Source organism: Sphingomonas sp. NFX23 (genome assembly GCF_049887795.1).
Classification (GTDB): Bacteria; Pseudomonadota; Alphaproteobacteria; order Sphingomonadales; family Sphingomonadaceae; genus Sphingomonas.
Genome location: NZ_JAGEKH010000001.1, coordinates 339,926 through 801,298, shown reverse-complemented (window position 1 = coordinate 801,298; position 461,373 = coordinate 339,926). Strand labels below are relative to the sequence as shown.

At 64.7% G+C, this 461,373-nt stretch carries 378 protein-coding genes, 4 tRNA genes and 4 pseudogenes (1 of these 386 running past the window's edge); 203 read left to right on the top strand and 183 right to left on the bottom strand.

The window, feature by feature from the left end; translation table 11 throughout:
- The first annotated feature begins 1,045 nt into the window (after positions 1–1,045).
- Both J4O76_RS03505 and J4O76_RS03500 read left to right on the top strand, forming a co-directional pair.
- Complete coding sequence (locus J4O76_RS03505; RefSeq protein ID WP_426280275.1) at positions 1,046–2,029, top strand: AAA family ATPase; 984 nt, start codon at positions 1,046–1,048, stop codon at positions 2,027–2,029.
- A gap of 70 nt (positions 2,030–2,099) precedes the next feature.
- Positions 2,100–4,568: a S8 family peptidase gene (locus tag J4O76_RS03500; RefSeq protein ID WP_426280273.1), complete on the top strand. Its 2,469-nt coding sequence runs from the start codon at positions 2,100–2,102 to the stop codon at positions 4,566–4,568.
- Here J4O76_RS03500 and J4O76_RS03495 read toward each other — a convergent pair.
- The 6 genes from J4O76_RS03495 to J4O76_RS03470 form a co-directional block, all read right to left on the bottom strand.
- Positions 4,565–6,541, bottom strand: coding sequence for a CHAT domain-containing protein (locus tag J4O76_RS03495; RefSeq protein WP_426280271.1), 1,977 nt, complete (start codon positions 6,539–6,541; stop codon positions 4,565–4,567). The two genes, J4O76_RS03500 and J4O76_RS03495, sit on opposite strands and share 4 nt — an antisense overlap.
- Positions 6,445–7,716 carry a lipase/acyltransferase domain-containing protein gene (locus J4O76_RS03490; protein ID WP_426280269.1) on the bottom strand — a complete coding sequence of 424 codons (1,272 nt, stop codon included), beginning with the start codon at positions 7,714–7,716 and terminating at the stop codon, positions 6,445–6,447. Before J4O76_RS03490 ends, J4O76_RS03495 begins: the two co-directional genes overlap by 97 nt.
- Positions 7,717–8,307: 591 nt before the next feature.
- On the bottom strand, positions 8,308–8,751 hold the full coding sequence (locus J4O76_RS03485) for a winged helix DNA-binding protein (protein WP_426280267.1): 444 nt from the start codon (positions 8,749–8,751) through the stop codon (positions 8,308–8,310).
- Between the two features lie 15 nt (positions 8,752–8,766).
- Positions 8,767–9,129 carry a hypothetical protein gene (locus J4O76_RS03480; protein WP_426280265.1) on the bottom strand — a complete coding sequence of 121 codons (363 nt, stop codon included), beginning with the start codon at positions 9,127–9,129 and terminating at the stop codon, positions 8,767–8,769.
- Positions 9,130–9,253: 124 nt separating this feature from the next.
- Positions 9,254–9,613 (bottom strand): hypothetical protein, encoded by a 360-nt coding sequence (locus J4O76_RS03475; RefSeq protein WP_426280263.1) that lies wholly within the window; start codon positions 9,611–9,613, stop codon positions 9,254–9,256.
- Positions 9,614–9,645: 32 nt separating this feature from the next.
- A complete protein-coding gene (locus tag J4O76_RS03470; RefSeq protein ID WP_426280262.1) occupies positions 9,646–10,230 on the bottom strand; it encodes a helix-turn-helix domain-containing protein in 585 nt (194 codons plus the stop codon).
- 180 nt (positions 10,231–10,410) lie between these two features.
- Here J4O76_RS03470 and J4O76_RS03465 point away from each other — a divergent pair, with 180 nt between their 5' ends.
- Entirely contained in the window at positions 10,411–10,605 is a 195-nt protein-coding gene (locus tag J4O76_RS03465) for a hypothetical protein (RefSeq protein ID WP_426280260.1), read from the top strand.
- A complete protein-coding gene (locus J4O76_RS03460) occupies positions 10,602–11,282 on the top strand; it encodes a hypothetical protein (RefSeq protein WP_426280258.1) in 681 nt (226 codons plus the stop codon). Before J4O76_RS03465 ends, J4O76_RS03460 begins: the two co-directional genes overlap by 4 nt.
- Positions 11,283–11,307: 25 nt before the next feature.
- Here J4O76_RS03460 and J4O76_RS03455 read toward each other — a convergent pair whose 3' ends face one another.
- The 3 genes from J4O76_RS03455 to J4O76_RS03445 form a co-directional block, all read right to left on the bottom strand.
- A complete protein-coding gene (locus J4O76_RS03455; RefSeq protein ID WP_426280256.1) occupies positions 11,308–11,460 on the bottom strand; it encodes a hypothetical protein in 153 nt (50 codons plus the stop codon).
- A gap of 273 nt (positions 11,461–11,733) precedes the next feature.
- Positions 11,734–12,138: a hypothetical protein gene (locus J4O76_RS03450; protein WP_426280254.1), complete on the bottom strand. Its 405-nt coding sequence runs from the start codon at positions 12,136–12,138 to the stop codon at positions 11,734–11,736.
- Positions 12,139–12,248: 110 nt separating this feature from the next.
- A complete protein-coding gene (locus J4O76_RS03445) occupies positions 12,249–16,775 on the bottom strand; it encodes an AAA domain-containing protein (protein WP_426280252.1) in 4,527 nt (1,508 codons plus the stop codon).
- Between the two features lie 198 nt (positions 16,776–16,973).
- On the opposite strand from J4O76_RS03445, the gene J4O76_RS03440 reads away from it, so the two are divergent.
- The 10 genes from J4O76_RS03440 to J4O76_RS03395 all read left to right on the top strand — a co-directional run bounded on the left by J4O76_RS03440 (position 16,974) and on the right by J4O76_RS03395 (position 26,087).
- The gene (locus tag J4O76_RS03440; RefSeq protein WP_426280250.1) at positions 16,974–17,555 is read left to right on the top strand and encodes a TerD family protein; all 582 of its coding nucleotides are present in this window, start codon (positions 16,974–16,976) and stop codon (positions 17,553–17,555) included.
- 26 nt (positions 17,556–17,581) lie between these two features.
- Positions 17,582–18,760 (top strand): TerD family protein, encoded by a 1,179-nt coding sequence (locus tag J4O76_RS03435; RefSeq protein ID WP_426280249.1) that lies wholly within the window; start codon positions 17,582–17,584, stop codon positions 18,758–18,760.
- 28 nt (positions 18,761–18,788) lie between these two features.
- Positions 18,789–19,898, top strand: a complete 1,110-nt coding sequence (locus tag J4O76_RS03430) for a DUF475 domain-containing protein (RefSeq protein ID WP_426280247.1) — start codon at positions 18,789–18,791, stop codon at positions 19,896–19,898.
- A 20-nt stretch (positions 19,899–19,918) separates the two neighbouring features.
- Positions 19,919–20,497, top strand: coding sequence for a TerD family protein (locus J4O76_RS03425; protein WP_426280245.1), 579 nt, complete (start codon positions 19,919–19,921; stop codon positions 20,495–20,497).
- A gap of 24 nt (positions 20,498–20,521) precedes the next feature.
- Complete coding sequence (locus J4O76_RS03420; protein ID WP_426280243.1) at positions 20,522–21,097, top strand: TerD family protein; 576 nt, start codon at positions 20,522–20,524, stop codon at positions 21,095–21,097.
- 201 nt (positions 21,098–21,298) lie between these two features.
- Positions 21,299–22,525 carry a phosphoribosyltransferase domain-containing protein gene (locus J4O76_RS03415; RefSeq protein ID WP_426280242.1) on the top strand — a complete coding sequence of 409 codons (1,227 nt, stop codon included), beginning with the start codon at positions 21,299–21,301 and terminating at the stop codon, positions 22,523–22,525.
- Positions 22,522–23,271, top strand: coding sequence for a hypothetical protein (locus J4O76_RS03410; protein ID WP_426280240.1), 750 nt, complete (start codon positions 22,522–22,524; stop codon positions 23,269–23,271). The genes J4O76_RS03415 and J4O76_RS03410 overlap by 4 nt, the downstream gene beginning before the upstream one ends.
- A complete protein-coding gene (locus J4O76_RS03405; RefSeq protein ID WP_426280238.1) occupies positions 23,261–24,367 on the top strand; it encodes a cysteine protease StiP domain-containing protein in 1,107 nt (368 codons plus the stop codon). Before J4O76_RS03410 ends, J4O76_RS03405 begins: the two co-directional genes overlap by 11 nt.
- The gene (locus tag J4O76_RS03400) at positions 24,364–25,281 is read left to right on the top strand and encodes an HpcH/HpaI aldolase/citrate lyase family protein (protein WP_426280236.1); all 918 of its coding nucleotides are present in this window, start codon (positions 24,364–24,366) and stop codon (positions 25,279–25,281) included. The genes J4O76_RS03405 and J4O76_RS03400 overlap by 4 nt, the downstream gene beginning before the upstream one ends.
- A 14-nt stretch (positions 25,282–25,295) precedes the next feature.
- Complete coding sequence (locus J4O76_RS03395) at positions 25,296–26,087, top strand: AIM24 family protein (RefSeq protein ID WP_426280234.1); 792 nt, start codon at positions 25,296–25,298, stop codon at positions 26,085–26,087.
- Here the strand turns inward: J4O76_RS03395 and J4O76_RS03390 are convergent.
- Together J4O76_RS03390 and J4O76_RS03385 are read right to left on the bottom strand one after the other, a co-directional pair.
- Positions 26,084–26,560: a hypothetical protein gene (locus tag J4O76_RS03390; protein ID WP_426280231.1), complete on the bottom strand. Its 477-nt coding sequence runs from the start codon at positions 26,558–26,560 to the stop codon at positions 26,084–26,086. The two genes, J4O76_RS03395 and J4O76_RS03390, sit on opposite strands and share 4 nt — an antisense overlap.
- Before the next feature lie 76 nt (positions 26,561–26,636).
- Positions 26,637–27,437, bottom strand: a complete 801-nt coding sequence (locus J4O76_RS03385) for a toxic anion resistance protein (RefSeq protein WP_426280229.1) — start codon at positions 27,435–27,437, stop codon at positions 26,637–26,639.
- Between the two features lie 310 nt (positions 27,438–27,747).
- Between J4O76_RS03385 and J4O76_RS03380 the strand changes: the two genes are divergently transcribed.
- Both J4O76_RS03380 and J4O76_RS03375 read left to right on the top strand, forming a co-directional pair.
- On the top strand, positions 27,748–28,728 hold the full coding sequence (locus tag J4O76_RS03380) for a HamA C-terminal domain-containing protein (RefSeq protein WP_426280226.1): 981 nt from the start codon (positions 27,748–27,750) through the stop codon (positions 28,726–28,728).
- Entirely contained in the window at positions 28,721–31,288 is a 2,568-nt protein-coding gene (locus tag J4O76_RS03375) for a DEAD/DEAH box helicase (protein WP_426280224.1), read from the top strand. The genes J4O76_RS03380 and J4O76_RS03375 overlap by 8 nt, the downstream gene beginning before the upstream one ends.
- 39 nt (positions 31,289–31,327) lie before the next feature.
- On the opposite strand, the gene J4O76_RS03370 is transcribed toward J4O76_RS03375, so the two are convergent.
- Both J4O76_RS03370 and J4O76_RS03365 read right to left on the bottom strand, forming a co-directional pair.
- Positions 31,328–31,972: a uracil-DNA glycosylase gene (locus tag J4O76_RS03370; RefSeq protein WP_426280222.1), complete on the bottom strand. Its 645-nt coding sequence runs from the start codon at positions 31,970–31,972 to the stop codon at positions 31,328–31,330.
- A gap of 235 nt (positions 31,973–32,207) precedes the next feature.
- The gene (locus tag J4O76_RS03365; RefSeq protein WP_426280221.1) at positions 32,208–33,209 is read right to left on the bottom strand and encodes a nucleotide kinase domain-containing protein; all 1,002 of its coding nucleotides are present in this window, start codon (positions 33,207–33,209) and stop codon (positions 32,208–32,210) included.
- Positions 33,210–33,319: 110 nt separating this feature from the next.
- On the opposite strand from J4O76_RS03365, the gene J4O76_RS03360 reads away from it, so the two are divergent.
- Together J4O76_RS03360 and J4O76_RS03355 are read left to right on the top strand one after the other, a co-directional pair.
- Complete coding sequence (locus J4O76_RS03360) at positions 33,320–33,571, top strand: hypothetical protein (protein WP_426280219.1); 252 nt, start codon at positions 33,320–33,322, stop codon at positions 33,569–33,571.
- Positions 33,571–34,278 (top strand): SDR family NAD(P)-dependent oxidoreductase, encoded by a 708-nt coding sequence (locus J4O76_RS03355; protein ID WP_426280216.1) that lies wholly within the window; start codon positions 33,571–33,573, stop codon positions 34,276–34,278. The genes J4O76_RS03360 and J4O76_RS03355 overlap by 1 nt, the downstream gene beginning before the upstream one ends.
- Here J4O76_RS03355 and J4O76_RS03350 read toward each other — a convergent pair.
- On the bottom strand, positions 34,275–35,660 hold the full coding sequence (locus tag J4O76_RS03350; RefSeq protein ID WP_426280214.1) for a hypothetical protein: 1,386 nt from the start codon (positions 35,658–35,660) through the stop codon (positions 34,275–34,277). The genes J4O76_RS03355 and J4O76_RS03350 overlap by 4 nt on opposite strands.
- Positions 35,661–35,695: 35 nt before the next feature.
- Here J4O76_RS03350 and J4O76_RS03345 point away from each other — a divergent pair, with 35 nt between their 5' ends.
- The 6 genes from J4O76_RS03345 to J4O76_RS03320 all read left to right on the top strand — a co-directional run bounded on the left by J4O76_RS03345 (position 35,696) and on the right by J4O76_RS03320 (position 47,959).
- Positions 35,696–39,370 (top strand): NACHT domain-containing protein, encoded by a 3,675-nt coding sequence (locus J4O76_RS03345; RefSeq protein ID WP_426280213.1) that lies wholly within the window; start codon positions 35,696–35,698, stop codon positions 39,368–39,370.
- A gap of 777 nt (positions 39,371–40,147) precedes the next feature.
- Positions 40,148–40,345: a DUF5818 domain-containing protein gene (locus J4O76_RS03340; protein ID WP_426280400.1), complete on the top strand. Its 198-nt coding sequence runs from the start codon at positions 40,148–40,150 to the stop codon at positions 40,343–40,345.
- 823 nt (positions 40,346–41,168) lie between these two features.
- A complete protein-coding gene (locus J4O76_RS03335) occupies positions 41,169–43,265 on the top strand; it encodes a hypothetical protein (protein WP_426280211.1) in 2,097 nt (698 codons plus the stop codon).
- A gap of 137 nt (positions 43,266–43,402) precedes the next feature.
- A complete protein-coding gene (locus J4O76_RS03330; protein ID WP_426280209.1) occupies positions 43,403–43,558 on the top strand; it encodes a hypothetical protein in 156 nt (51 codons plus the stop codon).
- Between the two features lie 94 nt (positions 43,559–43,652).
- Positions 43,653–44,135, top strand: coding sequence for a GNAT family N-acetyltransferase (locus tag J4O76_RS03325; RefSeq protein ID WP_426280208.1), 483 nt, complete (start codon positions 43,653–43,655; stop codon positions 44,133–44,135).
- Between the two features lie 890 nt (positions 44,136–45,025).
- A complete protein-coding gene (locus tag J4O76_RS03320) occupies positions 45,026–47,959 on the top strand; it encodes a hypothetical protein (RefSeq protein ID WP_426280206.1) in 2,934 nt (977 codons plus the stop codon).
- Between the two features lie 474 nt (positions 47,960–48,433).
- Here the strand turns inward: J4O76_RS03320 and J4O76_RS03315 are convergent, their stop codons facing one another.
- The 3 genes from J4O76_RS03315 to J4O76_RS03305 all read right to left on the bottom strand — a co-directional run bounded on the left by J4O76_RS03315 (position 48,434) and on the right by J4O76_RS03305 (position 49,942).
- On the bottom strand, positions 48,434–48,658 hold the full coding sequence (locus tag J4O76_RS03315; RefSeq protein WP_426280204.1) for a TIGR02391 family protein: 225 nt from the start codon (positions 48,656–48,658) through the stop codon (positions 48,434–48,436).
- The gene (locus J4O76_RS03310) at positions 48,618–49,124 is read right to left on the bottom strand and encodes a hypothetical protein (protein ID WP_426280202.1); all 507 of its coding nucleotides are present in this window, start codon (positions 49,122–49,124) and stop codon (positions 48,618–48,620) included. Before J4O76_RS03310 ends, J4O76_RS03315 begins: the two co-directional genes overlap by 41 nt.
- Before the next feature lie 353 nt (positions 49,125–49,477).
- On the bottom strand, positions 49,478–49,942 hold the full coding sequence (locus J4O76_RS03305) for a hypothetical protein (RefSeq protein WP_426280201.1): 465 nt from the start codon (positions 49,940–49,942) through the stop codon (positions 49,478–49,480).
- A 462-nt stretch (positions 49,943–50,404) separates the two neighbouring features.
- Between J4O76_RS03305 and J4O76_RS03300 the strand changes: the two genes are divergently transcribed.
- Both J4O76_RS03300 and J4O76_RS03295 read left to right on the top strand, forming a co-directional pair.
- On the top strand, positions 50,405–50,602 hold the full coding sequence (locus J4O76_RS03300; protein WP_426280199.1) for a hypothetical protein: 198 nt from the start codon (positions 50,405–50,407) through the stop codon (positions 50,600–50,602).
- Positions 50,603–50,820: 218 nt separating this feature from the next.
- The gene (locus J4O76_RS03295; RefSeq protein WP_426280198.1) at positions 50,821–51,822 is read left to right on the top strand and encodes a hypothetical protein; all 1,002 of its coding nucleotides are present in this window, start codon (positions 50,821–50,823) and stop codon (positions 51,820–51,822) included.
- Between the two features lie 282 nt (positions 51,823–52,104).
- Here the strand turns inward: J4O76_RS03295 and J4O76_RS03290 are convergent, their stop codons facing one another.
- Together J4O76_RS03290 and J4O76_RS03285 are read right to left on the bottom strand one after the other, a co-directional pair.
- Positions 52,105–52,569, bottom strand: a complete 465-nt coding sequence (locus tag J4O76_RS03290; protein ID WP_426280399.1) for a class I SAM-dependent methyltransferase — start codon at positions 52,567–52,569, stop codon at positions 52,105–52,107.
- Between the two features lie 48 nt (positions 52,570–52,617).
- On the bottom strand, positions 52,618–53,187 hold the full coding sequence (locus tag J4O76_RS03285; RefSeq protein WP_426280196.1) for a hypothetical protein: 570 nt from the start codon (positions 53,185–53,187) through the stop codon (positions 52,618–52,620).
- A gap of 404 nt (positions 53,188–53,591) precedes the next feature.
- On the opposite strand from J4O76_RS03285, the gene J4O76_RS03280 reads away from it, so the two are divergent.
- Positions 53,592–53,879 carry a hypothetical protein gene (locus J4O76_RS03280; RefSeq protein ID WP_426280194.1) on the top strand — a complete coding sequence of 96 codons (288 nt, stop codon included), beginning with the start codon at positions 53,592–53,594 and terminating at the stop codon, positions 53,877–53,879.
- A gap of 132 nt (positions 53,880–54,011) precedes the next feature.
- Positions 54,012–54,473, top strand: a complete 462-nt coding sequence (locus J4O76_RS03275; RefSeq protein WP_426280192.1) for a hypothetical protein — start codon at positions 54,012–54,014, stop codon at positions 54,471–54,473.
- Between the two features lie 252 nt (positions 54,474–54,725).
- Here the strand turns inward: J4O76_RS03275 and J4O76_RS03270 are convergent, their stop codons facing one another.
- Positions 54,726–58,295 (bottom strand): hypothetical protein, encoded by a 3,570-nt coding sequence (locus J4O76_RS03270; RefSeq protein ID WP_426280190.1) that lies wholly within the window; start codon positions 58,293–58,295, stop codon positions 54,726–54,728.
- 179 nt (positions 58,296–58,474) lie between these two features.
- Between J4O76_RS03270 and J4O76_RS03265 the strand changes: the two genes are divergently transcribed.
- The 7 genes from J4O76_RS03265 (at position 58,475) to J4O76_RS03235 (ending at position 73,384) form a co-directional block, all read left to right on the top strand.
- A complete protein-coding gene (locus tag J4O76_RS03265) occupies positions 58,475–59,254 on the top strand; it encodes a hypothetical protein (RefSeq protein WP_426280189.1) in 780 nt (259 codons plus the stop codon).
- 173 nt (positions 59,255–59,427) lie between these two features.
- Complete coding sequence (locus J4O76_RS03260; RefSeq protein ID WP_426280186.1) at positions 59,428–59,589, top strand: hypothetical protein; 162 nt, start codon at positions 59,428–59,430, stop codon at positions 59,587–59,589.
- A 30-nt stretch (positions 59,590–59,619) separates the two neighbouring features.
- Positions 59,620–60,711, top strand: coding sequence for an AI-2E family transporter (locus tag J4O76_RS03255; protein WP_426280185.1), 1,092 nt, complete (start codon positions 59,620–59,622; stop codon positions 60,709–60,711).
- Entirely contained in the window at positions 60,708–60,839 is a 132-nt protein-coding gene (locus tag J4O76_RS03250; protein ID WP_426280183.1) for a hypothetical protein, read from the top strand. The genes J4O76_RS03255 and J4O76_RS03250 overlap by 4 nt, the downstream gene beginning before the upstream one ends.
- Before the next feature lie 433 nt (positions 60,840–61,272).
- Positions 61,273–62,967 carry a ShlB/FhaC/HecB family hemolysin secretion/activation protein gene (locus J4O76_RS03245; RefSeq protein ID WP_426280181.1) on the top strand — a complete coding sequence of 565 codons (1,695 nt, stop codon included), beginning with the start codon at positions 61,273–61,275 and terminating at the stop codon, positions 62,965–62,967.
- Positions 62,968–62,969: 2 nt separating this feature from the next.
- Positions 62,970–72,941, top strand: a complete 9,972-nt coding sequence (locus tag J4O76_RS03240) for a hemagglutinin repeat-containing protein (protein ID WP_426280179.1) — start codon at positions 62,970–62,972, stop codon at positions 72,939–72,941.
- Positions 72,938–73,384 (top strand): hypothetical protein, encoded by a 447-nt coding sequence (locus J4O76_RS03235; protein WP_426280178.1) that lies wholly within the window; start codon positions 72,938–72,940, stop codon positions 73,382–73,384. Before J4O76_RS03240 ends, J4O76_RS03235 begins: the two co-directional genes overlap by 4 nt.
- Positions 73,385–73,966: 582 nt before the next feature.
- Here J4O76_RS03235 and J4O76_RS03230 read toward each other — a convergent pair.
- The 6 genes from J4O76_RS03230 to J4O76_RS03205 form a co-directional block, all read right to left on the bottom strand.
- The gene (locus tag J4O76_RS03230; RefSeq protein ID WP_426280176.1) at positions 73,967–74,221 is read right to left on the bottom strand and encodes a hypothetical protein; all 255 of its coding nucleotides are present in this window, start codon (positions 74,219–74,221) and stop codon (positions 73,967–73,969) included.
- A gap of 795 nt (positions 74,222–75,016) precedes the next feature.
- The gene (locus tag J4O76_RS03225; protein WP_426280174.1) at positions 75,017–75,952 is read right to left on the bottom strand and encodes an IS481 family transposase; all 936 of its coding nucleotides are present in this window, start codon (positions 75,950–75,952) and stop codon (positions 75,017–75,019) included.
- Positions 75,953–76,127: 175 nt separating this feature from the next.
- Complete coding sequence (gene tpiA / locus J4O76_RS03220; protein ID WP_426280173.1) at positions 76,128–76,955, bottom strand: triose-phosphate isomerase; 828 nt, start codon at positions 76,953–76,955, stop codon at positions 76,128–76,130.
- Positions 76,949–77,590 (bottom strand): 3-oxo-tetronate 4-phosphate decarboxylase, encoded by a 642-nt coding sequence (gene otnC / locus J4O76_RS03215; protein WP_426280172.1) that lies wholly within the window; start codon positions 77,588–77,590, stop codon positions 76,949–76,951. The genes tpiA and otnC overlap by 7 nt, the downstream gene beginning before the upstream one ends.
- Positions 77,587–78,846 (bottom strand): 3-oxo-tetronate kinase, encoded by a 1,260-nt coding sequence (gene otnK / locus J4O76_RS03210; protein ID WP_426280171.1) that lies wholly within the window; start codon positions 78,844–78,846, stop codon positions 77,587–77,589. Before otnK ends, otnC begins: the two co-directional genes overlap by 4 nt.
- Positions 78,843–79,568 (bottom strand): arylsulfatase, encoded by a 726-nt coding sequence (locus J4O76_RS03205; RefSeq protein WP_426280170.1) that lies wholly within the window; start codon positions 79,566–79,568, stop codon positions 78,843–78,845. Before J4O76_RS03205 ends, otnK begins: the two co-directional genes overlap by 4 nt.
- A gap of 154 nt (positions 79,569–79,722) precedes the next feature.
- Between J4O76_RS03205 and J4O76_RS03200 the strand changes: the two genes are divergently transcribed.
- Both J4O76_RS03200 and J4O76_RS03195 read left to right on the top strand, forming a co-directional pair.
- The gene (locus J4O76_RS03200) at positions 79,723–80,802 is read left to right on the top strand and encodes an isocitrate/isopropylmalate dehydrogenase family protein (protein ID WP_426280169.1); all 1,080 of its coding nucleotides are present in this window, start codon (positions 79,723–79,725) and stop codon (positions 80,800–80,802) included.
- 131 nt (positions 80,803–80,933) lie between these two features.
- Positions 80,934–81,596, top strand: a complete 663-nt coding sequence (locus J4O76_RS03195) for a GntR family transcriptional regulator (RefSeq protein WP_426280168.1) — start codon at positions 80,934–80,936, stop codon at positions 81,594–81,596.
- A gap of 349 nt (positions 81,597–81,945) precedes the next feature.
- On the opposite strand, the gene J4O76_RS03190 is transcribed toward J4O76_RS03195, so the two are convergent.
- The 3 genes from J4O76_RS03190 to J4O76_RS03180 all read right to left on the bottom strand — a co-directional run bounded on the left by J4O76_RS03190 (position 81,946) and on the right by J4O76_RS03180 (position 83,361).
- Entirely contained in the window at positions 81,946–82,269 is a 324-nt protein-coding gene (locus J4O76_RS03190; protein ID WP_426280167.1) for a DUF4113 domain-containing protein, read from the bottom strand.
- A 193-nt stretch (positions 82,270–82,462) separates the two neighbouring features.
- On the bottom strand, positions 82,463–83,203 hold the full coding sequence (locus J4O76_RS03185; protein ID WP_426280166.1) for a hypothetical protein: 741 nt from the start codon (positions 83,201–83,203) through the stop codon (positions 82,463–82,465).
- Complete coding sequence (locus J4O76_RS03180) at positions 83,200–83,361, bottom strand: LexA family protein (protein ID WP_426280165.1); 162 nt, start codon at positions 83,359–83,361, stop codon at positions 83,200–83,202. The genes J4O76_RS03185 and J4O76_RS03180 overlap by 4 nt, the downstream gene beginning before the upstream one ends.
- Before the next feature lie 13 nt (positions 83,362–83,374).
- On the opposite strand from J4O76_RS03180, the gene J4O76_RS03175 reads away from it, so the two are divergent.
- Positions 83,375–84,682 (top strand): hypothetical protein, encoded by a 1,308-nt coding sequence (locus tag J4O76_RS03175; RefSeq protein ID WP_426280164.1) that lies wholly within the window; start codon positions 83,375–83,377, stop codon positions 84,680–84,682.
- Here J4O76_RS03175 and J4O76_RS03170 read toward each other — a convergent pair.
- Complete coding sequence (locus tag J4O76_RS03170) at positions 84,603–84,962, bottom strand: hypothetical protein (RefSeq protein ID WP_426280163.1); 360 nt, start codon at positions 84,960–84,962, stop codon at positions 84,603–84,605. The two genes, J4O76_RS03175 and J4O76_RS03170, sit on opposite strands and share 80 nt — an antisense overlap.
- Positions 84,963–85,548: 586 nt before the next feature.
- Here J4O76_RS03170 and J4O76_RS03165 point away from each other — a divergent pair.
- Genes J4O76_RS03165 through J4O76_RS03155 form a run of 3 tightly spaced genes read left to right on the top strand, consistent with a single transcriptional unit; the run spans position 85,549 to position 87,817 of the window.
- The gene (locus J4O76_RS03165; protein ID WP_426280162.1) at positions 85,549–86,505 is read left to right on the top strand and encodes a hypothetical protein; all 957 of its coding nucleotides are present in this window, start codon (positions 85,549–85,551) and stop codon (positions 86,503–86,505) included.
- Positions 86,502–87,353, top strand: coding sequence for a sulfotransferase domain-containing protein (locus J4O76_RS03160; RefSeq protein WP_426280161.1), 852 nt, complete (start codon positions 86,502–86,504; stop codon positions 87,351–87,353). The genes J4O76_RS03165 and J4O76_RS03160 overlap by 4 nt, the downstream gene beginning before the upstream one ends.
- Positions 87,350–87,817 (top strand): lasso peptide biosynthesis B2 protein, encoded by a 468-nt coding sequence (locus J4O76_RS03155; protein ID WP_426280160.1) that lies wholly within the window; start codon positions 87,350–87,352, stop codon positions 87,815–87,817. Before J4O76_RS03160 ends, J4O76_RS03155 begins: the two co-directional genes overlap by 4 nt.
- On the opposite strand, the gene J4O76_RS03150 is transcribed toward J4O76_RS03155, so the two are convergent.
- Positions 87,763–88,407, bottom strand: a complete 645-nt coding sequence (locus tag J4O76_RS03150; RefSeq protein WP_426280159.1) for an aspartyl/asparaginyl beta-hydroxylase domain-containing protein — start codon at positions 88,405–88,407, stop codon at positions 87,763–87,765. The genes J4O76_RS03155 and J4O76_RS03150 overlap by 55 nt on opposite strands.
- 84 nt (positions 88,408–88,491) lie before the next feature.
- Between J4O76_RS03150 and J4O76_RS03145 the strand changes: the two genes are divergently transcribed.
- The 3 genes from J4O76_RS03145 to J4O76_RS03135 are packed head-to-tail and all read left to right on the top strand — an operon-like array spanning position 88,492 to position 91,903.
- Positions 88,492–89,694: a sulfotransferase gene (locus J4O76_RS03145; protein ID WP_426280158.1), complete on the top strand. Its 1,203-nt coding sequence runs from the start codon at positions 88,492–88,494 to the stop codon at positions 89,692–89,694.
- A complete protein-coding gene (locus tag J4O76_RS03140) occupies positions 89,691–89,972 on the top strand; it encodes a PqqD family protein (RefSeq protein ID WP_426280157.1) in 282 nt (93 codons plus the stop codon). Before J4O76_RS03145 ends, J4O76_RS03140 begins: the two co-directional genes overlap by 4 nt.
- Positions 89,969–91,903, top strand: coding sequence for an asparagine synthetase B family protein (locus tag J4O76_RS03135; RefSeq protein WP_426280156.1), 1,935 nt, complete (start codon positions 89,969–89,971; stop codon positions 91,901–91,903). The genes J4O76_RS03140 and J4O76_RS03135 overlap by 4 nt, the downstream gene beginning before the upstream one ends.
- On the opposite strand, the gene J4O76_RS03130 is transcribed toward J4O76_RS03135, so the two are convergent.
- Positions 91,891–92,070 carry a hypothetical protein gene (locus J4O76_RS03130; protein WP_093401072.1) on the bottom strand — a complete coding sequence of 60 codons (180 nt, stop codon included), beginning with the start codon at positions 92,068–92,070 and terminating at the stop codon, positions 91,891–91,893. The genes J4O76_RS03135 and J4O76_RS03130 overlap by 13 nt on opposite strands.
- A gap of 206 nt (positions 92,071–92,276) precedes the next feature.
- Between J4O76_RS03130 and J4O76_RS03125 the strand changes: the two genes are divergently transcribed.
- Genes J4O76_RS03125 through J4O76_RS03110 form a run of 4 tightly spaced genes read left to right on the top strand, consistent with a single transcriptional unit; the run spans position 92,277 to position 94,465 of the window.
- Entirely contained in the window at positions 92,277–92,804 is a 528-nt protein-coding gene (locus tag J4O76_RS03125; protein ID WP_426280155.1) for a phage tail protein, read from the top strand.
- Positions 92,805–92,826: 22 nt separating this feature from the next.
- The gene (locus J4O76_RS03120; RefSeq protein ID WP_426280154.1) at positions 92,827–93,372 is read left to right on the top strand and encodes a phage tail protein; all 546 of its coding nucleotides are present in this window, start codon (positions 92,827–92,829) and stop codon (positions 93,370–93,372) included.
- Between the two features lie 17 nt (positions 93,373–93,389).
- Complete coding sequence (locus J4O76_RS03115) at positions 93,390–93,929, top strand: phage tail protein (RefSeq protein ID WP_426280153.1); 540 nt, start codon at positions 93,390–93,392, stop codon at positions 93,927–93,929.
- On the top strand, positions 93,929–94,465 hold the full coding sequence (locus tag J4O76_RS03110; protein ID WP_426280152.1) for a GNAT family N-acetyltransferase: 537 nt from the start codon (positions 93,929–93,931) through the stop codon (positions 94,463–94,465). The genes J4O76_RS03115 and J4O76_RS03110 overlap by 1 nt, the downstream gene beginning before the upstream one ends.
- Here J4O76_RS03110 and J4O76_RS03105 read toward each other — a convergent pair.
- Positions 94,444–94,734 (bottom strand): DUF6916 family protein, encoded by a 291-nt coding sequence (locus tag J4O76_RS03105; RefSeq protein ID WP_426280151.1) that lies wholly within the window; start codon positions 94,732–94,734, stop codon positions 94,444–94,446. The genes J4O76_RS03110 and J4O76_RS03105 overlap by 22 nt on opposite strands.
- On the opposite strand from J4O76_RS03105, the gene J4O76_RS03100 reads away from it, so the two are divergent.
- The gene (locus J4O76_RS03100) at positions 94,733–95,995 is read left to right on the top strand and encodes a nucleotidyltransferase family protein (protein WP_426280150.1); all 1,263 of its coding nucleotides are present in this window, start codon (positions 94,733–94,735) and stop codon (positions 95,993–95,995) included. The genes J4O76_RS03105 and J4O76_RS03100 overlap by 2 nt on opposite strands.
- Here J4O76_RS03100 and J4O76_RS03095 read toward each other — a convergent pair.
- The 5 genes from J4O76_RS03095 to asnB all read right to left on the bottom strand — a co-directional run bounded on the left by J4O76_RS03095 (position 95,961) and on the right by asnB (position 102,762).
- Entirely contained in the window at positions 95,961–97,265 is a 1,305-nt protein-coding gene (locus tag J4O76_RS03095; protein WP_426280149.1) for a sugar transferase, read from the bottom strand. The genes J4O76_RS03100 and J4O76_RS03095 overlap by 35 nt on opposite strands.
- Entirely contained in the window at positions 97,243–98,541 is a 1,299-nt protein-coding gene (locus tag J4O76_RS03090) for a nucleotide sugar dehydrogenase (protein WP_426280148.1), read from the bottom strand. The genes J4O76_RS03095 and J4O76_RS03090 overlap by 23 nt, the downstream gene beginning before the upstream one ends.
- A 104-nt stretch (positions 98,542–98,645) precedes the next feature.
- The gene (locus J4O76_RS03085; RefSeq protein ID WP_426280147.1) at positions 98,646–99,770 is read right to left on the bottom strand and encodes a glycosyltransferase family 4 protein; all 1,125 of its coding nucleotides are present in this window, start codon (positions 99,768–99,770) and stop codon (positions 98,646–98,648) included.
- The gene (locus tag J4O76_RS03080) at positions 99,770–100,849 is read right to left on the bottom strand and encodes an EpsG family protein (protein ID WP_426280146.1); all 1,080 of its coding nucleotides are present in this window, start codon (positions 100,847–100,849) and stop codon (positions 99,770–99,772) included. Before J4O76_RS03080 ends, J4O76_RS03085 begins: the two co-directional genes overlap by 1 nt.
- On the bottom strand, positions 100,828–102,762 hold the full coding sequence (gene asnB, locus J4O76_RS03075) for an asparagine synthase (glutamine-hydrolyzing) (protein WP_426280145.1): 1,935 nt from the start codon (positions 102,760–102,762) through the stop codon (positions 100,828–100,830). Before asnB ends, J4O76_RS03080 begins: the two co-directional genes overlap by 22 nt.
- Before the next feature lie 92 nt (positions 102,763–102,854).
- Here asnB and J4O76_RS03070 point away from each other — a divergent pair, with 92 nt between their 5' ends.
- From J4O76_RS03070 to J4O76_RS03060, 3 genes are read left to right on the top strand one after another with little or no spacing between them, the layout of a single operon-like run.
- Complete coding sequence (locus tag J4O76_RS03070; RefSeq protein WP_426280144.1) at positions 102,855–103,637, top strand: FkbM family methyltransferase; 783 nt, start codon at positions 102,855–102,857, stop codon at positions 103,635–103,637.
- Complete coding sequence (locus J4O76_RS03065) at positions 103,634–104,734, top strand: glycosyltransferase (RefSeq protein ID WP_426280143.1); 1,101 nt, start codon at positions 103,634–103,636, stop codon at positions 104,732–104,734. Before J4O76_RS03070 ends, J4O76_RS03065 begins: the two co-directional genes overlap by 4 nt.
- A gap of 17 nt (positions 104,735–104,751) precedes the next feature.
- Positions 104,752–105,837: a glycosyltransferase family 4 protein gene (locus tag J4O76_RS03060; RefSeq protein ID WP_426280142.1), complete on the top strand. Its 1,086-nt coding sequence runs from the start codon at positions 104,752–104,754 to the stop codon at positions 105,835–105,837.
- On the opposite strand, the gene J4O76_RS03055 is transcribed toward J4O76_RS03060, so the two are convergent.
- Positions 105,788–106,876 (bottom strand): glycosyltransferase family 4 protein, encoded by a 1,089-nt coding sequence (locus J4O76_RS03055; RefSeq protein WP_426280141.1) that lies wholly within the window; start codon positions 106,874–106,876, stop codon positions 105,788–105,790. The genes J4O76_RS03060 and J4O76_RS03055 overlap by 50 nt on opposite strands.
- Before the next feature lie 76 nt (positions 106,877–106,952).
- Between J4O76_RS03055 and J4O76_RS03050 the strand changes: the two genes are divergently transcribed.
- Positions 106,953–107,879 carry a glycosyltransferase family 2 protein gene (locus J4O76_RS03050; RefSeq protein WP_426280140.1) on the top strand — a complete coding sequence of 309 codons (927 nt, stop codon included), beginning with the start codon at positions 106,953–106,955 and terminating at the stop codon, positions 107,877–107,879.
- A 4-nt stretch (positions 107,880–107,883) separates the two neighbouring features.
- On the opposite strand, the gene J4O76_RS03045 is transcribed toward J4O76_RS03050, so the two are convergent.
- The 8 genes from J4O76_RS03045 to J4O76_RS03010 form a co-directional block, all read right to left on the bottom strand.
- Positions 107,884–109,782, bottom strand: a complete 1,899-nt coding sequence (locus J4O76_RS03045; RefSeq protein WP_426280139.1) for an acyltransferase family protein — start codon at positions 109,780–109,782, stop codon at positions 107,884–107,886.
- Positions 109,779–111,554 (bottom strand): ABC transporter ATP-binding protein, encoded by a 1,776-nt coding sequence (locus J4O76_RS03040; RefSeq protein ID WP_426280138.1) that lies wholly within the window; start codon positions 111,552–111,554, stop codon positions 109,779–109,781. Before J4O76_RS03040 ends, J4O76_RS03045 begins: the two co-directional genes overlap by 4 nt.
- Positions 111,551–112,693: a tetratricopeptide repeat protein gene (locus tag J4O76_RS03035; RefSeq protein WP_426280137.1), complete on the bottom strand. Its 1,143-nt coding sequence runs from the start codon at positions 112,691–112,693 to the stop codon at positions 111,551–111,553. The genes J4O76_RS03040 and J4O76_RS03035 overlap by 4 nt, the downstream gene beginning before the upstream one ends.
- A gap of 14 nt (positions 112,694–112,707) precedes the next feature.
- Positions 112,708–114,951: a GumC family protein gene (locus J4O76_RS03030; RefSeq protein WP_426280136.1), complete on the bottom strand. Its 2,244-nt coding sequence runs from the start codon at positions 114,949–114,951 to the stop codon at positions 112,708–112,710.
- Between the two features lie 65 nt (positions 114,952–115,016).
- A complete protein-coding gene (locus tag J4O76_RS03025; RefSeq protein WP_426280135.1) occupies positions 115,017–116,342 on the bottom strand; it encodes an O-antigen ligase family protein in 1,326 nt (441 codons plus the stop codon).
- Between the two features lie 36 nt (positions 116,343–116,378).
- Positions 116,379–116,699 (bottom strand): hypothetical protein, encoded by a 321-nt coding sequence (locus tag J4O76_RS03020; RefSeq protein WP_426280134.1) that lies wholly within the window; start codon positions 116,697–116,699, stop codon positions 116,379–116,381.
- A gap of 149 nt (positions 116,700–116,848) precedes the next feature.
- Positions 116,849–117,535, bottom strand: a complete 687-nt coding sequence (locus tag J4O76_RS03015) for a polysaccharide biosynthesis/export family protein (protein ID WP_426280133.1) — start codon at positions 117,533–117,535, stop codon at positions 116,849–116,851.
- A 74-nt stretch (positions 117,536–117,609) separates the two neighbouring features.
- A complete protein-coding gene (locus J4O76_RS03010) occupies positions 117,610–118,611 on the bottom strand; it encodes an NAD-dependent epimerase/dehydratase family protein (RefSeq protein WP_426280132.1) in 1,002 nt (333 codons plus the stop codon).
- Positions 118,612–120,128: 1,517 nt separating this feature from the next.
- On the opposite strand from J4O76_RS03010, the gene J4O76_RS03005 reads away from it, so the two are divergent.
- From J4O76_RS03005 to J4O76_RS02985, 5 genes and pseudogenes are all read left to right on the top strand, one after another.
- The gene (locus J4O76_RS03005; RefSeq protein WP_426280131.1) at positions 120,129–121,121 is read left to right on the top strand and encodes a nucleoside hydrolase; all 993 of its coding nucleotides are present in this window, start codon (positions 120,129–120,131) and stop codon (positions 121,119–121,121) included.
- A gap of 34 nt (positions 121,122–121,155) precedes the next feature.
- The gene (locus tag J4O76_RS03000; RefSeq protein ID WP_426280130.1) at positions 121,156–122,637 is read left to right on the top strand and encodes a hypothetical protein; all 1,482 of its coding nucleotides are present in this window, start codon (positions 121,156–121,158) and stop codon (positions 122,635–122,637) included.
- On the top strand, positions 122,634–124,367 hold the full coding sequence (locus J4O76_RS02995) for a multicopper oxidase family protein (RefSeq protein WP_426280129.1): 1,734 nt from the start codon (positions 122,634–122,636) through the stop codon (positions 124,365–124,367). Before J4O76_RS03000 ends, J4O76_RS02995 begins: the two co-directional genes overlap by 4 nt.
- Positions 124,368–124,688: 321 nt before the next feature.
- On the top strand, positions 124,689–125,960 hold the full coding sequence (locus tag J4O76_RS02990; RefSeq protein ID WP_426280128.1) for a cysteine dioxygenase: 1,272 nt from the start codon (positions 124,689–124,691) through the stop codon (positions 125,958–125,960).
- 233 nt (positions 125,961–126,193) lie between these two features.
- A pseudogene (locus tag J4O76_RS02985) lies at positions 126,194–126,745 on the top strand (IS630 family transposase); the annotation flags it as partial.
- 204 nt (positions 126,746–126,949) lie between these two features.
- On the opposite strand, the gene J4O76_RS02980 reads toward J4O76_RS02985, so the two are convergent.
- Positions 126,950–129,529, bottom strand: a complete 2,580-nt coding sequence (locus J4O76_RS02980) for a hypothetical protein (protein ID WP_426280127.1) — start codon at positions 129,527–129,529, stop codon at positions 126,950–126,952.
- Positions 129,530–130,115: 586 nt separating this feature from the next.
- Between J4O76_RS02980 and J4O76_RS02975 the strand changes: the two genes are divergently transcribed.
- The 5 genes from J4O76_RS02975 to J4O76_RS02955 all read left to right on the top strand — a co-directional run bounded on the left by J4O76_RS02975 (position 130,116) and on the right by J4O76_RS02955 (position 136,327).
- Entirely contained in the window at positions 130,116–130,505 is a 390-nt protein-coding gene (locus tag J4O76_RS02975) for a hypothetical protein (RefSeq protein ID WP_426280126.1), read from the top strand.
- 29 nt (positions 130,506–130,534) lie between these two features.
- Positions 130,535–131,035 (top strand): hypothetical protein, encoded by a 501-nt coding sequence (locus J4O76_RS02970; protein ID WP_426280125.1) that lies wholly within the window; start codon positions 130,535–130,537, stop codon positions 131,033–131,035.
- A gap of 80 nt (positions 131,036–131,115) precedes the next feature.
- Positions 131,116–132,759 (top strand): TolC family protein, encoded by a 1,644-nt coding sequence (locus tag J4O76_RS02965; protein WP_426280124.1) that lies wholly within the window; start codon positions 131,116–131,118, stop codon positions 132,757–132,759.
- Positions 132,756–134,936: a type I secretion system permease/ATPase gene (locus J4O76_RS02960; RefSeq protein WP_426280123.1), complete on the top strand. Its 2,181-nt coding sequence runs from the start codon at positions 132,756–132,758 to the stop codon at positions 134,934–134,936. Before J4O76_RS02965 ends, J4O76_RS02960 begins: the two co-directional genes overlap by 4 nt.
- Positions 134,933–136,327: an HlyD family type I secretion periplasmic adaptor subunit gene (locus J4O76_RS02955; protein WP_426280122.1), complete on the top strand. Its 1,395-nt coding sequence runs from the start codon at positions 134,933–134,935 to the stop codon at positions 136,325–136,327. Before J4O76_RS02960 ends, J4O76_RS02955 begins: the two co-directional genes overlap by 4 nt.
- A 49-nt stretch (positions 136,328–136,376) precedes the next feature.
- On the opposite strand, the gene J4O76_RS02950 is transcribed toward J4O76_RS02955, so the two are convergent.
- Positions 136,377–137,006 carry a toxin-activating lysine-acyltransferase gene (locus J4O76_RS02950; RefSeq protein WP_426280121.1) on the bottom strand — a complete coding sequence of 210 codons (630 nt, stop codon included), beginning with the start codon at positions 137,004–137,006 and terminating at the stop codon, positions 136,377–136,379.
- Between the two features lie 363 nt (positions 137,007–137,369).
- On the opposite strand from J4O76_RS02950, the gene J4O76_RS02945 reads away from it, so the two are divergent.
- The 14 genes and pseudogenes from J4O76_RS02945 to J4O76_RS02880 all read left to right on the top strand — a co-directional run bounded on the left by J4O76_RS02945 (position 137,370) and on the right by J4O76_RS02880 (position 188,856).
- Positions 137,370–138,083 (top strand): hypothetical protein, encoded by a 714-nt coding sequence (locus tag J4O76_RS02945; protein WP_426280120.1) that lies wholly within the window; start codon positions 137,370–137,372, stop codon positions 138,081–138,083.
- 455 nt (positions 138,084–138,538) lie between these two features.
- A pseudogene (locus J4O76_RS02940) lies at positions 138,539–139,927 on the top strand (hypothetical protein); the annotation flags it as partial.
- Positions 139,928–140,443: 516 nt separating this feature from the next.
- Positions 140,444–175,312 (top strand): tandem-95 repeat protein, encoded by a 34,869-nt coding sequence (locus J4O76_RS02935; protein WP_426280398.1) that lies wholly within the window; start codon positions 140,444–140,446, stop codon positions 175,310–175,312.
- A 22-nt stretch (positions 175,313–175,334) separates the two neighbouring features.
- Complete coding sequence (locus J4O76_RS02930; protein ID WP_426280119.1) at positions 175,335–177,194, top strand: hypothetical protein; 1,860 nt, start codon at positions 175,335–175,337, stop codon at positions 177,192–177,194.
- A gap of 1,141 nt (positions 177,195–178,335) precedes the next feature.
- The gene (locus J4O76_RS02925) at positions 178,336–178,518 is read left to right on the top strand and encodes a hypothetical protein (protein ID WP_426280118.1); all 183 of its coding nucleotides are present in this window, start codon (positions 178,336–178,338) and stop codon (positions 178,516–178,518) included.
- Between the two features lie 784 nt (positions 178,519–179,302).
- Positions 179,303–181,432: a type I secretion system permease/ATPase gene (locus J4O76_RS02920; RefSeq protein WP_426280117.1), complete on the top strand. Its 2,130-nt coding sequence runs from the start codon at positions 179,303–179,305 to the stop codon at positions 181,430–181,432.
- Complete coding sequence (locus J4O76_RS02915) at positions 181,429–182,823, top strand: HlyD family type I secretion periplasmic adaptor subunit (protein ID WP_426280116.1); 1,395 nt, start codon at positions 181,429–181,431, stop codon at positions 182,821–182,823. Before J4O76_RS02920 ends, J4O76_RS02915 begins: the two co-directional genes overlap by 4 nt.
- 104 nt (positions 182,824–182,927) lie before the next feature.
- Entirely contained in the window at positions 182,928–183,890 is a 963-nt protein-coding gene (locus tag J4O76_RS02910; RefSeq protein ID WP_426280115.1) for a 3-oxoacyl-[acyl-carrier-protein] synthase III C-terminal domain-containing protein, read from the top strand.
- A complete protein-coding gene (locus tag J4O76_RS02905) occupies positions 183,887–184,831 on the top strand; it encodes an NAD-dependent epimerase/dehydratase family protein (protein WP_426280114.1) in 945 nt (314 codons plus the stop codon). Before J4O76_RS02910 ends, J4O76_RS02905 begins: the two co-directional genes overlap by 4 nt.
- Positions 184,825–185,667, top strand: a complete 843-nt coding sequence (locus J4O76_RS02900; protein WP_426280113.1) for an MBL fold metallo-hydrolase — start codon at positions 184,825–184,827, stop codon at positions 185,665–185,667. The genes J4O76_RS02905 and J4O76_RS02900 overlap by 7 nt, the downstream gene beginning before the upstream one ends.
- Positions 185,652–186,794: an ATP-grasp domain-containing protein gene (locus J4O76_RS02895; RefSeq protein WP_426280112.1), complete on the top strand. Its 1,143-nt coding sequence runs from the start codon at positions 185,652–185,654 to the stop codon at positions 186,792–186,794. Before J4O76_RS02900 ends, J4O76_RS02895 begins: the two co-directional genes overlap by 16 nt.
- Complete coding sequence (locus J4O76_RS02890; RefSeq protein ID WP_426280111.1) at positions 186,791–187,864, top strand: hypothetical protein; 1,074 nt, start codon at positions 186,791–186,793, stop codon at positions 187,862–187,864. The genes J4O76_RS02895 and J4O76_RS02890 overlap by 4 nt, the downstream gene beginning before the upstream one ends.
- Positions 187,858–188,121 (top strand): annotated as a pseudogene (locus J4O76_RS02885) (Rieske 2Fe-2S domain-containing protein); the annotation flags it as partial. The gene J4O76_RS02890 and the pseudogene J4O76_RS02885, both read left to right, overlap by 7 nt.
- A gap of 351 nt (positions 188,122–188,472) precedes the next feature.
- A complete protein-coding gene (locus tag J4O76_RS02880) occupies positions 188,473–188,856 on the top strand; it encodes a hypothetical protein (RefSeq protein ID WP_426280403.1) in 384 nt (127 codons plus the stop codon).
- On the opposite strand, the gene J4O76_RS02875 is transcribed toward J4O76_RS02880, so the two are convergent.
- A complete protein-coding gene (locus J4O76_RS02875) occupies positions 188,853–190,109 on the bottom strand; it encodes a F390 synthetase-related protein (protein WP_426280110.1) in 1,257 nt (418 codons plus the stop codon). The genes J4O76_RS02880 and J4O76_RS02875 overlap by 4 nt on opposite strands.
- 326 nt (positions 190,110–190,435) lie before the next feature.
- On the opposite strand from J4O76_RS02875, the gene J4O76_RS02870 reads away from it, so the two are divergent.
- From J4O76_RS02870 to J4O76_RS02845, 6 genes are all read left to right on the top strand, one after another.
- The gene (locus tag J4O76_RS02870; RefSeq protein ID WP_426280109.1) at positions 190,436–190,939 is read left to right on the top strand and encodes a hypothetical protein; all 504 of its coding nucleotides are present in this window, start codon (positions 190,436–190,438) and stop codon (positions 190,937–190,939) included.
- An 816-nt stretch (positions 190,940–191,755) separates the two neighbouring features.
- On the top strand, positions 191,756–198,151 hold the full coding sequence (locus J4O76_RS02865; protein ID WP_426280108.1) for a hypothetical protein: 6,396 nt from the start codon (positions 191,756–191,758) through the stop codon (positions 198,149–198,151).
- A 31-nt stretch (positions 198,152–198,182) separates the two neighbouring features.
- A complete protein-coding gene (locus J4O76_RS02860; protein WP_426280107.1) occupies positions 198,183–198,644 on the top strand; it encodes a toxin-activating lysine-acyltransferase in 462 nt (153 codons plus the stop codon).
- A gap of 79 nt (positions 198,645–198,723) precedes the next feature.
- Positions 198,724–199,173 (top strand): hypothetical protein, encoded by a 450-nt coding sequence (locus J4O76_RS02855; protein WP_426280106.1) that lies wholly within the window; start codon positions 198,724–198,726, stop codon positions 199,171–199,173.
- Complete coding sequence (locus J4O76_RS02850; protein ID WP_426280105.1) at positions 199,137–200,831, top strand: TolC family outer membrane protein; 1,695 nt, start codon at positions 199,137–199,139, stop codon at positions 200,829–200,831. Before J4O76_RS02855 ends, J4O76_RS02850 begins: the two co-directional genes overlap by 37 nt.
- Complete coding sequence (locus J4O76_RS02845; RefSeq protein ID WP_426280104.1) at positions 200,828–201,919, top strand: TIGR03032 family protein; 1,092 nt, start codon at positions 200,828–200,830, stop codon at positions 201,917–201,919. Before J4O76_RS02850 ends, J4O76_RS02845 begins: the two co-directional genes overlap by 4 nt.
- Before the next feature lie 122 nt (positions 201,920–202,041).
- Here the strand turns inward: J4O76_RS02845 and J4O76_RS02840 are convergent, their stop codons facing one another.
- Positions 202,042–202,440: a hypothetical protein gene (locus tag J4O76_RS02840; RefSeq protein ID WP_426280103.1), complete on the bottom strand. Its 399-nt coding sequence runs from the start codon at positions 202,438–202,440 to the stop codon at positions 202,042–202,044.
- 38 nt (positions 202,441–202,478) lie between these two features.
- Here J4O76_RS02840 and J4O76_RS02835 point away from each other — a divergent pair.
- A pseudogene (locus J4O76_RS02835) lies at positions 202,479–202,937 on the top strand (integrase core domain-containing protein); the annotation flags it as partial.
- 182 nt (positions 202,938–203,119) lie between these two features.
- Here J4O76_RS02835 and J4O76_RS02830 read toward each other — a convergent pair.
- The 4 genes from J4O76_RS02830 to J4O76_RS02815 all read right to left on the bottom strand — a co-directional run bounded on the left by J4O76_RS02830 (position 203,120) and on the right by J4O76_RS02815 (position 206,065).
- Positions 203,120–203,770, bottom strand: coding sequence for a hypothetical protein (locus J4O76_RS02830; RefSeq protein ID WP_426280102.1), 651 nt, complete (start codon positions 203,768–203,770; stop codon positions 203,120–203,122).
- Positions 203,771–204,145: 375 nt separating this feature from the next.
- On the bottom strand, positions 204,146–204,457 hold the full coding sequence (locus J4O76_RS02825) for a hypothetical protein (protein ID WP_426280101.1): 312 nt from the start codon (positions 204,455–204,457) through the stop codon (positions 204,146–204,148).
- A gap of 154 nt (positions 204,458–204,611) precedes the next feature.
- On the bottom strand, positions 204,612–205,115 hold the full coding sequence (locus J4O76_RS02820) for a hypothetical protein (RefSeq protein WP_426280100.1): 504 nt from the start codon (positions 205,113–205,115) through the stop codon (positions 204,612–204,614).
- Positions 205,116–205,498: 383 nt separating this feature from the next.
- Positions 205,499–206,065 carry a hypothetical protein gene (locus J4O76_RS02815; protein WP_426280099.1) on the bottom strand — a complete coding sequence of 189 codons (567 nt, stop codon included), beginning with the start codon at positions 206,063–206,065 and terminating at the stop codon, positions 205,499–205,501.
- An 880-nt stretch (positions 206,066–206,945) separates the two neighbouring features.
- Between J4O76_RS02815 and J4O76_RS02810 the strand changes: the two genes are divergently transcribed.
- Both J4O76_RS02810 and J4O76_RS02805 read left to right on the top strand, forming a co-directional pair.
- Positions 206,946–207,626 carry a PD-(D/E)XK nuclease family protein gene (locus J4O76_RS02810; protein ID WP_426280098.1) on the top strand — a complete coding sequence of 227 codons (681 nt, stop codon included), beginning with the start codon at positions 206,946–206,948 and terminating at the stop codon, positions 207,624–207,626.
- Between the two features lie 23 nt (positions 207,627–207,649).
- On the top strand, positions 207,650–208,276 hold the full coding sequence (locus tag J4O76_RS02805) for a hypothetical protein (protein ID WP_426280097.1): 627 nt from the start codon (positions 207,650–207,652) through the stop codon (positions 208,274–208,276).
- 85 nt (positions 208,277–208,361) lie between these two features.
- On the opposite strand, the gene J4O76_RS02800 is transcribed toward J4O76_RS02805, so the two are convergent.
- The 4 genes from J4O76_RS02800 to J4O76_RS02785 form a co-directional block, all read right to left on the bottom strand.
- On the bottom strand, positions 208,362–208,856 hold the full coding sequence (locus J4O76_RS02800; protein ID WP_426280096.1) for a MucR family transcriptional regulator: 495 nt from the start codon (positions 208,854–208,856) through the stop codon (positions 208,362–208,364).
- Positions 208,857–208,931: 75 nt separating this feature from the next.
- Complete coding sequence (locus J4O76_RS02795; protein WP_426280095.1) at positions 208,932–209,726, bottom strand: GGDEF domain-containing protein; 795 nt, start codon at positions 209,724–209,726, stop codon at positions 208,932–208,934.
- Positions 209,727–210,032: 306 nt separating this feature from the next.
- Complete coding sequence (locus J4O76_RS02790) at positions 210,033–210,920, bottom strand: 3'-5' exonuclease (RefSeq protein ID WP_426280094.1); 888 nt, start codon at positions 210,918–210,920, stop codon at positions 210,033–210,035.
- The gene (locus tag J4O76_RS02785; RefSeq protein WP_426280093.1) at positions 210,917–211,738 is read right to left on the bottom strand and encodes a hypothetical protein; all 822 of its coding nucleotides are present in this window, start codon (positions 211,736–211,738) and stop codon (positions 210,917–210,919) included. Before J4O76_RS02785 ends, J4O76_RS02790 begins: the two co-directional genes overlap by 4 nt.
- A 142-nt stretch (positions 211,739–211,880) precedes the next feature.
- Between J4O76_RS02785 and J4O76_RS02780 the strand changes: the two genes are divergently transcribed.
- Positions 211,881–212,180, top strand: coding sequence for an ArsR/SmtB family transcription factor (locus tag J4O76_RS02780; protein WP_426280092.1), 300 nt, complete (start codon positions 211,881–211,883; stop codon positions 212,178–212,180).
- Positions 212,181–212,780: 600 nt separating this feature from the next.
- Positions 212,781–213,683, top strand: a complete 903-nt coding sequence (locus tag J4O76_RS02775) for a hypothetical protein (protein ID WP_426280091.1) — start codon at positions 212,781–212,783, stop codon at positions 213,681–213,683.
- Between the two features lie 140 nt (positions 213,684–213,823).
- Here J4O76_RS02775 and J4O76_RS02770 read toward each other — a convergent pair whose 3' ends face one another.
- Positions 213,824–215,074 carry a hypothetical protein gene (locus J4O76_RS02770; protein WP_426280090.1) on the bottom strand — a complete coding sequence of 417 codons (1,251 nt, stop codon included), beginning with the start codon at positions 215,072–215,074 and terminating at the stop codon, positions 213,824–213,826.
- A 122-nt stretch (positions 215,075–215,196) separates the two neighbouring features.
- Between J4O76_RS02770 and J4O76_RS02765 the strand changes: the two genes are divergently transcribed.
- The 8 genes from J4O76_RS02765 to J4O76_RS02730 all read left to right on the top strand — a co-directional run bounded on the left by J4O76_RS02765 (position 215,197) and on the right by J4O76_RS02730 (position 224,458).
- Positions 215,197–215,598, top strand: coding sequence for a hypothetical protein (locus J4O76_RS02765; RefSeq protein WP_426280089.1), 402 nt, complete (start codon positions 215,197–215,199; stop codon positions 215,596–215,598).
- A 134-nt stretch (positions 215,599–215,732) separates the two neighbouring features.
- Entirely contained in the window at positions 215,733–216,371 is a 639-nt protein-coding gene (locus tag J4O76_RS02760) for a hypothetical protein (protein WP_426280088.1), read from the top strand.
- 162 nt (positions 216,372–216,533) lie between these two features.
- Positions 216,534–216,704 (top strand): hypothetical protein, encoded by a 171-nt coding sequence (locus tag J4O76_RS02755; protein ID WP_426280087.1) that lies wholly within the window; start codon positions 216,534–216,536, stop codon positions 216,702–216,704.
- Positions 216,705–216,706: 2 nt separating this feature from the next.
- Positions 216,707–217,552, top strand: coding sequence for a hypothetical protein (locus J4O76_RS02750; RefSeq protein WP_426280086.1), 846 nt, complete (start codon positions 216,707–216,709; stop codon positions 217,550–217,552).
- Between the two features lie 198 nt (positions 217,553–217,750).
- Positions 217,751–219,952: an integrase catalytic domain-containing protein gene (locus J4O76_RS02745; protein WP_426280085.1), complete on the top strand. Its 2,202-nt coding sequence runs from the start codon at positions 217,751–217,753 to the stop codon at positions 219,950–219,952.
- Positions 219,953–219,957: 5 nt separating this feature from the next.
- On the top strand, positions 219,958–220,905 hold the full coding sequence (locus J4O76_RS02740) for a TniB family NTP-binding protein (RefSeq protein ID WP_426280397.1): 948 nt from the start codon (positions 219,958–219,960) through the stop codon (positions 220,903–220,905).
- A 92-nt stretch (positions 220,906–220,997) separates the two neighbouring features.
- A complete protein-coding gene (locus J4O76_RS02735) occupies positions 220,998–222,785 on the top strand; it encodes a hypothetical protein (protein WP_426280084.1) in 1,788 nt (595 codons plus the stop codon).
- A 584-nt stretch (positions 222,786–223,369) separates the two neighbouring features.
- Positions 223,370–224,458, top strand: coding sequence for a hypothetical protein (locus J4O76_RS02730; protein ID WP_426280083.1), 1,089 nt, complete (start codon positions 223,370–223,372; stop codon positions 224,456–224,458).
- 517 nt (positions 224,459–224,975) lie between these two features.
- Here the strand turns inward: J4O76_RS02730 and J4O76_RS02725 are convergent.
- From J4O76_RS02725 to J4O76_RS02710, 4 genes are all read right to left on the bottom strand, one after another.
- Positions 224,976–226,430, bottom strand: coding sequence for an SEFIR domain-containing protein (locus J4O76_RS02725; RefSeq protein ID WP_426280082.1), 1,455 nt, complete (start codon positions 226,428–226,430; stop codon positions 224,976–224,978).
- 165 nt (positions 226,431–226,595) lie between these two features.
- The gene (locus J4O76_RS02720) at positions 226,596–227,963 is read right to left on the bottom strand and encodes a hypothetical protein (RefSeq protein WP_426280081.1); all 1,368 of its coding nucleotides are present in this window, start codon (positions 227,961–227,963) and stop codon (positions 226,596–226,598) included.
- A gap of 1,032 nt (positions 227,964–228,995) precedes the next feature.
- A complete protein-coding gene (locus J4O76_RS02715; RefSeq protein WP_426280080.1) occupies positions 228,996–229,307 on the bottom strand; it encodes a hypothetical protein in 312 nt (103 codons plus the stop codon).
- 800 nt (positions 229,308–230,107) lie between these two features.
- Positions 230,108–230,194: transfer RNA gene (locus J4O76_RS02710), tRNA-Leu, on the bottom strand.
- 112 nt (positions 230,195–230,306) lie between these two features.
- Here J4O76_RS02710 and J4O76_RS02705 point away from each other — a divergent pair.
- From J4O76_RS02705 to J4O76_RS02680, 6 genes are all read left to right on the top strand, one after another.
- Entirely contained in the window at positions 230,307–231,260 is a 954-nt protein-coding gene (locus J4O76_RS02705; protein ID WP_426280079.1) for a complex I NDUFA9 subunit family protein, read from the top strand.
- Positions 231,261–231,319: 59 nt separating this feature from the next.
- On the top strand, positions 231,320–232,129 hold the full coding sequence (locus J4O76_RS02700) for an undecaprenyl-diphosphate phosphatase (protein WP_426280078.1): 810 nt from the start codon (positions 231,320–231,322) through the stop codon (positions 232,127–232,129).
- Positions 232,130–232,280: 151 nt separating this feature from the next.
- Positions 232,281–233,723: an NAD(P)-dependent oxidoreductase gene (locus J4O76_RS02695; RefSeq protein WP_426280077.1), complete on the top strand. Its 1,443-nt coding sequence runs from the start codon at positions 232,281–232,283 to the stop codon at positions 233,721–233,723.
- Positions 233,724–233,743: 20 nt separating this feature from the next.
- A complete protein-coding gene (gene gltB, locus J4O76_RS02690) occupies positions 233,744–238,246 on the top strand; it encodes a glutamate synthase large subunit (protein ID WP_426280396.1) in 4,503 nt (1,500 codons plus the stop codon).
- Between the two features lie 335 nt (positions 238,247–238,581).
- Positions 238,582–239,256, top strand: a complete 675-nt coding sequence (locus J4O76_RS02685) for a glutathione S-transferase family protein (RefSeq protein WP_056054264.1) — start codon at positions 238,582–238,584, stop codon at positions 239,254–239,256.
- On the top strand, positions 239,243–239,590 hold the full coding sequence (locus J4O76_RS02680) for a tRNA-binding protein (RefSeq protein WP_426280076.1): 348 nt from the start codon (positions 239,243–239,245) through the stop codon (positions 239,588–239,590). Before J4O76_RS02685 ends, J4O76_RS02680 begins: the two co-directional genes overlap by 14 nt.
- A 47-nt stretch (positions 239,591–239,637) precedes the next feature.
- On the opposite strand, the gene J4O76_RS02675 is transcribed toward J4O76_RS02680, so the two are convergent.
- Positions 239,638–240,312 (bottom strand): OmpA family protein, encoded by a 675-nt coding sequence (locus tag J4O76_RS02675; protein WP_426280075.1) that lies wholly within the window; start codon positions 240,310–240,312, stop codon positions 239,638–239,640.
- Between the two features lie 195 nt (positions 240,313–240,507).
- Between J4O76_RS02675 and J4O76_RS02670 the strand changes: the two genes are divergently transcribed.
- Positions 240,508–241,809: a hemolysin family protein gene (locus J4O76_RS02670; protein WP_056488005.1), complete on the top strand. Its 1,302-nt coding sequence runs from the start codon at positions 240,508–240,510 to the stop codon at positions 241,807–241,809.
- A gap of 328 nt (positions 241,810–242,137) precedes the next feature.
- Here the strand turns inward: J4O76_RS02670 and J4O76_RS02665 are convergent, their stop codons facing one another.
- The 3 genes from J4O76_RS02665 to purD all read right to left on the bottom strand — a co-directional run bounded on the left by J4O76_RS02665 (position 242,138) and on the right by purD (position 245,624).
- Positions 242,138–243,226, bottom strand: a complete 1,089-nt coding sequence (locus J4O76_RS02665; RefSeq protein ID WP_426280074.1) for an MlaA family lipoprotein — start codon at positions 243,224–243,226, stop codon at positions 242,138–242,140.
- A gap of 170 nt (positions 243,227–243,396) precedes the next feature.
- Complete coding sequence (locus J4O76_RS02660; protein ID WP_426280073.1) at positions 243,397–244,164, bottom strand: hypothetical protein; 768 nt, start codon at positions 244,162–244,164, stop codon at positions 243,397–243,399.
- A gap of 197 nt (positions 244,165–244,361) precedes the next feature.
- On the bottom strand, positions 244,362–245,624 hold the full coding sequence (purD, locus tag J4O76_RS02655; RefSeq protein WP_426280072.1) for a phosphoribosylamine--glycine ligase: 1,263 nt from the start codon (positions 245,622–245,624) through the stop codon (positions 244,362–244,364).
- Here purD and xseA point away from each other — a divergent pair.
- The 3 genes from xseA to J4O76_RS02640 are packed head-to-tail and all read left to right on the top strand — an operon-like array spanning position 245,623 to position 248,099.
- On the top strand, positions 245,623–247,047 hold the full coding sequence (gene xseA, locus J4O76_RS02650) for an exodeoxyribonuclease VII large subunit (protein WP_426280071.1): 1,425 nt from the start codon (positions 245,623–245,625) through the stop codon (positions 247,045–247,047). The genes purD and xseA overlap by 2 nt on opposite strands.
- Positions 247,048–247,059: 12 nt before the next feature.
- The gene (locus J4O76_RS02645; RefSeq protein WP_055881745.1) at positions 247,060–247,260 is read left to right on the top strand and encodes a DUF2093 domain-containing protein; all 201 of its coding nucleotides are present in this window, start codon (positions 247,060–247,062) and stop codon (positions 247,258–247,260) included.
- The gene (locus tag J4O76_RS02640) at positions 247,257–248,099 is read left to right on the top strand and encodes a M23 family metallopeptidase (RefSeq protein ID WP_426280070.1); all 843 of its coding nucleotides are present in this window, start codon (positions 247,257–247,259) and stop codon (positions 248,097–248,099) included. The genes J4O76_RS02645 and J4O76_RS02640 overlap by 4 nt, the downstream gene beginning before the upstream one ends.
- A gap of 11 nt (positions 248,100–248,110) precedes the next feature.
- Here the strand turns inward: J4O76_RS02640 and J4O76_RS02635 are convergent, their stop codons facing one another.
- Complete coding sequence (locus J4O76_RS02635) at positions 248,111–248,632, bottom strand: hypothetical protein (RefSeq protein ID WP_426280069.1); 522 nt, start codon at positions 248,630–248,632, stop codon at positions 248,111–248,113.
- Positions 248,633–248,907: 275 nt separating this feature from the next.
- Between J4O76_RS02635 and J4O76_RS02630 the strand changes: the two genes are divergently transcribed.
- Complete coding sequence (locus J4O76_RS02630; protein ID WP_426280068.1) at positions 248,908–252,018, top strand: TonB-dependent receptor domain-containing protein; 3,111 nt, start codon at positions 248,908–248,910, stop codon at positions 252,016–252,018.
- 76 nt (positions 252,019–252,094) lie between these two features.
- On the opposite strand, the gene clpB is transcribed toward J4O76_RS02630, so the two are convergent.
- Positions 252,095–254,674 carry an ATP-dependent chaperone ClpB gene (clpB, locus tag J4O76_RS02625; protein WP_426280067.1) on the bottom strand — a complete coding sequence of 860 codons (2,580 nt, stop codon included), beginning with the start codon at positions 254,672–254,674 and terminating at the stop codon, positions 252,095–252,097.
- Between the two features lie 181 nt (positions 254,675–254,855).
- On the opposite strand from clpB, the gene J4O76_RS02620 reads away from it, so the two are divergent.
- Positions 254,856–255,269 (top strand): acyl-CoA thioesterase, encoded by a 414-nt coding sequence (locus J4O76_RS02620; RefSeq protein ID WP_107955557.1) that lies wholly within the window; start codon positions 254,856–254,858, stop codon positions 255,267–255,269.
- 21 nt (positions 255,270–255,290) lie between these two features.
- Here J4O76_RS02620 and J4O76_RS02615 read toward each other — a convergent pair whose 3' ends face one another.
- Entirely contained in the window at positions 255,291–255,449 is a 159-nt protein-coding gene (locus J4O76_RS02615; protein ID WP_107963485.1) for a DUF1674 domain-containing protein, read from the bottom strand.
- Between the two features lie 104 nt (positions 255,450–255,553).
- On the opposite strand from J4O76_RS02615, the gene J4O76_RS02610 reads away from it, so the two are divergent.
- The 6 genes from J4O76_RS02610 to J4O76_RS02585 all read left to right on the top strand — a co-directional run bounded on the left by J4O76_RS02610 (position 255,554) and on the right by J4O76_RS02585 (position 263,180).
- Positions 255,554–256,843 (top strand): RsmB/NOP family class I SAM-dependent RNA methyltransferase, encoded by a 1,290-nt coding sequence (locus J4O76_RS02610; protein ID WP_426280066.1) that lies wholly within the window; start codon positions 255,554–255,556, stop codon positions 256,841–256,843.
- A gap of 168 nt (positions 256,844–257,011) precedes the next feature.
- A complete protein-coding gene (rpe, locus tag J4O76_RS02605; RefSeq protein ID WP_426280065.1) occupies positions 257,012–257,668 on the top strand; it encodes a ribulose-phosphate 3-epimerase in 657 nt (218 codons plus the stop codon).
- The gene (locus J4O76_RS02600; protein WP_426280064.1) at positions 257,665–259,401 is read left to right on the top strand and encodes a heparinase II/III family protein; all 1,737 of its coding nucleotides are present in this window, start codon (positions 257,665–257,667) and stop codon (positions 259,399–259,401) included. The genes rpe and J4O76_RS02600 overlap by 4 nt, the downstream gene beginning before the upstream one ends.
- A gap of 228 nt (positions 259,402–259,629) precedes the next feature.
- Positions 259,630–261,192, top strand: coding sequence for a bifunctional phosphoribosylaminoimidazolecarboxamide formyltransferase/IMP cyclohydrolase (gene purH, locus J4O76_RS02595; protein WP_426280063.1), 1,563 nt, complete (start codon positions 259,630–259,632; stop codon positions 261,190–261,192).
- A gap of 273 nt (positions 261,193–261,465) precedes the next feature.
- Positions 261,466–261,804: a P-II family nitrogen regulator gene (locus J4O76_RS02590; RefSeq protein WP_056053652.1), complete on the top strand. Its 339-nt coding sequence runs from the start codon at positions 261,466–261,468 to the stop codon at positions 261,802–261,804.
- A gap of 11 nt (positions 261,805–261,815) precedes the next feature.
- Complete coding sequence (locus J4O76_RS02585) at positions 261,816–263,180, top strand: ammonium transporter (RefSeq protein ID WP_426280062.1); 1,365 nt, start codon at positions 261,816–261,818, stop codon at positions 263,178–263,180.
- A 130-nt stretch (positions 263,181–263,310) separates the two neighbouring features.
- Here the strand turns inward: J4O76_RS02585 and J4O76_RS02580 are convergent, their stop codons facing one another.
- Positions 263,311–264,705, bottom strand: coding sequence for a helix-turn-helix domain-containing protein (locus tag J4O76_RS02580; RefSeq protein ID WP_426280061.1), 1,395 nt, complete (start codon positions 264,703–264,705; stop codon positions 263,311–263,313).
- 100 nt (positions 264,706–264,805) lie between these two features.
- On the opposite strand from J4O76_RS02580, the gene J4O76_RS02575 reads away from it, so the two are divergent.
- From J4O76_RS02575 to J4O76_RS02525, 11 genes are all read left to right on the top strand, one after another.
- Positions 264,806–266,332, top strand: coding sequence for an acyl-CoA carboxylase subunit beta (locus J4O76_RS02575; protein ID WP_426280060.1), 1,527 nt, complete (start codon positions 264,806–264,808; stop codon positions 266,330–266,332).
- 59 nt (positions 266,333–266,391) lie between these two features.
- Positions 266,392–266,676 (top strand): hypothetical protein, encoded by a 285-nt coding sequence (locus tag J4O76_RS02570; RefSeq protein WP_093400483.1) that lies wholly within the window; start codon positions 266,392–266,394, stop codon positions 266,674–266,676.
- Positions 266,673–266,888, top strand: coding sequence for a hypothetical protein (locus J4O76_RS02565; protein ID WP_056063944.1), 216 nt, complete (start codon positions 266,673–266,675; stop codon positions 266,886–266,888). Before J4O76_RS02570 ends, J4O76_RS02565 begins: the two co-directional genes overlap by 4 nt.
- Positions 266,885–267,391: a hypothetical protein gene (locus J4O76_RS02560; protein ID WP_426280059.1), complete on the top strand. Its 507-nt coding sequence runs from the start codon at positions 266,885–266,887 to the stop codon at positions 267,389–267,391. Before J4O76_RS02565 ends, J4O76_RS02560 begins: the two co-directional genes overlap by 4 nt.
- Positions 267,388–267,813: a methylmalonyl-CoA epimerase gene (mce, locus tag J4O76_RS02555; RefSeq protein ID WP_253071401.1), complete on the top strand. Its 426-nt coding sequence runs from the start codon at positions 267,388–267,390 to the stop codon at positions 267,811–267,813. The genes J4O76_RS02560 and mce overlap by 4 nt, the downstream gene beginning before the upstream one ends.
- Positions 267,814–267,820: 7 nt before the next feature.
- Positions 267,821–268,609: an enoyl-CoA hydratase-related protein gene (locus tag J4O76_RS02550; protein ID WP_426280058.1), complete on the top strand. Its 789-nt coding sequence runs from the start codon at positions 267,821–267,823 to the stop codon at positions 268,607–268,609.
- A 121-nt stretch (positions 268,610–268,730) separates the two neighbouring features.
- Complete coding sequence (gene scpA / locus J4O76_RS02545) at positions 268,731–270,875, top strand: methylmalonyl-CoA mutase (RefSeq protein ID WP_426280057.1); 2,145 nt, start codon at positions 268,731–268,733, stop codon at positions 270,873–270,875.
- Positions 270,872–271,993 carry a biotin synthase BioB gene (gene bioB, locus J4O76_RS02540; RefSeq protein ID WP_426280056.1) on the top strand — a complete coding sequence of 374 codons (1,122 nt, stop codon included), beginning with the start codon at positions 270,872–270,874 and terminating at the stop codon, positions 271,991–271,993. The genes scpA and bioB overlap by 4 nt, the downstream gene beginning before the upstream one ends.
- Positions 271,984–272,343: a lysozyme inhibitor LprI family protein gene (locus J4O76_RS02535; RefSeq protein ID WP_426280055.1), complete on the top strand. Its 360-nt coding sequence runs from the start codon at positions 271,984–271,986 to the stop codon at positions 272,341–272,343. Before bioB ends, J4O76_RS02535 begins: the two co-directional genes overlap by 10 nt.
- A 52-nt stretch (positions 272,344–272,395) precedes the next feature.
- Positions 272,396–274,504, top strand: coding sequence for a biotin carboxylase N-terminal domain-containing protein (locus tag J4O76_RS02530; RefSeq protein ID WP_426280054.1), 2,109 nt, complete (start codon positions 272,396–272,398; stop codon positions 274,502–274,504).
- Between the two features lie 498 nt (positions 274,505–275,002).
- A complete protein-coding gene (locus J4O76_RS02525; protein WP_426280053.1) occupies positions 275,003–277,396 on the top strand; it encodes a DUF3772 domain-containing protein in 2,394 nt (797 codons plus the stop codon).
- Here the strand turns inward: J4O76_RS02525 and J4O76_RS02520 are convergent.
- On the bottom strand, positions 277,381–278,421 hold the full coding sequence (locus J4O76_RS02520) for a spore coat protein U domain-containing protein (protein WP_056488074.1): 1,041 nt from the start codon (positions 278,419–278,421) through the stop codon (positions 277,381–277,383). The genes J4O76_RS02525 and J4O76_RS02520 overlap by 16 nt on opposite strands.
- Positions 278,422–278,597: 176 nt before the next feature.
- Here J4O76_RS02520 and J4O76_RS02515 point away from each other — a divergent pair, with 176 nt between their 5' ends.
- Complete coding sequence (locus tag J4O76_RS02515) at positions 278,598–279,905, top strand: sugar porter family MFS transporter (protein WP_426280052.1); 1,308 nt, start codon at positions 278,598–278,600, stop codon at positions 279,903–279,905.
- A 125-nt stretch (positions 279,906–280,030) separates the two neighbouring features.
- On the top strand, positions 280,031–282,634 hold the full coding sequence (locus J4O76_RS02510) for a TonB-dependent receptor (protein ID WP_426280051.1): 2,604 nt from the start codon (positions 280,031–280,033) through the stop codon (positions 282,632–282,634).
- A gap of 21 nt (positions 282,635–282,655) precedes the next feature.
- On the opposite strand, the gene J4O76_RS02505 is transcribed toward J4O76_RS02510, so the two are convergent.
- Positions 282,656–284,755 carry a TonB-dependent siderophore receptor gene (locus J4O76_RS02505; protein WP_426280050.1) on the bottom strand — a complete coding sequence of 700 codons (2,100 nt, stop codon included), beginning with the start codon at positions 284,753–284,755 and terminating at the stop codon, positions 282,656–282,658.
- Positions 284,756–284,812: 57 nt separating this feature from the next.
- On the opposite strand from J4O76_RS02505, the gene J4O76_RS02500 reads away from it, so the two are divergent.
- The 6 genes from J4O76_RS02500 (at position 284,813) to J4O76_RS02475 (ending at position 295,092) form a co-directional block, all read left to right on the top strand.
- Complete coding sequence (locus J4O76_RS02500; RefSeq protein ID WP_426280049.1) at positions 284,813–286,054, top strand: DUF1624 domain-containing protein; 1,242 nt, start codon at positions 284,813–284,815, stop codon at positions 286,052–286,054.
- Positions 286,055–286,173: 119 nt separating this feature from the next.
- Positions 286,174–289,005, top strand: coding sequence for a M16 family metallopeptidase (locus tag J4O76_RS02495; RefSeq protein ID WP_426280048.1), 2,832 nt, complete (start codon positions 286,174–286,176; stop codon positions 289,003–289,005).
- A gap of 17 nt (positions 289,006–289,022) precedes the next feature.
- On the top strand, positions 289,023–289,322 hold the full coding sequence (locus J4O76_RS02490; protein ID WP_060525867.1) for a hypothetical protein: 300 nt from the start codon (positions 289,023–289,025) through the stop codon (positions 289,320–289,322).
- An 89-nt stretch (positions 289,323–289,411) separates the two neighbouring features.
- The gene (locus J4O76_RS02485) at positions 289,412–291,325 is read left to right on the top strand and encodes a CocE/NonD family hydrolase (RefSeq protein WP_426280047.1); all 1,914 of its coding nucleotides are present in this window, start codon (positions 289,412–289,414) and stop codon (positions 291,323–291,325) included.
- A 138-nt stretch (positions 291,326–291,463) separates the two neighbouring features.
- A complete protein-coding gene (locus J4O76_RS02480; protein WP_426280046.1) occupies positions 291,464–293,974 on the top strand; it encodes a DegT/DnrJ/EryC1/StrS family aminotransferase in 2,511 nt (836 codons plus the stop codon).
- 29 nt (positions 293,975–294,003) lie between these two features.
- Positions 294,004–295,092, top strand: coding sequence for a glycosyltransferase family 2 protein (locus tag J4O76_RS02475; protein WP_426280045.1), 1,089 nt, complete (start codon positions 294,004–294,006; stop codon positions 295,090–295,092).
- Positions 295,093–295,111: 19 nt separating this feature from the next.
- Here J4O76_RS02475 and J4O76_RS02470 read toward each other — a convergent pair whose 3' ends face one another.
- Positions 295,112–295,816 (bottom strand): murein L,D-transpeptidase catalytic domain family protein, encoded by a 705-nt coding sequence (locus J4O76_RS02470; RefSeq protein WP_056063892.1) that lies wholly within the window; start codon positions 295,814–295,816, stop codon positions 295,112–295,114.
- A gap of 213 nt (positions 295,817–296,029) precedes the next feature.
- On the opposite strand from J4O76_RS02470, the gene J4O76_RS02465 reads away from it, so the two are divergent.
- Positions 296,030–296,635, top strand: a complete 606-nt coding sequence (locus J4O76_RS02465) for a L,D-transpeptidase family protein (protein ID WP_426280044.1) — start codon at positions 296,030–296,032, stop codon at positions 296,633–296,635.
- 183 nt (positions 296,636–296,818) lie between these two features.
- Here the strand turns inward: J4O76_RS02465 and J4O76_RS02460 are convergent, their stop codons facing one another.
- Both J4O76_RS02460 and ykgO read right to left on the bottom strand, forming a co-directional pair.
- On the bottom strand, positions 296,819–297,433 hold the full coding sequence (locus J4O76_RS02460) for an HAD-IA family hydrolase (protein ID WP_426280395.1): 615 nt from the start codon (positions 297,431–297,433) through the stop codon (positions 296,819–296,821).
- A gap of 4 nt (positions 297,434–297,437) precedes the next feature.
- Positions 297,438–297,563 (bottom strand): type B 50S ribosomal protein L36, encoded by a 126-nt coding sequence (gene ykgO, locus J4O76_RS02455; protein WP_003046794.1) that lies wholly within the window; start codon positions 297,561–297,563, stop codon positions 297,438–297,440.
- Between the two features lie 158 nt (positions 297,564–297,721).
- On the opposite strand from ykgO, the gene J4O76_RS02450 reads away from it, so the two are divergent.
- From J4O76_RS02450 to J4O76_RS02430, 5 genes are all read left to right on the top strand, one after another.
- Positions 297,722–298,336 carry a DUF4136 domain-containing protein gene (locus tag J4O76_RS02450; protein WP_426280043.1) on the top strand — a complete coding sequence of 205 codons (615 nt, stop codon included), beginning with the start codon at positions 297,722–297,724 and terminating at the stop codon, positions 298,334–298,336.
- Entirely contained in the window at positions 298,333–299,469 is a 1,137-nt protein-coding gene (locus J4O76_RS02445; protein WP_426280042.1) for a M14 family metallopeptidase, read from the top strand. The genes J4O76_RS02450 and J4O76_RS02445 overlap by 4 nt, the downstream gene beginning before the upstream one ends.
- A gap of 123 nt (positions 299,470–299,592) precedes the next feature.
- The gene (gene gpmA, locus J4O76_RS02440; RefSeq protein ID WP_056063882.1) at positions 299,593–300,279 is read left to right on the top strand and encodes a 2,3-diphosphoglycerate-dependent phosphoglycerate mutase; all 687 of its coding nucleotides are present in this window, start codon (positions 299,593–299,595) and stop codon (positions 300,277–300,279) included.
- Between the two features lie 110 nt (positions 300,280–300,389).
- A complete protein-coding gene (purE, locus tag J4O76_RS02435) occupies positions 300,390–300,866 on the top strand; it encodes a 5-(carboxyamino)imidazole ribonucleotide mutase (protein WP_426280041.1) in 477 nt (158 codons plus the stop codon).
- A gap of 11 nt (positions 300,867–300,877) precedes the next feature.
- Positions 300,878–301,945, top strand: coding sequence for a 5-(carboxyamino)imidazole ribonucleotide synthase (locus J4O76_RS02430; RefSeq protein ID WP_426280040.1), 1,068 nt, complete (start codon positions 300,878–300,880; stop codon positions 301,943–301,945).
- Positions 301,946–302,124: 179 nt separating this feature from the next.
- Here the strand turns inward: J4O76_RS02430 and J4O76_RS02425 are convergent.
- The 12 genes from J4O76_RS02425 to hisG form a co-directional block, all read right to left on the bottom strand.
- Positions 302,125–302,200 (bottom strand) — tRNA-Phe (locus J4O76_RS02425).
- A gap of 53 nt (positions 302,201–302,253) precedes the next feature.
- Positions 302,254–302,439, bottom strand: a complete 186-nt coding sequence (locus tag J4O76_RS02420) for a DNA gyrase inhibitor YacG (protein WP_060525858.1) — start codon at positions 302,437–302,439, stop codon at positions 302,254–302,256.
- Positions 302,436–303,395, bottom strand: a complete 960-nt coding sequence (locus tag J4O76_RS02415) for a ribonuclease (RefSeq protein WP_426280039.1) — start codon at positions 303,393–303,395, stop codon at positions 302,436–302,438. Before J4O76_RS02415 ends, J4O76_RS02420 begins: the two co-directional genes overlap by 4 nt.
- Positions 303,388–303,954 (bottom strand): Maf family protein, encoded by a 567-nt coding sequence (locus J4O76_RS02410; protein WP_426280038.1) that lies wholly within the window; start codon positions 303,952–303,954, stop codon positions 303,388–303,390. The genes J4O76_RS02415 and J4O76_RS02410 overlap by 8 nt, the downstream gene beginning before the upstream one ends.
- 45 nt (positions 303,955–303,999) lie before the next feature.
- Positions 304,000–304,218 (bottom strand): translation initiation factor IF-1, encoded by a 219-nt coding sequence (gene infA / locus J4O76_RS02405; RefSeq protein ID WP_031441079.1) that lies wholly within the window; start codon positions 304,216–304,218, stop codon positions 304,000–304,002.
- A gap of 169 nt (positions 304,219–304,387) precedes the next feature.
- Positions 304,388–305,872, bottom strand: a complete 1,485-nt coding sequence (locus J4O76_RS02400; RefSeq protein ID WP_426280037.1) for a DNA-methyltransferase — start codon at positions 305,870–305,872, stop codon at positions 304,388–304,390.
- A 102-nt stretch (positions 305,873–305,974) separates the two neighbouring features.
- Positions 305,975–307,933, bottom strand: coding sequence for an alpha/beta hydrolase family protein (locus tag J4O76_RS02395; protein ID WP_426280036.1), 1,959 nt, complete (start codon positions 307,931–307,933; stop codon positions 305,975–305,977).
- Between the two features lie 239 nt (positions 307,934–308,172).
- The gene (locus tag J4O76_RS02390) at positions 308,173–310,329 is read right to left on the bottom strand and encodes a sodium-translocating pyrophosphatase (protein ID WP_426280035.1); all 2,157 of its coding nucleotides are present in this window, start codon (positions 310,327–310,329) and stop codon (positions 308,173–308,175) included.
- Positions 310,330–310,420: 91 nt separating this feature from the next.
- Complete coding sequence (gene thiL, locus J4O76_RS02385) at positions 310,421–311,314, bottom strand: thiamine-phosphate kinase (RefSeq protein WP_426280034.1); 894 nt, start codon at positions 311,312–311,314, stop codon at positions 310,421–310,423.
- A gap of 114 nt (positions 311,315–311,428) precedes the next feature.
- The gene (nusB, locus tag J4O76_RS02380) at positions 311,429–311,884 is read right to left on the bottom strand and encodes a transcription antitermination factor NusB (RefSeq protein ID WP_056488135.1); all 456 of its coding nucleotides are present in this window, start codon (positions 311,882–311,884) and stop codon (positions 311,429–311,431) included.
- Positions 311,885–312,096: 212 nt separating this feature from the next.
- Complete coding sequence (gene hisD / locus J4O76_RS02375; protein ID WP_426280033.1) at positions 312,097–313,392, bottom strand: histidinol dehydrogenase; 1,296 nt, start codon at positions 313,390–313,392, stop codon at positions 312,097–312,099.
- 124 nt (positions 313,393–313,516) lie between these two features.
- Entirely contained in the window at positions 313,517–314,197 is a 681-nt protein-coding gene (gene hisG / locus J4O76_RS02370) for an ATP phosphoribosyltransferase (RefSeq protein WP_426280032.1), read from the bottom strand.
- Between the two features lie 46 nt (positions 314,198–314,243).
- On the opposite strand from hisG, the gene J4O76_RS02365 reads away from it, so the two are divergent.
- On the top strand, positions 314,244–315,344 hold the full coding sequence (locus J4O76_RS02365) for a DUF2332 domain-containing protein (protein WP_426280030.1): 1,101 nt from the start codon (positions 314,244–314,246) through the stop codon (positions 315,342–315,344).
- 60 nt (positions 315,345–315,404) lie between these two features.
- Here J4O76_RS02365 and J4O76_RS02360 read toward each other — a convergent pair whose 3' ends face one another.
- From J4O76_RS02360 to J4O76_RS02335, 6 genes are all read right to left on the bottom strand, one after another.
- The gene (locus J4O76_RS02360; RefSeq protein WP_426280028.1) at positions 315,405–315,884 is read right to left on the bottom strand and encodes an RcnB family protein; all 480 of its coding nucleotides are present in this window, start codon (positions 315,882–315,884) and stop codon (positions 315,405–315,407) included.
- A gap of 286 nt (positions 315,885–316,170) precedes the next feature.
- Entirely contained in the window at positions 316,171–317,043 is an 873-nt protein-coding gene (locus J4O76_RS02355) for an alpha/beta fold hydrolase (RefSeq protein WP_426280027.1), read from the bottom strand.
- A gap of 237 nt (positions 317,044–317,280) precedes the next feature.
- Entirely contained in the window at positions 317,281–318,180 is a 900-nt protein-coding gene (locus J4O76_RS02350) for a pirin family protein (RefSeq protein ID WP_426280025.1), read from the bottom strand.
- Between the two features lie 4 nt (positions 318,181–318,184).
- Entirely contained in the window at positions 318,185–318,634 is a 450-nt protein-coding gene (locus J4O76_RS02345) for an NUDIX hydrolase (RefSeq protein ID WP_426280394.1), read from the bottom strand.
- A gap of 148 nt (positions 318,635–318,782) precedes the next feature.
- Complete coding sequence (locus J4O76_RS02340; protein WP_426280023.1) at positions 318,783–319,490, bottom strand: glutathione S-transferase; 708 nt, start codon at positions 319,488–319,490, stop codon at positions 318,783–318,785.
- Positions 319,490–319,777 (bottom strand): BolA family protein, encoded by a 288-nt coding sequence (locus tag J4O76_RS02335; protein WP_093398431.1) that lies wholly within the window; start codon positions 319,775–319,777, stop codon positions 319,490–319,492. The genes J4O76_RS02340 and J4O76_RS02335 overlap by 1 nt, the downstream gene beginning before the upstream one ends.
- Positions 319,778–319,914: 137 nt before the next feature.
- Between J4O76_RS02335 and J4O76_RS02330 the strand changes: the two genes are divergently transcribed.
- The 7 genes from J4O76_RS02330 (at position 319,915) to J4O76_RS02300 (ending at position 328,308) form a co-directional block, all read left to right on the top strand.
- On the top strand, positions 319,915–320,439 hold the full coding sequence (locus J4O76_RS02330; protein WP_426280022.1) for a J domain-containing protein: 525 nt from the start codon (positions 319,915–319,917) through the stop codon (positions 320,437–320,439).
- 174 nt (positions 320,440–320,613) lie between these two features.
- Positions 320,614–321,618, top strand: a complete 1,005-nt coding sequence (gene cobS, locus J4O76_RS02325; RefSeq protein ID WP_056052421.1) for a cobaltochelatase subunit CobS — start codon at positions 320,614–320,616, stop codon at positions 321,616–321,618.
- Between the two features lie 4 nt (positions 321,619–321,622).
- Positions 321,623–323,446, top strand: coding sequence for a cobaltochelatase subunit CobT (gene cobT / locus J4O76_RS02320; protein ID WP_120300697.1), 1,824 nt, complete (start codon positions 321,623–321,625; stop codon positions 323,444–323,446).
- Between the two features lie 7 nt (positions 323,447–323,453).
- The gene (locus J4O76_RS02315) at positions 323,454–323,711 is read left to right on the top strand and encodes a ribbon-helix-helix domain-containing protein (protein ID WP_426280019.1); all 258 of its coding nucleotides are present in this window, start codon (positions 323,454–323,456) and stop codon (positions 323,709–323,711) included.
- 71 nt (positions 323,712–323,782) lie between these two features.
- Positions 323,783–326,269: a TonB-dependent receptor gene (locus J4O76_RS02310; RefSeq protein ID WP_426280017.1), complete on the top strand. Its 2,487-nt coding sequence runs from the start codon at positions 323,783–323,785 to the stop codon at positions 326,267–326,269.
- 58 nt (positions 326,270–326,327) lie between these two features.
- Positions 326,328–327,011, top strand: coding sequence for a Fe2+-dependent dioxygenase (locus J4O76_RS02305; protein ID WP_426280016.1), 684 nt, complete (start codon positions 326,328–326,330; stop codon positions 327,009–327,011).
- Between the two features lie 190 nt (positions 327,012–327,201).
- Positions 327,202–328,308, top strand: coding sequence for a PepSY-associated TM helix domain-containing protein (locus J4O76_RS02300; protein ID WP_426280014.1), 1,107 nt, complete (start codon positions 327,202–327,204; stop codon positions 328,306–328,308).
- Between the two features lie 160 nt (positions 328,309–328,468).
- Here J4O76_RS02300 and J4O76_RS02295 read toward each other — a convergent pair whose 3' ends face one another.
- A complete protein-coding gene (locus tag J4O76_RS02295) occupies positions 328,469–333,085 on the bottom strand; it encodes an NAD-glutamate dehydrogenase (RefSeq protein WP_426280012.1) in 4,617 nt (1,538 codons plus the stop codon).
- Between the two features lie 76 nt (positions 333,086–333,161).
- Positions 333,162–334,313, bottom strand: a complete 1,152-nt coding sequence (locus J4O76_RS02290; protein ID WP_426280010.1) for a PAS domain-containing protein — start codon at positions 334,311–334,313, stop codon at positions 333,162–333,164.
- Between the two features lie 134 nt (positions 334,314–334,447).
- Between J4O76_RS02290 and J4O76_RS02285 the strand changes: the two genes are divergently transcribed.
- Positions 334,448–334,523: transfer RNA gene (locus tag J4O76_RS02285), tRNA-Thr, on the top strand.
- A gap of 21 nt (positions 334,524–334,544) precedes the next feature.
- Here the strand turns inward: J4O76_RS02285 and J4O76_RS02280 are convergent.
- The gene (locus tag J4O76_RS02280) at positions 334,545–335,882 is read right to left on the bottom strand and encodes a hypothetical protein (RefSeq protein WP_426280008.1); all 1,338 of its coding nucleotides are present in this window, start codon (positions 335,880–335,882) and stop codon (positions 334,545–334,547) included.
- Here J4O76_RS02280 and J4O76_RS02275 point away from each other — a divergent pair.
- Complete coding sequence (locus tag J4O76_RS02275) at positions 335,882–336,034, top strand: hypothetical protein (RefSeq protein ID WP_426280006.1); 153 nt, start codon at positions 335,882–335,884, stop codon at positions 336,032–336,034. The two genes, J4O76_RS02280 and J4O76_RS02275, sit on opposite strands and share 1 nt — an antisense overlap.
- Before the next feature lie 11 nt (positions 336,035–336,045).
- Here J4O76_RS02275 and J4O76_RS02270 read toward each other — a convergent pair whose 3' ends face one another.
- The 8 genes from J4O76_RS02270 to J4O76_RS02235 form a co-directional block, all read right to left on the bottom strand.
- A complete protein-coding gene (locus J4O76_RS02270; RefSeq protein ID WP_426280004.1) occupies positions 336,046–336,381 on the bottom strand; it encodes a hypothetical protein in 336 nt (111 codons plus the stop codon).
- 85 nt (positions 336,382–336,466) lie between these two features.
- Positions 336,467–336,655: a hypothetical protein gene (locus J4O76_RS02265; RefSeq protein WP_426280002.1), complete on the bottom strand. Its 189-nt coding sequence runs from the start codon at positions 336,653–336,655 to the stop codon at positions 336,467–336,469.
- Between the two features lies 1 nt (position 336,656).
- The gene (locus J4O76_RS02260) at positions 336,657–336,845 is read right to left on the bottom strand and encodes a hypothetical protein (protein WP_426280000.1); all 189 of its coding nucleotides are present in this window, start codon (positions 336,843–336,845) and stop codon (positions 336,657–336,659) included.
- On the bottom strand, positions 336,845–336,997 hold the full coding sequence (locus J4O76_RS02255) for a hypothetical protein (RefSeq protein ID WP_426279998.1): 153 nt from the start codon (positions 336,995–336,997) through the stop codon (positions 336,845–336,847). The genes J4O76_RS02260 and J4O76_RS02255 overlap by 1 nt, the downstream gene beginning before the upstream one ends.
- Complete coding sequence (locus J4O76_RS02250; RefSeq protein ID WP_426279997.1) at positions 336,994–337,449, bottom strand: hypothetical protein; 456 nt, start codon at positions 337,447–337,449, stop codon at positions 336,994–336,996. The genes J4O76_RS02255 and J4O76_RS02250 overlap by 4 nt, the downstream gene beginning before the upstream one ends.
- Positions 337,450–337,560: 111 nt before the next feature.
- On the bottom strand, positions 337,561–337,890 hold the full coding sequence (locus J4O76_RS02245; RefSeq protein ID WP_426279995.1) for an ogr/Delta-like zinc finger family protein: 330 nt from the start codon (positions 337,888–337,890) through the stop codon (positions 337,561–337,563).
- Positions 337,883–338,401, bottom strand: a complete 519-nt coding sequence (locus J4O76_RS02240) for a hypothetical protein (protein ID WP_426279993.1) — start codon at positions 338,399–338,401, stop codon at positions 337,883–337,885. Before J4O76_RS02240 ends, J4O76_RS02245 begins: the two co-directional genes overlap by 8 nt.
- Positions 338,398–338,670, bottom strand: coding sequence for a hypothetical protein (locus J4O76_RS02235; RefSeq protein WP_426279991.1), 273 nt, complete (start codon positions 338,668–338,670; stop codon positions 338,398–338,400). Before J4O76_RS02235 ends, J4O76_RS02240 begins: the two co-directional genes overlap by 4 nt.
- Here J4O76_RS02235 and J4O76_RS02230 point away from each other — a divergent pair.
- Together J4O76_RS02230 and J4O76_RS02225 are read left to right on the top strand one after the other, a co-directional pair.
- The gene (locus J4O76_RS02230; RefSeq protein WP_426279989.1) at positions 338,663–339,571 is read left to right on the top strand and encodes a LexA family transcriptional regulator; all 909 of its coding nucleotides are present in this window, start codon (positions 338,663–338,665) and stop codon (positions 339,569–339,571) included. The genes J4O76_RS02235 and J4O76_RS02230 overlap by 8 nt on opposite strands.
- Before the next feature lie 23 nt (positions 339,572–339,594).
- Positions 339,595–340,398 (top strand): hypothetical protein, encoded by an 804-nt coding sequence (locus tag J4O76_RS02225; protein ID WP_426279987.1) that lies wholly within the window; start codon positions 339,595–339,597, stop codon positions 340,396–340,398.
- On the opposite strand, the gene J4O76_RS02220 is transcribed toward J4O76_RS02225, so the two are convergent.
- From J4O76_RS02220 to J4O76_RS02210, 3 genes are read right to left on the bottom strand one after another with little or no spacing between them, the layout of a single operon-like run.
- Entirely contained in the window at positions 340,379–341,410 is a 1,032-nt protein-coding gene (locus J4O76_RS02220; RefSeq protein ID WP_426279985.1) for a contractile injection system protein, VgrG/Pvc8 family, read from the bottom strand. The two genes, J4O76_RS02225 and J4O76_RS02220, sit on opposite strands and share 20 nt — an antisense overlap.
- Positions 341,407–341,793, bottom strand: coding sequence for a phage tail protein (locus J4O76_RS02215; protein WP_426279983.1), 387 nt, complete (start codon positions 341,791–341,793; stop codon positions 341,407–341,409). Before J4O76_RS02215 ends, J4O76_RS02220 begins: the two co-directional genes overlap by 4 nt.
- Entirely contained in the window at positions 341,793–343,679 is a 1,887-nt protein-coding gene (locus J4O76_RS02210) for a phage tail tape measure protein (RefSeq protein WP_426279981.1), read from the bottom strand. Before J4O76_RS02210 ends, J4O76_RS02215 begins: the two co-directional genes overlap by 1 nt.
- A gap of 57 nt (positions 343,680–343,736) precedes the next feature.
- Between J4O76_RS02210 and J4O76_RS02205 the strand changes: the two genes are divergently transcribed.
- Complete coding sequence (locus J4O76_RS02205; protein WP_426279979.1) at positions 343,737–344,045, top strand: hypothetical protein; 309 nt, start codon at positions 343,737–343,739, stop codon at positions 344,043–344,045.
- Positions 344,046–344,280: 235 nt separating this feature from the next.
- On the opposite strand, the gene J4O76_RS02200 is transcribed toward J4O76_RS02205, so the two are convergent.
- From J4O76_RS02200 to J4O76_RS02085, 24 genes are all read right to left on the bottom strand, one after another.
- Positions 344,281–344,400, bottom strand: coding sequence for a GpE family phage tail protein (locus J4O76_RS02200; protein ID WP_056063779.1), 120 nt, complete (start codon positions 344,398–344,400; stop codon positions 344,281–344,283).
- Between the two features lie 8 nt (positions 344,401–344,408).
- Positions 344,409–344,753: a phage tail assembly protein gene (locus tag J4O76_RS02195; protein WP_426279977.1), complete on the bottom strand. Its 345-nt coding sequence runs from the start codon at positions 344,751–344,753 to the stop codon at positions 344,409–344,411.
- Positions 344,754–344,836: 83 nt separating this feature from the next.
- Entirely contained in the window at positions 344,837–345,346 is a 510-nt protein-coding gene (locus J4O76_RS02190; protein ID WP_426279975.1) for a phage major tail tube protein, read from the bottom strand.
- A gap of 29 nt (positions 345,347–345,375) precedes the next feature.
- Complete coding sequence (locus tag J4O76_RS02185) at positions 345,376–346,548, bottom strand: phage tail sheath subtilisin-like domain-containing protein (protein ID WP_426279974.1); 1,173 nt, start codon at positions 346,546–346,548, stop codon at positions 345,376–345,378.
- 11 nt (positions 346,549–346,559) lie between these two features.
- Positions 346,560–346,913: a GPW/gp25 family protein gene (locus tag J4O76_RS02180; protein WP_426279973.1), complete on the bottom strand. Its 354-nt coding sequence runs from the start codon at positions 346,911–346,913 to the stop codon at positions 346,560–346,562.
- A gap of 5 nt (positions 346,914–346,918) precedes the next feature.
- Positions 346,919–347,485, bottom strand: coding sequence for a phage baseplate assembly protein V (locus J4O76_RS02175; protein WP_426279972.1), 567 nt, complete (start codon positions 347,483–347,485; stop codon positions 346,919–346,921).
- A gap of 74 nt (positions 347,486–347,559) precedes the next feature.
- Positions 347,560–348,573: a hypothetical protein gene (locus tag J4O76_RS02170; protein ID WP_426279971.1), complete on the bottom strand. Its 1,014-nt coding sequence runs from the start codon at positions 348,571–348,573 to the stop codon at positions 347,560–347,562.
- 19 nt (positions 348,574–348,592) lie between these two features.
- Positions 348,593–350,068, bottom strand: coding sequence for a sialate O-acetylesterase (locus tag J4O76_RS02165; RefSeq protein WP_426279970.1), 1,476 nt, complete (start codon positions 350,066–350,068; stop codon positions 348,593–348,595).
- A complete protein-coding gene (locus J4O76_RS02160) occupies positions 350,065–352,572 on the bottom strand; it encodes a hypothetical protein (protein WP_426279969.1) in 2,508 nt (835 codons plus the stop codon). The genes J4O76_RS02165 and J4O76_RS02160 overlap by 4 nt, the downstream gene beginning before the upstream one ends.
- Positions 352,573–352,576: 4 nt before the next feature.
- A complete protein-coding gene (locus J4O76_RS02155; protein ID WP_426279968.1) occupies positions 352,577–353,578 on the bottom strand; it encodes a tail fiber protein in 1,002 nt (333 codons plus the stop codon).
- The gene (locus J4O76_RS02150) at positions 353,575–354,228 is read right to left on the bottom strand and encodes a phage tail protein I (protein WP_426279967.1); all 654 of its coding nucleotides are present in this window, start codon (positions 354,226–354,228) and stop codon (positions 353,575–353,577) included. Before J4O76_RS02150 ends, J4O76_RS02155 begins: the two co-directional genes overlap by 4 nt.
- Positions 354,218–355,111 (bottom strand): baseplate assembly protein, encoded by an 894-nt coding sequence (locus tag J4O76_RS02145; RefSeq protein ID WP_426279966.1) that lies wholly within the window; start codon positions 355,109–355,111, stop codon positions 354,218–354,220. The genes J4O76_RS02150 and J4O76_RS02145 overlap by 11 nt, the downstream gene beginning before the upstream one ends.
- A gap of 72 nt (positions 355,112–355,183) precedes the next feature.
- Entirely contained in the window at positions 355,184–355,642 is a 459-nt protein-coding gene (locus J4O76_RS02140) for a phage virion morphogenesis protein (RefSeq protein ID WP_426279965.1), read from the bottom strand.
- A complete protein-coding gene (locus tag J4O76_RS02135; RefSeq protein ID WP_426279964.1) occupies positions 355,639–356,121 on the bottom strand; it encodes a phage tail protein in 483 nt (160 codons plus the stop codon). Before J4O76_RS02135 ends, J4O76_RS02140 begins: the two co-directional genes overlap by 4 nt.
- Positions 356,118–356,330 (bottom strand): hypothetical protein, encoded by a 213-nt coding sequence (locus J4O76_RS02130; protein WP_426279963.1) that lies wholly within the window; start codon positions 356,328–356,330, stop codon positions 356,118–356,120. Before J4O76_RS02130 ends, J4O76_RS02135 begins: the two co-directional genes overlap by 4 nt.
- Before the next feature lie 40 nt (positions 356,331–356,370).
- Positions 356,371–356,835 carry a hypothetical protein gene (locus J4O76_RS02125; protein WP_426279962.1) on the bottom strand — a complete coding sequence of 155 codons (465 nt, stop codon included), beginning with the start codon at positions 356,833–356,835 and terminating at the stop codon, positions 356,371–356,373.
- The gene (locus J4O76_RS02120) at positions 356,832–357,353 is read right to left on the bottom strand and encodes a lysozyme (protein ID WP_426279961.1); all 522 of its coding nucleotides are present in this window, start codon (positions 357,351–357,353) and stop codon (positions 356,832–356,834) included. Before J4O76_RS02120 ends, J4O76_RS02125 begins: the two co-directional genes overlap by 4 nt.
- Complete coding sequence (locus J4O76_RS02115; protein ID WP_056063737.1) at positions 357,353–357,706, bottom strand: hypothetical protein; 354 nt, start codon at positions 357,704–357,706, stop codon at positions 357,353–357,355. Before J4O76_RS02115 ends, J4O76_RS02120 begins: the two co-directional genes overlap by 1 nt.
- 4 nt (positions 357,707–357,710) lie before the next feature.
- The gene (locus J4O76_RS02110; protein ID WP_056063734.1) at positions 357,711–357,938 is read right to left on the bottom strand and encodes a tail protein X; all 228 of its coding nucleotides are present in this window, start codon (positions 357,936–357,938) and stop codon (positions 357,711–357,713) included.
- On the bottom strand, positions 357,935–358,426 hold the full coding sequence (locus J4O76_RS02105; protein ID WP_426279960.1) for a head completion/stabilization protein: 492 nt from the start codon (positions 358,424–358,426) through the stop codon (positions 357,935–357,937). The genes J4O76_RS02110 and J4O76_RS02105 overlap by 4 nt, the downstream gene beginning before the upstream one ends.
- Positions 358,423–358,644 (bottom strand): hypothetical protein, encoded by a 222-nt coding sequence (locus tag J4O76_RS02100; protein WP_426279959.1) that lies wholly within the window; start codon positions 358,642–358,644, stop codon positions 358,423–358,425. Before J4O76_RS02100 ends, J4O76_RS02105 begins: the two co-directional genes overlap by 4 nt.
- Before the next feature lie 111 nt (positions 358,645–358,755).
- Positions 358,756–359,616, bottom strand: coding sequence for a phage terminase small subunit (gene gpM / locus J4O76_RS02095; protein WP_426279958.1), 861 nt, complete (start codon positions 359,614–359,616; stop codon positions 358,756–358,758).
- A 36-nt stretch (positions 359,617–359,652) separates the two neighbouring features.
- A complete protein-coding gene (locus J4O76_RS02090; protein ID WP_056063722.1) occupies positions 359,653–360,744 on the bottom strand; it encodes a phage major capsid protein, P2 family in 1,092 nt (363 codons plus the stop codon).
- Between the two features lie 48 nt (positions 360,745–360,792).
- Entirely contained in the window at positions 360,793–361,620 is an 828-nt protein-coding gene (locus J4O76_RS02085) for a GPO family capsid scaffolding protein (RefSeq protein WP_426279957.1), read from the bottom strand.
- Positions 361,621–361,788: 168 nt separating this feature from the next.
- Between J4O76_RS02085 and J4O76_RS02080 the strand changes: the two genes are divergently transcribed.
- A complete protein-coding gene (locus J4O76_RS02080) occupies positions 361,789–363,591 on the top strand; it encodes a terminase large subunit domain-containing protein (RefSeq protein ID WP_426279956.1) in 1,803 nt (600 codons plus the stop codon).
- Complete coding sequence (locus tag J4O76_RS02075; protein ID WP_426279955.1) at positions 363,591–364,637, top strand: phage portal protein; 1,047 nt, start codon at positions 363,591–363,593, stop codon at positions 364,635–364,637. Before J4O76_RS02080 ends, J4O76_RS02075 begins: the two co-directional genes overlap by 1 nt.
- Positions 364,638–364,678: 41 nt before the next feature.
- Here J4O76_RS02075 and J4O76_RS02070 read toward each other — a convergent pair whose 3' ends face one another.
- From J4O76_RS02070 to J4O76_RS02040, 7 genes are all read right to left on the bottom strand, one after another.
- Entirely contained in the window at positions 364,679–365,617 is a 939-nt protein-coding gene (locus J4O76_RS02070) for a hypothetical protein (protein ID WP_426279954.1), read from the bottom strand.
- Positions 365,604–367,481, bottom strand: a complete 1,878-nt coding sequence (locus J4O76_RS02065) for a hypothetical protein (RefSeq protein ID WP_426279953.1) — start codon at positions 367,479–367,481, stop codon at positions 365,604–365,606. Before J4O76_RS02065 ends, J4O76_RS02070 begins: the two co-directional genes overlap by 14 nt.
- Entirely contained in the window at positions 367,454–368,215 is a 762-nt protein-coding gene (locus J4O76_RS02060; protein ID WP_426280393.1) for a phosphoribosyltransferase-like protein, read from the bottom strand. Before J4O76_RS02060 ends, J4O76_RS02065 begins: the two co-directional genes overlap by 28 nt.
- A 225-nt stretch (positions 368,216–368,440) precedes the next feature.
- Positions 368,441–369,628: an N-6 DNA methylase gene (locus tag J4O76_RS02055; RefSeq protein ID WP_426279952.1), complete on the bottom strand. Its 1,188-nt coding sequence runs from the start codon at positions 369,626–369,628 to the stop codon at positions 368,441–368,443.
- Positions 369,629–370,018: 390 nt separating this feature from the next.
- Entirely contained in the window at positions 370,019–371,602 is a 1,584-nt protein-coding gene (locus J4O76_RS02050; protein ID WP_426279951.1) for a trypsin-like peptidase domain-containing protein, read from the bottom strand.
- 477 nt (positions 371,603–372,079) lie between these two features.
- Positions 372,080–372,823 (bottom strand): hypothetical protein, encoded by a 744-nt coding sequence (locus J4O76_RS02045; RefSeq protein WP_426279950.1) that lies wholly within the window; start codon positions 372,821–372,823, stop codon positions 372,080–372,082.
- A 535-nt stretch (positions 372,824–373,358) separates the two neighbouring features.
- Positions 373,359–374,366: a LacI family DNA-binding transcriptional regulator gene (locus J4O76_RS02040; protein ID WP_426279949.1), complete on the bottom strand. Its 1,008-nt coding sequence runs from the start codon at positions 374,364–374,366 to the stop codon at positions 373,359–373,361.
- A gap of 161 nt (positions 374,367–374,527) precedes the next feature.
- On the opposite strand from J4O76_RS02040, the gene J4O76_RS02035 reads away from it, so the two are divergent.
- From J4O76_RS02035 to J4O76_RS01995, 9 genes are read left to right on the top strand one after another with little or no spacing between them, the layout of a single operon-like run.
- Complete coding sequence (locus J4O76_RS02035; protein WP_426279948.1) at positions 374,528–375,742, top strand: MFS transporter; 1,215 nt, start codon at positions 374,528–374,530, stop codon at positions 375,740–375,742.
- Entirely contained in the window at positions 375,739–376,803 is a 1,065-nt protein-coding gene (locus tag J4O76_RS02030) for a sugar phosphate isomerase/epimerase family protein (RefSeq protein WP_426279947.1), read from the top strand. The genes J4O76_RS02035 and J4O76_RS02030 overlap by 4 nt, the downstream gene beginning before the upstream one ends.
- Positions 376,800–377,945 carry a Gfo/Idh/MocA family protein gene (locus J4O76_RS02025; protein ID WP_426279946.1) on the top strand — a complete coding sequence of 382 codons (1,146 nt, stop codon included), beginning with the start codon at positions 376,800–376,802 and terminating at the stop codon, positions 377,943–377,945. Before J4O76_RS02030 ends, J4O76_RS02025 begins: the two co-directional genes overlap by 4 nt.
- Positions 377,942–378,328, top strand: coding sequence for a c-type cytochrome (locus J4O76_RS02020; protein ID WP_426279945.1), 387 nt, complete (start codon positions 377,942–377,944; stop codon positions 378,326–378,328). Before J4O76_RS02025 ends, J4O76_RS02020 begins: the two co-directional genes overlap by 4 nt.
- 13 nt (positions 378,329–378,341) lie before the next feature.
- On the top strand, positions 378,342–379,253 hold the full coding sequence (locus J4O76_RS02015) for a hydroxypyruvate isomerase family protein (protein ID WP_426279944.1): 912 nt from the start codon (positions 378,342–378,344) through the stop codon (positions 379,251–379,253).
- 11 nt (positions 379,254–379,264) lie between these two features.
- Positions 379,265–380,083, top strand: coding sequence for a 3-keto-disaccharide hydrolase (locus tag J4O76_RS02010; RefSeq protein ID WP_426279943.1), 819 nt, complete (start codon positions 379,265–379,267; stop codon positions 380,081–380,083).
- Positions 380,080–380,661 (top strand): gluconate 2-dehydrogenase subunit 3 family protein, encoded by a 582-nt coding sequence (locus tag J4O76_RS02005; RefSeq protein ID WP_426279942.1) that lies wholly within the window; start codon positions 380,080–380,082, stop codon positions 380,659–380,661. The genes J4O76_RS02010 and J4O76_RS02005 overlap by 4 nt, the downstream gene beginning before the upstream one ends.
- Positions 380,658–381,491 carry a sugar phosphate isomerase/epimerase family protein gene (locus tag J4O76_RS02000; RefSeq protein WP_426279941.1) on the top strand — a complete coding sequence of 278 codons (834 nt, stop codon included), beginning with the start codon at positions 380,658–380,660 and terminating at the stop codon, positions 381,489–381,491. Before J4O76_RS02005 ends, J4O76_RS02000 begins: the two co-directional genes overlap by 4 nt.
- Positions 381,492–381,544: 53 nt before the next feature.
- Positions 381,545–383,221, top strand: a complete 1,677-nt coding sequence (locus J4O76_RS01995) for a GMC oxidoreductase (protein ID WP_426279940.1) — start codon at positions 381,545–381,547, stop codon at positions 383,219–383,221.
- 128 nt (positions 383,222–383,349) lie between these two features.
- On the opposite strand, the gene J4O76_RS01990 is transcribed toward J4O76_RS01995, so the two are convergent.
- Both J4O76_RS01990 and J4O76_RS01985 read right to left on the bottom strand, forming a co-directional pair.
- The gene (locus J4O76_RS01990) at positions 383,350–385,176 is read right to left on the bottom strand and encodes a DUF885 domain-containing protein (RefSeq protein ID WP_426279939.1); all 1,827 of its coding nucleotides are present in this window, start codon (positions 385,174–385,176) and stop codon (positions 383,350–383,352) included.
- Positions 385,177–385,341: 165 nt separating this feature from the next.
- Positions 385,342–386,076: an SDR family NAD(P)-dependent oxidoreductase gene (locus J4O76_RS01985; RefSeq protein ID WP_426279938.1), complete on the bottom strand. Its 735-nt coding sequence runs from the start codon at positions 386,074–386,076 to the stop codon at positions 385,342–385,344.
- 85 nt (positions 386,077–386,161) lie between these two features.
- On the opposite strand from J4O76_RS01985, the gene J4O76_RS01980 reads away from it, so the two are divergent.
- Complete coding sequence (locus J4O76_RS01980) at positions 386,162–386,536, top strand: winged helix-turn-helix transcriptional regulator (protein WP_426279937.1); 375 nt, start codon at positions 386,162–386,164, stop codon at positions 386,534–386,536.
- Positions 386,537–386,554: 18 nt separating this feature from the next.
- On the opposite strand, the gene J4O76_RS01975 is transcribed toward J4O76_RS01980, so the two are convergent.
- Together J4O76_RS01975 and J4O76_RS01970 are read right to left on the bottom strand one after the other, a co-directional pair.
- A complete protein-coding gene (locus J4O76_RS01975) occupies positions 386,555–387,511 on the bottom strand; it encodes a bifunctional methionine sulfoxide reductase B/A protein (RefSeq protein ID WP_426279936.1) in 957 nt (318 codons plus the stop codon).
- A 77-nt stretch (positions 387,512–387,588) separates the two neighbouring features.
- Positions 387,589–387,927, bottom strand: coding sequence for a hypothetical protein (locus J4O76_RS01970; RefSeq protein WP_426279935.1), 339 nt, complete (start codon positions 387,925–387,927; stop codon positions 387,589–387,591).
- A gap of 227 nt (positions 387,928–388,154) precedes the next feature.
- On the opposite strand from J4O76_RS01970, the gene J4O76_RS01965 reads away from it, so the two are divergent.
- The gene (locus tag J4O76_RS01965) at positions 388,155–388,748 is read left to right on the top strand and encodes a DUF2846 domain-containing protein (protein ID WP_426279934.1); all 594 of its coding nucleotides are present in this window, start codon (positions 388,155–388,157) and stop codon (positions 388,746–388,748) included.
- An 87-nt stretch (positions 388,749–388,835) separates the two neighbouring features.
- Here the strand turns inward: J4O76_RS01965 and J4O76_RS01960 are convergent, their stop codons facing one another.
- The 4 genes from J4O76_RS01960 to J4O76_RS01945 all read right to left on the bottom strand — a co-directional run bounded on the left by J4O76_RS01960 (position 388,836) and on the right by J4O76_RS01945 (position 392,355).
- Positions 388,836–389,318, bottom strand: a complete 483-nt coding sequence (locus J4O76_RS01960) for a PilZ domain-containing protein (protein WP_426280392.1) — start codon at positions 389,316–389,318, stop codon at positions 388,836–388,838.
- Between the two features lie 245 nt (positions 389,319–389,563).
- Entirely contained in the window at positions 389,564–390,148 is a 585-nt protein-coding gene (locus J4O76_RS01955) for a response regulator transcription factor (protein ID WP_426279933.1), read from the bottom strand.
- Positions 390,145–391,752 carry a sensor histidine kinase gene (locus J4O76_RS01950; RefSeq protein WP_426279932.1) on the bottom strand — a complete coding sequence of 536 codons (1,608 nt, stop codon included), beginning with the start codon at positions 391,750–391,752 and terminating at the stop codon, positions 390,145–390,147. The genes J4O76_RS01955 and J4O76_RS01950 overlap by 4 nt, the downstream gene beginning before the upstream one ends.
- Positions 391,753–391,905: 153 nt before the next feature.
- Positions 391,906–392,355, bottom strand: a complete 450-nt coding sequence (locus J4O76_RS01945; protein ID WP_426279931.1) for a MarR family winged helix-turn-helix transcriptional regulator — start codon at positions 392,353–392,355, stop codon at positions 391,906–391,908.
- A 116-nt stretch (positions 392,356–392,471) separates the two neighbouring features.
- Between J4O76_RS01945 and J4O76_RS01940 the strand changes: the two genes are divergently transcribed.
- From J4O76_RS01940 to J4O76_RS01930, 3 genes are all read left to right on the top strand, one after another.
- On the top strand, positions 392,472–392,897 hold the full coding sequence (locus tag J4O76_RS01940; protein ID WP_056490142.1) for an organic hydroperoxide resistance protein: 426 nt from the start codon (positions 392,472–392,474) through the stop codon (positions 392,895–392,897).
- A 312-nt stretch (positions 392,898–393,209) separates the two neighbouring features.
- On the top strand, positions 393,210–393,494 hold the full coding sequence (locus tag J4O76_RS01935; protein WP_426279930.1) for a hypothetical protein: 285 nt from the start codon (positions 393,210–393,212) through the stop codon (positions 393,492–393,494).
- 421 nt (positions 393,495–393,915) lie between these two features.
- Positions 393,916–394,431 carry a MucR family transcriptional regulator gene (locus J4O76_RS01930; protein ID WP_056490139.1) on the top strand — a complete coding sequence of 172 codons (516 nt, stop codon included), beginning with the start codon at positions 393,916–393,918 and terminating at the stop codon, positions 394,429–394,431.
- Between the two features lie 68 nt (positions 394,432–394,499).
- Here J4O76_RS01930 and J4O76_RS01925 read toward each other — a convergent pair whose 3' ends face one another.
- From J4O76_RS01925 to rpmF, 5 genes are all read right to left on the bottom strand, one after another.
- Positions 394,500–394,865, bottom strand: coding sequence for a MerR family transcriptional regulator (locus tag J4O76_RS01925; protein WP_426280391.1), 366 nt, complete (start codon positions 394,863–394,865; stop codon positions 394,500–394,502).
- Between the two features lie 109 nt (positions 394,866–394,974).
- Positions 394,975–395,274, bottom strand: a complete 300-nt coding sequence (locus tag J4O76_RS01920; RefSeq protein ID WP_056063634.1) for an integration host factor subunit alpha — start codon at positions 395,272–395,274, stop codon at positions 394,975–394,977.
- 94 nt (positions 395,275–395,368) lie between these two features.
- Entirely contained in the window at positions 395,369–396,337 is a 969-nt protein-coding gene (locus J4O76_RS01915) for a beta-ketoacyl-ACP synthase III (RefSeq protein WP_426279929.1), read from the bottom strand.
- Positions 396,334–397,362, bottom strand: coding sequence for a phosphate acyltransferase PlsX (gene plsX / locus J4O76_RS01910; protein ID WP_426279928.1), 1,029 nt, complete (start codon positions 397,360–397,362; stop codon positions 396,334–396,336). The genes J4O76_RS01915 and plsX overlap by 4 nt, the downstream gene beginning before the upstream one ends.
- A gap of 41 nt (positions 397,363–397,403) precedes the next feature.
- On the bottom strand, positions 397,404–397,583 hold the full coding sequence (gene rpmF, locus J4O76_RS01905; RefSeq protein WP_056054400.1) for a 50S ribosomal protein L32: 180 nt from the start codon (positions 397,581–397,583) through the stop codon (positions 397,404–397,406).
- 215 nt (positions 397,584–397,798) lie between these two features.
- Here rpmF and J4O76_RS01900 point away from each other — a divergent pair, with 215 nt between their 5' ends.
- Together J4O76_RS01900 and J4O76_RS01895 are read left to right on the top strand one after the other, a co-directional pair.
- Positions 397,799–398,242, top strand: a complete 444-nt coding sequence (locus J4O76_RS01900; RefSeq protein WP_426279927.1) for an MAPEG family protein — start codon at positions 397,799–397,801, stop codon at positions 398,240–398,242.
- Positions 398,239–399,864, top strand: a complete 1,626-nt coding sequence (locus J4O76_RS01895) for a M28 family metallopeptidase (protein ID WP_426279926.1) — start codon at positions 398,239–398,241, stop codon at positions 399,862–399,864. The genes J4O76_RS01900 and J4O76_RS01895 overlap by 4 nt, the downstream gene beginning before the upstream one ends.
- 251 nt (positions 399,865–400,115) lie before the next feature.
- Here J4O76_RS01895 and J4O76_RS01890 read toward each other — a convergent pair whose 3' ends face one another.
- On the bottom strand, positions 400,116–400,775 hold the full coding sequence (locus J4O76_RS01890) for an MBL fold metallo-hydrolase (RefSeq protein ID WP_426279925.1): 660 nt from the start codon (positions 400,773–400,775) through the stop codon (positions 400,116–400,118).
- Between the two features lie 80 nt (positions 400,776–400,855).
- On the opposite strand from J4O76_RS01890, the gene pabB reads away from it, so the two are divergent.
- From pabB to msrA, 4 genes are all read left to right on the top strand, one after another.
- A complete protein-coding gene (gene pabB / locus J4O76_RS01885; RefSeq protein WP_426279924.1) occupies positions 400,856–402,616 on the top strand; it encodes an aminodeoxychorismate synthase component I in 1,761 nt (586 codons plus the stop codon).
- A gap of 50 nt (positions 402,617–402,666) precedes the next feature.
- Positions 402,667–403,866 carry a pyridoxal phosphate-dependent aminotransferase gene (locus J4O76_RS01880; RefSeq protein ID WP_426279923.1) on the top strand — a complete coding sequence of 400 codons (1,200 nt, stop codon included), beginning with the start codon at positions 402,667–402,669 and terminating at the stop codon, positions 403,864–403,866.
- A 210-nt stretch (positions 403,867–404,076) separates the two neighbouring features.
- Positions 404,077–404,226 (top strand): hypothetical protein, encoded by a 150-nt coding sequence (locus J4O76_RS01875; protein WP_165895481.1) that lies wholly within the window; start codon positions 404,077–404,079, stop codon positions 404,224–404,226.
- Positions 404,227–404,275: 49 nt separating this feature from the next.
- Entirely contained in the window at positions 404,276–404,935 is a 660-nt protein-coding gene (gene msrA, locus J4O76_RS01870) for a peptide-methionine (S)-S-oxide reductase MsrA (protein WP_426279922.1), read from the top strand.
- Positions 404,936–405,100: 165 nt separating this feature from the next.
- On the opposite strand, the gene pdeM is transcribed toward msrA, so the two are convergent.
- Positions 405,101–405,763: a ligase-associated DNA damage response endonuclease PdeM gene (pdeM, locus tag J4O76_RS01865; RefSeq protein WP_426279921.1), complete on the bottom strand. Its 663-nt coding sequence runs from the start codon at positions 405,761–405,763 to the stop codon at positions 405,101–405,103.
- Positions 405,764–405,887: 124 nt separating this feature from the next.
- On the opposite strand from pdeM, the gene J4O76_RS01860 reads away from it, so the two are divergent.
- On the top strand, positions 405,888–407,861 hold the full coding sequence (locus J4O76_RS01860; protein WP_426279920.1) for a potassium transporter Kup: 1,974 nt from the start codon (positions 405,888–405,890) through the stop codon (positions 407,859–407,861).
- A gap of 198 nt (positions 407,862–408,059) precedes the next feature.
- Here J4O76_RS01860 and J4O76_RS01855 read toward each other — a convergent pair whose 3' ends face one another.
- The 3 genes from J4O76_RS01855 to J4O76_RS01845 all read right to left on the bottom strand — a co-directional run bounded on the left by J4O76_RS01855 (position 408,060) and on the right by J4O76_RS01845 (position 413,130).
- Positions 408,060–409,463 carry a M20/M25/M40 family metallo-hydrolase gene (locus J4O76_RS01855; protein ID WP_426279919.1) on the bottom strand — a complete coding sequence of 468 codons (1,404 nt, stop codon included), beginning with the start codon at positions 409,461–409,463 and terminating at the stop codon, positions 408,060–408,062.
- A 53-nt stretch (positions 409,464–409,516) separates the two neighbouring features.
- Positions 409,517–410,341 carry an aspartyl protease family protein gene (locus tag J4O76_RS01850; RefSeq protein ID WP_426279918.1) on the bottom strand — a complete coding sequence of 275 codons (825 nt, stop codon included), beginning with the start codon at positions 410,339–410,341 and terminating at the stop codon, positions 409,517–409,519.
- Positions 410,342–410,703: 362 nt separating this feature from the next.
- Positions 410,704–413,130: a ligase-associated DNA damage response DEXH box helicase gene (locus tag J4O76_RS01845; RefSeq protein ID WP_426279917.1), complete on the bottom strand. Its 2,427-nt coding sequence runs from the start codon at positions 413,128–413,130 to the stop codon at positions 410,704–410,706.
- 88 nt (positions 413,131–413,218) lie between these two features.
- On the opposite strand from J4O76_RS01845, the gene J4O76_RS01840 reads away from it, so the two are divergent.
- A complete protein-coding gene (locus J4O76_RS01840) occupies positions 413,219–413,821 on the top strand; it encodes a hypothetical protein (protein ID WP_426279916.1) in 603 nt (200 codons plus the stop codon).
- A gap of 59 nt (positions 413,822–413,880) precedes the next feature.
- Here J4O76_RS01840 and lepB read toward each other — a convergent pair whose 3' ends face one another.
- Positions 413,881–414,819 carry a signal peptidase I gene (gene lepB, locus J4O76_RS01835; protein ID WP_426279915.1) on the bottom strand — a complete coding sequence of 313 codons (939 nt, stop codon included), beginning with the start codon at positions 414,817–414,819 and terminating at the stop codon, positions 413,881–413,883.
- A 92-nt stretch (positions 414,820–414,911) separates the two neighbouring features.
- On the opposite strand from lepB, the gene J4O76_RS01830 reads away from it, so the two are divergent.
- Both J4O76_RS01830 and J4O76_RS01825 read left to right on the top strand, forming a co-directional pair.
- A complete protein-coding gene (locus tag J4O76_RS01830; protein ID WP_133029610.1) occupies positions 414,912–415,910 on the top strand; it encodes a ligase-associated DNA damage response exonuclease in 999 nt (332 codons plus the stop codon).
- A 62-nt stretch (positions 415,911–415,972) separates the two neighbouring features.
- On the top strand, positions 415,973–417,613 hold the full coding sequence (locus J4O76_RS01825; RefSeq protein WP_426279914.1) for a S10 family peptidase: 1,641 nt from the start codon (positions 415,973–415,975) through the stop codon (positions 417,611–417,613).
- 161 nt (positions 417,614–417,774) lie between these two features.
- On the opposite strand, the gene rpoN is transcribed toward J4O76_RS01825, so the two are convergent.
- The 5 genes from rpoN to J4O76_RS01800 all read right to left on the bottom strand — a co-directional run bounded on the left by rpoN (position 417,775) and on the right by J4O76_RS01800 (position 422,172).
- Entirely contained in the window at positions 417,775–419,274 is a 1,500-nt protein-coding gene (rpoN, locus tag J4O76_RS01820; protein ID WP_426279913.1) for an RNA polymerase factor sigma-54, read from the bottom strand.
- Positions 419,275–419,427: 153 nt separating this feature from the next.
- Positions 419,428–420,210 carry an LPS export ABC transporter ATP-binding protein gene (gene lptB / locus J4O76_RS01815; RefSeq protein WP_056063598.1) on the bottom strand — a complete coding sequence of 261 codons (783 nt, stop codon included), beginning with the start codon at positions 420,208–420,210 and terminating at the stop codon, positions 419,428–419,430.
- Between the two features lie 134 nt (positions 420,211–420,344).
- Complete coding sequence (locus J4O76_RS01810; protein WP_426279912.1) at positions 420,345–420,893, bottom strand: LptA/OstA family protein; 549 nt, start codon at positions 420,891–420,893, stop codon at positions 420,345–420,347.
- Between the two features lie 5 nt (positions 420,894–420,898).
- Positions 420,899–421,552 carry an LPS export ABC transporter periplasmic protein LptC gene (lptC, locus tag J4O76_RS01805; protein ID WP_426279911.1) on the bottom strand — a complete coding sequence of 218 codons (654 nt, stop codon included), beginning with the start codon at positions 421,550–421,552 and terminating at the stop codon, positions 420,899–420,901.
- Entirely contained in the window at positions 421,552–422,172 is a 621-nt protein-coding gene (locus J4O76_RS01800; RefSeq protein ID WP_056063589.1) for a ribonuclease D, read from the bottom strand. The genes lptC and J4O76_RS01800 overlap by 1 nt, the downstream gene beginning before the upstream one ends.
- Before the next feature lie 302 nt (positions 422,173–422,474).
- Between J4O76_RS01800 and J4O76_RS01795 the strand changes: the two genes are divergently transcribed.
- Positions 422,475–423,350, top strand: a complete 876-nt coding sequence (locus J4O76_RS01795) for a cold-shock protein (protein ID WP_426279910.1) — start codon at positions 422,475–422,477, stop codon at positions 423,348–423,350.
- A 46-nt stretch (positions 423,351–423,396) separates the two neighbouring features.
- Positions 423,397–424,215, top strand: a complete 819-nt coding sequence (locus J4O76_RS01790; protein ID WP_426279909.1) for a glutaminyl-peptide cyclotransferase — start codon at positions 423,397–423,399, stop codon at positions 424,213–424,215.
- Between the two features lie 281 nt (positions 424,216–424,496).
- Here the strand turns inward: J4O76_RS01790 and J4O76_RS01785 are convergent, their stop codons facing one another.
- The 5 genes from J4O76_RS01785 to J4O76_RS01765 all read right to left on the bottom strand — a co-directional run bounded on the left by J4O76_RS01785 (position 424,497) and on the right by J4O76_RS01765 (position 428,667).
- Positions 424,497–425,270 carry an AcvB/VirJ family lysyl-phosphatidylglycerol hydrolase gene (locus J4O76_RS01785; RefSeq protein WP_426279908.1) on the bottom strand — a complete coding sequence of 258 codons (774 nt, stop codon included), beginning with the start codon at positions 425,268–425,270 and terminating at the stop codon, positions 424,497–424,499.
- A gap of 71 nt (positions 425,271–425,341) precedes the next feature.
- On the bottom strand, positions 425,342–426,934 hold the full coding sequence (locus J4O76_RS01780) for a cisplatin damage response ATP-dependent DNA ligase (RefSeq protein WP_426279907.1): 1,593 nt from the start codon (positions 426,932–426,934) through the stop codon (positions 425,342–425,344).
- A 271-nt stretch (positions 426,935–427,205) separates the two neighbouring features.
- Entirely contained in the window at positions 427,206–427,703 is a 498-nt protein-coding gene (locus J4O76_RS01775) for a Dps family protein (RefSeq protein ID WP_056063578.1), read from the bottom strand.
- A gap of 61 nt (positions 427,704–427,764) precedes the next feature.
- Positions 427,765–428,331 carry a TMEM165/GDT1 family protein gene (locus tag J4O76_RS01770; RefSeq protein ID WP_426279906.1) on the bottom strand — a complete coding sequence of 189 codons (567 nt, stop codon included), beginning with the start codon at positions 428,329–428,331 and terminating at the stop codon, positions 427,765–427,767.
- Positions 428,332–428,334: 3 nt separating this feature from the next.
- Positions 428,335–428,667, bottom strand: a complete 333-nt coding sequence (locus J4O76_RS01765) for a hypothetical protein (protein ID WP_426279905.1) — start codon at positions 428,665–428,667, stop codon at positions 428,335–428,337.
- A 192-nt stretch (positions 428,668–428,859) separates the two neighbouring features.
- Between J4O76_RS01765 and rpmG the strand changes: the two genes are divergently transcribed.
- Positions 428,860–429,027 carry a 50S ribosomal protein L33 gene (gene rpmG, locus J4O76_RS01760; protein ID WP_055881863.1) on the top strand — a complete coding sequence of 56 codons (168 nt, stop codon included), beginning with the start codon at positions 428,860–428,862 and terminating at the stop codon, positions 429,025–429,027.
- Between the two features lie 344 nt (positions 429,028–429,371).
- On the opposite strand, the gene J4O76_RS01755 is transcribed toward rpmG, so the two are convergent.
- A complete protein-coding gene (locus tag J4O76_RS01755; RefSeq protein WP_426279904.1) occupies positions 429,372–429,734 on the bottom strand; it encodes a response regulator in 363 nt (120 codons plus the stop codon).
- A 36-nt stretch (positions 429,735–429,770) separates the two neighbouring features.
- Between J4O76_RS01755 and J4O76_RS01750 the strand changes: the two genes are divergently transcribed.
- The 4 genes from J4O76_RS01750 to J4O76_RS01735 all read left to right on the top strand — a co-directional run bounded on the left by J4O76_RS01750 (position 429,771) and on the right by J4O76_RS01735 (position 432,655).
- Complete coding sequence (locus tag J4O76_RS01750; RefSeq protein WP_056054478.1) at positions 429,771–430,055, top strand: DUF3572 domain-containing protein; 285 nt, start codon at positions 429,771–429,773, stop codon at positions 430,053–430,055.
- The gene (locus J4O76_RS01745; protein WP_426279903.1) at positions 430,052–430,678 is read left to right on the top strand and encodes an HAD family hydrolase; all 627 of its coding nucleotides are present in this window, start codon (positions 430,052–430,054) and stop codon (positions 430,676–430,678) included. The genes J4O76_RS01750 and J4O76_RS01745 overlap by 4 nt, the downstream gene beginning before the upstream one ends.
- A gap of 193 nt (positions 430,679–430,871) precedes the next feature.
- The gene (locus J4O76_RS01740; protein ID WP_426279902.1) at positions 430,872–431,336 is read left to right on the top strand and encodes a RidA family protein; all 465 of its coding nucleotides are present in this window, start codon (positions 430,872–430,874) and stop codon (positions 431,334–431,336) included.
- Between the two features lie 170 nt (positions 431,337–431,506).
- On the top strand, positions 431,507–432,655 hold the full coding sequence (locus J4O76_RS01735; protein WP_426279901.1) for a GNAT family N-acetyltransferase: 1,149 nt from the start codon (positions 431,507–431,509) through the stop codon (positions 432,653–432,655).
- On the opposite strand, the gene J4O76_RS01730 is transcribed toward J4O76_RS01735, so the two are convergent.
- Positions 432,615–434,204 carry a hypothetical protein gene (locus J4O76_RS01730; protein WP_426279900.1) on the bottom strand — a complete coding sequence of 530 codons (1,590 nt, stop codon included), beginning with the start codon at positions 434,202–434,204 and terminating at the stop codon, positions 432,615–432,617. The genes J4O76_RS01735 and J4O76_RS01730 overlap by 41 nt on opposite strands.
- 122 nt (positions 434,205–434,326) lie before the next feature.
- Positions 434,327–435,544: an argininosuccinate synthase gene (locus J4O76_RS01725; RefSeq protein ID WP_426279899.1), complete on the bottom strand. Its 1,218-nt coding sequence runs from the start codon at positions 435,542–435,544 to the stop codon at positions 434,327–434,329.
- 148 nt (positions 435,545–435,692) lie between these two features.
- Here J4O76_RS01725 and J4O76_RS01720 point away from each other — a divergent pair, with 148 nt between their 5' ends.
- Positions 435,693–436,085 carry an EF-hand domain-containing protein gene (locus tag J4O76_RS01720; protein ID WP_426279898.1) on the top strand — a complete coding sequence of 131 codons (393 nt, stop codon included), beginning with the start codon at positions 435,693–435,695 and terminating at the stop codon, positions 436,083–436,085.
- Between the two features lie 123 nt (positions 436,086–436,208).
- On the opposite strand, the gene J4O76_RS01715 is transcribed toward J4O76_RS01720, so the two are convergent.
- The 3 genes from J4O76_RS01715 to J4O76_RS01705 are packed head-to-tail and all read right to left on the bottom strand — an operon-like array spanning position 436,209 to position 439,002.
- The gene (locus J4O76_RS01715; protein ID WP_426279897.1) at positions 436,209–437,435 is read right to left on the bottom strand and encodes a class I SAM-dependent methyltransferase; all 1,227 of its coding nucleotides are present in this window, start codon (positions 437,433–437,435) and stop codon (positions 436,209–436,211) included.
- A 50-nt stretch (positions 437,436–437,485) separates the two neighbouring features.
- Positions 437,486–438,247: a molybdopterin-dependent oxidoreductase gene (locus J4O76_RS01710; RefSeq protein ID WP_426279896.1), complete on the bottom strand. Its 762-nt coding sequence runs from the start codon at positions 438,245–438,247 to the stop codon at positions 437,486–437,488.
- The gene (locus J4O76_RS01705) at positions 438,244–439,002 is read right to left on the bottom strand and encodes a cytochrome b/b6 domain-containing protein (RefSeq protein WP_426279895.1); all 759 of its coding nucleotides are present in this window, start codon (positions 439,000–439,002) and stop codon (positions 438,244–438,246) included. The genes J4O76_RS01710 and J4O76_RS01705 overlap by 4 nt, the downstream gene beginning before the upstream one ends.
- 51 nt (positions 439,003–439,053) lie before the next feature.
- Here J4O76_RS01705 and J4O76_RS01700 point away from each other — a divergent pair, with 51 nt between their 5' ends.
- Together J4O76_RS01700 and J4O76_RS01695 are read left to right on the top strand one after the other, a co-directional pair.
- Complete coding sequence (locus tag J4O76_RS01700; protein WP_426279894.1) at positions 439,054–439,671, top strand: flavin reductase family protein; 618 nt, start codon at positions 439,054–439,056, stop codon at positions 439,669–439,671.
- Between the two features lie 63 nt (positions 439,672–439,734).
- Positions 439,735–440,895, top strand: a complete 1,161-nt coding sequence (locus J4O76_RS01695; RefSeq protein ID WP_426279893.1) for an MFS transporter — start codon at positions 439,735–439,737, stop codon at positions 440,893–440,895.
- A 332-nt stretch (positions 440,896–441,227) separates the two neighbouring features.
- Here the strand turns inward: J4O76_RS01695 and J4O76_RS01690 are convergent, their stop codons facing one another.
- Positions 441,228–442,559 (bottom strand): MFS transporter, encoded by a 1,332-nt coding sequence (locus tag J4O76_RS01690; protein WP_056490031.1) that lies wholly within the window; start codon positions 442,557–442,559, stop codon positions 441,228–441,230.
- A 213-nt stretch (positions 442,560–442,772) separates the two neighbouring features.
- Here J4O76_RS01690 and J4O76_RS01685 point away from each other — a divergent pair, with 213 nt between their 5' ends.
- From J4O76_RS01685 to J4O76_RS01635, 11 genes are all read left to right on the top strand, one after another.
- A complete protein-coding gene (locus J4O76_RS01685; protein ID WP_426279892.1) occupies positions 442,773–444,011 on the top strand; it encodes a COX aromatic rich motif-containing protein in 1,239 nt (412 codons plus the stop codon).
- A 10-nt stretch (positions 444,012–444,021) separates the two neighbouring features.
- Positions 444,022–446,022 (top strand): cytochrome o ubiquinol oxidase subunit I, encoded by a 2,001-nt coding sequence (cyoB, locus tag J4O76_RS01680; protein ID WP_056490025.1) that lies wholly within the window; start codon positions 444,022–444,024, stop codon positions 446,020–446,022.
- A gap of 4 nt (positions 446,023–446,026) precedes the next feature.
- Positions 446,027–446,665, top strand: coding sequence for a cytochrome o ubiquinol oxidase subunit III (cyoC, locus tag J4O76_RS01675; protein ID WP_244187173.1), 639 nt, complete (start codon positions 446,027–446,029; stop codon positions 446,663–446,665).
- Complete coding sequence (gene cyoD, locus J4O76_RS01670; protein WP_056063531.1) at positions 446,662–447,045, top strand: cytochrome o ubiquinol oxidase subunit IV; 384 nt, start codon at positions 446,662–446,664, stop codon at positions 447,043–447,045. Before cyoC ends, cyoD begins: the two co-directional genes overlap by 4 nt.
- Positions 447,045–447,761 carry an SURF1 family protein gene (locus tag J4O76_RS01665; protein ID WP_426279891.1) on the top strand — a complete coding sequence of 239 codons (717 nt, stop codon included), beginning with the start codon at positions 447,045–447,047 and terminating at the stop codon, positions 447,759–447,761. The genes cyoD and J4O76_RS01665 overlap by 1 nt, the downstream gene beginning before the upstream one ends.
- Positions 447,758–449,071, top strand: a complete 1,314-nt coding sequence (locus J4O76_RS01660; protein ID WP_056063525.1) for an ATP-binding protein — start codon at positions 447,758–447,760, stop codon at positions 449,069–449,071. The genes J4O76_RS01665 and J4O76_RS01660 overlap by 4 nt, the downstream gene beginning before the upstream one ends.
- Positions 449,068–449,601: a response regulator transcription factor gene (locus J4O76_RS01655; protein WP_056490014.1), complete on the top strand. Its 534-nt coding sequence runs from the start codon at positions 449,068–449,070 to the stop codon at positions 449,599–449,601. Before J4O76_RS01660 ends, J4O76_RS01655 begins: the two co-directional genes overlap by 4 nt.
- Before the next feature lie 36 nt (positions 449,602–449,637).
- Positions 449,638–450,705, top strand: coding sequence for a spore photoproduct lyase family protein (locus tag J4O76_RS01650; RefSeq protein WP_426279890.1), 1,068 nt, complete (start codon positions 449,638–449,640; stop codon positions 450,703–450,705).
- Between the two features lie 76 nt (positions 450,706–450,781).
- On the top strand, positions 450,782–451,576 hold the full coding sequence (locus tag J4O76_RS01645) for a DODA-type extradiol aromatic ring-opening family dioxygenase (RefSeq protein WP_426279889.1): 795 nt from the start codon (positions 450,782–450,784) through the stop codon (positions 451,574–451,576).
- A gap of 10 nt (positions 451,577–451,586) precedes the next feature.
- A complete protein-coding gene (locus J4O76_RS01640) occupies positions 451,587–452,159 on the top strand; it encodes an NADPH-dependent FMN reductase (protein ID WP_426279888.1) in 573 nt (190 codons plus the stop codon).
- Position 452,160: 1 nt separating this feature from the next.
- On the top strand, positions 452,161–453,015 hold the full coding sequence (locus J4O76_RS01635; protein WP_426279887.1) for a pirin family protein: 855 nt from the start codon (positions 452,161–452,163) through the stop codon (positions 453,013–453,015).
- On the opposite strand, the gene J4O76_RS01630 is transcribed toward J4O76_RS01635, so the two are convergent.
- Positions 453,012–453,869 carry a peptidylprolyl isomerase gene (locus tag J4O76_RS01630; RefSeq protein ID WP_426279886.1) on the bottom strand — a complete coding sequence of 286 codons (858 nt, stop codon included), beginning with the start codon at positions 453,867–453,869 and terminating at the stop codon, positions 453,012–453,014. The genes J4O76_RS01635 and J4O76_RS01630 overlap by 4 nt on opposite strands.
- Positions 453,870–453,957: 88 nt before the next feature.
- Between J4O76_RS01630 and J4O76_RS01625 the strand changes: the two genes are divergently transcribed.
- Positions 453,958–454,048 (top strand) — tRNA-Ser (locus tag J4O76_RS01625).
- Between the two features lie 267 nt (positions 454,049–454,315).
- Here the strand turns inward: J4O76_RS01625 and J4O76_RS01620 are convergent.
- Together J4O76_RS01620 and J4O76_RS01615 are read right to left on the bottom strand one after the other, a co-directional pair.
- Complete coding sequence (locus tag J4O76_RS01620; RefSeq protein ID WP_426279885.1) at positions 454,316–455,257, bottom strand: NAD(P)/FAD-dependent oxidoreductase; 942 nt, start codon at positions 455,255–455,257, stop codon at positions 454,316–454,318.
- A gap of 127 nt (positions 455,258–455,384) precedes the next feature.
- Complete coding sequence (locus J4O76_RS01615; RefSeq protein WP_426279884.1) at positions 455,385–456,488, bottom strand: aldo/keto reductase; 1,104 nt, start codon at positions 456,486–456,488, stop codon at positions 455,385–455,387.
- 95 nt (positions 456,489–456,583) lie between these two features.
- Between J4O76_RS01615 and J4O76_RS01610 the strand changes: the two genes are divergently transcribed.
- A complete protein-coding gene (locus J4O76_RS01610) occupies positions 456,584–457,471 on the top strand; it encodes a LysR substrate-binding domain-containing protein (protein WP_426279883.1) in 888 nt (295 codons plus the stop codon).
- Between the two features lie 55 nt (positions 457,472–457,526).
- Here the strand turns inward: J4O76_RS01610 and J4O76_RS01605 are convergent, their stop codons facing one another.
- Positions 457,527–458,015, bottom strand: a complete 489-nt coding sequence (locus J4O76_RS01605) for a metallophosphoesterase family protein (protein WP_426279882.1) — start codon at positions 458,013–458,015, stop codon at positions 457,527–457,529.
- 147 nt (positions 458,016–458,162) lie between these two features.
- Between J4O76_RS01605 and J4O76_RS01600 the strand changes: the two genes are divergently transcribed.
- On the top strand, positions 458,163–458,723 hold the full coding sequence (locus tag J4O76_RS01600) for a GDSL-type esterase/lipase family protein (RefSeq protein ID WP_426279881.1): 561 nt from the start codon (positions 458,163–458,165) through the stop codon (positions 458,721–458,723).
- 61 nt (positions 458,724–458,784) lie between these two features.
- The gene (locus J4O76_RS01595) at positions 458,785–459,288 is read left to right on the top strand and encodes a TIGR02594 family protein (RefSeq protein WP_426279880.1); all 504 of its coding nucleotides are present in this window, start codon (positions 458,785–458,787) and stop codon (positions 459,286–459,288) included.
- Positions 459,289–459,391: 103 nt separating this feature from the next.
- Here the strand turns inward: J4O76_RS01595 and J4O76_RS01590 are convergent, their stop codons facing one another.
- From J4O76_RS01590 to J4O76_RS01580, 3 genes are all read right to left on the bottom strand, one after another.
- Positions 459,392–459,610 carry a hypothetical protein gene (locus J4O76_RS01590; RefSeq protein ID WP_426279879.1) on the bottom strand — a complete coding sequence of 73 codons (219 nt, stop codon included), beginning with the start codon at positions 459,608–459,610 and terminating at the stop codon, positions 459,392–459,394.
- 94 nt (positions 459,611–459,704) lie between these two features.
- Positions 459,705–460,802, bottom strand: a complete 1,098-nt coding sequence (locus J4O76_RS01585) for an alpha/beta fold hydrolase (RefSeq protein WP_426279878.1) — start codon at positions 460,800–460,802, stop codon at positions 459,705–459,707.
- A 131-nt stretch (positions 460,803–460,933) separates the two neighbouring features.
- A protein-coding gene (locus J4O76_RS01580) for a DUF2490 domain-containing protein (RefSeq protein ID WP_426279877.1) crosses the window boundary here: on the bottom strand, positions 460,934–461,373 show its 3' portion. The gene runs 250 nt beyond the window's last position; the window shows 440 of its 690 coding nt (coding positions 251–690); its start codon lies off the right edge, out of view — the gene reads right to left on this strand; it ends in the stop codon at positions 460,934–460,936.

The following is a 461,373-nucleotide window of genomic DNA, read 5'->3' as shown; positions in this document are numbered from 1 at the left end:
GGACGGTCCTGAAGGTCGCGGCGCTAGCTCCCTTCCGGTCGCTGCAGCCCGAAGCCAGTGCAGCGAGCGCGACAAGAACCGCCGGTAAGACGGCCGCACGCTTCCTGCAGGCCATGGATTTCGATTTCGGGTAGAAGGACGGCTCTCCGCCGCAACTCATCAACCGCATCTCATGCGCACTCCCGTTCCCGGGCGCCGCGGCCTTTCCAGCCGGCGGCACCGCCCCTTTGAAACGAGGCGGTGCCGGCCCATGAGCCGGAAGTTGATAACTCGCTATTGGACGAGCGCGAACGCCTTTAGGCCCGAGGACCTTGGACATACGCGTCCGCCTCCCGGCCGAAACTGGTTCGGGCCGGGCATTCGGCTGCCAATAGCGAGGTTATCACGCCTCGGTCCGCCTGCTGACGGACGACACTGGTCTACGCGGTACGTGCTGATACAATCAATGCCGCTTACGTTGGTCGTCGTCGTTTTCCATCGACGGCCTAAAGCTTTCAAGATCGGCTCGACGTGTCTCGACTGGCGATGACGAGTGTCGCGCGGTTGCTGCCTCGTCGCCGGCTTCTACCGCCGTCAATCCGCGCCAACGGCGTCTGCCCATCGTCGTGCGTCGTCAGGCTTCGTAGCGATCCATGACCACAGGCAGGAAGCGCCACGCCATCAACCGATCGATACTTTACTTTAGGCATCACCTAAAGCATCAGCGACGGATGATGGGACGCCCCCCTAGATCGCCCGACGCTGCGCTGGTCCTGGCAATACGGCGTTACCTTTGTGAAAATGATACGTCGGTTCGTAAACTGGCGGTGACATGCGGCGTGTCCCCGTCGACTCTATCCCGGTCGATCTCACTGGGCGCGTTCAGTGCGGATCTCGCGACGGCGCTGCGGAATGTCATCGCTGGCGCCCCGCAGTCAGTTGCCGAACAGATGGTGCAAAAAGCGTTGCGTTTAGTCGAGCGTGATCGTAGGATGATGATAAGATCGGAAGCTGCGTTGCGATCCGCGCTCGCTCATCTCGCCTCGACGCGGTAAGGGGAAACGGAATGGCAAGCAGCAAGCAACTGATGGGAATGATCCGCAGTCACGCAGCCGGCGACGAAAGCATGTTCCTTTCCATCGTGGAGCACATCGCGTTGGACGCCGAACGAGCGGGGCGTGGCCGCATGGCGGGCGAGATACGCACCCTGGTAGGCAATCTGCGGTCGGAAGCCGCCTCGCGTCGTCCAGCCACCCGGCCGACGCCCATAGCCTCTCCCAGAGGTGAACTGGCGGGACTCGTCCGAGCGACCTATCCTGAGACGCGGATCTCCGATCTCGTGCTGTCCGATAGTGCCGAGAGCCGTATCCGCGGTATCGTTCGGGAGCATGGTGCAATAGAGGCGTTGGCCGAAAGGGGCCTCGAACCACGGCGAAAGCTTTTGCTTTCCGGGCCGCCCGGAACAGGCAAGACGATGACCGCCGCGGCGCTCGCCGGCGAGTTGAAACTGCCACTTTTCACCGTGATGCTCGACGGCGTCATAACCAAGTACATGGGCGAGACCGCGGCCAAGCTGCGAATGGTCTTCGATGCCGCGAGCTCCACGCGCGGCGTCTACTTCTTCGATGAGGTCGACGCGCTCGCGACGAGCCGCTCGAGCGACAACGACATCGGCGAAGCGCGTCGTGTTTTGAACTCACTTCTTCAGTTTCTCGAGGAGGACGAGTCCTCCAGCGTTCTCATAGCGGCAACCAACTACCCGGCCCTGCTCGACGATGCGATATTCCGTCGGTTCGACGCCGCATTCGCCTACGACCTGCCGGATCCGGCTCAGATCGGCCGGGTTATCGTTGCACGCATCGGCGACTTCGGCCTCGGCGACGTCGATTGGCGCAGAGTCGGCGATGCCGGGACGGGGCTGAGCCAGGCCGACATCGTGGCGGCAGCCAGAGATGCCGCCCGAACCGCGGTACTCGATCACGAGGGCGTCATAGACACGGAACTTCTCCTTCAGGCGATCGTGGATCGTCGGGAGATACATCCAAAGTAGAGGCGTAATCGCCACGCCGATTGACTTCGTGTGACCCGGTCATCAACCATCGGGCGCAATAGGGGCGGGCATGGCATCTCACGAACACATTCTTCTTCGCAACATCGGCGTGGCATCCAAGAGCTTCAAATCGCCGGACACCGGCAGAAGCCCCCAGCCGCCGCCGCCCCACGACCGGAAGGCACATGCGCGGCGACTGAAAGGCAACCTGTCCGCACTTCGGGCGGACCTGCAGGCCTATGCAGACAGCCAACGGCGGTTCGGCGTTCCGGATGCCAATCTCGGTCGACCAATCACGCTCGTGAGCCGGGTCGACACCCAACTCGCCCCCGGCAAGGGGAACGTCGACAGCAAGGACAAATCGATCCTCGGCGTCCGTCGTCGTTGGACGGATGGGGCGGGTCCGCGCGTCGAGGCGCGCATGTTCGTGACGGAAGCAGGTCTCGACAGGCTCATCGGTCAGCTGGAAGGGTACGCCGCGTGGCGTGAAACCGACCCGGGTAACCGACCCGCGAACTTCTGGCTGTTCGCGGGGGCGGAGGAATTCTCACCATCCTCGATCGAGGACTACTGGAACGATCTCCAGGAGAACCTTCCTCGCGCAAGCGCCGATGCCGAATGGGAGGTCTGGACCCGGAACTCGATGGAGAGGCCCTTCGAAGCCGCCATCGCCGATGCCGGCTTGGAGGTCCAAGGTACGGTCACGCGTTTCGTCGACACGAACGTGCGCAACGTGATCGGCACGCGGCGTCAACTCATGCGTCTGATCGAAGAAAGCGCTGCGGTCGTCGAACTCCGCGGCGCTTCGAGCTTCGTCGCGCACGACATGGATCTGCCTCCTGACCTTCGCCGCGCCCAGGTCATGGAACTGGCCGGACGGATCGTTGCGGCAAAGTCCGACTCCCCCGTCGTCACCGTTCTCGACACAGGGGTCAACCGAGCGAATCCGTTGCTGAGCGCATCCCTCCCTCAAAACCGCTGTCACGTCGCCCGGTCGGGCTGGGACCGTTTCGATTCCAACGGTCACGGAACGAAGATGGCAGGCGTCGCGCTGTTCGGCGACCTCGCGGTCGCGCTTGCAGGCAGCGGTCCGGTGCAGCCGGGCATCGGGCTGGAGAGCGTGACGGTGTCAGCTCCGGGAAATCCTGCGAAGCTTCCTGCGCGCGATGCTCTGCGAAAAGCGATCGAGATCGTCGAGGTTCAGCCGCGACGACGCGTGTACTGTCTTGCGGCGACCGCTGTCGGCGAAGCAGAGGACGGCCGTCCGACCAGCACATCCGCGACGCTGGACAGCCTGGCGTTCAACGGCGGCGACACGACCCGCCTATTCGTTGCCGCCGTCGGCAACGTAACGACGAGCGCTTCGAACCCGTATCGCGTGATGCATTACGCTATGAACAACGAGGATCATGGGATCCAGTCGCCCGCTCAGGCCCTGAATGCCCTTTCGGTCGGTGCCGTCACGAGCAAGTGCTCTACCACCAACCTGCTTGCTGCGTCAGGGGGGCTTTCTCCTACCTCGCGGACCGCGCAGGCATGGCAGGTCTCGCATCCTCGGAAACCGGACATCGTGATGGAAGGGGGAAACCACTTCATCGCCGCCGGGGGGCGTACGTCGATCCCGCACGTACCCGACATGGTCGTGACCACATCCAGGGACGTGGTGAACCGGCCCATCACGGTGACCGGTGAGACCAGCGCAGCGACCGCGGCCGCGTCGCGTCTTGCCGCGCTGACGCTGGCAGAATATCCCGAAATGCGTGCGGAGACCGTACGCGCGCTGATGGTGAATGCCGCGCGATGGACACCGGCCATGATCGCCCAACGGAATGGGTTCATGTCGGCTGGCATGACGTTGTTACGCGCCAACGAACAACTGTTGAAGTCCTTCGGATGGGGCGTGCCGGATGAAGACAGGCTGTTCTACAGCGCGCAGAACGCACTCACCCTCGTCGTCGAGGATACGATAAGACCGTATCGGAGAAAGGGCTCGAGCGGAATCCGGCTGAACGAGATGAAGACCTTCCGTCTCCCTTGGCCTCGGCAGGCATTGGACCTTCTCGCAGCCACGCCGGTCGAGTTGCGGTGCACGCTAAGCTACTTCGTCGAGCCCGATCCCAACAACGCTGCGCGCGACCACATCGAGCTCTATCCATCGCATCGTCTAAAGTTTGATCTCAGCAGGTTCGGCGAGACCGACGATCAGGCGGAAGCGCGGTTCAACGATGATCTCGAAGCGCAGGGAAACGATGCCAGCGAAGCGGGTTGGGACCTAGGATTTCGATACCGTAATCGAGGAACGCTCCACAACGACGTCTGGTCTGGCCCCGCCTATCAACTGAGGGATCGCAACCTGATCATGGTCGCTCCCAACCATGGATGGTGGAGCGAAAGGCAAGCGTCGCGCCCCGAAGACCGCATCGTGAACTTTAGCCTCGTCGTCTCGTTGTCGACTCCGGACGTCACGGCGGACCTCTACGCCGAAGTTTTGGCGTTGGTCGGTTCGGGCAGAGTGACCGCGAAGGTGACGGGCCGCTAGCTAGGGCGGACCCGTGCCATGACATCCCCGTAAGTCGTGAATGCGAACGAAGCTACGGAACTATTGGACACCTTGGCACGACCGCGCGTGAACGCCGCACCGATCGTCAACCGTCCGGTCAGCAACAGGTCTATCGCTTCGACGACGACATCGTGAGCCGCTTCGTCCTGAACCCGCCAGAGCGGCGCAACGACCGCTCCAAACCCACGGTTCGCCAAGAGAGGGCCCCAACCCTCGACCCAGCCGAGATCTTCGCTGGTGGCTGCGGCCTCGCATGCGTTCAAGACGACCACGGGATGATCCCGCGGCCCCAATCCGGTCGCCCGCGCGCTCAGGTCCCCGATCGAGACCCAACCGTCCTGCATCTGAATTCCGTCGTCCGGATCGTCGGACCTGTTCCGGCCGTGTCCGGCGAAGTGGATCAGTTCGATGGTCTCCGAATCCTGGCCTGAGAGAAGATCTAGGAACGCCGATACGGTGGGGGGAGACTGCCGGGCGCCATGATGGGACGACAGCCATGCGCCTTCCTTGCGTGCTGCCGGCAGCGTCGCGTTTCCTTCGTATTCCGGTACGAAGCTTCGTATCGATCCCGAAGGCAGCGTCACGTGGCGCCCCCCGCGAGCCTGCATGGGCCATCGGGCTATCGGATGGGTGAACAGCATATGATCCGATGGATCTTCGCCAGGAGCGGTTTCGGGCAGCATCATCTCCCAGGGAATGCTGTGCTCGTCGACGAACAACTGTATCGGGAAATATGCACCCCAGCGATTGCGCATGGCCAGATAGGCGCTTCGGAACTCGACCGGTGCGTGCTGCCAGAGATCTTCGCCGATCTTTTCCATTCGGCGTCTGAAGACCCTAGGGCCCATCGTTGGACAGTTCGCCAACAGTCCTGCGGCGAAGGCCTTCGCGTCTCCTACCTGCGTATCGCCCGTCATCGAGTGGGGATCGGCGGCGTCTTCGGTCGCGCCCAGCCAGAACCAGTTCTGGTTTCCGTCACCGGTTCCCTTTATTATCACCGAGAAGGTGGGGCTCGGTGCGTCGGGCGCGATCGAGATGCCCAGCCTAGGCGGAGGATCCAGTTCCACCGCGCGCGGCACCGCATCTCCTAGACTTGTCTGCCAAGTCTCGAGGATGCGCGCTTCACGGGAGAAGACAGAGAACACCTCGATCGCTCCGCCATCGATCAGATCTTCACGAAGGGTCGCAGCGAAGACCGCCGGCGTACTGCTCCCGTCCTCATAGATGGAGATCTTCGCCTTGGCCGGTTCGACCTTCAGCAACGAAGGGGCGATCAGCGCGACGTCGACGTCAAGCTTCAACCAGCCGGGGGGCAGGGTCGCTATCTCGACAGCGGTCGAATGGGCCGTGCTGGGGTCGACGAGCAGATCGGCGGTGATCGTTATCCTGGCACCCGCGATCAGCTCGTCCTTGGTAGCGACCTCGGGATACCTGGTGATCGCGGTCGCCGTCGGATCCAGCGGCTCGTCGTTTCGATACCGATCGCCCGATGAACCGTCGGACACCCGTGGTGACACGTGGTCATCGTGACGGCCGTTAGTGAACGATGCGTCAGCCCCAAGGTCGGGTTGGCGGCTGAAGAACCAATCGTCGTCGGAAGCGGGATGGAAGGTTGCTGCGACCTCGACCTCATCGACAATGCCTGGGACCTTCGTGAAGGAGGCCAGTTGCCGAAGAGCCTCGGATTTCTCCGCTTCGCTTGCGACGCTTCCGGACAGCACGATGGCATCGCCTCGAAACGACAGGGTCAGTCCAAACGCGCTCTCCGGAAACAGCAGTTCGAGCCGGTCCCCCAGTTTCCGCTCGAGCTCTTCGAGCGTGGTCCAATCGTAGCCACCGTGGCCCAGCCAATCACTCATCGATCGATGGCCCTGGACTCGCCATTTGACGGAAGTGCGAGAACGACGTCCTGAACCGGGGCCGAATGCAGGCCCGTCACGGTTATGCGCCAAGCGCCTTCTCGGAGAACCAGCGGTCCGACGTAGCTCTGTCCGTCACGGTGGAGTACCGTTCGCCCGACTTCTCCGCCGCCCAGCGGCTCGGTGGTGACGGTCAGCGTCTGTTCCGACAGCTCATCGATCTCCGCGTGGAGATCGAAACGTTCGTCGGCGGTATAGACGTCATCGAGCCTCAGCTTGATCTGTCGACCCGAAGAGGGTCCGGTCCGATAACGATCCTCGTCAATGCGTCCGGTGCGTATCGCCTCCACGACGTGCTCCTGCACCGCTTCCTGATTGGCCAGTGAGGAATGCAGACCCCATGCGTATGTGCCGGTTCCTCGATCCGTTCCGACGGGGACGGCGGACGGCGCGGGTACGGTGCCGTCGCCACCCGCATTCTCACCGCAGATGGTCTCGATCAGCTCCACGCCGCGAGCCGTTGGGCGCGCAGACTGGTATGTCGGCTGACGAGACGAGACCAGGCACGAGAGGTAGTCGGGCGAATAGCCGGTGACACCGAGATTGGCCGTCGCAGCCGCAGTCGTTTCGTTGTGGAACGCCGCGGCGTCGACGCAGCGGTGATCGATGTTCGGAAGGTCCACGTCCTGGACACGTAGCAGTTCGCCCTCGACCTCGATGCACGGGTAGGTGGGTAAAAGCTGATAGACCGACGTGAACGTCCTAAGCGGTTCCGTCGCATTTACATGCACAGGTCCAATGCCCTTCGAATACCCGTTGACCAGGCATCCGAGGGCGTTGAGCGAACCGCGATATGGCGTTCCCAGCGATACGAGCCGACGTGTAAGCTTCCAGCCTTCGAGACATTCTATGTAATGGCGCGCGACGAGACCGCCCATCGAGTGGGCGACGAATACGATGCGCGCGTGTTCGTTGCCCGATGTGCGTTTCCAGTTCGTCAGCCAATCCGACGCCGAACGTTCCAGCGTATGCGCGGTCGTGCGAACGTCGCGACGCCAATCGTACGGAAAGCGAAAGAAGTTGGCACCCTCCACCAGTCCCACGGACGCTACGAGCGTTCTACAGAACGCCCCATAGGCCTGTATCTTCCAGAGTCCGGGGATGATCTGAACGTCGTCGATCAGGCCACCGACGATCACGCCGTCATCCGCGCCACCATCAGCGAGTGCCAGATCGCGCAGGCCGTCCCCGAGAACGGCGTTGGCCATCGCACGCCACGAACCGCCCCATAGCGGACGACCATTACGTATGAGGGATGAGCCTCCTATGCCGGGAAGGAACACAACGATGTCTGGATAATCACTCGTCATGCAGTCCCGCTCCAGCCATCAGCCATCGTCCCGATCCAGCCCGTCGCCACGGGTCCGCGGCGGAAATTCCGTACAAGGCCAATCATTAGGCCCTGGTCGAGCCGAGCGGAAGGCAGGGCTTCGAACGAGTACTCGTCGACGACATCGGGGTGGATACGGTTCTCGGCATACATGACGAGCCAGGTCTTCGAGCAAAAAAAGGATCCGTTATGGCGTCATCTCCCGATCCGAACTTCTTTCATCGGGGGTGCGAACCCGCATCTCGGGCATCGAGCGCGATACGACACCAGCGTCCGCATCACACCCAGCCTCGAGCAATCACCACGGCCGATCCGCATTGTGGAGCCGCCCATCACGCGGATCGACTGGATCTCCGATGTCCTGCGGTTCTCAGCTGCATGCGCCGATGACGGCAGCATGGATCAGTGCGATCTCAGAACGCCTTCCGGGCACCGCCGGATCTGGTCGGCCGAGCATGCAAGTCGTCCGTCACCTAATAGCAGATGCGTCGAACGCTGGCGCGTCGGTCCTCTGCTGGAGTTCCTCCAACCAGACGACATACTGCTGGACCTCGCGCCAGCCGCCCGGAGTGAGTTCCACGTAGACCCGCCGACCGTCCTTCCGGTCCGGGACCCGGAGAATCATGTCCATGTCTTCGAGCAGACCGATGTACCGGAGCGCCGTCGTGTACGGTACACCGGAAGCGATGCACGCCGACTTGATGGAAATGGGAACGTCCCTCAATCTGCCGTCCAACAGATCGATGAGGATGTCCCATGCCGGGTCCGAGAACACCTTGGAACGTTTCGAAAACCTCCTGTTTCTTTCGCGTCTCGCTTCGATGAGGCGGACCAGTACGTCTGTTTGCGACGGTGTTAAGTCGGCAGGGGCGCCGATGGAGGCAAGGGTATGCGAAGAAACGGTACCATGCATCGTGAGAATGCCTTCTTATTCCGGAACGCTCCATGAGCGATCGCTCCCGTCGCGGTTCACCCGGCGCACGTGACGCCAGGTACCGACCGCCAGAAGCATCTGGGTCGGCCAGCTCCAGACCGTGATCAGAAGGGCGTAGGCGACGCGGATCGTCTCCGGTGCGACGAGCTTGACGAAGTGCGCGCCGACGGCGTCGAACTGCAGTGCAGCGATCAGCATAGGCCAGCCGCGATCGGCTCGGAGCGCAACGGCGATCAGCATCGCGAACAGGGCCACATCGACGACGAAAACGTTGAGTTCCAAGCCGTAGAACCTCGACGGCAGCGGCGACCAGCTCAGCACCGTCGCCACGTAAGCCGACAGCAGTCCGGTCGCCACGACCCGTTCCGGCGCACCGCCCTTCCACAAGGCGTATCCCGACGTCAGCAGAAGAAGCGTTGCGAAGAGGTACACGCGGAGCATCGTGGGCCTCTACGAGCCCCGCGTACCGTGCACCACCCGATCAGGCCGCAGCGAGGGCCGGCAGAGGCACGATCTCGGCTGAGGTGAACGGATTGTCCGTCGGCGGGCACGGAGAGCTGTCGCCGTACATCCGCTCGAGCCCCATTGCACGGATCACGTCCGGCGTCGTCAGATGAGCCTCGCGCATAAGGTCGCGTGCGAGCTGCTGAGCACGGATGGCCTCGAACATCTTCCCGATCATCTCGGCGCCGGTCGTGACCGAAAGGCGGTTGTCGACACGGGCGCGCAGCAGGGCGGCATAGCAGCTGGCGGCATCCGCCGCGGCGATGTCGTTGGATGCTTCGGCGGAACGGAACAGGGGGGTCACGGCTTCGACGGCAGATCTACGGTTATTCAGCATCGGGTTCCTCCACCGCGCAGTCGAAGGCGCGGTCAGCGTTTGTAGGGACCGTCCGAGATGTCCACGCGGTACTTGCTCATGAGCCGACCGACCAGATCGGCCGTCGCCACGAGCGCGCCGCCGAGGACCACGATCCCCAATGCCAGCCCCAGGACGATTCCAAGACGTTGGATCGCCGTCAGCCGATACCGGTTTCTCGTGACGGGAACCTCGGGCCCTGCGGCCTCCGGTTCGTCGCCCTGCTCCACCGGATCGGGCGCCGGATCGACCCCGAACGGCTTGGGTACAAGCCGTTCGTGTCCTTCGACGTCGGCGAGAAGCCTGGCCGCCTGCAGGGAGCGGGAAACCCCGAGGATGCGTCGGGCGTCGCGAAGATGCTCGTTCACCGTGTGAGGCGAAAGGGAGAGCCGCTGCGCGATCTCCTTGGCTTCGAGATTCTCGTACACGAGCCGCAGACACTGCTTCTGCCGGTCGTTCAATAGCAGGGCGGAAGCACGATCGGTCACCGCGTCGCAGTTGCCCCAGATCCGGATGCTTTTCCAGCTAATGACGTCGACGACTTGAGGTCCGCCCGTCATCTGGACGAAATCCGGGCGGTGCGGCACGAGCTTGTTCACGGGCGGAAGAGGACGATGGATAGGCCCCGTTTCAATCGTCTGTGGGCGTCATGGAACAATCGAGGATCTTACCGCACCGCGAACTGGGACGACGGCTTGGGGCTGCCGTCGGCCAAGCGGAGCATCGTGGGGAGTTGCGAAGGAGGTCGGGCAGGAAGCATCAGCGAGAGGAAACCCAAGATGTACGAGGCCGCCGCCCGCGACGTGATCGAAACCGTTCTGGAACGGAGCCTGGGCGAGGTGGGAGTCCAAGTCCGAAGCAACGGCTTCCGCGGACAGCCGCGCAAAGCGGCTGCAGCAAGAAGTCTCGGGATTGGAGGCGCGCTGATCGAGGCGCGTTTTGCAGGATGGGGAGCGCGTTCGAACCAAGGATGAAGGCGATCCAGTTCATCGTGGACGTCCGTTCCGATCGAGACGAGATCGCCGCGTCAATACTCCGACAGTCCCGCGCCACGATCGACATGCACATCCGTCGGAAGGCCCGAGCAGCGGTTCTCGGCTTCGAACGCCCTTTGGACGCAGAGGCATTCGCCGACCTCGATCGCCTGCACATCGACGTCGCCTGCGAGCAGGCGCTCCGCGCGCAGCTCGGATCCGATGCGGCAGTCAGAGAATGGCTGCGTAACGAGATGCGCAGAGCCCGATCGCGGAGACACGATCGGGCGACGACGAGGCCGGGATTGCAAGTGCATGGCCTCAACGTGGCCGTCCCCTTCCTTCTGTCGGCGGTCGAACTGACACGCCTCTCGACTCCGGTGGCCGGCAGACCCCGATGGCTGGACAACGAGGTGAGGATTCTGGAGGATGGAATCTGCAGCGCCGACGAGATCACGTCGGTCTTGGACGACGTTCTGTGCGGCACGCAGATGGCGGGAAGACCCGTCGTCGAGGTCGGCGCATGGCCTCCGATGCCCGTCCGTGAGGCCCTGCTTGGGTGGCGGAACCAAGCTCGGCGTCATCATGGCTTGTCGGATGACGTCCTTCCGATCCAGGCGGAATGGCGCATCCTGTTCGAGCATCATCGCGTTAAGGTCGTCTCGGCCTTCGGCTGACCCGATCTCACCGCTCAGCCCCGTGCTACGCATGGCTTATGCCGGTGAGCCTGTATCGCGTTATCTTCGCGATCACCTGCGTCTGATCCATGACTACGGTCACGTTGTCGTCGATGATCTCAGGTGTCGCGCTTGAGGGATCGTACATTTCCGGAGCGGCGATGATAGCACCGGACATGTCGTCGGCATCGGTTTCGAAATCCTTTTCTGGAATCCGAACGGTGTATGGTGGCGATCCGCACGTGATAAACTGATCCGACGTCATGAGAGTTGGACGCCGTTTCAACCGTGGAAGTTAACAATTGGTCTGCAACACGATCGATTGCGATGCTCGAGCACCACGTCGGGTCGGCGAAACGGCAACTACGGGAAATGAAGGCGTGCCTCTAGTTTCGCGCGCTCCGTCGACGCGCCGCATCAGGGTCGGCCCCGCACAAGCGCATGCCGGCCGTCAGACGATTAAGACGGCCTGGAAGGTGAGGTCCCGCTTCCAGGGGTTCTTCCCGTCGTTCGTGATAGCGCATCCCGGCCTCGACCATACTTCGGTCGCAGTGAGACCGGACCCCGATCGAATGATCTTCACGTCGACGAAACGGTCCGCGATCTTGCCACCGTAGTCCGGCATGGTGCCGTCCGATAGCGTGCGGACTTCGAAGGTTTCACCATGGACGACCACGTCGTGCGCGGAACAGTGTCCTACGAGCGTGCCGCGTGCATGAAGCGCGAACACCAGTTCGGCCAACGCCCCGAGGCAGTTCCTCGATGCAGAACATGCAGGCGCATCCTCGTTGCCGTTGAGCCAGACCTTCAGCGCTTCGAAGTTCTTGCCGGCGATCGCCAGCGCATGATCGTTCATAAGCAGTCTCCTGATCCGTCGGCCCTACCCTTACCAGAAACGCCGGATCGCCGGATGACGTCGGGAAGACCGCATCATCCGAAAAGACGCGGCACGACGCGCGTGCCGCGTCAGTCGAAATCCTCCAAGACGAGCCACGCGTAGGGGACGTGCTCGGCGTCGAGAGGCATGCTTCGCCAACGCCGATGTTCCGTATGTCTGCTGGGCGGCAGGGCATCCCCGGTCTCCGGATGTATTCCGCGCGCCGCCAGCACTTCGACCAGTTCGTCCATCACACCGCGGCGATCCCGCAGGAAACGAGACGCGAAGCATCGCCACACCACCCAGCCGGCGCGCTCGAGCATCCGCTGACGCGCCATGTCGTCCGGCCACTGCTCGGGACCGTGATAGCGATCGCCGTCGCACTCGATCGCCAGGCGTCGATCGTCGCTGCCTTCGACTACCAGATCGATGCGCTTGGAACCGACCGGAACCTGCGTGTCCACGCGGAACCCACGCTCGACGAGCAGGTCGTACATGTCAGTCTCGAACGGCGACTCGCATCTGGTCCGTCTGTCGGCGTTCAGCGCCCCGTCGCCGGCGAAGGGAGCATGGAAGTGCTCGATCAGGCTTCTGCGCAACCTGTCCGAAGGACGGAGATCCTCGAGTTCGACGGATCGGACCAGGACCATGCGGTCGCGTGCGCGGGACGCGGCGACGTTGAAGCGCTGCTCGTAGCCCAGGCCGGAAAGTCCGGTGCTGCCGCGGTCCGCGACCAGCGAGATGAACATTATGTCGCGTTCGTCGCCCTGGAAGGCCACCGGCTCGCCGACGCGTATGTGGTGACGCAGCATGACCTCGGTCCCGAGCACCTGCTCGATGGCCGTCTGGATCGCGACCGCCTGTTCCTGACCCAGGAGGGTCGTCACGCCGATCGACCTCCCCCTCATCGCCGGATCGTCGGCTATCCTGCTGATGGCGTCGACGATGCAGTCGACCTCGGGCGGGTTCACCTTCCCCTTCCGGTAGCCGTCCTCGACCATGATGTCGACGAGGGGCGGATCGAGCCGTTCCGAGGCGGAAGGAAGCCGCAGTGGTTCGAGCTGATGGCTGTAGAACTGGGCCTTCGAGTACTCGATGATCGGGGCCACGCAGCGGAAGTGCTCCTTCAGCATGATCGCTCCGCCCGCGAAGACCACGGTCCCCAGATCGTAGAGGGACTTCTCCTCCCGGAGCGCAGACCGGTAGTCCGGGATCTGACCGCCGAGATGCCGATCGGCCAGAAGGTTCATGCGCGCCTCCTCGCGGAAGCCGGCATCCGGACTGACCTGCCGGTCGTCGCCGACGATCAGCACCTGCTTGGCGCGCAGCAACGCCGGAAGCGCCGCCATCGTCGACTGCGAAGCCTCGTCTATGATGACGAGGTCGAACAGCCCGAGTTCGGCCGGCAGGGATTCCGAAACGCGGTAGTGCGGCATGATCCAGCACGGCAGCGCGTTCTTCGCCCTGTCCGCCGCGGCCCTCGCGTCCGCCCGATAGCGGCCGGCGCGGACACCCGTTCCGCGACCGAGACGGCGCATGGCCTGAGCATATGCGGCGAGCGCCGCCCGGACCTGATCGCTCGCCTTCTCCGCGAGGCGGCACCAGGTGCGCTGTTCGATGGCCTCCTCGTAGGCTCGCCGCAACCGATCCTCGTGATCCGTCCTGTCCGCGCCCAGCGAACGGAGCCTGTCGTGCCGGTCGATCCGACCGAGCCATGTGGCGAGACGACGCAGGGTCCAGCGTTCCCGCCAATCGCCCGGCGTGAGCGGATCCTCGGTGCCTTCGACCGGCCGCCGCCGCAGAAGCTCGGCCCACTGCGGCGCACCGCTCTCCTCGATCAGGCCGCAGACTTGCCGGATGCGGGAGAACGCCGGTGCGAGGGCCCGCAGTTCGTCGGCCTCGCCCAGCGCCGCGGCCCAACGCCGCGCGAGCAGCGTCGCGTCGGTGCCGCCGTGCCCCACCATCGTCCCGAGAATCTCGCGCAGTTCGTCGCCCAACGCCCCTTCGGCGTCGGAAAGGGACTGCGCCAGACGGATGCGATCGGACCGCGCCGTGGAGAGACGTGCGAGCCTCAGATGCCGATCCAGCAGTTCCACCACGGCATCGATGCCCTCGTCCGTACCGACGTCGTGACGCCCCGATCCAGGCAGCACGGCATGCACCCGCGCCGTCGCCGAGCGCTCGCGCTGTACGACTTCCCGGAGACGCCCAAGGTGATCAAGCTGTCGGCGCATCAATTCGCCGACCGAAGGACCGTCGAGGACCACGACGTCCAGTCCGGCGTGCGGAGCCGCATTGTTCCAAGCGGCCCCGAGCGCAACGGTCCTGTCCAGAGCCAACAGGTACCTTGCGATCTCCGCCCACTGCGAAGCGTCGGTGGGCGCGCGGCCGGAGAGCCGGACGGCTCCGACCTGCAGCTTCAGCTGGCGGGCGAACAGGCTCTGGAACAGTCCGAGATCCCCGCCCGAGGCCAGCGTGTCCACGGCCTCTCGGAAATCCCGGTCGTCGGCGGCGCCTTCGCAGAGCGTGACCGGGCGGACCAGGAAGTGACGCGCCAGGTCGCACAGCTCGCCCACGTCGGCCCGAAGGCCATCCAGCCCGCGCAGCGCGGGATCATCCGGGTCGGAACGCCACCGGGCCAGCACGGGGAGGGTCCAGTCCCTTCCGTCCGCCGAAGCGTCGTGACGTGCCGCACGAAGCGTCTCCAGTTCGACGCGCATCGCAGCAAGGGCGTCCGGCGAGACGTTCGGCGCGGCTGCGGCGACGCCGGTCGTGGTCCGCTCGATCTCGTCGGCGGACACGAGCGACCGATGCAGGAGCACGAGGGCATCGACGTCGGGGAGAGCCGCATCGGGGGCACGGTGATCGAGATCGACGATTCGTGCTCCGACCGTCCGGCGCGCCACGCGCAGCGCTGCGACGGCCTCGTCGTCGAACTCGGGTTCGTGCGAGGAGACGACGTCGATCGGATCCGCGATCCATTCGGCGGCCGCCCCGGCGCGTACGAGGCGGCGGGCCGCCTCAGAAGGTTCGATCGGCGCGCCGTCGATGATCGCCGGGGCCATGGCTCCGCGTCCGATCTCGTCGATCTGACGGTCGATGACCGCAAGCCCCCTGTGCAGAGCCTCGATCCGGGCGTCCAAGGCCGCGATCTGACGCGCGGCATCTGCCGGACGGGTCCGCTGCACCCTGTCGGCGATGATGTCGACCGACTCCTGGAACTGCTTGAGGCCGTCCCTGTCGCTTTCGAGGAGACTCACGGCCAGCGGCCGCACGGCCTCCGGCAGCTTCTCCCGCAGCACCTTGAGCGGCGGAGCCTTCTGCGACGTCACCAGGACCCGCTTCCCCAGCGCGAGGTAGTGGCTGATGATGTTGGCGATCGTGTGCGTCTTGCCGGTTCCCGGCGGACCTTGGACCACGACGCCCGAACGCGTCGACAGCCTCTGTATGACCTCGACCTGTTCGCGGTTGAACGGCTTGGGGAAGAACAGGTCCGCGCCGGATCCGTCGGAGGACGTCACTCCGGGTATCGTGGACACGCCCCGAAGCGCCGGATAGTCCTCGACGACCGCGGCGTCGGTCGGGGTCTCGATCAGCGCTCGGACGGCGGCGGGGAGATCCGAGACGTCGTCCAGCGCCGAGACCTGGCCGCGCAGGCTGCGCAGATCGTCCATCAGCTGCGTGCCCTGCCGCGTGCGCTCGAGGAGGACCCAGCCGTCGTCGACCTGCAGCGTGTCGCCGACGGGCGGCTGCCGTTCGCCGAGATCCGGCAGATAGGCGCCGTCGGGATCTAGCACCGCCACGGCCCGGCGGAGGACGGGAGCGAAGGTTTCGATGGCGAACGGCGATACGCCGTCCCCTTCGAGAGCGTCGAAGTAGCGCTGGGCGGCGCTACGCCAGTCCTCCGCCGAGGCGACGCCCAAGGCGTCCATCGGCCCCGACTCGATCGCGACCGGGGCCTCGCTCCGCGGGCGGACCTCGATGGCGTGGGACTGCTCGCCCAGCGATATCTCGACCGGCACCGTGATCAGGGGGTGATGCAGCTTCGAACCGGCGCGGGTCCACCGCGCAATCCCGATGCCCCAGACGAGTTCTACGGGCTGGTCGGATGCGCCATCGAGCGCCTGTCGCAGCGCGAACAACCCGTTGTACAGCTCGATCGACTGCCGACGGGGGCGCTCCTCCTCGGCCCATCGGGCCCAGCGATCGCGGCGGTAGCCTTCGAGCGCCGTCTCCACGCGGAGCCGACCTTCGAAGGCATCCAGCGAGACCGTCCCGGCCGTGGCGGGATCTGCATCCTTCAGCCCGAGCAGCGCTTCGGGCACCTCGCGCCGCAGCGACGGAGCCTTGCCCACGTCGTCCGGAAGATCGATCCAGACGCGCAGCTCGGCGTCTCCGGGCACTGGCGGCGGACAGCGCACTAGTCGTTCTACCGTCAGCCAGCAGTGGTCGTCGGCATCGCGCACGTTGACGAGAACGCCGGGCAGTTTGATGAGGTCCTCGCCGAAACGTCGGAAGCCCCGGTAGTCCACCATGTCCAGCACCGTGCGCAGACGATCGCGCTCCGTCGCTTCGACGTAATCGATCAACGCCGCAAGTCGTTCGATTCCGATCATCTACTTATGCATATCCGGTATTGTCCCCTATGGCGGTATTGCGTGGCGCAGCGCAGAACGCAACGGGATCAGACCTCGACCGCCACAACTGGCTCGGGAATGGATTATACATGGTACAAACCGAATCCGCTGGCCTTGCACGGCTCCGCCGCGGGCGGCTAGGCTGCCACTTCTGCGGCGAAATGGGGAGAGCGTCGAATGGTAAGCCTGTCAAAGGGACAATCGGTCCGTCTCGAGAAGACGGGCGGCGGCAGCCTGACGCGCGTCTCGATGGGGCTGGGCTGGGACGTGCGGAAGGCCAAGGGGCTGATGGGCCTCTTCGGCGGCAACGGCGAGAACATCGATCTCGATGCGTCGTGCCTCACGTTCGATTCCAGGCGGCAGCAGATCGATCAGGTATGGTTCCAGCAGCTGGCGAGCAGGGACGGGAGCATCGTCCACAGCGGTGACAATCTGACCGGTGCTGGCGATGGCGATGACGAGACCATCTCGGTCGACCTCTCAAGGCTTCCGGCCGAGGTCCAGTCGCTGGTGTTCACGGTCAACAGCTTCCGCGGAGACAGCTTCGAGAGGATCGAGAACGCCTACTGCCGGCTGGTTGACCTCACGAACGGACGCGAACTCGCCCGCTTCGACCTGACGGGAAGCGGCTCCCACACTGGCCAGGTGATGGCCACAGTCACCCGATCGGGCGACCAGTGGTCCATGAACGCCGTCGGCGTACGGACCCAGGGTCGGACCTTCCACGACATGATGACGCCCATCCTGTCCTCCATCTGACACACAGCCCAGCTACCGGAAGCCACATGATCGAACTACAGCAGGGCGGCAATGCAGCCGTCGACGGCACCGATGCGACCATCCGGTTCGAATGGTCCGTGCCCCAGGGGCGCGACGTCGAGGCGGACGCCTCCGCGTACCTCCTCACCGCGAACGGCCGGGTGCGCGGGGATGCGGACATGGTGTTCTACAACCAGCCGGCCGGTGCCGACGGCGCCGTATCCTTCGTAGCCGACGACGGCGGGCGCGGCCGGTTCCAGCTCGACCTGGCGCGGATCCCGCAGTCGATCGAACGCATCGTCTTCTGCGTCACGCTCCACGAGGCCCAGTCCAAGCGGCAGACGCTGGCGCTGCTCGACGGAGCGACGATCAGCGTCGACGCTGCAGGCTCGGCCATCCGATATCGCCCGGCGCTCGTCGCGGCGAGCGAGGCGGCTATGACGTTCGGGGAACTCTACCGGCGCAACGGGCAGTGGAAGTTCCGTGCGGTGGGGCAGGGGTTCAACGGCGGCCTCGCCCCGCTCGCCGGCTCCTTCGGCATCGACGTGGCCGAAGCCGCCGCCCCTCCCGAGGCGCCGCCACCGCCACCGCCACCGCCACCGCCGCCCGTCCGGCTCAGCAAGGTCACCCTGGACAAGCCGGGGCAGACCGTCAGTCTGGAGAAGAAGGGCGCCGCATTCGGGGAGATCGGCGTCAACCTGAACTGGTCGAGAGGCCGCAAGGGGTACTTCGGCGGCGGCACTGCGATCGATCTCGATCTCGGCTGCCTTTACGAACTCCAGGACGGCAGCCTGGGCGTGGTGCAGGCCCTGGGCAACGCCTTCGGCTCGTTCGAGGACGATCCGTACATCGCGCTGTCGGCCGACGATCGGACCGGCGACGTTTCACAGGGGGAGACCATGCGGATCAACGGTCGCCACTGGTCGGACATCCGTCGGGTGATGGTCTTCGCCAACATCTATGACGGCGTCCCGAACTGGCAGCAGACCGACGGCGTGATCACGGTCGCGATGCCGGATCAGCCTCCGATCGAGGTCCGTATGACCGAAGGTCGCAACGACCGCCGGGTATGCGGCGTCGTCATGATCGAGAACGATGCCGGCCGTCTTAAGGCGACGCGCGTCGTCGAATACTTCCGCGACCAGCAGAAGCTGGATCAGCGGTTCGAATGGGGACTCCGCTGGGTGGCTGGCCGAAAGGACTGACGGCCGTCCGGCGCGAAGGGGAAAAGACGTGTTTCAATACTACAAGGGTTCACTGCTCTTCACCGTGGTGTGTCTGGGACTGGCCGCTTGGCTTGGATCCCATCTCATGGGTACGTTCTCCGGAACGCTGGGCGTCCTGTGGATCGTCCTCGTGCTCGGCGTGCTCGAGGTCTCGCTCTCCTTCGACAACGCCGTCGTCAACGCGACGGTGCTGCGGGACATGGAGCCGGTTTGGCAACGCAGGTTCCTGACGTGGGGCATCGTCATCGCCGTGTTCGGCATGCGGATCGTCTTTCCGCTGCTGGTCGTCGCCATAGCCGCGAGGCTCGGTCCCATCGACGCCGTGAAGCTGGCCGCTACCGATCCCGTCACGTACGAGCGCATCATCACCGGTGCCCATGTCGGCATATCGGGCTTCGGAGGCGCCTTCCTGGCGATGGTGGGACTGACCTTCTTCCTCGACGACGACAAGGAGTCCCACTGGATCGGGCCGATCGAGCGACCGTTCACCGGACTGGGCCGGATCTCGGGCGCCGCGATCGCGGTCGTGCTGCTCGCGCTCTTCGGCGTCTCGCGCCTGATCGCCCCCCACGACGCGATGACGTTCATCACGTCGGGAATCTTCGGTCTCGTCTCCTACATCGCAGTCGGTGCGATCGGGACGCTACTGGAGAAGGACGAAGGCGAACCTTCGGGTCAGGGAGCCGCCGTGACGGTCGCCAAGGCGGGCCTCGGCGCGTTCCTCTACCTCGAGGTGCTCGACGCCTCGTTCTCGTTCGACGGGGTGATCGGCGCGTTCGCGCTTTCGAACAACCTGTTCGTGATCGCGCTCGGGCTCGGGATCGGTGCCATGTTCGTACGATCGATGACCGTGATGCTCGTCGATCGCGGCACGCTGACCGAATACCCCTATCTCGAGCACGGCGCGTTCTACGCGATCATCGCCCTCGCAGCGATCATGCTGCTCTCCGTGCGCTTCGAGATACCCGAAACGGTGACCGGCCTGATCGGCGCCGGCTTTATCGGACTCGCGTTCATCGCGTCGGTCCGGAGCAACCGCGCGGCAGGCGCCCATGAGCCGATCGCGCTCGAGGACGCCAGCCCGATCGGCCCGACCGGCGAACATCTTTCACTCTGATCCATACAGGAGACAAGCCAATGTCAGTCAGTCTTTCAAAGGGCGGAAACGTCAGCCTTTCCAAGGAGGAACCCGGCCTCGCCAATGTGCTCATCGGTCTGGGATGGGACACCCGCTCGACCGACGGCACCGATTTCGATCTCGACGCAAGCGCCTTTCTGCTCATTGCGGGTGACCGCGTCCGCGGCGATGGCGACTTCATATTCTACAACAATCTCCGTTCGACCGACGGCTCCGTCGAGCATACCGGCGACAACCGCACCGGCGAGGGCGACGGCGACGACGAGGCGCTCAAGGTCGATCTCACGAAGGTCCCCGCGGAGGTCCAGAAGATCGCCGTGGCGGTGACCATCCACGACGGCGAAGCCCGCCGGCAGAGCTTCGGCATGGTCTCCAACGCTTTCATCCGGGTCGCCAACGATGCGACCGGACGCGAGATCGCGCGGTACGACCTCACCGAGGACGCCTCGACCGAAACGGCGATGGTCTTCGGCGAGGTCTACCGTCACAACGGCGAATGGAAGTTCCGTGCCGTCGGGCAGGGCTACAAGGGTGGTCTCGGCCCCATGGCCAGGAACTACGGCGTCAACATCGGCTGAGGCCGAAACACGGGAGTCTACGACATGGCGGTTTCTCTTTCCAAGGGTGGCAACGTAAGTCTGAGCAAGGAGGCGCCGGGTCTCAAGGCCGTCCACGTCGGTCTCGGCTGGGACACGCGCGTCACCGACGGCAGCGCGTTCGATCTCGACGCGAGCGTGTTCCTGCTCGGCGAGTCCGGCAAGGTCCGTTCGGACGCGGACTTCGTGTTCTACAACAACAAGAACGGTGCGGGCGGTTCGGTCGTGCATCAGGGCGACAACCTCACCGGCGAGGGCAGCGGCGACGACGAGGTCGTGGCGGTCACCCTCGATCAGGTCCCGGCCGAGATCCAGCGGCTCAGCTTCGCCGTCACCATCCACGATGCCGATGCGCGGCGACAGAACTTCGGCATGGTCTCGAACGCGTTCATCCGCGTCGCGAACGCAGAGGGCGGTACCGAGATCGCCCGCTACGACCTGTCGGAGGACGCGTCGACCGAGACGGCCATGGTGTTCGGCGAACTGTATCGTCATGGCGCCGAATGGAAGTTCAAGGCCATCGGTCAAGGGTTCGCGGGCGGCCTGGGCCCGCTCGCCCAGTCCTTCGGCGTGAACATCTGATTCTGATCCACTGCGCCCCGTGTACTCGACGGGACGCGGTGGACGACCGGGTTCGGCATGGGGCGATCGGCGACCAGGCATCGGCCGAGCGCGATCCGAATCCGGGACGCCCAAACGGACGTGACGGCGGCGAGGAGCAGTGGGTCCCGATCGCTTCGCGCAACGAACCGTCCACCCAGAAGAAGCTGTAGAGATCCGATCATGAACCTGAACAGATCGACGACGCCTTCGCGGGCGACGCCCATCGCGTTTGCGACCGAAGCAGTCGATCTGCGTCATGCAGGCGCGTCCATGTCAGCCGCGCCGAAACCGATATTGTTCGCGGATGCTCCCGAAATGCGATCGTTCAGACTGTCGACGGGAGCCCTCGAAGTCACCGTGCTCGGTGGGACATGGCCGCTCGACGAACTCTGCGACTTCGCCGCACGTGACAACCCGAAGCGGGGCTTTCTAGTGGTATCCAAGGTGCTGGGTCGGCATCTTCCGGCGCGCCCCCGCACCATGCGACGAAGCGTGAAGGATCTCGCGGAACGCATTCCGGTCGATCTCCCCGGCCCCGTCATGGTCGTCGGTCTCGCGGAGACCGCAGTGTGCCTCGGCCAGTCCATCCACGAGGAGCTCCGCCTCCAATCGGGACGGGAGGACGTGTTCTTCACGCATTCCACCCGCCAGCGTCTCGACCGACCGCTGCTGTGTCGGTTCGAGGAACCGCACAGCCACGCTTCAGCGCACCTGATCTACGAACCGGATCTCCCGGGAATGCCTCCGCCTCGGTCCCTGGTCCTGGTGGACGACGAGATCTCCACGGGGACGACGATCCGCAACCTCGCGGACGCGCTCGTCGACGCGTGGCCAGGTATCGAGACGATCGCCGTGGCCGTGCTCACCGACTGGTCTTCCGGCTTCGCCTGGCACGCCGCGATGCCGCGACCGACCACGTCGTGCTCGTTGCTGCGCGGGAGACTGGAATGGAGGCCGGAAGCCGCCGCCAAGTCCAGTGGCGCATTGGTGGCCACCACGGGCTCGCTCGGGCGAATGCCTCGCCACGACAACTTCGGAAGACTGGGCCTGTCCGATACCGTCCATCGCCCTCCGACCACGGATGTCCCCACGGTCACGGGACCACTGCGCATCGTCGGTACCGGCGAATTCACCTATCTTCCGTTCCGTCTCGCGGAAGCGCTCGAACAGGATGGTCACGACGTCGTCGTACAGGCGACCAGCAGGAGTCCAGCCCACCTCGGTGGTGCGATGTCGACGAAGCTCCGGTTCGAGGACAACTACGACACGGGCGTCCCGAACTATCTTTACAACGCGGATCCGGCCGACGGTCGGACGACCTGGATCGCGCACGAGACGGACACGGGGACGATCGACGACGCGCTCGTCCAGGCTCTCGACGCTCAGATCGTCGGATGGGCGTCATGATCGGCGCCATCACGCTCGTCGATCTGGACGACACGCTCTTCCAGACCCTGCGCAAGTGCCCCGACGACGTTCCCTTCGACAGACTGACGCCCCTCGGCTTCGCCAAGGACGGCTCGCCCCTCAGCTATGCGACGCCTCGCCAGATGAGCCTGCTGGAGTGGCTGTCCGCGACGACGCACCTCGTTCCGGTGACGGCTCGGAGCCTCGACGCTCTCCGGCGCGCGTGCATACCGTTCCGGGCCGCGGTATGCGCACACGGGGGGGTGATCCTGGACGAAGCGGGCGCGATCGACTTGGAGTGGCAGGCGATCATGGAGACCGAAGCACGCCGTTGCTCAGCCATGCTGACCGAGATGCGGGACGCCGTCCACGCCGAGGCGACGGCGAGGGGGATCCCGGTGAACGTACGGGTCCTCGGAGAAGGCGGACTGCCGCTCTACACGATCGCGAAGCACGCCGATGCGGACGTCGAGGCGCTGTTCTCCGTCGTCGATGTGGCTATACCGGATGTTCCCGCGGGATGGACCGATCACAGGAACGGCAACAACGTCGCGCTGATGCCGCCGCATCTCGGCAAAGGACGCGCGGTCGCGCACATCCTGCCGGCGCTCCGCATGCGCTTTCCCGACGTCCCGGTGATAGGGATCGGCGACAGCACGACCGATGCTCCCTTCATGGGCCTGTGCGACTTCGCCATGATGCCGACCGCGTCGCAGCTCGCCGAAACGACCTTCGATGCGCATTGAGGCGGTACCCGGGAAGGGGACCCCATTCTCAGGCAGCTACGACGCCGAGGACGTGACGTTCCTGCTGAAGCCCGTCGACATGCCGCCTACCCGGATCGCGGAAAAGGAGGCTGCGATCCAGTCCGGTCTGCGGCACTATTCCGAAATGATCGCTCCGGAATCCCTGCCGAGCGACCGATACCTCTCGCTCTACGACGCCGCACTCGAGCGGAACGGCGACCGTCTGGCTGCCGACGTCGCCGCACTTGCCGCCCATCTCGCCAGCCGCAGGCCCGGACGGGAGATCGTCATCGTATCGCTGGCGCGTGCGGGAACGCCCATCGGCGTGCTTCTTGTGCGAACGCTCCGCGCCTGGGGACATGCAGCGCATCATTATTCCATCAGCATCATACGGGACCGCGGGATCGACGAGGTCGCGCTCGCCCACATCGCGGCACGCCATGATCCGGCGGACGCGGTCTTCGTCGACGGCTGGACCGGCAAGGGGGCCATCGCCGCCGAACTCCGTCGAAGCCTCGCCGGTCGTCCCCGCGGGTTCGCTCCGCTGCTTGCGGTCGTCGCCGATCCCGCGGGGCAGGCTGACATAGCCGCGAGCGGAGACGACTATCTCATCGCTTCCGGACTCCTCAACGGCATCGTCTCGGGGCTGGTCAGCCGTTCGATCCTGAACGCGGGGTTCGTCGGCGAAGGCGACTTCCATGCCTGCGTCACGTATCCGCAGCACGCCCATGCCGACCTGTCGCGCACCTTTGTGGACGCGTTGGCCCCGCGTGCCGCCGCAGCCGTTCCGCGGACGATCGCCGACCATGCGGCCCGGCGACCCTCGCTAGCGGCAGACTGCGCCGTCATGCTTTCGGACGTCTCGGCACGCGCCGGCACGAAAGACGTGAACAGGATCAAGCCGGGGATCGCCGAGGCGACCCGCGCTCTGCTTCGCCGGGTTCCGGAACGCGTCCTCGTCCGCGACCCGGCCGACGAGGACGTGGCGCACATCGCGCAGCTCGCTGACGAAGCCGGCATCCCGGTCGATCGTCTCGACCCGAAGTCGAGATATCGTGCGATCGCAGTGATCCGAAAGCTCGGCACTCGGACATGAGCGCACGTGCCTTGGCTCTTGGAGCCACCCTCTACATGCCTTGTACGCGGACCGATCTCGCGGCGCGTCTGTTCGGTCCGGGCCGGATCCCCGATCTCCGCTCGGTCGTGCTGTGTCTCGAGGATGCGGTACTCGAGCGGGATCTGCCGGAAGCGCTGTCGAACCTGGGAGGCCTTCTGCGCTTCGCGGACGCACGCGAGGGCGGCCCGTCCGATCCCATGATCTTCGTCCGCCCGCGCGATGCGGCGATGCTGGCCCGCATACTGCGCATGCCCGGCGCGGGCCGCCTCACCGGCTACGTGCTGCCTAAGGCGAACACCGAGACGGTGCCCTGCTATCTCGCCTTGCACATCCCCGACGGGCAGATGCTCATGCCGACGCTGGAGACGCGGGAGGCGTGCGATCCGCATGAGATGCGCAGACTGCGAGATCAGATGCTCGCCGTACAGGATCGGATCCTAGCCCTCAGGATAGGCGGCAACGACCTGATGCAGTCGATGGGACTGCGCAGGTCCGCCGGCAGCACCGCCTACGACGGCCCCCTCGGCCCGATCATCGCAATGCTGGTGGCGACGTTCTCCCCCTGGGGATTCTCGCTCAGCGCACCCGTGATGGAGCGGTTCGGCGATGCGGCCCTTCTGCGTCGCGAGCTGGCGCGCGACATCGATCACGGCCTTCTCACCAAGACCGCAATTCATCCCGACCAGATCCCGATAATCCAGAACGCGCTGGCCGTCCCGTCTCGCGACGTCGAGGAGGCGCGCGCGATTCTCGACCCGAACGGTCCTGCGGTCTTCGCGCAGGACGGAGTCATGTGCGAGCCCGCCACGCACCGCGTGTGGGCCGAGCGGATCCTTGCGCGGGCGGAAGTCTTCGGCAAGGCCGACGGCCTTCCCATTCATAAACGAGCCTGAAGGGATACGTGTAGATGTCTGGTTATCGGCACAAGCTCGACGAGCAGGGCGCAGGCGGCGTGCGCTTCGAACTCTATCAGTTCGAGCGCAAGGCGCTTGCCGCCGCCTCTCCCGTCCACGTGCCCAACGCCACGAGCGGCGGCACCGCAGCCACCATACATCTGCATCCCCCTCACGCTCGGACCGCACGCCAGCTGCGTATCGTCCTGGATGGCGGCGCGGCGCTTCTGGAACCCGGCGCCCTCCAGTACGCCCTCGGCAAGCTGGAAGTCGACGTCCAGAAGAACGCCAATGCCGGCGGCTTCCTTGCGCGGGCGATGACCTCTGCGGGTACAGGAGAGAGCGCCTTCGCGACCAGGTTCGCAGGGCTAGGCGAAGTCTGGACCGAGGTCACCACCAAGCACTTCATCCTCGCTTCGATGGAAGGGCCCCAGGACTCGCTGATCCTCGACGACGGAGCGTTCTACGCCTGCGACGCCCATATCGCGGTGTCTACGCACGTCCATCGGTCGGTCCAGGGTCTGTTTTCGGGGAACGGCCTCATGCAGCCGAAACTGACCGGGAAGGGCGCGTTCGTCGTCGAGGCTCCGGTCCCGGTGGACGAGATCGAGGTCGTCGAGCTGGACGGCGCGGACGAGCTGATCGTCGACGGCGACATCATGCTCATGTACTCGGCCGGGCTGCAGGTCGAACTCCGACCGCTCGTACGGGGGCTGCGCAACGCGATGCGGACGGGGGAGGGGCTCGTGTTCGTCTTTCGTGGACGCGGTACCGTCTGGCTCACGCCGACGACCAGGCTGGGCTAGCCGAGGGGGTCATCCCGTCCGTAGCGGTGCTCGATGAAGCGCAGGTTGTCGGCGAAGCCATCGATGTCGTCCTGCGCCAGCGATCGCGACAGATGCTCTAGCCTCGCGATGAGGCGATCCAGGCCCGCGTTGAGATTGTAGCTGGCCGACTGTCCCGTGCTCCGAAAGATCTCCGCGCGATGCTGTGGCGGGATCTCGGCGTAGCTGGCGATCAGCTGCGGAGCATGGACGTCCCGCATCTGGCGGACCTCGGCGCGCGTCGAAGCAAGTGCGCCGCCGACGTCCCGGCGACCTTCGATGTCGGAGATCAAAGCGGTCAGCCGGGCGACCCGACCCTTCGAGGCCGTCGGGAGCCTCGGATCGTCCACGGACAGCGCAGGGAGGGCTGGGGCAGGCGGAACGGGCGGTGGTCCGGAAACCTCTTCGCGACTGCCTCCGAACCACCGCGCCAGCACATCCAGTAGACCCGGCACTTCGTTCCCCATCGATCGGATGATCCGTGACCATACTAACAAGGTGGTGCCCCCGAAGTCCAACGCCGCTTGCGGATCAGCCGCGCTCGCGATGGTCGAGGATCGCGTGAAGTCTCGCCACCACGTCGATCAGCGGCGTGCGTCTCTTGCCAGCCCCATCGCTCGATAAAGCGTCCGCTCCCACGGCCGCACGTGCGGCGACGGCCGTCCGCGCCGCGCCGATCGTGATGTTCCGCGCACGATCCAGCGCGGCGACGAGCGCCGTCTGTCCGTCGGCGACGATGTCGTGTGTCGCCAGCGCTTGTCGGAGGACCAAGAGCTGAAGCTGAAGGTCCCGGTTGCGTTCCGACAGATGCGCACGGACTTCGGTACGGAGCGTCTCCGCGCGCGTCGGATCGTCGAACGCAACCTCTCGGGCGACGGCGACCGCCGCCGCGTCAAGAAGACCGATCAGGGCGATCGCGTCCTCCAAGGCATCGTCCCCGGACTCGAGCCGGCGCCGTTCCTCGCGCAGCGTCATCGTAGTCCTAAGGGCCTCGTCCCGTTCGCATTCGATGACGTCGACGAGTACGGGGATCGGCATCCTTCCAGCAGTCGGAGTGGATCGCAGGAGCGACCAGCGTCTTCTGGGCGGATCCTCGATCTCTTCGATCAGCACGGCGAGCGCAGCGAGAGCCCGAGAGGCTTCCGGGCTTTGCAGCCCCGGGAGCCTCGCCACCGCCTTCGCGCTGTTCTCGACCGCTCGCAGGCCAACCGAGCCCACGTCGGTGATGATTGACGCCACATCCTGCCGGTCCCATCTGCGCACGATGCCGGCTACGATCTGTCTGAGCCGATCTATGCGGTCCCTAGCCGGTTCGTCGCCTTTCGATGTCATGCGACCGTCGTAGCAGGCGGTTCGACCACGTCCACACTGCCATCCGGTGCCGACCGCACGGGTCCGTCGACGCGATGTCGCCCGCGGTCCCGTCCGACGTCCCATGCGGGGCACGGCAAGGCCGTTTCCCGTGGCTCGGGCGAAATCGGACGTATTGATCGGTTCGGGCGGTCGACTAGTATGCCGCGAAGCCGCCGGCGTTCCGTCGAAGCGTCGACTGCATTGGGAAGAACGCGATGAAGAGCCTCCGGTGTCGCCCCCGAACCCTCGCGTGGCGCCTGGCGATCGCTTCGGTCGAGCTGCGGCCGACATGATGCCCATTCCGCAGATCCAGCCTTCCGTCCTCCAGGCCGCTCTCGAAACGCTATGTGCCGAACATTCCGGTTTCGACGACCACATCAAGAGGCTTCCGTTCGATTGGACCGACGGTGGGTCGATGGTCGGCGGGGACTTCCTCTATCCGTTGTTCGGAGCCGACGGTGCCGACATCGACGCGTTGGTCGAGCACATATATCGGTCCCTCGTACCCTTCTGCCTCCCCAGAGGCGAAGTCGGAAGAATCACAAAGGCAGCTCTGGCGTCTGGAGACATCCATGCCATCATCGGCCTCGGTGACCGCGCACGCGAACTCTTCGTTCGCACTCGGGGCGCCACCGCGGCTGGGGGAGAGGCGGGCGAGCTGCTGCTGTTCCTGCTTCTCGAAGCGCTCATCAAGGCGCCCCTGCTGGTCTCCAAGATGAGCCTGAAGACGAACGTCAACATGAACGTGCACGGCCGGGACGGCATCCATCTGCGCTATTCGCCGGAACTGAACGGTCTAGTGCTGCATCTCGGCGAGTCCAAGCTGTACAAGGGGCTGGCGGCGGCAGTCGACGACGCCCTCGACTCCATTCTCGACTACCTCGACAACCGGACGCTGCGGCGGCGCGAGATAGACATCGTGAACGGGAACATGGATCTCGCCGGCATACCTGCGGAAGCAGAAGCCCATCTCCGAGCTACGCTGAACCCGTACGCGTCACCGCCTCATCCCATCCACAGGGTCCACAGCTGCTTCATCGGCTTCGACTACGGCGCGTATGCCGGCCTCGCCGGTATCGACGCGTCGTCCCTGGAGGCGGAATTTCAGGTGGCCTACGCCAAACGTGCCGCAAGCGCCGCCCCGTTGATCATGAGCAAGGTCGGGAAGCTTCCGCCCTCGACGCGCCTGCACTTCTTCGTGATGCCGTTTCCGGACGTCGCCGCCTTCCGCAAGACGTTCGCTCAGAAGATGGGGGTGCAGATTGATTGAGGCCCTCGTTCAGGACATACGCCGCGATGTCCGCTACCGCGCCGAATTCGACGATCTCGTGCTCGAAAGGATGGACCAGTCGCTCGTACGAAAGGGGCCGTTGCCGGAGCCGGAGCCGGGCGCGATCGAGCGCCTCGTCCAGAGCGCCGGGATACTCAGCCTCAGCAGCGACACGGCAGCTCGGCGAGAGGCGTTCACGATCGCGTCGGCTGCCTACGAACTCTATGGCGAGGCGCTTGGCGGGCTGGCGGATGCGCTTGGCCTCATAATGAGCCGGCTCGGCAATTTCCCGACGCTCGACTTCCGCCCCGGACTGCGCACACGGCCGTCGCATCTGCCGACTCCAGCTCTCCTGGAGACGACGGGGCGGCGCCTCGGTAACACCGTGAGGGCATCCGCCGGCGATCTGACGCTGACGGACTACCAGCGCCTGCTGTGGCAAGACATCTCCGACAGGCGGTCGGTGATCGCCACGGCGCCGACGTCCGCCGGAAAATCCTTTCTGTTCCAGCAGCACATCGCGGAGTCTCTGAAGGTCGGCACCGTGCGGACCGCAGCGTTCATCGTTCCGACCCGTGCCCTCATCGGACAGGTGGCCGCGTCGTTGACGCCGGTGCTCAGGCGCGCCGAGCTAAACGCAAGGGTGATTACAGTGCCGGTCGCTCGCCCGGCGGACGGCGTGCCGACGGTCTACGTCATGACGCAGGAACGCCTGCAGGTACTCCTCTCCGATCCCGGCTTCGACGTGGACGTCGCCGTCGTCGACGAAGCCCACCTGGTCGGCGACGGACCCCGCGGCATCATCCTCCAGTCGGTCGTCGACGAACTGCTTGCGAGACGTCCGGACCTCCAACTCCTGTTCACGCTCCCCCGCGTCAGGAACGCGGACGACCTCGCCAGGATGTTCCGGATCGAAGGAGCGCGGGTCCGCCGGACCGACGACAGCCCGGTCGGGCAGAACATCATCCTGCTCGACGTCGTCGACTCGGTCTCGGACGAGGTACACGCGAGGGGTTGGAGCGGAATGCTTCACGCGAAGGATCTGACGCACATCCTGCCGGTACGCCTCGTGAATCCGGATCAGAAGCTCGTCTACCTCGCATGGTTCTACGGCAGGGGTTCCCAAAGCATCGTCTACGGCAGCACGCCGGCCAGATGCGAGGGGCTCGCGAGGCTCCTGTCGGACGTCATCGATGCGGAAGAGGATCCGCAGAACGATCCTAGGCGCGAGCAGCGACGGGAGCTGTCGAAGTTCGTTTCCGATCACGTACACCCAGCATACGACCTCGCGAAGACCGTTATCGACGGCGTTGGCTTCCATTACGGAAACATGCCCACGCTCGTTCGACAGGCGGTCGAGCAGGCGTTCGACGATCGCGTCCTCGACTTCATGATGTGCACGAGCACCCTTCTGCAGGGAGTCAACCTGCCAGCGCGCAACATCTTCATGAGGAAGCCCGAGAAGGGCGACGATCGGCCACTCGACGCGGTCGACTTCTGGAACCTGGCAGGACGGGCAGGACGCCTCGGGAAGGAGTTCGAGGGAAACGTGTTCCTCGTCGACTACGAAGAATGGGACGCGAAGCCGTTGGGCGAGGGGCAAGACGCGGAGATCCGTTCCGCGATGCACGACCAGATCGTCGGGGGCGCCTCCGCACTCGTAGCGTACATATCCGATCGCGAGGCCGCCACCGACGGCAACTCGACGTTGGAGAACGCCTTCTCGCGCCTGTTCCGCGATCACCGTCTCGGACGCCTCGACCAGACTCTCGAACGCCTAGCCGTCCCCGAGGAGCAGAGGGGGCTGCTGCGGGAGGCCGTCGAGGACGCGGCCGCCTCGATAGAGGTTTCCGACGTCACGCTCGCGGCCAGTCCCTACCTGTCGCCCCACAGGCAGCAGCGCCTCTACGAGAAGCTGTCGCGCGATCTGCCCAAGAAGGGCGTCGACTACTACATGCCGCCCCATCCTGCAGGAGACTGGAAGAAGACGCAGCAAAGGCTCATCAACGTATACCGCAGACTGCAGGTCGAACTGGACGGAGTGCGGAAGAGCGAAGCCTACAAGCGGTGGGCCACGCTGTCCCTGCTTTGGATGCGCGGCGAAGGCCTACCCGATCTGATCGACTATGCGATCAGACGCGACGAGGAACGCGTGGCTGCGGGGCGAGCCGAAGGCGGTCGACAGCGAGGACGCGCCAGTCCCACGTTGATCCGCACCGTCCTGCAGGACGTGGAGAGCGGTCTGAGGTACAAGTTCGTCAGGCAGATGACGTGCTACAACTCCGTCCTCCGCCAGGTCCTGATGGAAACAGGCAACGAGAACGCGGCCGCGCACATTCCCGCCATCCCGCTCTTCCTCGAAGTCGGCGCATCGTCGGGGACGATGCTGAGCCTCATCGATCTGGGTCTGTCGCGCATATCGGCCAGACTGCTTCAGTCGCGATCCGCCAACTACGACATGGATGCCGACACGGCGCTTGCCTGGTTGCGCCGGCAGGACCTGTCATCCAGTTCGCTGCCTGCCGTCGTGGTGAGGGAGGTATCGGCATTGATGCCGTGACGACCGGCCGATTGGCGCGAGGTCCGGCGTCATGGCACGTCAGGGGACGCCGATTCCCGCCAGAAACTCGGCCTTGCCGCCGTAGGAGGGATGTCGGACGGGAATGCTGGGTGGCAGGACGTCGATCATCGCCTCCTGTGCGTCCCGGCCGATGGCAAAGATCCGACGGGGCCCGACCATCTCGATGATCGACCCGGTGAGCGCTGCGCAGGCCCTGCGCTCGGCCTTCGTGTGCCGCCTGTTCGACAGCGGTCGGCCAGCCGCGTGGCAATGCAACGGAAAGACGTTCCAAAGCAGCACGCTCTTCGGCGTACGGGCGAGCGCCTCCCAGACTATGCCCGCCGTCTGCTCCTTCTCCGGTCCATCGCGCGTGGCGCGCTGCACCGGAACGTTCCACCGATCCGCGTGGCGGGCGAGACGATGATCGTCCGTCATCGCCAGTCCGGTCCGCCTTGCGCCCTTGTGGCCCGGTTCGAGCGCGATCCACAACTCGTCGACGCCCCGGGCAGCCACTTCGAAGGTGGCAAGCAGATTGGCGCGGCGGATCTCGGGCGCATTCGGGAGATCGTGATGAGGGCACACGTCGGCATAGGGGTTGAAGACGTCCTCGAAGTGCAACGACGCCAGCGTGTCGATCACCTCCGAAGGCGTCAGAGGCGTTCCGCCTCGAACCGATTGCATCATACCGTTCCCTGCGCTTCCGAACCGCCGACCGGTATGTCAGCAACCATCGCCCTCGTGAAGTGTTCGCGGGCGCCGTTAGGTCACGCATCCGTTCCTCGAGCCCCTCGGAGCGGCACGCGAAGAGCATCGGCGTCGGACCCGTGGAGGCACGGCCCGATCGGACGTTCGAAGATGCCCGCGTCGGGCTCAATCTGCGACATAGGGTGTGCGAAGGGGAAATCGCCCTCCAAACGCTTCACAGCAGAAGGATCTGGGATGGAGTCACGGGCCTCGGCGCGACCTCCGGCACCACGAGGCCCCATCGAGGAGGAAAGAACGGCCGCGGAATCCAGCTCGGACCCATGTCCGAGCGAACGTAGTTCTGCTTGATCCTCGTTCGGCCATTGCTGCCGGCGATCTCCGGGTGCGCGACCCGCGCGTACTTCGAGATTTCGCAGAACAGGTTCTGGCAATCGATGGGTTGCAGTTTCCTCCCGAACAGCCCCGGGAAATTCAGCCCGAGTCGAGCGAAATGCTTATCCTGCTCGTCAGTCACGCGGTGGATGACCGTTTGGGCATTCATGCCGTCCGTCAATCGGAAGCACTTAGCGATTCCGTCCAAGGCACCGGGCCCCGCGACGACGAAGCTCCCTTCGTCGAAGTCGAGCATCGTCGAATAGTTCAGGTCGATGGCGTACTGAAAGGCGAGAAATGGTCCGATGCCAGGCTGCGACAGCAGAAGCGCGTAGACCTCCGCGAGGCTTCCGGCGGAGGATATCCGTGCAGCGAGCCCCTGGTCCATCATGGTCGCCAGCAGCTCGAGATGGTTCTCATGCTTTCGACGTCGTCCGAACGGCGGGGCGGGCATGATGTACGCGGCCGAGTAGATGCGTACGCCGGCATCCATCGCTCGATCGAGCGTACGCGATATCGCGACAAGGTCTGCAGACTGCCATGAAAGGGGACCATGCTCGCGCTCGACGAACTCCCACGTCTCGACGCGGTTGAAGATCTTGAAGAACAGCGTCCTGAAGAAGATCTCCGCAGGAGCCGGAGACCTGTCGGCCCGGTATTGAACCTCGCTCATGAGGTACTGGCTGACCCTGTCCGAAGCACGGTAGGTGTTGGTGAAGCGGTACGAACCCAGAATGGGATCTTTGGTCCATGGACCGACGGGATCGTTCAACCGTCTGGTGTAGATGGCGAGCCGCTCTACCGCGAAGTGCCAGTAGCTGTCGAACACGATCGTCGGTTCCATGGAACAGTCCGTCTTCCTGAAAGGTCAGCATCGGTCCGGATGCGGGAAGGCCTCTATAGGCAGGTAGAAGGTCGATACCATGCCGGGGTGGGCTGGACAGCGAACGGGGGGTGGACGTCAACCTGGACCTGGACCTGGACCTGGACCTGGACCTGGACCTGGACGTGGACGTGGACGTGGAGCTTCAGCTTTTATTTGGTCGCTTCCATCCGAATGTCCTATCAGGCGACGAGGGGCAGAACGTCATCTGTCGGACATCGACTTACGCGGACGGCCCGGCACACGGGCGCCGGCTCGTTGTGGAGGGATCCAAGGCAAACGGTCGAAGGAAGGGCGAACGCACTTTGAAGGAAGAAATCTAGTGAGCCCAGTACATTCAGGGCCTGCGCGCGGTGTGATCATCGTGGGTCCAGGGCAGCATTTCGGCATCGAACTCGTTCGACGCTTCCGATCCGAAGGCTATCGGATAGGCATCATCGCACGGCGCGAGGTAAGCCTTGCCGAGATCCGGATGATCGGCGGCAGCGACGACGACGTGCTGACCGAATCCGCAGACGTATCCGACGCCACCGCGTTCAGCGACGCCCTGGTCCGACTGGCCGTCCGCCTCGGCACCGTCGACGGGCTGATCTACAATCCGAAGGTGAGCTTCAAAGCGTCGGCCCTGGGAACGAGAGCTGCTGATCTCGATCACGCGATGACCGTGAACGTCACAGGCGCCATGGTGGCGGTACAGACCCTTCTGCCTTGGCTGGAGCCAGCGGGTGGCTCCGTGGTCCTGACCGGCGGCGGCTACAAGGACGAGCCCGCGCCGGACAAGTTCGCGCTTTCTGTCGGCAAGGCGGGGCTGCACGCCCTCTACAGGGCGCTGAACCAGCCGCTTCAGCGTCGGGGCGTGCGTATGAAGACGATCGTCATCGACGGGGCGATACGCCGCGGAGCGGAGGGGGCGTCCTCGTCGGCGCTTCTGGCGGACTTCTACTGGTCCATCTTCGAAGGTGGGGCTTCCAAGGTCCATCGCTTCCCCAGAAAAACGTCCGTCTCGGATCAGATGGACATGCTCTTCTAGAAATCAGGGCGTTCAGGGTGGAACGAGACGGACCGTAGATCCAGGTCGGCCACCAGCCAACCGTCACCCTTCTCCCGGAGCGCGTTCATCGCGGAGTACCCCTGGGTTATGGCTCTGGCCCAAAGCCAGATCGGCGCGGACGCGACTTCGAGGTCGGACACGACGCGACGAATGAAATCTCTGACCTCACCATCGACATCCTTATCGCTCGCATAGTGGTTCCGTCCGGTACTGAAGGCCTTGAGGATTGCGGAGAGGGCTTCCTCGAGGTCTCGTGCTCGCGCTCCGTCCTGCGTCCGATCGACCACAAGGTTGGATTTCCGCTTCACGCGCAGCAGATGACGCATGACGGGTGACCAGCCTAGGACTGCCATGAACGCGACGTGGACGGCATCGTGGAAACGATAGCCATCGTCCGTGGACGAATTGTCGTTCACGGGGTCTCCGATGCTCTGACCCAGCCGGAAGCCGACCTGCTTGCCGTCCTCGTCCCCGAAGGCTTCGAACGCGTAAGGCGCGGCGGCCATTACGTAGAAGCTGACGTGTGGCGATGGATCCCCCTCCGGTCCGTCGGAAGCGGCTATCCGGAACAGCATTCGACGGGGAAAGACCTCCGTCTGGGTGTAGCCCTCGTCGAAGTTCGTGACCTGGGCCGGATCGCCAGCCTGCAAGGACCCGTAGCGGTCCGTGACGCGGTTCAGGTTTTCGCGAACGACGTCCTCCAGGTCGATGTCCAGGCTTCTCGCGATCATCGCGAGATACCACTGCACGTCGCCGATGTCCTCGATGAGGCGGGACCGCTGCATCTCCAGTCCGACCGCATCGCGCAGATACAACTTGAACGCCTGCGCCAGCGAGCCGACCTCCGACATGAGACCGAAGACCAGCTCCATGCGCCCGTCGGACTTCCCGAGATCCATCTTCACGGTCCCGGCTGCACGGTCCTGATACTCGTTGAACTCCAATGCGACCTCCTGATTTCCGCCGTTCCGCGACATCGGTCCGAACACCCGATCCTCCTCGACCATGCCCGTATCAGGACGCTCGTATCGGCATTCGTCCGCGTCAGACTGCACACGGCGGGAAAACGGTGCGAGGTCCGACGAGCAGGATGCTATCAACTTCCGAAGGAGGGGGAAGCGCAATCGCCGCGGATTCGGAGCAGTCTCGCGACTCGGACGACCGTTGGACCCCAGGCTCGAGCATCTCGACGCTCGGCATCGGGATGTAAGCCCGTCAACGACACGGGAAACGCGATCGGCCGTGGAAGGCTTGCGCGCCCGAGTCGATGTGGCGAACCTCTTTACCTCGAAAGAGTCAAGCGCGGCGGACCGCGCATCGTCGATGCGGCGGTTTGAGTCTGGGACGATATCTGCCAACATCAGGGTCAACCGTAACGACGAGCGATCCATATCCGATGCCCGACGCGATCGAAGCCGTTAGCACCGAAGTCGGCCAAGACGCGAAGTCGGGAGAGCAACCCGATCGACGCGGGGGTGGTACCGGCAATGCCGGTGGAACCGATCTGCATGCGTCGGCCATGGTCGTTGCTGCGGTCCACCTGTTGTGCGGAACGAAGATCGGTTGGCTGGACAAGGTCGTAGCCGATATTCCGGTCGCGATCAGAGCCGAGACCGGTGGCCCGGGCGACGACATCGGTCTCGAACTCGGAGACGGCAGCGTCGTCGAAATCCAAGTAAAGAAGAATCTGCAACGGGGCGCCGAGCTGTGGGACGCTCTGGAAGCACTGGTCGACGGCGTCGCCAACGCCACGATCGACTACGGTGTGCTGGCCATCGCTCTGGACAGCAGCAAGACGATCAGGGAACCGCTCGCCGCCGACCTTATAAGGATCGGGCAGGGCGCGATGGATCGCCTGAGCGACATCGGAAGGGAATGGCTGGACCGCCTGACCGCCTCCGGTCGTTCGACGACCCACTGCGCTCGCATCCGGATACAGACGCTGAGCCTTCTGGAGTCCCAGGATGCGGATCGCAGGAGTGCGGTCGGGTTCCTGCGATCGATGTGCCTTGATGCCGACCGGGCCGACCATGCCTTCAACCTCATCTACCGCGACGCCGTCGCATTGATGCGATCACGAGGCAGATGGACGCTCGACTCCGTCGTCAGGCTGCTTCGCTCACAGGACATCACCCTGCGGGACGACGGCTCGCCTGCGGGCATGGTCACGAGCCTCTCGGCGTGGGCCGAGACTACGCGGGCCAGCTTCAGCCTTCCGGCCGGCACCGCCATGCTGCCCATCCAAGCGATGATCCCGCCGCGTCTGGTAGCGATCGCTCGGAACGAAACTCCTGTCGCCGACCCCGACACGGCGTTGGAACGCTATCACGGCCGGATGGCGGACGCGCTGGAGGGCGGGAGCTTCAACGGTGAATGGATCGGGCGGTTCATTCGGCTCAACGTCGTCGTCGCCGGTCCCGGGATGGGCAAGTCCACGCTGGCCGGCCGCATCGTCTGGGAATATGCGCGTGAAGGAATCCCGGTCCTCGGGGTGGCGCTCAAGCGCGTCGCTGCGGCGATGGCGTCAGGCACGACGTTCGAAACGGCACTGATGCAGCACGGACTCGGAGGATCCGGAGTCGACCTCGACCGATTTCTGAAGACGAACATCGGGCAGGTCGTGGTCGTGGCGGACGGGCTCGACGAGTCCGGAACGCTCGTCGACGAGGTTGCCAGCGGACTCGTGGCGTATGCAGCCGGACATCCCAACGCCTCGATCATCGTCACCACCAGGCCGATAGGGTACGAGACGGCACGGTTGGCCGAGTGGCGCCACTACCGCCTCGAACCGCCGGTGGACAAGGAGGGAGCCGGAAATCTAGGCCGGCTGATCGCCGCCGTCGAAGGTCTCGATCCAGTCCACCAACAAGGTACCGGGCAGGCGGGGCGGGCACTCGCGTCGACGCCCGCTCGTGATGCCATCGTGGCGAGCCCGCTTATGATCGGCATGGCCGCCGCTTTGATCGTCCGGGACAGGCGCCTGCCCGCCACGAAGGCGGGAATGTACATGGCGATGATCGCGCTGTTCGAGGACAGGGACACGGACGGCGCAATCAGGCCCACCTCGATGGAGACGAACCGCATACTCGACGTCGTCGGATGGAAGCTGATGCACGATCCGCTACTGACGTGGCCAGAACTCAGGACAACCGCCTGCAGCATACTGGCGCGCGACATGGGCCGTTCCCCGTTGGCCGTCTCAACAGTGTTCGAAACCGGGTTCGCGCATTGGGAAAGAGCGGGCATCCTCGAGCGGATCCATCACGGTGGCGCACAGCTCGTCACGTTCGTCCACAAGACGTTCGGCGAATTCGCAGCGGCACGCTTCCTCTGCGAATTGGGCGAGGGGCGCCAACGTGACCTCGATCGGATCGTCGACGAGCCGATGTTCGGCGAAGTCGTGTCGTTCGCCGGTGCAATCGGACTGGGGAACGAGCTCGCCCGGCTGTACGTCGACCGAAGGGATAGGGGCGTGGAGGGTCAGTTCGAGCGCGCTCTGGCTCTGGCCGCGGATCACGAAGCCGATGTCGCCGATGACAGGACGCTCGAACTCGTCGAGATCGCCTTCTCGATCGTCGCGACGGGCGCGGGCGACCGCTTCTCGATCGGAGAGCGGCTCGTCCGCTTGGCCAAGGCGAAACCTGAACTCGTCGGACCGGCCGTCCGAGATCGGTTGGACGACCCGAACGGGGAAGTGAGGCTGATCGCCTGGGCCGCCGCCGTCGGAAGCCGGCATCATGACCCCGAACGCCTCGACGGCGTGCTGGACGAATTCGTGAAACTGATACTCGGTGACGAGGCCCCGCGCAGATCGGGAATCAGAGCGAACAGACTGGGGAAGGACGTCGATCTGGTCCAGGAGATCGCTTTGGCCGCCCTCGATGCCAAGCCGCTCGACGAGATGGCGGACTTCGTTGATCGTCGACTGTCGGACCGACCGTTCACGGATTTCAACTTCTACACTTCCGTCCAGGCATTGTTGTGCTCGAAGGGCGTCAGGGAACCCGCGTTCCGCTGGGACAGGGAGCGGTTCTCGTCCGATCGCTTCGCTAGGATCATCAGATCGGACAACGGCTGGACGAAGGCCGCCAACAAAGCCATTCACGCGCTGGCTTCATCGGTCGTGCATCTTTCGAACACACCCGCCCCGGACGGACCTTCGCAGCGCCCCTACCTGCAGTTCAGTGCCCTTCACAAGCTCGCAGACCTGGGGTCGGCCGAGGCGCGGGACGTATTCATATGGACGGACGAGTACGACCCAGCCGCCATTGCCGAGACGATTCGAGCGCTGGTGTCCGTCTCGAGGATCGATCCCGTACGGTTGGCCAGGGAAGCGAGCGAGATCACCGCACGCCTTGAGACGCCGTCGGGGGATCACCTGGTCTCACTCGAACTCGGTCATCCCGACATTCCCGCTCCGGACTGGAAGCAAGCCGCTCTGCTGCCGCTCGATCGCCAGCGCATTCAAGCCGCGTTCCACCACGGATCTAGCTGGCTCCTGAGCGTAGCCGCGAACCTGCTTCTATGCATGCCGTGCGATCGGAAGGAATGCGCCGAACTGCTCGCTCGGTCATCCGAGACGGAACTGTTCTACGCGGTCCAGATCGTCAGGGCCCATCTGGACGATGCAGCGTGGCGTGAACTTCTGGTCAGCCGGGTCGAGGCTGGCCCGGCCGAAGGGACCGAATACGTCCTTGCGGCACTCGCGGAGAGCGGAATCGGGTTGCCTGCCTCGACGGGGGCGCTCGTCGCTTCGGCACTGCGGTCGACGGATGCGTCCCTTCTGGCTGCGGCCGCGACCCTCGGACGGCGATGGATTGAGTCCGGCGGTTCGGTCGACCCGCAACTTGTCGAGTCGGCCTATCGAGGCTGGTCGGAAAGGGAGCGCAGCGCAACCGGGGCGCGACGGGTCACCAGGGCTCGCGAAGAACTGTTGAAGCTGCTGATCGTCAGTGGAGGCCTTGACGATCAGCGGATGAAGGACGCGCTGTCCGATGCGGACGAAGGCGTCAGAGCCGCAGCGGCGTTCCTGCAAGTTGAACGGGCCACCGCATCGGCGGGAGATCGCTAGAGTAGCATTTGGCCGATTACCGGAACGCCGACGAGACGATCAATCGCAACCGACAAGTGAAGTACGTATCGGCGCCCGTAAGGACGTTCGAAATATACCATGCCATCTGCAGCCTCTCTAATCACGATCTTGTTCACCCTGAACATCCTTCGGACCATGGCCTACCCGATAGCCAGGTTTCCGATACCCGCTACCGCCCGGTCAGTCTTGTCGAGCAACTGCGTGACGATGAAATCGAGCTGATAAACAGGCGGTCGCCTCAGCCGGCAAACTCGATCAGTACCGCGCTAGTCTTGTCGAGGCGTGCCTGTGCGCGGCATGCATCAGGTTGAACAGGCGGGGTGATCGCACATCAGCGAGCATGGCTCCGGGTGAAGTCGGCCGCTCACAGGGCGTTGCTATAAAGCGGTAACGCAAGCTGCGGCAGCCAGGATGATGCCCAGGACGTTTGCCCAGACCAAAGGCAAGTCCCACTTGGCGCGCAAGGCGCCGTAGAGGGTCCACAGGCGCATCCTATCGCGATACATACGATGTTACGTGATTCAGGAGCGTATCACGGCAAGTCGATACGGTTTAGCCTCTGCGAACGGTTTTCCGCGTGAAAGCACGTTCGTGGGAAGCTCGCCTGCTTGGGCTGACGGATCCATGCCGCTGGACGATCACGGTGGACGCGGTCGCTGGCGCAGGGCATCAGTCGGCATGTTCCTAGCGCCCTAACACGCAAGGCCGCTACGACCGGCCGACAGCTGCCGCCGGTGGAGGAGCATGCTCTTGACGATGATCGGTATGAAGGTCGACGAGACCGGCACTCTTCTGCGCGATGGTGGCAGTTACCATCTGCGGCGTGACCTGGGCGATCGCTATCTACTCGAACTTCACTGCACCCCGGTGGACCTGGACGACAAGCGGGTTCGGGTGATCGGCACGTTGGTCGGTCCGGATCTGGTCAATGCCGATGGGGTCGCTCCGGGCTGACCCACTTTAAGACCCCGCGGCCCGCTGGACTAATACGTCGATGATCGATCGAGAGGCGGTCTCGCTTCTCGAGGCGGACGCACCACGAAGCATCCAAACCCCGGTCGTCCTGCCGGGTGTCGTCGTGCCATCTGAAGGGACGAGCTCGCACACTCGAGCACCGTGTGATCCCGTCGTTCCACTGTACTACTAACCTGTTCTGTTAAGGGCGACGTTCGTGTCACCCTGGGGTGACATCCGTGTCATCCCTCGGCTTTCCGTTCGCGACGTCCAAGCGGGGACGCATCCGTGCGCGGAGCATCTGTGCCGCGGCCACCCTGGCCTCCATGCCGATGGGGCTCCGGGCTCGGCAGTCCGATCCGACCCGAACGACGTCAAACGGACCTTCGACGAAGTCGGCGAGGCCGCTGCCCGGTCGTGCAGGACTCAATCCCACATTGTCCGCGAGATGCTTGCTGGTGCCGCGCTCCGCCATGCCTCAGGCGAGCTGTGGTCGCCGCGCGGATCTGCATCCTGCGCTACGATCTGTTTTTTCCACCCTCCCATGATCGGGGACGCGAGCCGCCGCCTCCCCATGACAGCGAGGTTGCCAACGTGCGTCTTTCGACGACGAGGTTGGATCCGCGCCTACGCACCGAAGGGACAGGGACAAAACGCTCGGCCCTCGTTCGGTCGAACCCTTTCGGATGGGCGTCGATCCTGACCGCTTGGCACGCGGATCGCGTTTGATCGCAGATCTACGGTGGACCGCGTTCCAGCCGCAGCCGGGCCGCGAAGCCGCGAGGACTGGACAATCCATCGGCCGTCGCGAAGAGAGCTCCACATGACCTTCACGATCGGCCAGACCTTCGACCTCCTGTTCGGGAGCGCCATCGCCACCACGGGAAAGCCGACGTACGACGATCGGCGCTGGTTTCGTCGGCCGCCCCCTCTGAGCACGTTGGCCTCAACGCCCTCGGGCGACGTCAGGCCGGGGTCGGCCGACCGCGCCGAAGCCGACGGGCAGCTTGCGATGAAGGTAGGGAACTGCGTTCGTCGATGGGCTGTCGCGGCGGCGCCCACGGGTCATCGCGCGCTCGACCCGATCCGTCACATACCGCCTCGTCTGCCGTATGACGTGTTCGCGGCAGCTGCCCACCTGATCGAGAATGCAGGAGTCTATCATCACATCCAGCCGATCAAGATGATGCCGGTGGGCGGTACATCGCCGGATGCCGCGCATCTTCGCCACATCGACATCACTCCGGACGACTCCGATCTGGTCCGTCGCGCCGCCGAGCGATGGAGGACGCTCGGCAGCAAGTCGGACCGCATGGTCGATCTGTCGGAGCATCTCACGAACGGCGACGTCTGGAAGGACATGGAGCCGCTGTTCGAAAGCTGGTGGGTGCTATTCTGCGCCAACGAAGATGCGAACGTGCTCGACAGGGGCGGCGACGGTTCGGCCGTCCCGTTCTGGTGGAAGCACGCCTGGCGTCTGCTGGCGATCGCGGACGAGGCCGCCAAGGGAACGATGTACCAGTTGGATATCGAGCAGATCGAGCGCTTCGACGTCGGTAAGCCGGCCGAAATCCTGTGGATGGAGTTCGAACTGTTCCTCGAGCACGCCCAGCGGATGCTGCCGGCCGCGAGCGCTGTTTCCGAAGACGACGACGTAGGGGAGTTCGGCGACATAAACTCCCTGTCGATCGCCAGTCCGGCCGTGGTCAGCGTGCTGCCGAAGGTGCGTACGCCGTCGGTCGGCTGCACTCTGCGCTCGCTATCCCATCATCTGGCCCTTCTGCCTCCGGTGGGAATCGTGAAGGGCCGCTGGACCCCGAACTTCGTCCGCCCGTCGACGGGGGTCGGCAGGATGCCCGCCGGCGTGATGAACCTGCTGCTGGTTCCCCTTCCCTTTTCGCTGGACGCGAAATCCTTCGATGCGGCGATGATCGAGGACGTCTCGGGCAGCGGACCTGGCGCGGTCCCGCGCTTCGGCTACTTCGGCATCAACCAGCATTGGATCAACGACGTCCCGAGGAATAAGCTTCTGGACTTCGTCGAAGCGGTGATCGACGCCGGACTGGGGCAGGCGGATGCGATCCACGGCCTGGTCTTCCCGGAACTCGCGCTGGACTACGAGGCCTTCGAACAGATTCGAACCCTGATGCGCGCAAAGCTTCCCCAAGCGGAGATCCTCATCGCGGGGACCTCGTCGAACGGGGCCGGTCGAGAAGGCAACTTCGTCGCCACGAGCACCTTTCCGACGACGGCCGGAGCCGGACCGGATCAGATGCGGGAGACGGTGCGCGAGAAGCATCACCGGTGGAAGCTCGATCGAACACAGCTGCGGGACTACGGCCTGCTAGGCACGCTGTCCCCGGAACTCTCCTGGTGGGAGAACATATCCCTCCAATCCAGGCTCGTGGACTTCACCGTGATGCGGCGGGACTCGGTGTTCGCGGCCATGATCTGCGAGGATCTGGCCCGCATCGATCCCTGCCAGCAGATCATACGCGCGGTCGGTCCCAACCTCGTCGTCGCCCTGCTCATGGACGCACCCCAAGTGGAAGCACGCTGGCCCGCCCGTTACGCCACCGTGCTGGCGGAGGATCCCGGCTGCGCCGTCCTCACCCTGACGTCGCGAGGACTGATGACGCTCCAGCATCGCCTCGGTACGTTCCGTTCGAACGGAGACGACCGGATCGTCGCGATGTGGCGCGACGACGGGGCGTCGCGCCCGCTGCAGCTGAAGTGCCCGTACGACGCACAGGCCGTCCTCCTCACGATCGCGGAAACCGCGGTCGAGGACGTCGCATTGGACGGCCGGCGTGACGGGGGCGCCAAGGCCTGGCGTTATCAGGGCAGCGTTCCCGTACGCATCGGCGACCGGGAGAGGCATTCCGAAGTACTCGGCGAGCAGGACAAGGCCTGCTGGTGACTTTCAGGCTCGGCTTGCAGTACCCGTCCCGCTTCTATAACGGCGGTTGCGTCCTACATGCACGAGGTGACGGCGGGGATGGTGGAACCAGCGTCGTCGTTCAGGAATTGTTAGACCCGAGGGTATAGGAAAAACAGATGGCGTTGCTCAGCAGAGACATGATCCGTGAGATCCAGGGCATCGCGGACCGCTATTCGGAGCGCGAGGCCGCACGTCTTGTTCGGGCCGATGCCGCTGCTCGCAGCGCGCCGACCAGGTCCGTCACAGACGAGACGGCCGCGCGCGCTCGCTGACGTCGTACAAGACGAGCATGTGTCGAATGTGAACCGTCCCGACAACGACACGTGCCTCCTCCGTCGTGCCAGGCCATTCGATTACGAAGCTCTGATGGCCATGCTGACGGGGAACGAAGCGGAGCAGGGCGCGGGTTCCGCCGATGTGCCGGGTCTGCGCGAAAGCCTCGTCAACAGCACGGTGATGATCGCTGCATACGACACAAGACCGATCGGCTGCATCATGGCGAGCCCGGGTCCGCAGACCGTGCTGCACAACCTGGTGGTCTTGCCTGCACATCGCAACCGAGGCCATGCTTCGGATTTGATCGGTGCGACCATCGAACTTCTCGAGCGGGATGCCGCAGTCCAGAGTTTCTGGACCGCCATCGATCCGCGTCTGCATGGGGGTGTGAGGCGCTTCGAGCGGCACGGCTTCGTCGAGGTGTCCGAGACGGCATGCGGTGACATGAAGCTGATGACGAGGCCGTCCATGGCATCGACGCATCTGAATTATCTGACGTCGACGGCGGACCCGTCGTACATCGTCGGCAGTCGCCCGGTCCGGCAGATCTACGAGGCCAGCCTCATCGGCTGATGGGAGCGCACGGTCGCGATCTTCGAGCATGCCCCGGCAGGTCGTTCCATGACGAGACAGCCCGGGCCACGAATTGATTTCGGCATCGTCCCCTACGGCATGCACGAGAGACGCAGCATACAAAGGGCATATTCACTATCGCCATCTCGTGGCGATTCGCTTCGTTCCCATTCTCGAACTCGTGGTGACCGGATCGAGACGATCCAGTCAGGTGATCATACGGCCATGCGACAGGTTCGTGTTCCATCCCGGCATAGCTACCGAGACCTCGGGTCCGGCCGACGAATCATAGTTGTCGGAAGCCCCTTCGCATTCCAGAAGCTCGACCTGGCCGATGGTGGCCGACAGGACCTCACACGTGACCAGGATCCCGTCGGCGTCGACGGCGGTCCAGTGGCACCGACTTCGCGGTCCGACGTCGGTCGAACGTCCTCTCCCGACAAGCGGTAACGGCCGCCCGTCTTGGAAGGCGACAGGCTCTGCAAGTCGATGAAGGGCGGTATCGATCGGTCGTCCGCGCGACGCGGCGCCCATCATCGGTCTTGTCGTACGTGAGGCGCGCTGATCGAACTGAAGCATCACAGGGGCGACTTCCCGCAATGAACCGGCGGGGAGCCGGTACGGCGCCCCTGTCCGAGTTCCTCCTCCGGACATTCAGGACCGCGGGGTCGTTCCACGCCCTTGCACCGTCGCTGCCCGCAGCGCCTGAGTAATCGAAGGTCAGGCGCCCACGCGCCACGGGTGGGGTTCGATGCAAGCGGCGTTGCTGAACCTGACGCAGACATCGACGATGAACAACGGTAGTCCCTCCAAAACCCTGCGAACGGCTGTCTGCCCGACGCAAAGGAGTTTATCATCCAACGCATGTGCAGCCAGATGGAAGGACGTCGTTGGCAAACGTTAAAGTCGGAACGAATCCGGTCCAGCTCGCGGGAATCATCCGTTATCATCTGAGCGATCTCGGGTCCCGCAACGGACATCACGAGTTCGAACACCTCGCCCGCCACGTCGCGCGTGCGCGCATCGCGAGCAACATACTGCCATCGACCGGACCAGTGAGCAGCGGCGGCGATCGCGGCCGCGATTTTGAGACGTTCGTCACCGACAACCCCATCCCGGGGCCGCCCGGCAGCGACTTCCCCGCCCGTTCGAGCGGCAGTCGCAGGATCGTGTTCGCGTGCACGTTGGCGCGGAAGACAGACGCCAAGATACGGCGTGACGTCGCCACGTTGGCTGCTCAGGACGACGTGGACGAAGTCGTCTACTTCTGCGAACCCAACCTGCCCGTCGCCAAGAGGTTGAAGCTGATCGAAGAGGCCAAGGCGAAGGGTTTGCCGCTGCAGATCTTCGACGGCAACGCAATCGCCGAATGGCTGGCTGAACCAGGCATCTTCTGGATAGCGCAGGAATACCTGCACCTCCCGTCGGACATGATGCCAGCCGTAGAGCTTGATCAGGGATACGTGGAACACCTGAGTGACTGGCAGTCACGTGAACCGATCCCCGTAAACCGATCCGACTTTCTAGCAATAAAGGCCGGTCTGCGGAAAGCCACGTTCGATGACTCCGCACGGGCGGATCTGCGCTTCTGGCTCGAAAGGATGGCGGTGTTCATCGGGGAACCGGTCCCACGTGCCATCGCTCGCGATGCGATGTACGAGATCGCGGTCGCCAACCTTCGCGGCAAGGGCGACCTGATGCCGGTCTGCGACCTGGTGGAGAACTACTACACCGACGTCGAGGAGCACGAGAGCATCGGCGAGATCACCGACGCAGTCGTACTGTTGACCTACTGCTTCGGCGCCTACCATCTCGATCAGTATCAGATCGATGAAGCCGCACTGTTCACTCGTCGCCGAAGGCTATTGGATCTGTTCGAACTCTGGCTCCGCCAGTCGGGTATCGGGCCGGGCCGACGCAGCGGCCTGCTGCGAATGCGCGGCAGTCTCGAACTCACTCCAGCAGAATCTGGTCGGCTGCCCGACCACGATCGAGCCTTCGCCTTCTGGGGGACGATGCTCGACTGCGTCGTGGATGCCCCGCTCTATCCGATCGAAGAATTCATCGACCATCTCGCGCGACTGGTCGGCTACATGGGCGAGGTCGACGAGCTGCTCACCCTCGCATCCCGTGCCGACGACCTGTTGGCTCCGCGAGCAGGCGCCGCTGCGGCCGGAGAAAAGGCGATCGACCGTGCCTTCGCCCTACTCGAACGCGACGAGACCGGAGCCGCGATCCGGGAGCTTCACAAGGCCAAGATCAAATGGTTCACGGGGGAGCAGATCGGCGGCATGCTGCGCATTCTGCTCCTGCTATCGGAACTGTATGGGAGCCTCGGCCTGGCCTATGCCGCCAAGTATCACGCGATGGCCGCAGCATACATCGCCAGGCATGAGGACGCCGTCCGCACTGCGGACATGCTGCCTCGCGCGTTGCTGGAGGTACTGGAGGCAGAGGACGCCGCAGGCAACTCGCTCGGCTTCCTGCAACTGTTCCCCGTGCTGCTGCTGGCCCACGTCGAACATGACCAGCGACCGCTCGACATGGAAAAGCATCCGCGCGTGCAGGACAACATGGGGCAGATCGCTGCGCTGCTCGGCATCCTGCAACGCGGCGATGCGGAAACTCGCCGGAGTATCGATGCAATCCTTGCCGGTTGGCCGGCCGAGATCAGAGACGCGATCCTGCGAACCGCCGACCAGCCCACCGGATTCTGGAACGAGGGGAGCTGGGACGATGCGTGGGCGGGCCTCGAGGAAGCACTGCTCGACCGCCCGTTCGGCGACCTCGGTCCTACCCGGCACGTTCGCTGGGATGCGCTAGGCATCGAATGGTGCTGCGAGTTCGCAAACGACCGTGCGAACACACCGGGCGCCGAACAACTGATTGCGGAACTGCAACTCGCAGCCTGCGCGATGGCGGGTCGCGACCTCGGCATCGTGCCCGGCAAGATCACCATCAAGGTCGCGCGCGATGCCGAGGTGGCGAAACTGAGCATCGATCTTCCCGATGAGGGAGGATGCGAATTCACCGTGCGCCTGCCGACGCAGGATCGCGCCGCCAGTGACGCAGCTGACGGCATCGCTCTGTTCGGGACCATTCTGCGGTCCTGCTCCGTCCTGCGGGACGATGCGCTGATGGCATCGTTCGATCGGTCCGTCTTCGAACCGATATTCGTCGGTCGCCCCTATGCCGAACTCTACCGGGAGTTCGTTCCCGTCGAACTGTTCGCCGAGGATGTCAGGAGGGCCGTGCCGGCTTTCGGGACGGGTCGACGCTTCCACTCGCGAGCGCATGAGCGCGTACCATGGTTCGATGGGGCCGGGCCTACCTACGATCAAGCGGAGGCGATGGTCGACATCGCCCACCGCTACCGCCGAGCGGGAGCTTCGCTGGTCCATACGCTGGAGCGGCTCAGGACCGATCCCCCCTGCAGAGAACGCCTCCACCGGCTACGTCGGAAGGGCATGAAGGATTGGGAGATCCTAGGCATACTGGGCAACATCGCCATGAACCATCGGCTCGCACCTCACGGGCATCTTGCTCCGGAACAGCTTCGCGACATCGCGCTGAAGCTGATCGAAACGCCCGAAGCGGCGGATGACGTGCTGGATCCCGGCCTGTTTTCGGAAGATCAGTTCGAACTGCATGCCGCCGCCTACCTGACGGCCTACCTCGATGGTCGACGTCTTCGTCCGCCTGCGTGTCTCGGACACGCCGGCCTGGAGCGTTTCCTGGTCGCCAGATACAGGATACGCGAGGATGACGTGGAACATCCGAACATTCTCCACTGGGCCGAGTCAGATGGCACATACGCGGATTAGTGGTCATCCTGCCGCCTCGACGGACGTGAACGCGGGATCGAGACCGGGGCAGGGGGCAGGCAGGGGCGGGAACGACGCCTCCGCTGCTTGAGAGGCGAGCCTAGCGGCAAGGCGGAACATCTGCGCCGATCGCTGGCTCGGCTTCAGACCCTAGGTGGAAGACCAGCGGTCTGTATTTTGAGACGGCGCCTTCCGTCCCATCGTCCGCAGCGCGACGGTCCGCCCGCAACAGGTCGACCGTCATTTCGCAGTTCTCACGGTCTGATCCGTTCGATCCCATCCCCACGGTCCTCGGCGTCGAATGGATTCCGAAAGTTCGGCCTCCTCCGAATCTTCAACCCCAGCCAATCCATCCCCGTCAGACGCCGGGCGGTCTTGGCGACGCCGGGCCTTCCGTCGGCGAAGGAGCGGCAAAGGGAAAGTCGATCCCCGGGAACGCGCGAGCGGAATCGACGGGAGCAAGCAGCCACGGGTTCATGCAAAGACCCTCCTCTCGTCGACGATGCCGATCAGGCGACTCGCGAGCATCAGAATCTCCGCCGCCTCACGTGGATCATTGAGACTCGGGGATCGATGGCTATGCGGGTTCTTGAAGGCGCCGATCGCTCCGGCGAAGAGGTTCGCCATGGCCGTCTGTTCACCACCATCCGCCAGATGGTCAGCGAGCGAACCCGAGTCCTTCGCGAAGGCGGCGTGCATGAGACGCACGCCGACCTGATCGGTGATGCGGGATGCATTCCGCACGGCCGTTTTCCACCTCGACGAATGCGAGCAGGACCGCCGGGCCGAAATCGCCGCGCGAGTAGCTGGCCCCGGCCTTCTCCCGTATCCGCGGATGCAGCAGATCGAGGGAGAACTGACTGGCCGAGCGCATGCGCTTGAATGCCGCCTCCGTGTCCACCGTTTCGCCACGACGAGAAACGCGATAGCGTTCGCTGCTTCCATGACCCGGATCGGGGACGAGCAGCTGCTGCACCTCCAACCAGGCGAACGCTTCCGCCATGGAACGGCGAACGGCATTCGTTTGAGATCCACGCTGCCATGACGCAACGTAGTTTTCGCGATGCGTCGTTCCGCCCTGCTCTCGGATATGAGCCAGAACGAACCATGCGAGGTCATCGGGTTGCATGCCGATCATGGCTTCTGGCTCGGGGAATTGGATCATGCCATGAGAGTACGGCACTCTCCCTGCGGGCGTCCACCAAACCGAACCCGTTCTCGTGGCAAAATAGACCACCATCATACGCGACGACGACGCGTCCCTTCCTGATCATCACGATCACCGTCAACCAGAGCAGGCCCGCCGGTCTCGTCGCGGTGGACGAGGCGGTCAACGTGACGAACAAAATCTGCCGGTTACGGCCTGGCGGTAAGGAGGACGGGACCGTCACCGGACAGCGGATGGTCTGACGGAGGCCTCGGTCGAGCCTGTTGGCATTCCGCCAAGCCGGCAGACACCGCGATTCCTCCCGCGAATCCGCGGATCAGGGCGATCTCGGCAGATTGCGCAGCCGATGATCAGTATCGGCACCTTTGCTCCCGAACGTATTGCACTAAGCGCAACCCGGCGATCAGTCCGAAACCGCCGAGCTTGAACCAGAGCGACGCGTAGAACGGCAGAAACCTGGCTTCGACGCCAAGCCCCAGGCCCCTTGCGGCCTCGAACAGGACCGGGTTGGTCTGTGCGGCCATGTAGTTGAAGCCCGTGAACATGCTGTACCACAACATTGCGGCAACGACGGGCCACGCCGAGAGGGGATGCCAGGCCGAGTCGGGGTAGTCCTCGCAGGTCTTCCACAGCAGGGCCAACGTGCATCCTGCTCCGATTAGCCCGCTCATGAGATAGCCAGCGCCGACGAACCCGAACCCGGTCATCTCTCCCACGGCGTTTACCGCACACGCGACGAGCACCATACAGCCCAGGACGACACCCGCGTGCCCGTCAACCTGAGGTCTTGGTCGTGTAGCTCCGATCGTGAACATTGCAGCGCTCCAACAGTATCTCACTCGAACGTAGCCGGAGTTTATCAAGATGACCCTCGAAGGCGAAGTGGAAAGTTGCCTGCGTCCGTTTGGCTGCGACCGTGCATCGCGCTGCCTCGCCGACGTGAATGTCCCTCATCGCCGCACGTCCGGAACCGCGAAGTGCTGAAGACCAGAAGGGCGCAAGCCGAAGCTGCGCTAGCCTTAGCGGACCCGGTACGATGGAATTATCTCCAGCAGACGATCTCAGGTTTGCAGCATAGGATCGACGTGTCCGAGAATCAGGCATCGTAAGACGAAATAACGTCAAGTCACGATTAACATTTGGCAATGGTCATGATGCCTCTGATCGCGCCAGAAGCTTAGAAACGCCGCGCCGCATGCCCGCAGCTAAGCCCGGGTCGAGAACATTGAAGGAGCACCAGCTAGATGCGATGGCTGGTTCGCCGATTCGGAAGTGCGATGACGACCGACCACGACGACAACCGGCCGGAGCAGAAGCCAGCGTTCGGGAAGTGGCTGCTGACGAAGCGCGACCGAGGAGACTGGGTGGACGGGATCGCCGATGCCGGCAGCGCTGATTGGACGTTCCCGAAGAACGGTGATCCTGAAGCGGTAAGGGCACATCTACGCAGCGGCCGGACAGCGACGCGACGGTGATTGCATCGGGAAATAGAGAATGCTGTCCATCGACACGATCGACAATGGGAGGACGCCTTGCCATGCTGCGTCTGAAGGTCTGGCCGACACAGCGTGACACGCACGAACCGTGAACCGGTCCTTGCCATCGGCAGACGACATCGGATCCCCTCGCTCTCCGTGGACCGACCATAGGCATTGCTGTCCGTGCGACGCGCGAACACGAAAGGATACGGCTCTTGACGTTCGAGCTGCTTACAGATCCGATCGACATCGGTGACGCATTCTCCATCTGGCGCAACGCGATAACGGAGCATGCCACGTGGCATGGGCGCTACTGGTGGTTGCCGGACGAAAGGATCGCGGTCGGCAATCGCAACAGCGCGGACATGGCTCTGGGAGAGTTCGTCGTCCTCGGAAGCGACGCCACCTTCGAGAACGTGACGGTCCAACTGAACGAACCGGCGCAATACGGGAACGAGAACCCTCTCTCCGGCATCGGGCGAGACGCTTCGGGACGACTTCACCTTCTGCGACAGGGCGTCCTTCACAAGAACGCCCAATCCGATCGCGTGGACGTCCAGTTCGCCGAGCGGACCGGACTTGCGCCCATCGATCTGACCATCGGAGACAGAGCCGCCAAACGCTCCTGGTTCGTCGTGACGCCGCTCGACGTCCCCTCCAGGGCGATCTGCCGGAACGTCGGCAGCTTCGTGGAGCGCTGCAGCGTGGCGCGGGGCGCCGAAATTGCAGACGAGGCACGAAGGGACGAGGAACGGCTGGACGATCTCTTCGGCAAACCCGAACAGGGTGGCGAAACTTCCGGTCAGCCGTCGATGAACCACAATCGACGAAGGCAGATCCAAGGAGAGGTGTGGCTGGCCCTGCAGAAGCTGCTGAACGCCGACGGTCGCGACCTCCGAAAGCCGAGACATGCTCGCGGGTACGAGGTGGACGGAGAGATCGTCGTCGGTTCCGAAAGGCTTCTGCTCGAGATAAAGACGGGAACGTCGGCTTCGGAGGTCTATGGCGGCGTCGGACAGCTGCTGCTCTACCCCAGACTGCTGCCACGGCTCGCGAAGCACCGGAGAGTGCTTCTCCTTCCGGGCTTGCCGACGGCACCCCTGGCCCAAGCGGTTTCAGAGTGCGGGATCGAACTCCTGAGCTATGATCTCGATCTGGCGGACGGACGGGTCGACGTGGATTTCTCGCCGGCGTTCCTGACCGTCTGCGGGCTTTGATGCTGCCATGCCCCCATCCGTCGGGTGGAGATCGGACGGCGGATTCTCGTCGATAAGATGCAGGTCCGGTCGGCCATTCGACCGCCTTCTCAGCAGTGTTTCGGCGTCGGCAACCTGCGAGGACATGCGGCGCACCCCGCGCAACGTCGCCGTTAGCGATTGCCGACGCAATGGCGAATCATGCCAGCGTCCGCCGCCGCGCTGAACAAGGGCCAGCGAGACCGGAGTCTTCGAAGCCGTGATGCCGAAGAAATGATCCCCCGGCCATGGAGGGTTCCAGGCTCAGTCTTTCCGACTGAGCCTGACGGTCTGCCAGCTGACGCCATCACGGCGGAGCAGGTCTGGCCGCTTCCCGAGATCCGAAGTCGTCATGCCGCGTGCTGCAGCGAGGCGGATGAGCTCCTCCGCGCTGACCGACCACATCGCCCGATCGACGCTGCCGGGTCCGAGACGCAAGGTGACGAAGACGCTTCCTCCCGGCGACGTCAGGTCCACGATGCGTGACAGCGCCGCCGAGCGGTCGGCGGGCGGAACATGCATCCAGACGGCGCTGAGCAGGACGACGTCGTAGGTGCCGCCGACCTTGCGAATTGTGGGCAGGGCGTCCGACACCCAGACCACTCCGCTTCCGGGATGCAGCGCCTTCGCGAGGCGAAGCATCTTCGAAGAGGGCTCGGCCGCCGTGACGCGGTGGCCAAGCGCGGCCAGCGCGACCGCGTCGCGCCCGGTGCCTGCGCCGATGTCCAGAACGGCAGCATGCCGACAGGGTCATCCGTCGCGTCGTCTGGCTTCACTCTAAGTGCTGCTGTTTTCGCGCGGAGCCATATCGGAAACGACGACTTCGAACGCATCGGCAACCGCATCGCCCTCCATCACCATCTCCTGAAGTCGGACCCGGTCGAACGCGAGACTGGGCGGTAGCGTCTGCCTGTGCTCGTCGAAGAACTCCCAGATCAGGCGTTTCGCCTCGTCCCGCTTCACCTTGTTGCGCTTGACCGGCCTTGCGGCGTGGAGGTGGACGATGAACTCTCCGAACTGGTCGTCGACCGACGACCAGTCGAACGCCGCGATCTCGGCTCGGCGAGCCACGGGATCGGTCCCGAAGGCCGAACCGACCTCGCCGGTCGAAGCGTTCACGACCAGGCTGGTGATGTCCGGATATGCCCGTTGGTTCGTGAAGACGCGCACGGCTTCCAACCGGCGCCCCGCCGAAACGGCGATCGCCCGTTGGACGAACTCGTTGTCCGGATGCGCCGCCTTGGCGGCAGCGACGAGATCGCCATAGCTCAGCAGCCGCCCGGAAGGAGCCCTGTCGATCAGCAAGCCGTAGTAGATCCGTCCGATCTCTATGTCGGCCGTCGTCATGTTCTGTTCCGAGGCCACCGTAGGTTCCATTCGTCAATCGGGTTAAACGTCAGCAGGACCGTCCGGCGGCATGCTCGACCGCAGCCATGATAAGCTGCAGATGCATTCTTAATCACACGCACCTTAACGATTCGACGGCATCAAACCCACTCCGGGACAATACCGAAGCGGCATGGCCCCGCGTCCCGACGAGCGACGTCAGTTCGCGAGCTTCGCCATGCGCTTCCGCAGATGCTCAAGCGACCGCTCGTCCACGCAGGATTCTGTGGGATGCCGGCCGCGCCAGTCCGGAGGGGGCTCGTCTGGAAGACGCGAGCATGGTCCGGACGGCGCGTCTGAGATGCGGTTGCCAGAAGCTTCTTCCTCAGTCTGTCAACCGTCCGCACGCGATCCCGCTCGACGACATGGCGGACGAGCGCCGCACCCGCTCGCGCCAGGCCGATATCGGACCCCGTGGCGGCGACTCTTGGCGTCGAACGAAGAGGAGGATCAATCGCATCGATCCAGTCGCGGGCATCGTTCCCAAGTCGCGTCCATGCATCACGCTCAGGGACCGCGATCCTGGCCTTTCCGAAATTGAGCGCCTCTGCCACGGCTTCCAGCCGCTTCGCCTCCGCAACGTCGCGGGGGGCTTCAATCTCGCGGTCGACTGCCGCATGATCGGCAGCCCAAATCGGTCAGAATGCCGCTGATCCGTCTCGCGCCGCCTGGCGTGATGCGCATGTCCTGCAGGCACATTTGAGCAGCAGCGGCTATGATACGAAGCTTTTGGCCGCAGCTGCCGGAACTATGGTTTTGAGAACTCCGCATACAGGGATTGCCAAATGACGGATTACTGGCCCGGCTTCATTCGAGCCCTTGGCTGCAAAAGGGATAGCACAGCCGTAAATGACATGTTCGTAGCGCTCGGAGACACTCCCGCCATCTCAGAGACTCCCGCAATCTACGACGATCCGCAGGGTCGAACGCTCTTCTGCAAGTTCATCGGTTCCGGATTGGAGTTTGGCTTTCGCGCGGAGACGCTGAGTCACGTACACGTCTTCGTGCAGAGCCACGAGGGATACTCGGCCTATGACGCCGACATGCTCGATCAATCCGCCCAAGCTTTGAACCGTTACGAGATCATCAAGCATCTTGGTCCCGCGCAAGACGAAGCTCCGGGCAGGTCGGACGCGCTCATCGGCCATACCCATGGTTGGGCCAGGTATGCGTTCGACACATACGACCTGCGCATGGAATTCTCCGACGACGGCCGCCTCTGGAAGGCGACGCTCATGGACAGGTAGTCGGGAGTGAGCGTGGATGGCCAACTTGGTGTCGCATCGAAGTCGGCACACCTATCGATGACGGCCGGCATGGATCAGCGCCGGTAAACCCTCCGTCCGGTCCCCTGGCACATACTCGGCTGGGCGCTGCCTTCACGATGGAAAGGCACGCGATCAACCGGACGCCGAACTCAGACCGCGCTCATCAAGACAAACCTCTCTAGTCTGTTCTGTTAAGGGTGACATCCGTGTCACCCTAGGGTGACACGGATGTCACCCCGCAAACTCGCAAGGCGGCAGCACTCGCAGAGGCCGTTCAGTCTCGGACCGGTTCGTGATTGATACCCGAAAGCACGACGTCCGACCGGTTTCGGGTCGGTTCCGATACGGTCCGGCCGAAAACGCGGAGCGAGAACGATCGATGGTCGGACCGTCCGGCCTTCGCCGAAGGGCAGCCGGCCCCGACGATCGCGATCCTCGGGAAAGCCTGTGTATTGCCAGCGGTCTTTCTGGCGTCACCCTCACCGCTGGTTGCGTCTTGAAGGATTGGCGGCTTCCGTCGCCAATCGACGGCGCAGGTCGAGAGCCCGCACGTCGAGCCGCACGGCACCGCCCAACCGCTCGCACAGCTCCATGCACTCCCAGCAGTATGCGGGCCACGCGATCGAGTCGCACGCCGACCGCCGCCGGATCCTCCGCCTTCCTGTTTCGACGATGTCGTCGACCGAACCATGCCCGGAGCCGGGGCAGGAAGGCCGTCGCCATCGCGGGCGGCGCATATCCCACCGCCTGCAGCAGGGACGAATGCCAATGAGGCGACGTGGCCGGCTCGTCCAGGTCCCGTTGCAGCAGATCCCCCACGACCTTGTCCACCGCCTCCGGGTGCGCGTCGATCAGGCTCTCGAGCCATGCCGGCAGCGCGTTCGGTTCGAGCGGGACGTAGCGCGCCGCGAGTTCGGCTTGAGCCGACGTTAGGCCGCGAGCCCACTCCGGATCCTCGGCCTCGGCATAGATGCCGGACAGGCCCAGCTCCCACCTAAGCAACGTCTGGCCCCGGTTCCTGCCCCTTCGCTCGTGAGGCAGGGTCGGCCTGTCGAGGCGCCAAGTCGCCATCAGAGCGGTCCTCAGCCGGTTCGCGACCTCGTGCCCGAGGTGCTCCTCGATGAAGCGACGGTTCCAGCCCGAACTCCTGCCGTCGGCCGGCGAGCGACGCATGACCTGCCAGAGGCTCCAGACCGTCCCGCCCGTCCTCTCCTCGGCGAAATGGGTCGCCGGGTCGGCTGCGAGAGCCGACCAGAAGTCCACCCACGTCTGACGGCATGCGGCGTCGCGCTCGCGGCCCTCCCGCTCGCGCAGCGCATCCTCCTCGATCCACTTCTGCACAAGACCGTCGACCTCGCGCGGCTTCGCATGCATGTCGAGGACGGCCAAAAGATGCGGCGAGTCCGACACGAGCCCGCGCAGTCTGGAGGCATGATCCGCATACGAACCGTCGCGACGGAACTCGCGCAGGGCGACCTCGATCATCATCTCCCGCTCCATCTCGGTTCGACCACGGTCGCCCAAGGCAGCCAATACCCAGGTCTCATCCTCCACCGAGCGCGGCTTGAGCGCACGATCGACCTCGAAGAGACGTTCCGCCGCGTCCGGATGCTCATGCAGCGACTGCACGAACGCGTCGTCGGACCAGAACATCATGCCGCGGGCCTCCGGGGACAGTTCGCGCACCGCGGTCCGCAGCCGTTCCATCGACTTGCCGTGCGACTTGTCGTCGTTGTGAAAGCGGATCGCCACGGCGCACGACGCCAGGGGCAGCGCCGACTCCGATCCCGCCTCCATCTGCCGCAGGCAGGTTTCGGCTAGGCAGGCCAGCAGTCGGGGCCTGCTTGCGCTGAGATGGGGCCAGTCGCTCCTCCACGCGACGCCTTCGACGACGAGCGTCGCAAGACCCCCCCGCAACATGTCGAGATCCGCCATGTCGAGCGGAACCGCGGCGACGAGATTGACGAGATGCCAGCCGAGGTCCGCGGTTCTGCTCGACCGATCGGGCAGCCGCCGGAGCAGCCGCAGCATCGGATCGACGCCAAGCCACGTCGGAAACAGGCGCAGCGCGATCGTTTCGGCGAGGCGGTCGGGCCAGTCCGGCGAACCCGCGACCAGTTCCGTTCCGATCGACGTGAGCCGGGCGTCCTTCAGCAGCATCAGCGTGTCGATGGCCTCGATCCGCTCCCTGCTCGCGACCGCTGCGTCTCTGGCGACCCCGAACGGGATGTCGGCGAGGGCCACCATGCGGGCCGCGCCGATGAGGGATAGGAGCAGGTCGCGGACCTCGAGGTTTTCGATCCCCCGGCTCCAGAGTTCGTCCACCAGAGGTGAAAGGTCGGGCGACGCGAATCGATGCACCTGGACGTATGGCGTGGCGAGCCCCCGCCACCCGCCCGTTCCATGCCGCTCGACGTATGCCCGCAGCGCCCTGGCGCGGCGGCTGACGTCCAGCGATTGCGGATCGCCGTGATCAAGAAGGACCTCGGGCTCGCGCGCCAGGACCGCGTCGAAGATCGCATCGCGACTGCCGGCCAGCCACCCGGCCACGGCACGCATCGCCGGCCTCACGACGTGATCGCCCTGCGCCGTCTGCGCCAGAAGCAGCCGCTTGACCGTGCGCACCGGAACGCCTGACTCGAGCAACCTGTCGAGGCGTTCCGCCGCCAGGAACTCGAGAACCGAGCGATGGTGGAAGCGGACCCGGCCGTAGCTCGCGAAGCCGAACAGCGCACGCTCGAGCAGGGTCCTAACCTCCTGCGGTGTCCAGTCCGGCAGGATCACAGCGGGGTCGAGAGCGGTTGCCGGAGTTCCTCGGCGGTCCGCCTCGGCGGCGTGGCGGATCGTCAGACGTCGCGTGAGCAGCATCGCCAGCGCCAGCCTGCTCGCACCGTCGCGAGCCCGATCGGCGGAAAGATCGGCGATCTCGGGCCGGTCACGATCGATGCGGGGCTTGAGCTTCACGCCGACGTTGCTCCCGACCTGCTCGCGGTGGGTGCGGATGCGATGATGGTCGCGCCAGTCCGCGCACAGTTCGATTAGGTCCTGCGGCCGTCGTGCGAAATCCATCGCGTCTCGGGTCCGCAGGTCGGCGATCATGTCGTCAGGATCCGCGATCCGTTCGATGGCCGCCATCGTCCGAATCTCGTCGTCGGACAACGGCATCAGCGCGACGTTGATCCAGCGCTTGGCGCCATCGTCCGTCCTGATCGCGGTCCTGCGCGTCGCCACGTCCGCGAACGACGCTCCCAGGCCTTCTGCGAGTGGAGACGCAGGCGCCGGGAGATGGCGTCGGACCAGCTCCTCATCGAAAGGCACCGGGCGCGTCGTGATGACGATGCGCGCGCGATCGAGTTTTCCGTGGAGTGCCTTGGCCAGTCGCTTCAACGCCCGCTCGAACGATCCCTGCGTGAGCTTGAGTTCGTCGATCGAATCCAGGAAGAAGGTCGCGATCTCGTGTTCGGCCGCAAGCCAGGCTTCGAACCGGATCTCCTCGGCGACGTCCAGCATCTCGCTCACGGGGGATCGGGCAAGCTCGACGAGTTCGAGGAAGAAGGCTGGTTCCCCCGCGTCCCACATCGCGTCGCGTCGCGTGCGGCATTCGAACGTCTTGCCCGCTCCGGCCTCGGAGATGAGGAGGATGCGTCTCGAGTTCAGCAGTTCGTCCCAGTCGAGGCCGCCCGGCAGACCAGCGCGAGCAAACGCCGCGAGCGTCTCGATGTCCGATATCCGCTCGTCCTGCAGGTCCCGGAAGGTGCGGGCGAGCCTCTGCGGCTGCGGGTTCGAAATCGGCTTGGGCATGACAGGGGAAACCTACCTGCCGGCATCGTCGGCCGCCAGCCATCTGCAATCGTCGATGCCTGGAAATCGGGCTCGGCGTCGTCATGTCCGCGATCGCCGCCGCGCCGTGCCAAGGCGACCGGTAAGTCCTTGCACGCGAACGGCACGCCGCTATGCGCCGATGAGGAACGGAGCGAAACATGTCGGTCGAGATCATCCGTGTGGAAGAGCCAACGCGGCAGGGATGGGGCGCTCGTGCGCTGAGCGTTGCCAAGGAGCGTCCCTACCTCGCGCTGATCGCTGCACCCGGACTCGTGGTCGCGGCTCCGTTCGTCGCGACGACCGCTGCTGCGGTCGGCGGCGCAGCCGCGGGTGGCGTGGCCTTGGCGGCGGCAGGCGAACTTATCTTCGGTCCCTCTGCGAAACCGCCAGTCACGCTCTACTCGATCGAAGATGCGAAGGGCGTCCGAGACGTCCATCAGCAGCCTCTGATGCGCGGCCTGACCTACATGCGCCTTCCGCGAGCGGGCATCGCCGAGAACATCATCAGATCTTCTGAATTCCATGCCTACGTGATGAGCCAGAAGGTCGCGGAGATCATTCATTACATGAGGTCGGAGACGCGGCTGAAGGCATTGAGCGTCCTCATCCGATCCTCTGATCGCAAGCACGTCGTCGTGGGCGGCGAACTGGAAAAGGTCTCGGCCAAGGCGGCGGCGGGCCGCGAACAGCAGCACGAGCGCCGAATGACCGCGACGTATGACGATCGCACCCGCGAAAAGCACCTCGAGAGCTACTCCTGGATCAAGGACTTTCCGGAAGTCGTCGCGGCCACCTGCAACGCTCGACACGGCACCATGAGCTTCTCCCAGTCCACCGACATGAGCTTCGGCATGTCGGCCGGAGTAGCCAAATTCGCCGACTTCAAGGCCGGCTGGTTGTCTACGTTCGTTGTCGAGGTAGAGGCTACCTTCTCGTAACGCTGCGACCGTTCGGCGCGTGTCCGATCGTGGATACAACGTCGACCAAGACCACCGTCACCCGTCGGGCCATGCCGGTCCGCCGATGGTCGCGATAGATGACCTTCGTCAGGTGGACCTATCTGAGCGGGTCCTAAGGGCGCCTAACGATCGAGCGACGCGAAAAATGCGGCGTGCTCTGTCGCGCCTCGACGTCTGGCATAGCTCGCGAGCCCGAGGTCGCGTTCCTCGATCGCGGAACGCCAGTCGGCGAGGACCGCGTGAACGTGGACGGATCGCCCGTCAGCGTCGACCGTCGCGAACTGCCGGTTGGCTCCGCGGAGCCGCGCTCGTAGACACACGCCAATATGAAATCGGGGTCTTCGATGCACGCCAAACCTACGTCGACGCAGATACGCGCCCGGGTCGCCCTGGCCGCGGCCGTGGCGTCGATCGCCCTGTGGATCGGCTCCGCCTTCGTTCCCGCCGTCCTCTGGGCCGCCGTGGTCGGGATAGCAGTCGAACCGCTGCGGCTTCGCCTTCTGCGCCTGCTCCCGCATCGCCATGCCCTGGTCGCCGGCCTGATCACGCTCGCAGTCGTCGCGGTCGTGGTCGTCCCTCTCGTGATTGCCATCACCCGCGCGGTCACGGAGGTGGACGGCATCGCGGGGTGGATAAACGGAGCGCGCGCGCATGGCGTGCCGGTCGCGGCCTGGGTCGCCAACCTGCCGGTCGGCTCGGCACAGCTGTCCGCGTGGTGGACGAGCCACCTATCAACGCCTGCCGGTGCCGCGGAACAGTTCGCTCGACTGGACATGGGGACCGTCATCCAGCGCTCGAAGTCGGTCGGTCACAACATCGTGGAACGTGCGGTGGTGTTCGCCTTCACCGTGCTGACGCTCTTCTTCATCATCCGCGATCACGACGCGATCGGCGCACAGTTCGCCCGAGCCATCGACAGGGCTTTCGGTGCCGCAGGCCTGCGCATCGGTCGCCAGATCACCCTGTCGGTCCGCGGCACCGTCGACGGGGTCGTGCTGCTCGGCATGGCCCAAGGCGTGTTCATGGCGACGATCTACGCGTTCGCGCAGGTTCCGCACCCCATCCTCCTCGGTCTGCTCTCCGGCGTCGGCGCCATGGTGCCGTTCGGCCTGATCGCCGTGATGCTGATCGCGCTCGTGCTGCTGGTCGTCAAAGGAGCCGTCGTCGCCGCGATCGTCGTCGGTTTGGTCGGTGGAACCATGTCCTTCGTGGTGGATCACACCGCAAAGCCGGCTCTGATCGGTGGGGCCACCAAGCTGCCGTTCGTCTGGGTCCTCATCGGCATAATCGGGGGCGTCGAGACCATCGGCCTGCTGGGCCTGTTCGTCGGACCCGCCGTGATGGCCGTGCTGATTCTCATCTGGCGAGAATGGGTGGCCGATGACGCCGCCCCGATCCCGACCCTGTCGGATGCCGGCCCGCGGAAACCGTCATGAACCATCCGCGAGACTGGTTCGAGCCCAAGCTCGTGGGTCTCGGTTGGACACCGAGGACCTGGGAAGGCTGGGCGGTCATCGCCTTGGTGATCGCGATCGGTGCCTTCGTCGGACGCGCAGGCCGCTGAACCAGCGAGTTGCGCCGACTCGATGCCGCGCGAGCCGACGAACGTGAGCATCGCAAGACGTTCGGGCGAGCCGAGCGCCGGCGTCGAAAGGGTGCACGTCGCTTGGAACGCCGCTTCCCATGCGCGCGCTGGAAAAGCCGATCCCACCTTCCGCGGAGGGATTTGCCGGTCGTGCCCGGACCACGTGCATGTCCCCCGCCGCCGCACGTCCAAAATTGCTTCCGACGACGGAGCAACAGGAATCCGGCAAATCCTTCGATGCCGACGAACACGGAGAATGGTCCGTTTCCAATGTAGTTCGCAGCGTTTCACCTCTGCGCGTGAATGTCGTTAACTATCTAAGGTCTAACGATTCCCGCATTGGTCGACCAACGATCTTGTAAAATTACGAACATCGAATGTATCGTTAGTTCGAATAGTGGGTAGAGCGTTGATGACGACGGGATCGGCTAGACGAACGAGCGGCAAATCCTGTCGCGAGCGGACGGCATCGGCCGTCGGCCTTATCGGTTTCGTTCTGCTGTCTACGGCCGCGGCGGCGCAGGTCTCGTCGCCCGCCGATCAGGAGCAGGCCCGCATCCGCGCGCAGCGGCAGGCGGCGGAGCGCGCGGCGCGGGAGGCGGCACCGGTCGCGGCGATCGAGCGCGCAGCACCGACGCCGCTGGGGCCCTTCCCGGTGGAGGCCGGCTGCTTCGCGGTGCGCGACGTCGTCGTCGAGAACGCAAGCCTCCCCAAGCTGCGATGGGTGCCCGGGTTCGTCGCGCAATATCGCGGTAGGTGCGTCGGGACCGCGGGTCTCGACTACATCATCCGCAGTCTGCAGGGCGCGTTCATCGAGCGTGGTCTGGTGACGACGCGCGCAGGCCTGCCCGAACAGGATCTGGCTAGCGGCACGCTGCGCATCGTCGTGGTGCCAGGCGTCGTCGAGGATATCCGGGTCAACAAGACGGACAGGACCAGGGTGTGGGGCCGAGCGACGCCGGTCGGACGTGACGACCTGCTCGACCTGCGCGCGCTCGAACAGGGGCTGGAGCAGATGCGCAGCGTTCCCGGACGAACCGTGGCCGTCGACATCGTGCCGGGGGACGCGCCGGGCCAATCGGTCCTCGACGTCACCGTGAACCATGCGCGGCCGATCGCCGGGTCGCTGTCGATCAACAACTTCGCCGGCGAACGGGTCGGGCGCTACCAGGGCTCCGCGCAGGTCGCCGAACTCGGGCAGCTGGGCTTTTCGGAAGTGATCAGCGCCTATTACAATCGCCGAACGGATTCGCCGGGCGTGCCCGCCGACAGCCGCGGCGTCGGCGGATCGATCTCCGTCCCCGCCGGGTGGTGGACGTTCAACGCCAGTGGCTCGGCCAACCGCTACAGCCAGACCGTCAATGGCGAGGTCAGCAGCTTCGGCACGCGCGGCACGCTCGACCGAGTCGCGATCGGCGCGGAGCGGGTGTTCTACCGCGACCAGACGACGAAGGACTCGATCAGCTTCGGCCTTGCACGGCGATGGGGCCGCAACTTCATCAACGACGTCGAGATCGGCATCCAGCGACAGGATCTGACCGACCTCGAGGTGCGACTGATCGATCGGCGGACGTTCGGCGCCGCACGCTTCGACGGGTCGGTGGGAGTCCGGTTCGGTCTCGGCATCCTCGGCGCCCAGAAGCAGCCGGACGATAGGCCCGATGCGCTGCCGAGCGCCCGCTACCGTATCGTCAGCGCCGACTTCGGACTGTTCTTGCCCTTGGGGCAGGGCTTCATCGACGGATACCGTGCCGAGTTTCACGGACAGGTCAGCGACCGGAATCTGTTCGGTTCGGACCTTATCCAGATCGGCGGCCCCTACACGATCCGCGGCTTGGATACCGACACGGCGGAACTGGGGCGCGACGGCTTCTACCTCCGCCAGGAGTTGGGAGCCAAGATCACCGATGGGTTCCGTCCGTATGTGCTGTTCGACATGGGCGAGGTCCGCAAAGGGACCGGCGCGCGCGGCGGCGCAGGCCTCGGGCTGAGGGCGCGGCGTGGGCCGTTCTTCGTCGACGTCTTCGGAGCGCGTCCGGTGTTCGGACGCCAGATCCCCAATCGCGACCGCGTTCGGTTCGGCCTTTCCGCCGGTGTAGGATTCTGAGCATGACCAAGCTGACCTTCGCCGTGCTGCGTCGCCGGATGCGTTCGGCCAGCGCGCTGTCCCCTCTCGGAGGCGGCGCAGGGCTCGCGGCTCTGCTGCTGGTCGCGACGGTGCCGGCGCGAGGGCAGGACGGAGCGCCGCCGGCGGCCAATCCGGTCGTTCCGGTGCCCGGTGGCGCGACGAGGCTCGACTATGGCGCGAACGGCGTGCCGGTGGTCAAGATCGCCGCGCCGGACGCCAGAGGGACCAGCTACAACCGCTACCAGGCGTTCAACGTCGACGCGCGCGGCGTCGTGCTCAACAACAGCGACAAGATCGTCCAGAGCCGTCTCGCGGGCTACATCGACGGCAACGCGCAGCTGAAGGCGTCGGGCGGGGCGTCGCTGATCATCAACGAGGTGGTGGCCGCCAATCCGTCTAGCCTGCGCGGCTATATCGAGGTCGCCGGCAAGACCGCCGATCTGGTGCTCGCCAATCCCTACGGCATCGCGTGCAACGGTTGCGGCTTCGTCAACGCGCCGCGTGTGACGCTGGCGGCGGCACAACCCCTGGTTGACGGCGTTGGCGCGCTCAGCGGATTCCGGACGGCGACGGGTACGATCGACGTGTCCGGCAGCGGGCTCGACGCGACGAACGCGCGGCTCGACCTCTTCGCGCGCGCCGTCTCGATCAACGCCGGCCTGTATGCGGATACCGTGACCGCCAGCCTCGGCGCGGGCGACATCACACGCGACGGCGACATAGTCGTGGTCGGGCAGCGCACGGCAGCGCAGCCGAACCAGCCCGCCTTCGCGCTCGACGTCGCGGCGCTCGGCGGGATGTATGCGCGGTCGATCAAACTGATCGGCACCGAGCGCGGGCTCGGCGTCAACGTCGCAGGCGATCTCGCCGGGCTCGAACAGGGCGTGACGCTGTCGTTCGACGGCAGGATATCGGTGCCCGGCGCGATCACGGCGAAGACGGCGGTCGCGATCGAGACCGCAGGTGCGCTCGACGTTGCCGGCCAGATCTACGGCGAAGGCACGACGACGTTGAAAGGCGCGAGCCTGGCGGGCAATGGCCTGATCGGCAGTGGTGGCGACCTCACGGTCACGACCGGCGCGCTGAGCAGCGGTGGCACGCTCGCCGCCGGACTGACCCGTGACGGACGTGTCACGCAGGGTGGCACGTTGCGCCTCGATGTCGGCGGCACGGCGGCGCTGACGGGGCGGCTGCTGGCGCGCGATGCCGTGTCGCTGACGGCGGGCAGCATCGTGAACCAGGGACTCGCGAGCGGCGGGACGCTGACGTTGCGCACCGCCACGCTCGACAATAGCGGCGGCACGATCGATGCGCGGACGGCGCTCGACGCTCAGGCGGGCGCGGTCGGCAATATCGGCGGCGTGATCCAGTCCGGCGGCGCGCTGGCACTCACCGGCAGCAGCCTGGCGAACGATCGTGGCGCGGTGCTGGCGCTCGGCAGCGATACACTGACGCTGGGCTTCACCGGCGTGATCAGTGGCAGCGGTGGGCAGATCGGCGGCAATGGCGATGTGTCTGTCAGGGCTGGCGCGCTCGGCATCGACGGTGTGGCGGGCAGCATCACGGCGAGCAAGGCGCTCGATCTCAATGTCGACGGTGATTTTACGATCACCGGCAAGGGTCTGGTCGCGGGCGGTGGTGCAACGACGGCCAATGTCGGCGCGCTCGGCGTCACCGAAGGCGGCTTGCAGGGCGGCAGTGCACTGACCGTGCGCGCAGGCTCGGTCACGATCGGCAGCGGTGGCCAGGTCAGCGGTGGCAGCGTGACCGCCGACACGGTCGGTACGATGACGAACGCCGGCCTGATCGCGAGCGCAGGACGAGTCGACCTGACCGCAGCCACGCTGACGAACACCGGCACGATTTCGGGCAATGGCGGCACGAGCCTGAAGGCTGCGGGGCTGGTCGCGCAGGACGGTCTGATCGCGTCCGACGGCGCTATCGACATAAACGCAGGAGCTTTCACCTCGCGTGGCGGCACGGTCGAAGCGGGTGGGGCGCTCGGCGTTTCGGCGGGATCGGTGGCGCTCGATCGCGCCAGCCTGACCGTGCTCGGATCGGGCACGCTGGCGCTGGCGAGCCGGGGCGCCTTGACCGCAGCGGGAACGCGCATCGGCAGCAACGGCAACGTGGCGATCGGCGCCACGACGCTGGCGTTCACCGACAGCCGAATTACCGCGCTTGGCGCTCTCGCGATCGATGCTACGGCGGGAGATCTCGCATTCGGTAGCGGCGCGACGATCGAGAATGGCGGCGACCTGACGCTGACCGCGACGGGCACGCTGAGCCACGCCGCCGACATCGTTGGTCGCGGACAGAATCTGACGCTGCGTGCGGCGACGATCGATAACCGTGGGGGTGCGATCCTGCATCTCGGCACCGGCACGCTCGCGCTGTCGGGCAGCGATGCGATCGACAACAGCGGCGGTCGGATCGCGACCAATGGCGCGCTGTCGCTGATCGCCGGCGGGTTCGCCAACACCGGTGGCACGCTCACCTCGGCCGGCGGCGCCGGACTTACGATCGCCAGCGATCTGGCGAACGAGAATGGCCTGATCGCAGCGGGCGGCGGCCTCACGCTTCGGGCCGGTGCGACCCGTAACGCTGGAGGATCGTTCGAAGCCGCCGGCCCGCTGGACGCGCGTCTTACCGCGCTCGATGGCGGAACGTTTGTCGCGACCGGATCGGCGGGAACGCTGACGCTCGACGTCCGCGATGCGATCAGCGGTTCGGTCCTGGTCGGCGCCACCACCGATGGCACCGTCACCGCGAGTTCGCTCAACCTTGCCAGCGGGTCGCGACTGACGGCGGGCGGGATGCTGACGGTCGGCGCGCGCGACGGGGACATCGCGCTGGCGGGAGGCACGCTCGATGCGGCGAAACTCAAGCTGACCGCCGCGCGCGCGATCCTCACGGGCAGTGGCGGGCTGATCCAGTCGACCGGCGCGACGACGATCGCGGCGGACTCGCTGACCACGACCGGCGGCCGCGTCGTGGCGGGCGGCACGCTCGACGTGACCGCGAGCACGCTGGATAATCGCAACGGCTTGCTGGCGTCCGGCGTCGATGGCGCGACCTTTACCGTCAACACGCTGGCCAACGATCGCGGCACGCTCGGCGGCGACGGATCGGTCGTCGTGACGGCGACGAGCGTCGACAATGGCGCGGGTACGCTTGCGGCAGGCGGCGACCTGACGCTGTCGGCCGCAAGCCTGGCCAACGCGACCGGAGGACAGATCTGGGCGGACCGCGATGCGCGCGTGACTGCAACGGGGACGCTCGCCAACCGCGGGAGCATCGCCGCCGCACGCGACCTGACCGTCAAGGCTGGCGCACTCGACGGCGGTAGCGGGGCTGGCGCTGGCACGCTCGCCGGCGGCCGACTGCTCGACATCAACTCGGGCGGCGGCACGTTCGGTCGGCTCGTCGCACCGACCGCGCTGACGCTTGGCATAGCAGGCGATCTGACCAACGCTGCCGGCGAGACGATCGCGACGCCGGGCGCGCTGACGCTGAACATCGGGGGCAGCTTTACCAACGCGGGCACGGTGCAGGGCGGTACTGCGATCGGCATCGCCACGGGTGGATCGATCGCCAACCAGGCCAGCGGCACGATCGTCGCGCCGACGCTGACGCTGACTGCGGGCACGACGTTCGATAACCAGGGGCTCCTCAACGGCGGGGCTGTGTCGGCGACCGCCGCACAGATCGCCAATGGCGGCGCGATCTTCGGCGACAGCGTCGCGCTGTCCGGTACGGGCGGCATCGTCAACGCGGGCGACAGCGCGGTGATCGCCACCCGCGGCGGGCTCCTGTCGCTGTCGAGCGGCGGCGATATCGTCAACCGCGATGGCGCACTGCTCTACAGCCTCGGCAATCTGGTCGTCACCGGTTTCGGTGGAACCGGGCGTGCGGGCTCGCTGCAGAACCTGTCGTCCGACATTCAGGCACAAGGCGACATCGTGATCGCCGCGACCCGCCTGCTCAACGACCGTAGCGTGTTCACCACCGAAGAGGCGCTCGTCTCCAGTCGAGATGTCGAGACCATCGACAACCGCAATCGGCGCAACAGAACCATAACCCAATATCTGGAGACGATCACCGACACGAAGATCCTTGCCGACAGCGGGCAAGCCCGGATCATCGGCACCAACGTCACGGTCGATGCCGACAGCGTCACCAACCGGCTTTCGACGATAAGCGCGGCAGGGAACCTCGGGGTTGGCGCCGCGGCCGTGACCAACACCGCGTTTACCGGGTATTACACCACCAAGCAGGACGGCGTGATTCTGGGGCAGACGCGTAGTTGTCCGTTCTTGTTCGGCTGCGGCAACTGGCGGACGCGAACGACGACGCCGCTCAATACCGTCGATGCGCAGGCGACCTTCACGACCCCGTCGACGATCACCGCGGGGGGCACGCTGACGATCGATGCCGTCACGATCGACAACCTCGTCCTGACCCCGGATGGCAGCACCGCGGACATCTTTGCGGCGAGCGCGCGGCCCGGCAGCGTCACCGCCGGTGGCGCCGTCGCCGTCGTGACCACGAGCGCGGTCGTCGCACCGGGCAGCACGCCTGGCGTGATCGCCGGTACCGCGATCGACCCGACCTTCGGCTTCGCGGTCAAGCCGCCGACCGATCGCGCGAGCGGCGGGGCCGGCAGCGCGACGCTCGATCTGGGCGGACTGTTCCAGTTCGCCAGCTCGAGTTCGCAGGTGCTGGTCCAGGCGGACCCCCGGTTCAACAACTACGATACCTTCCTGTCGAGCGACTATTTCCTCGACAAGCTCGGCTATGATCCGTCGCGCGTGCAGCGCCGGCTCGGCGACGGGCTTTACGAGCAGCAGCTGATCGCGAACCAGCTCGTCGCGCTGGTCGGCGCGCAGCGGCTGGCTGGCTATGCCGACAACCAGGGCCAGTATCGCGCGCTGCTCGATGCGGGGGCGACCTTCGCAAAGACGTACAATCTGGCGCTCGGCGTCTCGCTGTCGCCGACGCAGATGGCGACGCTGACCAGCGACATCGTGCTGCTCGTGGAGACCATTGTGCAGACCCCGTCGGGACCGCAGACGGTGCTCGCGCCGCGCGTCTACCTGACCAAGGCGGCCGCGGGTGATCTGACCAGCGGCGGCGCGATCATCGCCGGGCGCGATATCCAGCTGCGCGCATCCGACTCGCTGACCAATGCGGGCGTCATCCGTGCTAGCGCCAGTGGCACACTGGCCGGCGGCACGATCGTCAACAGCGGTCGGCTCGATCTAGGCAACCGCGGCATCGTCTCGGCGACCGGCGACCTGATCGATCGGGGCGGTGCGATCACCGGCGGCGACCTGACACTCGCCGCGGGCCGCGATCTGACGCTGGCACCGGTCGCGACGACGCGCACCGTCGCGACGCGCTACTATGGCGGACGTTCGGACCAGCAGGTCTCGCTGACGACCACCACGACCAATCGCGGCAGCGACATCGCCGCGACCGGGAATCTCGATCTGCTGGCTGGGCGTACGCTGTCCGTCACCGGCGCGAGCGCGGCTGCGGGCGGCAATCTGGTCGCCTCCGCCGGGCAGAATATCGTGATCGGCAGCACGACCGACAGTGGCACCGCGTTCGCGGTCGGCCGCGAAGGCAAGACGCTGTTCACGCAAACCCAGACCGAACGCAGCAATGTCCTGTCGGATCTGCGCGCGGGCGGCAACATCACCTTGGCGACGCCAGGCGCGCTCGCGGTGAACGGCGGCACGGTCACCGCAGGCCGCGCGCTTGCCGTCGACGCGGGGAGCATCGGCGTGACCGGCGTGGTCGACAGCACGCAGCTGCAGCGCGACACGCAGAAGACCTCCGGCGGCTTCCTGTCGTCGACCAAGACCACCACGGCCTATAACGGCACCGACCAGAGCGTGGTCGCGTCGACGCTGTCGGGGGACACGGTCGCGCTCCGCAGTACGGGCGACACGCGGATCGCCGGTTCCAACGTGGTCGCGAACAACGGCGTCTCGATCGCCGCGGGTGGCGCGATCGACGTCGGTACGCTGACCGCGACCGACACCGAGGCGCAGTCGACACGCGTCAAGAAGAGCGGACTGTCGATCGGTGGCGGCGGGCTGTTCCTCGGCGTCGCCAAGAACCGCAACGACGTCGACACCACCAGCATCACCAACACTGGCTCGCTGATCGGATCGACCGCGGGCGACGTCACGCTTGATGCCGGTCGCGCGCTGACCGTGACCGGCAGCCAAGTGACCGGCACCGGTCTTACCCGGCTGAGCGGCGAGAGCGTCGCGATCCGCAATGCGACCGACGTGACGACCACCGACACGCTCAACAAGTCGTCGAGCATCGGCATCAGCGTCGGCGCGCAGAGCCCCGTGCTCAGCGGGTTGCAGGGCGTGCGCGATTCCGGCCGCATCCTTGGCAACGCCAATACGAACGCCCGGACCAGCGCGGTGGCCGGACTTGCTGGCGGACTGGCCGCCTACAACGCCGCCGATGCGCTCAAGGGCGGCGTCACCAATCTCGCGGCGGTCGGCGTCAGCTTCGGCGTGTCGAGCAGCAAGGCGACCTCGAAAACGCGCGACGAGACCAATGTCGCCAGCCGGATCGCCGGCAACGACGTGGCGATCGCGGCGCGCAACGCCGGTGCAGCCTCGACGATCGCGGTGCAGGGCAGTGAGGTCACCGCGGCGCGCAACCTGTCGCTGACCGCGCCGGGTGCGATCACGCTCACGTCGGGCACGGAGACCGACACGCTGGAGCAACAGAACAAGTCCTCCGGTTTCTCGGTCGGCGTCCAGCTCGGCCTGTCCGGTGGCGTCACCCCGAACGCGTCGTTCAATGCGGGCAAGGGGAGCGCGAGCGGCACCGACGTGCGCCACGTGGAGAGCGTCCTCAGCGCCGGCAACGCGGTCTCGATCGCGACACCCGACGCGCTCACGCTGCGTGGCGCGCAGGTGATCGGCAACCGCGTCGACGTGAACGCGGGTTCGCTTTCGATCGTCAGCGAGCAGGATCGCGCAACCTACGCCGAGCGCCAGCGTAGTCTGGGGCTGTCGGTCAGTCCCGGCACCGTCGCGGGCAACCTGACCTCTGGCCGCCAGACCGGTGACTTCGCCAGCGTGCGCGAACAGTCGGGCATCTATGCGGGGCAAGGTGGCTACGGCATCACCGTGGCCGGGAACACCAACCTTGTCGGCGGCGTGATCGCGAGCGACGCGGCAGCGGCACGGAATCGGCTCACGACGGGCACGCTGACCGCCAGCGATCTCGCCAACCGCGAACAATACAAAGCGAGCTCGCTCACTATCGGCGGCGGCATTGGCGGCGTTGGCAAGAACGCGAACGGCGAGGCGAAGGCGCCCGGTACACCCGGAAGCGCCTTGCCGGGCATCCGTACGGGCATCGGCACGATTAGCGCGACGCCACCAGTCGCTTTGGGGGCATCGGGAAAGCAGTCCGGCACCACCTATTCGGCGATAGCGCCGGGTACGATCGATATCACTTCCGGCGACACCGCCAGCCGCGCCGTGGCAGCGACGATCGGGCGTGACACGGCAGGCGCCAATGCAGGTGCACTGATCCAGCAATACGACGCGAACAAACGCGAGGAGATCGCGCTGGGCTTTGCGGCTGCGACGCAGCTTGCGAATCAGACGGGCAGCTTCTTCGCTAATCGGGCGGCAGAGGAGCAGCAAGCGCGGTTGAAGGCTGACGAAGCGCAGCGGCAGTTGGCCCGCGGGTCGGATTTGGCAGGCAATCCGCTGACAGATGCAGTGCGCGAGGAGCTGAGTCAGACGGTCGTGACAGAGACGGATCGCTCGCGGAATCTGCGCGACAGCTTCGGTGCGGGAAGTGCGGCGCGGGTCATAGCGACTGCAATCAACGGCGCTGCAGGAAGCAACGTCACCGGCAGCTTCACCGGCCTCGTCCAAAGTGCGGCCGCGAACATCATTCAAAGCCTGGCTGTGACCCAAGTCAAGTCAATCGCCGACAGCTTGCAGAACAGTCGGGGCGAGGCCTCTGGACAGAGTGAAACAGTCCGGGCTGCGTTACAGGCAGTCGTCGGTTGCGCGGGCGCGACAGCCGGCGGCGGCGGGTGCGCCAGCGGGGCCACGGGGTCGGCCGCCAGCGTCGTTTTGAACTACCTGCTGACAAGCTACGCCGATGCGAAGCCGTCGATTGATCCGGTGACAGGCCGACCGGCCGAACGCGCCCTGCAGGATCAGGAAGCGCGCAAGAACCTCGTTGCGACGGTCGTTGCCGGCGTTGCCGCGGGTAGTGGGCTTGACGTTTCGACCGCTGCGCTTGCGGCGCAAACCGAGACTGAGAACAACGATCTCGGCGGTGCGCGCATTTGCGGGATCGCGTCACCGAACTGCAAGGGGCCGACGATCGATCAGTATCTGGCCAAGCCCGAGGTCCGCAACCTCGTGGCTATGCTGAAGCTGACCGACGCACAGGCCCGTGCCTGTCTGCAGCCCGGACCTGAATGCGCTTCGGTCGCGAACTATCGACGCGGGCTGCTTGCTGAACTGTCGCGCGACGGGTCGGCCAATCCTGACGACGTTGCACGAGTCCAGGCGGCGGGTTTGAGCGAACTGGGCGGCATTACGGCGCAGGCCGAGGCCGATCGGCAGTATATGACAGCTCTCCGCTCGAGCGATCCGACGCTGGCCGACAAGCTTGCTGGGCAGTCGCTCGCAGTACGCACGCTCGTCTATCAAGACGTCGTCAACAATGCTGGCGACAACGTGGTCGGGCGTCTCTCCGCCGGAGTGCTCGGAACGCTGTTCGACGAAGATACGCTGACGGACCTCTATCTTGCGCGTAAAAGCGATGCTGCGGGTGAACGCCATGGTGCGTTCGACGAGGCCCTCTCCCAAGGCCTCGCCAACGCGACGGCGATCGCCAACACCGCACGCGCAAATGCCGATCGTGAAGCATCGATCATGCGGGCACAGCGCATGCCTGAGAGCCTCGTAAAAACTTACCTGTTCAAGGAGTATTACAACGCGGCGGTCGATGAACGAACAGCGACTGGCCTGCTTGGACAAGTTCAGTTTCTTGGCGATTATTTCTCTGACCCGGGGCGCATTACCGGCAATTTGGCAAAGGGCTCGATTCAGGGGCTGGATAACGCGCTCCTGGATGACACAAGCACTGCGGAGTACCTGCGGCGAGCGGGAGTGGCGATCGACCAGTTCGCTGGTTCGAGCATCACCAACAAAGCGACGGCGCTTGGGAAGGTCCAAGGGGACGTCACAATCGCCGCGATCGATGCGGTTGTCGCGAAGGGGGCTGCGAACCTCACCGGACGACTTGGCGCGGCTGGCGGTTCTACAGCAGGAGAGATAGCCGCCGCTGACCAGCTCGCTATCGATCGCACGACACTCGACGCGTTCTCACCTGCTCAGTCGGTCAATCAGGCGGGTGCCAATCAGATAATAATCGGGCGGATCAACCCGACGGAAATCCTGGCGATACGCAAGAAATACGCATTGTCGAGTGCTGACACGGTGGCGGCAGCGCGGACTGACATTCCAGAACTACAGTTCGAGCTTTTCGAAGGTCTCTCGCCAATGCTCAGGCAGGAAGCGGGTTTGCCATCGCTCGACAATCTTTACGGTTCGAACCGCCCGATTCAATCTCCTCGCAACAATGCCCTCTTCACACGACATGCAGAGGAAGACGTCTTGAACGCGCTTGCGACAAAGCTGGATAAGCTACCCCCTTCCGCTCTAAGCGGAAGATCGATCGGACTTGAGATATCCAATGCATCTGGAGTATGCACCGCATGCTACCAAGGCTTGACGAATCCTCAGGTATCGTCGGGGGTGATCAAGCAGTTCAGTGAAAGATACCCAAGTCTTACGATCCGAATTACATCGCAAGGCGGATCAGCGAGGCCGGGTGTCTATGAGTTGGTGGTTAAGAATGGACGAAAGGTTGGCCCTTGATTGATGATCGTGAATTCCAATCGCTGAGTGTTGATCAGCAAAACAAATTATTGGTATGCTTGGCTATTAACTCCCTTCCTGTTTTGGCTAAATACAAGCTACCGTTGGAAGTTGCTAAGCGCAGCATTGACGCCTGTCTGAAATCTATTGAAAATAAATCGTTCGCTGCTAAACTGATATCAATAAATCTCAATCATCCAGATCCAGATCTGGATCTGAGCGCTCAATATAGTTTTATCGATGATGATGGCGCAGCGGAACTAGCGCTTGACATAGTCAGCTTCGCTACTGGCGCGGCGGCAAATGCAGCATACAGGAGGCAAAACCTGGATGGTATGCCCGAACCAGTTGCTCTGGCTACGCCGGATGTCACAGTTGGCGCCATTGATAAATTCAAGACGTTATCAAAGTTGGGGTTGGTTAAAGATATCGGACAGCCGTAGTTTTCTTCGAGGCTGCCGTTGTTGGAGGCGTCGACTACTGACTGGATTTCCGATGAGATGAAGAAAACGGAAATATGGTCCGTTGCGCCGCCCCTCGCTGCGATTGGTGTCCGAGCGTCTTCTTCTCGATATAGTGCACGTCGTTACCGTCACGAGTTCGATCCTCGTCGATCCTAGCGGACGAGATCGAGCACCTGTCCTTGAGCAGGCGCCGTGCAGGCGCGCGGCAAGACGGATCTCAACGTCCAAAGCCGGAGCGTCACGTCGACGTCCTTCATTCGCGACATGGCCGCTATGAGGACGGTCGCATATGTTCCGCTCTCCCGCGGTCGGGAAAGCCTCCGTCCGGTCCCTTGCTACGTCCTCGGCTAGGCGCGCGGCCCCTTTCGATGAGCGCGCTCATTAGCTTGTGAAGGACCGGGGGTGGGTGTGGAGCACATGGGCTGACTGAACCACGCGGCGCGATCGTGACGACGGGCGATCGCTAGGGATCTTCACAACATTCGATTGGTTCGGAAGGCCCGCGCTGTCTTCGCTGCGGTTCCCATTCGAAAACACTCCCGCCTTCTTGATCGCAATCCATCAACGAAGGTGCAGGGTGTCGGTGCAGGCGTAGCCCTCCCGGCAGACCCGTTCCGCCGCGCGGCGCGAAGCGGCGACGAGTTCGAAGCCGTCGTTCGTCATCGGATGCAGCGTCGTAGTGCGTGATCCACCGTATTGCGGCCGTTCGGGCCTGTTCCTGTTGGCGTGGAAGAACGCCGTCAGCCGCGCCGCGACCAAACCGTGCGATCGCAGCTTCTCGCCGGCACGCGGCGCGTATTGCGACAGGGCGCCCATTTCGTCCGAAGTCCACGACCGGCGTCCCGAACGATCGCGTCACCGCCACCCCCGGCAGGAGCGGTCGCCTACGTTCCACCCTCCCTAGCCGGGATATTCTCCGTCCGGTCCCTTGCCACGTGTCTGGCTAGGCGCGTCCGTGACGACGAAGGCGCGCGCAACCGACCCGACGCCGGACGGAGAAAGGACGCCGTCCCTACGAACCTCTTTAGTCTGTTCTGTTAAGGGTGACAGCCGCGTCACCCTAGGGTGACACGGATGTCACCCCTGAAGCTCTGCAGCCGACAGCCCCGTTCGCAATGGCTCGCCCTGGTGCGTAGGTCGTCCGTCGACCCTGTTCCGCGCTCTACGCCCGTGACCGTGCCGCCGCCTGGGTCCATTGCGGGGAGAGTGCCGCCATGGGCAGACGCGTTCGGCCTTCGGGGCGGGCTCGCGCATACCCGCTGGTCGATGGATGACGCCGAGACACCTACGTACGGCCGAGCCGCCCTGCGATGGTTCGCCGACCGATCCGATCCGACCAAGCTGCTCGCCCGGCGATATGGCCAGGCCGAATGGCGAACTCTTCGGCCCGCGATAGTCGAGATCTTCGATCTGGACAGGACGCATCACTTCCTGAGGGCGGCACCATCATTCCTGGAACGCGTCCACGAGCGCCAGATCACCGTACCCATGCGAAACGTGCTCGAACGCGATCCGCGGCGGCGTCTCGAGAACTATCAGGCGCTGATGGACGCCTGCGGTGCGGACGTGGACGATCCCCTGATCGGGGTGATCGCGATCGAAGCCGACGACTCACGGCGACGTCTCGATCTCGCCATCCACGCGATCGCCCGATGCGGGCGGCCGCGATGTCTGGTCGTCGAGGCGAAGTTCAAGGCCCCGCTTAAGCCTCGACAGCCGGAGCGGTATCAGGCGACGGTGATGGTCGACTAGCTGGTCGTGGTTTTCATAGTGAAAGCGTTTGACGGTCGCCTCCTTGATGGTGCGGTTCATCCGTTCGACCTGTCCGTTGGTCCACGGATGGTTCGGCTTCGTGAGGCGGTGCTCAATGTCGTTTGCCTCGCATATCATGTCGAAGCGCATCTGGCGCGACCAGGCGGTGTTCCGGTTGCGCGGCTGCTCAGCGAACTGGATCCCGTTGTCAGTCAGGATCGTGCGGATCCGGTAGGGCACAGCTTTCAGCAGGCGTTCGAGGAACTCCCACGCCGTTCGCCGATCGGCCTTGTCGACCAACTGGGTAACTGCGAACTTGCTGGTGCGGTCGATGCCGAAGAACAGGTAAAGCTTGCCTTCGGCGGTCTGCACCTCAGCGATATCGATGTGACAGAAGCCGATCGGATAGCGCTTGAAGCGCTGGCGCTTCGGCTTGTCACCCTCGATGTCCGGCAGGCGGGAGATGCCGTGCCGCTCGAGGCATCGATGCAGCGCCCATCGGGTCAGATGAGGGATCGACGGCTGCAATGCGTAGAGGCAGTCGTCCAGCGGTAGCGGGGTATGCCGGCGGAACGCGACGGCGGCCACCTCCTCAGCTTGGGTCAGGGTCGTTGAATGAGGGGCCTTCGGCCCGGTCTTCAGATCCTCGACCGTCGCCCGCTCACGCCACTTTGCGACCGCCTTGGGGTTGATCCCCAGTTCCTGGCTCAACGTCGCGAGCGAAGCTTGCGATCGCTGTATTGCTGCTCTGACGGCGTGCGTGGTCGTGGCGCTCCCGTGACGTACGTGTCCCATATGGCGTCCATCCATTCAACGAAGGGATCGCAACATCAAACCGTGGGATCAAACACCTAAGACATTCCCAATATCGCCAAATCCCCCCCCAACGCACCCGTTTCTGATTCTGTAAGACTAAGTTGGAAGCCACCCACAATCACGAGACCAGCGGCCCGGAACACATTCCGTCTTCTCAAATGGACAGGTTCGCAGACGCGAGTCCGGCCGCGTCAGAGCAGATCGCTGAAAAATGAGCCGCGTCGAGGCTGGCCGCGCCGATAAGGAGGCCGTTCACGTTAGGGAGCCTTAAAATGGTCTTTGCGTTTTTCGAGTCGACCGATCCACCGTAAAGGATCGGAATTTGCCGGCCTCCTTCTCCCCAAACGGCCTCCATCTGCCCGCGAATATGCGCGTGCGCCTCGCTAATTTCCTGGTCTTCTGGACGGCGGCCCGTGCCGATCGCCCAGACGGGCTCATATGCAATGACGAGATCGGACGAATTTACCGTGCGGGGGACGGCATGCAAGATCTGCTTCGATAGGACAGTTAGAGTGTCCCCCGCGGCTTTCTCGTCCAAGCTTTCGCCGACGCAAATTACAGCCTTCAAGTTTGCGTCGATCGCGCGAATTGCTTTTTGTCTGATGTTTTCGTCAGTCTCACAATGGCGTCGGCGTCGTTCCGAATGTCCCAGAAGGGCGAACGTCGCTCCCGCATCGGACAGCATCTCGGCCGACAGTTCCCCTGTGAAGGCCCCGTCCGTTTCGCTACTGCAATCCTGTCCGCCGATAGCGATTCTATAGGGGAGACCGACGGCTGCAGCGCTCTCGAGAAGGGTTGCTGGTGGGAAGACGATGACGTCAACGGCATCGGCTATTGGTTCGGTTTTCATGCCGATTTCCCTTACGTTGGCCAACGATGCGGATATACCGTTCATCTTCCAATTGCCCGCAATCAAGGGCCGGATACCAGCGGAGCCTTGTTGTTGGTCTCCAGCGTTCAAGCCAAGCGCGAACCTCAACACGCTGCTCCGAAAGTAACGGCCAGCTCAACGACGTCTTCTCGCGAAAGCATTCGCTTCGGCATACCGCGAAGCGTCACAAGAAGTTTGGCTGTCTCTTCCAGCTCCTCTGCGGCGTAGACCGCAGACACGATATCCTTTCCGGTAACGACGGGTCCATGATTGGCGATAAGGATTGCCGCATATTGTCCCCCAAGGTCACGGATGAGATCGCCAGCTTTCTTGTCGCCGGGCCTGACATAGGGAACCAGCCTGACCTGGCCGACTCGCATGACGACATACGGCGTCAGCGCGGGAATGCAGTCGTTCGGATCGGTGTCCGCAAGACACGATAGTGCAGTTGCATAGGTCGAGTGCAGGTGAACGACAGCACCCGTGCCCCGACGAGTCTCATAGAAAGCGCTATGAAGAAAAACCTCCTTCGACGGCGCGTCGCCGGAAATGTGACGGCCGTTCCGATCGATCTTGCTGATCTTCGCAGGGTCGAGAAAGCCAAGGCATGAGTTGGTTGGCGTTATGAGCATGCCGTCGTCGACGATGGCGCTTATGTTTCCGGCCGAGCCAACGGAAAAGCCGCGTTCAAAGAGCGAACGGGAGAGGCGAGCGATATCGTCGCGGATCTTTGCTTCGGAGCTCACGGGCCCATCCTTTCGAGCGCTTTGGAGAAAAAGTCTGGCGAGCCGAAATTGCCGGATTTCAGGGCAAGCGCGATCGGTTTGTTTCCGGAAGAGAGCAGCACTGGCACGCCCGGATCAATCTCCTGGCCGATCGTCAGGGCGCCGAGGTCGAGCGCCGAGACAACCGCGCCGGATGTTTCGCCCCCGGCGACGATCAATCTGGTCACTCCGGCCGCGATCAAATTGCGGGCAGCGTCGGCAAAGAAGTCATCCAGCTTTGAGGCGACTTGGGTCTTGCCGTATTTCTCCTGCATCCTGTCGACCTCGTCCGGCGTATTGGACGAGTAAGCAAGAGGAGCGTGGCCGTGGTTGGCGGTTATAAAGCTAACGATCTGGTCCGACGCAATCTCTCCGCTCATGACCTTGTCAACGTCGATGCTCAACGTCGGGTGAGAGCGTTTGTGGACGTCGATCTGACGCCGCGTTGCGCCGGAACAACTGCCGACCAGGATAGCCTCGGGCCCGTCGGTACCGATGGCCACGCCGCGCGTACCGGCAGCTTTTCCGCTCCTGATGAAATTTTCCGCCAGTCCGATCGCGATGCCGGACCCGCCGGTCACAAGCTTATGCCCGACAACGGCGCGCCCGATAGTAGCAAGGTCATCGTCCGATGTCGCATCCACGATCGCCAGGACCTCGTCAGCGGAGTTCAGCGCTTCGGCGATCGCTTCAGCGCCCTTCGTGACAACGGCATGTTCGACAAAACCGACGGGAGATCGAGTCTGATAGCCGAGCCAACGCCGTATGTCTGGATCCGTCATGGGCGTGAGCGGATGGTGTTGAAGGCCTGACTCATTGAGCAGCCGGTCGCCGACGAACAGGTGCCCCATATAAACGGTCCGTCCAGCACCCGGAAATGCCGGGCAAGCGACGACACCTTTCACGCCAAGTGCGGCCGCGAGCGCCTCGCCAACAGGGCCGATGTTGCCTAGCTCCGTGGAATCGAAGGTCGAGCAATATTTGAACACGATCTGCTCGCACCCTTGGGCCAGCAGCCACGCAAGCGCCTTCAGGGACTGGTTCACCGCGTCGGCGACGGGGATTGTCCGGCTCTTGAGTGCAACGACGCCCGCCTCGACCTCCCTCGGCGCATCAAACAGCGGAACACCGAGAAACTGCGCCGTCTTCAGCCCGCCATGCGGTGGCAGGCCCTTCGCGATTGTATTCGCAATATCGCTCGCGCCGGTAAAATCGTCGGCGATGACACCTAAAATCATTTGGTCTCCGTTAGCGCCGTGGACGCAGATCGTACGGGGAGGGGGGCGCCAGTATCGGTTTGCCGGCTCAGCAGTTCTCGAAGCTTCATAACCGCCTGCTCGGGGCTGCTTAGAACCGGAATCGGCGTTGCCGCCTGTGTTTGCCGTAGAGCCGGCGCCATCGAGAATTGTGCAAGCGTGATGGAGTCGACGCCCGACAGCGACCGCGCGGCTTCTGCGATAAGTCCGTTGTGCGTGGCCATCTGGCCGGCATGCAGCGCCTCGATCGCACCGGGGACGAACATGCTGCAAATTTCGGCATCGGAGCCGAGGCGCATCGCCTCCTTGCGGAACTCCTCTTCCATGCTCTCTGCCGCCGGCGCGAACGTATAGAGCATGGCGGTTTTGCCGCCGCGCGCGATTACCGCTTCGAACATTGCCGCGTTAGGCTTGAGAACGGGCACGTCCACCGTCGCCGCGGCTTTCTCGATGGCAGGACCGAAAGCCGAACATGTGAACAGCACCGCTTCACTGCCGGTGGACACGGCATAGCGTGTCAGGCTCGCGATGCGTCCTGACAGTTTCTCAGGGATATCAGCCGCCTTCGCACGATCGGGCGCAAGACTGTCCTCAAGAATGTTGACGGGCTCAGCTTCAGGCCAGATCGACCGAAACGCTTCACGAATGGGCGCCATCGCGGCAGGCGTGGCGTGAATGATCGCAATCCGCTGCGACTTCAACATCGTGGTGCTCTCTCTGTGATGCCGAGGTCCGAGGGCCTCGAGCGGGTTGCCTGTGCCGCCCATCCCTTGCTCACGCACCGACGCGGCGGGATTTACTATTGACAGTAACAGCATACGCGACGGTATACGGTCAAGTATAAATTGGAGACAAGTGATGAAGATAGTGGTCCTGCCTGGTGACGATATTGGCCCGGAAATCACCGACGCCGCGCTTCTGGTGCTGACCGAGGCGGACAAGCGCTTCGATCTCGGACTGAAGTTCGAGCAGCACGAAGTGGGAATGGCGGCCCATCGCAAAAGCGGTACGACGCTACCTAACGGCGTATTGGAGGCGACATTCGACGCGGATGCGGTCTTGCTCGGGCCGGGCGGTATGACTGCTTATCCCCCGGCCTCCGAAGGGGGCATCAATATCCCCGGAACGATCCGCAAGAGTCTCGATCTCTATGCGAACCTGCGGCCGGCACGCTCGCGCCCGGGACTGGAGCGGGCACGGCCCGGCCTCGACTGCCTCATTGCCCGCGAGAATACCGAAGGCTTCTATGCCGACCGAAACATGTTTTCTGGGAACGGCGAGTTCATGCCGACTCCGGATCTGGCGCTGGCTGTCCGGAAGATAACCCGCCAGGCTTCCCGTCGGATCTCGGAGAAGGCGTTTGAACTCGCTATGGGCAGGCGCAAGCACGTAACCATCGTGGGCAAGCGTCACGTTCTTCAGGTCAGCGACGGGCTCTTTGTCGAAGAAGCGAAGGCCGTCGCGCGTAAATATCCCGATGTCGCGATCCGCGAAGTGGATATCGACGCCATGGTGGCGGAGATCTACACGAACCCGGATCGGTTCGACGTCATCGTCATCACGAATATGTTCGGCGACATCCTGTCCAATCTGGCTGTGGCGCTTTCTGGTGGGCTGGGGCTTGCTGCCTCCCTCAATGTCGGTGACCGCCGTGCCGCCGCCAATGCTGGTCACGGATCGGCCCCCGATATTGCTGGCAAGGGGATTGCGAACCCAAGCGGTTTCATCCTCAGCGCAGCTATGCTGCTCAACTGGTGGGGCACGCGCGATGGCGGTGACGAAAAGTTCACGCTTGCGGCGAAGTCCATCGAGCGGTCGCTGGACGCCGTTCTGATGTCTGGCCAACGAACTGGCGATCTTGGCGGGCTGCTCGACACCAAGGCTTACGCCAAAGCCATTGCTGACAATCTAAAGGAGCCAGAGCTTAGCGCGATCTGACCCCTTTAGTCGTCGAGGAGGCGAGGCCGCAAAACCGCCGAAGCGCGCAGCTGGAGCGGGAGAGGCACGATAGCCAAGATGTAAGTTTGGGTATACGACGGCGTATAAATGCCCTGACCTGGATTGACGTAGTGACTGACAATCGGACCAATTACGAGATCGCGTATACCTCGCTTAAACGAGATATCCTCGCCGGGAGCTACCGCCCCGGTGTCTCGATTTCGATTGGCGACGTCGAAAAACGCCTTGGCATGAGCCGTACGCCAATCCGGTTAGCGCTTCAGCGGCTCTCCGAAGAAAAGTTGCTCGAGGTTCTTCCTCGACAGGGATTTCGGGTGCCGTTGATATCCCGGAAGGAATTAAGGGATGTGCAGGAGACCTTGGCCGGCCTCGAACTCACGGCGATAGAGTGCATCCATAACCGTCGGTCCGTCAGCGAGCTTGGTCCCCTTGTCGACGCCGTCCAGAAAATGGGCACCGCGAATGCCCAGGGCGACCTAAAACTCTGGTCCGAGGCAGATGCCGAATTTCATGCGGCGCTCTTCTCGTTGAGCGGCAACGATGTCCTTGGAACATGCGCCAACCAATTTCTCGAACAGATTTGGCGTATCCGGACACTTACCCGGATGATGCGGCCGACCCCGGTGGAATCGACAGAGGCACATGCCGCGCTTGTCCAGGCATTGTCGGAGCGCGATTTGTCAGCCGCCCGAGCGATCCATAGCCAGCAACGTTCCCGTAGCGCCGCGGAGATCGATCGGATCCTGGAAAGCTTGGAAACGACGGTGATCTAAGTGGTCTATGGGTCGCGAACGATCGGCGCCGTCGCTCTAACAAAACGGCATTAACATTGAAAATTGGGGGGAGGAAATGAACGAACTTGAGAAGCTTCGGGGGTTGATGAAGGCTCATACGGGAGTGGAGTGGACCTGATTCACGCTTTCGCTGGATGCAAGCGGCGAGGCCAAGACAAAATTCAATCATTCTTGATTGATGGGTGCCTAAGCGGCGCAGGTCATCTCGGAAGCGATGAAGGAGGTTTGGCGCGCGCCGAACTGGCTAGACTTGGCCCGAAACGTTCCGCTTCTCTTAACTTGCGGTCGGCGCTGATGCCGCAGCTGGCGCCCGCAGGTAGCAAGTGATCTAGGCCTTGACGATCGGCACCTCGGAGATGTGGGTGGTCCACGCAGGCGATCGCATCTCCGACCTCAGCTTCCATTCACGCCTGAATCCTTGCGTCGCCGTCACCGCCGTCCAGGTTCCGAACCTGCCGTTGATAGCGTCGAGGGCGGCCATCAGCCGGTCCCGCTTCCCCGTGTCGTCCTCGAACAGCGTCCGTGGCCGGTCCTCTTCGGGCAGCAGATCGTCGAGCATGATTCCCGCCTTGGTGTAGGCGTAGCCCTCCCGCCAGGCCCGTTCGGCCGCGCGGCGCGCAGCGGCGACGAGTTCGAGGCTGTCGTTCGTCATCGATACAGCGTCGTAGTGCGCGATCCACCGTATTGCGGCCGTTCGGGCCTGTGCCGGTTGGTGTGGAAGAACGCCGTCAGCCGCGCCGCGACAAAGCCGTGCGATCACAGCTTCTCGCCGGCTCGGAGCGCGTATTGCGACAGGGCACCCATCATTCGTTCGAAGTCCACGACCGGAGTCCCGAACGATTGCGTCACCGCCATCCCCTTGCGTCGCGGCTCGACCGCTTCGACGGGACGCCGCGCAGCTTGGCCACCAGCCGCTCGAGAACGACGGTGCCGACCGCGCGCGTCTGCTTCATCGGCATGTCGCGCAGGCATCCAGCGGTGTGGATCCCGAGATCGGTCAGCCTGCGTGCCGTGGCGCCGCCCACGCCCCAGACGTCGCCGACCGGGAACGCGAGCATCACGTCCCGTCGCACGTCTTCGTCCCGCAGGTCGGCGACCCTGCGAAAGCGCGGATCCCTCTTGGCGGCGGCGTCGGCGAGCTCCGCCAGCGTCTTGGCGCCGGCGATGCCGACGCAGGTGGGGATGGTCGTCCACGGCTGGACCTGAGCGCGCATCGCGTGAGCATGGGCGACGAGATCGCGCTGCTCGAATCCGGCGAGGTCGAGGAACGTCTCGTCGATCGAGTAGATCTCGAAGTCCCGCGCGAACGGCTCGCAGGCCGCCAGGACTCGCCGCTGCATGTCTCCGTATAGCGCGTAGTTGGACGAAAGGACGCGGATGTCGTGGGCCCGGACCTTGTCGCACAGATGATGGATCGGATCGCCCATCTTGATGCCGAGCGCCTTGGCCTTGGCCGACCGCGCGATCGCGCAGCCGTCGTTGCTCGACAGCACGACGACCGGCACGCCGATCAGACTCGCGTCGAAGGCGCGTTCGCAGGAGACGTAGTAGTTGTTGCAGTCGATGAGGGCGATCGGCGCGTTCACGTCATCTTGCGCGCAACGCCGACGACGGTGCCCCAGATCTCGACGTGTTCGTCGACCAGGATGTCCGCGAACCCTTCGGCTTCGGGCACCAGCCAATGACGACCGTTGACGTGATGCAGGCGCTTCAGCGTCCGTTCGCCATGGACCAGATCCACCATCCCTCCCCGGAGGATGGTGGATTCTGACGTCCACTCGGCAGAAATCGATCAGCAGATGTGCACCAAGAGGTTGCAGTACCTGCCGCACGGACGAAGAGCGTCTCAACTGCTGGACGCGCCGCTTCTGCGCAGCACCGAGATCATCCGGCATCGCAACAACGCTGACCTGCGGACGATCTTCCATCTCGACGGCACCCGCGTGGTCCCGATGATCGCTCGCGAGTCCTTCGAACGGCTCCAGTTCGCCTGGGGCGAGGGAGTCGCGATCAAGCTCGTCGCCGCGACGCTCGGAACGACGGCGAACGGGGTGGAGCGGATGCTTCGCGACGGGTTGATCGCCGAGGCCGGCAACGATGCCGCGTTCGCGAACACGGACAAGATACGGTTCGATCGCCGTTCCCTGGAGGCGTTCGTCGCCACCATGGAGGACAAGGCGAAGCCCACCCTCGGCCAGCCTTTCCCGTGCACCATGGCGCACATGGCTGCTGGCATGCGCGGCGGCCTGAAGCCCTGGAGCGCGTGGTTCAGTGCGCTGGTCGGCGGCGGCACGTCGTTCACGATCGACGAGGGAGACGAACCGCTGGCTCAACGTCTCCGGCCTAGCGCGGAGGGCGCCGATGGGCTGCGGGCGCTGCCATGCGACGACCTGAGCGGAAGGGCCTTCCGTTCGTCGATGTCGCGAGGGGACGCAGTCGTCACGCTCAATCTGCACCCGCGAGACATGCGCAAGGCGTTCGCCGCATGGCCGTCCGACGAAGCGCTCCCCCTGACCGAGATCGTTGGACTCTCTCGCCGATACGTCGCGCTGTCCGAACTGGCCGCGCTGCTGTCGCATCCCGTCATGGCGGTGGCCGGACTCCCCGGGGATACGATCGGTCGCGGCCGTCTCGGTGGGGTCCCGTCTGCTGCTGCGGCGGCGCAAGACTCGAGACGACTGGCGTGGCCGCTCCGCCGAACGGACCTGAAGGCCAGGCGCCCTCGAACGCTTCGTCCACAGTTGCATGATCGGTCTCACAGGCCTCACAGGCAGCGGCACTTGTTGCGGCATCCCCCGGTCGAAGTCGCGTCGGAGTTCGCCATCGAGCCGTCGGCGCATCATCGGAAGGACGCAAGCATTCCTCTCAGCTGGCCGTCCAGTCGCCGACGTACGTGTTGGAGACGAGCGAGAACCAGATCTGCCTCGTCCTCCGCGATCTCGAGTGAGGTTCGCTGGACCGTGGCTGCGCGGAAGCTGGTCAGGTTCAGGACAAGGCGCCACCTCCCGGACGGATCGTGCTGCTCCCATGACACAGGAAGGTCCTGTATCCGTGAAGGTCCTTAAACTCGTCGAGCGCGCTCGCCACCCTTGAGCCCACCGACGCCAGCGAGCCTTTGGCACCGACCACGACCCCCAAGGCATCGAAGCGCTTGCCGACCAGATGGGGCAGCAGGCTCTCGGCGCCGCCGGTCGCGATCGTTGAAAGATGCGCGAGAGCTTCGCTGACCACCGCTTCGGCCAAGGAATTCTCCTCAATGAAGCGTCCTCGCCAGAGGCTGCACTCGTCACCCGCAACCAATCGATCGCGTCCGGCGGCCACCAGAAGGGGGGCGAAGGAATTCATTCCTCCGCGATATGGCAGATGCGTTACCAAATGACTTCCGGCCACGCAGTCCGGTGGACCTGGACGATAGGCGGGTTCGGTAGTTGGCAGGTAAATCGGCCCGAATCCGGTCAATGGTGATGGCGTTGCTCCGGTCGGACTTCCCGTTTCGAGCCTGCGCCCCCCGGACCCGTCTGCATCAGGTCAATTCCGATCACGATCCGCAACTGGAAGTCCGATTCGATGCGAACGGTCGTCGAACTGGCCTTCAACGAGGTCGGTCAAGCCGCCGACCGGTCGTGAAGGGCGCAACGCCACCCGGTCCTGGTGACGCGCGGAAGGTGCTGCGCTCCACCATCTGCAAGGCGGCCATGATCGGCGCCCCGATTGGCGTCTTGCGGGGGAAGGGTCCGTGTGGCGTGGAGGACCGATCACCACCTTAACGAACGACGCCGGTTGTAGCGTCCATGCTCCAGTATCTCAGTTCATGGGCTGGACTTGTCCCGAAAAAGCGGGAAATCCTTGGCGTTAGTAGCGGATCGAACGATGACGACGGCGGGAAGAAGCGTCGGCACAGGTCCGCCGAAAAACGGAAGGGCGGCAACCGATGCAGAGCGAAGGGACGGACACGACGACCGGTGCATGCGCATTCAGTTATATCGTCGGCGGACTCCCGCTGCGTTCGGACCTGCGCCTGCCTGGACTGATCGAGGCGGCGGTATCGTGCGATCCCTCGATCACAGTCCGGCGGGCGGACCTTTCTCCTTTCCTGTCGAACGTGATCAGCAGCGGCCCGACGTGGCAGATGGCAGACGGGCGTTTCTTTCTGGAAATACCCGGTATCGTTCGGATGCTGCTGTGCGATGGTCGGGATCTTATGTACGATCCTATCGACGGAACGTGCGATTCCGACCTGGACGTGTTTGTCGGTGGCACCGGCCTGGGCATCCTGTTGCAACAGCGCGGTTGGATCGTGCTGCACGCCAGTGCGGTGCGCGTCGGCGACGCTGCCGTGTTGTTCTGCGGCGCTTCGGGGGCGGGCAAGTCGACCTTGGCCGCTGCGCTCGGCTGCCGCGGGTTCGGTCTGGTAGCCGACGACTTCTGTGGCATCACCATCGGCGCAGATGGGGTGGCGCGCGTCCATCCTGACGGTCGCCGGTTCAAGCTGTGGGACGACGCGATCGAACGCCTGGCGCTCGTCGACCGGCGCGGCGACGCGGTGCGGTCCCGGCTGCGAAAATTCCATGTAGAACCGCACGCGACCAGCCCCTCCGCGGTGCCCGTTGCGGCGGTGTACGTCCTCGCCGAGGATCGCCCGCCTGCCGCCGCCGGCATCTTGCGCGCCAATATGGTCGATGCCGCTCTGCTGTTGCGGGGGCAGGCCTATCGCCCCGCGCTGGTCCGGTGGATGCGACAGCAGCGCCTGTACCTCGCGGCGGCGGCGGCGGTGTCGAGCGGTGGCGGTGTATTCACCCTGACACGCGCGAGGCGGTTCGAGACGATGGATGCGGTACTCGACGATCTGGCTAAGCACTGGCGTGAACTGGGTCTAGCGGGCGCATGAAACCGACGTTCTGGATCGCATCCTACCCCAAATCGGGCAACACCTGGTTCCGGCTGCTGCTGGCCAATTTAGCGCGCGAAACGCCGTTGGCGATCAACGACCTGCGGCACGACGCGGGTACGGCCAGCGCCCGCCCTGTCTTCGACGAAGCGATCGGTTTCCCGTCCGCGCTGCTGACGCATGCCGAATGCGATCGGCTGCGTCCGCGCGTCTACCGCGCGCTGGCGGCGCAGGCGATTGCGCCGCGCTTCGTCAAGACGCACGATGCCTGGACGCGAACCGATACCGGCGAGCCGTTGATGGGTGGGCCGGATACCGCGAAGGGCGTGATACTGATCGTGCGCGATCCTCGCGACGTCGTCGCTTCGCTCGCGCATCACATGGACCGCGACATCGACTGGACCATCGCGTTCATGGCGGATCCGGCCTCCGCCTTCTGTGGCAAGACCGATCGCCAGCACCACCAGTTGCGACAGCAGTTGCGTGGCTGGAGCGGATTTCATGATGGCTGGATGAAGCAGGACGTGCTGCCGATCCATATCGTCCGTTACGAAGCGCTGCAGGCCGATGCAGTGGCGACCTTCGCGGCGGCACTGCGTTTCGCCAAGCTGGACGCTTCGGCCGACGCGATAGCACGCGCCGTGGACTTCGCCCGGTTCGACAGGGTGCAGGCGCAGGAACGCGCGACCGGCTTCGGCGAGGCACCGCCTCAACTGCACCGTGGCGGCTTCTTTCGGCGCGGCTTAGCGGGCAGCTGGCACGACGAACTCAGTGCGGCGCAGACGGCGCGGATCGTCGCTGCCCATGGCCGTACCATGGCGCGCCTGGGTTATGGCCTCGACGAATGAGACGCGCCATCACCGCGCTGACGATGGGGCCGGCGCGACAGGCGCTCGTGATCGAGGCGGCTGCAAGCCTGCTGGCGGCACGGCTGCGATTGCGGCTGCGGTCGTTCGGACGGATCACGGCCGAATTGGGACGCTTCGTACCGCCGGCGCCGGCGCCGGCGCCGGTCGGCGCTCCGGTCCCGGTCGACCCGGTCCGCCGTCGTCGTATCTCGCAGATCCGCTGGGCGATCGCGGTCGCCGCACCGCTGATGCCGTTCCGTGCTGTCTGCCTGCAACGCTCGCTCGCGGGGCGGGCGATGCTGGCGCGCCGCGGGATCGACGCGATCCTCCATTTCGGCGGCACGGTGCGGGCAGGCGCTCCCGATAGCGAACATGCGTGGCTGACGGCGGATGGGATCGGCGTCGCCGGCTATCCGATCGACCCGGCGATGGTCGAGATCGGGCGGATCGTTCCGCGTGGCTGAGCGTCGTCTAGCAGCGCTGCCAGCCAGTCGTTCACCTCGCAGTCGATCACCAGATGGACTCGGTCGGTCGTGCCGTGATTGGCGACACTGTGGCGATCGGCCAGGCGCAGATACCAAGCCTCGCCGACGGCCATGTCGACGCGCGTGCCGTTCAGACGGAAATCGACGTGATCGTTGGTCGTCACGGGCACGTGGATGCGAGCCATGCCCTGTTCGACGGACAGGTCGTGGTCGCGATGTTCGCGGATGGTCGATCCGGGCGTCAGTCGCATCAGACGCGCGGTCTGCAACGGACAGTGGAACGCCGCCAGAACCGCTTGAAACGCCGGGCAGTGCGCGAGTGCGGGCGCATCGACGAATGCAGTGGCGGTCGGATCGGCGTAGATCATCATCACCGGATGGGTAGCTCCCGCCGCCATGCGAAGCGGCAGCACCTGCCATGTGCCGTCGTAGTTCTGCCGCACCAGATGGTCGATCCAGTGCGGTGCCGAAAGCCGCGCTAGATCGGCGACGAGCGGCCCGGAAGCGAACGTCATCGGCAGGCGCATGCGGTCGGTCGCCGTCGAGTATTGGCGGTGCTCATCAAGCATGATATTCGCTCCCGCGTCGGATGGTTGATCGGCCGGTGACAGGGGTGACGCTACAGAAGGCGACGCGTGGGGGGAAGCGTTCGGATGAGAGTCGACTTCGAATCGTCGGAGGTGGCGATGGTGGCGCGTCTGCGCAACGCGATCCGCACCGATCCGGCACTGGCTGCACGGCTCGCGGAGATCGCGGATATCGATTCGTTCGTCGTCGTCGCGCGCGCCGAAGCGTCAGCGCTGGGGATCGATCTTTCACAAGGCACGATTGCCGCGGCGGCGGGGCCTGATCCGCTTGGCCTGAAGCGATTTGCGCTACCGATGCCAACGCAGGACGAATGGCCCGCAGCCGATTGGCTGCCGGTCGCGGTCGTCGACGGCGCGGCGGGCGCTGTGGTCGAGTGGTTGCATTTCGCCGGTCGGCGGCTGACCGATCCGTTTTTCGAGGACGCGGTGCGTAGGGCGCGGCGTATTCCGCTCAATCGGCTGTGTCCGGTGCTCACCCCGCTTGCCCGGTTCGCCGAGACCGTGCCCATCGGTGCCGCATTCACGCCTTCGGGTCTCGTCTTCCACCTGTCTCGTTGCGGATCGACGCTGGTGGCGCAGATGCTGGCAGCGGTGCCGGGCCACGTCGTCGTCTCCGAACCGGCGCCGCTCGACGCGATCATCCAGCGAGCTGCGTCCGGCGAGACATCCGGTCGGCGCGTTGCGGTCGCACAGTTGCGCGCAATGGTCGCAGCCCTCCTGCGCGACCGACATGGCGACAGGGAGATCGGCGTGGTGAAACTCGACTGCTGGCACATGCTGACATGGGACGTGCTTGCCGAGGCGTTTCCGGACGTGCCGTTCCTGTTTCTGTATCGGAATCCCGTGGAAGTGCTCGTATCGCATGCCAGGCGACCAGGATCGCAGACGGTGCCGGGCCTGATCCCGCACCTGGCAGACGATTTCGATCTCGCGGCGGATCCCGGGATGTTCGGCGCGCGACTGCTTGGACGCATCGCGCACGCCGCCTCCGACGCGGTGGGAGCGGGACGTGCGATCGCGCTGCGGTACGACTCGCTGCCCGAGGCATTCTTCAATCGCGTCCTCCCCCATTTCGGCATCGCCGCCAGCGACGCCGATTGCGAGGCGATGCATCTCGCAGCCATGCGCGACGCCAAGACACCGTCGGCGCGCTTCGTCGATGATCGTGCAGCCAAGCAGGCCGAGGCGAACCCGGCCGTTCGTGCCCAGGCGGTCGCATTCCTCTCGACGCCGGTCGCCCGGCTCGATGCCATGGTCGCGGTTCAATGATCGTTCGCAAGCAGGGCGACTGGCTGGCAGCTCAGGTCGGCGACGAGGTGCTCATGATGAGCGCCGAGCATGGCACCTATGTCGGACTGAACGCGGTCGGCGCGCGGATATGGACATTGCTCGACGAGATCGACGACCGTCAGGATTTGTGCGCCCGCCTGTGCGACGAGTTCACTGTCACGCCTGAGGTGTGCATGCGTGAGGTCACGACGTTCCTGGACGCGCTGGCGGCGGAGGGCGCGATCACAAACGAACCACACGGCGATCGTTCCCCGTGAGCGCGATCGCCGGGATCGTACGGTTCGACGGCGCTGCCATCGATTCCCGCGCCATCGATAGAATGCTGGCCGCGATGGCACCGCGCGGACCCGAAGGTGGCAATGCCGTCACGCTGGACTGTATCGGAATCGGTCACGCGCTGATGCGGGTGAACTTGGAGGATTGGCACGAGGCGCAGCCGATCGCCGAGGACGGCCTGCTACTCGCGGCCGACCTGCGGCTCGACAATCGCGATGCTCTGGCGTCCGATCTGGGCATCGATGCGACAGAGATGGCGGACTCGGCCATCCTGTTCGCCGCCTGGCGCCGCTGGGGAGCGGGCTGTGTCGACCGACTGATCGGCGATTTCGCGTTTGCCGTGATCGATCCGGCGGCGCGAACGCTGCTCCTCGCGCGCGATCCGCTCGGCCAGCGTGGTGTCTACTGGCACTGCGGCGACGGATTCCTGGCGTTCGCCAGCGAACCTAAGGGACTGTGGGCGGTCGACGGCGTGCCGCGTCGTCTGTCGGACGCGGCCATGGGCAAGCGGTTGCTGTCGCCCGTGGATCCCGGGCCGGAGACGACATTGTTCGAGGGGATCGAGTCGCTTCCCGGTGGTGCGACGCTGCGACTGGGGGAGGGCGGACAGGTCGTCGTCGAACGATACTGGGTGCCGCATGCGGCGGCCTGCCATGTCGGGCACGACGATGCCTATTACGTCGAAACCTATCGGCGCATCGTGGCGGAGGCGGTGGAATGCCGCGTCCGCCGGGCGATGCGGGCGCCAGCGTTGCTGTTCAGCGGCGGGTTCGACAGCGGCAGCATCGCCGCGATCGCGGGGCCGATCGTGGCGGCGCAGGGCCGGCGGATAGTGGCCGTCTGTTCCGCACTGGCCGAAGATGATGTTCGCCCCGCCCGCAGTGCCCGAGCCGCCGCAGGCGCGTTTGCCGATCGAGAGGGCATCGATCTGCGCTGGTTCGTGCGGCGCGACGAAACGGTGCTCGACGACATCGAGGCGTTGTTCGCCGGCGCCGACGATTGCGCCGGGATATCGCATGTCCGCCCGCATCTGTTCGCGATGGCGGCAGCGTCCGGGGCGCGACTGGTGATGGATGGGCACGGTGGCGACTATACCGTCAATCCGCGCGACGCCTGGGCGCTAGGCCGTGTACTGCGTCGTGGCGACGTCCGCCGGTTCGTCCGTGAATTTCGCCTGCGCATGGCTGTGACGGGCCTGGGGCCGGTGCGCACCGTTCGCAACGACGTGCTCGGCGCGTTGTTGCCGCTCCGCCTGATCTCGTGGCAACAGGTGGTACGGCGACGGTTCCTGCCCGCATGGCGGCTGAGGGCGATCGCTCCTGCACTGGCGCGCGTGCTGATGACCACCGGCGGGGTCGATGCCGGACGATTGCGCCAACCGATGCCGGTTCATGCGCGCTGGGAAGCGTTGCGTCGTCACCGCCTTCACCGGATCACCTGCGCCGCACCGGCGATGACCAACCTCGCCGGTCGATACGGCATGGATCTGACGCGGCCGTTCCACGATCGTAGGGTGGTCGAATTCGCGTTGGCGATCCCTGCTCGGTTGACCTTCCGCGACGGCCGCGACCGTTATCTGGCGCGTATCGCCTTGGCCGGCCTACTGCCTCCACGCCTGCTGGCGTCAGGGCCGGGCAACGACGCGGAGGAGCCCGACTTCTTCCGCATGGCGGCCACGGTGGTGCCGGATGCCATTAGAAGCCTTCGAGCGGGTGACAATGCCGGGCGTCTGGCCCGTGTCCTTGATTTCGATCGCCTCGCCGACGAGGTCGCCGATATCGACGAATCGCGTCTGGGGGATCATCGCGCGCTGTACCGCGCGACGTTCGGGGTCGCTCTCGCGCGCTTCATTCTCTGGTTCGAACGGCGGAACGACGGTGCGATACCCGCCGGGCGAAATCAGGAGCCGTAGGGCCCGTACACCGGGGTCGATCCATCGGATCCGAACGCGACCTGTGCCCCGGCACCGCGTGCGTCGGACGTGATGACTTCCGGCGTCTGCCATGGCCGCCGTGCGTCGGGAATCCCGACCGATGCATCGGAAGACTTGTTCAGGGTCCGATCGTCCGTGCCGTCCATATGCCGCATCCCACCGATTATCCGCTTTTACGGTACTTGTGCCGCAATGCCATCATATCCCAATCCCCGCAAGTCTGCGCGAAGAGTTGAATGATATTGGAAGAATCTGTCTTCGTCGTCGAAATTCTTGCTTGTATCACGGTGGCGGATCAATCAAGTTGCTGTGGCAACGGTGATCGCACCGCGCAGCAGGAGCGGAATGGGACATGGCAGAGCCGTTCATTGGTGAAATCAAGTTGTTCGGTTTCGGATTCGCACCGCGCAACTATGTGGCGTGCGACGGTCGACTGCTGCCAGTCAACCAGTATCAGGCGCTCTTTTCGCTGCTTGGTACGCGTTACGGCGGAAACGGCGTTCAGAATTTCGCAATTCCCGATCTGCGCGGTCGGACGCCACTGCATTTCGCACCGGCGACGATTTCAATCGGCATGCGTGAAGGCGTCGAAGCGGTACCGCTGACGTCGGGGCAGATACCGCCGCACGCCCACCAGCTCGTCGGAACCAATCAGACCGCGACACAACGGCCGGTAACGGGCGCTGCGTTCGCGAACGACGTTTCGCTTCCCGTCGACTTCTACGCGCCGGCCAGCACCACGCCGCCAAGCGCGAAGGTTACGCTGGCGCCGCAAACGCTGGCGCCGTCCGGAGGATCGCAGCCACACAACAACATGCAGCCCTATCAGGTGTTGAACTTCTGCATCGCAGTCGTCGGCATCTTTCCCTCCCGCAACTGATCCGACGAAAGGCTAACCTGCGATGAGCGATCCCTTTGTCGGCGAAATTCGTCTGTTCGGTGGTAACTATGCACCGGCGGGCTGGGCATTATGTAATGGATCGTTGCTGGCGATCAGTGAATATGAAACGCTCTACACGTTGATCGGCACGACCTACGGCGGCGACGGTGTCAACACCTTCGGCGTCCCCAGTCTAGCTGGACGAGTACCGTTGGGTCAGGGGACAGGGCCCGGCCTTACCGCGCGTTCGATGGGAGAGATGGGCGGTGAGGAGCAGCATTTGTTGAACTCGGCCGAACTGGCCAGCCACACCCACGGCGTGGTCGCCGCTACCGTCGCCGGCTCGCTGACCGGTCCGACGAGCGACGCGATCACCGCGACGCCGACCGGCGGCACCGCAAAGACGTCCATGTACGTGACGCAGGGAACCAGCGCGATGGTACCTGCGGCCATGTCGACAGGCGCGGTCAGGCCGTTCGGCGGCAGTCAACCGCACGAGAACATGATGCCGACGCTCTGCGTAAACTACATCATCAGCCTTTACGGCATCTATCCCACGCAAAACTAGGTTGGGACACAACAATCATGTCGGATCCTTTCATTGGCGAGATCAAGCTCGTCGGTTTTGACTTTCCGCCGCGCGGTTACGCCTACTGCAACGGGCAGACCATGCAGATTCGTCAGAATGCGGCGCTCTATGCAATACTTGGCGTCCAGTTCGGCGGTGACGGCCAAAACACGTTCAATCTACCTAATCTGGCAGGATCGGTCGCGATGGGACCGGGCAACGGGCCCGGCCTGACTCCGCGTCGGATCGGTGACGTTGTCGGGACCCCCACGGTCACGCTGACGACTGCCCAGATACCGGCTCACATCCACCAGCTTACCGGCGCATCACTGAACCCGCAGAATCCGGCACAGAACGTCGCGACGCCCGATGGAAAGGCGATGTACGGCATCTCCAATCCCGGCCCCGCCTATGTGCTGACGCCGACACCCGACATCCCCATGTCGCCCGAGGCGATCAGCGTTGCCGGTGGTGGCGAGGCGCACAAGAACATGCATCCGTTCCAGACGATCAATTTCGTCATCGCGCTGCAGGGTGTCTTCCCCGCGCGCAACTGATGGCAATGATCCCGGTCGACCTTCCGCCCGCGCTGGTTGCTCAGGGCATCGCTCTCCGTCAGGAACGCGACGATGACATCCCGTTCCTGACGGAATTATACGCATCGACCCGTGCCGGCGAACTGGAGTCGTTCCCGCATTGGACCGACTCGGACAAGGCGGCGTTCGTCGTTCAGCAGTTCGCGGCGCAGCGGCATCATTATCGCACGACGTTGACCGATGTTCATTTCGCCGTAGTCGAGCACGGCGGGCAGCCAATCGCCAGGTTATACGTTCAACTACGGCGGAACGCGATGCAGTTGATCGACATTACTTTGCGTCCCGAGCGGCGCGGTGCCGGCCTCGGCAGCGCGCTGATCACGGCGGTAATAGACTCGGCCGCGCGGCGGCGGCTGGACGTAGGGCTGTTCGTGGAGCGCTACAGCGCGGCGCTGCCGCTATACCGTCGGCTTGGGTTCACGACGCTTGCCGAGCACGATATCTACTTGGAAATGGAACGCCCGCAACACGCGGATCAGTTGAAGACCGCTTCGTAAAGGATGCCGTTGCCGTCACGCCCGACCGGAACGAGGAAGATGTCCGTTGGCCCAAGAGCGGGATGTGCCAGCGTATAGTCCCCCTGACCGCGCACTGTGAAATCTGCCGCCGCGAACAGCAGCACGAATGGGGGGCGCGGCAAACGCCCACCCGATCGGTCGGGTAGCGCAGTCGCTTGGCGCAGGAAAAAGGGTGCTGCGGCCTCGTTGCCGATCAGCGCGAACGCTTCGGCCAGATAAGGCGTGAAATCTTCGAGAACGAGCGTCATGGTCGCTGAAGTGAACCAGGTTCCCGACACAATCAAGCGTCCTATCGCCGCCGATCCCTGTCCTGCGAACGGCGGGGATCTGCGCCCATTCTCGATCATATGCGCCTGTAGCGTCTGGCCCCGGCAAGCGGCCGACATCATTCGTATCCGAGAACTCATGACCCCGGGTCACGACCCCCGTCTACTTCGCGCGGTCGCCCATCGGCACGGCGTGGCGGCGCTCGTGGCCGATGGTATGCGCGCAGCCGGTCTCGCGGTGCCGCCGGGGATCGATCGCATCGCGCGTGCCCGTGCCCGTGCCGCTCTTATTCAGTTGCGCGATACCATCGCGCTCGACCGGTTGCTGGGGGAAGCAGGCGTCGCGATGCTGACGCTGAAGGGCGTCGGGTTGGCGCAGCGATTACATGGTGGCGTGGCGCTCCGCGAGTCTGCGGACATCGACATCGCCGTCGCCCCGGATCAGGTCGATCGAGCATGGGCGGCGATGGCGGCTGCGGGGTACGTCCGAGAGCGGCCCGTGGCGTCGCTCCCCGCTAAGGTCCTCCGGCGCTACATCCGCGTGACGAAGGACAGTCTGCATCGGCGCGACGTGGACGGGACGATAGTCGAACTCCACTGGCGTTTGTCCGACGCGACGACAGATGCTGCGATCCCGCCCGAAGCGGACTGGCAGTGTCAAGCGGTCCTCCCGGGGGTGGCGTTGCGCACCTTGGCCGACGACGCGGTGTTCGCCTATCTCTGCGTTCACGGTGCGGCGCATCTATGGGCGCGGCTGAAATGGCTTGCGGATGTCGCCACACTGGTCCGCACCGCGCCTGATCACGGAGCGGCGTGGTGGGTGGCGGCGCAGGCGCGGGGGGACGCGCGGGCCGTGGCCTCAGGCCTGCTGCTCGCGCACGAATTCCTCGCGCTCCCGTTTCCGCCGGGTTTCGCGCCACCCCGTTCGGTACGGCTGCGGGTGCTGGTCGCGTTGGCACGTCGGGTGTTGCGGGCAGGCGGCGGCACCCGCGAACTAGCGACAACGCGCTGGCGCGGCTGGGCGGAATTTGCCGCCAGCCTGTTGCTCGCGCCTGACGGAAGAGTCCGGGCAAGGGTGTTCAGTAGGCTGCTCGTGTCCGGCGACGACATCGCCGACGTACCGCTGCCATCGCTACTCTCACCTCTGTACGTCGTGCTGCGAATTCCGCTGCTGCTACTTCGTCGGCGAGCGCGCCGGCAGAAGCGGCTCAGCGCGAACCATGGCCAGTCAGCATCGTCTTGATCGTGCGGACGACGATAAGCATGTCGATCCAGAAATTGAACCGGCTGATGTAGAAGAAGTCATAGCTAAGCTTGGCCAGTACGTCCTGCACGCTTGTGACGTGCCCCTGGGTCACCTGTGCCCAACCCGACAGGCCGGGACGCACGATGTGGCGATAGCGGTAGAAGGGGATCTCGGCCTCGTACCATTCGGCCAGCACGGCCGCTTCGGGACGTGGGCCGATCCAGCTCATCTGCCCGAGAGCGATGTTCAGGATCTGAGGCACTTCGTCAATACGCAGCCGGCGCAGGTGCCGGCCGAGGCGGGTGATGCGCGGATCATCCGTCAGGGTCATCGCGTCGGCCCGCATTCCTTCTGCCACGCACGGCGCACGGTGGACCATCGTGCGGAATTTCCACACTCGGAACGGCTGTCCACGATAGCCTATCCGCAACTGACGAAAAAAGGCGGGGCCGGGAGAATCCAGCCGCACCGCCAGCGCGCAGAGGGCAAGGACCGGCAGCAGCGGCAACAGCAGCGCAAGCGCGATCAAGCGGTCGGCGACGCTCTTTATCCCCAGGTAGGTCGGATCTGGTAGCAGCGAGCCGAATACGTTTTCCGACAGGCGATCGACCTGCACCCGCCCGGTCAAGGACTCGCGCAACTGCCGGTAATGGACGACGGTAACGCCACCCAGCGCGCACTCGGCGAGGAACCGTTCCCATTCGGCGGCATGATCATGATCGAAATCGGCCGCCACCGTTGTGCAGCCAGGAGGGAGCGCGGGAGCGCAGAGTAGCCGCCACTCGATGCTGTCGATCGCGAACAGGCTGTCGGTCTCGCCGATGGGAACGACGGCGATCGCCATGCGCGGCCCGCGCTGCAACTTGAAGTAGACGATGTAGAACCAGATGAGTGCCAGTCCGAAACTGGCCAGTAGCAGCGGGCGGCTGTAGTTCAGCCGGGTCATGAACAGGATCGCGACGGCGACGGCGAAGGTAGAAGAGAAGACCGGCAGCACGTAATAGCTAGCGCGAATACCTGGAAAACCGACTAAGCCGCGGAACAGCCAGCGGCCCAACGCTATCGCTAGTAGGCTGCTGACCAGCGATACCGCGAACAGCGGAAGGCGCAGCAGCAGAGGTTCAATCGCTGCGGCGATCGCGAATGGCGGCAGGATCGCGAACAGGATCGCGCCGCCGAGCTGAACGGTGCCGCGCTGCCAGAAGGCAATACGCGGGCGACTAAACCGATCGGCGGCGGCTCCGCTACAAAGTCCAGCGTCGAGCATGGGCGAATGCGGGCGAGGGAGGGACGATATTTTTCAGGTCGCCGAACACGCCGCCGTCACGAACCAGCGCGGCCAGCCGTTCGGGCGACAGCGCGTGATATTCGTCGTGCGGGACCGCGAGGAAGACAATGTCGTAGGTGCTTTCGGGTAGCGAATCGAGGAGATCGATGCCGTATTCGGCCCTGGCTTCGGCGCAATCCGCGCGAGGATCGTGCACCTCGACCCGGTGTCCGTGGTCTCGCAGCCGGGCGATGACGTCGACGACCTTGCTGTTGCGAAGGTCCGCGACGTTTTCCTTGAAAGTCAGTCCCAGCACCAGTGCGCGCGCCGGAGCCGCTACCGTGTCGCACAACCGGTCGGCGACCCAGTGCGCCATAGCATCGTTGGTAGTCCGTCCGGCAAGGACGACGGCGGGCGAGTGGCCCAGCGCTTCGGCGCAATGGCTGAGATAATAGGGATCGACGCCGATGCAGTGGCCACCGACCAGTCCGGGCTGGAACGGCAGGAAGTTCCATTTGGTCCGCGCCGCCGCCAGCACGTCCCACACCGACAGGTCGAGCCGCGCCATGATTTGCGCGATCTCGTTGACGAAGGCGATGTTAATGTCGCGTTGCGCATTCTCGATGACCTTGGCAGCTTCGGCGACCCGGATCGATGCGGCGGGATAGGTGCCAGCGTCCGTGACCTTGTCGTACAGCGCACACAACCGCGCGGTGACCTCGGGCGTCTCGCCCGCGACTACTTTCACGATGCGGTCGACGGTATGTACGCGGTCGCCGGGATTGATACGTTCGGGCGAATAGCCGAGAAAAAAATCGCGCCCCCGCACCAGTCCCGATACCTGCGCCAGCACCGCACCGCACTCGTCTTCGGTCACGCCAGGATAGACGGTGCTCTCATACACGACGATCGGTCGCCGCGCCGAATCTAGCATCCCCGCGACAGCGGTGCTGGCGGCGAGCAATAGTGACAGGTCGGGCCGATTGTCCGCATCCACCGGAGTCGGCACCGTCACGATATAGATGTCGGCGCCGTTCCCCGCCGCGGGATCGTCGGTGACGGTCAGCCCCGATGCCGCCAACACGTCGGGCTCCACCTCGCCGGTGTGATCGTATCCGGCTCGCAGCGCTGCCACGCGCCGAGCGTCCCGATCGACGCCGACCGTCGGAAAATGCTTTGCCAGCCGCACGGCAAGCGGCAGGCCGACGTACCCCAACCCGATGACGACGACGCGAGTTTCATCGACGATCCCGGCAGGATTTTCCAGGTTCTTCATGATCGCATGATGGCATCGAAATACAGATGACGCGAAACCGCGAACAGATACCACCCTGTCAAGATGTGCTCTCCCCCCAAATCGCACCTGACAGCACAATTGTTCTAGAGGCTAGCGGACGTGCCTTGGCCGCGCAAGGTGTCACCGATGACCGCGCGATAGCTTGTAATAACCTTATGTTCGGCGAAACGGACGAGGACATCGCGGCGGGCGGCAGCCCCCATTGCCGCGCGCGCGCCGTCATCGCTGGCCAGCATCTCGCGCATCGCCCGAGCCAAGTCGGCGGCATCACGCACACGGCACAGCAGGCCTGTTTCGCGGTCGCGGACCACGTCGCGGCATCCCGGCACGTCGGTAGCGATCGCGGGCCGGGCCATTGCCGCCGCTTCGAGCAGCACGCGCGACGTTCCCTCCCGATACGACGGCAGCACGACGCAATCCGCCTGCGCCAGAAAAGGACGCACGTCGTCGGCCACGCCTAGATAATCTATCAGCCCCTCCGCGACCCAGCCTTCAAGCGTGGCGCGATCGATCGCAGTGCGATTGGCGACGTCGAGAAAGCCCAGGATCTGGAACCGGACGGCGGGGTGCGTCACCCGGAGCAAGCGCGCCGCCTCGACGAATTCCAACACACCTTTGTCGCGGATAAGCCGCGCGACCAACAGGAAGCGAAAGACGCCATCGGTCGTCTGACGATAGTGTGCGGGATCGAACGCGACGCCGTCGATGCCAGATCCGGGTAGCAGGGCCGTCTGTCGTTCACGCACCAGCGCGCGAGCGATGAACAGCTCTCGATCCGCGGCATTCTGGAAGAATACCGTCGCCGACCGTCGCAGTCCGATGCGGTACAATACGCCCGCGACCCGCATCAACCAGCCCGCGCCCAGGAATGCCGTGCCAAGACCCGAGATGTTGTTGACCGCGGGTACACCGGCGACTGCGGCGGCGATCGATCCATAGATGTTGGGCTTGATCGTCCATCCCAAATAGATATCGGGCTGTTCGTGGCGGAACAACGCCAGGTAGTGCGCGAACAGCCGCAGGTCCGCGAACGGCGAGATGCCCGCGCTGTCCATCGGCAGCGTCACGACCCGTGCGCCGAGCGCTTCGATATCCGCCACCGCGCCGTCGTCGCCGACCGCCGCGATCACTTCATGCCCGTCGGCGATCAGCGCACGTACCAGCCCGGCGCGGAAATTGACGACGTTCCACGCGGCGTTGATCGACATCAGCACTCTAGGCAAATGCCGTCCTCCAACGGATAGAAGCGATAGGGCAGCCAGTAGTCGACGTTCACCGCAAAATTGAGCCACACGAAAAAAGCCAGTGCGTAGAGTGCGAGAATGGTCGCGACGATCAGCCTCCGTTGCTTGTCGGTCATGGCAACCGAATCGGGCAGACGGGCGTAGACGAAACACTGGATTGGCAGCAGATACAGCGCCAGCCGGTCGACCACGGTCGATGACGGAAAGACGAACAGCAGCACCAGCGCGGAGATCGCCGCCGCCGACAACGCCATCCATACGCTGCGTTCAGGCCCTTCGACGGTGAGCCGTTCGCGAAAGATCAGCAGCAATGCGCCGGGCACGGCGGTCATCATCAGCCGGACCGCCGCACCTGACGACGCCATCTCCGCATCGACGTAATTCGTGACGAGGTCGCCGCGCGTCGCGGCGATGCTGTATCCCAGCAGGAGCGCCACGGCGAGACCGAGCAGGACCCGGACCACGATGTTCCGGTTGGTGACCATCACAGCCAGTGGCAGCAGGATCAGTGCGGTCGAGTGGAACGCCGCTCCGGCCAGCACCCACAGCGAATAGCGCGCGACCCGCCCATAGCGCAGGGACGCCAACGCCAACAGCAGGAACGACACGGCGATCCCCTGCCGGATGTAGCCCATGCCCATCACGACGATCAGATACGGTACCGCGACCGACAGGCACAGCCACGGTCGCGGCTGGTCGAAACAGAAGCGCGCCAGCGCCAGCGCCATCACCACCCCGCTGAAACAGGTGATGAGCAGCATCCCCATCTGCGACCGCGCCGCGATGCCGGTCAGCACCGTGAACCCCGGATCGGACAGCGGCGACAGAGGCACCGGGCTCCACAGCGCCCGTTCGACCATGCGTTCGTAGTTGAACCAGTCGCCCCCGGTCTGCCAGCGCAGCCCGATCAGTGCGGCGATCGCGGCGATCGCGAACACCCATGCGAAGCGGATGCGCCGCGCGTCGGGCCGTTCAACCATTGCCATCGCCGCCGGAAAGGCGAACAGGAGCCAGTAGACGATCATCCGCGCGCCGTGGCCCATGCCCGGTACATCAGAATCCCCCACAGCGAAGCGGTCCAGTCGTGCGTGCCCGCGACATGCTGGGCCCAGCGGGCGCGGATCGGCGCGGGATCAAGCAACCCGTCGTCGCTCAGCGACGCGGGCGACAACAGCTCCTCCGCCCAGTCGCGCAGATCGCCGCGAAGCCACGCCCCGACCGGCACCGCGAACCCTGCCTTGGGCCTTTCGATCAGTGCGCGCGGGACGTGGCGGTAGAGTACCTGCCGCAACAGCCACTTGCCCTGTCCGTCACGCTTCTTGAACGACAACGGCGTCGCCCATGCCAGTTCGACGATGCGGTGGTCGAGCATCGGCACCCTCACTTCTAGGCTGGACGCCATGCTCGCCCGGTCGACCTTGGTCAGGATATCGTCGGGCAGGTAGCGCGTGAGGTCGCGCTGCATCATCTGTTCCTCAGGAGTGGCGCGCAGAACCGGCCACGGGTCATCGCCGCACGGGACGGGCGCGCGCAGCGGAACGCCGTCCAGCCATTCCTCGCTCGACGCGCGGTGGATGTCGGCGGGGCCGAGCGCGCCGCCCATCATCCCCGCGACCTTGGCGAGCTTGGCCCCCAGCATCGGTACCGCGCGCGGCCCGATCCGCCCGATCGCGTCCCAGCGCGATGGCGGTAGCGTGCGGATAACCCGCGCCGCGGCGTGGCGCACCGGACGCGGCAAGCGCGCCAGCGCGTCCCACATGCCGCGCGAGAGCAGATACCGGTTGTAGCCGCAGAACAGTTCGTCGCCTCCGTCCCCCGACAAAGCGACGGTCACGGACGCGCGCGTCATCCGGCTGAGCAGTACCGTTGGCAATTGCGACGAGTCGGCGAAGGGTTCGTCATAGATCGCCGGCAGATCGGGAATGACGCCGCGCACCTCGTCGGCGGTGACATGTAGTTCGTGATGATCGGTTCCGAGATGCGCGGCGACCACGCGAGCATGGGGCGCCTCGTCATAGGCGGGATCGCCAAAGCCGATCGTGAAGGTACGTACCGGACGGGAAGATGCCTGCGCCATCAGCGCGACGATGGTCGAGGAGTCGACTCCGCCCGATAAAAACGCGCCGAACGGCGTGTCGGCCACCATTTGTCGCGCCACCACGGTGCGCAGCTCGGCCTCGAGACGGTCAACCGCCGCGTCCGGAGAAAGGTTGTCGGTACCGCGCGCGATCACCCGGTCGATTGACCAGTACCGTGACACCTTGATTCCGTCAGGCGTAGGCATGTCGCACTCGGGCGGGGTCGCGGGCGCGGCGGCGCGTCCCGACGAGTCGATGGTGACGATCGTCGCCGGCGCCACCTTGAACACCCCCGTAAAGATCGACCAGGGCGCGGGTACGCAATTATGGCGCAGATAGCGCGCGAGCGCTCCCGGATCGACGGGGTTGGCGAACCTCGGAACCGCGCGCAACGCCTTGAGTTCGGATGCGAAGACCAGCCGTCCGTCGCTCCAGCCGTAATAGAGCGGCTTTTCCCCCATCCGGTCCCGCGCCAGCGACAGGGTGCGGGTCGCGCGGTCCCACAAAGCAAGGGCGAACATGCCGGTCGCGCGCTCCAGCGCGGCGGCCAGTCCCCAGCGCGCGATGGCGTGGACCAGCGTTTCGGTATCCGACGTGCCGCGCCAATCGCCGCCCAGATCGCGGCGAAGATCGCCGTGATTGTATATCTCGCCGTTGAAGACCAGCACATAGCGTCCGCAAGGCGATCGCATGGGCTGATGTCCCGCACTCGACAGATCTAGTATCGCGAGCCGCCGATGCGAGAGCGCAACCCCGGTATCCGGATCGGCCCATACCCCCGAGTCGTCGGGGCCGCGATGGGCTATCGCATCGGCCATGGCGCGGGCGATAGTCGCCTGATCGCCGCCTTGCGCCCAAATCCCGGCCAGCCCACACATTTTTCGCTTCCCACCCCGCCCCTGTCGCGACAAAGCCGTGGCAACAGGCAAAAGTCCAGCACCGACTGTTGTCGAAGCATGGGAGGGCGATCATGTCCGGGGTGGCGCGGATCAAGGCGGCGGTACGCGACGGACTGCCCACGGCATGGCAGGTGCCTGCAAAATACTGGCACGCACGCTTAAGCCGTACGCTGGAACCCGAAATGGCGCTGTTGCCGCATTTGGTGCCGCGCGGCGGCCGGGCGATCGATGTCGGTGGCAACTATGGTGCCTACGCGGTGGCGCTCGCCGGGCTTGGTGCGCGGGTCGAGGTGTTTGAGCCGCATCCAGCCTGCCTGCGCGCGCTCGGCGCATGGGCACGGGGCCGCGCGCGGGTGACGATTCATCCCTATGCGCTGTCCGATCAAGTCGGCGAGGCGGAGCTCGCGATCCCGGTCGAGGCGGATGGGACCGAACACGACGCCGCCGGATCGATCGCTGCCAGCGTGAATGCGGGCGTGGTACGGACGCACCGCGTAGCGCTTAGCACGCTCGACGCCTTCGCCTACCCCGATGCTGCGTTGGTCAAGATCGACGTGGAAGGGCACGAAGCGGCGGTGATCGAAGGCGCTCTGGCGACGATAGCCGCCAGCCGCCCCGCGCTTCTGGTCGAGATCGAACAACGTCATCGTGCCGATCCGATCGCCACCAGCTTCGCGCGGATCGAGGCGCTCGGTTATGGCGGCTGGTTTCTCCGCGACGGCACGCTGGTCCCGGTCGCGCGGTTCGATGCCGCCGTCCACCAGCGGGCCGACGCGCTGGGGCAGGGCGGCTATCACAACAACTTTCTGTTCCTATCGCGCGACCGGCCCTATCCGGGTCTACCGCGGGCATGAAGCCGCTGACCATCGCGGTGGTGACGCCGCGCTATGCCGTGTCGGGGGTGCCGCTCGCGCAGTGGCGGTTTGCCGCCGCCCTGGCGCAGGCGGGGCACCACGTCGACCTCATCATCGGCAATTGCGACTCCGACCTGACCGTGCCGCCCGCGCCGGGCGTCGCCGTTCGCATCCTCGACAAGCCGCAGGTGCGCGGCATGTTCCTGCCGCTGTGCCGTTACCTGCGCCGGGTTCGGCCCGATGTGGTGTTTTCAGCCGAGGATCACCTCAATACTTTTCTCCTCGCCGCCGCGATCATGACGCGGTCGCGCGTGAAGATCAGCGGATCGTCGCGCGTCACGCCGTTCGACACCTATTCGAATCGGCCCTTTACCAAGCGGTGGGTGCTGAAATGGGCGGCGCGCGCAGTCGCGTGGCGTGCCGATGCGCTGACCTGCGTGTCGCAGGACATGGTCGAGCAATACCGCACGGTGTTCGGCCCCGCGACCGCGCATGTGTGCGTCTACAACATCGTCGACCAGCCCGAGGCACGCACGCGGGCCGCCGAACCGGTCGACGATCCGTGGTTCCTCGACCGGTCGGTCCCGCTGGTGGTAGCGGCGGGGACGCTGGCCCCGTGGAAGGGGTTCGCCGACCTGATCGCGGCGATCGCGGTGCTGCGCGACCAGGGCAGCGCGGCGCGGCTTGTCATTCTCGGCGAAGGGCCATCGCGCGCCGAGCTGGAGGCGCTGGTCTCCACGTACAACCTAGGCGAACGGGTGCGGCTTCCAGGACGGGTCGCCAACCCGCTCAAGTACTTCGCGCACAGCGACGTGTTCGCGCTGTCGTCGCATGTCGAAGGAATGCCCAACGTGCTGGTCGAGGCGATGCTGGCGGGATGCACTCCGGTCGCCACCGATTGCCCCACCGGCCCGCGCGAATTGTTGCAGGGGGGGCGTTACGGCTATCTGGTCTCGGTTGCCGATCCGTCGGCACTGGCCGCCGGGATCCTCGCTGCGCTCGACCGGCCGATCGCGCCGGCAGTCCTTGCCGAGGCGGTGGTGCCGTTCGAGCAGTACAGCGTGATCGCGCGCCATTTCGAGCTGATCGGGCAATAGCGGCGATGCGGGTCGGGTTGGACGCCACCTGTTTCGACGATCGCCCATCGGGCGCGAACCAGCGTTTCCGCGAACTCTATGGCGCGTTGATCCGTACGACGCCAGACGTCGAATACGTTGTGTACGAACCCGTCGAGCATCGTATCGGCGCTTGGTTCGCCGACTGCGGCAACGTGACGATCCGCCGTACGTCGGTGCCGGGGGCGGGGCGGTTGAAGCGCATGGTGGCGGGCATGCGCTACTGGCCGAGCGCGTTGCGCCGCGATGCGCTCGACCTGTTCGAAGGCTTCAGCCTGCCGATGGTGCACGCGCATTGCCCGACGCTGCTTACCATACACGATCTGCGCCCGTTGCGCGCTGACCGCCCGCTGGCTGAAAGGCTGGTCGGGCGGCCGGTCCTGCGCCATGGTTTCTCAAACGCGACGCGGGTGATCGCGGTGTCGCGCACGGTCGCCGACGAGATCGCCGCCTTCCGCCCCCGTACTCCGGTGGAGGTGATCCATAACGGTGTCGACGTTGCTCGGTTCGTGCCGGCGCCGTCCCCGCCCGATCTGCCTCGCCTGCCTGACCGCTTCCTCCTGGCGGTCGGGCATGTCGAGACGCGCAAGAACCTGGAAACGTTGGTCCGCGCGGTGGCGGTGCTGCGCGCCCGAGGACAAGCGTGTCCGCTCTGGATCGTCGGGAATGACGGCGGCGCGATCGGGGCGGTTGCCGCGCTGATCGACGCACTGGGTGTCGGCGATCTCGTCCGCATCGTCCACGGCGCCAACGACGCCATGGTCCAGGCGCTCTATGCGGCGTGCACCATGGTCGTGGTGCCCTCCACCTATGAAGGCTTCGGCATCGCGGTGATCGAGGCGATGGCGAGTCGCCGGCCGGTCGTCACCAGTGATATCGCGGTGTTCCGCGAATTGAGTCAGGGACAGGGGCGCGACTTCGCTCGCTGCGACCCGTACGCCGCCGCCGCCGCGATCGAGCGGGTGTGGTCCGATCCAGTCGAGGCGGCGCGTCTGGTCGCGTTCGGCGATCGTCGGGTGCGCGACTTCGCCTTCCCTACGCTCGCGGGCCAGTTGGCTGCGCTGCACCGGCGGATGACGTCATAATCGCAGCCAGTCCCACGCGCGCCGCTTGGGGGCTATGGAAGCGGTCGAACAGTTCGCGCATCGCCGGGTCGAACGGCGGCGGGTTGTCGGCCAACGTCGCCGCGATCGCCGCGACGAACCCGTCGACATCGCTAGCAACGCGGCTGGCTGCGATCACCGCTGAGGCATAGCCGGTGAACGCTTCGGGGGTGCCTACCACTCGCTTTCCGTGCATCAGCGCCTCGGCGACCTTGGTCTTCATGCCCGATCCGTCGAAGATCGGTGCGATGACCAGCCGCGCGTCGCGATACCATGGAGCCAGATCATCGACCGCGCCGACCACATCCACCCCGGCCAGCGGCGGCAGGTCACGCCCTACGACGACGGTGCGCACCCCGATCCGTGGCGCGACATGGCGTGCGAACCACGCGGCTCCGGCGCGATTGGCGTAGAACCCGCCGCCTACGAACAGTACGAAGTCGCCGCCGGGGTCCCGCGGTCCGGCCGCGACCGGACGATCGGTCATCACCAGCGGTAGGATCGCGTCGGCGCTGCGCCCGTACCAGCGTCGCAGCAACTCACCGTCACGGACGTTAAGGCATACGATCGTGTCGCTGTACCGCGTCGCCCAGCGTTCTGCCCGCCAATTGGCGGCGAGGATGCCCGCTGCTCGTACGTTAGGTCGGTCGCGCAACGCCCCGACGAAGAAGCGTGCCTCGACATTGTGGAAGAAGGTGACGATCCGCACGTCGATGTTGGCGCGTCGCACCGCCCGCGCAACCGCCCCCAGATTAGATCCGTCGAGGAACAGTTGTGCGATCCCGCGCCTGCGGATCAGGTCGACGATGCACGACAGGCTGGCGGCGCTCACCCCGTCGATATGGCCGTAAGCCACAGCGGCCAGCGGGCCGGACGCGGCCCCTTCGAGGCGATAGGTCAGGAGGTCGTCCCCGAACAGGTCGAGGAGCGCGGCGCGGTGGGCGCTGGCCAGCATCGCCCGCCCGCCGGGCGGGGCGTCGTCGGCTAGGGGGCTGACCAGCAGGACGGGGCGGTCGCGCATTGCCTCTCTATCGCCCGGGACCGGCGGTGCCGCAATCGCTGGCGTGGCCCCGGCAGCTCCGGCATGATGCAGAGTCATGACCGCACCCCGCTTCTCCGTCGTCGTGCCACTGTACGACAAGGCCACGACAATCTTAGCCACGCTGGCCTCTGTGTGCGCGCAGACGTGGCCGGCGACCGAGATTGTGGTGGTCGACGACGGATCGCGCGATGGAGGCGATGTGTTGGTGGCAGCGCTCGACGAGCCGCGCATCCGCCTGATCCGGCAAGCCAATGGCGGGCCGGCTGCCGCGCGCAACGCCGGGGTCGGGGCGGCTCGGGGCGACTGGGTGGCGCTGATCGATGGCGACGATCTGTGGCATGGCGAGCATCTCGCTACGTTGGCAGCGGTGATTGCCGCCGTTCCCGACTCGGCGCTCGTGGCCACGGCGTCGCGCATGATCGCGCCGGGCGATGCCGTCCCCGACCTGCCGCGGCATCCCGTCACGTCGCGCCGTATCGATTTCTTCCGCGACTATGGCCCCGACCTGCTCAACGCTTCCAGTGCGGCGGTACGCCGCGATGTCTGGCTGAAGGTCGGCGGCATGCCGCCGGTGCCGTCGGGCGAGGACATGGCGTTCTGGATCACGCTTGCCGTCGATCACGCGATGGCGGTCAGCGACCGGCCGACGTCCTGCTATGTGCGCGGGGATGGGATCATGGCGCGCGAACAGGCGGCACGGCTTGCGGGCCGGACGATGCCGGTATCGCCGGTGTTCGCCGCGGTGGACCGGGCGGTGGCATCCATCGCCGAACCTACGCGGCTGGCGGCGGCGCGGGCGTTCGGCGATCGTACGCGGCTGCAATATGCGCGAAGCGAGCTTTATGCGGGCCGTCCCGCGGATGCGCGGCGGCTGCTGGCCGGGGTCGCGCGGCGGCGGGGCGGGGCCTACGTCGCCTATCGCCTGCTCGCACTATTGCCAGGCCCCGTGTTGCGCGCAGGCATGCAGTGGCGACGGCGATGATCGCTTAGCGGGCCAGCTCCCATGCGTGCGTGCCCAGCGCAAGCCGGCGTGCAACGACGATGGATCCGGTGCGGGTCAAGTGCTTGCCCTCGACCCACAGAGGCCGTCCCGCCCATGCGGTCGGGCAGATGCCGTCGCTGCGGCACAGACCGGGGGCAAGCTGTACGACCGGAGTGCCGTCGCCAGCGAAGCGCGCCATCAGCGCCGCCAGCCAGTCGCTCCCCGCCAGCCGGTTCGCCGGGGTGATCGCGCAATCCGTCGGCGCGCCGGCCAGCAGCAGGTGGTGGACCCGTCGTTCCTGACACTGGCCGACATCGAACGCCGACTGGGGCGGGGCGGCGACCAGCACCACCCGTTTGCCCATCCGCCGCACCCGTGCCACCATATCGCGCTGCGCCGCCGCCAACTGGTCTGCATTGGGCGGCTTCAACGATCCGTCGCGGCGCAGCACTCGGACGCCAGGCCAAGTATAACGCAGATACGATCCCGACAACATTACGACCTCGACGGACGGGGTATGCGCGAGCCATGACAGCACGCTGTCGCCGAACGCGATGCAGCCGCGCGCCACTGCGACGCTCGCCTGCATGTCGACGGGCGCGAGGCCCGGCAGCGGTGGACACCCGCCCTTGCTTGCCTGGGCAAAGGCAACGTCTGTCGTCGCCTGCAATCCGGGGACCAGATGCTGCGAGAAACTGTCGCCCCACAGCAGCAGGCGCGGGGCCGGTCCGGTCCGGCACGCCGGATCGAAGGTGGTCCGGGATCCATCGCAGGCCGCGCCGGGCAGGCCGGTCACGGGCTGAAGGTCGACGCGCGCGACGGCATTGCCGGTCAGGCGCGGCGCGAGTGCGCCGGTGACGGCGATTATTGCCGATCCGGCGATCAGCGCCGCCCACCACCACCGCGACAGCGGCAGGCGCAGGCAGGGCCGCTCGACCAGCCCATGCAGTACCGCGCCGACGCCGATCCCGGCGGTGCAAAGCAGGATCGCGACCCATGCGGGCGGCGAATTGCCAAGCCAAATCGCGTGCGCGAACGCCATTGGTGGCCAGTGGACCAGATAGATCGCGTAGGACCGATCGCCCAGCCATCCCGCCACCGCTCCGCGCGGCCCGATCGGGCGCGCGGCTGCCAGCAGCCCCGCAGTCGCCGCACAGGCAGGTAATGTCAGCCAGTAGGCCGCCGCCGTCGGAAGCGCCATAAACGGCACGGCGAGCACTATCGCCGCCAGGCCCGGGGCGGTGCGATACGCTAAGCGCTGCACTCTTCCGCGTACCGGCATACAGGCGACGAGCGACCCGATCCCAAGTTCCCACGCCCGCGTGGGCAACAGGTAGAAGGCTGCGCCCGGCGACCACGGATAGAGCCACAGAAACGCCGCGAGGCTGACCAGCGTAACCGCCGCTACCATGGCTGGCCACCAGCGATGGGGCACGACCAGCAACGTGACGGGCAGCAGCAGGTAATATTGCTCCTCCACCGCCAGCGACCAGAAATGCAGCAACGGCTCCAACGCGGCCGAGTCGTGGAAGTAATTGATCTGTCGCCACAGCGCGACGTTGGTCGAGAAGGTCAGCGCACCGACCAACTGCGGCCAGAATCCCGCCTGTGCGGTCGGCGTCAGCAGTAATGCTGCCGCCAGCGCCGTCGCCAGCAGCGTGACGAAGGCGGCGGGCCACAGCCGACGGATGCGCCGCTGATAGAAGCCCCCGATCCGCAACGTTCCGGCATTGCGTTCACGCACGACATTGCCGGTGATGAGATAGCCCGACACGACGAAAAAGATGTCGACGCCGACGAACCCTGATGGCGCGATGCCCAACCCGGTGTGGAACAGCACCACGATCAGCACCGCCCAGCCGCGCAGGGCCTGAATATCGTCGCGCCACCCGCTGGCGGTCACGCTCCCGCGCCGCCGCCGACGATCGCATCATAACTGCCGCTGGCGACGATCCGACCGTCCTGCAGCCGCACGATCCGATCGCATCCGCGCAGCGTCGTGAGGCGGTGCGCGATCGAGATCACGGTCAGATCGCGCGAAAGCCGGTTGATCGCCGCCATCACCGCCGCCTCGGTCTCGTCGTCCAGCGCGCTGGTGGCCTCGTCGAGGACCAACACCGACGCCTGCTTGTAGAGCGCGCGCGCGATGCCGATCCGCTGCCGCTGCCCCCCCGATAGGCGGATGCCGCGTTCGCCGACCAGCGTGTCATAGCCTTGCGGCAAGGTCGCAATATGGTCGGCCAGTTCGGCTCCGTGCGCGGCAGCGCGCACCCGGTCCATTTCGATATCGGCCGGGTCGCGGCCAAAGGCGATGTTGGCAGCGATGCTGGCATCGGCGAGGAAGATCGCCTGCGGGACATGCGCGATCTGCCGTTGCCACGAAGGGCGGGCGGGGGCGTCGAGCACGCGGCCGTCGATAGTTATCCTGCCGTCGGCTGGTTCGAGCAGGCCCATGATTATATCCGCCAGCGTGCTCTTGCCGCTGCCCGACTTGCCGATCAGCCCGATTCGCATGCCCCGTGGAATCGTCAGCGTGACGTCGACCAGCGCCGCCGCCTCGCCGGTCGGATAGCGATAGCCCAGCCCGTCCAGGAGGATCGCTTCGGCAAACGGCGGCATCGGCAAGGCTGCCGGTTCTGGCGGCGCGGGCATTGCCAGCATGTCGGCGATGCCGTTCAGCGCGCCGCGATTGCCATAGATCTGCGACCAGCTGAAATAGACCTGCTGGATCAGCGGCAGCAGCCGCTGCGCGCCCAATGCCAGCGCGCCCAGCATTGGGAGCGCGGCCACGACCCCGCCCGGCAGGGTGCTGACGTACAGCGCGAGCGCGGCGACCAGCACCACCGCGCCCGTCTCCACGACATAGCGTGGGGCGGCGGCGATGAACTGGTTGGTCGCCTGCGCCTCGCGGAAGCGGGCGTCGATCGCGGCGAACTTGGCCGCGAAGATTCCCTGCGACCTGTCGAGCAGCACGTCGCGAATGCCGCCTAGCCCCTCTTGCAACGTCTGGACCCGCTGCTGCAGCGCCCCGGCAATGATGTCGCCGTTTTGATATAGCTTGCGCCGGGTCAGGATGCTGACCGTCGCGTAAAGCGCGACGAAGCACGCCGCGGCGATCAGCGATGTCGCCGGATCTACCCATACTAGAGCCACCAGCACAAATAGCGCGACGATCGCTGCCGTGAGGCCCGCCATAGCCGGCAACAGGACGTTGCCCAGCACATATTGCACCTTCTCGATGCCAGAGATGGTCTGGCTGGTATTGCGCTGGACGTGGAAGCTGTACGGCTGATGCAGAGTGCGTTCGTAGATGTGCGTCGCTAGGTCGTGCGCGATCGCGAACACGACATGCTGGCTGGCGCGCGTCAGGATCAGCCGTAGCGCTCCCGCCGCGACCGCGACCGCGACCAGCAGGGCCGCCGATACCGCGACGGTGCCGATACCCATCGCCGCGCCGAGCTGCGCCACCGCGCGCACGACCGCGCCGTAGCGTCCGCCCTCACCGCCGGTCACCACGACTAGGAACGGCAGCACTGCGCCGATCGTCGCCAATTCGGCGAAAGCGCCGACCACCATCAGCGCGATGGTTGCGCCAAGCTGTTTTCGTCGTCGCGCGGACAGATGGACGTAAATCCGTCTTGCCGCGGCCAGCGCGCTGCGGTCGGTTGCGGTCATGCACGGATCAGCCGCACATCGGTGATCGTCGCATTTACGATCCCGGTGTCGCCCGGCGTCGCGACGACGCGCAGCCAGGCCGCGCCGCATCTCGCCGGAATGGTCGCGTCCATCGCATCACCGCCGGCCGGCAGTGCCACCAACGGCGATTCGTCGCGCGCGCACGACAGGCGGACCTCGACCCCGCCGGTCGCTCGCGCCGACAGGCGGTAGCGGCCTGCACCCGGCACCAGTTGTTGGACAACCGTCGCCGGCGTTTCGCCGCGATAGGCGACTGTCAGACCGTCGCGGCCGGTCTGCGCTTGCATGCCCACCACGTCGGGCGCGGTCCAATCGAAGGGCGTATCTGCAAGTGGGCGTCGGAACATCGGGTCGTGGACCGGCCCTGCTTCGCGCGCGGTATCTGGACGGGAAGCCTGCCACAGCGCCTGCGCCTCGGCGTACGCCCCAGCACGAACCGCCGCCAGCAGCACCACGCGTCGTTCGCGAGCGCGCGACCCAGGGCCGGCTGGCGGGGGTAGCGAGGCGAGTAGGTGCAGCAGCACGACCGGGTCGACATTTGCCGTAGCTTGCATCGCGAAGAATGATTCACGCCAGTCGGGATCGCGGGCCAACGCCGCACGCACTATTCCACGCATTTCAGGTGATGCCGCCATCGCCGATACCAGGGCGAAGATCGCTGGACCTGTACCGGGCCGCAGGCGCAGCGCCGGGCCGACTTCCGCCAGCGCGGCGTTGCCCTGTCCGGTGCGAACATAATGGTCGAGCAACCAATAGCGGGCGATCCCGGCGCGCGGATCGCGGGCGCGGGCCGCCTCCATCAACGCCTGCGCCCGGTCGGCCGCGCCGTCGGCGCTGGCCGCCAGTCCGGCGAGGATCAGCGGTGCGGCGTCGCGCGGCGCGCGTCGCAGCGCGGCAGCGGTCTGCGCGCGCGCGACGGCATCCACAGTGCCGCCTGCCTCTACGATGCGCATCTGTGCCGCATTGGCCAGCGCAGCCGCCCCAGCCGGCGCGAACACCAACGCCAACCGGGGCCGGTCTTCCGCGAACAGCGCCAGCGCCGTTGCTCGCACCGTGGCCCAACCGAGCAGCAGGAGTCCGAGCAGGATCGCAATCCGCATCCTCGTGGTACGCACCACGGGCGCGGCATCGCTCACGGTGCGATGTCCAGCATCGGCGTCTTCGACCCTTCGCCATAGGTCGCGCCATAGCCGTAGCCATAGCCGTAACCGTCGCCATACCCGGCGGCCTTGGGATTATACTTCGTCAGCGTCACTCCGACGATGCGCGTACCCGACGCGACCAGTCGGCTGAGAGCGCCAAGCGCGATCGCCCGGCGGATCGATCCCGCCTCGATCACCATCACCGTCGCTTCGCAGATCGATCCCAGGACCGGTGCGTCGGCGAGCCCCAGCACCGGCGGCGCATCGACCACCACCACGCCGAACCGGTCGACCGCATCGTGCAGGATCGCGCGGATCCGACTGGTCGCCAGCAATTCGGCAGGGTTGGGCGGCACCGTGCCGCTGGGCAGCAGGTACAGGTTTGGCGTGTTGGTCTGCACCACATGACCGGCGACGCCCTCGTTGCTGATCAGCAGTCGTGACAAGCCTATGTCGCTGCCCGTCTTCGCCATGAAAGACGGTTTGCGCAGGTCGGCGTCGATCAGCAAAACCTGTACCCCGGTTCGTGCAAGGTTCTGCGCCAGCGCCAGCGAAGTGCTTGATTTGCCTTCTGCGGCGCGCGAACTCGTCACCAGCAACGAACGCGGGAGGCTGCCGCCGTCGGTGAACTGCAGCGCGGTCATGATGGAATAGTAGGCTTCGGCAACCGACGAACGCGGCGAAGCCAATTCGTCGCGGATCGTCTTGCCCTTCGCCAGTTTCGGTACGACACCGAGTAGCGGCAGGTTGAGCTTGGCTGCGACGTCCTCCGGCGTCTTGACCGTATCGTCGATGAATTCGATCACGAAGGCGATGCCGAGGCCCAAGACAAGCCCGGCGATTAGTCCGACCGCCAGATTGCGGATGGGGCTGGGCCGGAAAGGGCTGGCGGGCTGGATAGCCGCGTCGACGACCCCAGCCTGACTCTCGCCCAGACCACCGGCCACGCCCACTTCCTTGAAGCGCTGGAGCAGCGCGTCGTACAGGGTGCGGTTGGTCTCCACCTCGCGTTGCAGGATGGTGTATCCAATGCCTCGCCCACGCAGATCGAGGACGTTCGAGCGCAACGCGCTCACCTGTCCGCGCAACTCCGCCTCTCGTCCGAGCGCCGCCAGATAGGCGGAGCGTAGCGACGACGACACTTCGCCCGTCTCGCGCCGCAGAGAGATGTCGATTTCCTGGATCCTGTTTCGAAGCGCCACCATGTCCGGGAAATCGGGTTTGAACGTGGCTAGCCGCTCTCGGTAATCCGCTTCCAGCTTGGCACGTTCTGCACGCAGCGCTTGGACGGTCGGGTTCAGCAGCGCGTCGCTGGACGACCCGTTCGTCGCCGCCTGACGATAGCGTTGTTCGGCGGAGATGCGCTCACCGATCGCCGACGACAACGCGCCGTTGATCGCCACCAGCGATTGTGAACTCAGCGAATCGCCTGTCGCCGAGGTCGGCCCGTCACCGCCACCCCGCGCGCCGCCCTGTCCGCCACTGTCGAGCTGCACTATGCCCTTCTGCTGGGCATAGGCGACCAGTTCGCGCTCACTCGCCTCGAGCCGCTGCTTGGTCGCGTTCAGCCGGTTCTGCAGGAAATTGCGGGCATAGGCGGTCGCCTCGAATCGACGATCGGCGTTGGCCGCCATGAATCCGGTCGTGAACCCGTTGACGATCAGTGTCGCGCGAGCCGGATCGGGATCGGTATAGCTCAGCTGCACCAAGTTGCTGCCCCGGACCGGCGTGACGTCGAGATTGGCTGTCAATCGACCGACCGCTGCCCTGGCGCGCTTCGCCGGATCGGGGGCGGTTCCGGCAAATGCCGGATCGCTGGCCAGCTTCAGTGCAGTCGCCACCCGCTCAGCGAGTGAGCGGCTGCGCAGCAGGCCGTATTGCGTCTGCAGGAACTGGTCCTCGCTGCGAAGCTTGGGCATGACGCCTCGGTTATTGCCCATCACCTCCAGCGGGGTAGTGTTGATCTCCAGCGTGGCGGACGCGCGATAGATGCGGGTGGATAGCATCGTGACCGCTACGGCCGTGGCGATGCCGAGCAACACTGCGCCCAGGATGAGCCATTTCCATTTGACGACTACGCGCAGAAGGTCGGCGAAATCGAACTGAGGGATCACGCGCGGTTTGGACTCGGTGCGAGTTATAGTCACCACGGGCCGTCCCAGCGTTGCTGGATTGCCCCCATCGGTCATCCGACTCGGCAGCGTGCTCCCGCCGCGATCGTCGTTCTCGGCCATTTCCGCCACCCTCTTCCCGCAGGGCGGTCCCCCGTCCATCGCTGGCCGTTGCCCTTTACGACTGTCTAGCTCAAATCAAAGGTCGCCGACAACTGCCGCGAGGGGCGGGAACGATGATGTTTCTGCGCCACCGCCGGCGGTTGCCCGGTGGCAAGCGCGACGGCGAAGGCGGCGACCGTGGCAAGCGCGGCGGTGCGCAGCGGATAGTCCACGACGCTGTGGACCAGGAGTATCGCCACCACCATTAGCGCGGCGCGCACGACCGGATCGCCCGCCCATCCGGTGCGTACCCGCAAGCCCCACCATCCCCATGCCGCGCCGATCAAAAGCAGGCCGACCAAACCGTGATCGAGAAGGAGTTCGGCATAGTCGGAGTGCGCGTGGTTGACGAACGCGGGTGAGGCAAGCGCCACATCGGTATAGGCCGGATATATCGTAGGAAAGCTGCCCCCTCCCGCCCCGAACGGCAGATGGTCGATTGCGGCTGCGAAAGTGCGCGGTATCGTGACGCCGCGCCTTTGTTCAGCGCCTGCAACGACATCCGACGACCCTTGCCAAAAAGAGCAGATGCTCGCCGCCGACACGATGAGCACGGCTGCGACCAACGACCATCGCGTCGCTTGCCGCGTTAAGTGGCCCCTTATGGCGCGGATCACCATGAGCGTCAGCACGACTGCCAGTAGTAGCAGGCCGGCATCGGATCCGGTCAGGATCACTCCGCTCGACACCACCGCCAACCCTAGGAACGCTACGGCGCTACGGCGCGGCCCATGATGTTCGATCGACGCGCCAAGCATCGCAATCGCACAGAGCAGGAATGCAGCTAGATGATTGCGGTTGGCAAACGGCCCGACCGCCTTACCGGGATTTGTCAGGTTGTAAGGGTAGAACACGGACCCGGCTCCGGCGAGGACCTGCACCACGCCCAGCAACGCGGCGCCGATAGCAAGAGTGACCAGCGTTCCGATTGCGATCCGGCGTGCCCGTTCGGTCGCTACAAGCGTCAGGGTCGCCATGGCTGCGGGCGGCAGCAGGGCGAGCATCGAGGCAATGGTTGCGTCAGGTGCCAGCGACAACGGCTCCCAGCCGGGTACCGATCCAGTTGCTGCGAACCCTCCGACAACGACGCCACGACCTGGTAGGCGGGTCCAGATTTGGGGAGGGAGGGGCAGGGATTGCAGCAGCAGCCACGCCCCGAATATCGCTAATCCCATCATCAGCGCTCGGGCTGCGGGGACCAAATGCAGGGGCCGCGCGACGCCTACATAGCCGAGGATGAGGATCGCAGCCAACTGCAAGAAACCGTTGGCTACCGCCCCCGCGGCACTGGCACCACCCAGCAATACGCACAGCGTCAGAAAAATGGCGGGCAGGCCATCCTGCGGCTTCACCCCGCGTCGATCCTTATCACAACCAGCCTGGTCGGCTTATGGACTGGAGGGGGCGCCACTCTTGCCGCTGACGGCTGCCACGACACCGAGCGATGCGGCGGCGATCGCGCCTAATAAGACCGGCCAATTGCGACTGAAATATCCGCCTTGGGTATCACCTGTCACCGAGCAGGCGATGGAGGTTCCATCAGCCGCGCGGCACTGGTTGCCCGATCGGGTCTGCTCGTCCGCAGGAATAGCCAGTGCCGTGCGGTTCGTCGCTATGCCGGCAACTGCGCCGGGAGCAGCCGTGGCGGCCGATGCCTGTCCGACCAGTGCCATCGCCGCGATCATCGAGATCTTCATCTTGCTTGCCATGACCCACTCCCTAATGCCTTCCGGCACTGGAGACCTCCAGCCCGCCGTGGCACATGAACCCCGTCAAGAATCAGCCGCGCGGATGGTTCCCTGTCGGTTCGAATGAACCTAACGTATCCGCCGGTATCGCACAATGGCAACCGCCGGGATCAGAACGGGCGGAAAATCGAGACGAACGGCAGCGATTGCAGCACCGATTTCATCGCCGCGCTTGTTCGCGAACCATCGACGACGATGACATCCTGTGCATAGATTGTCGGATCCGGTTCTTCGCCCTTTCGGATCGTCGACAGGTCGAACGCCGCCGCCATCCTTTGTCCGTTGACGCGGCGAAACACGACGACGCGGCGAGGGTTGGCACCTTCCGCCGTGCCGCGCGCCATGGCGATCGCGGTGATGAGCGTACTGCCCGCCTGTACCGGATAGAGGCCGGGCTGCGTCACCGAACCATCGACCGTGATCGTCTTCTGAACGGCGCTCTTCAGCGACACCGCAACCTGTGGATCGTTTAGATACCGGGTGCCCAGCTGCCGCTTCAGATCAGCTTCCAGTTCGCTAGTCGTACGCCCCGCTGCAGGCACCAGCCCCAGCAACGGCAAGTTGATCCGTCCCGCCGTGTCGATCGTCTGGTCACCAGACATGCTGTCGACCCGAAACACGCGGATCGACACCACGTCACCGCTGCCCATCCGGTAGTCTGTGGTCAAGGTCGGTAGCGGGGCGGCGTCGGGTGCAACGAAACCCGCCGGATTGTACGGAATATCCCCGCCTCGCTGGCCCGCGCAGCCAGCCAGCATGAGGATCGTCGCACCGGTTCCTAACCATCTCAAGCCCATGGACATCCTTGTTTCCTCCGCATTGGCTGCATCTACCAGGGCATCACCAAGTTGCCCGTCAGGCGATATGGCCGTCATCGCCCTGTATAGTCGCGATACCATTGCACGAAACGTGGCACGCCGACGGTGATCGGCGTCGTCGGCGCGAATCCCAGATCGCGGCTGATCGCACTGATGTCGGCAGAGGTGCTGGGCACGTCGCCAGGCTGGATCGGCTGATAGTCCCGGATAGCTTTCATCCCGAGAGCGTCCTCGATCGTCGTTATCAGCGTTTCCAGTTCCTCGGGGCGGTTGTTGCCGATATTGTACAGGCGATGCGGGGACACGCTCCCCCCCGCTTTCCGCTCGCCATCATCCGCAGGCGGGTTATCGAGGGCGGCCACAATGCCAGAGACAATATCGTCGATGTAGGTGAAGTCGCGGACCATGCGGCCGCCGTTGAACACGGTGATTGGCCGGTTTTCGAGGATCGCGTCGGTAAACAGCCACATTGCCATATCGGGCCGTCCCCAAGGACCGTAGACGGTGAAGAAGCGTAGTCCGGTCTGAGGAATGCGATAGAGATGTGCGTAGGTCTCGCTCATCAGTTCGTCGGCGCGCTTGGTCGCCGCGTAGAGCGAAAGCGGTGAGTCCACACGGTCCTCGACCCGGAACGGTTGCGAACGGTTGGCACCGTATACCGACGACGACGAGGCGTAGACGAGCGGAACGCCCGGTCGATCGCGTGCCACCTCAAGGATGTTGAGGTGCCCTACCAGATTGGCGCGGACGTACTTGCGCGGTTCGATAATCGAATACCGTACCCCCGCCTGCGCGGCGAGATGCACGATGCCAGTAATCCCGGTTGTTTTCAGCGCCGCATCGAGCGCGTGCTCGTCGGCGATATCCGCTTCTCGGAAGGTGAAGCGTTCGCCATGTGGCGACGCCTTGATCGATGCCAGTCGGGCATGCTTGAGTTCAACGTCGTAATACGGTTCGAAATTGTCGATCCCGATCACATCACGTCCGTCATCGACTAGTCGGCGAACGACATGCGAGCCAATGAACCCGGCTGCCCCAGTTACCACGACGCTCAAAACACATCTCCATCCCGTCGAAAGACCTCGACGGGCTTTTACGAGCGTGTTGGCACACGATACCCTAGTCGCGCAACGGATGGTAAAGCACGCGTGCGCTGATGCCCTTTGGCTTGCGGAAGCGTCATGATCTCAAGAGCGATGGCATGTTTGGCGGCAGCAGATGCCTTCTGCTCAACCGTATGGTCCTGATCGACCAGAGCGTGCTCAGCGGCATCGTCGGTAACGGCTTGCACGGTATAGCCGAGTCGTTGAGCTCGCCGCGATCCCCTCGCTGGCCGGTGTTACGTGCAGCGCCCGAACGTGGCCTGACGCGTGGCGGCTCTTGGCTGCCATTGACCTTGTCCGTATCACCTAAGGACATGTTCGGATCAGCAGTCCTCCAAGGACGACCAACGTCACGAAAGGTTCGATAGGGGAGCGAGGGGGGCCTCCTCTCGACCGTCGCTTCCGCAGTTCTGACTGCGTTCGGCGACGTTGCACCGCTTTGGCAAAGTAGGTTTCATTCGGCTCGGATGATCGGTCCAGATCTTACGGGCACCCGGCGGCCGCCACCCAAGCGAGGCGCCTGCCGAACGGGAACCATTCTGGGCCGCAAACTGGAGGCAATGCGTTGGCACAGTGCGAGAGGCTACGCGCCGGACAGGCGTCTGCTGGAACTCCAGCGTCAGCGGCGCATGAGGCTGGCGATCCTGAGCCTGACGGTGCACATGGGTCGGCTCCTGCCCACTCGCCTCAGGCCGGCGAAACGGGTTTCATGAAGCCGAGTATGCGGGTTTTTCGCAAGCGACGTCTCAAGGCGTCGTCCTCCGGTTGCGCTCGTCCCTCGGGGAGCGGGATAGGTCGAGGCCGTCGCCTCCCCGGAAGGCCAGAGCCTTTTCGGTACGCGGGCCATCGCTCGTCCGATGCTCGCTTCGGCGGCTAAGTCCGCTGCGTGGAGTCGGGCCCTCGCGCGAACGCGGTGACGAACGGCCCGCGGCGGGGGACGGGGCCGGGCTTCGTGGACAGCCGGAACGCACCGACGGACGCCGCGTCTCCGAGGCCTATGGGGTGATCGATGCATTGAACATCTGTCCGTTCTTTCTTGGGCTGAATGGCCGGCGCACAGCAAGGCCGAGGGTCGTTGGCCGGGGTGAAGTCCCAGTGTCCATGACGTTGCCATCTTCGAGAGGGTGGCCGGCCGGAGACGGACCGGATGCTTGGAACCGATACGCTGGCCGGGTTTTCCGTGCGAAAGCACGAGGCCCAGGGCTGAACGCCAAGAGACGGCGAAGGCCTCCCGTGGCTCCGCGTCGCTTCTGGGTTGTCCTTCGGGCGCCCCGACTATCCGGAAGAACCTAGTCCACGATCGCTACTGGATCGGATCGAACGTTTGCGCGCTCTATTGGGAATCGATACAATCTGGTCGGATTCCGACTGATCTAGTCGTTGAAGACGGCGCGTTTCGACTAAACCTGCTACGATCACGACTTGGCCCGAAGCCGAATGGCGGGGGCAATAGATGCATGGGGGTGGAGATGATGCGATCGGTCAACCGTTCTGATCGGGCGGATGCGCCAGCGCCACTGGTCTTCATCCACGATGCCGCGATCGACGACTTCGTCGCGACGCTGCTGATCGCGTCGATGCCGCAATTCGATCTGCGAGGCGTCATCGTCGCCAATGCCGATTGCGTGCCGGAGTACGGCATCGACGTCGCGTCCCGAGTGAACCAGTTCATCGGCAAGCCCGACCTTCCGCTCGGGCTGAGCGGTGCCCGGGGATGGAACCCCTTTCCCTGGCCGTATCGGGGCGACTGCATCCGACTGGCGGACATCCCGTCGCTGGCTCCGTACGTCTCGACCGTTCCCAGTCCGCCGCCGCCTGGTGACGACATACTCGCGGACCTGTTGCAGGCCGCAGTCGCTGACGCCGAACCGCTGACGGTGCTGCTGACGACCGGCTTCACGCCACTCACGAACGTACTGGATGCGCGACCGGAACTCGTCGCCGGCATCGGGCGGATCGCATGGATGGGTGGTGCCCTGAACGTCGCAGGCAATCTGGACCCCAAGACGATCGATCCCGCCGTCGCGAACACCCATGCCGAGTGGAACGTGTTCTGGGACCCGTTCGCCGCGGAAGGGGCGCTGGCGCGTCTACCGAAGATATCTGTCTTTCCCCTGGACATCACCAATAGCGCTCCCATCAGTCCGGCGTTGATGGCGAAGTTGGAGTCGCAGGCGTCGGACTTCACCTTCTCCCGATTCGCACTGGAGGCCTACGAACTCGTCTCCGCCGAACCCTTCTACGACATGTGGAACGTCACCGCCGCCGTGTGGCTCGATGCCCCGGCTCTGTATGCCGCCGCGATCTCGACCCCTCTCCAGGTCGTGCAGTGGGGTTTCGAACAGGGGTGGATGCAGGCGGGCACCGGGCCAGACCGGCCCTCGCACGACGTGTACGTAAGCTTCGCGGATCAGGCGGGCTTCTACGATTACGTCGCCGAACGTCTAGCGCGTTCGGCGTGATGTGCACGCGGTCGATGCAAGGGGGCAAGCTCGAATGACGATCATCAAGCGCAACCGGTCGCGGGTTCTCGGGGGAATGCTAATCGGGTTCGCCGCGTTGGGCATCGCGGGATGTGGCCGGATGGACGATGCGGGGAACGCGGACAATTCCAAGGTCTCGAATCCGGTCGCTGCCCGGCTTGCGTTCCGCGACTCGGTGGAAACGCCGCCGCGAGGCGCAACGGGAACGTTTCGGCTGAGCGTCGACTATCCGCAGAAGCCGCCCGCGCCGTGCACCGATTGTAGCTGGCTCAACGCGAAGGTCAACTTCCAGCCCGGCTTCCCCGCGCGACCGTCCCCGGACGCCTGGCAGGGCGGCGGTTGGGCGGCCTACATCCAATCGATCCTCAGCTACGTGCGGCAAGGGCAGGATCCCAACCTGCGCGACGAAGTCGGCTTCCGTACGCAGGTGAACGGTGCGACCCGGTGGTACAACGTGCCCTGGATGGCCTATGATCCCACCGTCGGACGCGAATATCGACACGGCACGACGAACGAGCGCACCGCGCATCTCCAAGACCTGGTCGGCGCGAACGGCGCGACGTTGCGCGGCACAACCGCATCACTCGGTGCGACGCATTTCCTTCCCAAGATGACCGAAGGATGCAGGGCGCGATTCCCGAACGGGTTCGAGACGTGGTCGGTCGGCTACTACAACCCCTTCGGCGGCTATGCGCTCGGCAAGTCGATCCCGAAGGACGGTCTGCCGAGGGCAGCAGACGCCATGGGGGTATCGATGCCCGCCGGCCTGCCCTTCCCGCAGGGAACCGCGGTGATGAAGGTGCTGACGACCAACGCGCCGGTGGACTGCGTACCCTATCTCAAGGGATCGCCCGAATGGCAGGTCAACCGCCACGTGCTCGATCCGGCCAGCAAGAAGTACATGTGCCGGCGCGCCGTGCAGGTATCGCGCATCGTCCAGATCGACGTCGCCGTGGCAGATGCACGCTCGCCGACCGGCTGGGTATATGGAACATTTGCGTATAACGGGGACCAGCGCGGTGCGACGTTCTGGGACCGTTTGATGCCGCTCGGCGTCCAATGGGGCGCGGACCCCTGGACGTTTCCGGCAGTGCCGAAGAGCGACAGTCTGCCGCTCCAGCAGTCGGTCAGCAATCCGGGCGTAGGCATCTTCGAGCACATGGGCTGTCAGGGACGGCTGGCCGGACCGGTGGACAACCCGCAGTCGTCGTGCATGTCGTGCCACGGCAGCGCGTATGCCGCGCGGATCGGCGCGAAGTCCGCGATGGGAGTCAACGTCCCACCGTCGTTCGGTTTCGATGGGCTCTGCACGGCCTACTCTTTCGACAATGCAGCATACTTCCAGAATGCTCGCGCGCCACAGAGCTACCCGGGCGGAAAATACGCCCACGCGATGCCGCTCGACACTTCCCTGCAGCTCGAGGTCGCGCTGCAGCAGTACGGGCAGTTCGCAACCGATGGCAAACCGCAAGCGTGCGTAGACCCGGCATCTTGAGCGCCGATCCGTTCTCGCGGCGGCAGGTGCTGACCGGGGCGGCGGCGACGGCTTTCGCAGTGCCGGCTCTGGCGGGCGATGCCGCGACTGCGCGTGCAACCGAGCCGGGGCCGTCGCCAGTACCGGCGGCGGGCGGCGGTCCCTCCTATGAACTGCGGTGCGGGTTCATGGAGACCACGTTCGATGGGCGTCGGGTGAGGCTGCGGGCCTACAACGCGCAGGTGCCGGGTCCGATGTTGACCGTACGGCCCGGCGAGACGTTGCGCGTACGGCTCGCGAACGAGCTTCCACGCTACGATTCGCGCGGATGGAACGGCAACCACAACGTACCGCACAGACTCGACGCCACGAATCTGCACGTCCACGGCATGGACGTCCGACCGCATCTGTTCGAACCCCTTGGCACCTCCGATCCGGCGGCGCCGATGATTGCAGTCGGTCCGGGCGAAACGCTCGACTACGCCTTCGAAGTACCGGCGGACCATCCGCCCGGCCTGTACTGGTACCACCCCCATCATCACGGATCGACGGCAGTGCAAGCCGTCAGCGGGATGGCCGGGCCGATCATCGTACGCGGAGTGATCGACGAGGTGCCGGAGATCAAGGCGGCGCTAGAGATCGCCCTGGTCGTTCAGGACATAGGACTCTTCCCGAGCGAAACGGTCCCTGGCCTATGGTGTTACGAACCCCAGCAGAACGCGATGTGGCAGACGTTCGGTGGAAACGTCACGCGCTACGACCCAAAAACGGGCAAGGCCGAGCCCACGAACCTGAAGGGTGGGTTCACGACGGGCGACTACGCGCTCCGCTATTTCCTGCTGAACGGTCAGCCCTTCTTCAAGGAGACGCACAACCCGGATCCGAAGGGAGCACAGAGCCCAGTCCCGACGCAGTTGCCTCCGCAGCGCATCCGGATCCGTCCTGGGGAGGTGGTGCGCTTCCGCATGCTGAACGGCAATTCCGACAATCTGATGCCGATCGTGGTCGACGGACACCAGATGCATCTGATCGCGCTGGACGGCGTCAACTTCGCCGAGGTGCGGACGATTCCGGTCCATGCCGACGGAGAGGGGGCCGGGCAGGTGCTCCTTGCACCTGCGAACCGCGCCGAATTCCTCATCCGGGGATCGTCTACGCCCGGCATCTACAGGATTCGCCAACTGGCGCAGGCGGAGCAGTTCCTGCTCAGCGCGGAGAAGACGATCTGCGAGATCGAGGTGACCGGCACACCCGTCGTCATGAAGCTGCCCACCAGGCTACCGCCGCCGACACGCAACTATCCCTTGATCAGACCGGCGGAGATCAAGGCGATACGGACCATACAGTTCGGGGGGAATTTCCCCGGCGTGGTGAATCCGGTCGTCGGGATCGATTTCCTCATCAACAACATGCAGTATCAGGATCCTGCCATCCCGACCGTGGTGAATCTTGGCGATGCGGAGGAATGGCACCTCGTCGTAGAGGGGCCTCATCATGGCGGTACCGAGGGGCACCCGTTTCACATCCACGTCGTGTCGTTCGAGGTAATCTCGCTGAACGGCGTGCTTCAGCCGCCGGGCACCTTCCAGGATACGATCTGGGTTGCCGCGAAGACGACGGCGGTCATACGGATGCGCTTCAAGCAGTGGATCGGCAAGTCGGTGTTCCACTGTCATATCCTGCCCCATGAGGACACAGGAATGATGCAGAACTTCCTCATCGTCGACCAGATGGCCGCGCATCGACACTGAGATCTTGCGACTGCGCGATATGGCGCGACAGCGCAGTTGCGAAGTGCTGCATAAAGTCTTTCGTTCAGAGCCTAGATCACCGGAGGGCGGGTTCGTCGGGTCTGAAATAGGGCGTCCGGCGGCGGCGTTGGGCGGCCGCCGAAATAGGCATTCGAGCCACGATCGGGGCGAGAATGCCAGCTACGTCGAAGTCCGGTCGACTTTCGGAGGCTTGTTGCTCCACTGGATCCTCGGCATGACTTGACGAGGCGAGTCGGACGCGGGGGCATTCGATGCCCCGTAGTCGCCGATAGCTAGGGCGCGATCAGAGGGAACCTATACATGAGTCATGCAGGCGAGGACTTTCTCAGCGTTCCGGCGCACCTCACGCTGACGCCGGCGGAGCAGAGCGGCGGACGGATCGCCGACTTCATACGTCTACCGGTGCTCGGGCAGGGCACGGTCGGCTTCATGATAGCGGACAAGGTGCCGTTCAGCGTTGGCATTCAAAGCAAGACGTGGGGTACGCCGACGCTGCGCTGGAACGTCGGGTTCGACGGAGTTTCGCTGGATGAACATGCACAGGGCGCATGGCATCCGGTCCTGACGATGCCGAACCCGGATGCCGAACCGGGGCTGCTCCATGGTCTCGATCCCGATCCCGCCTGCAAATACTGGTTCAGCTTCGACTATCACAACCGGCGGTTGCGATACGGAAAGGGCGAGATGCGCCTCGGTTGCATGATCGCCGAATGCAGACTGCCGCCGAAGCCGAACGAGACCGATGAAGACGACGATCCGTACGGATGGCTACTACAGGCGCGGCGGGTCGAAGTGACGGCGACAATACGCGAAGCCGTTGACGTATGGCGTGATCCGGTGACCGTCGACGTCCCGATGAAGGTCGTGCCGCACGACCGCATGACCATGGACATGATGGCGGAAGGTCGGACGGCGGTTCCCGGAAACCTGACGCAGACCTGCCGTCAGTTGTACGACAACGTGGCGGGCGAGTCTTTTCGTCTCGACACGCCGGATTTCCCGCAGTTCGCACAAGCAATCCGTGAGAGCCTGGAGTCCGCCGACGGATGGTGTCGCAGGACGCTCGAGCGGAAGGCCGATGAGTTCGGAACCCCCGATCCGGACAAGACGTATCTTCGGATAACTCTGGGCCAGAACCAAGGCGATTCGCCAGGTGTGCCGTTCGTCATGGAGATTTGGCCGGTCGGCCACTATTCGCCGATCCACGACCATGGCGGTGCGGAAGCGGTCATCAAGGTGCTGCACGGAGCGATCAACGTCGATCTGTACCGCATGCTGTCGCCCCATCACCAGCGACCGTTCTCGACTGCCGTCTTCGAGACGAACGACGTCGCCTGGATTTCCTCGCGGCTCAACCAGGTGCACAAGCTGGTCAACAGAGGCGAACGTGAACCGTGCATCACGATCCAGTGCTATCTGTACGCCGAGACCAACGAGGCCCACTGGCCTTATTTCGATTATTTAGCGAAATCGAAGATCGCGCATTTCGACCCGAACTCCGACGACGACTACGTTTCGTTCAAGGTACGGATGAAGGAGGAATGGAATTCTCGCCACGTGACCGATGCCTGAGCCTCTGCCGCCATTCGTGCGGGCATCTCGCCGGCATCGGTTGTGGATCGGCGTCGAAAGTGCGACCCGGTCAAGTTCGACAAGCCTTTGAAACTGCGTAGAAGTTAACCTAGGCTGGGGTCCCGATCGGCGCCGATCGGGACCCTTGGTATACCCAAGCTTTCCAGGATATCACAGTTAGCTAGCTTAGAGTGGGGTCGCACTTTCGACGCCGATCCACAATCCTAAAGCGGCGCGAGGGATGGTTCGACGGTCAGCTCGATCTCGATCCCGAGCAAGCTCATCTTCAGCGATGAGACGTGGGCATCAACGAACATGGCACGTCGCTACGGCAGAGCGCCACGCGGCGAACGACTGCGGGCCGGCGTGCCGCACGGGCACTGGAAAACCACCACCTTCGTCGCGGGTCTGAGCCGCACCGACATGATCGCACCCGGGGTGCTCGACGGACCGATGAACGGTGATGCCTTCACCACCTACGTGACCCGCGTGCTGGTGCCCGAACGCTCGCCCGGTAACATCGTCATAATGGACAACCTGTCGAGCCATAAGGCGCCGGCCGTGCGTGTCGCCAGCGAAGCCGCAGGTGCCAGGCTCCTGTTCCTTCCGCCTACAGCCCGGACTTAAACCCTATCGAGATGGCCTTCTCCAAGCTGAAGGCGCATCTGCGAAAAGCGGTCGAGCGGACCATCCACGGCCTGTGGAATGCCATCGGCCGTATCGTCGACCTCTACTCGCCCCAGGAATGCTCGAACTATTTCTCAGCCGCTGGTTACGATGCAGACTGCTCAGAAACCGCTCTAAGCTCTCCATCCTTCGGGTCGACCGGGAATCGTTCGATCTCGCCTTCGGCCTGATTGATATAGCCAGAGGGTACTCGATCGCAGAGTTGAAGTGCCACTGTGGGCGGGAGTGCTCGGGCGGGCGATGCCAAGTACGAAGCGGTCTCCGGGTGTCTGTTTCGGTGGGGGGGCGGGCGTCAGGCAGTGTCAGTCTGCCCCGCCGACAACAGGATCGTCATGGAGCGTGCCATGATCAACGCGCACCTCTTGGAGCGAGTTCGGAGCCCAAGGCAGGTCAAGCTGCCGGACCGCGAGCAAGGGCTCCCACGTTCCGACGATATCCGTCATGAGGACGGCGGATAGTGACAGCCATGTACCCTCATAGGACGGCAGAAACATTTGGGCCCAAGCACGGCACGTTTGTATGAGGTTAGCGGCGATTTCCTTTGAACTCGTTTCCCGAACCGGGTCGAATGACGCCGATAGTATGGGCAGCGTCCCGATCAGTTGCGGCGGCACCTCCGTCGCCGTCAACGGATAGCGGTATGCCAGGTCAATGTGCAGGACGCGGTCGCCACCCTTGCGATCTCCCGCTTGGCAGAAAGGAGCCAGCGCGACGGCGATGGATTCTTCCAGCGAACCGCTACCGGGTGGCACGGCTAATGGAACGGAAACGTCGATAAACGGCACGATGGCAGATCCGGGAGGGGACCAGCCGGTCGCTCGCATCAGCAGCGGGTTGAAACCGGTGCCCGCATTCCGCACGACGCGAGCGCTGACAATCGCGGTCTGATGCGACAGCAGATCGAGCCGGTCCAGAACGAAGGTAAGCGGCTCCCGCTCCACCGATTTCGGCAGATGATAGACGGCCTCGCGCCAAGCCCCCTCATCGGGCGCCGAAGCGGCGGACGCCGCCACGCGCTCCAGCGGGGCGCATCCGGTGATGACCGGAAAGGGCGAACCGTCGCGAACGAACAGCGACCGGCTGCCGTCCGGGTTCGGGCGATTCCGCCAAACCCAGGTCGGCGTCTGCTCGGTACCGGATAAGACCGTGCTTCCGGCTGGTGAAGTGGACATCGCGTCAGTGACGTCGTCCACAAGGCCAGTAACGACTCGACCCAATCGGTCGGAAAGCGCCGTCTGCGTCACCAGGCTGTGCGTCAGCAGCGAAGCAACACTGAGATACCCGGCTTCGAAGCGGAGGAGTGTCGCCGCCAGCGGCGTGAGCGCGCGGCCAACTTCCATCGCGGCCGCCGGCGCAGGGTGCGGTCGATCGAATTCGACTGTGATCCACAGATCGTCGAGGTGCTTGAGTCCGTCATGATGAACAGTGAATGCCAACGTCCAGCAAGTCATCCGGGCCACTAGTTCGGCAAGCGTCCCACCGACTACCTGATCCGGACCTGTCGCCGTAGCATGGCTTATGGTCGGCTGTTCAGGGAATAACGGCGAGATCGCGGGCACATCCAGTTCGCCCAGCGACGCTTCGGGTTCGCCAGCCCGTTCGAACCCCAGCACCGGTACAAGCCGGCCGGTCGGTCCCATCCTGGCTTCTGAGGCGAAGGGACCGATCTGCGTGAGCGTCCACTTCGGCTGAAGCGCCCACAGTGCCTGGTCGTCGTCTGCGCGCGGGTCTGCGGGAAAATCCAGTCGAACGGAGGAGCTACCATCAAGCAGGACATCCACCGGGGACGCGGGCGCATCCCGCTTTGACGGCACACCGGAAAGGAATCCTCTCAACCGCAATCTCGTCGCGGGTCTAGTCTCGGCTGCAAGTTGCACCCAGACGGTGCCGATAGCGGCCACGCCCGCCCGCACCGCCCGGAACATTTCGCGTCGGGCCTCGGCCGCCTCAGCACCGTCATCGTGCTCGGCAAGCACGGGAATCAGCCGCCGAGCGAACGCTAGCGCCGCGGCGTTCCGCGCCGCCTCAATCCGCGATCGCAGTGATGGGTGTTCGCGTCCGAACTTTCCGGTAGCGACAGCGATCCCCAACTCGTCGAGGATGGCGGCCGCGCGTTCAAATGCCGCATCCACATCTATGCCCTGGTATGTGCACATTGCGGTGCCAGGTGTCAGCGCGTCATCCCAAACAGTGATTGCTACCGATCCGGTCAGTAGCTCCGGAGTAAAGGGACGTGCGGCGAAGACTACAGCCGGTAGGCTGCCTGGCCCGACCACGATCCCGTGCTCTCCACCCCAGCGCAGCCCCCAGAGATGGAGCGCCCCCCTTCGGTACGCCGGTCTTGCCAGCTGGATCCTACTGCCGGACCCATCGTATCCGGCCAACGCCGCTTCCGCGTCTCGCGCCCATCGTATGAGCGGGGCGCGGCTCGCGATCGATCGCAAGCGCCATGGTGCGATCGACGAACGCACCCGCTCCCGGATCGCCAACCTTTCGCCCCGCGCACCCGGACGACGCCTTGCAAGGGTTAAGGCCACCGACAAGGGCGACAGCGTTTCCATTCGGTCAGCTATCGATACGGGATCGAGCGGCAGCACCATGCTGGCCGTGACAGGTCGGCCGGAGGTCCTCGAAACGTAGCGAAACAGCGTGTCCACCAAGGCCCGATACCCAGCGACGGCCTGATTCGGTTCACCGACCGGCACATCTCCTTGGAACGAGCAGGCGACCGCAAACTCCAGCGAAGGATCGTAGGCATGGCGACGAATCGACGACCATGCAGTCAGGTCGGCCCTTCTTCCGGGCAACCCAGTCGTTCGATCGAACCGAACGATGATGCGAAGTGCAGGAGTGATCCCGTCCCGCACGATCTCGTAGCCCACAGTGCAACTTGGCCACTGGTGGAGGGCGAGAAGAGCATTGGTCCTGATTGCGATACCCACCACCGTCCCCCTCGATACCGAAACCCGGTGAGTTCGAGTAACGCCAGATAGGCGGGGCTTTCAATGGTTCACCGGCAGGTTCTCGTACGTCGATGTGTTTCGAAGCAACATGGGGATGACCACCGAACCACGAGCACAGCATAACCCGCTCGATCGAGCATCTTTGGGAACGTGAAGTCCGGGACGGCCACCTGACAAGAGTTGGGGCGATCCTGAGCCGAGTTGTGACGAGCGAGGACACACGTACGCGAAAGTGGCCCGCAGCAGTGGCGCGATCCTCTCGACCGGGGCCATCAGAAAAATGATCCAGATTCGATCCAGTTGCCGGTCGTGATCCTAGTTGGACGATTCTGCTGCCGCCTGCCTTCCACCAATGAATAAAGGCGGCGAAAGGCTCCACCTGAGAGGTTTCAACCCGTTGGGCGGATACGATTTCCGGAGCGGGGGGCGGGTTGGGGTTCTATAGGACTTGTGGTCTCCATATCTTGCGAATACGCATTCCTGACGTCCCGGGGGGAGATGAAGCGTGTTGCGTATCCAAGCTGCCTCGATGTGGGCCGCTCTCGTTCTTTTTTCGACATCGCCAGTGCAGGCGGCTCCTGCGACGGGGCACGGCATTGCGATAATTTCGGGTGAGTTCGGGACGCTCGGCACGAAGGCGAAACTCGACGTATCCCAACGATTGCAGCAAATCTGCGGTACGGACGGTGACCGGTGCGAAGCCTTCTGTTCAGAGACGAGCTTTGGTCTGTACGACCTGGGGCGTAAACCAATTTGCCGGGTCACCTACCGATGCCCTGATGGTGCAACGCGCGCGATTGAGGCGGCGCGCGAAGAGCCCATAGTCCTGGTCTGCCGTGATGAAACTGACGCCGAGGCAGGCGCCCTGCTTGACGCAACATCACCCGGTCAATGAGCGTTGCACCGCGTTTGATCGGCGTGTTGATGCTGCCGGTGATCCTCTCCGTTGCACAAGCTCCGACGGCTGCGCTTGCTCGTCGATCGGTCGAAGTGCACCATCGATCGGCGGTGGGCGACTGGGAACTCGACGTCGCCCGCAACGCTTTCTCCGGAAACGTCGTCTGTCGGCTCCGGGCGCCCAAGAGTCGGGCCTTCTACGAAGGTGGAGCGATAGGCTTTCGCTTCGATCGCGACTGGGACGTAACTGAGGCCGTCTACAGAATCGATGGCGGCCCGCCACGCGCCTCGCGTGACGACCTCCCGGAACTGACGACCCTGGGAACGCCCTACGATCGGGGCGGCATGGCCAATCCCGGACAGGGGGTCGTCCGCGTTCCATGGCGCCGCATCGCTGACGCGAACACCATCGCGATCCAGCCTCGTCGCGACCGGCGTGTGCGGACCATCCGTCTCCTCGGATTAAAGGGATTGCGGTCGGTGGCGTTGTCGCAAGGGTGCACTCCTGACGTTCGGTTCGTCGGGTGATCGCTTTTGCGGGAATGGCCATGGCGGCGTTTGTGACGCAAAGCGCTCCGGGGCCTGCGCCGTCAGTCGTCCTGCCTCCCGTGACAGCACCGCGCTCCGCGTCCCGACGGCTCGCGTATCCGCGGCGCGCGGACGGGGCGACCCGCGTCGCCGAACGCTGGGCACCACCTACATTCGTCGTCGCGCCTGAGCCCACGCCGACCGAAACCCTGGTTCAGGCACTCGACGCTGCATATCGTTCTGCGCCGTCACTACAGGCGCAACGCTATGCGCTGCGCTCGACCGATGAGGATTATGCGCTCGCGCTTGCGGAAACCCGGGCGACAAGCCAGCTGCAGCTTACTGGGGGATACACCAGAACCGATCCGGGCGACCTCACCCAGTCCCGCCGTTCTCTGGCGGATCGGCTGCTGTCGCCGAACATCGTAGACAACAGCCTGAGCGCGGAGCTGATCGTCGACCAGCCGTTGCTGACCGGAGGGCGAGCGGCGGCCGATCGTGAAATCGCTACCCACACCATAGACGCCGGCAGGGCACAGCTACGCGGAACCGAGGGCGACCTCTTCCTCCAAGTCATTACGGTTTATGCCGACATCCGACGCGACACACGCGTGTTGGCTTTGCGCGAGGCGAACCTGAAGCAGCTCACCACGACGTTGGAGGAGGTTCGCGCTCGGCAGGAAGCAGGCGAACTGACGCGAACCGACATTGCGCAGACCGAAACGCAGTATGATGTGGCTGCGGCACAGTTCAACGCTACGAGCGAACAGTTGCAGCAGGATCGCGCGGCGTTTGCCGCGCTAGTCGGTCGGGATCCAGGCGTCCTGGCTCCGGAGCCTAATCTGCCGCAATTCCCGTCGTCGATCGAACGCGCGTTCGTGGTGGCCGCCCGGCTCAACCCGGAACTCGATCAAGCAATCGCTAGCGAGCGTACGTCGCGTAGCCGGATCGCGGCCGCGGCAGCAGAAGGACAGCCGCGGCTTTCGTTGCGAGGGACGGCTACCCTTTCGGGACAGGCATCGCCGCTTCGAGCGAGAGACGCGGACCACGGGTTTGCTGGTCAAGCAGTGCTGACTGTGCCGCTGGTCAACGGCGGACGGGTCGGTGCTCTGGTGGCCCAGGCGCGAGACCGGAATGCCGCGGATCGGATTGGGATCGAGGCGACGCGACGCCAGATGGTTCAGGCAATGGTCGCGTCATGGAACGCCGTGGCGATCGCTCAGCGCAACCAGTCGATCCAGACGTCGCAACTGGGGTCCGCAAGGGTCTATGATGAGGGAACGTTCGAGGAGTATCGCGCCGGGTTGCGATCGACCTTCGACGTGCTGTTCGCTCATGCGGCATTGCGCGATGCCGAGATCGCTCTCGTGGCCTCCCGGCGCGACGCCTACGTCGCCCAGGCGACTCTCCTCCGGCGTATGGGCGTTCTCGAGGCTCGTAGCCTCATGACAGGCACGCCACTCTACGGACCAGCCGAAAACTTTCGTGAAGCGGCCGCTCGCGGCGCGCGACCATGGGATGGTGCACTGAGATCGATCGACGCTTTCGATCGGCGTATCCCCGAACAGGGAGGTATCGAACAACCCGCCATCGGGACGACCCCACCGGCGCTGGCCCCTGCGCGAACGGTGCGCGAACTAGAACCGACCGGCCACTCGCCTAACTTGCCACTTCCCGGCACCATCGGCGCTCCCCGCGCCGTCACTACGGTTCGCAAACCATGAACGAAGACCCCGATCCTGAAGTGATCGTCGGCAGCGCCACCGACGACACCGGGGCCATCGCGCTTGCAGCCTTGCTCGCGATGCATCGGATCGCCGTGGACCCCACGCAGCTACGCCACGAGATCGGCCATCATCGTGCCCTCGACGCGAACGATCTGATCCGCCTCGCCAAGCAGCAGGAAGGCGTGAAGGCGCGCGTGACGCGGACCAGCTGGGACAAGCTGGATCGCACGCCGTTGCCAGCGCTTGCCAACGGACCGAGCGGCTGGTTCCTCCTCGGACGTGTCGCAGGGGACGAGGCGCTGGTGCAGCTGGCTGTGCCCGAACCCGACATGGCGGGACTGCCTGTACGCAAGCTGACGCGAGAGCAGATGGAAGCGGTCTGGTCCGGCGAGATCGTTATGGTCACCACGCGAGAGGGTGTGGCGAGCGGTAACAAGCGCTTCGACGTCAGTTGGTTCATCCCGCAGATCGTGAAATATCGGCGTCTCATCGGCGAGGTGCTGCTCATCACCCTCGCTCTCAACCTGCTGGGACTGGCTGCGCCGTTGTTCTTCCAGAACGTGGTCGACAAGGTGCTCGTCCACGATACGCTGGACACTCTGAAGGTGCTGGCGATCGGCTACGTCGCCGTGTCGGTCTGGGAGACGGTACTTGGCTGGCTGCGTACCGGCCTCTATGCACAGACGAGCCAGAAGATCGACGTCGAGCTTGGCGCCAAGCTGTTCCGGCATCTCCTTGGACTTCCGATCGGCTATTTCGAGGCCCGTCGCGTCGGCGATATCGCGATGCGCGTCCGCCAACTCGAGACGATCCGCGAGTTCCTCACCAACGCGTCTCTGTCCGTACTCGTCGACCCCGCCTTCACCGTGATCTTCCTCGCGGTGATGTGGATGTACTCGACCAAGCTGTTCATCATCTCGGTACTGACGATCCCTTGCTACATCCTCGTCGCCTTGTTCGTGACCAAGCCGTTGCAGGCCCGTATCGAGGAGAAGTTCGAGCGCGGTGCCGCCAACAACGCTCTGCTGATCGAAAGCATTGGCGGCATCCAGACCGTCAAAGCCGGCGCCGTCGAACCACAGTGGCGTGATCGCTGGGAGCGGCAGCTCGCCGGCTACAGCTCGGCCAGCCAGCGCGTCATCAACCTGGGCAACACCGGCAGCCAGCTGATCCAGCTGATCTCCAAGATCAATCTCGCTGCGATCCTGTACTTCGGTGCGCAGGCGGTGATCCACCGGCAGATGACGGTCGGAGGTCTCGTCGCCTTCAACATGTTCGCACAGCGCGTGTCGGGCCCCGTCATCCGGATGGCTCAGCTTTGGCAGGACTTCCAGCAGGTCCGGATCGCGATCGCGCGATTGGGCGACGTGCTCAACCAGCCGGTCGAACCCGGCGCCGGCAGCCGTACCGCGCTTCCCGCGATCAAGGGAAACATCGCGTTCGAGGGCGTTAAGTTCCGGTACGGGCTGGAGGGGCCATGGACGCTCGACGACATAGAGCTGAAAATCGCAGCGGGGACGTCGCTCGGCATCGTCGGGTCCTCGGGGTCGGGGAAGTCGACGCTGACCAAGCTGCTCCAGCGGCTCTACGTCGCACAGGCCGGAAAGATCATGATCGACGGGGTAGACATCGCGCAGATCGATCCCGCCTGGCTGCGGCGGCAGATCGGCGTGGTGCTACAGGAGAATCTGCTGTTCAACAGGTCGATCCGCGAGAACATCGCCCTGTCGAACCCCGCCATGCCGCTTGATCAGGTCGTCAACGCAGCCGAGCTGGCAGGTGCCCACGAGTTTATCGTCCGGCTGCCGCAGGGCTATGATACGCCAGTGGAGGAGCGTGGCTCCAATCTGTCGGGTGGGCAGCGCCAACGCCTGGCGATCGCGCGTGCATTGGTGACCTCGCCGCGGATACTCATTCTCGACGAAGCGACGTCGGCGCTCGACGCGGAAAGCGAGGAGATCATTCAAACCAACCTGAAGGCCATGTCGGCCGGGCGGACCGTGCTGATTATCGCGCATAGGCTTTCGGCCGTGCGCCAGTGCGATCATCTGATCGCGCTTGAGCGTGGACGCATCGTCGAACGCGGCAGTCACGAGGAACTGTTGCGCGCAGGCGGCCGCTATGCCGATCTCCACCGCCGCCAGACCGGTCTGGCTATGGCAGGGATCGCATGAGCGCGCTCGGCCACAACTGGCGCGTGATGCGTGAAGCGCTGAAGGCGGACAAGGATAGGCGGAAGAACCAGCCGCGCAGTACCGACACGACGTTTCTACCCGCAGCGCTCGAGGTGATCGAGACGCCGGTATCACCGACTGGACGGATCACCGCGTGGGTTTTCATGGTCGGCATGGTTCTGACCATAGCTTGGCTGGTAATCGGCCGGGTCGATGTGGTCGCGTCCGCGCAGGGAAAGCTTATTCCTTCGGGAAGCGTCAAGATCGTCCAGTCGGCTGGGACGGGTGTCGTGCGCGCGATCCACGTACATGACGGCGACCGCGTCAGGAAAGGGCAGTTACTGGTCGAGCTGGATACAACCCTTTCGGGCGCAGATCTCCAGCAAGCTCGCAAGGGTCTGATGGCGGCAGAGCTCGACGTCGCTCGCAATCGCGCGATCGCCGATGCGCTATCGGGGCTGGGGCTACACTTCACGCCTCCAGAGGGCACGCCGATCGATGTTGCTGCGACACAGCGCCGGTTGATCGCCGCGCAGGTCGGTTCAATCACCGCGACCACGGCCAGTCTTGCTGCCGCGCGATCCTCGGCGTTGTCCGAAGCGGATGCCGCGCGCGCGCAGCGAGACAAGCTCGACGAGACGGTTCCAATCCTCGACCATGAGGTGGAGGCGATGCTACGCCTCGACGCGAAGGGGTATGCACCGGGTTTGCGGCTACTCGAGCTGCAGCGTCAGCGGCGCGGTGAAGCAGGTGACCGTGATGTCGCGGCCGCGCAGCAGGCACGCGGCCAATCCGACGCCGTCAAGTTGGGCCGGCAGATCGACCAGACCCGCGAGGAGGCGCGCCGCGTCGCGTTGGCCGATCTCGCCAAGGCGGAAGGCGAAGCGATCCTACGTCGCGAGGAAGTGACCAAGGCAACTCGCCGATCCGGGCTGCAAACTCTGCGTGCGCCGGCAAGCGGCACGGTCCAGCAGCTAGCGCTCCACACCGTAGGCGGCGTCGTTGAAGCGGCCCGTACGCTGATGGTCATCGTTCCCGGTGATGGCGGTCTCGAGGTCGAAGCCCGAGTACTCAACAAGGAGGCGGGTTTCGTTCACGAGGGGCAGCCGGTCACCGTTAAGATCGAGGCGTTCCCATTCACACGCTACGGCAGCATACCGGGGACCGTCGTCTCGATCAGTAGGGATGCGGTGCCCGATCCCAAACTCGGCGCAACCTATGTCGCGCAGATTCGCCTGTCGCGCCCCGACCTGATCATCGATGGCAAACGTACCCCCCTTGCATCGGGACTGGGCGTTGTTGCTGATATCCGTACCGGCTCACGGCGGATAATCTCATATCTGTTAAGTCCGGTGCAGACCTCCGTGGCCGAGGCCGGTCACGAGCGGTAAGTGGTTTTCGCTAATGGGACGGGCGCCGATGGATCGGCGCCCGCCTTCATTATGCGACGGGTTCGGCTTCTCCAGGGACGGCGTTATCCTCGACCGTACCGGCTCGCTTCGCTCCCATCTTGGCGAGCGTTTCGCGATCGACCAACCGCGCTACGAGCGGGTGGAGCCTAAGATCCCCGTCTTTAACGAGCTGACGGAAATTGGCGATCACGGCTGCCGTGGTCTTTGCATCCGGCGCTATCACGTCCAGAAGCCAATTGTTCTGGCCCGAGGTCCAATCCTCCGCTTGCAGTCGGACCGGGAAAACACCGGCACTGATCTGTTCACGGATCTTGGCATCAACTTCGTCCGATACGCTCGCCCAGATCGCGAGACCGGCCATATCTGCGCCAAATTTGTCCTCCGTCTTGCCAGGGTAGGCGATCGCGACCCGGTCACGAATCAATGGCTCGAGAACCAGATGTTGCAGGTCCGCAAGCGATTGATTGCGATAGCGAGGGAGCATCATCATTGTCATGACCACATTACCAAAACTCTCGCGAATGTGGCTTCTGACCTGAGAGAGCTTTCGCGCGACCTCCGGATCCGGCCGCTGTTGCGTCCCTTCCGAACCCTTGGCGCCGTTCATCTGTGGTTGCTGATATTTGCCGACGTCGGCAGGCGGACTGAGTTCACTCATCGTGCGGACCTCTCTACTACACCGAAAATACCCCGCTACCATACGAGGAGCCTCGATGGCCGCAAGACCTAACCTCGCCAAGTTGACGGTGAACCAGTCGGTCCGAAATGGATCCAATTAAGGTTGCGGGGTGAGGCCAACTCCGATGTATCAATACACGCGAGCGGTGAAAAATGGCGACAAAGTCTTTCCAGGAATGAAAACGCCAAGCGATGCTCAATCACGCGACGGTAAATGCCGACCGCAGTCACGATTTTCTTAGTCTGATCAGGCATGTGACTGAAAAATGACGGTATTGTCATTTCTGGCCAGATCGATAAGGTTGGGGCGGGTCGATTGGGGAATCGGCATGGGGGTTGGAATATGTGGGGGCGCTTCACGACAGCCGCGTTGGCCGGGCTCATGCTAAATGGGCTTGCAGCATGCAGTGACGGTCGCTTTCCGGACTACCGATATCGCATAACGATATACGCTCAGGGCGAGGCGTATTCCAGTGTTCGTCAGATCCGGCAGCGTGAGATCTTCTCAATGCAGGATTCGTCAGGGCGCAAGGTCGAAACCTCCATGAATGGTCAGGCGGTAATCATGGACCTGCCCGATGGAAGGAAGGTTTATGCCACCTTGGTTGGTAAGGATTCCCCCGAGCAAGCGAAATATATCCCCCGCGTCGCCTTGCTTCCAAAGGGATACAAGCGGCCAAATCTTCCAAATATGCTAGACGGAATCTCCGCAGAGCAAAAGGCTATAATCGGGACCGTCGGGTCGCGTGACCTTCCTCGAACTGTCACTTATAACCCCTTGCATCGCGAAGACTACAGTCCAGAAATAACCTGGCCATTATTTGCAAGTTTTGATGATCCAAGTGATTGGACGACAATCCACACCGTTGATCCTGAAGATATTGGTGTAAACCGCATCACGATCGAGATCACTGATGAGCCGGTCACAACCGGAATCGAGGCTGTGATCACTAAGCCAGGTAACGGACCGCGCTTTAAGCAGTGGCAGAGGTCACTGAAAGTTCATGACGATAGAATAAGCATAATCGGTGCGTTTTTCGAGAGGGATGCCAAGTGAACCGTGATCTTTTTCTCTCAATCCTCGCGCTGGATTCCTACAATCGTGGCTATGGACGCCGATTAGTCATAAATAACAACGTTGCAATCGGCACGGCAGTCATTGGTTTGGATTCCACCGGGATCACGAGCGAAGACGGTGAGCAGCTCGATAAGAAAGCTGATTTTTTCGCAGTATCTTATGATTACAATGGCGAGAAAATCATATCCTATCGAGGAACTGATAACCTCGGCGCGGACGCACGCTACGGCTACGGAATAGGTGCAGGTCTAACGGCAAAATTCCTTGCCCCGCAAGCCGATCTGGCGCTTCAGTTTTACACCGACATCACCAAACAGAATGTGTTCGACGCCAACGTTCCAGGTAACGTCGTTGTAGTAGGTCACTCTCTAGGCGGCGGCCTGGCCGGGCTAGTTAGCACGCTCTCCGGGGTCGAGGGGCATGGCTACGATAACATGCCTTTTGCCGCAGCCGCGATAAGCCTTGCGACCAGCATGGTTTTAGCAGGCCCGGACAATCCTGATATTTCAAATCTCGCTAAATTTGGGATCGGCTTGGCTGGCGGCGCGCTTACACAATATAATGGCATCATCTCTCAACTCATCGGCCTGGCACGTGCCGCACTGGCTACGCCGGAAGCGTTTGCCGAAGCAGGCCTTCATGTGCCATCTGTTAATAACTTCCTTGGTGAGTCTGTGGATGGGGAGCTTCTCACTCACGTCCGCGACGGAACACTGCAAGGTTTAGGCGGCACGCTACTCGCGATCGGTGCTTTCTTTGTCCCAATTATCGGCCCGGCCGCCGCGGCAATTATTTATGCGTTCGCCCAACAGCAGCAGCTGACCACAGGTGTCTTAGAAAGTTCGGTTCCTGCGAAGGATCCTTACAGCACGTATGGCGCTGTCGATGGCACGCTGGAACTCATTAAGCGTCACAGTCAAGCTCTCCTCGTGATACTGAAATATGCAACCATCGCAGAGAGCGAGGTCAGCGACGATTGGCAAGCTGCCGCTAAACCGATAATTGAAGCGCTCTACGACGACGAGATTGGCAAAGCGCTGGGTCGTAACGGCGGAACGGATGTAGGCGAGGGCGCCGATGGCTACTATGCGCCATCGGATCAGATGAAGGCGGCTATCGCGTATTCTGCGATCACAGAAGGCGAGCGTCCTTTCGGTGATCAGGCGATAAGAGCGTTCTATAACGATGCGACCGATCTTGGTCGTGCTCTAAAGCTGCCGAATGTAAGTTCTAAGTTCGCTGGCTGGGCCACTCAGATAAGTCGGATCGTGGCACAATATGCTGGCCGGCTTGCCTTTGCCGATGTCGAGGGAGGTGACTGGGGCGACACTGGTGTTCTAAAGCTTAACTCGTCCCAAACAGCGGTATCGATAGATGTTTCGCGGCAAAGCTGGGATGCTGGTAAAGAGCATCAGGACATGGAGATCGTTGGGCTCACTCAACTGATCCGCGAGGTCGCAGGCGATATAACGTTTCCGATCGACATCTACGGACCGTTTGGCGGCGGCGCCGACGGGATTGAGTGGAATTCTCCGATCCGTGCCGGGTCAATGTTCCTCTACGGTATCGATAAGCCGTCCGAGATCACCGGACGCGTCACTCTTCAGACTACAGATGAGCCATATCGGGACGTCGTTCCAGGAGGAAGCCGCCCGATTAACGACGATGAGCTTGCGCTGTTCGTTCTGGGTAATGGCGACAATGTCGTCACAGGAAGCGACGACAACGACTTCATTATCGCCGGTAATGGTAACGACATACTCAAAGGTGGCAGGGGCGACGACCTGCTGCTCGGCGGAAAGGGCGACGATGTTTTCGCGGGAGGCGAGGGCAAGAACTTTTTCATCGGGGGCGATGGTAACGATACGGTCGACCTTCGCCTCAACGACTGGCTCACGGGCGTCGATGCGACGTTGGCGGCGTTTGCGTCCGCTGGCAATGATCGAAAGACCGATCTTCAGCTGACGGTTCGCGATGCCGGCTCTGATGGTGCAACACATATTGATCGCATGCAGGGCATCGAGCAGATCGTGCTCACGGGCTATGCGGACAAGCTGACCGTTAGCAGCGCTGACCTCGACGGTTATGTCGATGGAACGGTTATCGGCAATATCCTGAAGTCCAGTGTACAGATTGACCTTGATAATGCGAAAGGGGGCAATCGCAGCAGAAGTGATTACGACACCGTCCAATATGCATCTCGTCCAGGCGTCCTAGGCAAGAGCGGCGTGGGTTGGTATGACGGCTTTACTTGGGGTGCCGGCAAGTTCGGGGAAGCGCTTACTACTTCGTTAGCAACTCTTACCGGACCGCTGGGTGCTCTCGCGCTCAAAGCATCGTTGGCGACAGAGGAAATTGGTGCCAAGAACCTTGGCGATGCCCTCAACGTCCGTGGCGTTGAAAATGTCGTGCTCACTGAGGCGGACGATCGATTTTACTTCTCGGGTGATTACGCTGTCCATTCCGGTTACGGCGAGATATCGGGTGGCAAGGGTGGTGACATCCTCGTCTTCGACGGAGCAAAATACGTCAAAGCGGGCACATCGGGCGCTACCGAGAATCTGCAACTCACGCTCGATGGCGGCGAAGGCAACGACTGGATCTATGCCTCGGGGGGCGAGAAGGCGATCGCAGCCGGCGGTCTTGGCCGCGACTGGATCTTCAACACGTCGGACAAGGGCCAACTTTGGGGCGATTTCGCCAGCGGCGTCGATGCCGACGGCAACCGCGCTGCCGACGTGTCGGCCAACGCCGACAACTTCTGGTTCTACGCCAACACCACGATCGAGGACGCGCAGCACTACGACGTGCTGAAGTTCTTCGGCATTCCCATGACTGGTGGCGACGCCGCGGCTTCGATCGTCGGTTTTGCGCTCGGAGCCATGACCGGCAGCCTACAGGTCGCCTCGGCGGTGAGCGGGGCGGCGCAGACAGCCGCCTACGCGAGCGGCAACAAGGTATACTTCGACTACCTGATGCCGTTCCTCACCTACAAGATGGACGGCAAGGATCTCCTCGTCGGCGACATCTTCGACGGATTCTTCAAGGCGGTCACAGGCAAGCCGGGTATCTTCTCCGCGCCCGCCGGTCTCGGCAACTCGACCGACATCACCGGCGTGATGCGGATAAAGAACTTCGACTTCAATGCGACATACTGGGGCTACGAAACCTACGATCTCGGTCGTGTGAACGGCGACAGCGGCAAGCCTCAGGGCACCATGAACATGGTGTTCAAGAAGGGCAATCCGCTGATCGGCTTCCTTCAGCTCGTCGCTGCGCTCCCTCCGATAGCGGGATCGCAGGTCTTCGCGCTCGAAGCGCAACTGCTTGCCTCGTTCGATTCCATTCTGGGCATGTTCACGGCCCTCAGCCGGGCGGCGAAGGCGACGGGTTGGGCCGACGGCAAGGATCCGCTTGTCATCGATCTGGACGGTGACGGCATTGAGACCACCGATCAGGCCGATAGCGACGTCTATTTCGACGTCGATGGCGACAAGTTCGCCGAGCATACCGGCTGGATCAGGGGTGACGACGGCTTCCTCGTCCGCGACGTCAACCGCAACGACCGCATCGACGACGTCTCTGAGATGTTCGGCGCGCGCTTTGGAGGCGGCTTCGCGGATCTCGGACAGTACGACAGCAACGGCGACAGTAAGATCAGCGCTGCCGATGCGATATGGTCCGAACTCAAGATCTGGCAGGACTATGATCAGGACGGAGTCACCGACGCAGGCGAGCTGAAGACGCTCGATCAGCTCGGCATCGTCTCGATCTCGCTCGCGAAGGATCCGCTGTCGACCACGACACCGCAGGGTGCTCAGCTCACTGGACGGTCGACGGTCACCTTCGCAAGCGGCGCCACGACGCAGCTGTTCGAGGCAATTCTGGCGGCGAACGACATCGACACGAAATTCGCGGGCGAAGGCGGTCGCGCCGATTGGCAGAAGGGGCTGGCGCTCGACAGCAAGGGATTCGGCTCGATCGCCGATCTGTCCGTCGCGATGGCCAACGACATCGGCTTCGGCGATCGCGTGGCCAAGGTCGCCGCGGCGATGGCTGCCCCGAACCTCAAGACCCTGGTCCAGCAGGTAGGCAGCGTCATCGGCGAATGGGGGGAAACGCTCGAGACGACACGCGAGCTGACTGCAGTTTTTCTTGGTACGGACGCCTCCGGCAACGCTGTGCTGCTTGATCGCGGTGTGTACCACGAGGACGCGGCTGGCGGCTGGTGGACGCGTGAATCCGGGTCGGCGATCATCGACGGTCAAGGGCAGCCGGTAGCTCGCGCTACGATGGAGCAGCTGCTCGCCATGGGCGGCGGCTGGCGGCTCGAGCAGGGTTGGTCCCCGGTCGACCGGGGCGAGGCTCCCACGTTCCGTGACGATGCTCCCTATCTCGTCAGGATCGTTGATGGCCGTGCAGTGGTTCTAGACTACGGCGTCAAGCAGGCGGACGGCAGCTGGCGGCTCGCAAGCGGCGCTGTAGTGACGGGTGCCGGGGGTTTGGCGTTGGCGGCCCCGACCCGTGCAGACATCCTGGCGCAGGCGCATGCCGCTGGGCAGGAATGGCGCGTCGAGGCGATCGGCTACAATCCGTACGCCAATATTCCGGTGAAACAGATCGGCGTTCGCTTCATCGATGGCATTGCCGTCGACTACACCGTCCAGGTCACCGATCGCGACGGCAGCTTCTACGTCTGGTCGCGCAACCTCGATCGCGCGCTTGAGCTACAGGCCAAAACCGGCGACTATCGCGAATTCGCGCTCCGCAACTATGCGATCGACTTCGATCATCTGGACGAAGTCGGTTCCACCGACGACTCGACCTATCGCGTCGAACTCCTGACGCCGGCTCAGTTCCATTTCGCGACGAGCCTGGGCGGTATCGACTTCCATCCGGAAATGTTGACCGCAACCGCGAACGACATGACCGGTCACCTCAGCTATTCCGTGCTTCCGGGCATCGAAACCGGCGTACCGGGCACCGAATACGTTTCCGCTATCAAGCCGATGATCGATCTGATCGGCGCGGCAATGGCGGAGTACATCGTCAGTAGCCGTCGTATCGCGGTCCGCTTGGCGCTTGAGGGCGGGCTGAGCGGCTTCGCGAAGGGCATCGCGTACGACGTGACGACCAGCAGCTGGCACGCGACCACGGACCGCGAGCTCGCACCCATGTTCGAGGCTATCTTCGCCGGGGCGCCGAAGACCAACGTCGATGATGCCGCAATGGACTACCTGACCGATTGGAACGAGATCCTTTGGCAGGTCTATCCAGACTATCAGATGAAGGGTGATGGCAACCTGTGGGGCGGCACGGTCGCGATCGATCAGGCCTACATCTTCCAGATGATGCTGCCGGCGTTCGAGACGGTCGGCATCCCGCTCGACATTTTCGCGGCGGCTCATGCTCTGTCGATCGACGAAACGCGGATCCGCACGCATACATCGTCCGATACGACGGTGACCGGCACCGACGGCACCGATTTCTTCTACATGACCGGTGGCGACCAGACCTATGTCGGCAACCGCGGGTCCGACTATTATTTCGTAGGTCGTCAGTCGGGTCAGGACCAGATTGTAGACTACGATTTGGGCGACGTCGACGAACTACGTCTCACCGACGTGAAGGCTGCCGATGTCACGGCGGTTCGCGATGGCGAAGACCTGATTCTCACCATCAAGGGGCGCACTGATAGCGTCCGTATCCGCGATCAGTTCCTCGGCGAACTCAACGAATATTTGCTGAATGGCAAGCAGTTCCAGTCGGGCATCGACACGATAGTCTTTGCCGACGGCATCATCTGGGATCGCACCCGGATGTCGCTTGAGGTCGTCGACCGCGAGCGCGCGGCGGGCAACTATAACGATCCTTATATCGGTTCCGGCTCCGCCGACATTCTATGGGGCGGCAAGGGCAACGACTATCTATCGGGCGGCGCGGGTGGCGACATCTACGTCTTCGAGCGCGGCGACGGACAGGACGTCATCGACGACCAGGGCAAATTCTCGTTCGGGCCGATCAAGGCTGGACTCGATTTCCTCCGCTTCAACGGCGACATCTCCGCGAACGACCTCCGTCTGCTCCGCGACGGCGCGAGCGACAACCTCAAGATCATCGTCCTGGACAAGCAGGGCCGCGAGACTAGCGACACGATCGAGATCGTCGGGCAGTTCGGCGGTGTCCGACTGAACCTTGGCGCTTTCAAGGACCTACTGGGGGGCGATGCGGGTCTCGACTACGTCGCGCCCAATCTCATCGAGCGCCTCATCTTCGAAGACGGCACCAGTCTGGATTTCGAGCAGATCGTCGCCAAGGTGCTTGCCAACGCCAAGACCGATGGCGACGACGCGATCTACGGGATGCTCAACGCCAACACGCTGGATGGGGGACGAGGCGACGATTATCTGACCGGCGGTGCCGGTTTCGACACCTATGTCTACGGCCGTGGCTATGGGCAGGACGTGATCGAGGACGCCGACTATTCATCCTCGCTGTTCGGACCGAAGGACGATCTGCTCACGTTCACCGACGATCTGCGCTGGACCGACTTCGACTACCTGCGCGAGGGCCCGTCAGACACGCTGACGATGCAGGTGAAGGGCACGAGCGATCAGGTGATCATGAAGGATTTCCTCAAGGAAATCCTGCTCGTGGGCTACATCAACCTCGTCGAGACCGTGAAGTTCGGCGATGGTACGACCTGGTCCTATCTGCAGCTGCTTCAGCACTACGTCGACGTCGCGGCTACCGCAGGCAACGATCACATCTACGGCTTCGAAGGCATCAGCGACCAGATCGACGGCGGCGCCGGCAATGACCTGCTCGAGGGCCTCAGCGGCAATGACCGATATGCTTTCGGGCTCGGTAGCGGCTCTGATACGATCATCGACGCAGACGGCGACGACAGCGTTACCTTCGCGGGCCTCGCCTCGACTGACGTCACCTTCTCACGCACCGCGCTCGACCTCGTCATAACGCTGAAGGATACCGGCGAACGACTGGTGCTCCAGAACCAGTACGTCCGGGACGGCGGACAGCATTTCGCGGTCGAGTATCTGCAGTTCGGCGATCGCACGGTCCTGTTCACCGACGTCAATCCGGAAGACCTGGATCTGGTCGGCACCAATGCCGACGAAGTCATCCGCGGTTCCGATTTCGGCGAGACGATCGATGGGCGGGGCGGCAACGACCTTCTGATCGGTGGCGATGGCGGGGATACGTACAAGTTCGACATGGGCTATGGCGACGACGTGATCGTCGACAAGCGCGTCCGTGCATACTGGGACGACCGTCCGGGCATGCGCGTTCCGGTCGCCGATGCGATAGAGCTCGGCGCGGGCATCACGATCGATAACATCGTGTTCGCCAAGAGCGGCAGCGATCTCGTCATCACCATCCGCAGCGAGAACGGCGTTGCCTTCGCGGACTCCTTGCGCGTGCGCGACCAGTTCGGCAGCGTCGAGAACGCCGTGGAACAGTTCCGTTTCTACGACGGTACCGTTTGGACGATCCGCGACATCGAGCAGAAGCTCGCGATCGAAGGCGGCAACAGCGCCGACAACGTCATCTCCGGCATTCTCGACCAACCAAACGTCCTCGACGGGCGGCAGGGCGACGATCGCCTCGTGGGCGGAAATGCAGCAGACACGTATGCTTTCAGCGCAGGCTATGATTTCGATCGGATCGAAGAAAAGGCCGATCGTCCTGGCGTGATCGACAAGGTCGTGTTCGGCGAGTCCGTGGCGCGCGACGACGTGCGGTTCCGCCGGGACGGCGTGGACCTTATCGTCGACCTCGGCAACGGTGCCGATGCGCTGACGATCGTCGGGGGGCTTGCTTCGACGCGGGTCGAGGAATTCCTGTTCGCTGACGGGTCGACGCTCAAGCTCGATCAGGCGACGAGTTTCACCAACGACGATGGTCGGACCGTCACGCTCACCTCGGTCCTCGATCGGCTGCTGACCGGAACCGACGGTGACGACGATTTGGTCGGCTTCGACGACCGTGACGATACCATCGCCGGACGCGCAGGCTCCGACGCGATGGCGGGCGGCTACGGCAACGACACGTATCGGTTTGGCATTGGTGACGGCAGCGACAGCGTCCGCGATTCCGGCGGGATCGATCGGATCCTGTTCGGCGATACCATAACTTCAGACCGCGTTACCTTCACCCAGGTCGGTGACGATCTGTTGGTGACGCTTGCCAACGGCACCGACAAGCTCGTGATCCTCGGCGGCTACAAGAAAGCACCGGTCGAGAGCTTCGTCTTTGCGGACGGTACATCGCTTTCGATCGTCGACGTACGTCGTCAACTCTACGCTGCGGCCTCGCATGAGGGGCAGGATATCGTCGATCTGCGCGATTTCGGCGCCAATATCGAACTGTCGACCGGACGCGGCAACGATCGCATCCAGCTTGCCGAAGGTAGCCGTCTGGTCGTCAACGCAGGGGACGGGCTCGACCGGGTCGAGATGCCTTCGGGCGTCACCAACGCCACAGTCCGGCTGGCGGACGTGCCTGCCAGCGGCGTCCGCGTCCGTCTGGCATCTCTCGACAGCCAAGACCTCGTCATCGACATGCTCTCGACGGGCGACCAGCTGACCGTCGCGGGGGCACTCGGCACCGGCGCGGTGCCAACCATCGAATTCGGCGACGGTACCGTTTGGACCAAGACGGCGCTCGTTCAACGGGCGATCGACGATCAGTCGACCGATGGTGCCGACGTCATTCTCGGCAGCGATGGCGCCGACACGATCCGCGGCCGCAAGGGCGACGATCAGGTTCGCGGCGGCGAAGGCGACGATACCTACCTCTTCCAGATCGGCGATGGCCGCGACGTGATCGACGACGCGGGCGGGACCGATACGTTGAAGGTCACCGGCTACCGTCCCGATGAAATGGTCGTGTCACGCGCCGCCCCCGATCGTGCCGAACTCGTGTTGGCGTTCGGCGCCGCGGGCGATCAGGTCGTGCTGCGCTACGACGGCAACGGCCAAGGCGTGGATAGCGTCGTGTTCGGCGACGGCACGACCGTCACGCGCGCCGCGCTCTTCGCGCGCGCCGACGCAGCTAGCCATGACGGCGATGATCGGATCGTTGGCAGCGGTGCGGGCGAAGTTCTGGCGGGCGGCCGCGGTGACGATGTGCTGCTCGGCAACGGTGGCGCTGATACCTATGTTTTCAATCGCGGCGACGGCATCGACCGGATCGATGCGGGCAGCGGGGCCGACGGCCTGGCGACGCTATCGTTCGGCGCCGGCATCTCGGTCGAGGACATCGTCGCGCACCGTGACGTCGATGGTAATCTGGTTCTCGGTATCTCGGGCACGAGCGACCGCGTGGTGCTGGTCGATCCGGCTGGCAGCATCGATCCCGTTGTCGCGAGCGTGCGCTTTGCCGATGGCCGGACCCGGTCCTTTCAGTCGTACGCGCTTGCGGTCGCTGCGACCGCCGGCGACGATCACATCGTCGTTCCAGCCGCCAAATCGCAAACCGGAACATGGACCGGTGCCGAAATCTTTGGCGGACTGGGCAACGACGTATTGGAGGGCGGACGCGGCGCTGATGTCTTGACGGGCGGCAGGGGTAATGACCTGCTGCAGGGCGGCGACGGCGGTGATACGTATTATTTCGAGCGCGGCGACGGGCAAGACGTCATCGTTGACCTTGGCGGCAGCAACGATACGCCTGATCGCGTCCGCTTCGGCCCCGGCATCACGGCATCCGAGATCAAGGTACAGACCGCCGGTGGAAACGATGTAGCGCTCGTGCTCGGAACGAGCGGCGATCGCGTGCTGCTCAAGGATTTCCTGGCGCCCAATCAGGGCGGGCATGACCTGTCGATCGAGCAGGTCCAGTTCGCTGACGGGACCGTTTGGCAACTCGCCGATATCTATCAACGGCTCGGAACCGGCGGTGCTGGCGACGACACGATCGACCTGTCCGGCATCGGCGACGTTGCGGTCACGATCTCAGGTGGTCGCGGTGACGATCTTTTGGTCGGCAGCGAAGGCGATACGACCTATCAGTTCACGTCGGGCGACGGACACGACACGATCCGCGAATCCGATTCCGCGGGATCGTTCGACGTTCTCAAGCTATCGGGCGGGTTGACCAAAGCAGCGCTGGTCGTGACGAGGGTCGGCAGCGACCTCGTGCTCGGATTCGTCGGCACTGACGACCGTATCACGATCGCAGGCGGCGCGGTTTCGGGCCTTGCCCCGATCGATCAGATCCAGTTCGTCGATGGCACGACGCTGAGCGCGGCAGTGCTGCGCACTCTCGTCGTCGATGCCGCGACGGCAGCGGCACGACTCCATCCGACGGCGGCGGGCGATCCTTTCGCCGATCCGATCTTCGCTGGCGGCGGGGCTGGCGGCGGCGACGCAGGCGGGACGGGTGGCGGCAACACAACGATCGGCATAGCGACCGGCGTTACTACGACCCTCCCGGTCGATGGGCTCGCGACGGTCGGCAACGCCAGCCACGTCACCGACGGCGAATATCAACTGACTCCCGATTACGGCTACGCCGTCGGCGCAGTGTGGGGGGGCATCGACCTCAGCCAGAACGTCACCTGGACCACCCAGATGTTCTTCGGCGGGAACGACGGGGGTGCCGATGGGCTATCCTTCGCGCTTCAGGCCCAAGGTCCGAGTGCGATTTCGGGCGGCGGCGGCGGCGGCATGGGTGCGCTTGTGCCGGGCTCGTTCGGTGTTGTCTTCGACACCTACCAGAACGGTGGTCAGCCTGGCGACTTCTCGCAGATCGTCCGTAACGGTGAGTTCGACGATACCGCGTTCGATCCGTTCCATGAGCACGGCAACATCGAGGACGCGCGTTGGCACGACGTCGTGATCCGTTGGGACGCGGCGTCTCAGACCTTGTCCTACTCGTTCGACGGGACGTCCGTCTCCAGCAAGAGCTATGATGCGGAAGGCCAGCTGTTCGGCGGCGCGACACAGGTCTGGTTCGGCTTCGGCGCGGCCACGGGCGGCGCGAGCAACGATCAGCGTGTGCGGATCCTCGCAGTCGATACATCGACGCCGAGCGCGGCAACGGATGTCGGACAGGTCGGCCAGATCGGGTCGGGTCTGTTCTCAAGGCAGCTCATCGGTGCGGCGGCGCAGAACGAGTATGACGTGTTCGTCTCCGCGGCACGCTGGGGTGACGGCGTCGATACGATCGTGAACTTCGCGCCCGGCGCGACCGGCGACGTTCTCGACATCGCCATCGCGCAAGGTCTCGTAGGCGACGTCGTGGCGCGCCAGGTCGGCGCAGATACCGTGGTGTACTTTGCCGAGCGTGGCACGGTCTCGCTGGACAACGCGCGTGCGCTTTTGCGGCTCAGGAATGTCCGAGCGAGTTCGCTCACCGACGAGAACTTCGCAGGCGCCGCGCATATCGTCGTAGCCGACCAGGCGCTCAACGGCACTTCGGGTGCCGATACGCTGACCGGCAGCTGGGGCAATGACACCATTGTCGGTTCGTTCGGATCCGACCGGCTCATCGGTGCCGCTGGCAACGATCGGCTCGAGGGCGGCAGCGACAACGACGTCTACTTGTTCGGTCGTGGCAGCGGGCAGGATACGATCCGCGACATCGACTCCGCCTACAATTATTACTCGGGCGGCTACGACGCGATCGAACTGGGCGCTGGCATCGGCTCGACCGACCTTCGTTTCGAGGTCTCCGGCAGCGATCTGGTCATTGCTCTGATCGGAAGCGAAGATCGGATCACGATCCAGAACGGGTTCCGCAACGACAGCTACCGTATCGAGGAACTGCGCTTCGCCGACGGCTCGGTGATGACGTATGCGCAGATCGTAGCGCAGCTGACGGCGGGGACCTCGGGCAACGACAGTCTCACCGACGATAGCGGTGCGGGCGTGCTCACGGGCGGTGCAGGCGATGACGGTCTGTCGGGCTACTTCGGTGCCGACCGACTCGTCGGTGGGACTGGCAATGATCGTCTGGAAGGCGGTAGTGACGACGACGTCTACGTGTTCGCGCGCGGCGACGGTCAGGACACGATCCGCGACGTAGATTCCGCCTACAACTATTATTCGGGCGGCTTCGACGCGATCGAGTTCGGTGCAGGCATCGTCGCGGCTGACGTGCGCTTCTCGGTGTCTGGAAACGATCTGATCATCTCCCTCGCGGGAGGTGACGACCGTATCACGATCCAGAACGGGTTCCGCAATGACAGCTACCGCATCGAGGAACTGCGCTTCGCCGACGGATCGCGGCTGAGTTATGCCCAGATCGTCGGTCAGCTATCGAGCGGCGGCGAAGGCGACGACTATGTTGCCGATGACACTGGTGCCGGAGTCCTTACCGGGGGCGCCGGGAATGACTTGCTTTCCGGCTACTTCGGTGCCGACCGTCTCATCGGCGGGACTGGCAACGACCGGCTGGAGGGCGGCAGCGACAACGACGTCTACGTGTTCGGCCTTGGTGACGGCCAGGATACGATCCGTGACATCGATTCGTCCTATAACTACTATTCCGGAGGGTATGACGCGATCGAGTTCGGCGCCGGGATCGCGGCGACTGACCTGCGCTTCTCCACTGTAGGCGGCGACCTGATCATCAAGGTCGGCAATGGCAGCGACCGGATCACGATCGAAGGCGGCGCTAACGAGGAGCGCCTGCGGATCGAAGAACTACGTTTCGCCGACGGCTCCGTAATCACCTACGCCGATGCCATGGCGCGTGTCGCGGCCGGACAGACGCCCGGATTGACCGAAGTGGGCCAGGCGCAGGGCGCGCTCGCGGGCGGCGCCGGCGACGATACGATCGACGCCTCTTCCTTCCCAAGCGGTGCGGAGTTGATTGGCGGTGCAGGCAACGACACGCTGCTTGGTTCCTCGTCCAACGATATTCTGGATGGCGGAACTGGGAACGATCAGTTGTTGGGCGGCGGCGGCTCGGACATCTATCGCTTCGCTGCAGGCTTCGGACACGACGTCATCGGGCAGGGCGCAGATGGTACGATCGTCTTCGGAGAAGGCATCAGTGTTGCGGATCTCGTGGTCGAGTACGACGGCTACGATCAGATGGTGCTGCGCTTCACTGGTACGAACGACCGGATCACTACGAACGCGAGCTTGATCGGGTTGATCACTTTCGCGGATGGAACGACGCTAGATAAGTCCGCACTGATTACGCGTGCAGTACCGATCGGCGCCGGAGGACTGTCGCTCGACGGGACCAGTGCGTCTGGGCCGCTTGTCGGGAGCGACGGCGAAGATCAGATCAACGGAAGCGGTGGCGCAGACGAGATCCTTGCCGGTGCTGGCGATGACACGGTCTATGCCAGCGATGGCGACGACATCCTGGTCGGCGGTCAGGGCAACGACTATCTCGATGGTGGTCGTGGTAGTGACGTATACCGCTTCGCTGCTGGCTGGGGCCAGGACCGGATCAATCCATACAACTACTCCTGGGCGGGTAGCGGCTACGGACCCGACTGGATCGAGTTCGGGATGGATGTCGATCCCACCGATATCGTCGTTGAGGCCGATTATCAGGATCTACGTCTTCGATCGCGGAGCAACGGCGACCGCATCACCGTTGAGAGCGGACTTAGCGGTGCCGCGAACTTCGCGGGCGTGCGCTTTGCCGATGGTACCGTATGGACCGCGGCCGATCTCGCCCAGATCGCCGTCCCGGTTGAAACCTCGTTCATCGACCAGCCGTTGGTCGAGGATGCAGTGCTTGCCGGAGGTGTCGGTGACGATACGTTGTACGGGGATAAAGGCAACGACCAACTGAGCGGCGGTATCGGTGACGACGCGCTCGAGGGCAATGGCGGAGACGACGTTCTGAACGGGGGCGCCGGCAGCGATTTCCTTTCGGGCGGTGCAGGGAACGACACCTATCACTTCGCGGCAGGATGGGGACAGGACAGTCTTTTCGACACCAGCGGCGGTGGATATGACGAGCACAACCTCATCACGTTCGATGACGGCTTGGCTCAGGGCGATCTGGTGGTCGAACGGTCGAGAAGCGGCAATGACCTGATCATTCGTCGTGTGGGTAGCGAAGACGTCCTTACGCTTGCGAACGCGCAGAACGACGCAGTGATCGACGGGGCTCGCTTCGCCGACGGCAGCTTCTGGAGCCTTGCCGACATGCGGGCCGCTGCGACTATCCAGTCGGGCGTGGATCTGGTGGCCGTCGGTAACCCCGATGAGCTGACCGGAGGGACTGGCGACGATCTGATCGAAGGGCTCGCCGGCGATGACGTGCTTGTCGGCGGTGCAGGCAACGACCAGTTGATTGGCGGTGCAGGCAATGACGATCTTACGGGCGGCACCGGCAACGACCTGCTCGACGGCGGGAACGGCGCTGATACCTATCGGTTCGCTCTCGGCGACGGCCATGATTCGATCGCGACGGTCGGATATGAACTCTTCGACGACCGCATCGTATTCGGCGAGGGGATCGCACCCGAAGACGTTCAGCTCGTATCGGAATACGGCTACAACCGGTTCCAGATCATCATCGGCAGCGGTGCGGATCGGATCACGGTCAACAACGGATATTATTACTCGCCGCCATCCATGCAGTTCGCCGACGGCACCGTGTGGGATGCCAACGAGATCGCGTCGCGGACCAGCTACCAATCGCCCGACCAATACCAGTTCGGCGATGCCGGAGATAACACGCTTCAAGGTTCCGCCGGGTCAAATACGCTCTTTGGTCAGAGCGGCGACGACACGCTGATCGGAGGCGCGGGTGACGATTACCTCGTCGGGGGCGAGGGACAGGACACCTATCGCTTGTCGCGTGGTTTTGGTCAGGACACGATAGCGGCAGATTACGCCCCCGGCGGCGGCAGCTATGCGGGCCCTGGCGACGTGATCGCGTTCGACGAAACGATCAGTGCGGCTGACGTTCGCGTCGAACGCGGCGGGGACGGATCGATCTATCTTCGCGTGGACGGCACGGACGATCGTATCATATTCGAGGGCGGTGAAACCGCGTTGAGCCTAATCTCAGCCGTTCGTTTCGCGGACGGCACGAGTTGGGCCGGGGGCGACCTTGCCGCACGTCTGGTTGATGCTCCGTTCGCGGTTCTGCGCGGAGTTGGCGTCGCGGATGCCTTGTCCGGTTCTGCCGGAGACGATCTTCTCGATGGTGCCGACGGCGATGACGTCCTGGCAGGAGGTGCCGGTAGCGACATACTGATCGGCGGCGATGGCGACGACGTCCTGATCGGTGGAGCTGGCAGCGACTTGCTCGAAGGTGATGCGGGCGACGATACCTACCGTTTCGCGCCAGGATTCGGTCAGGATCGTGTCTACGCCTTCGGCAACCCTGGCGAACGCGACGCGATCGTCTTCGAAGCGGGCTACAGTCCGTCCGATTTCAGTGTGCGTGCGAACGCCACCGACGGCTACTTTACGCTCGAAGCTTCGGGCGGCGCGGACCAGTTGCGTTTGTTCGGCTGGCAGGCCGGTTACGAGATCCGCTTTGCCGACGGGACGGTGTGGGGCTACGATGATCTGGCCGCAATGGCGGCTCCTAACCAGGACGTCTCGCAGACAGCGACCTCGACACGGTATGTCGGCACTGCAGGCGACGACGACATCAACGCCTTCGTGAACTCGGACGTCCAGATCGACGGTGGTGATGGGAACGACAGGCTCCGTTCTGGTGATGGCGATGACATCCTGACCGGCGGCCGGGGCGACGACCAGCTTTCGGGCGGCAACGGCAGCGACACCTACCGCTTTTCGCGTGGATTCGGCCACGACGTCATTCAGGACGGCGGCGGCGGCCTTCCTCCTGGCGGAGAAGGCTTCCGATCGAGCACAGTCCGTGCGTCCGTCAACGCGGATGGCGTTGTTTCGTCCGAAACAAGCATCATCGAGTTCGATGGGACTATTGCGACCAGCGATGTGATCGTGGACTATGATCCGGCGTCCTTTCGCGGCGATCTGCGTCTTCGGCTCGTAGGCACCAACGACACGATCGTGCTCGAGGGTGCGCGTGGCGGCGGTTCCGGCGGGGGCGGCGACTTCCCATCGGTGGTGGCTCGTAGCCTGTCGTCGTTGGGCGCGGATGCTGCGGCATACGAGGTCCGTTTCGCGGACGGTAGTACATGGACTCTGGCCGATCTGCTCGCGCGTGCCGTGGAGGCACCGGTCCTCGACATCCAGCCTAGCGTGGACCTGGAAGGCGGAAACGGTGACGACGTCCTTACCGGAACCGATGGCCGAGATATTTTGTCGGGTGGCGCTGGTGACGACGTACTGAGCGGTGGCTACGGTAGCGACGTCCTGATTGGCGGTACCGGTGATGATAAGCTGGACGGCGGTAGCGGGGTCGACACCTATGTGTTCGCGCCTGGTTTCGGTCAGGACGTGATCAACCAGTATTACTATTATTACGGCGATGGCGACACAATCGAATTCACCAGCGGGATCACCGCCGACCAGATCGTCGTCGAACGTCCGTCCTACTACTCGTACGACAACCTCATCCTGCGCGTGGCTGGTACCGAGGACCGGATCACCGTCCGTTATGGCAGCAACGGCTATGTGATCGGTACGGTCAAGTTCGCTGATGGGACCGTCTGGTCTGGGCGCGAGCTCCTGAACCGTGCCGTCGTGCCAGGGAATGTGCTGATCAACGCACCTACGCAGGGTGCGACCATGACCGGTACCGCTGGGGACGACCGATTGACGGGCACCCAAGGCGATGACGTCATCACCGGCGATGGCGACCGTCTGCTTCAGCCTGTCGGGCCGAATCTGCTCGTCAACGGCAGCTTCGAAGATGCCGGCGACGCTTTTCAGTACCAGGGCTGGGGCGGCCGCAGCGCCGAACAGATCCCGGGATGGACGCGCGAAAACAGTCAGGGCTGGGAGCTGGTCGACAGCGGCAACGGCGGCGTTGCCGCGAGCGACGGCACCAGCTGGGTCGATCTTGATTCCGGCGGCGGCTACGGCAGCAACATGGTGATCTCGCAGACGGTCGCCGGACTTGCGGCCGGCGAAACGCTGCTTCTTCAGTTCGACCACGCCAACCGCACATATCCCGAGAGCGGCGGGATGGAGGTGCTTTGGAACGGCACGGTGATCGCAAGCTTCGCGGACAGCACGACCGCGATGCTTCATGCCACGTTGCAGGTCGTCTCGATCGAGGGCGACAACATCCTCTCCTTCCGAGGCACGGGCTATGAGGACAATACGGGTGCTTCCCTCGATAACGTCCGTCTGACCCATCTCGTCGAGACGACGGGTACCGGCGGCGGCGACGATCAGCTCTTCGGCGTGGGCGGCGCAGATGTGCTCGTCGGCGGCCTCGGTGACGATCAGCTCTACGGCGGTGAGGGCGACGACCAACTCGATGGCGGCATCGGCAACGATCGCCTGGAAGGCGGAAATGGCAACGATCAGCTCGACGGAGGCACCGGTGACGACCAGCTCGTTGGCGGCTACGGCGACGACACGTACCGTTTCGCAAGCGGCTCTGGCCAGGACCGCATCGTAGAAACCCAAGGCTACGACCGCATCGTATTCGCAGCGGGCATCTCGGCCGCTGATATTTCCGTCTCGCGTAACGTCGCGGGCGATCTGCTCATCGTACTTATCGCGACAGGAGACAGACTCCTCGTTCAAGGGCACTTCAACGACTACGGCAGTCGCGCGATCGAAGAGATGCGTTTCGCCGACGGTACCGTGCTTGGCGGCGAAGCGATCGCCGCGCTGACACGCGCAGGAAGTGGGTCTTCGGACACGCTCAACGGAAGCGATGCGGACGATGCTCTCGCCGGCCTGGCCGGCGACGATACGCTCATCGGCAATGGCGGGAACGATCTCCTCGAAGGGGGCCGTGGAAACGACCGGCTGGTTGGCGGCGCGGGTGACGATACACTCGACGGCGGGCGCGGCGATGATGTGTTGGCTGGCGGCCTCGGCGACGATGTCTATCGGATCTGGATCGGAGACGGCCAGGACGAGATCCAGGATGAGGGCGGCAACGATACCCTCGTTTTCACGGCGGGGATCGCTCCCGGCGATGTGACGGTAGAGCGTCAGGGTGCACGGCTAGTCCTCCATCTCGTCGGTGGTGGTGTGGTTGCCATCAGCAACGGGATCGACACGCCGAGCGGTGGAATCGAGTCGGTTCGGTTCGCGGACGGTACAGTATGGAGCGCCAGTGATCTCGTCGCCCGCGCGCTATCGGGCACCATCGGCGATGACAGCTATACGGGGACTGCGGGCGTCGACCGGATTGCCGGCGGTGCCGGACGCGACGTCCTGATCGGTCTCGCTGGCAACGACCTGATCGACGGCGGCATGGGCGATGACCGGATCGACGGCGGCGCAGGCGACGACGTCCTCGTGGGGGGCAGGGGCCGCGATCTGCTGATCGGCGGTACCGGGGCAGACACATACGTTTTCCGCGCCGGCGACGGCGATGACCGGATCGAGGACCGCGGCGATACGGCCGTCGATGTTCTGCAAATCGAGGGCTATGCCACCGGCGAGGTTCGCTTCGCTCGGCTTGGCGACGACCTCGTAATCCGCTTTTCGGGCGGCCGCGACCGGGTGACCGTTGCGGGTGCGTTCGCAAACGGCGGCAACGTGGTGGAAGCGGTGACCATCGTGGACTCGGGCGTTACGCTCGATCTCGCAGCAGTCGCTGCAATGCTCGTACCTGACGTCGCGACGAGCGGCCTCTATCTGCAGGGTAGCGGCAACGACGACTCGTTGGCAGGCAACTCGGGCGATGACTACCTTGCAGGCGGCGAGGGTGCCGACGCACTCGACGGTGGTGCTGGCGACGATGTCTTCGCTGGGATCGGCGACGACCTCGCAGTCGATGTCTTCACCGGTGGTACGGGTCGTGACGTCTACGCCTCTGTTCCTGCTGGAGGCATCGGACCGGATCGCGCGACCGATGTCATCACCGACTTCCAGGTCGGTGCTGGCGGCGACGTCATCCGCTTCACCGAGGGCAATCCGGACCCATTCGAGGACGGCCGGGTCAAGCTCGTACAGAGCGGATCGGACACCCTTCTTCTTGTCCGCGATACCGAAGGTAACGACCATCCCACTCTGCGTCTGGTTGGCGTAGCTGTAACCGACCTGACTGCGGCCAATTTCGACGGCGTCCGGATCGGGTTGGACAATTCGGTATCGATCAGTGACGGCGATGCTGGCTCGACGCTCGGCGGAACCGCAGCCAACGATCGGATCCTCGGTAACGGCGGCAACGACACCATCTTCGGCTATGCCGGAAGCGACCGTCTGTCGGGCGGTGACGGCGACGACTCCCTCGATGGCGGGTTCGACGACGACCAGATCTCCGGCGGCGCGGGCAACGACCTCATCGAGGGCGGCCGTGGCCACGACGTGTTGGCCGGGGGAGCCGGCGACGACGTCGTCCGGGGCGGGTCGGTTGTCGATGCTGGCTTCGAAGGAGACCTGTTCGACGGCGGTACCGGCGATGACAGGCTCTACGGCGGTACGGGCGACGATACCTATCGGTTCGCGCGCGGCGCGGGTCATGACGTGATCCTCGATTCGGGTGGACAGGACCGTCTGGAATTCGGTGCGGGCATCGCTCAAGCGGATGTCTCCGTCGTGCGTAGCGGGAGCGATGCGCTGGAGTTGCGCATCGCCGACAATGGCGGCCGCATCCTGCTGTCGCAGGCTCTGCTTCCGGGCGGTGCCATCGAGACGATAGCATTCGCGGACGGCACGTCTTGGAATTGGAGCGATCTCGTCGTGCGGTCGATGCAAGCGACCGACGGCGACGATCAGATCGTAGGCTTTGTAGCTTCAGACGCAGCGACGGGCATGGTTTTGACGGGCCTTGCGGGCAACGACCGCCTCACAGGTACCTCGCTTGCTGACGTGTTGGTCGGCGGTACCGGTGACGATCGGCTCGAAGGTGGGGAGGGCGACGATGTATACCGCTTCGCCCGCGGTGACGGACAAGACACCATCGTCGATACTGCTGGCGCGAACCGGGTCGAGTTCGCCGCGGGCATAAACCCCGGCGACGTGCGCATCGTGCGCGGACGCGAGACGATCGCGCTTGAGATCGTCGGGACAGGTGACCGGATCGACCTCGGCAGCACCGCATCCCCCACCATGCCGGTACAGCAGATAGCCTTTGCCGACGGCACGGTGTGGACCGCCGAGACGATGGTTGCGATGGCGATGGCGCCGACTGATGGCGACGATCTGATCTATGGCACCAACGGCACCGACGCGATGACGGGCGGAGCCGGGGATGACCGACTGATCGCGCGCGACGGGGACGACACGCTTGCCGGCGGAGCTGGCGTCGACCGGCTCGAAGGCGGGCTCGGGAATGACGAATATCGTTTCGCGGTCGGTGACGGGCAGGACACGATCGTCGACGCCGGGGGCGGCAATGACGTGCTTTCGCTCGGCGCTGGATTCACGCCAGGGACCACCCGCGTCCGTCAAAGCAACGATGGCACGCGCTTCACGCTCGCCGCAGCGACCGGGGATGACCGGGTCACGATCGACAACGCGCTGGGTGCCGGCCGGATCGAGCTAGTCCGCTTCGCGGACGGCAGTCAGTGGACAGTGGCGGATCTGATCGCGCATGCCGCATCGATCGGCGACGAGGTGATCCACGGCGACGACGCCGCCAATATCCTCTCGGGTGGTTTGGGCGACGATCTGCTCGTCGGCGGCGGGGGCGAGGACGTCTACCGCTTCGCCAAGGGTGATGGTCGCGACACGATTCGTGACGACGCAACCAGCATCGGCGACCGTCTCGAGATCTCGGGCTATTCAGCTGGCGATCTTCGCTTCTCCAGGCGCGGTGTGGGCAGCGACGATGTTGTGATCCGCTTCGCGAACGGCGGGGACGAGATCGTCATCCTCGATGCGCTCGCGGGAAATCGCGGCGTCGAGCAGATCCTGCTCACGGACACGGGCTCGACGTTGTCGGTTGCGGACATCGCGCAGGCGGTGCTCGCTGCGGGTTCCACGGACGGTAACGACACGGTCGTGGGCACGCCGGCGAACGACACGATCACTCCCGGAAAGGGCGACGACCTCGTTCGCGGAGAAGGCAACGACGATACGTACGTCTATCGCCGCGGTGATGGCGACGACCGGGTCGATGGTCTGAACGGTGGCAATGACGTCGTTCGTCTTGATGGACTGGTGGTTGCGGATGTCGCATCAGCGGTGCGCGCCGGCGTCGACAGCGACGATCTCATCGTCACCTTCGCAAGCGATGGCGACCGATTGGTCCTTCGTGGCGCACTCGTCTCGCGAAACGGTGACGGGCAGAGCCTCGTCCTCCGTTTCGCCGACGGTACGGTGTGGAACCGTGACGCGATGCGGGCCCGCGCACTGGTCGACATCGCGAGCTCGGGCAGCGACGCGATCTCCGGCTTCGACGGTGCCGACCGTCTCGCCGGCGGTAAGGGCGATGACACGCTGACGGGCGGCGCCGGCGGCGATCGCTACGTCTTCGCGCGCGGTGACGGGCGCGACACGATCGTGGATTCGGACGCCTCGGGTGCGACCGACATCGTCCAGTTCATCGGCCTCACCTCCACGGATGTCTCCGTCGAGCGACTGTTCCGAGGTAGTGAAACCGTCGTGTTCCGTTTCGCCTCGTCGCTCGACGACAGCGTTACCGTGGTCGACGCGCTTGCGGCCGATGGCCGCGGAGCCGAGACGTACAGCTTCGCGGACGGCGTGACGTGGTCGCGCTCCAAGCTTGGTGAACTACTGGCCAACCGGGCACCCGTCGCAGCGCGGGACGGCTTCTTCTCGGTCACCACGGGACAGGCGCTCACGATCCGAGCAAGCGATCTCACGCGCAACGACTTCGATGCCGACGGTGATCCGATTCGGATCGTCTCGGTGGACGGAGGCGATCACGGCGTCGCTACTCTCGACGCCCAGGGGAACGTGGTCTTCACGGCGACCGGGGGCTTCTACGGTCCGACCCAGTTCCGCTACACTCTCTCCGACGGCCGCAACGGCTTCGCAGCGGGGGCGGTCGACGTTCGTGTCCGGCCGGTCGCGACCGCGATCGACGACACCGGCTTCACGGTAGCGGAGGACGATGGTCTCACGATCCGCGTCGAGCGGCTGCTGTCGAACGATATCGACGGCGACCGGATGCTGATCGGTCAGGTTTATGGTGCTGTCGGCGGAATGGCGACACTCGCGAGCGACGGCAGCATCGGCTTCACGCCCGATGCGAACTTCAACGGTCGCGCGTCCTTCAGCTACGTCGCCAACACGCCTGAAGGCGGGCGTGCCGAGGCGAAGGTCTACATCGACGTGACGCCGGTCAACGATGCGCCGAGCACGGTCAACGACGGCGGTTTCGTAACGGCCGAAGGCACCGCGTTCACCATCGATCCTGCAACCCTGATCGCGAACGATCGCGACATCGACGGAGACCGGCTGACGGTGACGGGCCTCGGCTCGAGCGCGAACGCGGTCGTCTCTATGACCGCGGATGGTCGCATCCAGGTGCGTCCGCGCGACTATTACTGGGGTGACACCTACTTCGACTACACAGTCTCCGACCCATCGGGTGCGACTGCAACCGGACGCGTGTTCCTCACCGTCACGCCGGTCAATGATCCGCCCGAAGCCCATGACGACCGCTTCACGCTGACCCAGGCGGGCGGACCGATCCTGGAGGACAATCCGATCGTCCTCTCGGCCGAGCGCCTGCTCGCCAACGACATCGAGCATGACGGCGAGACGATGCGTCTGACCGCCGTGGGCGGGACGCACGGCGGCAATGCGCGTTTGCTCGAGAACGGTACCGTGCTGTTCGAGCCTTATGCGGACTTCAACGGCGACGCCTGGTTCGACTATCAGATTACCGACGACCACGGCGGCTACGGCTGGGCGCGGGCGACGATCGCTTATCAGCCGGTCAACGACCGTCCTGTAGTTGGAAACGACAGCTACGACGACCGCGCCTTCTACTTCCTGCGTGGGCAGGAGGACACGGCGATCGACATCCCGATCATCGAGCTTCTGAAGAACGACTTCGATCCCGAAGGCTATGCATTGCATTTCGAGCAGGCAGGGCAGGCGATCAACGGCGACATCCGCATCCATGACGGCGTGATCACGTTCACGCCGGACAAGGACTATTGGGGCGATGCCACCTTCGCCTATACGGTCACCGATCCCGAAGGTGCGGTGAACGGCGGGCGCGTCACGCTGCACTTCGACAACGTCAACGATGGCCCGCCCGTCGCACGCGATGATCAGGTCTTCGTCTACGAGGACGTGCCGACGCTGATCCCCATCTCGGCACTGCTCGGCAACGACGACGATATCGATCGCAACCCGCTGACGCTCGTGGACTTCGCCGCCATCCGCGGCCTGAACGGCACGCTGGAACTGGACGGCAAGGGCAACATCCTCTTCACGCCCAATCGCGACGCTTCGCAGTCGTCGGGGTTCTCCTACACCATCACCGATGGCGTCGACGGATACGCAAGCGCCAACGTCGACATCGTGATCATCCCGTCCAATGACGATCCGACGGTGGTCGACGACCAGGGGTTCACGACTCCGTACGGCGTGCCGATGGTAATCCGCGCTGCGGACCTGCTGTTCAACGACTACGACATCGAGCAGGCCGACCATGACGGGGACGGCGTTCGTGACGACGATCTGGACGCGCCGAACCGCTCACGGCCGAGCTTCGCCGGTATCAGCGCAGTGCTGGATCCCACTGCGCTGGCGCAGGGACAGCGTGTGGAGATTGGCACCGCTGAACTCGTCACGTTCCGCGGCGAACAGTTCGTCGTCGTTCGCCTGTCGGCGGACTTCGTCGGCGATCTGACGATCGAATATCGCATCGCAGACGAGCAGGGTCTGGAAGACACTGGCTTCGCCACGGCGAGCGTCGATAGCTTCTATACCGGAACGCTGCTTGGCTCGGGCAAGACCGACTATATCGAAGGTACTGCCGCTGCCGATACCATCCGGACCGGCAAGAGCGACGACTGGATCCGTGCGTTTGCCGGCAATGACGTGATCGAAGCGGGCGATGGCGACGACGTGATCGAAGCTGGCGACGGCGACGATCTCATCGACGGCGGTGCAGGTGCGGATGCGATCAACGGCGGTGCAGGCTACGATACCGTAACCTTCACCGGTTCGACCGTGGGCATCAGGGCCGACCTCGAGTCACGTGTCGGTCAGGGCGGTGTGGCGCAGGGCGACACCTATGTCGGGATCGAGGCCCTCGTCGGCACCCGGTTCGGCGACATCCTGGGCGGCAATGCCCAGGCGAACCGACTGGAGGGCGGTGACGGCAACGACCAGCTCGCCGGTCGAGGCGGAAACGACACTTTGATCGGCGGTGCGGGTTACGACACGCTCGACGGCGGTGCGGGCGCCGACCTGCTCGACGGCGGCGATGGCATTGATACCGCGACCTGGTTCTCGGTCGACGGCACGAGCCCAGCCGGCGTTCAGGTCTCTCTTGCCGACGGCACCGCGCATGGCGGCGATGCCGAGGGCGACGTGCTGGTCGGCATCGAGAACCTCGTCGGCACGGACTTCGCTGACGTTCTGACTGGCGATGCGGGAGCGAACACCCTTCAGGGTGGACGCGGTGACGACACGCTTGACGGCGGAGCCGGCGACGATGTCCTCGTCGGTGGGCGTGGTGCCGACAGGCTGGTGGGCGGCGACGGCGTCGACATCGCCGACTATTCGCTGTCTGCAGAAGGCGTCACGATCGATCTCGCGGACGGATCGGCCGGCAGCGGCGACGCGCAAGGCGATACGTTCTCGGGTATCGAGATCGTCCAGGGGTCGTATCATGACGACGTCATTCGGGGTGACTCGGGCGACAACCGACTGCGCGGGGGGCTCGGAGCGGATCTGATCGACGGACGCGGCGGCTTCGACATCGCCGACTATTCCGCTGCCGACGCAGCCGTATCGGTCGATCTGGGCACCGGACGGGGCTTGGCGGGCGAGGCACTGGGCGATCGCCTGATCGCGATCGAGCAGGTCACCGGGTCGATCTTTGCGGATACTCTGACCGGCGGGGCTGGGTCGGACACGTTCGACGGCGGCCACGGCGAAGACCGGATCGCCGGTGGCTCTGGCTCGGATACTTACCTGTTCGGCTTCGATCGCGATGCGGACACGATCGTCGAAGCGGGCGACGTTGCCGATGAAGACCGGCTCGTCATGCTCCAGGGCGTGGCCCCTAAGGACGTGTCGTTGATCAGGGAGGGCAACGACCTCGTCGTCGAACTCGAGAACGACGGCGGCTTCATCACCGACAGCGTGCGCGTCAAGGACCATTTCAACGGTGCTTCGAGCGGCATTGAGCAGATCGTCTTTGGCAACGGCGTGACATGGGATCGCGACCGGATGGAGGCGCTTGTGCGCGCCGGCCGCCTCAATGCACAGGACGACGTGTATCTCTTCGGCAGCGAGGACATCGTCGCTACGATCAACCCATCGGCGCTCGTCGCCAACGACTTCTCAGCGGGCTACGACGGTCTGCTGACGTTGGTCTCGGTCGGCAATGCGAAGCATGGTGCGGTTTCGATCGGTCTCGACGGGCAGATCCGTTTCCTCGGTGACGCCAACTACAATGGCGACGCCTTCTTCGACTATACGGTCTGCGACGATTTCGGGCGTGAGACGACCGCACGCGTCGAGGTCGACCTTGCGGCCGTCAACGACGCGCCGGTAGGCGTCGACGACGCTTTGATCACCGGTATCGAGGATACGGTGCTCCGCATTCGGATCGATACCCTGCTCGCGAACGACTATGACGTCGATGGCGACCGTGAGTTTGAACCACTTACGATCATCGGCGCGATGCCGCTCAAGGATGCGAACGGCAACGATCTCTATCCCTATTGGGACAAGTTCAACTATCAGGGTCCGGCGACAAACGTCACCTGGAAGCTGTCGGGTCAGTATATCGAATTCAAGGTAGCGCCGGACTATTTCGGCTTCGCCGGGTTCCAATACACTGTCGCCGACAGTCAAGGCGCGACCTCGACCGCGAAGGTCGAGCTCTACATCGCTCCCGTCAACGATGCGCCACGGATCGGCGATGCCAAGCGCTCCATCCGCCTCGAGACCGTCACGACGCTGTCCGTCGCCGATCTCATGGCAAACGTCTACGACGTCGAAGGTGACGCGTTCACGTTCGTCGGTCTCCACTACGCCGCCGACGGTCGCGCTACGAACAACGGCACCGCCGTGTGGGACGAGGCGACGCGTACCATCGCCTACACGCCCGGCGCTCTCGGTGCTGGCCGGATCAGCTTCGACGTGATCGACGCGCGCGGTGCCAGCGCGACGTTGGACTATGCCGTCAAGGTCCGGCCGCTCAACGACGCCCCGGTCGCCAATGGCGATTATGGTTTGCGCACGCTCGAGGACCAGATCCTGGTAATCGACCCCAAGTCGCTGCTCGCGAACGATACCGACGAGAACGGCGACACGCTGGTGCTCACGGGGCTTTCGCGCTTCGGCGACAACGGCAAGGTGCGTCTGCGCGACGACGGCATGATCGAATTCCGTCCCCGCGCGGATTATAATGGCGGGGCGGGCTTCACCTACACGATTAGCGACGGACGAGGGGGAACTGCGACCGCCTACGTCGCCATCACCGTGATGCCGCGCAACGATGGACCGGTGCTGCGCGACGATCTGGTCACCGGAATGGAAGACGGGGCACTCTACGTCATTCCAGGCGAGGCGTTCGGTAACGATCTGGACCTGCAGGGCGACGTTCTGTTCTTCCGTGACGCCCATGTTCTCGGAGAGCTGGCGACCCGATACATCTCGTCGGACTATACCGTCGAGGCGAAGGCGGGGAACAACGAGGCGTTGCCGACCTGGCTGCATTTCGATGCGACGACGATGACCTTCACGGGAAGCCCGCCCGAAGGCGCCCGCGTCTTCGACGTCGCGGTATTCCTTCACGATCCCTCGAACGGCGCGACCTATGTTCAGCACTACGGGTTCGGTCCGGCTCAGGCGTCCGCGCTCGCTGGTGGCCTGTCGGTCCGCGAGGACGTGCTTGCCGGCTTCCAGGTGCGGACACCGTTCGCAGAAAGCTTCGAGTTCGGTGCAGAGGCGTTCCGTGCAGGGACGACCGTCGTGGCGACGCTGGCCGACGGCTCGGCCCTGCCAACCTGGCTGAGCTTTGACGCGGCCTCCCGAACGTTCGCCGGAACCCCGCCCACGGGCGTAACCGGACTGATCGAGGTCAGGCTGGCCTTCGCTTGGCACGATCCAAGCAGTCCCTCGGCATCCACGGTGACGTACGCCGACACGGTGACGCTCGATACCACTCGGCTGGCGACGGCGCGGGTCGCGTATGACAGCGGCGTCGCGCTCTTCGACATGGCGCAGGGATCTATCGACGCGACGCTGACGGGCGGCCGTCCGTTGCCCGACTGGCTCTCATTCGACGCCGCCACGCGGCAGGTCTCCCTCAGCGGGTTCGCACCGGATGCCGATGCTCCGCTCGCACGACTGCAGGTCACCTTTACGTCTGCTCCCGAACTGCTCGGGCAGAACGTCTACGACGCCTCCAAGCGCGGGTTCACGCTGGAGTTCCTGATCGATCCGACGAAACCGCTCGACCCCGCGATCAATGCGGTACTGGCTGGCGATCCATATTTCGCAGCACAGGGCATGTTCTCGCTCGACCTGGGTACCGCGGCTGTCACCGCCGCGCGCGAGAGCCGCGCGCCGCTTCCGACGTGGCTGGGCTTCGATCCCGCGACGCTCGGCTTCACGGGGACTCCGCCCTCCAGTTTCATTGGTGCGGTGCCGGTCCGGCTCGACGTCATCGGCAACGGTTCCACGGTGCCGACGATGTCTATCATCACCGAAGTGGCCGTCGATCCGACGTACACGCTCGTGCCGATTGGTGCATCCGCTGCGACCGCAGCGGAACGGATCACACTGAACGCGCCCGAGGACTTCAACGGCGCGATCGCCATCGGCTACGACGCGAATGACGAGAAGGGGGGCGTCTCTTCCAAGCCCGCCACCATCGTGTTCGACGTAACTCCCGTGGCCGAGCGCCCTGATGCCTTCGGTGACGCCTACACGCTGCGTGAAGCGGACACGGTCAGTTTCCGGATTGCCGACCTGATGGCGAACGATCGCGACGACGATGGCGACCGGATGCGGATCACGGGGCTCGGCACGACGACCAATGGCCAGATATCGATCGCACTCGCGGTCGCGAGCTTCGACGCTCCTTCGGGTCTAGCGCATGATGGCGCGATCTGGACGGCAAAGCTTGCCGACGGCAGTGCGCTGCCCGAATGGATGGTGCTGGATTCCGTCACCGGACGGATCACCGCGACCGTGCCGCTCGGCGTACGCGGCGAGTATGCTGTCCGTTGGACGAGCACGGTCGCAGGCACGGTTTCCAGCGCACTCTCGACCGCTAGCGTCGATGGCAATCTCGCGATGGTGACCTACACCCCGAACGGCGGCTTCTCGGGCGCGGACGGCTTCGTCTATACCCTTACCGACGACCGGCAGGGAGAGACGTCTGGGCAGGTGGCGCTCACCGTGCTCTCGCGCTTCGACGCTCCGATTGCACGCACCGATCATTTCTACGGCGTGGAGGCCACGCCTCTCGTGCTCACCATCGCCGATCTTCTCGCGAACGACAGCGACGTCGATGGCGACCCGATCCGCTTCGTCGGCGTACTTGATGCTGTAAACGGCGGCGTGACGTTCGATGGTACCAATATCGTCTTTACGCCGAAGCTTGGCTGGGATGGTCGCGCCACGTTCGACTATACCGTCACCGACGACAACGACGGCACCAGTATCGGTCATGTCGAGATCGACATCGCCTCAACCGACCGCGCACCGACGCTCGTCGACGACACGATCGTGACCGTGGAGGACACGCCGTACATCTTCACCGCTGCGGACCTGCTCGGGAACGACAGCGATCTCGATGGCGATGCAATCCAGTTGGTATCGCTGTCGCCGACCGCTGTCGGAGGCCGGATCCTGACGCTTCCAGGCGGCCGCTACCAGTTCGTGCCGGACGAGAACGTCAACGGCCGGGTCTCGTTCGGCTACGCTATCAGCGACGGTCGGCGTACCAGCAGCGGCCAGGTGACCTTCGCGGTCGCGCCCGTCAACGACGCGCCGATCGCGAACCCCGACGGCATCTATTTCGGTGAGCAGGACCAGCCGCTCGTCGTGAAGCTGTCCGATCTGATCGCCAACGACCGCGACGTCGAAGGCGACGCGTTCGACATCGTCGAGATCTTCGATGGCGACAACGGCACCGTCGTGCAGAACGGCGACACTGCCGTGTTCACCGGGCGGCAGGGCTATTACGGCAACGCCGGCTTCCACTACCGCGTCACGGACGCACACGGTGCGACCAGCGTCGGTTACGCCTCGCTGATCATCAAACCCCAGTTCGACCTTCCTATCGCGGTCTCGGACCATGGATTCGAGCTGCTCGAGGACGGCTATCTCGACATCGATCCGGCGGTGCTCGTCGCGAACGACTACGTCCCCGAAGGCACCACGCTCACCTTCCTCGGCCTGACCGGCGACGGAGTGACGAAGCTCGACGACGGCCGTTATCGTTTCACGCCGGGTCATGACTTCTTCGGTCAGATCACGCTCGGTTACGCGATCACCAACGAAAGCGGGTTCGCCATTCCGACGACGGTCACGATCAACGTGTTGCCGGTCGCCGATCGTCCGGTCGCGAACGACGATGCCCTCGTCATGATCGAGGACACGGCGCTCACCATCTTCACGACCCAGATCCTCGCCAACGACTTCGACGTCGATCGGCAGGCGATCGTGCTCAAGCGGATCGTCGGTGCTTACAACGTCGCAGTCGTCGACAACGGTATCGGGCAGCTCGTCGTCACGCCGATCGCGGACGCCGCTGGTCCCGCATGGTTCGACTACGAGATTGCCGATTCAACCGGTCTGACGTCGACTGCAAGGGTCACGATCGGGATCGTGGCCGTCAACGACGCGCCCGTTATCGGTGCGCTGCCGGTCCTTACCGGTATTGAGGATCAGCCCTTCAAGGCAGTACTGCCAAGCGGGCTGGTCACCGATGCCGATGGCGACGCGTTGGTGGTAGAACTTCGCGGCGTCGGTGGCTCGGCTCTGCCCACTTGGCTGCACTTCGATCGCCAGACCCGTACGCTGTCGGGCAATCCGCCCGCCAACTACAACGGTCCGCTGGTCCTGGAACTCGCTGCCGACGACGGTACGGCCCAGACCGTTCGCCAGGTCGTCGTCTCGATCGCACCGATCAACGACGCGCCGGTGGTCGTAACGTCGTTCGCGGACCTTGCGGGGTCCGAGGATACTCCGTTCGCCTTCCGCCTGGCGACCGAGGCGTTCGCCGACGTCGACGGAGACACGCTTGTCTTCACCGTTACCCTCGCAGACGGCAGTCCACTACCGACGTGGCTGCGGTTCGACGGAGCGATACTGTCGGGACAGGCGCCCGCCGACGTCAACGGCAGCTTTGCGCTAGCGGTCACGGCCAGCGACGGAAAGCTGGTCGTGCGCGACGCCTTCGATCTGGTGATCGCGGCACGGAATGATGCGCCCGTGCTCGCGATGGCACTGCCTGACGTAACGATTGCCGAAGACGGCAGGATCGACATTGCCATCCCCGCCGGAACCTTCACGGACGTCGATGGCGATGCGCTGACGATCAGCGCGCGGCTCGCGTCCGGCGATGCGCTGCCCAGCTGGCTCGTCTTCGATGGTGTCAGGCTCAGTGGTTCTCCGCCTGCCGACTGGAACGGCAGTCTCGAGATCGAGGTGCTCGGAAGCGATGGACAGATGTCCGCGTCGGATCGCTTCACGCTGACCGTCACGCCGGTCAACGATGCGCCGTTCATCGCCGAGGGCACGAGCGCGCAAGGTGCTGTCGTGGAACAGGCCGGGTTGTCCGGATCGAACGTCGTCATTCAGACCGGCGGAACGCTGCGGTTCACCGACGTCGATGCGAGCGACCTTCACGCTACGACCGTCGGAACGGTAACAGCGAGCGGGAACGTCGCTCGCCTGCCGTCGGCTGCTGACTTGCGGAACTGGCTCTCGATCGGCTTGGTGCAGGAATCGAACGCGACGGATGCCGGGTCGGTCGCTTGGTCGTTCGGTGCGCCGGATGCTGCCTTCGATTATCTCGCAGCCGGCGAGACGGTGACCCTGACGTATCAGGCGGAGATATCGGACAGACAGGGTGCCGTTGCGGCCCAGCCCCTGAACATCACGGTCACTGGGACCAACGACCTGCCGACGATCGCGCAGGGCACCACCGCTAGCGGATCGATCACAGAGCGTCCGGATACCGGCGGATCGACAAGTATCGATCATGCGTCCGGCACCCTGCGCTTCGTCGATCTGGATCGTAGCGACCGTCATGCTGCCGATGTCACCGGCGTTACGGTTGTCGGCGCCACGGACGGTCTGCCAGCAGCCGCTACGCTGCTGTCCTGGCTGTCGACGAGTGGGCTCGTCGAACAGGTCGAAAGTGCTTCGGGCAGCGTGGATTGGAGCTTCGCAGCTCCGGACGGCACGTTCGACTACCTCTCCACCGGACGGACCGCAGAACTCCACTATGTGATCCGAGTAGCCGACGATCACGGCGGCAGCGTTGACCAGACCGTCATCGTAACGGTCACCGGCACCAACGACACCCCGGTAATCGCGGCGGACACCTCTGCGACCGGCAGCGTGGCCGAACGTGTAGGCACATACGGCTCGACCGCGGTGGACACGGCGACCGGGACGATCCGCTTCGCCGATTTGGACCTCGTAGACGTACACGCAGCTTCGGTCGGCGGCGTGAGCACCAGCGGAGCGACGCGGGGCTTGCCACCGACCGACCGGCTGCTCGCGATGTTGGCATTCTCATCCGTCGAGGAGCCGTCGGGCTCGACGTCGGGCAGAGTCGGTTGGACCTTCGCTGCAGCCGATCGCGAATTCGATTACCTTGCCGATGGCGAGACGGTGACCCTCACCTACACCGCTGCGATCGCGGATGGTCAGGGTGGCATCGCCATGCAGCCGATCACCATCACGGTGACCGGCAGCGGCGACGCACCGACCATCGCTGCCGGAACGAGCGCTACGGCCTCGCTCACGGAACGCGATGCGACCACCGGCTCAACCGCTGCAGTGGCGCTGACGGGCACGATCCGCTTCGCCGATTCCGATAGCCGCGCCACGCACACCGCAGGCGTCGTCGGAATGACGGTATCCGGTCGAAGCGACGGTCTGCCTTCGGGCACGACCATGCTGGACTGGTTCATGCAGGCGGCTCTTGTCGAGCAGGATGGAGCGACCGCGGGTTCCGCACCATGGCGTTTCGCCGCGCCCGACAGCGCCTTCGACTATCTCCGCTCGGGAGAGACCGCGACCCTCGTCTACACCGTACGGATCTCGGACGGCCATGGCGGCACGGTCGATCAACCAGTCTCGGTCACCGTGACTGGCACGAATGACTTGCCGCTGGTTGCGGTCGGTACGAGCCCGGCCGGAAAGATCACCGAACGCGCAGGCGTTTCCGGATCGACCGCAAAGGACATGGTCTCCGGTACTGTCCGCTTCAACGATGCGGACCTTGGTGACGTTCATGCAGTCGGCATCGGCAGCGTTGTGGCCAGTGGCGCAACCACGGGGCTACCGGCGACAGAGGTCCTACGACAGTTGCTGAGCCTTGGGGCGCTGATTGAAACGTCAGCCCAACAGGACGGCGGGATCGATTGGAGCTTTGCCGCTGCTGACAATACGTTCGACTATCTTGCTGCGGGGGAGAGCGTGACGCTCACCTATCTGCTACAGGTGACCGATGGCCAGGGCGGGACGCTCGATCAGCCGCTGACGGTCACTGTCGTCGGCAGTGAGGACGCCCCAATCCTTGCCGCCGGAACCACCGTGACAGGCGCTATCGTTGAGCGTGATCGCATGACCGGATCGACCGCGGTCGACACGGCCTCGGGCGTTATACGCTTCACAGACCTCGATCGGACGGACGTACATGCCGCGACCATCACAGGCGTCACGGTGTCGGGCGACGCGACAGGGCTTCCGGCGAATGCGACGCTGATGAACTGGTTCGTCGGGAGCACGCTGTCTGAACAGAGCGGGACGACGGCGGGATCGCTGCCGTGGAGCTTCTCCGCACCCGACGCTGCGTTCGACTACCTGGCCGTTGGCCAGATCGCCACGCTGACCTACGGGATCCAGATCACCGACGGTAAGGGCGGCAGCGTCGCACAGACCGTGACGGTCACAGTCACCGGTACGAACGATCTGCCTACCGTGGCGACCGATACCACCGCGAACGGAGCACTGACCGAACGGACGAACAGCTCGGGCCTGACCGCGAGCGACAGTGCGACAGGAACGATCCGCTTCGTCGATGCGGATCTCGCCGACGTGCATTCCGCTGCGATCGGCGGCGTCACGATCTCCGGGGCGGCAGCCGGCCTCCCCGGCAACGCGACCGTCCTCGGCTGGATGAGTAGGAACGCCATCGCCGAACAGTCGAGCGGAGTGGCAGCATCGCTGGCGTGGCAGTTCTCTGCCGCAGACTCGACGTTCGACTATCTGCGCGCAGGACAGAGTGTAACGCTGACCTACGCCTTCCAGATTACGGACGGGCATGGCGGCGTGCTCGAACAGCCGGTGACGATCACGATTACCGGCACCAACGACGCACCGATCGTCGCGAGCGGCACGAGCGCGTCGGGTGCAATCACCGAGCGGACGGGCGCCATCGGCTCGACCCTCACGGACGGCGCCACCGGCACGATACGCTTCACCGATCTCGACGTCGGCGATGCGCACAGTGCAAGCGTCGCAACGGTCAGCGCGACCGGTGCAACTGGGGGCCTGCCGTCCAACGCGGTGCTACAGGCGCTACTGAGCTTGGGCGGGGTCACTGAACAGAGCTCCGCCACCCCTGGATCGATCGGGTGGAGCTTCGGCGCAGCGGACAGCACCTTCGACTATCTCGCTGCGGACGAGACGGTGACGCTCACCTACACGGTGCAGATCGCCGACGGGCAGGGCGGGCTGGCCAGCCAGGCGGTCGTCCTGACCGTGACCGGGACCCAGGACGTTCCGACGATCGCTGCCGGCACGAATGCCGCCGGTGCGATCAGCGAACTGAGCCTCACCACCGGGTCCAACGCTTCCGACACGGCGTCCGGTACGATCCGCTTTGCCGACGTGGATCGGAGCGATCTGCACACTGCAGTGGTGACTGGCGTAGCCGTCTCTGGAGTGACTTCGGGGCTGCCGGCGAACGCAACACTGCTGGGCTGGTTCGCGAAGGGCGCGCTCGTCGAGCAGAGCTCCGGCGCGGCCGGATCGCTGCCGTGGAGCTTCTTGGCGACCGACAGCGCCTTCGATTACCTGCGTGCCGGACAGGTCGCCACGCTCGTCTACGCGGTACAGGTCGGTGATGGCAGAGGCGGAAACGTCACGCAGAACGTCACGATCACCATAACCGGCACCGACGACGCGCCTCTGATCGCGAACGGCACCAGCGCGAGCGGAGCGATCGCCGAACTCGCGAACACCACCGGTTCGACGACCAGCGACACAGCATCGGGAACCATCCGTTTCACTGATGCCGATGCAGGCGACACGCATGCCGCCAGCGTAGCAAGCGTCAGCGCAAGCGGAACGACCTCTGGACTGCCGGCGAACGGCGCGCTTCTCGCCATGGTCTCACTCGGGACCCTCGCCGAACCCTCGGGTTCCACGGCAGGCTCCCTCGGCTGGAACTTCGCCGCTGCGGACAGGACGTTCGATTATCTCGCTCAAGGTGAGACCGTTACGCTAACCTATGCGATCCAGGTATCGGATGGACAGGGGGGAACCCTCACGCAACCAGTGACGGTCACCGTAACCGGAGCGAACGACGGTCCTGCGGTCGCCACGGGCACAGGCGCGAGCGCATCGGTGACCGAACTGGCCAACACCACCGGATCCAACACGAACGATACTGCGTCGGGCATCATCCGCTTCACCGATCCGGACATCGCCGACACGCACGCGGCGACCATCGCGAGCGTTGCCGCCAGCGGAGTCACGACCGGCCTCCCCAGCAATGGGGCGCTCCTTGCGTGGCTGGCGGTTGGCGCGGACACCGAACCGAACGGCGGCACGGCAGGAAGCCAGCCCTGGAGCTTCGCAGCACCGGATGCGGCATTCGACTATCTTGGCGCAGGGCAGACCGCGACTCTGACCTATGCCGTCCAGATCTCGGACGGCAGAGGCGGAAGCGTCAGCCAGAACGTGACAATCGCCGTCACGGGCACCAACGATGCGCCGGTCGTGGTCGTGCCGGGCGCTCAGATCGCGCGCACGTCGACCGCGACGCGGATCACGGGCCTGTCGATCGGTGATCCTGACGCGAATGCGAGTTCCGAGACGGCGACGCTGACGACCACGCTCGGTACGATCGCGGCCACCGCCACTAATGGCGCGACGGTGACGGGGTCGGCCAGCAAGTCGCTGAAGATCAGCGGCACGGTCGCGCAGGTCAATGCGACCTTGGCCACGCTGACCTACACGTCCACAGCGACGGGCTCGGACACGATCGGCGTTGCGACCAGCGATGGCACCGTGACGATCACACGGTCCATCGCAGTGACCACGAGCGCCTCGGCGAACCACGGTCCTGCGATGGACGCAGCCACTACGGCTGTAGGGGCGGTCTCCGAGATATCGGGCGTTTATGGTTCGACGACGGCGGATACGGCTAGCGGCTCGCTGCGGTTCACCGATGCGGACGTGCCCGACACCCACACGATCACCATATCCAGTGTCGCTGCGAGCGGCATCACGGCGGGGCTGCCGGCCAATGCTACGCTTCTCGCATACCTCAAGGCCGGTAGTGTAACCGAACCGTCCGGCACGACGCCGGGTGCAGCGACCTGGACCTTTTCGGCACCAGACAAGACGTTTGACTATCTGGGTGCGGGACAGGTCGCGACGCTGAGCTACGTGGTCACCGTGACGGACAGCAAGAACGCGACCGTTACCCAGACAGTGACGATCACGGCGGTCGGCACCAACGACGCGGCAGTGCTGGCGACCGGCTCCACTACCACCGGCGCAGTGACTGAACGGACCGCGACGCTTGGTTCGAATGCAGCCGACTCGGCGACCGGTGCGATCAAGTTCACTGATGAGAGCGGCGACACGCACAGCGCTACGATCACCGGCGTGGCGTCGAGCGGGACTGCGACGGGCCTGCCGGCGAACGCTACGATGCTGACCTGGTTGGGCCTTGGTGCGCTTACCGAGCAAGCTGGTGCAACCGCTGGATCGCTGCCCTGGAACTTCGCTGCTCCCGACTCAGCGTTCGACTATCTCGGAAAGGGCAAGACGGCGACCCTCACCTACACGGTGCAGATTACCGACAATCGCGGTGCGGTGATGACGCAGGCCGTGACGGTGACCGTGACGGGCACGAACGACGTACCGGCGGCAGCAGCGAAGTCCGGCTATACGACCGACAACTGGACGGCACTCACGATAACCGGCGCAACGTTGACGGCGGGAGCAACGGATCCCGACAGCACTGACGTTCAGGTGCTGTCGAGCGTTCAGGGTGCCGTGAACGGAAGCGTGGCCCTCACGTCGGGCAATGCCGTTTTCACGCCGTCCGGGACCTATGTCGGTCCGGCGTCCTTCACCTACACAATCTCCGATGGGAACGGCGGTACCTCGACAGCCACCGCAAGCCTCAACATCACGCTCCACCAGACCAACGGTACCAGCGGGGCGGACACGCTGACCGGGACCGCGGGCAAGAGGGCGCAGATCGACGGGCTTGCGGGCGCCGACAAGATCACGGCGGGGTCGGCGGGCGACGTCATCATCGGCGGTGCAGGTAACGATACGCTGACAGCGGCCGCCGGTATCGACACCTTCGTCTATCGCGCGGGGTTCGGCATGGACACGATCGCAAGCTTCACCGCGACCGGGACGTCGCATGACGTCCTCCAGTTCGACAAATCGGTCTTCGCCGATTGGAGCCATCTGCTCGGCGCAACGAAACAGGTCGGCAGCGACCTTCTGATCACGTATGACTCGACGAACACGATCACGCTGAAGAGCGTGGCGTTGGCGAACTTTACGTCGGCGGACGCGAGCTTCGTCTGAGGTCGGTAGGGGGATGATGAGAATGAACGGTATGAATTCGATCGGGCAGACGGACCTGGCCGACGCGCTGGCGGGAACCCGGCAGGTAAGGCTTGCGGACGGCCACACCGTATCGCTGGCGGCGCCTGTCATTCTGGATCTCGACGGAAAGGGTGTGCAGACGCTCTCCCGCGACGTCTCCGGCGTGCGCTACGATCTCGATGCCGATGGCCTTGCGGATGCGACCAGCTGGATCGGCAGCACCGAAGGCTTTCTCTTTCTCGACCGCGACGGCAACGGTACCGTGACAAATGCCGGCGAGTTCAGCTTCCTTGGCGATGTGCCGGGTGCGACGTCGGACCTTCAGGGTTTGAAGGCGTTCGATTCAACCAAGGACGGCATTCTTTCCAGTACGGACGCGCGCTGGGGCGACTTCCGGATCTGGCAGGACAAGAACGGTAACGGCGTCGCCGAGACGAGCGAGATATTGACGCTCGCGACGGCGGGTGTCCGTTCGCTCAACCTGAGCGCGGTCGCCTATGCGGGCGCCAATGCTCCAGGCGATGTCGCGATCCTCGCCAAGGGCAGTTACACACGCACGACAGGTACGACGATGGATCTCATAGATGCGGCGCTGACGTACGTATCGGCACCACGCGATGGCCTTCCCACGATTGATTTCGTCGCTCAGACCCAATCGCGGAAGGCCGGCAAGTACCGGATATCTGTGAAGGACGGACGCTTGGCGGTCGCGCCGAAGCACGGCAACGATACCAGCGACGTTCGCGCTGGCGGCCTTTCAGGTGCCGTGGAACTGACGTTCAAGCATTCGACAGTGGGCATGCTCTCCGCGATCGTCCTCGACCTGGACGGGGACGGGGTGACGCTCAGGGGAGCGGGCAAGTCACGCGGATGGTTCGACATGAACGGCGACGGCTCTTCCGATCGTCAGGGCTGGGCGGGCCGAAACGATGGATTTCTGGTCATCGACCGTGACGGCGACGGGCGCATTGCAAGCGGTGCCGAGCTGAGTTTCCTTGCCGAGGATTCGACGGCGGGAAGCAGTCTGGCCGGACTGGCGAAGCTCGATAGTAACGGCGACAAGGTGATCGACAAGACCGACGCGCGCTTTGGCGAGTTGAGGGTCTGGACCGATTCCAACAGCAATGGTGCGACCGACGCCGGCGAACTCAAGACCTTGGCTGAACTCGGCATCCAATCGTTTTCGCTCGACGGGAGGGCAACGGGGGATAGGTCGAAGCCCGGCGAGAACCTGCTGACAGCGACTGCGACGTTCACCTATGCCAATGGAGTGAAGCGAACGTTGGGCGATGCCGCGCTCGCATTCAGGCCAAGCGAACCAGTGCCTGCAGACGTCGCCGCAGATCAAGGGTCGACGGTGCTTGCTGCGAAAGCCTCACCGGCAGCATCCGCGGTCGAAACCTCACCGTTACTCGGGTTCGGGGGTGGCGAGACCGTCCTGCCACAGTCCTCGATCGGGATTCTGGCTTTGGAGGGGGCTGCCCCATTGGCAACCCTACCGTCTCACGGCGATTCACCGGCGGACGCGACGACGAACCAAGCCAGTGGGACCAATGCGGTCGCAAGACACGCTTTCCTGCATGACATGACCTCGCTCCCTGCCGTCGTACCATTTCCATCACCGGAGCCCTTTGCCGACTATGGTTCGCCAAGCGACGCGTTGCCGTTCTACGGCGCAGGAACGGTTCAGGCACCGGGGTCGGAGCTTGCTAATTGGCTTGTAGCGTCTTCCGAGAACTTCGCTGCGGCTTTGTCCACGTTTGGCAATGACCGGGGCACAGGACAGATCAGTAACGATTTGAGCGCAAGTTCCCAATCGGTGCTCGCCGATCTAACGTTTGCGTACGGATCAACGGTCTGATCTTGAAAGGGCCCCGAACCAGATCAAGACTCTATCAACATCGAAATTAAACTGGATTTCGGCAGCCCAAAAGAGCGTTGATCCGCTTTCGACGGCATCCGGCGCAACTATGCTCGCCGACCTCGAACTCGTTACGACGAGTAAGATCGAGGCCGAACAAGGTCGGTCCGGATAGAAGCCGTCATGGTCGATGATTTTGAAGTCAACGTACGCCGACGGCGAAGTTTCGAGGGTTCCGATCCGGCAGAACGGGCCGGCATCGATCCTGCGATCTTGACGGAAACCTAGCAGCGCGAGTTCAAGGACAATCACGGGCTCACGAACACTTTCCACGGCACCGTGCTAAGGGTGCTGAACGCGAAGGGCCTCTCCTCTAGAGATAACTGAGTAGAAGGTGGACGGGAGCGTCCTACCCGTGAGGCCGCGATCGGAGGTCATCGACCCAGTCTGAGGCCAGTCGGTCAGCATCCTCCGCATGAACTCGAGCGATGAGACTCTGCGTCCGTATCCGTTGCCGATCGGCCTACATCGCTAACCAACCTTGCGGCGTCGGTTGTCAGCGTATCACTATCATCACTGTGTAAGCGGTTTCCAGTCCGGCGAGAGCCGCGGCAGCGCATAGCGCGCCGGCGAACACCATTTCCATGTCGAAGGTAATTGGGCGGCGCTGCTTCATGCCGGAACACTATTCAGCGTCCGTCGCCTTGCAAGGCGATCACGGCCCATTCTGAACCCAATGGGTTTTGCCTGATCCTATCACGGTTCGAGGCGAACGCCGTCACGCGGCGATCGTGGTTTGGATGGCACGTCGTTGGGCGCGACCGATCATCACGTTTCGAACTGTCGGAATATCGGATCGTCAGTACATGTACGCGGCTGGGCGCCTCAGAGGAACGATCGCCGGATGTCACGGAACACTGGTCGCCACGCCTCTTGCTCGGCCGGGCTTTTCCCGCAGGTGAGATCGTGACCGATCCGCTTGTCATAGACAATTGCGGGGCTAACAACGTCCATTCCGGTGCAATCTGTTTCCCTTGCGGATGCTTGTTGGCCCCGAAGTGGTAGTCGAGCACTCGAGCGCGGAACATGCCGTGCAATTTCAGGACTGCGCGCTGTCGTGCCGGTTGAGAAGGGCGGGCCGATGACCATCGAAGATAACGAGCAGTATTATGCGCGAAGGGTAGGCCAGGAACTGGACCTGGCGGCGGCGGCCACCGATCCCGCGGTGAAGGCGATCCATCTTAACCTGGCCGCTCGATATGCCACGCTCCGCGAACGATCGGTGCTGCCCCATGGCGGACCAGTAGAAGGTTCAGAAGGATGAACGGGGACGATGAGTGACCGCTCCGCAATCCTCGGCTACGACTAGGCATCGCGGGTGAAGGAGATGGCAGTCTTCGGACCGAAAGGGTGTTTTGCGTCAGTGGAACAGCAGCCGGTAAGCAAGGACGTCGTCATCGGGTAAAGTAGGACGATGTTATGCGCCCGGCGCACGGACATGCCGTCTCATGCTCGATCTGAACGCGTGAGATCTTTTTTGCGAAGTCGGCCTTACAAACGTCGGCTGTCCCTTCGGCAACCGCGCGCGATGGGTCGCCAACCAACAGCCTTCTCGGGTTTATCGCGTATCCTTCACACGCTCACATTCGTCTGAGCACGACGTGGGACAATCGTACGACTTAGCCGACTAACATTTTCAGATCCGCTCTCTCAACCGACTCAAGCAAGCGACCGCATCCAATGGCGAACCCGAGGCCACGTCCGCTCGCACCACCCGAAAGAGCGTCTGGGATTCAGCGATCTCATCGGCGCGCATCTGCAGTTGAAGACGTTGCAGAAGGTAGGTCAGGAACCTGTGGTCCCTCTCGCATAGTGCGGCGGCGCGGTTCGCCGTTCGGATCGCGCGAGACGGACCGGGAGGGCAGGAATTTTTCAGGAGTCGTCAATTTGAAAGTGGCTTGGAACTAGAAAGACTTGCCATCGGACCAGGCGTCACTCGAGATGCTCGTGTTCCACTATAGACCTGGACTGTCGAGCGAACTACTGCTGAACACAGTCGCCCGCCGGTCGATTCAAGGCGGTATCAGCCGTTGACGGAGGGGTAGAGGATGGAGAGTTCCGGTCCGACGCCGGCAAACGACAGCGGATTAACAGCTCTTTCGCTGATCCTTGCCTTCCTCCAGATTCCGACGGATTTGGCACAGCTTCGACATGCGGTCGGGTCGGCTTCGCCGTCTCCTACCGATTTGGTAAGGCTTGCCCGACGGCTTGGCGCGCGAGCGCGGGTGAAGACGATCCCTCTCTCCAAGCTGGCGGCTACGCCGCTTCCGCTCATCGCCCTTGACCGTGCGGGGGAATATTTCGTCATCGCCGGCGTGAGGGATGGCGCCGCGCTCATTCAGCCGCCCAATGGAGCACCGGAACAACTGTCGCTCGACGAACTGGAGCGTCGCTGGGCCGGTGAGGCCGTGCTGCTCACTACGCGCGCGGAATCTGGCGTGCTCGGCAAGTTCGACGTAACCTGGTTCATCCCAGCGTTGGTCAAGTATCGCGGACTGATCGGTGAAGTGCTGGCAGCCTCGCTCGTGCTCCAGATATTCGCGCTGGCCACGCCGCTCATCTTCCAGGTCGTGATCGACAAGGTCCTGGTACATAAGGGCGTCACGACGCTCAACGTGCTCGCTGTCGCGCTGATAAGCATAATAACGTTCGAGACGCTGCTAGGCGGACTGAGAGCGTACCTCTTCACCCACACGACCAGTCGCGTCGACGTGGAACTCGGGGCGAAGCTGTACCGTCACCTGCTAGGACTGCCGCTGTCCTACTTCGAGTCGAGACGCGTCGGCGATTCGGTGGCGCGCGTGCGTGAACTCGACACCATCCGCGAGTTCCTGACGTCCTCGTCGGTGACCCTCATCATCGACCTCCTCTTCACGTTCATCTTCCTGGCCGTGATGTGGTTCTATTCGACTACCCTCCTCATCATCGTCGTGGCGGCGATCGCCCTCTACGTCCTGATCTGCGTTCTTCTGACGCCGCCTCTCAGAAGACGGATCGACGAACGGTTCAGGCGCGGCGCTGAGACCCAGGCTTTTCTGGTGGAGAGCATCTCGGGCATCCAGACGCTCAAGGCCGCTGCGGTCGAACCGCAGATGCAGCGCCGTTGGGAGACCATGCTTGCGGGATACGTCCAGACCGGATTCCGGGCCGCTCGACTGAACATCTGGGGCGGGCAGGCGATACAGTTCGTCAACAAGGTGACGACCGCGCTCATCCTCTTCTTCGGCGCCAAGCTCGCGATCGAAGGGAAGATGACCGTCGGCGAACTCGTGGCGTTCAACATGCTCGCCGGCCGCGTATCCGAACCGGTGCTGCGTCTCGCCGGACTTTGGCAGCAGTTCCAGGAAGCACGCGTCGGTCTCGCGCGTCTGGGAGACATCCTCAACACGCCGATCGAAGCAGAGTTCTCCCCTTCGCGATCCGCGCTACCGAACGTTCAGGGCGCGGTCCGCTTCGACGACATCACCTTCCGCTATCGGGCCGGTGCGCGCGAGGCGCTGCGACGCGTCAGCCTCGACGTCGCGCCGGGTGAGGTGCTCGGGATCGTGGGGCCGTCGGGATCGGGAAAATCTACGCTCACCAAGCTCGTCCAGCGCCTATACGTTCCCGAGAGCGGAAGAGTGCTGGTCGACGGCGTCGATCTCTCCCTGGTGGATCCGGCATGGCTTCGGCGTCAGGTCGGGGTCGTGCTGCAGGAGAACCTCCTCTTCAACCGCACCATTCGCGAGAACATCGCACTCGCCGACCCGAGCCTGCCTGCCGAGGCGGTGATGTCGGCGGCCAAGATGGCCGGAGCACACGATTTCATTCTGGAACTGCCCGAGGGCTACGATTCCCTGATCGAGGAGCGTGGCGCGAACCTTTCGGGCGGGCAGCGCCAGCGGATCGCGATCGCCCGGGCTCTCATCACCAATCCCCGCATCCTCATCCTCGACGAGGCGACAAGCGCACTCGACGCCGAAAGCGAGGCGGTGATCCAAGCCAACATGCGGTCCATCGTCTCCGGGCGCACCGTCATGATAATCGCGCATCGCCTGTCGGCGATCCGTGCGGCCGACCGCATCGTGACCATGGAGAACGGCGAGATCACCGAGGAGGGCGACCACAAGACGCTGATCGCGGCCGGCGGTCGCTATGCGCAACTGTGGAACCTTCAGATGCACGGAGTGATCGCATGACCGTGATGCGGCATATGCGCGTCGCATTTCACGCATGGCGGGAGGAAAGCCGCGCGCGCAGCGCAGGGCGGACGCAGTGGCAGGACACGGAATTCCTTCCGGCCGCGCTCGAGGTGACGGAACGACCGCCTTCTCCGATCGGGCGGACGATCATCTGGACCATCATCGGGGCAGCGGCGGTAGCGATGCTCTGGGCGTTCCTCGCCCATGTCGACACCGTCGCGGTCGCGGAGGGCCGCTTGGTGCCGGAGGGGCGGTTGCGTTCGGTGGAAGCCGCGGAACAAGGCGTGATCCGATCCATCGAGGTGCGCGAGGGGCAGCACGTCACGGCAGGGCAGACCCTTATCGAACTGGACCCCACGATAGCGGAGGCCGAGGCGGACACGGCTCGGTCTGAACTGTCGACCGCCGGTCTCACGCGGGCGCGCGACAGCGCACTGATCGACTACATCACGGGCAGGGGCGCCGTGGTGACACCCCCGTCTGGCGCAGAGCCCGCCGCAGTGGAAGCGGAGCGCCAGCTGGTCGCCGCGCGGATCGACGAGTATCGCGCCAAGCTTGAGTCCATCAGACAGCGCGGTATCGGGGCGGAGGCGGCCTTGGCTGGGGCACAGGCTGAAATCGGGAAGCTGCAGCGCACCCTGCCGCTCCTTCGCGAAGCGCTCAACCTGCAGGAGGGATTGGCGGCACAGGGCTTCGGCGCGCGGCAGAAGCTGCTCCAGCAGCAGCAGGCGTACGTCTCGGCCGAGCAGGATCTTCAGGGCCAGATCGCCAAGGTCGCCGAGGCGCGCGCGCAGATAGCCGCTATCCGTGGTGAAGGAGCACAGACCCGGGAGGAGTTCATCAGTCGCGCCGCGCAGGAGCGCGCCGAAGCCGAGGGCGTCGTTGCGACGCGAGGCAACGTCGTCCGCGAAGCGAACCGGAAACGCGGCCTGCAGCGCCTCAGCGCGCCTGTTTCGGGCATCGTGCAGGAAATCACCGTGACCAACATCGGCGAAGTCCCCGAGGTGGGGAAGCCGCTCATCACCATAGTCCCCGATGACGAACCCTTGGTCGTCGAGGCGCTTCTGCTGAACCGTGACGCTGGCGGAGTCCGCGCGGGCATGTCCGCCGCCGTCAAGCTGGAGGCTTACCCCTTCACGCGCTATGGCGTACTGCCGGGCAGCGTGGAGCGGATATCGCCAGACGCCACCGTGGATGAGCACCGCGGTCTGGTGTTTCCCGTTCGCGTGCGGCTGCTCCGCCGCACGCTGATGGTGGACGGTCGGTCTGCCACGATCTCGCCTGGCATGGCGGTGACTGCGGAGATCGTGACCGGCCGCCGTCGGGTGATCGACTTCCTTTGGTCTCCACTCCAACGTAGTATCAGCGAAGCGGGACGAGAACGGTGAGGTTGTCACCGGACCGGCAGGTCGATGTCCCCTGCCAGAATTAACGAGGGGTCAGAGGCGTTCCGATGGGATGGGCAGAACGGTTCGGATTCAAGCTGGCAGGCGTGGGCACTTATCTGCCGCGCAATCTCGTTTCGTCCGACGAACTCGATTTGCGCCATGGACGGTCCGTTGGAACTTCAGCAGCCTTAGGAATACAGACGAGGAGCGTCGCCGCCTCCGACGAGACCAGCAGCATGATGGCTTCCGAGGCCGCCAAAGCTGCCATCAACGACGCCGGTTGGGACAGATGCGATGTCGATGCGCTGATTTGCGCATGCGGGGTCGGTGAACAGGCGATCCCGGGAACGGCCCCGCTGGTCCAGCGAAATCTCGGCCTGGGACGAAGCGGGATCCCCGCGATCGACGTCAACGCGACCTGCCTCTCCTTTCTCGTAGGTTTGGATCATGCATTGATGGGGTTGCTGCTTGGGCGTTGGCAGCGGGTGGTGATAGCCTCCGCCGACATCGCTTCCGCCGCGTTGAACCATGACGACGTAAGAAGTTCCGCGATCTTCGGCGACGGCGCGGCAGCCGTCGCCATCGAGGTGGGCGGACGGTCCGTTCTCCTTGCCTCGAGCATCGCAACATACGGTGACCACGCCGACCTCTGCGGCCTCGAGGCCGGAGGCACGAAGTTGAGACCTCACGACGATATGGAGGCATTCCTCGGCGGCAGCCGCTTTCACATGGCGGGGCCGAGACTGTTCAAAGCGACGGCGAAGCTGTTGCCGCCCTTTCTGTCTCGGCTGTTCACCGATGCTGGACTTTCCATGCATGCGTGCGACACGGTCATCCCCCATCAGGCTTCCAGTCATGCGCTCAGACACCTGGAGGGGGTATTCCAAGGGGGACCGGTACCAAGGATCATGAACATCTTCGCCCAGAGCGGTAATCAGATCGCAGCTAGCCTGCCGCACGCACTCGCCGAGGCGAAAAGACGAGATTGGCTGGCGGAAGGCAGCACCTCGTTGCTCATCGGTTCGTCCGCGGGACTGTCTCTCGGGGGAGCACTCATTCGTTGGTGAGCATCCTCGTCACCGGAGCGGCGGGGGGAATCGGGCGTGCGCTTGTCCCGCGTCTCGTCGGGCGAGGCGTCGACGTGACTGCTGCCGTCCGTCGGATTCCACACGATCTGGGATGGTCTGGCGTCAGGGTCGTGAGCGGCGACCTCGCGGAGGACGATCTTGCGCCCATGCTAGATGGAATCTCGGTCGTCGTGCATCTCGCCGCTAGGTCCTCTCCCTGGGGAAAGCGTAGCGTATTCGAGCGGGACAACGTCGTCGCGACTACGCGGCTGCTGGCGGCTGCAGGTCACGCGGGGGTCCGCCGGTTCGTATTCGCCTCGTCTCCGGCCATATTCGCAGCGCGACGGCATAGGCTAGACCTTCGTGCCGACTCGCCACCGGCTGACCGACCCATCAACGACTATGCATGGAGCAAGCTTCTTGCAGAACGAACCGTTCAAGGCGAGAGTCGCATGTCGACGCTCGTGATCCGTCCCTCCGCCGTCATCGGCGATGGAGACCGCGCGATCCTGCCTAGGCTTCTGCGCGTCATGCAAACGGGATGGCTTCCTCTGGGCAATGGCGGATCGGCCATGTTCCATCCGACCGACATGCGCGATGCGGCTGAGGCGTTCGAGTGCGCCGCAATGGGCGATGCCCGCGGCATCATCAACGTCGCCGGGCGCGAACCGGTCCGCGTGGCGGTAATGGCGCGCACGCTCGCAGCCAGATTGAACCTCAAGCTCATGATGCCGAATGTGCCGGAAGCCCTTCTGAACGGAGCCTCCGTTACTTCCGAGTGGCTCGGCAGGCTCCGCGGAAGCGAACCAGCAGTCACGCGGTATTCGGCTTCGACGCTGTCTTGGTCGCGGACGTTCTCGTTGACGGACGCCGAACTGAAACTAGGTTGGCAACCGCGTTTCGGACCGGCCGAGATGTTGGATCGGATCGTGCCGTGCTGAAGCAGGTCGGACTTCGTCTGGTGGATACAGGATCATGCCGTCATCCGGAATTCATGACGATCCGCGGGGGAGCCTTGAAGCCGGCCGTTTTTCCTTCTCTCGTGGGAGTCATCAGACATCCGGACGAGGGACTGGTCCTCTTCGACACGGGTTACGATCCAGCCTTCCTGAAGGCGACGGAACATCTTCCCGAACGCCTATATCGTCTGTTGACACCACCCACCATCGCTACACCCGTTGCAGATGTACTGATCGACGCAGGTATCGACCCAGACAGCATCGCGCACATCGTCCTGTCGCATTTTCATGGCGATCACAGTTCCGGTCTCAAGCGGTTCCCCAACGCGATCGTGCACTGTGCCAAGGCCGGACTTCAGCGGGTCTGGGGCAGGGGGCGGGTAGCTGCGTTAAGAGCCGGAACCCCAGTGGGGGTACTACCTGACGATCTGCCGGCACGGTCTGCGTTCTTCGAGGACATGCCGTTGGTGAGCCTTCCGCGTGATCTTCTGCCGTTCGATCTCGGCGCAGACGTGCTTGGGGATGGGGCGTTGCTGGCCGTGCCGCTGCCAGGACACTGCCCAGGCCACTGGGGACTGGTTCTTCGCGAGGCGGGCGGTCTCCGCTTCCTTGTTGCCGACGCTGCCTGGTCTTCGCGCGCAATCAGAGAAAACCGTCCGCCCCCGACCCTCACGGCGACGCTCCTCGGCGACGCCAACGAAGTCCGTTCGACGCTTGGTCGATTACATGCGCTGACCACCCGGAACCCGGAGATCGTCCTGACTCCCTCTCACTGCGCGGAATCCGCTGCCCGGCTGAACGCATGCGACGGATACTGATCACCGGCGCCCGAGCGCCCGCAGCGCTCGACCTCGCAAGGAGCTTTCGCGCGGCGGGCTGTACGGTTACGCTCGCGGACTCCGTCACCGCCTTTGGAGCAGGCTTCTCACGGCCCCGTTATGATCGGCTGCGTCTGCCACCTCCAAGGTTCGCCTTCGGTTCATTCCGCACCAGCCTGCTCAACCGGATCGAGGGTTATGATCTCGTCGTGCCCACCTGTGAGGAGGTCTTCTTTCTCGCTGAGGCGGCAGCGCGGGACGGATGGACGGACCGCCTATTCGCGCCCACCATCGCATCGTTGCGCATCCTGCACTCGAAGGTGGAGTTTCCGGGATTTGCAAGAGAGAACGGCGTCGACGCACCGAGAAGCAGTCCTCTGACGATGCGTAGAGACGTTGATCGCTTGCAGGACACGGAACGGCTCGTCGTCAAACCGGAGTTTTCGCGCTTCGGCACGAGAACGCTGGTCGCGCCATCGAGAACGCGTCTCGGTTCGGTGCATCCGACGTCAGCCACTCGTTGGGTAGCGCAGGAGCGCATCGAGGGCTCGGAACTTTCGGTCTGGTCTGTCATTCGGGGCGGACGCCTAGTGGCCTGTGCGGTCTATGAACCGTTGCTGAGACAGTCGAATTCAGCCTCCTACGCTTTCCGTGCGGTCGATCGTCCCGACGTCCGAGAAGCGGTTGAGCGGATCGGTCGGGCAGTCGGGCAGGACGGGCAGCTCTCCTACGACGTCATCGTAACTTCCGATGGACGCGTAGCACCCGTAGAGTGCAATCCGAGAACGGTCAGCGGCGTGCACCTGTTCGACGGAGGGCCAGAGATCGCCCATGCCATGCTCGGGGACGGAGCTCTATCTGAGCCGGTCCCGGGAACGGTGCGGTTCCTCGGCCCGGCGATGGCGTTGATCGGACTTCCGGCCGCCTTGGCCACAGGTGGCCTTTCCCGCTGGATGCGGGTGTGGCGCTCCGGAATTGACGTCACCGGGCGCTTGGGCGACCGCGGGCCCGCCTTAGGCGTGCTGCTGGATGCCGCACGTTTCGGTATGCTCGGACTAGGGCGGCTGCGTAGTCCGACAGGAGAAACGACCGACGATATCGAGTGGAACGGCGAAGTGATGGCATGAGCGAGGCCATGCTCAACGCCATGGTATCTGCCGGAGCCCAGGCCATGGTGGAGAACACGTCGACCGACCTCAGCCTCATGCAGGTCGAAGGTCGCATCATGCCCGTCACTCGGGACGACGGCATACTTGGTGGCAGCTACGTCTGCAGTCCACACAGCGCCTACGCGCTCTATGCACGAAGAGAACTCGAACTGATCGGACGGAACTGGTGGACGCCGTTGGCCTATGCGGGCACCGCTGGCGTCGATGTCCTTCTTCGTGCCGCCCGCGCCAACCGGATCGTGCATCTCGACAATTGGATGGCTTCCACGAATCTTCATGGCAATTGGAACGGGTCCGGCCTCGCCAAGGCTCGCCGGGAACTGGTTGAACGCTACCCGGACCACGTCATTGCGATACGGTCGCTTGACCCCTGGTCGTCGCCCCACCTCCTGGCCGCCGCAGAAGCGGACGGTTGGATCCTGGCGCCGAGCCGACAGATATGGGTAGTCGACGACCTGGATCGCGAATGGCTGCCTCGGAGAAATTACTCGAACGACAGGCGCCTCATCGCCCGAAGCGGCCTTGCCATCGAGGACTTGGACGACGTCACCTCTAGCGATGCGCGACGCATATCCGAACTCTATCGCATGCTCTACGTCGACCGCTACTCTGATCTAAACCCGCAGTTCACGCCTGCGTTCATAGGCCTGTCCTCATCAACCGGAATGATCTCTTACCGTACGGCGAGGGATGCTCATGGCCTGATCCTAGCCGTCGCGGGAATGTGGACGAGAGGTGGGATCACGACGCCCGCCGTGGTCGGATACGATACGGGACAGGGCAGCGAGCGAGGCCTCTATCGGATCGCGACCTGGCTATTCATGCAGCGAGCACAAGAGCGAGGCATGCGCCTGCACGGGTCCGCGGGCGCTGCCCATTTCAAGCGCCTGCGGGGTGCAAGGGGGGTCATCGAACGGACCGCCTACTATGTCGAGCATCTACCGCGAACCCGCCGCCTCGCCTTCTCCATGCTAGCGAGAGCGCTGGATCGCTTCGTGACGCCCATGATGCAGGCTAAGGGATGGTGACGGAATGGCCATCCGCGATTGCGGCCGGTTGGCATCCCGTCGCATTTTCAAATGCGGTCCGGTCGGATCGCACCTTGCCAGTCGTGCTCATGGGGCAGCCACTGATCGTGATGCGAGATGACGAGGGCGTCTTCGCGCTGGCCGATCGCTGTCCGCATCGCGGGGTACCACTCTCCCGAGGACGTGCGGCCGACGGCGTGGTCGCGTGCGCCTACCACGGATGGCGGTTCGGACGCGATGGCGCCTGCTTAGAAGTCCCAGGCTCGAATTCCGGAGGCACGCGCGCGCGCGCCTACCAGTGCGTCGAACGTGTGGGACTGGTCTGGGTCGCGCTCGCATCAGTGCCTGCGGAGTTCCCGCGTCTTCCGCAGACGATGTGCGATGCCACGCTCGACAGGTTTTGGTGGCCTCTCAAGAGTTCGCGTGCCGACGTTCTCGATGCGCTTGAAAACCACCTGGATCCTGCCCATCCGCATCACGTTCACCCCTGGATGGTGCGTTCCGACGCTCGTCGGAAGGATGTTTCGGTGCGCGTCAGATCCGGTCCGTGGGGAGCTGAAGCCATCTACAGGGAGGAGGGGGGAGCGGCGGGTCTGATCCCAACGATCATGGAAGGGCACCGTACGACCAGCATCGGCAGACTCTACCCCCCGACGACCGGCGAGGTCTCGTTCGAAGGCCCGGAAGGTCTTCGACTATCCGTTTCGGTGATCTTCCAACCGGTCGCTGACGGAGTCACGCGGCCGTGGGCACACTTCGCGACGCCTCGTGGCCTCGTACCGGCAGGCCTTAAGGCCTTGGCGCTCAAGCTGATCCACCTACCGATACTGCGTCAGGACCGAAGGATCCTGGCGATCCAACGGGATGCCCGACGAGACGATGAAGCCGCCTACGCTGAGGGGCCTCTCGACCTGCTAGGTCCGACGATCTGGCGACTGGCAAACAGCAAGATCGAACCTGAGCGGACGTACGAGACGATCCTGAGGCTCTAGGCTCGCTCACGCTCGACGCGCCGTAGCTTCTGATCAAGACGGGGCGTCAATCCAACGATCGAGATTATATGCGCTGCAACGCCGAAGCGGTCCAGTACCTTGGTCAGACTGTCACGCGCCGCGGCGTGGGCAGCGTCAGGCATCGCTACGTCGAGTGAAACAGCGATCGAACCGTCCAGCCGCTGGACTATTCGGAAGTCATTGATCGCATCATGCGCATCGACGACGGCGTTGCGGAGGATATCCGGCGTGACGATAACGGTCACGTCGTCGCGCGCGAACTCGAATGCATCATCGATCCTGCCGTGGATCCGCGAGACCGCGAGGAACGCCGATCCGCAAGGGCAAGTCACATTCGCCAGTTCCAGGAGGTCGTTCATACGGTAGCGGATCATCGGCTGAACGCGCCGAACGAGGTCGGTGACAATCGGGTTGGCCAGCCTTCCGTCCGGCGTGTACTCCCATTCGAACCTCACAACGTCTTCCGCGAGATGCAAGGTTCCGTGCCGACACGACACGCCCAGCAGACCTTCGGTCGCCATGTAGATCTCGCGCAATGGGCGACCCGTCGCGCTTTCAATGATGGACCGGTCAATCGGATCAAGCACTTCGGCGGCACTGAACGCCTCTACGTCACCGAGTAGCCCCACCGCAGCCAATCCACGAAGTATCCTGGGTGGCGCGACGACCACGCTCGGCAAGAACAGTCGAAATTCGTCTCGCCACGCTGACAGGGGTTGCGAGAGGTCGAAGTACGCGAGACGTACCCGACTGCCCGTCGTTGCAGACGCATACAGCGCGGAGAATCCAGGCAGCGCTATCGCAACGCGTGTTCGCCGGAACATCGCTCTTGGAATCGTCTTGGCGAGGATCGTTCCGAGCCACGTCATCCTCTCGTGCTCGGATATCACGTAGACGCCTCTGTTGCCGCTGGTCCCGGTGCTCTGTCCCACGAAAAGGCGACCGATGCGTTCCCGTCCTTCCTCCAGCGTCCTGCGGAGCTCCTGGCGCTCGATCGCAGGCCGGTTGAACTCACCGAAACGATGCTGCTGAAGAGCCTTGTCGACGATCGGCATCCCTGCGTCGCCGGTCGAGATGTTGCGATAGAAGGCAACGTTGGCGCGAGCGGACCGTATCAGCCTTCCCGTGGCTCTCGCCTGATGACGAAGTATGGCGGAGCGAGACCGTAGCGTTCTGATGCGAAGCAGCGTCCGAAGGTAAGCCAACACCGCACTCAGTCTGTGATCCGCCATCGCATCATCCTTGTTGCGGTGCTTCCGGCTCTTGGCGATGGTTGGCCGGAATGGCCCGGATTACGAGCATTCTCCGCATTGCGGAAGTCATATGAGTATGATCTACTGACCAAATCAGACCCGCCAACGAATGCGAGTCGACCGATCTCGGAGAGGGTTGGAAGGGCTATGGAAGTATCTCGAACGGAATTCGCCGCCGCCGTCAACAGTGCGAGCATGCCGTGCGATACGAGACCGTCAGTCGGTGTTCCGATAGTCTGGGCAAAACGGTTCAGCCACGAGCACCGGTGCCGGTAATGTCGATTCCTCAACCACCTCCGGTCGTTATGACGAAAACCGACAATGCTTCTTTTTTAAACGTCTCGGTACGATCTTCAGACCGGTTGGTAGCTCTCACCCCGCGGGGTTTCCGCCCTTTGGCTGCAAGGGCAGTAGGAGCCGTCAGTACCATCCGCGAACTTGTACCGACCGGGGAAGGGCCTGAAAATTGGCGGCAGATGATCACCATTCAGAGCATTGATGGTCAGGCCTACACCAATCCCGCTGCGTTCCTGCGTTCATTCGGCGAAAGTTACGTCAACGCGTGTCCGAATGCTCAGCATACGAACATTCTCAACGGGAGCGTAGAAGGTCGGTCGACATCGGCCTTGATGCTTACATGTCCGACGGGACCTAACAGTGGGCTTGCTGAGACGACGTTCGTGAAATGTCTCCAAGGGGCGAAGTTCCTGTACGTCGTTCAATTCGCTTTTCGGGGCGAAATAACCGACGTGGACCGTGATCGCGCCGTGGAATATCTGAAGACCGTGAAGGTCGTCGCCGACCTCTGAGGACATTCGTCAGAGGTCGCGTGAACGAAAGGGATAGAGATGGGCAGAGGTCTGGATAGAGCGGTCGGCGCGACGTTGGCCAAACTTGCCTACATCCCAGTAGACAAGATTAGGCAGACCTCCGGTCAAACCACGTTGTCAGGACAGCCATTACCAAGTGGCAAGGTCTCCCCGGAGTCTATCGACCTCGCGCCACCAGAAGGTTGGTCGACGATAACCAACTACTCGAGCTACGGCAGCGGATACGCGATCACACCCGCATCCGCTGATCAGTTCGTTGTCTTCATAAATCAAACGACTAAGCAGGTGGTGTTCGCGGTCAAGGGAACCGACACCGTTTCGCAGGGCGTGAACGACGTCATCAATCAGGGTTACGAAGACTACGTCAGCATCAACAATGCCTTCTCGACAACCTACCCCACGCTTCAGAGCGCGCTCGGAGGGACGGGTTCCGGCTACTCCTACTACGTCGTCGGGCATAGTCTGGGCGGTGGCATCGCGCAGATGCTGGCTCTGAAATACGGCGTTGACGGATACGGCTATAATTCCGGGCCGATCGCCCCCGATTTTGCTCAGCAAATCGGCGGATCGATATCGCAAAGAATTTCAAACTATATCGCGGATGGGCATTCATTCCTAGAGACAGATCTAATTGGGGATCCTGTTTCTCACTTGCTATCATCTCCATTCTATAAGATCGACGCTAACCCGTTACAGGTCTATAATCCATATGGAAGCCTTCTATCCTTCGCCGCAACTTTAGGAGGGCCCAGCGCACTTATCGATCTTTTGGGAAAGTCGCATTCGATCGGAACTTTGGACACCGTTCTGAACGGCTCGCTGTACAACTACAATACTTCCAATTATCTGAGCCCTTCTCAGATCAGCAGCATAAACAACGCTGGAAGCCCGTCATATCTTCTCGGTGCCGTCAACTATGACGTCGTCGCTACGACGTTAAGAGGGAAAGCTGGCGATTTTTCGGTCGGTGGGAGCAACCTTTTCGATCCGCTAGGCCTCAACGTCGGTACGACTTCGTCCTACCAGAACTACCAGAACGGCGTTCTCGCGGGGCCGCTCTGGGGAACCCGATATCTCTCGGACGGAACGATCGCGTTCGGCCCTCTAGGGCTGCAGGCGTTCGATCTCGGCGTGCCGATCAGCCTTCAGGAGGCACCGTCCGCGCCCCCGCCCGATCCTTCGAAGTTCGATGTCACCTTCAGTCAACTCGCGCAGACCTTCGGTTCGACGCTAGGCCGCCTCATCGGTGGCTCCAACCTGGTCATCGGAACCGCCGCGGGCAGCGTGATCTCAGCGGTCGCGTTGAACATAGGACAATCGCTGTTCGGACCGGGCGCCCACATCGATCCCGGGGCAGCAGGTAGCGCAGGCGCAGGACCAGGGTCGGTGTGGTCGGACTTCGGCAACGAACTCGGACAGTTCGGCGTCAATGCGGCGATCGGTTCCGTCAGTTCCTATCTGGCGGCCGAATTTGGTCAAGCGGTGGGCCTCAGCGGCTTTGCGCAGGACGCGTTCTCATCCGTTACCGGCAACGTCCTTCAGTACTACGCTTCTTCGGCGCTGTCCGGCACGTCGATCGGGTCGGCGCTCGGTATCAAGGCTCCGTCGTCGCTCGGCAGCGCAGTCGAGAGCGGAATCGCTGGCTTCGTCGGAGCAGAACTCGCGTCGCTGATCCTGACGCCGCACACCGTAGCCGAATCCACGCTTGCTTCGCTTGGCTCGGCGGTCGGCTCCATCTTCTCGACGGCGCTGAACTCCGCCCTTTTCGGCGCCAAAATCGGCGCGAGCCTTGGCGTCGCGGGAGTTGCGATAGGCGCCTTCGTGGGCTTCATCATCGGAGATCTGTTCGGAAGTCTCTTCGGACACCACAAGCCGCGTACCCCCTCCGCCTCAGCGGAAACGGTGCTACAGATACCATTTGCGCGGTATGCGCTCGGCGCTGAGACGTCGGCCAATGGCGGCGACCTCAGCCTAGCGGATGCAATGGCGCGTGCGGCACGCGACACGCTTAACGGGATAATAGCTCAGGTCACGGGGGGCGGCGTTCCCGGCTTCGTCGCAAACGCGTATTCGCCGACGCAGGCCTATGGCGTCACAGGCAGCCAGATCTACGTCAAGCTTGGCGGAAGCCAGGTCAACGTGAGCACCGCCAACGAAGCAGTGGACCGGGGCGTCATATGGGCACTGCCCCAGACCCAGTTGATAGGCGGCGACCTGATACTCAAGCGCGCGCTTCACAATAGTGGAGCGGACACCATCACTACCCTGCTGGGCGATCTTCAGATTGCCCGCGACTATGCCAGCTACCTTCAGAACGAGCCTGTTATCGACGCCGCGATATCTTCGTCATGGAAATCGCTATCGGCCGACGATCAGGCGTTCTATTCGGCCAACAAGGCGTTCGTGACCAGAGCGATCTCCGCTTCCGAGCTGGCTCTATCTGACTCCGACCAGTCGTTCTACTACGCCAATCAGACTCAGATCGACCGGATAGTCGGATCGATCAGCGTGTCGAGCTTCGCAGCGGGGTGGATCGTCACGCTCGCGCGGGCCTCCGAGCTAGGTCTTGGCGGCTTCGCCGCGTCGGACTTCTATGGTGGATTGCAAGGGTTCCTACAGAGCTTCGGGGTGGCCTCAGCCGGCAGTGCCGTCCACTACGAGGATATCACCGCATCGCTTGGAGGCGGGCAGCTTACACTGGCGGCGGCGGGATCCTCCGCCATCGGCATGTTCTCTTTGCTGCCAAGCTCGTTGGCGGGCGGCGCGGCGATCAACATCGCCGCATTCGGTGCGCAGGTGGGATATGTCGAGCAGTCGATTGGATACCGGTCCACCGCAAGCGATATCGAGATTGCCGCGCCCGGTAGCGGGGCTGTGACCGTCTATGCCGGCACGCCGGGGAACTATGGCGGAAACTACGGATATTACTCCGGCAACGATGGTGGCAGCGACGTGATCATCGGGGCCGAGGGGAACGACCTTCTGGCTGCTGGCTCCGGTGGGGATTGGATCGACGGTCAGGCAGGGGACGATCAGATCTACGGCGGTGCAGGTGCCGATGTGCTTCTGGGCGGCACTGGTAACGATCTTATCATCGGCGGCATCGGGCGCGAATATCTTGCAGGTGGCGACGGCGACGACTCTCTCGACGGCGGCGGCGCTGCGGACGTTCTGGTAGGCGGTTCCGGGTCCGATACGGTCCATGGCGGCGATGGCAACGATACGCTCATCGCCGACGAGGATGGGGGCGGAACCTACGATCTCCTAGACGGCGGCAACGGCAACGACACGGTATCTTTCGAGCGCTTCTCGACGGGAGTGACGGCCGACATTAGCGGACAGGGCCCGAGTAACGTCCTTACGGTCCAACAGGCGGGCTTCACGCTCTATAGCAATCAGGCGGTCTACTCGCCTGATGGAAACTACCGTTTCGTATTCCAAAGCGATCAGAACCTTGTTCTCTACGGGCCTGGCAACGCCGTCCTCTGGGCAGCGAACACGAAGAACGGCGGTGGCAACCGCGTGACGCTAAGCGCCGATGGCAATCTCGTGATGTACAAGTCGAACGGCAGCGTGAAGTGGCAGTCCTATACCGGCGGTCACTCGGGCGCGACCCTGACGTTGGACAATGCGGGGCAACTCAACATCGACGATCAGGACGGTACGGCATACTTCACGATCGGGGGGGGCGGATACGTCGCTCCGGTCGTCAGCAGCATATATGGCGACCAGTGGCAGTCGATCGAGAACATCACCGGGTCGAACCATGACGATCATCTAACAGGAACCAACTACGGGAGCACCTTGAAGGGCCTCGCCGGCGATGATGTTCTCGAGGGTGGCAATGGGGACGACTTGCTCGAAGGCGGCGGCGGGGCGGACCAACTCAATGGCGGCGGCGGCTCGAATACTGCGGCATACGCGGCATCGGCAGCCGGGGTGTACGTCGATCTCGCGACCGGCCGTGCAATCGGCGGAGACGCGACGGGGGACACGTTCTCGAACATCCAGAACCTCAGCGGTTCTGCTGACGGTGACGAGATGGCCGGAGACGCCGGCATCAACATCATCAAGACAGGTATGGGCGATGACTGGATCGACGCGACCGCAGGCTACGACACCTATGACGGTGGCGATGGCTTCGACACGATAGATTACTCGGAATCTGGCTTCGTCGCGGGATCGACAACGTTCGAGTACGGCGGCAACTCGTTTACCTACACGTCTCCTGCCATTACGGTCTCGATGGACCCATACGGTGCTTCGGCGTACTATTTGGCCGCCGATGGATCGAGCGGGCTTCAGACCCTTAACTCCGTCGAGCAAGTGATCGGGACTTCCTCCGATGACAGCTTCTCGAGTCTGGGATCCGCCCTCAACGTCACGTGGAACGGCGGCGCTGGCGCAGACGTCTTCTCTGGCGGCGACGGTTCGGACACGTACGTCTTCGGCCGGGGATTTGGCACCTATTCCATCACGGACACGGCTGCGGCGTCCAACACGTTGCAATTGAAATCGGACGTGACTTTCGATGACGTTTGGGTCGGAAACGCAGGCGGCACCCTGCAGATCGGCATTCGTGGCGAGGCAGGGTACATGTCCGTGTCTTCGAACTTCGCGACCCCGGGCAACGACGTCATCAAGACGCTGGACATGGGCGGGGCGGGGCAAGTCGACCTTACACAAATCAACGCAGTGTATGCCGGCAGCGATGGCAGCGAAGGCATCTCAGGCGACAGCAGCACCAGCAACCTCATCTTCGGCTATGATGGCGCCGACTCCATCTACGGAGCCAATGGAGCATATTCCTATCAGGGCAGCGTGATCTACGCTGGACTGGGCGACGATACGATCGTGACGTCTGTGGGCGACGATCAGTTCCTTTATGAGCGCGGTAACGGTCGTGACTACGTCATCGACAACGGTGGCCAGAACACGATCGTATTCGGTCCGACCGTCGCGGCGGAGGATGTGCTCTACGAGGTGATCGGCAACGACCTCATCATCGGCGTCAAGAACCCGGCAAACCCGAACCTGACCGCATCCCAGGTGACCGATACGATGCAGATCGTCGGCGGCGGGGTGAAGTACGTCGGCACGACGAACGGTACGACGTATTGGAACACCAGCTTCTCCATCGAAGCCGGTGGAGCGACGACCGATCTGACGAAAGCCAACATCGCATGGACGGTCAACTACTTTGACGACAGCACTCCACCGGGCGGATACGGGGGATATGGGGGGTATGGCGGTTACGGCGGAGGCTACATACCGCCGATCGTGCTCGACCTCTCGAACGACGGCCTCGAAATAACGCCTGTCGCTCAGTCGGACATCGTTACGCGGGACGCCTCTGGCAAGGTACTTCGGACTTCCTGGGTCGGGCCGACAAACGGGATACTGGCCTATGATCGAAACGGCGACGGGCGGGTGGACAATACCGGCGACATATCATTCAGGCGCGACAAGGCCGGCGCCAAGACCGACCTTGAGGGCCTTGCCGGATGGGACAGCAATGCCGATGGGACGCTCGATGCCCGCGACGCGGACTTCGCAAAGCTGGTCGTATGGACCGATGCCAACCAGGACGGTCAGCAGGAGCAAGGCGAAGTCGTCTCGCTGATCGAGGCCGGTGTCGCCTCGATAGATCTGAAGGGCAAGCCGACCGGTTTCGACGGAAAGGACAACATCGACACGATCGTCCACAACACCACGCTCTTCATGCGGGTCGATGGGTCGACAGGCACCGCCTACGACGTCGCGTTGGCCCGGCGAGCGCTGGGCGACGATGTCGCTTCTTCGATACTGGGGATGAAAGGGCTGGAGCAAGTCGCCTCGTTCGGTAAACTCGCCGACGCTCAGTCCTCCAGCGCCTTGGGCAGAGGGGGCGGCGCGGCGCTAATCGCCGGCGTGGTAGACACGCTTCCCCAAGTCCAAGTCGGAGGCCTCGTGAACGCGACCATCGATCCCGCTTCGGCGGCACGGTGGGCGAATGTACTCGATCCAACCTTGAAAGCCGCACGTCAGAATTTGCTGGCAGGCGGAATGCAGGGAGGTGACTTGCTGCAGACGATCCGGACGTCCGTTGCCCACGGCGACGATTGGTCGACGCTGTTCGGTCGTGGCCTTCGTACCACGGCGACGCGGATGCAGGCGATCGTCGTCGACTTCGATCGGTCTGGTGCGGACCTGATCGATCCGACGAAGTCGACCGCGCTAGCGGACGTCTCCCGCACCGGAGTTCCAGTGCAGATCGGCTGGGTGAAGGGTACGGACGGCGTCCTCGCGTACGACGCCGACGGGAACGGACAGGTCGACGTCGCAAAGGAGGTAGACTTCACAGGCAAGGTGGCCAACGCCAAGAGCGCATTCCAAGGAATGGGAGCCTACGACACGAACAAGGACGGACTGCTCGACGCCGCCGACGCTGGGTTCGCCAAGTTCCTGATCTGGCGCGACAAGAACTCAAACGGGCGATCGGACGCCGGCGAAGTCCAGTCGCTAGCACAGGCTGGCGTCAAACAGTTCGACCTTGCTCATCAATCGTCGCGTTCGGCGTTCGGTAGTGCGGAAGCGAACGAGGTTCTTGGCGTTGGCAAGGTGACGTTCACGGATGGATCCAGCCGTGCAGCCTATGATGTCGCCTTGGGGTTCGCGGATGGCGACGCGAACAGCGATCCAGCGCCCATGAGGACACCGACAGCGAAGGCGAACGTCATAGCCGCCTCTCCTTCCGACAGTGGCAACGGGGCCGCAGCGAATGGACAGTCGTCCAGCCCTGACTTTTCGAGCTCTACAGGTTTCACCGCGGTAGGGCGCATGCGTGGTGGTTTGTCAGGTCAGTCCGGACAGGTAGTGGCTACCGACGCCGCGCCCGCCGCGGCATCGGTATGGTGGCGCGACCCGACTGCCGTGGGCAATGATATTGCGTCGCTCGTTCCGCCCCAGTTGGTCGGAAGCGGCGTATCTGGCGCGAACGCGTCAAGTATTGGCAGCACGCCATCCAACGACGCGGCGCAACTGCAGCGGATCATGCTGCTGAGGCAGAACATGGCGTCGTTGCATGGCGATGCCGGAGGTGCAGCGGCGATCTGGAACCGTGGAGCCGCCAACGACATGCCGCTCGCCGCGGCTTCGACGAGCGGCTATGCTATGGTGCCCGCATCGACGCTCAATGCGCGTGCGGGCTGACGAACGGCGTAACGAAAGGGTCCTGCTAAACGTGTCCACCGTTCCTCCCATTGCCAAGCATTCGGCCGCCGAGAAGACGGTCGCGGAGATGCTTGGCGAGATCACCTGGCTGCTTACGCAATCGCCAGTCCACAAGCAGCTGTTCGTCGGCGACCTTGAATGGTTCTGCATGCCTCCGATACTGCACCGTACGTTCCGCATGTTCTACGGGCCACAGTCGCCGGCGGCCGTCGTCATGTTCGCGCGGGTGTCTTCAGATACGGATGCGCGACTGGAATCGGGCGGTTACAAGCTGCGCGCTGACGAATGGATTGGCGGCGACATCCCGTGGTTGATTGAGATGGTCGCACCGTTCGGCGCTCAGGACGAAATCATGGCGGATTTCGCGACCAACATCTTTCCGGGCGAACCGTTCAAGTATCACCGGGTCAATGCGGCGGGGGTTCGCGAGGTTGCGATCTGGGAAGCCATCATCCCAGAGACCGTGAACTGACCGGGCGCGCATCGTGAACGTCGCCCTGCTCGTAATTTTGACTGGCAGCCTATGGCCGTTCGGCAACGGAGGCCAGACCGTGACTAACCGATATCTGGTTCCGGCATGGCACGTGGATACCGTGCTGGACAGGTTCACGAACCGGACCGTCTGCCGCGTATATCAGGGCGCTGCGCGAAAACCGTCGGTCAGTTACGCGCGTGGAACGCTCGCCTTCGCATTCCCAAGGTCGCGCAACACTCTCAACGCCGATTTCCGCGTCGATGATGGACCGGCACGTCCGTGGACCTCGGTCTACCCGGTGGTGGTAGGAGCGGGAGCGACGCTGGCTGGAACGAGCATGACGAACCCCACGCAGGGTCTCGTCATCCTTCCGGTTGCGACGGTCGCGGGCGCGACGACGGTCACGATCCGCTCGCGCCCCGACGACAAGCCCCGCGTCTTCAGCGTCGGCGGTCTAGGGGACGCAATGGCGGCAGCGCGGCGGCTGGGGTGCGATCCCGGCAACGGGTTCATGCGGCCCCTCTAGGCGTGCATCACCGCCCGTCCCGAAGGTTGAGTCCGTGTCTGCGCGCGGCTGGACGAAAGGCATCGCAGCTGCTCGGTTTGGCACTGGCCTTGATCGCGCCATCTGTACTCGCACAGACGATCGGGCCCCCTGCTGCGCCCGCCGAGACGCTCGCAGAGGCGATCGCCCTCGCATATCAGACAAACCCGACCCTGCAGTCGCAGCGCGCTCAACTTCGAGCCATAGACGAGACCTACGTTCAGAGCCGTTCTCAGTTCGGACCCACAATACAGCTCGACGCGAACGCGCAATATGCGAACGACAGACTGACACGAGGAGAGGTCCGTGGCGTTCCGGTCCCCTCGTCGCGCGATCGGACGGATAGCGTCGGAGCGCAACTGGTCGTGAACCAGCCCCTGTATACCGGGGGCCGCCTTACCCTGGAGACACGCGCTGCGCGCTACCGCGTCCGTGCCGGACGAGAGGCGTTACGCGCGACCGAAGGGGACATCGTATTCCGCGTGATCCAGGCGTTCGTCGATCTTCGTCGTGATCTGGGCGCCTTGGAGATCAGGAGGACGAACCTAGCAGCGGTAAGGTCGACGCTCGACGAGGTGCGGGCCCGCACGCAGGCCGGCGAACTGACGCAGACCGATCTGGCGCAGGCGAATGCGCAGGTGGCTGCCGAGGAAGCGAACGTCGCCACCGCCGAGGACCAGTCGCGAGCAAGCAGAATAGCCTATGCGAGCGTCGTCGGGCGCAACCCGGGTACACTCGTGCCGGAGCCGCCGCTACCCAATCTACCTGCCAGCGCGCAGGAGAGTTGGGGCATCGCCGCGGACAACAGTCCGGAACTTCAACAAGCGCTCTACAACGAACAGCAATCGCGAGCGCGACTTCAAGAGGCGCGGGTGTCCGCAGGGCCCACTCTGTCGCTGCGAGGGTCGGGAGGCTATTCGACCGATCTGGATCCGTTGAATCGCGCAAATCGCAATCGTTCGTTCGCTGGGCAACTCGTGCTTAGCCAACCGCTCTTCACCAGCGGGCTCACGCGATCCGTCATCCGGCAGGCACAGGAGACGAACACGAGCGACCGATCGCAGATCGAGGTGTCGCGACGGGCCATGCTGCAGTCGGTGACGGATTCATGGAATCAGATGGTGACGCTACGCGGGAACGTCCCCCGCCAGCACAGGCAAGTCGAGGCGGCATCTACGGCGTTCCGCGGAATGACGATAGAATACCGCGCGGGGGAGCGATCGACGCTCGACGTACTTATCGCCGAAGAGACCCTGCGTGATGCCGAACTCGCGGAACTCAGTGCCCGGCACGATGCCTACCTCAGCGCGGCTCTCGTTCTGCGCTACATCGGCAGACTCGACGCCGGCGACATCGTCGAAGCACTTCCACGCTACGACCCAGCCGACCATTTCCGCGAAGTGGCGAACCGCGGAGCGCTTCCTTGGGAGCCGTTGGTCCGCTTGTTCGACGGCGTCCTGCTGCCTGCCGCGGGGCAGCAGGCGATACCAGCCCCACCTGCCGCGAACGAAGCACGCATCGCGCCTGCAGAACCTGACGCTTCCCAACGCACCGTCGACGAGGTTCCGGTTACGCCGGTGCCGGGGACAGTGTCGCCGATGTCGCCGCCGCTTCGCCGCGCTGGGCCGCCATCGCGATGACGTCGCCGAATCCGCCCTCTTCGTTGCAAGCGCAGGCGACCCCACGCGAGCGCACGACGATCAACGTATCCAAGGGCCTTGCGGAGCTACTCTTACGGCTTCGCATGTCTCTCGCCTTCACCTCGTACCAGAGCGGTCAGCTGTTTCTGGTAGGGGTCGATCCCGACGATCGCATCGCTATCGACCAGCAGCACTTCGAGCGCGCGATGGGGCTTCATTGGAACAAGGGGCGGCTTCACCTGGCTACAGGGACGCAGATCATCCGGTTCGAGGACATGCTGCTTCCAGGCGAGCAGGCCGACGGTCGCAACGACGCGGTTCTCGTGCCCCGACTCAGCTGGACGACAAACGACGTCGACGCCCATGAACTTTCAGTGGACGTGTCGGGACGGCCATTGTTCGTAGCGACGAGATTCAACTGCATCGCTACCGTCGACGACCGTTTCAGCTTCTCCCCCGTCTGGATGCCCGAGTTCCTCGACGGTTCGGACAAGGGCGATCGATGTCATCTGAACGGGATGGCGCTGGTCGACGGGACCCTTGCCTGCGTCAGCATGGTATCGACGACCGATGAAGTCGATGGCTGGCGTGCCCAACGGAATGCTGGCGGGGTGATTATGGAATGTCGCACCGGCCGGTCGCTCGTCAGCGGGTTGTCGATGCCGCATAGCCCTCGCATACACGAAGGTGCCTTGTGGTTTCTCGAGGCAGGACGCGGAGCGCTCGCCAAGGTTGAACTCGCAACAGGTGTCCGCCGCGACGTTGCATTTCTTCCCGGCTTCGCGCGAGGCCTCGATCTGGTTGGCACCCACGCGTTGGTCACGGTGTCGAAACCGCGGGATGCCCGGTTCGATGGCCTTCAACTCGATCATGAACTCGCCTCTCGGGGCCAAAGCGCCTGGTGCGGCGTTCTGGTCGTCAACTTGGAAAACGGGTCGATCGATGGCTGGATCAGGTTCGAGGGGCCAGTCCAGGAACTGTTTGACGTCGTCGCGCTGCCGGGCGTGCTCTGCCCGAGAAGCTTGTCACCGGGAACGCGCGAGCTCTGGGATAACGTTCGACCTCGACCCGAGATAGACCGACGTTGAGCAAAGGCCGATGACGTCGAGGAGTCGCCGGCGCGGGCTGAAGGTGGAACGGGACAAGCCTAAGCCAGAAGCGAAGTCCGAAAAGCTTGAAGATTATCGCCCCGAAACGGCACTCGACAAATTCATCCCAGATTAGTGACCCCGAACGCTGCCCGGTTTCGCGGCGATACCTGGGAGACGTGCAGCCCGTCGATCTTTCCGTCGAGCGGTCCGCAAAGCAGATCCTTCACCGTTTCGGCGTCTTGTATGTGCAGACGAAGAAGCCACGTCGAGGTCGATATGTGCCTGTCGACCGGCTTCATGGACTCCAAGATCGTCGTCAGGCCTTCGCGACGCTCAGCTTCCGTTCCGTTCTTCCTGCTGTCGTCGATCGAAACACGGTAATTGATGAGATACGATACGGGTTTGTGGTCTGCCTTGACGGCACTGGCCTCGGCTGACTTCAGGGCGGCGATCCAGCTTGCAACCTTATGCCGGTGGTCTGACCGCACGGTCGCTTCAACGACGTCCAACATGTTCACGGCGTTCCCCTTGATCTCGAACGACCCATTTGGCGGCGGTGTTGACTAAATCAAGGGACGTGACACGTGAGTGTTTGCGGGCGGTGCGCCACACGTCGATATCGGGCAAGCGGGTGGTGCGCGAGCTAGGCGACGTGATCGCCGAGCATGGCGCGCCTAGGATGATCGTCAGCGACAATGCCGATGCCGGCGTCGAGTGGCACTATGTCGCGCCGGGCATACCAACGCAGAATGGGTTCGTCGAGAGCTTAAACGGTCGCATGCGCGACGAGCTGCTCAATGAGACGCTGTTCTTCACGGTCCGCCAGGCGCGCACGATCCTCGCCCGCTGGGTCGAGGACTACAACACTGAGCGGCCACACTCCTCGCTCGGCTACGCCACACCGGCCGCCATTGCCGCCGAACTCGAAAGGCAACGGTCGGGTTTGAACCCGACCGTTGCTTCACCCGCGCTGCTGCGCGACAACAACGGTCGGTCTCTGGTTGCAGCTGAATGAAAGGCGGGGGTCACGTCACGTGGCCCACCGCGCCTGGGGAAACCTACGACATTGGTTATTACGAACGACAGGATCAAACGCCCACCACGCAGTCTATCGCTTGTAAGTGACGAAGCTTTTGGGACGCTGTCGTCGCGAACCTTGGAGGCGCGTGACCCAACAATAATTACCTAGGCCTGCGATCAGCGTGGGGCTTCCGCCGCGACGCGAGGGCGAAGGCCATTTGCCGCGATCGATGCAAAACGCTCCTGAGACTTGGGCCATTTACTCTGCATAGCGGACGTGGCGACTTCTTTCGCGCGCTCAAGTATGATGGGCTCAAGGGCTACAAAATTTGGTAAGTCACTCAGTATCTTGCGGGCGAATTTCCTGTCACGCGTCGCGCTGAGGTTTTCCCAGTCTTCTTGTGTTCCGCCAAACTCCTCAGAGGTTTTATATTTCGCGACCTCCTTTTCTACTGCATTGAGCAACTCAATCGCACCGGCTGCAACAAATATAGCACCGTCAGTTAGCTCGGCGCGGGCACTTAACCGCTCAAGCGCGACACGGGTGTAAGCCGCTTTGGCACCATAGCCTATCACTTCAGACATACGTTGAACGGCGAATCCCATACGGCTCTCGGCCAACCGGAAAAGATCGATCGCCTTCCCAGCCGATGACAATATCTCGTGTGTCGTGTCGGAACGGTCGGTTCTTTTAATCCACCTGGGTATCCATGCGGCGAGGCCAGCAGAGGCCAAAGCGATGACGATCGCGACAGCTGTCGCGACCGCGCTAATCCCATCCCAATCGAGAACACAGTCAGTTGCGGAATTGAAGCAAGCGATAGACATGTAGCTGTCATCGCATGATAAGCTACGTGTTCAAGCCCTATGTAGTCGATGATCCCGCCAGACAGCAGCCTATGTACGATATGGAAAGGCAGAGGTGGCTCGGTTTATCTGGACAGCTCGGCGCGATTGCTAAGTGGAGCGTCTGCCGGCTGTTCTATCGCGGCACGCACCTATGCCGCGGCGGAGGCTTCGCATGACGACAGTCTCGCAAATGGCGGTCCCTCGAGCGAAGGCGTCATAGCACTGTCGATTGACTGCGCGTCGCTAGACATACTGGTCGATGCCGGTGACGGTCGGCTCAAGTGCGCTCAACTAACGTGCCTCGTGGATCTCGAACGCGGCATCGTCATGCGACATCTCCTGTGCGCAGGCGCTTCAAGCGAGGAGGGCGTCGCTGTTACGCAACGCCCTCTTCGCTGGAGGACGGATCGCCGTCTCGAAGTCCGATCCCTCGCTCATGGTGGACTTGGTCCGCTCGACCACCTTCCAGAAAGGAGTCACGCTCGTCCCAGGCCGCTGGCGCGCGGGACGAGCGTTGAGACCGACGATCGGCCTGAAGATCGCCGGGTGCAGCCGCTTTCCGACGAGCCCCGGCGCGAAGATGCCGCTGCAGTCGTCACTCTCGACACGGCTCGTCAGGTGATCGGCGAACTCATGCTTAAGTTCGGTGAAGGCCAACTCTGGCATGGACGTAGGCTTCCCGTCGCCACCCGATCAACATCATGGGGCGACCGCGCCTGCCGTGGCTGACTCTAGCAATTGCCGAAGCGACGCGACGAGGCTCCCGCTCCGCGAAAAGAACGCCGAAGCGGGCGCAGAGCGTATGGACGTGCGTCAGCGACTAATTCGGCATCGCCGTCGTGGGCGCAACCGTCGCGGACGAGGTCCCCGGGGAATGAACCTCGGGTCCGGGACCGGAAGGATCCTCTTCTCCGGCCAAACACCAGACCCCGCCTGTGAATTCGATCGGAATCGTACGACCGTCCTCCTTGCCGTCAATATCGAGCCATGAGATTCGCAGACGTCTTGGGCGTTTGTCTGTGGGGACTATTTCCACGACGCTCGATCCGCCCGCGGCGATGCCGTCGATACGCGCCAGCACCGACCCGGTTTCGTAGGACATAACGATGCTGTTGGCCGCACGGGTGCCGATGTTCGCCACGCGCATGTCGATGGCCCCGCGAAAGGAAGTTCGGAGAGAGGCAACGACGACGAACGAACGCTCATTGATGAGCCGGCGGCGCGCCAGCCATGCCGCGAGGTATGCGATCGCAGGAGAACACCAAGCTATTATCCGAGTGAAAAGATCGGGAGCAGCGGAGAGGAAATCTGGTACAGTGGGCATGGGTCGGACGATAACGCACGCATGCGTTAATATCGCAAGAAGTGGAAGTGAGGATATTGTCCTTTTTCCGTTGATGCTTCTGATGTCGTGGCTAATGTTCCTGTCAATAAGTGGTACGTCCGCGAAAGTCAGGAAGATGGGGTTCTACGGCGGCGTGGTAACCTTCGCGGTTGGTGCCATCATGATTATGCAGTGCGAATGGTTTGCCCAATAAGCTGTACGCGATGTGCCAACTGCGCCAGCGCCTGTCCTGATTGAGCCTCAGGCGGTGGGATACTTTGCGCCGTAGACGCCCAGTTAATCCTCATCGACGCAGAAGCATCTCGCCGGGCCGTTCCCGCTCTTCCTGACCGGATGAGCGATTCTGGCGGACAGCCTGCGCATCACGTCGACGGTATTGCGAACAGCGACGCGCGCGCGCGGCGCATGCCTGGTGTAGACGCCACCACCTCCGCCGCCAGCATCCCCCCCCGCGAGCGCCGACTGGAAGGCATCGGCACCTCGACGTCGGCGCCTCCTCCATCCCGGGCGCGCATGATGGCATTCCCGCATATCGCCTTCTGACGGAACGCCTGGAGCGACAGGCCAATGAAGGGGAGAAGGTCCTCCATGGCTAGGCCGAGCCGCGATGCGACGACCCGAACGAACTCCTCGCTGACCGGCGTGCCCAGGTGCAGCATCATCCGGACATCCATGAGCCGTTCCTGAGGGAGGCCAAACTCCCCGAGCACGATCTCGTCCTCGTTGCGGCGCTTGCCGTCCGGCAGATACAGACAGGCGAGGCATGCGTCCTCGCCGTCGAACCGATGCCGGGAGACTCCCAGATCGCCTGCCTGCGTCCACGAATTCACAATGCGGCGCGGGAGCGAACTCTGCACCTGAACCCTGTCGCGCGCCGTGTCCAACGCCACCGCCACGGTTTCGAAGGATAGATGTCCGGCATGCTGCACGTATTGCGCCCGATCGCCGCGGAAAGCCGTCGCCGAGATTAATCAGCCGTGCAACGCCTCCGCTGCAAGTTCAACCTTCAAGGCTTTATCGTCGACCACAGCCGCCCCGGTCCCGATGCGCATCAATCTCGGCGGATGAGACCGCCTGCACGACAGGAAGGTGCGTCGGCATCGCCACGAACCCGGCAGGGTTCACTGCGATCGAGCCGGGACATCACGCGGAACCGGTCGTCTCCGGCAGGGCCACGGCAGGAGCGGTCGCCTACGTTCACCCTCCCTAGCCGGGAGATCCTCCGTCCGGTCCCTTGTCACATGTCTAGTTAGGCGCGTCCGTGACGACGAAGGCGCGCGCAACCGACCCGACGCCGGACGGAGATAGGACGCCGTCCCTACGAACTCCTCTTATGTCTGTTCTGTTAAGGGTGACAGCCCCATTCGCAAGGCGTCGCTCAGTTGCGTAGGTCGTCCGCTGCCACCGTTCCGCGCACTACGCCCGTGACCGTGCCAACGCTCAGGTCCATTACGTGAAGAGGGACCGCATGGGCGGACGCGCTCGCGCATAACCTTTAACGCGTGACCATCGAGACGCTCGTACAGGGGAAGGGCAATGGCGGATCGAGTTGCCAACCGGTCCCGGTCGCCGTGGACGCGACGCTTGACGGCGTGAAGCACCGAATTCCGCGGAAGCCACGTAGTTGGTCGCATCCACCACGTGAGCGGCGCAACGGCGAAGCAGCAGCTCTGGCTCGTCGCTTCGGCGAGCCGGCGCGCGTCACTCCTCGTCTTTTGCGGCTGCCGTGCGTTCGATCGCCGGGACGAACCTTAATCGCCGGCCATGGCCTATGGACTGCCGGAAACGCGGTGCGCTATCAGCCTGTCCGTGAACAAGGGGGAAACAGCAGCGGACGACCGAGCCGCCCTGCGATGGTTCGCCGACCGATCCGACCCGACCAAGCTGCTCGCCCGGCGATATGGCCAGGCCGAATGGCGAGTTCTTCGGCCCGCCATAGTCGAGATCTTCGATCTAGACAGGACGCATCACTTCCTGAGGGCGGCACCATCCTTCCTCGAACGCGTCCACGAGCGCCAGATCACCATAGCCATGCGAAACGCGCTCGAACGCGATCCGCGGCGGCGCCTCGAGAACTGTCAGGCGCTGATGGACGCCTGCGGCGCGGACCTGGACGATCCCCTGATCCGGGTCATCGCGATCGAAGCCGACGACTCCCGGCGACGTCTCGATCTCGCCATCCACGCGATCGCCCGATCCGGGCGGCCGCGATGTCTGGTCGTCGAGGCGAAGTTCAAGGCCCCGCTTCAGCCTCGACAGCTGGAGCGGTATCGGGCGACGGTGATGGTCGACTACCCTGCAGCCGATCAGAGGATGCTCCGGGTCGTCGGCTCGGCGCCTCCGGCAGACTTCGAAGATCGGACCGGCAGTCTGAAGGAGTGGCAGTTCATGCACTGGTCGACGTTGCTTCGACGCTGGCAGCGTGCGCTGCCCGATACGGAATCGAAGGCGACGATGGAGCTGATGGGGCAGATCTGGAGGCAGAAGTGACGGCGGTGGCGATACCGGAAAGCGTGCGCGATTATCTTCATGACGGAGGCGTGCGCCATGCGATCGGCGAGCTTCTGCGCCTCGACGGGCAGGACGATGTGCTGCCAAGCCTCGAATGGCGCGAACTCCCCCGATACTACGAAGCGCTGGCAGCCGCTCAGCGCTTCCGGATCGACTGGATGCTGTTCTCCCAGCAGGCATGGGCGGAGGTCTGGCCGGACATCGCACCGGCATGGAGGCCCTACGCTCCCCACGAGCAGGTCGAGATGGAAGACGGCGTGCAGCCCACCCTCGCGAACTGCTGCGACACGGATACCGGCCTGCTCTGGTTCGGACGCGTGTTCCATCGCGGCGAGTGGACGCTGGGAACGAGCGTCGCGGCAGCACCCGGTGACGGACTGCGGTTCCGCATGGACGGCGCGGGACCGCGTTCGTGGGAACGCATCAGTCTGACGGAGTTTTCCGACGAGATGAAGGGGACGGGCATCTGGCCCTCCCGCGTCGCCGCTTCGCTGGACGGCGAGACCGTCGATCTGTCGGACCTGCGCGCCGTCGCAAGAGCGGCGCTGACGGAGGCGGAACTTCAGATCGACAGAGGTTTCGCCAATCCCCGTCCTACCAGCCGGAAGCCGATCGGTTCCAGGACGTAGCACGACGATTCCTGCGTCGCCCGTCGGTCTACTTGGAGAGCGGTGCGTAGCGAGGGGCGGGAGGAGGGCCTGCCCCCCGGTCTGTTCAAGCTTCTTCGGCAGTCTTCGCTGGTCGAGGCTTGCGTGCGGCCTTAGGCGCCTCGTCTGCGGGCTTGGCGCCCTTCTGACCTGGCTTGCGACCTAAGCCGATCGACTTGGCCATCGTCCGACGCGCTTCCGAATAAGAAGGGGCCACCATCGGGTAGTCCGACTTGAGGTTGTAGCGGGCGCGGTATTCGTCAGGCGTCATGCCGTTGGTCGCAAGATGACGCCGCAACGTCTTGTATGGCTTGCCGTCAATCATGGAAACGATGTGGTGGGGGGAAGACAGCGATTTGCGCGCGGTGACTGCTGGCTCGTATGTCGAAGCCAGCTCTTCCGCATTATCTGGAGCCGTCGCGCCCGAAAGCTTCGCGACAGCGGCGTGCATCGAAATCAGAAATGCAGGAACGTCATCCGCGCTGGTTCGGGTATTTGGATTCGCTAGCCATGCCGCTGTCAGTTCGGCAGCCAACTCAACTGCGCTGATCTCATCACTCATCTGCATCTCGCTACATTGGGGAAGGGGTCGGATAGATCCGAAACGGACTATCTTCAAGCTTCGAAAGGCGCTTCGCTATTTCCGATCGTTCGTCCAGAACACCCAAGAGCTCTTTCCCGAACTCTTCGCCAGATACATGGCCTTGTCAGCTACGCCCAAGGTCTCTTCGACGGTCCTTCCCGTCGCTGCCCCCAAGCTGCACGTCGTCCTCCATTCCGACGCGTCCATCGCCGACATGAGCAGCCGGTGGATCTTCCCTGCCGTTCGTTCCGCTTCCGCTTCGTCGCGTACCGCCAGGCAGAACGCGAACTCGTCCCCGCCGAGGCGAGTCGTGACGTCATACGGTCGAACGGCCGAAACGAGCGCCTCCGCGACTAGACGGAGGACGTCGTCGCCAGCGGCATGGCCGTGCTGATCGTTCACGGCCTTGAAGTCGTCCAGGTCAATGAAGCCACACAGAAGGATGCGGTCGTCGCGCCGCGCCGACGATTCCAGGCGCTCGCTCTCGCGCTTGAACGACCGGCGATTGCCGAGTCCGGTGAGAGGATCGATGTGCGCCGTCGCACGCTCGCGGTCGAACGTCCGACGGAATGCGCTCACGAGAAAGATCACGAATGCCAGCCCGAAGGTTCTCATGCCGGCGTTCCATGCGACGATCGCCATCGGGACCGACGAAGCCTGCGCGGATACGCCATCATTCAAACCGTTGAGGTAGAGGGTGACGATGACGGTGATGACGCCCAAGGCGAGGCCTGCGAGCCTGCCGAGGCACCAAGTGGTCAGGCACAGCGGCAGAAGATACAGCGAGTTCAACGAGAAATGCGGTCCCGTCGCGCCGTCAACGATGCTCAGCCCACCCCACAGAGCCATGACCCAACAGGCAGCCGTCGATGGGTCCAGGTCGGCTGAGCTTCGCAGTAGGGATTCGTAGGGCGTCGGCTGTCTCTGCCGCAATCGTGGGATCGGCCGATATCGGGTCTTCATCGATGTCACCCCGTCCAAACGTTCATCTTCCGTGCGAGGCATCCCGAGCGGTAACGGGCCTGCCGCCGCGCAGGTCGTATCTTCGAGACCGACATGCGAACCGGGCAGGACGAGATGCCGACGGACCGAAGGCATTCGACGCCATGCGCAGCGTTCGAACCAGGGGACCCGGCGGGCTACGCGCGCCAAGGGTCAGGCGTATCTCTCGCGCCAGGTCATCCTGCGGACGTTGGGTTCGCGCCGGTCGCCGTAAAGCATGATCGAAGCCCAGCGCACCTCGTCCGCGACGTCCTCGTCGCAGACGGAGGCGGCCCAGATTCCGCGAAGGATGTCCCGGACGTAGCCGCGCGCGCGCAGTACGTCCTCCGCGGTCTCGGGAGCGTCGGCGATCTCCACCATCCAGCTGTCTCGTCCGGCTCGATCCACCATCAGGCCCGCGACGGTGGTCCCGTCGCCAAGGCGATGGTCCAGCAGATGAAGCAGGGCCGTCACGTCGGCTTCCGCCCTTCGCTCCTCTGTGAACCAGCCCATCGGCGCCATCAGCTCGAGGAGACTGCCGCCCAGGAAGCCACGGGCCCTCCAGTCAATGTCGTCGAGCGAGCACGCCCAGGGCCTGCCGGCCGCCAAGGGGAGTCGTTTCTCGACGAACGGCCGGGTGGCCGAAGCGCCGTGAGCCACCACGAAGTCGACGTCGAGGAGGATGGCGGTCGCCTCGCCATCCGAGATGGACCGCCCGATAAGGTCCCCGTCGACGAGGTCGACGTCGCGGCCCGAGACGGCCGAGATGGGCGTCCGCGCCTCCTCGAGCCACGTCCGCCTCTCTCCCGTCTCGACGATGCGCATGAGCCGGTCGAGACGGAACCGCTGGACGGACAGCTCCACGATCCTGTCACGTCGGTGATCGTCCCCGGAGGTCCGGACGGCGAGGGCGAGGCCCACCGTTCCGCGGGCGTGCTCGTCGCCGGTGAGGCGACGATCCATGGGCCCGAGGCGCCGCTGGACGCGGAAGTCATGGTGCCGATGGAGCGCGCGCGCGAGGTCCGACGCCTCCATCGACAACGTGATCCGGTCCGGGTTCACGCGGCCAGCTTCCAATCGACGAAGCGCTGCTCGACGACGACGTCCAGGCCTGCCGCCAAGGGGGAAGCGGGATCCGCCGCGGCGAGCTCCAGCGTGTCCGCCATCGCGTCGCTTATCATCGCAGTCGCCATGGCCGCCGTGCGATCGAACCCGTGCGCGACCGTCGCTTTCGACGCGGCGCTCGCGCCGCAGCGCCCGACGATCCGCTCGATCAGGTCCGCCGGACGGTCGGTCACGATCGCGCAGAACGCGAACACGCGGCTGCCCCCGTCCATGCAGTCGACCCAGCAGGTGAGGAGTTCGGGACGGGGAAGCCGCGACGACCAGGGGGCGGAATCCACCAGCCCCTCGTCGACGACGCGCATCGGATCGCCTTCGTGGCCGGCGACGTCGTGGACGCGATCTTCGTCCGCGCCGTCGTCCTCCTCGTCCAGCAGGGCGTCGATCGCGCGGGGATCCGCATCGAGGCCCAGCCCGAGGGAATGGAGCACGACCGATCGGGTGAAGTGACCGAGCTGCTGGCACGCGTCGATCGGCGGCAGCCCGTCGAACAGGACGCGTGGCGTCAGCATCCATGCCGCAGGATCCTCGTCGAGACCTTCGCGAGCGAAGCGCGCTCCCGCATCCGCCGCCGCGATGGCGAGGCGGACCAGGCGGCGCGACGTGGTCGTGACCGCGACGTCGTCGATGGCGTCGGGATCGAGCGGGTCGCAGTTCCAGTCGGATCCGATCGTTCCGACGCCAAGCGAGTCGGCGTCGCCGATCACCATGGAGGTCGGGTGGCGATCGAGAGTCTCGTTCGAATGGTGGAAAGCCATGTGATGCTCCTGTGCGTGCGACCGGATCCTCTCGATCCGCACAGCCAACCTAGGGCGTGGTTAACGATACGTCAAGAAATATTGGCGCATATTTTTTCTTTGTAGTCTATGCGACGGCGATCGCGCCAACTATGTCAGGTGCATGATCGATCGAGACCTCGCCGTGGCCCTGTCCGCCCTCGGACAGCCGATCCGGCTCAAGCTATACCGGCTCCTGGTCGCAGCCGGTTCCGATGGCGTCGGTCCGGTCGTCCTGTCGGGCGCCGCAGGGATCCAGCGCAACCTGGTGAGCTACCATCTGCAGCCGCTCGTCGCGGCGGGGCTCGTCAGAAGCGAACGCAGAGGCCGCGACGTGAACTACAGGGTCGAAGGCGCAGGACTGAACCGGCTTGCCGCCGCGGTTCTGGGTCTTTCTGAACCGCCGAAGGACGCCGTTGGCTGATCCGAGAGGCGAAGGACGAAGGGTGAGAGGGCCGCTCCGGAATCAGATCCGGCGGAAAGATGTCAGATCGTCGGAAGGAATCGGGGAAAAGGCGGTTCGCCGTCAAGCCGTCCACGGGAACCCGAACACACCGGCTCGGATCCTGGGCGCTGGCACCTGTCGAGAACGTCGTCGGCCCGGGATGCGCGTCCCTGCCCCGTGACCGGCACGGTCGGCGGGAGTTCTTCAGATGGACGACATCGGGCTCGTGGGCCTGGACCTCGCACGGGGTGCGGCACGTCCCCAGCGTCCCGCCCGAGCGTTCGCGGAACGCGGCCGCGAGCCCACTGCAGCGGGACGCGGACCGCGACGTTCGCCAAAGGATCCGTTCCGTGCCGTCATCGGGTGGCGGATCGTCCGGAGCGTCGTCCGCCTCTTCCTCACGATGCTCCGGCAATCCAGACGGCGAACCGTCGTCAGTCTCTTCGGGTATGACCGGCGCGGGGGTCAGGGCGCGCAACCGACCGAGGGCGTTCATCGTTCCGACCGCCGCCGAGAAGCTTGGAAGGTTAGAAAGAGCGAGGGATCGGAGGCCCGCGGCGGACCTCAGGATGGAATGCAATGGAACAGATCGAAGCCGCTCGTCTCGCGGAACTACCGACCACCCAGTGGGAGCAGGCGAAGGAACGCGTCGCGGTGGTGCGACGCTATCTGCGCCAAGGGGACACGTCGATGCACGCGGTCACGCGACACGCCCACGAAATCGGCCTCGGGCGAGGGATGTTCTACAGGCTGGTGAAGGTCGTCAAGGCGTGGGACGAATGCAAAGAGCCCGTGCGCCCTAAGGCGCCCCGCAGACCGACGGACGTCGCATCCGCGTTGCTGGCGCGAGAGGCAGTCGATCTGGCGGGACCTGCCGCGACGCTGGAACAGGCCATCGCCCGTGCCGTCGAGCTCGCCACGGACAGAGGGACCATCCCTCCGAGCGAACGAGCGATACGCGGCGCCTACGGCCGAGTGCGCTCGGGACGTGCCACCCGCGAACGCCTCAAGCTACCTGGGCGCTTTGCGATAGACGCCACCGCCCTCGAAGCGACCGTCGCCGATGGCCACGCTCCGGCAATCGCGGTCCTGACGGCCGTGGTGGACATGCGGGACGGCATGCTGGTCGCATGGCGGCTCTCTGCCGGAGAAGCCGACGCGGCGACACTCTCTCAGCTGATCGACGTCTCATTGCCGGACCTGCTCGCAACTCGCGCAATCACGGTCTCGTCCGCCCTTCCGGATGGGATCGGACCACTGCTTGCTCGAGGCTCCATCGAGATCGCGGAACGGCGGACGGCGGGCGGCAGCATCCTCAAGGCCGTGCTCGGATCGAAGATCGGACGCATCCGTATCCTACCACGATACCTTTCCCGGGGGAGCGACGTGAAGCCTCCAGTGGTCCAGTTCGACGATCTTCACGCCGTGATCACGGAGATCTTCGCGGCCGAGGGGATCGCGATCGGAGGGGACGGGACTTGAGTCCCGGTATCGCTATGAGGCATTCCGCGGAATGCCCAGGCCGACGTCATCGTCCGCCTCCATCTCGAACTCGCACGACGATCTCGAGCTGCACCGAACACGGAACGTTCTGGCGAACGTTCCTGATCTAATGCCACAATCTAGTTCCTATCCCGGATGTAGGAGCTGAATATCACGACCATGTCCTGTACGAGCGCTTCCACCGATCTTTCGCCCGCTTCACTGCTCCGAGAACGCAGCTCGGAAAACGATGCGAGCCGTGCGCCGTTGCGGACGTTGACCTCGGCTCCGATGGCGAACGAAGCTTCGAACGAATTGACGAAATGGCCCAGGTCCGACGTTGTCGCGGGTGATGGACGGGCCGCTCGTCCGCGGGTGAGCAGACGTCGGTCCCCGAGCCTGTCACCCACGATGCCGATCAGCCTCACGCCGAACTGCCTCTCCCCACCGGGAAGGATGTCGATCCAAGGACGTCGCGACGCTCCGAGTTCGGATCCTGCCCTATCTGCCCGCTTGATGAGCCTCGGCGGGACCACCCAGTCGACGCGCTCTATGCGATCGGCGACCGGCAGATGGTCAGCGGCACCCAGCAATCGATGCCTCATGTCGCCTAGCGCGTGACCCAACCCTTCCGGATCGTTTCCCGGTTCGAGGGCGATGCCCAGTATGATGCCGCTCGGAACGTCAACGATGGCCGTGATCCACCAGTCGCTCTCCGGAGGATGGTCGATCCTGACGTCCACTCGGCAGAAGTCGATCAGCAGATGCGCGCCTAGAGGTTGCAGCGCGGGCCGCCCGGGTGAGGATCGTCTAAGTTGCTGGATCCGCCGCTTCAACGCCGACGGCGTCGGCAGAGCGATATCAGGATGCCCCGAGTCGCCTCGTCTGGCGTTCAAATGACGTTCGACGTCCGCGATCGTCGCGGACGGAGAGCCCGATAGCGCCTCCTCGATCCATTTATCGATCGGCTCGCCGAAACCGTCGCGCGTGCCCGAGGCCCGCTGTCCGACTCTGTATTGCGGCACCAGGCCGCGGATCGGACCGAGCACCGACATCCGCTGGATGAGCCTGTAGGCGTTGGCGCGACCCGTAGAGGCCTTCTTCGCGACCTCGCTCATGCCTTCTCGAACCGGGGAGCTTCTGTGAGCCCAGAACGCGAGCAGTCGTCGTCCGACCTCCTCCTTCTGCTCCTCCGGCAACGCTAGATAGGCGGCCAGTTCGCGATCCGCGACCAACGCGATCGCAGCGCCATCGGCGTCTTTGGCTATGGCGCGTCGACCGCCCTGGTCCGGTTCCGCCGCGTCCATCCGTAGCCATCCGGTGACTGCAGCTTTCAGGGCGTCAGGTATTTCGATCGCCCCGTTCTCCGGCAGTTTCTGAACTTCGGTCATCGACGCGACCTAGAACCAACCGGCACGATCTTCAACGTCCGATAAATTGCCTAGACAGAAACTTGAAACACTTTTATGTCATCACTATCTGCCTAGAGCCGGGGATGGATAGGAGACGTGAGATGAAGATTGGAATCAAGGGCGGCGATCTCGGATGCGAGCATGCGCCGCCCATAGCGGGCGGCTCGTGCCGCCTGCCCGTAGGCGCTTCGGTGCTCGTCGGAGGATGCCGCATGATCCACCTCGGACTGACGTGCACCGGAAGGGCGGCGTTCGTCCGCGAGACGGACTTCGGCGACTTCAGCCGCCCTCACGCTCCGACCATGGCGACGTGGCGCTGCCCGCGTCACGAACGGATGCCGGTGCGCGGCATCAGGCATGCCGAGGAGGGCCGCTGCGCCCGAAGGCACGGGAACGCCACGCGGAACGCCGGTCGCGGCAGGCGGTCCTCGTTCAAGCGGAACCGGCCTTCGGCTCGATCTACTCCGAAGCCCGCCGCCTCCGGAGGCGAGACCGCCGACTAGGCGTCGTCGCGGCGACGCCGCCAAATCCAAACGGACCGTCCAGGTCCGTCCTGCCGGCCCGCAGCCGGAGAACCCGGGCCGCGATGCGGTCGGCGGAACGCCGACGCGTGCCTCGAACACATGAGGACCCGACCATGAAGACCGTAATCGAAACGTCGTCCGTCGAGGACGACCGCACGGCCGCCAGCGAGCGCGAGGTCGATCGCCGGAACCACGTCGTCGGTCGGCATCCCCTGCGCAAGGACCGTCGCCTGGCGGGCAGGCGGAACCTCCCGTTCGTCGCCAGGACCGTCGATGGCGCCGCGCAGGGCCCCGTCGCCAATCCGCCACGGAAGTTGGGGCGCAACGATCAGGAGCATGGGCGCCCGATCCCCGTCGACCTCCCGGCAGGCCCGTCGCCTCGGCAGGCGAACGGCGGGGACGCACCGGAGGAGGGGGCGAAGCCGAGCGATGTTTGCCTCGGGTGGGAAGACGCGGCGGAACGAAAGGCCAGCATCGAGCGGGCCGACGACCTGCTGTCGTCCGCCGCGATCCGAGTTCTCGTCGACCCCGCCGTCACTTTGGCGAAGGCGTACGAACTCTACCAAGCCGACGTTCTGGCCCTCGACGATGGGGCGAAAGGCGGACCGGTCTGTGCGGACCTTCCATGTCTGCGCAGGCGCATCCGGTTCCTGCGCGTGGTCCTTGAGATCACGCAGCCGCATTTGCTGCCGGATCCGGGCGCGAACGGAAAGGCGCGATCGCGAGCGGTCCGCAACCCCGCCGGCGTCTAGCGCGCCTTTCACGGCGGTATGCCCCGATTGACGCAAGAGCATGGGCCAAGTCCGGTCCCTGCCGCTCGCGCCGATCGGGAAATGACCGCTGCGGCGCCGAGGATCGGTTCTTCCGCGGCCGCCAGACACCACCACTAGCTCGTACACGCGAAGGGATCGGCAATGATCGTGATCATAGTGATGCAGCACATCGAAGAGGAGCCCGTGGAGGCCGACGTCCGGCCGACCGAGCGCACCGTACATGGGCCGGTTCGGTCCATGTGGGTGCGAGGGCGCGATCGGCGGAGCGCCGGCATGGCGCGCCATCGTCCGAGCGCCGGGTGGGACCGCTGAAGGTGATCGAGGCCCCGGGAACCTTCGCCGTGAACGTCGGCGATCACATGCTGTTCGCTGCCGGCACGGACGACTTCGTCGATCCGACGCTCGCGCCCAGCGCCGACCGCGTGAGATCCCTGATCGGCGGCCACGACTACGATCTCGGCCTCGTTCCCCGCGCCAGGATGGTCAGAGCTCGCGATGGGGCTCCGCACGGCGCGCTCAGAACCTTCAACGGCAACCTGTCGCACGAGAACGGCCTGGTGGAGAGCTTCAAGAGCGGCCGCATGCTCGGCTGGCAGGGAGAAAGCCAGTATCTCGCGGTGATAAGAGCGCAGACGTCGCACGAGGTGATCGCCGTCGCGACCGAAAGCGTCCGGTTCGAGTGGATCGACGGCGGCGCGCGCCACAAGTACACGGCCGATCTCGAGCTGATCCCCGAGAAGGGGCCGATCCACCTCATCGAGGTGAAACGAGACGAGCGCGACCTCGACGACCCGGCCCTATGCAGGTCGCTCGCGATCGTCGCCGAGATCTGCCGGTGCTGCGCGTTGCAGTTCGACATCGTCTTCGGTCGAGACATCTTCGCATCCGACGTCCACCGCAGACAGGCCTCGAAGTTCGCGTCCCAGGCGAAGGTCGTCCCGACGGGCGAGGACATCCGGGCCCTTCTCGCGCACGCGGCGGAGACGGGCGGGACGTCGACCTACCAGCGACTGTCCCGCGCCCTGAGGCCGGACTGCGAGCGGATGGGAAACGCTCTCGTGCGGTCGATGACCGTGCGCCGCCTCGTCGAGATCGATCTCACCACCCGCGTGCGCAGCGACACTCCGGTCGTCCTTCATCCCGCGAACGCCCGGTCGTGATCCGATCCCCACCGTCCGAGCCGACGTGCGCGTCGGTTCGCCACGCGCCGGCCGATCCGCAGATCGACTGCGTCGCGCCGAACGCCAGGGCGCCCCCGAACGCCCGGGGACGATCGCCTTCGATCCACGCAGTTCCGGTGCGGCCGCCTGCTGCCACGCACGCGCGGAACACCACCCACGACAGCTGAAGGATGCAGCATGACCTACTACAACAGGATCCCGCCCAACGCGTTGCTGGAGGTCGACGGCGCCGATCACGTGCATCGCGGACGCATTCTCGGCAGGCATCACATCGTCAATGCCGTCACCGGCGCGGACTTCAGGATCAAGGGGGCGGACGGCGCCCCGGTGCTGCCGGACGAGGATCAGTTCTCCGAGATGCTGGGCGACGGGCGGATCGTCGTGCGCGCCATCTCCGCCACGGACCGCGTCAGGGTGCTCAACTCGGTCGCCCAGTGGACCCTGGCCGACGCGATGAAAGTCGACCCGTTCGCCGCGACCCGGCTCGCCATCTCCGGCATGCTGGACGACGCCGGCGTCCCCAACGGCGACAAGGCCATCAACAGGTGGTTCGATGCGCACTGGTCCGAAGAGCTCCGAGCCAAGTACGGCGCGCCGCCTCCCGCGCGCACGGTCCGGTCGTGGCGCAGCACGAGGGGCACCCTCGGCCGTCGCCATGCGCGCGACATGGTGTCGATGACCGGCAAGGCGCCGAGAGCGCCCTACTGCGTCGACGTCGTGCAGGAGACGCTCCAGAAGCACGCGCTCGACGCGATCGTGAACGACGCCACCGTGCGGTCCGGCTACTCGATGTTCCACGTCGAGATGAAATCGATCAACGAGGGGCGGCATCCCGTCCACCCGAAGCCTTCCGAGCCCTATCTCGTGCCGTCGAAGCGCACGTTCAGACGCAGGCGCGACGCGCTCGAACAGTCGTCGACCGTCAAGTCGGGCAAGGGCAAGGCGGCGTTCGAACAGGGATGGGAGGGCGGCGGCAGGTGCCTGACTGCGGACTACGCTCTCCACCGCGTCATCATCGATCACACCCCGCTCAACGTCCATGCTGTCAGCGACGACCTGGAGATGGTGCTCGGTCGGCCATGGCTGACGCTGGCCATCGACGTCTTCACCCGGGCCATCGTGGCCTGGGTGCTGACGTTCATGGATCCCTGCGGCTGGACGGTCGGAGAGACGCTGCGGAGGATGGCGTTGCCCAAGAGGTACAACGCGGATCTGCTGCACCGCTATCCGATCCTCAGAAACCTGCGCGGCAAGCCGACGGAGATCGTGCTCGACAACGCCGCGGAGTTCCGTTCGTACGACCTCGAAGCTGCGCTTCGGGCGCAAGGCGTCGGCGTCAGGTGGTGTCCGATCAGGAAGCCGCGCTATCGCGCCGTCGGCGAGCGCGTGATGCACACCATCAACGAATGGACCTGTTGCGACATGCCCGGACGCGTCCTGCCTCCTGCGGAGACGAAGCGGCTGGGCTACGACCCGGCGGACACCGCCTGCATGATGCTCGACGAGATCGAGGCGGATCTCGCGACCGTGATCGGGGAATACAACGTCGAGCCCCACGACGGACTGCAGCTGCGCCAGCCGGCGCTGATCTTCGAGAGGGAGGCCAGCAGGGACGGCATCGACGTGTGGGCGGATCTCGAAGGATTCCGGCTCGACACCCTGCCCGTGGTCACGGACGTCCAGCTCTCGTCCAGCGGCATCAGGGCGTTCGGAACGCTGCGATACGCCGGGAAGCGGGAAGTCGCGGACCTCCTCGACGATCTCGTCGCGATCGAGGGCAGGCGGCAGCGGCGCGATCAGGCGGCCGCCACCGTGAGCTACCGATACGATCCCCTCGACATCTCCAGAATCCACGTCTGGAACCGAAAGCGTCGCGTCTACGTGCCGCTGTCATGCACCGATCGCTCGTATGCGGACGGCATGCCTCTGGCGTTCCACGAGCAGCTCAGGGCGGAGGCGCGGCGGCAGAGCCTGGCGTTCAACACCGAAGAGGAGCGGGAGGCCTTTCGAGGGGAGCGGATCCAGGCGATCCGACAGATCGATGCGAAGGCCCGCGCAAGTTCCAGAAAGGAGGTCGCGCTCCTCTACGAGACGCCTCGCATCAGGCAGATCACCGGCCGGATCGTGGATCTGCACGTCGAGTCCCCGTCGGCCGTCGACATCGGCGACTACATTCCTCACGAAAGGGCGGCCCTGACCGCATACGACGTGGAGGTCCGGATGCCGCGCAAGACGCCGACGCCGCGGGCGAAGACGCCCCTGGACGCCCGTCGCGACCGGCGCGATGCCGGCGCACCGCTCGCATCCGACGAAGCGGACCGGAAGCCCGCGGCCGCCCCGGCTCCGCGCCGGCGGCGTGGCGGGGAGGTCTACAAGTGATCGCCATGGACGAACGTCCGCCCCTGGGCGATGAGGTGCAGGTCGCGGACGGCGGCATCGTCCACGTCATCGCCGCCGCATGGGCCGCGATCGACGCCATCGACGTCGACTACGGGCCGCAGGCCGATGCCGTTGACGGCCTCGACCTGCAGCTCCAGACGGCGCTGCTCGCCCGTCCCTGCGCCCCGTGCAACGCAGTGACGCTCATCGCGCCGCGCGGGACCGGGAAGAGCAGGGCGCTGGCGATGCTCGCGAAGAGGTCGCGGCGGGACGCCGTCGACGGCGCTCGGCGAGTCCTGTCGGTGAACATGGACACGGCCGGAACCGTGGAGTCGGTGCCGAGCGCGATCCTGGCGGCGCTCGGCGAGCCACGGCACGATGCCGGCAAGCCGGCTCTGCGATGGATCAGGGCGACGACGCGCCTGCGGGACGCCGGCGTCCGGTTCGTGCTGTTCGACGAGTTCAACCGGGCGGCGCGGCGCTCGACGATGAGCGGTCCGATCTGCGAGGCGATCTTCGAGAAGATCATGGAACCCGGACTGGCGGCGGTCGCCTTCGTGGGCGAGGACGATGCGAGCAGGGCTCTCAGGCGCGCGCCTTCGGTGCTCGAACGGATCGACGAGGAGCTCGATCTCGGCCCGCTGGACTGGCTCCGTCCCGGCGACGACGCGATCTTCGCGGACTTCATCGGACGGTTCGAAGCCGAGATGCTTCGTCTCCACCTCATCGACAGACCGATCGGCCTTGGCCTCGGCGAGACGCCTCGCCTGATGTGCGAAGCGACGTCGGGCCGGCTCCGCCGCTTCGTCAAGATCATGAAGTCCGCGACCGCGGAGGCCATCCAGCGCGGAGACAGGTCGGTGACGTCCCGCGACCTCGCCCAGGCGGTGCAGGACACCGTGGTCAAGCGAGGCTTCCTGGACGGCAATCCATTCGAGGAGTTTGGAAACTGACCGACGCATCGACGACCCCGTCGGGCCTTCGCGATCCGCTTCCGGGCGAGTCGCTGAACGGCTACGTCGCGTATCGCGCCGCCGCGGCTCTGATGCCAGACACGCTGGTGTTCGGCCGGGGAGGGGAGACCTCGGACGTCATGCTCGCCCGCTACGGCGTCGACGTCGGTTCGGGCGTCGAGGATCTCGCGCGCGTGCTCGGCGTCGACGCGGCCGTCCTAGACCAGATGGCCCACCCGCGCGTCGGGGAGGGGCGGCCGGGACGTCGGCGCATCGGGCATGCCGTCGTCGACGCCAGGCTCCTGCATCGCCCGTCGCGGATGTTCGCCCCGAAGGCGCTGGCGAACAGTCCTCATCATCGCGCCAAATGGCAGGTGCGCGCGATGCCCTTCTGCGACGAGACCTGGGACCTGCTGGTCGATCGCTGTCCGCAGACCTGGTGCTCAGCCCGACAGGGGTGGCGGCATGCGAAGGGCGTGGATCGCTGCGACCAATGCGGAAGCAGCCTAGCCGAAGCCTCCGTGCCACAGGTTCCGGAAGCGTCGAGGGAATCTCTGAGGTCGATCGCCGGCCTCGTGCATCACGACGCCGCCCGAGTTCGGGAGAGCGTCTCGGCGCTGCCGCTGCCCCTCCGCCACGCACCCCCCGGCGATCTCGTGGAGTTGGCCTGCGCCGTCGCGGGCTTCTTCGATCCGGACATCCGGGCGTTCACGACCAGGTTCCTTCGCCTCGACGCGGAGCCTTCCCACGTCTGCCGAGCGATGGCCGGCGCATGGAGCGTCATGCAGGGATGGCCGAACGCCGCCGCCGATCTGGCCGGCGAGAGGCTCGGCACCCGCATCGGCCGGTTCAGCGACGGAAACGCCGGTGCGACGCTCGAACTTCTCGAACTCGCGGATCAGTGGCGGGCACCGGCGGCGCTGCGTGACGCCGTCGGCCTCCTTCGCGAGACGCTCTCGACCAACGACGGGGAAGGTCTGCGGATGCGCGGAGTGACGCGTCACTCGGGCATGCGCAGCACCGACGTCATCCGGCACCGCAACAACGGCGACCTGCGGACGATCTTCCATCTCGACGGCACCCGCGTGGTCCCGATGATCGCTCGCGAGTCCGTCGAACGGCTCCAGTCCGCCTGGGGCGAGGGAGTCGCCATCAAGCTCGTCGCCGCGACGCTCGGAACGACGGCGAACGGGGTGGAGCAGATGCTTCGCGACGGGTTGATCGCCGAGGCTGGCAACGATGCCGCCTTCGCGAAGACGGACAAGATACGGGTCGATCGCCGTTCCCTCGAGGCGTTCGTCGCCAACATGGAGGACAAGGCGCGGCCCACCCTCGGCGAGGCGTTTCCCTGTACCTTGACGCACATGGCTGCTGGCATGGGCGGCGGCCTGAAGCCCTGGAGCGGGTGGTTTCGTGCGCTGGTCGGCGGCGGCACGTCGTTCACGATCGACGAGGGAGACGAACCGCTGGCTCTACGTCTCCGGCTTAGCGCCGAGGGCGTCGACGAATTGAGGGCGCTGCCATGCGACGACCTCAGCGGAAGGGCCTTCCGTTCGTCGATGTCGCGAGGGGACGCGGTCGTCACGCTCAATCTGCACCCGCGACACATGCGCAAGGCGTTCGCCGCATGGCCGGCCAACGAGGCGCTCCCCGTGACCGAGATCGTCGGACTCGCTAGCCGATACGTCGCGCCGTCCGAACTGGCCGCGGTGCTGTCGCATCCCGTCATGGCGGTGGCCGGGCTCATGCGGCGCGTTCAGGTCCCCCGGACTCCCTGGGGATACGATCGGGTCGCGGCCGTATCGGCAGGGTCCCGTCTGCTTCGGCGGCGACGCAAGGCTCGAGACGAGTGGCGTGGCCGCTCCGCGGACCAGACCTGAGGCCACGCGCGGCGCCGTCGCCGCGCTCGGCCGCGCTCGGGGGGCCGCGAGTCGGGAACGGATGCCCGTGCAGCCCCGCGTCGGCCCGTCGCGGGGCTGCCATCGCGCCGATCGTGACAGGCCGACGCCGATCCTGCCACGCATGGAAGGATCGGAAGGCGTGAGGAGTTTCGCATCGAACGCGACCTCCGCATCGCGCCCCAGACGCTGCAGACGCTGGTCGTAGGACCATGTTCCGAAAAGGGCATCACGCGCGACGCGACCTGCCACGATCTGGTGCAGGCGTGCCGCAATCGCATGCGGCATCGTGGATCAACCTTTTCCGGCGGCATGCGCGTGCGGAATGGCTCATCGAGGCGCAGATCGAGACGCCTCGGGAATGGCGCAATCTCCTGACATGCAGGACGGGGTCTGTGGCATGGCGGACGTGAAAGGCGCCCAGGCTTCCGGACCGGACAGCATCCGATCCCGGGCGGGCGCTTGGGCAAACCCTAAACAGGCAGACGATCGCCGGAGCAACGGAACATGGCTTTGACTAACGTGCGGGTTCGCTACTGCGACCGCAGCATCCTGCACCCTGCGGCATGAACGCCCTTTTGACCGACGAGAACGTGTCGGCCGCATTTCTGGCGCTCGGCTGCCTCACGCTGATCTTCAGCGCCGTGGGCATCTTCCGCCATTCCGCCAGCACGGAGGGGCCGACGCTGAAGGTCCTGGCGGCCGAATACAGGACCGTCCTGCTCTGCTTCGCCGCGCTGTTCCTGACCCTGCTGTTCATCGGTCTATCCGCGTGGTGGTCCACGCCGGCGGACGGGAGCTTCCGAAGGTCCATTCTGCAGGGAATGACCGGGTCGCTCGCCGAAGACCTCGCCTTCTTTTCCCTTCTGGGGTTCATCATCGTCCTCGTGCAACGGCGGGAGAACGATCTGAACCGAAACCTGGACGACAAGATCGAGCTGCTCTTCAGCGCAAAGAAGCTTCGCAGCGGAGAGGCGGCGTTCCTGCGGAACGAGGTCCGCAAGATCAGCGCGGACTGCCAGACGCTGTCCGTCGACATCGACGTGATCGAGGAGGACGTCGTCAACGGCCTGATCCGCATCGACGTCAGCAGAAGCTGGCTCGTCGCGAACTACCTGGCGTCGGAATCCGCCGAGTATGGCTGGAAGCTTCGGATCAGCGCCGAAGATGCCGGAGGGAGAACGCCGGCCATCTTCGTCTTCCCGTCCTACACGACCGTCATGTCCAAGAACCCGGGCGGCGGCTGGCAAAGGGCCGCAGACGACGAACTCCTTCATTCCGGGGGCGAAGTCCAGGAGCACGGCAGCCTGCATTCGGAAGAGACGAAGCTGGAGATAGCGCCTGGCCAGGGGCGTGAGTTTCGAACACGCTTCCAAGGCTGGCAGCCTCTGTTCATGAGGCACGCGGGTCCGCCCCCGGGGGCACAGGGGCCGGTGGTTCCCGAACCCGACACGTACAGATTGAAGATGGATCGACACTGGGACGAGATCGAACTTTCCGTCCGAAACAGCTTGAAGCGTCCCATACGCACCACGATATCGGGCTCAGGCAGCAGAATGCTGGAAGTCGAATCCGGCGAAAGAAAAATGCAGGCCTACAAGAGCGAGAACCTGAAAGCGGACTCGCACGTTTACGTGTCCTTCGTATTGTTGTAGTCATAGTTCTAATAGGAAAGGTCCACACCATGCGCGGCATCAAGGACGACACGGAGTAGTCAGTTGGCTTCAGGCGCTTAGGGGGCGTCTGGATCAGGCAGTCAGTCAGATTTCCGGCCACGGTCGGCGATTGTATGAGGTATGACACGCTGTGCCTCTCGGTGCGGCTCGTTGTGATGGTCGAAAGATGCGCGCGAGCTTCGCTGGCCACCGGTTCGGTCTAGCAATGCGCCCCGATGAAGCTGCCAGCCAGAGGCTACACCCGTACTCGCCATCGACTGATCGCGATCGGCTCCCTTCGTAGAGGTGAGAAGGCCGTAAGTCCCCGACGATACGGCGGATGCGTTACCCAACGATCTGCGAGCGCCATGCCCGTGAACGGGTCATTCGTTCCGAGCCGATCTCGGAAGCGTCGCGTCGCCGTCGGCGGCAGCGGGTACGGCATTCATCGACAATTCGCCCGGCGCCTTAGGCACGACATCCTGCCGTCCGCTACCTGAGGGACGTCCCGGTCTCGTCACGCTCGCGACCCGAGGTGGTCGACGTTCGCGAGGGCGCCGAGGGGCAGACGTTCGTCGTCGTAGAAATCGGAGACTATCCGCATTCCGCCGAACTCGACCATCCTGCGCCTGAACTCCGCGAGGTCCGGCACGCCCAGAATCGGCGCCAGCCTGATGAAGTATGCTTCGGACTCGGCACGGGCGAACATTCTGAACGGCGTGAAGCGGTCGACCGCATCGATCAGCGACACGGGATACCAGTTCGCGTCCGTCGCCTGGCCGAGCGCGCGCAGGAACAGCGCGAAGTCCGCCTCCATGACGGACTCGAAACCAGGCGTCGAACCTTTCGGAAACATGTCCTTCAGCAGCTCGGCCTGAACGCCTGCGGCTCTGAGACCGGAACCGCGGGAACGCTCCTCGAGCGAACTGGGATGCTGGCGGAAGATCGAGAAGTCGGACGTGGACCTGCGGCCGCCTCCGGCAGCGTCCCTGACCAGCCACGGCCGCACGAGCACGCTCTGCGTCAGATCAAGCCGGTCCTCGTCCAGCGTGGACGCGACGAGCGACAGGAAGAGCTGGTGCGCGACGATCTTGTAGACGTCCCCCTGATGCGAATGCCAGTGCGAAGCGTCTGGATCTCGGAACATCATCCGGCCGATGCGCTCGAGGACGTCCAGGACCGCATCCCACGTGCGTGGATCCCCGTGGTATCTGATCGCCGTCACCATGAGATCCGAGAACTGGCGCGCGTACGGTCGCATGGCGGATACCGCCGCCAGGACGGGCTCCTCGCTGGCCGACCCCGGCCGGAGACTTGGCGACATCGACGCGAGCTCCTCCACCAAGGCATCGCCGAACTCGCGAACGGCGGGGGCGGCCGAACCAAGGCCCTTCCGGATCGCGTCGTCGGCTCGACGCGCGCGCGACGTCGTGGCGGATGCGGTCGGTGTTGACGACAGGATGCTCTCGGGCACCGCGCCCAGCTTCGGCTTCACATGCTGCGGTCGGTCGACCAGCCAGCGCAGAAGCTCCTCGTAGGCGTCCTCGAACCGGTCGCCGGAGCGGAAGTCGAAGAAGATGCGGCCCTTGTAGAACGTGGGGACGTGGGCCTGCCCAGCTTCGTCGCCCTCGGTTATGGCCGCGGCGAACTTGTCCTGCGTGCTGGCGCTGTAGATCTGAGGCGAAATGATCTGGCTCTCGGTCCCGACGCCGCCCGACCGGGAATCCGCCTTCTCGGCATACCGCCGGTCGCATACCATGATCACCTTTGTGACGGTGGAATCCGTCACCATCGTCTCCATGAACCTGTAGGAATCGTGCCCCGGCTTCAGGTCCCACTTGTCCAGGATCACGTCGACGCCGTCCTCCCGCAACCGGGTGGCCAGGTCCAGGACCCAGGTCTCGTGAGTCGGCGAGGACCACGAGTAGGATACGAAGGCTTTGGTTGGATTGGTCGTGGGTTCGATGGCCATCGGCACATCGTTGGGGCATTCCTCGGCGGTGTGCAACGATCCGCCGGCGATACCCCCAACTGGCTAGGTCCACGGACGCTTCGATCATCGCGACCGACCATCCGAACCGCCATCACGAAGCGACAGCCAACGCCTCCGCTCCATGCGGACGTGCGCGGCAGCCTGTCACCGCGCCATCTGCTTGGCGAGGACCGCAGCCGCGGACAGATCGAAGCCGCCGGGCTCGTCCTTGATGATCCCGTCCTGCGTCGGGCGGAACAGCGAGGCCAGCACGATGGTCTCGTTCGCAGGGTCGACCGACGCGCCTTCCTTCAGCGCCATGAAAGTTTCCGCGAACGCCTTCTTCTCGTCGGCATCGAGCGACAGGTGCCTCTCGCTAAGGAATATCCTGTACTGCAGCCTCGTTGCCCAGAGGATCAGCGAACTCGTCAGCAGAAGACCTGCGACGGTGAGGGGCCCCTTGGCCGAGAACGGCCCCACGCATCCCGGTGGCGACCCGGCCGGGCAGCCGCCTGCGTGGAAGCTGCCCGCGATGTAGTCGCCGAACCAGTAGGGCACCCCGATCCCGACCAGGACCGCGAACAGCGTCGCGATCCAGAACAGCCGTTGGGCGGTGACCGCACGGGAGCGATGAGTCTCCGATCGCTGTTCCCACAGCGCGACGGGTGCCCGGAGGCGCAGCTGCGTGTGGAACAGCGCCTTCAGCTCATCGAACGACTCCTGACGCGAAAGATGCTGAGTCCGCCCCATGCGATCCAGCGCCTGCAACCGCGCCTCCGCCTCGCGGAAGCGCTTCTCCACCTCCGCCTCGATGTCGGCCCGCCAGGCGCGCTGGCGCCTGTCGCGCTCGCGCTCCGCCCGCAGAAGCGTTCTCCTGACCCGTACGACCCCCGCGGCCATCAGATCGCGCATCCTGGACAGGCCTGCCGCGTGATCGGCGTTGATCGCGGACGCCTCGGCGACCTGGCCGTCGAGCGAAGCCAGCAGATCATCCGCCTTCGCCTTGGCGCTGCCGATGCCCGACGAGGCCAGCTTCGAAACCGGGAGCGCGGCGGCGACGTGACCGGCGGCGAGGAGGGTCCCCCCGAGCTTCAGGAATGCGGCGAAGTCCTCCGCTGGACGATGGACCTGATGACCGGCGGAGAGCTCGAGCACGACGAACCCGGCATATGCCGCTGCCGCATCGCTTGACCGCCCGGCCGCATGAAGACCCAGGACGAGCTGACCCTCGGTCGATCCGCTCGGTGGCGGCGCGACGGTGGTCCTGCGGAACGAGTCCGCGGTGAGACGTCCGAAACCGTCCGGGTCGTTGAGCGTCGCGCGCAACAGGTCGAAGGCCGTGGCCAGCTGCCGACCGGTGATCGCCTGGTGCCTCGCCGGTATCTGCATCTCCCCGTGTTCGCTCGCGAGCATATCGAGGAACGGCTTCCATGCGCTCTGCTCGCGATCGAGGTGATCGGCCATCGTCCTTCGCGCGGCCCTTTCGATCGAGGGCAGCGTCCTGTAGTTGATGACGTAGACTACGGCGCTCATCGAGCGGTAAGCCCGAGTCCGCTAGCGACTCTCGTTCGACTGCCCGCGCGCGTTTCCCCCCTTCCGCGATTGGGCGTTTCGCGGGTACCGTAGGGAAGCATGTGACTTGGCCGCCAGATCGTCATGTCGTTCGAGCCTTCCTCGGTCACCGGTTTCGCCATCCGATACGATGCCCTTCATCGGGTTCCAAGTGAGGGGCATGCAGTCGGGGTGCGGTGACGAGGCGGCGTTTCGCGACCTTCCGCGCGCTCCCGCCGTCGCCTTCCTCCGCTGGGACGGACGCCGTCCTGTCCTAGCGGGAAACCGACACTTTCCGGGCCGGGTTGGAAGGATCGGAGCCGCCGTTTTAGACCGGAGTGCCGCCGGTCCGCTTCGACCGCACGGAGAGCCCTGCTCGTCAAGGGGCGGCCAAACGGTAACTGACTGGACTGCGGGCAGGCGGCGCCGTCGATCCCGATAAGCGCTCACTTCCGTCATGGGCAGCCCCCTCAGACCGTCGATGCGAGAGAATCCGAAGCTAGCGATGGGTCGGTATCCCCCTGAAAACGCTGCATCGGGCATTCTCAGCGTCACTGAAGAGCTTTCTGAGGCCAATTATATGTCACGAATACAGGGCGAATTTTGCGCCCCTTAGGGGTTGCGGGCAGCGCTTTCTGTCAAGCCGCACGCTTCCCGCCTGAGCGGTCGAGGCAATTCCAAAGCAACTAAGGGTTCAACGAGTACCCTGGCGCTTGATGATCTCTGCGTACGTCGACCGGCCGCTCGGTCGGTTAAACGCCGTTTCGCACTCGGTCGAGTTAGGCGACACGGAAGCCGCTTGTTCAAAGTCGCCTCGGGACATAAATCCGCCGGTCACGATGCAAGACGCAGTCGCCATGCTCCACGCCGCCTTGGCGCTGAAAATTTGCCCACTGAGGCCAAAGCCAGGCGCATATATTGGTTGAAACGCTCTCAGCCAGCGTTATCAATAGGGCGGTATCGACTGTTCGACGTCGTTACTTTCACATGCTTGGGGCGCTGATATCCTCGCGTTCATTCCCTTGCATCGCGCAGCGCGTCCAACTGAACCAGTCTCACCGGATCGTCGGCTGCGAGCGCCTCTTCGAGATAAAAATTGTGCGCTATATTCCGCACCACCCGCTGCGCCTCGCCGCTATATTCCTCGGCGATTGCGGCGAAAGCGTCGACCAGCTCGCGTAGAAAATCTTTATCTAAATTTTCGAGCTGGTCCGCTAGCGCTTCCATCATCGTGACGGCCGTATCGAGGTTTAGCTCCTCTTCCTCGGTCAGCTCAAGAAAAACGACATAATCCGCAATGATGTGCGCGATCTGGGTAACTATCATGGTTTGACTACCCTTCCCTTGATGTTGGTGACGTTCATCATCTTTAGGAGCTTTAAGGCCTTAATCTTCTGCACAGGAGTAGGGAATTCCCATACTCCAATAAGGCGAGGTTGTGCCAAGACTTCCGATTGTCGCGAAATCTGGGACCGTGCACGTGGTGCGGTGACTATTTTCCATTTCCGGTCGATCACGTAATCGCCCTGGTAACCGGATTTGTCGTCAGCGCAGCACGTACGCCAGCCACCGTTCCCGCGCTGACATCGTAAAGCCCCTGACCGACTCCACCGACGAATTCGGCAACAGGGCTCGACTGACTACTTGGCGGCGTTACCGGAGCGCGCGGGCGGTATTCCGACCGACCCGTGCTCTAATGATCTCTGGCCAACGCCCGCTAGCGGTCTCGCCTCCGGCACTTTGGCTTTCGGGTGCGCCGCAGTCCGCGACCCGATTCTTGGAGCGCAACCGACATGGGAGGACGTGCGACCGCTCCCGGCGTTAGTCGTATCGCCGTTGCTCGATCCATCATGGCGTCCCGCACCTGCGAAGGTAAACTGGCCGTCCGCCAAATCATGCCATGGATTATATTTGAGTTAGAGACCGTCAGGACCCAGCGCCGATGGCACCTTACCCGTTCGCAGCCGCCGCAAGAACGCGTTCCGCTCGCTAATTCCTGATGTCTCGACCATGCCGTCCCCCGCTGTCTTTGCGGTGAGAACATCTGAGCAACCTTGTCCTACAAGTCAAGCGCGGCACCCAGTGGTGCGCAGCTTGATCGTCTATAAGGCGCAATGCTTATAGTGTGGTGCCCGGAAGAGGACTCGAACCTCCACGACCTTGCGATCGCCAGCACCTGAAGCTGGTGCGTCTACCAATTCCGCCATCCGGGCACGGGGTAGGAGGGCGCCTCTAGGGGAGGGTCGCGATGCTTGTCAACACGCCTCTTGCTGGGGCAAGGGGTTATTCGTGATTGGCAGGCAAAACAAAGTGGACGGACGCGCGATGAACGACAAACTGGTGACGCTGATCGGGGGCGGCGGTTTCGTCGGCCGCTATGTCGCACAGGCGCTGCTGGCGACGGGCGCACGCGTCCGCATCGCGCAGCGCGATCCGCGGCAGGCGTTCTTCCTGAAACCGCTCGGCGGGCTCGGCCAGACGCAGTTCGTCGGGGCCGACGTCACCAAGCCCGAGACGATCGCGCATGCGGTGCACGGCTCGGACGTGGTGGTGAACCTAGTCGGCGTGCTGGCGGGCGATTTCCAGCGTGTCCAGGCTCTTGGCGCGCAGACGGTGGCACAGGCTGCGGCGAAGGCCGGCGTGGGCGCGCTCGTGCACGTCTCGGCGATCGGCGCGGATCCGGAGTCCGCGTCGGCGTACGGCAAGTCCAAGGGGCAGGGCGAGGCCGCCGTGCTCGAGGCGTTCCCCAACGCGACGATCCTGCGGCCGTCGATCGTGTTCGGCCAGGAAGACCAGTTCGTGAACCGCTTTGCCGGCATGATCGCCAAGGCGCCGGTGGTGCCGGTGCTGCGCGCGGGCGCTAAGTTCCAGCCGGTGTTCGTCGGCAACGTGGCGGACGCGGTGGTGGCCGCGGCGTCCGATCCCGAGACGTTCGGCGGCAAGACCTTCGAGCTCGGCGGGCCCGACATCATCACGATGGGCAACCTGATCCGCTGGATCGCCAAGACTATCGGTCGCAACCCCTCGATCGTCGAACTCCCGGACTTTGCCGGCGCGCTGATTGCCAAGGGCGGCTTCCTGCCGGGTGCACCGATCACCAAGGACCAGTGGACGATGCTGCAGACCGACAATATCGTCACCGGCACCAATGGCCTCGCCGCGTTCGGGATCGAGGCTACACCACTGTCTACGGTCGCGCCGGGCTGGCTGGTGCGCTTTCGCAAGGCCGGACGGTTCGGCCGTCGCGCCGAGACGCATGCGGAAGTCCATGTCGCCTGATCCTGCGCGTGCTACCTACCCTTTGAGATTGCCCTGACCTACCGCGCCGGAGCTCCCGCTTGACCGAACTTCTCACCGTCATCCTCCTCGGCATCGTCGAGGGGATCACCGAATTCCTGCCCGTCTCTTCCACCGGGCATCTGATCCTCGCGACGAGGCTGCTCGGCTACGATGCGGGGCGCTGGGAGGTGTTCAACGTCGTCATCCAACTCGGCGCGATCCTGGCGATCGTCGTGCTGTACTGGCGAACGTTCTGGGCGGTCGGCATGGGGCTGTTGAAGCGTGAACCGAAATCCTGGCTGTTCCTGCGCAACCTAGTGGTCGCGTTCATCCCGGCGGCGGTGATCGGCCTCGCGCTGCACAAGCATATCGAGGCGTTGCTGGGGAACGCCGAGGTCGTCGCGATCGCGCTGATCGTCGGTGGCTTCGCGATCCTCGCGGTCGAGCGGTTCGCCCCGCGCAGCGACATCAGCGGCGTGGCGGACATCCCCCTGAAGACGGTAATCGGTATCGGCTTTCTCCAGTGCCTTGCGATGGTCCCTGGCGTCAGCCGCTCCGGTGCGACGATTCTCGGTGCGTTGGCGCTGGGTGTCGAGCGGCGCACTGCGGCCGAGTTCAGCTTCTTTCTCGCCATCCCGACGATGCTGGGGGCAAGCGCGCTCGAGTTGCTGAAGAACCGCGATGCGATCGCGAGCGGCGGCGGGGTCGGGCTTGGCGCGATCGCGATCGGCGCCGCAGTGTCGTTCGTCGTCGCGCTGCTGGTGGTGAAGTGGTTCGTCGGGATCGTCACCAACCACGGGTTCGTGCCTTTTGCCTGGTACCGGGTAGCTGCCGGCTCGGCCGCGCTGGTCTGGCTGCTCAGCAAGTAGGTCCGTTTCGGAATAAATAAGCCTTGTTGAGAGTTGTTCTTACACAATTTACCTGATTTGACGAATTAATACGTCAGCTATCCTGGCATAATGGGCGATTTTACGGTGACAAGCCTCCGACGGCGCAATAACGCGGCTGTCGGAGGCATGTATGGCGAACGATTCGATGCTAAAGTTTGTCGGGCGGGAGCAATCCTATCCGGCAAAGCGCACCGCGGATGAGCGGCAGGAGGATTTCCGTGAGATCGCGCAGCGATACGCGGTTCAACCCGCCGAGGAGCAGGCCGGGCGCTGCTCGCAGTGCGGCGTGCCCTATTGTTCGGTCCACTGCCCGCTGCACAACCATATCCCCGACTGGCTCAGGCTGACCGCGGAAGGTCGGTTGCGCGAGGCGTATGAGCTCAGCAACGCGACCTCGACGATGCCCGAGATCTGCGGCCGCATCTGCCCACAGGATCGGCTGTGCGAAGGCAATTGCGTCATCGAGTTCACCGGGCACGGCGCGGTCACGATCGGCTCGGTCGAGAAGTTCATCACCGACACCGCCTGGGAGAATGGCTGGGTCGAGCCGCTGGTCCCCGGCAAGTCGCGCGGCCAGTCGGTCGGCGTGATCGGCGCCGGCCCGGCGGGCCTGACCGCGGCGGAATATCTGCGCGGGCACGGCTATGACGTCCACGTCTACGACCGCTACGACCGCGCGGGCGGGTTGCTCACTTACGGCATCCCCGGCTTCAAGCTCGAGAAGCCGATCGTCATGCGCCGCGTCGAGCGTCTCAAGGCGGCGGGTATCGTCTTCCACGAAGGCTTCGCGGTCGGCGACGACGCGAGCCTCGACGATCTCCGCCAGCGCCACGACGCGATCCTGATCGCGACCGGCGTCTACAAGGCGCGCGCGATGGACCTGCCCGGTGGCGGATCGAACGGTGTGGTCGCCGCGCTCGACTTCCTCGTCGCCTCGAACCGCAAGGGCTTCGGCGACGCCGTCCCCGCGTTCGACGACGGCAGCCTCAATGCCGAGGGCAAGGACGTCGTCGTGATCGGCGGCGGCGACACCGCGATGGACTGTGTCCGCACCGCGATCCGCCAGGGCGCAAAGTCGGTGAAGTGCCTCTACCGCCGCGACCGCGCCAACATGCCCGGCTCGCAGCGCGAAGTCGCCAATGCCGAGGAAGAGGGCGTCGAGTTCGTCTGGCTTTCGGGCCCGCAAAGCTTCGACGGAGGTGATGTGGTCTCGAGCGTCAAGGTTCGGAAGATGCGTCTCGGCGCCCCCGACGCGAGCGGCCGCCGCGCGCCCGAACCCGATCCCGCGGGCGATTATTCGGTGAATGCGGACCTGGTCATCAAGGCGCTCGGCTTCGACGCCGAGGACCTGCCCACCTTGTTCGCGACGCCGGAACTGGGCGTCAGCCGCTGGGGTACCGTGCTGGTCGACGGCAAGACGCTGATGACCTCGCTCGACGGCGTGTTCGCAGCGGGCGACATCGTCCGCGGCGCCAGCCTCGTCGTCTGGGCGATCCGCGACGGCCGCGATGTCGCCGCGACGATGCACAAATGGCTGAAGACCAAGGCGGCCAACGCGAAGGTGGCGGCATGAGCAACGAACAGGGTTTTCCGATGATCGATCAGCGCGCCCGCCTCGCCGAGCACGGCATGTACCGCCCAGAATTCGAGGGCGATGCGTGCGGTGTAGGCCTAGTCGCCGCGACTGATGGCCGTGCATCGCGGCGTGTCGTGCAGTCCGCAGTCGATGCCCTTAAGGCCGTGTGGCACCGTGGTGCGGTTGACGCCGACGGCAAGACCGGCGATGGCGCAGGCCTGCACATCGATCTGCCGCTGCGCTTCTTCGACGACGCGGTCGCAGCCTCGGGGCACAAGGTCCGCCCGAACCGTCTCGCGGTCGGCATGATCTTCCTGCCGAGGACCGATCTCGGCGCGCAGGAGGATTGCCGGACGATCGTCGAGAGCGCGATCATCGAGGCGGGCTACACCATCTATGGCTGGCGGCAGGTGCCAGTTGACGTGTCGGTGATCGGCCAGAAGGCGCAAGCCACGCGCCCCGAGATCGAGCAGATCATGATCGCTGGTCCGTTGCCCGAGGAGCAGGACGCCGCCGAGTTCGAGAAGACGCTGTACCTCGTCCGCCGCCGGATCGAGAAGCGCGTGATCGCGGCGCAGATCCAGGGTTTCTACATCTGCTCGCTGTCATGCCGTTCGATCATCTACAAGGGGCTGTTCCTCGCCGAATCGCTGTCCGTCTTCTACCCGGACCTGTGCGACCAGCGCTTCGAAAGCCGCGTCGCGATCTTTCATCAGCGCTATTCGACCAACACCTTCCCGCAATGGTGGCTGGCGCAACCGTTCCGCTGCCTTGCGCATAACGGCGAGATCAACACGATCCGCGGCAACAAGAATTGGATGCTCTCCCACGAGATCCGGATGGCGAGCCTCGCGTTCGGCGACAATTCGGAGGACATCAAGCCGGTGATCCCCGCCGGCGCGTCGGACACCGCCGCGCTGGATGCCGTGTTCGAGGCAATCTGTCGCTCGGGCCGCGATGCGCCGACCGCCAAGCTGATGCTGGTGCCCGAAGCCGCCAGCCCGGACATGCCCCCTGAGCATACCGCGATGTACCAGTATCTCGCGTCGGTGATGGAGCCGTGGGACGGCCCTGCCGCGCTGGCGATGACCGATGGCCGCTGGGCGGTCGCGGGCATGGACCGCAACGCGCTGCGTCCGCTCCGCTACACGCTGACCTCCGACGGCCTGCTGATCGTCGGGTCCGAGAGCGGCATGGTCGTCGTTCCCGAATCGACCATCGTCGCCAAGGGCCGGCTCGGACCGGGCGAGATGATCGCGGTCGACCTTGACGAAGGGCGCCTGCTCCAGGATCGCGAAGTGAAGGATCGCATCTCGGGCGAGGCGGACTACGCCGCGATGATCGGCGAATTCCATACGCTCGCCGACCTGCCCTCGGTCGAGGACGCGATCGTCCGCTACGACCGTGCCGAGCTCGCACGCCGTCAGGTCGCGGCGGGGCAGACCATGGAGGACATGGAACTGATCCTGTCGCCGATGGTCGAATCCGCCAAGGAAGCGATCGGGTCGATGGGTGACGACACGCCGCTCGCGGTCATCTCGGACAAGCCGCGGCTGATCAGCCAGTTCTTCCGCCAGAACTTCTCGCAGGTCACCAACCCGCCGATCGATCCGCTGCGCGAGCGTCACGTGATGTCGCTCAAGACCCGGTTCGGCAACCTCGCCAACATCCTCGACGTGCGCGACCAGCGCGAACGCGTGCTGGTGCTTGATTCGCCGGTCCTGACGGGCGAGCATTGGTCGCGGTTGAAGGCGCATTTCGGTAACGCGGTCGCCGAGATCGACTGCACGTTCGACGTCGGCGGTGGCCCGGAAAAGCTCCGCGCGGCGATCCAGCGGATCCGCAACGAGGCGGAGCAAGCCGTCCGGCAGGGCAAGAGCGAGATATTCCTCACCGACGAGGCGATCAGCGAAGACCGTGTCGGCATCGCCGGCGTGCTCGCGGTCGCTGCGGTCCACACGCACCTCGTCCGCCGTGGCCTGCGCTCCTACGCATCGATCAACGTCCGCTCGGCCGAATGCCTAGACACGCATTATTACGCGGTGCTGATCGGCGTCGGCGCGACCACCGTGAACGCGTACCTTGCCGAGGCCGCGATCTTCGATCGCCAGTCGCGCGGGTTGTTCGGCGATCTCGACCTCGCCGAATGCCTCCGCCGCCACCGCGTCGCGGTCGAGGAGGGGCTGCTCAAGATCATGTCGAAGATGGGCATCGCGGTCATCTCGTCCTACCGCGGCGGCTATAATTTCGAGGCGGTCGGGCTGTCGCGCAGTTTGGTGAACGACCTGTTTCCGGGAATGCCGGCGAAGATCAGCGGCGAGGGCTATGCCTCGCTCCACGTCAACGCGACCGATCGTCACGAAGCGGCGTTCGACCCGGCGGTCGCGACGCTGCCGATCGGCGGCTTCTATCGCCAGCGCCATACCGGCGAGACGCACGCCTATTCCGCGCAGCTGATGCACCTGCTGCAGACCGCGGTCGCGACCGACAGCTATACGAGCTATCTGCAATTCTCGCGCGGCGTATCCGACCTGCCGCCGGTGTATCTGCGCGATCTGCTCCAGTTCAACTTCCCCGCGGAGGGCGTGCCGGTCGACCAGGTCGAGGCGATCACCGAGATCCGCAAGCGTTTCGTCACCCCCGGCATGTCGCTCGGCGCGCTGTCACCGGAGGCGCACGAGACGCTGGCGATCGCGATGAACCGGATCGGCGCGAAAGCCGTCTCGGGCGAGGGCGGCGAAGACAAGTCGCGCTTCGTGCCCTACGCGAACGGCGACAACGCCAACTCTTCGATCAAGCAGGTCGCCTCCGGCCGGTTCGGCGTGACGGCGGAATATCTGAACGCGTGCGAGGAGATCGAGGTCAAGGTCGCGCAGGGCGCCAAGCCGGGCGAAGGCGGTCAGCTGCCCGGCTTCAAGGTCACCGAGTTCATCGCCAAGCTGCGTCATGCGACGCCTGGCGTGACGCTGATCTCACCGCCGCCACATCACGACATCTATTCGATCGAGGATCTCGCCCAGCTCATCTACGACCTGAAGCAGATCAATCCGCGCGCTCGGGTGTGCGTGAAGCTCGTCTCGTCGGCGGGTATCGGCACGGTCGCGGCGGGTGTCGCAAAGGCACATGCCGACGTGATCCTGATTGCCGGCCACGTCGGCGGCACCGGCGCCTCGCCCCAGACCTCGATCAAATATGCCGGCACGCCGTGGGAGATGGGCCTGTCGGAGGTCAACCAGGTGCTGACGCTAAACGGCTTGCGCGGGCGCGTGCGGCTGCGCACCGATGGCGGGCTGAAGACCGGGCGCGACATCGTCATCGCCGCGATCCTCGGTGCGGAGGAGTTCGGGATCGGCACGCTGTCGCTGGTCGCGATGGGCTGCATCATGGTGCGGCAGTGCCATTCGAACACGTGCCCGGTCGGCATCTGCACGCAGAACGATGCGCTCCGCCAGAAGTTCGTCGGCACGCCCGAGAAGGTGATCAACCTGATGACCTTCATCGCCGAGGAAGTCCGCGACATCCTCGCGCGGCTCGGCGTGAAGAGCCTCGACGACGTGATTGGCCGCACCGAGCTGCTGCGGCAGGTCAGCCGCGGCGCGGAGCATCTCGACGATCTCGATCTGAACCCGATCCTGGCGAAGGTCGATGCCGACGATTCGCAGCGGCGATTCTCGCTCTCGACCTTCCGCAACGAAGTCCCGGACAGCCTCGACGCGCAGATCATCAAGGACGCGTCCGCGGTGTTCTCGCGCGGCGAGAAGATGCAGCTGACCTACTCGGTGCGCAACACGCACCGCGCGGTCGGCACGCGGCTGTCGAGTGAGATCACGCGGAAGTTCGGGATGTCGACGCTCGCGGACAATCACGTGACGATCCGTCTGCGTGGCTCGGCGGGCCAGTCGCTCGGTGCGTTCCTGTGCAAGGGGATCACGCTGGAGGTGTTCGGCGACTCGAACGATTACGTCGGCAAGGGGCTCTCGGGCGGCACGATCATCGTGCGGCCGGCGGTCAGTTCGCCGCTGGCGTCGCAGGACAACACGATCATCGGCAACACCGTGCTCTATGGCGCGACGTCGGGCCGGCTGTTCGCGGCAGGGCAGGCGGGCGAACGCTTCGCGGTCCGCAACTCGGGCGCGATCGTCGTCGTCGAAGGCTGTGGCGCGAATGGCTGCGAGTACATGACCAACGGCATCGCCGTGGTGCTCGGCGCGGTCGGCGCGAACTTCGGCGCGGGGATGACCGGCGGGATGGCGTTCGTCTACGATCCCGACGGCGTGTTCGCGAAGCGCGCCAACCCCGAGAACATCACCTGGGACCGCGTGAAGTCGCTCCACTGGGCTGACGTGCTGCTCGACCTGGTTCGCGATCACGCGGATCATACTGACAGCAAATGGTCGAAGGGCCTGCTCGAGGACTGGGACCGGGTAGCTCCGCATTTCTGGCAGGTCGTGCCGAAGGAAATGCTGACGCGCTTGTCGCACCCGCTGGACGACAGCGCGGAACTGGTCGCGGCGGAGTAGAGTGACGCCACACAAACACCACCCCGGCGAAGGCCGGGGCCCAGTTAGGGGACGTCGCTAACGAAGGACGGCGCTTCGTTACCGCGACCTTTCCAACTGGGCCCCGGCCTTCGCCGGGGTGGAGTAGTAAGTTGGTTTCGCGCAGAGACGCAGAGGACGCGGAAGCGGGGCGCCCGGAACGGGCCGCTTGCACCCCAGCGCGCGTTGCAGAAATGCGGGCTTCGCGACAAGCGGAACACCTCCGCGTCTCCGCGCCTCCGCGTGAACCAAATCTTCTTGCTCGGCGCCAACCCGCGCTAGTGACACAGCCGCCCCCCACCGCCTAAACGGATGGCATGTGGCAGCTTTATCAATTCCCCCTGTGTCCCTTCTCGCGAAAGGTGCGCCTGCTGCTGGGCGAGAAGGGCGTCGGCTACGAACTGGTGCGCGAATCGCCCTGGGATCGCCGCGACGAGTTCATGGATATGAACCCCGCCGGCCAGACCCCGGTGATGGTCGATGCATCGCGCGGGGTCGCGCCGCTGATCGATTCGATGGCGATCTGCGAATTCTTCGAGGAAACCGTCGAGAAGGCGGCGATGATCAACGGCACCGCGACGAACCGCGCCGAGATCCGCCGCTTGGTCACATGGTTCGACACGCATTTCTACCGCGACGTGACCGGACCTCTGCTCCACGAACGCATGGTCAAGCGCCTCGCGCACCGCACCGCGCCCGACGCGAAGGGCCTGCGCGAGGCGATGAAGGCCGCGGTCGGGCATCTCGATTATATGGACTACCTGCTCGATCACCGGAACTGGCTGGGCGGCGCGACGATGAGCCTCGCCGATCTGGCGGCCGCCGCGCAGATCTCGGTCACCGATTATCTCGGCGGGATCGACTGGAAGGGCCACGACCAGACCGCCCGCTGGTATCGCGGCTTCAAGAGCCGCCCGAGCTTCCGCCCGCTGCTGTCCGAACGGATGGAGCTAATCTCCCCACCAGCGCACTACGACAATGTCGATTTCTGAACGGATCGCCTATCCGGACTTCGAGAAGGTCGACATCCGCGTCGGCACGATCGTCGAGGCCGAACCCTTCCCGGAAGCGCGGAAACCCGCGATCAAGCTGCGGATCGATTTTGGTGCGGAGATCGGCGTGAAGCGCTCGTCCGCGCAGATCACCGAACATTATACGCCTGAGACGCTGGTAGGTCGGCAAGTGGCCGCGGTGGTCAACTTCCCGCCGCGCCAGATTGGCCCGATGATGTCCGAAGTCCTGACGCTCGGCTTTCCCGATGCGGATGGGAAGGTGGTGCTGATCTCGCCGACCGGACCGGTCCCGAACGGCGGGCGACTGTTCTGAAGCTTAATCCTCCCCCTGGCGGGGGAGGATCAGCAGCACCCCGCCGCTTACTGGCGCAGGTCGTTCTGCGTGATCGGCACGATCTTCACCTCGACGCGACGGTTCGCTGCCCGGCCCGCATCGGTATCGTTCGACGCGATCGGCTGCGTTTCGCCGTAGCCACGCGTGCCGATGCGCGCAGTCTGGACGCCGTGGCCCGCCAGATAATCCGCGACCGACCGCGCACGGCGCTCCGACAGAGTCTGGTTGTAAGCGTCGCTGCCCGTCGAATCGGTATGACCGTACACGTCGATATACGTCTGATTGTACTGCGACAGCGTATCCGCGACCTGGTCGAGCGTCCGCTGGAACTGCGGCTGCACGTTGGCGCTGTCATACGCGAAGGTGATGCCCGACGGGATGTTGAGCACCAGGTCGTCGCCCTGGCGGATCACCTGCACGTCGGTGCCGGCAGTGCGCGCGCGCAGGTCGCGCTCCTGCTTGTCCATGTACGCGCCGATGCCCGCACCCGCGAGACCGCCGATGCCCGCGCCCAGCAGCTTCTCGGTCCGGTCGTGCCGTCCACCGACCACATCGCCGAGCAGATAGCCGCCAAGCGCGCCGCCGATGCCGCCCAATGCGGTCTTCGAGATCGTCTGGCGACCCGTCTCCGGATCGGTCGTGCAGCCGCTGGTGGCGATCAGTGCGGCAATCGCAGCACCTGCGAACATATTGGTTTTCATAGATAATCTCCCTGAGACGTGATGGATGACGGCATTTCGCCCGATACCGCCGATAACCCGGTGTCACGACGATTGTTCCGCCTGCGCACTGAACCGAGCCTGACCATCTTCGCGGTCCGATGTCGAGTATGCGCAGGCCAGTACGTAAGGACGGTTGTGCGACGGACCGTTGTCCTGCAAAGAGCGCGTGAGCCAATGGCACCGCTTCCCCCCTTCCCCTGGATCGACGTCGCGATCATCCTCGCGCTCGTCGCGTTGAACGGCGTGTTCGCGATGAGCGAACTCGCGATCGTCTCCGCACGCAAAGCGCGGCTCGAGGCAATGGCGCGCTCGGGCAAGAAGGGCGCGCGCGCCGCCCTCGTGCTCGCCGCCGACCCCGGCAAGTTCCTGTCGACCGTCCAGATCGGCATTACGCTGATCGGCATTCTAGCGGGTGCCTATTCGGGCTCCAGCCTCGGCATGCCGACCGCCGCGCGGTTGCAGGCGTGGGGCCTGTCCGCCTCGACTGCGGAGACCGCCGGGTTCGCGATCGTCATTGGCCTCACGACATACGCGTCGCTGATCATCGGTGAGCTCGTGCCGAAACAGTTCGCGCTGCGTGCGCCCGAGGCGATCGCGTCGTTCATGGCGCCGGTGATGCGCTGGCTCGCGATCGGCACCGCGCCGATCGTCTGGGTGCTCGATTCGACCAGCGCCTTGATCTTCCGCGCGCTGCGCCTCAACCGCGAATCGGAAGAGCACGTCACCGCCGAAGAGCTCCACATGATCGTCGCCGAGGCGTCGAAGTCGGGGATCATCGAGGAGCATGAGCGCTCGATCATCTCGGGCGTCGTCCGTCTCGCGGATCGCCCGGTCCGCGAAGTGATGACGCCACGCACCGAGATCGACTGGCTCGACTGCGACTGGGGCCCCGACGAGATTCGCGAGACGCTGCTCGCCTCGCAGCACACCCGCCTGCCGGTCGGCGAAGGCTCGATCGATGCGGTCAAGGGCGTCGTCCAGGCGCGCGACATCGCCGCGGCGCTGTTCCGCGGCGAGCCGATCGACCTGCGCGCGCTGATGCGCAAAGCCCCCGTCGTGATCGACCAGATCGACGCGATGGACGCGCTGCTGGCGCTGCGCGAAGCCGAGGTGCCGATGGCGCTGATCCACGACGAATACGGTCATTTCGAGGGCATCGTTACGCCGGCCGATCTGCTCGCGGCGATCGCCGGCGAGTTCAAGTCGGACTCCGATCCGGACGATGCGCCGTCTGTCGTGGTGCGCGACGACGGTTCACTGCTCGTGGCAGGGACGATGGCGGCGGACTCGCTTGCCGATCGCCTCGGTATCGACCTACCCGAGGACCGGGATTACGCGACGGTCGCCGGCCTCGCGCTGTCGGTGTTCCGCCACCTGCCGGGCGAGGGCGAGAGCTTCGTCGAGCAGGGCTGGAAGTTCGAGATCGTCGACCTCGACGGCCGGCGGATCGACAAGCTGCTGGTGAGCGAAGTCTGAGGGCTGGGCGTGGCGCGGGTAAGGTCGAACACAGCGTCTCCGTTCTGCACCACCCCGGCCTCCGCCGGGGTGGTGATTGGGTTGGGTACGCTCTTCACTCAGGTGCTCGTGGCTCACGCGCCGAGGACTCGCTGATCCCACAATCCGTTCGTACTGAGTAGCCGCCGAGCTTATCGAAGCGGCGTATCGAAGAACGAGTTGGCGCGCGGAACTCATGCTTCGATACGAGCCCTCGATACGCTTCTGCGAAGCTACTCGGTCTCTACTCAGCACGAACGGGAAGGGTAGAGAAGGGAAGAAGAGACGAGACCGTTCGGCTCCGTCCCCTTTACTGACCAGTTTCGGCCGCAGGCTTCGCATCGACCGCGGGAGTCGTGACTGCCGGAGCCTCCATCGGCGTTTCCGAAACCGTCTTCGCCCCAGGCTCCAAATCGCTCGGCACGAACGGCACCACACTTGGCGGCGGCCCCGACATCCCCGCCGGATCGCCCTCGACCCGCCCGTGGAGGTGGTCGATCTCCGCCTGCCGCCGGTTGAGATAGAACGACCGCGTCGCCGCATACGGATCGGGCGAGTTGTCGTGTAGGTCCTTCAGCGTCTGGTCGAATTCCGACCGGTGATCGAGCGCACCCAGGATACCCGCGGGGATCGCGTACGCCGTGCTGGTGAACGGCTTGCCGATGGCGACCGGCAGGATCAGACGATCGACCGCGCCGCCGAGCAGGTCGCGGATCGTCGTCGGCCCGACGATCGGCAGGAACAGGAACGGGCCGTTCTTGACGCCGTAATAGCCGAGCGTGTTGGCGAACCCGTTCGACCGCCGCGGCAGGCGGAACGGCTTCTTCTTGGCGACGTCGAGCACGCCCGCCACGCCGATCGTCGTGTTGATCGCGAACCGTCCGACCGTCTCCGCTGCCTTGCCCGGCTTGAACTGGAGCAGGAAGTTCAGGAAGACGATCGGCTCGCGCAGATTGTAGAGGAAATTGTGGATGCCGCGTCGAATGGGACTCGGCACAGTCTTCTTGTAGGTCCGCGCGACCGGGCCGATCACCGCGTCGTCGACCTTCTGCGTCACCGCGAACGACTCGGCGTTGACCGCGCGCAGCGGATCGCCCGCGGTTTCCTTGCGGCCAGTGACGATGATGTCGTTGGGCGTCCGCTGGACGGGCGGGGTGCCCAACGGAGCGGGACCGACCGGCGGAATATCCTGCGTCGGGAGCCCCTGGGCGAAAATATCGATCGCCGGAAGCGACGCGGCGAGCGCGAGCGGCGCGACGGGCTGGAAGTCACCCGCGAACGGCGACATTACCGCGCCGGGCAGCGCCACGCTCGCACCGACGCCGGGCAACGCTATCGGCGCGGCCGTCACGTGAACGGGGGCAGCCGTCAACAGCATTGCGCTCATCGTTACCAGCATGTGCACTCATCGCCCTGTTATCGGCCGCTCTCCTACATCGAGATGCGACGCGCCTGACATGCCCGTCAGCGCGCGTGCAGCATAGAGCCAATCGTCATCCGCGCGTGCGTATCGCGGTTAACCGATCGCGTGGCGATCCCGGCGTGGGTCGTCTCGCGCGAAGGCGTCGGTCAGAGCTTGCCGAACACCGCTTCGAAGCCGGCCTTGTCGCCAGCCGCCAGCAACCGCGCCTGCTCGATCCAGCGATCGCGACCCATCCGACCAGTGAAATTGCCAAGCTGCGCGTCGATGCGCTGCGCCTCGCTCTCCGACAGCGCCGCCATCTCGCCGACCGTCGACAAGCCCAGCGTGCCAAGCTGCGCAGCGACCTTCGGGCCAAGCCCCTTCAACTGCGTCACGGGCCCGTCGGCATAGGACGGCGCGGGCGCAGACGGTTCGACCGGGGCCATCGCCTCGGCCGCCGGGCTCGCCTCCATCGGCGATGCGGCGGCGATCGGTTCGTCGTTCAACCGGTCGGAAGTGCTCGCGCTATCGACCTGAGGGGCGAGCGGTGCGACCGCCGGTGGGGACGCGATCGGGTTTGGCGTAGGTTCGACCGGTGCCGAGACGGGCTTCGGTTCGGGTGTTGGAGCAGGCGCCACCGCGGCAGGTGCGGGCGCAACCGTCCGCGTTTGCGACTGGGACTGCTCGCTGACCCGGCTTTCATCCTTACGTTCCTCCGCGATGGGCTCAGGCGCAACACCGGCCTCCTTGGCGTGTGCGATCACGTCGCGCGTCGCCTTAGTGCGGCTGCGTTTCGCCCTGATACCCCAGATCAGGCCGATCAGGACCAGGATCGCGACGACGGCGATGATCGTGAAGTGGATCGCCGTCAGCGTGGCGATGCCATCGGGCAACAGGCTCAGGCCGGAGGTGGAGGTCGCGGAAGTTTCGTTCATTCCCATACCGTAGCGATGCGCGCGAAAGGCGGCGAGACCTAATTGGCCAGGCGGACTTGTCTGATCCTCCCCCGTCAGGGGGAGGTGGCACCGAAGGTGACGGAGGGGGAGGACACGGAACAGAGGTTGCCCTTTCCTCCCCCTCCGTCTGGCAAGCGCCAGCCACCTCCCCCTGGCGGGGGAGGATCAGGCGTGCATCACCCGCGCGCGATTTCCCGCCAGCCGATATCGCGGCGGTAGAAGCCCTCCGCGAAGTCGATCGCTTCGACCGCGCGATACGCGTTCGCCTGCGCCGTTGCGACGGTGTCGCCGGTCGCGGTCACCGCGAGCACGCGTCCGCCCGATGCGACCAGCCCCCCGTCCTCAAGGCGCGTGCCTGCGTGGAACACCGTGCCCCCCGCAGCCCGCGCCGAATCCAGCCCGACGATCGCGCCGCCAGCCTTGGGATTCCCTGGATAGCCCTCTGCCGCCATCACCACCGTCAACGCGGTCTCGTCGCTGAACTGCGCCGGCGGCATCTCGCTAAGCCGCCCTTCTGCCACCGCCAGCATCGTCGCGAGCAGGTCGCCTTGGAAGCGCATCATCAGCACCTGCGTCTCGGGATCGCCGAACCGCGCATTATATTCGATCAGCTTCGGCCCCTGCGGCGTCAGCATCAGTCCCGCGTACAGCACGCCCGAGAACGGCATGCCCTCCGCCGCCATCGTAGCGACGGTCGGCGCTACGATCTTATCGATCGCGCGCTTCTCCAGCGCGGGTGTCAGCACGAGGGCAGGGCTGTACGCGCCCATCCCGCCGGTGTTCGGCCCGGTATCGCCCTCGCCGACGCGCTTGTGATCCTGCGCGGAGCCGAACGGCATCAGCGACACGCCGTCGGTCAGCACGAAGAGGCTCGCCTCCTCGCCTTCGAGGAATTCCTCGATCACCGCTTCGGCTTCCCCGTCGGCGAACAGCGCGTCGAGCGCGGCATCGGCCTCGGCCGCGCTGAACGCGATGACGACGCCTTTTCCTGCCGCGAGCCCGTCCGCCTTGATGACCACCGGCAGCGAGAAGGTGCGGGCGAGGGCGATATCCGCCTCTTCGCGGCTCTTCACGCGGACATAGCCCGCGGTCGGGATGCCGGCGCGCAGGCACAGATCTTTGGTGAAGCCCTTCGACCCCTCCAACTGTGCCGCCGCCTTCGATGGCCCAAACACCGGAACGTCGGCCGCACGCAACGAGTCAGCCAATCCGTCGACCAGCGGCGCCTCCGGCCCGATCACGACCAACCCGACCTCATGCTCGCGCACGAACGCGACGACGGCGGCGTGATCCGTCGCATCGAGCGGCACGAGCGTCGCAACGCGCGCGATCCCGGGGTTGCCCGGCGCGGCATACAGCGTATCGAGGCCGCGAGATTGCACCAGCTTCCACGCGAGCGCATGTTCGCGCCCCCCCGAGCCCAGCAGCAGGACGTTCATGCCCGATCCCTTTTCCGATGATGTGTCCAGCGACATGGGCCGGCTGGTAGCCGAGCCGGTCGCCGGCGACAACGCACTGGCCATGTCGGTCGGCGAACTCGCGTTCAAGCTGAAGCGGATGGTCGAGGGCGAATTCGGCCATGTCCGGCTGCGCGGCGAGATTTCGGGCTGGAAACGCGTCGCCTCCGGGCATTGCTACATGTCGTTGAAGGACGACCAGGCGGTGATCGACGGCGTCATCTGGAAGGGCAACGCGTCGAGCCTCGCCTTCGTGCCGCAGGACGGCATCGAGGTGATTGCGACCGGTAAGCTCACCACCTATCCCGGCCGCTCGAAATACCAGATCGTCATCGAGCGGATGGAGCTGGCCGGCGCCGGCGCGCTGATGGCGCTGCTCGAGAAACTGAAGGCGAAACTGGCAGGCGAGGGACTGTTCGACGGCACGCGGAAGAAGCGCCTGCCGTTCATGCCGAAGGTGATCGGCGTCGTCACTTCGGGCACCGGCGCGGTGATCCGCGACATCCTCCACCGGCTCGAGGATCGCTGCCCGACGCACGTCATCGTGTGGCCCGTGAAGGTGCAGGGCGAGGGTTCCGCCGCCGAGATCGCCGCAGCCGTCCGCGGGTTCGACGCGATCGTCCCCGGCGGCCCGGTGCCGCGCCCCGACCTCGTGATCGTCGCGCGCGGGGGCGGTTCGGTCGAGGATCTGTGGTCGTTCAACGAGGAAGTCGTCGTTCGCGCGGTCGCCGCCTGCACGATCCCGATCATCTCCGCCGTCGGTCACGAGACCGACACCACCTTGTGCGATTTCGCCGCTGACCTGCGTGCGCCGACGCCGACCGCCGCCGCCGAGATCGCCGTGCCCGTGCTCGCCGACCTGCGGCTGACGATCGACAGCCACCGCAACCGCACCGAGCGGTGTGCGCGGCGTCATGTCGAGCGTGGCCGCGAGCGGCTCGATGCGTTGGCGCGGTTGTTGCCGAAGCGCGACCAGTTGCTCGGGCCTCAGCGCCAGCGCGCGGACGACTTTGGCCAGCGTCTCGATCGCGGGCTGGAGCGTAGGCTGACCCTCGCACGCGGCAGTCTCGATCGCTCGGGCGCAGCGCTGCGTCCCGCCACGCTGGAACGCAAGCTCGAAGCCAAGCGCGCGCAGCTCGACGCGACGTGGCGCTTGGTCCAGTCACTCAACCCCGACACGATCCTCGACCGTGGCTATGCGCGTGTCACCGCCCGGCCCGGCGGCGAGACGCTCGCCTCGGCCACGTCGGCGCGCGACGCGGGGACGCTGACACTCCACTTCCGCGACGGCGTGGTGGACGCGGTGACGGACACCGGCCTTGAGCGTCCGTCCGCCAAAACCTATGCTGCCCCCAAGGCGAAGCCCGCGTCCGACGCCGCGCCGCGCCAGCCGACCCTGCTGTAGAGAAGACCCGTCATGCTGATGTCCAACTCCGACCGCGCCGCGCGCCTGCACTATATGGCCAACGGTTTCCGCGTGCTCAGCCCCGGCGACCACGTCGCCTGCGCCGCGACCGGCCACCGGATCGCGCTCGAAGACCTGCGCTACTGGAGCGTCGCGCGCCAGGAAGCCTACGCCACCGCTGCCGCTGCCAGCGAAGCGATGGCGCCACGATGATCCGCGCGGCGGTGCTCGTCCTGCTGGCTGCCACCGGTACCGCCGCCCAGCAAGCACCGCCCTCGAATACCGCGTCCCAGTCCGCCTTCCGCTGGACCGGCACGCTCAGCCAGGGCGGGCTGATCCTAGGCACCGCCCCTGCTGTTACGCGCACGCTCATGCTCGACGGCAAGCCGGTCGCGCTATCCCCCGATGGCCGCTTCATCGCCGGTTTCGACCGCGACGCGGGGCCGCAGGCGATACTGACCGCTACCCTCGCCGATGGACGCACCATTACCCAGCCGCTGACGATTGCGCCTAGAGCCTGGCGGATCGAGCGCCTCGACACGCTCCCCAAATTCCCCGCGCCCGACCCGGTCTTCGCGCAACTGCGCCCACCCGAACTCGCCCAGATCGTCGCTGCGCGCGCGCGCGCCACCGACGCCCAAGGCTGGCGCCAGGCCTTCGCATGGCCGGCAACAGGCCGCATCTCCGGCCTGTTCGGCGCGCAACGCATCTACAAGGGCGACCCCGGCAGCTATCATTCAGGCACCGACATCGCCAAGCCAACCGGCGCGATCGTCACCGCTCCCGCCGACGGCGTCGTGATCCTCGCGGCGGACCACCCCTTCACGCTGGAGGGCAACCTCCTGATGCTCGACCACGGCATGGGCCTCAACAGCGCGTTCCTTCACCTGTCGCGGATCGACGTGAAACCCGGCGACCACGTGGCAAAGGGCCAACCGATCGGCGCCGTCGGCATGACCGGCCGCGCCACCGGCCCCCACCTCCACTGGGCGTTACGATGGCGCGACGCCAAGCTCGACCCAATGCTGGTTGCTGGCGCAATGCGACCGTAGGTGACGAGCGCTCAGTTCAGCCGTTTCGCCTTCACACCCGGCTGGCCGCCGACGCTTAGCTTGAAACTCCCTAAGGCACCGCGCTTGATGACGACTTTATCGTTTGCCCGTGGACGCCGCGCGATCGTGTAATCATCCGTCTGAATCCATCGCGCGCCATCGGCCAGTTGGAAACTCCATCGGCCGGCGCCATCCACCGACGCACCGGTGAGAGTCGTCTCGATCTGCGGCAGGTCGTTGCCGTTGCCGAACAAGCCGGTATCGGGCAGCGTTATCCCAAACAGATTTCGGCGCGTTTCGCGAACTTGTTGCTGGTCGATGACGACGACCGCTTGATCGGCTTCCGCGGTATCCAGCGCCGCCACCGAGTGATCGAAGCAGGCCAGCCGCGCCAATGGTTCGGTCACGGTGCGGCATTGGGTAACGGCAACCAGCAGCGGGGACCGCTCCGCCTTGCGCGGCTTGGACGCCGCGGCCGCAGGATACTGCGCCATGATCAACGAGGTTGAAATTGCCAGAATCGTGATCCGCATGAGCGTCCTACCTCGTTAGCGAGAAGCGTCGGAATAGGCAGCGCCGGCCAGAGCGGCAAGTCCATCACGTGCAGCATGCCGTTACGGCATCGTCCCGAAATTGTGGCCATTGGGTAACATAACTGTCGTAATGCGACGAGTGGCGGCGATCCCGTAATTTTCTTTTGGACAAGGCACCTCTGACTTGCGAGATCGTCGTCAGCTGCGGTCGGGCGACCGCACAATAGATCGTATCGGCCGGAAACGTTCGCCGATATAAAAGGGATAGACCAACCATGCGAAACCATATGTTTCGGGACTGCCTGCTCGCATCGACGATGATCGCGGGTGCTGCGATTGCATTGCCCGCCTACGCGCAGACCGCCCCGGCACCCGCGCCGCAGGGCACGACGAGTGACGACGGTGCAGCATCGACCACGCCGGCGATCTCCAACACGCCTAGCCAGGATCCCGCAGCCGCCGGCACCGCGGGCGGCGGCGATATCGTCGTCACCGGTTCGCGCATCTCGAACCCGAACTTGACGTCGGCGAGCCCGATAACGGTTGTTAATGCTGCAGATATCAAGCTGCGCGGCGCGACGCGTATCGAGGACGTGCTCAACAGCCTGCCGTCGTCGTTCGCAACGCAGACCTCGTCGGTGTCGAACGGTTCGACCGGTACCGCGACGATCAACCTTCGCAACCTCGGTGAATCGCGCACGCTGGTGCTGGTCAACGGCCGCCGCCTGATGCCGGGCAACCCATCGTCGAGCAGCACGGCCAGCGCCGCTGCCGACGTCAACATGATCCCGGCCTCGCTGTTGAAGCGCGTCGACGTGCTCACCGGCGGCGCGGGTTCGGTCTATGGTTCGGACGCCATCGGCGGCGTCGTCAACTTCGTGCTCGACACCGATTACGAAGGTTTCAGCATCGATACCTCGGGCGGTATCTACAACCACAACAACCGCAGTGAGCGCTTCCAGGCCCTGTCAGCGGCGAGCGGCAACCCCGCCCCGAGCGGCCAAGCGTTCGACGGCACACAGTTCGACATCAACTTCAAGGTCGGTGCCGGCACCAGCGACGGTCGCGGCCATGTTGTCGGCTACGGCGGCTACCGCAAGATCGGCGCGATCCTGCAGGGTTCGCGCGATTACAGCTCGTGCGGCCTGAACACCCCGGGCGCCGGCGGTAACGACTATGTCTGCGGTGGATCGCCAACCGCGTTTCCGGCCAACTTCACGCTGGGCGATGCGAGAGAGGGCGGTCCTCCGACCGGTTATACGCTGAACTCCGCAGGTCAGCTCGTGGCGGGGCGTACGCTCTACAATGCCAACCCGCTGAACTACTACCAGCGTCCCGACAAGCGCTACACGGCTGGCTTCCTCGCAAATTATGAAGTCAGCAAGGCGTTCAAGCCTTACGCCGAATTCATGTTCATGGACGATCGCTCGACCGCCCAGATCGCGCCATCGGGTAATTTCAGCAACACCACGGTTCTGAACAGCAACAATCCGTTCCTGTCGGCGGCTCAGCGGGCGACCTTCTTCCGCGACACCAATCTGGTTCGGGATGCGAACGGCAACGTCATCAACCTGACGAACCCCGATGGTACTCAGTATCAGCAGGCAAGCGTCCAGATCGGTCGCCGTAACGTCGAGGGTGGCGGTCGTCAGGCCGATCTCCGTCACACCCAGTATCGCTTCGTTGCGGGTGCACGCGGCGACATCGACAAGGGCATCTCGTACGAAGCGTACGGCCAGTTCGGCAGCACCGTGTTCAACCAGGTGTATCGCAACGAGTTCTCGGTTTCGCGCACGACCCGCGCACTCGACGCGATCACCGACACGCGTCCGGGTTCGGCCACGCTTGGCCAGGCGGTTTGCCGCTCGGTCGTCGACGGCACCGATCCGAACTGCGTCCCGCTCAACATCTTCGGTTCCGCGGGCATCACCCCGGCGGCACTGGGTTATGTCCAGACCCCAGGCTTCCAGTCGGGCGAGAACAAGGAAAAGGTCGTCAACGCGTCGATGACCTTCAAGGGCGGTGAATATGGCGTCCAGTCGCCGTTCGCCAGCGAAGGCATCGCGCTGAACGTTGGTGGCGAATATCGCAAGGAGTCGCTCGTTCTCGAAGTCGACAATGCCTTCCTGAGCGGCGATCTCGCTGGCCAAGGCGGCGCGACGTTGCCGATCCGTGGCAGCTACGACGTGAAGGAAGTGTTCGGCGAACTTCAGGTTCCGCTCGTCAGCGATCGCCCGTTCTTCAACGAACTGACGGTCAATGGCGGCTACCGCTATTCGAGCTACAGCACGGCGGGTTCGGCGAGCTCGTACAAGGGCGAGATCGTCTGGGCGCCGATCTCCGATGTCCGCTTCCGTGGCGGCTATAACCGTGCGGTCCGTGCTCCGAATACGCAGGAACTGTTCGCAACCCAGTCGGTGCAGATCGACGGTGCAACCGATCCTTGCGCGGGTCCGCGCGTCAATGGTCTCGTCAATGGCAATACGGCTGCACAATGTGCGCTCACCGGTGTCGCGGCAAACCAGTTCGGTCTGGTTCAGCCAAACGAGTCCGAGCAGTATAACGGCCTGCTGGGCGGCAACCCGAACCTGAAGCCCGAAAAGGCCGACACGTTCACCGCTGGCGTGATCCTGCGTCCTTCGTTCCTGCCGGGCTTCAACCTGTCGGTCGATGGTTTCCGGATCAAGCTGAAGGATCGGATTGGCGTCATCGGCGCGGATACGACCATTGCACAGTGCCTTGCGACCGGTGATCAGGCGCTCTGCAGCCTGATCAAGCGCGGTACCAACGGTACGCTGTTCCAGGGTACGAGCGGTTACATCATCGATACCAACGTCAACGCTGGGTCACTTTTAACTCAGGGCATCGAGACGTCGGCCGGTTATACCTACCGTTCGGACAGCATCGGCACGATCGGGCTTTCGTTCAACGGCACGTACGTCGACAAGTTCACGTCGGACAAGGCCGGCGCGAAGTTCGACTGCGCGGGCCTGTACGGCGCACAGTGCGGCTACCCGATGTCCAAGTGGCGTCACCAGGCCCGCATCTCGCTGACCACGCCGAACGGCATCGGTCTGTCGGGTAACTGGCGTTATCTGTCGGCCACCAAGTTCGAGCGTACCAGCAGCGATGCCGATCTTGCTGCGCCGTTCTTCGTCAATGATGCCCGCGTGAAGGCGCAGAACTACTTCGATCTCGCCGCAACGGTGCGGGTCGCGGACAAGTTCACCTACCGCATGGGTGTCAACAACATCCTCGACAAGACGCCGCCGATCCTCAGCGCGACGGCTTCGCCGATCGGTTCGTTCGGCAACGGCAACACCTACCCAGGCATCTACGAAGCGATCGGTCGCTACCTGTTCGTTGGTCTGACCATCGACATGTAATCGATCCTACGGGACCAAGAAAAAGGGGCGGCAGATCATCGATCTGCCGCCCCTTTGTCGTTCGAAGATGAGCGTGTCAGGCGACCTGAAGCACCAGTTTCCCGTCGCCCTCGTCGACCTTCACCGTCGAGCCATCCTTCACCTCGCCGCGGAGGATCATGTCGGCGAGCGGATCCTGCAGATACCGCTGGACCGCGCGCTTCAGCGGCCGCGCACCGTACACCGGATCGTACCCCACGCGTCCCAGCCACGCGCGCGCCGCGTCCGTCAGGTCGAGGACGATCTTGCGGTCGGCGAGCAGCTTGTCGACGCGCGACACCTGGATATCCACGATCGGTGCCATGTGCGCCTGGCCGAGGCGGTGGAACAGGATCACCTCGTCGAGCCGGTTGAGGAACTCTGGTCGGAAGTGCGCGCGGACGATCTCCATCACCTGCGGCTCGACCGACGACACGTCGTCGCCCTCCGCCATGTTCGCCAGATACTGGCTGCCGAGGTTCGACGTCAGGATGATCAGCGTGTTGCTGAAATCCACCGTGCGCCCCTGCCCATCGGTCAGCCGCCCGTCGTCGAGCACCTGCAACAGCACGTTGAACACGTCGCCGTGCGCCTTCTCGACCTCGTCGAACAGGATCACCTGATACGGCCGGCGCCGCACCGCCTCGGTCAGCACGCCGCCCTCCTCGTAACCGACATAGCCCGGAGGCGCGCCAATCAGCCGCGCGACGGCGTGCTTCTCCATGAACTCGCTCATGTCGATGCGGACCATCGCCGACGGATCGTCGAACAGGAATTCGGCCAGCGCCTTGGTCAGCTCGGTCTTGCCGACGCCGGTTGGCCCGAGGAACAGGAACGACCCCAGCGGCCGGTTCGGGTCCTGCAACCCGGCGCGAGCCCGGCGGACCGCAGTCGAGACGGCTTTCACCGCATGCGCCTGCCCGATCACGCGCTTGCCGATCGTCGCCTCCATCGCGAGCAATTTGTCGCGCTCGCCCTGCAGCATCCGCTCGACCGGGATCCCCGTCCAGCGGCTGACGACACCGGCGATATCGTCCGCGGTGACTTCCTCGCGCAGCATCGCGCCCTTGGTCGCCCCCGCCGCCTCGTCGAGTTGGCGCTGCAACCCCGGGATCGTACCGTAGGAAAGCTCGCCCGCCTTGGCGAGATCGCCCGACCGCTGCGCCTGCTCCAGTTCGAGCCGCGCGGCATCGAGCTGTTCCTTGACCCGCGCCTCGGCGTTAATCTTGTCCTTCTCGCCCTTCCAGCGCGTCGTCAGCTCGGCGGATTGCTCCTCCAGATTGACGAGTTCGCCCTCCAGCGTGTCGAGCCGGTCGACCGACGCGTCGTCGGTCTCGCGCTTCAACGCCTCACGCTCGATCTTGAGCTGGATGATCCGGCGGTCGAGATTTTCGATCGCCTCGGGCTTCGATTCCACCTCCATACGGATTCGCGACGCGGCCTCGTCCATCAGATCAATGGCCTTGTCGGGCAGGAAGCGGTCGGTGATGTAGCGGTTCGACAACGTAGAGGCAGCGACGATCGCGCCGTCGGTGATCCGCACGCCGTGATGAAGCTCGTACTTTTCCTTCAGCCCGCGCAGGATCGAGATCGTGTCCTCGACGGTCGGTTCGCCGACCATCACCGGCTGGAACCGCCGCTGCAATGCCGGGTCCTTCTCGACATATTTGCGGTACTCATCGAGCGTGGTCGCGCCGACGCAGTGCAGCTCGCCACGTGCCAGCGCCGGCTTGAGCAGGTTGCCCGCGTCCATCGCGCCCTCGGATTTACCCGCGCCGATCAGCTGGTGCATCTCGTCGATGAACAGGATGATGTCGCCCTCGGCGGCCTTCACCTCGTCGAGCACGCCCTTCAGCCGCTCCTCGAACTCGCCGCGATATTTGGCACCCGCGATCAGCGAGCCGAGGTCGAGCGACATCAGCCGGCGGTCCTTCAGCGTATCGGGCACGTCGCCATTGGCGATGCGCAGCGCGAGCCCTTCGGCGATCGCGGTCTTGCCGACGCCAGGTTCGCCGATCAGCGCAGGGTTGTTCTTGGTGCGGCGCGCGAGGATCTGGATGGTGCGGCGAATCTCCTCGTCACGACCGATCACCGGATCGAGCTTCCCGTCACGTGCCGCCTGGGTGAGGTCGCGCGCGAACTTCTTGAGCGCATCATAACGATCCTCGGCGCCCGCGGTGTCGGCGGACCGACCCTGCCGCAAGCCGTTGATCGCGGTGTTGAGCCCCTCGGGCGTCACGCCGCCGGCCTTCAACGCCTTGCCCGCCGCAGTGTTGAGCGACAGTGCGAGCGCGACAAGCAGCCGCTCGACGGTAACGAAGCTGTCACCCGCCTTGCTCGCGATCTGCTCGGCCTGGTCGAGCACGCGCACCGCGTCGTTGTCGATCCCCGGCGTAGTCTGCGCGCCCGAGCCCGAGACGACCGGGATTTTCGCGAGCGCCAGATCGGTCTCCGACGTCGCGCGCTTGGCGTCGCCACCCGCTGCCGCGATCAGCCCGGCGGCCATGCCCTGCTCGTCTTCCAGCAGCGCTTTCAACAGATGCTCGGGGGCGATCCGCTGGTGGTTCATGCGGATGGCGACGGTCTGCGCGGATTGCAGGAAGCCCTTCGCGCGGTCGGTGAATTTGTCGATGTTCATGACGAATTCCTGTGGGAGTGTTTTGGTGTTGGCCGAAAGATGGTGTTGTATTTGGGCAACACAAGAGGCGCGCGCAGGTCGGATGCTAGGGCCCGCGCGAGGCATCCGGAATAGCGTTTATTGTCGGTATCGAAGCGCCGCCGTCATCGCTATGTTCAGGTTCGCATGCTATATGCAGCGCGTGTCAACAGCGCTCCCCCATACCTACGCCATCGGCATCGAGCCGGCCGACATCGACTTCATGGGTCACGTCAACAACGCGAACTATCTGAAGTGGGTACAGGCCGCGGTGATCGACCATTGGCAGCGTCTCGCGCCCGCCGAGGCGGTTGCCGGGCACCTCTGGGTCGCGCTGAAGCACGAGATCACGTACCGCAAGCCCGCGTTCCTCGACGACGACGTCATCGCGACAGTGTTGCTCGAGAAGGTCCAGGGCGCGCGCGCGTTTTACGAGACGATCATCAAGCGCGGCGAGGACGTGCTCGCCGAGGTCAAGTCGAGCTGGTGCTGCCTCGATGCCGAGACGCTGCGCCCATCGCGCCTCGCGAACAGCGTCGTCGAGCATTTCTTCCCGAAGACCGACCTTAAGGACTGATACGCCTGGGACGATCGGTCCTCAGAAATCGATCGCCATGCCCTTCAGCTCCCAATCTCCGTACCGCGTAGGATCGCGCGGCTCGGGGTCCTTGTCCGGCACGATCGCCTCAGGCTTTGGCACCGGCGTATTCTTCGCCAGATATTCAGGTGGCTTAACGTGATCGGGGCGCTGGCCCATCGCGGCTCTCCGGATTTGCGTGTTGGCGTCGTAACCGCCACATGGGCCCTGTCGCGTCGCTTTGCCACAAGCCGCGCGCCAAACCGAACGCGAAGGACCTTGATATGCCCGACTATACCCACGCCCCAGAGCCGCTTGGCGTCCCGACCCGACGCGCCGCGCTCCGCCTGCTCGACGCCGTCCTGCGTCGCGGCGAGTCGCTCGAATCCGCATTGCCCGCCGCAACGCGCGCGATCCACGGCCCTGATCGTGGCCTCGCGCATGCGATCGCCGCCGAGACGCTGCGCCGCTTGCCCGATCTCGACGCGATGATCGATTCGGTGACCAAGACCAACCTGCCCGACGATGCGAAGGCGCGGATGGCGCTGCGGATCGCGCTCGTCCAGGTGCTGATCCTCGGCACGCCCTCGCACGCCGCGATCTCGACCGTGCTGCCGCTGGTCGACGGTGGCCCGCGCAAGCTCGTCCACGGCGTGTTCGGCACGCTGTTCCGCGCCAACATGCTGCTCCCCGAAGTGCCGACGCTGCCCGCCCCGGTCGAGCTGCGCTGGGAAGCTGCGTGGGGCGAGGAGATGGTCGATGCCGCCGGCCGCGCGATCGCGCAGGTGCCGCCGCTCGACCTGACGATCGCCGACCCGTCCGAGACCGAAGGCTGGCGCGAGAAACTCGGCGGCGAGAGCTTCATGCCCGGCCATCTCCGTCTCGGCGATCACGACTCCGTCCCCGACATGGCCGGCTTCGGCGACGGCGCGTGGTGGGTGCAGGACATCGCCGCTTCGCTCCCCGCGCGGTTGCTGGGGAAGGCCCCGTCAGAAGGTGGCGGCCACGTCCTCGATCTCTGCGCAGCCCCCGGCGGCAAGACGCTGCAACTCGCGAGCGCCGGCTGGACCGTCACCTCGGTCGATAATTCGCAGAGCCGCATCAAGCGTCTCCGCGAGAACCTCTACCGCACGCATCTGAAGGCCGAGGTGGTCAACGCCGACATCCTCGAATGGGCGCCGACCGAGCCCGCCGACGCGATCCTGATCGATGCGCCGTGCAGTGCTACGGGTATCTTCCGCCGCCACCCCGACGTCCTCCACCGCGTCCGCCCCTCGATCATCGCCGAGACCGCGGCGTTGCAGGCGCGCATCTTCGCGCGGGCGGCGGATTGGGTGAAGCCCGGCGGCACGTTAGTGTACGCAACCTGCTCGCTCGAACCGTCGGAAGGCGAAGCGCAACTCGACGCGTTCCTCGCGGCCCGCAACGACTACACGATCGCCCCGGTCGACCAGTCCGAACTTCCCGCCGGTATCACCCCGACGGAGGCCGGCACGATCCGCACGCTCCCCGGCATGCTCGCCGACCAAGGCGGCTGCGACGGCTTTTTCATCGCCCGGCTAAAACGAAGCTAACCTTCTGCCTCCCCCCTCCCTGAAAGGGAGGGGCCGGGGGTGGGTAGGCCGGCTCGGGCCGCAACCGCAGGAACATGCGGAACCCGACCCACCCCCAACCCCTCCCTTCCAGGGAGGGGCGAAAACCAAGGCCTTCGCACCACGCGAATCCCGCGCTAGGACAATCTCATGCAACCCGTCCGCATCGCCCCCTCGATCCTCTCCGCCGACTTCGCCAAGCTCGGCGAGGAAGTCCGCGCCATCGACGCAGCCGGCGCCGACTGGATCCACATCGACGTGATGGACGGTCATTTCGTCCCCAACATCTCGTTCGGCCCCGCGGTCATGAAGTCGGTCCGCGGCGTCACGACCAAGCCGTTCGACGTCCACCTGATGATCTCGCCCGTCGACGCCTATCTCGACGCGTTCGCGGAGGCCGGCGCCGACTGCATCACCGTGCATTACGAGGCCGGGCCGCACATCCACCGCTCGCTCCAGCACATCAAGGGCCTCGGCAAGCGCGCAGGCGTCGTGATCTGCCCCGGCACCCCCGCAAAGATGCTCGACTACCTCATGGACATGGTCGACCTCGTCCTCGTGATGAGCGTCAACCCGGGCTTTGGCGGCCAGAGCTTCATCCCGAGCCAGCTCAAGAAGATCAGCGCGATCCGCACGATGATCGAAAAGAGCGGCCGCGCGATAGATCTCGAAGTCGATGGCGGCGTCGATGCCGAATGGGCCAAGCGCTGCATCGAAGCCGGCGCCGACGCATTGGTCGCGGGCACCTCGGTCTTCCGCGGCGGCCCCGACCACTACGCCGCCAACATCGCCGCGTTGCGGGGGTGAACGAACCGCGTGATCCTGTAACCGATCCCGCGCCGGACGGGATCGACGAAGGCCGCCGCCTGATCCGTCTCGGCGGCGACAAGGGGCTGTCGCTCGCTGATCGGCTGGCCGAGCGCTTCCACCGCCTGACGTGGCGCACCCCGCTCCACACGCTCCGCCTCAAGGGGCGGTATCCGCTGAAGCTGATCGCGGTCCCCGACGACCCCATTCTCGGTGACATCCCCCGCGGCACGATGCTGCTGGAGGGCGTCCTCTCGTTCCGCGGTGAAGCGCGCGACATCGAGACGCTCGATCTTACGAAACCGCTCCCAAAGCCCTTTGCCGAATATCTCCACAGTTTCGCATGGCTACGCGACCTTTCGACCGTCGCGACCCGCGCGCGGGGCGCCCCGATCGCCGAATACCTCATGGGGCTCTGGCTGACCGCGTACGCCGACACCCAGGGCGGGATCGCATGGCGCCCCGACATGTGGGGCCGCCGCATCCTCGCCTGGACCGCGCACGCGCCGCTGATCCTGTCGTCCTCCGACCAGATCTATCGCTCGAAGGTGCTCAACGCGCTCGCAAAAGGCGCGCTCCACCTTGATCGCAACGCCGACAAGGCCCCGGCGGGTGCCCCGCGCATCGCCGCGTGGTGCGGAGTCGTCGCGGCCGGGCTGCTAATCCCCGGCGGAGAACCGCGCCAGGCGTTCGGTGAAGCCGGCCTGCTCCGCGCACTCGGCACCGGCCTGTTCGACGATGGGGGCTCGGTCTCGCGCAGTCCGGCGATGCTGCTCGATTCGATCCAGTTGCTGACGCTGCTTCAGGAAAGCTACGCCGCGCGTGGCACCGAACTGCCCGAGATGGTGGCGGTTACGCTGACCCGGATGGTCGCGGCGCTGCTTGGCGTCGCGCACGCCGATCGCGGCCTGTCGAGCTGGCAGGGTGGTGGCCCCGCCAGCGAAACGCAGGTCGCAGCGGTCGTCGAAGCCAGCGGTGTCCGCACGCGTCCCCTCCGCCAGGCGCGCGACTGGGGCTATCAACGCCTCGCCGCCGGCACCGCGGTGCTGATCGTCGACGCTGCCCCGCCGCCGATTGCCCGCCTAGTCGAAGGCGGCTGCGCCTCGACGCTGGCGTTCGAATTCTCCGACGGCCCTGCGCGGATCGTCGTCAATTGCGGCGGCGCCCGTGCGGGCATCGCCCAACTCCCCCCCGCGATGGTCGAAGGCCTGCGCTCGACCGCGGCGCATTCGACGCTGACGATCGCCGACAGCAATTCGACCGCGATCCTCACCGACGGCACGCTCGGCCGCGGCGTCGGCGAAGTCGAGCTCAGCCGCCAGGAATCGGACGCCGCCAGCCGGATCGAGGCGAGCCACGACGGCTATGTCCGCCGCTGGGGCTTCCTCCACCGCCGCCAGCTGATGCTCACCGGCGACGGCCGCGAACTCCGCGGCGAGGACGCGCTGTTGCCGCAGGGTCGCAAGCGCCGCGCCGGATTGTCGCTGTTCGCGATCCGTTTCCACCTGGGGGAGGGCGTGCAAGTCTCCCCTACCGCGGATGGCCTGGGCGCGATCCTCCGCCTCCCCGGTGGGCCCTTGTGGCAATTCCGCTGCCGCGGCGGTGCGCTGGTGGTCGAGGACAGCGTCTGGATCGACGCCGACGGCCGCCCGGTCGCGACGCAACAACTGATGATCACCGGCGAAGCGGCAGCCGGCGGCGCGAGCGTAAGCTGGGCGCTGAAAAAGGCCTGACAGCCACACTCGATTAAAGCGCCCCCCCGGCGAAGGCCGGGGCCCAATTGGGAAACGTCGCTAACCGGGGACGGCACTCCGTTATTGCCACCTTTCCACTTGGACCCCGGCCTCCGCCGGGGAGGTGCTACCTTTGTTGAGCGGCTCGACAGAGCAGAGGAGCCCTGTTCCCCGACGGCAACCAACGCTAAGGCACCGCCGCACGGCGACCCCCGACGAAAGACCCTCATGACCAGCATCCCGATCAAGCGCGCGCTCCTGTCCGTCTCCGACAAGACCGGGATCGTCGATCTCGGCAAGGCGCTGGCGAGCCACGGCGTCGAACTCGTCTCCACCGGCGGCACCGCCACCGCCCTCCGCGCTGCCGGGCTGGACGTCCGCGACGTCAGCGAACTCACCGGCTTCCCCGAAATGATGGACGGCCGCGTCAAGACGCTTCACCCGATGGTCCACGGCGGGCTGCTCGCGGTCCGCGACGACGCCGGCCACGCCGCCTCGATGGCCGAGCACAAGATCGGCGCGATCGACCTCGTGATCGTCAACCTCTACCCGTTCGAGGCGACCGTCGCGAAGGGCGCCAACCGCGACACCGTGATCGAGAACATCGACATCGGCGGCCCCAGCATGGTGCGCTCGGCGGCCAAGAACCACGCCTATGTCGCGATCGTCACCGACCCCGCCGACTATGCGCTCGTCTCCGGCGGCACGACGACACTCGACGACCGCAAGAAGCTCGCGGCCAAGGCCTTCGCCACCACCGCCGCCTATGATTCGGCAATCGCGACCTGGTTCGGCACGGTAGATCAGGCCGAGGAATTCCCCGCCACCCTGCCGATCACGCTCAAGCGCGGCGACACGCTCCGCTACGGCGAGAACCCGCACCAGTCCGCCGCCTTTTACACCGCAACCGGCACCGTCCGCGGTATCGGCCAGGCCCGCCAGCTCCAGGGCAAGGCGCTCAGCTACAACAATCTCAACGACGCCGACGCCGCACTCGAACTCATCGCCGAGTTCCGCGACGCCGAGCCCTCCGTCGTGATCGTCAAGCACGCCAACCCGTGCGGCGTCGCCACCGGCGCCACCCTCGCCGAAGCCTATGCCGCGGCATTCGCCTGCGACACGGTGTCGGCATTCGGCGGCATCATCGCCGTCAACCGCACGCTCGACGCCGAAACCGCGCGCCAGATAACCGGCATCTTCACCGAAGTCGTCGTCGCCCCCGACGCCGACGAGGAGGCGATCGCGCTGTTCGCCGCCAAGAAGAACCTCCGCCTGCTGCTCACCGGCGACCTCCCCGATCCCGCGCGGCTCGGCTTGACGGCGAAGTCGATCGCTGGCGGCTGGCTCGTCCAGGGCCGCGACAACGGCACGCCCGGCGAGTTGAAAGTCGTCACCAAGCGCCAGCCGACCGAGCAGGAACTCCTCGACTGCCGCTTCGCCTGGACCGTCGCCAAGCACACCAAGTCCAACGCGATCGTCTATGCCAAGGACGGTAGCACCGCGGGGATCGGCGCCGGCCAGATGAACCGCCTCGAATCCGCGCGCATCGCCGCGTGGAAGGCAAAGGACGCGGCGGAAAAGGCCGGGTGGTCGACCCCGCGCACGATCGGCTCGGCGGTCGCCTCCGACGCGTTCTTCCCCTTCGCCGACGGGTTGCTGGCAGCGGTCGAGGCCGGCGCGACGGCAGTGATCCAGCCGGGCGGCTCGATCCGCGACGCCGACGTCATCGCCGCAGCGGACGAAGCCGGCCTCGCGATGGTCTTCACCGGCATGCGTCACTTCCGGCACTGAGTTCGACGCGCTCGGATCGCTTGCGCTAACTGTTCCCCCGCGAAAGCGGGGGCCCAGGACCACAAACGGCATCGTTCGTAACCCTGGGCTCCCGCCTTCGCGGGAGAACAGCGTGTGCGGTGAGGTTGCCCATAAAAGAGGCACCCACACCGCGTTGCACAAGTTTTAACCCCAAAACCCCCGCTGCTCCGCCCGCGAGCACACACCACCCCTCCACACCGCAACTGGCACGCACATTGCGAGGCACCTGCCGTAACAAGGGGAAGGGGCGCGATGAAACTCGTCATTGCCATCATCAAGCCGTTCAAGCTCGACGAGGTGCGCGAAGCGCTCACCACGATCGGCGTGGCGGGCATGACGGTCACCGAGGTCAAGGGATTCGGCCGTCAGAAGGGCCAGACCGAGATCTATCGCGGGGCCGAGTACAGCACCAACATGGTGCCGAAGATCAAGATCGAGGTGGTCTGCGCCGCCAGCCTGTCCGACCGCGTGGTCGAGGCGATCCAGGCATCGGCGAACACCGGTGCGATCGGCGACGGCAAGATCTTCGTGCTCGACGTCGGCCAGGCAGTGCGGATCCGCACCGGCGAAACCGACGATTCAGCGCTCTGAGGGGGGACGAGATGAAGCATGATTTGAAGAAGGTCGCCGTCGCGGCTCTAGGGTTCGGCGCGACGATGATCGCCGCCGCACCCGCCTGGGCACAGGCCGCAGCCGCACCGGTGGTCGCGCCTGTCGTCGCGACCGTGAACAAGGGCGACACCGCCTGGATGATGACCTCGACGATCCTCGTCCTGATGATGATCCTGCCCGGCCTCGCGCTGTTCTATGGCGGCCTCACGCGGTCGAAGAACATGTTGTCGACCATGACTCAGATCGGTGCCGTCGCGGCGCTCGCGATGCTCATCTGGGTGATGTGGGGCTACACGCTGGCGTTCGGTCCCGACGTGACCAACCCGCTGCTCAGCAACTTCATCGGCAGCTTCGACAAGGCGTTCCTGAAGGGTGTCACGCCGGCTTCGCAGGCCGCGACCTTCACGGCTGGCGTCGAGATCCCCGAATATGTCTTCATCTGCTTCCAGATGACCTTCGCCGCGATCACCATCGCGCTGGTCCTGGGCTCGGTCGTCGAGCGCATGAAGTTCTCGGCGGTGATGGTGTTCGGCCTGGTCTGGCTGACGATCGTCTATTTCCCGATCGCGCACATGGTGTGGGCATCGAGCGGCTATTTCTTCAAGGCAGGCGCGCTCGATTTCGCCGGCGGCACCGTGGTCCACATCAACGCCGGCGTCTCGGCACTGGTCGCAGCCCTGATCCTCGGCAAGCGTATCGGCTATCCGAAGGAGCCGATGGCACCGCACTCGCTGGTCATGACCGGCATCGGCACCGGGCTGCTCTGGGTCGGCTGGTTCGGCTTCAACGCCGGTTCCGCGCTCGAGGCGAACGGGTCTGCCGCGCTTGCGATGCTGAACACCTTCGTCGCCACGGCATCGGCTGCGCTGTTCTGGATGCTTGCCGAGAAGCTCTCGGGTCACAAGGGTTCCGCACTCGGCTTCTGCTCGGGCATCGTCGCTGGCCTTGTCGCCGTCACGCCGGCCGCAGGCAACTCCGGCCCGTTCGGCGCCATCGTCCTCGGTGCGATCGCCTCGCTCGTCTGCTTCATGGCAGTGTCGAAGCTCAAGCCGATGCTCGGGTACGACGACTCGCTCGATGCCTTCGGGATCCACGGCATCGGTGGCATGATCGGCGCGATCGGCACCGCGGTGGTCTATGCCCCGTCGCTCGGCGGGCCCGGTGCTGCGGACTATGCGATGGGCGCCAAGCTCTTCGTGCAGCTCCAGGCGGTGATCGTGACGATCATCTGGGCCACGATCGGCACCACGATCGCGATCTACGTCGCCAAGGCCGTCACCGGTCTGCGGGTATCGCCGGAAGTCGAGCACGAGGGTCTCGATATCGGCGAACATGGCGAGCGCGCTTACAACTAATCGGTAGCGGGCCAGTCGAGCCCGCACCCACGACGTTCCTCCTGCGGACAACCTTAGCCCGGTGTGGAAACACACCGGGCCTTTTTTATGTCGAACGAAGTGGTACTTCGATCGAGTTTGGAGGGGTGGGCTAAACCACTTCGTACGGCACGGCGCCGCGGCGGTCGGGGTCGACGCGTATCTCGCTGGCGGCCGGCGGAAACGCGCGCTGGTCGCAGTCGGTGCGCAGGCAGATGCGGCACGACGACCCGATCGGCGTAGCGATGCCTCCGGTCCCCAGCGCATCCGCATAGATGAACTCCGACGCGTTCGCCTCCTCGCACCCCAGCGCCACCGCGTAGCGCCGCGCCGGTCGCGTGTACGTCTCGGACGGTTTCACCAGCCCTTTCGCCATCGAGACGTAGCGGATGCCGTCGGTCGTCTCGATTAGTTGCGTCAGGATTCGGTCGGGGATCGCCACCGCCTCGTGGACGATCCACAGCGGACACGCCCCCCCGAACCGCGCGAACTGCAGGCGCGTGGCCGAGTGCCGCTTGGTGATGTTCCCCGCCATGTCGACGCGGCAGAAGAAGAACGGGATGCCCAGCGCGCCCGGTCGCTGCAACGTCGAGAGCCGGTGGCAGGTCTGCTCGAAACTCGTCCCGAAAATCCGCCGCAGCCGGTCGATATCGTGGCGGACGCTCCGTGCCTCCGTCCGGAAGCGGGTATAGGGCATGACGATTGCCCCCGCCGCGTAGTTGGTCAGCCCCGCCGTCAGCAACGCGCGCGCCGTCTCCGACGCCATTTCCGACGCCGCGACGATCCCGCCGATGACGTCGCCGAACTCGTGCCGCGCGACTTGGTGCGCGAGCGAGAACAAGGTCGTCTCACCGGGCTGAGATCCATCGAGCCGCAACGTTGCGCCGTCATAGTCGCGCAAAGGTGCAGCGAGCCCGCCCGAAATCGCGACCGATACGCCGCGCGCCGCGAGCCGAGCCTCCAGCGCAGCGATCCGGTCCGCCCCCAGCGTCTCGCCGATCTCCTCCGCCCGCCGATCGAGCGCATCGACATAATTGCCCGCCGCGTGAAACCAGTCGCGCACGTCCTCCCACGGCAACAACCCAGGCGCCCCCGATCCCGCCACCAACCGGTCGTCGAGCGCGCGCAACTGCTCCTGCGCCCGCCGATACGCGTCGTGCATTGCAACCAACCGCTGCGCCAACAGCGGCTGGTGCTTCACCGCACGCCGCACCGCGGTCTCGTCGAGCGCGGGCGCCTCGACGCTCGTGTCCGACACCGCCTCCAGCGTCGCGATCAGCAGCGCAGTATCGTCCGCCGCGTCGATGCTCCCCCAATCCGCCGGAAACTCGCGCGCCAGCGTGATCAGCACGCCCTCGGTCACCGGCCGGTCGCCATTCTCGATCTGCGAGAGGTAGCTCACCGACAACCCGATCCGCACGGCCATCGCGGCCTGGCTGATCCCGAGCACCCGGCGCAGGTCGCGCAGGCGGTGTCCGACGAAGAGGCGACGCGCGGGCAAAGTCATATCCCCGCCTAGTTTGCAAACATGCCTCGGACAAGTTTGCAACATTGCATTTGCGCATCGCATCCCGCTCTGTGAAGGCAGTCAGCAGGACGGAGAGACGATGTCATCCACGATCGAAGAGCTTGAACGCCGCCGCGAAGCCGCCAGAGTCGGCGGGGGCCTCAAGCGGATCGCAGCGCAGCACGCCAAGGGAAAGCTTACCGCGAGGGAGCGCCTTGACGTGCTGCTGGACGAGGGGTCGTTCGAGGAGCTCGACATGTATGTCGAGCATAACTGCGTCGATTTCGGCATGCAGGACCAGGTGATCCCCGGCGACGGCGTGGTCACCGGCTCGGGCACGATCAACGGCCGCCTCGTCTTCGTCTTCAGCCAGGATTTCACCGTGTTCGGCGGGTCGCTCAGCGAGCGTCACGCGCAGAAGATCTGCAAGGTGATGGACAGCGCGATGAAGGTCGGCGCGCCGGTCATCGGCCTCAACGACAGCGGCGGCGCGCGCATCCAGGAGGGCGTCGCCTCGCTCGGTGGCTATGCCGAGGTGTTCCAGCGCAACGTGCTGGCCAGCGGTGTCGTGCCGCAGCTTTCGCTGATCATGGGACCCTGTGCGGGTGGCGCGGTCTATTCCCCCGCGATGACCGACTTCATCTTCATGGTGAAGGATTCGAGCTATATGTTCGTCACCGGCCCCGACGTGGTCAAGACGGTGACCAACGAGGTCGTGACGCAGGAAGCGCTCGGCGGCGCCGTGACGCACACCACCAAGACGTCGGTCGCCGACAACGCGTTCGAGAACGACATCGAAGCGCTACTTGCGGCGCGCGATTTCTTCGACTTCCTGCCCGCATCCAATCGCGAGGGCGTGCCCGAGCGTTCTACCGCGGACGAATGGGACAGACTTGAGGAGAGCCTCGACACGCTGATCCCGGCGTCGGCGAACCAGCCCTACGACATGCACGAGCTGATCCGAAAGACCGTCGACGAAGGCGATTTCTTCGAGACTCAGCCGGCACATGCGGCCAACATCATCACCGGCTTCGGCCGGATCGAAGGCCGCACGGTCGGCTTCGTCGCGAATCAGCCGATGGTGCTGGCCGGCGTGCTCGACATCAATTCGTCGAAGAAGGCCGCCCGGTTCGTGCGCTTCTGCGATGCGTTCGAGATCCCGATCGTGACCTTCGTCGACGTCCCCGGCTTCCTGCCCGGCACCGCGCAGGAGCATAACGGCATCATTAAGCACGGCGCGAAACTGTTGTTCGCCTATGCCGAGGCGACCGTGCCCAAGATCACCGTCATCACGCGGAAGGCGTATGGCGGCGCGTACGACGTGATGGCGTCGAAGCACCTGCGCGGCGATCTCAACTATGCATGGCCGACCGCCGAGATCGCAGTGATGGGCGCGAAGGGCGCGGTCGAGATCATCTTCCGCGGCAAGACGCCGGAGGAGATCGCCGAACGCACCGCGGAATACGAGGCGCGGTTCGCCAATCCGTTCGTGGCGGCAAGCAAGGGCTTCATCGACGAAGTGATCCAGCCCCATTCGACCCGCCGCCGCATCGCGCTGGGTCTCCGGAAGCTCCGCGGCAAGGCGCTGGAAAATCCGTGGAAGAAGCATGACAACATCCCGTTGTGATCCGGCGGCTTGTTGCATGATGATAAGCACATTATCATGTCATGCGAAGGAGTCGTGACATGCAGACCGAACGCGTGACGTTTCTGACTACGCCCGATCACAAGGCAGCGCTCGATGCGTTCGCGGCGAACAGCGGCATGTCCGTCGGCCGCGTCGTGCGTGAAGCGACAACGCGGTACATTGCTGCACCGGCGTCGCACGACGAGGAAGCGGCATTGGCGTTTCTCGCACCGGAGATCGAGGCCGCTGTCGACGACATGAAGATGTCCATTCAGTCGATGCGGGAGAATATCGCGCGCACCTGCGCTGTGGTCGATGCGGTGTTGGCGGGCGAAAGACCGTGAGTGCGGGTGAGAAAGCATTTGGCGTTTTCAAGACGATCCTGACGCTGAAGGATCAGCTCGATGGTCTCGATCGAGACGTCGCTCAGCTTGGCGGGCGGCTCGCGGGTCTTGCCGGTGCGCATGGTGACCTGCGCGATCGGGTGTCTCGCTTGGAAGGGGTGATCGAAGGCGCTGCAATGGCGGCGGCCCAGCAGCGGAGGATCGAGCAATGATTGCGTTTCTTCTGCTTCAAGCCGCAGCCGTGGCGGCACCTGCACCAACCTGGAAGCTCGCGGATCGCACCAATCAGGCGGGTGTGCGCAGCATCTCCGCGTCGGTCACCGGCAACGATGGTCTGTCGCGGTTCGTGGTGAAGTGCGATGTCGCGGCCGAGCCTATCGTCTCGATCCAGTTCATCCAGCCGCAGCCGCTCGGGTCAGGCGCGGACAAACCCGTCGCGGTGCGCTTCGATGGCGGGCCGGCGTTCACCTATAACTGGCAGTTTCCGGGCACGGGGACCTACGTCACCGATCCCGAGGCGATCACCAGGCTGACGACGTTTCTGGTAAAATCGAAGACGGTACGGGTCGAGACCACCAACGGCGCGAACTTCGCGGTGCAGGCGAATTTCGTCGCGCCGACCAGTGATGCGATGATCCGGCAGGTGCTCGGCGTGTGCGGTTACACGCTGGGTGTCGTTCCCACGCCGCCGCCGCCACCGAAGGATGCGCAATGACATTGGGCCGCCTCAACCATGTCGGAGTTGCGACGCCGTCGATCGCGAAGTCGGTCGAGACGTATCGCCTGCTGCTCGGTGCGACCGCGATTGGCGAGCCCTTCGACCTGCCTGCGCAGGGCGTAAAGGTGTGCTTCATCGATGCGCCCAACACGCAGATCGAGCTGATCGAGCCGTATGACGAGAGTTCGCCGATCGCCGGCTTCCTGCGCAAGAACCCGGCCGGTGGTCAGCATCATGTCTGTTTCGAAGTCGCCGATATCGCCGCCGCGGTCGCCGACCTGAAGGCGAAGGGTGCGACCGTGCTGGGCGAGCCGCGGATCGGCGCGCATGGCACGCCGATCGTGTTCGTGCACCCCAAGGACTTTGGCGGCATGCTGGTCGAGTTGATGGAGACGCCGGGCGATACCGGCGCGCACTAGGAGAGATATGATGGCCGCGTACGAGCATATCCTGAGCGAACGGCGCGGCGACGTGCTGGTGCTGACGCTCAACCGGCCCGACCGGCTGAACGCCGCACCGCCGGCGATGTTCGAGGAGTTGCGCGCGGCGTTGGGCGACTTGAACAGTGCGCGCGCTGTTCTGATTGCGGGTGCGGGACGCGCGTTCTGCTCGGGCGCGGATGTCGGCGGCGGGGCGCTTGGTTCGGACAATCCAGGCGAGGCGACGTTCGCGGCACTGACCGGCAGCTACAATCCGACGATGACGGCGCTCGCCGACCTGTCGGTGCCGGTGGTCAGCGCGGTGCGTGGTCCTGCGGCAGGGATCGGCTGCAGCCTCGCGCTCGCTGCGGATTTCTGCGTCGCGAGCGAGAACGCGTATTTTCTCCAGGCGTTCGTGAATATCGGGCTGGTGCCGGACGGCGGCGCGTCGTGGATGCTGCCTCGCTTGATCGGGCGCGCGCGGGCAACGGAAATGATGATGCTCGGCGAGCGCGTGCCGGCCGCCAAGGCGCTCGACTGGGGAATGGTGCATAAGGTCGTGGCGGACGATGCGCTGGATGCCGAGGCGTTCGCGCTGGCGGAGCGGCTGGCGGCGATGCCGACGGTCGCGCTGGGGTTGATGCGCCGGGCGATTACGGCTGCGTACGAGACGGATTACGCGACCGCGATGCAGGCCGAAGCGGCGAACCAGCGCGACGCGCGTGGGTCTGCGGACTCGATGGAGGGCGGCCGCGCTTTCCTGGAAAAGCGCAAGCCGGTGTTCACCGGGAAATGACCTCCGCCTCCAACACCACCCCGGCATTTCTAACCACCACCCCGGCGGAGGCCGGTGCAACTCTCCGTTACAGCAACCTTTCCAATTGGGCCCCGGCCTTCGCCGGGGTGGTGTTCTCCGCATGACTGACAAACCGAACCCCACCCTCGCGGACTGGCAGGCCGCCGCCGCCAAGGAAGTAAAGGGCGCCGACCTCACCTGGCCGACACCCGAAGGCATCGACGTCAAGCCGCTCTACACCGCGGACGACGTCACCGCCGACCCCGGCCTCCCAGGTTTCGCGCCCTTCACCCGCGGCGTCCGCGCGTCGATGTACGCCGGTCGCCCCTGGACGATCCGCCAATACGCCGGCTTCTCCACCGCCGAAGCCTCGAACGCCTTCTACCGCCGCAACCTCGCCGCCGGCCAGAAAGGCCTCTCGGTAGCATTCGATCTCGCCACCCACCGCGGCTATGATTCCGACCACCCCCGCGTCACCGGCGACGTCGGCAAGGCAGGCGTTGCGATCGATTCGGTCGAGGACATGAAGATCCTCTTCGACGGCATCCCGCTCGACAAGATGTCGGTCAGTATGACGATGAACGGCGCGGTGATCCCGATCCTCGCCTTCTTCATCGTCGCGGGCGAGGAGCAGGGCGTCGACCGCAAACTGCTCGACGGGACTATCCAGAACGACATCCTCAAAGAGTTCATGGTCCGCAACACCTACATCTACCCGCCCGAGCCGAGCATGCGGATCATCTCGGACATCTTCGGCTACACCAGCCGCGAGATGCCCAAGTTCAACAGTATTTCGATCAGCGGCTATCACATGCAGGAGGCGGGAGCGACGCAGCTCCACGAGCTCGCCTTCACGATCGCCGACGGCATGGAATATGTGAAATACGGCGTCGCGTCCGGGCTCGACATCGACAAGTTCGCCGGGCGGCTGTCGTTCTTCTTCGCGATCGGCATGAACTTCTTCATGGAGATCGCCAAGCTTCGCGCCGCCCGCGTGCTCTGGCACCGCGCGATGACGCAATTGGGCGCGCAGGACGAGCGCTCCAAGATGCTGCGTACGCACTGCCAGACCAGCGGCGTCTCGCTCACCGAGCAGGACCCGTACAACAACGTCATGCGCACGACGATCGAGGCGATGGCGGCGATGCTGGGGGGTACGCAGTCGCTCCACACCAACGCGCTCGACGAGGCGATCGCGCTGCCGACCGACTTCTCGGCACGGATCGCGCGCAACACGCAGATCGTGATCCAGGAAGAGACGGGGATGACCAAGGTCGTCGACCCGCTCGGCGGCAGCTATTATATCGAGAGCCTGACGCAGTCGCTGGTCGACGGCGCCTGGACGCTGATCGAGCGGATCCAGTCCGAGGGCGGCATGGCGAAGGCGGTCGCGGCGGGCTGGCCCAAGGCGATGATCGAGGAAGCCGCCGCCGGCCGCCAGGCGCGCGTCGATCGCGGCGAGGACGTCATCGTCGGGGTGAACAAGTACAAGCTCGCCGAACAGGACGCGATCGAGATCCTCGACGTGGACAACGTCGCAGTGAGGGCGGGCCAAATCGAACGCATCGAGCGGGTGAAGGCCGCGCGGGATGAGGCGACATGCCGTGCTGCCCTCGATGCGTTGCGGGAAGGCGCGAAGGGCTCCGAAAACCTCCTCGCGCTTGCGGTCGAGTGCGCCCGCGCCCGCGCCACGCTCGGCGAAATCTCCTCCGCGATGGAAGACGTGTTCGGCCGCTACGGCACGCAGCCCACCCCCGTCTCCGGCATCTATGGCGGCGCTTACGAAGACGATGCACGCTGGACCCGCCTCACCGACGGCGTCGAAGCCACCGAACGCCGGATGGGGCGTAAGCCGCGCATGCTGGTCGCCAAGATGGGCCAGGACGGCCACGACCGCGGCGCCAACCTAGTCTCGTCGATGTTCGGCGACCTCGGCTTCGAGATCGTCCCCGGCCCGCTGTTCCAGACCCCCGCCGAAGCCGCCGCGCTCGCGCTCGAAAACGACGTCGATATCGTCGGTGCCTCGTCACTCGCCGCCGGCCACAAGACGCTGATCCCCGAGCTGATCGGCTATCTCCGGGAGGCGGGCCGCGCGGATATCAAGGTGATCGCGGGTGGCGTTATCCCCGCACAGGACTATCAGGCGCTGCGCGATGCCGGGGTCCAGGCGATCTTTGGACCCGGCACCAACCTGATCCAGGCCGCCGAGGACGTGTTGAAACTCCTCGGCCACAACATGGCCCCGCAAGAGGAAGCCGCCGAATGACGACCACTACGCTGATGTCCCCCTCCCGCCTGCGGGAGGGGCTAGGGGAGGGCAGTGCCGCGAACACTGCTGCCGCCGCTTCTGGACAGACCCTCCCCCGACCCCTCCCGCAGGCGGGAGGGGAGTCTAGGACCGACTGGACTCGCGCGGAAATCGCCGCGCTGTTCGACCTCCCGTTCGACGAACTCATGTTCCGCGCGCAGACCGTCCACCGCGCGCATCACGCGATCGGCGAAGTCCAGCTCTGCACGCTGCTGTCGATCAAGACCGGCGGCTGCCCCGAGGATTGCGGCTATTGCTCGCAGTCCGCGTCGTCCGACTCCGGCCTGAAGGCGGAAAAGCTGATGGACGTCGACGCGGTGCTCGCCGACGCCGCGCAGGCCAAGGCCGCCGGCTCGCAGCGTTTCTGCATGGGTGCCGCCTGGCGCAACCCGAAGCCGCGCGACATGCCGAAGGTCGTCGCGATGGTCGAGGGCGTCCGCGCGATGGGGCTCGAGACGTGCATGACGCTCGGCATGCTCGACGCGGACCAGGCCAAGCAGCTCGCCGAAGCCGGCCTCGATTACTACAACCACAACATCGATACCTCGCCCGAGAATTACGGCAACGTCATCACCACGCGCACCTTCGGCGATCGCCTCGATACGCTGGCGAACGTCCGTGACGCCGGGATCTCGGTCTGCTGCGGCGGGATCGTCGGCATGGGCGAGACGCGCAGCGACCGCGTCGGCTTCGTCCACGCGCTCGCCACGCTGCCGCGCCACCCCGAGAGCGTGCCCGTCAACGCGCTGGTCCCGGTCAAGGGCACGCCGCTCGGCGACATGCTCGCCGGCACGCCGATGGCGCAGATCGACGACATCGAGTTCGTCCGGACGGTCGCCGTCGCGCGGATCACGATGCCGCTCAGCATGGTGCGGCTGTCGGCCGGGCGCGAGAGCATGTCGGAGGCTACCCAGGCGCTCTGCTTCATGGCCGGCGCGAACTCGATCTTCACCGGCGACAAGCTGCTGACCACCGGTAACGCCGGCGACAGCGCCGACGCGACGCTGCTGGCGAAGCTGGGGATGAAACCGATGGTCGGCGCGGAGCCGATGAGAGAGGCCAAGACATGCTGCTGATCGCACTTTTGATGGCCGCCGCGCCGATGCAGTCGCAGGCGACGATGAACGCGTCCGCCGGCACGAGTTACGCGCGGGCGGATGCAGCAATGACTGCGCAGTGGAAGCGGACCTACGCCTACATGAAGGGTCGCGACGCGCAGGACGGGTCGCGCGGCGGCGGGTTCGGCTATGCGGCGGCGCTGCTGGAGAGCCAGCGCGCGTGGCTCAAGTTCCGCGATACGCAGTGCGTGATCGAAGGCGGGCAATACGCGGGCGGTTCGGCGCAGGGCATGACAATTGCCGGGTGTAGGACCGACCTGACGCAGGCCCGCACGAAGCAACTCAAGACGATGATTTGGTACCAATAACCAGTCCGCACCCGGACCGCGTCCGGCAAGACGGCACAGAGTAGGGCGAGTGATGTTCAAGAAAATCCTGGTCGCCAATCGGGGCGAGATCGCGTGTCGGGTCATGCGGACCGCCAAGGCGATGGGCATCAAGACCGTCGCGGTCTATTCCGACGCCGACGCGCGCGCGCCGCACGTGCTGATGGCCGACGAGTCCGTCCGGCTCGGGCCGGCACCCGCCGCGGAGAGCTATCTCAAGGCCGAGTTGATATTGCTCGCGGCCAAGGAAACCGGCGCGGACTGCATCCATCCGGGCTACGGCTTCCTCTCCGAACGCGAGAGTTTCGCGCTGGCCTGCGCCGAGGCCGGGATCGCGTTCGTCGGCCCCCCACCCAACGCGATCGCCGCAATGGGCGACAAGATCGAATCGAAGAAGCTCGCCAAGGCCGCGGGCGTCAACGTCGTGCCGGGCTATCTCGGCGAGATCGACAGCACCGATCACGCGGTCGAGATCGCCGGCGGCATCGGTTATCCGGTGATGATGAAGGCGTCGGCCGGCGGCGGCGGCAAGGGCATGCGGCTGGCGTACAGCGAACAGGACGTCCGCGAAGGCTTCGAGGCGACCAAGCGCGAGGGGCTCGCCAGCTTCGGCGACGACCGCGTGTTCATCGAGAAGTTCATCGAAAGCCCGCGGCATATCGAGATTCAGCTGATCGGCGACCAGCACGGCAACATCGTCTATCTCAACGAACGCGAATGCTCGATTCAGCGGCGGCATCAGAAGGTCGTCGAGGAGGCGCCGTCGCCGTTCGTGACGCCGAAGATGCGGAAAGCGATGGGTGAGCAGGCCGTCGCACTGGCGCAGGCGGTGGGGTATTTTTCGGCGGGCACGGTCGAGCTGATCGTCTCGGGCGCGGACACGACGGGGGAGGGGTTCTACTTCCTCGAGATGAACACCCGGCTTCAGGTCGAGCATCCGGTGACGGAAGAGATCACTGGGCTCGATCTCGTCGAACTGATGATCCGTGTTGCGGCTGGCGAACCGCTCGGGTTCACGCAGGACGAGGTGAAGCTCAACGGTTGGTCGATCGAGAACCGTGTGTACGCGGAGGACCCGTATCGTGGGTTCCTGCCATCGATCGGTCGATTGGTGCGATATAATCCGCCCGAAACCTCCCCCCTCCCGCAAGCGGGAGGGGCCGGGGGTGGGCACGCGCTCTCCTCCACGGTTACGCTTGATGATGGCGCGAGCCCACCCCCCATTCCCCTCCCGCAAGCGGGCGGGGGGGAAGCGAGGGTCCGTGTCGACGACGGCGTCCGCGAGGGTGGCGAGGTCAGCATGTTCTACGACCCGATGATCGCCAAGCTCATCACCTGGGCGCCCACGCGCGACGGCGCGATCGCCGCGCAGATCGCCGCGCTCGACGCGTTCGAATTGGAGGGGCCGGGCAACAACATCGATTTCCTCTCGGCGATCATGCAGCACCCGCGCTTCCAGTCGGGCGCGCTCACCACAGGCTTCATCGCCGAGGAATATCCCGACGGCTTCCACGGCGCCCCCGCCGACGCCGAATTGCTGAAGACGCTCGCCGCCGTCGCAGCCTTCGCCGCGACAGCAGAAGCCGACCGCGCGCGCCGCATCGACGGCCAACTCGGCAAGCGCCTCCGCCCGCCCGCCGACTGGGTGGTGTCCATCGACAAGATCGACCACGCGGTGACGGTCTCGACCGACGGCATCATGGTCGACGGCGAAGAGCTCGACCTGTCGCTCGAATACACGCCCGGCGATCGCATGGTGGTCGCCGACGGTCATGAGACAGATGGCGACGAACACCTCACGATCCGCATCGCCAAGGCCCGCGCTGGCTTCAAGCTTACCGCACGAGGGGCAAGCCATGTCGCCCGCGTCCTTCCCGCTCGCGTCGCGCCGTACACCGCGCATCTGATCGAGAAGGTCGCGCCCGATCTGTCGAAGTTCCTGATCTGCCCGATGCCGGGGTTGCTGGTCCGGCTCGACGTCGCGGCGGGCGACAGGGTCGAGGCGGGGCAGCCGCTGGCGGTGGTCGAGGCGATGAAGATGGAGAACATTCTCCGCGCCGAGAAGACGGGCACGGTGAAGTCGGTCGCCGCGAAGACCGGGGACAGCTTGGCGGTGGATCAGGTGATCCTCGAGCTCGACTGAGTTAGCGCTTCACTCGTCCCGCCCGTCATGCCGGACTCGTTCCGGCATCCACCGTTCCGCACACCCGATAAAACGGAGCATGCGGGCCGGTGGGCCGGCGTCCGCCGGGGTGACGGAGAGGGAGGTACGTTTCTGACACCTAACGCCAGGCAGTTGACCGCACTATTGTTTCCCCGCGAAGGCGGGGACCCAGCCTGGGCTCCCGCCTTCGCGGGAGAACAAGGAAGGGTAGGCCGGCAGCTGTGTTTGCAGGACCGCGTCCCCCCCTAACACCACCCCGGCGAAGGCCGGGGCCCAGTTGGGAGCGGCAGGTGATTGAGGCCAGCGCTCCGTTACAGCGACCTTTCCAACTGGGCCCCGGCCTTCGCCGGGGTGGGACGTGTGATGGGAACGCGCTTATCCTGAGGCCTTGCCGAAAACAGCGGCAGCGGTGCCGGTACCCAAGCCCAACGCTACCACCCCTCCCGTTTCCCGCCCTACCGCTGTAAAGCACCCCGGATGACCCTCCTCCGTTACCTCGCCGCGCTCCTCCTCCTAGCCACCGCGCTCCCCGCGATCGCGCAGGACGAGCCCAAGGTCGCGACCGTTGCCGCCAGCCTGACGCAAGCCTCCGCCGAGCTCCAGGCGATCGACGATGCCACGCCCGCCGCACGCGACGACAAGGCGCGGCAAGCCCTCCGTACCCGCGCGCAAACCGTGCAGACCACCGCCGCCGACGCCGTCCGCACGCTCACCCCCGAGATGGCCCTCGTCCAGGCGCGCGTCGCGGAACTCGGCGCCGCCACCCCCGGCGTGGTCGAAGCGCCCGAGATTCGCGCGCAACGCAAGCTCCTCGCGCAGAGCCAGTCCACGATCGACTCCGCGATCAAGCGCGCGCGCCTCATCGGCATCGAGGCCAAGCAGCAGATCGACGACATCGGTGCGGCCGAGGCGGAGGAACTCGGCCAGCAATTGTCCGAAAACACCGGCTCGCCGCTGTCGCCGACATTGTGGGCCGCGATCGTCGATCACCTGCCGCGCGACACCGCGCGCATGATGCGGTTCGCCAATGTCGAGATCCGCCAGTTCGGCGCGCGGTTCGACATGCGCGCCGGCACCGGCCTGCTGATCGGAATCCTGACCGCGCTGGTGCTGATCGTGCCGTTGCGGCGCTGGCTGCACGGCGTCGGACGGCGCTACGCAACCAACCACGCGCCCGGCGGTCGCCTGCGACGCTCGGCCTACGCGCTATGGCTGGTCGTGATCGGCACCGCGCTGCCCGGCTTCGCCGCCTGGGCGATCGTCGCGTCGCTGCGCTGGGCCGGGCTCGTGTCGCCCGCCTGGAGTCGGTTCGGCGCGCTCTTCGTCGGGATCACATGGTTCTGCGCGTTCGTGTCGTCGCTCGGCGGCGCGCTCTTGCTGCGCGGCCAGTCGACGTGGCGGCTGCTGCCGATCGGCGACCCGGCCGCACAGGCGCTGCGCCCGTACACCTGGATGGCCGCCGGGCTGATCTTCTTTGGCCAGTTGCTGATCGCGACCAACATGCTGATCGGCATCAGCGCGCCCGCATCGAGCGCCGCCAACGCGGTCGTTGCGTTGCTCCACATCGTCCTGCTCGGCGCGATTTTGGTGACGCTCGGCCGGTTGCGCGCCGCCGCGCTGCCTGACCCGACGAAGCCCGCGCGCAATACGCTGCTCGCGATCGTCGCGACGCTGGTCTGGCTGGTGCTGCTCGTCACATTGGTCGCCGGGCTGATCGGCTATGTGAACTTCGCGCTGAAGGTCGCGACGTGGCTGCTGTGGGGCGCGATCGTCGGCGCGTCGCTGTACCTGATGATGACCTTCACCGACGACGCGTGTCGGACGTTGCTGTCGAGTGGCAACCGTCTCGGCCGGTCGGCGAACAGCGGCTTCGGGGTCGACAACAAGACCGTCGACCAGATCGGCGTGCTGCTGTCGGCGGTGCTGCGGCTGTTGCTGATCCTGCTCGCGGTCGGCGCGGTGATGGCGCCGTTCGGGGCGGGCGTCGGGTCGGCGTTCGAGCTGTTCGGGACGGTCGCGAACGGCGTCACGATCGGCCAGGTCACGATCTCGCCGGGCGCCGTGCTGCGCTCGATCGCGGTGCTGTTCGTCGCGCTCGCGATCATGCGCGGGCTGCAGCACTGGCTGGTGAACAGCTATCTGCCGACCACCGCGATGGATGCGGGCGCGCAGAATTCGGTGATGATGGTCGCGCGCTATGCCGGGATCATCGCCGCGGTGCTGTGGGCGCTCGGCGCGCTCGGCATCGGCATGGAGAAGCTCGCCGTGGTGCTTGGCGCGCTGTCGGTCGGGATCGGTTTCGGCCTCCAGGCGATCACGCAGAACTTCGTGTCAGGGCTGATTCTGCTCGCCGAACGCCCGGTCAAGATCGGCGACCTCGTCCGGATCGGCAACATGGAGGGCGACGTGAAGCGGATCAACGTCCGCTCGACCGAGATCCAGGTGGCGGACCGCTCGACGTTGATCGTCCCGAATTCCGAGCTGATCACCAAGACGATCCAGAACATGACGCTGGCAGCACCCATCGGCCGGATCCAGCTGCAATTCTCGGTGCCGCTCGAGGAGGATCTCGACGCGGTGCGGACGATGTTGTTCGCGGCGTTCGCGGAGAAGCACGAGGTGCTCGACGATCCCGAGCCCAAGGTGTTCATCGATTCGATCGACGCCGGCCGCGCCAAGTTCAACTGCTTCGCGTACGTCGCGAGCCCGCGCGATGCCTATCCGATGCGCAGCGAACTGCTGTTCACGCTGCTCCGCCAGTTCCGCGAGGCGGGCATCGAAGTCGGCTCGACCGCGACCAAGATGGAGATCGTCGGTAGCATGCCGACTCCGCCCGTCTCCGAGCAGACCCCTGATCAGAATAGAGCGTAAGGCAAGGACACGGTGAATTTCGATCCAGCCGCCATGGTTCCGCGCGGGCGGATCCGCACGGTGGTGACCGATCGGGGTGCCGTCGTCGGGTCATAGGTCCAGCTGCCGCCGTTGTTCGACGAGAAGTCCACATCGTCCGTGGTGCTCGCCGGGCTGGCATAGGTGACCGCCAGCGAAGATGCGGGCGTGCCTTCCGCCGTCATGACATACGCGGTCGAAGCGGTCCCGTCGCCATCGAGCGCGATCTGTAGCCGGGCGGGCGTAGGCAATGTGAACGCCAGCGTGTTGCCGTCCAGCGCGAACGGATTGGGGTTCTCGATCTGCATCGCCATGCGCAGTTTCGCGCCGGGAATGGCCTTCGGGTTGTTGGTCGTCGCCGAGGCTTCCCATGTCGCGCGTTGCGTGATCGTGACGATGGCGTCGCGCGCCACCGTGATCGTCACGTCGACCGACGCGATCTTGTTGCCGACATCGTTGTCGCCTAACGCGCAGATGCCTGCAACGGCGACACCGTCACAGAATCTCCATGCCCAGCGAACCTGGAAATTGCCCTTGTAGATTCCCGCAGGCGGTGCCGTCGCACTGATCGGCTTGATATAGATCGGCACCGAAGCCTTGCTGGTGCTCAGCAACGACAGCGTCGAGCCCTCGATATACGACTGGCTGGTGTTCGCGACGAACGGCGTGGTGCCGTCCTGGCTTGCGGATAGCGAATAGGTGATCGATCCGCCCGTAGTGGCGGTCAGCGTCAGCGGGGCCGTCGTCAGGAGCGTCGCGCGCAGGTAATCGGCGCCGAGCAACGTCAGGATGCTGACGTTCGTGCATTTGAACGATCCCGTGGTCGCGATGAAGCCCGCCGTCGGCACCGCGGTCGGTGACAGGGTGCCCATATTGGCGGTCGACGGCGTCACGATATCGCACGCAAACGCCGGGGCCGCGGCGACCCCGAGACACAGCAACACCGCGGCGACCAGTCGCTTTACGCCGCGCGCCGACGCCGTTGCCAGACCATGTTCGATACCCACCGCATCCCTCGCACCCGTTTCGATGCTTCAGCGCTATCCCCACATTCGTTAATGCGTTTTGAAGAACCGGAAACGGGTGTTTTCGCGCATCGAAATGGCCGGCGTCGGTCTTGCGAAGGCGCATAAAACGTTCACAACACGGTGATGACGATCACCCCTCCGCGATACCGCGCCCGATGAGCGCACAGCCCCGCACGATCCTGATCGCGAGCGTCGCCACCGCCGCGCTCGCCGGGCTGTTGTTCGGTTTCGACACCGCAGTGATCGCGGGGGTAACCGGCGCGCTGAAGGCGAAGTTCGCGCTTAGCGAGGCGTGGCTCGGCTTCACCGTGTCGTCCGCGCTCTGGGGTACGTTGATCGGCGCGTTGTTCGTGGGCACGCTCGGCGATCGCTACGGCAGCCGAAACGTCCTGCGGATGCTCGCCTTTCTCTACGTCGTCACCGCGCTCGGCTGTGCACTGGCGTGGAACTGGCACAGCTTCATCGGCTTCCGCTTCATCAACGGCATCGCGATCGGCGGCTCGTCGGTGCTCGCGCCCGCCTATATCGCCGAACTGGCACCGCCTGCCCAGCGCGGGAAAATGGTCGGCGGGTTCCAGTTCGCCGTGATCCTCGGCATCCTGCTCGCCTATGTCTCGAACGCGGTCATCGGTTCGCTCGAACTCGGCGATGTCGAGTGGCGATGGAAGCTGGGCATCGTTGCAGCCCCCTCGCTGGTGTTCTTCGCGCTCCTGTTCCGCATCCCCAATTCGCCGCGCTGGCTGCTCGCCAAGGGCCGCGACGTCGAGGCGAAGCAGGTGCTCGCGCTGGTCGGCATGAGCCCCGACGTCGCGCGCGCCGAACTCGATGCGCCCAAGGGCGATGCGTCGCTGTCCTGGACGCGCCACCGCAAGCCGATCACGCTCGCCTTCCTGGTCGCGATGTTCAACCAGTTCAGCGGCATCAACGCGTTCCTCTATTACCTGAACGATATCTTCAAGGCGTCCGGCGGCAGCCTCTCGCCCGATCTCCAGGCGGTGATGATCGGGGTCGCCAACATGGTCTTCACGCTGCTCGGCATGCTGCTGATCGACCGGATCGGGCGGCGAACGCTGCTGCTATGGGGCTCGGCCGGCATGACCGCGGCGCTGACCGTCGGCGGGCTGGCGCTGCTCGGCGTGCTGCCCAACTGGCTGCTGCTACCGTCGCTGATCGTCTTCATCATGTTCTTCGCGCCGGGTTCGGGCGCGGTGATCTGGGTCTATATCTCCGAGGTCTTCCCGCAGAACGTCCGTGCGCGCGGATCGAGCATCGGCTCGTCGAGCCATTGGGGCTGGAACGCGGTGATCGCGCAGGTCTTCCCCGTCGCCGCGGCATGGTCGGCAGGCGCCCCGTTCCTGTTCTTCGCGGCGATGATGGCCGTCCAGTTCGTCACCGTGTTCCTCTACTTCCCCGAGACCAAGGGCGTGCCGCTGGAGGAGATGGAAGCGCATATGTCGCGATAACCCGCGCATGTGACGAAAGCGCCGCCGAACCGGCACAATCCTGCGACAATTGCCGCCTAATCGGCATGCTCGATCATCGGGGTGGAACGGGTATGCGCAGTTTGGGTCTGGTTCTGGCAGTGAGCATGCCTGCAATGGTGGCCGCGCAGCAGGCACCGTCGCGTCCCGCCGCCGCGCCCGCCGCGCAAGCGCCCGAGCAGGACGAGGGCGCAGAATCCGAGGAGATCGTCGTCACGGGTTCGCGCAAACTGCCCGGCGCGGTGATCGGCGATATCCCGCCCGACCAGACGCTGGGCCAGGCCGAGATCCGCTCCTACGGCGTCAGCACGGTCTCCGACCTGCTCAACGAACTCAGTCCGCAGACCACCAGCGGTCGCGGCAGCGGCGGCGCGCCGGTCGTGCTGCTCAACGGCCGCCGCATCTCCAGCTTCAGCGAAATTCGCGACATCCCGACCGAGGCGATCCAGCGCGTCGAGATCCTGCCCGAGGAGGTCGCGCTCAAATACGGTTATCGTGCCGACCAGAAAGTCGTGAACTTCGTCCTGCGCCGCCGCTTCCGCGCGGTGACCGCCGAGGCCGCCGACACGCAGGCAACCGAGGGTGGCGGCAACACCCCCAAGGGCTCGCTCGACATGCTCAACATCGCGCGCGATCGCCGGCTCAACCTGCACGTCGAATACACGTCGAGCGAGCCGCTAACCGAATCGCAGCGCGACATCCTCCAGCCTCAGCGCACCGCGAACAGCGCGCTCGGCGCGGACGGCGCCGTCGTCGACCAGCGGCCGTTCCGCACGCTCCAGTCCGCGACCAGCACCTTCACCGCGAACAGCGTCTATGCGCGCAACATCTTCGGCAACATCGGCGCGACGATCAATGGCCGCCTCGAATCGACCGACAGCCGCAGCCTCAACGGCCTGCCCGTCGTTGCGCTGACTCCGTTCGGCAGCACCACGTCCGTCAATCGCGCGATCGAGGACGACGGCGTCCTGCCGCTGACCCAGCGCACCTCGTCGATCGCCGCGCATCTCGGCACCACGCTCAACGGCGATATCGGCACGTGGCGGTGGAACGTGACGGGCAATTACGATCGCAGCGACACGCAGACCTTCACGGAGACCGGCGTCGACGCGAGCGCTTTCGCTGCCCGCATCCGCGCCGGCGATCCGACCGCGAACCCGTTCGGCCGCCTGAGCGCGAGCGACTTCGGCGCACTGCCCGGCAACCGTGCCTATGCGACGCAGAGCACCGGCGAAGTCGACGCGGTCGCGAACGGTAACCTCTTCTCGCTGCCCGCAGGCTCGGTCTCGACGACGATCAAGCTCGGTGCCGAAACCGCCGATTTCAAAAGCCGCTCGTACCGCACCGTCAATCTCCTGGGGGTCGATACGCAAGGCCGGGTGTCGCGCGACACGGTCAACGGGCAGGTCAATGTCGACGTGCCGCTGACGAGCCGGTCGAAGGACGTGTTGCCGTTCCTCGGCACGCTGTCGGCGAACTTCAATCTTGCCGAGGATCATCTGTCGGACTTTGGCACGCTGCAAACACTCGGCTACGGCGCGAACTGGTCGCCGATCGAAGGCGTGCGCGTGATCGCGTCCGTAACCGACACCGACGAGGCGCCGACCGCGCAGCAGCTCGGCAACCCGTCGATCACCACGCCCAACGTCCGCGTGTTCGACTATGTGCGCGGCGAGACCGCGACCGTCACGACGATCAGCGGCGGCAATCCCGGGCTGGTCGCGGACAATAACCACGTCAAGAAAGTCGGGCTGACGCTGAAGCCCTGGTCCGGCAAGGACCTCTCGATCACCGCCAATTATGTCGAGAGCCGGGTCGACAACCCGATCGCGGCCTTCCCGGCAGCGACCGCGGCGATCGAGGCGGCGTTCCCCGATCGCTTCCAGCGCGACGCGGGCGGCGCTCTGCTGCAGGTCGATCGGCGGCCAATCAATTTCGCGCGCAGCGATCGCTCCGAACTACGCTGGGGAATCAACTTCTCCGCGCCGCTCAAGTCGAAGATCCAGCGCGAGCTCGAGGCGTATCGTGCCGGCACCGGTCCCAACCCGTTCGAGGGTCTGCAACCGCCAGGTGGCTTCCGTCGTCCCGGTGGCGCAGGCGGCGACGGACCGCGCGGTGAGGGCGCACGCGGCGACGGTGCGCGTGCCGGTGGTCCCGGCGCTGGTGGTCCCGGCGGCGGAGCCGGCGGTGGACGTGGCTTCGGCGGACGTGGCGGGCAAGCCGGTGGACGAATCCAGTTCGCGGTCTACCACACCTGGCACTTCACCGACCGCGTCCTCGTCGCAGACGGCGGGCCTAGCCTGAACCTGCTGAACGGCGACGCGATCGGCAACAGCGGCGGGCAGGCGCGTCACGAGCTGGAGGCGCAGGCGGGATACACCAACAACGGCCTCGGCGCGCGCATTTCCGCCAACTACGCCACCGGCACGCGCGTCAACGGCGGCACGATCGCCGCGCCCGAGACGCTCAACTTCGGCGGCCTCGCCACCGCCAATGCCCGCCTGTTCGCCGATCTTGGCCAGCGACTCGAATGGGTAAAGGCGCATCCGTGGCTGCGCGGCATGCGCGTCAGCCTGTCGGTCGACAACGTCTTCAACACCCGCCAGCGCGTTACCGACGCGACCGGCGCCGTCCCCAACACCTACCAGCCCGACTATCTCGACCCGCTTGGCCGCACCGTCCGCCTCAGCATCCGCAAGCTGTTCTTCTAACGGGGCAACGGTCGCCGCGGATCACTGGCTCAGTCGGACCGACAGCCGGACCGTCCGCGGCGCCCCCGGGAAGATCCACACCGGGCTGTACGAACTCTGCGCGAACCGGGCGTCGAACAGATTGTCGGCCTCGGCGCGCACCGACAGGCGCCGCGAGACCGCGTATTCGACCGCCGCCTTGGCCTTCACATAGTCGGGCAGGACGAGCCCGCTGGTATCGATCGCCCCCGCCCGCTTGCCGACATAGCTGGCACCGGCGCTGATCGATGGCCCACGCCCCTCGTCGTCGAGGAAGCGCCCGATCGCGAACACTGTCGCGGCATGTTCGGGCACGTTCAACACGCGGTCGGTCGCGAAGATGCTGTCGTCGGTCCGCGCGCGCGTCCACGCATAGTTCGCGACGACCTGCCAGCGCTTCGCCAGGCGCACCGACGCGTCGAACTCGATCCCCTTGCTCGACAGCTTGCCGACCGGCGCGAGGAAGTTCGGATCGACCGGGTCGTTGGTCAGGATGTCGCGCTTGGCGATGTCGAAATACGTCACCGCGACGTCGACGCCCGGCAATGCGGCCGTGCCGCCGATCTCGTATCCCTTGCCGCGTTCGGGTGCGAAGCCCTGGTTGTCGCGCCCTGTGCCCGAGTTGAGCAGGAAGCTTTCGCCCCAGTTCGCATGGACCGCGAAGACGTCGTTCAGCGCGTATCGGCCACCCAGCCGGAAGTTCACCGGCTCGTCGACCGTTCGCCCGACCACGCCGGTACGGTTGTTGCGGATCTGCTGGCGATACGCGTCGAAGCGGACGCCGCCGGTCAACGTGAACCGATCGGTCACGTCCCACATGTCCTGCGCATACAGCGTGGCGGACCGCCGCGTCTCGTCATTGTCCGTGAACGGCGCCAGCGGCAGCGCCTGCCCGCCGTAAACCGGCGCGAACACGTCGATCGCATACGGGTTGGCCGCAGTCGGGTTCCGCCGCAACAGCCCCTCGTGATAGTCGAGCGTATAGCCCTTCACGCCGACGCTGGCACGGTGCGCGCCGAACCGTCCGGTGAGTTCCAGCCGCGCGGACAGATCGTCGACGGTATAGTCGCGCGCGCGTCGCTGGCGCCACAGCGTCTGGCCGCCGACGAGCCGCGACTGGTCGGACGAGAACCCGCGGAGCGATCCCGTCCGCCAGGCCACGCCACCGTTGAGCGAGATACGGTCGTCGAGCCGTGCCTCGCCGGTCAGCTGGTGACGCTGGTTGCGAAACCGCGTCGTGCCGTCGCCGGGCTCCCCGTAGAAGCGCGACCGGGGCAACGCGTTGGCGTCGCCGCCGATCGCCGGGATGCCGCGGTCGAACGGCGCATCGAACCGCGTGATCTCGCCGACATAGGTCAGCCGAAGGCCATCGCGCGGCGCCCAGGTCAGCGAGGGCGCGACGACGCGGCGGCGCAACGGCACGAAATCGCGCCAGCCATCGCTGTCCTCGGTGGCAACGACGATCCGCGCGGCGATCGTGTCGGATAGCGGACCCGTCGCGTCGATCTCGACGCGGCGCGTATCGAACGAGCCATAGGTGAACGTCGCGGTCGCGGCCGGCGTGAAGCGCGGAGTCTTGCTGACGATGTTGACGCGGCCGCCCGGATCGATGTCGCCGAACAGCGCGCCGGCCGGGCCCTTCAACACCTCGATCCGCTCGGTCGTCGCGGGATCGCGCGGCGGCGCGAGGCCCCGATTGGCGAGGAATCCGTCGACATAATATTCGGCGCCGCCGTCGGGCGTGCCGAGAAACCCACGGATCGCGAAATTGTCGAGGAAGCCGCCGCGGTTGTTCTGGTTGCTGACGCCGCTGACGAGTTCGAGCGCGTCGCCGAGCCGGTACGTCCCCGCCGCGGTGAGCAGGTCGCGCTCGAGCGAGCGACTGGATTGCGACATGCGTTCGGTGGCGAGGTCCGACGACAGGGTCCGATCCGCCCGTGTGCTGCGCGTGCCGAGAACCACGATCGTCTCGGCCTCGCCATCGACCCGTCGTTCCTCGCGCTCCGGCTCGCGGTCGGCCTCGTCCTGCGCCTCGGCGGTAACGGGGCAGGCCAGCAGCAAAAGAATGCTCGCGAAGGCGATCGATCGTGGACGCGTCGACAAAAAATGTTGCCTTCTCTGTGATGATGTAACATCGCGATTGGCGGAGGTGCTTCGATCTTGTCAACCGTTTTCAGTCCAATGCCCGACGTCGCCGGAACGCCGGCCTCGGCGTCAGATACCCATGTGCAAGCTCCGGCGGGCGCGCCGTCCAAGCGGTCGCGGATCGTCTCGGTCGATGCGCTGCGCGGGTTCGTCATGCTGCTGATGCTCGTCGATCACACCCGCGAACTCTTCTATTACCCTATGCAGGTGAGCGACCCGATGGCGTTGCCCGCGACGCCGCCGACCCTGTTCTTCACGCGGCTCACGGCGCATCTGTGCGCGCCTGTCTTCGTGTTGCTGACCGGGCTCGCCGCATCGCTATACGCGGATTCCCGCGGCGGAGATGCCGGCGGCGGCAGGGCCGCGGCGTCGTCGTTCCTGCTGAAGCGCGGGCTGTTCCTCGTCGCGCTCGAAGTGACGGTCGTCAATTTCGCCTGGTCGTTCGATCCCACCCCCGCGATCGTCTATCTCCAGGTGATCTGGGTGATCGGGCTGTCGATGATCGCCCTGGCGGCGCTGGTCCATCTTCCGCGCATCGCCGTGCTCGTCCTCGGGCTGGCGATCGTGCTGGGCCATAACCTGCTCGATCCGATCACGTTTGCGCCCGACCAGCCGGGCTATGTCGCCTGGAGCATGCTGCACGACCGCGGGTTCATCGACCTGCCGTTCGGCGCGCGGGCGCGCACGTCCTACCCGTTGCTGCCCTGGATCGGGGTCATCGCGCTCGGCTGGTCGATCGGACCGTGGTTCGCGCGGCAAGTCGACCGCGATGTTCGTTGCCGCCGCCTGATGGTGACCGGCGCTGCTGCGCTCGCGCTGTTCGCGGTGCTGCGCGCGCTCAACGGCTACGGCGAACCGCTGCCGTGGCAGGTCGGTACGACGCCGCTCGCAACGGTCATGAGCATCCTCAACCTCACCAAATATCCGCCGTCCGCGGACTTTGTCCTGCTGACGCTCGGCATCGGCATGCTGCTTCTGGCGACGTTCGAGCGCACATCGGCGCGGCTGAACCGCGTACTGGTGGTGTTCGGATCGGCGCCGTTGTTCTTCTACATCCTGCACCTCTTCCTGCTCCACGGCGTGAACAGCCTGACCGGTGCGGTGACGGGCGGTGCGATCAAGGGGCTGGTCAGCGTCCCGAACGTCGCGTCGATCTGGCTCATTGCCGCCGCCGCCGCCGTCCCGTGCTGGTTCGCGTGCCGGTGGTTCGGACGGTTCAAACGGACCCATACCGGCTGGTGGTGGCGATACCTGTGAGACGTCCCGGCGTACCAGCGCAGATCGCCTCGAAACTCGACGTATCTATCTGTTGCCCGCCGACAAAGCGTGGCTATGCTGCGACGATATCATTCTGAAACACGGGGTAATGTTCGCATATGGCTTTGAAAATGACCGCGCTTGCCGGCGTCGCCGCAATTGCTCTCGTCTCGCCCGCATTCGGTCAGGGCCAGCGCGCAGCGACCCCCGCGGCAAAGCCTGCACCGGTCGCCGATCTCGTCAAGTCGGTCGATATTCCCTACCAGCAATTCACGCTGAAGAACGGCCTGCGCGTCGTCGTGCACACCGATCGCAAGGCGCCAGTGGTGGCCGTGTCCGTCTGGTATAATGTCGGCTCGAAGTTCGAGCCCAAGGGCAAGACCGGCTTCGCGCATCTGTTCGAGCATCTGATGTTCAACGGCTCCGAGAACGCACCCGGCGACTTTTTCGAACCGCTGAAGCAGGTCGGCGCGACCGACTTCAACGGCACCACCTATTTCGACCGCACCAATTATTTCGAGACGGTGCCGACCGCGGCGCTCGATCGCGCGCTGTTCCTCGAATCCGACCGCATGGGCTATCTTACCGGCGCGATCACGCAGGGCGTGCTCGACGAGCAGCGCGGCGTCGTCCAGAACGAGAAGCGCCAGGGCGACAACCAGCCCTACGGCCTGACCCAGTACAAGATCACCGAGGGCCTGTTCCCCGCGGATCACCCGTACGGCCACACCACGATCGGCTCGATGGCGGATCTCGATGCCGCCTCGCTGCAGACGGTGAAGGACTGGTTCAAGGATCATTACGGCCCGAACAACGCGGTGCTCGTACTCGCCGGCGACGTCGATACGGCGACCGCCAAGCGGCTCGCGGAGAAGTATTTCGGCGGCATCCCGAAGGGCCCCGAAAGCATCGTCCCGCCCGCGCCGATCCCGACCCTGCCGGCACCGGTCAGCGAGACGATCAAGGACCGCGTCGCCGCCGTCATGGTCAGCCGCAACTGGGTGGTGCCCGGCCTGAACGACAAGGACGGCACCGCGCTCGACGTCGCGGCAGGCGTGCTCGGCGGCCTCGCCAGCAGCCGGTTCGACACCGCGCTGGTCAAGAAGGAGAAGCTCGTCGTCAGCATCTCCGCCTATAACCGCAGCTTCAGCCAGCTCGGCATGTTCGGCATCCGTGCGATCGTCCGGCAGGGCGTCGACCCCGCGCTCGTATCGAAGCGCATCGACGAGATCATGGCGGACTTCATCAAGAACGGGCCGACCGCCGACGAGGTCAGCCGCGTCGCAACGACGACCGCGGCCAGCACGATGGAAGGCCTCGAGTCCGTCGGTGGGTTCGGCGGCAAGGCGGTGACGCTGGCCGAGGGCGCGCTGTATTCGAACGATCCGGGCTTCTATAAGAAACAGCTCCTGCAGCTTGCAGCCGAAACGCCCGCGAGCGTGAAGGCCGCGGCGGCCAAGTGGCTGTCGCGCCCGGCCTATTCGCTGACTGTCGTGCCCGGGCCGCGCGACGCCTATGCCAACGCGGTCGTGCCGCCCAAGGTCGACGTACCGCCGGCCGCTGACGTGCCGTTCAAGGGTACGCGCGGGCCGCTGCCCGGCGTCGGCACCGTAGCTGGTCTCAGCTTCCCGGCGGTCCAGCGTACCCGTCTCGCGAACGGTATCGAGCTGGTCTACGCGCAGCGCACCGCCGTTCCTGTTACGCAGGCGGTGCTCAGCTTCGATGCGGGCGTTGCGGCCGACGTCCCCGGCAAGCTCGGTACGCAACAGCTGACGCTGTCGATGATGGACGAAGGCACGCCGACCCGCGATTCGGTCGCGCTTGCCGAAGCCAAGGAGCGGCTCGGCGCGGAAATCGGCACGGGTGCGTCGAACGACCGGACCTTCCTGTCGTTGCAGGTGCCGAGCGCCAATCTCGCACCCGCGGTCGACCTGTTCGCCGACATCGCGCAGAATCCCGCGTTCGCCGATGCCGAGGTCGCGCGCGTCAAGAACCAGCAACTCGCGCAGATCGCGCAGGAACTGACCAGCCCGCAGGGGCTGGCGACGCGTGTCCTGCCGCCGCTGCTCGGGCCGAACTCGCCCTATGCCAAGGCACAGGGCAGTGGTGATCCGAAGGCGGTGGCGGCGCTGACCCGTGCCGATCTGGTCGCGTTCCAGCAGGCATGGCTGCGGCCCGACAAGGCGAAGATCTTCGTCGTCAGCGATCGTCCGCTCGCCGAGGTGAAGGCGACGCTCGACGCGCGCTTCGGAACATGGCGGCCGACCGGGGCGGCGGGCGTCAAGGCGTTCCCGGCGACGGTGACGCCGTCCGCGCCGAAGATCGTGCTGATCGACCGGCCGGACAGCCCACAGTCGCTGATCATCGCGGGCGTGCCGACCGGATTGAAGGGCACGCAGGACCTGTTGCCGATCGCGACCGCGAACGATGCGCTCGGCGGCAGCTTCCTCGGCCGCGTCAACATGGACCTGCGCGAGAGCAAGCACTGGTCCTACGGCGTCTCGGGTCGCTTCCAGCAGTCGGAAAATGCCGCGCCGTACATCCTGTCGGCACCGGTGCAGGCGGACCAGACCGGCCCGTCAATCGCTGCACTGCGCAGCGATATCGGCGCGTTCCTCGGCAAGGAGCCGATGACGCAGGCGGAGTTCGATCGGGCGATCAACGGCGCGATCCGCTCGCTTTCGGGTAATTTCGAGACGTCCGATGCTGTACTGAGCGCGATGCAGCAGAACGATCTGCTCAAGCGGCCCGACAATTACTACGCGACGATCACGCAGCGATACCAGGGTCTTAACCTGCCGCAACTCAACACCGCGATCCAGCAGGCGCTCGACCCGAAGAAGACGATCTGGGCCGTGGTCGGCGATGCGAAGACGGTGCGCCCGCAGCTTGACAGCATCGGCCTCCCGGTCGAGGTCATTCCCGCGGCGTCGGTAGCCGGCGCCAAATGATTTCAGGAGAGAATGCAATGGCAAACGTCGATGGCAGCTGGGATTGCGTGGTAAAGTCGCCGCTGGGCGATCAGAAGATGACGCTGACCGTGAATAGCGCCGGCAGCACCTTCACCGGTGCGGTGTCGGGCGCGATGGGCGGCATGGACGTCACCGGTGACGTCGATGGCGACACGATCACCTGGAAGCAGAGCATGACCGTGCCGATGCCGATGACGCTCGACTGCAAGGCGACCGTCGAGGACGACGTCCTCAAGGGCAGCGTCGCAGCCGGCGCGTTCGGCAGCTTCCCGCTGACCGGCACGCGGACGGCCTGATCGCCTGAATTGCTACGAGAGGGGCTCGTCTTTCCACACGGAAAGGCGGGCCTTTTTCTTTTTCAGTCCGGGAGGGAAGGAAGAAGAAAATGAGTTCGACCACCCGTCTGTTTGCCGCCTGCGCCATCGCCGCGCTGGCTACCGCGACAACCACTCCCGCGACCGCGCAGAATTACGACGAACGCCCCGCCAAGATGGCGCCGCGCGACGTCGGCTACGACTATGTGCGCAAGGTGGTCGAGATTCCGATGCGGGACGGAGTGAAGCTCCACACCGTCATCATCGTGCCGAAGGGCGCGAAGGACGCCGGCATCCTTATGACCCGCACGCCCTATGATGCCGACGGCCAGACCAAGGTCGACAGCGGCACCTATGCCGGCATCCTCGAGCACGGCGACGGCGCGGGCGACGTGATCGCCGCAGCGGGCTATATCCGCGTGATCCAGGACGTCCGCGGCATGCACGGATCGCAGGGCATCTACATGATGAACCCCGCGCGCGCCGGCACTGCGCAGAACCCGACCAAGACCGACGATTCGACCGACACCTACGACACGATCGACTGGCTGGTGAAGCACGTCCCCGAATCGAACGGCCGCGTCGGGATCAGCGGGATCAGCTATGACGGCTTCCTGCCGCTGATGGCGCTGATCAATCCGCACCCGGCGTTGAAGGTCTCGGTGCCGATGAACCCGATGGTCGATGGCTGGCGCGGCGACGACTGGTTCCACAACGGTGCCTTCCGCGAGGGCATGATGCCCTACGTCCTCGGGCAGGAAGCGACCAAGGATGCCGGCACGCCGTGGATCACCGACACCGCCGACGATTATGACTATTACCTCAAGGGCGGTTCGGCCGGCGCGATCGGCAAGGCGCAGTGTCTCGAACAGCTCGGCTTCTGGCGCAAGATCACGCAGCATCCTGCGTACGACTCGTTCTGGTCGACCCAGGCAATGGACACCGTGCTCGCCGGCCAGCCATTGAAGGTACCGACGCTGATCGTCGGCGGGTTGTGGGATCAGGAGGACATCTACGGTGCGCCCGCGGTCTATCGCGCGCTGGAGCCCAAGGACACCGCCAACGACATGGTCTATCTGTCGATGGGCCCGTGGTATCACGGCCAGGAGGTGCGCGACGGCAGCGCGCTGGGCGCGATCAAATGGGATGCCGACACCGCCAAATGGTGGCGCTGGCACGTCCTCGCACCGTTCCTCGCACATTACCTGAAGAGCGACCAGCCGGCGATGGACGTCGCGCCGGTGACGATGTTCCAGTCGGGCCGCAACGAATGGCAGAGGCTCGACAAATGGGCGACCGCGCAGGCCGCGGGCACGCCATTGTACCTCAAGCCCGGCAGCGCACTCGGCTTCCAGGCGGCTGGCGGCGCGGCGACGACCGCGGATTACATCTCCGACCCCGCCGCACCCGTCAGCTACCGGGTGCGCCCAACGCTGCCGACCTATGCGAGCGGATCGACGTGGAAACAGTGGCTGGTCGACGACCAGCGCGCCGTCTCGGGCCGTCCCGACGTGCTGACTTTCACCACCAATGCGCTCACCACGCCGACGACGATCGCAGGCGTTCCGGAGGTGAACCTCACCGCCTCGACCAGCGGCACCGACAGCGACTGGGTGGTGAAGCTCATCGACGTGTATCCGGACGTCTATCCCGGCGACAAGGCGATGGCGGGCTATCAATTGTCGGTCGCGATGGACATTTTCCGCGGGCGGTATCGTGAGAGCCTGGCGGTCGCCAAGCCGATCGCGGCGAACGTGCCCTTGAAATACAAGTTCGCGCTGCCGACCACCAACCACGTCTTCCTGCCCGGCCACAAGATCATGGTGCAGGTCCAGTCGAGCTGGTTCCCGCTCTACGATCGCAACCCGCAGACCTTCGTCGCGAACATCTTCTTCGCGCAACCGAAGGATTACGTGAAGGCGACGCAGAAGGTGACGGTCGCCGGACCCGACGAAAGTTACATCAGCCTTCCGCTAATACGTTGATTAGTCTTACATCATCCCGGATACGTTCCGGGATGATGTAAGGAAAACATCGCCCTGCATCCGTCGTAATGTGGCAGCGTAACTGGTTCTTAGGAGGCCGTGGATCATAGGTCTGCGGCACAACAGACCGGATCGCCGATGAAACGCCTCCCCCTGATCGCGCCGAACCCGCCGCGGCTGAGCGAGCACCTCGATGCGCTGCGCCGCGTCGAGGCGTCGGGCGTGTTCAGCAACAACGGTCCCGAGGTTCGCGCGTTCGAGGCCGGCGTCACCGATAAGCTCTTCGGCGGCCACGGCGCCAGCCTCGCCGTCGGCAATGCCACGCTCGGGCTGATGCTCGCGATCCGCCATGCATCGGGTATGCGGACCGGCGGGCTGAACCCCAAGCAGGGCACGCTCGCGCTGATGCCCGCGCTCACCTTCGCCGCGACCGCACAGGCCGCGGCATGGGCGGGGCTGACGCCGCTGGTCTGCGACATCGACGCAGACGACTGGGGTGCGTGCGCGCTCGAGGAAGAGCGACTGCTCCAACGCCACGGCGAGCGGATCGGCGTGGTCGTGCCCTATGCGACGTTCGGCAATGCGATCGACCTCGACCGCTACGTCCATTTCCAGCGGCGCTACGGCGTCGGAATCGTGATCGACGCGGCCTCCTCGCTCGGCACGCTCGACGATTCGGGCCTCGGCTTCGGCGCGCATGCCCCCTTCGCCGTCGTGCATTCGATGCACGCGACCAAGACGTTCGCGGTGGGGGAGGGCGGCCTGATCCACAGCGGCGACGTCGACCTGATCGCGACGCTGCGGTCGATGGGGAATTTCGGGTTCGAGGGCAGCCGCAACGCGACTTTGCCGGGCATCAACGCCAAGCTGCCCGAGATCACCGCGATCATGGCGCAGACCAAGCTGGCCGAGATCGACGCAATCGCAAACCACCGTGCCGTGCTGGAGGAAACCTACCGCGCCACGCTCCCCGATTTCCAGTTCCAGGCGGTTTCGGGCCGACGCCGCTCGATGCAGTTCATGCCGGTGCTGCTCCCCGAACACATCGCGCATCACCGCGACGCGATCGTCGAGGCGATCGAGGCGAACGGGGTCGGCTGCGGCCGCTATTTCAGCCCGCACCTCGGCGAACAGCCCTGGTTCCAGGCGACAGCGATGATCGAGCCGACTCCGGTCGCGGACAAGATCGCCGGGCGGATGCTGTCGCTGCCGATCACCGATGCGATGTCGGTCGAAGACGCGCGACGGGCTGCCGAGGCGCTCGCGAACGCCTGCGCCGCGATCGTCCGGCCGCTCGACCGGCGCGCTTCGATGCGCGGGGCGGGCGGCAAGATCGCCTCGGTCATCGTGATCGGCGGCGGCCCCGCGGGGACGGCGATGCTGACGTCGGCGACCAAGCGCGGCCTGCTCCCCGATCTCGCCGCGTCGGGGTTGATGGTGATCGAGCGCGGCAATGCGATCGGTGGCGGGCGGCTCGGTCGCTATGCGATCACGTCGGATTCGACCGCGCAGACCTTCCTGACCGCGGTCCGAGGCAATGTGCATCCCGAACTCGCCCGGCTGGTCGATCATCCCGCCGGACGCGCGGTTGCGGCGCACGAGGGCGCGCTCGGCGTACCGCTGACCGAGGTCGGGCCGCTGCTGCGCGCGACCGGCGACCGCCTGACCGATATCGTCCGCGCCAATGGCGGCGTCGTGCTGACCGGGCATGAGGCACTAGGTGCAAAACGCGTCGGCGAAGGCCTGTGGAGCGTCCAGGTCCGCCGCCTCGCCGATGGCCATGTCTTCGAGCAACTCGCGCGCAACATCGTCGTCGCGACCGGCGGTCACCAGCCGCTCGACCGGCTCGCCACGCAGCAGGTCGCGGGCGCCGGCCTGATCGAGTTGGCGAGCGGGCGCCTGCTCCAGTCCGACGACGTGCTGACGACTGGCGGGTTCGAGAAGGTCGCCGACATCCTGACCGGCAAGCGCGCGCCGAAGATCGCGGTGATCGGCGGTTCGACCAGCGCGCTGACCACGATCGCGCTGCTGCTCAAGAGCCAGCCGCCGCTGCCGTTGGGGGCAGGGGCCATCACGCTCCTGCACCGCAAGCCGCTGCGTCCCTTCTATCATTCGGTCGAGGCCGCACATGCCGAGGGGTTCACCGATTTCGGCCCTGACGACATCTGCCCGGTCTCGGGCTTCGTCTACCGCCTCGCCGGTTTCCGCCTCGAAGCGCGCGACCTTGTGCTGCGGATGCTCGGTATCGACGGTCGTGTGCCCGATCCCCGCGTGGCGCTGCACCGGATCACGGGCGACGACGACGCGGTCGCACAGGCGGCAATCGCCGAAGCCGACCTCGTCATCGCGGCGCTAGGCTATCGACCGATCGCGATGCCGCTCGCCGATCGAGACGGCGCGCAGATGCCGTTGGCCGCACATGACGGAAAGCCGATGGTCGACCGCCACTGCCGGATCGTCGACGATCAGGGCACGCCGATCCCAGGCCTGTACGGGCTCGGCCTGGCCGCCGGCTTCGTGCCCTGGGGCGCTCTCGGTGGCGAATCCAGTTTCTCCGGGCAAGCCAATGGCTTATGGCTCTGGCAGAACGACGTGGGGTTGATGATAATCGATCAGGTGATGGCATCGAAGGCACTGGCAGCAGCGTGACGTCGGACGATCGAACGGCTGATCCCGTCGTGAGCCCCGCCGTTAGCCCCGTCGTCAGCGTGGTCATGGCCGCGTATAATGGCGCCGGGTTGATCGAGGAGACGCTCGCCAGCCTGCAAGCCCAGACCTTCAGCGATTTCGAGGTGATCGTGGTCGACGACTGCTCGACCGACGACACGCGCGAGGTGGTGCGCGCCTGGCGCGATCCCCGTGTCCGACTGGTCCAGATGGCGAAGAACGGCGGCCCGGTGCTCGCCCGCAACCGCGGGTTTGCCGAGGCGCGCGGCCGCTACATCGCCGCGCTCGATCATGACGACATTTGCCGCCCCGATCGCTTCGAGCGGCAAGTGGCGTATCTCGACGCGCATCCCAACACCGTCTTGCTGGGCACCGCCGCCGAACTCCTGACCGCGGGCGTGGTCGGCCCGTCCAGCTATGCGCCGACCACCACGCCCGCGCTGGTCGCATGGCTCACCTGTATCGAGAACCCGCTCGTCTGGTCGTCGACGATGATGCGGACCGAGGTGGCACGACAGCTCGACCCGGTGACCCGGCCGGAGCTCCTGTATGCCGAGGATTTCGACCTGTATCAGCGGATACAGCATTTCGGCGCGATCGCGCGGCTGGACGAAGCGCTAGTGCTGTACCGCGTCCATCCCGGCGGCGTCTCGAAGCGTTTCGTCGATACGATGGAGGCCGCCTCGGTCCGCGTCCTGACCGAACGCTACGCCCGGCTGTTCGACGATCGCGCGGAGCGGATCGCGCGCCTGATCATGCTCCACAACATGGCCAAGCGCCCGGTCCCCGATCGCGCCGCGCTGGCGACGCTGGGCAGTGCGCTGAGCGTCATCCAGGCGGACTTCCTGGCGGCGCACGACTGCTCGGCACACGACATCCGCCTGATCCGCTGGGAGACTGCACGGCGCTGGGGCGATATCGGCCGGGCAGGGCTACGCGCCGGGACGGTCAGCCTGCAAGACGTGCTGGCGGTACGCCCCGATCATCTCGGGCTCGGCTATGCCGGCGTCGAAGCTCTGTTGTGGTCGGGGCTCATCGGCGGCGTCAGGCGCGCCCGCCGGAGGATGCAGCAGAGCCGCATGGCCCAGACCGCGGAGTAGCGCGGTCCGGGCCGGTATTTCAGACCTTGGCGGCGTAGATCATCCGGCCGGCACCGAGCCGTGCGAACACCTGGTCGAGATCGCGCTCGCCGACCGCGAAGCACCCCTGGCTGCGACCCAGCATGCCGTGGCTCTCGATCATGTCCTTGTTCGCGTACCACGCCGAATGCACCACGATCGCACGATCGAGCGCATTGTCGTTGGTCGGATCGAGCCCGATCAAGCGCTGCGAGCGGCCATGCTTGCCGACGTAATAATCGTCGGTGACGAACGCGCCCTCGGACGAGGCGTTCGAGCCGAAGCGGTTCGAGAAGCGCTCCAGATACCCGGTGTGCGCCGGATCCGAGCCGCTGCCATGCGCGACCAGCAGCGACGTGCTGCGCCCGCTGGCGAGATCGATGAAGTGGAAGCGTGGCTTGCCCGACGGCGCCGCGAAATCGGCGATCGCGATCCGGTCGTGATGCTGGATGCGGCTGCCGTGACGGCTCAGCGACGCCATTGCCTGACGCAGCAGGTCGGGACGAACCACCTTCGGCGAGGTCAGTGCGACCGTCGTGCGCGGCAGCGGTGGCTGCGTCATCGGCTTCAAGTCACGTGCGGTCAGCGGACGTCCGAGACGCGTCGTCGCCGACACTGCCCCCGGCACCACCAAAGCCCCCGCCAATACCAAACCATTCTTCAGAAGCGCGCGTCGTTCGCGCACAAGACCTTGCTCGTCGTGCATCGATTTTCCCGAAATTGCCCCGTTTCTTGGAACATCCTATAGCCGATTTTCCGTGAATATTCTGCAACCATTTCCACTGGTTGTGGGTCCGTTCCCTCAAACTACCCCGGCTTGGGGTCGGTTCGTCGACTCAATCCTCCGACGGCACGTTTTCAAGAATCGCGCGTTGGGCGAAAATACCGGGATTCGAGGACGGACGCGACGATGGGCAAGATGGCGAACAGAACGGCGCAGTCGTTCATGGCAGTGGGGCTGACCTTTGCGATCCTCGCGGGCGCAAACCCTGCGCAGGCCGCATCGGCGGCCGCCATTGCCGCGATGCCGATCGAACAGGCCGCGACCGAGCTCTCGCCCAACCAGTTCGTCTGGAAGGACAATGGTTCCAGCGAGCCCGTCAGCATCGTCGTCAGCCTGATGGAGCAGCGCGCGTTTGTCTATCGCGGGTCGACGATGATCGCTGCAACGACGATCTCCAGTGGCAAGGACGGCAAGGACACGCCGGTCGGCACCTATCCGATCCTGCAGAAGAACGCGGTCCACAGGTCGAGCCTGTATGACGATGCATCGATGCCGTTCATGCAGCGGCTGACCTGGGACGGCATCGCGATCCATGCAGGCCGCAACCCGGGTTTCCCCGCATCGCACGGCTGCATCCGCGTGCCGCTCGGCTTTGCCAAGCAGTTGTTCGGGGTGACGACGCTGGGGACGACCGTGACGGTGACCGACGATTTCGAGGGTGGCGTGATGCCGGAAGCGCCGGTCGCGGATCAGGAGACGGCCGTAGCGAACCTGCGCCAGTCGATTTCGCTCGAGCAGTGAATTTGTCAGGCAGCCATCTCGGTTGATCGGCTACCCCACCGTCATCCCCGCGGAGGCGGGGACCCATAACCTCAAACGGTCGCGATCATGCCGCCAGGTTTGCCAGTATGGGTTCCCGCCTGCGCGGGAATGACGATTAAATGTTTGATGGGAATAAATGCCGAACACGTCTGCGGGTAACGGCTAAGCCGCGATCGGGAGACCCAACTCAACCAACCGCGCGCGAAAATCCGCCGCATCGGTAAACAGCACCGATTCGATTCCCAACGCCCGCGCCGCCGCCACGTTCGCCGCATTGTCGTCGACGAACACGGCCTCCTCCGCCGCCAGCCCGAATCGCTCCAGCGCCAGCCGATAGATCGCCGCACCCGGCTTCACCATCTTCTCCTCGCCCGATACGACCACGTCGCGGAACCGGTCGAACAGATGCGCTTCACGCGCGCGGAAGGGTGGCCAGAACTCGTGGCTGAAGTTCGTGATCGCGAACAGCGGTATGCCGGCCGCGTCCAGCTGCTCGACGATCTCGTGCATGCCAGCGATTCGCGCGCCGATGCTCTCGTTGAATCGCGGCCCCCAGGCAGCGATCAGGTCGGCATGCTGCGGATGCAACGCGGCGAGCTCCGCCGAGGTGTCGGCGAAGTCGCGGCCAGCGTCGTGCTGGAAATGCCAGTCGATCGTCACGACGTCGCGCAGGAACGCGTCGAGCGCCCGATCGTCATCGATCAGGCGCTCGTACAGGATCCGGGGATCCCAGTCGTAAAGAACACGACCGACGTCGAAAATGACGGCGGTAATCAGGGCTTTAGCCCTGGCGTGCCTTGAAGCGACGGTTGGTCTTGTTGATGACGTAGGTACGGCCACGACGACGGATCACGCGGTTATCGCGGTGACGATCCTTGAGCGACTTCAGGGAATTGCGGATCTTCATGATCGATTCGCTTCTTTTCAAATCTAGGTGTGCGGAAAGACGGGATCGCCTAATGGCGGGGTGTGTCCAAGTCAAGCAACGGACACGCTCATGCCATCCGGGAACCCACTCGGCTGGTCGGAGCGTTACTATAGCGCAACATTCTAAGGAAGTCCCCGATGGCGGTTCGTTCGATTCTCGTCCTGGCGCTGGCAGGCGCATCCCTCACCGCGTGCGCGACAGGCCCGTCGCTGCCGCCGACCGAGGTGCTGCGCTATCATCTCGGCGAGCCGATCGACCGCGGCACCATCGCCGTCCAGCCGCTGACCGCCGGCGGCCCGGCCAGCATCGAGTTCAAGACCTATGCCGCCGCCGTCCAGGGCCAGCTGCTCCAGGCCGGCTACAGCGTCCCCGCACCCGGCGCCAAGCCGCTGCTGGTGGCGACCGTCGGCTTCACCCGCACAACGCAGGCAGGTCCGCCGAAGCGCTCGCCGATCAGCATCGGCCTTGGCGGCGGTGGCTTCAGCGGCGGGCGCGGTGGCGGCGGCCTCGGGCTCGGTGGCGGGGTCGGCTTCCCGATCGGTGGTGGCGGCAGCACCGCGATCCTCGTCTCCGAACTGTCGGTAACGATCAAGCGCAGCGCCGACCAGTCGCCCGTCTGGGAAGGCCGCGCGCAGTCGTTCGCCGATGCCCGCAAGGCCGACGCGACGACCGATATCCAGGCCGGGAAGCTCGCCCGCGCGCTGTTCATGGGGTTCCCCGGCGAGTCCGGTCGCACTATCCAGGTGAAATGAACGCGCAAACCATGAGCCCCGTCACCGTCAACGCAGCCTTCGATGGCGGCAACATCCGTGTTGTCGCCGTCGAGGGAGACCGAATCGACCTGGAGATCGTCACCGATTTCCAGTCCGATTTCTTCCAGTGGTTCTATTTCCGCGTGGCGGGGGCGGCGGGACGTACGCTGACCTACCGCATCCTCAACGCGGGCAAGTCGGCCTATCCGTTCGGCTGGCCGGGCTACAAGACGCGCGCCAGCACCGATCGGCAGGCGTGGCGGATGATCGAGACACGCTATGAAAATGGCGTGCTCGAATTCGACTTCACCGCCGATACCGATCTCGCCTGGTTCGCCTATTTCGCGCCGTACACGATGGAAATGCACGAGGCTCTGGTGGCGCGCACCGCGCTGTTGCCGTGCGTCGCGCACCGCGAACTTGGCCGGTCGCTCGACGGGCAGGCGATCGATTGCTTCACGATCGGCTCGGGGCCGAAACAGGTCTGGATCTACGGTCGCCAGCATCCCGGCGAATCGATGACCGAATGGTGGATGGAAGGCGCGCTCGAGCGGCTGACCGATTCGGCCGATCCGATCACTGCCGCGCTGTTGGCGAAGGCGACCTTCAACGTCGTCCCCAACATGAACCCGGACGGCACGCGCCGGGGTCATCTGCGCACCAATGCCGTCGGGGTGAACCTCAACCGCGAATGGCACACGCCGACGCCGGAGAAGAGCCCCGAAGTCCTCTGCGTGCGCAACGCGATGGACCAGACCGGCGTCGACGTCGCCATGGACATCCACGGCGACGAGGCGATCCCCGCGAACTTCATCGCCGGTTTCGAAGGCATCCCGTCCTGGACCGACGCGCACGGCGAGAAATTCTACGAATACGGCCGGCGGCTCGCGGCGCACACGCCCGATTTCCAGACCGAGAAGGGCTATCCCAAGTCCGCACCGGGCTCGGCGAACCTGTCGATGTCGACCAACCAGCTCGCCGAGCGCTTCGGTGCGGTGTCGGTGACGCTGGAGATGCCGTTCAAGGATCACGACGCCAACGCCGATCCCGAGTTCGGCTGGTCGCCCGAGCGCTCGAAACAGCTCGCGCATGCGATGCTCGAGACGCTCGCCGGCATGATCGACGAAATCTGACCTGATAACAACGGCTTGGCATGGTTTGGAGGCTTGGGTTCAAGCGCTGCGGACCGTGCGTTGGCCTAACCTTATCCTAACCTTTGAACCCTTCCGTTCAGTCCCGCCATCGCAGGAGCCCGAATGCCGACCCTAGTCCTCATCCGCCACGGCCAGTCCACCTGGAACCTCGAGAACCGCTTCACCGGCTGGTGGGACGTCGACATGACCGCCAAGGGTGAGGCCGAGGCCAAGGCCGCAGGCGAGCTGATGGCCGCCAAGGGCCTCGACTTCGACCAGACCTTCGTCAGCCTCCAAACGCGGGCGATCAAGACGCTCAACATCGCGCTGGAGGCGATGGGCCGGCTCTGGCTCCCGGTCGAGAAGGACTGGCGCCTGAACGAGCGTCACTATGGCGGCCTCACCGGCCTCGACAAGGCCGAGACCGCGGCCAAGCACGGCGACGCGCAGGTCCATATCTGGCGCCGCAGCTTCGACGTCCCGCCGCCCGTACTCGACGACGGCAGCGAGTTCGACCTGTCGAAGGACCGGCGCTACGACGGCATCGCGATCCCCAAGACCGAGAGCCTCAAGGACACCATCGCGCGCGTCCTTCCCTATTGGGACGAGCGGATCGCCCCCGCGTTGAAGGACGGCCAGCGCATCCTCATCTCCGCCCACGGCAACTCGCTCCGCGCGCTGGTCAAGCACCTCTCCAACATTCCCGATGACGAGATCACCAGCCTCGAGATCCCGACCGGCCAGCCGATCGTCTACGAACTCGACGCCGACCTGAACGCCACCGACCGCTACTACCTCAGCGAGCGCTGACGCCACCGGCCTTTACTTCCCCCCTCCCTGGAAGGGAGCAGTGTACCAACAACATTGCCCAATCCCCCCCACGTCGCTAGGCACGTCGCTCCTTTGATCCGGGGACGGAAATGGCTCTAGTCGGCATCATCATGGGCAGCACCTCCGATTGGGAGACGATGCGCCACGCCGCCGAGACGCTCGACGCGCTCCACGTCGCCTACGAGACCAAGGTCGTCTCCGCACACCGCACCCCGCAACGCCTCTACGACTATGCGACCACCGCCGCCGATCGCGGCCTCAAGGTGGTGATCGCCGGTGCAGGCGGCGCGGCCCACCTTCCCGGCATGGCCGCCTCGATGACGCACCTCCCGGTGCTCGGCGTTCCCGTCGAATCGAAAGCGCTGAAGGGCATGGATAGCCTGCTCTCGATCGTCCAGATGCCCGGCGGCATCCCGGTCGGCACGCTGGCGATCGGCAAGCCCGGCGCGATCAACGCCGGGCTTCTGGCGGCCGCGATCCTCGCGACGTCCGACGACGCGCTCGCCGAGCGCTTGAAGGCATGGCGCGCGGCACAGACCGACTCCGTCGCCACCGACCCCGCCTGAAAGACGCTGACATGACGCCGCTTCCCCCCGGATCGACCATCGGCATCCTCGGTGGAGGCCAACTCGGCCGCATGCTCGCGACCGCCGCAGCGCAGCTCGGCTATCACACGCACGTCCTCGCGCCCGACCAGGAGAGCGTCGCCGCGCAGTCCGCCTCGACCATGACGCGTGCCGACTATCACAACCGCATCGTCCTCGCCGACTTCGCCGACGCCTGCGACGTCATCACCTATGAGTTCGAGAACATCGCAGTCGAGCCCGTCGAATGGCTCGCAGACCGCGTCCCCGTCCACCCAAGCCCCCGCGCGCTCCGCGTCGCACAGGAGCGCATGGGCGAAAAACGCTTCGTGGAGACCGTCGGCGGCCGCCCGGCACCTTGGGCCGCGGTCGACAGCCTCGAAAGCCTGCAGGCGGGCCTGAAAGCGATCGGTACCCCCGCCATCCTCAAGACCGCCCGCTTCGGCTACGACGGCAAGGGCCAGGTCAAGATCGCCACGCCCGAAGGCGCACAAGCTGCCTGGGACACGATCGGTGGTCCCGCAGTCCTCGAAGCCTTCGTACCGTTCGACCACGAGTTCTCGATCCTGATCGCCCGCGGCCTCGACGGTACCATCGCGCGCTACGATCCACCGCTCAACGTCCACCGCGACGCGATCCTCCGCCACTCCACCGTCCCCGCACCCGCCGTCGTACTGGCGCAGGCCGACGAAGCCGCCGCGCTGGCCGAACGGATTGCCGCCGAACTCGACTATGTCGGCGTGCTGGCGTGCGAGTTCTTCGTTGGCGCCGACGGCCCAGTGTTCAACGAGATGGCCCCCCGCGTGCACAATTCGGGGCACTGGACGATCGAAGGCGCCGAATGCTCGCAATTCGAAAACCACATCCGCGCGATATGCGGCCTGCCGCTCGGCGCGACGACGCTGACCGGACGTGAAGCGACGATGGAAAACCTGATCGGCGACGACGCCGACCGCTGGGCGGAACTGCTCGCCGAGCCCAGCGCGCATCTGCACCTGTACGGCAAAGGCACCGCGCGACCGGGGCGTAAGATGGGCCATGTCACACGGATCGTCCGCTAAAGGCCCCTATCAGGGATATCGCTCAATTCCATTCGGCCCTCCCTCCGTTCGCCCTGAGCGAAGTCGAAGGGTGTGCCCCAAGCGAAAGTGCTTCGACTACGCTCGACACGAACGGAATTTGGTGTCCAAGCTCGCGGCTTCGCGAATGATCCGGCCGCTTAAATCACAAGTTGAAAAAATGGTGCCCGGAGACGGGGTCGAACCGCCGACACTGCGATTTTCAGTCGCATGCTCTACCAACTGAGCTATCCGGGCACGTCCGGTCTGAGACCGGAGAAGCGTCCGACCTTGCGATCGGAAGGGCGCGTTTAGTCGGGGTCTTCGGCGCTGTCCAGCCCCGTTTGCGCAATTGATCGGCCGGGAATGCGATAGCCTTCGCCGAGCCACTGCAGCAGGTCGCGGTCGCGGTGGCGGCTCGAGCAGAACGGCTTGTACTCAGCCACCGCAGGCTGGTCGCAGATCGGGCATTTGACGGTGGGGGCGGTGGGCGTCATCGGGCACTCTCCAGTTCGTGGACGACGCCCGTACGGCGCGTGAGTTCCGCGAGCCAATCCGGGCGCGTCATCAGGCGTGCATGGACGGCTGCGGGCAGGGTGTGGCGACGCGAGGCGGTCGGCGGCGTGCGTTCGAGCGTACGAAGCGCCGCGCGGGTCGCTGCGCCGACCGGATCGGCGCGAAGGATCTCGGGGATCGACGCGCGGGGCCTTGGCCGAACGATCTGGAGGAAGCCAAACCCGTTCATCGCTGTGCGCTCGAACGGTTGCGGCAGGGACTCGTCGATCGCGGTGGCGACGGCGTTGCGCTGCGCCTTGCCCTGCAACGTCGGGAAATCGATGCCGATCGAGCCGCCGATACCGTGTCGGCGGATCGCGCGTGCCACGGCATGCGCGGCGGCGACTGCGAGCGTATCCAGCGGCGGCGCGCCGTCGACGTCGAACAGCGTCATCGCCGGGGTAGGCGAAAGGCGGAGTGCACCAAGTGGAAACACGATCTCGCCGCTCGCAGCCTCGTCGAGGAGTTCGGACCAGCCCGCCGCTTCCAGCGCGTCAGTTTCGTGGGAGCGGGGGCTCAGGACGGGCAGGCCCGTCGCCATGAGGCGCTCGTACAGCGTCGGGGCGGGGCAGGGCGGCAGGTCGCTAGGGACGGCCTTGGCAAGCTTCGCACGGCCCGTTTCGGGCAGTGCCTCGCGGACGATCTCGATTGTCAGGCTCGCGCCCTGCGTGATGCCCGGGGGGAGATGGTTGACCAACGCCTCGCCGCCGTCGAGCACGACGCGACCGCGGCGGCCCGGCAGCAGTTCGACGAGCCGCGCGCGAGCGACGAGACCGACCTTCAATGCCTCGGTGTCGAGTTCGATCGCAGCTTCGACAATCTGATCATTGTCCACCAGCGCGGCGCGCGCTTCGCCGATACCGGCCTCGTAGAGCCATGCAGGCCCCGTATCAGGCAAGTGCGACGCCTGCGGTCTTCAACAGCGCGCGCGTCTCGAACAGGGGCAGGCCTACGACGCCAGAATGGCTGCCCGACAGGAAGCGAACGAACGCCTCCGCGCGGCCTTGGATCGCATAGCCGCCGGCCTTGCCGAGACCTTCGCCGCACGCGAGATAATCGTCGATCTCGGCAGGCGAGAGCGACTTGAACGCGACGATCGTGTCGGCGATCCGTGTCCGCACCTTGCCGGTCGCGTCGATCACGCAGACCGCGGACAGGCAATGGTGGCGCCGACCCGACAGCTTGCCGAGCAGGTCTCGCTGGATCTCGATCGTGTCGGCGGGGGGCAGGATGCGGCTGCCGAGCGCGATCGTGGTGTCGCCGGCGAGGACGATCTCGCCCTCCGCACGTGCGACAGCGCTGGCCTTCTCGACTGCGAGGCGAAGAGCATAGGCGCGGGGCGGTTCGGCCTTGCGCGGGCTCTCGTCGATATCGGGGGGTTCCACGCGCGACGGCACGACGCCGAGCCGTGCGAGCAGATCGCGGCGGCGGGGCGAGGAAGAGGCCAGGACCAGCATTGGTGCCTCGTTATAAAAGCGGCAGGCGCCTAGGCACCCACGGGCTTATTTGAAGCGGTAGGTGATGCGACCCTTGGTCAGATCGTACGGCGTGAGTTCGCACAGCACCTCGTCGCCGACCAGCACGCGGATGCGGTTCTTACGCATCTTGCCGGCGGTGTGACCGAGAATCTCGTGGTCGTTTTCGAGCTGAACCCGGAACATCGCGTTGGGGAGGAGTTCCACCACGCGGCCGCGCATCTCGAGCAGTTCTTCCTTGGCCAAATATAATCTCTGAATTGGGGGAATTTCGGGACGAGCGCCCTTACCGCAGGTTCGCGAAAAAGGAAAGCACGGCCGACAGCAGGCACAGGCGTCATGCCCGCACCCACTTGCGTATTCCGTATATCGGCCTTCGATGGCAATTGAACAAGAGCGACAGACTCGGGCGCTATCACAGCAGGCTGGGCTGGAGCGCGGTGGCCTCGCGCGCGGCACGCCGGAACGCGGCGCGGTCGACGTTGGGAATGCGCGGTCGCTTGCCCTGGAACAGGTCCGCCAGCGTCAGGATCTGGAGCTTCGGAAACGCCTCGTCGACGCCCGCGCGGTAGATGCCGACGGCGGCGGCCCGGCGCTCCATCTCGCGTGTCGGCTTGGCATTCATGATCAGGATGCCGATCGGTGCCTTCTCGCGCGCGATCGTCGCGGCGAGCGTTTCGACCATCGCAGTGTCGGGATTGAGCCCGCCCTTCACCGACACGATCGCGCGGTGCGTCACCATCTTGCCCGACGCCGGGTCGTGATCGTTGAAGTAGATCAGCCCGTCGATCCCGCCATCCGCCCCCTTCTTCCTGCCGCCGAACGGCAGCGCGTCGACCATCGAGACGGCCCACCACTGGAACTGATATTTGTCGCGCAGCGCGAGATCATAGGCGGAGGCGAGATCCTTCGGCGTGCCCTCGACGGTGAAGGTGACGCCGGGAAACGCGTCTTTCATCCGCTTTTCGATCAGCGAGATGGCAAGATGCGTGACGTCGATCCCGATCCATTGTCGCTTGAGCTTTTCCGCTGCGTGGACCGCGGTGCCGCAGCCGCAAAACGGGTCGAGCACGACGTCGCCTTCGTTCGACGACGCGGCGATGATCCGCTCCAGCAACGCGGACGGTTTCTGCGTCGGATACCCCAGGCGCTCCTTCGACGACGCGTTGATGATCGGAATGTCCCACCAGTCGCCCAGCCTGACCCCGTCCGCGAGATAGATGCGATAGGGTTCGGCGTCCTTGCGCTTCTGCCAGCGGAACCAGCGGCCATCGCCGTCCTGGCGATAGTGCGAGTCCTTCTTGCCTGAGGTCTCGCCATACGGAATGCGAATGTCGTTGAAACGCCGCTGGTCGGTCTTGCCGTAGAACAGCAGCGTGTCGTGAAGCCGCTGGAACCGGTTGCTGGCCGCGGTGTAGCGCCGGTAGCACCAGATGATCTCGTTCGCGATCTGGCGCTTGCCGAAGATCGCGTCGAGCAGCAGCTTCAGGTAATGGCTCGCGGTCGGATCGCAGTGGAGATACAGGCTACCGGTCGGCTTCAGCACGCGGTGCAACTCGAGCAGCCGGACCGCCATCATCGCCAGATACGCCATCATGTCGTTGTCGCCGAGGAACCCGCGCATCGCGTTCAGCAGGTCGAACGCCTTGGTGCTACCGCTCCGCTGCACCTGGTCGAAGGCGTCCTCGGCGCTGTCGTTCCAGTGCCAGGTGTCCTCGAACGCCTCGATTTGCGCGTTGGAGGACTTGCCGTCGGGCTCCTTGAACAGGATGCCGTAATTGGCGTTCGAATTGAACGGCGGGTCCAGGTAAATTAGGTCGACGCTCTCGTCGGCGATCTCCTTGCGAAGGACGGCAAGATTGTCGCCGTAGAAGAGATGATTCTCGGGACGGTTGCGCATCCGGTGATGATGCGGAGACAAAACTGCGTTCGTCCAAACAAGATGCATCCACAGTCGGCGTATATGCTCCGTTATGGAGTTTTGGCGGGCAGTACCCGTGCGTTATGCTGGATTATACTTCGTCAGGAATGCACCCATTGCCTTCAGGAACTCGAGTCTGTCCTCGCCGCGCGTGAAATGATGATCGCCGAGGGGCTGCTCGATATACTCGTACGGCTTACCCGCCTCCTTTAGCGCAGCTGCCATCATCCGCGATTGCTTCACGGGCACGCGCTTGTCCTCCTTGCCGTGCAGCATCAGGATCGGGATCGAGAAGGTCTGCGCACCGAAGCGCGGCGAGACGCTGCGATAGTCGGGCGCCTGCTTCTTCAACCAGTCGCCGCGGGTCTTTCCGTACAGGAACTTGCCGTCATAGCGCTGCATCGACTGCAGATCGGACACGCCGGCATAGGAGATCGCGCACCGATAGGGCGCCGCATCGCCGGTGCCGTTCCGCTGCGCCGCGCGCATCGCCGCATAGCCGCCATAGGACGCCCCCGCCATGCAGACGCGCTTCGGATCGGCGATGCCCTGCTTGGCCAGATGCGTGATCGCATCGTCGAGATCGTCCTGCATCTTCAGGCCCCATTGCCCCTCGCCGAGCTTGGCGAAGCTGGTGCCATACCCCGATGATCCACGGTAATTGGGCTGGACGACGGCATAGCCGGTTTCCGCCAGATACTGCGTCCACCAGTCCCAATCTTCTGAATCGCGCGCGAAAGGGCCGCCGTGCGGCAACACGATCAACGGCAGGTTCTTGGGACTGTGCCCGCGGGGGAGGGTCAGTAGCGCCTCGATCTCGACCCCGTCGCGTGCCTTGTACCGGATCGTCGACACCGGCGACAATGTCCGCGCCTTGAGGTCGCTGTTCTGCCACGAATAGCGCTGCATCGATCCGTTCGCGGGATCGTAGAAATACAGCGCACCCGCCTGCGATGGCGAGCCGACCTGCACAAGGAACTTGGACCGGGTGCGGTCCCACGAGACGATGCGCGCACGCCGCTCGCCGACCGCCTTGTCGACCGCGTCCTGGATTTCCTTCAGCTTGGGGTTCAGCCAGACAATATGGCCGAAGCGATCGGTGACGGTGATGCCGTCGATGTCGTCGCCGGTCGCGTTCTCGACCACGCCATCGACGTCGTAGCTATCGGCGCCATATAGCTTCTTGCCCAGCTTCAGGTCGGGCAGCGACACTTCGAACACCTCGTCCCGACCGCCGGAATCGTCCGTCGCGATGGCCGTGCCGTCGGCGCGGAATGTCACCGGGATGACGATATCCTGCTTGCCGCGGGCCGATGCGATGACCTTGAACGGATCGCGATTGGCGCTGCGATACAGAAGCGAGCCTTTGCGGGTGTCGTCGTCGTAGCGATAGCCCATCCGGACGACGCCCGCACCATCGGCATACCAGTCGAAGACGTTCGTCTGGCTGCCGGCAACGGTCTTGGTCTTGCCGGTCGACAGATCTACCTCGGCAACTGCTGGATACCATTGGCTTTCGCTTTCGATCCCGGTCTGGCGCGACAGCAGGACACGCGGCGTGCCGTCGCGCGCCGCCCAGAGGATCTCGTCCGCGCGGACACCCGAATTCTTCCAGTCGATCCGGTTGATCTTGGTCATGTCGGCTTTGACGCCCAGTGTGCGCGTGACGTAGATGTCCTCACCGTACAGCATGTCCTGCGATCCGATGCCGACCGCGAGCCAGTCGTCACCGACCCAGCGCCACCAGTTGATGTCGACCGTCGCCCCGACCTTGATCGCGGCAAGCTTGCCACCGGAGAACAGCGGCGCGACGACCAGCACCTGGACGCCGTCGATCGCCATCTTCGCGGCGATACGCCTGCCGTCGGGCGAGAGCTTCGGATTGGCGATGCCGGGCAGTTTGGCAAAGGTTTCGACCGGCACCCGGTCCGAGAGCGTGGCGATCGCCTTCGGCGCGGAGGCGGGCGGCGGCGCAGTCTGCGCGACCGCGATCGTCGGTATCATTGCACCGGCCAGCAGGCTCGTACGCCACGTCATCATCAGTCCCCCCGGCCATTCCCCAACGACCGTTTGCGCAGAGTATCGCGTTCGGTAGCCGGCACAAGAGGAGGCTGCAGCGGATCAGTGCAACACCGAGGTCGATGGGACTGAGCGGAAATTGCGCACGCGGCGCACTGCCTTGTTATCGGGCGGGAATGGATGGCAAATATTGAAGCACCGGGCAGGGAATGGATCGCAGACCGGCCAGCGTAACTGGCCGATCGGCGATCCTGTTCAGTTCACCCCACTCCGCCGCCGGCCAGAGCCGCGAGCAGCAGCAGTGCCACGATGTTGGTGATCTTGATCATCGGGTTCACCGCGGGGCCTGCAGTATCCTTGTAGGGGTCGCCGACCGTGTCACCGGTGATCGCGGCCTTGTGCGCTTCGGACCCCTTGCCGCCGTGATGGCCGTCCTCGATGTATTTCTTGGCGTTGTCCCACGCGCCGCCACCGCTCGTCATCGAGATCGCGACGAACAGCCCGGAAACGATCACGCCCAGCAGCATCGCGCCGAGCGAGGCGAAGCCGGCGGCCTGGCCTGCGACCGCGGTGATGATGAAGTACACCGCGAGCGGCGACAGCACCGGTAGTAGCGAGGGCACGATCATCTCGCGGATCGCCGCCTTGGTGACGAGGTCGACCGTCCGTGCGTAGTCGGGGCGGCTGGTGCCGAGCATGATGCCGGGGTTGTTGCGGAACTGCTCGCGGACCTCCTCGACGACCGCGCCAGCTGCGCGACCCACCGCGGTCATGCCGAACGCCCCGAACAGATAGGGGAGCAAGGCGCCGAGCAGGAGCCCGACGATGACGTACGGATTGCTGAGGCTGAAATCGACCGTGACATCGGGGAAGTACGTCGCAAGATCGGTGGTGTACGCGCCGAAGAGGACGAGCGCGGCGAGCCCGGCCGAGCCGATCGCATAGCCCTTCGTCACCGCCTTGGTGGTGTTGCCGACCGCATCGAGCGCGTCGGTCCGCTGGCGGACGTCGTCGGGCAGGCCTGCCATTTCCGCGATGCCGCCGGCGTTGTCGGTGACCGGACCGTAGGCGTCGAGCGCGACGACCATGCCGGCTTGGGCGAGCATTGCGGTCGCCGCGAAGGCGATGCCAATGATCCCGGCAAGCTGGTACGCGACGATCACCGCGACGACAATCACCAGCGTCGGCAGCGCAGTGGACTCGAGGCTGATCGCCAGGCCCTGGATGACGTTGGTGCCGTGACCGGTCTCGGACGCCTTGGCAATCGACTGGACCGGGCGGTGGTTGGTGCCGGTGTAATATTCGGTGATCCACACGATCAGCCCTGTCACGACGAGGCCGATCATCATCGACCAGAACAGGTCCATGCCGGTGAAGCTCTGCGTCAGCGACGGCGCGGCCTGCGTCGTCAGATCGTCGGTCGCGGGATCGAGGAAACCGGCACCGCCGATCACGCGGTGGAGATCGCCCAGCACATACTTGGTGGCGAGATAGATCGCCGGGATCGACAGGATCGTCGAGGTGAAGAAGCCCTTGTAGAGCGCGCCCATGATGCTGCCGCCACCGAGCCGCACCATGTACGTGCCGATGATCGAGGTGACGATGCACACGCCGCCGACGAGCAGCGGGAGAGTCATCAGCCGCATCAGTTCGGCGCCGCTCGCCTGGATCAGCAGTGCGATCGAAATCATCGTGACACCCAGCGTGACGACGTAGGTCTCGAACAGATCGGCGGCCATGCCCGCGCAGTCGCCGACGTTGTCGCCCACGTTGTCCGCGATCACGGCGGGGTTGCGGGGGTCGTCCTCCGGGATACCTGCCTCGACCTTGCCGACCAGATCCGCGCCAACGTCCGCCGCCTTGGTGAAGATGCCGCCGCCAAGCCGTGCGAATATCGAGATCAGCGAGGCGCCGAACGCGAGCGCGGTGAGCGCCTCGACGATGATCCGGTCGTTGGGCGCATGGCCCGCGGGACCGGTGAGGTACCAGAAGAATGCGCTGATCGCGAGCAGGCCGAGACCCGCCACGAGCATGCCGGTCACCGCGCCCGATCGGAACGCCAGCGTCAGCCCGGCCTGCAGCGACGTGCGCGCGGCCTCGGCGGTGCGCACGTTGGCGCGGACAGAGATGTTCATGCCGACATAGCCAGCGACGCCCGACAGCACCGCGCCGATGACGAAGCCGATCGTAGAGATATAGCCGAGCGTGAACAAGAGGATCGCCGCGACGATGACGCCGACGATCGCGATCGTGGTGTATTGCCGCCCGAGATAGGCCTTCGCGCCTTCCTGGATCGCGGCGGCGATGTCTTGCATCTTCTCGTTGCCGGGGGAGGCCGCGAGCACCTGCCGGCTGGTGACGAAACCATATAGGACGGCGATGACGCCGCAGATCATGGCCAAATAGACGGTCGTCATACGGCGCTATCCCTCTTGTCAGGTCCGCTCCGGTCCCGGCTTTGCCGAGTCCCGATGTAAGGAACTTATCAGTGCAGGAGCATTGCGCAAGTTATCCGATCGGGTGGTGTTCGTAGCCTAGACTTGGCGGGAGCGGGACGGGTTTGCCGGAGTCGTGGAGGGTAAGTCCCGAGCCGGCCGAGAACGCGCCGATCCGCGCGGCGTCGGTAACGAAATCTTGCGGTGCAGCAAAAAGCAGTTGGTAGTCGTCTCCTGCGGTGGCCGCAGCGAGCCGGTCGCCGGAAAAGGTGCGATAAGCGTTGGAGAGGGGAATGCGCGCGAGGTCGATGCTGACGGCGAGGCCACTGGCGAGCGCCATGCGGGACGCGTCGATGAGCAGCCCGTCGGAGACGTCCATCATCGCGTGGACCTGTGGGGCAAGTATGCGGCCGTCGGCGAGCCGTGGCTGCGGGCGCCGGTACGCGGCGAGAAGTTCGGCAGGGCCTTGTGCACCGAGTGCGATCGCGAGCCCAGCGCCAGCGTCGCCGATCGTGCCCGTGACGTAGAGGGCGTCGCCTACCCGTGCGCCGTTGCGGGCAGGGGCGGCGGCGTCGCTGCCGAACGCGGTGACCGTCAGGACGCGGGGGGTGTTCGGGGAGAGCGTCACGGTATCGCCGCCGATAATGCGCGTGTCGAAGGCCGTCAGGACTTCCGAGAGCCCTTCGAGAAACGCGTGGTCCCACGTGTCGTCGCCGAGAGGGTAGTTGAGGAGGATGCCTTCGGGCTTGGCACCCTTGGCGGCGAGGTCGGAGAGGTTGGTGGCGACTAGCTTCCACGCGACGTCTAGCGCTGGGTCGGTCGGGAGGAAATGCACGCCTTCGACCAGCGTGTCGGTCGTGATGACGAGCGGGCCAGCGTCGAGTAGCGCGGTATCGTCGGTGAGCCCAAGCGCCGCCCGGTGCAGCGGGAGCCGGCGGAGAGCGGCAATAAACTCGGCTTCGGTCACTTTCTGCTCCCTCTCCCCTCCGGGGAGAGGGCTGGGGTGAGGGGCTGTTCCAGGCGCCGCACTGCTTGGCAGCCCCTCACCCCGACCCTCTCCCCGGAGGGGAGAGGGAGTTCGTCAGGCCCGCACCTCTTTCGCGATGCCATCAAGCAACCCATTCACGAAGCCGGACTCCCGCTTGTCGTAGAACGCATGCGCCACATCGACATATTCGCTGATCACCGCCGCGACCGGCACGTCCTTGCGCGCCAGCAGTTCATACGTGCCGACGCGGATGATCGCCTTCATCGGCTTGTCGAGCCGCGCCAGCGTCCAGCCCTTGGCGAGCTTGCCCTCGATGAGCACGTCGATCTCGCCGGCGCGCGCGTTGGCGCCGGTCACCAGGTCGTCGAAGAAGTCGACATCGGCCTCGGCATATTCGACGTCTTCGATCGTCGCGCCGAGCCGGTGCTGGTGGAATTCGTTGAGCAGGACGGGCATCGCGGTGCCCTCCATCTCGTGCTGGTACGTGGCCTGGACGGCGGCGAGGCGTGCGGCGGCACGCGCCTTGGTGCGGGGGGCGGTTCGAGTCATAAGCGGTTGCCTGTAGGCGCGGGGGGGCTGTGTGTCAGCCCTTTGCGTTTTCGGGCGCTTTGGCAGAGAAGAATGGTTCGCGCAGAGGCGCAGAGAGCGCGGAGGTGTTGCGCTTGCCGCGGAGCGGCCCTCCCATCGCCAGCCCATGAGGGATCGAAGTGGCTGCGCCGCACGCAACACCTCCGCGCTCTCTGCGCCTCTGCGCGAACACACTAACTGTTCAGGCGAAGCCGCAACGCCACCGATTTCGCATGCGCAGGTAGTCCCTCGGCATTCGCTAGCGCGACGGTCGCGGGCCCGAGTTCGCGCAATGCCGCTTCGTCGAGCGCCAAGAAGCTGGTGCGCTTCATGAAGTCGAGCACCGACAGTCCACTGGCAAACCGCGCACGGCGGCCGGTCGGGAGGACGTGGTTCGGCCCGGCGACGTAATCGCCGATCGCTTCCGGCGTGTAGCGGCCAAGGAACACCGACCCGGCGTGGCGAATGCGGTTGAAGAAGCCCTGCGGGTCGGGGATCGCCAACTGGAGATGCTCCGCGGCGAGGCGATCGACCAGCGGGATCGCGTCCGCCAAAGTCTCCACGACAACGATCGCGCCGTTGGTGTCCCAAGCGACGCGCGCGACGGCTTCGGTAGCGAGGTCGCGCAACTGGCGGTCCACAGCCTCTGCTACCTTGTCGGCGAACACAGCGTCGTCGGTGAACAGGATCGACTGCGTGGTCACGTCGTGCTCGGCCTGACTGAGCAGGTCGGCGGCGGTCCATTCGGGATCGTTGAGCGCGTCGGCGACGACGACGATCTCGGAAGGCCCCGCGACCATGTCGATGCCGACGACGCCGTAGACCTGCCGCTTGGCTTCGGCGACCCAAGCGTTGCCGGGGCCGGTGATCACGTCGACCGGCTCGATCCGGCCCGCGCCGTACGCGAGCGCGGCGACAGCCTGCGCGCCACCGACTCGCCAGACTTCATCGACGCCCGCGAGATGTGCGGCGGCGAGGACCAGCGGGTTGATCTGGCCATCCGGTGTCGGCGTGACCATCGCGAGACGGCCGACGCCCGCAACCTTGGCGGGGATCGCGTTCATCAGCAACGACGAGGGGTAGGCGGCGCGTCCACCGGGGACATAGATGCCGGCGGCGTCGACGGGGAGCCATCGCGCGCCAAGCCTTACGCCCGCGGAGTCGACCGAGTCGCTGTCGAGCGGGCGCTGTTTCTCGTGATACGCGCGGATACGAGTAGCGGCGAGTTCGAGCGCGGTGCGCAGGTCCGGGTCGAGTGCATCGAACGCGGCCTTGCAGTCGGCGTCGTCGATCTGCCAGCCGGTGGTCTCGATGTCGTGGCGGTCGTGCTTCTGCGTAAGGTCGCGGAGCGCGGTTTCACCATCGCGGCGGACCGCCGCGATGATCGCGGCGACGTCCTGCGTCACGCCCGCGTCGGATTCGCGACGGTCCTCGACGAGCGCGGTGAAGCGAGTCGCGAAGTCCGCGTCGAACGTGGAGAGGCGGATCACATCCCCCTCCCGCTTGCGGGAGGGGTTAGGGGAGGGAATGACATAGCCTCGCACGCTACGATCGGGGCGGGCGTGCCCTCCCCCGACCCCTCCCGCAGGCGGGAGGGGAGCAGAAGGTAAGCGCTCATGCTTCGATTTCCTGCGCTGCGACCGCGCGGCGGAATGCCTCGACCAGCGGCACGACCCGTGCGCGCGTCTTCATCGCAGCGCGGTTTACGACCAACCGGCTCGTGACCTCCATGATCGCCTCGACCTCGACCAGGCCGTTTTCCAGCAGCGTGCGGCCTGACGATACGAGGTCGACGATGCGCGGCGCCAAGCCGAGCGTCGGCGCCAGTTCCATCGCGCCGTTGAGCTTCACGCACTCCGCCTGGACGCCGCGAGCGGCAAAATGCGCGGCCGTCACGTGCGGGTATTTGGTCGCGACGCGGACGTGGCTCCAGCCGCGCGGATCGTCCTGCGCGGCCATCTCGGCAGGTTCGGCGACCGACAGCCGGCAATGGCCGATGCCGAGGTCGACCGGCGCGTATAATTCCGAATAACCGAACTCCGCGATCACGTCCGACCCGACGATGCCAAGTTGCGCCGCCCCGTGCGCGACGAAGGTGGCGACGTCGAACGCGCGCACCCGGATCAGCGAGATCGCCGGATCGTTGGTCGCGAACCGGAGCGCGCGCGAGTTCTCGTCCGAGAACGACGCTTCGGGATGAACCCCGGCGCGCGCGAGCAACGGCAAGGCCTCGGCAAGGATGCGTCCCTTGGGGACGGCGATGATGATCTGGGAGGGGGGCTGAGTATCTGGCACGCGCCGGGCTTTACGGGGGGGGCATGGCGGGTGCAACAACGTGCGTATGGCAAATGTAATGGCAAGTTGCTCCGCGTTCGGAATTCAGGCGGGCTATTGCGCGGCGATGGATGCGCCGATCACGGCGCGGGTTTGCAGCGCGCTGGCGGAGTCGCTCGATCGGGATAGCGAGACGGGGCGGCGGGTGCTCGACTGGGCGGGCGAGCCGGTCGCGGATGCCTTGGCGTTACGGCTGGTGGGTGGACTGCACGCACTGCATCGCGCGGGCGTCGATCCGGAGCTTTCTGCCGTATTCGCCGGCGTAGAAACCGACCCGGCGCGGATCGTCGCGATACTAAAGGCAACGCTCGTCGCGCAGAATGCGGGGTTGCTGCCGTGGCTCGACGGACCGCCGCAGACCAACGAGGCGGCGCGGTCCGCCGGAATGATGACCGGCCTATTGCATCTGGCCGAGCGGTACGGGCCGCGGTTCGAGGTGCTGGAGATCGGCTCGAGCGCGGGACTCAATCTGCTGATCGATCGCTATCGGTTCGACCTTGGCGGTGTGAATGTCGGGCCATCGGCATCGCCTGTGATTATCCACCCCGAATGGCGGGGCGCGCCGCCGCCAGGCGCGCCGGTAGAGATCGAGTCGACACGCGGCGTCGATATCCACCCGGTGGACGTCGCCGATCCGGCCGCAGCGGCGCGGCTCGAGGCGTATGTCTGGGTCGATGCGGTCGAGCGACAGGCGCGGCTGGCGGCGGCGATCGCGATGGTGCGCGAGGGCGGTGTCGATTTGGTCGAAGGCGATGCGGCGGACTGGGTCGAGGCGCAATTGGCCGAGCCGCAACCCGAGGGCGTCACGCGCGTGCTGATGCATTCGGTGGTGTGGCAGTATCTGCCGGCGGCATCGCGCGAACGCATCCGGGTCGCGATGGACGCGGCGGGTGCGCGGGCGACGGTGGAACGACCGCTCGGCTGGGTCATGATGGAGCCGAACCGCGATCTCCACCGACATGAGGTGCGCGTGCGCGGCTGGCCGGGGGAGCGGCCAATGGAACTGGTTGCGCTGACGCATGCGCATGGCGCCTGGGTCGAGGGGCTCTGCGCGCCGTATGAGACACGGGACTACGTTATGCGACGTGGGGCGTACGAGAAGGACTGAGGCGCCAGATACGAGGTCGGCCCGGGATCGCTCCCGGGCCGACTGATCTTGGTAGAAGGTTTAGTAGAAGAAGCCGTTGTTCACCTGGGCGACACGGCCGTTGCGCGTGTCGACCAGCACGACGTCGCGGCCGTAGCGGACCCAGCGCTGATAGCCGTAGGCCGGGCGCGACAGGCGATAGGTCTGATAGTCGTTGATCCAGTATTGGCGGCCGTAATAGTTCGGTGCGAAGCGGTAGCCGACGCTCACCGGACGATAGCGGTAGCCGCGCGGGCCGACATAGGCGGGGCGGCGATAGACGTTACCGTGCGTACGGCGATAGTCACGCCAGTCCTCGCGCGCTTCACGGCGGTCTTCGCGCAGTTCCTGGCGGGCTTCGCGGACGTCGCCGCGGTTGCCGTAACGGCGGGCGCGATCGAGGTCGCGACGGCTCTCGCGGATCTCGCGCTGGTCGCGGCGGACTTCGCCGTAGCTTTGCGCGGTCGCGAAGGTAGGGACGAGGGTGGCGGCGGCTACGGCCGCAAGGATCATCTTATGCATGACTGCTCTCCTGTTTCGACGCCGGATCAACGGCATGGAGAAGGTTTTGCTCTAGCGCCGCTGAACGATCGCCGAATACGGTCGTCAGGATTCAGACAGGTGGCGAAAGTTCGGAGTTATAGGCGGACATGCGCCGCGGGATACGCCCCCCCGGCGAAGGCCGGGGTCCAATTGGAGAGGTTGCAGTAACGTAGCGCCGTCCCGAGTTACGACCGTCCCCCAATTGGGCCCCGGCCTTCGCCGGGGTGGAGGCAGAGGGTACTTACGTCGTTGACCGACGGTCGGCTCAGACACCCCAACAGCGCATCGCGGCGATCACAGCGTCGGGTTTCTGCCACGGCACGAAATGGCCCGCATCGATCTTCTCGATCGTGAGGTCGGGCACGTAATCGCCAAGGTCGAGCTGGCTGGGCAGCAGCGCGCTGTCCTGCATCCCCCAGATCACCAGTACCGGCATCTTGGTGGGTGGAAACGGCGCGTCGAGGAACGCGGGGCGGGGCGGGGTTTCATCCATCGCGGGGACGACGATCGCGCTCGCGCGGTACCAGTTGAGCATGCCGGTGATCGCGCCGGGCTGGCCCCATTCGTCGAGATAGGCGACCTTGTCCTCCGCCATCGCGGCAAGATCGGCATGCTTCGAGAAACTGGTATCGAAGAAGGTTTCGAGGCCGATCGATTCGATATGCTTTTCGAGATCGGGGTTGCGGAAGGCGCGGATATACTGGCTGGCGGCGCGCTGTTCGAGGTCGTCGAACATGGTCCGCTGGAAGACGAGCGGGTGGGGGGCGTTGATGATGACGAGCTTGGCGATGCGCTCCGGGTGACGCAACGCCGCCATCCAGGCGACCGCGCCGCCCCAGTCGTGGCCGATCAGCGTGAAGCGGTCGATCTTGAGATGGTCGGCGAGCGCGATCAAGTCTGCGACGATCTTGTCGGGGGTGTAGCTGTCGACGCCCTCGGGCTTCGAGGAGCGCGCGAAGCCGCGTTGGTCGGGAGCGATCACGTAGTGATCGCGGGCGAGGTCCGGGGCGATATCGCGCCAGGTGCGGTGCGATTCTGGGAAGCCGTGGAGCAGGATGACGGGTGGGTTCGCCGGGTCGCCGCTGATCGCCACGTCGAGTTCGACGCCTGTGGATAACGCGATGCGTTGAAGTGTCATGATTCCCCTCCCGCTTGCGGGAGGGGTCAGGGGAGGGCCTGCCCGTCGCGCTGCCCTTGGAGCATGCCCTCCCCCGACCCCTCCCGCAAGCGGGAGGGGAGATTACGTCTTCTGCTCCCCTCCCGCACGCGGGAGGGGCCGGGGGTGGGCTCGCGGCCAGTTTCAAACGGAGCGGGCGCGATAGCGCGTGCCCACCCCCCTACCCCCTCCCGCTTGCGGAAGGGGGTAGGGGAAGAGTTAGGGATAGCTGACCGTCTTCGGCACCGCCGGAATCTCGATCCATTCCTTCTCATCGCCGGGCACTTTCGGAAAATTCCCCGCGTTCCAATCGCGTTTCGCCTGCTCGATCCGGTCACGGCTCGAGCTGACGAAATTCCACCAGACGTGGCGCGGCGTCGTGAACGCATCGCCGCCGCACAGCATCGCGCGGCCGCCATGCGCGGACCTCAGCGTCGCGGAGATACCGGGGCGGAGGACATAGAGGACTTGCGGCTCCAGCTTCACGCCTTCCAGCGTCGCCTCGCCCATCGCAAGATAGATCGCGCGCTCCTCCGCCGCGGCATCGATCGGCACGCTCGCGCCGGGATCGAGCGCGATGTCGGCGTATATCGTCCCCGAATAGGTCGTGGTCGGCGCTGTCTGGCCCCACAGGCTCCCCATGATGATCCGCGAGCGTGCGCCGTGCGCCTCGATCGTCGGCAGCTGCGCCTTAGTGACGTGCTCGAACGCGGGGTCGATCTCCTCGACTGCCTCGGGCATCGCCAGCCAGGTCTGGATCCCCGACAGGTTCGGCCCCTCGGCGCGCTCGTCGCCGGGCGAGCGTTCGGAATGGACGATGCCGTGACCCGCGGTCATCAGATTGACCGCGCCCGGCTCGATCCGCGCCTGCGTGCCAAGCGAGTCGCGGTGATCTATCGCGCCATCGAATAGATAGGTGACGGTCGACAGGTTGATATGCGGATGCGGGCGCACGTCGATGCCTTGCCCAACGTCGAGATGCGCAGGGCCCATCTGGTCGAAGAACAGGAACGGCCCGACCATCGTCCGCTCCTTGTTCGGCAGCGTGCGATGGACCTTGAACCCGCCGAGATCGTGCGTCGACGGCAGGATGGTCTGGAGGACGAAATCATCGAGCATGGCGTTATCCCTTGGCAGGTTCCGTGGCGTCGAGCAGTTCGACCAAGTCTGCTGGATAGAGCGTTTCGTGGAAGCCCGCGATGTCGTTTCGGGAAAACCAGCGGTGACCGACGAGCAGTTGCTTCTCCTGTTCGGTGAGATTGCCCGCCTTTACGTCGCAGGTGTCGACGTCGATCCGGAAATAGCGTTCGTCGGCGGTGACCTCTGTGCCTTCGAAGGTGCGGAAGTCGACGACGCGGCGCGCGACTTCGGGGCCGCAGTCGATGTCGAGCCCGACTTCCTCCCAGAGTTCGCGGCGGGCGGCGGCGGCGTAGCTCTCGCCGGGATCGACCGCGCCGCCCGGCGTGCACCAGAGCGGGGGGCGGTCGGTGGGCGTGAAGCGGAACATCAGCACGCGGTCCTGGCCGTCGACGAGAAGTATCCTAGCTGCTGGGCGCGGGGTCCTCACAACCAGCACCTCCCCGGCGAAGGCCGGGGCCCAGTTGGAAAGGTCGATATGGCGACGGGCTGCCCCTCTTTACCACTGTCTCTCAACTGGACCCCGGCCTTCGCCGGGGAGGTGCTGGCCGGCGACGTGCTGAGTGTCAGGACACTGCCAAGCCTCATACCGCGTCGAGTTCGGGATAGGCGCGGAAGATACCGTCGGTGTTGAAGGCGAGGCGGCGGTCGCTTTTCAGGTACGCCGTGATGCCCGGCAACTCAGCGACCTGATCATGGATACGGACCAAATTCGGATAGTCCGGTTCGAGCGTCTTCATCCGCTGCGGAAACATGTACCGCAGCCCCTCGATCACCTGGAACAGCGACGTATCGGAGTAGCTCCACTTGTGGTCGATCAGCCAATCGCCCGCATTGGCCTGCGCGGCATCCTCGAAATGTCCCAAATACTTCGGCATCCGCGCCTCGCGGAACTGTTTCGCCGCACGTGCGGCCTCGGGCTTCTGATCGTCGTAATAGTCCATCATCGCGACCGGATGATGGACGTTGTGAACCTCCGCGACGAGGTCGGCGATCGTCAGCTGGAGCTGGTTGAGCCACAGCCGGTCCGCCATGTTCGACGGCGCGAGACCGTGGCGCTCGCCGAGATACATCAGGATGTTGGCGACCTGCGCGATCACTAGGCCGTCGAGCTCCAGATACGGCGGCGCGAACGGCGTCCGTCCGGTGCGGTCGTTCAGATCGGCGAGCAAACCCTTTTCGCCTACGCCACGCGCGCAATCCTCATACGCGATCTCGGCACCTTCGAGCGCGAGCCGGACGAACTCGCCGCGGCCTTGGAGGGAGGGCCAGTACCAGAGCTTGTACGCCATCAGATTTCCCCAGGCGCGCGGGCCTTGATGGCGAGCGCGTGAATCTTCGTGCTCAACAGTTCGGCGAGCGCCTGGTTCACGAGCCGCTGGCGCGCGACACGATTAAGGCCTTCGAACTGCGGGGTTTCCACCTCGACGCGAAAATGCGTCTCGCCGGTGCCGTCGTCGCCCATATGGCCGGCGTGAAGCCCGCTCTCGTTGACGACGGTCAGCTGCGTCGGGGCGAGTGTCGCGGTAAGGCGGGCGGTGATCTGGTCCTGTACGGAGCCGGTGGCGAGGTCTGTCATGCTCCCTATATAGCCCGTTTTGGAAGCGCGGGGAGCCGGTGGCGGACGACGGATACACAAACGATGGGCGAAAAGAGCGGAAAGAACGCCCCAGCCCACGGTTTCACGGCCGCGTGGAAGGGACGGGGCGCGTCTGCATGTGGCGCGACTGCGAGGAGCCCGGCGAATTTCGTGCGCCACCGCTCGAAGGGCCGAGCGACGGCGGTCCGCCGCAGTTCCGCTGGTTCTGCCTCGAGCACGTCCGCGCGTTCAACTCCGGTTATAATTTCTTCGACGGCATGACCGCGGACGAGATTCATTATGCGCAGCGCCCGTTGGCGGGCTGGGAACGCGAGACGCGGGCATTCGCGCACGGCGGCGGCGACACCCCGCCGAAATGGGCGGACTTCGCCGACCCGATCGATGCGATCGGTGCACGCTTCGGCGAGCGGATGGCGGCAGCGCGCAAGGGCGGCCGCGTGCTGTCCGACGGCGAACGGCGCTCGTTGCGCGTACTCGGACTCGGGACGGACACCGACCGCTCGCAGCTGCGCAAACGCTACAGCGAACTCGTCCGCCGCTATCATCCCGACCGCAACGGCGGCGACCGGGCGCATGAGGCCGAATTGCAGAAGGTGATCGCCGCCTACCAGCACCTGAAAGGTGCCACGGCGTTTGCCTGACGTAACGGGAATGTGATCCATACTTACTCTGATCGATATTTCACGACGCCTCCGCCGGAACCGCACGGCTGGCGAGAGGTTCGTCTAACTCTTCCGGTCAATCGCCCAATCGTACAGCGGCGGTTGAGTAACTGCCCGCGCTTGGCCTAAAGCTACCGGGAACACGAGGCCAACATGACCGATATCCCGAATACCCAGCCAGATAGCCGCGAGACCACGATCCTCGATGCACCCGACCGTATGGTAAAGGTGCGCGAGATGTTCGGGATCGATTCCGACATGGAAGTGCCGGCTTTCTCCGAAGCCGACGAGCGCGTGCCCGATCTTGATCCGGCGTACGTCTTCGATGCCGACACCACACTCGCCGTGCTGGCGGGGTTCGCGCATAACCGTCGCGTGATGGTCCAGGGCTATCACGGCACCGGCAAGTCGACGCATATCGAGCAGGTTGCGGCGCGCCTGAAATGGCCATGCATCCGCATCAACCTCGATGCGCACATCAGCCGTATCGACCTGATCGGCCGCGATGCGATCGTGCTGAAGGACGGTCAGCAGATCACCGAGTTCCGCGAAGGCCTGCTGCCCTGGGCGCTGCAGACCCCGACCGCGCTGGTGTTCGACGAGTACGACGCAGGCCGCCCCGACGTGATGTTCGTGATCCAGCGCGTGCTGGAGACCGAAGGCAAGCTGACGCTGCTCGACCAGAACCGCGTGATCCGTCCGAATCCGTGGTTCCGCCTGTTCGCGACCGCCAACACGGTCGGCCTCGGCGATACGAGCGGGCTGTATCACGGCACGCAGCAGATCAACCAGGGCCAGATGGACCGCTGGAACATCGTCGTCACGCTCAATTACCTGCCCGCCAAGGTCGAGGCGCAGATCGTGCTCGCCAAGTCCGGTGAATACGACAAGCCCGAGGGCAAGAAGACCGTCGAGAACATGGTCCGGGTCGCCGACATGACCCGCAAGGGTTTCGTCAACGGCGACATCTCGACCGTGATGAGCCCGCGCACCGTGATCACCTGGGCGCAGAACGCGCTGATCTTCGGCGATGTTGGCTTCGCGTTCCGCCTATCGTTCCTCAACAAGTGCGACGAAGCGGAGCGGCCGCTGGTCGCCGAATATTACCAGCGCGTGTTCGGCAAGGATCTTCCCGAGAGCGTGGTGGGCAAGGCCTAAACCTTTGGCCAACGAAACTCCTCTCGATCGCTTCAAGGCGGTTCTTGCCGGCACCGCACGTGCGATCTCGGAGGAGCCGGAGGTCGAACTCGCCTTCACCGCCGATGCGCCGACGCAGTCGGGTAAGCACATCAAGGTGCCGATGCCCGCTCGCGCTCTTCCGCTCGAGCAGGTCGCTGAGGCGCGCGGGTTCGCAGACGGCTTCGCGCTTAGGCTGAAGCATCACGACATCGCACTGCATAATCGTGCGGCGCCGGTTGAGGCGGTGGCGCGCGCGGTGTTCGATTCCGTCGAGACTGCACGAGTCGAAGCACTTGGGTCGCGCGGTTATGCGGGGATTACCGAGAACCTCGAACGGGCGCTCGACGTGCGGTTACGCGCCGATCCGATCACGCGCGCGCGCAATCGTGACGAGGTGCCGTTGTCGACCGCGCTGGGCCTCATGGTCCGCGAGCGGTTGACCGGACAGGAATCCCCCGCGATCGCCGCGCCCGGCCTCGCGTTGGTCCGCGAGTGGATCGAGAGCAAGACCGACCTCGACGCGCTCGCCTATGCGCTCGACGACCAGAAGGCGTTCCAAGGCCTTGCGCGGAAGATGTTGCAAGAGCTCGAACTGGTCGAGGGTGATCAGGTCCCCGAGGAGAGCGACGAAGGCGGCTCCGAGGACGAGGGCACCGACGAGCAGCAGCAGGACGAGGGCGACGAAGGCGACGACCAGGGCGAGGACGGCCAGGGCGAAGTCGAGGCGCGCGGCGAACAGTCCGAGCAGCAGAACGAGGAAAGCGACGGCCAGGAGCAGAGCGACGAGTCGATGGACGACATCGACGGCGAGCCCGGTGACGATGGCGAGGAAGGCATGCAGCCGGTCCGCCCGAACCGTCCCTTCGCGGACATGGGCGGTGCGTTCGACTACAAGCCGTGGACGACGCAGTTCGATGAGGTGATCGCAGCCACCGAGCTGTGCGACGCCGACGAACTGGCGCGGCTGCGCGGCTATCTCGACCAGCAGCTCGTGCACCTGCAATCGACCGTGTCGAAGCTCGCCAACCGGCTCCAGCGGCGCCTCATGGCGCAGCAGTCGCGGTCGTGGGATTTCGACCAGGAGGAGGGCATCCTCGACGCGGCGCGGCTGGCACGCGTGATCGTCAACCCGACGCTGTCGCTGAGCTACAAGGCCGAGCGCGAGACCGATTTCCGTGACACCGTCGTGACGTTGCTGATCGACAACTCCGGCTCGATGCGCGGCCGCCCGATCTCGATCGCGGCGATCAGCGCGGACATTCTCGCGCGCACGCTGGAACGCTGCGGCGTGAAGACCGAAATCCTCGGCTTTACGACGCGAGCCTGGAAGGGCGGGCAGAGCCGCGAAACGTGGCTTGCCGCCGGGCGTCCGCCGCAGCCGGGCCGGCTGAACGACATCCGCCACATCGTCTACAAGCGCGCCGACGAGCCGTGGCGGCGTGCGCGCAACTCGCTCGGGCTAATGATGCGCGAGGGGTTGCTGAAGGAGAATATCGACGGCGAGGCGCTGATGTGGGCGCATGCGCGGCTGGTCGCCCGGCCCGAGGAACGCCGCATCCTGATGGTGATCAGCGACGGCGCCCCGGTCGATGATTCGACGCTCAGCGTGAACTCTGGATCGTACCTGGAGCGCCATTTGCGCCAAGTAATCGGCTGGATCGAGAGCAAGTCGCCGGTCGAACTCGTCGCGATCGGCATCGGCCACGATGTCACTCGCTATTACGCGCGCGCCGTCACGATCATGGACGTCGAACAGCTTGGCGGGACGATCATCGAACAGCTGGCCTCGCTGTTCGATACCGAATGATCCGTCGGTGACAGCGGGCGGCGGTATTACGACGCCCGCGGGCGGGTTCCACGGACCCGTAAAACGCTCGATCACGATTGCAGGCCACCAGACGTCCATCAGCCTCGAACCCATCTTCTGGCAAGCGCTGGAGGCCGCTGCGGCGCGTCTAGCGTTGCCCTTGTCTGCACTGGTCGCAGAGATCGACGCGATACGCATCTTGGCCGACGATCCCCCCAATCTCGCTAGCGCCTTGAGATCATGGCTGTTCTCGAACGGCGCATGAGAATTAGTCGCAATAGCGTTGACAGTGAGAACGACTCTCAATAGCGAACCCGCAACAATAAGGGGTTTCGCATGTCTGGTCCTTCGTCGCGTTCGTCCGCCGCGCCTGCATTTCTCGCGCTTTCGTGCGTAGGGTTCATTGCCAGCGCACCAGCCTATGCTGCCGATCGCCCGGCTGAATCGGCAAAGGTTCACGCGGCCGACGACCAGGAAAAGCAGCTCAACCGCGACGAAATCGTCGTCAACGGCAAGACCGTCCCCGCGACCACGCTGGAGAGCCCGAAGGCGACGCGCAGCCTGCTCGACACGACGCAGACCGTGACGATCATCGGCGACCAGACGATCCGCAAGCAGAATTTGCTCACCCTGCGCGACGTGTTGCAGACGATCCCCGGCATCACCTTCGGTGCGGGCGAAGGCGGCGGCGGATACGGGGACAGCATCAACCTGCGTGGCTATTCCGCCAACAACGACATCACGATCGACGGCGTCCGCGACAGCGCGCAGTATAGCCGCAGCGAGACGTTCAACCTGCAACAGGTCGAGGTCTACAACGGCGCGAACAGCGTGTTCGGCGGCGGCGGATCGGTCGGCGGCACGATCAACCTCATCACCAAGCGCCCGCAGGCGGAGACGCTGACGGTCGTGTCGGGCGGCGTCGGTAGCGACGATTATTACCGAACGACGCTCGACTCGAACGTCCGGGTCAGCGATCTGGTCGCGGTCCGTCTCAACGCAGTTGCGCACAAGAACGACATTCCCGGTCGCGATGTGGAGAGCAACAAGCGTTGGGCCGTCGCGCCGTCGCTGATCGTCGGCGTGGAGGGCCCGACTAGCCTGACGCTGCAATATCTGCATCAGGAGGACGAGAACGTCCCCGTCTATGGCGTGCCGTACTTCCGCAATGCGGTGAACAACGGGCCGCTGCCGGGTGCCGACAACTCCGCCTATTACGGCATCCGCAATCTCGACAAGCAGGACATCACCGTCGACCAGGCGACCGCGACGGTCAGCCACAGCTTCTCCGACAAGGTCTCGATCCGCAACCTGAGCCGCTGGCAGCGCGTCCAGCAGGACTCGTTGACGAGCGCCCCGCAAGGTGTGTTTTGCCTGTCGACCGGGTTCCAGCCCCAGCCGCTGACCAACGTCGCGACGACGCCGGCGGCCTGTCCCGCCCCGACGGCAACCGCTCCGGGTCAGAACATACCCGGTTCCTATTACCCGAGCGGCCCTCGCGGTTTCGTCCGAAATCAGGAAAACCAGATCCTCTATAACCAGACCGATCTCCGTTCGGTCTTCGATACCGCGGGGCTCGAGCATACGCTGGTGCTCGGCGCGTCGGTCTCGCAGGAGGATTACACGATCGTCACGGGCAACACGCTGCGTACCACGACCGGTGCGACGGTTGTCCAGCCACCGATCAACCTCGCCAACCCGAACACCGACTACACCGGCCCGTTCAACTTCATCCAGGCCGGCCGGTCGCAGGGCACGACGAGCAATGCGGCGGTCTACGCCTTCGACACGATCAAGGTGATCCCGCAGATCGAGGTCAATTTCGGCCTGCGCTACGAGCATGCCAAGGGCCGTTTCCGCGCCGATACCTTCTCGGTCGTGCCCGACGCGACACTCGGCACCTATGCGCGCGGCCTGAACCAGACGAGTGATGAAACGCTGTTCTCGTACCGCGGCGGCATCAACTTCAAGCCGATTGAGACCGTCAGCCTGTATGCGTCGTACGGCAACGCCACCACGCCGACATCTGCGACCGTCCGGCTAGGTTGCGGTACGTTGATCAATGCACCCGCGGGCCAGCTCGACCCGTGCGACGTCAAGCCGGAAAAGGCGGTGAACTACGAACTCGGGGCCAAGGCGGACCTGTTCTCGCGCAAGCTGCAACTGACGGCGGCGGTGTTCCGCAACGAGCGGACCAATTACCGCGTCGCTACGAACGACCCGATCGTCACGACGCTCGGCGTCAACGACGGCCGCTCGCGCGTCGACGGCATCGCGCTGGGTGCAAGCGGCAGCATCTCGCACGCATTCTCGATCTTCGCCAACTACACGTATCTGAAGGCGAAGATCATCCAGAGCGTCTCGAACTTCTGTCTCGCCAATCCGGGGCCGGTCCGTACGACCGTCGGCACGACCACGACGACGACCAATCCCTGTGGCAACTCGGCTGCGATCCTCGATACGCAGGCGGGGCAGGAGCTCACCAACACGCCGAAGCATTCGGGCAGCCTGTTCACCACCTACACGCTGCCGTTCGGCCTCCAGCTTGGCTACGGCCTGACCTATCAGGGGGCATTCGCGCTCAACAACAGCGCGCTGGCGACGCCGCTTGCGCCGACGACCGTGGTGACGCCGGTATTCCACTCGGCGGATTACCTCACGCATCGCGCGTTCCTGTCGTACACCGTGGGCAACGGCCTGACCGCGCAGCTCAACGTGCAGAACTTCACCAACGAAAAATACTACACCGGCATCCGCAACAATGGCTGGGCGACGCCGGGCGAGGCGCGTTCGGTGCGGCTGACGCTGTTCTACAGCCTGTGAGGCTCGGCGGCGACGCGGGCAGTTTGCCGGTATCGCCGCCGCATTCTAGAGTGACGCCATGTTGATCGCGATCCCCGATGTGCTCGATGCGGCCGGCGTCGCCCGTGTTCGCGCACTGATCGACCACGCCGAGTGGATCGACGGCAACGCGACGTCGGGTCCGCAGAGCGCGCTCGCCAAGCGCAACGAGCAATTGCCCGAGGACTCGGTCGCCGCGCGGGAGGCGGCCGGGATGGTCCTCGACGCGCTCGGCCGGTCGGCGCTGTTCGTGGCGGCGGCGCTGCCGCTCAAAGTGTTCCCACCGCTGTTCAACCGTTACGCCGGGGGACAGGATTTCGGGCTTCACGTCGACAACGCGATCCGGATGAAGCGCGGCACCGACTTCCGCATCCGCAGCGACCTGTCGGCAACGCTCTTCCTCGACGACCCCGCAACGTACGACGGCGGCGAACTGGTGATTGAGGACCAGTTCGGTCCACAGTCGGTCAAGCTGCCCGCCGGGCACATGGTCCTCTACCCCGCGTCCAGCCTGCACCGGGTGACGCCGGTCACGCGCGGGATGCGTACCGCGTCGTTCTTCTGGCTCCAGTCGATGGTGCGTGACGACGGCGCCCGGCGGATCCTGTTCGATCTCGACCAGGGCGTGCAGGCGGTCGCGGCCGCACAAGGCCAGGGCGATCCGGCGACCGTGCGGCTGACCGGCGTGTACCACAACCTCCTTCGCCGCTGGGCGGACGCCTGACTTCTGCTCCCCTCCCTGAAAGGGAGGGGCAGGGGGTGGGTCGGTTTCCGCATATCCAGACGCCGCGACCAAAGCAGGCCGACCCACCCCCAACCCCTCACTTCCAGGGAGGGGAGCATTGGTGAGCGCCGTCTCTAATGTGGACTTGAGCCGCCCCCTCATGCGACGCTCACCGCACAGGGAGTAGATAATGAGCAAGCTGGCGATGCGACGCGCGTGGTTCCAGGTCCACAAGTGGATCGGGCTGGTACTGGCGATCCTCATCATCCCGCTGTCGCTGAGCGGCGCGGCTTTGGTGTGGCATGACGCGCTCGATCGGATCGTCGATCCGGCGCGCTATGCGGTCACCGGCAAGACGGTGCTCGGCCCCGACAGCTACGTCGCCGCGGCGCGCGCGGTGCTGAGGCATGGCGAACGGATCGCGACGCTGACGATGCCCGATGACGGCGGCCCGGTAATCGTCGCGGCGACCTCGGCCAGCGTGCCGACCCGGCCAGGACCACCGCAGCGGACGATGGTCTATCTCGATCCACCGACCGCGCGCGTGCTGGAGGTGTCGCCGCCGAACGGCGGACTCGTTCGGTTCCTGCATGTTCTGCACGGTAGCCTGCAACTACCCGGCATTGGACGCTCGATCGTCGGCTGGATCGGCGTGGCGATGATGGTGTCGAGCTTTACCGGGCTATGGCTGTGGTGGCCGACGATGGGCAAGTGGACGCGCGGGCTTCGGTTCCGCCGGCACCGCGACGTCGAGACCAACCTTCACCACCTGTTCGGCTTCTGGATCGCGCTGCCGTTGTTCGTGCTGTCGCTGACCGGCGCGTGGATCTCGTTCCCGCAGGTCCTCGGAAAGCTCATCGGCGAGACGTCGCGGCCGAGAGGCGGTCCCGATCGCGGCGCGATGATGCGCGCGAAACCGCTGGCGTCGCCCGCGCAGCCTCTCGCGGTGGCGATCGGCAAGGCGCGCGGTATCGTCGATAATGCGCCGTTGCGGAGCATCACCTGGCCGACCGACCTCAGCGCGGACTGGACGGTGACGTTTCAGGGCGGCGGCGCGCCGATCGGGGTGAAGGTGGCGGACGACACCGGCGGCGCGACCGCGGCGCCGGCGCGGCCTCAGGGCGGTGTGGCGCGGTGGATGCGGCGGATCCACGATGGCACCGACATGGGTGCGCTGTGGCAGGTGATCATCTTCCTGGGCGGGATATTGCCCGCGGTACTGGCGGTGACCGGCGTTATCATGTGGTGGCGTGCGCGCAAGTGGAAGGCTGAGTTGGCAGCGCGGTGTGCAACGTAGCCAGTCTCCCTCGCCCCTTCGGGGAGAGGGAAGGAGGAGCCTCTTGGCGACGGGAGGGTGAGGGGAGTTGGGACTCGCGTTCCGAGCCTCACACCCCTCACCCTCCCACGCGCAAGAGCACGCGGGCCCCTCCCTCTCCCCGCAGGGGCGAGGGGTTAAGTTACCGCCCCAGCAACACCCGCGCCTGCCCGGCGATCTGCGCGAGCATCGCCGCGTTCGGCACCGCCGCGTGGCGCGCGCGGTCGATAACCGCCTTGAACTGCGCCACCCGTGCCGCGTTCGTCAGCAGCCATTTTTCGACCGCACCCTGCGGATCCTGCGCACCGCACCGCGCGAGAAACTCCAACCGCAGCTGCTGGAAATCGCGCGCAAGCCCGGCGACCAGCAACCGCTCCCAGGGATCGGTCGGACTGATCCGCGCCGCATTCGCCTGCGCCCAGTCGAGCCCCAGCGCCTGCCCGAGATGCGTGAACGCCCGCGTCACCACCGCCTCGTCGAGCGACATCCGCTCGCCAAGATCCGCCAGCCCGACTGCGCCGTCCATCTCGAACAGGCGAACGACCTTGCGCACCAGATCGCCTGGCGCACCGACCGCCTCAAGCTGCCCCGCGATGCGGCTGCTCTGCGCACTTGCTTCCTCGAGCAGCAACGCCGCAGTCTGGCTGTCGAGCTGCGTGATGCCCTTCGCCAGCCGCGCGAGGACGTCGCCCGGCACCGCGCCCGGCGCCGACACGCGCAGCAGGTCGGCGATCTGCGAACGGGTCGCCACGGCCACCTCGTCGAACAGCGCGATCCGCGCCGCCTCGGGCATCACCGCGGTCTCGATTTCCGCCCACAACGCGGGCAGATCGAACAGGCGCTCGGCGACGACGAACATCGCCGCGATATCGCCCATCGCCGCGCCTTCCTCTTCCGCCAGTTCGAACGGGTAGAGGATGCCCAATCGGTTGACGATCCGGTTGGCGAGCTTGGTTGCGACGATCTCGGGCCGCAGCCGATGTTCGTCGATCGCCGTCCCGAACCGCTCGCGCATCGCCGCCGGGAACGCGGCATGCAAATCCGGCTTCAGAGCATCATCCTTGGCGATGTCGCTGTGCTCGATCGCGTCCTGCAACCCGAGCTTGGCGGTCGCCAGCAGCACCGCGAGCTCAGGCCGCGTGAGCCCCAGCCCATCCTGGCCACGACGGAGCAGGATGTCGTTCGACGCAAGCCCTTCGACTGCACGATCGAGCCGCCCGGCGCCCTCGAAGATCTCGATCACGCGCACATAGCTCGGCACCGCGACCGCACCGTCCGCCTCGGCGATCGACAGCGCCAGCGTCTGGAGGCGGTTGTCCTCCAGCACCAGGTGCGCGACGTCGTCGGTCATGCTGGCGAGCAGCGTGTTGCGGTCCTCATAGTCGAGCCGCCCCTCGATCATCTCTCGGTTGAGCGCGATCTTGATGTTGACCTCGTTATCCGAGCAGTCGACGCCGGCCGAATTGTCGATGAAGTCGGTGTTGATCCGACCCCCGCGTGCCGAAAACGCGATACGCGCGGCCTGCGTGACGCCCAGGTTCGCGCCTTCGCCGATCGCGATCACACGCAGATCCTCGGCGTTGACGCGCAGCCGGTCGTTCGCCGGATCGCCGACCGCGACGTTCGGTTCCGACGCGGCCTTCACATAGGTGCCGATGCCGCCGAACCAGAGCAGGTCGGCCGGCGCCTTGAGGATCGCCGAGATCAGCGCGCCCGGCTCCATCTCACTCACCGTTACGCCGAGCGCAGCCTGCACCTGTGGCGACAGCTTCACGACCTTGGCGGTGCGCGCGAACACGCCGCCGCCCTTCGAGATCAGGCTGGCGTCGTAGTCCGCCCAGCTCGACCGCGGCAGCGCGAACATCCGGTTGCGCTCTTCCCAGCTCGCCGCCGGATCGGGATCGGGATCGAGGAAGATGTGGCGATGATCGAACGCCGCGATGACCTTCAGCGTCTTCGAAAGCAACATGCCGTTGCCGAACACGTCGCCCGACATGTCGCCGCAGCCGACGACGGTGATGCTTTCGCTCTGCACGTCGAGGCCGCGCTCGGCGAAGTGCCGCTGGACGCTCAGCCACGCGCCCTTGGCGGTGATCCCCATCGCCTTGTGATCGTACCCGACCGAGCCACCGGAGGCGAACGCGTCGCCGAGCCAGTAGCCGCGTTCAAGCGCGAGCGCGTTCGCCACGTCGCTGAACGTCGCGGTGCCCTTGTCGGCGGCGACGACGAAATACGGGTCCTCGCCGTCGAGGATCGTCACGCCGTCGGGATGCACGACCTTGCCTTCGACGATGTTGTCGGTGATCGACAACAAGGTGCGGATGAAGATCCGGTAGCTCTCGGTGCCCTCGGCCAGCCACGCGTCGCGGTTCGACGGGGCGGGGAGTTGCTTGGGATAGAAGCCGCCCTTCGCGCCGGTCGGCACGATCACCGCGTTCTTGACGCGCTGCGCCTTCATCAGCCCGAGGATCTCGGTGCGGAAATCGTCGCGACGATCGGACCAGCGCAGGCCGCCACGCGCCACCGGGCCGGCACGCAGATGGATGCCTTCGACGCGAGGCGAGTAGACCCATACTTCGCGCCACGGCACCGGGGCGGGGAGGCCCGGAATCAGATGGCTGTCGAGCTTGAACGCGAGCGCTTCCGAGGCGGCAGGCGTGAACGCGTTGGTCCGCAGCGTCGCTGCGATCAGGTTGCGATACGCACGCAGGATACGGTCGTCGTCGATCGCCGTGACGGCATCGAGCCCGGCTTCGATCGCCTGGTCCGCCTCGATCGCGTTGCCCGGGTGCTCCGGATGATGGACCGCGGTGAACCGCGCGATCAACGCGGCGGCGACCTTCGGTGCACGGCGCAGCGCGTCGACGACGGTGGTCAGGCCATACGGAAGCCCCGCCTGGCGCAGATACCGGAACCACGCACGGAACAGCACGATCGCCTCGGGCCGCATGCCGAGTTCGACGATCAGCCGGTTGAACGCATCGTTCTCGGCGGCGCCTTCCAGCACCGCTGCGATCGCGCCTTCGAGGACGGGGGCGTCGCTCTGCTGCGCGGCGTCGTTCGCTTCCAGCACGAAGTCATGCACGAACGGCACGCTGTCGTCGCGCAACCGCGTCGGCAGTTCGCCGATCACGCGGAAGCCGAAATTCTCCAGCACCGGGACCGCGTCCGACAGGGGGAGCGCCCCGCCGAGCTTGTAGATCTTCAACTGCGGATCGGCGCCGGCTTCGCCCGGAACAAGGCGCACGCCACGCGCGTCCGTATCGGCCAGCGCGGCGATCCGCTGGATATCCTCGGCGGCCTCGGCGGGCGTGCTGAGGTTGCGGTAGTTCTGCGGGAACGCCGCCGCCCATTTGAGCGCAAGACGCGCAGCGCGTGGCGGCGGCAACGTCTCGACCAGCGCAGCCTCGACGTCCGACACCCAGCCACGCACCATCCGCTGCAACCGCAGCGCGAGCGGCGCGACGTCGGGCATCCGGCCATCGCCGCGCAGATCGAGCGTGTAGCGGATCATCGCGACCTCGCCGTCCTCCAGCGCAATCGACCAGTTGAGCACGCTCGCATTCGCGGCCTCGGCCAGCATGTCGCCGATCGCGACCCGTCGGCCGGTGGTGACATCGTCGCGCGGCAACCACACGAACCCGAACAGATGCCGCCCGAGCGCCGATTCGACCAACACGAGCGCCGGCCGTGGCCGATCTGCGATGCTCATCGCGGTCAGCGCAAGGTCTTCCAGCGCATCGGGTGCGAACGCGATCACGAGGTCGTGCGGCAGCGCAGTGAACGCATGCGTTAGCGCCTTGCCGGCATGACCACGCGGATCGAACCCGAACTTTGCCTTCATCGCGGCAAGCCGCGTGCGCAACACCGGCACGTCGCGCGGCATCGCGGCGAGCGCGGCACTGGTCCACAGGCCGCTGTAGATCGACAGCCCGGCGACCGTCGCGCCCTCCATCACCGGTACGACGACCAGGTCGAGCGGCACCGCACGGTGGACGGTCGAGATCAGGTTCGACTTCAGCAACAACGGCGCGTCGTTGCCCGCCTCGAACCACTTGATCGCGAGTGCGCGCGAGGCCTCGGCAAGGATCGGCACGCGGTGTTCGTTGCGCGCAATACCGAGAGCAGCGTGGCCGCTCCCGTCACAATGCCAGATCTGATGCCCGAGCAGCGTCAGATGCCCGTTCAGGAACCACTGCAACAGCGCGGCACCTTCACCCTCGGGTAGCATCGCAATATCGTCGTCGAGCGCGGCTTGCATCGCGCGCCAGTCGCCCACAGCGGCACGGACGTCGGCCAGCACTGCGGTCAGATCCTCAATCAACCCCCGACGGTCACGCGCATCGGCGCGTTCCATCTCGAGATAGATCATCGATTCGGGCCGACCTGCACCCTGGCCATCCGCGTCGATCGCATGCAGCGTGCCATCGGGCGCGCGCGTCGTGCGGACGACGGGGTGGATGATCCGATCGACCGCGATGTCCTGCGCGCCGATCGCCGCCGCGATCGAATCGACCAGGAACGGCATGTCGTCGTTGACGATCGCAAGACGCATTCGCCGCCGCGTGTCGTCGCCACTGATCGGCTCGATCGCGATCGCTGGCGCACCGTCGTCGCGGTGCGCGGCAGTCGCGGCAACGAACGCCGCCGCCTGCGCGACCTCGCTCGCCCCGAAGTCCCTCAGTTCGCCCGGAAGGGCCCGTTCGGTCAACCGGCCTGCAAGGGTCTCGGTGAGCGTGTTCAACGATTGGTTCGCCATAGGTCAGGGCCTATGCGCCCCCCGTTCGCCTATCTCAACCCTTGTGGCAGGTGCGAAGGATTATGCTGCGGCGCACCTAAAACGCGGATCGCTCCACGGCTTCGATCGCCGCCAGGTCGCTGCCGAAGCCACTCAGAAAGCTTGCGAAACCGCCTGCCGGCACCTGATGCCGCTGGGCGTGACGCAGCACCGTCGCGAACGTCTCCAACCTAGCTGCCTCGAAATTCGCGCCAAAGACGAGCGCAACGATCTGCATCATCGCTTCCGCCCCACCCGGCACGCAAGCAGCAGAGAGAATCGCCGTGAAATTATCGCTATCCTGCTCGGCAGACACCGCGAGATCATGCGCCCGACCCAACGTCCTGTGGAGCGCCATCCGACTGCGCGCTTCAGCCGCGCGGACCTGCGCCGCGCTCTCACGCGCCATCGCCAGTTGCTCGCCGAGCCTTCCGACAAGCACATAGTCGGCGGGCAAGGGGTCATCCAGCACCAGTTCCTGCAAGGCAGCAGGCGTCGGCTCGGCAGGCATGATATCGAAGCCACCGCTCGGTCCATCCGCCCACACCTGCGCGGTCGCGCCCGAGCCATACGAGGTTGCGTGAACGGCGGCATCTAGCTCGGCCGACAGTGCAGCCTGCAAATCAGCGTCCGCGAGCTCCTTCCAATTGATGACGCCGTAAATGAAATCGATCGTCACCCCGCCAGACGCGAACGGCATCAGGATCCCGCGGTACAGCGTCGTCCGCCCCCGGCTGCTGACGAATTCCGCCTCGAAGCCGATCGGCGCACGATTGGCAATGATCTGCAGGTAATGATCGGTCAGCCGCGACAGCAGCGACCGGCTCGGCACGTCGGCGATCGTCGCGATCGGCCCCTCAAGCCCGCATTCCTCGCGCAGCGCGCGACCAAGATACGCGATCTTCGGATCGCCCATGCCGTGACTGAAATCGAGCAGCACGCTGTGCGGGCCGAAATCGGTGATCGTCTCGGGCTCGAGGTCGGCGATCGAAGGATAGGGGCGGTCCTTCAGCAGCGACACCCAATGGTTATAGGCGCGCACGTGCATCCGCCGCTCGTCGCCGCCGAGATCGAACATCACGTCGTTGACGCCCGCATCGGTCGAATCGGACGCGCCGGTATGCGCAGCCGCCCGTGGCGGAGCCTCCGCAATCGCCACGCCATCCGCGCCCGCTACGCGTCCATCCTCTACGCTGCGCGCCGTCGTCATGCCCAAAGATCCCCGTATCGTCGCCCCGCTTGTGCACCGCGCTTGGTAAACACAGAGTAAACTCGCAAACCGCTTGTCAGCCCGCAAAACCGCTGGTAGTTGCCGCCCCCTCGACCGGATACATCCGTCATCGGGCCGCTTTAGCTCAGCTGGTAGAGCATCGCATTCGTAATGCGGGGGTCACAGGTTCGAGTCCTGTAAGCGGCACCATCGACAAGTGGTTGATTTACCTCACATTTTTCTGACTCCAGCCGACTTTTCGGCAACGCCGATTCCGGTAGGGTTCCGGTGCGTCGAGCCCGGAGCCAGCTTCTCGATCTTGGCGATGATGCGATTCAGGGCGCGCACGACGGTGGGGAATTCACCGATCGCATAGACCTCGGTCTGGCTTCCGTCGCGGTGGCCCATGAAGCCTTCCAGATCCCACTTCTTCGCGCCGTTGTTACGGACGAGGGTCGCGAGGCTGTGGCGCAGCAGGTACGGACGCCACTCGCGGCCGGCAGGCATGTCGAGGTTCGTCAGCATCGTATCCCAGGCGCGATCGACGTCCTGGATGGCACGGCCGTGATAGTTCACCAGCCAGCCCCTGCCGGCGCGCTCCGGTATCGGCAGCGCCATGTACGTCTCGTATTCCTCGCGCAGCCAGCGATCGAGCAGCGGCAGCACCGGCAGGACGGCGCGATGTTTCTTATTCTGTGTGCGGCCTTGCGGGTTGAGGTCGAGCGTCGGAGCGCCCGGCCACCATTGCTCGCGATCGGGGGCGACGTTTATGTCGACGACCGCACCAGGCCGCGCGATCGTGCAGACGGAGGCGACGAGGAATGCATGTAGCGAACCGCGCTGACGATCGGGCTCGGCCGCGTAGGCGAACATCTTCGCCAGTTCCTCGACACCGATTCGTGTGCGGCGCTGGCGTTGCACCTGGCGGGCGGGGAGGGGCTTGTAGATCGGCCGCTTATCGGAGCGCGCCGGCTCCGCGTTGGCGGCATGATTCAAGACGGCAATAAGCTGCGCGATCGACGCCTCGGTCGCGGCCGGCGAGCGCGGGCGCGATACGGTGACCTCGCCCTTGCCGTTGCGCCATTCGACTGGCTGCAACCGGGACCAAGCGCGAAAGGCATTTACGAAGACGGTGCCGCACGCTGTCGCGCAGCTCGTCGAGTGGCCGAACCGACCTTCCGCGCCAAGCGCCTGCTCCGCGTCGAGAAACGCCACGGCGTGCGCCAGGCGGCCCGAGATCGTGTCGGCCGATGCGCGCGTGTTGCCCCACTCGATCTTATAGTCTGCGATAGCGTCGGTCAGGAGGTACGCTTGCGCCTGAGCGAGCGGTTGACCGCATGCGTGACAGAATGCCGGCGCTTCGCCCTTGTCGGCTAGGTAGACCTTGTCGAGCTCCAGAATGGCCGCTGCTACGTCGCTTGTAGCCGTCGACGTGCTGCGCTCGCGTCGCGTTCCACTGTCGTACCACCAGATGTATAGATTGGGGCTCCGAAGGGTTCCGTCAGCCCGTTCGTCGTGGGCGAGCCAGTATTTCCCTCTTTGGTAGACCGGCGGAGTGCGTCGCGGCATTGTGTCTGTTCTTTCAGGTAGTCGGCTACGGCGCGATTGATGATGTCGAAAAGTCCGAGGCTTCCGAGCAGATCGAGGTCGGGGGACTCGATTCGGACGCCTTTCCCGACGTCGGCCGCTCGCATCAGCTTGCGGGAGAGTTTGATCAGTGACGGGGCGTTCATCAGCCCTTTGCCTCTGCAAGCACGGCGCGCAGCTTGGCGGCATGCTCCAGCATTTTGTTGCCGCGGGTTTCGAGCGACTTTGCCGTGAGCAGAAGGTCAAGGTTAGAGATGCCGCGTTCGGCATTGAGTTTGAAATTCACGTTGCGCGGGGTAACGCCCAAGATGTCTGCCAGCGTCTGCTTCTTCCCTCCGAGAATTTCGTAGGCAGTTTGTAGCCCCATCATGCGTGGCATCTCGATCGGGAAGCCGCGCTGTTCCCGGTTTGGGGAACAGTTCGTTGGCTGTGACGATGGCTGAGACTGGCGAGCTTCGGAGGGAGCGGCGCTGATCATCATGGAGATCCTGTTGGTGCGAGGGGATCGAGCGGTCGCGCCAGCGGCTGTTCTTGTAGAAAGCGTTTCGCCAAGAGCGGAGAGCGGGTCAGAACATGGGCGGCGGGCGTCGCTGGATCGGGTTGAGATCCTTGGCGAGGCAGAGAACGGCTTGTCCGTCGTCGAAGCGGACCGAGGCGAAAGCCTTGCGGACGGCCAGGACGTCGCACTGCTTCCCGACGCGGCCGAGCCCTTGGAAGAGGGCACGGTCGCCGCCACAGACTGCGACGTCGCCCACGTCACGAGCGGGCCGCTTTTGCGAACGGCGTCGCGGGCAGGCGTGTGAATGCAGGCTCGACGTTGCCAAGTGACAGCCGGCAAATCCGGCTCCACTGCGGCGCGAGCGACGCGCGCAGCACACCGATCGCCGTCGCGCCTGCGCTACCGAACACGGTCAGCGCCAAGCCTGTGAGGACATCGTGCAGCATCAGCGACGTCGATCCGATGTGCCGGCGACGAGCATGACGATCGCAACGGGGATCCAGATGACCGCGAGCAGGATCGCCAGGACGATCTTGGCAATGCGGCGGCGGCGCATGGCGCGCTCGAGCTGCGTCGCGCTGGTGGCGACGGCGATCACTGGCAGCACTCCACCGGCGCGGTGTCGGGCAGGCATGCGGTGCAGGCCTTGTCGGTCGCCCAGGCGCACGCGCCATGCTCGTCACTGGTGCAGGGATCCCACAGGCTGCAACCGCAGCCACGGCAGATGCGGGGGTGGCTGTCGACCGGATCGGTAGCGAGCTGGCGGTAGACGTCCGGATCGAACGGGAAGACGCTGCGAAGGGCTTCCAGGGTCTCGGGGTGACGTGCCGTATTACCGGGCGTTTCCAGCACGTAGATCAGGTCGAGCGCAGGTGCGACCTCGTCGGCGTTCCGCGCCAGCATGCCGGCGACTTCCTTAATCGACATGCCAGCCGCCTCGCGGCGCAGGCGGATGTACGTCGCAGGCGTCAGAGCCGCGGCGCTGGCGGTCGCGGCGCGCTCGCCTCGCTGCATCGGCATCGTGAATGTACGCGGGAAGACGTGCATCATCGGGCATTCCTTTCGACAAGGGGGTAGCGGTGCCGGAAGCGGGTGCTTCCGGATGGCGGGGGGATGGTTCAGGACGTTTGCGGCCGAGGCCGCGGGGATCAGGTCACAGGATCAGGTTGGGGAGGGCACGACCTCCGCCGCGTCAGGCTGATCGTCGTTGGCAGGCACCCGTTGGTCATCGTTCGCGGGCTTTGAGCGCCAGTCGCCTTCCGGCAGCATCGCTGAGATGATCGGGTTCGGCTTCATGCTCGGCCGCACGGTGCGGTAGATTGCAAGCTGAGCCACGAAGGTGCAGCCGCAATCGGGGTCCTGGCAGACGTAGCGAAGTTCGCGGGTCAGCACGTCAAGCTTGTGGGAATCGTAGGCGATCGAGCGTGTCTGGCAGTGTGGGCACACCGTTGCGGGTACGCGCGGCGTGTAGTTTCTCTTCGTCTTAGTCACTGATGGGTCCCCCCGGATTTCCCTGCGCTCGCCGGATGGCTGGACGGAGGAAACTGGCGAGGCGCCGTCGTAGCGGGCGCGCAGCATGCTCAACCTGTTGCGCCTCGACCAGCGCGCGATGGATCGCGCGCGAGGAAGCGCCGGGCTGAGCGGCATGAAATAGGGCTTCGGTGGCTTCGGCAGCCTCGCGAACAAACGCGGCCGACTCTGTAACAAGACTGCGGCGGCAAGCGTCTGCGTCGTTCAGCGCGCTCTCAAGCTGCTGGGCGAAGGCATCACGGAATGGCGCATCCTCACCGCCGGCAAGACGGTATGCACGGTCGAAAGCGAGCGCGAGTTCAAGAGACGGCAGTGTGCCAGTGTCTTTGTTACCCCAGTCGTAGATCGTGCTCTCGGCATACGTACGGCCTGATGCCACGGTTGCGACGCGCAAGGTCTCGTCCACGCCAAGTGCTATTCGCACTGTCGTCATAGCATCCGCGAACGTGTCTGGCATGCGAGGCTTGGTCATCGCGCGGCCTTCGACTGGAAAACGGCAGCGCGATTACAATCGACCAATGCGTCAGACGTGCGGTACGGATGCGGCATGGTGCTGGCAGGAAGAGGGGGGCGGCCGATGCTGATCAGTGCGGCAGCAGCGTCTTGAGGTATCGTGCGATCAGGCCAGTTGGCCGGCACACGAAACCAAGCGGCGAACTTTTCGAGATTGCCTACCGAGAAGGTTTTTCCCTCGCGGAGACGATTGAAGAACGCGCCGCTGTTAACGACGATCGTGGCCACGCGCGAAAGCGATTTACCGCCCCAACGAACGACTTCGGCGTCGTACGAATCGGCGACCGTTCGCAATGCGTTCTCGTATGCTGCGCTCATAACGCATACTTACGTCACGTATGCAGCACGCGTCAACGTAAATATTCCGCATGTCATGCGTCACGTCATGCGTCATGAGTGCAGCATGAGGAAGAACGTACCTGACGTCTTGAAGGAACGACTATCGGCAAAGATTGCCGAGAAGAATATGTCGGCGCGGGAGGTCTCGATCGCGGCGTTGAATAAGCCAGATGCGATCCGCGCTATACTCGCAGGCCACATGCCCGGCCTCGACCGACTGGACGCTATCGCAGAGGTTCTAGACACCACGTCGGATTGGCTGCTGGGACGTGACCAGGGCATCGAACGAACCATTCCCGAGGACGGCAACACGTCCGAAGCGGCGCTCCGACGCTTGCCGAAGACGCTACCGATCTACGGTAGCGCTTTAGGTGCCGACCTTTCCTTTCCGGATGGAAACGGGATCGTAGTGAATGTGGAGCAGACCGAGGTTCACATGGCTGCACCCACAGATTTCATGGCTCGGCCGATCGGCGTCACAGGTAGGCCGGACCTCTATGTCGTTCTGGTTTCGGGGCACTCCATGGAGCCGCGGTACGATTCGGGACGGCGCGTGCTGGTTGACCCGAAACGATCGCCCGGCGTTGGCGACGACGTCGTCGTGCAGCTGCGCGGTCCGACGTTCGACGGCGAAGAGATTCGGCATGTGCTGATCAAGCAACTGGTTCGCCGTAGGCCTGGCGTCGTCGTGTTGCGGCAGTTCAATCCGATTGTCGAATTCGAAGTGCCGAACGAACAGGTTTCGTCAGTCCATCGCGTGATGCCGTGGGACGAAGCTTTGGGGTTCTAATTCGTCCAAATCAAACGGGGGTTATGATGATGGAATTGTCTGGTGACGTAGCGCGTTTAATCGAAAAGCCTGCGGTACTTCCTTCGTTAATTCACGGGGATGCGCCCGAGACAGTTGAAGCCGTCCATCTGGATGACGAAGACGGCGTTCCGCAAGCTATCGCCGGGTTCATCTGCATCATCGAATATGCCGACGCGAACGGCGAAGTGTCCGAGCGCTTGATATCCTGTCGTCGATACGAAGTGCACAACGATAACCCGCGAGTTGGCGCGATCTGTTTACAATCTAGCCGCTACAAACTTTTCCGCTGTGATCGCATACTGGAAGTCAGCGACGCTCACACCGGCGAAGGCCTTGGTAACGGTACGTTCTTCGAGCAGTTCGTCGTTGGTGCAACCAAGCCGAAAGCCGAGACATGGAACACGACATCGCAACGTAAGTCGCTAATTGTTGCGGGGCTCAACGTTCTGTCATTTATGGCTCGCTGTGATGGCGTCTGGCATCCGCTAGAAGAACAGGTGATCGAGGATTTCGTCTGTACCTTGTGGATGCGAAAGGAATGGGAGAACGATCCCCCAATCGACAAAATCTTAGCACACGCGCGCCGCTTAGCTCCGGATGGTGACGTCTTCAGATCCGCCATTGCTCAATATGCACATAGCAACACGTCGGCGGCGGTCCTCAATCGTTTCGTGCAGCGGGTCATTGCTGCGGACGGTGTCATCTGTGCTGATGAGTATCACTGGTCGATGCAGTTTGCCGAACTGCTCGAAGCTGCCCGCCTGGCCGAGGCAGCAGCAAGGACAGCTAAGCCGCTTCCAGCTTAAGCCCTGTAGTATAGCCGCGGTCGCCGAATGTGTGATTCACTTCGGCTACCAACCAACTTACGCCATCGATCGCCGCCTTGTACCCGGTAACGTTCGCTTTTGTTTCCGGATGAATGTCCGGGCGACCTAGTGCCAGCGTAAGGGACATCGAGACCGGTTCGCGGCCGGCGCGACCGTTTGCGGCATTGGCCGCGGCCTGGGCGTCGGCCTCGTTACCGTAGACCTTAGCGAGCGTTTTCGCTCCGTCCGCCTTGCCGGCGACGAAGTGCTGCCGTTTAGCCGATTTGCGGTCATGCCATGTTGCTTTCACGCCGGGCACATCTTCGCGCTTCTGGCGACTGAATTGATGCGCGTCACCGTCGCGACGCGCGATCGTGACCGTTCCGATCGCCTTGCCGGTGGCCGTGACGCCAGCCGAGATTGGTGAGAATATGAGGACGCCCCGAGCGATCTTGGCGACCGCGCCACGCTCGCGGCCGAGCCGGCGCAGAAACGCCAAATCGCTTTCCCGGTTCTGTGCCTTCGACTTGATCGCGATCCCGGCGAGAATAGCGGCGCAGCGCGGCGTAAGGCCATGATGCTTTGCCACATCGCTTACGATCGTTCCTAGTGTTGTACCGTGCCAGCTCTTCTCTCGCCTGGTCTTCAGGTCGCTAGTGAAGTCGGCGGAGCGCGCGCGGATCGTGATCAGGTCGGGCGGGCCGCCATGCGCGACCTCGTCGACGATGAACCATCCCTTGTCGACCAGGCCGGGCGTGACGTCGCTGCCCTGTTTCCAGCCGAGCCAGACGTGGATCTTCGAGCCCGTCGGCGGGAGCGCGACGGTGCCGTCGGTATCGTCGATAACCAGATCGAGCTGGTCGGCTTCCTCTCCACGTTTCTCGCTGATCCCTAGCGAGACGAGGCGGCGGCGTGGCGGGCGGCCGTTCGGCTGCGGCACCTTGCCTTCTAGGACTGGCGTAATGTCCTTGCCGTCGACGACGACACGAACCGCTGCGATATTGGAGATCATGCTACGTCGCTATCGACGCGAAGGAGGTCGATAGCGAAATCGATCTTCCGCGGCGTACCATCCGGAAAGAAGACTTTGCCACGGTCGTCGATACCGGTGATGACGTAGGAGCCGTAGACATAGCCGCGCCCGTCGACCAGCGACCAGGCATCGCCAGTGTCCGCCATGCGGCGCAGCTCGTCGATCGAAACCCGTCCGTCCGCAATCTCCAGATAGACGGATCCGGGCAGCGCGATCGTCTCGACGCCGGGGCCGGTGAACTGGGTGGCGTCACGCGCTCCGATCCTCGTCGACGTGGCGTGACGCCAGTCGGCACGGCGGGCGATCTCATCGAACGCCAGCGTGTCGATCGAGAAAGCGAACAGGCCAAGTGCGAGCAGCATTAGACGGTCTCGTAGTCAGGGGTGTCAGCAAACGACGAACGGCCACGCGCAGCCGTCTCTCGATCCCGTCGGTCGAGTTCGTCTGCAACGGCGCGGGCAAGCGCCTGGCTGTCTTGTCCCGGCTGCTGATTGATATGAATCACGTAGCTAGGCGAGGAAGCAGCTGCGTTGCCCGCGGGTGCGGACGTCGCGCTGCCGGCACCGGCCACCGCCATCGCTGGGATCGCACTGCCAGTGACCATCGCGGCGGTAAGGCGACTGGATAGGCGATCCATGCGCCTGACGGGTTCGCCTTCCTGCGCGGCGATGCCGTTCGTCAAGCCGTCGACGATGTGACCGCCGAAGCCCATGAAGACGCGGCTAGGTGACTTGATGCCCAGCGCTTTTCGGAAAGCACCGGAAGCGGTGCTGGCAACGCTTGTGACTGCAGAGACCACCCAGCGCAGCCCGCTCAACAACCCGTTGACCAGGCCCTGCATCATGTGACGGCCGGCTTCGGTGAGGCGTGCCGGCAGTTGAACGCCGAACAGGCTGAGCAGGGCCGCGACGCCCCTGTAGACCAAACCTACCGGACTGAAGTTGAGCAGCATGCCGGCGACGCCGGCAATGCCACCGGCGAACCCTGCCTTGATGCCGTTCCACACGCCAGCGAACCAGCCGCTGATTGCGCCCCAGTTGGCGTAGATCAGGTAGGCTGCGGCGCCGATCGCGACGATACCGGCGACCACACCCAGGGCGATGCCGATCACTGGCAGCATACCGATACCAAGCGCGCCGGCGGCGAATGCCAGTGCGGAGAACGGCGCGACCAGGCCCGCGATAACGATCGCACCGCCGCCAAGGATGAAGAACAGGCCGGCAAATGCCGCAGCACCTACGGCGATCGCCTTCGTCGCATTCGGATACCGGTTGGCAACATCACCGATCCAAGTCGCGAACGCATTGGCCCGTTTAACGACGGCGTTCACGGTAGGCAGCAGCTGCGACCCGAGCGTAATAGCCAGCGTGGTCGCATTGATCTTCAGCTGCTTCGATTGCTCGGCCGAGTCCTTCATGCGATCGGCAAAGTCGCGATCCGTTGTGCCGCCCGCCTTCGATGCCTCGGCCCGGATCTCCCGGAATTCCTCCATGTTTTGGATCAGGGGGCGAAGGCCCTGCTGCACCTGGGCGTCTTCGAACAGATACCCTAGCTTCGACAGGTCGCCTTTGAGCGTCTTGTTCGTTAGCTCCGCGATGGCCTCTAGAGGGGTCTTCCCTTCGCTGTACGCCTTTTTCAGCGCCTTCGGGAGATCCACGCCCATCTTTTCAAATGCTTTGTTCGTCGCCGGGGACGCGATCTTCTGAAGGATGTTCGCGAGGTTAGAGCCTGCAGATGCGGCGTCGCCGGCACCCTTGCGAGCGATCTGCAGCCCGGCAGCGAGATCCGCCACGGCACCGACGCCCGTTTGACCTAGGCCCTGATACGCGGCCGTCAGCGCCGGGAAATATTGCGCCATATCCTTGATCTCGAACGCACCCGCCTTGCCTGCACTGGCCATGACGTCGATGATCTTACCGGTCTGCGCGACCGGCACCTTCAGGTTGTCGGTTGCGGCGAATGCGGCAGCAGATAGATCCGCAATTTCCGCCTTATACGCCGTCGCGGCTCGTCCGATCGGCGTCATCATCTTCACCGCGTCGGGGACTTTGGCACCGAGGCCAGCAAGCGCGTCGACGCCAGCCTGCAGATCCGCTGGCATTTGGTTCGCGGCTCGAGCCGAGACCAGCAGGTTGCGGCCGAGTTTATCCGACGCGGCACGCGATAGATCGGCCTTCTGACCGATATCCGTCATCACGGATTGGTATTCCTGCGCCGCCTTGATGCTGCCGATCAGCGGGGTAGCCATCGCCATGCCCGTGCCGATCGCCGCGGCACCGCCAGCGGCGAGGCCGGTCGCCACCCCTTGCATGCGGGCGAACCGTGCGCGGCCGGTTGCCATGCGACGTTCGCGATCTGCGAGGCGGCTTACGCGCCGTTCCTGCTCCGCGACCTCTTGATTGGTTTCCCGGGCGCTGTTTCGGAGGTCACGTTCATGGCGTGCCAGGTCCGTCGTAGCCACGCCGGCCTCTCGCAGACGATCACGGAGCGTGCCCAACTCGCGCGTCTCGGCCTGGTGCTGGCGTTCGAGCTTTGCCGCCTCGGCCTTCGCCTTTGCGAACTCGCGGGTCATGGCACGCGTGGGCTCTGCGGTTTCGGCCATCTGGCGGCCTAGCGCCGAAGCCTTTTGGCGGGCCGATTGCATCTGCTGCTCGGTCGAACGCAGGCCAGCTTTCAAAGCACGGAACCCGGCGATGTCGCCCTGCGCCCGCTCGATCGCTTTCAGGCTATCGCGGGTCAGCCGAAGCGCCTGCGCCGCCTTCGTCGATCCACCGGCGATGGCGCGCAAAGGGCCGGTGACGCGGTCACCGGCCTCCAAGAGCATCCGAATGCGCAGGTTACGGTCCACGCTATTTTCCTTCGGGGTTGTGGCGGCGAGCGGCGCGGTTGCGCCATTGCATCAAGTCGGGAACCGCCAGCGCGTCCATCGCGTCAGGTGGCCAGTGAAAGACGAAGGCGATATCCGCCATCGGCTCCTCTACATGCTCTGGGAAAGCGCTTCCTTCGTCGCAGTCGGTAGCAAAAAATCGACCAGCACCCCTGCGACTTGCATGACGTCCGCGGGATCCATCTGATCAATCAGATGGGGATGCAGGATCGGCTGGGTCACGCGTGGGGCAACGAGCGCGACCTGGTTGAAATCCATACGGACCAGGCCCCCGAGATTCGCGCCGCGCAATGCGCCAGCCATCGGCTTGCGAACATGAATCACCGTGCCTGCCGTCAGCACGACCTTGTCAGCAACGACGACATCGTATTCGAGAGTGATATCACCTGGCGCGCCGGCCGGGGCGGGGGTCGAGTTGTCGTTCTGGTTGTCCATCGTACGTTTCCTGTCAGGTCTTTTGAGTAGGCTGGGTCAGCGCGCCGGGGCGACGGCGCGGCCGGCGAATGGCGGTCACGCCGTCACAGGCCCATTGCGGCGCGGTGTTCGGCCATCAGGTCGACGCCACCGACGATCTCGATCATGCCAAGAACGTCGATCTCGATATCGACGACGTCGTTCCAGGACAGCTTGTAGTAGCTGAGCTGGCTCTTGACCTTGAACTCGGTATCCTCGCCGGGCTTCCATTCGCCCATGTCAATTTCTTCGTGCCGGCCGCGGGTAACGATCTCGACCACGTCGACCGCGCCGGTATCGTCGTTCTGATGCGAACCAACGAAGCGCTGCTGGACGCCAGACAAATTGAGCTGGCCGTACTGGCGCAAGATGTCACGCATCGGACCGCCGTAGACCGCCTCCATTTCGAGGGCCTCGCCGCCCATGTCGACCTTGACCGGGCGACCCATGCCACCGCCGCGATAGTCTTCGAGCTTGCGGACGAGTTTGGGGATAGTGATCGAGACGGTTTCACCGATAAAGGCGGTGCCGTTGTTGAACATCATCAGTTGCTTGAGCTTGCTGGGGAACGCCATCGCGTCGACCTTTCGTGCGTGAGGTGGGTTTAGTTGCCGGCGACCAAGCTGGTGAAGTCGGCAAAGAACTCGTCGGAGATCTCCTGCTCGATCCCGAGGGCCTCCAGCGGCGGTACGAAGGTGTAGCGGAAGCCAATCATCAGCTTGCCGCCCTTCAGCTGGTCGACCGGGTTCTTGGTCGCGTCGAACACCGCGACGGCACCGAGGATGCGGCCGGCGCGCTTTTCCTGCCGGAACTTCTCGTTGATCTGCTCGACGATGTCCTTCGCCAGGCTGGGCAGCAGCGGCTTGTCCATCGCCCACACCAGGCCGAGCGCGACGGTGTCGGCAAGGATGTGTGCGGTGCGGCAGGCGCTTTCGAACACGAAGTCGCTGGCGGGTGCGGCGCAAGTGCGGTTGCCCCAAAAGCGCAGTTCGCCCGCGATACGCACGACGGTGACCAGCTGGGACGCGTTCAGCACGTTCGCGTCGCAATCGGGGTCCTGAATATCGAAGGTCACATCTGCGGCCAGGCCGTCGACCTCCGGCAGTGCGACGTTCGACAGCGTCTTGTGCCAGCCCTGTGTCTGGTCGATCGCAGCGCGTGCGCCCATGGCGATGGCCGCGACCGGCACGCCGATGCTGGCACCGTCCACGCCATAAGGCGCGGTTACGCTTGGCCAGAGCAACGTCAGCTCGCGCGCGTCGGGGAACAGGGCGCGGTGGGCGATGGCCTCGCCGCGGTCGTTGCCGATCGCGTACGCGTAGACGCGGGCGCGGAGGCGCTTAGCGACGGTGACCATCGCCTTCGTGACCACCTCGCTTTCGAGACCAGGTGCGCCGATGATTCGGGGATGCAGGTTCAACTGGGCCGATGCGGTGAGCAGCGCCTGCATGCCGGTTTTCACGCCAGCAACGTCGGTACCAACGACCGCGGTCGCCGTCGCTGCCGGCGTACCACCAGGCGCAACGCGTACCACGACGATCGGCGCGTCGACCTGGCCGGCGATGGCCTTCAGCGCGGCGCGCAGTGTGCCATCCGCGCCGGCCTTCTCGATTGCGTCATCGATGTTCGTGACCGAGACCGCGGTGTCGAGCGGGAACGCGCCGGCCACCGCGGCCGGTGCGGTGGCAACCAGGCCGATGACGGCGGTGGCGACGGTGACGATCGAGCGGCGCGAGGTCTTCACCTCGTTGACGTTGATCCCGTGGAGGAAGCTCATGTGCGGACCTTTCAGGCGAGCGCCGACAGGGCGCGGACGGTGGACGAGTGGGTAAAGGCGGGTGCGCCGGGCACGTCGGTGCGACGACCGGTGATCGTGAGGACGGCCGACTGCGGGAGTTTTCCCGGCGAAAGCACGACGCGGGAAAGCCGCGCGCGGCCTTCCTGACGGAGCAGCGCGTGCGCCGCGGCTGCAATGATCCGGACGCGGCCGACTTCGTTGTTCGGCTGGTCGATCAGCTTGGGGACCTCCGAGCCATAGTCGCGCCGGCCGACGCGGGTGCCGACCGGCGTTTCAAGGATGTCGTCGATCGACTGTCCGAGGTGATCCCCGCCAGCCAGGCTCTTGCCGGTATGGCGATCCATGCCGATCACTGCGGCTTACCCGACAGCCCGCCACCTGGCTGGACGCCAAGGTGTACGTGATCCTTGAGGCTCTTGCCCGCGCCGACGACGTCGGTGTCTGCCGTGATCGTGCCGGTCGACTTGATGTTTCCGTCGACAGTCATGTCGCCTTTGAACTTGAGGCCGCCATCGGCATCGATCCGCAACGTCGCGCCGGCTGGCAGGATGGCGGTCAGCGCGTGGGAGTTGGGATCGTAACCGATGCGTGCGCCGTCCTTGTATTCGGTCAGCGTTGATTCGTCGTTTGCCGGGCGCGGATGCGCGTCGCTCGACAGGCTGCCGATGATCACGCCGCGCGCGGTGTCGGCTTCGGGGGCAAGGACCATGACCTGTTCACCGATCGCGGGCGGCGAGTGGGTGCGCGTGGATCCGGCTCGGCTCTCAAGCCACGGAATGTCGCCGGTCGTCAGTTCGTCTGCGAATTGCACGCGCGCGGTGCCGGCAGCGTGGTCGACCGATACGACCACGCCTTCGCGCGCAAGATCGCCAATGAGGCGCTGTGTATCGGCATGTTCGGCCATAGCGGCGACCATGCGCGGGACGTTTCGAGAGGCGAGGCCCCGCTCTTGTAGAAATGGTTTCTACAAGAGCGGGCATCGGTCTTTCCTCAGTAGACGGCGACTGGCGTCGGACGCGCGGCCATACGCGCCTTGCTCCGCGCGTAGACCGCATCCAGTTCGGAAGCGGTGGTGGAGCGCGGAATGCAGATCAGTTCCGCAATCTCCAAACCGAAGCCGGTGCCGGCATAATAGCCTTGGCCGATGGCGATCTTGGGGGGCGTCGCCAGCATATTCTTCGCCTGCTTCGCGGTATAGGTCGTCGGAGCAGGCCCGCCCCAATACACGAGACGATCGCCGGCCGTAGCTTCACTCATTGCGACAAAGGCATAACCACCGTCCGCTACCCCGGCGGGGGCCGATGCGGCAATCGCGGAGCCGGGGCGCGTCGTGGCGACATATCCGGGAATGGTTGCGTTGGTGCCCTGAAGGAACAGGCCCGAGCCTCCCGACAAGCCGCTGGGGCTCGAACCTGCGAACAGCGTCCCGAATACGGGAGACGGGTTACCGGCGCCCGACGAGCTTTTGTTGACCTTGATGACAGCGCAAAGCGTCTGGTCCCGGCTTTCCGTTACCGGCGTGATAAGGCCAGTGCCGCTCGCTGCGGACAGCACGATCGAGCTGGTTCCCAAAGCCCCGCTCCCGCCCAGCGTTGCCGTGACGACCGCACCGGTCCCGCTCGACGTGATGGCCTTCACTGTTGGCGCGGTCACATAGCCGGCCCCTGGGCTGATGATGTAGACGCCCGAGATCGCACCCGCAGTTGCGAACCACATACCGGTAGCTTGCGTTGTCGCCCCGCCCCCGGTGAACTCCAGAACGCCGGATGCTTCGTACCCGCTGCCGTTGTTGCCGTTGAGCGCAAGCGCGATGTTCTGCTGCAGCTTTGCCCCGGAGATCAGATCGGAAAGGTCCGAGCTGTCGGTCCCGAAGACCCAGTTGTAGGATGCCAGTTGCTCATACGGCAGCGTGATTACAGGCGTCAGCGATGCCGCGGTTAGGGCGTATGCGGAAGCGCCTGGCATTACGAGACCGGCCTGAATTGCAATAGGTGCGGAGGGCATTGATAAAGCTCCTGTGAGATCAATCGTTGTAGTTTAGGGGGCGAGCGCCAAGCGAATGCTCGAAGGCGGCGATGCCAGCGGCCTCGCCAATTTCTTCGTATCCAGCGATCACGTAATGAAAGCTGTCCATCATCAGATTGCGCTCTGCGAAATACTTGGTCCCGGTGTGGACCAGGTGCATATTCGTCTCGGTTGCCGCCAGACTGTTCTGCGCCGCGCGAATGGCTGCGTATTCGGGCGTGTCTCCGGTGTTCTTCGTGCCGATCCGGATCATCAGGAGCGGGACCTTCGGCCCCATGAAGGCGTCGTGACGCGCCTTCAGATCCTTGCCTGCAGCCACCCAGGTCGACGTCGCAACCGCGTTGTCGCCATCCGTCTCGCCAATTTGCATAACGGTGCAGGCACCGACGATCGGCAGCTTCTTAGCTGCGGCATCCGCAAGCGCTCGCGTGAGGTCTGCCTTCGCCTGGTTCCAGTTCGAACCGTTATCCGCCCAACCGGTGAGCAACGACGTGCCGCCCGATGCGGAATTGACCACGATCACGCCGATCTTGCCGCGGCTGGCCCGCTGGATGGCCTTCGCCATTGCCGGCAGCGATGAGCCTCGCCCCGGATCGGCTATGGCGGTTCCGTCGTTCCCGGTGGGATCAGCCAACAGATCGAGGTTAGCGGCCGAGCGCACGTACTTGTACGCCTGACCTGGTTCGAACGTCTGAGGCGACTTCGCCATGGCGCGGCCGGCTGTGTTCGATTGACCGATCGCCCAGATTAAAATGTACCCGGTCGGTTTGACGCCTGCCAAATTCGTGCCGAACTGGCTGAGGATCCAGCTAACGAAATGGCCGCGGTAGTAGCTGACGCCATCGGCCGGAGCGCTATCGGCACCCAACAGCTCGTTGCTTGCACCGTCGATCCAGAACGGCGCGCGCGTTGCTACGCCATTCCAGGAGAAAAGGGTCGAAAGCGACGCGAGCTTCGACATGAGCGACTTGGTGCTGAGGATATTGTTCTTCAGCCATTCGATGAAATGGCCGCGATAGTAGCTGACACCGTCCACCGGGGCGCTGTCTGCGCCGAGCAATTCGTTGTTGTTGGTATCCAGCCAAAAGGGCGAACGGGTGACCAACCCCGACCAATAGACGACGCGCCCCAGCGGCTTGAGCTTGCTGCCAAGGGCGGCAGCCGTGACGACGTTGCCCTTTAGCCAGTCGATGAAATGACCTCGATAATAGCTTGTGCCATCGGCCGGCGCGCCATCCGCGCCGAGCAGCTCGTTCTTGCCGCCATCCACCCAAAACGGTGCGCGGGTAGCAGTGCCGAGCCAATTCAACAGAGCAGAGACCGGCGCTAGTGACCTACCGACCCGCGCGGTTGCGCCCTCCGCGGTTGCGAGGCCGAATTCCAAGCTTGTCCCGTTCGGCCGGGCGATATCTCGCGACATCGCGACGGGGAATTCGCCACCCGGAAGGATGGTATCGGGGGTCGAAACCGTCATGCGATTATCTCCAGATTTGCCACAGTGCCGACGGCCAGGCGGTTGCTGAGGAGGAAGTCGGCATATTGCTCGACCCTCCCGAATGCGTTGGTGTGGTTGCGCAGCGTCTTGGTGGGGGCGACGGCGAACCCGTTGACCTTGATCGCGGATGGATCGGGCAGCGAGGACGGCTGCGAATACCAGAGGAAGCCGCTTGCCTGGACCGTCACCGACAGCGTTCGCGCTACACCCTCGGCCCACCACGACAAGGCCATGCCGTTCGCTTCGGTCGACGTGATAGCCGATGCCTTGTCGACGATGCCGGCATGCCCCTTCTGGCGGAAGCGGAGTGTGGCGGTCGCCGACTTCGTGCCTGCGGTAGATCCGGCCGGCGCGTTGGCATCGGTGGAAACGAGGGTGAACGTGGTGTCGGTCGTCAGGTTGGCGGTGACGGTGGCGGCTCGATCGTTGGCCGTTACAGCCGTCGCCGCACCGCCTGTACGCGTAACCGCCTGGACAGTCGGTTGTGCTCCGGCGATCGTCCAGGCGAGCGCGGTGCTGGCGATGGTCGCACCGATCTCTGCGATCGACGGGTTCGCATTGAAACCGCCGATCGTCAGCCCTGCATAGTCGAGACGAGCAGTCACGTTCGCGAGCCTGTCCGCTAGATCTGCCGCAGGATCCCGCGCGACGCGCGCGATCGCGACGTCGGGTAGATAGTTTTCCGCCCCGATCGCGGTGATGACGAAGTCAGTCGTCTGCGTGATGGCATTGGGAAACGCCTGCGCCTGCAGCGCGCTATCCACGAAATCAGCGACGGCGAGATCGCCGGCACCGTCGCCGTACATATGGAGCAAGTCGTAAGAGCCATCCGCCCGTCGGCGCAAATTGCGGGGCGTGAACCCCTTGGCGACGTCGTCAAGCGCCTCCGGCGAGCCGTCGTTACGATCCTGCAGGAACTTCAGGAACGAACGTCCGTCAGCATGTCGCGCCATAAGGCCGGGAAACATCGCGGCCGTGCGCGCATTCGCGGACTCCATGGCAGTGTATGGCGTACCGGGGCCGCGCGCGAGCCAGTTGTCGCCCTCTGCCGTATTGGCCGACGGGATGATCGGGATCAGTATGACACGGCAGCCGCGCGCCTGCAGGAATGCGACGATCAGCTTCAGATCGACCCACATCTGCGGGTTCGTATAATCCCCGTAGGCGTTCGCAACGCCGCTGAAGAAGTAGTTGTTGCCGATCCAGATCGGACAAATGCGACCCGGCACCGATAGAGCGAAGTCAGGCACGAACGTCACCGGGCCGTCGAACGTGATCGCCGTTTGCCCTGGCGCCTGCGTGACGACGTAGGCGAAGCTCGCACCGTTCGGGGCGGAAACCGTCGCGCGGCGCGTGACGCCATTGCGCGTAAGGTATCCGCTCATCGCCATGCCCGACACGACCGAGGCGTCGCCGGTCGTCAGGAACGCTGCCGGGTTGTTGCCGTCGATCGCCGCGCCGTTGATCAGCGACACGGCAACGCTTCCGTTCGCCGGAACCGCCCCGGCAAGCGTCAACACGATCGCCTTGGCACCGACGCGGTAGACCATCCGCCAGTCGGACGAGTAGCGCGCCACGCTGATCATGAGCTGGCGGTATCGAGCGGAAAGCACCTGCGACCATCGATTGAGGACGTCGGTGCTGTCCGTCAGGCTGTTACCGATGAAGGCATAGGGCTGCGCGAGCGAGTAGTTGGGAAACTCCATGCGTTGCGCCTGGCCGTCGAGCGTGACCGTGTAGGTGCCCCACTTGACCAGGTGCCCCGCCGGCCGTCCGGTCGTCTTCCATTCCAGATAGCCGCGCGGGTTCGCATCGCTGTTGATCGCGACAGCGCGGGGGCTGACGATCTTGATGGCGGTCGCCTCGAGGAAGCTGCCGGCCGTCACTACCTGCTTGCGGTAGTTGATGACGAAACGAACCTGCACCTGGCCATTGGTCGTCGGCGCACCGAGCGCCACAGTCTCGGGCAGGTAGGGCGCGCTGTAGGTGTAGCCGATGTCACCGGCCTGGACCTCGGCAACGGTAAGCGCTGCGTTCGCCGGCTGGATCGCGAGGACGTCGCCGGCACGCAGAGCAATGGCAGCTGCCAGCGGGATCCGGCGATCGGTCCGCGCCCCGGTGGTGGCAAACGTGGAGAGGCTCACACGCACGAGCGCGTTGAGCGGCCCTCGGTACACCGCGAGATTATTGATACCTGCGGCTCGATCGAACAGGTCGATCGCGACCAGACTGCCGGGGTCCTCGACCAGATGATGCCAATAGATCGCACCGATGCCGACCGGCGTTCCGTCGATCAGCGCGACGCCACCTGGTCGGCCGATATAGGCAACATCGTCGACCTTCAGATTATCGACGGTGCCGGCCACAGCGCCGGCGACCAGGCCGGCGACGTTGGCGCGCATAGTCTTTCCGCCTTTGACGACAGGGACCAGCTCGTTGCCGTCCGGATCGTTCAGCGCGGGGAGTTCGGAAATCTTCGCCATGGGATCAAATCTTCATGATGTAATGAAGGGACAGCGACGGCTGGGTGACGTCGACCGTGACGGTGTGGTCATGCGCCGGCACCGCATCGACGGTCGCGCGCGCGACGTGCGTGTGCATCGGATCGTTGAGGGTGACGCTGGTGACGACGTTGTTCGCGGATCCGCCTGCGTCGACGTTGCGCGTCGTGGTGCTGACGGTGCTACTGGTCGAAGCGTTCTCGACAGCGACGGTCGCGATCGGCGTGTGAGCGCCAGCGCTGCCGGTGTTCAGATCCTTCGACGTCGCACCGAACTTAGTGCCGGCCGGCGCATCGATCGTCGCGCCCACCGCGACGCGGCCGCGCATGTCGGGCGTCGTGATCTGGCCTTTCCCATCGCCGCGATCGACGACGCTGCCATCGCAGATTGCCCAACCCTTGGGGACGGAGTCGACTGCGCCGAACCACTGCAGGATCGAGCCGGTTGGCACGTGCTGTTCCAGCATAGCGCGAACGACCGCGACGGGCGCGACGCGCAGCGGATCCTCGCCAGCGAGACCCTCGGTCTTGGTTGCCAGCTCGACCACGCCCTTCTTCGTCGTGGTCGCGGCTTGGTTGAGGAAGTTCGTGCTGCCGAACGTCAGGCTGTTGATCGCGGTGGTCGGGAAGGCGAGATCGAGCGGCATGAAGAACGTGCCGGCCAACGGCTTCTCGACGATCGGCGTCGACTGGCCGTAGGCGGCGAGCAGCGTGCCATCGGCTAGGATCAGGCCGAAGCCGCGCACCGTGTAGGTGACCTCTTCCGCGTCCTGCATGACGATATGCACGGTGTTGTCGCCAGCCACGATGCCTGAAACGGCGGTGACGCGGCGAAACTCGCCGGGTAGCGCGGTCAGTGTTGGGGCAGCGATGAAGTCCGCAGCGGTCAGCCCGATCGCGGCGACTGTCAGGTCGATCGGATCGCCAAGCTGGGCTGCAGCGAAGCGCTGGATCCCCGCTTTCGTAAGGACGAGACGGAGCGCGGTCATAGGCTGGTGTCCAGATAGCTGCCGTCCGTGGCGTCGAGCAGCGGCTCGCCGGTCTCGGCCTGCAGATAGAAATCCCATTCGGGCGAGGTGTCAGCGACCAGGTCCATGTCCTGCCGCACTTCGATGAAGCCGCGTGCGACTCCCTGGACGCCGATAATGCCGTCCAAGGTCAGGGCGTGGACGAGCGTGAAGTGTTCGCGGAGCGGCTTTACGCGTGAGACCTCGCGAATGATCGCCTCGGCAAACGCCGCGGTTGAGCGGTTGCCGCCAGGCGCGGTGCCGTTGTCCAGCACGAGGGGCAGAACAATCTCGAAGGTATGAGGCGCGCGCCGCGGCTCTGCCTCGTGCCACTCGACCAATTTGGCGAGCTTATCGAAGCGTGCCAACACCGTCTCAACCGAGAGGCGCGTGCCCTTAAGCCGGTGGAACGCGAGCGAATTGCCGACAACCTCGCGTTTGTCCGCATCCGACCAGTTCCCGTCCCAGCTATCAACGGAGAGGCCCCACGCCAGCCAAGGCAACAGCTCTGCCGGGCACGTCTCCGCGACGTCGATTTGATCGACGGGGGTCGTAACACGGCCGGCGCGGACGCCGGCCTCTAACGCGCGCTCAAGGCCCGTCGCATTGGGTGGGAGCAGGCTAGTCGTCATAGCCGCCATGAATGACCGTGGAGGACGTGCAGAGAGCCGCTTCGGTTCGATCGCAAACGATGTCGGCCGCGGGGGAGAGGATCTGCACGCGCTGCACGCCGGAGACCGTCATGGCGGCGTTCATGCCGGAAAGCGTGACGTTGCGGCCGAGCCGGCGTGAGTCGGTCAGATACTTGTCGAGCCGTACGCGTGCCGTTGCGATCAGCAGCGCGGGATCCGGGCCGGCGAACGTCCAGATCCGCGCGTCGATGACGAAACGGCGCTGGGTTGCAGCGGCGACCGTGACCAGGTCGCCAACCGGGCGAACGGCAGGATCGGTAACGATGTCGCGAACCGCTTGGACCAGTGCGTCCGGCGCTGTGCCGTCGCCCGAACGCGAAAGGACCGTGACCAACACTTCACCCGGCGCGGGCGAAATTGCGCTTGCGTCCAGGACGTCGGTGCCGGCGTCCTTCGCGCGCTTCACATAGGCAAGCTCGGGACCTGCTGCGGCGAAGCCTTCCGGGCCGAGGACGATGCGCGCACGAAAGCTATCGTCGTCTTCGTAGCCGATTGCCGCACCGGTGGCGGCGTTGGCGGGGGTGACGGCGAGACGGGCGACGCCGATCGCCGCGCCGATATGGTCGAGGGTTGCGCCGGTCGCGTAGGCGACCAGGCGGCCGACCAGGCGTTCGTTGAAGTCCTGGCGAAGCAACAGTTCGTCGTAGGCGGCAACCTGCAGGACCTTCATTGCCGGATCACTGTCGACGGTCGCGTCGAAGTCGGGGAACAGCGCCACCATCCGCGCAACCTTGCGGGCTAGGATCGTCTCATAGTCGAGCAGCTCGACGATCGTCGGCGGATCGAGCTTCGACAGGTCGACTATGGCGGTGGTCGCGGTCATGACGCCGGCCATGTCGTCGGCGCGGCGAGGGCATGGCTATGGCGCGCTCTTGTAGAAACACATTCTACAAGATTAGTCCGGTGTTACCTGCGCAAGAATGAGATCGAGTATCCGCTGTTGCTCGGCTTCCGTCAGGCCGAGTAGTACGCGTCGGGCATAGCGTACCTTCGGTTGACCAGGTGCCGGGGCGTCCGACAGCCCGGCCTGGTGAATGCTGGCGATGCGCGATGCGCGACCGCCGAAGCCGACCCAAACTTCGTTGCCGTTGCCGCCCGCCTTCAGGCTCTTGGCCATGCGCAATTTGCGGAACATCTTCTGCTGGCGAAGCTTGCCTTTCTTCCGGCCGCGATCGGGCTTGGGACGGCGCGGGGCGAATGCCGCGCCCTCGGGATCGCGCTGGGCAGCGATACGGTCCGACTGGCTCTTGCGGATATCGCGGCCGATCGAGCGCATCAGCCGCGCGCGTTCCGGCGCGGCGGTACGGACCAGTAGATCGCGGACGAGCTGCTCGATCGGCGCGAAGTCGTTCATCGCGTGACGATCTCGACCATGCCGGTGCCTTCGTCGATCAGGCCGGCCCATAGGTTGGTGCCGGTTGGGACGCCGGCAAAGGCGTCGTTCATAACCGGTTCGGGTAGATGGGTGACCTTGAGGCCGTTCGGCTGTTGCTCGACGCGGACCAGCTCGGTCAGGTCAATCGAGATCGTAATGTCGCACGTCTCTGCGTCGAGCAGCTCCGATTCAAACGTGAAGGGCTTGCGGTCGCCCTTCTCGAATAGATCGGGTTGGTTCGCAGCTATCCATGCGAGGATCGGCACCAAGAGGTTGTCCACACTGCCCGAGTAGTCTTGCACCCACACCGAAGCGGTGTAAGAATACTCGAACGAGAGCGAGCCTGCGCGCACCGCCACATCGCCCTTGTCGACGAAAATCTCCATCTTCTCGGGGCTGTTCCCAATTTCGGGAACAGATGCGAGTAGATGTGCGCGCAGGGTATCGAGCTTTTTCACGGTGCCATCTTCGCGGCCGGGCAGCTGCCCGGCACGTTCCAGTTGACCAAGCGGTCGGCGCGATCGGCGTTGCCGGCGAAGGCACGGGCGAGGCGGATGATACCCGCGCGGATCTTGGTCGGGATCTGCGCGATCAGCGACGGATCCTCCGGCAGGCCCTCGGGGCGCGTAGCGCACGTAAGAAGCTCTGCCGGGGGCGTGTCCTTCACTTTCACCACGATCGGCGCTGGTATGACCGCTGGCGGGGCGTCAGCGGGCCGGGCGCAGGCCGGCAACGCCGTTAACAGCGCGAAACCAATCGCTATCGACAAGATTCGTCCGTTCAGCTTGTGCATCTGCCATCTCCATTCGTTGTGCGGCCGAGCTTGCTGCCTCGGCAGCAGCGCGCGCGGCGCGGGTGTCGTCGTTTTGTCGGGCGTCGTGATCGGCCATCGCCTGCGCGAGCGTGGCGGCGGTGAGCTGGTCGCTGTCACTCTTGAATTTCACCAGGCCGGCCACCGTCTGCGCGCATCGGACACCGCGCGCGGTGCTGCCCATTGCGGCGAAATCCACGCCCGATCCGGCGCAGATCAGTTCGGCGCGGTGCCGCAGATCGTCGCGGTCGGCGCTGACCTGGCGGTACTGGACGTACAGCCAGGCACCGACCGCAGCGACGGCAAGCAGGACGAGGAAGAAGGCCTCGGCCTTCACCTTGGCGAACAGAGTGCGGATCATCGGGGCAGTTCCTTCATGCAGAGGTCGCGCTCGGCGCGGCGACGGCGGTCGAGGCCGCGCACGACCTGGCCACCCGCCTTGTTCCACATCAGGAAGGCATCGCAGGCCCCGCGCCAGTTGCTGGCGTTGAAGCGCCGCGCGACGGTGGATCCACAATACCCGCCGGTGCCGATGTTATAGGCAAGGCTGATTGCGGCCGAGAGCTGGTTGGGATGCGAGCGCAGGATTGGCGTGCAAGCCAAGACAGGTTCGGCATGGCGAATGAGGGCCGCTTCTTCGCGCAGCTCGCACCCTGCAGCCGTCTCAACCATGCCGGGCTTCACGCCCAGCGTTTCGCCGCCACAGATCGTCCACACCTTGACGATGTCCTGGTATGCAACGAGGCGCGGCGTGCCGCCCGACTCCCATCCGGACACGAACGGGGTCACGATCAGCGCTGCGGCCGCGCCGATTACGCCGATCAGCGTCTTGGGGGGGAGCTTCTTCGCGGGAGTAGGGGGCGGTCCGTAACCGGGCATTACTTGGGGTCCTTTCGCGGGATGAGCGCGAGCAGCCGCTCGCTAAGCTTGCCGGGCAGTTCGGCGAGGACGGCGCTGCAGCCGGCAATGAAACCGGGGGCGCCCTTGAAGGCGACCATGGCGACGAGAAAGCCGATCGCCTGCGACACGAACGGGTGCATGCCGAACATCGCGTTGGCGGCGTTCGTGACGAAATAGCTGACGACGATGCCGACCCAGACTTGCGCGATCCGCTGGCCCCAGGTGAGGCCGGTTTCGACAAGTAAGCTGACGACAGACCCGAGGCCGGCGGGGACCAGGCTGATGACGAACGCCAGCAGCCAGGTCCCGAAGTCGTGGAGTAGATCCTTCATACGGTCAGTCCCACAGGTTGAGGACATCGGTGCGAACGGCGGTTGCCGGCGCGGCGATGGCGGGGAGGTTGATTGGCTGCCCCTTCGGCAGGATCGAGCCGAGACCGGCGACGCCGGGGTTGGCTGCAAGCACGGCCGGTAGATCGGCCGGCCCGAGGTTGCGTTCGCGCCAGATCAGCGCGTCGAGCGTATCGCCGTCGCGCGCACGAACGATGTCGAGCGACGAGGTCATATCAACTCGACCGTGGTGCGGGTGACGCCCAGCATGTCGCGGATCGCGTGGATTGAATCGCGGCGCAGCTCGGTAACGCTTGGTTCGAGATCCTCGGCCTTGCGCTGCCCGGCGCTGGTCAGATCCACGTCGCGATAGCGCTCGACGACTTCCGCCTTGGCGGCCGTGAAGACCGCGCGCAGGTAAAGCAGGACAAGCGTGTTGGTGCCGTCGATCGTCGACGTGGAGCCGTCCGACAACCGAACGTCGTCGAGCTTCCGGGTGCCGGCTGCGCGGTGGCTTAATGCCCAGGCGGCGAGATCGCGATAGACCGCCAGCATTGCCGCTATCAGCGCCTCGCGGGAGCGATCTGGCGTCACCGCGTCGCGGATCCGATGCTGCTTGCGAAATACCGCGGGATCGATGTCGGGAAAGAACCCGTCGTTGACGATCAGCGCCGGTGCGGGCGTTTCCTCATCCGGCAAGACAGTTGCGATCAGGCCGGTCACAACGACACGCTCGCGACGACGTCGAGCGCCTTGCAGCCCAGCAACGCACCAAGCGTCATCGCGCACCAGGCGTACCGGCGAGGCGTAATTTCGATCGGTCGGTCGCCCTTACGTGCGATGATCATGACAAAGCCGCCAAGCAGCGTGATCGCGACGGCCGCGACCAACGCGACGACGCCCACGAAGGCGATCAGGGTGCTGGCGAGGAAGTCGGCCATCGAACGGTCCTAGAAATTCACGGGGGTGGGGATCAGGTCGATCGACGGCCCTGCGGCCCGGAGGCCTCCCGTCTCGCGTGATCCGTCCCCGAGCGCCGGGGGCGAGCTTGGTCAGCCGGTGGTGTCGCCGGCCTGTGTTTCGGTGGTGGCGCTCGCATCTGCGGGGACGCCGTGAGAGGGGCGCGCGTCGGCGTTCTTGATGGCTGCGGCCTTCGCTTTTTCGAGACCGCGCAGCATCGTCTTCACGCCAACGCGTTCGTTTTTTTCCTGTGCGCGTGTCAGCACCGCCATGGCGCGCTCGATCGTCGGTACGATCGCGTCGCCAGTCGCCTCGCCAGCTGCACGCACCAGCTCGGCACCGATCGCCTTGAACAGCTTGGCCTTTGGTTCGTCGTGCATGTCGATGCCGTCCGTCAGCAGTTCGACGGCCTCCAGCACGTACAACGGGAAGGCTTCGCTCCGGGCCTGCGCTCGCAACGCCGCGTCCGCGATCTCTTCCAGGACCAGCGTCGCGGCATCGCGTACGAAGTGCTTAGGCATGGGGATGGAAAAGCGGAGGACGAAACTCGCCAGCATCAGGCCGCGCGTCCAGTCGCCAACGTCCAGGCACCAAACCATGATGCTCGGCAGGACATCGTCAGCGCCGGTGGGGTCCAGTTGCCGGCCTTCGACACGACGGCCGGCGTCCAGCAGCCCATCACACCATGCCTGATATTCCGGAAGCATCTGACGCTTGGCGGCGACCTTCAGCTCTTTGGATTTGATCTGCTTGAGGCGCTGGCGATCATGGCGAAAGCGCAGGGCAACGGTCGCGGCATTGCGGGCGGCCGGCGTGTTGCCGGTGGGAATGGGGAGTTGGTCCGCCGCGGCCGATGGTACGACCGCGGCGGTACGGGTGTGCCCGCCCCCGGATGCAGGAGCAGACGCCGCTTTCATGGCTAGGATTTGTTCCTGGCGTCGAGCGAAGCTCATGGCGTGTCCTGTGGGGGCGGGAACGGGGGGAAAGGGTTAGCCGCCAGCCGGCGCAGGCGCGGCCGGGGCTTTGCCCATGACGATGTTCTCGATCAGCACCGCCTTGCCCATGTCTTCGACGACATAGGCATGGTTGACGCTCTCGTAGTTCTCGATCTGGTCGCGCTTGGCGTTGTCCTCGATCTTGCGACGCTCGGTGCCGATCTGTTCATAGACCGACAGGTTGGCGAGCGTGGTGATGAGGATGGCGTTCTTGGGGAACTTCGGCACGCGGACCGCGGTCAAACCGCCGATCTTCTTGTCGGAAAGCAGGACGTCACGCGCGAGCTGCTCGGTCGCCTTGTCGCCGGATGCGTTGACGATCGAGAAATACTTGTCGTTGACGAGCGTGCGGCCGACGATGACGACCAGGTCGGTATCCTCGCGGTAATTCTCGTCGAGCAATTCGATGCCTGCGAACACCAGTGCGTCGATGTTGACGTAATCGACCTCGGAGCCAACCTCGCCAGCGCCGACATAGATCGCGCCTGCCGCGGTCACCACGCCGTCATCGTTGCGCGTCTCTGCCTTCAGCTCGCCGCCCGCGGCGTGGCGCTCCGGGGCGTCTTCGCGGATGTGCTGGAGCCAGCCCTTGTTGACGTCCTGAAGCAGCGGATACTTCGTGGCATCGGTGGTTTTGGCGACGAATACGCCGTTGAAACCGATCGTGATGATGTCGACGGCCTTGGCGCTGATGATCGCGTCGCGCAGCAGGGTCTGGAAATTCGGCTGATGTGCCCAGGCGTCGAGGGTCTCGTACCGCACCAGCGTGTCGAAGTCGGTCTTCTCGCAGCGGTAGCGCGTCTCGTCGAGATCGCCGGGGTAGCGCGGCTCGCGATCCTTGGTCCGGGTATCCGTGCGGCTGGCGATCGTGCCCTTCACGCCGACGCCGACCTTGTCGCCTTCCTGTGCGACCACCGGGATGATGTTGATCTTCGACAGGAAGTCGCTGGACGTTTTCAGCTTGGCGCGCAGCGTCTGCGCCACCGACGGCAGCACCTCGAACTGGCGGCTGGGATCAGCGACGTTGTTCAGCTTGCCGATCTGCTGGGTGTAGGCGTTGTACTTGTTACGGGTTGCGTTGAGCATCGGGGCGGTTCCTGTGAAGGCTGGGCGGTCGGGGCGGGTGGCTGACGATCAGCAGTCGGTAACGGCGTCGTCACCGCCGCCCGACGCTGGCGAGCGCGAGAAGCCCGGCTGTTCGGTGTTCGTGAGCTGCGTTTTGAGCGTCGCGAAATCGCGCTGGTGTGCAGTCTGCGCCTCCGTGATCGGCTTGAGCGCGGCCGTCACGACGCCGGTGACGATCGATTTGATGTCGGAGGCGAACGATGCCGGATCGAAGTTGTCGTTGGCCGGCTTAGGCTTCGGCTCTTCGATTTGCTTGTCGGGCTCCGCCGGCTTGAACTTGGCCATGACCGAGGCGAACAAACGATCGACGATGCTATCGACCTTCTCGTCATCGGCCTTCTTGGCTTCGAATTCGATGGTGACCGCGTCCGCGGCCGACGCGAATACGGTGCCAGGCGCGCGGTGCGAGAACTGCAGACGCTGCGTACCGATCGACGCGGGGGTGTCGGTGAACGCCAGGCCGATGATGCCGAACTTGCCGCTGCCGGCATAATTGGGGGTGAGTTCGACCGAAGGGTATGGCTTCTGGTCGGCCTTCGCCAGGGCGACGAGCTGGTCGTTGCCTTCGACGGTCGTGTAGAGCGCGCGGCGCTTTTCCGTCTTGCCGGCGATGACGATGTCGTCGGTCTTCGCTTCGAGCGCGACTACGTCGCCATAGCCGTTGAACGGGGGTTCGGGGCTGTAGCCCGAGACATGCTCGATGTTGATCCGCGGGCTGTACGTGGCCGGCGCGAACGTCGCGACGCACTCGTCGATCATTTCGGCGGTGACCTTGCGGCCATCGCTGATGGTTTCACCCTCTACGAAGGAGCGGAACGGCTTGCTCTTGGTGCCCATGGCGGCTGGTCCTCGGTTCGGTCGGTTGCGGCGCGCCAAGCGCCCGTTAGCGAGGTCGAACAGGGACCGAATACGGTGCCTTCCTCAAGCGCACGCTCTTGTAGAATGACTTTCTACAAGAGCCGTGGGGGGCGGGACGCGTATCGGCGTGGCTAGGCTGGCGGTGCCATGTCGATCCTTGCCGACCCACTCACTCTGCCCGTCGAAGAACGGATCCGCGCGGCGCGCAGCCTGTACTGGCGCGGATGGAGCCTGGCGCAGATCAGCTCCGAACTGGACGTAAAATACGACACGGTGAAGAGCTGGGCACGCCGGCACAACTGGGACGATGCGCCGTCGATCCGCAAGCTGGAGGACTGCCTTGAGACGCGCCTGATGGTGCTCATCTGCAAGGATAAGAAGACCGGCGACAATTATACCGAGTTGGACGCGCTACGCCGCCAGGTCGAGAGTCTGGCCAAGGTCCGCCGCTATGAAGCACCCGGCGGTCATTCTGGCGATCTGAACGACCGGGTCGCTAACCGCAACGCGGGCGAAAAGAAGAAGGCGAAGAAGAACCACTTCACCGCCGATCAGGCGGCCGAGTTGAAGGCGATCTTCCTCGACCAGTTGTACGGGTATCAAGAGGCGTGGTTCGAGGCGCTGTCGTTCCGAACGCGCATGATCCTGAAGTCGCGGCAGATCGGCGCGACCTACTATTTCGCGTTCGAGGCGCTGATCGACGCGATCGAGACGGGCCGCAATCAGATATTCCTGTCGGCGTCGAAGGCGCAGGCGCACCAGTTCCGTAGTTACATCGTCAGCTTTGCCAAGCTGGTCGGCGTCAGCCTTGCCGGCGATCCGATGAATATCACGTCGGATCTACGCCCGCCGGAAGAGGCTGCGGCCGAGCTACACTTCCTCGGTACGAACTTTCGCACTGCGCAGGGCCGTCACGGCAACTTCTACTTCGACGAATTCTTTTGGGTTCATAGTTTCGAGGAGTTGAACAAGGTCGCGTCGGGTATGGCGACGCACAAGAAGTGGCGTAAAACCTACTTCTCGACGCCGTCGACGATCGCGCATGCGGCCTATCCGTACTGGACGGGTGAGCGGCGCAACCGGCGACGTGCCAAAGCCGAGCGCGTCGAGATCGATGTCAGCCACGCCGCGCTGAAGGACGGCGCGCAGGGGCCGGATCGCATCTGGCGGCATATCGTCACGATCACCGATGCAGAGGCGGCGGGTTGCGACCTTTTCGACATCGACGAGCTGCGCGACGAATATGCGCCAGACGAATTTGCCAACCTGTTCGACTGCGACTTCGTCGACGACAGCCTGTCCGCGTTCCGGTTCAACGACCTCATCAAGTGCGGCTGCGACTCCATGGAGGACTGGACCGACTTCAATCCGGAGGCTGCACGCCCGTATGGCGAGCGCCCGGTTTGGGCCGGCTATGATCCGCAAAACAGCGAGAACGGCGACAATGCATCGCTGTCGATCATGGCACCGCCGCTCGTCCAGGGCGGCGCTTTCCGGCTGCTCGAACGCCACCCGCTGCGCGGGCTCGACTTCGAACAGCAGGCCACCTTCGTGAAGGGTATGCTGTCGCGGTACAATTGCACGTTCCTCGGCATCGACGCGTCGGGTGTCGGCGCCGGCGTTTACCAGCTGCTCGCCAAACCCGATGCCGGGATCAAGGGCGTCACCAAGATCGAATATTCGCTCGAGGTGAAGGCGATGATGATCATGAAGGCGCAGAACGTGATCTCGCGCGGGCGCATGACCTTCGATGCGAGCTGGCTCGATGTTGTCTCGTCGTTCGTCTCGATCAAGAAAACGCTGACCACCAGCGGCCGGAATGTCACGTTCAAAGCCGGCCGTGGCGGCGACGACGGCCACGCGGATCTCGCCTGGTCGATCATGCACGTCCTCAACAACGAACCCCTCGACGGCCGCGAAGCGCCCAAGTCAACTATGGAGATCCTATAATGGGCAAGTCACGCCGCATGGGCCGTCACGAGGCCGGCCGAGCCGGCGCGATCGCCACGACGCCGGAGAAGTCGACGTCGGTAGCGGCGTTTTCGTTTGGGGATCCCGAGCCGGTCAACAGTCGGCGCGAGATCCTCGATATGCTGGAATGCCCGCATAACGGCCGGTGGTTCGAACCGCCGATCAGCGTCGATGGCCTGGCCCGATCGTTCCGCGCGAGCCCGCATCATAGCTCGGCCATCCTGCTGAAGCGCAATTTGCTGGTGCGGTCGTTCACTCCAACACCGTGGCTGTCGCGCGGCGCGTTCGAAAAGCTGGTGTTCGATTATCTGGTGTTCGGCTTTGGTTTCGTAGAGCAGCGCCGCAGTGTCCTAGGCGGACTGATGCGCCTCGATCATTCCCTGGCTAAATTCACACGTCGCGGGATCGAAGAGGGCAGGTATTTCTTCGTGGAAAACCTAGCGACCGAGTTCGAGTTTCGACCAGGCAGCGTCATCCAGATCATGCAGCCCGACATCAACCAGGAGATTTACGGCGTGCCAGAGTATATCTCTGCGCTGCAGTCCGCCTTGCTTAATGAAGCCGCCACCCTGTTTCGCCGCAAATACTATCTGAACGGTAGTCACGCGGGTTTCATCTTGCATGCGACTGGCGAATTCTCCGATGGCGACGTCAACGCGATCCGCGACGCGCTGAAGCGCTCAAAGGGGCCGGGCAACTTCCGCAACCTCTTCGTCCACCAGCCTGGCGGAAAGGATGGCGGGATCAAGATCCTGCCGATCGCGCAGGTCGGCGCGAACGACGAGTTCATGGGCATCAAGAACGCGACGCGCGACGACGTACTGGCGGCGCACCGCACGCCCCCTGTGCTGCTGGGGATTGTGCCGGCGCAGGGCTCGACGCTCGGCAAGCCAAGCGAGGCGGTCGATATGTTTTTCGAGCTGGAGATCGAACCGATCCAGGCGCGCCTGTTGGACATCAACGAGGCGGTGGGCGTCAAAGCGGTCGCGTTCGCGCCGCGGAAGCCTGTCGTACCAAGCAGTTGAGCTTGTAAGTTCGCATACCCAAGCGGGGGGCGCTACATATCCTATTTCCCCTTAAGGAAATCCGACGCTGAGTAGACAAGGCAGCGCCGAACACCACGCGTTCGGCCTGCTCGGCGCAACACATTGTCATACACAATTTCAGTACGGTCGTCGTTTGCTATTGCGAATAGCACTGCGCCAAGAGCATGCGGCTTAGTACCAATTAAGCCAACCCGTAGGAGATCATCGGGTCGAATCTTGGATATTCTTTCTATTTCGTAGTATAAGCTGAAAGGGCAATTGGACTTGGCGTAAGAGAGATTCCTGATTGCCTTTTCCTGCTCCAATCCTACTGCGTTCGCTACAACGGAATCGAGCGGGTAGTGCGGCATGAAACCCGGTATTCCAAGGACGGGGAAAACTTTTCCATGCGAAGGATCCACTTCGTTGAGCATGTGAAGGAAACGCGCACCTTCGAAGCCTAGAAGTGGAACGAAGCAAGCCTCGCTTGGACGACGATCTTCCAACTTTGCAAACTGCGGTAAGGGGCGGATGCCGCCAATGCGTTCACTCAGGTCATAAATGATGCCCCGGTCCGGCTGCGACGTTGAACTATACGAGGCTGGCTCCATGTATACGACCATCAACTCACGGCCTGCCTCGATACACACACGCACGAAGGGGGCCCAAGTCGCGTGGTCCAAGCCGGTGATATCAAGATAGATCGGATCTGGAAGCTTTAACAACATCGTCTCGATCGGGGCCCGACGGCGAGTATGAATTACGCCGTGGCCTGCCAAATCAGTTGAAAACGATCCGCTTGATTCGCTTGTGACCTTGACAAATGTAGTTGTTGGGTAAGACGAATGTAAATGTTGAGAAAACTTACTTCGCGGCTCTTCGCCTGTGGAATATATATAAGTCCCACCTGGCAGAAGAGCTAAATCTAGCGGCCCCTCAAATTCGGTTGTGAACAGTGGCCGCAACCTAATCGTGCTCATAAAAGCTCTCAAATAAGCGTAGCTGACCCGGCAACGGACTTTCTGGGCGCTGCTCCCCCCCAACAATGCGCCTGATCGCTCGCTTAGGCTCGTTCATAAGCTCCAGTATGTCCCGCGCCTTCAACTGTATCTTGCGCATGTCGCGATGGCTAAAGCCGAAAAAGGCAGCAAAAATTGGATGAACGGCATAGTCATATGCTTTCAGGTCTACATCTGTCCGCTGACTTGAGACCCGCCTTACTAGAGCTAAGTGCATTACGCCTGCCTGTATCAGGGGTTCGACTTCGCTGACTGATTCGCCCTCCGAGATGTTGAAGCGAGTGATTTCGGGCCGTTTGCCTTCGGGCTCAAGAGCAAGTGTTTCAAATAGGCGACCTAGTGCAAGAACAAGACGCGTCAGCTGGGCACCGTGTACGCCCAAACCTTCCAGTTCTTTTACGTTGCGCCCACCAACGGCGATTGCCGCCTTTGTTTGAAGAAGCGGGGAGATTGCCTCCCCCTCAGCGAGTCCACCGTCAATACGCTGCAATCGCAACGCCTCTCCTATTAACTGTAGTAGATAACGAATGTTACCACCTGCGAGAAGGACAAATGTACGCCAGCCAGCATAGTACTTGCGCACTCCGGGTCGACTACCTCGAAGGGTAAACAGTAAAGGAACTTTATAGTTGTGAAGACGGCTCTTCCAAACCTCAGGATCATCATGTCGGGAACGAGCCATCTCCCCAACCGGTTTTTTCTGCGAATGTGCCCAGTATAAGAGTAAAGCTAATTCTAAATCACTAGCATCCTCAACAAGCTGCACAGCAGCGGGGTCGGTACGCTCAAGCTCCGCAAGCGCTTCTCTGGCCTTCGCGTCGACGCCGAGTAGCGTGGCCTCCTCATCTATTGAAAGGCCTGGAAGCATAGCCTCTAGATCAATGCCCTCGGGAAACCGTCGTGCAGCTCGCAATCCACAAACCTCGGTTGCAAACGCATAAAACTGGTCACCCTCTAGACGCTGTCCGATATCAATTCGTTCATAGTCGGCTGGGGCTTGAAGCTGCTCACTATGATTTATTGTACTCCGTCGCCGCCACCCAAGTTCCCGTACGCCTATCTTAAAAGTATAATCAGGACCGGAGTGCTTTATTAGAGTGTTCACAACCTCCTGCTGATCGTCGAGCAAGTTCTCGAATTCATCGAGAATAAAAAACAGCTTCTTACCTTTGAATTGGGGTAAGCCAAGAACGGCGCTACAGGCATCATCTATCAGTGCGCCCTGAAGCGACATCTTTGGAAGGTGATCCGGATCGATATTGTTGACCCAGGACTCGAAGCGGCGAATACCCTTCTGAATCGATACTAATAGTCCATCTTGTGTGCCTGTGGACTCGCAATACAGGCCTTCCGAAAGATTAAGGCACTGGACTTCTGTAAGTGTCTCGACGTTCGGATGTAGGGATCGGTGCCATTCCAGAAATTCTACAATGCGCCCACACATAAGAAGATTGAGGTAATGCGCAAAAAGCTTCTGCCATTGCCTTTCATTTAGCTCATCACCCTGAAAAACCCGTACGCTATTAGTGTTTACTTTGTAGTAAAAGCCGTAGTACTTCCATTCGCTAATGCGTGATGTATTTTCGCCCTCGAGCATGAACTTGCCTTCGTAGGACAGGCATCGCAGAACCGTGGTCTTCCCAGTGCCTCGACCGCCCACCAGTACGCAGGGCCTGGCGGTTTCCAACTCCGGAAAATATGTTGGCCTGCTGAATATTTTGAAGAGAGCATCGCTGAGTAATTCAGCACGGTAGATACCAAAGAGCTCTGCGAGATCGGCGTTCTCAATTTTTTCGCTCATGACCGGCGCACCAAGGGTTGCCATCCGTTGGCATCCTCGAAAAATAAGGGAAGATTAGCGTCTGGCACCGAGTCCTCCATCGCAACACCTAACCCCAATCTATGATAACCTCGCCAGTCCCGTAAGCCTCCGTTTATGGCGTTGTACCCTAAGGAATGCCCAATCCGGCGCGCTAGCCGTATTCCGTTCGTAACCTGGCCCGCCGGCCATATCACAGAATCGCAACGGGCATGGTTGTGGTCTAATGGAATCATATTACCTGTCAGTAATCGCACGGTCGGTGCGTTAAGCGTGATCCGGTCCCTGCCGTACTGGGTCATAAATACGTTACAGTAAAAGATAGGTGACGCCCCGCTTAACTGAGCAAAAGACCGTGTGCCAACGGCTGTCTCGTGCTTTCGCCGCCAAGTGCGTAGAAATTGATCACCAGATCCTACGAAGTCGTCGACAAATACGACCGGAGCGGTTGAGCCATTCGCTATAGCCTCAACGGCCTCCTGGGGTTGCATCAGCTTTCCCTCAGCAATACCCAGCAGTTGCCGGGCCTTTCGCGCAAAACCCCATCCACTGTCAGAAGGGTTTGGCCTCTCGCCCATCACCGGTACAACGATCGCCTGATCGCAGAAAGCTTGCCATCTCGCCTGTCGGGTAGGAAAATCTTCGCCGCGCCGACCCACATAGTTTGAAACGTCGTGAAAGGCGGAGACGAACAACCGATCTACGAGAGCATGAGAAAGGAAAGTGAATCGGCTTAACATCTGCACAGCAAGCGGTCGATCCGCTCGCTCGAAATTTTGAAGCCAGCCTCGGTATTCAATTTTTCCGCGCGGCCAGATAGCTAGATCGATCAAGCGATCACAGGCGTCCAAGACCTGAAACTCATCGGCCAACTGATTGAGATTCGACATGGTCGTCGTCTAGCTTCCTATTCCTCCCGCACAAGCTGATACTCGGACATATTGGTACAAAAGCAGACGCTTCTGCTAAACGACGATCTGCATCAACGAAGCCACTGAGATATGGCGAGCGCCAGTCCCCCTTGTTTTACTCGTGAGCTGCGACTGCCCTTCCGGCGAAAGTAGGCCTTTACGGATACGACCGGCTAGCTCCGGCTTGCACCGGATCCTCAATACACAATCAGTGAGACGTGCGCTTCCTGATGCAACGATCGCGATTTTGCGTTCCAAATTACGGTCGACGCGAGCTAGCAGAATGTCGCCAGCGACAGCACTTACGTCGGCTAGGGCTTTCCCGGCGCGCGGCAGTCGAACCTTCCCTCCTGCCGTGGAAGAAAAATCGCTAGAATGAAAAGTTGGTTCTGCGGAAGCAGATGCTTCTAGGGAGCTTAAATTGCCCCGGCGGATCTCAACCCCCAATTCGCGCAGACTGGTGCATCCCGGCCAGCTTATCTGCGCGTCTTTGTCGTGATATGCATAATCGAGCCGTACCGTAGCGACCTCGGGATCGATGATGACGGGCTCTGCCCATTCACCGAGTGTATTAATCCGGTCCAGCCTTACCTTAGATCCGGTACCACCCCGCTCAACTATCACGATAAAAGTTTGGGCATCTGTGTTTTTGAAGGCACGTCGCGGAAGCTGAACAACACGGCTTACTCGATGAGATCGAAGTAAGCATTCCCGAAAGGGTTGTGTCTTTTGAGCAGAAATTAGAGAGTCTGGCAGTATGAGTCCCAGGCAACCACCCGGCCTAACGAGTGTCATTGCCCGAGCGACGAATATTAAATCCGCCGCGATGTCGCCAATCACCGCGGAAGGGGCCGGCAAGCCAGCAGCTCTAAGGATACCTTCATATGCAGGTGACCACTCCGCCGCGCGATACGGAGGATTGGAAATGACTAGGTCTATTGGCTTCGTACCACAGGTAGCAAGCGAGTCGAAGGTATGGTGTAGAACGTCTGCAGTAACGTGTCGGTGAACTACCCCTTGATGTGGCGAGATTATGCGATTCATTTCTGCCTCAACGGCGGCGTCAACGTCGACTGTCATTAGCTCCCGTCCAGGCCAACGTCGGAGTGCGGCAACCGAAAGCGCGCCCCCTCCGCAGCCTAGGTCCAGGATGGATGCCGGCGAAAGGTCCTCGAGGCTGTCGATCAACACCTCACCCAACCAAGCTGGGCTGTCGAACCTACAGTGCCGTACATCTGTCATCGCATCTCGCTCCTGATGTACGATCGTCTACTCCAAGGATCAGGCGGGTACCACCTTTCGTTAGACCCAGCAGCGAGGACGGATGGGCGGGCATTTCATGGCGGCATCATCCAGAACTGATAGTTGCGGTTTGATGCCCCCTTCCAAACCCGTGCCCCCGAGAAACATGCTATTCCCCCCGCCTCGCCCGCGTTCTTTTTGTATCGCAAACGGTGCGATCGAGCCACGGAAGGAAAGCGGCCTAGATCCTAGTCCGCGCTACCCTTTTCCAGGCTTATACGCCGGTGCGATTAGGTGCGCTTCGTTCAAACCCTGTCACTCGCAAGCAGGCAGATGCTTCGCAGGGGCATTTGTTGAGTTCGGTGCCGCTAGGCGGCGCGAACTCAGCCATCAGTTCGCTGCCTTCGCTAATGACACGTCGAGTTCGCTTAGGCGGACCGCGAACTGCCGACCTTCTGCAGGCCCCCCTTTGTGAACGATGCCAACGACCTCTCCATTCGCATTTAAAATTGGACCGCCGGACATACCCTGCATGAGCTGCTGCGTCACCTCAAGCAGCTGCACCCCGCCCCGCGCTGTGAGTGAACTAACGGTGCCGGGCCGGACGTTGAACCTTTCGCCCAGGCCCCAGTCAGGGTAGCCGATTGCCGTGACCACGTCGCCGATCGCAGCCGGTACTGGCGCGCTCGCTAGCTCGTAGTATTCAAGTTCAGGAATATTGGAATGATCTAAAATGGCGAGGTCCCTGTTCTTGTCATAATGCAGGACCTTGGCAGAAAATTTAGTCGTGTGTTTTGAAGGGTGCAGCACTTGGACCTGCGCAACGTTTCGAACGCAGTGTGCCGCGGTTACCAGGCCAAAACCCTTCAGAAAGAAGGCAGAGCCATTCTGCTCCGGATGATCAACAACCCATACAGCACGGTCGCGCCGTTCCTCGTTCGTGGGGCTCAATTTGATCGAGTTTCCAGAGAAGCTTTTGTTATAGCGCTGAGTGAGCGATCGCACGACTGGATCAGTCTGACCCTTGAGGTGCGCGATATAAGAGATCTTGCCGCGAAGATGGTTTGCCAGCGTCCCCTTTCCCCCGGACGAGATGTAGAAAATTTCGGCGTCAGTGAGGCCGAAGATTTCAATGCTATGTAGGAGAGCGCGAATTCGACGGATGTAGCGCCTGTCAACATTTAACCCAGCGTTAATTTTGACGCCAGTAACCATTCGACGAGAGTTTCTATCCGCATAATGTGCTTTGTCTGGATGCACGATGAAGCCGTTGCCGCCGATCGTCGCTTTCAGCTCCGTTGAGAGCAGATCTGGAGAAAAGCGGCCGACGGTCGGTATCACGCCGTCGAATATCGGCGCAGGCGGCTGATAGCTCGAGAATGTGAGGTCGTCGGCATAGCGGGTATAGATGGCCCGCGACTCTTTCGCGATTTGCTGCAGGTCTCTATCGAGACGATAGCAGATCATGTTGGATAGCACCGGGCTTGTCGACGCGCCTTGCGGCAGATGTCCATTAAAGCAACACAGGCGGGCGACAATTTCAGCGACGCGGCGATCAATTCCCAATGACCGAAGGAGGCCGACGATTCTATTTTCCGTGATAGTCGGAAAGAAGTCTTTGAAGTCCAGGTTTACAACGTAGCGCCGGTTTCCATGTGAAATAGCGTTCGTTTTTACCGATCTATCGGTAACGAAGCCGTGGACAGGGCTACGGACCCTGTATAGCCGATCGATTAGAGGCATAAGCTTGCCTTGGATGATCTTTAATCGTTTGTTAGGTGCGGTTATCGTCCGCGTCTTGCCCGATCCCTTAGCTATATTAAACTGTGAATACATTCCGCCCCGGTACCACCAGATCTTTTTAAGCTCGGCAGCAGTCATCCCTAGGTGCGCAAGCAACGTGGGCTCGTCGACAAATTCGGCAGGGATCGGGATAGGTACTAGTTTACCGAATGCGCGGCGGGCGGATTGCACGAGGTCTCCCTTCCAATCCCGCCAAGGAAACGAAGCAAACTGGCGGTGATGATGTGTGGAGACATTCGCTCTTAGGTCGCAGTTACACAACCCGTATGCGAAGGAAGACCCCGTTGGCTCGAGGTCTATCAGTCTACGCCCGGTTCATCCAGTGCCGATCCAAAATTCTATGAGTCCTTTCGATGGCCGCATGATCTTTGATTGCTGGTACCCTGGGCGTTGACACCGGTTGAATGAGCGGAAGTTTTAAGAAGTGTTTTGATTGCCGTTCCGCGCTTACGCGACCGTGCAGCAAACACGGCGGAAATAGGTGAGATGGCACCGAAATTGCGCATCCTCCCTAGGATGCACGGGACGGCGCAAGCCGGCACGCTCACCAGCGGTCGCTGGATGATGAACCCGTTGGGTTCGGGGCCTCGGGGGCTTGGTGGAGCTTCAAACTGCGCACGCCATAGGCGTTCTTTTTATATTTAGATCTTACAGGGCCTCTGTCTGACCGCTCAACGGATTTGCACTATCAACAGAAAGGCGGACCTTCGCGAGCAGGGCGCGCAGCTCGAGATTCTGGACTTCGGCAATTACGTCGTCGACCGTCGCGGTGTCGATCTTCTTCTGCCGCGCGAGCTTCTCCGCGACGGCGCGCACGAACTCGCTCGGCCGACGCAGCATGCGCCTCACGCACTCACGAACGGTAGGGGGCTGAAGGAGGATGTAGGCGTTCGGGATCTGCTCGGTTTGCTGCTCGTCGGGCAGGGCGTCCTCGATAGGCTGGCAACGCCGGATCCAGTCGAGGAAGCCGCACTTCTTCAGACGATCGAGCGCTTCACCTACCGCGCTGCGTGACCGATGTATCTTGTCGGCAATCTGTTGGTAGCTGAGATCGAGACGCCCGGTCTTGCGACCGCGCATCCGGAGCATGAGGCGCAATACTTCTAGCCCGATCGCGCCCAGTGCGCCGTTGCGTTTGCCGGGAAGCTTCGTCTCGTGGTCGAATTCCTCCGCGGCGCGCATGCGGGCGTTATGCTCCGTAGCGGAGAACATATTGTGCGCTCGCCATAGCGCGACTTCCGCGCCGCCCGCATTCTGACTGTTGCGCCGGACTGGTTGACCGGAGCGTGCGCGGTCGCGGATGCCACTGGTGACTTCGCTAAACGAGCGGGCGATATTGCTCGCGCCGGATGATGGGCGGGGGAACGTGGCGGCGGGCAGTGAATTCGACATCGTGTCGGCTCCCGAAGGAAGTCGATGGCAGGCAATCGGCCGGCGCTGGAGCCGGGATTGCGGGGCTCGATGTCGATGGTGTCGCCTCCGGTGCGGTTCCGGTGCAGTCCGCTTTCGATCGCGGATTTCTGCGGGCTACAAGGTGCGGGGCTCTAGAATTTCCCAAGCAAGAACGTTAGAAGTCCGGGCTAACGGCTTCGTTCGTAATGCGGGGGTCACAGGTTCGAGTCCTGTAAGCGGCACCATTTCGAGAATCGTCGATATCATTGAAACTGGTTCGAACTGGTGTTTGCCGATATCGAACAATGGCAGCCGGACGGTAGCGGCGAGGTTCAACCTCGCGGTATCGAGTCATCCCGCCTATTATCGGTCCGAATATAGGATTCTATTGGTCAACTGATCACTTCCCTCACGGTGGTGGACAATCTCGTCGCTGATTGCGCACGATGTTCTGCGCCAACTCGATTCTCCACAAGAGACAAATGTCGGGCCACGCCTTCCTGCTGAAACCGACAATCGCTGAGTTCGATGCTGGTCAAAGACCCAAAGCAGGGGGCGCGGTGCTGCTGCGTATCACGAGTTCGTGTTGGAGTGTAACCTGCTGTGACGGGCTTGCGCCGCCGCGGAGGATGTCTACGAGCAATTCGACCGTGCGGCGGCCGATCATGCCTTTGGGCTGGGCGATCGTCGTCAGCGGGGGCTGAAAATAGCGCGCGAGGGGGAGATCGTCGAAGCCGATGACCGAGACGTCCTTCGGGCATTTGAGCCCCGCGTCGCCGATCGTGCTGAGCGCGCCCATTGCCATCTCGTCGCTAAAGCAGAAGATCGCGGTGACGTCGTGCGCGAGCAGGTCGCGGGTCTGGTCGACAGCCGAGCCGGCGGAATAATCGCCGACCCGGATGTGGAGGCCATCGCGCAGGCCGGCGCGGGTCGCGGCGTCGATCGCGCCGGCGAGGCGGTCGCGGCTGATCGGGCTGATCTCCGGGCCGGTGATCACGCCGATCCTACGGTGGCCGAGGCCGATCAAATGCTCGATCGCGTCGGCGCTCGCCGCGGCGTTGTCGATGTGGACGCTAGGGACGCCGAGGTCGGAGCTGTATTCGCAACCGTTGACGATCGGTGCGGCGGTGCCTTTGCGCGCCAGCAGCGGCGCGAGGCTGGCGGGCAGGCGGTGGCCGAGAAAGATCAACCCGTCGACCTCGCGGCGCGAGAGCATGTCGGCATATTGATCCTCGACCTCCGGGTCGTGCCGCGTGTCGCCGACTACGACCGAATAGCCGGCGTCACGTGCAGCTTCTTCGGCGCCACGGATGACGCTCGCGAAGAACGCGTTGGAGATGTCGGGGACGGTCAGCAGGATCTTGGCGGCGCGCAACGTCCGCAAGCTGCGTGCGGCGACGTTGGGCGTGTAGCCGGACTCGCGAACCACCTCCAGGACGCGTCGCCGCGTTTCCTCGGCCACCTGTTCGGGGCGGCTGAGAACGCGCGAAACCGTGGCGGTCGAGACGCCTGCGAGAGCGGCCACTTCGATGATCGTCGGCATAAGGCCGTCATGTATCCGGTCGTCGGCACTGTCGATATATATCCGATGTAATCCTTTACATTCGATTGGAGGCTCCGTAGCTTCATGTCCGACAAGCAGTAAAACTGCGATCGGAGAGGTGGCGAATGGCCGTTGCGGACACTGCACAATATTCAACAGGCATGGCCCAATCGGGTGGTCTGCTGACCGGCCGCCTGAGCGCGATGATGTTCATGCAGTTCTTCGTCTGGGGCGCCTGGACCGTCACGCTCGGCCTCGTCATGCAGACCGTCGGCATCGGCAACCTCATCGGCAACGCCTTCTCGGTCGGACCGATCGCGTCGATCGTCGGGTCTTTCCTGCTCGGCATGGCGGCGGCGCGGTATGTCAGCCCGCGGATGCTGATGGTCATCCTGCACCTGGTCGGTGGCGTGCTGCTGTTCCTGCTCCCGGCGCTGGTCACACCCGAGAACGGACAGACCTTCGTCTGGCTGCTGCTTTGCTACATGATCCTCTACATGCCGACGGTGGGCCTCGCGAACACGATCGCGTTGAAGAGCTTTGGCGAGCGGACCGACAAGTTCCCGTTCGTCCGCGCGTTCGGCACGCTCGGCTGGATCACCGCGGGACTGATCATCGGCTGGGCAGGGCTATCGGCGAGCCCCGAGATATTCCGCGTTGCGGCGGTCGTCTCCATCGCGCTGGGGCTCTACAGCTTCACGCTGCCGAACGTGACGGCGGATGCGCCCCGCGACGAGAGCGTGCTCCGCCAAGTGTTCTGCGTCGAGGCGTTCGGGTTGCTGAAACAGCGCTCGTTCCTAATCTTCATGACCTGCGCGACGCTGATCTCCGTCCCGCTGGCGATGTATTACGCCTATGCGTCGCCCTATGTCGGCGCGACCGGCATCAGCAACGTCGGCGGCACGCTCGCGATCGGGCAGATGTCCGAACTCGTGTTCATGTTCTCGATGCCGTGGCTGTATCGTCGGTTCGGCGTGAAGCCGTTGCTGCTGGTCGGCATGGCCGCATGGGCCCTGCGCTATGCTTTGTTCGCGATCGGCGATGGCGGATCGTCGTTGTGGGCGGTGTATCTCGGCGTCGCGCTGCACGGCGTGTGCTATGATTTCTTCTTCGTAGCGGGCGCGATCTACACCGGCACGATAGCCACGCCGAAGGGTGTGAACGCGCAGGCACAGGGCATGCTGACGCTGTTCACCTACGGCGTCGGAATGCTGCTCGGATCGCAGATCGGCGCGCTGCTGTACGCGCAGCTGCCCGCATCGCCGACCATCGCCGACTGGCAGCATATGTGGTGGTATCCCGCGATCGCCGCGGCGGTGATCGCGTTGCTGTTCCAGTTCACGTTCCGTGACGACACGAGGAAGATCGCAGCATGACCGGCATGAAGGGCCCAGGGATATTCCTCGCGCAGTTTCTCGGAGATAAGGCGCCGTTCGATACACTCGACGGTCTGGCGGAATGGGCGGCCGGGCTAGGCTATGTCGGCGTCCAGATCCCCTGCAACGCGCAGTTGATCGACCTGAAGCTAGCGGCGGAAAGCAAGACCTATTGCGACGATCTTCGTGGGAGATTGGCGAAACACGGCGTCGAAGTCACCGAATTGTCGACGCATCTGCAGGGACAACTGGTCGCGGTGCATCCGGCGTACGACACGCTGTTCGACGGCTTCGCGCCCCCCGAAGTCCATGGCAAGCCTGCCGAGCGCCAGATTTGGGCGGTCGAACAGGTGAAAATGGCGGCGCGGGCGAGTGCCAACCTAGGCCTGTCCGCGCATGCCACCTTCTCCGGCGCGCTGGCATGGCCGTACGTCTACCCCTGGCCGCAACGCCCCGCCGGGCTGATCGAGGAAGCCTTCACAGAACTCGCCCGCCGCTGGACCCCGATCCTCGACGTGTTCGAGGAAGCAGGCGTCGACTGCGCAATTGAGGTGCATCCCGGCGAGGACGTCCATGACGGCGCGACCTGGGAGCGGTTCCTAGCGGCCGTCGACAACCACCCCCGTGCGCGCCTGCTGTTCGATCCGTCGCACTTCGTGTTGCAGCAGCTCGACTATCTCGACTTCATCGATCGGTACCACGACCGGATTTCGTGCTTCCACGTCAAGGATGCCGAGTTCAATCCGAACGGGCGCACCGGCGTCTATGGCGGCTACGAGAACTGGGTAGACCGCGCCGGCCGGTTCCGTTCGCTCGGCGACGGGCAGGTCGATTTCTCGTCCATCTTCAGCAAGATGGCGCAGTATGGCTATGACGGTTGGGCCGTGCTCGAATGGGAGTGCGCGCTGAAACGCTCCGATGACGGCGCCCGCGAAGGCGCACCGTTCATCCGCGATCACATCATTCGCAAGACCGAGCGCTCGTTCGACGACTTCGCCGCCAGCGGGATCGATCGCTCTGCGATCCGCAAGCTGCTCGGACTGTCCGAGGGGCAGGCATGAGCCGGCTTCGTCTCGGCATGGTCGGCGGCGGGGAAGGGGCCTTTATCGGCGCCGTCCACCGGATGGCAGCCGGGCTCGACGGCGATTGGGACCTCGTCGCGGGGGCGTTCAGCACCGATGGTGGGCGCAACACGCGCACCGGCGCGCTGCTCGGTCTGGATCCGCAGCGGGTCTATCCATCGATCGACGCGTTGATCGCGCACGAAATGACGCTGCCCGCGGACCAGCGCATCGAAGCGCTCGCGGTCGTCACGCCGAACCATCTCCACGCGCCGATGGCGATCGCGGCGCTGAACGCCGGCTTCCACGTCTTCTGCGAAAAGCCGATGGCGATGAGCGTCGTCGAGGCCGAAGCGATCGCCGCCGCCGCCAAGGCCAGCGGCCGCCACTTTGCGCTGGCGTTCACCTATAGCGGCTACCCAATGATCGAAGAGGCACGCGCTCGGATCAAACGCGGCGATCTCGGCGCGATCCGCCTAGTCCAGGTCGAGTATCTACAAGGCTGGCTCAGCCAACCAATCGACACCGACGGTAACAAGCAAGCGGAATGGCGGACCGATCCCGCGCGCGCCGGGCTCGGCGGGTGTCTCGGCGATATCGGCACGCACGCGTTCCAGCTTGCCGAGCATGTCTCCGGTCTGTCGGTGCAGTCGGTCTCGGCGGACCTCACCACGCATGTCGAGGGCCGCCGGCTCGACGACGACGTCAGCGCGCTGCTCCGGTTCGAGGGCGGCGCGCGCGGCGTGCTCAAGGCGAGCCAGGTCGCGGCGGGCGAGGAGAACGGGCTGCGGTTACGTATCCACGGCGAACGCGGCGGGCTCGACTGGTCACAGATGGAGCCGAACACGCTGACGCTCCGCTGGCTCGATCGCCCGACCGAGATCGTGCGGACCGGCGGCCCCGGCATGCTCGACGCGACCGCCACGCTGGTGCGGACTCCGGCGGGGCATCCCGAGGGGTACATCGAGGCGTTCGCCAACCTCTACCGCGCATTCGCCTCAGCGATCCGCGGTGATGGCAACGACCGTTGGTTTCCAGGCGTGACCGATGGCCTGCGCACGATGCGCTTCATCGAAGCGGTGATCGCCAACGCCGCATCGGACCAGAAATGGACTTCAGTAAATCCGGGAGAGAATGAATGAAGTTGCTCATGGCCTTGGTCGCGGGAAGCATCGCGGCGGTTGCGGCGGTCACGATATCCGTGCCGACCACCGCGCAATCGACTGCAGCCTCGCCCCCGGCGTTCGCCGCCTGCCGCGCGTGTCATACCGTCGTGAAGGGTGGCCGCAACGGCATCGGCCCGAACCTGTACGGCGTGGTCGGCCGTGCCGCCGCGGCGACGCCCGGCTTCAATTATTCGGCTGCGATGAAGGCGTCGAAGCTGCGCTGGGACGAGCAGACGCTCAACGAATATCTCGCCGCCCCCCAGAAGAAGGTGCCGGGCACGCGGATGCCGATCGCGACGCCCGATGCCGCCAAACGTGCCGCGATCATCGCGTACCTCAAGGCGGAGGGTGCGAAGTGATCGCGCCGCGCGCATGACGCTCTCGCGCCGTACCCTGCTCGCCGCCGGTGCAGCGGCATCGCTGGTCCCCGCCGGGATCGCCGCCCAGCGTCGCGGCAGCAACGCCGCACGGTTCTCGCTCGGTTACGCGCCGCACGAAGGCAGCTTCGCCAGTCGCGGCGGACGGATCGAGCAGATCGCCTACGCCGCCGATCAGGGCTTCACCGCCTGGGAGGACAACGAGGCGGCAACGCGAACGGTGGCCGAGCAGGAGCAGATGGCCAAGGCGCTCGCGCAGCGCGGCATGACGATGGGCGTGTTCGTCGCCAGCATGCCCAAATGGGCGAAGTCGCGGCCGCTCCTCGGCGCTAACGACGGCGCCGAGCGCGAGGCGTTCCTCGCCGATATCCGCGCCTCGCTCGACGTCGCCAAGCGGCTGAACGCAAAGCGGATGACCGTCGTCACCGGCTTCATGGATCCGAAGGTGCCGGTCGATATCCAGACCGCCCGCGTGATCGACGTGATGCGCCGCGCGGGCGATATCGTCGCGCCGTCGGGCACGGCGATGGTCATGGAGCCGCTCAACACGCGGACCAACCATCCTGGCGTCTATATGCAAACGATTTCGCAAGGCTATGCGGTCGCGCGCGGTGCGAACAGCCCGGCGGTGAAGATCCTCGCCGACCTGTATCACGAGCAGATCCAGTCGGGGAACCTGATCCCGACGCTAGCCACCTGCTGGAGCGAGATCGGCTACATCCAGTTCGGCGACAATCCGGGTCGCAACGAGCCGTCGACCGGCGAGATCAACTTCGCCTCGATCGTGAAGTGGCTGAAGGCGCAACGCTACACCGGCGTGATCGGCATGGAACACGGCAATTCGATCGCGGGCCGCGCAGGCGAGGATCGCCTGATCGCCGCCTATCGCGAGATCGACGCAGCATGAAGGGGATGGGGATGAAGACGGTGGTGATGGCGAGCGTCATCGTAGCGCTGGCGGGACCAGTTGCGGCGCAGGACAAGCCCGGCTTCAAGGATACGCCGATGTTGCCCGGCGGCCAGTGGCACGTCCATGATGCCGACCGCCCCGCGCCGGCCATAGTCGCGCCGGCCGCTACCCCCGGCGGTGCGCCCGCCGACGCCGTGGTGCTGTTCGACGGGCGTTCGCTCGACGCCTGGAAGCCCGATCGCATCGCTTGGCCGATCGCCAACGGTGCGCTGACGATCCCGTCACGCGCGAAGAGCGGCGGCGAGAACAACCTCGTCTCGAAACAGAGCTTCGGCGACGTGCAGATGCATCTCGAATTCCGCTCGCCCAACCCACCGACCAAGACGTCGCAGGATCGCGGCAACAGCGGCATCTGGTTCATGCAACGCTATGAACTGCAGATCCTCGATGGCTCGCAGAACCCGACCTACGCCGATGGCACGGTCGGCGCGGTCTATGGCTGGAAGCCGCCACTGGTGAACGCCGCGCGCCGACCAGGCGAATGGCAGACCTACGACATCGTGTTCGAGCGGCCGCGCTTTGCCGCTGACGGCAGCCTGCTCCGTCCGGCCTATGTCACCGCGCTGCTCAACGGCGTGCTGGTCCAGAATCACCAAGCGATGCTCGGCACCACCATCTGGCGCAAGGTTGCTACGTATACCGCGCACGCCGATGCCGCGCCGATCCAGTTGCAGGATCACGACTCACCGGTGTCGTTCCGCAACATCTGGGTCCGTCCGCTGACCGGAGCGGCGATCGCGCAGGACCTGAAGAAGGACGGTAAATGATCGACCGCAGAACAGCACTCGCCGGTGTCGTCGCCATGTTCGGCACGGCTTTGTATGCGCCCATCGCGCGCGCCGCAGGGGTCGGCCAGGCCCCCGGCGCGGCGGCGGGGATCCCTGTCATCAGCGAAGGGCCGCCCAGCGTCGCGGTCTTCACGGCCCCCCAGCGCGCCCTAATGACCGCGCTTAGCGAACGCGTGCTGCCGACCACCGATACGCCAGGCGCGATAGCCGCGGGCGTGCCCGCCTATATCGAGAAGCTGCTCGCCGACTGGGCCGCGCCGGCCGACCGCGTGCCGATCCTCGCCGGCCTCGACGCGATCGAGGCGCGAAGCTTGGCGGACTACAAGGTCCCCGGCGCAAAGGCGACGGCGGCGCAGCACGACGCGCTGCTGACGCTGGCGATGAACGACCAGATCCCGTCCGGCGGAGTCTTCTTCGAGGCGTTCCGACAGCTCGTCGTCACCGGTTACTACACGTCGGAAATCGGCATGACGCAGGAGCGCGAATATCTGCCGGTGCCGGGCGAGTATAACGGCGCATTCCCCTATTCTCAGGTCAACAAGGTGTATTCCGCATGATCCTCAGCCGTAGAAACCTGCTCGCCGGCTCCGGCGCGGTCGCAGCGCTCGCGTTCGTGCCGACCGCCTCCGCGGCGCAGTTGAAGGCGATCGGCCTGCAACTCTACACGATCCGCGACATCTTCTCGAAGGACCCGTTCGGCACGCTCGGCCAGGTCGCGAAGATCGGCTACCGCGAGGTCGAGTTCGGCGGTGGTGGCTATGAAGGCATGGACCACGCGCAGCTGCGCAAGACCATGGACAAGCTCGGCCTGACCGCGCCTTCGGTGCATATCGGGTACGACGCGCTGCTCCAGCGGTTCGACCAGTCGGTGACGATGGCCAAGACGCTCGGCGCCACCACGGTGGTGCTGCCGTACATGACAGACGAGCATCGCAACGAAGCGGGCTGGACCGCGGCGCTGCCGAACTTCAACCGGTTCGCGACCGACCTGAAAAAGGCCGGGCTCGGCTTCGCATATCACAACCACGACTTCGAGTTCACCACCAAGCCGGGCGGCGTCAGCCTGTACGAGCGGCTGCTGAAGGAGACTGACCCCGCGCTCGTGAAGCTCGAGCTCGATCTATACTGGGCGCTGCATGCCGGCGAGAACCTGACGACGCTGATCGAGCGCCTGTCGCAGCGGATCTACGCCTACCATGTCAAGGACATGCGCCCCGATCGCAGCATGGCGGCGGTCGGCGCAGGCACGGTCGATTTCGCTGCGCTGTTCAAGCTGAAGGGCAGCGCTGGCGTTCGGCATTTCTACGTCGAGAACGACCAGGCCCCCGCGCCGTACCTGCCCGACATCACCACGAGTTTCCGGACGTTGCGCGCGCTGCGGTTCTGATTGGCTGCTTCTGAACGGGCGCGTTTCTCACAGGATATTAGGAGAGGAAGATCATGGCCGAGACCAACAGGTTCGACGCGATCGTAATCGGTTCGGGCGTCAGCGGCGGTTTCGCTGCGAAGGAATTGACCGAAAAGGGCCTCCGCGTCCTGATGCTCGACCGCGGCAAGATGGTCGAGCACGGCGAAGGCTACACCTATGATGGCAAGCCCGCATACGAGGTGCCCGCGCGCAACATCATGCCTAAGCCATTGGTGGACAGCGACTATTTCATCGCCAAGCACGGCTATGTCCAGCCTAGCAACCGCGAGTTCCACAATGACGACCGGCTGAATCCGTACGCTTATGACGAGGGCAGCAAATTCTACTGGATCCGGCCCGGCGCGGTCGGTGGCAAGTCGCTGATCTGGGGCCGCTGGTGTTTCCGCTGGAGCCCGGAGGATTTCGAGGCGAACAAACGCGACGGCCTCGATGGCGACTGGCCGATCCGCTACGACGACGTCGCGCCGTGGTACAGCTATGTCGAGAAATACATCGGCGTGTCCGGCTCGCGCGAGAACCTCGCCTATTTGCCAGACAGCGAATTCCAGCCGCCGATGCCGATGAACGTCGCCGAGAAGTGGCTCAAGCAGGGGCTCGAAACCAAGTTCCCGGGCCGGAAGCTCATCAACACGCGGCTGTCGAACATGACCGAGGACAAGCCCGACCAGAACCGCACCAAGTGCCAGTTCCGCAACCAGTGCGGCAATGGCTGTTCGTTCGGCGCGTATTTCTCGACCCAGGCCGTCACCTTGCCAGCCGCGCGCGCAACCGGCCGCCTGACGCTCAAGTCGGACTCGGTCGTCACCAACCTGGTGTACGACGCGACGCGCAAAAAAGTCACCGGCGTCCGCTGCATCGACGCCAAGACAGGCAAAGCGGAAACGGTCAACGCCGATCTCGTCTTCCTCTGCGCCTCGGCGATCGCGTCGACGCAGATCCTGCTGAACTCGCGAGCACCGGGCAGCGACCGCAGCTATTTCGACGAGAGCGGCACGCTCGGCCGCTACGTGATGGACCACATCTTCCGCGTCGGGATCGAAGGCGATATCCCGGGCATGGAGGAGTTCATCGAATTCGGTCGTCGTCCGGGCGGCGTCTACGTGCCGCGTTTCCGCAATATCGGCGGCGACGAGGGCGTCGGCTTCAAGCGTGGCTATGGCTATCAGGGCAGCGCGTATCGCAATCCCGCCGCGCCGGTCGGGTTCGGTGCATCGATGAAGCAGGGCATGCGCAAATACGCGCCTTGGCGCTTCAGCATGGGCGCGTTCGGCGAATGCCTGCCCTATGCCGACAACAAGGTTTCGCTACACGCCAGCAAGGTCGACCGGTTCGGTGTCCCGCTCGTCCGCTTCGACGTCCGCTTCCGCGACAACGAACTGAAGATGATGACCGACGCACGGGCGCAGGGCGAGGCGATGCTGAAAGGAGCGGGGCTGACCAACGTCAAGAGTTCGGAGAGCGAGCACGTCCCCGGCGACGCGATCCACGAAATGGGCGGTGCTCGCATGGGCCGCGACCCGCGCACCTCGGTGCTCAACGAATGGAGTCAGGCGCACGCTGCGTCGAACCTCTACGTCACCGACGGCGCGCAGATGGCATCGATCTCGTGCGTGAACCCGTCGCTGACCTTCATGGCCCTGACCGCGCGCGCCGCCGATCATGCGGTCAAATCGCTGAGAAAGGCTTAGGCGCGAGGCGGTCAAGCTGCTCACGCGTCGTCCCCACCGCGGTTCATGACTGGCGCTTGGCGAGGCAGGGATAAACCCTGTCCACCAAGCGCCAACCGAACCATTCTAGCAGGGTAGCGCCCGTACGATTATTTCGCTGCCCCGCCGCCGGCAGCGATCCAGGCGTCGATCTTGCGTTCGAGCACCGGCATCGGCAGCGATCCGGTATCGAGCACCTGCGCATGGAAATCGCGCGGATCGAACTTCGCGCAGAGTGCGGCCTGCGCCTTCGCCTTGGTCCGCGCGATCGTCAGCTGGCCGATCTTGTACGCCAGCGCCTGGCCCGGAATGGCGATGTAGCGCTCCACCTCGGCAGTCGCATCGGTCCGCGCCATCGGCGAGTTGGCCAGCATGTAGTCGATCGCCTGATCACGCGTCCAACCCTTGGCATGGATGCCGCTGTCGACCACCAGCCGCATCGCGCGCAGCATCTCGTCGTTCAAGCCGCCCATCCGCTGATACGGATCGGTCTCCATGCCCAACTCCTTCCAAAGGCTCTCGGCATACAGCGCCCAGCCCTCGACATACGCGGTGTTGCCACCGAACCGCATGAAGGCTGGGAGCGCGGTGTTCTCCTGCGCGAGACTGATCTGGAAATGATGCCCCGGCACGCCCTCGTGCAGGAACAGCGTCTCCATCTCCCACATGTAGCGCGAGGGCAGGTCGTAGGTATTGTAATAGAATACCCCAGGCCGCAGGCCGTCAGGCGTTCCGCCCTGATACGAGCCACCGGCCTCGGTCTTTTCCTTGAAGGCTGGGACCGGGCGGATCTCGAGCGCGGTCTTCGGCGTCAGGGAGAATTGCTCGGGAATGCGCTGGTCGATGCGCTTCTCGATCGCACGATAGCCGTCGCGCAACTGGTCGACCGAACTCGGCTGGAACTGCTTGTCGGTCCGCAGGAAGGTGAAGAAAGCCGGTAAATCGCCCTTGAACCCGACCGCCTGCTTCTGCGCCTCCATCCCCTTCAAAATCCGCGCGACCTCGGACAGGCCTAGCTGGTGGACCTGCTCGGCGGTCATCGGCAGCGTGGTGTTCTTGCGGATCAGATACGCATAATAGGCATCGCCCCCGGGGAGCGCGGACAAGCCTACCGTGTCGCGCGCAATCGGCAGGTACGTCTTGGCGAGAAAGTCCCGCATCCGCTGGTGCGCAGGCGTGATGACATCGCGGATCTGCGCCGCATAGGCCGCCTTCAGCCGCGTCTGGTCGGCGGTCGAGATCGACGCGGGGAAGGTCTTCACCGGGCCGTAGAAGGTCGATCCCTCGACACCCTCCGCGATGAGGTTGTCGAACTCCTGGATCATGTTGGTCACGACCAGCTTCGGCTGGACGATCCTGTCCTTCATGCCCTGGCGGAACAGCCCGATCGCGCGGTCCAGCACCGTGGCATATTGCGCGTTGCGCTTCAGGTTGTTCTCATAGTCGACGAGCGTCTTGAACGGCGCTGCGCCCTTGCTCGATGCGAGGTCGGGATAGAAGGTCTGGAACCCGTTGAAATGGTCGATCGGCAAGTCGCGCTCGACCCTGACGATTGCGGGGGCATAGCCGGCCAGGTCGGTCTCGTTGCGCGTCTTGAACACGTCGTACGCGATCTGGTCGGTCGCGGTCAGCTTCGTCCGGTCGATCGTCTTGAGCGCGGCCAGATCATGCTCGATCGCCGCGCGTTCGGCGGCCAGATACGCATCGGTCAGATAATCGCCCAGCCGGTTCGCATAGCGCAAATCGCCGCGGAAGATCCCCTCGATCGGATTGCGTTTCAGGCTCGCCTCGTCGCTGTCGTAGAACACCCGCTTGAGCCGCGCATCGTCCGCACTCTCGCCCGGTTGCGCGACGGGAGACGGCAACGCCTGCGCACTCGCCGCGGCGCTGCAGACGGTCGTGGACAGGAAAGCGGCAAGCAGCAATTTGACGGACAACGCGTGTTCCTTTGGATGCGATGACACGGGGGTAGGATGCGGCAGGATTTCCCGCAAGCGCCGCCCGTGTCCGCTCGAACTGCAACGAGCGGTCGCGCTCGGCCCTTTCGAAGCTCCCTCGAAACTAGGCGAGGCTGCACCGCTCGCGGCGCAACCTCGCGTCATTCAGATCTGTGCGACACCGCCGTCGACGAACATCTCGCTGCCGGTCATGAAACTGCTGTCCGCGGACGCCAGGAAGGCGGCGGCAGCGGCGATCTCGGCGGGGTCGCCGATCCGGCCGATCGGGGTGCCGGCGCCCATTTCCACCATCGCATTCTCGCCGACGACCTCGAGCGCGAGTTCGGTCCTGGTCGGTCCCGGCGACAGCACGTTGACGCGAATGCCGGTGCCGCGCAGATCGAGCGCCCAACTGCGCGCGAAATTGCGGATCGCCGCCTTGGTCGCGCTGTAGACGCTGAACCGCGGCGTTCCCGTGACGCTTGTGCTGGACCCGGTGAGGATGATCGAGCCGCCCGACCGCATCAGCGGCAATGCCTTCTGCACCGTGAACAGCAATCCTTTCACGTTGACGTCGAACGTCCGGTCGTAATGCTCCGGCGTGATGTCACCGAGCGGTACTAACTCGCCGGTACCGGCATTGGCGAACAGGATGTCGAGCGAACCGCGTTCCGTCCGGACCGTCTCGAACAGGCGATCGAGGTCGGCCATGTCGGAGACCGAGCCGCTGATCGCGCGGGCATTCTCGCCGAGCTCGACCAGTGCCGCGTCGAGCGCGTCCTGCCGCCGCCCGAAGATGTAGACGAACGCGCCCTCGTCGATGAAGCGCTTGGCCGATGCGAGGCCGATCCCGCTGCCGCCACCGGTCACGATCGCCGTCTTGCCGTTCAGTCTGTCCATCTGTCGTCTCCGTGTTTGCGAAGATCCTTAGCTGGCGGACCGCATACCTATCGACAAGTATGCACCTTTTGGTAAGTACCAAGTTATGACAATTGCGCCCCCGACTGACGGCTTCACCTGCGGTCTCGACGTCACGCTCCGCATCATCGCGGGAAAATGGAAGCTGCTGATCCTGTATTTCCTGTTGCAGCGGCCCAACCGCTACGGGGAGCTTAAGCGTGCGGTGCGCGGCGTCAGCGACAAGATGCTGATCCAGCAACTGAAGGAACTGGAGGCGGACGCCGTGCTGACGCGGACGGATTACCATGAGGTTCCGCCCCGGGTCGATTATACGCTGACGCCGATGGGCCGCAGCCTCGCCGAGGCGCTGGCGCCGCTGTGCACCTGGGGGACCGAAAACATGGCGGAGGTCACGCGCGTGTTTGCCGAGCGCGACAACTGGCAGCGCGAGGCAGGCTGATCAATATGCGCGCCGCGCTCAGGCCGCTTCGGCGCGGCGCGGCAGTTTCCAGTTCGGGCGGACGAAATGGCAGGTATAGCCGTTCGGCTTGCGCTCGAGGTAATCCTGGTGCTCGGGCTCGGCCTCCCAGAAATCGCCGACCGGGGAGAGTTCGGTCACGACCTTGCCCGGCCATAGGCCCGATGCCTCGACGTCGGCGATCGTGTCCTGTGCCACCCTCTTCTGATCGACGTCGGTGTAGAATATCGCCGAGCGGTAGCTCACGCCGCGATCGTTGCCCTGCCGGTTGACCGTCGTCGGATCGTGTATCTGGAAGAAGAATTCGAGCAGCGTGCGAAAGTCGGTGCGCGCCGGATCGAAGACGATCTCGATCGCTTCGGCATGGTTGCCGTGGCGGCGATACGTCGCATTGGCGATGTCCCCGCCCGAATAGCCGACGCGGGTCGAGACCACGCCGGGCAGCGCGCGGATCAGGTCCTGTATGCCCCAGAAGCATCCGCCGGCGAGTACCGCGCGTTCGGTCCTGGCCGGAACTTCCTCGACCTGATCGAGATACGCGGCATAGCCTTGCGCCACAATCTCCCCGCGCGGGACGAAGCGCAGCGCCGCTGAGTTGATGCAGTAGCGCAGGCCCCCGCGGCTTCGCGGACCGTCCTTGAAGACGTGACCCAGGTGACTGTCGCCATGCGCCGAGCGGACTTCGGTACGCGGGATCAGCATCGACCAGTCGCGCCTGGCCTTGACGTTCGCCGGTTCGATCGGCCGCGTGAAGCTCGGCCAACCGCAACCGGACTCGTATTTGTCGGTGCTGGCGAACAGCGGCTCGCCCGAGACGATGTCGACGTAGATCCCCGCGTCCTTGGTGTGCAGCAACGCGCCGGAACCGGGACGCTCGGTCGCATTCTCCTGCGTCACCCGGTATTGTTCGGGCGTCAGCGCGGCGACGGCATCTTCGGTCTTGCGGTAACTGGTCATGGCGGCACTCCGTTGACCGGAATGTGGTGTGCCGTCATCTCGCTGTCGAGATGCGGGCAGGCGCCGCCGCCGTGCGATCAGCGCTGTTTCTTGGTCAGCGTCGCAGTGAAATCGGGGTCCTTGTTCGCGACCCAGTCGACGAACTTGCGCACCGCCGGGTCGGCCAGCAGCCCCTCGACATCCATGCCGTGGCGTTGCAGCTCGGAATTGGTGAAGTTCGCGGTCAGCGTCTGCTGGCAGATCGGATGCATCGGCACGACGTCGCGGCCGCCCCGGCTCTTGGGGACGGGATGGTGCCAGACGATCGTCTTGCCCGTGGGACGACCGCAAAGCCAGCACGCGACGACCGCGACGGGCGCGTCCTCCTCGGCCTGCGGATCTTCATAGGGACCGTGTTTCGAATGTTTGCGCGCCATGCGTCTGTCTCACGTCCCGATGATTGCGGTGCCTTCCTTAGCGGGACGGGCGCCGTTGCGACAGCCGGCTGGTGCCGGCCGCGCACGGCAGGGCAAAGCGACCCGCGGCGCTCGATCGTTCAGCGCGGCGGCCTTGATCGGGCAATGTAGCGAGCTATTACGCGAACAGTAATCGGCGCAGACCGCTCAACAGTGGCGCAAATCTATAGACTATCCGAGGAGTAGTTATGAGGCCGAAAAATACAAAATGGTTTGTTCTCACCGGGATAGCGACATTCTTCGGCGTAATCTTCGGCATGACGGGGGCGCAATCCTTGTCCGGCGGCGCTGCGGTCGTGATTTTCGGGGGTCTGTTCGTCGCCGCCATCGCGTTCGTGATCTGGTCGCTGTCCGGCAACAGGGTCGGTAAGACTGCGCCGCCTGCCCTTATTGCGGACGCGCGGACGCTTCGGCCGACTGTGGGTAGCGCGCGAATCTATGTCGTGCGGCGCGGCTTCATGGGTGGCATGGCCGGTATGAAAATCGATATCCACGGCGTCGCGTCGGGACAGATCCGGATGAACCAGTTCGTCATGGCCGAGGTCCCGCCCGGCACGTACACCGTCGAGACCGCGATGGCGCGCAACGGCATCAAGCCGTCGAATTCCGAAACCACGTTGTCCGTGCAAGGCGGCGACGTCGTGGTGATCCTGGCGATGCTGAAGGTCCAGTCGCTGCACTCGACGACGACGCAGGAGCGGATCGTCGGCACGGAAGCGCAAACCGCCGTCGCCACGACCAAGATGATCGAATGGACCAATCGATCGACTTCGGTCGCATAGCCGCGTGAAGGCGCCGTCCCGTGAATCTGCCGGCTTGCACCGCTCGGCAGCACGGCTCGCCGGAAACCGTCGTTCCCCGCAGGCGCGTCAGCTCACCGCGCCGGCGAGCACGTCGACGGTCGTGCCGAGGGGAGCAACCAGCGCCTGGTAACAGGACATGGCCGCGAAGCAGGCGATACCCGCGCCGATGATCGCCAGGCAGACGAACTGGAATGCCGATGCGCGGCGTTTGGTACGGTCGGTCTGCTCGACGATCCGCCGGGCGGACTGTTCGCGCTTCATCGCGCGGCGGTCGGCGTCGGCGGCAGGGGGGCGTTGTTTCAGGACGGGTTCGCTCAACAATGCGGCGAGGCTGATCGGGTCCTGTGTCCTCACCCCGAAGCGGCTGCCGCCGTTCCACACCACGCGACCGATGATGACGAGAGTCCCGCGGCGGATATCGACATAAGTGCCGAGGATCGGCGGTTCGCTGCTCGATACGAGCAGGCCCTTGTCGGACACGTCATGAATGCATCCGTTCGACCATTTGCCGCCGACATTCATGCGACAGGGAACAGAGAGTTCCTTCAAAGCGCGCAATTCTCATCCGATCTGGTTGGATCATCGTCGAGAATGCGTATCCCGGTGTCGAAGTGCACCCAATCCGGGAAATATACCGAGACGCATCATGCATTGCCGGCAACGCCGACGATAGCGAGCGAGACCGGTTGGCGCGCATCGACCGAATAGCGGTCCCAGCATTCCAGCAGCCGCGGACCGCATCGCCCGTATCCACATCAAGCTTAACCATCCGGTGGTCTGATCGACCTTGCGGATTACCGTGCGAGCGCGATCAATTGGGCGATGCCGTTGGTCCCCGTCTTCGCGACGATCGCGGCGCGGTGATCCTCCACCGTCTTCGGACTGATGTCGAGCGCGGCGGCGATCGCCTGGTTGTTGTGCCCCTTCACGAGCAGGTCGAACACCTGGCGCTGCCGCGGCGTCAGCCCCGAGGTCCGTGCGAGTACCGAGCGTTGCGCTTTGGACCAGGCGACCCCCTCGGCGATGGCGGCGAGCAACCGGTCCTCGTCGATCGGCTTTTCGAGATAGTCGAGGCCGCCATAGCGACGCACCGAATCCACAGCATTGGCGGTCGTCGGCCATGCGGTCATGAAGATGATCGCGACCGCGGGGTCGAGCAGTCGGACGCGGTCGGCAAAGTCGAACCCGTCGATCTCGCCCATCATCACGTCGGTGACGATGCAGTGCGCCGGGGCCCGCTCGTACACCGCCAGCAACGGGGCGGGATCCAGGAACGGTTCCGCGACATGGCCGTGGCGGCGAAGCAGCCGTGCGACCGCCGCGCCGAGGTCCTGGTCGTCATCGACGACATACACCATGCCGCTCGCCGTATCGGTCATTCGGACTCTCCAACGAGCGGAAGGGCAATGGTCGCGCGCGTGTTTCCGGCGGTATCGGTGACGCGCGACAGGGTGCCGCCATGCGCCTCGACGATCGCGCGGGCGACGAGGATGCCGACGCCCATGCCGGGTTGCTCGGGGCGGGTCGGGCGCGATCCGTTCACGACCACCAACTCCACGCCTCGGTTCGTGCGCGTCACGCCGAGCGTCACGGTGCCATTGCCGCAGGCCTGGACCGCGTTGCGCATCAGGTTGACGATCGCCTGCGCCAGCTCGACTTCCTGCGCGAGGATGACGAGGTCGGGCGCGACGGCGTCGATCGACAGCGCGACACCCTGCGATTTCGCCTCGGGGCGGGCCAGCGCCGCGACGGTGTCGATCAACGTCGCGAGCGGCAGGGGCGTCGGTACGTCGACCGTCCGTCCGCCGAACCGCCGGAGCCGGCGGACCAGCGTCGACAATGCGGCGGCCTTGCGATCGATCAGCGCCGCCGTGGTCGCGATCTCGACATCGGCCGAGACGGTCAGCTCGTGCAGATGCTTGGCCTCGATCGCCAGCGTCGAGAGCGGCTGGCTGATCTCGTGGATGACCGCCACCGACATCGCCCGCAGCGTCTTCAGCCGCTCGGCCTGGAACAACAGGCGATCGCGGCGTTCCAGGTCGTTCCGCAACCTGGTCTGCGCATCGGCGAAGCTGCCGGCGAGATACCCGACGACCATGATCGAGGCGAGGCTCATGTGCAGCGCAAGGCGCCCGCCCATGTCCATCGGCATCGCGGTTTGCGGCAGGACCATCGCCGCGACGACGACGATCGCCAGCCAGCTCGCCAGTCGCCCGAACCGCAACCCGATCCACGCGACCGCGAGCAGGACGGGGGTATGCGGCGTGCCCAGGCCGATCCGCGCGAGCAGGATCTCGATCGCGAACGACGCGACCAGGATCACCACGGCCTCCGCGAGCGACGCCATGCTCGGGCGTCCGGGCCGCAACGCGCTGCCCGTCGCAAGGTCCGCCACCCAGAGCAGAGGCGGCGCCAGCAGCAGGACGCCGAGCAGGTCGCCGACGACGAACCCGGTCAGCGACGTCACCGTCTCGCGCAGTCCGGACACGCCGGTGAGATCGGGGCGTAGCAACGACCAGGGCAGCGCGGTCAACGCAGCGGCGGCGGGTGCGCCGACCGAGGCGAGGCCGAGCGGCATGGGCGCGACGCTCATGCTCGTCTGCGCACGATCCGCCATCGTCCGGACCAGCAGCACGATCAGGCCATAGACCAGCGGCGGACGGATAACGCCGATCAGCGCGGTCAGCCATCCCGCCGACCGCGGATCGATCACGCCGGTGCCAATCTGCACGAGGATCTCGGCCACGATGATCGCAAGGGTCAACCGCGGTCCACGCCGCCACAGCAGCGCGATGCGGAAGCCGGCGGCGGGATACAGCAGCGAATAGAAACCGCGCCCGCCCCATTCGGCGGCGATATGATGCGCCGCCAGGAACGCGAGCGCATACCCGACCAGCCAGGGCAGGTCGGCGACCGTCGGCAGGACGGCGGTGGCGCGGGAGGGGGTACGGGGCTCTACGAAGGGCTTGGCGAGCGTCGTCATCACGGCCTCCCTGCCAGATCGAAACGCCGCAGCCTATCCGGGCGTATCCCGGAATGCGATCCTAGGCGGAAGGTGGCACGCCGCGATCGCTCGGCGGCACCTCGCCGCGTGGATTGGAGGACATCGGGTGATCGTAGAACCGCATTACGGGCATCACTGCGTTACCGGGCGGTCCCCTGCGAGCGCACGCCGCAGTGCTGCGACCTCCACGTTCAGGGCCGCGAGTCGATCCTGCGTCATGCCGGACCGCTCGACGATCAGCGGGCCGAGGCACCCGGTCTCCGTCCACCGCGTTCTGCCAGCCTCGGTCAACCGCACGCGTACCTGCCGCTCGTCGGCGGGGTTGCGGATGCGCGTAACCAGCCCCGCCGCCTCTAGCCGTTTCGCTAAGGGCGTGATCGTGCTCGGTTCGAGCGCGAGCCGTTCGGCGATCGCGCCGATCGAACAGCCATCCTCCGCTTCGTTGAGCGTCTGGAGGACGAGAAACTGTGGATAGGTGATGCCGAGCCGGTCGAGCACGGGCTTGTACGCACGATTGATCGCGATCGTCGCGGCATACAGCGAAAAGCAGAGCTGGTCGTCGAGGGGCAGGGGATCGGACACGGCAGGCTCCTTCATACACGACGTACATAAAATTGCTTATCGCGGCAAATCTTACTGGACTTCGGTACCACGACATCATAAATAGTTATCGTGATAAGCAATATGGAGATTTCAGCATGTCCGTCGATGTAAAATACACCACCGAAGCCACCGCAACCGGCGGCCGCGACGGCCATGCACGGTCGCAGGACGGCCGTTTCGACGTCGCGCTCTCGACGCCGAAGGAACTGGGCGGCGCAGGCGGCGACGGCAGCAACCCCGAGCAGCTGTTCGCAGCCGGCTATTCCGCGTGCTTCATCGGCGCACTGAAGGTCGCTGGCCAGCAGTTGAAGGTGAAGCTGCCCGACGACGTCGCGGTCACCGCAAAGGTTGGGATCGGCCCTCGCTCGGCTGGCGGTTTCGGGATCACCACCGACCTGACCGTGTCGCTGCCAGGCATCGACCGCGCCGAAGCGCAGCGTCTGGTCGATGCCGCACACGAAATCTGCCCCTATTCGAACGCCACCCGCGGCAACGTCGATGTCGGCCTGACGCTCGCCTGAAGTGAGGCCCTGACGGTCGGGCAGCACGTCTGCTGCCCGACCGTATTTAATTGGAAGCAAGACCAAGTCGCTGACATCCAGCGGCCGTTTAGTCACGTCCGATACGTGTTGACATTAATGGTCACGGCTCCGATGTAACTTGCATGTACGCTCCTGCGACACATAAGCGTTTCCTCGACCATTCGGGCCAACTCGCCGCACGCGGTTAGCCCGAGCTCGCGGCTGTTCGCCGTTCGAGTTCGGGCTTTATTCGATCTGACCTTTGGGACGTGCTCTGCGCGCCCATGATCTCGAGTAAACGGAAACCGCACAGTGTCGGAACAGAACCCTGATAAAGATAGTCGCCCTTTGGCGGATCATGACGTCGAACTGCAGGATCGCGCCTCGCAGCCCTTCCTTAGAATGAGGCCGAAGCATTTTTTCTCGAACAAGTTCGAGCTGGAGATCGTCGAAAACTATTCTGCCGATGATGGCGATCGTCGGGAGCGCAAGCAGCCGAACTGGTTGAACCGCTTCATGGACGTGAATCTTGTGCTCATGATCCTCGTGATCGGCGTGCCAATCCTTTTGTATTGCATCGTCGCGTCGGCGAAATAGGCGCCGGACTCACGGTACAGGACTGTTCGCGACGATGTCGCGGGCAGTCCGCGAGTTATAGGGTCGCCGGCGACCTTCCGCAAAATCCGTGCCGATAAGCAAGTAACGCTAGTTAGCCACCGGACTTCCGCGCCGCCTATCCATGATAGGTAAGGATGCAATACGTTTAATGCGGCGTGATATTACCGTGGCGCGCGCGCAATCCGGCACGTTTCATAGATTTGATCATCTACTCTGACATCTACCGAGCAGGGCCGAAGTTGCGACGAAGCCCAGCCAGTATCAGTCAAACCGATTATATTTATGTCGGACGATGAACAAAATGTAATGATGCACGTATGTTAAACACCTGGTGTTCAATTTCATACAAATATAGTAGGCGCCTGCCAGCAGGGGTGCATTACGAATTCAAGGACAAACCGTGACCGATACACTTAATACAGTCGAGCTCGCCGCCGAACTGACGGCAGCATGGCTTGCCAACCCCAATACGCGCACTGCCGCCGACGACGTGCCGGCGTTCCTCGTCGCGATGCATTCGGCCGTCGAGAAGCTGGTCGGCAATGGCGAAGCGGAGCCCGAGGCAACGGCACAGCCGACGTCCGAGCCAGCCGTTTCGGTGCGCAAGTCGCTTGCGTCGCCCGACCACATCATCTCAATGCTCGACGGCAAGAAGTACAAGACGCTGCGTCGTCACCTGTCGACCAACGGCATGACGCCGGAGCAGTATCGCGAGCGCTTCAACCTGAAGTCCGACTATCCGATGGTCGCCGCGACCTATTCGGAAGCGCGCCGTGCGATGGCGAAGTCGATCGGGCTTGGTCGCAAGGCCGGTGCAACGGTCGAGAAGGCGTCGGAAGACGCAGTGAAGACCGTTCGCAAGGGCGGCAAGGCAGCACTGGATGCCGCCAAGAAGACGCTCGGCAGCGAGGATTGAGATCGGCGAGGGGGGAGGGCGCCGTCCTTCCCCTCTCCCCTTTACGATACCCAGTTACGCACGGCGCGTTATGCGCGCCGGCCGTCCTCGACCAGCGCCTGCGCCAAAAGCGCGCGGATCGCACGCAGCGCGGGCATCACCGGCTCGATCGTCTCTGTCGTGATCGGCGTGGTCTTTTCGGCCGCGAGCAATTGCTGCACGCCGCGGACGGTATAGCCTTCGCGATTGAGCAAAGTATCGATGCGCCGGACCAATACCGCATCCTCGGCGCGGTAATAGCGCCGGTTCCCCGCGCGCTGCAGCGGCCGCAACTGCGGAAACCGGGTCTCCCAATAGCGCAGGATATGCTGTGGCAGGCCGGTCTCACGCGAGAGTTCGCCGATCGTCCGGAACGCAGCGCCCGCCTTGCCCGGACCCGCCGCCGCTGTACCCACGGCACCTATGGATGGGCTGCCGTCGTCGTCGGAACCGGGATCGCCCGCTACGTCGATGTCGTCCGTAAAATCGCCACCGGAAGTATCGGCGTCATCGGGCATTACAGAATCAGTCGGCGCCGACGATGCGCTCACGCATCATCTGGCTCGCGCGGAACGTCAGGACGCGACGCGGTGCGATCGGCACCTCGATGCCCGTCTTCGGGTTGCGGCCGACGCGCTCACCCTTGTCGCGGAGCACGAATGTGCCGAACCCAGAGATCTTGACGTTCTCGCCTTCGGACAGCGCGCCGCACATCTCGGAAAGGATCTGTTCCACGATCTTCGAGGAATCCGCACGCGACAATCCTACCTCGCGGTGGAGGGACTCGGCCAGATCGGCGCGCGTCAATGTACCGGTCATCGTCATTCGCAAGCTCCCAGTCTCGGCGCTTCTCTACACAAGCAGGATCGCGACCGGAAGAACTTTTGTTCTACAAGTGAATCGATCTCTTTCTACGAGATTAGAAGCGGATAACCGCCGCGCCCCAGGTGAACCCGCCGCCCATCGCCTCGAGCACGACGATCTGGCCTTGTCGGACACGTCCGTCACGCACCGCAACGTCAAGCGCGAGCGGCACGGAGGCGGCCGATGTGTTGGCATGCTGGTCGACGGTAACCACCACCTTGCCGGCCGCGAGGCCCAGTTTGCGCGCGGTCGCGTCGAGGATGCGGGCGTTCGCCTGATGCGGCACGACCCAGTCGACCTGGTCCGAAGACAAGCCGGCCATCGCCAGCGACTCGGTCATCACCGAGGCCAGGTTGGTGACCGCATGGCGGAAGACCTCGCGGCCTTTCATGCGGAGCTTGCCGACCGTGCCGGTCGTCGAAACGCCGCCATCGACATAGAGGAGTTCGTTGTGGCGGCCGTCCGCGTGCAGCTTTGTCGTCAGGATACCGCGACCGCCGTCATCGGCCGTATCTTGCGCCTCCAGCACGATCGCGCCGGCACCGTCGCCGAACAGCACGCAGGTCGTCCGGTCTTCCCAGTCGAGGATGCGGCTGAACGTCTCCGCGCCGATCACCAGCGCGCGCTTGGCGACGCCGCTGCGGATCATGCTGTCGACCACCTGCACCGCGTACAGGAAGCCCGAGCAGACCGCCGCGACGTCGAACGCGACGCAATCGTCGATGCCGAGCATTGCCTGCACCTTGGTGGCGCTGGCGGGGAAGGTCTGGTCGGGCGTCGCGGTGGCGAGCACGATCAGGTCGATGCTCTCCGCTTCGATCCCGGCAGCAGTCAAAGCCGCGCGGCACGCGTCCGCGGCCAGCGTCGCGGTCGTCTCGCCTTCGCCGGCGATGTGGCGGAAGCGGATGCCGGTGCGCTCAACGATCCACTCGTCGCTGGTATCGACCTGCTCCGCAAGCTCGGCGTTGGAGACGCGACGCGCGGGCAGGGCGGAGCCGGTGCCGATGACGACCGAACGGATCATGCCGCCTTCTCCACGCTGCCGAGATCATCGGCAATTCGCCGAACTAGGTCGTTGCGGACCATCTTCGCGGCATTGCCGATCGCGGTCGCGACGCCGCGCTCGGTGGCGCCGCCGTGGCTCTTCACGACGATGCCGTTGAGCCCGAGAAACACAGCGCCGTTGTGATTGTTGGGATCAAGGTGATCGCGCAGCAATTCGGTCGCCGGCCGCGAGATCAGGAAGCCGAGCTTCGACCGCACCGAACTACGAAACGCGCGCTTGAGCAAATCGGCGACGAATCGCGCGGTGCCTTCGGCGGTCTTCAGCGCGATATTGCCGGAGAAGCCGTCGCACACGACGACGTCGACCTCACCGCGCGACAGGCGGTCGCCCTCGATGAAGCCGTTGAACTGCATGTCCACCGCCGGCGTCGCGCGCAGCTGAGCGGCCGCATCGCGGATCTCGTCCGTACCCTTCATGTCCTCGCTGCCGATATTCAGCAACGCGACGCGGGGGTGCGGGATGTCGAGCGCGGTGCGCGCATAGGCAGCGCCCATGATCGCGAACTGGACGAGGTTGCGTGCATCGCACTCGGTGTTCGCGCCGAGGTCGAGCATCACCATGTCGGTGTCACCGAGCGTCGGCAGACGCGCCGCGAGGGCCGGCCGGTCGATCCCGGGCAGCATCCGCAACGATATCTTCGCCATCGCCATCAGCGCGCCGGTGTTGCCCGATGATACCGCTGCAGCGGCGCGACCCTGTTTCACCAGGTCGATCGCGATGCCCATCGACGTCTTCTTCGCACGCCGAATCGCCTGGCTCGGCTTTTCGCTCGAACCGACGACTTCGGGGGCGTGGACGATTTCAGAGTTCTGCGACAGGTTCGGATGAGCTTTCAGCCCCTCGCGAATCGCAGCCTCGTCACCGACCAGGAAGAAATGCATGCCCTCGAATTGGTGACGCGCGCGCGCGACCCCGGCAAGCATCACTGCCAGCCCGTCATCGCCACCCATCGCATCGACCGCGATCCAGCCGCTGTCGGGCATCGCTTATCCTTCGTTCAAGTTAGAGGTTCCGGACGGAAGCCTCAGCCCTCGATCGAGAGGATTTCGCGACCGTTATAGTGACCGCACGAACCGCACAGGTTGTGCGGACGCTTCAGCTCGCCACAGTTGGGGCATTCCTGGAACGACGCGATCGTGAGCGAGTCGTGGCCACGGCGCATGCCGCGCTTGGAGGGCGAGGTTTTTCTTTTGGGGACGGCCATTTCGGCACCTTGTTCAATCTAAAGGTCGGGACTCCGAGTACGTCCGGACACGGGACACAGGCAACCGACAAGAATGCCGGCCGCCTGAAGCAACCCATGCGGCCTGACGCTCGCGAAGCGTGGCGCTATAGCGATTTCACCCCGCGTTGCAAGCTTTGGCCCAGAGTGGCAGGGCATGCGCCTGACAAAAGACCTGATATTCGAGGGGCAACGCCGTGATATTACCCGTAACGCTGACGATCGCCGCGGCCGCCGCCGTCGTCAACCTGTGGCTCGCCTTCCGAATCGTGCCGATGCGCGTGAAGGAGAGCGTGCTGATCGGCGACGACGGCAACCAGCGCCTGCAGGCGCGGATGCGCGCGCACGCCAATTTCACCGAATACGCGCCGTTCATCCTGATCCTGATGGGACTGATCGAGCTCGCCGGCGGATCGACGCTGTGGCTGTGGATTGCGGGCGCGGTGTTCGTGATCGCGCGAATCGCCCATGCGTTCGGAATGGACCGGACGACGTCGAGCGTGCCACGGGCAGGGGGCGCGCTGGCGACCTGGGTGCTGATGGCGGTATTGGCCGGTTGGGCGCTGACGATCGCGTATCAGGCGAACAGCGTGCCCACTGGCAAGACCTTCCAGGTCGTGCCGTCGGGTGGCCGGGCATGAGCGCGCTTCGTCTATTGGGTGCCGCCACCCTGCTGGCCGCATCACCGGGCGCCGCGCAGGTATCGCCAGAGCGGTTGTCCGCCGACGTGAAGACGCTCGCCTCCGACGCGTTCGAGGGCCGTGCGCCCGGCACCCCCGGTGAGACCAAGACGATCGCCTGGCTGATCGCACAGTTCAAGGCGATGAAGGCGCAACCCGGCGGCCCGGACGGCAGCTGGACGCAACCCGTGCCGCTCGTCCACACCCGGATGGGCGCGGGCACCGTCCGCGCCGGCGACACCGCGCTGGTACAGGGCCGCGACGTGTATCTCAGCACCGTTCGCGGCGTTGACCGCGTCGCGATCGAGAACGCACCGATGGTGTTCGTCGGCTACGGCGTCAGCGCGCCCGAGCGCGGCTGGGACGACTTCAAGGGCCTCGACCTCAAGGGCAAGGTGGCCGTGTTCCTCGTCAACGATCCCGACTTCGAGGCGGTCGCTGGCGACGATGCGAAGGGCAAGTTCGGTGATCGCCGGATGACCTATTACGGCCGCTGGACGTACAAATACGAGGAAGCCGCGCGACGTGGCGCGGTTGGCGCGCTGATCGTCCACGACACGGCGGGCGCGGGTTACGGCTGGAACACCGTCACCGCCCCCGCCGGCGAGAATTACGACATCGTCCGGAAAGACCCTGAGTCGCGGGTGATGCTCCAGGGCTGGCTCGAAGGTGGGGCGGCGACCCGGTTGTTCGCCGCATCCGGCCTCGACCTAGCGGCGTTGCGCAAGGCGGCGCGGCGGAGCGACTTCCGACCGGTCGCGCTGAAGCAGGCGTTCACCACCGACCTGCCGGTCAAGCACGACACCGCCGTGAGCCAAAACGTTCTCGCCAAGCTTCCCGGCACGAAACACGCGGACGAGGTCGTGATGTTCGGCGCGCACTGGGACGCCTACGGCATCGGCGCGCCCGATGCGCAGGGGCGTACCATCCGTCCCGGCGCCAACGACGACGGCCTCGGCGTGGCGGGCGTCCTCGAACTTGCGCGCAATTTCGCCAAGGCCCCCCGCACCGACCGCAGCCTCGTCTTCGCGCTGTGGAGCGGCGAGGAGCGCGGGTTGCTCGGCTCGGAAACCTATGCGGTGAACCCGGTCTATCCAGCCGCCAAGACGGTCGCCAATTTGACGCTCGACATCCTCCAGACGGCGGGCCCCGCGAAGGACGTCATGCTGGTCGGGGCCGGCCAGAACAGCCTCGAAGATATGCTCGGCGATGCCGCCAAGGCGCAAGGCCGCGTCGTGACGCCGGAAGCGCTCCCCGAACGCGGGCTGTTCTACCGCGCCGACCATTTCTCGGTCGCGCGGCGCGGCGTGCCGACACTGCTGCTGATGGCGATCAGCGGCGCACCCGATCTGGTCAAGGGCGGCCGGGCCGCGGGGCAGGCTTGGCTCGACGGCTATATGAAATGCTATCACCAGACGTGTGATGCTTGGGGCGCCGACTGGGATTTGCGCGGTGCGGCGCAGGACGTGGACCTGTTCAAGACGATCGGCACGAAGCTGGCGAACAGCCGCCTGTGGCCCGAGTGGCGCGACGGGTCGGAGTTCAAGTCGGTGCGGGCTGAGACGGTGGGGGAGCGGAAGTAGAAGGACTGTCCTCCATAGAGGCAACCACCCCGGCGAAGGCCGGGGCCCAGTTGGAAAGGTCCCGGTAACGGAGCGCTACCTCAGACAAACTTCGTCCCCCAACTGGGCCCCGGCCTTCGCCGGGGTGGGGCCGTTGAGAGGTAGCGTTGCTGCCTCTTCTTGTTCTCCCGCGAAGGCGGGAGCCCAGGGTTACAGGCGTTGCCGCTTGGTATCCTGGACCCCCGCCTCCGCGGGGGAACAGGAAAGCAAGATCAACCCGCCAGCGCCCGATCACTAACGAACATATTCGTCGCCCGCTCATGTGCGAACGTGCTCGCCGGCCCATGTCCCGGAATAAAGCTCGTATCGCTCCCCAGCGGCCACAGCTTCTCGACGATCGACTTCACCAACACCTGATGATTCCCTCCAGGCATGTCCGATCGCCCGACCGACCCCTGGAACAGCACATCCCCCACCTGCGCGAACTTCGACGGCGCATGGTGGAAGATCACATGCCCCTCAGTGTGCCCCGGCGTCTCGTACACATCGAGCACGAGGTCGCCGACCGACACCGTGTCGCCCTCGACCAGCCACCGGTCCGGTTCGAAATTGACCCCCGAAATCCCGTATTTCGGCCCGTCCTGATCGAGCCGCTGCAGCCAGAACCGGTCCGCCTCGTGCGGCCCCTCGATCGGCACGCCGAGATCGTTCGACAACCGCTTGGCGCCCCCCGCGTGATCGATATGCCCATGCGTCAGCAGGATCTTCTCGACCGTGACCCCCGCCTGTTCGACCGCCGCCATGATCCGCGGCAGGTCGCCGCCCGGATCGATCACTGCCGCCTTCATCGTCGCGGTGCACCAGAGGAGCGTGCAGTTCTGCTGGATCGGCGTGACGGGCACGATCGCAGCGCGGAGGGGAGGATTTGTCATGGCCTCGAAATAGGATGACGCACCGCTTGGAGCAATCGCCGCTTGCGGTTTACCCCATCGCCCGTGCAACAGTGAAGGCGATGTGGACCGCGCCCTACGTGTTGCTCGATGACGCCCGCGCGGCAGGCGCCCCGGCGCGAGTGTACCGCGATCCCGTCCGGATCGTCCGCGCCGATACGCTCGCCGAGGTCCGCCCTGCGCTCGATGCGTTACGAAGCGCCTGCGCGGAGGGCCTGCACGCTGCCGGCTACCTCACCTATGAAGCCGGCGCCGCACTTGCGTCGAAGCCCGTCGATGTCCGCACCGAAGGCCCGCTGCTCTGGTTCGGCCTGTTCGCCGAGTACCGGACGATCGCACCCGAAGACGTCGCCGCCCTCCTCCCCGACCCCGCGGGCGCGTGGACCGGTGCGCCCCAGCCGCTGATCGACCGCGACACCTACGACGCCAGCCTCACGCGCGTGCTCGACCTGATCGCGGCGGGTGACATCTACCAGGCCAACCTCACCTTCGCCGCCACCGTGCCGTTCGTCGGCGACCCTCTCGCGCTCTACGCCCGGCTGCGGCGCCAGGCGAAGGCGGGCTACGGCGCGCTGATCGACACCGGCGAGACGCGCTTCCTGTCGCTCTCCCCCGAACTGTTCTTCGCGCTCGACGGCGACACGCTCACCTGCCGCCCGATGAAGGGCACCGCGCCGCGAGGCGACACCCTCGACGCCGATCGCGCGCTCGCCGAAACACTCGCCGCCGACCCGAAGCAGCGCGCCGAGAACCTCATGATCGTCGATCTGATGCGCAACGACCTGTCGCGTGTCGCCACGCAGGTCACGGTCCCCGACCTGTTCACCGTCGAGACCTATCCGACCGTTCACCAGATGACCTCGACCGTCACCGCAAACCTGAAACCAGACCGCGACGCAGTCGACGTCCTGACCGCGCTGTTCCCGTGCGGATCGATCACCGGCGCGCCGAAGCAACGCGCGATGGAGGTCATCGCCGAAGTCGAGCAAGCCCGCACCCGCGGCATCTACACCGGCGCGATCGGGCGGTTCGATCCGAACGGCGACGCCATATTCAACGTCGCCATCCGCACGATCGCGATCGAAGACGGCGCAGCGATGATGAGTCTCGGCTCAGGTATCGTCGCCGACAGCGCAACCGACGCGGAGTGGGACGAGTGCCACGCGAAGGGCGCGTTCGTCACCGCCGGCCAGCGCCGCTTCGATCTGATCGAGACGATGGCGTTCGATCCCGACGACGGCCTCGCCCGTCTCGAGGCGCATCTCGCGCGGATGAAGGCCAGCGCCCAGGCCTTGGGCTTCACCTTCGACCGCCACACCGCGCGCAACGAACTTCAGGCCGCGACCTTCCGGTTGCGCGGCCCCCGCCGCATCCGCCTGTTGCTCAGCCCATCAGGCGCGATCGCGATCGAGGCAGCACCGCTCCCGCACTCACCTGCGCAAGCGACCGTCGCGATCATCCCGCTACCCGTCGCCGCGACCGACTTCCGCCTCCGCCACAAGACGAGCGCTCGCGCCTTCTACGACGACGCGCGGAAAGCCGCGGGGACGTTCGAGGTGCTGTTTGAGGATGCCGACGGCTTCCTCACCGAAGGCAGCTTCACCTCCTTGTTTGTCCAGCGCGGCGAAGCACTCGTCACGCCGCCGCTACGGCATGGCCTGCTCCCCGGGATATTGCGAGCCGACCTCCTTGAATCGGGCCGCGCAACCGAAGCCCCGCTAACCCGAGCCGACCTGACCGCTGGATTCTTCATCGGAAATGCGGTCCGCGGGCTCATTCCTGCCATCGTTACGGTTGCGAATTCGACCGATCGGCGCGTATAGCGCCCGCAAATTCCGCGGCGATGTTCGCGGACAACCGCAAAGGTTACACCATGCACGCATCCGCCGCGCTCGGCCGCATCAGCCCCTCGCCGACGCTCGCGATCACTTCGCGCGTTCTCGAACTGAAGCGCGCAGGCGTCGACGTGATCGGGCTTGGTGCGGGCGAACCGGATTTCGATACGCCGGACTTCGTGAAAGAGGCCGCGATCCAGGCGATCCGCGACGGCAAGACCAAGTACACCAACGTCGACGGCACGATCGAGCTCAAGCAGGCGATCGTCGCCAAGTTCGCGCGCGACAACAATCTTACCTACACCACCGACCAGATCAGCGTGAACGTCGGCGGCAAGCACACATTGTTCAACGCGATGGTCGCGACGATCGATCCGGGCGACGAGGTCGTCATCCCCGCGCCCTACTGGGTGAGCTATCCCGACGTCGTGCAGTTCGCCGGTGGCGTGCCGGTCATCGTCAAGGCGGGTCCCGAGGTCGGTTACAAGCTCGATCCCGCCGCGCTCAATGCCGCGATCACCTCGAAAACCAAGTGGGTGATCCTCAACTCGCCGTCGAACCCGACCGGTGCCGGCTATACGATCGACGAACTGAAGGCGCTCGGTGCGGTGCTCGCGAAGCATCCACACGTGTGGATTTTCGCCGACGATATGTACGAGCACATCGTCTATGACGGCTTCAAGTTCGCGACGATTGCGGAAGCCTGCCCCGAGCTGTTCGAGCGCACGTTGACCGTCAACGGCTGCTCGAAGGCGTATGCGATGACCGGTTGGCGGATCGGCTACGGCGCGGGCGCGGCGTGGCTGATCAAGGCGATGGCCAAGCTCCAGTCGCAGTCGACCTCGAACCCGTGCTCGATCGCCCAGGCCGCCGCTGTCGCCGCCCTGAACGGCGACCAGTCTTTCCTCGCCGAGCGCAACACCGCGTTCCAGGGCCGTCGCGACCTCGTCGTGTCGATGCTCAACGAGATCGATGGCATGCACTGCCCAACGCCCGAGGGTGCGTTCTACGTCTATCCGTCGTTCGCCGATCTGATCGGCAAGACGACGCCGAACGGCCGCCTGATCGACACCGACGAGGCGATGGTCGGCTATCTGCTCGACGACGCCAAGGTGGCCGTCGTGCAGGGCGCCGCGTTCGGCCTCAGCCCCGCGTTCCGGATTAGCTATGCCACGTCGGATGCGCTGCTCCGCGAGGCCTGCACGCGAATCCAGGCGGCGTGCGCCGCGCTGAAATAACGCCGGCAACACTCGAGACACGCGGCGACATCTTCCGGCAACCCTGTCGGGCGATGCCTGCTGCACGATGAACGCATCGGCCACGGCGCGTTAATCGAGAGTTTCTAAAAACGACATTGTGGTTGGCCGGCATCTCTACGACATGCCGGTCCGTAGCTGACGCTGACCTATCCGGTCGGCGCCATCACTGGGTTTCATTGGGATCGCATTATGCGCAGCATCGTAAAGTCGAGTTTCTTCTGGCAGTTCAGCGGCGGTTTCGTCCTCGGCGCCATCGGCTTGCTCGCGCTCCAGCCCGCCGAAGCCCGCCAGACCTTCGCCAGCCATTTCGAGCACAGCGTCTCCGCCACCGCGCGATAACAGCGACGATGGCCTAGCGAAGTCGAGCGGCAACCCCATGTATCGAACCATGAAAAAGCCGCTTCTCGCCACGCTCGCCGCCATCGGTATCGCCGGTGCGTTTATTGCCACCGGCACCGCGCAAGGCGCCCGCGCCGTCGTCATCCCCGCCGTCAAGACCGACCTTCCCGCAGCGCCCGGTATCCAGACCGCGGTACTCGCAGGCGGCTGCTTCTGGACGATGGAAGCGGTGTTCGAGCATGTGAAGGGCGTTAAGGCCGTCACGACCGGCTATGCCGGCGGCACCAAGGCGACCGCGACTTACGACCAGGTTTCCGCCGAGACGACCCGGCATGCCGAAGCGATCAAGATCGCCTACGACCCCCGCGTGGTCAGCTACGGCACGTTGCTCCGCATATATTTCTCGATCGCGCATGACCCGACGACGTTGAACCGTCAGGGCCCTGACAGCGGCACCAGCTATCGCTCGGCGATCTTCCCGCAGTCGCCGGCGCAGGCGCAGGTCGCGCGGGCTTACATTGCGCAGCTGGGAGCGACTCATGCGTTCTCCGGGCCGATCGTGACGAAGCTGGAGACGGGGACGTTCTACCCGGCCGAGGCGTATCACCAGAATTTCTATGACCGGAACCCGACGCACCCGTACGTGGTGATGTGGGACAAGCCGAAGGTGGCCGCCTTCCGCGCGGCGTTCCCGACGATTTCTAGCTGAATTCCGTTAGCGGGCCCCCCAGTAGATCACTGAACTTAAGTAGCTTGTTTCCCCGCGAAGGCGGGGACCCAGACTGGGCTCCCGCCTTCGCGGGAGAACAAGGAGGGATGGGGTGATGTTTCGACAGGGAAGCATCGCATCGCTCCGGGGGGACCGATAGGAACGTCAGGCAGCAACCGGAAATCGCAGCATCCGGTCCGCCACCGGCACCATAGCCTCAGCCCCAACCCCAACCGCGCGCACGATCTCCGGATGGTCCACGTCCAACCCGCCAGTCAGCGACCCGAACGCAGGCAAAATCAGCTTCGTCGCCGTCGCCACGAAACACCGCCGCGCCACCGATTTCCCCCGCACGCGCAACCGAAGCTTCGGATGGAAATGCCCCGACAGCTCCGGCCGCGTCTCTGCCCGGTCCGCTTCATGCCGCAGCATCAGTCCATCGACGACCACCTCGTCCACTACCTCCCCGCCACACCGATCGAGGATAGCCGGATCGTGATTGCCCGTAATCCACGTCCAGCGCGTCCCGTCGGTCATCGCCCGCAGCATGTCCTGCGCGCGCTGCGGCAATCGCTCGCACCCGTCGCTGTCGTGGAAGCTGTCGCCGAGGCACCAGACTTCGCGCGCGCCCGTTGCAGCGACCAGCGCAGTGAGATCCGCCAGCGTCGCGATCGAATCATACGGCGGAAGCATCTGGCCGCGCTTGGCGAACCAGCTCGCCTTCTCGAAATGCAGGTCGGCGACCAGCAGCGCACGCCGCTCCGGCCAGAACAGCGCGCCTTGCGCCAACGCCAGAAGCGCATGCCCGCCGAACGAAAAGGGAACCATCTGCCCGCCATGCCGGTGCCCGCCCGGTGAATCAACCCGCCATTGCCCGAAACCGGCAGGACTTGCGCATGCCCCCAATCGGCGTAAAGCGCGCCGTCCCCTCAGGAGGAGCGCTCTTCGCGCCATGACGTCCGTCGCCGGAACACCCCAAACTGCCGCTGTACCGGAAACGCCTGGCGATCTGTCAGCGGCGCATCTGCATCCGCACCCCGCACTCGCCGCCTTAACCGTCGGCGCGATCGGCGTGGTGTTCGGCGATATCGGCACCAGCCCGCTCTACGCGTTCCGCGAGGCACTCGGCCAGACGTCCGCAGGCGGCATCGATCCGACCGAAATCCTCGGCGTGCTGAGCCTCGCGCTCTGGTCGCTGTTCCTCGTCGTCACCGTCAAATACGTCATCTTCCTGATGCGCGCCGACAACCAGGGCGAGGGCGGGGTACTCGCGCTCGCCGCGCTCGCCCGTCGTGCGCTCGGCATGCGGTCGCGAATCGCGATCGTGCTCGGCGCGGCGGGCGCGTCGCTGTTCTACGGCGATGCGATCATCACGCCGGCGCTGTCGGTGCTCTCCGCGATGGAGGGCCTGCGAACGATCCCGAGCGCCGCGCATATCTTCAACGAAGGCGTGGTGCGCGCGCTGACGATCGCCATCCTGATCGGGCTGTTCCTGATCCAGGCGCGCGGCACGGCGCAGGTATCGAAGCTGTTCGGCCCGGTCTGCATCCTCTGGTTCGTCGCGATCGGCGCGCTCGGCATCTGGCACATCGCCGACGAGCCCTCGATCGTCCGCGTGTTCCTGCCGACCTACGGCATTTCGTTCCTCGCGACGCACGGCGTCACCGGCTTGTTCGTGCTCGGTGCGGTGTTCCTGACCGTCACCGGCGCCGAGGCTCTGACCGCGGACATGGGCCATTTCGGCAAGCTGCCGATCCGCATCGGCTGGTTCTTCCTCGTCTTCCCGGCGCTCGCGCTCAATTACCTGGGGCAGGGCGCATTCGCCTTGTCGCGGCTCGAGGATGCAGCGGCGCGCGGCGTACCGTTCGTCAATCAGGACTGGTTCTTCCTGATGGCGCCCGAGTCGCTGCGACCGGCGCTGATCATCCTCGCCGGCTTCGCGACCGTCATCGCCAGCCAGGCGGTCATCACCGGCGCGTTCTCGCTGACACAGCAGGCGATCCAGCTCGGCCTGCTCCCGCGCCTGCGCATCCGCCAGACGTCCGCCGTGTTCGCCGGCCAGATCTACCTGCCGGCGATCAACTGGCTGTTGCTGATCGGCGTGCTGGTGCTGGTGATCCAGTTCAAGACGTCGTCGGCGATGGCGGCCGCGTACGGCATCGCGGTAACCGGCACGATGGTCGTCACGACCTTGCTCGCGTACATCGTTGTCCGGCATCGCTGGAACTGGTCACGCCCGCTTGCACTAGCGGCGATCCTGCCGTTCCTGACGCTCGACCTGATCTTCTTCGGCGCCAACATCCTCCGCGTGATCGAGGGGGGCTGGGTGCCGCTGGTCATCGCCGCCGCGATCGGGCTGATCATCTTCACCTGGGTACGCGGCAAGAAGATCGTCAGCGCGTTCGAGAAGCGTCAGAGCATTCCGCTCAGTGATCTCGCCTCGGCGTTGGAAAAGCGTCCGCCCGAGCGTGTGTCGGGAACGGCGGTGTTCCTGACGGGCAACCCGCACGCGACGCCGGGTGCGCTGCTGCATAATCTGAAGCACAACAAGGTGCTCCACGAGCGCAACCTGATCGTCAGCATCCGCACCGCCGACCGGCCGTTCGTCGAGGAGTCTCAGCGGGCGAAGGTAGAACGCGTCGACGACAATTTCTCGATCGTCGTGCTGACCTACGGGTTCATGGAATCCCCTGACGTGCCCCGCGATCTCGGCGTCGGCAACAAGACCGAGCAGCTCGGGCTCGACCCGATGCGCACCTCGTTCTTCATCGGCCGCAACACGCTGAAGCCCGATGCGGAAAAGGGCATGCCGCCATGGCAGGACCGGATCTTCCTGTTCCTGCAAAGGAACGCCAGCGACCCCACCGACTTCCTGAAGATCCCCCCCGGCAAGGTGTTGGAACTAGGCGAACAAGTCACCGTCTAAGCCGAGAGTAAGGCGGACGGTTTCAAGAGGGGGAGCGCGTGCTCCCTCGCCCCTACGGGGAGAGGGAAGGGGCCCGCGGCGCTTGCCGTGGGAAGGGAGAGGGGTGTTGTCGGGCACCGTCTCGAGCCCCACGCCCCTCCCCTTCCGTCGCCTAAGGCTCCTCCCTCCCTCTCCCCGAAGGGGCGAGGGACGTGGCGCTCACCCCGCAAACGCCTTAACCAAGTCGAACAGATAATCCCGGCCATCATACAGCGAAGCCACCCGGATTCGCTCGTTAAGGCCATGAATGCCCCCCATGTCCTTGTCGATGAAGACGCCCGGCGCGCCGTAGACCGGGATGCCGATCGCCTCGAAGAAGATGCCGTCGGTCGCGCCGGTCGACATCAGTGGGAGAATCGGCAGGCCGGGGAAGTGCTTCGCCGCCACCTTGGTCACGGGCCCCATGATCTTCGGGTCGAGGGTCGGCGGGATCGCAGTCGGCCGCACCGGCTGGTTCGCCGTCACGGTCACCTTGGCCCCCGCCAGTTCCTTGAGCTTGACGAGCGTGCCCTCCACCGTCTCGCCCGGAAAGATCCGGCAGTTGATGTTCGCGGTCGCCCGCTGCGGCAACGCGTTCTCCGCATGCCCCGCGCTCAGCAACGTCGCCACGCACGTCGTCCGGAGCGTCGAGTGCATCGCCTTGTCACGACTGACGATCGCATCCGCCGCCTTGTCCTCGGGGTTCGCGAGCAGCTTCGTGATCGCATCGCCCATCTCGCCCGGCATCGCCTTCGCACTCGCCGCAAAGAACGCTTTGGTGGTGTCGGTGAACTTCACCGGAAACTCGTAGCCCTGCACCGCCTTCACCGCATCGGCGAGCTCATAGATCGCATTCTCGGGGATCGGCTGCGAGCTATGCCCGCCGGGATTGGTGGCGAGAAACGTGTAGTTCTGTGCCGCCTTCTCGCCGACCTGGATCGCCAGCAACTGGCGCTTGCCGTTGTCGTCGAGCCGCCCGCCGCCGCCCTCGTTCAGCGCGAACTCGGCCGCGATCAGGTCGGGCTTGGACTTCGCCAGATACTGCGCGCCGTTCCACGCGAACGTCGTCTCTTCGCCGCAGGTCAGCGCCAGCTTGATCGTCCGCTTCGGCTTGTACCCGCCCGTCTTGAAGCGGATCATCGCGTCGGACCAGATCGCCGCCTGCGCCTTGTCGTCGACGGTGCCGCGCGCGTAGTAATAGCCGCCTTCCTCGATCAGCTTGAACGGATCGCGTACCCAATCCTCGCGCTTCGCCTCGACCACGTCGAGATGGGCGAGCAGCAGCATCGGCTTGATCGACGCGTCCGACCCCTTCAGCACCGCGACCAGCCCGCCGTCCTTGGGATGCTCGGGCACCGAGAAATAGGTAATGTCGGCATCGGCATAGCCCGCGGTTTTCAGCCGCGCGCCGATCTGTGCCGCGGCCTGCGTGCAACTGCCAGCGGACAGCGTCGTGTTGGTCTCGACCAGCTCCTTGTAGAGCCCGAGGAACGCCTTCTGGTCGGGCCGCGACTGCGCTTGTGCTGAGAGCGGGGTCGTCAGGATTGCCGCCGTGAGTAGCCAGCCAGTCGCGCGCATCGTCATCCCCTTTTTCGTTTCCGGCGGGAGAGTTGCAGCGAACGCACGCGGACGCAACCTCAGCGGCGCAGCTCGCCACGACGGCGCGTCTCGCGTGGCAAGGTGAGCCGCACCTCGCGGTTGGCAAAGTCGATGTCGACGCGGCGGAAGAGTTGCAGCACGTCCATCCCGAGCAGCATCGCCGGCCGCTCGGCGAGGCCGAACAGGCGGAACGGCGGTGCATCGACTGCGGTGAACGCCACGGGCAGGTCGCCGAGCGTCAGGCTGCCGATCGTGACGCGGTCGATCGTCGTATAGTCGGCGATCACGGTCTCGCCGGTGACGCCGGTGAGCGACACGGGCTGCGCTGACCCCGCGCTGCCCAGTCCCTTGCGCGTCACCTTCCGGCGGAGCGCGCCGTTGGCCATGCTGACCGAGGTGCCGGTGTCGAGGATCACGCGGATGCGGATGCCGTTGCAATAGGCGTCGGTGACGACGAGCTGCCCGAACAGGCTGCGCGCCCGGATGACGATCTCGTCTGGGCTCGCGCGCTCGCGGCTTTGCCGTTTGTGCGAGGGGGTGACGGTCATCGTGTTGGTGTCGAAGTCGATCCCTACCGCGTGGGCCTGCAAGGCATCGATTCCGAGCAGCCCGCGCGCGCCGAGATTGATCGCGCTGATCGCCGGCGCCTCGATCGCCGCGCTGCCGATCACGCTGACCTTCAGCGAGGGGATGACGACGGTGCCGATGGCGCTCGATCCGGTCATGCCGGTCACGCGGACGATGCGGCCTGGCGTCAGGCCTAGCGTTGCGGCGAGTTCGCGCGCGATGACGGTCCGCTGGGCGCCAGTATCGACGACGAACGCGAACGGTCCTGCGCCGGCGATCGTGACCGGCACCGTCATGCGGGCCTGGTCGTCACCGAACAGGAGCGTGGCGGGGTCAGATTCTGCTGCCGATGCTGCGCTGGGCGGAGGTGCAGCATTGGGGCGTGGAGAGGCTGCGTCCTGAGCGCTAGCCTGGGCGGCAATGGCTAGCAGTAGAGGGGCCAGCCACCAGTGCATGCTGCAAATGCTGCGCCTGATATTGCGGGCAAGCAACCGTTCGTTTGGGGAGGGTCGAAGCTATTCTGAAATACTCCCCCGCCAGGGGGAGGTGGCGCCGTAGGCGACGGAGGGGGAGGACCACGCAACAGCGGTTTTGCCTTGCCTCCCCCTCCGTCTGGCGAGTGCCAGCCACCTCCCCCTGGCGGGGAGGATCGAGTAGCTCAATCCGGCCGCATCGCGTCGGCGATCATCGCCTCCGCCTCGATCAGCAGCGCGTCGTCCGAACTGTTCGTCGAGATCTTCTCCCGCCCGATCAGCGTCAGCACCGGCACCGCGAGCGGCGTGACCCGCTCCAGGTCGACATGCACCATCGTCGCCGCCGCGCGGTCGAGCAGAGACGCGAGCCGCCCGACATCCGTCATCCGCGCCCGCGCGTCCGCCCACGCCGCCTCCAGCAACAAATGCGTCGGCTCGTACTTGCGCAGGACGTCGTAGATCAGGTCGGTCGAAAACGTCACCTGCTTGCCGGTCTTGCGCTTGCCCGGATGCTGGCGCTCGACCAGCCCGCCGATCACCGCGACCTCGCGAAAAGCGCGCTTCAACAGGTGCGATTGCTGCACCCATTCGACGAACTCGTGCTCCAGGATATCCGCCGAGAACAGTGTCGCCGGATCGACGATCTTCTCCAGCCCGTATACCGCCAGCGCATAATCATTGGCGACGAAGCCGAGCGGTTTCAGCCCCTGCGTCTCCATCCGCCGCGTGATCAGCATGCCGAGCGACTGGTGCGCGTTCCACCCCTCGAAACTGTACGCGACCATGTAGTGCCGCCCCTCGCGCGGGAACGTCTCGACCAGCAGCTGGCCGGGCTCGGGCATGACCGATCGATACGCCTGCATCTCCAGCCATTCGCGGACGTCGTCGGGGAAGCGCGCCCAGTCGCCGGGATGCGCGAGGAACCCGCGAACGCGGTCGGCGAGGTTGGTCGACAGTGGCATCCGGCTGCCGCCATAGGTCGGGATCCGCGCGGGCTTCGACGTCGCGCGCACAACCAGATCCTCAAGGTCGATCTTCATCACCTCGAGGCTGAGCCCAGCGAAGAAGAACGTATCGCCGTGACTCAACTGCGCCGCGAACGCCTCCTCGACCCGTCCCAGCACGCGGCCATTGCCGAACCGCACGTTGAGCATCGTCGCCTCGACGATGATGCCTGCATTCAGTCGATGCTGGCCGATGAATTTGGGATGGCTCACCCGCCATGTCCCGTCCGCGTCCTTGGTCAGCCGCTTGAACCGATCATACGCCTTCAGCGAATAGCCGCCGTCGCTGATGAAGTGCAGCACGCGCTCGAACGTCTCGGTCGGCAGCGCGGAATACGGCAGCGCGGAACGGATCTCGTCGAGCAGGTCCGCCTCGCGAAACGGCGCCGCGCACGCGCAGGCCATGACGTGCTGCGCGAGCACGTCGAGAGCACCGACGCGAAAAATGTCCGCATCGAGTTCGCCCGCCTCGACCGCGTCGAGCGCAGCGCGCGCCTCGAGATATTCGAACCGGTTGCCCGGCACGACGATCGCCTGCGACGATTCGTCGAGCCGGTGGTTGGCGCGCCCGATCCGCTGGAGCAGTCGCGACGACCCCTTCGGCGCGCCCATCTGGATCACGCAATCGACATTGCCCCAGTCGACCCCGAGGTCGAGGCTCGACGTCGCGACCAGCGCGCGCAGTTTCCCCTCGGCCATTGCGTTCTCGACCTTCCGTCGCGCCTCCTTGGCCAGGCTGCCATGGTGGACGCCGATCGGCAGGTTCCCTGAATTCACCTTCCACAGATCCTGGAAGATGAGTTCCGCCAGGCTGCGCGTGTTGCAGAACACGATCGAGGTCTCGTGCGCCTCGATCTCCGCCATCACCTGCGCGGCGGCATAGCGGCCCGAATGTCCCGACCATGGCACGCGACCTTCGGGCAGCAGGATCGCGATGTTGGGATCCGCACCGGCCTCGCCACGGACCATCGCGACCTGGTCGATGTCGCCATCGGGGGCGAGCCACGCGCGATAGCCGTCGGCATCTGCGACCGTCGCCGACAGCGCAACGCGGCGCATGCCCGACGAGATCTTCTGCAGGCGCGCCATGCACAATGAGAGCAGATCGCCACGCTTGCCGGTCGCAAACGCGTGAACCTCGTCCACGACGATCGTGCGCAGGTTCTCGAACATCGTGATGCTATCGGGATAGCTCAGCAACAGCGACAGCGATTCGGGCGTGGTAAGCAAAATCTGCGGCGGCTTGATCCGTTGCCGTGCCTTCCGGTCCGACGGCGTATCGCCGGTCCGCGTTTCGACGCGAATATCGACGCCCATCTCGTCGATCGGCGTCAGCAGGTTGCGCTGCACGTCGACCGCCAGCGCCTTCAGCGGCGAGACGTACAGCGTGTGGAGCCCGTTGGTCGGCGCCTCGATCAGTTCGGCAAGCGTCGGAAGGAACCCGGCAAGCGTCTTCCCCGCCCCCGTCGCCGCCACCAGCAGCGCATGATGCCCAGCACGGCCTTCCGCCAGCATCTCGAGCTGATGCCGCCGCGGCCGCCACCCGCGCGTCGCGAACCAGTTTTCGAGGGGAGGGGGGAGGTCGCTCACGGCCTGTTCACGCATCATCGTCATATGGGGGCGTTGCGCCGCACCGCTATGGACGCGGCGCAAACGGCCGGCACACTGCCAAGCCTCTCTTTATGAAAGACGATCGGTGACGCTTCTTCGCTTCTTGCTGCCACTGCCACTGCTCGCTTTTCTCCCCTTCGCCAACGCCAGCGCCGCGACCAAGTCCTTCCTTGGGGCAGGCGGCATGGTCCGGCTGTCCTACCCGTCGGCGCTGACCCCGACGCGCAATTTCGCCGGCCGGGCCCTGATGAACGCCGGTTGGCGCCAGATTTGGGACGGCAGCCCGGTCGGTCGCGGCGTCGGCATCGTCCGCTTCTGGCAGGTCGCCAAGCCAAGCGACGGCCAGGGCCAGGTCACAGAAATAGTGCAGGTCGGTTTCAGCCGCAGCGCCGCGGTCGTCGCGACCTGCGGCACCGCGGGGCTGAAGTCGGGAAGCGGTCGGCGCCTGCCCAACCGGATGCTCGGCGGTCACCGCTGGACGGTCTATGCCAACGGCGACGCGGGGATGAGTCAACAGGTCAACGCGACGAACCTGCGCACCGTCGTCGACGGCACCTGCTACGCGGTCGATCGCGTCACCTACGCGGTCAAGGCGGCGGCGCCGGCACGCAACGCGCCGACCCAGGCGGTCGCCGCGGCCCAGATGGACGCGATCGTCGCGACGATTAAAATAGGCCGCCGCCGCTAATCCGGCGTTCCATGCGATCGGCTCCCGCGAGGTGCGGCGTTGAGACTTGAAGCTATCCTCTAGCGGTCGAGCCGATCGCCGATCTTCGAGCGATTGCTGCTCCAATACAGGTACATAGCGCGGCCGATGATCGTCGTCGTCGGCACCATCCCGACGCCCTGTTGCTCGAGCGGCACGCGACTGTCGGCGGATCGATCGCGATTGTCGCCGAGCACGAAGACATGGCCCGGCGGGACGGTGACCTCGCGCGTGTCGTCGAACAGCGACGTATCCGTGTCGAGTATGCGATGGCTGGATCGTTCGCCCGGCAGGCGTTCCGTCAGAATCGTCGCAGGATGTCGGCCTTCGATATCGTCGACCATCATCCTGCCTTCTGCGTGCTGCGCGACCGCCACCCCATTCACGATCGGCAGGCCAGCGCGCATCGCGATCCTGTCGCCCGCGATCGCCGCGATCCGACTGACCCGGACGCTGTCAGCCGCCTGGAAGACGATCACGTCGCCGCGTCTTGGCGGCCCACGCCAGCGCATGTCGACGACGAACTTGTCACCGCTGCCGATCGTCGGCGCCATGCTGTCGGACGGTGCGAAGAACGGCTTGTAGAAATGGTGCATCATCGGCGGCACGCGTTCCCAAAGGCCCAGCACGACCACGGCGATCAGCGCCAGCGCATACCAGCGCGACCACCAACGCGTGGGACCGCGAAGCCTGCTCTTGCGCCATGTGAGCATGATCGGCACGACGTAAACGGCACCGAACAACGCGATGACCAGCACCAGCGCCGCTACCGCGACACCGTAACCTGTGATGGGAAGGTGCCCCAACCCGAACGTGACGAGTGCGGCAAGTGCGAACTGTGCCATGAAAGTCAGCGCCGCCCCACGCCGATCTCCGACGCGGATCAGCCCAAGTCCGGGCAGGATCAGGTTGAGCGCGGCGACGCCTACCCGTGCTGGCACGCTTCGCCGGTCGACCGGGTCTTCTATCGTATCGTTCATGCGACATCCCCCCGGTGAGCGCCCGCATCGTACTGGACACGGTGCGTTCGGCAATGCTGGCACCGCACGCCCGGTTCACGCGTAGTACTGGCATGGCAAAACTCGGCGACTGGCTCGAACCGCATCCGCACGGCATTCTCGTCAAGCCGATCGACGCCTGGATCGACCCCTCGATCCCGACCGCCAAGGCACTCGTCACGCACGGCCACGCCGATCACGCCCGCGGTGGCCACGAAGCCGTCTGGGCCACACCCGAGACGCTGGCGATCATGGACGCGCGCTACGGCCCGCAGGCCGGCAACCCCGTTGCTTACGGCGAGACGATCCGGATGGGAGAGGTGGACATCGGCTTTGTCCCCGCCGGCCACGTTCTCGGCTCCGCACAGATCGTGCTCGACTATCGCGGCGAGCGGATCGTCGTCTCGGGGGATTACAAACGCCGTGCGGACCCGACCTGCACCCCGTTCGAACCCGTCAAATGCGACGTCTTCATCACCGAAGCCACGTTCGGCCTGCCGGTCTTCCGCCACCCCGACACCGGTGACGAGATCGACAAGCTGATCGCCGCGCTCCACGCCAATCCCGACCGCTGCGTGGTCGTCGGTGCCTATGCGCTCGGCAAGGCGCAGCGCGTGATCGCCGAACTCCGCGAACGCGGGCATGAAGCGCCGATCTACATCCACGGCGCGCTGCAACGGCTGTGCGATCTCTATGCCGAGCACGGCGTCAGGCTCGGCGAACTGCTCCCGGTGGCGGATGCGAAGAAGGCGGATATGGCGGGACACGTCGTGATGTGTCCGCCGGGAGCGCTTAACGATCGCTGGTCGCGGCGGCTGCCCGATCCGATCACCGCGATGGCCAGCGGCTGGATGCGTGTCCGGGGCCGTGCGCGCCAGAAGAACGTCGAGCTCCCGCTGATCCTCAGCGATCACGCCGACTGGGACGAACTGATCGCTACGCTCACCGAGATCGCGCCCCGCGAGGTATGGGTCACGCACGGCCGCGAGGACGCGCTGGTCCACTGGTGCATGACCCGCCAGATCAAGGCGCGCGCGCTGGCGCTCGTGGGGTTCGAGGACGAGGACGACTGAGCCCTTGCGCTTTGTGGAGGCTGCGGCAGGATAGGGTATCGCTTCTGTCGCAAGGATATCCCGTGGCCCGTTCGACCAAGTTCGCCGCTCTGTTGCTGCTCGCGCTTTCCACCACCGCCGTCGCGCAGGACGCGCCGAAGAAGGACAAGTCGGAGACCAACGCCGACCGGATGAAGGCCGAGGTGGAGGCGGACTACGCCAACGCTCCCATCGCCGAGCAGGAGGTCAAGTCGAAGGGGCGCGTCACCGTCGGCGGCAAGTCGCTCGGCTATACCGCGACCGTCGGCACGCTGACGCTGCGCGATACCGAGGGCAAGCCGACCGCGAGTCTGTTCTACACCGGCTACACGCTCGACGGGGTGAAGCCCGGCACCAAACGCCCAGTGACGTTCTTCTACAATGGTGGGCCGGGCTCGCCCAGCTTCTGGCTGCACATGGGCTCGTTCGCGCCGGTTCGGCTGCGCACGGCCAACCCCGAATACATCAAGCCCGCGCCCTATGATTTCGGTCCCAATCCCGACACGCTGCTCGACAAGACCGACATGGTGTTCATCGACGCGGTCGGCACCGGCTATTCGCGGCCGCTCGGCGATACCAAGCCCTCCGCGTTCTACGGCGTCGACGAGGATGCCGACGCGTTCGCCAAGGGCATATTGCGGTACGCCACCAAATACGGCCGCTGGAATAGCCCGAAATTCCTGTTCGGCGAAAGCTACGGCACCACCCGCTCGGGCGCGCTCGCATACCAGTTGCAGGATCGCGGGATGGCGCTCAACGGCGTCGTGCTGCTGTCGTCGATCATGAACTATGGCTATCGCCAGCCTGGGCTCGACGAGATCTACCTCAACTATTTGCCGAGCTATGCGGCGAGCGCCTGGTATCATAACCGGCTCCAGAACCGCCCTGCCGACGTCGCCACCACGGTCGCCGAAGCGCGTGCATTCGCGACCGGACCCTATGCGGCGGCACTGTCGAAGGGCCAGACGATCCCGGATGCGGAACGCGATGCGGTCGCCAACCGGATGAGTCAGCTGATCGGCATCTCGCCCGACTTCATCAAGCGCGCCAACCTCCGCATCGATCTCGCCCGCTTCCAGAAGGAACTGTTGCGTGATCAACGTCTCACGCTCGGCCGGTTCGACTCGCGCTACACCGGAGTCGACAGCGACGCGGCGGGCGAGCGGCCGGAGACGGACGCGTCGGACACCGCGATCGCCGGCGCGTTCATCGCCACGTTCAACGATTACGTGACGCACACGCTCGGCTACAAGACCGAGATGCCCTACCGCCTCAGTGCACGCGATGCGCCCGGCTGGACGTGGAACTGGAAGCACGATGCGCCGGGTCGCGGCGGCCAGTCGCAGAACAACCCCAACACCGCGGTCGATCTGGCGGCGGCGATGCGCGAGAATCCGTATCTCAACGTACTGTCGATGAACGGTTATTATGACATGGCGACGCCGTTCTTCGGGACGGAGAACGACCTCGGGCACATGATGCTCGATCCCTCACGGCAGCGGAACCTGGCGTTTCGCTATTATCCTGCGGGGCACATGACGTATCTCAACCCCGAGGCGCTGCACCAGATGAAGGCGGATTTGGCGCGCTGGTATGATCAGGCGATCGGCGAGGCGCGAAGCGCAACGCCACCGGGTGGCGCAAGCGTGTCGGGGGCGGGGGACCCGGGGCAGGTTCCGAACTGAGCCATTCCTGAGTACGCCACCCCGGCGAAGGCCGGGGCCCAGTTGGGAAACGTAGCTGAGGGATGTTGCGCGTCGTTACTTAGGACCCGCCAACTGGGCCCCGGCCTCCGCCGGGGTGGTGCTCTCTTTCGAAACGTAACTCTCCCACCCGCGCGCAACGCCTACCGAACCCCCTCCAGCGCTTTTGCACGCCGCCGCTGTACCGAACTTCCGATCCCGAGCGCCTCGCGGTATTTGGCCACGGTCCGGCGTGCGATGTCGAAGCCTTTGCCGTTAAGTAACTCCACTAGCGTGTCGTCCGACAGGATCTTCGCACCCTCGGTATCGATCAGCGCCCGAATCGCCGATTTCACCGCCTGCGCCGACACCGCCTCGCCGCCGTCCGCGGACTGGATCGCGCTCGTGAAGAAATATTTCAGCTCGTACAGCCCGCGCGCGCACGACAGGTATTTGTTGCTCGTCACGCGGCTGACGGTCGATTCGTGCATCTCGATCGCGTCCGCCACCTGGCGCAGCGTCAGTGGGCGCAGGTGCGCGACGCCCTTCAGGAAAAACGCCTCCTGCTGCTTCACGATCTCGGTGGCGACCTTGATGATCGTCCGCTGGCGCTGGTCGAGCGCCTTCACCAGCCAGTTCGCGCTCGCGAGGCAATCGCTCAGCCAAGCCTTCGACGCCTTGTCCTGCTGCCCGCCCGAGAGTTCGGTGTAGTAACTCCGATTCACCAGCACGCGCGGCAGCGTGGTGGCGTTGATCTCGATCGCCCAGCCCGCCTTGGTCCGCGCCACGAACAGGTCCGGCGTCACCGACTGCGCCGGCTCGCCCCCATAGCGGCACCCAGGCTTCGGATCATAACCGCGCAATTCGCGGATCATGTCGGCCATGTCCTCGTCGTCGACATCGCACATCCGCTTCAACCGCGTCAGTTCGCCGCGCGCAAGCAGGTCGAGGTTGTCGATCAACCGCGCCATGCACGGATCGTAGCGATCGGCTTCCTTCGCCTGCAACGCGAGGCACTCTGAAAGATCCCGTGCGCCGACGCCGGTCGGGTCGAAGGTCTGGATCGTGGCGAGCACGCGCTCGACGCGGACCAGCGGCACGCCTAGCCGGTTGGCGATGTCGAGCAGCGACACGGTCAGGTATCCCGCCTCGTCGATCTGGTCGATCAGGTGCGCAGCGATGAAGGCGTCCTCGCGAGGGATCGCCGGCCCGGCCTGTGCGAGCAGGTGGTCCGCGAGGCTGAGGCTGGTATCCGCGAACGCGTCCAGATCGGGGCCGTCCTCGCCGCCCGCTCCCCCCGCGCTCGCGCCGGTCATCGACAGCGCGCCGTCCATCCCGCTGCCGCCGTCGGCGACGCTGTCCTGCTGGTGGCTTTCGGTGGCGTAATCGACATCGAGCGTTGGTTCGTCACCGGCGCCGGTACCCGAGACCAGTTCGTCGGCCGCCACGCGTTCGTCGCGGACTTCGGCAACGGGCTCGCGGTCGGGGGCGTCGCTATCCTCGGCAGCGCTGGCTTCGAGCAACGGGTTGCGCTCGACTTCCTCGGCGATGAACCCCTCGATCTCCAGGTTCGACAGCGCCAGCAGCTTGATCGCCTGCTGGAGCTGCGGGGTCATCACCAGCGACTGCGACTGGCGGATGTCCAGGCGAGGGGCGAGGCTCACTAAATCCTCTCCTGCAAGGGGAGGTGGCGGCGCGACGCGTCGACGGAGGGGGCTCGCGTCTGACGCTGCGTTTGCGGAAAGCCCCCTCCACCAGCTTTGCTGGTTCCCCTCCCCGTGCCGGGGAGGAATGGATGCGCGAGCTTGTTCATAAGCTTAAAGCGAGAAGCCTTCGCCGAGATACAGGCGCCGGACGTTCGCATCCGCGACCAGTTCCTCGGGCGAGCCGGAGAACAGCACCCGCCCGTCGTAGATGATGTACGCGCGATCCACGATCTCCAGTGTCTCGCGAACGTTGTGGTCGGTGATCAGCACGCCGATGTCGCGACGCTTGAGGTCCTTCACCAGATCACGAATGTCGGCGATCGAGATCGGATCGATGCCCGCGAACGGCTCGTCGAGCAGCATGATCGACGGATCCGCCGCCAGCGCCCGAGCGATTTCCGCACGCCGCCGCTCGCCGCCCGACAACGCCATCGCCGGTGCAGCACGGAGCCGGGTGAGGCCGAACTCCTCGAGCAACGTATCGAGTTTCCGCTGGCGTGCGGCCTTATCCGGCTCGGACAACTCCAGCACGGTCAGGATGTTCTTCTCGATCGTCAGCCCGCGAAAGATCGACGTTTCCTGCGGCAGATAGCCGAGACCAAGGATCGCGCGCCGGTACATCGGCAGCTTCGTGATGTCCTCGCCGTCGAGCATAATGCGGCCCGAGTCGGGCTTCACCAAGCCCATCACCGAGTAGAAGCACGTCGTCTTGCCCGCGCCGTTGGGCCCTAGCAGCCCGACGACTTCACCGCGCCCAACCGACACCGACACGTCGGTCAGCACGACGCGCTTATCGTAGGACTTCGCGATCGAGACGACCTGAAGCCCGTTGTTCACCGGAGGCTCGGAGATCGGGGCGACGTCCTCGATCGGGGGCAGCGTGGTGGCGTCCATGGGATCAGGCCCTCGCAATAATCAGTCGCCGAACACTCGGCATGAATGGTGCCGCCGAACGCTCGGCAGACGGTTGGCAAGAAACATGAAGGAGCGCGCCGTTCGAAGGAAGCCCTCGCGACATGCTCACAGGCTCAGTTGCGCTTGGGGACCGAGAACGTACCGGTCACGCGACCGCCGGTCTGCGTGACGGTGCCACCACTCGCTGCCGATCCGCCCGCGCTGCCGCCTGCGACCGACGACCCGTCGATCACCGAACGCCCGGTGTCGAGGTTCATTGTCAGGCGCCCGCCGTTCACGGTGTTGCCCGCCTGCGTCAGCGTGACCGCGCCGAGCATCGTGATGACGCGCCGATTGAGATCGTAGATCGCATACTGGCTTCTGGCCGTCTGGTCGGGGCGCTTGACGATCACGCCGCCCGACGCGTCGAGTCGCGAGACCTGCGGGTTCCCGCCGATCACCTGGCCGGTGTACGCCACCGTCATCCGCGCCGAGTTCAGCGTCATCTCGGCCTGCTTGACCGCGACGTTGCCCGACAGGATGGCGCGGTTCGCCTTGTCCTGCAGCTCGATATGATCCGCGCCGAAATCGATCGGGGCGTTGGAATTGTGCGCCTGCTGCGCGACCGCGGTCGTGGAGAGCAAGACGGCGGACAGGCCGGCGAAGATGTGAGTGGCGCGCATGGCGGCTATTTCGGCCCTCTGGGGATGATCCGCAAGCGCGCATTGCCATCGAGCGTAACGGTCCGCTCTTCCAGGTTCGCGCGCAGCTTGTTCGCCCTGAACGTGCCCTGCTGGACGGTGCCGGTCGCCGCCCCGCCGCTTTCGAGCGTACGCGCCTTCATGTCGATGGTCGCGTTGGTAGTCTTCAGGTCGTACCCACCCGCCGCGGTGGCGTTGAGCGGGCCGAACAGCTGCACCTTCTCGGTGTCCATGTCGTAGCGGCCGGTGTTCGCCTTGATGTTGGCGGGGCCGTCGGTCAGCTGGATCTGCGCGGCGAGCTGGTTGAGCTGGACGATCGGCTCGGCCGAGCTTTTCTGGATCGCCGAGGCCGCGTCGAGCGTGAACGCCTGGCCTTTCGTATCCTCGCCGCGATAGCGCGCCGCCTGCGTCTTCATCCGCTCCTGCGCGACGTCGACCTTGTTCTTGTCGAGCAGGAACGACACGTCGCCGCCCGCGGTCAGCGGCGCCATCACCAGGAACGCCGCCAGCACGCCGATCGCGGTCGGCAGGCCGACGCGGGCGATCGCCACGAACCGATCGTGGCTGCCACCGGGCGCGGCCCAGTCCTGTCGCGCGCTACGGACGCGACGGGCGACGGGTGAGGGGGGCGGAACGTCCATCAAGCGTGTGCGAAAATGTCGATTTCGGGCCAGCCGGCGATATCGAGCGCGGCACGAGTCGGCAGGAAGTCGAAGCAGGCTTGCGCTAGCTCCATCCGGCCTTCGCGAATCAGCCGCTTGTCGAGCTCGGTCCGCAGCCGGTGGAGAAAGCGGACGTCGGACGCCGCGTAATCCTTCTGCGCCTCGGACAGTTCGGGGCTGCCCCAGTCAGACGACTGCTGCTGCTTCGAGATATCCTGGCCGAGCAGTTCGCGGACGATTTCCTTGAGACCGTGGCGATCGGTGTAGGTCCGCACCAGCCGCGACGCGATCTTGGTGCAATAAACCGGTGCCGCGACGACGCCGAGATAATATTGGACCGCCGCGATATCGAACCGGCCGAAATGATAGAGCTTCACGCGGGCCGGATCGGCCAGCAACGCCTTCAGATTGGGCGCGTCGTAGCCGGCACCCGCGGCGAATCGGACGAGGTGCTCGTCGGGGCCGCCATCGGAAAGCTGCACGAGGCATAACCGGTCGCGAGGCGTGATCAGCCCCATCGTCTCGGTATCGACGGCGATCGCGGCGCCGGCCGCGAACAGGTCGGCGGGAATGTCGCCTTCGTGGAGATGAACTGTCATGCGCCGGCCGTAGCCGCCCGAGGCTGAACGCTCAATGCCTCTATCTGCGTCACCGATCCAAATCAGGCGACAAGAAGGCTTTGCGATCGTCGATGCGACGAGTCGTGGCTCGCGAGCGACACTTGCGTCAGTATCGATCCAAATCGCGGGGCCCGGGATCAGAATCTATTCGCGACGGCTTGTATTTTGCGCTAAGGGTCCCCTCAAGGCGCAAAAGGTTTCGCGCTGGAAAACCTGCGTTCGTCGTCCGGCACAAGGGTTTTGAGAAATTTGCGGGCGAACCGGGAAGACGAACAGAGCTTATGGGTTTCGATAAAGGTGGCCGCGGGAACCGTGGCGGGCGTGGCCGCGACAAGCGCGACAGCTTCGGCGGCGGCGACAACGAGTTCGGCGGCGGCAGCAGCTTTGGCGGTGGCGGCGATCGGTTCGGCGGCGGCGGCGGCGGCGGTAGCAGCTATGGCGGCGGCGGCGGCTCGAGCTACGGTGGCGGCGGTGGCAGCAGCTACGGCGGCGGCAGCAGCTTCGGTGGCGGCAGCGGCGGCGGCGGCGGTGGTTACCGCGGCGGCGGTGGTGGCGGCGGCTTCTCGGGCGGTGGCGGCGGCGGCGGTGGTCGCGGCATGCCTCCCCAGGTCGTCGGCGAAGGCACGGGCGTCGTAAAGTTCTTTAACGCGCAGAAGGGCTTCGGCTTCGTCGTTCGCGATGACGGCGGCGAGGACGTGTTCGTCCACATCAGCGCCGTCGAGCAGGCCGGCATGGTCGCTCTCGCCGAGGGTCAGCCGCTCGGCTTCACGCTTGTCGACCGCGGTGGCCGTATCTCGGCAACCGACCTCAAGATCGACGGCGAGCCGATGGCCGTCACCGATCGCGGCCCGCCGCGTGACCGTGATGCCGGCCCGGGCGCGCCCCGTGGTGGCGATCGCGACCGCGACGGTGGTGCAGGTGGCGCACAGCGTCAGCTCACCGGCGAGAAGGCGACCGGTACGGTCAAGTTCTTCAACGCGATGAAGGGCTTCGGCTTCATCCAGCGCGACGACGGACAGCCTGACGCATTCGTCCACATCTCGGCCGTCGAGCGCGCCGGCATGTCGACGCTGAACGAGGGCGACAAGCTCGAGTTCGAGCTCGAAGTCGATCGTCGCGGCAAGTACGCAGCGGTGAACCTGAGCGCAGGCGGCTGATAGCTGTCTGACTCAGAACGCTGATCGTACCGTGTTCGGTAGGATAATGATTGCGGCCGGTTTCGCTTTGGCGGGACCGGCCGTTCTCGTTTCATCGTCTTCGCTGTCGTCCGCGGCCCAGGCCGGGCAGGGTGCTGTCGCAGCTCCGCGCGAGCTGACCCGCGTGCCGGTGTTCTCGGCGACGGTCGTCGCGCGCTATCCGCACGACCGCACCGCGTTCACCGAAGGGCTGCTCTGGCACGACGGTGCGCTCTACGAGAGCACGGGGCAGGAGCGGCAATCCGACGTCCGTCGCGTCTCGCTCAAGAACGGCAAGATCCTCGCCAGGGCGCGAATCGATCCTGCGCAGTTCGGCGAGGGCCTTGCGCTGTGGAAGGACCAGCTCGTCAGCCTCACCTGGCATGACGGCATCGCGCACCGCTGGGACGTTCGCACGCTGAAACCCAAGGGACAGAACCGCTACACCGGCGAAGGCTGGGGGCTGACCAGCGACGGCGTCTCGCTGCTCCAGTCCGACGGCAGTTCCGACATCATCGTCCGCGATCCGCTAACGCTGGCCGAGCGCAAGCGCGTGGCGGTGACGATCGACGGCCGCCCGTTACGCGACATCAACGAACTCGAATATGTCCACGGCGCGCTGCTCGCCAACGTCTGGCACACTGGCTTCCTCGTCCGCATCGATCCCGCGTCCGGCAAGGTAACTGCGGTCATCGACCTCCGCCCGCTGGTCGCCGAAGTCGCCGCGACCGATCCAGAGGCCGTGCTCAACGGCATTGCCTGGGACGCGAAGGCGGACCGTCTGTTCGTGACGGGCAAATACTGGCCGACGCTCTTCGAGATCAAGATCGCCACCACGCCGCAATAGTCCGCGCGGTTTAGTTTCCTTAACAGCGCTCCTCTGCTTGTTCTCCCGCGAAGGCGGGAGCCCAGACTGGACTCCCGCCTTCGCGGGAGAACAAATAGTGCTGCCGCCATGCCGCTTAGAGCCTAACTCGTCATCCCGGCGAAAGCTGGGGTATCCCCGTTTGGCAGGCGCGTGCCCCACATGCTGCGATCCCAGCGTTCGCTGGATGACGGTTGGGAGGCGGAAGTTCGGGACAGTGTCGGGATTGTAATAGGGGTCACAAGATAGCGTATCGCCCAGCCTTAAAACCCATGCCCCGCACTCGGCGCCACCGCCCGTATCGTCGCCAGCACATGCCGCAGCAGGCCATCCGCATCGTGACGGATATTATGCCCCCCCGGCATCCCGACCTTCCGCGCGTTCGCCGTCGTCAGCAGCGGGCACAGGCTGTCGGTTTCCTCCACCCCATAGATGCAGGTGAGTGGCGCCCAGGTCAGCTGGCTACCGGTGGTCGCGCCCATGCTGTCGGGCGTGCCGTGATCGTACAGCAAGCTGGACGGATCGGCGCGATAGAACACCGTGTCACCCGGCAGGATCAGCACGATCGCGGCGACGCGTGGCCGCAAGTCCGCCGGCAGGTTGGCGAGTCCGGTCTGGACGATATCCGCGCCGTAGGATTGCCCCATCACCACGACCCGCTTCGCCCCGGTCCGCGAGAGCGCCGTCCGTACGCCCTCCGCAATGATCGCATCGAGTTCCTGTCGCGTCCGATGCTCCGCGAACAACGCTGGCGTGGTGATCCCGACGACCGGGATGCCGTGCTCGGTCAGCCCCCGCGAAGTCGACGCGCCGAGCAGGAACCGCAGCCCCATATCGCCCGAGAAGTTCACCACCGCGATCGGTGGCGGTCCCGACGCCTGGACGCCGATCGCCGGATACACATGCACCGGATCGCGGTCGAAATAGCCCGCTAGGTAGACGAACAGCATGACGATCGCGGAGAGGATGCCGGTCACCCACGCGCCGCGCCGCCAACGCCGTGCGGATGCCGTGCGCGGCTGTTTCGAATTTTTCACCGGACCGTCCTTACGCGTACCAAGATCAGGCGCGATAGCCCGCATCGCCACCTACTTTGATGAAGCGCCGATTACGTAATCATCCGCTTGAGCGTCTCGATCCGGTCCGCCTCCGCTGCGGGCTTGTCCGTCCTGATCCGCGCGATCCGCGGAAAGCGCATCGCCACGCCCGATTTATGACGTTTCGAGTCGTGCAGCGAATCGAACGCGATCTCCAACACCAGCGTCTTCTCCACCTCGCGCACCGGCCCGAACCGGTTCTGCGTATGGTTGCGCACGAAGCTGTCGAGCATTTTGAGCTCTTCGTCGGTAATCCCGGAATACGCCTTCCCCACAGGAAGCAGCTCGCCCTCCTCGGTCCAGCACCCGAAGGTGTAGTCCGAATAATAAGACGACCGCCGCCCCGACCCCCGTTGTGCGTACATCATAACGCAGTCGGCGGTCAGCGGATCACGCTTCCATTTATACCAGAGCCCGGCGCGCCGTCCGCCGACATAGGGCGAATCGCGACGCTTGAGCATCACGCCCTCGATCGCCGCGTCGCGCGAGGTCGCGCGAATCGCCTCCAGCGCCGTGAAGTCGTCCGCCTCGATCACCGCGCTCAGGTCGAACCGCTCGGGATCCAACTGCGGCACGAACGCCTCCAGCCGCGCGCGCCGCTCGGTCCAGGGCAGCGCGCGCAAATCCTCGTCGCCGTCGAGCAACAGGTCATAGAGCCGCACGAACGCAGGATAGTCCGCTAGCATCTTCGCCGACACGGTCTTGCGTCCGAGCCTTTGCTGGAGCGCGTTGAAGCTCGCCGCCCCGCCGCCATCCTCCAGCGTCCCGCCCTGGTGCTCGCCCTTCACTAGCAATTCGCCGTCGACCGTTCCCGGCGTCCGGAACGCAGCGGCGATCTCGGGGAAGCTGCCCGTCACGTCGTCGCCGGTCCGGCTGTAAAGCCGTGTCTCTCCCGCGACATGGACGATCTGGACGCGGATGCCGTCCCATTTCCACTCGGCGGCATAGTCGACAAGGTCGACGCGGAGGTCTTCGAGTCCGTGTGCGAGCATGAACGGCCGAAAAACGGGGACGTCCGCCGGCGTCGGCTGCTCTCCGGTCCCTTCCGCCCATGCGAACAAGCTCGGATACGGCGCATCGAGTCCGTGCCAGACCTCCTCGACCGCATCGACATCGAGCCCGAACGCATCCGCCAGCGCCGTCTTCGCCAACCGCGCCGACACGCCGATCCGCAACGCGCCCGTCGCCATCTTGAGCAACGCGAACCGCTCCTCGGCATCGGACCGGTCGAGCATGTCCGCCAGCGCACCCGGCGCATCGGCCCGCGACAGCGCTGCCAGCCGCTCGACGACGTCGGTGATCGACAAGGGGGTCGGGTCGACCGGAACCGTCGGCTCGGGCCAGAGCAGCGCGACCGTCTCCGCGGTATCGCCGACATAATCGCGGCTCATCCGGAACAGCACCGGATCGACGCGCTCCTCGATCAACCCGCGGATCACAGCGGACTTCACGCCCTTGAGATCGAGATCGCCGGTCAGCGCCGCCATCGCCCAGCCACGATCCGGATCGGGCGTCGCGCGCAGGTAATCCGCAATCAGCTTCAGCTTGGCGTTACGCGACCGAGTGTAGGTGAGCGAGTCGAGCAGGGCGGCAAAAGCATGCATCGTCGTTCAACGCGCCTGCTGCCCGAAGGGATGCAGAGGCGAAACGACCGCCGCCCGGTGGCTCCGGCGACGGTTAATCCGGACATTTCGAAGTTGTCGGGCAATTGAGGGTGGAGTGGCCTTACAATCCTCCCCCGCAAGGGGGAGATGTCTGGCCTTTGCCAGACGGAGGGGGAGGTAAGCGGGAACTGATGTTCCGTGTCCTCCCCCTCCGTCGCCTACCGGCGCCACCTCCCCCTGGCGGGGGAGGATTGAGGCGACGGCGCCGAGCTCAACCCTTGCGGCTGGCCTCGAACAGGAACCACGCGCGCTCTTCGGCATGATCCGTCCACTCGTCGACGATCCCGCTCGTCGCGTTGTCCTTGGCGGCGTCGGCAGCGTCCTTGACGATGCGGAACTGCTCGACGAGCTTCAGATTGTCCTCGCGCAGTTCGGCGAGCATCTCGGTCGGGCCCACGAACGCCATGTCGTTGTCGGCGATCGTCTGGTGCCGCGAGATATCGCCGATCGAGCGCAAAGTCGTGTTGCCGGTCTTGCGCACGCGCTCGGCGATCGCGTCGGTCACGCCGATGATCTGCGCGGACTGGTCGTCGAGCAGCAAATGATAGTCGCGGAAATGCGGCCCCGACATGTGCCAGTGGAAATTCTTGGTCTTGAGATACAGCGCATAGCAATCGGCGAGCGCGGCATTCAGCGCGTCGGCGACCGACTTGGTGCTGTTGCTCGGCAGGTCGGTCGGCGTGTCAAGGGCAGGGTTGATCTCGGCCATGTTTAGCTCCCGTTGGAAAGTCGTCGCTGGAACGATCCGAACGCACACTTGCTCCCGGCCGTCAGACCAAGCGTAGTGCGCCGAGCGCCAGGACGATACCGAAGATCAGAAACACGGTGCCGATGGCGATGCGGAGCGGCTTGAGCGGCAGTTTCAGCCACGCTGCCTCGCCCATCAGCGCAGCGGGGACGATCACCACCAGCGAGCCGATCGTCGCGCCGATCGCCGCGAGGGCCGGGACGGGCGTCCGCGCGGCAAGCGTCAGGACGATGAACTGAACGCCGTCTCCAAACGCCAGGATGAACAGGCCAAGTGCGGTGGTGGCGATCGCGCCGATTGTCCAGCGATCCAGCCGCTCGGGTGCCTTGGCCGGAAAGAACGATCCACCACCCTGCAACAGCAACGCGAGCGCGAGCATCAGTTGTTGCGCATTGGGGGCAAGCTTCGGCCCGATCACCGCGCCGAGCGCCGCCGCCAAGCCGCTCGCCGCGAACAACGCCAGCGCCGCCATCGCGATCACAAGACCAGGCTTTCGGTATCGGTCCGACAGGATCGCCGCGAGCCACGCCGTTCGATCGCCGACCTGTGCGAGCGCCGCCGCGACCAGCGCTGCCATCAACGCGTCCATGAATTATCCCGCAAGGCGCACCGAACACGCTGCGGCGAACGCGTGGCACGCCTGGACGTCCTGCCGCTCGCACCCGACCGCATCGCGTAGGATCGACAGCCAGCCATGCACCAGCGCGCCATGCTCGCCGCGCGACAGCGCCGAATCGACGAAGTGCGCGACCGTGACCGCCGGGTTGAGGCCGTTGGTATGCGCGATCACGCGGATCGCATCGATCTCGGTGGCGATGTCGCAGGGGCGGGAATAGGGCGCTCGGACATCGATCGCCGCGATTCGCGCCGCGAGATCGGCTTTCACCGCGATCATGTCGTCGATTCGAATCAGCGCCTGCCCCACGATCCCGCTCCTGTCTTTATCTGATGATATGATGCGCTTGTGGTCGTGAATAGCGGGTTAAATGAACGATCTCGACGCGCAGCGACGGGGTAAAGCTTGACTTCGCTCCCTACGTCCGCCATGCGCCGCCCCTGATGGAGCGGCGGCGTCAGTTCGCCGCTTTCGCATTTTCAAGCCATAGGAATTGGGCTCATGGCCAAGCCGACCACCGTAAAGATCAAGCTGCTCAGCACCGCTGACACCGGCTTCTTCTACGTCACCAAGAAGAATCCCCGTACCAAGACTGAGAAGCTCTCCTTCTCGAAGTACGATCCCGTCGTGCGCAAGCATGTCGAGTTCAAGGAAGCCAAGATCAAGTAATCCGGTCGGCGGTGCGAACCGCCGTCTGATTGCGAAGATCCGAAAAGCCGCGGATAGCGATATCCGCGGCTTTTGGCGTTCGTGGATTCCCTCCTCCATTCGTCCCCCCTCCCGTTCGTCCTGAGTAGCCATCGAGTAGTCGCCGTAGGCGGCGTATCGAGATGGCGTATCGAAGGACAGGTTGGCGCGCGGAACCCATGCTTCGATACGAGCCCTCGATACGCTTCTGACGAAGCTACTCGGTCTCTACTCAGCACGAATGGGGGTGGGGGTTCGGGTAGGCAGCGAATTTCAGGTGGAAGCAACGGGCAGGCGGAGCAGATGGATATCCGCGCGCTCCCACCTCAGATCAGCGCCCCGACCGCATCCATGAACCGCGCCAGGCTGATCGGCTTGGACACATACGAGTCCGCGCCCGCAGCCCGGATCCGCTCCTCGTCCTCGCGCCCCGCATACGCCGTCACCGCCATCACGGGGATCGCGCGCAAGTCCTCATCCGCCTTCAGTTCGAGGATGATCTCGTAGCCGGTGACGTGCGGCATCTGGATGTCCATGATGATCAGGTCGGGCACGAATTCCCGCGCTTTCGCAACGGCTTCGCGGCCGTCGCGCACGGGCTCTACGGCGAACTGATGCGCGCGCAGCAGGTCGCAGAATAATTTGAGGTTGAGTTCGTTGTCCTCGACAACGAGCACCTTCTTTGTCACCGCCGCACCTTATCCGGAAAGAAGGCACGATAGGCAATGCGCGACCGTGATTCAAACGAAGACGCCGAAGCGCTCGCCCTGCGTGCGCTGGTATGGACGCTGGTCGAGCCCGATCGCGCTATGCGATTGCTGTCGGTGACCGGCCTTGAGCCGCATGACCTCCGCGCTCGGGCGAGCGACCCGACGGTGCTGTCCGCGGCGCTCGGCTTTCTCGAAAACCACGAGCCGGACCTGATTGCCTGCGCCGAGTCGCTGGGTGTGAAGCCAGAGGCACTCGTCCGCGCACACGCCAAGCTGGACCAGGGAGAATTTGAAGCATGAGGCCGTTGCTGATCAGCGATTGCGACGAAGTGCTGCTGCACATGGTCAAGCATTTCGGCGTCTGGCTCGACGAGCGCCACGACATCGACTTCGCGATCCAGCACGGCGATTTCTCGACCGCGATGACGCGGCGTGACGGTGGCCCGCCGCCGTCGCGCGAGGACATGTGGGCGATGCTGGGTGAGTTCTTTCCCGGCGAGATGCACCGCCAGACGCTGGTACCGCATGCGGTCGAGGCGTTGGAGCGGCTGGCCCAGGTGGCGGACATCGTCATCCTCACCAACCTCCAAGACGAATGCCGCCAGCCGCGGATCGAACAGCTGGCGAAGTTCGGCATCGAACACCGGGTCGAATGCAACCAGGGCGGCAAGGGGACGCCGGTGTCGCGGCTGGTCGCGGAATACGGCTCGCCGGTGACGGTGTTCGTCGACGATCTGGCGGTGCATCACGAGTCGGTCGCCAAGCACGCGCCGGGGGTGCACCGGCTGCACATGGTCTCGGAACCGACGCTGGCGGTGAACGTGCCGAAGGCGCCCGAGGCGCATGCGCGGATCGACGACTGGCGCGAAGCGGCGGACTGGATCGCCGCACGGTTCGAAGCGGGCTTGCCGGCGGACGCCTGAGTCGCCCACGTCACCACGAACACAGCATTCTCCCCTCCCTGAAAGGGAGGGGTTGGGGGTGGGTAGGCCGGCTTTGGTCGCCACCGTTCCGTGCAATGCGGAAGCCGACCCACCCCCGGCCCTTCCCTTCCAGGGAGGGGGAGCAGAAGGGGCCCCTTGACCCATCCCCCACCGCTGTGGTGATACCTCACCCATGACCGATCGTATCGACCGCAAGCTCGAAGAGCTGGGCCTCACCCTCCCGCAGGCTGCCGCACCCGTGGCGTCCTACGTCCCGACCGTGCTGGCGAACGGCACGCTCTACATCTCGGGCCAGTTGCCGTTCAAGGACGGCGCGCTGGTTACCGGTCGCGTTGGAGACGGCGTGTCGCTCGAAGACGCGCAAGAGGCTGCCAAGCTCTGCGCGCTCATGCTCGTCGCACAGATGAAGGCCGCTCTCGGCACGCTCGGTCGCGTCGAGCGGATCGTGAAGCTCGGCGTGTTCGTCAACTCGACCGGCGATTTCACTGACCAGGCGAAAGTCGCCAATGGCGCCTCGGACCTGATGGTTGCGCTGTTCGGCGATGCCGGCAAGCATGCGCGCGCGGCAGTCGGCGTTCCTGTCCTCCCGCTCGGCGCCGCTGTCGAGATCGACGCGATCGTTCAAGTTTCCGCCTGACGGACTTGTTCTATCGCGAAAGCGGGAGTCCAGGGTCGCCAACCGCAGCCCATGTGGCCCTCGGCTCCCGCCTTTGCGATAGAACAGCGTTTGGGACGGATGGCTGTTTTCCTTCGAGATAAGCTGACGCGCCCTTTGCTATCGGCACCCCGCTACCCCAAATGTCGCGGATGAACGCCGTCACAGCCCGCATCGCCCAAGGCGTCACCTCGATCGCGGCCGAGGATTGGGAGGCGTGTTCCGGCACCGCCAACCCGTTCGTCGGCCACGCCTTCCTCTCCGCGCTCGAAGCCTCGAAAAGCGTCGGTGGCCGTTCCGGCTGGCAGGCGCTGCCGGTGGTGGTCGATGGCCCCGACGGCAAGCCCGCCGCGATCGCGCCCGCCTATGCCAAGAGCCACAGCCAGGGCGAATACGTGTTCGACCAGGGCTGGGCCGACGCGTGGGAGCGGGCAGGGGGGCAATATTACCCAAAGCTTCAGATCGCAGCACCGTTCAGCCCGGTTCCCGGCCCGCGCCTGCTGCTCCGCGACCGCGAGCAAGCCCCTGCGCTGATCGCCGCCCTGGAGGCGGTCACCGACCAGAGCGGGCTATCCTCCGCGCACGCCACCTTCATCGACCCCGACGAAGTGGCGCTGTTCGAGGCGGCGGGCTGGCTGATCCGCCAAGGCACGCAATTCCACTGGAAAAACGACGGCTATGCGAGCTTCGACGACTTCCTTGCCGTCCTAGCCAGCCGCAAGCGCAAGGCTATCCGCAAGGAGCGCGCCGCCGCCGTCGAAGGCCTGACGATTCGCCACCTCGTCGGCGCCGAAATCACGCCCGCGCACTGGGATGCGTTCTGGGTTTTCTACCAGGACACCGGCAGCCGCAAATGGGGCCAGCCCTACTTGACGCGCGGCTTCTTCGACCAGATCGGCAAGACAATGGGCGACCGCGTGTTGCTCATTCTCGCCGAGCGTGATGGCGTACCGATCGCCGGTGCCCTCAACCTGATCGGCGACGACACGCTCTACGGCCGATACTGGGGCGCGACGGAGGAGGTGCCGTTCCTCCACTTCGAACTCTGCTATTACCAGGCGATCGACGCCGCCATCGCGCGCGGCCTGAAGACCGTCGAGGCCGGCGCGCAAGGCGAACACAAGCTCGCGCGTGGCTATGCCCCGGTCGCGACCTATTCCGCCCACTACATCCCCGACCCGAACTTCCGCCGCGCGATCGCCGACTATCTCGTCCGCGAGCGCGAAGCCGTCGCCGAACAGCAGGAGTATCTCGGCGAGCTTACTCCGTTCCGGCGGGGCGAGCAGCAGCAACCCGGTTGACGCGGTACAACAGGCTGGTGCCATCGCGCCGGATGAGCGTCAGGTCGCGGACCAGTTTCGAATCGAACTTCGGCGGGTGGATCAGCCAGACATAATCAAACGCATCGCGCGGGAATTTCTGCAGCGCGACGCCGATCGGCCGCCAGAACTGGCCACGGCACTTGATGTCGCTGACGATCTCGGACGGATCGTGAGCAAAGCCCTTCGCCGCCGGATAGTGCGTCGTCATCAACTGCGCGCCCGCCATCGACCACTGATCGTTGGTGAATGCCAGCCGCCGCTCGAGCAGCAGCGCCGGCACATGCTCGAGCCGCGAATAGGCCCAGTCGTCGCGACACCGCCGCCCGACGAACGACACGACGCGCGAGTGCTCGGGCACCGTATCGATCGCCGCGATCGCCTGGTCGTAGCTGCGATCGTACATTAGGTAGCTGACCGTCGTCCCCGCCAGCCGCACGCCGAAGAATGCGAAGCCCAGCACCGCAAGCACCGCCGCGCCGCGTAGCGACAGCCCGTGCCGCGGCCGCAGCGCGATCACCGCGATCCCCAGCATGAACGGCGCGAGTCGCATGTCGGCATAGGCCGAGCCGAACACGATCCGCGGCAACAGGACGTACACGATCGCGAGGAACAGCGCCGACAGGCTCAGGTTGCGCGAATATTCGATGGTTTGGTCGCGCACGCCGCGGAACAGGATCACGAACAGCACGGTCACCGACGCGATGTCGAACGTCATCCACCGATCGCGCAGGACCATCGTGATCCAGTTCATCTTCCAGCGCCAGTTGAACCAGTCCTGCGTCTTGCCGCCGACATGATCGCCCGAGCGCCAGACGATCATCATCACCATCGGCAACGCGAGCGGCAGGCAGTTCAGCCCCGCCTGGATGCACGCCTTGAACCAGCCATGCGCCCAGCTCTTGGGATCGCTGTCGCGGCGGATGTCGTGCTGGCGGATCAGCTCGGCGGAGAAGGCGAGCACGCCCAGCACACCCCAGCCGAACGTATGGCACAGCCACAACAGGCACGAGACGGGCACGAAGATGATGGTCCGGAGCTGCCGCCGGTCGAGGCGCCCCATCCGCAGCCACAGCGCGAACAGATTGAGCGCGAGCGCCATGCCGAGCGCAAAATTCACGAATCCGAACTGGAACGGATAGCTGTAGGCGAGCGGCAGCGCGAACAATGCGGTCGCGGGGATTCGCCCATGCACCTCGCGGGCGATCCACAGCAGCCCGGTCACGGTGAGCGCGGGGATCGCCATCACGATCAGCTTCACCGCCAGCTGCAACCCGAAGATCGGTGCAAGCGGCACGATCAACAGGTCGATGCCGAGGTTGCCGATCATCTGCCAGCGGAAGTTATACCACTGATTCAACCAGGGATTGTCGGCGATCGCCAACTGGACGCGGTACCGGCCCATATGCCCGGGGAGGTCGACCAGCGGCGGTATTTCTGGCCACAGCAACGGTATGATCGATGCGATCGCAACCGCGGCAACGAATGCGCGCGTCTGCCACCAATGCAGCTTTTCCCCCTGAGTAATCATATCGTCGAACCCTAGGGGCGGGTGGGCGCACTAGACAAGTGCGCGCACGACGAGTTGACGATCTTCCCCGCAAACTTCGACATTAGACTGAGGTCCGACGGGGAACGGGTTACTGGTCGCCCCTACTGATCACGCCGTCCGAGCAGGCGCAGCCGCAATGCGTTCAGCTTGATGAAGCCCGCCGCATCGCGCTGGTCGTAGGCGCCCTGGTCGTCCTCGAACGTCACGACCTTCTCCGAATACAGCGAGTTCGGCGACTTGCGGCCGACCACGTACACGCCGCCCTTGTAGAGCTTCAAACGGACGGTGCCCGATACCTTCTCCTGGCTGTGGTCGATCGCCGCCTGCAGCATCTCGCGCTCGGGGCTGAACCAGAAGCCGTTGTAGATCAGCTCCGCATAGCGCGGTGCCAGCTCGTCCTTCAGGTGCGCGGCGCCGCGGTCGAGCGTCAGCTGCTCGATACCGCGGTGTGCGAGGTGATAGATCGTGCCGCCTGGCGTCTCGTACATGCCGCGGCTCTTCATGCCGACGAAGCGGTTCTCGACGAGGTCGAGACGGCCGATGCCGTGGCGACGACCGTATTCGTTGAGCGTTGACAGCAGGGTGGCCGGGCTCATGCCCTCGCCGTTGATCGCGACGCCGTCGCCGCGCTCGAAATCGATCGTGATGTACTCAGGGACGTCGGGCGCGTCCTCGGGGTTCACCGTGCGCGAGTAGACATAGTCCGGGACCTCGTCCCAAGGGTTCTCGAGCACGAGGCCTTCGCTCGACGTGTGCAGCATGTTCGCGTCGGTCGAGAACGGCGCCTGGCCGCGCTTGTCCTTGCTGACCGGAATCTGGTGCTGCTCGGCGAACTCGATCAGGCGCGTGCGGCTCGTCAGGTCCCACTCGCGCCACGGCGCGATGACCTTGATGTCGGGCGACAGCGCGTAATAGCCGAGCTCGAAGCGGACCTGGTCGTTGCCCTTGCCGGTCGCGCCGTGGCTGACCGCGTCGGCGCCGACCATCTTGGCGATCTCGATCTGGCGCTTGGCGATCAGCGGCCGCGCGATCGAGGTGCCGAGCAGGTACAGCCCCTCGTACAGCGCGTTCGAGCGCATCATCGGGAACACGTAATCCCGCACGAACTCCTCGCGCAGATCGTCGACGAAGATGTGCTCGGGCTTGACGCCCATCATCTCGGCCTTGGCGCGCGCCGGCTCGAGTTCCTCGCCCTGGCCAAGATCGGCGGTGAAGGTCACGACTTCGCAGTTATACGTCTGCTGGAGCCATTTCAGGATCACGCTCGTGTCCAGGCCACCGGAATAGGCGAGCACGACGCGGTTGATCTGATCGGTCACGGGCAGAATCCTTCGGGCAATATCCAATGCCCGCGCCCCTATGCGCTGGGGGCCCCTCATGCAACCTGTGCATGCAACCGCACGCGTTAATGGCGCGTACAACCGAACCGGTCTATTCGCGCCGCAAATCCTCTGGAGTTAACCCACCGTGCTACGCCAAAGCCTCACCCTTCTCGTCCTCGCCGGCCTTGCAGGCCCGGCGCTCGCGCAGGAAACGCGCGCGTCTGCCTCGGCAAAGTTCAAAGCCGAGTTCGCCGCGTCGGATACCAACAAGGACGGCGTCCTCACGCGCGCCGAAGTGCAGGCACGGATCGGCAACATGAAGGTCGGCGGGCAGGGCCGTCCGGATCCCGTTCACGCCAAGCGTCTCGCCGACCTGTGGTTCACTAGCGCGGACAAGAACAAGGACGGCAAGGTCACGCAGGCCGAAGCGCAGGCTCTGCTCGCGGCGACCTTCGCGAAATACGACGCGAACAAGGACGGCAAGATCGGCGGCGACGAGCGCGCCGCGGCGAAGGCCGACGTGCAGGGCCCGCGCTAAAGCGCAACCGATCCCCCTCCCTGAAAGGGAGGGGTTAGGGGTGGGTCGGCCCGTTTCGCGAGCGTCGCTCATCCCAAGCAGCAGACCCACCCCCAGCCCCTCCCTTCCAGGGAGGGGAGCGGGTCAGCCCTCGCGCAAAGCCCGCTCGCCCTCGATCATGTAATCGCGCGTCAGCGGCAACGTCATCCGGCTCTTCGACAGCTGGATCTGGTAGTTTACCATCCCCCCGGTCCGAAACGCCGCCGCGGCGCCCGCCAGATAGAATGTCCACATCCGGTAGAACCGCTCGTCGTACAAAGCGACGATCGCGTCCTTCGCGGCCACCGTCCGATCATACCAGATGTCGATCGTCAGCGCGTAATGCACGCGCAGCACCTCGATATCGGTCGGGAACATCCGCAGCCCCTCATACCCCTTCACGATCTCCGACAATGCCGGGTTGTAGCCGCCCGGGAAGATGTACTTGGTCGTGAAGGTGTCGGTGACGCCCGGACCACCCATCCGGCCGATCGTGTGGAGCAGCATCACGCCGTCGTCGGTCAGCAGGTCGCGGCACTTGCGGAAGAACGCCTTGTAGTGCGCCGGGCCGACATGCTCGAACATCCCGACCGAGACGATCCGGTCGAAGCTCCCGGTCAGCGCGCGGTAGTCGATCAGCTCGAACTTCACCTTGTCGGCGACGCCAGCCTCCTCGGCCCGCCGCCGCGCGACCTTCAACTGCTCCTCGCTCAGCGTCACGCCCAGCACTTCGGCGCCGGTCTTCGCGTGCAGGTACAGCGCCATCCCGCCCCAACCGCAGCCGATGTCGAGCACGCGCATGCCCGGCTGGATCGCAAGCTTGGCAGCGATATGCGCCTTCTTGTCGTTCTGCGCCTGCTCCAGGCTGTTGCCAGCGTCAGTGAAGTACGCGCAGGAATATTGCCGGTCCGCGTCGAGGAACAGGTCGTACAGGCGATCGGACAGGTCGTAGTGATGCGCGACGTTCTTCTTCGACCGGCGCGCCATGTTCACGCGGTCGACGCGGTGGACGACCTTGTCGAGCAGCTTGATCGGTAGCGAGGGATTGAGCCCACCGCCACGCTCCCAAGGGCTGTTGCCCTTGAGCAGGTTGACCAGATCGCGAATGTCGCCGCGTTCGATGACGAGGCGCCCATCCATGAACGCTTCCGCCGCGCCCAGCGCCGGGTGGCGGACGATCGCGCCGGCGACGCCGGGCTGGGTCAGCCGGATCGTGACCGAGTTATACGCAGCATCGGGCTTGCCGAAATGCTTGGTCGTGCCGTCCGCGTGGATGAGCGTGAGTTCGCCGGTTTTAACCTGCCGCGCCAGGAAACGATCGAAAAGGGCCATGCCGCGTTAGCTAATGACTGGTACGGAATTGCGCTACCCCTCGGGGCGGCTCAGATGCCTGCGTACCAGTCATAATCCACGTTATCTTCCCAATAGCCCCCTTTGCCCTTGCCGATCCCGGCGAGGCTGACGACCGCGTCGATCGCCATGACGTATTTAGCGTGCTTGTAGCCGAGCTGTCGTTCGACCCGTAGCCGGACGGGCGCGCCGTGCGCGACGTCGAGCACCTGATCGTTCAACGCCCACGCCAGGATCGTCTGCGGATGGAACGCATCGACCAGATCGACCGATTCGTAATAATTCGCGCCGCCGAACAGGTCGGCGCAGGTGAACACGATGTAGCGCGCGGACTTCTGCAACCCCGCAGCGGTCAGCAGCGCACCGAGCTTCGGCCCCTGCCATTTGCCGATCGCGCTCCAGCCCTCGACGCAATCGTGGCGCGTGATCTGCGCACGCGATGGCATCTGGCGGAGTTGCGGCAGCGACACCGACAGCGGCCGATCGACCAGCCCACCGACCTTCAGCCGATAGTCCGCAAAATTGTTGGCGACCATCGTGGTATACTCCGCGGTCCCCGGGTTGCTCGTCCCGTTCGAGCGGAAGATCGGCGACATCTGCGCCGGGCTGAACTCGGGCGCGAGCGCGTTGCGGTTGGTCAGCGCGCGTTGCAGTCCGCGATTCATGTCCTCGCCCATGAACAGGATCTTCCGCGCCTCCGGGTTCGCGGCGATCTTGTCGCAGCCGGCCAGCAGCGCGCCTGCACCGATGCTCGCGCCCATGACGAGCGAGCGGCGGGTAATCAGCGAACTCATGCGACGTCCTCCGACGGGTGGGCGGGCACTTTCCAACGCCCGGTAATCATCGACCGCACCTCGTTCCAGGTCCCCGCAAGGATCACCAGCGCGAGATGCGCGATGATGAACAGCACCAGCCCGGTGGCGGCGATGAAGTGGATCGAGCGCGCCGACTGCCGCCCACCGAACACCTCAAGCAGCCACGGCCATGCCGCATCCATTCCCGGCGACATCGTCAGCCCGGTCAGGATCATCACCGGGATCAGTACGAAAATCGTCACCACGTACGACAGCTTCTGGAGGATATTGTACGCGCCCGGCTTCCTGGGATCGTGGAAGCGGAACGCGAGATGCTCCTTCACGTCGTGCGCCACTTCGCGCGGCGACAGGTCGGCCGCCCGCACGCGAAGATCGCGCTGGAAATGCTTGTTGATCAGGCTGACGATCATGAACCCGAGCAGCGCGAAGGCGAGCACCAGCGCGAACAGCAAATGCCAGCGCCGCGACAATGCCAGGTTGTAGCCCGCCGGGATTGTCAGGAGGTTGAGCAGCGACACCAGCCAGCTCGGCCACTGGTCGAGCGTCGTCCACGCGGTATCGAAATTCGCGCCATACCGTCCCCAATACAGCCGCGGATGTGCCTTGAGGATGCCGATCCCGCTGCCGATCATGATGAACATCGTCACCACCGTCACCCAGTGCCAGACGCGCGTCGCCAATCGGTGGCGCTTGATGACCGGGGTGCTGATAGTCGGGGCAGTGGGATCGTTCATGCTCGACCTTCGCTATAGGCAGTCGGACCGTGACATAGCAGGAATACATGTATGACCGAATGGCATTCTTACGAGCCCGCGAACGGCCATCGCCTGCCGCACGATCCCCTCAACGCGATCGTCGCGCCGCGGCCGATAGGCTGGGTCAGCACCGTATCCCCCGACGGCGTGCCGAACCTCGCGCCGTACAGTTTCTTCAACCTGTTCAACTACACCCCGCCGATCATCGGCTTCTCGTCGATGGGCTGGAAGGACAGCGTCGCCAATATCGAGGCGACCGGCGAGTTCGTCTGGAACCTCGTCACGCGCGATCTCGGCGAGGCGATGAACGCGACCTCGGCGAGCGTGCCGGCCGACGTCGACGAGTTCGCGCTGGCAGGGCTAGAGATGGCGGCCTCGACGAAGGTCAAGCCAGCACGCGTGGCCGCCTCGCGTGCGCAGTTCGAGTGCAAGCTCACGCAGCTGATCCGGCTTGAGACCAAGGAAGGCCGCGAGCTCGACCAGTGGCTGGTGCTCGGCGAGGCGGTCGCGATCCATATCGACTCGGCGATGCTGGAGAACGGTGTCTACCAGACCGCCCGCGCGAACCCGATCCTGCGCGGCGGCGGCCCTGCGGATTACTTTGCGATCACGGAGGATTCCTTGTTCAAGATGCGCCGCCCGGGGTGATAGAGGGTGCATGTTGCGATGCAGCATTGTGCCGCCGCAGCGACCCTGAGAAAGCGATACCCCATGAAACCTGTCGATACGCGCATGGCGCTGCTCGCGCTCGCCGTCGGCGGGTTCGCGATCGGGACCACCGAGTTCGCGGCGATGAGCCTGTTGCCGCAGTTCGCACGCGGGCTCGGGATCGACGAGCCGACCGCTGGGCATGTTATTAGCGCATACGCGCTAGGCGTGGTCGTTGGCGCGCCGACGATCGCGGTGCTGGCGGCGAAGATCGAGCGGCGGGTGTTGCTGATCGGGTTGATGACCTTCCTCGGGATCGCCAACGGCCTGTCCGCGCTCGCGCCGACCTATCATCTGATGCTGCTCGCCCGGTTCCTGAGTGGCCTGCCGCATGGCGCGTATTTCGGCGTCGGATCGCTTGTCGCGGCGTCGATGGTGCCGCGCGAGAAGCGGTCGCGCGCGGTGTCGCGGATGATGCTCGGGCTGACGATCGCGACGATCGCTGGCGTGCCACTGGCGAACGGCATCGGTCAGTGGTTCGGCTGGCGCTGGGGGTTCGGGATCGTCGCGATCATCGCGGCCGCGACGGTGGCGATGCTGTTTCGGTTCGCGCCGGTCTTGCGGCCTGCCAAGGATGCGAGCCCACTGGGGGAACTCGCTGCACTGCGTAACGGGCAGGTGTGGCTGACGCTCGCCATCGGTGCGGTCGGGTTTGGCGGAATCTTCTGCGTCTACACCTATCTCGCTTCGACGTTGACCGAAGTGACGGGCGTATCGTCCGCATTCACGCCGGTGGCCTTCGCTTTGTTCGGCGTCGGCATGACGATCGGGACTTTGGTCTGCGCGAAGGCGGCCGACGTGGCGCTGATGCCGGCGGCGGGGATTACGTTGCTGTTCGGGGCAGGAGCGCTCGCGCTCTACGCGCCGGCGACGCCGCATCTGTGGGCGATGCTGCCGGTGGTGGTGTTGATCGGGTGCGGGGGCGGGTTGTCGACGATTCTCCAGACGCGACTGATGGACGTCGCGGAGGAGGCGCAGACCTTGGCGGCGGCGCTCAACCATTCCGCGTTCAATACGGCCAATGCGCTTGGGCCTTGGCTTGGCGGGCTGGCGATCGCGGGTGGGTATGGGTTGCCGTCGACTGGGTGGGTCGGGACGGCGCTGGCGCTTGGCGGGTTTGTGATCTGGGCGGTGTCTTGGGGACTGGATCGCCGGCGGGTATGAATGATGTTCCGCCGAGTACTGTTCTCCCGCGAAGGCGGGAGTCCAGGATTGCAGGCGGTGGCGCTGGTGGCTCCTGGACCCCCGCCTTCGCGGGGGAACTGCTCTATTGAGGACGTATCGATCCTACCAAGCTGCCACCACCCCGGCGAAGGCCGGGGCCCAGTTCGGGGACGGTGCTAACTAAGGGCAGCGCATCGTTACAACGACCTTGCCAACTGGGCCCCTGCCTTCGCCGGGGTGGTGCAGATGGGTGTGGGTCGCGTTCGTACCGGAACGGGCGGTGCTAATCGTTCGTGAGGGGGCCGCTCGGTAAGTCCGTCAGCCCCGACCAATCACCGCGCGATGTCGCGCTTGGCGAGCTGCTTGTTCAACCCCAGAGCGATCAACGTGAACACCGCGCCCGAAAACAGGTACGCGCCGCTCGCCGCCAGCCCCAGCTTGCTCGTCAGCAACAGCGCCGCGAGCGGAGCGAACCCGGCACCGAACAGCCACGCCAAATCGGTCGTCAGCGCCGAGCCCGTATAACGATGCTGCGGCGACAGGCTCGAGGCGATCGCGCCCGAGGACTGGCCGAACGACAGGCCGAACAGCAGGAAGCCGACGCCCATGAACAGACGCTCGCCGACGTCGCCGCCATCGAGCAGCTTCGGTGCGGCGATTGCGAACAGCGCGATCAGCACCGCGATCGTGCCCAGCATCGTGCGACGCCCGAACCGGTCCGCGAGCAGCCCCGACACCAGCATCGCGCCAATGCCGATCACCGCGCCGATCACCTCGACCACCAGGAAGCGCGCCGGTGCCTCACGCGTGAACAGCACGACCCACGACAGCGGGAACACCGTGACCATGTGGAACAACGCGAAGCTCGCGAGCGGGACGAACGAGCCGAGCCAGATCGCCTTCCACTGCGATTGCACGGTCTCGACCACCGGTGCGGGCTCGAGCTCGCGCTTGGCGTACATCTCTTCAAACTCGGGCGTCACGACCAGGCGAAGACGAGCGAACAGTGCGACGACGTTGATCGCGAACGCCACGAAGAACGGATAGCGCCAGCCCCACGAGAAGAAATCCTCGGTCGGCAACGCAGCGACGAAGAACGCGAACAGGCCGCTGGCGACCAGCAGGCCGATCGGCGCACCCAGCTGCGGCAGCATCGCGTACCAGCCGCGATGCTTTTCCGGCGAGTTCAGCGACAGCAGCGAGGCGAGACCATCCCAGGCGCCACCAAGCGCGATCCCTTGGCCGATACGGAGCAGCGCGAGGATCGCGACCGACCAGTTGCCGACCGAATCATAGCTCGGGATGAACCCCATCGCGACCGTCGACGTGCCGAGCAAGAAGATCGAGATCGTCAGCTTGACGCTGCGGCCATAGGCGCGGTCGACCGCGATGAAGATTACCGTGCCGATCGGCCGGGCGAAGAATGCCAGCGCGAACACGGCGAACGAATACAGCGTGCCCTGCAACCGGTCGACATACGGGAAGACCAAGGTCGGGAACACCAGCACCGAGGCGATCGCATACACGAAGAAGTCGAAGAATTCCGAGGTGCGGCCGATCACCACGCCGATCGCGATCACGCCGGGCGTGACGTGCTCGCCGTCGCTGTGGATACTGCGAGCATCGGCTTCGAAGCTCGTCTCGGGGACTGTATTTGCACTCATTCTTCAACTCGCTCTTCAGGGCGCGAACCCGATGATACGCTGTTCCGGCGGATGCGGGCAGATATATTCCGCGCCAATCTCCCGCGCCCAATGCGGGCAGGGGTGATCTATGCTACTCCGGGCGACGATAAAGTCATGCCGATGTTGCAGTGCAGCGCCCATTGGACAAATTGTCCACTGTAGCGCAGCGCAACCGAGGCGTAGGGGGACCGAATGACCGTCGTGACACAGCTTTCCCGCACCAAAATCTCGGCTCGAAAATGGTTGGTGGCCATGCCCTTGGCACTGCTCACCAGCGGTTGCGACTGGGTAGTGATGTCGCCATCCGGCGATATCGCAGTGCAGCAGCGCGACTTGGTGCTGATCTCGACCGGGCTGATGTTGCTGATCATCGTTCCGGTGATTTGCCTGACGCTGTTCTTCGCGTTCCGGTATCGCCAGTCGAACAAGGCCGCCAAGTACGAACCCAACTGGGATCACTCGGTCGGCCTCGAGCTGCTGATCTGGGGCATCCCCCTGCTGATCATCATCGCGCTCGGTGCGCTGACCTGGACCAGCACGCACCTGCTCGATCCGTACCGCCCGCTCGGCCGGATCAAGCCGGACACGCCGACGCTCGCGAACAACGTGCCGGTCGGCAACCTGGTCGACAAGCAGCAGGCGGGCAACGGTCCGAACGGCGCCGGCAAGCCGCTCGAGGTGCAGGTCGTCGCGCTCGATTGGAAGTGGCTCTTCATCTATCCGGAATACGGCATCGCCACGGTCAACGAGTTGGCTGCGCCGGTCGATCGGCCGATCCGCTTCCAGATGACCTCGTCGTCGGTGATGAACGCGTTCTACATCCCCGCGCTCGCCGGCATGATCTACACGATGCCCGGCATGCAGACGACGCTGAACGCGGTGATCAACAAGCCCGGCAACTATGAGGGCTTCTCGTCCAACTATAGTGGCGCGGGCTTCTCGGGGATGCGCTTCCGCTTCCACGGCGTCAGCGACGCGGGCTTCGATGCCTGGATCAACCAGGTCAAGCAGCGTGGCGGCGGCCTCAATCGCGCGAGCTATCTCCAGCTGGAGAAGCCGAGCGAGAAGGTCCCGGTCCGCTACTACAATGCGGTCGAGCCGAACATGTTCAAGCTGGTCGTCGAGCAGTGCGTCCAGCCCGGCAAGGTCTGCATGTCGCAGATGATGCACGGCGGCAAAGGCGGGGGGGACTCGCACGCTGGCATGGCGATGCCCGGAGTCAATGGCGGCAAGGGCCCGCAGGACACCGGTCATCCCGAAGGCGCGTTGATGAAGGACGCGAACGAAAAGGGTAGCGGCAACCACTGGACCGCGCCTGCCGACATCAAGAAGGACGGCGCTAACGGCGCGCCCGGCTCGCAGCAGAACCGCAATCACACGATGCTGACCCCCTCCACCATGCCGGGCACGCGCCCCGTCGCGAACGGCTAGAGAAACCATCATGAACGACACCCTGTTGAAGACTATCTTCGGCCGCCTGACCCTGGAGTCGCTGCCGCTGCACGAACCGATCGTCGTCGCCACCTTCGCGATGGTGGCGATCGGCGGGCTCGGTCTCGTCGCCGCGCTGACCTATTTCAAGGTCTGGGGCTATCTGTGGAACCAGTGGTTCACCAGCGTCGATCACAAGAAGATCGGCATCATGTACATCATCCTGGCGATCGTCATGCTGCTGCGCGGGTTCTCCGACGCGATCATGATGCGCGCGCAGCAGGCGATGGCGTTCAACGGGTCCGAAGGATATTTGACCGCGCATCACTACGACCAGGTGTTCACCGCACACGGCGTGATCATGATCTTCTTCGTGGCGATGCCGCTGGTCACGGGGCTGATGAACTACGTCGTCCCGCTCCAGATCGGTGCGCGCGACGTGTCGTTCCCGTTCCTCAACAATTTCAGCTTCTGGATGACCGCGGCGGGTGCCGTGATCGTCATGATGTCGCTGTTCATCGGTGAGTTCGCACGGACCGGCTGGCTCGCGATGCCGCCCCTTTCTGGACTGGCGTATTCGCCGGACGTCGGTGTCGATTACTATATCTGGGCGCTGCAGATCGCGGGCATTGGGACGCTGTTGTCCGGCGTCAATCTGGTCGCGACCATCGTCAAGATGCGTGCGCCCGGCATGACCATGATGAAGATGCCGATCTTCGTCTGGACGTCGCTGTGCACCAACATCCTGATCGTCGCCGCCTTCCCGGTGCTGACCGCGGTTCTCGCGATGCTGTCGCTCGATCGCTACATCGGCACCGCGTTCTTCACGAACGACTCGGGCGGCAATCCGATGATGTACGTCAACCTGATCTGGATCTGGGGTCACCCCGAGGTCTACATCCTGGTCCTGCCGGCGTTCGGCATCTTCTCGGAAGTCACCTCGACCTTCTCGGGCAAGCGCCTCTTCGGCTACAGCTCGATGGTCTATGCGACGCTCGTCATCACGATCCTCGCCTATCTCGTCTGGCTGCACCACTTCTTCACGATGGGCTCGGGCGCGAGCGTGAATTCGTTCTTCGGCATCACCACGATGATCATCTCGATCCCGACAGGGGCCAAGATCTTCAACTGGCTGTTCACGATGTATAAGGGTCGGATCCGGTTCGAACTGCCGATGATGTGGACGATCGCCTTCATGGTGACCTTCACGATCGGCGGCATGACCGGCGTGCTGCTCGCGGTGCCGCCAGCCGATTTCGTGCTGCACAACTCGCTGTTCCTGGTCGCGCATTTCCATAACGTGATCATCGGCGGCACGCTGTTCGGCATGTTCGCCGGCATCAACTACTGGTTCCCCAAGGCGTTCGGCTTCAAGCTGGACAAGAAGTGGGGCACGGTATCCTTCTGGTGCTGGGTGGTCGGCTTCTACTTCGCGTTCATGCCGCTCTACGTGCTTGGCCTGATGGGCGTGACCCGCCGGATGCGCTATTTCGACGATCCGAATCTGCAGATCTGGTTCGTCATCGCCGCCTTCGGTGCAGCCTTGATCGCCGCCGGCATCGGTGCCTTCCTGCTCCAGATCTTCGTCAGCATCCGCAACCGCGAGGCGCTGGCCGATCACAGCGGCGATCCGTGGAACGGCCGCACGCTGGAGTGGGCGACCTCGTCGCCGCCGCCGGAGTACAACTTCGCGTTCACGCCGATCGTCCACGACCTGGACGCCTGGTACGACATGAAGGATCGCAAGCACGAGCGGCCTGTGACCGGCTTCAAGTCGATCCACATGCCGAGCGGCACTGGCACGGGCGTCGTGCTCGCCGGTCTCAGCGTGGCGTTCGGGTTCGCGATGATCTGGTACGTCTGGTGGCTCGCGGGGCTGGCACTCGCCGGTATCTTCGGCACCACCATCTTCCACACGTTCAACTATAAGCGCGACTTCCACATCCCGGTCGAGGACGTGATCGCCACCGAGAACGCGCGCACCCGCCAGCTCGCGACCCAGGGAGCCTGACGCGATGTCCGCAATACCCATGAAGGATGGCCTGAACGAGACCGAGAAGGTCTCGTTCTACGACATCGAGGAGCATGAGCATCCCGACGGCGCCAGCACGATGCTGGGCTTCTGGATGTACCTGATGAGCGATTGCCTCATCTTCGCGGTGCTGTTCGCGGCCTATGCCGTGCTCGGCAACAGCTACGCCGGCGGTCCCAGCCCGAAGGAGATCTTCGAGCTGCCGCTGGTGGCGGTGAACACCGCGATGCTGCTGTTCTCGTCGATCACCTACGGCTTCGCGATGCTGTCGATGGAGGAAGGTCGCCAGCGCGTCATGCAGATGTGGCTGGTCTTCACCGGCCTGTTCGGCCTCGCGTTCCTGTCGATCGAAATGTACGAGTTCGCCAACCTCATCCATGAGGGTGCGGGCCCGACCCGCAGCGCGTTCCTGTCGTCGTTCTTCACGCTCGTAGGCACGCACGGCCTTCACGTCACGATGGGCCTGATCTGGCTCGTCACGCTGATGGTCCAGGTCCAGAAGCACGGCCTGATCGCCGCGAACAAGCGCCGCCTCATGTGCCTCAGCATGTTCTGGCATTTCCTCGACGTCATCTGGATCGGCGTCTTCACCTTCGTCTATCTGATGGGCACCCTGCGATGAGCGATCCCCAAGCACCGGCGAACAATCCGCACGCCGATCACGACCATGACAATGGTGCAGCACACGGCACCCGTGGCAGCTACCTCAAGGGGTTCTTCCTCTCGGTCATCCTGACCGCGATCCCGTTTTGGGCGGTCATGACCGGCGCGTTCAAGGATCCGTCGACCGCGGCGCTCGTCGTGATGGTCTTCGCGGTCGCGCAGATCGTCGTCCACATGATCTACTTCCTGCACATGAGCGGCAAGTCGGAGGGCGGCTGGACGATGATGGCGCTGATCTTCACGATCATCCTCGTCGTCATCACGCTCAGCGGATCGATCTGGGTGATGTACCACATGAACACGAACATGATGCCGATGCAGGCCGCGGCAGACATGTGATGAGGACGCGACCGGGCCCTGCCGTCTATGTCGCAGGCCTGGTCGCGCTGCTGCTGTTCGCCGGGTTCATGGCGCTCGGCATCTGGCAGGTCGAGCGCCGCACCTGGAAGCTCAACCTGATCGAACAGGTCGCGGCGCGTGCACACGCCGCGCCGGTCGCCCCGCCCGGACCCGCTTCCTGGGGCGCGATTACCGCCACCACGGATGCCTATCGCCGCATCCGGCTCGACGGGACCCTCGACAATACTCGCGAAACGCTGGTCCGCGCGGCAACCGCGCTCGGTAGCGGTTATTGGGTCGTGACCCCCTTGCGGACCGCCCAAGGCTTCACCGTCCTCGTCAACCGCGGCTACGTCTCGCCCGAGCAGCGCGTCGCGCATACCAAGCCCAGCGGCCCCATCACGATCACCGGCTATCTCCGCATCACCGAGCCCGGCGGCGGCTTCCTGCGTCACAACGATCCCGCCACCGGCAAATGGTATTCGCGCGACGTTGCCGCGATCGCCAGCGCACGCGGCCTGTCGAACGTAGCGCCCTATTTCGTCGATGCGGACAAGTCCGGCACTGCCGCCCCGGTCGGCGGCCTGACGATCATCGCCTTCCCCAACAACCATCTCGTCTACATGCTGACGTGGTTCGCGCTCGCCGCGATGACGATCGGTGCGTTCGTCGTGTTCGTCCGCCAGGATGCGCGCAAGCGGCTAGAGGCGGCATGACCTCGGAGGCGGCACGCCAAGGCTGGCAACGCTGGCTCGCGCTCGCCACCGCGCGCACTGACGCGACCGGCAACGCCAACATGCGTCAGCTGGTGACGCTGCGCTGGATCGCGGTCGCCGGCCAGTTCGTCACCATCTTGTTCGCGCGCTTCGGTCTCGGCTTCGACCTCCCCCTCGTGCCGATGATGGCCGCGCTCGCCGCCGCCGTGGGCCTCAACCTCGCGAGCATGCCGCTGTACGGCTGGCGCAAGGGCGCGAACATCCAGCTGCTGCTCGCGCTGCTGTTCGACGTCGGCCTGCTCACCACGCAGCTTTATCTGGCGGGCGGCGCGACCAACCCGTTCATCTCGCTCTATCTGCTCCATGTCGTGCTTGGCGCGGTGCTGCTCGATCGCTGGTCGAGCTGGGCGATCGTCGCCGTCACCGCGGCGTGTTTCGGCGTGCTCACGCTCTATTACCGCCCGCTGATCCTGCCCCCCGATTACAGCGGCGAGTATTTCCTGCTCTACACGATCGGCTCGCTGCTCTGCTTCATGCTGATCGCGACGCTGCTGATGCTATTCATGACGCGTATCACCGGCAATTTGCGCGCCCGCGACACGCGCCTCGCCGACCTTCGCCAGCAGGCCGCGGAGGAGGATCACATCGTCCGCATGGGGCTCCTGGCATCCGGCGCAGCGCACGAACTCGGCACGCCGCTCGCATCGATCGCCGTGATCCTAGCCGACTGGCGCCGCATGCCGACGCTCGCGCAGGACGCCGACCTCCAGGCCGAGATCGTCGAGATGCAATCCGAGGTCCAGCGCTGCAAGGCGATTGTCACCGGTATCCTTCTATCGGCCGGCGAAGCGCGCGGCGAAGCGCCCGAGATCATGCCGCTCCACCAGCTCCTCGACGGAATCGTCGACGAATGGCGCGCGGTGCACCCGTCGGTCGATTTCGACTATACCACGCGAGTCGGCGACGATCCCCAGGTCGTCTCCGACCCCGCATTGAAACAGGTGATCGCCAACGTGCTCGACAACGCCGCCGAAGCCTCGCCGCATTGGGTCGCCTTCCGCGGCGAACGCACCGACGGCGACCTCGCGCTGATCGTCCGCGACCGCGGCCCCGGCTTCAGCGACGAACGGCTCGCGAGCTTCGGCAAACCCTATCAGTCGAGCAAGCGCGAACCCGGCCACGGCCTTGGCCTGTTCCTCGCCGTCAACGTCATGCGCAAGCTCGGTGGCGGCGTGTCGGTGGTAAACTGCGAAGGCGGCGGCGCCGAAGTCACGATCCGCATGCCCCTCTCCGCGATCGCGCTGTCATGACCGAACCGAAACTCCTGGCCATCGTCGAGGACGACGAGACGTTCGCCCGCACGCTCCGTCGTTCGTTCGAACGCCGCGGCTACGAGGTCATGCAGGCGGCCAGCCACGAGGAACTCGTCGAGCAACTCGCCGAGCGCACGCCCCGTTACGCCGTCGTCGACCTGAAGCTCGGCGGCGCGTCCGGCCTCGTCTGCGTCCAGACGCTCCATGCGCACGACCCCGAGATCCTCGTCGTCGTCCTCACCGGCTTCGCCAGCATCGCCACCGCGGTCGAGGCGATCAAGCTCGGCGCGTCGCACTATCTCGTCAAACCCTCGAACACTGATGATATCGAAGCCGCGTTCGACCGCACCGAGGGCAGCGTCGACACCGAATTGTCCGAACGCCCGACCTCGATCAAGACGCTCGAATGGGAGCGCATCCACACCACGCTCGCCGAAACCGACTTCAACATTTCGGAGACCGCGCGCCGCCTCGGCATGCATCGCCGCACGCTCGCGCGAAAGCTCGAGAAACGCCCGGTAAAATAGCCGCAACGCTTCGGCGAAGGCGCGCGTTGTCGTTCGATGCCAGCGCCAAAACCCTCACGACTCTGGCAGCCGAAGCGACTGCTTGCGACCCCGTCGGCGCTGACGTGGGATCACGGTGCCGAGATCGCCGCGCGCGCAACAGCGCTGGGCGTCCCGGTCACGACGCTACCGAGCGACCGCCTCAAGCTCGACTTCCCCGACGATTCCCGCCGCGCCTATGCCGAAGCCAAGGCCACGCTGGCGCTGGTCGTCGCGCCACCTTCGAAGCGGAAACTCCAGCCGATCGCCCCCAGCGCGGACTGGCGGATCGACCTCGCCGAGGGTTGCCCAGCGCATTGCGGCTATTGCTACCTCGCCGGCTCGCTCAAGGGGCCGCCCATAACGCGCGTCTATGCGAACCTCCCCGAGATCCTCGCCGAACTCCCCGCGCACCTCGGCCAAGGCACCGTCACGTCGCGTTCGACCGCCCGCGCGCACGAAGGCACCACGTTCGAGGCCTCCTGCTACACCGACCCGCTCGGCATCGAGCACGTCACCGGATCGCTCTCCGCGCTTATCGCGCATTTCGGCGCATGGGAGGCGGACGTACAGTTGCGCTTCACCACCAAGTTCGACGCGGTCGAGCCATTGCTGACGCTCGATCACCGCGGCCGCACCCGGATGCGCGCCTCGATCAACCCCGCCGCCTATGCACGCTTCGAGGGTGGCACCAGTCCGGTCGCAGCCCGCCTGCTCGCGCTACGAAGAATGGCGGACGCGGGCTACAAGATCGGCCTGACGGTCGCGCCGATCATCGCCGCCGGAGGCTGGCGCGAGGCGTATGGCGAGTTGCTTGCAGAGGCAGGCCGGGTGCTCGCCGATGTACCCGACGTGACGATCGAACTGATCACCCACCGCTACACCCCCGGATCGAAGGCAGTGCTCGAAACCTGGTATCCCGGCTCGTCGCTCGACCTCAGCATGGCCAACCGCACCGAGAAACGCACCAAGTTCGGTTCGGTCAAATATGTCTACGACGCCGACACGATGCGCGCGCTCCGCAGCTTCTTCCAGGATGAGATCGCCGCCAAGCTTCCGCAGGCCCGCATCCTCTACTGGACCTGACCGCCACGCCCACCGGCAACGCAGCGTTGCCATTCCCGACCTTCCGATCGCCGCGACCGCCGCCTACCTCGAGACTATGACACACACCCGCCAGCCCACGCTCTTCATCCCGCACGGCGGCGGGCCCTGTTTCTTCATGGACGACCCCGCCGGGAACTGGACCGGCATGGCCGCGTATCTCCGGTCGATAGCCGCCTCGCTGCCCGAAAAGCCCAAGGCGATCCTCGTCGTCTCCGGCCACTGGGAAACGCGCGGCTTCGCGTTCAGCGGCGCCGTAACGCCGCCGCTGATCTACGATTACGGCGGCTTCCCCGCGCATACCTACGAGTTGCGCTATGACGCGCCCGGCGATCCTGTCTTGGCCACTCGCGCCGCCGACCTGCTCCGCGGCGCCGGCCTGACCGCCAATGTCGACCCGACCCGCGGCCTCGATCACGGCGTCTTCATCCCGATGAAGGTCGCGTTCCCCGGCGCCGACATCCCGGTCGTCGAGATGTCGGTCGACCGCGATCTCGACCCGGCGCTCCACGCCGCCGCCGGCCGCGCACTCGCCCCGCTGCGCGACGAAGGCGTCCTGATCATCGGCTCGGGCATGAGCTTTCACAACATGCGCGGCTACGGCGACCCGCGTTTCACCGCGCCGTCCGAAGCCTTCGACCAATGGCTGACCGCCGCGGTCGAGTCCGAACCGACCGCCCGGGCGGAATTGCTAGCCAGCTGGGCCGAAGCCCCCGCCGGCCGCCTCTCGCACCCCCGCGAAGAGCATCTCCTCCCGCTGATGGTCGCCGCCGGCGCCTCCGATCAGCCCGGTGCGCAGGTCTACAACGAGCGCGTGCTGCAAACCGCGATTTCCGGCTACCGCTTCAACTAAAGGAATTCCCATGGCTCTTCCCGTCCTGCTCGCGATCTCCGGCAGCCTGCGCCGCGGCTCGTACAATACCGCGATCCTGACCACGCTTGGCGAAGCGATCACCGACAAGGCCGCGCTGACGGTCTTCGCGCTGAACGACGTCCCGCTTTACGACCAAGACGCCGACACCGACACGCCCCCCGCCGCCGTCGCAGCCCTGCGCGCGGCAATCGGCGCCGCCGACGGGATCGTCATCGCCTCCCCCGAATACAATCACGGCATGTCCGGCGTCCTGAAGAACGCGCTCGACTGGGCCTCGCGACCGCACGGCAAGGCGACGCTCACGGGCAAGCCTGTCTTCACGCTTACCTCGTCACCCGGCGCCGTCGGCGGCGCGCGCGCCCACGCGCAACTGAACGAGACGCTCGCGTCGATCGGCGCCCGCACCGTCCTGCGCCCACAAGCCGTCGTCGGCGCGGTCCACGAGAAGATCGCCGACGGTCGCCTGGCCGACCAGCGCACGCTCGACTTCCTCGTCGCCGGCATCGACGATCTGCTCGCCGACATAGCGCAGCCCACCACCGCAGACCGCGAGGCCTCCTGACATGCGCCAAATCCTCAACCAATATCCCGCCCAGCGCGACGACATCGCCGATCTCGTCACCCGCCGCCCGCTACCGGGCCCCGGCCTGCCGCAGGTCGATCCGTTCCTGTTCCTCAACCATCACGGGCCCCAGACCTACCGTCCCGGCAACACCGGCCTCCCGTTCGGCCCGCACCCACATCGCGGCTTCGAGACGGTCAGCTTCATCCTGAAAGGCGAGATGGCGCATCTCGACAGCGGCGGCCACGAAAGCGTCATCCGCGCGGGCGGCGTCCAGTGGATGACCGCCGGCTCGGGCCTGATCCACGCGGAAATCTCGCCCGCCTCGTTCAAGCGCGACGGCGGCCCGCTCGAGATCCTCCAACTCTGGGTCAATCTCCCCGGCCGCCTCAAGATGACCAAGCCCGCCTATACCGGCCTCCAGCGCGAGGACATTCCCACGATCCCGGTCGATGGCGGCACCGTGAACCTGATCTCCGGCACGTTCGCCGGACGACACGGCCCGATCGAATCCCTGACCGACGTCGCGATGATGACGATCGAACTCGAAGCCGGCGCCAGGGTCGACCTGCCAGCCCCAACCGGCCGCGCGGTCTTCTTTTACGTCGTCGCCGGCGCCCCCACGGCTAACGGCACGCCAATCAAGCCGCATCACCTCGCCACATTCGGCAACGAGGGCGACACGATCACCGTCACGACCGAAGCCCCCGCCACGATCCTCTACGGCCACGCCGACCCGATCGGCGAACCCGTCGTCTCCCACGGTCCCTTCGTCATGAACACCCGCGAAGAGATCGTCCGCGCGATCGAGGACTATAACGCGGGCCTGTTCGGCAAGCCGCCCGTCATTCGCTAGAGCGCTTTGCGCACCGGGGGCAGCGCGGCACAGATGTCGGCGCCCCCGGCAGGCACCGTAAAGAACGGCCCCGCCCGGTTCTCGCGCGAGGCGATCCACGCGACGAACCGCGGATTGTCCGCTGCGCGATATTCGAAATGCGGTCGTTCAGCGGCGGGCAGTTCGCTTGCGAGGCGTGCGGACACGATCGGGCTACGCTCCCCCTCGGTCTTGTAGAACCCCAGATCTCCCGTCCCGCGCGGCAGCGACGACAGCCACTCGACCCCGTCGATCACACGTCCGACCACCGCGATGTTCCGGTCCAGCGCCCGCGGCGAATGCCCGATGACGGTATAAAGCTCAGCGCCGCTCCCCGTGCTTGGCGGCAGATCGCGCGCGACGCCGACCATGCCATAGCAATGCGGCACCCACTCGGTCGCGCCATTGCCCGCCAGCGGCCACCCGTCGCGACTATACCCCGCCCATTCGGCATAAGGATCGCGCTGCGACAGCCGCGCCACCGTCGTCGGTCCTGCATGCGAATATTCCGCCGGTGGATTCGCGACGACGCCCGCGACCAACGGTTTCTTCTCCGTCGCATCACCCCATTGCGCGACGTAATTGTCCTGCAACCGGTAGACGCTCGTCCCAGCATCCCACCAATGCGCACGCGCCAACTTGCGTATGTTCGCGACGTGCACCGGCGCATAGCGAGGCGCGAGCCGCACGGTAAACCGGTGCCCATTCGCCAGCGTGAACACCACCAGCTCGTCGTCCGGCACCGCAACCCAGTCCGCCGCAACCGGATCGGACGGGAGCGTCGCGGCGGCCGGAACGGCTTGCGCAAGCATGGCAGCGAGAAGGATATTCAACATCCCCGCAGACTGCCCGAGGCCGTCCCCGCACGCAATCGCTTGCGCGCGCGCGAAACCCGCACTAGCAGACCCGCTTCCAGAGCAATGCGGAGCGGTGGCCGAGTGGTCGAAGGCGCTCGCCTGGAAAGTGAGTATACGTCAAAAGCGTATCGTGGGTTCGAATCCCACCCGCTCCGCCACTGGTTTCCCGACAGAGTCATTCGCGGATATGCGTTGCGAGAAACGATCTCGCAAATGGCCGGCTCCCTGACCACGGTGCTACTGGACTGGCGGCCTCGGCGAAGAGCGGCCGATCTCTCGGTGTTTCAAGTATCGGACAAAGCGGCGCGTCGCGCGTATCGGTCGACGGATATAAGAAACTTAGCGTCGGCCGAGCTTGGTGCCGGTATTACGAAAGCGATCGTAGCGGGGGCACGAAGGCGCGCGTCGACAGCGCAAGGTAGGTCTCAGTCTCCTTCAGCGGCAGTTGATCCGGTTGGACCAACGAGTGCCGCAAGCCGCTGCCCGGATAGCCAAGCAGCCTCGATCCGCGGCCCGAGGAGCCAGTCGCCGCAGGCGCCAAGCCGGATGTCCGCGTTCCAGAACGCACCACGGTCCAGCGCGTTGGTCTTCGCATACCGCCAGCGATGGACGCTGGTCGCGATGATGGCAGGCGACGCGGCACCGATGTGGTCGGCGAAGGCTGCGAGCAATGCCTGTTCGACGACGTCCGGCGTATCTTCGAGATGCGCGCGCGACCAGTCGGCACTGGCCTGAAGTACCCACGCCTCCGGTCCGGTCCGCCCGGGCTTGGCCGAGTTGCGGACGGCGGACCCGATCGCTCCCAAATTCGTCACCCGGTCGTATTCGAGCGGCACCGGACCATCGAACGCCGCCATGACGGTCCAGCACGGATCGGACACCGCGGAGCGGGCCGCATCGGCGAGCGCACCGTCGTGAGCCGCGATCAGGGGCGCGACCTGTTCGGCAGGTACCGCGACGATCGCCGCATCGAACCGTTCGTCGCCGATCCGCCATTCGCCGTCATGCGAGACGCTGTCGATCACCGTGCTCCATCGAACATCCAGGTCGCCCGCCATCGCGCGGACCGGCGCATTCATCGCCTGCGTCCCGACCCAGGCATCGGGCCCCGCAGGCGACCAGCGCGCGACGTGGCCCGCCTGCGCCCAACGATCGACCTGCGCGACGAACGCCGGATCGCGCGCCGTCAGATATTGCGCGCCGTGATCGAACGCGGCCTCGCCCAGCGGCGTGTCGATCCGGCGCGTCGACATCCTGCCACCGGGCCCGCGACCCTTGTCGAACAGGACGGGGTGATGACCCTGGTCGCGTAGTGCATGCGTACAAGACAGGCCTGCCATCCCCGCGCCGATGATCCCAATCCGCATGATACCCCCGTGCCGGCGCGCAACATCCCAGCGTGCAGCGGACCGGACATTCTCAAACGCGAGGATTGTCGATTGGAGCCGAACGAGCGCAGATTTCGTACCAGGTTGCCGGCTCCAGTATGAAGCTTCAGCTTCGGACATCTCCCCCACCGAAGACGACCTGGTTGCGCACGGCAGGTTGGAACAGGCCGTAGAGAAACGGCAGGTTGCCGCCGCTCACCGCATCGAGCGCGGCACGGTGTTCCGGCGGCAGGCGAAGACCGAGTGCGGCGACATTGTCGGTCACCTGTTCGGGCCGGCTCACGCCCATCAACGTCGATGCGACCCCCGGCTGCCCGACCACCCAGGACAACGCGACGCGTGCCGGCGTTTCGCCGATCTCGCCTGCGATGCGCTTGAGTGTTTCGAGGATCTGCCAGTTGCGTTCGGTGAACAGCGTGTCGCCGAACGGATTGTCGCCGTCGAGCCGCTTGTCGTCCGCGGGCCGCGCGGTGTCGTCCGACCCGGCCTGGTTGGGGACGCCTCCCGCCCGCTTCGGACCCGCCTCGACGGTGGCGCGGTCGTACTTGCCGGTCAGCAAGCCATAGGCGAGGGGGCTCCAGGGAACGAGGCCCATGCCCGCCGACCGCGCGAGCGGCAGGTGCTCGGCCTCGACGCCGCGTTCGACCAGCGAGTAGAAATATTGCAGGCCGATCGGCGCCGGATGACCCTGGACGCGGGCCAGGGTGGCGAGTTCGGCGACATACCACGCTGGCGTATTGGATATGCCCCAATAGCGGACCTTGCCCGCTGCGACGAGCGCGGTCATCGTCCGCAGCAATTCCTCGGCGGGGGTGACGCCGTCCCAGACATGCACCCAGTACAGGTCGATGAAGTCCGTCTTGAGCCGGCGGAGCGAACCCTCGACCGAGGCCACTACGTGGCGCGCGCCATTGCCGCCCGCATGATAGCCGCGGCCGGTAGCGAACCCGGATTTCGTCGCGATGACGATCCGGTCGCGCGACGATTGCGCGGCGACGAACGCGCCGACCATCTCTTCCGATCGGCCCCCCGCATAGACGTCGGCGGTATCCACGAAATTGCCGCCGAGATCGGTGTAGCGATCGAACACCGCGCGGCTGCCGCGCTCGTCCAGCCCCCAGCGCGGCGTGCCGAAGGTCATCGTGCCGAGCGCCAGCGGGCTGACGAGCAGGCCGGAGCGGCCAAGTGGACGATAGGTGTCGAGGTTCATGATGGCATCCTGCACTGTGTCGCCTCCAGATGGACGCCGGACCGCCCGAGGATTAGGTCGTCTGGGGCGCATGGGTTGCTGAAGGATGTTCACGAATGGATCGCGATCTCTGGTCGGGTCTCGCGGTGTTCGAGACGATCGTCGAGGCTGGCAGTTTCGCACGGGCGGCGACGCGCCTTGGGTTGTCCGCCTCGGCGCTCAGCCACGCGATGCGATCGCTCGAGACGAAACTGGGCGTTCGACTGCTCGACCGCACCACCCGGTCGCTGGCGCCGACGCCCGCAGGCGAGGAACTGCTGGCACGGTTGAGGCCGGCGATCGCCTCGGTCGCGGGCGCGCTGGCCGATCTCGACAATGTCCGCGAACGACCGGCGGGGCGGATCCGCGTCAGCGCGCACCGGGTTGCCGCCATCTACGCCATCCTGCCGCGGCTGACCGACTTTGCGCGCGCCTATCCCGACATCGCCGTCGAACTGATGGTCGATGACGGGTTCGTCGATATCGTCGCCGACCGCTTCGATTGCGGCGTCCGCCACGCGCAGAGTTTGCAAGCCGACATGATATCGGTCCGGATCAGCGCGCCGGTGCCGCTCGTCTTCGTTGCAGCACCGTCCTATCTCGCCGGGCGTGCCGCACCGGTCGATCCCGACGATCTCTCGGCGCATCGTTGCCTGTGTTACAGGTACACGTCGTCCGGGGTGGTCCACCGCTGGGAATTCGAACGGGATGGCCGGACGTTGGAACGATCGGTCCGCGGCGACTTCACGACCAACGACATCGACGTGATGCGCGACGCCGCGGTGTCGGGGCTGGGCGTAACCTGCCTGCCGCTGCCGCACGCCGCGCTGCACCTGGCCGACGGCACGCTGGTCGAGGTGCTGGCCGGGTGGGCACCCACGCTGGCACCGAACCATCTTTATTATCCCAGCCGACGCCAACCCACCGCCGCCTTCCAGGCCTTCGTAACGGCTATGCGCGCTTGATTGCATGCACGCCGAGGTTGGCTCGCGGAGCGACGGATAGTCGAATGCAGGTGTATCAGCGCGCTTGAATCAGGCTGTCGAGCAGGACCGGCGCGAAGTCGTGAACATCGACGCCGACGTCGAACTGGCGCGGCATCGGTTTCAGCCGACCATGGCTGTGACCATGCAGGTTCAGCGCGCCGCGGTGCTGCCCATTCCAGCTTCGGAACGGATAATGGCACAGGACAAGCTGTCGGCCATCCAGCTCGATTTCCGCATAGTCGCCGACGCTCGCCCATCCGTGCGCCGCCAGCGTCGCATCCGGATCGTTATTGCCACGCAGCAGGTGCTTGCTCCCGTTCAGTCGGGCGAGCAGTTCGGCGACATCCGTCGGGCGACGTGCCACGTCGCCCAGGTGCCACACCACGTCATCGGGGCCGACGACGGCGTTCCAGCGCTCGACCATCGCCGCATCCATTTCGGCGGTGTTGGCAAACGGTCGTCGCGAGATGTTGATCGTGCGATGGTCGCCGAAATGCGTGTCGGCCGTGAAGAATACGCTCATGAGCGCCGCGACGTCCGTTCGTCTGTCATCACGTAGGAACGAGCACCAGCGTCAAAGGTTCGGCGCGATAGCGGCGTGACGCCGGACCCGGGCGTCTTACCCGAACGTCTTACAATGCGTCGAACGTGGACTATCTCGCGGCAACGCATGACGACCGACCGACCCTTGATCCTGGCAATAGGTGACAGCCTGATTGCCGGTTACGGCCTGCAGGCTGCCGATAGTTTTCCCGCACGGTTGCAGGCATCGCTGCAGACGGCACATCCTGGCGCCCGCGTGGTGAACGCCGGGGTGTCGGGCGATACCACTGCCGACGTGCTGCGGCGCCTGCCCCGCTTGCTGTCCGCGCTCGACCAGCGGCCCGTACTCGCGATCCTTCAGGTGGGACCGAACGATGTCCTGCGGCAGATCCCGGTGGCGCGTACGCGGGCGAACCTCGAGCAGATCCTGCTGAGCCTGGGTAGCTGCGGCATCCCCGTGTTGCTGACCACCGTCGATCCCCCGGCGTTCATCCGTGATCGCGCTGCGGCGTATCTTGGCATCCACGCGGGGTTGGCTGCCGAGCATGGCGCGACCGTCTGGCCGTTCTTTCCGCCCGGCGTGTTGGGACATTCCGCTATGGTACTGGCGGATCGGGTGCATCCCAACGCCGCGGCGATCGCAGCGGTGGTCGCGGCGATCCTGCCGACCGTAAAGCGGATGCTGTAGTGCCCGTGTTCGAGCGCAACCACGGGCGTTCCCGGATTTCAGCTATGAGGCCGAGTGAGTCATGGTGACGGAGCCCAAATGGTTGAAAGCCGCGCGCGCGAAGCTGGGCACGAAGGAAGCCGCCGGATCGGCCAACAGCGCAACGATCCTGGGTTGGGCGAAGCGCCTGGGGACGAAGATCCTCGGGATGGTCTATAATGCCGACAGCGTCCCGTGGTGTGGGGTGTTCGTCGCCTATTGTCTTCAGGAGGACGGTATCGAGCAGGTCGCTATCGCGGTGCGCGCAACGTCATGGTCGACATGGGGCTCGGCACTGCGGCCGGAGCGGTTGGCTCCCGGCGCGGTGCTGGTGTTCGAGCGTCCGGGGGGTGGGCATGTCGGGTTCTATGTCGGCGAAGACGCGACCGCGTATCACGTCCTCGGCGGCAACCAGGGCGATACCGTCAGCGTAGCCCGGATCGCCAAGGACCGCTGTATCGCGCGACGATGGCCATCTGGCCGTCCCGTCATCGGCAAGCCGGTCCAGATGGCAGCAAGGAAGCCGATCTCCACCGACGAGGCCTGATGCGTCGGGCGACGGCCTGACACGCAACCACCTGGTCGTAATGCGACCGCTGACGACCGCGCCGGCAGGTCAAATCTGCACCAGCGTACGCCGTCGCGTCAGCCTACCGGATGCCGAACCCCGCCGTGCTGTTTGCGCCATCGTCGGTTCGCTCGCGACCGGCCAGGACGTTCTCGAGTTCGGCGAGTGAATGCGGCACGTCGATGTGCTGCGCTCCCAGGAACAGGCGTGATCCATCGCCCTCGGGTACCGCGTGGGTCAGCTTGTCGATATCTACCAGCGCCTTGCCCTGCGGCAGGATCTCGATCTGAACAAATCGCATGTCATTTCCCATCTTGCGTCTGACGGCTCGATTGCCACGCAGGCGATAACGCACGGCTGAACTACGCAATTTTTGTCTCTGCGTCCTCCGACATCTATTCGGTGCGTTGCAGCAGGTCGGCCAGGTCCTGCTTCCAGAACCTGGCTGCAGTGTGGGTGCCGTGGCCACGCGTGTCGGTGCTCTCCGGAATCATCCGGAATCGCGCGCTTTTCATGCGGGCAACGGCGCGTTGTGGGTAGTCGAGATTGCGCGGGTTGATGAAATCGTCGGCCGAGTTGATCCAGGTCGTCGGGGCGGTGATCGCCTCCAGCCGCGACCAGGGCGAATAGGTCCGCGAGGCATCGAGTTGATACACCAGGTCATTGGCATCCGTTCCGTCGATCGACGCCGCGACCCGCTGCTCGGCAAAGGCCTCGGCGGCATCGCGCCCGGGATATTGTTTCTGGAAGAATAGCGGCGCACCACCGGCGACGAACAGCAGGCTGGCGGCGGTGCGCAGGCCCTGTACCGGTGGCGTCCGGTACTCGCCGCCCGCCCAGGCCGGATCGGCCTTGATCCCGTCGATCGCGAGCTTGCGCCACATGCGGTTCAGCCCGGCGATCTCGACAGGTTCGCAGGCGAGCGGCATGAGCGCACGGGCGAACTCGGGGTGCGTCTCGCCCCAGACCAGGCTGTGCATGCAGCCCATCGACGTTCCCATGATCAGCCGCATGCGGCGGATGCCCAGGCCGTCATGGAGCAGCCGGTACTGCGCCTCGACCATGTCGTCATAATCATAGTGCGGGAACCGCATGTGCAGCCCGTCGGACGGCTTGGAGGATTTGCCGTGTCCGATCCCGTCGGGAAGGATGATCCAGTAGCGCGTGATGTCCAGCGGCTGACCCGGGCCGTAGAGTTCGTCGGCGAACTGCGGGCTGAGGAACTGGCGGCCGGTGCCACCCGTACCGTGCAGGACCATCACCGCATTGTCGATTTCACCCCGCGCATTCCGGTGCGGCTGCCCCAGCGTCGTATAGTTGAGGCGCAGTTCCGGCAGAGTCTCTCCCGAGCGGAAGCGAAAGCGGCGGACCGTGAACTGCGCGTCGCGTGCCGGCCATTTCGACGTGGACGGGGCGGTCTTGACCGCGGGCGTAAGCGGCGGCGTCTGGGGGACGGCGGCCTGGAGAAGCAGGAGCGAGAGCAGGAACGACATGACCTATCGTTGCGTCTAAGCGGACCGCGCGCAAGTGGTGTCCCGATACACAGGGGCGAACGTTCGGAGGCCGGGCTTCGATGATGACGCGGCAAACCCGAGGTCGGGATCCGGATTCCAGCGCGAGGACCTCAGTCGTGAAGGCCCGCCACGCCAAGTGTCCCCAGGTTCAAGGTAAGCTGCAGGTTCAGCGCATTGTCCATCTGGGCGCGTGCGCCACCGCGCGCGAACCGATACTGGTTGAGATAGCCGACATCGGCCGTCACCGCCTCGCCGATCGGGAAAGCCAGCCCGACGATGTTGCGCATGCGTTCATACCCGGCGCGCTGGCCCCAGGTCGTACTGTTCGGCAGGAAAAAGCTCTCGTGGCTGACGAACAAGGCCAAACGCTTGGGTCCGAGCGGCAAATTGTACCGCAGCAACGGCCGGATCCGGAAGCCGATCTCGCTACCGTCGGGGTTGAAGCGTTCGTCGAGTCGCAATCGCCCGGCAAAGCGCCCGCTGGTGACCACGATCTGCTGGCGGAGCCGGTCCTCGTCCGGCGCGAGGTTGCGACTGTGAAAGCCGACAT

Excerpts from the sequence above, each read along its gene's own strand:
- J4O76_RS03240 (WP_426280179.1), top strand. The coding sequence starts at position 62,970 with ATGACCAAGCTGACCTTCGCCGTGCTGCGTCGCCGGATGCGTTCGGCC.
- lepB (WP_426279915.1), bottom strand. The coding sequence starts at position 414,819 with ATGAACGATACGATAGAAGACCCGGTCGACCGGCGAAGCGTGCCAGCA.
- J4O76_RS02005 (WP_426279942.1), top strand. The coding sequence starts at position 380,080 with ATGATCGACCGCAGAACAGCACTCGCCGGTGTCGTCGCCATGTTCGGC.
- J4O76_RS03400 (WP_426280236.1), top strand. The coding sequence starts at position 24,364 with ATGAGCGCACGTGCCTTGGCTCTTGGAGCCACCCTCTACATGCCTTGT.
- J4O76_RS02365 (WP_426280030.1), top strand. The coding sequence starts at position 314,244 with ATGGCAAATGTAATGGCAAGTTGCTCCGCGTTCGGAATTCAGGCGGGC.
- J4O76_RS01655 (WP_056490014.1), top strand. The coding sequence starts at position 449,068 with ATGACCGAACCGAAACTCCTGGCCATCGTCGAGGACGACGAGACGTTC.
- J4O76_RS01850 (WP_426279918.1), bottom strand. The coding sequence starts at position 410,341 with ATGACGGTGCCGGTCACGATCGCCGGCGCAGGACCGTTCGCGTTCGTC.
- J4O76_RS03310 (WP_426280202.1), bottom strand. The coding sequence starts at position 49,124 with ATGATCCAATTCCCCGAGCCAGAAGCCATGATCGGCATGCAACCCGAT.
- J4O76_RS02420 (WP_060525858.1), bottom strand. The coding sequence starts at position 302,439 with ATGACGCCCACCGCCCCCACCGTCAAATGCCCGATCTGCGACCAGCCT.
- J4O76_RS02960 (WP_426280123.1), top strand. The coding sequence starts at position 132,756 with ATGAACGAAGACCCCGATCCTGAAGTGATCGTCGGCAGCGCCACCGAC.
- J4O76_RS03155 (WP_426280160.1), top strand. The coding sequence starts at position 87,350 with ATGAGACGCGCCATCACCGCGCTGACGATGGGGCCGGCGCGACAGGCG.
- J4O76_RS03490 (WP_426280269.1), bottom strand. The coding sequence starts at position 7,716 with ATGGCCAACGCCGTTCTCGGGGACGGCCTGCGCGATCTGGCACTCGCT.
- J4O76_RS03315 (WP_426280204.1), bottom strand. The coding sequence starts at position 48,658 with ATGCACGCCGCCTTCGCGAAGGACTCGGGTTCGCTCGCTGACCATCTG.
- J4O76_RS03350 (WP_426280214.1), bottom strand. The coding sequence starts at position 35,660 with ATGTTGGCAGATATCGTCCCAGACTCAAACCGCCGCATCGACGATGCG.
- J4O76_RS02530 (WP_426280054.1), top strand. The coding sequence starts at position 272,396 with ATGTTCAAGAAAATCCTGGTCGCCAATCGGGGCGAGATCGCGTGTCGG.
- J4O76_RS01995 (WP_426279940.1), top strand. The coding sequence starts at position 381,545 with ATGGCCGAGACCAACAGGTTCGACGCGATCGTAATCGGTTCGGGCGTC.
- J4O76_RS02305 (WP_426280016.1), top strand. The coding sequence starts at position 326,328 with ATGTTGATCGCGATCCCCGATGTGCTCGATGCGGCCGGCGTCGCCCGT.
- J4O76_RS03255 (WP_426280185.1), top strand. The coding sequence starts at position 59,620 with ATGCACGCCAAACCTACGTCGACGCAGATACGCGCCCGGGTCGCCCTG.
- J4O76_RS02580 (WP_426280061.1), bottom strand. The coding sequence starts at position 264,705 with ATGACTTTGCCCGCGCGTCGCCTCTTCGTCGGACACCGCCTGCGCGAC.
- J4O76_RS01640 (WP_426279888.1), top strand. The coding sequence starts at position 451,587 with ATGGCTCTTCCCGTCCTGCTCGCGATCTCCGGCAGCCTGCGCCGCGGC.
- rpe (WP_426280065.1), top strand. The coding sequence starts at position 257,012 with ATGCAACCCGTCCGCATCGCCCCCTCGATCCTCTCCGCCGACTTCGCC.
- J4O76_RS02735 (WP_426280084.1), top strand. The coding sequence starts at position 220,998 with ATGCCAGACACGCTGGTGTTCGGCCGGGGAGGGGAGACCTCGGACGTC.
- J4O76_RS01795 (WP_426279910.1), top strand. The coding sequence starts at position 422,475 with ATGGGTTTCGATAAAGGTGGCCGCGGGAACCGTGGCGGGCGTGGCCGC.
- J4O76_RS02715 (WP_426280080.1), bottom strand. The coding sequence starts at position 229,307 with ATGATAGTTACCCAGATCGCGCACATCATTGCGGATTATGTCGTTTTT.
- J4O76_RS02950 (WP_426280121.1), bottom strand. The coding sequence starts at position 137,006 with ATGAGTGAACTCAGTCCGCCTGCCGACGTCGGCAAATATCAGCAACCA.
- J4O76_RS03165 (WP_426280162.1), top strand. The coding sequence starts at position 85,549 with ATGCAGAGCGAAGGGACGGACACGACGACCGGTGCATGCGCATTCAGT.
- J4O76_RS03090 (WP_426280148.1), bottom strand. The coding sequence starts at position 98,541 with ATGAAGAACCTGGAAAATCCTGCCGGGATCGTCGATGAAACTCGCGTC.
- J4O76_RS03300 (WP_426280199.1), top strand. The coding sequence starts at position 50,405 with ATGACGACCGACCACGACGACAACCGGCCGGAGCAGAAGCCAGCGTTC.
- J4O76_RS02210 (WP_426279981.1), bottom strand. The coding sequence starts at position 343,679 with ATGGCTACCCCGCTGATCGGCAGCATCAAGGCGGCGCAGGAATACCAA.
- J4O76_RS03070 (WP_426280144.1), top strand. The coding sequence starts at position 102,855 with ATGTCCGGGGTGGCGCGGATCAAGGCGGCGGTACGCGACGGACTGCCC.
- J4O76_RS01705 (WP_426279895.1), bottom strand. The coding sequence starts at position 439,002 with ATGAACGATCCCACTGCCCCGACTATCAGCACCCCGGTCATCAAGCGC.
- J4O76_RS02295 (WP_426280012.1), bottom strand. The coding sequence starts at position 333,085 with ATGGCGAACCAATCGTTGAACACGCTCACCGAGACCCTTGCAGGCCGG.
- J4O76_RS03080 (WP_426280146.1), bottom strand. The coding sequence starts at position 100,849 with ATGGGCCACGGCGCGCGGATGATCGTCTACTGGCTCCTGTTCGCCTTT.
- bioB (WP_426280056.1), top strand. The coding sequence starts at position 270,872 with ATGACGACCACTACGCTGATGTCCCCCTCCCGCCTGCGGGAGGGGCTA.
- J4O76_RS01975 (WP_426279936.1), bottom strand. The coding sequence starts at position 387,511 with ATGACCAGTTACCGCAAGACCGAAGATGCCGTCGCCGCGCTGACGCCC.
- J4O76_RS01860 (WP_426279920.1), top strand. The coding sequence starts at position 405,888 with ATGACGTCCGTCGCCGGAACACCCCAAACTGCCGCTGTACCGGAAACG.
- J4O76_RS03435 (WP_426280249.1), top strand. The coding sequence starts at position 17,582 with ATGATCGAACTACAGCAGGGCGGCAATGCAGCCGTCGACGGCACCGAT.
- plsX (WP_426279928.1), bottom strand. The coding sequence starts at position 397,362 with ATGCCCGACAGCGGCTGGATCGCGGTCGATGCGATGGGTGGCGATGAC.
- J4O76_RS02550 (WP_426280058.1), top strand. The coding sequence starts at position 267,821 with ATGATGGCCGCGTACGAGCATATCCTGAGCGAACGGCGCGGCGACGTG.
- J4O76_RS03015 (WP_426280133.1), bottom strand. The coding sequence starts at position 117,535 with ATGGGCTTGAGATGGTTAGGAACCGGTGCGACGATCCTCATGCTGGCT.
- J4O76_RS03055 (WP_426280141.1), bottom strand. The coding sequence starts at position 106,876 with ATGCGCGACCGCCCCGTCCTGCTGGTCAGCCCCCTAGCCGACGACGCC.
- J4O76_RS03485 (WP_426280267.1), bottom strand. The coding sequence starts at position 8,751 with ATGCATGGTACCGTTTCTTCGCATACCCTTGCCTCCATCGGCGCCCCT.
- J4O76_RS03160 (WP_426280161.1), top strand. The coding sequence starts at position 86,502 with ATGAAACCGACGTTCTGGATCGCATCCTACCCCAAATCGGGCAACACC.
- J4O76_RS02575 (WP_426280060.1), top strand. The coding sequence starts at position 264,806 with ATGTCATCCACGATCGAAGAGCTTGAACGCCGCCGCGAAGCCGCCAGA.
- J4O76_RS03445 (WP_426280252.1), bottom strand. The coding sequence starts at position 16,775 with ATGATCGGAATCGAACGACTTGCGGCGTTGATCGATTACGTCGAAGCG.
- J4O76_RS03120 (WP_426280154.1), top strand. The coding sequence starts at position 92,827 with ATGAGCGATCCCTTTGTCGGCGAAATTCGTCTGTTCGGTGGTAACTAT.
- J4O76_RS03250 (WP_426280183.1), top strand. The coding sequence starts at position 60,708 with ATGAACCATCCGCGAGACTGGTTCGAGCCCAAGCTCGTGGGTCTCGGT.
- J4O76_RS02150 (WP_426279967.1), bottom strand. The coding sequence starts at position 354,228 with ATGACGACTAGCCTGCTCCCACCCAATGCGACGGGCCTTGAGCGCGCG.
- J4O76_RS02740 (WP_426280397.1), top strand. The coding sequence starts at position 219,958 with ATGGACGAACGTCCGCCCCTGGGCGATGAGGTGCAGGTCGCGGACGGC.
- J4O76_RS01775 (WP_056063578.1), bottom strand. The coding sequence starts at position 427,703 with ATGGCCGAGATCAACCCTGCCCTTGACACGCCGACCGACCTGCCGAGC.
- J4O76_RS02310 (WP_426280017.1), top strand. The coding sequence starts at position 323,783 with ATGTCTGGTCCTTCGTCGCGTTCGTCCGCCGCGCCTGCATTTCTCGCG.
- J4O76_RS03455 (WP_426280256.1), bottom strand. The coding sequence starts at position 11,460 with ATGTCCGGTGCTATCATCGCCGCTCCGGAAATGTACGATCCCTCAAGC.
- J4O76_RS02215 (WP_426279983.1), bottom strand. The coding sequence starts at position 341,793 with ATGCTGCTCGCACTTGGCCTGTTCGCTTTCTCGATCGACACGCTGGCG.
- J4O76_RS02920 (WP_426280117.1), top strand. The coding sequence starts at position 179,303 with ATGGAGAGTTCCGGTCCGACGCCGGCAAACGACAGCGGATTAACAGCT.
- J4O76_RS03100 (WP_426280150.1), top strand. The coding sequence starts at position 94,733 with ATGGTCGCTGAAGTGAACCAGGTTCCCGACACAATCAAGCGTCCTATC.
- J4O76_RS02065 (WP_426279953.1), bottom strand. The coding sequence starts at position 367,481 with ATGGCAACCCTTGGTGCGCCGGTCATGAGCGAAAAAATTGAGAACGCC.
- lptC (WP_426279911.1), bottom strand. The coding sequence starts at position 421,552 with ATGGACGTTCCGCCCCCCTCACCCGTCGCCCGTCGCGTCCGTAGCGCG.
- J4O76_RS02480 (WP_426280046.1), top strand. The coding sequence starts at position 291,464 with ATGAAACGCCTCCCCCTGATCGCGCCGAACCCGCCGCGGCTGAGCGAG.
- J4O76_RS02400 (WP_426280037.1), bottom strand. The coding sequence starts at position 305,872 with ATGCGCAACCGTCCCGAGAATCATCTCTTCTACGGCGACAATCTTGCC.
- J4O76_RS02570 (WP_093400483.1), top strand. The coding sequence starts at position 266,392 with ATGCAGACCGAACGCGTGACGTTTCTGACTACGCCCGATCACAAGGCA.
- J4O76_RS02085 (WP_426279957.1), bottom strand. The coding sequence starts at position 361,620 with ATGGGCACCAAGAGCAAGCCGTTCCGCTCCTTCGTAGAGGGTGAAACC.
- J4O76_RS02775 (WP_426280091.1), top strand. The coding sequence starts at position 212,781 with ATGGAACAGATCGAAGCCGCTCGTCTCGCGGAACTACCGACCACCCAG.
- J4O76_RS02300 (WP_426280014.1), top strand. The coding sequence starts at position 327,202 with ATGAGCAAGCTGGCGATGCGACGCGCGTGGTTCCAGGTCCACAAGTGG.
- J4O76_RS03020 (WP_426280134.1), bottom strand. The coding sequence starts at position 116,699 with ATGGCAAGCAAGATGAAGATCTCGATGATCGCGGCGATGGCACTGGTC.
- xseA (WP_426280071.1), top strand. The coding sequence starts at position 245,623 with ATGCCCGATCCCTTTTCCGATGATGTGTCCAGCGACATGGGCCGGCTG.
- J4O76_RS02115 (WP_056063737.1), bottom strand. The coding sequence starts at position 357,706 with ATGAAGGATCTACTCCACGACTTCGGGACCTGGCTGCTGGCGTTCGTC.
- gltB (WP_426280396.1), top strand. The coding sequence starts at position 233,744 with ATGATCGATCAGCGCGCCCGCCTCGCCGAGCACGGCATGTACCGCCCA.
- mce (WP_253071401.1), top strand. The coding sequence starts at position 267,388 with ATGACATTGGGCCGCCTCAACCATGTCGGAGTTGCGACGCCGTCGATC.
- J4O76_RS02875 (WP_426280110.1), bottom strand. The coding sequence starts at position 190,109 with ATGGCGGATCACAGACTGAGTGCGGTGTTGGCTTACCTTCGGACGCTG.
- ykgO (WP_003046794.1), bottom strand. The coding sequence starts at position 297,563 with ATGAAGATCCGCAATTCCCTGAAGTCGCTCAAGGATCGTCACCGCGAT.
- J4O76_RS02280 (WP_426280008.1), bottom strand. The coding sequence starts at position 335,882 with ATGCCGCGACGCACTCCGCCGGTCTACCAAAGAGGGAAATACTGGCTC.
- J4O76_RS02355 (WP_426280027.1), bottom strand. The coding sequence starts at position 317,043 with ATGACACTTCAACGCATCGCGTTATCCACAGGCGTCGAACTCGACGTG.
- J4O76_RS02720 (WP_426280081.1), bottom strand. The coding sequence starts at position 227,963 with ATGAGCGCCGTAGTCTACGTCATCAACTACAGGACGCTGCCCTCGATC.
- J4O76_RS01895 (WP_426279926.1), top strand. The coding sequence starts at position 398,239 with ATGAGCGCGCTTCGTCTATTGGGTGCCGCCACCCTGCTGGCCGCATCA.
- J4O76_RS03385 (WP_426280229.1), bottom strand. The coding sequence starts at position 27,437 with ATGACATCGAAAGGCGACGAACCGGCTAGGGACCGCATAGATCGGCTC.
- J4O76_RS02110 (WP_056063734.1), bottom strand. The coding sequence starts at position 357,938 with ATGACCTCGTCGCTCGACATCGTTCGTGCGCGCGACGGCGATACGCTC.
- J4O76_RS02670 (WP_056488005.1), top strand. The coding sequence starts at position 240,508 with ATGGCACCGCTTCCCCCCTTCCCCTGGATCGACGTCGCGATCATCCTC.
- J4O76_RS03415 (WP_426280242.1), top strand. The coding sequence starts at position 21,299 with ATGAACCTGAACAGATCGACGACGCCTTCGCGGGCGACGCCCATCGCG.
- J4O76_RS01730 (WP_426279900.1), bottom strand. The coding sequence starts at position 434,204 with ATGATTACTCAGGGGGAAAAGCTGCATTGGTGGCAGACGCGCGCATTC.
- J4O76_RS02660 (WP_426280073.1), bottom strand. The coding sequence starts at position 244,164 with ATGAACGAAACTTCCGCGACCTCCACCTCCGGCCTGAGCCTGTTGCCC.
- J4O76_RS01710 (WP_426279896.1), bottom strand. The coding sequence starts at position 438,247 with ATGAGTTCGCTGATTACCCGCCGCTCGCTCGTCATGGGCGCGAGCATC.
- J4O76_RS02945 (WP_426280120.1), top strand. The coding sequence starts at position 137,370 with ATGTGGGGGCGCTTCACGACAGCCGCGTTGGCCGGGCTCATGCTAAAT.
- J4O76_RS03140 (WP_426280157.1), top strand. The coding sequence starts at position 89,691 with ATGATCGTTCGCAAGCAGGGCGACTGGCTGGCAGCTCAGGTCGGCGAC.
- J4O76_RS02340 (WP_426280023.1), bottom strand. The coding sequence starts at position 319,490 with ATGGCGTACAAGCTCTGGTACTGGCCCTCCCTCCAAGGCCGCGGCGAG.
- J4O76_RS03275 (WP_426280192.1), top strand. The coding sequence starts at position 54,012 with ATGACGGATTACTGGCCCGGCTTCATTCGAGCCCTTGGCTGCAAAAGG.
- J4O76_RS03340 (WP_426280400.1), top strand. The coding sequence starts at position 40,148 with ATGATCGGTATGAAGGTCGACGAGACCGGCACTCTTCTGCGCGATGGT.
- clpB (WP_426280067.1), bottom strand. The coding sequence starts at position 254,674 with ATGAACATCGACAAATTCACCGACCGCGCGAAGGGCTTCCTGCAATCC.
- J4O76_RS03440 (WP_426280250.1), top strand. The coding sequence starts at position 16,974 with ATGGTAAGCCTGTCAAAGGGACAATCGGTCCGTCTCGAGAAGACGGGC.
- purD (WP_426280072.1), bottom strand. The coding sequence starts at position 245,624 with ATGAACGTCCTGCTGCTGGGCTCGGGGGGGCGCGAACATGCGCTCGCG.
- J4O76_RS01875 (WP_165895481.1), top strand. The coding sequence starts at position 404,077 with ATGCGCAGCATCGTAAAGTCGAGTTTCTTCTGGCAGTTCAGCGGCGGT.
- nusB (WP_056488135.1), bottom strand. The coding sequence starts at position 311,884 with ATGACTCGAACCGCCCCCCGCACCAAGGCGCGTGCCGCCGCACGCCTC.
- J4O76_RS01715 (WP_426279897.1), bottom strand. The coding sequence starts at position 437,435 with ATGGCCCTTTTCGATCGTTTCCTGGCGCGGCAGGTTAAAACCGGCGAA.
- J4O76_RS02725 (WP_426280082.1), bottom strand. The coding sequence starts at position 226,430 with ATGGCCATCGAACCCACGACCAATCCAACCAAAGCCTTCGTATCCTAC.
- J4O76_RS02890 (WP_426280111.1), top strand. The coding sequence starts at position 186,791 with ATGAGCGAGGCCATGCTCAACGCCATGGTATCTGCCGGAGCCCAGGCC.
- J4O76_RS03305 (WP_426280201.1), bottom strand. The coding sequence starts at position 49,942 with ATGTTCACGATCGGAGCTACACGACCAAGACCTCAGGTTGACGGGCAC.
- cobS (WP_056052421.1), top strand. The coding sequence starts at position 320,614 with ATGACCGATATCCCGAATACCCAGCCAGATAGCCGCGAGACCACGATC.
- J4O76_RS02590 (WP_056053652.1), top strand. The coding sequence starts at position 261,466 with ATGAAACTCGTCATTGCCATCATCAAGCCGTTCAAGCTCGACGAGGTG.
- J4O76_RS02785 (WP_426280093.1), bottom strand. The coding sequence starts at position 211,738 with ATGGCTTTCCACCATTCGAACGAGACTCTCGATCGCCACCCGACCTCC.
- J4O76_RS02990 (WP_426280128.1), top strand. The coding sequence starts at position 124,689 with ATGAGTCATGCAGGCGAGGACTTTCTCAGCGTTCCGGCGCACCTCACG.
- J4O76_RS02470 (WP_056063892.1), bottom strand. The coding sequence starts at position 295,816 with ATGCACGACGAGCAAGGTCTTGTGCGCGAACGACGCGCGCTTCTGAAG.
- J4O76_RS03205 (WP_426280170.1), bottom strand. The coding sequence starts at position 79,568 with ATGTTGAAGTCGCAGCGGATTGCGATCATTCACGCCACGCCTGCCGCG.
- J4O76_RS02175 (WP_426279972.1), bottom strand. The coding sequence starts at position 347,485 with ATGGTCGCCGCTATGGCCGAACATGCCGATACACAGCGCCTCATTGGC.
- J4O76_RS03245 (WP_426280181.1), top strand. The coding sequence starts at position 61,273 with ATGACGACGGGATCGGCTAGACGAACGAGCGGCAAATCCTGTCGCGAG.
- cyoB (WP_056490025.1), top strand. The coding sequence starts at position 444,022 with ATGAACGACACCCTGTTGAAGACTATCTTCGGCCGCCTGACCCTGGAG.
- J4O76_RS03365 (WP_426280221.1), bottom strand. The coding sequence starts at position 33,209 with ATGGAACCGACGATCGTGTTCGACAGCTACTGGCACTTCGCGGTAGAG.
- J4O76_RS03265 (WP_426280189.1), top strand. The coding sequence starts at position 58,475 with ATGTCGGTCGAGATCATCCGTGTGGAAGAGCCAACGCGGCAGGGATGG.
- J4O76_RS02335 (WP_093398431.1), bottom strand. The coding sequence starts at position 319,777 with ATGACAGACCTCGCCACCGGCTCCGTACAGGACCAGATCACCGCCCGC.
- J4O76_RS01690 (WP_056490031.1), bottom strand. The coding sequence starts at position 442,559 with ATGAGTGCAAATACAGTCCCCGAGACGAGCTTCGAAGCCGATGCTCGC.
- J4O76_RS03230 (WP_426280176.1), bottom strand. The coding sequence starts at position 74,221 with ATGGGCGCCCTGTCGCAATACGCGCCGCGTGCCGGCGAGAAGCTGCGA.
- pabB (WP_426279924.1), top strand. The coding sequence starts at position 400,856 with ATGTGGACCGCGCCCTACGTGTTGCTCGATGACGCCCGCGCGGCAGGC.
- J4O76_RS02020 (WP_426279945.1), top strand. The coding sequence starts at position 377,942 with ATGAAGTTGCTCATGGCCTTGGTCGCGGGAAGCATCGCGGCGGTTGCG.
- otnK (WP_426280171.1), bottom strand. The coding sequence starts at position 78,846 with ATGATTTTAGGTGTCATCGCCGACGATTTTACCGGCGCGAGCGATATT.
- J4O76_RS01790 (WP_426279909.1), top strand. The coding sequence starts at position 423,397 with ATGATTGCGGCCGGTTTCGCTTTGGCGGGACCGGCCGTTCTCGTTTCA.
- J4O76_RS02160 (WP_426279969.1), bottom strand. The coding sequence starts at position 352,572 with ATGGCGAAGATTTCCGAACTCCCCGCGCTGAACGATCCGGACGGCAAC.
- J4O76_RS02025 (WP_426279946.1), top strand. The coding sequence starts at position 376,800 with ATGAGCCGGCTTCGTCTCGGCATGGTCGGCGGCGGGGAAGGGGCCTTT.
- J4O76_RS01665 (WP_426279891.1), top strand. The coding sequence starts at position 447,045 with ATGAGGACGCGACCGGGCCCTGCCGTCTATGTCGCAGGCCTGGTCGCG.
- J4O76_RS02430 (WP_426280040.1), top strand. The coding sequence starts at position 300,878 with ATGACGCCGCTTCCCCCCGGATCGACCATCGGCATCCTCGGTGGAGGC.
- J4O76_RS02635 (WP_426280069.1), bottom strand. The coding sequence starts at position 248,632 with ATGCGGATCACGATTCTGGCAATTTCAACCTCGTTGATCATGGCGCAG.
- J4O76_RS03285 (WP_426280196.1), bottom strand. The coding sequence starts at position 53,187 with ATGACGACGGCCGACATAGAGATCGGACGGATCTACTACGGCTTGCTG.
- J4O76_RS01770 (WP_426279906.1), bottom strand. The coding sequence starts at position 428,331 with ATGGACGCGTTGATGGCAGCGCTGGTCGCGGCGGCGCTCGCACAGGTC.
- J4O76_RS02675 (WP_426280075.1), bottom strand. The coding sequence starts at position 240,312 with ATGAAAACCAATATGTTCGCAGGTGCTGCGATTGCCGCACTGATCGCC.
- J4O76_RS02680 (WP_426280076.1), top strand. The coding sequence starts at position 239,243 with ATGTCGATTTCTGAACGGATCGCCTATCCGGACTTCGAGAAGGTCGAC.
- cyoC (WP_244187173.1), top strand. The coding sequence starts at position 446,027 with ATGTCCGCAATACCCATGAAGGATGGCCTGAACGAGACCGAGAAGGTC.
- J4O76_RS02930 (WP_426280119.1), top strand. The coding sequence starts at position 175,335 with ATGAACGGTATGAATTCGATCGGGCAGACGGACCTGGCCGACGCGCTG.
- J4O76_RS02870 (WP_426280109.1), top strand. The coding sequence starts at position 190,436 with ATGACGAAAACCGACAATGCTTCTTTTTTAAACGTCTCGGTACGATCT.
- J4O76_RS01940 (WP_056490142.1), top strand. The coding sequence starts at position 392,472 with ATGTCCGTCGATGTAAAATACACCACCGAAGCCACCGCAACCGGCGGC.
- J4O76_RS02195 (WP_426279977.1), bottom strand. The coding sequence starts at position 344,753 with ATGGACAACCAGAACGACAACTCGACCCCCGCCCCGGCCGGCGCGCCA.
- J4O76_RS03110 (WP_426280152.1), top strand. The coding sequence starts at position 93,929 with ATGGCAATGATCCCGGTCGACCTTCCGCCCGCGCTGGTTGCTCAGGGC.
- J4O76_RS02645 (WP_055881745.1), top strand. The coding sequence starts at position 247,060 with ATGCTGATGTCCAACTCCGACCGCGCCGCGCGCCTGCACTATATGGCC.
- J4O76_RS02730 (WP_426280083.1), top strand. The coding sequence starts at position 223,370 with ATGAACGCCCTTTTGACCGACGAGAACGTGTCGGCCGCATTTCTGGCG.
- J4O76_RS01810 (WP_426279912.1), bottom strand. The coding sequence starts at position 420,893 with ATGCGCGCCACTCACATCTTCGCCGGCCTGTCCGCCGTCTTGCTCTCC.
- J4O76_RS02030 (WP_426279947.1), top strand. The coding sequence starts at position 375,739 with ATGACCGGCATGAAGGGCCCAGGGATATTCCTCGCGCAGTTTCTCGGA.
- J4O76_RS03200 (WP_426280169.1), top strand. The coding sequence starts at position 79,723 with ATGAAGATAGTGGTCCTGCCTGGTGACGATATTGGCCCGGAAATCACC.
- J4O76_RS02465 (WP_426280044.1), top strand. The coding sequence starts at position 296,030 with ATGGCGAACAGAACGGCGCAGTCGTTCATGGCAGTGGGGCTGACCTTT.
- asnB (WP_426280145.1), bottom strand. The coding sequence starts at position 102,762 with ATGTGTGGGCTGGCCGGGATTTGGGCGCAAGGCGGCGATCAGGCGACT.
- J4O76_RS02795 (WP_426280095.1), bottom strand. The coding sequence starts at position 209,726 with ATGGCTCTGTGGGGTGGGCTGAGCATCGTTGACGGCGCGACGGGACCG.
- J4O76_RS02845 (WP_426280104.1), top strand. The coding sequence starts at position 200,828 with ATGACGTCGCCGAATCCGCCCTCTTCGTTGCAAGCGCAGGCGACCCCA.
- J4O76_RS03335 (WP_426280211.1), top strand. The coding sequence starts at position 41,169 with ATGACCTTCACGATCGGCCAGACCTTCGACCTCCTGTTCGGGAGCGCC.
- J4O76_RS03190 (WP_426280167.1), bottom strand. The coding sequence starts at position 82,269 with ATGACGAACGACAGCCTCGAACTCGTCGCCGCTGCGCGCCGCGCGGCC.
- J4O76_RS03040 (WP_426280138.1), bottom strand. The coding sequence starts at position 111,554 with ATGACCGCAACCGACCGCAGCGCGCTGGCCGCGGCAAGACGGATTTAC.
- J4O76_RS03175 (WP_426280164.1), top strand. The coding sequence starts at position 83,375 with ATGGTGGATTCTGACGTCCACTCGGCAGAAATCGATCAGCAGATGTGC.
- J4O76_RS02395 (WP_426280036.1), bottom strand. The coding sequence starts at position 307,933 with ATGATGACGTGGCGTACGAGCCTGCTGGCCGGTGCAATGATACCGACG.
- J4O76_RS03425 (WP_426280245.1), top strand. The coding sequence starts at position 19,919 with ATGTCAGTCAGTCTTTCAAAGGGCGGAAACGTCAGCCTTTCCAAGGAG.
- J4O76_RS03065 (WP_426280143.1), top strand. The coding sequence starts at position 103,634 with ATGAAGCCGCTGACCATCGCGGTGGTGACGCCGCGCTATGCCGTGTCG.
- J4O76_RS01635 (WP_426279887.1), top strand. The coding sequence starts at position 452,161 with ATGCGCCAAATCCTCAACCAATATCCCGCCCAGCGCGACGACATCGCC.
- J4O76_RS02075 (WP_426279955.1), top strand. The coding sequence starts at position 363,591 with ATGGGCAAGTCACGCCGCATGGGCCGTCACGAGGCCGGCCGAGCCGGC.
- purH (WP_426280063.1), top strand. The coding sequence starts at position 259,630 with ATGACCAGCATCCCGATCAAGCGCGCGCTCCTGTCCGTCTCCGACAAG.
- J4O76_RS02830 (WP_426280102.1), bottom strand. The coding sequence starts at position 203,770 with ATGTCTATCGCTTGCTTCAATTCCGCAACTGACTGTGTTCTCGATTGG.
- J4O76_RS03395 (WP_426280234.1), top strand. The coding sequence starts at position 25,296 with ATGTCTGGTTATCGGCACAAGCTCGACGAGCAGGGCGCAGGCGGCGTG.
- J4O76_RS02080 (WP_426279956.1), top strand. The coding sequence starts at position 361,789 with ATGTCGATCCTTGCCGACCCACTCACTCTGCCCGTCGAAGAACGGATC.
- J4O76_RS01890 (WP_426279925.1), bottom strand. The coding sequence starts at position 400,775 with ATGACAAATCCTCCCCTCCGCGCTGCGATCGTGCCCGTCACGCCGATC.
- J4O76_RS01915 (WP_426279929.1), bottom strand. The coding sequence starts at position 396,337 with ATGATCCGTTCGGTCGTCATCGGCACCGGCTCCGCCCTGCCCGCGCGT.
- J4O76_RS02610 (WP_426280066.1), top strand. The coding sequence starts at position 255,554 with ATGCCCGACTATACCCACGCCCCAGAGCCGCTTGGCGTCCCGACCCGA.
- J4O76_RS03270 (WP_426280190.1), bottom strand. The coding sequence starts at position 58,295 with ATGCCCAAGCCGATTTCGAACCCGCAGCCGCAGAGGCTCGCCCGCACC.
- J4O76_RS02225 (WP_426279987.1), top strand. The coding sequence starts at position 339,595 with ATGATGATGGAATTGTCTGGTGACGTAGCGCGTTTAATCGAAAAGCCT.
- J4O76_RS03180 (WP_426280165.1), bottom strand. The coding sequence starts at position 83,361 with ATGGTGGATCTGGTCCATGGCGAACGGACGCTGAAGCGCCTGCATCAC.
- J4O76_RS01750 (WP_056054478.1), top strand. The coding sequence starts at position 429,771 with ATGCGCGACCGTGATTCAAACGAAGACGCCGAAGCGCTCGCCCTGCGT.
- J4O76_RS02615 (WP_107963485.1), bottom strand. The coding sequence starts at position 255,449 with ATGGGCCAGCGCCCCGATCACGTTAAGCCACCTGAATATCTGGCGAAG.
- J4O76_RS02165 (WP_426279970.1), bottom strand. The coding sequence starts at position 350,068 with ATGACGGTTTCGACCCCCGATACCATCCTTCCGGGTGGCGAATTCCCC.
- J4O76_RS02685 (WP_056054264.1), top strand. The coding sequence starts at position 238,582 with ATGTGGCAGCTTTATCAATTCCCCCTGTGTCCCTTCTCGCGAAAGGTG.
- J4O76_RS01660 (WP_056063525.1), top strand. The coding sequence starts at position 447,758 with ATGACCTCGGAGGCGGCACGCCAAGGCTGGCAACGCTGGCTCGCGCTC.
- J4O76_RS01590 (WP_426279879.1), bottom strand. The coding sequence starts at position 459,610 with ATGCGATTTGTTCAGATCGAGATCCTGCCGCAGGGCAAGGCGCTGGTA.
- J4O76_RS02140 (WP_426279965.1), bottom strand. The coding sequence starts at position 355,642 with ATGAACGACTTCGCGCCGATCGAGCAGCTCGTCCGCGATCTACTGGTC.
- J4O76_RS01645 (WP_426279889.1), top strand. The coding sequence starts at position 450,782 with ATGACACACACCCGCCAGCCCACGCTCTTCATCCCGCACGGCGGCGGG.
- rpmF (WP_056054400.1), bottom strand. The coding sequence starts at position 397,583 with ATGGCCGTCCCCAAAAGAAAAACCTCGCCCTCCAAGCGCGGCATGCGC.
- J4O76_RS02695 (WP_426280077.1), top strand. The coding sequence starts at position 232,281 with ATGGCGAACGATTCGATGCTAAAGTTTGTCGGGCGGGAGCAATCCTAT.
- J4O76_RS02180 (WP_426279973.1), bottom strand. The coding sequence starts at position 346,913 with ATGGATCGCCATACCGGCAAGAGCCTGGCTGGCGGGGATCACCTCGGA.
- J4O76_RS01595 (WP_426279880.1), top strand. The coding sequence starts at position 458,785 with ATGGTGACGGAGCCCAAATGGTTGAAAGCCGCGCGCGCGAAGCTGGGC.
- J4O76_RS02250 (WP_426279997.1), bottom strand. The coding sequence starts at position 337,449 with ATGATGCACGTCTTCCCGCGTACATTCACGATGCCGATGCAGCGAGGC.
- J4O76_RS02770 (WP_426280090.1), bottom strand. The coding sequence starts at position 215,074 with ATGACCGAAGTTCAGAAACTGCCGGAGAACGGGGCGATCGAAATACCT.
- pdeM (WP_426279921.1), bottom strand. The coding sequence starts at position 405,763 with ATGGTTCCCTTTTCGTTCGGCGGGCATGCGCTTCTGGCGTTGGCGCAA.
- rpmG (WP_055881863.1), top strand. The coding sequence starts at position 428,860 with ATGGCCAAGCCGACCACCGTAAAGATCAAGCTGCTCAGCACCGCTGAC.
- J4O76_RS01700 (WP_426279894.1), top strand. The coding sequence starts at position 439,054 with ATGACCGAATGGCATTCTTACGAGCCCGCGAACGGCCATCGCCTGCCG.
- J4O76_RS02155 (WP_426279968.1), bottom strand. The coding sequence starts at position 353,578 with ATGACCGCGCTCCGTCTCGTCCTTACGAAAGCGGGGATCCAGCGCTTC.
- J4O76_RS02290 (WP_426280010.1), bottom strand. The coding sequence starts at position 334,313 with ATGACGACGGCGCGCAGCGTAGAGGATGGACGCGTAGCGGGCGCGGAT.
- J4O76_RS03030 (WP_426280136.1), bottom strand. The coding sequence starts at position 114,951 with ATGGCCGAGAACGACGATCGCGGCGGGAGCACGCTGCCGAGTCGGATG.
- J4O76_RS01605 (WP_426279882.1), bottom strand. The coding sequence starts at position 458,015 with ATGAGCGTATTCTTCACGGCCGACACGCATTTCGGCGACCATCGCACG.
- J4O76_RS02010 (WP_426279943.1), top strand. The coding sequence starts at position 379,265 with ATGAAGACGGTGGTGATGGCGAGCGTCATCGTAGCGCTGGCGGGACCA.
- J4O76_RS02585 (WP_426280062.1), top strand. The coding sequence starts at position 261,816 with ATGAAGCATGATTTGAAGAAGGTCGCCGTCGCGGCTCTAGGGTTCGGC.
- J4O76_RS02745 (WP_426280085.1), top strand. The coding sequence starts at position 217,751 with ATGACCTACTACAACAGGATCCCGCCCAACGCGTTGCTGGAGGTCGAC.
- J4O76_RS02630 (WP_426280068.1), top strand. The coding sequence starts at position 248,908 with ATGCGAAACCATATGTTTCGGGACTGCCTGCTCGCATCGACGATGATC.
- J4O76_RS01740 (WP_426279902.1), top strand. The coding sequence starts at position 430,872 with ATGACCGATCGTATCGACCGCAAGCTCGAAGAGCTGGGCCTCACCCTC.
- J4O76_RS01610 (WP_426279883.1), top strand. The coding sequence starts at position 456,584 with ATGGATCGCGATCTCTGGTCGGGTCTCGCGGTGTTCGAGACGATCGTC.
- cyoD (WP_056063531.1), top strand. The coding sequence starts at position 446,662 with ATGAGCGATCCCCAAGCACCGGCGAACAATCCGCACGCCGATCACGAC.
- J4O76_RS02350 (WP_426280025.1), bottom strand. The coding sequence starts at position 318,180 with ATGCTCGATGATTTCGTCCTCCAGACCATCCTGCCGTCGACGCACGAT.
- J4O76_RS01880 (WP_426279923.1), top strand. The coding sequence starts at position 402,667 with ATGCACGCATCCGCCGCGCTCGGCCGCATCAGCCCCTCGCCGACGCTC.
- J4O76_RS03105 (WP_426280151.1), bottom strand. The coding sequence starts at position 94,734 with ATGACGCTCGTTCTCGAAGATTTCACGCCTTATCTGGCCGAAGCGTTC.
- J4O76_RS01965 (WP_426279934.1), top strand. The coding sequence starts at position 388,155 with ATGAGGCCGAAAAATACAAAATGGTTTGTTCTCACCGGGATAGCGACA.
- J4O76_RS01845 (WP_426279917.1), bottom strand. The coding sequence starts at position 413,130 with ATGATGCGTGAACAGGCCGTGAGCGACCTCCCCCCTCCCCTCGAAAAC.
- J4O76_RS01735 (WP_426279901.1), top strand. The coding sequence starts at position 431,507 with ATGAACGCCGTCACAGCCCGCATCGCCCAAGGCGTCACCTCGATCGCG.
- J4O76_RS03380 (WP_426280226.1), top strand. The coding sequence starts at position 27,748 with ATGATGCCCATTCCGCAGATCCAGCCTTCCGTCCTCCAGGCCGCTCTC.
- J4O76_RS02330 (WP_426280022.1), top strand. The coding sequence starts at position 319,915 with ATGTGGCGCGACTGCGAGGAGCCCGGCGAATTTCGTGCGCCACCGCTC.
- J4O76_RS03475 (WP_426280263.1), bottom strand. The coding sequence starts at position 9,613 with ATGCTGAATAACCGTAGATCTGCCGTCGAAGCCGTGACCCCCCTGTTC.
- J4O76_RS02410 (WP_426280038.1), bottom strand. The coding sequence starts at position 303,954 with ATGCTGGTCCTGGCCTCTTCCTCGCCCCGCCGCCGCGATCTGCTCGCA.
- J4O76_RS01955 (WP_426279933.1), bottom strand. The coding sequence starts at position 390,148 with ATGACCGATACGGCGAGCGGCATGGTGTATGTCGTCGATGACGACCAG.
- J4O76_RS02525 (WP_426280053.1), top strand. The coding sequence starts at position 275,003 with ATGACCCTCCTCCGTTACCTCGCCGCGCTCCTCCTCCTAGCCACCGCG.
- J4O76_RS02055 (WP_426279952.1), bottom strand. The coding sequence starts at position 369,628 with ATGACAGATGTACGGCACTGTAGGTTCGACAGCCCAGCTTGGTTGGGT.
- J4O76_RS02170 (WP_426279971.1), bottom strand. The coding sequence starts at position 348,573 with ATGCCCTCCGCACCTATTGCAATTCAGGCCGGTCTCGTAATGCCAGGC.
- J4O76_RS02705 (WP_426280079.1), top strand. The coding sequence starts at position 230,307 with ATGAACGACAAACTGGTGACGCTGATCGGGGGCGGCGGTTTCGTCGGC.
- J4O76_RS03405 (WP_426280238.1), top strand. The coding sequence starts at position 23,261 with ATGCGCATTGAGGCGGTACCCGGGAAGGGGACCCCATTCTCAGGCAGC.
- J4O76_RS02060 (WP_426280393.1), bottom strand. The coding sequence starts at position 368,215 with ATGTTAAGCCGATTCACTTTCCTTTCTCATGCTCTCGTAGATCGGTTG.
- J4O76_RS02015 (WP_426279944.1), top strand. The coding sequence starts at position 378,342 with ATGACGCTCTCGCGCCGTACCCTGCTCGCCGCCGGTGCAGCGGCATCG.
- J4O76_RS03130 (WP_093401072.1), bottom strand. The coding sequence starts at position 92,070 with ATGGACGGCACGGACGATCGGACCCTGAACAAGTCTTCCGATGCATCG.
- J4O76_RS02070 (WP_426279954.1), bottom strand. The coding sequence starts at position 365,617 with ATGAGCACGATTAGGTTGCGGCCACTGTTCACAACCGAATTTGAGGGG.
- J4O76_RS03115 (WP_426280153.1), top strand. The coding sequence starts at position 93,390 with ATGTCGGATCCTTTCATTGGCGAGATCAAGCTCGTCGGTTTTGACTTT.
- J4O76_RS02125 (WP_426279962.1), bottom strand. The coding sequence starts at position 356,835 with ATGATCCGCACTCTGTTCGCCAAGGTGAAGGCCGAGGCCTTCTTCCTC.
- J4O76_RS01685 (WP_426279892.1), top strand. The coding sequence starts at position 442,773 with ATGACCGTCGTGACACAGCTTTCCCGCACCAAAATCTCGGCTCGAAAA.
- J4O76_RS01600 (WP_426279881.1), top strand. The coding sequence starts at position 458,163 with ATGACGACCGACCGACCCTTGATCCTGGCAATAGGTGACAGCCTGATT.
- gpM (WP_426279958.1), bottom strand. The coding sequence starts at position 359,616 with ATGAGCTTCGCTCGACGCCAGGAACAAATCCTAGCCATGAAAGCGGCG.
- J4O76_RS02490 (WP_060525867.1), top strand. The coding sequence starts at position 289,023 with ATGGCAAACGTCGATGGCAGCTGGGATTGCGTGGTAAAGTCGCCGCTG.
- J4O76_RS03465 (WP_426280260.1), top strand. The coding sequence starts at position 10,411 with ATGTACGAGGCCGCCGCCCGCGACGTGATCGAAACCGTTCTGGAACGG.
- J4O76_RS03410 (WP_426280240.1), top strand. The coding sequence starts at position 22,522 with ATGATCGGCGCCATCACGCTCGTCGATCTGGACGACACGCTCTTCCAG.
- J4O76_RS02045 (WP_426279950.1), bottom strand. The coding sequence starts at position 372,823 with ATGTCGAATTCACTGCCCGCCGCCACGTTCCCCCGCCCATCATCCGGC.
- J4O76_RS02955 (WP_426280122.1), top strand. The coding sequence starts at position 134,933 with ATGAGCGCGCTCGGCCACAACTGGCGCGTGATGCGTGAAGCGCTGAAG.
- J4O76_RS02090 (WP_056063722.1), bottom strand. The coding sequence starts at position 360,744 with ATGCTCAACGCAACCCGTAACAAGTACAACGCCTACACCCAGCAGATC.
- J4O76_RS01950 (WP_426279932.1), bottom strand. The coding sequence starts at position 391,752 with ATGACGACGCTCGCCAAGCCCTTCGTAGAGCCCCGTACCCCCTCCCGC.
- J4O76_RS01980 (WP_426279937.1), top strand. The coding sequence starts at position 386,162 with ATGACAATTGCGCCCCCGACTGACGGCTTCACCTGCGGTCTCGACGTC.
- J4O76_RS01620 (WP_426279885.1), bottom strand. The coding sequence starts at position 455,257 with ATGCGGATTGGGATCATCGGCGCGGGGATGGCAGGCCTGTCTTGTACG.
- J4O76_RS03000 (WP_426280130.1), top strand. The coding sequence starts at position 121,156 with ATGACGATCATCAAGCGCAACCGGTCGCGGGTTCTCGGGGGAATGCTA.
- J4O76_RS02120 (WP_426279961.1), bottom strand. The coding sequence starts at position 357,353 with ATGCCCGGTTACGGACCGCCCCCTACTCCCGCGAAGAAGCTCCCCCCC.
- J4O76_RS02820 (WP_426280100.1), bottom strand. The coding sequence starts at position 205,115 with ATGCCCACTGTACCAGATTTCCTCTCCGCTGCTCCCGATCTTTTCACT.
- J4O76_RS02515 (WP_426280052.1), top strand. The coding sequence starts at position 278,598 with ATGAGCGCACAGCCCCGCACGATCCTGATCGCGAGCGTCGCCACCGCC.
- purE (WP_426280041.1), top strand. The coding sequence starts at position 300,390 with ATGGCTCTAGTCGGCATCATCATGGGCAGCACCTCCGATTGGGAGACG.
- J4O76_RS02915 (WP_426280116.1), top strand. The coding sequence starts at position 181,429 with ATGACCGTGATGCGGCATATGCGCGTCGCATTTCACGCATGGCGGGAG.
- J4O76_RS03085 (WP_426280147.1), bottom strand. The coding sequence starts at position 99,770 with ATGTCGATCAACGCCGCGTGGAACGTCGTCAATTTCCGCGCCGGGCTG.
- J4O76_RS02240 (WP_426279993.1), bottom strand. The coding sequence starts at position 338,401 with ATGACCAAGCCTCGCATGCCAGACACGTTCGCGGATGCTATGACGACA.
- J4O76_RS01970 (WP_426279935.1), bottom strand. The coding sequence starts at position 387,927 with ATGGCGCGCAAACATTCGAAACACGGTCCCTATGAAGATCCGCAGGCC.
- J4O76_RS01800 (WP_056063589.1), bottom strand. The coding sequence starts at position 422,172 with ATGACAGTTCATCTCCACGAAGGCGACATTCCCGCCGACCTGTTCGCG.
- J4O76_RS02360 (WP_426280028.1), bottom strand. The coding sequence starts at position 315,884 with ATGCATAAGATGATCCTTGCGGCCGTAGCCGCCGCCACCCTCGTCCCT.
- J4O76_RS01650 (WP_426279890.1), top strand. The coding sequence starts at position 449,638 with ATGCCAGCGCCAAAACCCTCACGACTCTGGCAGCCGAAGCGACTGCTT.
- J4O76_RS01630 (WP_426279886.1), bottom strand. The coding sequence starts at position 453,869 with ATGTTGAATATCCTTCTCGCTGCCATGCTTGCGCAAGCCGTTCCGGCC.
- J4O76_RS02190 (WP_426279975.1), bottom strand. The coding sequence starts at position 345,346 with ATGGCGTTCCCCAGCAAGCTCAAGCAACTGATGATGTTCAACAACGGC.
- J4O76_RS02260 (WP_426280000.1), bottom strand. The coding sequence starts at position 336,845 with ATGCTGCACGATGTCCTCACAGGCTTGGCGCTGACCGTGTTCGGTAGC.
- J4O76_RS03450 (WP_426280254.1), bottom strand. The coding sequence starts at position 12,138 with ATGAACGATCATGCGCTGGCGATCGCCGGCAAGAACTTCGAAGCGCTG.
- gpmA (WP_056063882.1), top strand. The coding sequence starts at position 299,593 with ATGCCGACCCTAGTCCTCATCCGCCACGGCCAGTCCACCTGGAACCTC.
- J4O76_RS03170 (WP_426280163.1), bottom strand. The coding sequence starts at position 84,962 with ATGAATTCCTTCGCCCCCCTTCTGGTGGCCGCCGGACGCGATCGATTG.
- J4O76_RS01695 (WP_426279893.1), top strand. The coding sequence starts at position 439,735 with ATGAAACCTGTCGATACGCGCATGGCGCTGCTCGCGCTCGCCGTCGGC.
- J4O76_RS02800 (WP_426280096.1), bottom strand. The coding sequence starts at position 208,856 with ATGAGTGATGAGATCAGCGCAGTTGAGTTGGCTGCCGAACTGACAGCG.
- J4O76_RS02100 (WP_426279959.1), bottom strand. The coding sequence starts at position 358,644 with ATGGCCGACTTCCTCGCCAGCACCCTGATCGCCTTCGTGGGCGTCGTC.
- J4O76_RS03330 (WP_426280209.1), top strand. The coding sequence starts at position 43,403 with ATGGCGTTGCTCAGCAGAGACATGATCCGTGAGATCCAGGGCATCGCG.
- J4O76_RS02880 (WP_426280403.1), top strand. The coding sequence starts at position 188,473 with ATGGAAGGGCACCGTACGACCAGCATCGGCAGACTCTACCCCCCGACG.
- J4O76_RS01780 (WP_426279907.1), bottom strand. The coding sequence starts at position 426,934 with ATGCATGCTTTTGCCGCCCTGCTCGACTCGCTCACCTACACTCGGTCG.
- J4O76_RS02640 (WP_426280070.1), top strand. The coding sequence starts at position 247,257 with ATGATCCGCGCGGCGGTGCTCGTCCTGCTGGCTGCCACCGGTACCGCC.
- J4O76_RS03005 (WP_426280131.1), top strand. The coding sequence starts at position 120,129 with ATGATGCGATCGGTCAACCGTTCTGATCGGGCGGATGCGCCAGCGCCA.
- J4O76_RS02895 (WP_426280112.1), top strand. The coding sequence starts at position 185,652 with ATGCGACGGATACTGATCACCGGCGCCCGAGCGCCCGCAGCGCTCGAC.
- J4O76_RS02560 (WP_426280059.1), top strand. The coding sequence starts at position 266,885 with ATGATTGCGTTTCTTCTGCTTCAAGCCGCAGCCGTGGCGGCACCTGCA.
- J4O76_RS02485 (WP_426280047.1), top strand. The coding sequence starts at position 289,412 with ATGAGTTCGACCACCCGTCTGTTTGCCGCCTGCGCCATCGCCGCGCTG.
- J4O76_RS02760 (WP_426280088.1), top strand. The coding sequence starts at position 215,733 with ATGAAGACCGTAATCGAAACGTCGTCCGTCGAGGACGACCGCACGGCC.
- J4O76_RS03500 (WP_426280273.1), top strand. The coding sequence starts at position 2,100 with ATGGCATCTCACGAACACATTCTTCTTCGCAACATCGGCGTGGCATCC.
- J4O76_RS03460 (WP_426280258.1), top strand. The coding sequence starts at position 10,602 with ATGAAGGCGATCCAGTTCATCGTGGACGTCCGTTCCGATCGAGACGAG.
- lptB (WP_056063598.1), bottom strand. The coding sequence starts at position 420,210 with ATGGACGCCACCACGCTGCCCCCGATCGAGGACGTCGCCCCGATCTCC.
- J4O76_RS01920 (WP_056063634.1), bottom strand. The coding sequence starts at position 395,274 with ATGACGATGACCGGTACATTGACGCGCGCCGATCTGGCCGAGTCCCTC.
- J4O76_RS02765 (WP_426280089.1), top strand. The coding sequence starts at position 215,197 with ATGAAGATTGGAATCAAGGGCGGCGATCTCGGATGCGAGCATGCGCCG.
- J4O76_RS03095 (WP_426280149.1), bottom strand. The coding sequence starts at position 97,265 with ATGCTCGACGCTGGACTTTGTAGCGGAGCCGCCGCCGATCGGTTTAGT.
- J4O76_RS02185 (WP_426279974.1), bottom strand. The coding sequence starts at position 346,548 with ATGAGCTTCCTCCACGGGATCAACGTCAACGAGGTGAAGACCTCGCGC.
- J4O76_RS03145 (WP_426280158.1), top strand. The coding sequence starts at position 88,492 with ATGAGAGTCGACTTCGAATCGTCGGAGGTGGCGATGGTGGCGCGTCTG.
- J4O76_RS03150 (WP_426280159.1), bottom strand. The coding sequence starts at position 88,407 with ATGCTTGATGAGCACCGCCAATACTCGACGGCGACCGACCGCATGCGC.
- scpA (WP_426280057.1), top strand. The coding sequence starts at position 268,731 with ATGACTGACAAACCGAACCCCACCCTCGCGGACTGGCAGGCCGCCGCC.
- J4O76_RS01615 (WP_426279884.1), bottom strand. The coding sequence starts at position 456,488 with ATGAACCTCGACACCTATCGTCCACTTGGCCGCTCCGGCCTGCTCGTC.
- J4O76_RS03420 (WP_426280243.1), top strand. The coding sequence starts at position 20,522 with ATGGCGGTTTCTCTTTCCAAGGGTGGCAACGTAAGTCTGAGCAAGGAG.
- J4O76_RS02755 (WP_426280087.1), top strand. The coding sequence starts at position 216,534 with ATGATCGTGATCATAGTGATGCAGCACATCGAAGAGGAGCCCGTGGAG.
- J4O76_RS02450 (WP_426280043.1), top strand. The coding sequence starts at position 297,722 with ATGGCGGTTCGTTCGATTCTCGTCCTGGCGCTGGCAGGCGCATCCCTC.
- J4O76_RS02270 (WP_426280004.1), bottom strand. The coding sequence starts at position 336,381 with ATGATGATCAGCGCCGCTCCCTCCGAAGCTCGCCAGTCTCAGCCATCG.
- J4O76_RS02495 (WP_426280048.1), top strand. The coding sequence starts at position 286,174 with ATGGCTTTGAAAATGACCGCGCTTGCCGGCGTCGCCGCAATTGCTCTC.
- J4O76_RS02780 (WP_426280092.1), top strand. The coding sequence starts at position 211,881 with ATGATCGATCGAGACCTCGCCGTGGCCCTGTCCGCCCTCGGACAGCCG.
- J4O76_RS03050 (WP_426280140.1), top strand. The coding sequence starts at position 106,953 with ATGACCGCACCCCGCTTCTCCGTCGTCGTGCCACTGTACGACAAGGCC.
- J4O76_RS03370 (WP_426280222.1), bottom strand. The coding sequence starts at position 31,972 with ATGATGCAATCGGTTCGAGGCGGAACGCCTCTGACGCCTTCGGAGGTG.
- J4O76_RS01985 (WP_426279938.1), bottom strand. The coding sequence starts at position 386,076 with ATGGACAGACTGAACGGCAAGACGGCGATCGTGACCGGTGGCGGCAGC.
- J4O76_RS03125 (WP_426280155.1), top strand. The coding sequence starts at position 92,277 with ATGGCAGAGCCGTTCATTGGTGAAATCAAGTTGTTCGGTTTCGGATTC.
- J4O76_RS03345 (WP_426280213.1), top strand. The coding sequence starts at position 35,696 with ATGCCCGACGCGATCGAAGCCGTTAGCACCGAAGTCGGCCAAGACGCG.
- J4O76_RS02825 (WP_426280101.1), bottom strand. The coding sequence starts at position 204,457 with ATGCCAGAGTTGGCCTTCACCGAACTTAAGCATGAGTTCGCCGATCAC.
- J4O76_RS03280 (WP_426280194.1), top strand. The coding sequence starts at position 53,592 with ATGGCGGACGAGCGCCGCACCCGCTCGCGCCAGGCCGATATCGGACCC.
- J4O76_RS01855 (WP_426279919.1), bottom strand. The coding sequence starts at position 409,463 with ATGACGATGCGCGCGACTGGCTGGCTACTCACGGCGGCAATCCTGACG.
- J4O76_RS02220 (WP_426279985.1), bottom strand. The coding sequence starts at position 341,410 with ATGATCTCCAATATCGCAGCGGTTCGTGTCGTCGTCGACGGCAAGGAC.
- msrA (WP_426279922.1), top strand. The coding sequence starts at position 404,276 with ATGAAAAAGCCGCTTCTCGCCACGCTCGCCGCCATCGGTATCGCCGGT.
- J4O76_RS01585 (WP_426279878.1), bottom strand. The coding sequence starts at position 460,802 with ATGTCGTTCCTGCTCTCGCTCCTGCTTCTCCAGGCCGCCGTCCCCCAG.
- J4O76_RS02510 (WP_426280051.1), top strand. The coding sequence starts at position 280,031 with ATGCCTGCAATGGTGGCCGCGCAGCAGGCACCGTCGCGTCCCGCCGCC.
- J4O76_RS02200 (WP_056063779.1), bottom strand. The coding sequence starts at position 344,400 with ATGGCGGATATCGCCTTCGTCTTTCACTGGCCACCTGACGCGATGGAC.
- J4O76_RS02970 (WP_426280125.1), top strand. The coding sequence starts at position 130,535 with ATGCTGCCGGTGATCCTCTCCGTTGCACAAGCTCCGACGGCTGCGCTT.
- J4O76_RS02665 (WP_426280074.1), bottom strand. The coding sequence starts at position 243,226 with ATGCTGGTAACGATGAGCGCAATGCTGTTGACGGCTGCCCCCGTTCAC.
- J4O76_RS02445 (WP_426280042.1), top strand. The coding sequence starts at position 298,333 with ATGAACGCGCAAACCATGAGCCCCGTCACCGTCAACGCAGCCTTCGAT.
- J4O76_RS02035 (WP_426279948.1), top strand. The coding sequence starts at position 374,528 with ATGGCCCAATCGGGTGGTCTGCTGACCGGCCGCCTGAGCGCGATGATG.
- J4O76_RS03225 (WP_426280174.1), bottom strand. The coding sequence starts at position 75,952 with ATGGGACACGTACGTCACGGGAGCGCCACGACCACGCACGCCGTCAGA.
- J4O76_RS03325 (WP_426280208.1), top strand. The coding sequence starts at position 43,653 with ATGGCCATGCTGACGGGGAACGAAGCGGAGCAGGGCGCGGGTTCCGCC.
- J4O76_RS02000 (WP_426279941.1), top strand. The coding sequence starts at position 380,658 with ATGATCCTCAGCCGTAGAAACCTGCTCGCCGGCTCCGGCGCGGTCGCA.
- J4O76_RS02145 (WP_426279966.1), bottom strand. The coding sequence starts at position 355,111 with ATGACCGCGACCACCGCCATAGTCGACCTGTCGAAGCTCGATCCGCCG.
- J4O76_RS01830 (WP_133029610.1), top strand. The coding sequence starts at position 414,912 with ATGGCAAAACTCGGCGACTGGCTCGAACCGCATCCGCACGGCATTCTC.
- J4O76_RS01745 (WP_426279903.1), top strand. The coding sequence starts at position 430,052 with ATGAGGCCGTTGCTGATCAGCGATTGCGACGAAGTGCTGCTGCACATG.
- J4O76_RS02040 (WP_426279949.1), bottom strand. The coding sequence starts at position 374,366 with ATGCCGACGATCATCGAAGTGGCCGCTCTCGCAGGCGTCTCGACCGCC.
- J4O76_RS02535 (WP_426280055.1), top strand. The coding sequence starts at position 271,984 with ATGCTGCTGATCGCACTTTTGATGGCCGCCGCGCCGATGCAGTCGCAG.
- J4O76_RS02390 (WP_426280035.1), bottom strand. The coding sequence starts at position 310,329 with ATGACGACCGTCTATTTGGCCATGATCTGCGGCGTCATCGCCGTCCTA.
- J4O76_RS03505 (WP_426280275.1), top strand. The coding sequence starts at position 1,046 with ATGGCAAGCAGCAAGCAACTGATGGGAATGATCCGCAGTCACGCAGCC.
- J4O76_RS02925 (WP_426280118.1), top strand. The coding sequence starts at position 178,336 with ATGACCATCGAAGATAACGAGCAGTATTATGCGCGAAGGGTAGGCCAG.